This is a genomic window from Alteromonas sp. RKMC-009 (genome assembly GCF_003584565.2).
Taxonomy (GTDB): domain Bacteria; phylum Pseudomonadota; class Gammaproteobacteria; order Enterobacterales; family Alteromonadaceae; genus Alteromonas.
Map to the genome: position 1 here is coordinate 288358 of NZ_CP031010.1, position 461373 is coordinate 749730.

Below are 461373 nucleotides of genomic sequence, written 5' to 3' on the forward strand. Positions count from 1 at the left end.
GATGATGGGCCACTTTTTCCAGCCGGTCGAGCAACCGGATGAGGTCCGTGTCGTTACCTGCACCTGAGCGCTGTGCGAGGGTATGACTCACATCTTTACCAACCAGGAAAAAAGCAAAGACAAACAATAGTGCGGCACTGATCAGCGTGAGCTGAACCAGAGAAAATCGATGTAACCAATTCAAGTTGCGTTCCTCGCATTTCAGTTGAGAAAGTAAAGCGGAGCAATACAACACGATTTGCCTGATGGATTTTTAAGCAAAGTATAGTAAGACTGCGAAAAACAGCGAGTTCCGGTGACGGATTAACAACATTTTTGACAGACAAAGAAAGGAATCGTCAGAAACACGCCTGATGCCCGCCATTGGGCAAAGCCGCAGTGCTCCTTGTAAAAAAGTAAAACGTCTTTGTCAGGGCATGCTACTGAGAACAAATTGTCGACTTTAGTATTAGAGACTTCGTGACAAATATCAATGTGATAAAGCAATTAAAATGATTTTAATTTCTAATTGGTAATAATTATCATTTGCGTTATTGGTTTTTGCGGTGTATCTTAAAACCGTCCCTATCATAATAATAATGATCACACTTCAGGCATCTGCCCCGGTACTGGGGCCTGTTTTTTGCCGGATAAACTTTACATTCAGTGGGAGTCGAACGATGGAAGCAATTATCTTTTTGCTGTTGTCTGCGGGCACAGCTGCATCATGTGGTTTACTGGTTCGCTTTTTAGGTCGCTCTGAAACAGAGTAAGCCACCGCAAACCAGTCAAACATCCAGGCGCTTTACATGGTAAACGGAGAAAGTCATGGCGCTCGTTTTATTATACGACGATGCAAGATCTCAACGGATCTGCAGTGCATCGGCCGTTGAAATTTCCACCTTCAGGCAATTTCTCAAAACAGAAAAAGTGTTCTACAACAAATCACGGGTTGGTGCGCTTTTGCTTCATCACTATCAGTTTTTGATGGATCGCGCAGCTACACCTGTACCCAAAGAGCTGTCAGCATGGCTGGAGTCAGATCGTAAGTTACCTGTTATGCACTGCTTGCGGGCAGATATTCAGGATTTATGCGCCTGTTGCCCCTGGGTATCGGAATGTAAACAACAAGACTGTTCTGCCGCCGACTGTATAGGCAGGTTAATGGCAAGCCAGCTTATTACTGATGTGTACGAGTGTGAGCAGCGGCGTATGGATAAGTTTATCGGCGCCGTAATCAGTAAAAGCCGGCGCTTCTTCTATCTGTTACAGAAAAACAGCAGGCAGCAACAAAATTCGCTGTTTGACCTTGTCGATTTGTTGAAACTGAAGGGCAAAGAGGAAGGGGCAGTAGCACACGCCTGCCGGACGACATTAATCAACTACCGTTCTGCATTAAAAACCGCTATCAGCTAGCTTTCCTTAAACGCTGACTGTTTCGTGCAGAGTGCGTTTCACCTGCTCTTCGTAAAATTTCACTCAACTTTGACCCGAATTTCCCCGAAATATATTTTGCGGGGTAGTAACACAGCTCCACTTAAGTATAATGCGTTAAATAAAAATAATAATAATCATTATCATTTATAAAAAGACCATACTTAAATAGGAATCTCGCATGTTTAATACAAACCGGAAGTTTGTGTGCACAGCTGTGTCCGCTGCTATCTCTTCTCTTTTCTCACTCTCAGCTATTGCACAGGAAGAGCCGGAAACGCTGGATGTCACCGTTGTAAAAGCCGCTTCAGAGGAACTGAAGCAGGCGCAGGGTGTATCGGTTATCACAGAAGAAGACTTCAAGCGCCGTCCGGTCACCAATGACATTTCAGAAATCGTTCGTACCATGCCGGGTATTAACCTGACCGGTAACTCGTCTTCAGGTCAGTACGGCAACAAGCGTCAGATTGATATTCGCGGGATGGGGCCTGAGAATACATTGATCCTGATTGACGGTAAGCCGGTGTTGTCACGTAACTCAGTGAAAATGGGACGCTCGGGGGAGCGGAACACCCGTGGTGACAGTAACTGGGTGCCGCCGGAAGCTATTGAAAGTATAGAAGTTATTCGTGGTCCGGCTGCTGCCCGATATGGCTCAGGTGCATCGGGTGGTGTGATTAATATCATCACAAAATCCCCTGAAGTGGCGTCAACCACCGTGTCTTTGCAAACGGAAATTCCGCAAAATGAATATGAAGGCGGTAATCACCGTATCAACGTAGTGAGCAGCGCGCCTTTGTCAGACCGCTTCTCTCACCGCACCATTGTTAACTACAACAAACAGGAAGCCGATGATCCGCAACTGAACCTTGAAGTTACTGATACATCGACAGGTCGTGGCGGCTCGGCTAAAGCGGTTGGTGCCGGTCGTGAAGGTGTGGAGAACATGGATTTCCGTACACTGGTTCGTTTCCAGCAAAGTAAAGAACACCGCTGGGATTTCGAAGGTGCTTTCAGCCGCCAGGGCAATGAATATGCCGGCGATAACGCCTTCCAGGGGATCCGTTACGGCGTAGACGAAAACGACAACCCGATTATCCCTACGGAAGATGAACTTGGCGAAACCGATGCGCTGGCACTGATTGGGGAAGAAACCCTGGTGATGTACCGCCGCACGTTGGGTGTTACCCACACGGGTCAGTACGATTTCGGTGACTCGTTCAGCTATATTCAGTACGAAGGTACAACCAACAGCCGCTTGGGCGAAGGTTCTGCCGGTGGTGGTGAAGGTGCTATCAACAGCCTTGAAAAAACCACGATCAAGTTGTCTAACATTACCGCCAAAACAGAATGGAACGTGCCATTAGAACTGGGAGGCTTTGCGCAAACGGCAACATTCGGTGCAGAATTCCGCGGCGAGACGCTGGATGATGCAGTGAGTAATCAGCTTACTCTAAACGTGGCTGATGAAAGCGAAATTCCGGGGGCTACTGCCGATCCTGATAGCCGTCCGTCTGAAACTGATGCCACACTGATTGGTGTGTATGTGGAAGATAACATTTTGCTTTCTGATTCAGTGACAGTTACACCGGGTATCCGTTTTGACAATCACAGCGAAGCCGGCACGAATTTATCGCCCAGTCTGAATGCATCCTGGCAGGCAACAAAGAATATTGTTGTACAGGGTGGTATCAGCCGTGCGTTTAAAGCCCCTAACCTGTATCAGTTGAACCCCAACTATGTGTATTATACCCGTGGTGGTGGCTGTCCTTTAGACTTTCCCAGCATTGGCGGTGGTTGTCACATTATCGGTAACCCTGACCTTGAACACGAAACCTCCGTTAACAAAGAAATTGGTATTAATTACACTAACGAAGACGGTGTAAATGCCGGTATTACTTACTTCCACAACGATTATAAGAACCGCATTGGTACCGGTAACGTGGCGCCGGAATACGTGCTGCCCGGTGAGGAAGGCGGTGAAGCCAATGTTCAGGTTTTCCAGTGGTACAACATTCCTGAAGCCGTAATACGTGGTCTGGAAGGTAACCTGCAGTTTAACCTGACTGACAGTATTCAGTGGTCGACAAACCTGACGGTTATGCTGGAAACGAAAGACAAAGAAACGGGTGTACCACTGTCAATCGTGCCGGACTACACGGTTAATGCCATGCTGACCTGGCAGGCAACAGAGCAAATCCAGCTTGTACTGAGTGGTCAGCACTATGGTAAAACTGAAAGTCCGGAGCTGAGCCAAAATTCAGGTCAGGCAATTACCGGTGAAGATCGCGATGCCTATACCATTGCTAACTTGAATGCGGTCTATCAGTTTAATGATAATCTGAGCTTCAACCTGTCAGTGAAGAACTTCATTAATACAGATGTTCGCCGTGAAGGTACACAGGCTTCCAGTGCCGGTGCAAATACCTTTAACGAGCCCGGTCGCAGCTACCTGGTGTCGGCGAACTACACGTTCTGATAATCAGCTGTAAAAAAGCCGGCTGTTCATCAAAACAGCCGGCTTTGTTTTTTAATTGCCTCTTATCCGGCAGGCGTATTTTTTCTTCAGGCGTGAAGGCCTTTGTCCAGGATCTTCAGCATTCTGTTCCAGGCAGCATCGGCCTGTTCCTCGTTGTACACCTTTGAATCCGGTGGCGTCCAGCCGTGCAGCGTGCCGGGATATACAGCAATGTCTGCCTGCAAATCCGCTTCTTTATAGGCTTCAACGAGTAAGGGTTCCATCTCCGGACTGCGTTGGGCGTCATTTTCTGCGATGGCGTGTAATGCCAGTGCTTTTGAGTCAGCAACGGTGAAATGGGGACTGTCGTCTTCTTTCGTGGCCAGACCGCCGCCGTGGAAGGTAGCAATCGCGCCCACTTCTTCAGGGAAAGCGGCGGCAGCGTACATAGTAAAGGTGCCGCTCATGCAATAACCCAGCACGCCTTTTGGTGCGCTTGCATCCACCACAGACTGTTCGTTTAAAAAGTCGAAAAAGGCGCGATTGTCAGAGTTGGTATTATCCGGCGTGAGTTTAGCGCGCATGGGTCCCAAAATTTCGCGGGCTTCCGGTGCCGGAAAACTGATGCCATCGGGCAGGGCAGCACCTTTTACATCCCGGTAGAAGGGGTTTACCACCAGCACAGCATATCCGGCGGCAGCCAGGCGCTGACCCATTAAATCGTATGACGCGCGGCGACCCATAATGTCCGGCCACATTGCCACCGCAGGATGTTTGCCGCTTTTCGGGCTCGCCAACAAACAGTCGGCCACGCCATCAGGTGTGTTCACCATTACCTGCTGCGTTTGTACCTCGCCGGAGGCCATGGCAAATTGAGGAAAGGCGGAAGACAAAGCGCCTAATCCTACGAGTTTACTGAAGTCACGACGGTTTAACTGCCCGCCGTTTTTCTTAAAATCGTGAATGTCGGATTCTGTATGGTTGTCGCACATTGTTTTTATCCTTGTCTGATGGCCGGGTTAACAGAGCAAATTTGCCGGCAATTTTTCTATAATGCGCGCAAAATGCACAATTTGACAGTGTAAAACGATAAACAGGGGGCCGGAGACTCCGATGTTGCCTGAAATGAAAAAGCGGCTTACCGCCTGTTGAAATCCTTTCAACAGAAGTAAGCCGCCTCACTCAACACAGATCAGAACGAGTAGTTGAATCTCACTTGTGTGAAACGCGGTTGACCATACTGGATTTGCGCGTTGCCTGAGATGTAGTTGTAGTACTCTTCGTCAAACAGATTGTTTACGTTAAGCTGAACGTCCACCCGGTCGCTGAAGCTGTATTTTGCCATCAGGTTTGTAATAGCAACAGCGTCCTGGGTAACACCGCTTTGCGATACTTCGTCCATCCAGTTCACACCACCACCAATGGTGAGGCCCGGCACACTGTCGATAAAGTTGTAGGTAGTGAACAGTTTGAACTGCTTACGGGGATAGCTTGGGTTAACGTCGTTACCTTCCGCATCTTCGGCTTCAAACTGTGACCAGCCCACATTGATGTTCCAGCCATCAACAGGTTGACCCACTACTTCCACTTCAAAACCGGTACTTTCAGTACCCTGTGCTTCCCGCTGGGCAATGGTGGCCGGCGAGTCAGGAACGTAATAAGGCGTACCGTCTTCAGCGATGTCGTCCTGAGCCAGGTTATCCTGATCAATTTTAAATACCGAGATAGCGGTGTTTAAACGCTCGTCAAGGAAACGGCTTTTCAGACCCATTTCATAGGTAACGCCCTGCAGGGAATCCAGGTATTCACCGTAACGGTTTACCGCATTCTGAGGCTGGAAAATATCGGTGTAGCTTGCGTAAACGCGGTGCTGCTCTGTTACGTCATACAACAGGCCGGCGTAAGGAATAAATACACCTGTTTCACCAAAATCTGTAGGTGTGCCGTAGCTGTTACCGGAACGTTCCCAACTTGCAATCCGTCCACCGGCAATCACTTTTAACTGCTCTGTCAGGTTAAGACGGGTGGCAGCGTAAAAGCCTTTCTGTTCGGTATCCATGTCCTGAGCAACGGTGTCTGGCGCGTCAGTCCATACCGGCTCGCTCCAATCATTACCCCAGGTGTAGAAATCAGAGATGGCAAGAGGGTCGCTGCTCACAACAGAGTAGGTTTCAGCGATGGCAGACTGGTCACTGTACAAACCGCCAATAACGAATTCATGCATGGTATCAAACAGCTTGTAGTCACCCTTTAACTGAATATCCAGGCTGTCCAGTGAGCTTTCGCCCTCTGCACGGTAAGGCCATGCAATAAGGCCGGCCCCGGTTTCTTTATCCAGAGAACCGTACACATACAGCAATCTGACATCCGGCTTTTTGTAATCCATGCGGTTATAGTTAACACGCAGTTCCCAGCCGTTGTTAAAGGTGTGCTCTACGTTGGCAAAGATGTTGGTGTTTTTCGTTTCCCAGCGGGTCCAGTCAGCAGACGTGGTGGTTGATACGTCCCAGTCTGTCGGCGTGCCGTCACTGTATAAACCTACCAGGCCACCCCAGAAGTTACCTTTTGGTACGTTATTCTGGTAGCTCATGCCTACGCGCACCAGCGTTCTGTCGGTGATATCACTTTCAACAACACCGTACAGCACGGTAGATTCATTGGTGAAGATGTCCAGGTACGATTCACTGTCTTCATACTTGGCCACTACACGGCCACGAATAGTGCCTTCGTCATTCAGTCCGGTTGATACATCTGCCATGACTTCAAAATTGTTCCATGTGCCCAGTGCAAAGCTCACGTCACCCGCTAAATCTGTGCTGTCTGCATGCTTGCGCACCAGGTTGATAGAACCGGAAGGATCGCCCACACCGGTTAACAGGCCCGTAGAACCGCGTACAAATTCAACCCGCTCAAAAATCGCCACATCTGCGACAGTTTCACCGGAATCCGCCGCCAGACTCCAGGGTAACGGTACACCGTCAATCTGGTAAGTGGTGATATCGAAACCACGGGACTGCAGGGTGTTCCGCACGTTATCCAGCATGCGGAAAGACACACCTGTCGTGTTTTGTACTACGTCAATGACGGTATCCAGTGCCTGGTCACGGATACGCTCTTTAGTGATAACGCTCACTGATTGCGGCGTTTCCTGCAGCGTCAGGCCCAGACCTGTGGCCGTATCGATTCGTTCTGTTACGGTATATTTACCGGTCACTTCAACGTGTTCGAGGGTGTCACCGGCGGGAGCAGCTTCCTGCGCCATCGCCAGAGCGGGAGTGAGTGACAGCATTACAGCCGTTGCCAAGGGGGCTAAGCGGTTTTCAGGTGTTTTCATAATGTCTCCAAAGTGTTGTAGTTATTTCCGGGCTTTGCGCCTCTGATTATTTGATATGTAAAGGGCTACCAGTAATGCGCCAACGGTCATTTCGTAGCACCAGTAAACGATGCCCTCAGCAATGCCTTCACTTTCACAGGAAAGGATTAGTGAGAGGGTTAAAAGCAGAAATCCGGCATATTTCAGGGTGTTGTCTGACAGGGGAACAGAAGCCGGCGAAATCAAAAATTTGCGGTTACGGGGCATGGCGGCGGCCAGGCTCCAGAATGCCACAGTGCAAAGAAGCAAAGACAGCAGGGTCACAGGTTGCTCCCTATGCTGATAAACAGCCAGCAACTCAGGCTTGATAAGAGCACGACAGCACTGGTACGCAGCAGCTTCCGGGTGGCAATAATCCATATCACCAGCACGCTGTAGGCAATAAAGCCAAATAACATGCACCAGATAAACGTTACGGCTTTATCAATGTCAGCCAGTTGAAAAAGCAGACCTGTAAGCGCAACAGACAGCAACGAAACCAGTACAAAGCTCCCGAACACGGCCAGCAACAGGCGCCAGACAAACAGGCTATTTTGCATAGTGCCCCACCTCTGTTTCCATGGCTTCATGATGTTTTCTGTTCAGTATTTTCCACTGCAACAGGAACAGACAGCCTGTCACCACCAGGCAGATATCCATCACCAGTAAAATACTGTCTTCCGGGAGCTGATATGTACCAATATGTTTTGTCACAGTTATCATGCTGAGCAGTGGCAGCAACATGAAAGTCACAGCATTGAGCATGGCTGAGTAGCGCCAGCGCCTGTGTTCGCCGGTCAGTAAAGACATCACCAGCACAATGAGCCAGCCGGCAAAAAATACGTCAATTTCTGATTGCGCGCGGTCAGTGAGTGTTTCCGGTAAAACGCGGTTAGCAAGAAAGAAACTGGCCACCGCAAAAGGCAGACCCATAATGGTTGCTGCATTTAAAACCCGTACCCATTGATGACCTTTGTGAGGCGCTTTCTTTTCCCGCTTTTTACTCCACAATACCAGGCCGGTAGCAATCATCACCGAACCTGTGATACCGGAGATAAAATACAGCCAGCGCAGTGGCCAGTCAGCGAAGCGGCCGGCATGCAGATTTATCATGGTTCTGCGGGTTTGCTCTGCCACGGAGGGGACTGCGCGGGTCGACAACAGTTCACCGGTGGCTGTTGAATACACAAGGCGGCGGTACGGAGAAATCAGCCCATTGGTCGGTACTTCCATAAATTCGATGGAACCGTTCTTATCTGTGGGGTTATCAACCCCGATAAACGTAATTTCAGCGCCGCCCAGGCGTTTCTGTGCGTCGTCGAACAGCGTCTGCAAATTCACCGGTTCCGCCCTGATGCCACTGGCAGCAGGTTGCGCCTGCCTGGCTTCAACAGCCTCAAAATAACTGCCCCTGTCACCGAACGTGGTGTTCATGGCCCAGCCGTAAATCATCAGCATGAGGGTAACCAGGCCGGTGTAGGTGATCATAAGATGGAAGGGCACGGCCAGCACGGAGGTCAGCGTATGGGCATCCAGCCAGCTTCGCATACCCATGCCTGACTTGAAGGTGAAAAAGTCCTTAAAGATTTTCTTGTGAATAATGATGCCGGAGATGAGAGCGATAAACATGCACATGGCAGCTATGCTGACCAGCCACCGTGCCCAGATCACCGGCATATAATGAAGATCAAAATGGAAGCGGTATAGAAAGTTGCCGCCACGGGTCTCTCTGACTGACACTTCCTGTCCCGTGCCATCCAGTGTCGCTCTTTTAAAGCCACGGGGACCGGCGTCACTGGCCCGCCAGAAGAGTGTGGACACCGTATCCCGTTCACCCGGCACGCCGATGGACCAGCGCGGTGAGTCGGGGGCTTCTTTCAGCAGAAAGGCCTGAGCATTGGAGACGGCATTGGCCGGAGTGGCCGGGTGAGTCAACTCCGGTTGCATCCAGCGGGTTATTTCAAACTGGAAGAAAGCCAGCGTACCGGTAACAAACACAGCGAACAGCAACCAGCCCAATATCAGGCCTGTCCAGGTGTGCAGCCAGGTCATACTGTCTCTGAAGCGTGAAAACATAATCTTATACTTGGTTTTAGAAGAGTGACTACCGTGGATCGTCAGGGGCAGCAAGTATGAAAGCGCTTAATTCTATCTTAAGTTAAAACCAAATGATAATTGTTTTTATTTTCGTGATGTGTTCCTGATCACTGTGAACCGGACGCCGGATAATCTTCTACGTCCTCGATGACCCGGCGCTCAAGTCTGGCTTCGCCCTCGGGATCAGCATGAATAATTACATCGGCGTCGGTAAATGCATTTTCTATCTGCAATTCAACTTCATCGGTGATGTCGTGGGCTTCGCGGAAAGACAGTCCGGCATCAAGCTGAATGTCGAGCTGTATAAAGCTCTTATCACCGGCGCGGCGGGTACGTAAAGCGTGATAGCTCAGAACATTGGTATTGGCTTCGAGAATTTGTTTTATGGTTTCTTTATCTTCTTCCGGCAACTCTTCATCCATGAGTTGGGGAATGGCTATTTTTGTTACCTGCCAGGCGGAATGTGTGAGAACTAATCCCATTGTCAAACCGGCCACGGCATCCAGTCTTGGAATATCGTAGTAACTACCTGTAAATACTGCCAGCAGCGCACCGGTAATAGCAAAGATGTCGCCAATGTAATGAGCCCGGTCAGACTGAATGATTAATGAACGGGTGCGCTTTAATGCCAGCGTCTGGAATGATACCAGCAGAATGGTTGCAATCAGCGAAAACAGAAGTACGCCAACCGCAATGTCAGGTCGGGTAACCGGCTCCGGATCCACAAGATGATGCACCGACTCCCACAATACCAGCGATGCCGAAGCGCTTATCAGAGCGACCTGGCCAAGAGCGAATAACGCTTCTGCTTTATGGTGTCCGAATTTGTGATTGGTATCAGGTTGAAGGGCAGCATATGAGGCCACACCTGCGGCTGCAACACTGACCAGTAAATCGATACCACTGTCGGCAAGTGAGCCGAGAATGGCAGCAGAACCAGTGATAAACCAGCCGCCGATTTTTAGCAGGCAGAGCAGGGAAGCCACGCACACCGCAGCACCTGTTGCTACTTTCACCCATTTGCTGCGTTCATTGCGGCATTCATTTGTGTTTGCATTCATGGGATTTTCTCCTGCGACAGAGTATGTTTGACTGTTATAACACATAACGTCTATGGCTTTACTTGACAATTGATAATAAGTATCATTTTCAAAAAATAAACATTTAAGGATTAACCATGACTTTCTCAGGATCAACCCGTTGTAAAATTGCCTTAGTGCTGGCACTTTCTATCGGCAGTTTTTCTTCTCAGGTATCAGCAAATGGTGCTATTGGTGATCACGTAAATAACCTTCACGCGCACCTGGGCGAATATTCAGAGGAAGTGCAGTGGCTGGAAGATAAATTTGGTGCCGTCGTTGATGCCTACGAAAAGCAGGGCAAAGGAAAAGTAGATACTGACGTTATGATTGAGTACTGGGAAGAAGTAGATTTCCATTCAGCCATTGAGACACAGTATGTGCCTGTTTATGCGACCATCTGGCAAGGCATTTACGGTGTAAAAACAGCCATCGATAGCGGGGCCGCTACGGCAGCTGTCCGTGCTGAAGAGGCAAAACTGGTACATGCACTCTGGCAGGGCCTGGGGGCGGTAAAACTGGCCTCTCAATATCAGAAAAAAGGCCTTATCGACCAGGTTCAGACCACCGAAGCTGAACCGACAACACCAACAGAAGTCATTGATGACATTAAAGTACGTCTTGACCGCGTAGTAGCAAAGTATGCAGAACAGTTGTCTGAAGTGGCAACCACACTGGTGTTTGATACCTACCTGCAACGTTTTGAAGGTATTGAAGGTGCGCTAATTGAATTGGATGCGCCACTGGTTGAAGATCTTGAGAAAGATTTTAACGTATCTTTACCGCAAGCTATCGAGCAAGACAAAGGCGTGGATGCAGTGCGTGAAGTTGTCAACGCCATGCAGGTTAAGTTAGATAAAGCCTATACGTTGCTGGCAGAAGCAGAGAAAAATCGTAAGAGCGTGTTTTAAGGAATCACTATGCAACGCAGAACATTCGTCCGGGGCCTGGGACTGGCTGGTTTAGCTGGCGGTCTCGGGCTGTTACCCGGCATGTCCTTCGCTAATCCGGCAACCGCGGTATCTGTTGATTCACTGCCAAAATTGAAAGGCGACCTCACGCTTTATCTTGGCAGAGGAGAGGGCGGACTTTACGAAAATGTCCTTGAAGCGATCAAGAAAAAGAACCCGGAACTGAATTTACAAATTCGTCGCGGTGCAACGGCAGAGCTGGCCAATATGCTGGTCGCCGAAGCTAAAGCCGGCGTGAAACGGGCGGATTTGTTCTGGGCAGTAGATACCGGTTCTATAGGTATGATTACTGATCAGGGGCTGGCAAAGCCCCTGCCAGACGACGTGGTCAATCAGCTGAAACCGGGTTTTCAGTACCCTATGTGGTCGCCGGTAACCGGACGTATCCGCACTTTACCTTATAACACTGAGCGGGTGCGTGCAGACCAGATCCCTGACAGTGTGATGGCCCTCGCCGACACAGATTTGAAACTGGGATGGGCACCTGCATATGCCTCTTTTCAGTCTTTTGTTACAGCGATGCGCATTCTCGAAGGTGAGAAAGCAACAGCCAGCTGGCTGAAAGGTGTGAATAGCAGGGCGAAGAAATATGCCGGTGAACTGGGTGTGGTGATGGGCGTTGAGCGTGGTGAGGTGGACCTGGGTTTTGCCAATCACTACTATACGTTAAGGCTTAAGTCCGGCAAGCCGGATGCCACCGTAGATATCGCCTACACAAAAAGTGATGCGGGGTGCCTGGTGAATGCCTCCGGCATTATTTCGCTCACTGAAGGTGATTTACCGGTAAACTTTATCCGTTACCTGCTGACCAGAGAAGTGCAATCTTATCTGGCGTCTGAAGCCTATGAAATTCCACTGGTCGGCGGCGTAGCTCCACCGGATGGTCTCACGCCTCTGAGCAGTATTTCTCCTCCTGATTTGGATCTTCGTAAGTTAGCTGATATAAGACCGACATTAGACTTGATGAGGAATGTTGGCGTTCTGTGAAAAACCTGCCTAAATCGTACCCCTTTGCAATCATCATTGCGGTGATTGCAATTTTACCCGTCGGGGTTTTATTTTCCCTTGCCTCTGATGATGCCGCGTTTTTTGATACCAGAAATATCACTGTATTAATGAATACGCTGGCATTGATGGGGCTCACGGTGGCAGGGGCTGTGATGGTCGGGGTGCCCCTGGCGTTACTTACAGCATATGTCAGTTTGCCTTTAAAGCGACTGTGGCTAATTTTATTTGCGGCGCCGCTGGCTATGCCAAGTTACCTCGGCGCATTTACCCTCTATTTTTCTTTCGGCCGGGGCGGCGAAATCGAGAGCTTTACCGGTTTGACCACGCCATCCCTGGAAGGACTGTGGGGAGCAGGGCTGGTCATGACGTTGTACACCTATCCGTTTGTGATGATGACCACCCGTTCCGCGCTGCTCAGCCTTGATGCCAGTCAGATAAACGCCGCCCGTACATTAGGACTATCATTAACTGCCAGTATCTGGCGCATCGTTTTGCCACGGGTCGTAAACAGTATTGCCGCCGGGGCATTGCTGGCGGCGCTGTATGCGTTATCTGATTTCGGGACGCCGGCAATAATGGGGCTGGATACATTTACACGGGTAATATTCGTGGAATACAACGCCTTTGGTCTCAGTCAGGCAGCCATGTTATCGCTGCAGTTAATGCTGATAGTCGTGCTTATTCTCTTCATCGAATCTCAAATCCGTGGTGCTAAAGAACGACCCGGCAAACACATTCAAATACATGTTCATCCGGCGAAAAGTCTTGGTTTCGCAGGTCTGTTTTCGCCGGTTATTCTGTTATCTCTGGTTCTGCCTCTTGGCATTTTTGTGTTGTGGCTGGCCCGGGAGGGAGCAGAAGGCTTTGATATTACCTATGCATGGAATTCCGCCTACGCTTCCATGATGGCCGCGGTCGTCGCAGTCCTTCTGGCGATTCCCGTTGCCCATGCGGCTATTGCCGGCCGGGTAGGACGATTCTTTGAGCGTATAACGTATTTTGGATTCGGTGTCCCCGGTATTGTAATGGGCACAGCGCTGGTTTATCTCGGATTACAAATTCCGGTACTGTATCAGACGCTGGGCTTGCTGGTGATTGCCTATGTATTGCGCTTTTTGCCGCTGGCTGTGAGTACAGTTCGCAGTACTACTGAAAATCAGGATGGTGGCCTGGTAAACGCTGCGCGGGTACTGGGGGCTTCGCCCAGAGAAGCGTTTTTGCGTATTACCTTACCTCTGACAGCGCGGGGCATGATTGCCGGCGCCGCATTGGTTTTCCTTGAAGTTATGCGTGAATTACCGGCAACATTGATGCTCGGGCCTACAGGTTTTGAAACGTTAGCAACGTACCTGTGGCGTGTTTATGAAGCTGGCTATTTCGGACGTGCCGCCGTACCGGGTTTATGTCTGGTGTTTATTTCCGGGCTCGGGTTAATCCTGATGCTTACCGGCGAGCGAAAAGCAGAATTTTCAGTTAATGAGAGTCAACATTCCTGATGCTAGAAGTTAATGGTTTATCCGTCGATTATGGATCTAATCGGGTAGTGCGAAATTTAGATCTCAAGCTTAATGAAAGCGAGATCTTAATGTTAGTCGGACCCACCGGTTGTGGAAAAACAACAGTTTTACAAGCACTCGCGGGTTTGATCCCTGTAACTGAAGGAAAAATTGCTCAGGGTGGATGGGTTTCCACACCTGAGAAACAGGTGCCACCGGAAAAACGCAACGTCGGGATGGTGTTTCAGGACTTTGCACTCTTTCCCCATCTCACCGTAGAGCAAAATGTTCAGTTCAGATTGAAAGACAATGCGTTGGCAGATCACTGGTTGGAATTACTGGGTCTGAGTGACTTCCGGCATGCTAAGCCTTCACGGTTATCCGGCGGACAAAAGCAGCGGGTGGCGCTGGCCAGAACGCTGGCACATGAGCCTGCTTATGTATTACTCGACGAACCGCTCTCCAATCTGGATGCCGCATTAAAAGATAGTTTACGCTGGGATATTCGCGACGCGCTTAAGAAGGCGGGTGTACCGGCAATTTGGGTAACCCACGATCAGGATGAAGCCCTGTCGGTCGGTGACAGAGTGGGGATCTTAAATAAAGGTGTGCTTGAACAACTGGATACACCAGAGCAGTGTTTTGAAAAGCCGGCCAGTAAATTTGTTGCACGCTTTCTTGGAGAAGCCAGTTTTCTCAAAGGGCGTATTTCCGGCAATGAAGTAGAAACCGCTATCGGCAGTGCACCGGTTTATTCTGCTGACAATCAGCAAGAATTAGTGGAATTGCTGGTAAGGCCCGACGATGTGATTATTACCGAAAAGCCGGAGCAGGCAAACGCGACGGTGTTGCGCAGCCGCTTTGAAGGTGGCAGCAGATTATTGTTTGCTGCGCTGGATTCGGGTGAAACTGTGAGTGCCAGAGTATCTCACGAATTGAAAGTAATGCCTGAGCAGCGGGTATTACTGACGTTGCAATCTGCCCATCCGTTGTCTGCATTTAATTTATAAGTCTCACCGGCCGGGCAAAAATATATCGGAAGCACATTACCGGTTAATACGGTCAATGTGCTTCAATCCCCAAGAAAACGGATATTAAGCAGATAGCTCTTTTCTGACAATATCGGCGCCCGCTGCCAGGGCCTCAAGCTTACCCCTCGCAATGTCCCGGGAAAGAGGAGCCATGCCGCAGTTGGTACAAGGATAGAGCTTGTCCGCATCAACGTATTTCAGTGCTTCACGGATAGTCGCTGCCACTTCTTCAGCCGTTTCAATTTCCGGGGTAGCCACATCAATGGCGCCAACCATGACTTTCTTACCCTTAAGTAACTCAAGGACTTCAAAGGGCACACGCCCGTTGTGGCACTCCAGAGAAATAATGTCGATGCTTGATTGCTGAATGGCAGGGAACGTTTTTTCATAATGACGCCACTCTGCACCGAGAGTTTTTTTCCAGTCTGTATTGGCTTTAATGCCGTAGCCATAACAAATGTGAACGGCAGTCTCGCATTTTAAGCCTTCACAGGCTTTTTCCAGCGCTTCGATTCCCCACTCATTAACTTCATCGAGGAACACGTTAAAGGCTGGCTCATCAAACTGAATAATATTCACGCCGGCGGCTTCAAGCTCTTTAGCTTCTTCATTCAACGCTTTTGCGAATTCGAAAGCTAACGTTTTACGATCTTTATAATAATCATCATAGAGCGTATCAACCATGGTCATCGGACCGGGAAGTGCCCACTTGATAGGGCGGTCGGTTTGTGACCGCAGGAACTTAGCATCGTCAATAAACACGGGTTTCTGGCGGCTTACCGGGCCGACGATACCGGGCACGCTGGCATCGTAGCGGTTACGAATTCTGACTGTCTTTTTATTTTCAAAGTCCACGCCGCTCAAGTTTTCAATAAAGGTTGTGACAAAGTGCTGACGGGTCTGTTCACCGTCACTGACAATATCGATACCTGATTTTTCCTGTTCTTGCAGCGTCACCCTAAGAGCATCGTTTTTACCTGCAGCGAGGGCTTCTCCCTCAAGTTTCCATGGAGACCAAAGCTGTTCAGGTTGCGCCAGCCACGATGGTTTTGGCAGACTTCCGGCGGTGGAGGTCGGGAATAATTTTGTCATTGTAATACTACCTGTACCTTAAAATCAGATTGCTGACGCAGCAACGCCAGAGGCCCATTTCTGAAGCGTATTTTGATGTTTCTGAATGAAGTTTTCTTCGCACCATTTACCCTGCTCGATGGCAAGGCGGGCGCGCTCTTCCTTGTCGTACACCACTTGAGTAACTGAATAATCGTGATTTCTTAGGCTTGGCTTGTACACTTCACCGGCGACAGAGTTCGTGTTGTAAATCTCCGGGCGATAAATCTTCTGGAAGGTTTCCATGGTGCTCAGCGTGCTGATGAGTTCCAGTAAGCTGTAGTCGTTCAACAGATCGCCGAAGAAAAAGAACGCATAGGGCGCTGAGCTGTTAAAAGGCATAAAATAACGAACTTTCATGCCCATGGTTCTGAAATACTGCTCTGTCAAAGATGTTTCATCAGGTTTATATTCAGTGCCTAACACCGGGTGCTGATTACTGGTACGGTGATAGGTTTTGTTGTCTGAAACACTCAGGCAGATCACCGGCGGTTTACTGAAGTTCTCTTTATAAGCGCCGGAACTGATGAAGTCCTGAAACATTTTTCCGTGTAATTCACCATAGTTATCCGGTACAGAGAAATGGTCTTTCCCCTCATTGTGTTTGCGTAACACCACACTGAAATCGTAGTCGCGCACATAAGAAGAAAAATTGTTACCCACAATGCCTTCGATACGTTTATTCGTATAATGATCGACAACACTGGTTTTCAATACTTCAATCGTAGGGAAGGTCTCACCATTGCCTTCAACATCAACGTCGACATGCACGATATCGAGTTCAACGGAATACCGGTCTTTTTTTGGGTTATCCCAGTGTGCCAGGCTATTGAAGTTGTTATTGATCATGTTAAGTGCTTTGCGCAGATTTTCCCGGCGGGCTTCACCACGGGCCAGGTTTGCAAAGTTCGTGGTAAGACGTGTATCGTCCGCAGGAGAGTAGTGCTCATCAAAGCGAACGGTCTTAATGGAATAAGTGAAATCGCTACTCATAATAGTCTGGTGCCCCATGCTCAAAACAAAAACTAACATTTAATGTGTTGAGCTGATTGTAGGGCGAGTTAACTATGATGAATATTGATATTAATTAATGGTTGTATGAGCCGTTTTCATGGTTTTGGGGGCGTGACCCGAACTGCCCCCTGTTTTTCAATAGTCATGGCTATCATTCCGGCACCACTTTGCCAGACGCGGAAGGTGAATCAACGGAAGTGTCTTTTATATACCAGATGCTATTTTTCTCTCCCCGTAAAGCCCGCGCACGGGTCTTCAAAGCACCTTTAAAAAATACATAAGCGAAGACACAGGCTGTCGTTTCAACCCACAGGTTACTGGCTGTGAGCCGCCACGATACTGCGGGTAAAACGAGACTGATAAGCGTAGTGACAGGAATACAAGCACAACATAAGCTCAACAAGAGTTGCAAATGAATGGCGCTGCGTGCCGCACCTTTCAGGAAGCTGTAGGCCAGCGCCAGCAGAAACACAGTGAAATAAACCCAAAGGTATGACTGATTTACCGGCTGCCCGGATATGTACATCCATTTTGAAGAAAGTAATGTTGCTGCCACGCCCAGCATTGACCCCACGCACACACCAACAGTGAGGTTTGCCATGACCGTGTTAGATGTGGATTGCACTGCCTGCTTCTTTCGTCTCTTTTCCAGCCACAGTAAATTTCCTGTGTAGAACAATGCTGCACCCATCAGGCCTAAAAAGAAGTATACCCAGCGGCCAAACGTACCTGCAAAGTTACCAAAATGCAGCGCAAATAAGCTTTTTACCAGCGGCCAGTATCCGCCATTTTCATCACTGCTGAGTGTGGAGTAGGTAACTTGTTGTGTGAAAGGGTGCATTAAGATCACATCAGAATCTGCAGTACGCTGGAGCACACCTTCTCCTGCAACATCAATGCGTACAGATGCTCTTTCTGTATCCAGATTTGAAAAGCTGAGTTGTTTGACCCGGTATCCTGATGTGGTTTCATTCACTTTCTGAATGAAACTGGAAATCGCCGGTAAGTCAGAAAGCGGGTAGACGTCAGAAGACTGGCCGCCGCGCTGAAACATGGGCTCATCGCCGTAAATATAGTCCAGCCCGTCATAGATGACGTCATGAAAAGCGAATACAACCACCGTCCAGGCAATGATCAGGTGGAAGGGCAGGCTGGTGATGCCGAGCAGATTGTGGGTGTCCAGCCAGAAACGGCTGGCGCCTTTTTTCTGGCGAAGCGAGAAGAAGCTTTTCACCAGTGTCGGCAGCAGAAAGATAACCCCTGATACCAGCGCAACAAAGTAGAGTGCAGAGGCTATGCCCATTATCACCACGCCGAGATCTTCATGTCCGACTTTGCCGGGAATGCCTGCGGTTCTGTGCAGTTGATCGATGAGATCTCCCAGCACATTTTGTTCGCTGACGCTTGAGTACACTTCACCATGTTCGTTTAACGAGGCACTGCGAATCACACTGTTCAGTGAGATACCCCTTCCACCACCCTGTTCATACCAGAAAAGCGGAGATTGGTTTTCTTCAAGGCTGACAGTAAAACCTCTGATAACATTTTCATGCGCCCGGGCGGCCTGTTGAATCAACGTATCATATTCGTTCAACTCTACCTGAGGTAAATGCGTATCAGCGGGTATAGCCCATTCTGTAATGGGGGCTTTGAACATGGTCAGTGCACCGGCGAAAAAGGCAATAAAGAGTACCAGGCCCGATGTTATGCCTGTCCAGGTGTGTACAGATTGATAGATACGGATAATGTCGCTGCGGATTTTCATACTGCGCTCCTGAGCAAGGCAAAGAGACCCCAGCAAGCCAGGTTTGCTGCTCCGAGCCAAAGAAAGGCACTGCGGCCAGATTTAAACAGAAAACCAAATGCCACGATAATCAACCAGATGAAGGGGACCATCCACATCGTAAACTGGTCCTTATTAACGGCACCGATCCCGCCCGGACCATACCAGGCGAATAGTCCCATAATTGCGAAGGATAAAGTCAGGCCAAGTAAGCAGCAGGCAATACTCTTACTCCACCAGTCGGTACGGATTTTTTGTTCTTGCTTAAGCCTGCTCATATCAGGTTACCTTTCCCGCTTTAAATAACGTCATAACAGGCACAATGACGGACAGCACCGCCAGCAGAAGAGCCCAGGTAAATATGGCTGCGGCGACAGTCATGATTTGTAACCAGATCACAAGGGAAGCGCCGAGGAAAATATAGCCGGCGTACCTGAAAGCGGGACCTCCCTGCGAAGACGCAAACCGCTGGTTTTTATTGGAAAAGTACAGTAAGCCCATTCCCGCCAGCGCAGTGAGAAAGGCAACTAAGGAGAAAAGCATGACTGTCGGTCCCTGAAATCTTATGCAAATTAAACTAAAGTCTAACTTGTAATGATAATGATTTTCACTCATCTAGTACAGGTTGAATTTATGCTAATGATAATGATTTTTATTTGAGTTTTATCTCAGCTGATCCTATGATTCTATTCAGGGGTAATCCATAACAATGGGTTAAATTGCGGGCAGGCTTTTGAGAAGCAAAATGAATGAATCTGTTTCTACAATGCAAACGGTGCGTATTGCACTGAAATCACACGGTTGGCTTGTGAACAAGCGTCTGTTTCTGCCTGTTATTCTGCTTTCTTTTTTATGGTGGCCTTTCAGCCGTGAAACGACTCAGCAGGTTCTTGCTGACGCGTTCTTTCAGGTGGGGGCTTTTGTTTACGCATCTCTGGCGTTGTATTACCTGTGTACATTACGGGTGCCCGCAGAGACCATCAGCCGGTTCATTGCCCGCCATCCGTTTTATGAAGTCTTCATTGCCGCTTTTCTGGGAGCTTTACCCGGCTGCGGTGGCGCAATCATTGTTGTTACTCAATACACAAGAGGGGTAGCGAGCTTCGGTTCCGTTGTGGCGGTGCTCACCAGTACAATGGGTGATGCGGCATTTTTACTGTTGGCCCGGCAGCCGGCAGACGGTCTCACAGTGATGGCTGTCGGCATGGTGGTGGGGTCACTTACCGGAATCATTGTGAACCGTTTTCACAACTACCGGCCTGAACTTATTGAAGATGAGTTTAACAGTCCTCAGGACGACAGTCACACTTCTGCGTCCATGAGAGTAAGTAAAGCACTGACCGGCCTGGCAACACGTTTCTGGCTGGTGATCAGTATTCCTGTTCTGCTTATCGCCATGGCTTTGGCGCTGCAAATTAGTCCTGCTGACTATTTACCTGTTTCTGAGCAACAACTTACCCTGACAGGCGCTGTCCTCGCAATTGTGAGTGTTACGCTCTGGGCTACGGGAAGTGTGGGCACGGGATATTCCTCATTAACCAGTGAAGATCCGGGGTCACAGCCACCTGACTGGAAACGAAAGGCTGCACTGGACACGCAGTTCGTGTTGGTATGGGTGATCATGGCGTTCATGCTTTTTGAGATCAGTATGCTGGTTTTTGGCGTGGATTTGGTCGATGTATTTCAGTCTATGGGGGCAAGCGCTGTGGCGCTGGCAATCCTTATCGGCTTCTTACCCGGTTGTGGTCCGCAAATACTTGTTACCACGCTGTACCTCAATGGCGCACTGCCGTTTTCTGCGCAACTGGGTAACGCAATCAGTAACGACGGAGACGCGCTGTTTCCGGCTATTGCGCTTTCTCCCCGCGCAGCGCTGCTGGCAACGCTCTATTCTGGCATACCGGCCTTCCTGGTTGGTTTCGGATATTACTTCTTGTTTGAGCTCTGATCCCAGGCGATCAGCAGGGGTGCAAAATTTACCATCAAATAGTAACAATTATCATTTGCATTATTATCCATTCGCATCTAAGGTAGACTTAAGAAAACGGGAAATCACCTAATCTTGTTCACCGTAGAGGATGTCATTATGGATATTACCTTCCTGTGTCCAAAACACACTGAGTGGGTGTACAGCCACCCGGAACAGGCTGTGCACTTTCTGGCAAGAGATGAATATCAGGGCTCAATGTTATATGCCGACGGCCAGTACAGAGAGGCCATTGCCTATCTTGGGTGTGCGTTTGATATTGCAGCCATCTTGCTGGAAGTGGACGGGGGAGATAATGACGCCATGCGGCTGAAGCTGGAGTCGCTCGGTGATTTGCTTAGCGATGCATATTTCAAGCTCGGATTAGTTCATTATAAGAGCGCCATTGAAATACGGGCTGCCGGATTGCTTTCAACTATGCCTTATTACAATGTGGCGGTGCTGCATGCCTGATGGCGAGGTTATGAATAAAGAATGTCATGCTCATTACGTTATCTGGGAGCGTGTCATTAAAGACGGAAACAGAGATTTTGACGCGGATGTTTTCGAAGGCGCGCGGCTTAAATATTTACGCGCAGTCGAATTAGCCGTTGCCATGGTCGAAAGCGAACCCTGCATCCGGCCAACCATCGGCGCCTTGCTGGTGAGCTATCACAATCTGGCCGATCTTTACGAGCGGCACGGCTTTCCGCTCTTTGCACTGAATGCGCTGACCAGCGTGTTTCAGCATGTTGAACATCTTCAAAGGACGAATCCTGCAGAAACAGCGCCTATCTGGGGCAAGCGCATTGCCTCAGAACAACTCTACCTGTTTAAAAAGCGACACGGCGAAGCGGAAGAATTCCAGAGACCTGCTTTCATCGCCATAAAACCTGACGACATCAGTACGCACCAAAGGTCTCTACATTAATTAACAAGGAGCATCCGCATGTTAAGACACCTGTCTTTAAAGCTTCAACTGGCGTTAACGCTGGTTCTGTTCAGCCCGTTTTTATGGGCACACCCCGGCCATGATCACGCTCACTGGACGAGTACAGTTCTTCATGTTCTGTTTTATGCTTCCATTGCCGCAGCAGCTGCAGCATGTGCCTTTGCGATTTACAAAGTCGTCAAGCGCCAGTCATTAACGCAGGGAGATTAATCATGTTCCACAAGTTACTTGAAAAAGTGGATGCTCTGGTCAATTTTGAGCGTGCCAGTGCCCATTGTGATATTCCCTGCAAAATTTACGATCCCGTCAGTGCTCAACTGGCTGCGCTGAGTGTTATCCGCTTTGCTGATTTGATTGAAGAGTTAAACGGTGAAAATCCGGCTCAGCTTGTTCGACTTGTACGTGAAAAAGAAATTCATGCGGAAAAGGTAAAGCAGGAAATCAGAGTGATTTGGGGCGACTATTTTAAAGCGCCACAAATTGAAAAATATCCTGATGTTCATGAACTGGCACACAAAATCATGATGGCCGGTTCTGCCTGTAAGCAACATACCAGTCGCGACAAAGGTGTGGAGCTGCTTAATCTGGTCAATCAGTTTGCGGAATACTTCTGGTCTTCCAAAGATGTTGCAACCTATACAGCAACGTGTCCATATCCGCCTGCAGAGCAAGTGGTCTATCCTAAACTTGCCTGATGCTGAAACTTCTCGTCGTTGATGGCCGCAGCATGGAGCCGGCACTGAGTGCCGGTACGTTTGTGCTGGTGCGCCATCTTTTCTGGCGACTCCCCCGCATTAACGACATTGTCGCTTTTCGTTGTCAGACCCGTGGCCTGCTTATCAAAAGGGTTATTTCTGTGGAACCTGAACTCGGGCTCTATCTCGGTGGCGACAATATTGCTGAATCAATCACTTCCGAACAAATAGGCTGGGTAAAACCAGCTGATATCATCGGCAAAGTTCTGTGGCGCAGCCGCTGAAAACCCGAAAGGAAAGTAATTGCTCATATTGGCGGTAAATTGATCGCATAGTTCAATTCTCTGGTCTAGGATACAGTATTGATGGTGACTATATTGAGTAGTTCTTGAACGTATCCATATTGGAAGAAAACAATAGCAGCTTATTCGGGCAGCATGCACAACGCTTCGCCGATAACTTTCCTTCTGCCATCGTCCTGACTGATGTACACGGCAAAGTGGTTTATCTGAACCGGTTTGCGGAAAGGTATTTGCCACAGGATTTCACACGAGTTCTGCATCAATCTTTTTCTGTTGTGATCTCTCCCTCAAGTCTTGGTTTATTCAACGATGCATTCAGGAATGTCGTGGCTGAAGGCGGTTCTTTCAGTCTGGATGTCGATACAATTACCGATCTTGAGCGAAGTTCTCTGACAATATTCGCCCTTGATGAGGAAACGCTTTGTATCACGCTGCAGGCTTGTCCGGCTGGCCCTCAAAGCACTGATGATCCTCATAGCCCGCCTTTGAGTGAGCAAAACGAGGCTCTCCACAAGCAGCGCCGGCTATACGAAGCTGCTTTATCAAATAGCCCTGATCCGGTTTATATCTTCGATCTCTCCGGTCGGTTTACTTACGTCAATGATGCATTGCTCGATATCTGGGGAATAACGTGGGACGAAGCAGTGGGCAAAACGCTGTACGAGCTCAACTACGAGAAATGGCATGCTGACAGGCATATGCAGGAAATTGAGCAGGTCATCGCGACAAAGCAACCCATCAGGAGGGATGTGCCTTATCATGGCGCACATGGCCTTCGTATGTATGACTACATTTTCGTACCCGTACTTGATGCATATGGGAATGTAGAGGCCATTGCAGGTTCAACCCGCGACGTGACAGAGCGGTATGAAGCAGAAAAAATTGCAAGAGATGCAGACAAAAGAAAAGATGAGTTTCTTGCGACTTTAGCTCATGAATTGCGCAATCCGCTGGCCCCTATCCGGAACGCTCTGGAAATCCTGCAATCCGATCAGTTTTCACAACAAAAGAAAAATGAGTCATTTGAATTAGTGGGGCGTCAGGTGACACAAATGGTTCGCCTTGTGGACGACCTGATGGACGTATCCAGGATCACCAGAGGAAAGATTAAACTGGAGCGTGCACCGCTGGATATTTGCAGCGCCATTCATGATGCATTAGAGACGGCGCAGCCCGTTATTGACGAAAACCATCATGCATTATCAATCAACTTTCCTGAAGAAAATGTGTGGGTAGACGGTGATTCTGTCCGGCTTGCTCAGATATTTACTAACATTATTAATAATGCAGCCAAATACACACCTTCCGGCGGTGAGATTAGTATCGATGTAAAGCCTGCCGGCGCTCTGATTAATGTTGAAATACGGGATAATGGCATAGGCATACCTTCTGATAAGCTGAACGAAGTCTTCACTATGTTTTCTCAGGTCGAAGGCGTACTTGAGCGTTCACAGGGTGGGTTGGGTATTGGTCTTACACTGGTCAAGCGCCTTGTGGAAATGCACGGTGGTAATGTATCCGTGCAAAGCGACAGCAGTGGAACATTGTTTACTGTCTCTTTACCCCGTATTGATGTTGATAAGCGTGAAATTCAGAAGGCGACGGCATCAAAGCCAGAATATAACGCGGCGGATTCTTCTCCGTTAACAGTTCTGATTGCCGATGATAATCAGGATGCTGCCATTACCATGGGGTGGATCCTTGAGGCCAAAGGTTGTGATGTAGTGGTTGTCGAAGATGGGCCATCAGCACTTAAAGCCGTCGAAAATTTTTCTCCGGATTTGATCCTGCTGGACATCGGGATGCCTGGTATGAACGGTTATGATTTATGTATCGCATTACGTGAGATGCCTGAGCTGGAACATTCCGTTTTTGTAGCCCAGACAGGTTGGGGTCAGCCTTCTCACATCAAACGTTCGCAGGAGGCAGGGTTTCATCATCACCTGGTGAAACCTCTGGACATGGGTGACTTGATACCCATCGTTGACGAAGTCAGGCAATTAAAGTCCCGGCTATCGTCATAATTCATCTGTTAACCTGACAACCGGATTCACGAATTACAGCGCCCGTAACGGGCGCTGTGCATTTTATTCTCCGGTATTTTCTGTCAGCTTCATCGGATCCATAAGCTTCATCAGTTCCTCGCGGGGGATGTCTGTCATTTCCTCTGCGACATCTACCACCGGGCGCTGCTCTTTGTACGCTTTCTTGGCAATTTCTGCGGCGTTGGCGTAACCGATGACCGGATTCAGAGCGGTGACCAGAATCGGATTGCGGTGCAGGGCTTTTTCCAGGGTTTCCTGATTCACTGTGAAGCCGGCGATGGCTTTGTCAGCCAGAATAGTGGCGCTGTTTGCAATGAGCGTCAGGCTGTTCAGCAGGTTGGACGAAATCACAGGCAGCATCACATTCAGTTCGAAATTACCTGATTGGCCACCAATGGTGATTGCCGCATCGTTGCCAATGACTTGTGCTGCCGCCATTGCAACAGCTTCCGGAATAACCGGGTTAACTTTGCCAGGCATGATAGACGAGCCCGGTTGCAGAGCAGGCAACGCGATTTCACCCAGTCCGGCCAGCGGGCCTGAGTTCATCCAGCGCAGATCGTTGGCTATTTTCATCATGGTCACGGCGGTGGCCTTCAATTGGCCTGAAAGCGAAACGGCGGTATCCTGGGAGCCAATCAGGGCGAAGAAGTTGTCGCCGGGTTGAAAGTCGATATCCGTAAGAGCAGACAATTCACGGTTAAATGCAAAAGAAAAATCTGGATGGGCATTCACACCGGTACCTACCGCAGTTCCGCCCAGAGCAAGGGTTTGCAGGGCAGGCTGCAGGTTCTGAATTGCATTAATTTGCGCGTCAATCTGCGCTTTCCAGCCACCCAGGCTCTGATCCATACGAACCGGCATGGCATCCATCAAGTGAGTTCTGCCGGTTTTACAATAATCCTTCAGGGTTTGCGCTTTTTCACCGATGGTTTCTGACAGATGTGTCAGTGCCGGAAGCAATACGCGGTGTACCTGAATTGCTGCGCTGACGTGGATAGAGGTAGGGATCACATCGTTGCTGCTCTGACCATAGTTAACGTGGTCGTTGGGGTGTACATTAACACTGCCGGCCTTATTCGCCAGAGTGGCAATCACTTCGTTGGCGTTCATGTTAGAGCTGGTGCCGGAACCGGTCTGAAACACATCCACCGGGAAATGCTGCATCATCTGCTCATCGCTCAGCAAAGTATCACAGGCTTTAACGATGTTGTGACTGGTGGATGCGTTTATACAGTCTAATGATAAGTTTGCTTTCGCGGCGGCTTTTTTAATGGTCACCAGCGCTTCAATAAAAGGGCGGGGCATTGGCTGGCCGCTCACCGGAAAATTATTAACTGCCCGTTGAGTCTGCGCGCCGTAAAGTGCTTTTGCAGGTACCTCAAGTTCACCCATACTGTCTTTTTCGATACGATATTCTGACATGTTGTGTCCTTCACAAAAAATATTGAGCCAGGATGTTAAGTTCCCGCTGGAACTGACGGATTAACTGGTCTTCGTCGTCGCAGGTCACCATACGTTGTGCTGCTAACAACGGCCGGTATATCTGGTTAAGGCAGTGGTGCCGCCAGTGCGTCACCACAAAACAGTCGCATACGGTGTCGAGTAACAACCTGGCTGCGTGGATGTACAAACTCACTTTCTCATACGTGGAAAGTAATAAAGAAGATGCATGTTCAATGCGGCGCAAGTAGGTATCGACAAGCAGGGGGCTGTCCGGCTGGTCGCCTTTGCGGATATGACTCTCCAGTTCCAGTAAACCTTTTTGCATAACAAAACCGTACACATAACCAAACAACTTCATTAAATCATAAGTGATAATAGTTTTCATTATCATTTTGTTGTGATGCCAGATCTATACAAAAAAGTTAATGTCTGGTAAAACGTAATTGATTAATACAATGGGAAATAAATGATGAAAAAAACGATTGTTGCGATCTCAGTTTTGTTTAGTGGCTTCGCTTTTGGCGAAGAATGTGCGACCACTATCGACAGCACTGATATGATGCAATTCAATAAATCTGAAATGACAGTACCTGCTTCTTGTGACAGCTACACAGTTACGCTGAAGCACACAGGTACATTGCCTAAAGAAGTCATGGGTCACAACTGGGTTTTATCTAAAACTGCAGATGCCCAGGCAGTTGCCGGAGACGGTGTTGCTGCTGGTCTGGCAAACAACTACGTTAAAGCAGGTGACGAGCGTGTTATCGCTATGACCGATGTAATCGGTGGTGGCGAAGAAACAGCCGTTACTTTTGATGTTAAGGCTCTGGCTGCAGGCGAAGACTACACGTTCTTCTGCTCGTTCCCCGGCCACATCGGCGTAATGAAAGGCACGCTTACTGTTAAGTAATCGCCCTGATTGTTGAGAGGAAGGCCACGGTGGCAGCACCGTGGCCTTTTTTATTACCGTTGTTTTTTTAAGCGTGATCGCCGACACTACATCTATTGTTTTTTATTGCCTGAATATAAAAAAGTATAAGTGCAGTTAATGCATAGGAGTGAGTCATGCGTATCGATCCCCGCACATTGCGTCTTTTTCTGGCGGTTTGCCGGGAGGGCACCATCAGTGGTGCTGCCCGGGCAGAGCACCTTTCCCAACCATCCGTTTCCGTAGCGATTAATCAACTGGAACGTGTTCTTGCTACCAAGCTTTTTGAACGTAACCGGCAGGGAATTTTGCTCACCCCGGCAGGGGAAGCGCTGAAGATCAAAGCGCAGGCGGTGGACAGCCTGCTGATCTCTGCGCAGGAAGAAATCAAACTGCTGGCGGAAGATATCGGTGGCCCCCTGAATATTGGCGGAACACCAGGCGCACTGGCGTCTGTGATGGGGAAAGTCATTAACAGTTTCAGCGAGCAATATCCGAAATTTAATCTGCGAATTATTGAGTGTCACGACGCCAAAGCTCAGCGTTTGCTGAAAAGTTACGAACTGGATGTGGCCATTCTGACGTCAGGTATGACGGACTCACCGGAGGATTTCTGTGAACTGCCGGTGATGACTGATCCGTTTTCGATTATCGTCGGGCAGGCGAATAAAGATCTTCCCGATATGATGAATCTGAAGCAACTGGCAGCAGCGCGCTGGGTACTGCCAGACAAGGTTGGCGGGTTCCGCAGGCAAATTGATGCCTTGTTTATCAACAGTGATGCGGCGCTGCCCGGCAACGCGATATCCTGTGACTCACTGCTTACTACAAAATCCATCGTGCGCTCGTCAGATTACATCACCATATTGCCAAATGAAGTGGTGAAATCTGAGCTGGAAAACGGCTCTTTACGGGCCATTAAAATTGAAGGTATTGCTTTCCAGCGCAAGGTGGGCCTGTTATGGCTGGCAGAGCGAAAGTTACCGGCAATTGCACAGGCTTTCATCGACCATACCGTGCAGTGTCTGGATGTATAGTCTTTACCTATATTTAACAAAAAAATAAATATTTGAACAAATATCTGAGAGTGCCAACATAAGCGTATATCCAGAAGAATAGGTGACGCTTATGCGTACAATAATTAATAACGCCAATATCTTCGACGGCAGCGGTAGTGACCTGGTTTCCGGCTCTGTTGCCATTGAAGACAAACGTATTGTTCAAATCAGTGACGCAGCCATTCCTGCACAGGAAGGTGACATTGTTATCGACGCAAAGGGCAAAACGCTTATGCCCGGTATGGTTGAAGCCCATGCTCACCTTACCTGGCCAACGTCGGTGGAAAAATTTGTACCGGGCATGTTCCTTCCCCCTGAGGAACTGGCGCTGACAGCAGCCCGCAATGCCCGTATTCTTCTCGACCACGGGTTTACCAGTGCTTATTCCGCAGGCGCGTTAAGTAAAACCCTGGAAATCTCATTAAATGAACACCTGGTAACCGGTGGACTGCCCGGTCCCCGTTTAATTCCGTCCTCTGTAGAGCGCGAGCCGCCCAACGATTCTGATCTCGATCCAGGTCATGTTGAACTGCATTCCCGTGGTCCGGAAGGTGTCAAAGAGTTCGTAAAAGACTGTGCGGATATTGGTGCGAAAGCCATTAAGTTTCTTATTAGCGGTGAAAGCGCACTGAAACCCGGTGCATCGCTGGAGCTGCTGTATACCGAAGAAGAATTAATGGCAGCCGGCGAGCAGGCAAAAGAAAGTAATGTGTGGCTTACCGGTCATGCTCATGCCTGCGATGCGGTGAAATTCGGGATTAAAGCCGGCTTCCGCATTCTGTATCACTGTACCTACGCCGATGATGAAGCCATTGATATGCTGGTGGCGAAGAAAGACGAAATGTTTGTTGCGCCTACTATCGGAATTATTCAGGCCACGCTGGATGCAAACCCGCCGCCGCATATGGACATGACCCATATGAAAGAAGACGCTGCCATTGTGCTGTCTAAGCTTAAAGCGCTTGTACCGAAGCTGAAAGCGAAAGGCGTAAGAATTCTGCCCGGCGGCGATTACGGATTCCCTTTCAACCCTAACGGCCGCAATGCCCGTGACCTGGAATTATGGGTTGAGCACTTCGGTTATACCCCTGCCGAAACCCTGCACGCAGCCACACAATTAGGTGGACAGCTGATGGGTATGGGTGACGAGCTTGGTCTGGTAAAAGAAGGTTACCTGGCTGACTTACTGCTGATTGACGGCGACCCAACCAAAGACGTCACCATTATGCAGAACAAGCAAAATATCGCGATGATTATGCAAGAAGGCCGTTTGTACAAAACGCCAGCCCGCGACAGCTAGCCCGCCATAAGGAAATTTACAATGTATGATGTAGCAATTATTGGCTGCGGGCCGGTAGGGGCTCTTGCGGCCAATTTTCTGGGAAAACGGGGGCTTGATGTCGTCGTTCTGGAGAAAGAAGCGAACCCGTATCCGTTACCCCGCGCCGTTCACCTCGACCATGAGATGGTGCGTTTATTCCAGTCTGTCGGCTTACACGACACCATTCTAAAAGATATGCGCGACACCGACGGTCATCTGCATATCGGCGCTGATCGCGGTGTCATCCGGTATATGGGCACAGTGGGCAAGCCCCGTCCTTACGGCTGGTCGAACGATTACTTCTTTTATCAGCCTGAGCTGGAAGATCACTTGCGAAATGCGCTGTCCCGTTTCAGCAACGTATCGCTGCGTCTGGGCACGGAATGTGTTTCGATCAGTCAGGAGACTGATACCGCCGGTAAACGCAGTGTAACGCTGGAAACCCGCACCGGCGATAAGGCGGAAACTGTTCAGGCCCGCTGGGTCATTGCCTGTGACGGTGCCCGCAGCGTGGTCAGGAAATCGCTGGGTATAAAGCTGGACGATTTGCAGTTTGAAGAGCCCTGGCTGGTGGTGGATGCCGAAGTAGAAGGGGAGATCCAGTTCCCGCCGCTGAGCGGTTTACCTGACGATGCCAATATTCAGCAGTTGTCAGTGATGATGTGTGATCCCGAACGTCCGGCGACTGTTGTGCCCGGCAGGGGTAACCACCGCCGCTGGGAATTAATGCTGCTGCCCGGTGAAGATGATCAGGCAATGATGCAGCCGGAAAAAGTCGCAGAGTTGCTTGCGCCTTATCTTAAAGGCGTTCCGCATAACATTGTGCGGGCTGCGACCTACCGTTTCCACGGTCTCGTGGCGGAACAATGGAAATGCGGTAATGTCTTTTTAGCCGGTGATGCAGCCCATCAGACTCCGCCGTTTTTCGGACAAGGTATGTGTCATGGTTTCCGTGATGTCGCCAATCTGGCGTGGAAACTGGACCTGGTATCTAAAGGCCTGGCAAATGAATCCCTGCTTAAAACCTATCAGCCTGAGCGTGACCCCCATGTGCGGGCTGTTATCTCTGCCGCAGTCGGTGCAGGTCGTTATATCTGCATGCTGGACAGGGAAAAGGCCGCTCAGCGTGACATAGACATACGGGAAAAGGTGAAAAAAGGTGAGTTGCCTACGACGGCCGCCGACCTGATCCCGCCAGTTACAGATGGCATTATTGCAGCAGAGACTTCGCAGGCCGGCCGCCGCTTCATTCAGCCCCGTTTGAATATTAACGGCTCGGAACAATTGTTTGATGATTTAACCCATGGCGACTGGCGACTACTGGTATCGGGACTGGATGTGGCGGGCAAAGCGTTAACTCAGGTTAAAAGTACCCTGCCGGACCTGAACATCGAAGTGGTCGACTTAAGCCAGTGGCGTGACCCGCAACTGACCGCCTGGTTTGAAGATGCCGGTGCGGGAGCGGTACTGCTGCGCCCTGACTACTACGTTTACGGTACAGCCAGTGAATGCTGTGCCTCACTTTTACAGCAGCTGAGAGACCAGCTTGACGGTGCTTGTGCTGCCACTCCACAACAGGAATCCATAGCATGACATTAACATTAGCCCTCGCTGATAAGATCATTGATGGCACCCTGCGTTATGCCAGAGAAAATAACGTGAATCCGCTGGCGGTTGTTGTACTTGATGCCGGTGCGCATCCGGTCGCTTTCAAGCGGGAAGATAAGGCCAGCTTGTATCGCTTCGATATCGCCATGGCGAAAGCAAAAGGTGCTCTTGGCATGGGCTTCAATACCCGTGGCATTGCAGAGAAAGCGAAGAATAATCCGGTATTTTTTGCCAGTGTCACCGCCATCAGCGGGGTTGAGTTGGCGTTATCACCGGGCGGCAATCTGATTAAAGACAGTCAGGGCAACATCCTTGGTGCTGTGGGAATAAGCGGTGACACCGGTGAAGTCGATGAGCACTGCGCCCTTGCCGGCATAGATGCCGTTACCGGAGAACTGGAGAGTAAAGCATGAAACTACGCAGTATAGAAATGGTGCTGCCGGAAGCAGATAAAGCCGCAGATTTCCTTGTGAATGTGTGGGGCACCAGACTTGCGGCTGTGCAAAACAACACACATTACATTCGCGGCTCCGGCACATTCCCTTATCTGGTTGCGCTGGAAGAAGGCGACAGCAAGTATGTACGCAGCGTTACCTTTGTGTGTGACAACAATGAACTGACTGCCCTGAAAGAACGTGTCGCTCAGTCCGGCTTCCCTTGCCGGCCTGAAGCGTGCACTGACCTGGGCGGTGGTGAAGGCATTGTTGTTGAATTGCCGGAAGGTGAATTATTGCGTTTTCTGGTGAATGCAGAAGAAGTCGATGCGCTGGACGATGACGATTTGCCGGTAAAACTGACGCATGTGGTATTCAATGCCACCGATGCAGAACGCACGGCTGATATTGTGGAAAAAGTGCTTAATTTCCGCGTGTCAGACCGCACCAAAGGCATGGTATTCGTACGCTGCAACGACTCCCACCACAGCACGGCTTTTGCCCGCGCAGGGTTCAGCTCTCTGAATCACATTGCCTTTGAGATGCAGGATATGGACGCGGTGATGCGCGGTGTCGGCCGGTTGCGTGACGATAAACGCACTCCTGCCTGGGGCCCCGGCCGTCACGGACCGGGTGACAACGTGTTTGCCTATTACATCGCGCCTTTCGGTGCGGTAGTAGAGTTTTCTACCGCCGTTGAGAAAGTGCCGGAAGATTACAAAGTGGGTGCGCCGGAAGACTGGACGTGGCCGGAAAACCGCATCGATCAATGGGGCATGTCTGACAAAGATTTCGCCGGGCTGAAAGTCGCTGAAGAAACCTTCCGCTTTCACCGCACATGGCAACCCGCGCCGCTGAATTAACCGACTCAGGAATATATTTTATGAAATACGTAAGCTTTACTACCGCCAGTGGCCAACAGGGCTTTGGCCGTCTTGACGGTGATGTGATCACCGATTTATCTGCACAGGCAGCTGATTTAAAAACGGCCATTACTGAAGACACCCTGTCATCGCTGAACAGCGAAACGACGCTCAGCCTGGCTGATGTCACATTAGGTCCGGTTGTGCCGAATCCTGATAAAGTATTCTGTGTGGGGCATAACTACGAGACTCACAGACAGGAAACAGGCCGCGCTGCCACTGATCATCCGTCAATTTTCGTGCGCTTTGCAGATTCCCTGTCTGGTCACAATCAGCCCATCGTGATGCCAAAGGTGTCAACGCAGCTGGATTTCGAAGGTGAACTGGCTGTGATCATCGGCAAAGGTGGCCGTTATATTTCTGAGCAGGATGCCATGTCTCATGTTGCCGGCTATGCCTGTTTCAATGATGCGTCTGTACGTGACTGGCAGTGGCACACCCGCCAGTTTACACCGGGCAAAAATTTCCCGACTACCGGCCCGTTCGGTCCTTACATGGTAACGCCGGACGAAGCCGGTGACCTTTCTGAGGTGCAGGTCACTACGCGCCTGAACGACGACATCGTGCAACAACAGCCCATCGGCGATATGATTTTCCCAATCGCAACGGTGATTGCGTATATTTCCAGCTTCACACCGCTGAAACCGGGTGACGTGATTGCCAGCGGCACACCGGGCGGTGTTGGCGCGAAACGCAATCCGCCACTGTGGATGAAGCCGGGCGATACGGTGTCGGTGGAAATTGGTCCTATGGGCAAGCTGGTGAATACCATCACCGCTGAGTAGTTGTTAAGCATCAGGCAGGAAAATAAACCATGGAAAACACCGCGGTAAGTGAACAAATCCGCCGTCTGGGTCGTGAACTCGGCCCGCCCGTGATGGAAGGTCTGTTGGCCATTCTGGGTGACGAGCAACGTCAGCTGGTGGCAAAACAGCCCGCCAGTGCCGTTGATGTGGCATATGGCGACCACGAGCGTCATGTGCTGGATATTTATGGCGCAGGCAGTCAAAACGGTGTGTCAAAGCCGGTATTCGTTTTTGTTCACGGTGGCGGTTTTCTGAAAGGCGATAAGGGCGATGGCGAGCGCTGGTATAACGCCTGCGTGGGCCGTATGGCAGCAGAACAGGGCTGGCTGGGTGTCGTAATCAATTATCGCCTGGCTCCTGATTTTGCCTGGCCTGCCGGTGGCGAAGATGTTACCCGCGTGGTCAGCTGGCTTAAGTCCAATGTGGCTCAGTATGGCGGTGATGCTGATAACATCATCCTGTGCGGTACATCCGCCGGCGCATGCCATGTAGCGACTTATCTGCAACTGAACTCGGGTAAAGCAGACATCACCGGTGCGGTGTTATTGTCCGGTTTGTACGGCATAACTCCGCTGGATGACCGTGACACTCTGTACTATGGTGATGCCGCAGATTACGGAACGCGTAAACCTTTGCCAGCATTAATTAAAACTTCTGTACCCCTGTTTATTGCCTGTACAGAGCTCGACCCCGAACGCTTCCAGAAGGAGTGCATCGGTTTATTACAAGAGCGATTGCAGGCAAATCATATCCTCGACAGAAGCATGCTCCTGTCCGGACATAATCACTATTCAGTGGCCGGCCATCTGGGTACATCCGATACCCGTTTACGGGATGAAATCAGTTCGTTTGTCAGAAGCCTGTAAAGCCGGAACTTTAGTGCTTTATAGGTTTACCCGTGGCGGGAAGCATAAGTGAGAAAATGCTGCCGCCACTTAAATTTCTACGATAGCTTACGTGACCTCCGTGTGCATGAACGATGGCTGCAACCACAGCAAGCCCGAGGCCACTGCCGTTATGGCGTTTATTCACAGATGCCTTTCTGAACGCAGAAAATATGGTTAATTCTTCACCTTCAGGAATACCCGGGCCTGCATCCTCAATCTCAATGGTGACAAAATCACCCGCTTTATCGGTTCGTATGTTAATAGGGCCGGAGTTGGCGTGCTTAGTGATATTGTCGAAGAGGGCCAACATCGCTTGTTGAAACCGTTGCGGGTCGCACCAGGCAAATCTGTGATTATATGTCGCTGAAACTGTATGGCCTGATACCAAAAACTGTGGTTGGCAAAGTGCGACCAAATGCGCCAGTTCGTTCGCGATATCTGTGCTTTCAGGCGTAATAGCCAGGTGTTCGTGTTCAGAAAGACTGACAACACGCAAATCTTCGATAATTCTACTCAGGCGGGTAACCTGATTCAGCAAGTTGTCGAACTGGGCTTTATCCGGCTCAAATATGCCGTCGGCCAGCCCCTGAATACGCCCCTGAAGAATGGTCACCGGGGTTCTCAGTTCATGCGCAATTGCTGCATTCCAGAAATGTTGCTCGTCGGCTGCGGTTTTGAGCTTATCCACTAACCCGTTGAAATTGTCTACCAGCAGTGAAGTTTCCTTCATGCACCTGTCATCTAACTCGATTTTTGATGAAAGGTCCCCTTCCGCGACAGATTTAATAGATATTAATAATGAATTTAGCGGACCAAGAATTTCTTTTGACAGGTGATAGGCGAAGAATGCCGCCATAGAAACCCCAACGGAAGTGATTACCATCATCCAGATCACTTCTGGTAGTGTCGGAATTAAAGACATCTCCTGTGGTAAATACTCAGGCCAATATTTGTCCAGTAAGTAGAAAAAGACATAGGAGGTCGCAAACATAATAAGCGACACACCAATCGCAATGGTCACCATAGACAACGCAATTTGCTTACCTAAACCAACGAGTTTTACTTTTTGTCGCATAGCTTATATCCCACGCCTCTCACGCCAACCATAAACCCTTCTACACCGCATTTCTCAAGCTTTTTCCGAAGCTTACTGATATGGCTGTCAACGGTTCGCTCCAGAGTTTCATTTTCGGGCAAACACTGTTCCAGCAAAGTGGACCGGGTGAATACCTTTGAAGGTTTCCGGGCCATTTCCAGCAATATTCTGAATTCGGTTAACGTAGGTTGAAGTAACCCCTCATAAGTAAGGGTTTTAACTTTCACGGTAAAATCGTCTGTATTGATTTCCAGAGGAGGAATACTGATAACCGTGGAAGTAGCAACGTCAGCCACAGTCATTGTGCGGCGTAATACAGCACTCACCCTGGCGACAACCTCGGCAGGATTGAAAGGTTTTACGATGTAATCATCAGCGCCAATCCGTAGCCCTGTTAGCTTATCGATATCCTGATCCATGGCAGTTAACATGATTACCGGCGTTTGATAGTTTGCCCTGATTTCAGAAAGTACCTGCCAGCCATCTTTTTCCGGCATCTGAATATCCAGCAATACCAGGTCTGGCTTACCGGACGCGTGGAGTGACAATGCGGTAACACCATCGGGTGCAGAGATAACATCATAACCTGACTTATTCAGATAGGCTGCAAGAATACTGACGATCTCAGGTTCATCGTCCACCACCAAAATTCGGGATTTAACGGCTTTTTCTGACATTAATTCAGGCTCTCCACACAATATCCACACTTCGTCAATCAATGCGCAACGGCAATGCCGGATACTACAGACTGTTTATTGTTTTTAGAACTGAAAGCCTTACCGAATGAAAAGAGAATTTACTTCAATAGCGTTACTCTGCCTGCTTGCTCTGGCAGGGTGTAGTGAACCATCGTCAGAAAAATATCAGCCCCGAATGGCCGTCAACGTAGCCGCGGTGAAGGTTTCGGCGCAGCCTTTTACTGTTTTCTATGATTTGCCTGCCCGGGTAGTTGCGCTTAGAACCGCTGAAATAAGACCTCAGGTGAGTGGCATTATTACCGGGCGTCTCTTTGAGCAGGGGACCACCGTGGAAAAAGGTCAGCCGCTGTTTCAAATCGAAGCGGCCCCCTTCAGAGCTGAAGTTAACACCGCAAAAGCAGCACTGGCACGAAGTGAGGCCGCACTTGCCCTGGCAGAAAATCAGTTGAAGCGTCTTAATGAGCTTAAACAGTCAGGTTCAGTGAGTGTGCAATCGGTTGACGAGGCATTCTATCAGCGGGATCAACTTAAGGCGGAAGTACAACAGGCTCAGGCAACACTGGAGAGGCGTCAGTTGGACTTGGATTTTACCGTAATTAAAGCACCTATCGCGGGTCGCGTAGATGAAGAGCTTGTCTCAGTGGGCGGACTGGTTACAGCACTGGGTACCACACCGCTGGCAATCATCAGGCAGGTCGATGATGTGTATGTTGATGTTCGCCAGAAAGCTTCTCTGCTGAGCGAAATGAGAACAGCGATTAATCAACTTAAGAAAACGCAAAACTCACCGGCTTCTATCAGTATTTCGGACAGTAACGGCAACCTGCTTTCTGAAAACGGCAGCCTGCTGTTTACCAGTATGAAAGTGAATGAGAACAGCGGCGATTTGCTCATTCGGTTACAGGCTGACAATGCGGATCAGACATTGATTCCGGGTATGTTCGTACGTGCCAGCATTCCTTCTCAATATTACGAGAATGCGCTGCTAATCCCACAGCAAGCGGTAGTAAGAAGTATGGGGAACACCCAAATCTGGATGGTGGATGCTGACGGGCAAGCCAGCTTACAAACCGTGGATTTAGGAAGCCTGAAAGACGGGCACTATCTGGTACATTCCGGATTGAAACCGGGTGACGAAATCGTTGTTTCCGGTGGCGATAAACTGCAGGAAGGCATGAGCGTATCGGTGAGTCCTGCTGAAGACACATCGCTTGTTAGCCGGGTTAAGCAGGGTAAACAGTAATGCCGCAGTTTTTTATTGAACGCCCGGTTTTCGCCTGGGTAATTTCTTTGTTTATCGTACTTGGCGGCATTCTCGCCATTCCTGGTTTACCTATCGAGCGTTATCCGTCGGTAGCGCCGCCCTCAGTAAATATCTATGCCACGTACCCGGGGGCAACGCCGCAAACGATGAATGACGCGGTACTCAGTCTTATCGAGAGGGAGTTGTCTGGGGTAGAGAATCTACTCTATTACGAGTCTTCTGCTGATACGTCAGGCATGGCGCAAATCACCGTTACCTTCGAGCCTGGTACGAACCCTCAGCTGGCACAGGTTGATGTACAGAATAAAATTAAAGCCGTGGAGCCACGATTGCCTCAGGCAGTGAGACAGAATGGTCTGACCGTGGAATCGGCATCCTCAGGATTTCTGATGATGATTGGTTTGCAGTCGGAAGCCAATACCTGGTCTGAAGTTGAACTCAGTAACTATATGGCACGGAACATCATTGACGATATTCGTCGCATAGATGGGGTGGGCCGTGTGCAGTCGTTTGGCGCAGAACAAGCTATGCGAATTTGGGTTAGCCCGGAGAAATTGCTTTCTTTCGACATCACAATGAGCGAAGTGACAGCGGCTATCAGTGAGCAAAACGTGCAAATAGCACCGGGGGCCGTGGGTGCTGCGCCGATTGTAAGCGGACAAAAAGTGACTATTCCGTTAACGGTTGACGGGCAACTCAGTTCGGTGAGTGGTTTTGAAAACATTATTCTAAGGGCACTGCCCGACGGTTCAAACGTAAAGCTATCTGATGTCGCGACAGTAGAACTTGGCGCGCAAACCTATAACTTTGCCATCCGCGAGGATGGTAACCCGGCTACATCGGTGGCGGTGCAGCTAGCGCCAGGGGCTAACGCCTTATCAACGGCTGAGGCGGTCATTTCCAGGTTAAAAGAAGTAGAGGAAACACTTCCTCAGGGAATGCGTTCCTCCGTGCCATTTAATACCGCGCCATTCGTTAAAGTGTCTATTGAAAAAGTATTGATGACGCTGGTGGAAGCCATGGTGCTCGTTTTTCTGGTGATGTATTTATTTTTACAGAATTTCAGATATACGGTGATACCCGCCATTGTTGCACCTATTGCCCTTCTCGGGACCCTCACCGTCATGCTGCTGGCCGGGTTTTCCGTAAACGTGTTGACTATGTTCGGCATGGTGCTGGCTATCGGTATTATTGTTGATGATGCCATCGTGGTGGTTGAAAACGTTGAACGTCTTATGCACAAAGGTATGTCACCGAAAGACGCAACCAAAGTGGCGATGAAAGAAATAACTGGCGCAGTGATTGGTATGACGCTGGTTATTACGGCAGTATTTATTCCCATGGCCTTTGCCAGTGGTTCTGTGGGCGTCATTTATAAGCAGTTCAGCTTATCGATGGCGATATCTATTCTTTTCTCAGCCTTTCTGGCCCTGTCTCTGACGCCAGCGTTGTGTGCAACTATTCTGCGTCCTGTCGATGAATCGAAGGTTAAACCCGGGTTCTTCAGATGGTTCAATGAACAGTTTGAGAAACTGACGGGTCGATATGGCAATATGCTGACCGGTTTACTGGGCAGAATGGCACGAGCATCTGCAGCCTATATTGCCATCGTGGTGGTACTTATAATGGGCTTCAACGCGTTACCATCAGCCTTTCTGCCGGAAGAAGACCAGGGCTATTACATGACGAGTTTTCAGTTGCCTTCTGATGCAACTCAGGAGCGAACACTGGATGTTATAGGGCAGTTTGAAGAGCAGGTGCTGTCCAGTGAAGGGGTAGAATCTAATGTCAGCATACTCGGGTTCGGCTTTTCGGGCTCCGGCCCCAATGCCGCGCTGGCGTTCACCATGTTGAAAGATTGGGACGAGCGCAATGGTGCAACGGTGAATGGCGAAATTGAAGCCACACAAACGGCTATGGCGAACACTACTGAAGGTATGGTGATGTCGTTGCTACCGCCACCGATTGATGGTTTAGGCACATCGTCGGGCTTCACACTCAGACTGCAGGATCGTGGAAATCATGGCACCGAAGCGCTGAAACAGGCGGAAATGCAATTGCTGTCCCTGGCATGGGAAAGTGAGTTACTTACCGGCGTATATCCTGAAGGCCTGCCTGCCGGTGACAGTGTGAAGCTGACTATCGACCGGGAGAAGGCGCAAACGCTCGGAGTGCCGTTCTCCAGTATCAGCGACACCTTATCAGCGGCAATGGGTTCGCTTTATATCAATGACTTCCCTAATAACGGTCGCATGCAACAGGTGATTATTCAGGCTGATGCGAGTGCCAGAATGAATGTGGATGACGTGCTGAGTCTGTACGTGCAGAACAGTAACGGCGGGCTGGTTGCACTGTCTGAAGTGGTTAAACCCCGGTGGCAGAGCGCTCCGCTGCAAATGGTTCGCTATCAGGGCTTCCCTGCCGCCCGCATTGCAGGCAGTACGGCACCGGGGGTATCAAGTGGTGAGGCAATGGCTGAAATGGAACGGCTGGCTACACAGTTACCCAAAGGCTTCACTGTTGCGTGGACAGGTCAGTCTCTTCAGGAACAGCAGTCGTCGGCACAGGCGCCTGTGCTGATGGCACTTTCCATGGTGGTTGTGTTTCTGGTTCTGGCTGCGTTGTATGAAAGCTGGAGCATCCCGGTGTCGGTAATGCTGGTGGTACCGCTTGGCCTCATCGGTACACTGGCGGCAGTATTTATCCGTGATATGCCAAACGATGTATTTTTCAAAGTGGGGATGATCACGGTGATTGGTCTTTCAGCTAAGAACGCCATTCTCATTATCGAATTTGCAAAACAATTGTACGAAGAAGGGCAATCAGCACTTGATGCCGCTGTGAATGCAGCTAAGCAGCGTTTGCGCCCTATTATGATGACATCACTGGCATTCGGATTGGGTGTCGTACCCCTCATGCTGGCATCCGGTGCCAGTTCAGAAACACAGCAGGCCATCGGAACCGGTGTGTTTGGCGGGATGGTAGCCGCCACCGTGCTGGCAATCTTCTTTGTGCCGGCGTTCTATGTGCTGGTGATGAAATTTACGAAAAGGACGGGCTGATGGAATTACTCCTGAGCATTATCGAGCTGTTACAATTTATCAATTTCCCGCATCCGGTTGCTGTTCTGGACTGGGAATTATGGAACGTTAGCATCCGTCGCTGAACGATTAGAAGAGTAGAGCATTTTTTAAGGGATACTAATGAAAAGTTGGTTATTTTTGGGCGTTGCGATTATTTCAGAGGTTATCGCTACGTCAGCATTGAAAGCGAGCGAAGGTTTTACCAAAGTCGGGCCTTCGCTGCTCGTTGTGGCTGGATATGGCGCTGCATTTTATTTTTTATCGCTCATTTTAAAAACGGTCCCGTTGGGCATTGCCTATGCGATTTGGTCGGGCATGGGCATTGTTCTGGTTGCAGTAGTAGGCTGGTTTGCATTTGGCCAGAAACTGGATGCCTGGGGCGTAGTGGGGATGACGCTGATCATTTGTGGCGTCGTGGTATTGAATGTACTTTCTAAGAGCAGTGCGCATTAGGAAATACGGCGGGACAGCTTTTCCTGTGTCCCGCCGTTAATTTCTTTCAAAGCGCTTTTTCCTTCAGCAGTGCCCGTTTAATCACCGGGCTGGCCAGCATTTGCTGATAGTGCTGAATAACGTATTCAAACTCTGAAAAATCAAAGCCAGCACGTTTCAGCCGGTTTACCGTCCAGAACAGGTAAGCGTCTGTAGCACTCCAGTCGTAACCATACCAGTAAGGGCTGGCTTTCAACCGCTTCTCTGCGGTTTGATACGCCGATTTTAACTGCGATGCTGCTACATCTTTCACTGCGCCAACATCAGTGGTTACGCCCAGTAAGTCCGGCTTGCAATAACGCGTGATCAGCGGGTGAAAGAAGCTGGCAAACCAGGCCAGATCGCTCACTGCTTCCACGTTGTTGATGTCAGCGGGCAGTATCCCTGCATCCGGATAGTGTGCGTGCAGAAACAGCAATATGGCCGGTGTTTCTGTAATCACGCCTGTATCTGTCAGCAGAGCCGGTACTTTTCCCTTAGGATTTACAGCTAAATACTCCGCCGTTTTATGGTCGCCTTTAGCAAGATGTACCGCGCGCAGGGCATAATTTGCCTGCGCTTTTTCCAGCATAATGATGGATATCTGAGAGCAGGCGCCTGACGAGGCGCATAAAGTCAGCATGCCGGACTACACACGGTTTTGCTTGAGAATTTTGGAATAAGCCAGCGCGCTGGGCTTTGGCTTCCGCTCAAAGGTTTTTCTGTCTACGGTATGCAGGCCGAACTTCGGTTCGTAGCCAGAAACCCACTCGAAGTTATCAAGCAGCGTCCAGTGAATGTATCCTTTTACCGGCACGCCCTTATCAATCACACTTTGCAGATGCTTCAGCGAGTTTGTGATAAAGCGCTCACGCTGGCTGTCGTCCTCAGTGCCAATACCGTGCTCTGTCACAAGAATTGGCTTGCCGGTTTCCGCATAGGTGTAGGTTACGCAGTTTGCCAGCGAGGAAGCATCTATCCAACTGCCTGAGTGGTTTTTCTCTGCATCGTCCGGCGTGGGAACGTGTCCATTTTTATCCCACACTACCTTTTCGTAATTTTGCACACCAATAAAATCAGTCTCTTCAACTTTCAGCCAGTCGCCGTAGTTGTATTTACGCATCTCGTTGCGCACAGAATCCGGACCTGCAGACTGATCATCCAGCATCGCCAGGGTAAAACCAACGTCCAGGTTGGTGCGTTCGGCTTTAATAGCCTGACGTGCCGCTTTATGCCCTTCAATAAGAATGGGGTTCATTACATCCAGATCTTGCAAACGCGCAGCATTCAGGCCGGTAAAGTGCTCTGATTGCGTGGCTCTGCCAGCGGCAGCCAGCATTTTTTCCTGCATGTCCCACACGAAAGGCGGGATGCCTAATACTTTCAGCAGACGAAGCAAATTAGGTTCGTTAAAGGTAACCGCATAGCCAATACCATCAGCCAGTTGCGCCGCTACTTTGCTGCAATAATTTGAGAACAGTGCAGGCGCTTCGGGATTGGTCCAGCCGCCGCGGGCAGCAAACCATACAGGGCTGGCAAAATGATTAAAGCTGACCAGAGGCACCATGTTGCGCTTGTGACAACCGTCGATAATGCGTTTGTAATGGTCAATCATTGCCTGGCTGAACAGGCCCGGCTCTGGCTCAATGCGTGCCCATTCAATGGAGAAACGGTACGCGCTGAATCCCAGATTGCTGCACAAATTTAAATCGGTTTCCCACAACTCAAAACTGTTGCAGGCATCACCAGACTGCTCTTTAAAGAGCGTTGGCTTTACGTTCTCCAGCAGCCAAATGTCTGAATTAACGTTATTGCCCTCAACCTGATGTCCGGCGCTGGCTGCACCCCAAAGAAAATTATCGGGAAACTGACCGCCAGCAGGTAGAGATGAAGATGCGACTTTGGCTAAAAGCGGGGCGCTCATAGTGGCGGAGGCCATAGCAAGGAATTGTCTGCGGTTGATCATGTTACGTCCTGATGTCAAAAATTAATTTCTTAACTGTAAAAATAACGTGAATTAACTCTCAGGAATAATAATCATTTTTGGCGGTTGTATAGTTTGGATTAATGGTTAAACCTGACACATTCCGCGAGCAGGGCGAACGGTTCGGGGATTTTTTCATCTATAGTTTTTATCAATACATGGCATCAAATAAATAATTTGTTCGTATTGAAGAAATTACGTAAGTTACATTTTGTTAAAAACTTGAAAAGGATGATAACAAAATGAGCGATATGACCCTGAACCGCTACAAAAGCCTTGAAACCGTGGTAGGAGCGGTCATCAACGGCTTATTCAGTTTGTTTTTTGTTTTCCTGATCTTCGGAGGGCTGGACGTGGTGCCTATGCAGGGCGACAGCGGTCTGTTCATTGACAGCATTCCTCAGGGGCTGGCTATCGGCTTTATGGGGGCGTTCTTTCCCTCATTTCTTACCCGCAAGCGTATCCGCAACGGCCAGTTGCACATCAATGGACAATCCGGTCACACATCGTGGCTACCGTCTCATCCCGTGCTTCGTGCACTGGTGTTTGCTGTATTTGGAGCGGCCCTGTCATTAAACTTTTTTGCGTTGCTCACTTTTGCTGTAAATATCGAAGCCCTCGCGTTCAGTACAGCCGCTGTAGTAAAAACAATCTGGGGAATTTGTCTGGGGGGGCTTGTTGCTGCTATTACCATCCGCCTCGCGCTGAACGATTACGCTCATTGAGTTCAAAAACGTCTTTGCACCCATGTGTCAGTGGTGTTGCCCCGGTGAAGGCCGGGGCTTTTTGAGATCAAAAGCATTTACCACTTCAGCGACACATCGCCCAACAGACCAGAAGGTCTGAGCGGTGCATCCGGCACATAGGCGGGCAGGGTGGTGAAGGTATACTTCTGCTTCACATCCGGCTGCGCGTCACCGATTAAGCGGTTCACCCACAGGTTCGTAATATTCAGCGTTACCGTGTTCTCACCGGCTTTCAGATAATCCGATACGTCGGCTTCGAACGGTGGCTTCCACAGCGTGTTCACTACCTGCCCGTTCACGACCACTTCCACCACATCCCGCACATCTTCAATATGCAGCTGTACAGGTTTGCCTTGCATCGCCTTATCGATGTTGAAAGATTGGGTGTAGCTGGCGGTGCCGGAGAAATAACGGATACCGGTATCGTCCGACTCCGCCCAGTTTCCGGCTGACAAGGTCGCTTTGGCTGGGGCGCCACGGTCTTGCTGGAAGGTCACCTGCCATTCGTCTTTCAGCGTTTTTGATTTGCTGAACGTGGAAGCAACCTTACTCACTTTTGCCGGTGAATCACCGAATACCACATAACCGGATTCGTAAGGTGCCAGGGTCTTTTCAATCACGGTGATCCCGTCTTTGATTTTGCTATTCAAAGCAGTCACGGCACCGGTAACCGCGTTGTAGTGATACGGCTTCTTGCCCGACACATTGAACGACAAGGTGACCGGTTCTTCGCGGTTTTTACGGTTGGTGTAGTAGTAAATCTCTTCACTGTCTGTCTGACGGTGAACGAAGAACAAGGTGGTGTCGTCATGTTTTCCTGCGTAGCGGAAGTCCGGTGTGATACCGGCTTCTTTAATACCGCTCTCTACGTCGTCGGCATTGATAACTCGGCCTTTGCCGGTTTTACCGCTCCACAGTTTAGTTGCAAGATCAGTAAAACGGGCTGTATCGTCTGCCAGCGACGGGCTGGCAAGAGGCTGCTTGCCAATCACTGTTGCACCGTTGGTCACCAGTTCAGCAATACGTTGCAACACGGGCAGTGTCATGTATTGCGACGTGCCGCCAAGATACAACACGGCATAGCGCTGGCCAGAGTCTGTGCATAAATCCTTACCGCAGTTTTCAAGCAACTCAGTAATGATGTCGTTATTCACATAGTCATACGCATTTTCCAGCGGTACATCTTCTGAGGGCTTGTCGTTGTATAGCGCGGTGGGCGGTGTGTCTTCACCGTAGAAGTAAGCCACATCCGCCTTGAAGTGACCCTGCTGCAACATGTAAGCGTTACGGCTGATGTAGGTTACCCAGGGTTTTGCATACTCTGCCCAGGTTTCCAGGCGGTTAAAGTACTGCCCAAACACAAATAAACTCAGGCCAGGGCCATCGTCGTTGGGCTGGTGAACCGATGTATGAATGATGGGGCGGTTTACACCTAGCGCAAATTCCATGTCGATCATGGGCTGCAAATCCCGGGGCGAGAAGGCCCAGGGCGAAGACGCCGAGGTCAGCGATTCTGCCGCTACCAGATTTTGCCCGTAGATGTGCGCCACAGATGCCGCTTCACGGATATCTGCCCAGTACTGCGGCTGCGGCCCAACCTGATTTTGAGTATCGAAGGCCCACATGGCGGCCATAGGCACATCGGCGTTACTGCGAATACGCATGCCGTCACCCAATGTAGGGCGACCGTTCTCCAGCGCTTCGGAGTAGTGTTTCAGGCCCGCTTCTTTTACCCGCTTGCTGATCACGGCGTAGTGGTTGTCTGCCAGCATTTCGCCTAAGGTTAAGCGGTAGTCGTAGAGAAATTTATCGGTTTGTACCGCATCACCAATGATCACGCCAACCAGGGCCGGTAACCAGGGCGTTAAGTCGTAACCTCGACGCTGCTTGAATTCCGCAAACATGTTCGGCGTCCAGTTCGATGCGCCCACTTCAATACTGTCGTTGAGTAACGCTTTTACGCCTTCACCTAAGGCGTACTCGCCGCTGGCGTCTTTATACATGTTGAGATAGTGGTCGATGTACGCATTAACCGCGGCTGCGTCGTATTTATCCACTTCCAGCCCGGTGGCTGCCACTGTAGCCGGGTGGTTTTCTTTACCGGTTAAGCTGTAGCCCAGGCGGATGATCTTCCATTGCCCTTTTTCCGGGTGCCAATTCAACGAGCCGTCGGCATTGAGCTTGTCGGTGATATCAATAACGGCGTCTTTGGCGATACCTTTTTCATCGTGTTGATACGACAGCGGATAGTAGTCTTCAACAATGCCGAAACCGGCTTTATCTTCGAAGCGGTGCACTTTTGCCTGCGGGTAAAAAGCCACTTCCAGCAGGTTTACCGGCTCTTGTTTCTTCTCACCCGTAGGTAACTGAAAGCCCGGAGGCGGCGCAGCGCCCGGTGCAGCAGAAGACGGTAAGGCAAATTTACCGTTCGGGTTTGCGGTCATCACAATTCGCATATACTGCGCGTTAACCGCAGGAAAACTGATGGTGGTTTGGGTGGTTGAACCTACCGGAATGGTGGTGACATCCTCAAAGTTCTTACCATCAACACTGGCTTGCAGGGTGGGCAGAAAGGCTGCCGGAATAAACATGCCCGGTGGTGGCATGGCAAAAGATAAACTGCTCACCGTTTTGCTTTCACCAAAATCGAAGGTTATTTCCAGCGGGGCATCCGGGTGTGACGTACTGTTCGTGGACGCGCTGAAAGAACTGTCACTTAATACCGCTAAATCCAGCTTGTCATCATTGTTGGTGCTTACCGAAACCGGTTGAATGCGTTGGTCGTGCACCGGTACCGCCAGTACGGCGATGTCTTCGTAATGTACCGGCAAAGTTTTGTGACCATGGGCCGGATCAGCAAAGATTTCGTCGGAGCCATAAAAATCCTGAAAAACGCCGGTATTGGTGGGCGGTTGGGGCACCCGAACGGCTTTTTTCTGTCTGGCGTCGATGGTAATTTCGCTCCACGCCAGCTTTTTCATGCCTTGTTCCGGCTTCACCCAGGGACCCCCGGTTTCACTCCAGCCCGGCGACGCGGCGATACCGAATTCAAAATTGTGTTTATTCGCTTCGCTCAGTGCATATTCAAAGGTGTCTTTCCAGGCCGGTGTCATGTATTCCAGTGTGGTATCGACAATTTTGGGTGTCATTAACTGGGCGTCAAAGTTCTGCACACCGCCAATACCCACTTTGTTCATCCAGGCGAGATCTTTTTCTATCCCTTCACGGGTTACGTTACCGTTCATCCAGTGCCACCACACTAACGGTTTGGCAGATTGAGGCGGGGTGATGAAGTCGTCTTCGAGTGTGCTTGCAGCGCTGTTGAATGAAAGCAGAGAAAGGCCCAGCGCCACTTTGGATAACGTGAATAGAAACGGTTTTACGGGTTTGGTCATAAACTTGCCCCTTAAAAATGATAATGAGGGCTGGCACTCTCGTGGCAGCCCTCCGCGTAGGAAAATTAATTAAAAACGGGTTCTGAAGCCAACAGATAAGAAGCGGCCCATGCTCTTATAAGCCACACCCTCATCGATGTTACGGAACGGAGGATCTTCGTCCGTCACGTTATCAATGTTGAACGTTACCTGCGTATCCATGCTGAAGTCATAGCTGGCGAACAGCGACAGGGTGGTGTAGGAATCGATATGTTCCTCTGCCACATCAGCACTGCCACGGTAATAAACTGTACCGGAGAAGTACCAGTCGTCACGACGTAAGCCTAAAGTGGCCACACTGTTGAACGCTGAAATGGCTTCGTTAAAGTCACCCAGTGCCAGCGTGTCGTTAAAGCCGGCGCCTTTTACGTTCTCTTTGTCACGGTTCATGATGTAGGTACCGCTTAATGAGAAGTCCAGCTCGCCTAAATCGATATCGCCAAACCATTGCACTGAGTAGTCCAGACCATCAACTTCGTAAGCGCCCATGTTCGATTTACGCTGGTCGCTTACCACATAGGGTAAGCCGTAAATGTCGACCATGGCTTGCAGGCTTTCGTAACCCTGAGTCGGGAAGTCGCCAAATTTCGCGATGATTTCTTCCACCGATGACGGGTTTACAATGTAGTAGTCTTCATTCACTTCTGCATCATAATACGCCGGGCCGAAGAAGAAGCCTGCGTTCTGATCCAGACGATCTTCGTACGCAATGCTCCAGTACGTCAGTGACACCTTCGTGGAGTCGGTGACGTACCAGTCAGTCCCTAATGACATAGTTTCTGCGGTTTCAGGCTTAATGCCTTCTGACGCACCGCCTAAAGTAAATGACGGCTTAAAGAAATCAGGGACGAAGGGGCTGTCTGATGAACGCAGCGGACTGATTGGCAGGAACAGTTCATACTGCAGCGGTGCCGCTAAGTCAGCCAGTGCCGGGGCGTGGAATGATGTGCCCCAGGTACCACGAACGGTAACGTCTTCGGTGGGGTTCCAGGTCACCGCAATTTTCGGGTTTGAACTTGAGCCTACGTCGTTGTACTTGTCGTAACGGCCGGAGATAGACACGTCCAGATGCTGGATACCCGGCATCATATTGTCATCACCAACAAGGGGGATGTAAATTTCACCGAATACCGACTTAACGTTACGGTCGATGTCGCGTACTGAAGAGGTAGAAGGGTTACCCACTTCGCCAGCCGTTACCGACTGATAGAAGGATTCTTCACGGTATTCTGAGCCTACCGCTGCCCGCATCATACCCCCGGCAATTTCAAACATGTCGCCGTTGGCAATGACTTTGAATTCCGTTAAATCCTGATCAGTACTGGTGTCGTCAAGCCAGTTATTAATGCCTGCCAGTACTGATGCACTGGTTTGTGACACGTCATAAGGGTTAAGTGCCGTCTCAGTGGTACTGGCAGAAAGTGCTGCAAGCTGAGCATCAGCGTTAATAGAATAGTCATGATAGTACGACGTACTCTTACCGTAGTTCACGGTACCTTTAATTTTCCACGTATCGGTGAGCTGATAAGTCAGGGTGGGCGTAACCTGCCATTGCTCATACATGGACGGGTTTGCGCCGGCGCTGCCCCACACATCCGCGTAAGAGAATGAAACCGTGTTAGAGGTCTCATCACCCACAGCGATAAAATAAGGGTTGTCAGAGGTAATCGTTGCGGAAGCACGAATATCTGAAGGGTCGTAATCTGTGGCTTCACGGCGTGAATAGTACGCCAGCACATCCAGGCTTAAACGGCTGGACAGTTCCTGAGTCAGGTTGGCGAACAGTGAATAACGGTCTTCTTCCGGATAATAAGACTGGTCGTCGTAGGTAGAACAGTAGTTCGGTGATGATGCATCTACACCGGGCAAACCATATAAGGTGTCGTCTAACAGAATGTTACCGGGCGTACAGGACGTAGAACGGTAATCTGCACCGCCAACACCGGTGAGATCTTCTTTAATGAAGTCCTGATCTTTACCGTACATCGGTGAACGGTCGCCGTAAGAGAATGCAGTGACCAGTGTGCCTTTATCCCAGCTTGTGCCAAAGCCGCCGGAAATATCAATGCGGTCGTAGTCGCCCGCACCCATACCATATTGTACGCTAAGTTCACCGCCTTCCATGTCTTTCTTAGGAATGAAGTTGATGACACCGGCAACAGCATCAGAACCATAGATAGACGAGCCGCCGTCCGGAATCACTTCTACGCGCTCAAGCAAACTTGCCGGGATCATCGACGAGTCCACCCAGTTCATCGGGCCAACCGGTACGAGGCGGTTACCGCCCAACATGACCAGAGTCGCCATTCCGCTCAAGCCGCCAATACCGCGAATTTGTGGTGGCTCAAAAGGAATTGAGGCTGTGAGGGTATTTTCCGGCACGGCGTTGAAGTCTGCCATTTGTGGAATACGGCGAAGCAAATCGGTCGCAGAGGTCACACCCTGCTCAATGATTTTTTCCTGATTCAAACCAATCACGTTGGAACCGACGGGATTAACCCCTTCGATCAACGTACCGGTAACGGAAATGACTTCAACGTCTTCCTCGTCTTCTGTTTGTGTGTCCTGTGCAATGGCAGTGGCGCTCATTGAAACGCTTAATCCTGCAATAACAGCAAGAGAAAGCTTGTGTAGTGGCATGGGTGTTTTCATCGTTATAACTCTCAGTATTAACCGACAGGTGTGTAATTTGTTACCAAGATTTAACAATGCATATACAAAAGTAAAATACTATATTTTTAATAATGTATTAGTTCAGACTATGCATGCCCTGTGAGGTCAGGCAGAGTAAGGTTTTCCCGTGGGGCAATTCTCTACGTGATATCGAAAATATAAATATCAAATATGATTATTATGGATTGAAAATGATTGTTTGTGAGTCCTGAATGGCTTGCGATACGTAAAAAACCTTGGGTTTTGTAAACAGTTGTTGTACTTTTTAATCAGAATTTTCCTTCGTGAAGCAGTTTTTAGCCGTGAAGCCAGATGAAATCCCCTTCTATGATTTATATGGTGAGTCGTTTTTAAAGCTAAGCGCTGATTTTGTTCATCTGGAAGATATCCGCGCCCGCAGTGCGGGATTGGGGTGGGAGATCTCGCCTCACCGCCACGGCAAATTATTCCAGCTTATTTGTGTGTTTGATGATGAATGGACAGTGCAACGGGATGATGAAAAGCTGACGCTTCAGGGAGACTGGGTAGTGACACTACCGCCCGGCGTAGTGCACGGATTTACCTTTGCGCCGGACACAAACGGCTACGTGCTTTCCGTTAATGCCGATGTGGTAAATGCATTGCGCAGTGACAGCGCTATCGCGGACTTTACCGGTGCAGTATGGTCTTCACAGGCTATTGAATTTCAGGACAAGCATCAGTCTGAACGGTTCGTTGCTTATCTGCATATGCTGGCCGGTGAAATGCGCAGCAATGATCCCGGCGCCACAGTGAGCATCCATATGTTGCTTAAACTTCTGTTTGTGCTGGTTGCCAGGCAACAAAATACAGCCCGTAATCTTGCCGGTACATCGGGCCGGGATTCCAGAGTATTGTTGGGCTTTCGTGAGCTCATCGACAAGCATTATCAGCAACATATGAATGTGAATGATTATGCATCGAAATTGTACATTTCTGTCTCTACCCTTAGCCGCATATGTCAACAGCATCTTAATACCACCCCGAAAAAGCTGATCCACCAAAGGCTGGTAAATGAAGCGAAGCGGCGACTGATTTACACCCGGCAATCGCTGGATGAAATTGCTGATACGTTAGGGTTCAAAGATACCGGCTATTTCTGTCGTTTCTTTAAACAGGCGGAAGGTACTACGGCGGGGGAATTCAGACGCCGGAGCGAGCTGTAAACGTTCTGCTGCACTGGTATCTGTTTATGACAATTTATTTATGGCTGTAAAATCTGTTTTGAATGCTGATGAAAGGGGCGAAAGCCTTTTAATTCTTATTTAAAAGGCTGAATTGTAAATAGTGCTTTTTTACTTGTATTTTTCGTATCGTTATAGAAAAAACTAATGTCTGTCGTCGCATTTCTTAACAGCATCTGTTGATTCGCGGTAGCATACTGTTAGCCCTGAAACGGCTTGTAGTTATTACGCCGCAACTGAATCGTTTCTGACAGCGAAATCCGGTGCCCGAAATATTTTGCGCTCCTTTCACTGTCAGCAGGAGAATGAATTAATGAGTGGTTTTACTGTTGATGCCGACTGGCTGCACTGGTGCGAGTCACCGTCGAAGCCGAAGTTTGTGGTTCCTGAAGGTGCTGTTGACGCCCATTGCCATGTGTTTGGTCCCGGTAATGAATTCCCCTTCGCGCCGGAGCGCAAGTACACGCCATGCGATGCGTCTAAAGACCAGTTGTGGGCGCTACGTGATTATCTGGGTTTCAGCCGCAACGTCATTGTTCAGGCTACCTGCCACGGCGCTGATAACCGCGCACTGGTTGACGCACTAAATCACTCTGATGGTCTCGCCCGCGGCGTTGCTACCGTAAAAGCGGATATTACTGATGAGGAGCTTCAGGCTCTGCATGCCGCTGGTGTACGGGGCGTTCGATTTAACTTCGTAAAGCGGTTAGTAGACGCGCTGCCCTTCGATTCGCTGGGCACTATTGCTGAGAAAATTAAGCCTCTTGGCTGGCATATCGTTATTTACTTTGAATCTCAGGAACTGCCTGAGCTGTATGATTTCTTCACCAGCCTGCCGACCACTGTTGTGGTTGATCACATGGGCCGCCCTGACGTAACAAAACCGGTAGACGGGCCTGAGTTTGCTCTGTTTCTGAAACTGCTGGAAGAGAATAAAAACTTCTGGTCGAAAGTAAGTTGTCCTGAGCGCTTGTCCATTGTGGGACCGGAAGGTGGCTACGAAGACGTTGTGCCGTTCGCCCGGGAAGTGGTTACCCGTTTTGAAGACCGCGTGCTGTGGGGAACAGACTGGCCGCATCCGAACATGAAAACACATATGCCGGATGACGGGCACCTGGTGGATATGATCCCCAAAATCGCCCCCACAGAAGCATTGCAGCGTAAATTATTAATTGATAACCCCATGCGCCTTTACTGGGCGGATTAATCATCGCCGCCGGTGCCTTCAGGAATGATGCAGGTCTGGCTGGCTGAACAGAAATGAGTTGGGAGAATAAAATGAAAGTAATCGTAGTGGGTCCCGGTGCGTTCGGGATCAAACACCTTGATGGCCTGAAAAATATCGATGACGCTGAAGTTGTTGGTCTGGTTGGCCGTAATTTAGAAAAGACACAAGCCGTGGCAAACGAATACGGTATTCCGAATGTGTATACGTCTCTGGACGATGCACTGGAATCCGATGCTGATGCCATTATCCTCTGTACCCCTACACAACAACATGCTGCGCAATCTATTCAATGTATGAAAGCCGGCAAACACGTACAGGTCGAAATTCCGCTGGCAGACAGCTGGGAAGATTCAGAAGCGGTTGTGAAAACCCAACAGGAAACCGGCAAAGTGTGCATGGTTGGCCATACCCGCCGCTTTAATCCTTCGCATCAGTATGTACATAATAAAATCACAGCCGGTGAACTGAATATTCAGCAGATGGACGTACAAACGTACTTCTTCCGTCGTAAGAATATTAATGCCAAAGGCGAGCCCCGTTCCTGGACCGATCACCTGCTGTGGCACCATGCTGCCCACACTGTGGATTTATTCGAATATCAGGCGGGTTCTCCTATCGTTAAAGCGAATGCGATTCAGGGACCAATCCATCCCGAGCTGGGCATTGCACTGGACATGTCAATTCAGCTGCAGGCTGAAAACGGTGCAATTTGTACACTGTCACTGTCGTTCAATAACGATGGCCCGCTGGGTACATTCTTCCGCTATATCTGCGATAACGGCACTTACATTGCCCGTTACGATGACCTGGTGGATGGCCGCGAAAATGCCATTGATGTGTCCAAAGTCGATGTGTCCATGAATGGTATCGAGCTTCAGGATCGCGAGTTCCTGTCTGCCATCAAAGAAGGCCGCGACCCGAACAGCAGTGTTCACAAAGTCATTAACTGTTATAAAGTGCTTCACGATCTGGAGCAGCAACTTAACAGCTGATGCTGCTAGTCTTCCGTATCGTGTGTCGACAACGTCAGGCAACGACAGCCAGCGTATCAGGCATAATGCGGAAGCGGTTTAAAAGTTAACGGGAGAGAGAGAATGAAACAAAGAAAGCTGGCTGGTCGTCTGGTATCCGAAATCGGCCTTGGATGCATGAACCTCAACCACGCTTACGGCGCTTCAGTCTCTCAGCAGGAGGCCAGCAAGTTGCTGGCTTCTGCTTTTGAACAGGGCGTTACCCATTTCGATACTGCCGCGCTTTACGGTTTTGGCAGTAACGAAAAGCTGGTGGGCGAAGCCATCAAAGGCTTTCGAAAAGACATCTTTTTGGCCAGTAAATGCGGCATGACAGGCGTTGACGGCAAACGTGTCATCGACGGGCGTCCGGATACTCTGGTAAAAACTCTGGATACCGCTCTGCAAAGTCTGCAGACCGACCACATCGACCTGTACTACCTGCACAGAATCGACAAAGATGTGCCAGTGGAAGAAAGTGTGGGTACCTTAGGTGACATGGTGAAAGCCGGTAAAATCGGTGCCATTGGTTTGTCTGAGGTGTCAGCAGACTCTTTGCAGAAAGCCCATAAAGAATTCCCCATTGCTGCCCTGCAAACAGAATACTCTCTGTGGACCCGCAATGCAGAAATTGCTGTGCTGGAAACCTGTCAGAAACTGGGTATCGATTTTGTGGCTTTCAGCCCGCTGGCCCGTGGTTATCTGGCTGGTTGTATCGACAACCCGGAAGCACTGGCAAATGGTGATATCCGTAAAGGCATGCCACGTTTTCAGGGTGACAACTGGACAGCAAATCAAAAGCTGTACGCTGAGTTTGCAGCCCTTGCTGAAGCAAACGGTGTCACGCCGGCTCAACTGGCTATTGCCTGGGTTCTGGCACAAGGCGAACATATTCACGCTTTGCCCGGTACGAAGTCAGAAGCGCACTTAACGGAAGATTTAAAGGCTAGCGCAGTGTCTCTTGATGCACAGGTATTTGCACAGGCTGATGACATCATCAACCGTCAAACCGTGCAGGGTGCCCGCTATGGCGCAGGCGCACAGGCTGATATTGATACAGAAGATTTCTGAGTATTTCCGGTTAATATATCTCTGAACGTTTCCCAACCTGATAGTAGTTGAAGTCAACCGAGCCGCCCGGGGTTTTTGTCGCGTAGTTGAACAGACCGAAACGATACCCCATAAAGTGCTCGGGGATTGTATACCTCATGTGCAACTTCGAACCCAGGGGTATCCAGTCTTCATCGTCGAATTTGTAGTAGAAAGAGGCGACGTTTGTCCGGAAGTCGCAGTCTATTCGTAAAAAAACTGCTTCCTGACCCTGGGGCACTGATGCCTGACTCCCTACAGATGACTTTGGAGGAACAGGCTTGTCTGAACCGGGAGCAGCCTGTTCAACAATTATAATTTTGTTGTCGCCTTCTGCTCTCACACCAATAAAGCCATATTCCTTTTGCAGGGCAATCAGGCCTGCAACATCTCCATCTTTCATGTTGCTGACATCTATTTGCGTGTTCGCAGAGCTGGTTGGCCCGAAAGTGCGCTGGGTCAATGTATTTCGGGCGTGAAGTACGTTTTCATCTATCCGTGATGTGGAAATTCTTAAGCGTCCGGGATCACTTAGTAGAGTCCAGTTTTTGTCATCTGGATTATGGTTCCATTGCCATACCAGCGGGAGTAGCCGGTCGCCTTCCTTTCTTTCGAAATCATCAGAACTGACCAGCCCTTTGTATCCTGCGCGGGCAGGAAGGTGAGGCAGTATATCTGGCACTTTACCTTCTACCCCTAATACAGGCCAGTTGTTTTGCCAGCTAACAGGAACCAGAAAAGGAATGCGTCCTACAGGTCCACGATCGCCAAATAACATTGCGTACCATGCGCCATCCGGCGCCTGAATCAGTCCCCCCTGAGCGACCTGACGGTCTTGCATCATTATGCGGCTTTCATAGGGGCCTGTTATTTCATCTGCTCTGTGAACGATGACAGTGCGTGACCAGTGGCTTTCAGGAGAAGCTATTGTGAACAGATAATACTTCCCGTTAATCTTGAACATCTGTGAACCTTCAGCAGGAAGGCCGCCAGCATCGTGCTCGCCAAATACAAGGTTTGCGTTATCTATTAGTATTTTATTAAGACCTTCAGGTTTAATCGAAGTGGCATCTTCGTCCAGTTCAATTAGTTTTATCTGACCACCTCCGTAAATCATATAAACACGGCCATCATCATCAAAAAATAATGAATTATCATGTAATGCCGGTTCAAAACTGTGTGACTGCCAGTCGCCGGTTTCTACATCAGTAGTAGAATAAATATGGGTTTTTCCTGAAGTAGCGGAAAATGTTGATACGTAGAAACGGTTATTGTGGTAGCGAAGACTACTTGCCCATGAGCCTTTGCCGTAAGCATTTTTACCGTTTTGCAAGTTGATTTCTTCGTTTTCCACGAGCCGGTCGTAGGCATAACTCACGATTTCCCAGTTGACCAGGTCATCGGATTTTAAAATTGGCAGCCCGGGGCTTAAGTGCATTGTTGTGCTGCTCATGTAGTATTTATTCCCGGCCTGCACCACGGAAACGTCAGGTAAATCCATGTTAACTACAGGATTGTGAGCAGCCAGTGTAACGGACGAAAATACACACATCAGATAAGAAAAAAAATATCTGTAACAATTACCCGTACTCACCCGTCTTTCCCTTAATATCAATTTGCCAGGTAAGCCCCATACTCCGGGAGAAAAAGAGCAATTGCGAGGGTAATACTAATAAACGTAACTGCGGTGTAGCTAAAAAGTAATGTTTTTTTCTTTGTGTTAACAAAAACGCAATCGGGTTTAAGATTTTTCATAACTCCTCAGGATTGAAGCCGCTTTTACTATCACATGTAATGCAAATTAAACTTCAACCCGGGCTATTTCATGAAAAGCAAAACATTCATCTGTTCTATTATTGCCGGTCTTGTATTGGCGGGATGTAATTCACAGTCAGTCACATCCGGTACTGCAATAAATGCTGACCACACTTCAGGTAAAGTAACTTTTAACTGGTTTGAGTACTCAACTCCGGGAGGACCCGGAGAAGCGCCGGAGGGGAAATTTTTGAATCCGGTATTACCAGGTTTTTATCCTGACCCTTCTGTCACCAAAAGGGGGGAGGACTATTATCTGACAACATCTTCTTTCAGTTACACGCCCGGTTTACCGGTATTACATAGTAAGAACCTTACAGACTGGACCCTTATCGGCTATGCCCTCGATCGCAAGTCACAGATGGAGTTTGCAGGTGCGTCGGTCTCAAGGGGAATATTTGCACCCACCATTCGCTACCATAACGGTTTATTTTATATCATCACTACGTCAGTCGATAATGGAGGAAACTTTATTATTACAGCTGAAAACCCGGAAGGGCCATGGTCTGAACCAATCTGGTTGCCTGAAGTCGGGGGAATTGATCCGGATATTTTCTTCGATGAAGACGGGCGGGTTTACATCACCCATAATGACGCGCCTCCCGGAGAACCTCTTTATCAGGGGCATCGTGCAATCTGGATGTGGGAATATGACCCTCAGTCTCAAAAAGTATTAGCTGAAAGCCGGCAGTTACTTGTGAATGGTGGTGTAGATATATCTAAGAAGCCCATATGGATTGAAGCTCCGCATATTTATAAAATCGGTGACTGGTACTACTTGTCGTGTGCTGAAGGTGGTACAGGTCCGCAACACTCGCAGGTCGTATTTCGCTCCCGTTCATTGGATGCCCCCTTTATACCCTATGAAAATAATCCGATTCTGACACAGAGGGATTTAACCTATCCCCGTGCCAACCCTGTGGATACTGCCGGGCACGCAGACTTTATCCAAACCGGAGAGGGCGAATGGTGGGCGGTGTTTCTTGGCACGCGGCCGTACGATTTCGACTTGTACAACACGGGCAGGGATACCTTTTTGTTACCTGTGGAGTGGCTAAACGAATGGCCCCATATCCTGCCACCTGAAACGCCTGTACCGGTTACGGTAACTCGTCCGGCTGGTACCCGGGCTGCACAGGGGACCGATTTTTATTCATGGAAAGACAGCTTTGATGACAAGAAGCTTAGTTTCCGTTGGCAAGGTTTGCGCGAGTTCGACCGCGACTGGTTGAGTACCGGAAATGGTGAGCTGAATATCACACCGTTGCCGGGCTTACTCTCAAGTAAGGAAAAAGTAAGCTATATAGGAACCCATCAGGCTGCGGCAAATTTTTCTGCGACCACTGAAGTGACGATACCCGCTGATTCAACGGCTACCGCAGGTCTCGCTGCTTTTCAGAGTGCGGACTACCACTATTTCTTCGGCTTGCATGGGAAAAATGGCAAGTATTCTGCCTTCATTGAGCAAGTAGCCGACGGCAAAGTAAGCGTTATTTCAGAGCGACAGCTTACTACCTCTGCGGGTGAGCCGGTAACCCTGAAAGTTGAGGGCAAGGGAAGCAAGATCGCTTTTTCTTACAAAGAAAACGGAAAGTGGATCTCTGCAGGCGATACTCTTGATGCAACTCTGTTAAGCACACAAAAGGCCGGGGGATTCGTAGGCACCACCATTGGCTTGCATGCACGTCAGTAGTAAAAGACACCGCAGACAACGGATTTTGTAATAAGCAAACCGGATGTTGAAATCCGGTTTGCATCGCCTGGCTGTGAAATCTCATTTACCGGCAAAAGTTTGTGACTGTGTCTCTTCAGCAAACCGCGCCAGTTGTTTCGTCAGCCGGTCAACTATCTCAGGATGAGAGTCAGCCACATTGAAGCGCTCTGACGGGTCATCTTTAAGGTTATACAGTTCAGGCTGAACACGGGTATCACTGGCACTGGCCATCTCACCGCTGAATTCATCAAAAGGAGACAGGCGCAGTTTCCATTTTTTATCTCTGACGGCTTCAGCCACATCACCACGGAAATAATAGAAGTAATTGTCTTTGCTATGCGGAGTATTACCTTTCAGAAAATCCGACAGATCCGCGCCGTCCAGTGTGAGATCTTCAGGCAAAGTTGCGCCGCTTAATGTGGCGAATGTCGGGAATAAATCCAGTGCAGAAATCAATTCTGAATTGACCGAGCCGTTAATTTTGCTGTCAGGCCAGTGAATGATGGCAGGGACACGGGAACCGCCTTCATAGGTTGTGCCTTTTGAACCTTTTAACGTGCCGGCGCTGCCCACATGCCAGCGTTCCACACCGCCCTGAACCATTCTGTCCGGCAGGTTTTGCCACGGGCCGTTATCACTGAAAAATACAATAATGGTGTTGTCCGCTACGCCTTTTTCTTCCAGTGCGTTCAGTACTTCACCAACGCTCCAGTCAATCGTTGATACCGCATCGCCATACAATCCGCCTGCGGATTTTCCCTTTTGAAAATCCGGTGCTGCCACCGGTAAATGGGGCATGGACCAGGCCATATATAAAAAGAAAGGTTTGTCGTCAGAAAATGCGCCTATATTGGCAACAGCTTCTTCGGTGTATGATGTGGTGAGTACAGACTGGTCTTTGATCACGCCCACAGGCTTGTCGTTACGGAACATTTGCAGCGGAGACATACTTTCTCTGCCCATCAATTCTGCTGTCACCCAGGGATCAGTCATATCATTGCTGTAAAGCAAGCCGAAATACTGATCGAAGCCATGGTCCACCGGCAAAAATCCGGCTTTATCGCCCAGGTGCCATTTTCCTACCATAGCAGTTTGATACCCCTGAGATTTAAGCATTTCAGCCATCGTAAATTCAGACTGGGGCAGGCCGCGATCTGAATCAGGCATCAATACCTGCTGCATACCGGAGCGGATGGCATATCTCCCTGTCATCAGTGCCGCACGGGAGGGTGTACATACTGCCTGACCAGCGTAGAACGAGGTGAGTTTGATCCCTTCTGTGGCCATTGCATCTAAATTGGGAGTCACAATATTGGGATGCCCGTAGGTGCTTAGATCTCCGTAGCCCATATCGTCAGCCATCATCACGATGATATTGGGTTGCTCCGGTTGCGGGGCTGACATAGCGCTGTTGAGCCCTGCCAGCGAAAATGCGGTGATAAGTGAAACGCGGGCAGAAGCTGCCAGCAATGTAGTTACATAGCTCACTGGTAAATTCCTTAAACTAGGGGAGAAAAAAGGCCCGGCCGTAATATCGGGGTATTGAGGGATTGGCCGGGCACTCACTGGAAATCAGAACGTGGCGCGGAATCCCGCAAACAACCGGCGACCATTGTCTACAACCTGATAGGGCAGGCCGTCGGTGAACTTAATTTCTACCGCTTCATCAAGCAGGTTCACGCCTTCCACGACAACGGTGAAATTCTCCGATACGTTATAATTCACCGATGCATCTAACGTGCCGTATGCCTGAGTAACCGCGCCTCTGCCACCGAATGCTACAAGCTGAGACAGAAATTTGTCGCGCCAGGTATAGGAGATACGCGCGCCGAAAGTGTCATCCTCGTAGAATCCGCCCACGTTGAAGTTGTGCTTTGAGCCGGCCGTAATGGCTTCCGGGTCGCTGTTATCAATAAAGGTATAGTTGGCATTAACACCGGTATTGGACAGCAAGCCAGGCAGTGAAACGAAACTATGCTGACCGGCCAGCTCCGCACCACGAATTTTGGCACCTTCGCCATTAGACGGACTGCGGTCAATAAATTGCGCTGTAAAAACTTCCCCGGTTAATGCATTGGTCACAGGCAGGTTTATTACCGTAGAGCCGGATCGGATAAGAGACACCAGATCTTTGTAAAACAGCGTTGCAGATACCATATCTGTGTCACCGTAGTAGTACTCCAGAGCCACATCGATGTTATTCGATTTAAACGGATCCAGTGTCGGGTTACCGCCTGTAATACTGTTGGCTTCCACGTTCGCTACCGTTACCGGCGAAATGTCTGTAAAGCGCGGACGGGCAATGGTTCTGCTGGCACCAAATCTCGCAATCAGCTCATCTGTGAGGTTATAGCGAAGGTTAAGACTCGGCAGCCATTCACTGTAGCTGTTAGATTCCTCGATTAACCCCAGCGGTGCCACTGTGGTTAACCCGCCGTTAGGATTGAAGGTAATCTGATTTAAGTCAGCGCCGGCACCACGGGACAATTGCTCTGTGCGGGTGTAACGAACGCCAAAGTTACCCGACAGATTGCCATCGCCACTTTCAAACTCTATTTCGGCATAGGCATTGGTCGCTTCTTCGGATACATCCTCCGACAGGGTGGGATCAATACCGTAATTACCGGCAGCTATCAGCTCTTCCCGGGAAAAGCTGTTCAGCATTCTGCGGGTATCAATGGCCAGCCGTTCCTGAATCAGACCCGGATAGTTTTCAAGATACGCGCCGTTCAGTGGTGATACCGGTTGTAGCAGGAAAGCGGCAGAAGAGGTGCCGGTGATCCCCAGTTGTTCGAACAGCTCCACCGGAGGCTGGTCGCCAAACAGTGACTCAATTTGTGCTACATTCATTGTCAGTCTGGCACTTTGACCCACTTTATTGCGGTCAGCGTAATGAAAGCCGGTTTTGAATTTCGTGATATTGCCGAAATCCAGATAGCGCTCTGCGTCGAGTTTTATATCCAGTAAATCTTCCGATGATGCCTGGTTGTAGGCACCGTTAACACCAACGAGGCGATAGTTCTGCGGGTCCAGCACACGGTCTTCAGAACCGTTCATGTAAGTGGTTGAGGTAACCGCATCACCCTGTTCAGATTGCAGCGTTAAATCCACCAGCGTACTGTTCACAATATTCAGATTGTCTGCCAGCTGTGAAGAACGGGAGCGGTTTACCTGACCGTTAACTGTCCAGTTATCAGTAAGATATTTACCCAGCAACGTCATCGACCAGGTATCACCTTCCCGCTGTTCTATCCGGTTTCCGGCACGGGTATCCACATTATCGGCGCGGAACGTCGTTGCCACTGCACGTCCGTCAATGTTCCGGATTTCAGACTCGTCAGGATAGTACGGTCCCAGTGAGTTATAGGGGAAGGCGAGGAATTCTGCCCGCGCGCTGTCGACTTCATATTTTGTATAAAACCCGTCAGCCGTCAGCTCAAGGTTATCCGATGCCGCCCACTGGGCTGACAAAATTGCACTGGTGCGGGTGCGCTTTTCGTCGTACATGGTGTGAAAGGTAATGTAGGGAATGGCTACACTGCCATCATCCAGTACGCCATTACCGTTGAAGTCCTGTCCGCTACATAAGTCCCGTGAGGCCACAGAGCCGTCGCAGATCTCCGGATTGGCAATCCCGTCTTCAGTAAAAGCGCCAAACTGTTGAGAACCGCTGGTGAAACCTTCAGCTTCAGAAAAGCTGGTATAACCGAAATTTAGAAAATCCTGGGTGCCGGAATTCCGCTCCATGTAAGACACACCCAGTGTCAGACCGAAATCACCGTCGCCATAAACATCGCTGTAGAAAGCAGTAACACGGGGACCAATATCTTCCGCGTTTGACTCCTTGCTGCCCTGCACTGACAGCGCAAGCTGGCGCTCAGTAAAGTCGAAGGGGCGGGGAGTGCGGATCACCACTGAGCCGGCCAGGCCACCCTCCTCAAGAGACGCCGTGGGCGTTTTATGTACTTCCAGGGTTCTGACAAATTCACTGGGTAAAGAAGTAAAGTCAAAGCTGCGGCTGGTATCTGAACCGGTATCCGTTAACGCATTTGGTAACGCCACATTGTTCATGCGGACAAGCACGAAATCGGAAGGCAGGCCCCGTATATTGATCGAGGAGCCTTCACCGCGGGAGCGGTTGATTTGGACACCTGTAATACGTTGAAGGGATTCCGCAACGTTAATGTCAGGGAACTTACCTACATCTTCGGCAGAAATCGCATCAACAACGGTGGAGGATTCTTTTTTAATCCCCATGGCCTCAGTGAGGCTCTGGCGGATCCCGGTAACAGCGATGACTTCCATATCATCAGTTGGCGTGTCCTGAGCAAAACCGGGGTTGCAAAAGGTGGAGGCAATGGCGATTGCTAATGTGCTTTTCAGGCATCTGTTTTTTGTGTGTGTCATCGTGCTCTCAGTAATCAAAAGTCGTTGTCCGGAAAGAAACTACAAACAGACAGGATCTGTTTACTCTTCTTTGTTAACTGGAGGTTAACTTAAGGTTAATGTTGCACGCGTCTTGTGATAACTACAATTGATATTAAATTATCAACCTATAACTTATGGGAAATTACGATTGATTATATCGGGTTCTCAACGCTTCCAGCAGATAATTCACCGGTTCGAAATCTGTCAGACTGGTGCGGCATACCATGCCGGACGAGAACGTCTGATTCAGTGAAATTGCCTCTACAGGAATTAAATCGTACTGTGCAAAGGTTTCTGACACTGCATCCACAGACATAATGATATGGTCGGTTTGCTGGCCGATACGGGCAAGGCCAAGTAAAGATTCGATACCGTAGGTGAAGCCGGAAAAAGGAATGCCTTTGCGTTGCAGATTCTCTTTCATGGAAATGTTTATCGCACCTTCCCAGATCCCGAATGCAGACCAGGGATAATCGCACAGGGACGTTGCGCGTTCGTTCGCGGGCAGGGCATGGATAGGATGTGAGCGGCGGGCGAACAGCATGCTTTCGAGATTTAACAGCGGAATGGCGCTGAGTCCGTGAGCAAGATCCCCGGCGGGGATCAAGCCAAAATACATGTCAGAATCACCATTGAGTACTTTGGGAATGGCAACGTCTGCGGATTCAAGCTTAATGCCGATGTTCAAGCCAGGAAACTGGTGATACAGCGAAGGCAATACATCCGGCAAAATCTCAGACAACCAGACGGGGCCGGCGCTGCCTGTGAGAGGTTTGTAATAGTTCTGCTTAATTTTCTCAATTTCACGGGTGGTTATCTCCGCTTCCTTAAGGATGATATTGGCTTTGGTCCTGAGAATATCTGCGAAGGGAGTGGGGTTTAAACGGCCTCCGGTTCTGTCGAATAACTTCACATCCAGTAGCATTTCAAACTGACTCAAACTCTTCGACAGCGCAGGCTGGGACACATTCAGTACCTCCGATGCCGCCCGCAACGAGCCTTTATCATAAATTGCTACAAACTGGGCGAGATGCCGGGACAACAAGAAGCGCATAGTACACCTGCATTAATGTGAGTAAGCTTATGTTGCCCCCGGTTGCAGGTAAAAGCCAGCGCGTCCGTAAGAGTGAGCATAAAAAAACGGAGGCCTGATGCCTCCGGTTAATTAACTAAAGCAAAATATACCTGAAGTGATTATTCAGGATGATTGTCCAGTACCATTACGCCCGCACCGGTATTGGATATCGGGGCATGGTAATGTTTGTGCACTACTTCCACGTCGTGGCGTAATGCGCCGCGCATTACCATCCACATAATGGTTTCAATACCTTCAGAGCCTGAGCGGCGCATGATTTCAGTGTTCGAGAGGTCTGCAAACCACTCAGGATCAGTGGCGATTTTATCCATACACTCTAAATCGAATTCCACATCAATGATGCCGGCGCGCTCACCTTGTAGCTGGTGAGACATACCGCCGGTACCCAGAATCACCACGCTGAGATCGTCCGGGAAGCTGGCGATAGCTTTGCCTAACGCCTGGCCCAGTTTGTAGCAACGGCGGGCGGTCGGTACAGGGTGCTGAACGGTATTTACCGCCAGAGGAATCGCCTGAACCGGCCAGATTTCATGGTCGCCGTAAAGTGCGCGGATAGGGTTTACAAAGCCGTGATCGACTTTCATTTCCTGACAGGTACAAATATCGAATTCCTGCTCTACCAGTGATTCCGCCAGATGCCATGAGAAAGGCGCGTTACCCGTGAAAGGTGCGACAGGCTTCAGGCCCCAGCCCTCGTCGGCATTGAAGTACTGATCAGCACAGCCCAGCGCGAAAGTGGGTACTTTATCGAGGAAGAAGTTCAGGCCGTGATCGTTATAAACCACAATCACGATGTCGGGCTTCTTCTCTTCCAGCCAGGCTTTGGCCGGACCGTAGCCGTCAAAGAAGCGTTTCCAGTAAGGTTCCTGCGTTAAATTATTGGATATTGCAGCGCCCACTGCCGGAATATGTGAGCTGGTGATACCGCCTAAAAGCTTAGCCATTCCAGTAGTCTCCTTTTGCCTTAATCAGTTCATCGAGCTTTTCAGCCCGTTTTTGTAAATTCGCGATAAATTCTTCAGTCGTAATGCCCTGAAACGCCGCGCCGGCATCCTGTACAGATGTACCACGGGGAATCGCCATTTTGGCCATGAAGTAAATGTTTGCACCCATACGTAGCATGCCGAGAAAATCCTGATTCACCACAGCATCTTTATATTTGTCTTTCACACCCATTTTGTCGCAGTAAGCGGCCGGGTCCTGATCAAACTCAAGGCGGTTGGCTTCTTCATTAAAAGAAAACAGTAACTTGTTTAACGCATAGGCCGGGTTGGCTGCGCGTCCGTCGAACACATAGGTGCCCGGAATATCGTCATAATCTTTGGGTTGCCAGCTCATTGTGAAACCTCTGTTAACATTGTTTATTGTATTTTATATAGATTGAATGCATAGTTAATGCATAAAAAAGGTGCTTAATTGTCAATTCTGTAGAAAGTGAAAATTATGTTGAATTCTTTGGACGCGGTGGATTTCTATGGTGATAACGAACAGGTGGAACACAGACACATTCTGTATTGTGAGCCGCTGACCACACGCAGTGAACGCCACGACTGGATGATTCAGCCTCACCGTCACCGGGATTTGCACCAGATTTTTTTCGTCGTCAAAGGGGGCGGGCAAGTTCAGCTGGATGAGCAGCAATTATCTGTATCAGCGCCGGTATTGTTGTCTATCCCTGAAGGCCACATGCATGGTTTTCAGTGGGAACCGGGGTCTGAAGGATTTGTTCTTTCAATTGTGTCTGCAGCGATTTCTGAAATATCACCGGGAGCCTATCAGGCTGCGTTTCAGGAAGGCGCTATTTTGCAGGATATTCCGGCGCAAACCTGCGAAGATTTACAGCTCATTTGCAAACAACTGAAGCGGGAGGCCGAAGGCCACGGGCAGTTTGAAGAGCAGATGACCATCGCCCTTTTAAGGCAGATGGTAGTGCATATTGCCAGGTGTACATCGCAACACGAAGATGTGCCCGGTCAGTATTCCAAGGCGGAAAGAAAGTTTCTGCAGTTTAAGGCTCTGATCGCCCAGTTCGGCACAACGCATCATCAGGTGGGATGGTATGCAGGAAAAATCGGCGTATCAGCGGCGCACTTAAATCAGCTTTGTCAGCAACACGCGTCTGTGAATGCACTGTCGATGATCCACCGGCATCTGCTGGTGGAAGCCAAGCGTCATCTGATGTTCGCCGATTTCAGCATTACCTCAATCGCTTACCGGATTGGCTTTAAAGATCCGGCGCACTTTACCAAGTTTTTTACCAAAAAGGCCGGGCTGTCACCGCTGAAATTCAGACAGGAAACCCGTGATAAAGCGTCGCCGGAAACAGCGTAAGCCGTATTATACTAACGTGATGTCCACTTCAATGTTGCCACGGGTAGCATTGGAGTACGGGCACACCTGATGTGCTTTGTCTGCGATGGATTGCGCAGTAGCCTTATCAAGCTCTCCCAGGTCAACAATCAGCTGCACAGCAATAGCAAAGCCGCCCTCAATCGGGCCAATACCTACTTCGCCTTTTACTGAAATGTCTTTGCCCAGCTTCACTTTCTCTGCTGCGGCTACATGCTTCAGTGCGCCGATGTAGCAGGCAGCATAACCGGCTGCGAACATTTGCTCAGGGTTCGTCCCTTCACCGCCAGCGCCGCCAAGCTCCTTCGGGGTAGTCAGTGTGACAGACAGGTTGCCGTCATCAGAGGTTGCTTTACCTTCGCGGCCGCCGGTTACCGTGGCTTTACCTGTATAAATCACGTTATCTAATTTGTGCATAAAGATCTCCTCAGTGTTGTCGTAATACAATTAAATACTTTGCATGCAAAATAAATTAGCAGAGATCAGGTTTGCAGATCAAGTGTTTTGCATGCAAAATATTTGTATCTTGTTCCGGAGGCCGTTATGTCTGAAGCGCTGAAGTTAGAAAACCAGCTTTGTCACCGTTTTTATACTTTGTCGAATGCATTTACCCGTGCGTACCGGCCGCTCTTAGCTGCGCTGGATATCACCTATCCTCAATACGTGGTGATGATGGCTTTGTGGGAACAGGATGATGTGACGATTGCCGGCCTGCTCAACAAAACCCTGATAGACGGCGGCGCCATGTCGTTAATTCTGAAAAAACTGGAGCAGAAGGGCTTGCTCACGGTGAAGCAGGATGAAAAAGATAAGCGGGTGAAGAAAGTCCTGCTGACAGAAGCGGGCAGGGCGGCGAAGACCACAGCAGAAGCCGTACCTGCACAGATGTTATGTAAATTTCAGGGTATGACCGCTGACGAAGCCCGCCAGCTGGTCACACTCATTGATAAGTTACAGGGCTGTTTTCAGTCCTAAACTTTAAAGCGGTTCACGTTATCGTCGATATTGCGGGATACATCACTGACCCGCTGACTGGCGGCACCGGCCTGTTCAACGGTTGCGATAACTTGCTGACTCAGCGTGTTCAGCGCTGATACGGTTTCATTCAGGTTCATTACTACCTGGCTTTGCTCTTCCGTGGCAGTAGCAATCTGATAGATACGATCGTTGGCTCCGGTGACCGACGACGATACTTTATTCAATTTTTCATTCAGCGATGCTGAAATCTCTACCACTTCCGCCATCTGTGACGAACCGGACTCAATAGCCGATACAGCCTCAGACACCCCTTTGTTAAGATTCAGCAGCATCTCATTAATGTCTGTGGTGGCCTGCTGGGAACGGTTAGCCAGCGAGCGGACTTCATCAGCAACCACAGCGAAACCGCGACCCTGTTCACCGGCCCTGGCCGCTTCAATTGCCGCGTTCAGTGCCAGCAGGTTGGTTTGTTCAGAAATGCCGCTGATCACATCCAGCAGGGAAGAAATTTGTTGTGTTTCTTTTTCCAGCTTCTGGATTACAGAGCTGGCATGAGTGATCGCCTGCGAGGTTTTGGATACCGTTGCGGTGGAGGTAGAAACAGCTGCCTGGCTATCAGCTGCATCTTCATTGGCAGTGCGGGTATCGCTCAGCGCATCCTGAGTATTGTCGGCAACTTCCTTCAGCGCATAGCTGAGTTCGTTAATTGCGGTAGCAATCTGATCAAGGTTGTCACGTTGCTCGTGGGAAATATGTCTGACATCGTCTGACGATGAGCGCATAGAGGTTTCCGCGTCTTTCAGCGACACAGCGTCATCTTTAATCAGCTTGATAAGCCGCTGAAGGTTGTCCATCAACGCATTAAATGCCAGTGCTACACCGGTGATTTCATCGCGGCCATGTGTACTTAACCGCTGAGTCAGATCACCTTCGCCTTTACTGATTGAATCAAGCACATCGCGCAACATATTGATGCGGCGGGTAATAAGGCGCGGACCGATAATAATACTCACCGCACAGGCAACAACGGCCAGCACCACGGCAATGATCAGATACACGGTTTGCTGGTTGCTGGCTGCTAGACTGTCACGGGTGATTTTGTCCGACTGATTTTTCACTGCTTCGCCAATGCGGTCATAGTTGCCCCGCAAGGCTTCAAACAGAGGCATCCCTTGCTGATGATAAATTGCGGCCGCTTGCCCCACGTTTTTCTGGCTGATTAACATCATGACCTGTTGATTCAGCTGGATCCAGTTATCAAAATCCCGACGGAACTGCTTTGCCTGACTAACCACGTCAGGATAATCTTTCGTGAGTGAAAGCACTTTGGCCATACGGTCGTTAGCCTGCTGAGCATTCTCTTCGTAATCTTCTATCAGGCTTGCTGCGCCACTGATCCCCAGTTCTTCAGCCAGCATCAGGTCCAGCAGCGCAGAGTGCGCCTGATACAAATCGCGATCTGCGTTCAATGCCGTACTGATTGATTCTGTGAATGTGGCAGACAGGGTTTCAGTATTGTGCGCCAGTGAGCGACTGTTGGATATGCTTATAAAACTGACTACCAGAATAAGCAGTGCAACAAAGCTGAGTGGTACTGCCAGCTTTTGACGAACGGTCATATTTTCAAAGTTGAACATAACGCCTTCTTTATGTGGTGATTGGCAAGGTACAGTTGACAAAATGTTTTTTCTGGTCTGAATTATAAATTATTGGGCTAACCAGTAGCAGCTTTTCTCCTTATACTTTGTGTTAATCAGCACTTCTCTGGTTATACCTTTTATGAATTTTCATACCTGATATCCCCTAAAGGTGTAGGGTTTCTCATATTCACACCATCTATAATGTAGTCAATAAAACATCCGGATGCATCTCGACTTTCCGGAACACTCAATTTTTAGTACCAATAAGGACTAAGGTTCTGTCAATGCGTAAATTTATCCGTCCAACGCTTATCGCAGCTTTGGGGTCTTTACTTACTCCTCAGGCTCTCGCTCAGGATATTGAATTTGATTTCAGCGGTTCCTGGAGAATGCGTTACGAAACGTTGAAAAACCCGATTTTTCCGGCCACTGAAGCCCAGCGTACTCAGTCCAACGACCGTATTTCTTCACGGGTTTTGTTGAAAGGTGAGGCAAGTTACGGTAACTGGAATGCCACCGTGGAAATTCAGGATTCACGGGCATTTTTAGATGATAACGATCCGACGTTGAAATCGTCTCAGGTAAACACCCTTGAGCCGCTGCAGTACTTTATCCGCTACAAAGATTTCAACGAGTACGTAAAAGCCATCACCGTTGGCCGTATGGCTGTCGACCATGGTAGTCGCCGCTTGATGGCGAAAGGTGTGTATCGCAATGCCATCAATGCCTTCGACGGTGTGATGGTTGATACCGTCGTTAAAGACTGGGATGTCCGCGGATTCTATTTTCTGCCGGTAAGCCGCTTTCCTACTCAATCCCAACTGGTAGAAGACAATAAGCGTGCATTCGATAAGAGTTTCAGTGAGCGTAAGTACTTTGGTCTGTATGCCGTGTCTCCGGATGAGAAATGGAAGATTCAGAATGTCTGGTTCAAGGAAAGTGACTCTGAAAAACTGGCGACGAAAAATCGCGACCTTTACACCTTGTCTGTGGATTACTCAGAAAGCTTTGCCGGTGACTGGAAAAGCAACATTGAAGTGATTGGGCAAACGGGTACGGCAAGAGCGTCTTCATCAGCCAGCGATATTACCGATCTGGATGTGAATGCATGGATGGTACACGCCCATTTAGGCCAGCAAGTCACCAAGAGCACATTCTTACGGGCGGAGATTGACTTCGCTACCGGCGACAATGACAGCGCGGACGATGAGATTAACGCCTTCGACGGCCTCTATGGTGTACGACGTTTCGACTTCGGTCCAACGGATGTGTATCAGGGCTTTCAGCGCAGCAACATTATTGCGCCCGGGTTACGCAGCGTAACCAAAATCGGTGGTGTGCATAACATCATGGTGGGTTATAAAGCCCTGTGGTATCACAAAGTAGAGCAGGGCGAAGAGGACTTCATGGGTAACCAGTTAGAAGTCAGATGGCGTTATCAGGTCATGCCGGAACTGCGTCTTGAGTTTGGCGGTGCCTACCTGATGAAAGGCGGTGCTCTTGAGCAGGGGGATTACCCTGATGACTCACAGTTTGCCTACACCGCATTTCTGTATAAGTTCTGACTAATACGTATTTAGGGTTTTTCATCCTGTCTTAACAGGCCATCCCCGGGGGATGGCCTGATTTAGATTTCTCCGAAATAGCGCTAATCTGTCGTACTTAGTTCTATAAGCCCGCTTATGCTTCTCATCACTACCTCTCTTGCAATATAGACATTAAAACCTATAAGTCGTGAGACATTAAAACCTATAAGTGATATAACTCTAAAACCTGGATGTGATATTTGGCAGCGGACGAATTTCACGTGTTATTGATGGGGCGAGTATGAATGACATATCACAAAAACTGGCTGTTTCTCTTGAGCAATTACAGCAGCTTCAGGAGTCAGGGGTTGTTGCTATCCAATCGAAGCAACTCAGCAGGTTGCACCGGGAGCGGCTACTGAAGCACGGGTTTATTCGCGAAGTTATCCGGGGCTGGTACATTCCGGCAATGCCAGATGAAAAACCAGGCGACAGTACATCGTGGTATACCTCTTTCTGGGATTTTTGCGGAGCCTATTTGTCGGAACGGTTTGATCAATCCTGGTGCCTGTCGCCTGAACAATCTCTAAGTTTGCATACCGGCGACAGAACTGTGCCTGGACAATTACTCGTGCGCTCACCCAAAGGAAATAACAAACCCACCACCTTCCTTCACAACACTTCAATTTTTGATGTCAGATTGAATTTGCCCTCCGCGGAATACATTGAAAACCTTGCAGGGCTCAATGTATACAGTCTGGCGGCAGCGCTTGTCTATTCTTCCGCGAACCAGTTTAAAAATGCGCCTGTTCAAATGCGTACAGCTCTGTCGATGGTGACTGATTCTTCCGACGTATTGTCGGTTTTACTTGCCGGAAACCACAGTGTGATTGCAGGGCGGTTAGCAGGCGCTTTTAGAAATATTGGACGGGATTTGATTGCTGACAATATATTAAAGGGCATGCAAGCGGCCGATTTGAAAGCCCATGAAGAAGATCCGTTTACAGAGAAAGTGCAGGTAAGTTTTGGTCGTCGTGATATGTCACCCTATGTAAATCGCATGCGGTTAATGTGGGCGCAAATGCGTGAAAATGTTATAGCGCATTTTCCATCACCCTCAGGCAAAGGCATCAATATAGAAACCTATATGGCCGAAGTGGAAGAAAAATACGTTTCTGATGCTTACCACTCGCTGTCCATTGAAGGTTATCGGGTGACTCGTGAGTTAATTGAACTGGTTCGCTCAGGCAGCTGGAGAGCTGATGAATCTGACGGGCACAAAAAGCATTTGGACGCCATGGCTGCTAAAGGCTACTGGGATGCATTTCAGGAAGTTAAAAAAGCAGTATTAGCGGTGTTAGAAGGTAACAATCCGGGGGACCTGTTAGAACAAGCCCACAGTGATTGGTATCTTGCTTTATTTGGCCCGGGTGTGGCCGCGGGCATCGTCAGACAAGCGGACCTTGCCGGATATCGTTCAGGTCCTGTCTATATTCGCCAGAGTATGCACATCCCTCCCGGCCGTGAAGCGGTTCGCGAGATGATGCCGGCACTCTTTGACCTGCTTGCAGAGGAGGAAAATGCAGCAGTCAGAGTTGTACTGGGGCACTTCATCTTCGTCTATATCCACCCTTACTTTGATGGTAATGGCAGAATGGGAAGATTTATCATGAATCTGATGATGGCGTCTGGTGGTTACCCATGGACAATTGTGCCGGTTGAGCGACGGGATGAGTACATGCAGGCATTAGAAGCAGCCAGCGTTAAGCAGGATATTGTGCCTTTTACACAATTTCTCGCATCGCTGCTATAACTAAAGGGCCGTTTCCCTAACAACATGCACAGTTGCGTTTCGTTTTCTCCATATGACCGATGCCGGGGTTGAACGTATTGGTCGGATCCAATGAGCGGTAGAAGGCTTTCAGGGTATCTTCTGCATCATATAGATGGCCCACGTTGTGTTCTGCCGGGTATTTGGCTCCGCGGTTATCGAGCAGGGCCAGCATCTCTGCTTTTACCTGCTTTGCCTCAGTACCTTTTTTAAGAATGTAGTCCTGATGGAATACATGACAGAAAAAGTGTCCGTAATAGAGTTTCTTCTCAATTTTTGCGTCAAGCTCCGGCGGTAAGGTTTCTACCCAGTCCATGTCGTTGCGGCGCAGCGCAATATCCAGCGCGAGGATGTCGCCCACCTCTTTTTCGTGCAGTAACTGATAGCGCAGTGCAGCGCCTGCTGCGGCAAACCGGTGCAGGAATGCGGCAGACGCTTCGTCCGGTGAACACACCATAAAGTTGCCACCATGTTCTGCGGCAAAAAATGATTTCAGAAAAGCGTCTGCTTCTTCAATGCCCTCATCACTCATCTTCAGAATGAGGTGATGCTCATACTGGTTCCGGTACTGCATCAGACTGTCGGGCAGATGATTGGGAAACAGCCTGGCGGCAGATTGCATAATGCGGTCTGAAAGAAACGAAGGCAGCCAGGACTGCTTGTTCAGCAGCGCATCAATGCGGCCCTTTGCTGCAAACATTTTAGGCAGCCTGCCGGTACCCACGTGCTTAACAGCCAGAAAGGTGTCTTTGCCGTAGTCTTTAGCGACATCGAAAATATCACGGTGCATGTACTCTGCGACTTCCGGTAAGTGGGTAAACTCTGCCAGCATGTGCCGGCGCAACTTCGCCAGAAGCGCCGGATCATTCACGCCAATATAAAAGGTTTGTTCTCTTTCGGGCTTGGCAAAGGTATCGAGCCTTACTGCAAATACCGCGAGCTTACCGGCGCATCCACTGGCCTCAAAAAGTTTGCCGGGGTCCGCGTTGTAGCGGGCGGGGGTTGAGGCATCCACATCACGAATGATGTCTGCGTAATCCTGCGCGCTGGCAAACTTACTGTTATCCGTACTGTTCTTATCGAATGTGCCGTTTTCCAGGTTTGTCAGGATCTCTTCAGGCTCTGACCCCAATTCAATACCCAGGTGATTAACCAGGTGTAGCTCGCCATGTTCATTAACCTGCGCATACAAGGCATATTGGGTGTAGGCCGGGCCGCGTTTGATTAGTGCGCCACCTGAGTTGTTTGCTACACCGCCTACAATGGATGCGCCCAGGCAGGATGAACCGATGACCGAATGGGGACTGCGTGAAAAAGGTTTTAACTGATCTTCAAGCTTGTGCAGGGTGGCGCCCGGGAAACTGATGACCTGTTTGCCATCTTCAAGCATGATGAGATCATCCATGGCCAGAGTATTTATCACCACAATTTCACGGTCGTAATCGTCGCCGGACGGGGTAGAGCCTTCCGTCAGTCCGGTTTTTGCGGCCTGCATGATAATGATGCAGTTGTTGTTTACGCATACTTCCAGCACGCGCCAGAGTGCAACCAGAGTTTGCGGAAATACCACGGCCAGTGCTTTACCTTGCCCTGAACGCCAGCCGGAGCGATAGTGTTCGGTAGCGGCCGGGTCTGTAGCGATATGTTCGGGGCTCAGTACAGCTTGCAGCTGCGCAACAACCGGGTGCGACATGAAATAACTCCTTTTTGAAAAGCAGGCCTGGAAACCTGGTTGAATATATCGCATTTTTACCATGATGGCTTATCGTAACCGGCGCGCTGGTCGGGTAAACTGCGCGCCTTACCTCTTAACAGTGATTTTGGTTTTGCATAATTCAGTTTTGGCACTGCGTATTCAGGAACTGGCTAAATCAACGCGGCCTTTTGTAACGCGGGGTAGTCGCGTAAAACGCTGCGAAGGTTGTCTGCTGCCGGCGGTGCACTGTATTTGTGATGCTGTACCGGAGCCTGTGGCTGAAAGTGCCTTTTTGTTTCTGATGTATAAAGGTGAATGCTACAAACCGTCGAATACAGGCCGGCTAATCGCTGATGTGGCCAAGCACAATTTTGCCTTTACCTGGTCGCGGACCGAACCTCAGCCAGCGTTGCTGGCGCTGTTAAATGACGAACGCTACATGCCGGTAATCATCTTTCCTCATGAGAATGCAGCACCTGAAAGACGGCTGTATGACGTACCCGTGCAGGAAGGTAAAACCCCGTTGTTTATTATGCTCGACGGCACGTGGCGTGAGGCCGGCCGCATGTTCCGTAAAAGTGCGTACTTGCAGTCTTTTCCTGTACTTGGCATTCAGCCTGAAGCGCTGTCAGATTACGCCCTCCGCGAAGCCTCCCATGATTTTCAGCTATGCACGGCAGAAGTAGGCATCGAAGTGCTTAAACTGGCGGGCGAATCACGGGCGGCGGCCAGCCTGAGTGCGTATTTCAGTCATTTCCGGAAAAATTACATTATGGGTAAACCCCATATGAGTAACCGTTCGTAGCAAACAAGGATTCGCCACACCGCATTTTTGTGGCAGACTGAAGTTAATGTCGCTGCATGGAAGAAGTTAATGACGCTATATCGCCCGTTGTTCAAGCATATTCGTAATCATTCTGCGCTTTTCAGCGAAATGTCGCAGTATCGTGATCAGGCTGTTCAGGCCCTTGGATTAACCCATTACGCGTTTCACAAAACGCCAAAATTTGTCACTGAAGATGGTCGCAGGCTTACCATTGAGCCGGAACGCAGCATCGTATTGCCCAACATACATCACTTCAAAGGGGTGAAAACCAAACTGGCAGAGCAGGTGGCCGGGCTCAGCATGGTTACTCACAGTGAAATCGGCTACCGCTATCCTACCGCTGCACTGGCAGGTCTGGATGCGCCCTTTATTAAACGGATGCGCTCTGAGTATTTTCACCGGGTGGATGAGGATCGCAGTATTTGCCGGCCGGTTAACTTGTCTTATGGCATTAAAAGCCGGGGTAAAGGCGATAACCGCCAGGAATATGAAGTCTGGATGCCTGATGAAGCGCCGGAACAAAGTCCGTTACCTTTATTAATTGACCGCTACGGCGAAGACTTACCCGATGATGTACGGGACTTTGTTGAACAACCTTCCCGCGTACATGGCTGGATGGGGGTAAAACGGGCGGCTTTTGAAGCCCTCTACCAGAACAAAGCGGTGTGCGGTGATTTAGTGATTTGCGTGGCACTCAGTGTTGATGCTTACAATATCGGCGCACGGCCTGATTTATCTTATTCGCCGGAAGCGGAAAGCTCTATCGCGGTCAGCAATGCTGAACTGGAATGGGAAATTGAGGGATACTACGCGCCACGGGACTGGAAATTTGATCACGACACAGTGTGGAATGCCATCAACCATACCCTTGAGGCCGTAAATGCGCCGCTGAACGATTTGTACGGTCAGGATGCTATTCCGGTAAATGAAAGTAAGACAGAGCGGATTTTATCCACTTTACAATCCTTAGGTGTAACCACAGAAGAAATTGAGAGCATCAATTTGCAGCCCTGGGAGTTTATGCTGACAGAAAGTGAGTCGCGGGTAAAAAATCACGATCCCAGCAGAACGGTAAATCTGCTCGGAAGGCTGAACCGTTTGTTCTATCAACCGGACAGACAACTGCCGTCACTGAACTGGATGCATGATTTAATTAGCTGAAGTCAGCATCCGTTCTACGAACCATTGTTTAAATGCGTCACGGTTGGCCCATTCTAAGGCGACGTTAACCTGCGGGCCACTGTCTGCCGGTACAGTAAATCCGTCACCGGTGACAGATAAATGCATGGGCTCAGCGGGTAGCCAGCCGTGGTCGGGGAGGGCAAGGTACACAGCTACGGCGTCGTACATGACTGAACTGCGGGTTGCCAGATAATCAGCATTTTCCCAGGTAACGAGGCCCGCCCAGATGGGGTAGTTCTCAAAAATGACTTCAAGCTGTATATCGGTGCTGTTTTTCAGTTGCTGATATTGTTCACCGTCGAAAATCATATCGCCACAGGTATCGAGGGGCGTAATGGTGAAACTGTGTAAGGGCGCGTGAAGCACTTTCCGGAAGGCCGGTACATTGTTTTGCACGTTGTACTCGGCAGAAGGCTCGTCACCGTATCCCTTATAAATACTGCCATGCATGCCCACGATACGCATTTTTGCAGCCAGTTCCGGCGCACGTTCCAGTACGGCAGCAATATTATGCATAGGGCCGGCAACAATAATGGTGACGGGACCTGAAGATTGCTTAAGCAACTGAATAATTGCACCGGCGCCGTCTTCGATAATGTCACCCTGGTAATCAGACAGTGCGAAGTCAGCGACCCAGGGCTTGTGAAATTCTGCTTTGCCTTCAAAACGCTCACCCATTCCAACAGGAATATCTGTTCTTCCTGCTTTTGTCAGAAATTTCGCCGCCACCTTCGCCCGGTACCGGGTATCTTCCGATGCAGTGGTAACCAGTTTTAAATCTAATTCCGGACTTTTTAAAATAAGCGACAGCGCTACCATGTCATCGATATCGCTGCCAATGTCGGTGTCAAAAATTACCGGAACAGGCTCTGCGGCGCGGGTCATCGAACTGAGCGCTGCGGTCAGAATGAAGAGTACGGTCAACAAGCGTTTCAACACATAAAACATCGAAGGCTCCTTAGTGGCAGAGGGGCGAAGCAAAGGCACTCTGATGATATTACAATACGGGCTATAGCACCCAAGAAATTAATCCGCTGCAAACCACCGGATAATCACGATAGGCGAATGATCTTTTCTGCTCTACAATTAATAATCAGATTAAGGACATAGCAAATATTCCGGAGTAACAGTGCTTAGCGAACTTTCCCTTGGCGGCATGCTTTTCAGCCCGATGGTGGTGATGATTCCGCTGGCTTTTCTGTTGTCGTTATTAACCCGTTACGGGTTATATGCCACCGGTTTATATCAAAAATTGTGGAAACCACCCTGGTTCGAGGTCGCTCTGTTTATTTGCTACCTCGCGGCGACGGTGAAGATGTTGGCGGGTTGAACATGGGAAAAGTACTGAGCATCATTGTGACACTTCTGGTTATCGCTGTCGCTGTCTTCTCCGGACGCTGGGTGTGGGATCATTATCTTTATTCGCCCTGGACACGGGACGGCCGCGTTCAGGCTGATATCATCACTGTTGCACCTGATGTGTCCGGATGGGTAACAGCCATGCCGGTGAAAGATAATCAGAAAGTACAAAAGGGTGATGTGATATTCCGCGTTGATGTGAAACGCTATCAGGCTGCGGTAGACGAGTTAAACGCGCAGGTGCACAGTAAACAACTGGCGCTGGATCTTGCGCAGCATGAGTTCACCCGCCGTGAAAAACTCAGAGAGCGTAACAGTATCAGTGCCGAGGAGCTGGAAAGCAGCCGGATCAGTTCCGATATGGCCAAAGCTGCACTGGATGTAGCAAAGGCACAGCTTGCCAGTGCGGAAATCGATCTTGAACGGGCAACCGTGACTGCGCCGGTGAGCGGGCGGGTAGTGAATCTGACCCTCCGGGAAGGAAACTACGTGAATCAGGGCACACCGGTGCTTTCTGTTGTTGCTGATAATACCCTGTACGTTACCGGTTATTTTGAAGAAACAAAGCTCCCTCTCATTCATGAAGGTCAGAAAGCCACTATTCACCTGATGAGCGGCGGCAAAGCGTTGTCGGGCACAGTATCCAGTATTGGACACGCTATTGCCGACACCAATACCTCCACAAACAGCCAGTTGCTTCCTGAAGTGCAGCAAACCTTTAACTGGGTAAGACTGGCCCAGCGAGTACCGGTAGACATTAAACTGGATAAGGTGCCGGAAAATACCCGCCTGGTCGCCGGTATGTCGGCGTCGGTCGGGTTAGCCACAGACGGGGAGTAATCTCGTTGCCTGCCTTCCTGGCTGTCTACTTAAGGCCCTCCCGTGCCTCGTTAATTTTTGCCCTCAAAGGGGTTATCTCCATGGCGATGGCAATGTACGTGGCTATGTGGATGGACCTGGAGCGACCTTACTGGGCGCTGGTCTCTGCGGTTTTTTTGCAGGTACGTCCGGAAGCCGGCATGGTACTGGAAAAAACCGTTTGTCAGATCCTCGGCACCCTCATTGGCGGTGCCTTCGCCATGGTGGTACTGCATTATTTTCATGCCTACTCAGGGATTTCCCTGTTTTGCCTGGCGCTGTGGACCTGGCTTAATTCCGGCCTGTCATCACTGGTGCGGCGGGTGAACTTTATTTACTTCTTTGCCATGGCCTGCGTCACGCCCTGTATTATTATTCTGCTGACCATGGCAACGCCTTCCGCAGTAAGCAGCCAGAGCATTTTTGATATCGCGCAGTCCCGGATCAGTGAGCTTATCGTTGGGTCGGTGTGTGCCATGCTGGTTTCGCTGATTTTATGGCCCCAGCGGGTAGAGAAGGTGCTGGTTGATCATGCAAAAAACACCATTAACCAGACGATGGCTTATCTGTCGGTAGAATTAGATCCGGACGGTTCACACGATGAGCGGCACAAGCACATCGACGATACCCTACAGTCTTTAACGGCGCTGAGTGATGACTCCAGCGCTGTCGTTTTTGAAGGTCCCGACGGGCCGGGAAAATCCCGCGCGGCCACCGTTATTTGTAATAAAATCCTGTCGTTAATTGCCGTGGTACAAATATTTGGCCGGCTGCAACGGAACAATCCTGAACTACTGTCAGAGAATATGATGTCTCTGCTCACTCAACTGAGAAACGATGTGGGCCTCATCGGCAGCCTGAAAAGTTTCGACGAATGTTATGAGCTGGCACAGAAGCAAAGACGCAAATGGAGCAAGCTTTTCCAGTCTGACCAGTTGACCACATTAGAATTCCGTTTGTGCCGCACCGCGCAGGAAATGGTGGCAGATTTAGTGGTCATACTCCGTGCTTACCGGGCACTGGAGCAGGGAGAAAAATCCACCCTTAAAGCTTCAGGTATTAAACCGCACCGCGACTGGCTGGTAGCAGTGACGACAGGCTTTCGCACATGTCTGGTTTTCAGCACCGGCGCATTTTTATGGGTAGGCACAGGTTCACCGGCAGCCATCATGCTGATGATTTTACCTGTAATATTTTCCATCATGTTCGCCAGACTCGCGCCCGTGGTGGTCACCAGGGCCATTCGTGGTGTACTCATCGGAGCCTGCTTTGCTATACCTGTTGCCATTTTCTATGCCCTGAACCTGATAGCCGCCAGTAGCGGTGACTTCGCCATTCTGGTGCTTACTTTATCCGGCCCGCTGTTTTTAGGTTTAATGCTGCTGTCGCACCGGGCGTTTCTGCCCTACGGCATTGGCTTTTGCATTCCGTTTGTGATCCTGGTGCAACCGGCCAATGACATGAGCCGTTCACTTTCGGTGGATTACACAACAAGTAGTGCACTGGCGATCCTCAGCGGCGTGATGATTCTATACTGGATATTTAAGCTATTTGCCGGGCCGGGCGCGAACTGGATCCAGTCACGTTTGCTTTCAGTGACCTATCAGGATTTGCTTAAAATAGGCAGTCCCGGACATGATGAAGACTGGTTCAATGCACGGATGTGTGACCGGCTTTTGCGGCTCACCAGTTACGAGCAGAATGTAACCTCAGGTTACCGGACACTAACCGACCTGGGCCTGACAGGCCTGAACCTCGGACACGCTTCTATGCGGATCCGGCGTCTAATGAGTGGTTTGAGTGAGCGCTCACTAACAGGTCTTGAACAGGAGTGGCAGCAAGCGCTGGCGGCCTCTTTTCTGGCAGCATCAAAAGGGGACGATACAGACCGTCTTGCCCCGGTAAATAAGCGGATTATCGACACACTCAAAGCGGAAGGTGCACCGGAAGAAAATCTGGCTCTCATAGACGGTATCTTCACCCGCCTGCATTATTCTTTTCGCCGCACGGCAACCATGATCAAAGAAGCCCGCGCTTAACTCACGTCCTGCAAACAGATGGCAAATTAAGTTTCATATATAAATATTTTGGTAAGGCCAAATAGGGTTTTTAATTGTCTTTTACTCGCTTATGCAGTAGTCTCTTTATAATTGGCATGACCAAATTTGAGGTTGCAGATGATTGAAACATGGCGCTGGTTCGGACCCGGCGACAGCATTACGCTTGAAAAAATCCGCCAGGCAGGCGCGACCGGTATCGTGACATCGCTGCATGATGTGCCCACCGGTGAGGCCTGGCCACTCGAAACGATAAAATCCCGTAAAGCGATGATCGAAGATGCCGGTATGCAATGGGATGTTATTGAAAGTATTCCTGTGCATAACGACATTAAAAGTCGTACCGGCAATTATCGTGAGCTTATCGAAAACTATAAAACGTCGGTGCGCAATGCCGGCGCGGCGGGTGTCACGACCGTGTGTTACAACTTTATGCCGGTGGTGGACTGGACCCGCACGAATCTGACTTATCAACTTCCTGATAAAAGCTATGCATTACGCTTCGAATATTCAGACTTCGCTGCTTACGATGTGTTTGTAATGCAGCGTCAGGGTGCTGAGAATGATTATTCTTCTGATATGTTGAATAAGGCGAAAGCACGTTTTGACGCAATGTCAGATGCTGAACGGGAAATGCTGGAGAAAAATATCATTGCCGGATTACCCGGTGGTGAAGGTTCTTACAACCGCGAAGGGATCAGAGATACCATTCAGCAGTTTATCGACCTCGGCGAAGACGGTTTACGGGCCAGCCTGTTTGAATTCCTCGAAGCTGTCATTCCGGTAGCAGAAGAAGCTGGTGTGAAAATGTGTATTCATCCTGACGATCCGCCGTTTTCTCTTTTTGGGTTGCCCAGAGTGGTGTCTACCCAACAGGATGCAAGGAAGATCCTGGAAGCGGTGCCAAGTCCTGCAAACGGTCTTACTATGTGCGCAGGCTCCTACGGTGCCAGAGGCGACAACGACCTTATTGCCATGGTTAACGAGTTTGCAGAGCGGATTTACTTTGTGCATTTACGCAATGTAAAACGGGAAGATGACGGTTCGTTCTATGAAGCCGCCCATCTGGACGGCGACAATGATATGGTGGGGCTGGTACAGGCGCTGCTGAAGTGCGAGTCCAGTCTGGGATGCCAAATTCCAATGCGCCCTGACCATGGTCACACATTAAGTGATGAGCAGGGCAAAGCGGATTTGAAACCCGGCTATTCCTACCTTGGCCGTCTGAAAGGTCTTGCAGAACTGCGCGGGCTTATTTGCGCCGTGTCTTACATGAACGCAAAGCACTAGTCGATTGCCCAGTACGGCGTATCGCCGTATATCGATAACATGTAATCAATAAAATGGCGCACGCTAACCGGCGTGTGCTGTGATTTCGGATAAACAAAGTGAATATCCTGTGGTGACTTCCGGATAGCCGGTTTAAACGCATCCAGCACAGGGATCAGTTTGCCTTCCCGCACACTTTCTCCAACCAGCCAGTCCGGGAACAAAACCAGTCCCATTCCTTCCCGCGCAGCCGTCAGCAGCGCTTCCGCATTATTAGACGTCATCAGCGGTACAAATTGTTGTTGTGTCCAGCCCGAATCAGGCTCGTGGAAAAACCACGGGTTAGTCCCGCTGAAACCTTTATACACCAGACACCGGTGTTGTTTTAAATCAGTCGGGGATGTCAGCGGTGCATTGTTCTCAAGATAAGCCGGTGATGCCGCCAGAAAGTAACGCTGTTCGCAGATTTTTCTTGCCCGCAGGGAAGAGTCCGGCAGGGCACCTATGCGGATAATCACATCGGCGTCACCTGCATGAGGATCGATAAACGCATCTGTTAAAGTAAGCTCAACCTGTACATCCGGGAACAGTTCGGAAAATTCCGCCAGAAACGGGGCAACATGATGTTGTCCGAATTGAACCGGTGCGTTTATTCTCAGTATGCCACCCGGTTCGCCATCGAAATCCTGTAAATGCTGCTGCATCTCCATCAAAGATTTTTCAATTTCTGATGTATAGCGGAAGAATATTTTTCCCTGCTCGGTGGGAGCCAGTGAGCGTGTGTTGCGATAAAACAGCGGCTGCCCCGTTGCATCTTCCAGTTGCTGAATGGCTCTTGAAACCAGAGACGGTGAAACCCCTTCCTGCCTGGCGACGGCTGACAAACTGCGGGCTTCATATACCGCAATAAACAGCTTGAGGGTACGGAGTGTAACTTGATTTAATAAATTCATTTGTGCGTAATATGCAAGAATCTTTTCTTAATTATCGTGTTTTTCGCACATTTAGCAATGGCTAATATACACTTTTTCAGGAGAGCAAAGATATGCTCATTTTAATACTGATGCTGGCTGGGAAATGAAGCCGTGGCACTGAGCACGAACCGTATCCTTGCCATGGTGTGTCTGGCCGTTGCACTGTATTTCGTCTACCGCAGCAATAGACGAACAGAATAAAAAACCTGAAACAGAAGGGGCACAGGTGCGGAGCCGTACAGCTCCGCATCAATAAGTTACCAGTGCTTTATACGGCAACCTTTCAGCGCATAGAACAGAATGAAACCGTAGCAGGGAATGGTCATCCAGTAAGCATTCAGAACACCATATGCATCAGCTATCGCGCCGAAAACCATTGGTAACACTGCGCCACCGGCAATACCCATAATCAACAGGGCTGAACCACGGGCAGTGAATTTACCCAGGCCTTCCAGTGCCAGTGGCCACACCGCCGGCCAGACAATGGCATTGGCCAGGCCAAGTAGAGCAATACACGCAAGCGGATCCGGCAGCGTGGTGACACCGGTCCAACCCCAGATAACGGTAGAAATATTGTCACTGGCAGGGTCTGTAAATGGAATGGCAACCGCGAGTAACATGCCCAGTACCGCTGACAGGGTAAGCAACTGATGTTGGGTTAGTACCCGCGGGATCAGTACCAGACCCAGGGTGTAACCTATTACCATAAAGAACATGGTATAGGAGGTCAGTCCCAATGCGCCTTCTACGCCAAGTTCAGAACCGGCAAGCCCGATAGTGTCACCGGCAATGACCTCTACGCCCACGTAGAAAAACAATGCCGCCACACCCAGCACCAGCTGGGGAAACTGTAAAATAGAGCCGTTCTTCATGCCACTGGCATCAAGGCTTTCATCTTCTTTGTCTAAATCCAGCTCAGGCAATCCGGAAAAACGCAGTGCTACCGCCAGTAACAACAGCGCAACGGCCATGCCGATATAAGGCGTTACCAGACTGTCAGCCAGAGACTGAATTTGCGCAGCCTGTTCTGCTTCCGGCAAAGCAGCAATACTCTGCGCCGTTACGCCGGAGAATTCACCCAGTACCAGCGCGGTGAATACCACCGGTGCCAGCCAACCTGCGCCTTTATTCAGCAGGCCCATTATCGATATGCGGGCTGCAGCGGTTTCCGAAGGCCCGATTTTTACCAGATAGGGGTTTGATGCCGTTTGAAGAATAGTCAGTCCTGAACCCACAATAAATTGTGCGGTGATAAACAGGGCAAAGGTTTGGGTTTCTGCAGCCGGCACAAACAAAAAGCAACCGGCGGCTATCATTACCAGACCCAGCGACATAGCGTTGCGGTAACCGGTTTTATTCAACACAAACGACATGGGCAGAGCCATGACGACGTACGCAATGTAAAAGCTGAATGCAATCAGCAGCGCTTCCATGCCCGACAACTGACAGACAATTTGCAGAAAAGGGATCAGTGCACCGTTCAGCCAGGTAATGAAACCAAACACAAAGAACAAGGTGCCGATAATGGCCATGGGCAGCAATACTGCACTGCCGGAGGAAGAGGTTTTACCTGTTGTCATTATTATTTCCTTCAGATTAAAAGGGACGGGCCCGGCAAGCCTTACGACATGCAAACCCCGTTACGCCAGACGCGCTGAACCTGCAAGGCGTCGTTTACCGCTATCCAGTTGGCCTGCGAGCCGGTTTGTAATGTGCCGATACTTGATGAAAGCCCAAGAAAATTTGCCGGTGTTGAAGTGGCCATTTTCAGGGTACTTTCCAGCGCAATGTCTAAATCAAAACGGGTATGCTGAATGGCTTCTTCCATGGTCAGCACCGAACCGGCCAGTGTGCCGTCAGCCAGTTTCAGCGTTGGTCCCTGACGCAGCACCTTAATGCCCTGATACATAAAGTGGTCAGCATCGCTGGCCGCCGGAGCCATAGCATCGGTCACCAGCATCAGCTTGTCATCACCCTTAAGGCGGATAGCCAGAGTGGCACTTACCGGGTGCACATGCTGATGATCAACAATCAGTCCGCAGTACACATCATCACGGTATAACGCACTGCCTACCACGCCGGGTTCCCGGCTGGTAAGGGCAGACATGGCATTGTAAAGGTGTGTTGCACCGGTCGCACCGGCATCAAAGGCTTTAAAACAGGTGTCTGCATCTGCGTTGGTGTGACCGGCTGATACAATTACGCCGGCGTCCACCAGACGGGTGATGTCTTCAGGAGATACGGTTTCCGGCGCAACGGTAAGCAATACCCGGCCTAAGTCTTTGCGGGTGAACAGGGCAAACTCATCGTCACTCAGGGGGCGGATATGCGCCGCGCTGTGCATGCCCTTTTTCGCCGCAGACAGGTGCGGGCCTTCAAAGTGAACGCCCGGAATGGCGGCAGGGTCAGCCTTATGCGCTTCAGCAATAGCATCTGCACCGGCAGACATGACGGCAATATCGTCGGTGATCAGCGTAGGCATAATACTGCCTGTACCGGTAGTCAGGTATGCACGGGACATCTGCAACAACGAATCTGCCACCGGCGCTTCATTAAACTGCACACCACCGCCACCGTTTACCTGAACATCTACCATGGCCGGCATGATCAGGCCATCCAGCACGTCGTGCTGCCCCGACTCAGCATCAGGTGTCACCGACGCAATGCGCCCGTTTTCCACCGTGAATACCACCTTGCTTTGCAGGCGGTAGCCATCAAAAAATTGTGAAGCAAAATAACCCATGAATTAAACCGTTTCCGTGACTTTCTTCAAGCCTACCGGATTATCCGGGTCCATGTTAAGGGTTCTCGCTGCAATTTCGATATCCAGATAAAAACGCTGCATGATCAGCAGCGGTGCAACCAGCGGATGCACCTCGTCATCTACTTTCAAAAGCGGAAATACCGGCGCGCCACGGCGCTTCACTTCTTCAATTTGTCCGCTGTGAAAACTGGCTGAAGCATCCGGTACGTGTACGTCAATAATGGCTACGCCACGGTTCAGCAAGGCTACCGGTCCGTGCAGAAACTCTGCGCTGCTGAACGCTTCGGCCTGAACGCCAAGTACTTCTTTCATTTTAAGGGCAATTTCGCGGGATACCGCATAACCAAATGCACGGCCAAGTACTACGCAGCGCTCCATAGGCTGAAGTACCTCAGCAGTAAGTACCGGTGCCTGTGCAATGGTATCGTCAAGACGGTCAGGCAAGGCACTCAGTGCTTCGTGCAGTGCCTGGTTGTCTGAGCACGCAGCCACAATGGTCAGCAGGGCATATAAACTGGCGAGATAACTTTTCGTGGCAGCTACTGCCACTTCCGGGCCGGCTTTAAGGGGCACAAAGAAATCGGCCAGATCTGCCAGCGGTGAGCTTTCATCGTTTACAAGCGCAACAACCAGTGCGCCTTTTTCCTTCGCCATTTTTGCCTGAGCAAGAATGTCAGGGCTGCGGCCAGATTGGGAAATCACGAACACTAACGCTTTCTGTAAACGCAGTGACTTACCGAATACACTGTTCACCGACGGTGCTGCGGCGGCTACCGGCAAACCCAGTTCTGTTTCAATAAGGTATTTCCCGAATACACCTGCGTGGTCAGATGTACCACGGCCAATCATGTAGACAAATTCCGGGTCGTTTTGCTTTATTGCTGCCGCCAGCGCGGTGATTTGCGCTGCGTTGTCTCGTAATTGTGTGCGGAAAACGTCAGGGGTCTGCGACGCTTCAGCAGCCATTTTTGTTGCGTGTGCCATTCAGGCCTCCTTAAATGCCTGCCGTGCCAGCGAAACCGCACCGTATTCAGGGGAACACAATGCGGGGCTCAGCAGCCGTTGAATAGTATCAGGGATCTGGCTGCTCCAGTACGATGCCAGTCCGCCAATCATGGTGATACGCCGTGCATCCAGCGCCTGTAATCTTGTCAGTATTTTGGTGAGGTACTCAGTACCTTCACTAATGATGGCCTGCGCACCGGCGTTATTCTGCTTCGCAAAGTCCAGTACCAGCGGTGCCAGTGCGGCGTAATCACCGGAGCGGTAGTGCAGGGCCTTCGCAACAATATCTTCCGGTGTTATTACGTTAAGTTGCTGACACACCGCCTCCGTGAAATCACAAACCGGTTGTAACGCATCCATCGCTTCCAGGGTGTGGCTGATTGCCCGCCAGCCCAGCCAGGCGCCACCGGCCTTATCGCCCAGCGGGAATCCGTGACCGCCAATACAGGTATGCACATCATTCACGCTGGCAAAGGCAGAACTGCCCGTGCCGGTAATTAAAATGGCACCTTCACTGCCACCGTGTGCGCCGGTGCAGGCAATATGTAAATCAGTAGTAATCATTGTACTGGCAAAGGGAAGCTGCCACTCTTCTGCAACCTTCCGGTAGGCCGGAATGTTCACCCCGGCCAGTCCCAGGCAGGCATGTACCTGTGACAGTGCCTCTGCCGTCAGTCCGGCTTCCTTTACCGCTTGCATCGCAGCGGCATTCACCGAGTTATATGCTGTCTCTGCAGATTGCGCAGGATTAGACGGGCCGGAAAGCCCTTCGCCAAGCAGTTCGCCGTTCAGGGATTCAAGGCGGGCTTTACATTTAGTGCCGCCGCCATCGATACCAAGAAAATACTGTTGCTGAATCACTCACGGGTTCCTTGCTGTTGGATAGATAAAATAGAGAATAAAAAAAGGTGAAAGATCAGATTTTGATAAAAATCTGTTTGCGGTAGAGCCAGTACACGGGAATAAAACAAATACCCACAAACATCACTACCCAGGTAGTGGCACTGGCAAATTCGCTGAAGCCTGCCTGCAAAGACCACTCAACCCATGCCGCGTGGACAGATGTGCCGGCTATTTCCCAGTCCAGACACTTCTCGATAATGACGTGCAGCACATAGGCGGTGATCGCATTGGCGCCAAAGATGACCGGAATGGCCGTGCCGGCACGATGACCTTTAATGTCGGTGTACCACACCATTACCGCCAGAATCATTGCGCCGATCCCGCCGGTGGCTAGCACGAAGGAACTGGACCAGATTTGCTTGATGAACGGAAAGCCCAGGCTCCATACACAACCGGCACAAAAGGTGAGAAAGCCGAATAGGAAAAGATGCATCACGGCGTCTCTTAACTCACCTTTGGCGGCGATGATTATGCGGCCCATGAGAATACCCATGATGCCGGTAACCACAGAAGGGAAGGTGCTGAGTAAACCTTCAGGATCCCATTCACCACGCCACAACATGCCGGGCATGAATCTGTCGAACCAGTTAATAATATTCTCGCCCCGTTCAAGATGACCGGCGGGTAAACCCGGAGCCGGCACAAACAGCACAAACAGCCAGTACAGCACCAGCAGGGCAATGCCGGTTTTAATAATCGTACGTACAGAGCAGTAAACCGCCAGATAGCAGCACACCAGATAGACAACTGCGATACGTTGCAACACGCCAAGAATACGAACCTGCTCGAAGTGGGTGTAGAACAGGTTCACCACTAATCCCAGGGCGAACATGATGCAGGTGCGTTTCCACACTTTTTGCAGCACAGGTTTCAGATTGGGGGAATCAGCATGAATATTCTTAAAGCCTAAGCTGATTGCCACACCCACAATGAGGATGAAAAAGGGAAATATCAGGTCGGCAAAGTGAATGCCGTCCCAGTATGCATGGGACAACTCACCATAGGTATTCGGACTGTTTGCCACAATCATGGCCATGATAGTCAGGCCGCGGAATACGTCCAGCGACAATAAACGGTTTTTCTTTTCGGTGTTATCAGCCGTGTTTGTCATGATCAACTGCTTCTTTAGTAATCAGGGTTTTTACGTTAACCTTGCTTTGTCAACGTTGTCAAATGTTATTTTGGTGGAATAAAATACGATAAGACAGGGGAATGGCAGGACAGGAATGTTGCGGGCCGTCTCCATAGCCTTTATGCTCCTGAAAGACAGGAATTTTTTTGATCATGGCAGTCACTATGAAGAAGCCGACAATTAAGGATGTGGCCAAGTTAGCGGGGGTTTCCTTTAAAACCGTTTCCCGTGTGGTCAACAACGAAGCCAGCGTCAGCGATGAAGTACGCACCAAAGTGCAGGAATGTATTCAGAAATTGAATTATCAGCCTAATCACACTGCACGTACCATGCGCAAAGCGCCTTTCTCACTGGCGTTCGTGTACGACAACCCGAACAGTCACTATGTGATTGAAATGCAGAACGGCATCATTTCAGAGTGCCGCAAGCGCGGGTTCGAACTGGTTATTCATCCCACCGACTCCCGTTCCGAAGAAGTGGGTAAAGAGCTGGCGGCCATGATTGGTTCAAATCAGATAGGCGGGGTGATTCTTACGCCCCCGTTATCCGAAAACCGTGAACTGGTTACTTTTCTGCTGAACCGTGATGCCAAGGTTGTACGCATCCTGTCCGGTTCTGAAGCGCCGGATACACTTGCCCCGGTGGTCCATGTGGACGATGTGGAGGCCAGCCGTAAAATGACAGACTACCTGCTTGATCTCGGACACAAGCGTATTGCGTTTCTGGGCTATCATGCCTCTCATGAATCCAGCCTCGGCCGCCTGCGTGGTTTTCGTGAAGCCCACGAAGCACGGGGTCTGGCAGTGGATAAGAACCTCATCGTAGACGGCGAATTTACCTTTGATTCGGGTATGGCGATGACGAAACAGGTTCTCAGTAATGACAATAAACCCACCGCTATTTTTGCATGTAACGACGAAATCGCAGCCGGTGCAGTGTTCATGGTGCGCCTGAATCAGCTGCGTGTTCCGGAAGATGTTTCCGTGGCCGGATTCGAGAATAGTCCGTTTTCAATTCAAACCTGGCCACACCTCACTACCATCAATCAGCCAAATTTTGATATCGCCGCTTCCGCCGCCGAAATGGTGATCAAGATGATGCAGGCGAAAGATGTTCACACCGTGGAATCTAAAGGCTTCAGCCTCGAACTGGTGGTCAGAGATTCCGCTGCGCCGCTGAATTAATTTTCTGATATTCCGGAACAACCGTGTCATAAATTTTTCATTTTGATGTTTGACAACGTTGACACGCGGTGATAGCGTCAAAAACAGGATGATGAAAAAATCACCGTAAAACAAAAATAAAAGAAAACATATTCAGCGACGTTGCCTGAAGCTGAAACGATAAAAGTGTTGAACTGATGGGAAACGCAAATGAACTATGCACTTCCGAAGAAAACCCTCATTGCCAGCGCGCTGCTCTGTGCTCTGAACCCTGTTGCTTTTGCGCAGGAAACTGCAACGCCTGATGAAGACCAGATTGAACGCATCGACGTGACCTACCGCTCCAGCCTTGTGCAGGCAGCGGCTATCAAGCGTGATGAAACCAAAGTTGCCGATATCATCACCTCAGAAGATATCGGTAAATTCCCCACCGAGAACATTGCTGAAGCTATTCAGCGTATTCCCGGTGTACAGATTTCCAACATTAACGGTCGCGGCTCCACGATCAGTGTTCGTGGTTTAGGTGCGCAATATGCCCGGACGACCGTTAATGGTCAGACAATGGCAAACGCCGATTTCACCGGCGGTTTCCGTTACGACATTATTCAGTCAGAACTGGCTTCAGCCATCTCGGTGATTAAATCTCCCAGCGCTGACATGGACACCGGTGGTTTATCCGGCACAATTAACATCGATACTACCAAGCCACTGTCTTACGGTGAGCGTAAAATTGTGGCATCGGTAAAAGGTCAGTATTCAGAATTTTCACCTACTGACGATGTTACGCCGAAAGGAAACATTACCTATATCGATCAGTTTGCTGACGATACCGTGGGCATTTTCCTGAACGCCGGTTATCAGGAACTGGATGACCGCGTAGATAACTTCTGGATGGGCCGCTGGTTCCAGGACGACGAAGGCAATGATTATCCACGCCGTCCCCGTTACCGTCGTATCGACCGTGAAACCAAGCGTTATCTGATGAACGGTGCCGTGCAGTGGCGTCCGACTGACAGCTTTGAAACCACGTTTACCGCCATTTATGCCGACGACGATACTTATCAGGATTTGAACCAGCAGGTATTCCTGTTCGACCGTGATGACATCACCCTGCTTGGCGATCCGGTAGGCGGCGTATACACCAATGTGAGAATTGATGACTTCACGCTGGAAAATAACCGTCAGATTGAAGAAAAAGGCGCGACCAGTAAAGCCTTTACCTTGCAGTCTAAATACGAAACGGAAAACTGGATAATTTCAGGCGTGGCGCACTATACAGCCGGTGATGCTACAGAAAGCGAAGAAGCCGCTATTCTGGCAACCACCGTGTCTGCCACCATGGATATTTCCGACAGCAGCAACGTTATTTTCGATGTGGATGAAGATCTCACCGACCCGGCGCTGTATCCCTACGACATGCCCCGTAACGAATACCCGAACGGTGCAACCCGGATTGTGGATACCTCCGAAAAGGCCCTGCAATTTGATGCTGAACGCATTCTCGACGGCGACATTTTCACGTCTTTCGCATTCGGCGTGAAGTACCGTCAGGAAGAGTTTAACCGCGAAGTATACCGTACAGACCGTTTCGCCATTGGTGATGCAGACCCTGCAGACTTACCGCTGATGTCTGAATATAACTTCATGGTGACGGACTTCCTCGATAATCAGATGTCTATTCAGCATGCCTGGATTGCACCGGATATTCAGGCTTACCGCGATGCGCTGGTAGCTGAGGGTGTAACCATTCCTACCTTCTTTGCGGCCCAGTCGTCTTACGGTATCGAACGTGACATTTTGTCGTTCTATTCCGAGCTTGAGTTCGACACCATGTTAGGTGATTTCCCGTTCCGCGGTAATTTCGGCGGACGTTACGAAACCACAGACCGGACTATCAATACTTACCTCACCGGTGAGCAGAATCCGGATAACGAAGAAATTCGCATGGTGGTGGGTGAATACGATATCGATTATGACTACACCAACTTCCTGCCCAGCATGAACCTGGTGTTAGAGCTCACCGATGAAGTACAGGCCCGTTTTGCGGCAGCAAAAGTGCTGGTGCGTCCTATTCTGACGTCCAATACACAAATTGCCGCTTCAGAAACCTCAGCGTCTAACTCCTTCGGTACCACTACTTACACCATCGATCTGGGTCAGCCGGAAATGAAGGCAATGACCGCAGACCAGGCAGATTTAGGTCTGGAATGGTACTACGGTGAAGGTGACAGCCTGGCGTTAACCCTGTTCTGGAAAGAAATTAAGAACGGCTCTGTCACCGAGTTTGTTTGTCCGGACAGTTATGACGGCGTGGCACTGAGCGGCACGGCAGCAGACTGTACCGACAATGAAGGTAATATTTATGAGATTACCAGCACCTACAACGATGACTCAGGTACCACCATCAAAGGTTATGAGCTTGGTTGGAACCAGGGACTGGACGAATGGCTGCCCATCAAAGGTTTTGGTTTCTCGGCAAACTACACCTTTATTGATGCGGAAGACGGTGAAGATTTTGTACTGACCAATTCTTCTGAAGAAACCTGGAACTTCATCGGCTACTGGGAAAATGAAGTGTTCAGCGCGCGGGTCGCACTGAACCACCGCAGCCCGTATATTCAGGACAGCAACGATGCGTTCTTTGCCCGAGAAGGTCGTGTGGTAGATGGCCGCGATCAAATAGACGTGGTACTGAGCTACAACGTGACTGAAGAACTGAACCTGCGTTTCGGCGCGCTGAATATTAACGGTAACGATGAAGAAGCCTACTACACCGATGAGAAGCCGGTCTGGCAGACCACCAGTGTACTGGGTACAAGCTACTACCTGAGTGCAATGTACTCGTTTTAAAAACGCGGTGTGCGCTGCCTGTTAACGCAGCGCACGTTTTTTTACAGGATAAAATCAATGCGTAAACCTATGTCTATGCCGGTCAGTGCGCTGTGTCTGGCAGTGGCGTTTGCCTTAAGTGGTTGCGGTACACCGGCAGAGCAACCCCGCGCCAGTGAAAGTGAAACCGTAGCCGTGCAAACGCCTGTGCAGGCTGTTCTCAGCCGGGTCACCGGTGGTCAGGCAGGGCACATTTCCACCCGTAAAGTTACCGATAACGAACCTGAGTGGTACGAAGTGAATGTAACAAACGGACAGGCGGAAATCAGTGGCAACAGCGATGCTGCCATGGCATACGGTGCATATCAGTATCTGCGGGAGCAGGGCGCGTTGTCGGTAAGCTGGGAAGGCAACCGCGTGGCCATGCCCGACCATTTTGCTGACTACGACGGGGCGAAAATCGCTACACCGTTTGATCAGCGCGCGTATCTGAATGTGTGTGCTTACGGCTATACCACCCCCTGGTGGGACTGGGCGCGCTGGGAGCAGGAAATAGATTGGATGGCCCTGCACGGTGTGAATAACCCCGTGGCAATGGAAGGTCAGGAGTTTGTATGGCAAACCCTGTGGAAAGAGTTCGGTGTAACAGACAGCGAACTGGATACGTACTTTTCAGGACCTGCGTTTACGCCCTGGCAGCGCATGGGTAACATTGAAGGCCATGAAGGCCCGTTACTGCAAAGCTGGATTGATAAGAAACACAAACTGCAGAAACAAATTCTGGCACGTATGGACGAGCTGGGCATGAAGCCTGTTGTTCCGGCGTTCAGCGGATATGTACCCAAAGCGTTCACCGAACGTTTCCCTGATGCAAAAATTTACGAAATGCCGAAATGGACAGGGTTCGAACACGAAACCTACTGGCTGGACCCGGCAGATCCCTTATTCGATAAAGTGGCAAAACGCTTTATTGAAATCTACACCGCCACCTACGGCGAACATGAATACTATTTATCTGATGCGTTTAATGAAATGCTGCCGCCGGTGTCAGAAGATAACCGTTATGCCGACCTCGCTTCCTACGGAAAGCGCATTTATCAGTCTATTCAACAGGCTGCGCCGGATGCTACCTGGGTGATGCAGGGCTGGATGTTCGGTGCCGATGAAGAGTTCTGGGATCTGGAATCCATTGAAGCCTTTTTGAAAGATGTACCGGACAGCAAAGCCATGATCCACGATATCGGCAACGACCGTTATCATGTGTGGCAGCGAACAGAAGGCTTTAAAGGCAAGCCGTGGATCTTCGGATTCATTCATAACTACGGCGGATCAGACCCCGTTTACGCTGACTTTGCAGATTACACAGAGCAGCTTGATGTGGTAACCCATTCAGAAAATAAAGGCGCGTTAACCGGCTTTGGTGTGTTCCCTGAAGGTATTCACAATAACTCTGTGGCCTATGAGTTCCTGTTCGATTTACCCTGGCAGGCAAAACCGGACATGCAAAGCTGGATAGCCACCTACGCCAATGCACGCTACGGCAAATCGTCTCCGGCGCTGCTGAATGCCTGGGATAAGCTTATCGACGGCGTGTACTCAGTACGCTACTGGACCACGCGCTGGTGGGAAGGGTCAGCAGGTGCTTACTTACTGTTCAAGCGCCCGACTACAGATATCACTGAATTCGAAGGTAGCCCGGGCGATCTCGCCAGCCTCGACGCAGCCATTATGGAACTGCTGTCTCTGGCTGACGAATACGCAGATTCCCCGCTGTTTATCTACGACCTGGTGGACGTGACAAAACAGTCTGTGTCACTCCATGTGGATTTAATGTTGCAGGAAGCCGTAGCGGCTTATCAGGCGAAAGACATTGAAAAAGGCGATGCGCTGACGGCACAAATCACCAAACTGGTGACACAACTGGACGCGCTGATGGGATGGCACCAGGAGTCTCTGCATACGTGGTTGTCAGATGCAGCGGCTTACGGTGACAATAAAGCAGAATCTGACTTTTATGTGAAGAACGCCCGCCAGCAAATTACCGTGTGGGGCGGTCCTAAACTGAAAGACTATGCGTCTAAAGCCTGGCAGGGCATGTACAAAGATTTCTACCTGCCGCGCTGGTCGCAGTACTTGTCAGCACTTCGTGCTTCAGTGGTGTCTGAGTCATCTTTTGATGATGAGGCACAGCAGCAGGCACTCATTGAATGGGAGAATGCGTGGACAGAGCAAACCACCATTCCCGCGCCGGTCAAACCGGACAACCCTGTGTTGCTCGTTAACGGGTTAATGATGGAAGTTTCCCGTTAACAGCCTGCCCGCCTGTGGTTGGGCAGGCGGGCTTTTTCTTTCCGTATTCTTATCTTATTGCTGCGCCATTAATGCCGTATAAAACTGCACGGCTTTTACCAGGTTCGCTGCCGATATCTTTTCATTGGTACCGTGAATACTGCCAAGATCTTCTGAACGTAACACCATAGGCGCAAAGCGGTAACTGTCGGTTATTTCGCTGTAAAAGCGGCTGTCTGTAGCGGCAATGGTCAGTCCCGGCGTAATAATGGCATCCGGATAAACGGCCCGTGTGGTTTGTACCATCTGTAAAAAACCTTCGTTACTGCTGGATGCTACCGGCGAAGGTTCGGTGAATTCTCCCGCTTCCACTGTTACCCGGTCATCGTTTATGGCTTCACGCACCCATTCAGTCACTGATTCCACCGAATCCCGCGGGTGCAGCCTGAAATTAATCGTGGCCGTTGCGGTGGCGGGTAATACGTTAGATTTCACACTGCCTGACAGCATGGTGGGAGCCGTGGTGGTGCGCAGCATGGCATTACCGCTGGTGCTGCTGCCTACAGCAGAATTCAACAGGGGTTTAAAGAGCCACATATTGGCAAATAACAACCGCTTGGTGAAATCCATGTGCCGGGCGATGTCGCTGTACATCTTTTCGCTTATGCCTTCCAGCCCGCCGGGTAACGGCGCGTCGTGAAGCTTCATCAGCGCAGCGGCCAGAATGGTTACCGCAGTATCCTGTGGTGGCATGGAGCTGTGCCCGCCTTCACCTTCTGCGGTGAGTGTCAGCGTTAAATACCCTTTTTCCGATAAGTTAATGCTGGCAATGCCTTTATCGATACCCGGCACAATGCCGTCCAGCACGTAAGAGCCTTCATCCAGCGACCAGGCAGGCGTGATCATTTTATCTTTAAACCATTGCGTGACTGCGATGGCGCCGTCTGTGCTGCCAATCTCTTCGTCATGGGTAAGGGCAATATAAATATCCCGCTGTGTGGCGATGTTCTCTTCCAGCAAGTGTGTGGCAGCAGCCATCAGTGTGATGACAGAATTTTTGTCATCCAGTGCGCCACGACCCCACACTTCACCGTTTTTAATGACGCCGCCGAACGGTGGATACGTCCAGGTACGCTCTGTACCTGGGTTAACAGGTACCACATCGTAATGGGCTGAAAACAGCACCGGCTTTAACGCAGCATCCTGACCTTTCAGGCGGAACAGTAAGGTGTGAGTATTCAGGCGCACCAGTTCTGCTTTTTCGAATACCAGCGGATAGGTGGCGGCCAGCCATTCCTGAAACGCGGTGAAGCTGGCGTAGTTGTCAGGATTGCCGTTTTCATACGAAACGGTTTTAAAGGTCAGTGCCTCAGCCAGCTGTTTAGCCAGCAATTCATCGTCAGGCTGAATCAACGTGATGTCTGCAGACGGGGCAGGCTCCTGTGGCGTGAAACGCATGGCGTTAAAAATCAGTACGCCAATCAACAGAACAATCACGACACCCAGTGACAGGAAAAAACGCTTCATACTCTTATCCTTAAATGAGCAGGCAGTTTAACTGACAGAATCAATGTATACCTTCACCGCGCGGCGCATAGAAGGGAAAGCAATATTATCCGGATTAATATCATCCGGTTTCAGCCATTTTACACCGGCAATTTCGCTTGCCTGAAGCGAAAATTCCGGGCGCTTTTTCAGCGTGGCAATAAAAAAGCCATCGCAGGTGTGATAACGCACACCGGCATAATCGTAGGTATTGGGTGCAGACAGCAAATATTGCCAGTCAGCAACATGAATACCCAGTTCCTCGCGGGTTTCCCGCATCAGTGCCTGTTCCAGCGACTCGTGAAAATCTACAAATCCGCCCGGCAGACCCAGCTTACCTTTACCCGGGGCTTTCGCCCGCACGGTAAACAGCAGGTGGCCGTCACACACCAGAATACCCGCTACCGCCGTGGCAGCATTCAGGAAGTAAGTAAAGTTACATTCTTCACAAAAATAGCGGTTTTCAGATAACGAAAAAGCATCGCTTTTGCAGTTCGGGCAAAAGCGCAACGGGTCTGTATTCATGCAGAAAATACATCAGTTTGATGACAGAAATTAGCGGTTAGCATGCCAGAAAATGTGCTGGCGGGGCAACTTTCTAAAACACCACACTGATTAACGCGGCCAGCAGGAATGCAATGCTGCCGAGCAGGGTTTCCATTACCGTCCAGGTTTTCAGGGTGGTCTTTTCATCCATATCCAGCAGACGGGATACCAGCCAGAAGCCGGAATCATTGAAGTGCGACAGCACCGTTGCGCCGCCGGCAATGGCAATCACAATACAGCAGATGTCTACCGCTGAAAGGCCGGTTGTGGCCGATACGATGGGCGCCATCAGAGCCGCTGTGGTGGTCAGTGCAACTGTGGCAGAACCTTGAGCGACCCGTAAACAGGTAGAAATCACAAACGCCGCCACAATCACCGGTAAACCTGTGTCCTGTAATAAGCCTGCCAGCGCTTCACCAATCCCGCTGCTGCGCAGTACACCACCGAACATGCCTCCGGCACCGGTAACCAGAATCACACCGCAGATGGGCGCCAGCGATTCTCCGCAAAGCGCTTCGGTTTTCTCACGACCAAGATCCCGGGTAAACAGAAATAAACACAGGATCAGTGTGATCAACAGCGCGACCGGGGTTTTACCCAGCATACGCAGAATATCAATCCATAAAGCATCGCCGCTTATCACGCCGGATACCTGCAACGTGTTCAAACCGGTATCCATAAATATCAGCAGCACCGGTGTTAGCAGAACAGCCAGCACCGTACTGAATGCCGGTGGGGTGGTTAACGTGGAAGAATCAGTGTTCTTATACAGCGGCGGCAGGGAGAGTACGGTTTTCTTGCCCGCATACAGGGCAAAGCAATACGCGCCCAGATACCAGGTGGGAATGGCAATCAGCAAACCAATAAGCAACAGAAGACCAATATCCGCCCCCAGTAAATCAGCGGCTGCTACCGGGCCGGGATGAGGTGGCACAAAGGCATGCATTACCGCAAACGCACCGGCTGCGGGAAACGCGTATTTGATTGTCGAGCCACCGAACTTAGCCGCCACACTCATCAGTATGGGGAACATCACAATCAGTCCGGCATCAAAAAAGATAGGAAAGCCGAAAAGTAATGACGCAACACCCAGCGCAAACGGCGCTTTTTGCTCACCGAAGCGGTTAATCAGACCATCGGCCAGCACTCTGGCACCACCGGTGACTTCCAGTAATTTGCCAATCATACAGCCCAGCCCTACCAGCAAGGCCACAGAGGCCAGCGTGCCACCAAACCCTTTCATCATCACCGGCACAATGTCATCAGCCGGAATACCGGCTACGGCAGCCGACAATACGCTGACAAGGATCAATGCCACAAATGCATGCACCCGCATTTTTATAATGAGCAGTACCAGCAGCACCACCGCGCCAAGGCCGGTAAGCAACAGGTGAGTAGGGTCGGTTCCAACATCCATAGCACGTTCTCTTATTCACAGCGTTTTACAGGTTCAGAAGCGTTTACTGAAAGCCGGCAGAAAAAATTACGCTTTAAAGCCATTCACAATCAGTAACGTTACCGGTAACATGGTACATGTTACGCTAAAAAGGTAAACAATTATTTAACACCAAAACCGTGGAGCAGGCTGCAACATTATGAGTAAAAGCGAGAGCAAACAACCGCCGGCAGGCTTCTCTGTGGTGGTCATGGGCGTAAGTGGTTCAGGTAAAACCACCGTGGCTGAGATGCTGGCGGCAGATATGCAGGCCACCTTCATCGACGGCGACGATTTACACCCCAGAGCCAACGTAAAAAAAATGGGAGAGGGCTCCCCGCTTAACGATGAAGACCGTGCGCCCTGGCTCGAACGCATCAATGATGCGGTATATAACCTGGAGCAGCGCAGCCGCAAGGGCGTGATTGTGTGCTCGGCACTGAAAAAGCGCTACCGCGACGCAATTCGCAAAGATAACAAAAACCTGGTGTTCGTGTTTCTCGACGGGCCTAAGCATGTGATTTTAGAGCGGATGGCTGCCAGAAAAGGGCATTTCATGAAGCCGGATATGCTCGACAGTCAGTTCGATGCGCTGGAACGGCCGGACATCAGCGAACAGGATGTATTAACAGTCACCATCGACAGCACGCCGCAGGAAATTGTCAGCCGGGTAACAGAGCGTTTAAAAGCGCGAAACTGCATCTAATCAGATTGTTGGTTGGCGCTTACTAACTTACAGTGTTTCCCCTGCCGTCAGGCTGTGAGGCAAGGTGATCAGCTTCTCTGCTACCGCCTCTCCCTGCAACGACGCCAGCAACAGGCGGGCTGCCTGCTCTCCCATCTCTTCCCGTGGAGTAAGTACGCTGGTTAATACCGGCGTGGTTGCGCCGCCGATATCCAGCCCGTTGTATCCCACTACTGCCATGTCTGCAGGGATCTGTTTGCCTGTTTGCCGGCAATGCAGCATCGCGCCAATGGCAATATCATCGTTCGTACAGAACACGCCGTTCGTTTGCGGATGTAACGACAACGCCTGCGCCATCAATTGTGCGCCACGGGTGAAACTGGAATGCTCCGCAGTGGACACCGTTACCGGCTGTAAGCCCATTTCTTTCATGGCCCGTTCGTAACCCTGTTGCCGCAGCAGGGTACGGCTGTCTAACCTGGCGGCAAGATAAACCGTATTCTGTTTGCCTGAATCCAGCATCCGCTTGACCACCTCATAAGCGGCCTGCTCGTGGTTCATGCCCACTGCCATATCCAACGGCTCGCCGGGCACTTCCATGGTTTCCACCACCGGAATCGCAGCCTTTTTCAGCATCTGCCTTGTGCGCGGTGTGTGTTGGGTTTCAGTGAGTACCAGGCCGTCAATCTGATACGACAGCATCATATCAATCTTGTCTTCTTCGGTTTGCGGGTTATAACCCGTGTGAGCAATCAGGGTGTCGTAGCCGTTGGCGGCGGTGACGTTCTCAACGCCCTGCACCAAATCAGCAAATACCTGGTTCGATAACGAAGGAATAATAATGCCGATGGTCTTACTGGAGGATTTCGACAAAATGGCCGGTACACGGTTTTTAATGTACCCCAGCGACGTTAAAGCTTCTGCAATTTTGGCCTGCGTAGCCGGTGCCACAGAATCAGGGGCCCGCAGATAGCGGCTTACCGTCATTTTAGTCACACCAACAATGTCGGCAATATCCTGAAGTGTGGGGCGTTTGGCAGGCATAACGTCTCTCTTTACGTTTCTTATGCCGGTGATGTTACACGTAACATGAGGAGGAGGGAATGATTCTACGGTAGGAAAGAGGTGGCAGCTACATCAATCATACGAAATGTTGAAATGGTCTGCGAGTAGATTGAGCCGCTTATCAAGCGTCCAGAGGGCTACTTCCGGAGTAATCATTGTAGAAGCTAGCAGCGACAAATCTATCCAACCACAGCCACGACCGTACAGTTTGTGATGTTCAATCATATACAACGTTTCCTCATAACTCGCCACCGGGCAACACTTCAATCTTTTCAAATCAGCGAATGTTCTAGCTCTTGGCTCTGGCGGTGTACCGCAGGCCAGTTCACCAACAATTAAAGGATGGGTGACTACCCGGTCTGATAGCAATAAAGCGCTCAGGTCGCTGTTATATTTTTTGAAATGAGAAACCCACACTGAGGTATCAACCAGGACTTTCATTGAGACTCCGGCACTTCCTTTCGCCGCGACACTTCCGCCATATCAGGTGCTTTACCGCCTAAAGACGATAGCCTTTCAGCAGCTCGCACTCTGATAAACGTGCATATCGCTTCGCGGACTAAGTCAGCCTTGTTCATGCCAGGCTCAGCGAGTTCCATCGCTGTTGTGTACAGCTCATCGTCGATCGTCACGGTAGTTCGCATTATCTATCTCAATACTAATTTTGATGATTTAGTGCATCAATAATAGCATCAATCATATTGAAGGGTGTTTAATTATTATTCAACGAAACGTCCTGAACAGAAACTGGCAGCAAGAACAGTTCGTGCATTTGTATCCAAATGTGACAACTGCTTTTAAATTCACCGGTGATCCCCATATCATACCGGTATGTGTTGCGAATAACGGGTATCAATGAAGAGCTTTCTGAAGAATGTGTTATCACCGCTGGAACCCTTGCTTGATGGCATAACGTCGGCAGGCGACTGGTTCACACGTGAAAATCACCGTTTTACCATTACCGGGTTAAGCCGCAGCGGTAAATCCATGCTGTTCACCAGTTTAATGACCATCCTGAAGTATCGCAGTGAACATCAGTATCAGTGTTTGCCGCTGCTTAAGCACTTACCCGCAGAGCTGGTAGACAGCATGTGGCTGGAGCCGGTAGACGACTTTCCGTTATTCCCCATCGACGATCACATTGCCTCACTGGAAAAGGGCGAATGGCCAGCGCCCACCGAGAACGTGTATGCGTTTAAAATGGTGGTGCGGTTAAAGCAAACCGGTCAGTTCAAAAAGTATCTGTTTCCTCATACCCATGTGGTGTTTGAGTTTATCGATTATCCAGGCGAGTGGATCACCGATTTACCCATGGCCGGCAAAACCTTTGCTCAGTGGTCTGATTCCGCGCTGGCCCAGCAAATGACCGATCCCCAGCGTTTCTACGCCAAAGACTGGCATCACACCTTGGAACAGTTCGATTTCGATAGCGACCCCACACCCGAGGCCATGCTCACGCTCACAAGCAGCTACCGTGATTATTTAAAACAGGCAAAACTGGCCGGTATTGCTATGCTGCAACCGGGCAGTTTTTTGCTGGATGGCAGCGGCTTTAACTGGCGGGAAACCGGCTTTACGCCGCTGCCTGCAAAAATAAGCAGTGATATTACCCATCCCTGGACCAAAGCATTCAACGCACGGTTCAGTGAATTTCAGCAAGACTGGCTGAAACCACTCCGCGCCGGCACCTTCCGTGAAGCAGATAAGCAAATTATTCTGGTGGATCTATTCGAAGGGCTGAATCACAGCAAACAGCATTTGGTACAGTTAAAAGAAACCTTAAGCCACCTGGCAGATGTGTTTGTGTACGGTGAACAGGACTGGTTCTCAAAACACGTGTTACGCAAACAGGAAATCGGCAAAGTGGCGTTTGTGGCCACCAAAGCCGATCTCGTCCCCGACGCTGAAAAGCCGCAATTGCTGGCGTTACTGAAAGACGTATGCGGCGGCGCCACCGCCAGGCTCGAACGGGAAGACGTACCTTACGAGCATTTTCTGGTGTCAGCCATTCAGGCTACCGACGAGGGCAGCAAGCCCGGTGCGCTGCGTTACACCAATAAACATAAACAGTATGTGGAAGTACAGTTCGAACCTCTGCCGGCCCACATTAAAGATATGTCGGCAGACGAGCATTATCCTGCGTTGTATCCGCCGGTGCCCGCAGACTATCTGCCCCGCATGTTAAACGGCAGGGGACTGGATAAACTGTTTCAGTTTTTACTGACAACCCGTTAGTTAAAGGTTTAAACATGAGTGAAACCGATTATAAAGCGCCGGAATACCGGTCACGTACCATCGAAACGCCGCTGCAGCAGCAGGCCCCCAGCCAGCAGATGCCGGCAAAAATAGATACCTCAGAATGGGATATCGACGGTCAGCAGGGCATTTCCCTGAAAGTCATTACTCTGGTGCTCGGTGCGCTTACCGTCACCGGCTTTATGGTGTTTGATGCTATCGACTCTCTGGTTACACAATTCAGTGAGTATCCGCTGATTTCCACCGGCCTTGGCGTATTACTCGGCGGTTTTGTGGCCGCGCTAATCGCGCTCATTGTGAAAGAATGGCGTGGCTTTCGTGCGGTAGAAGCTTGTATTGAAACGCCACTGAATCTGCCCGCACTGGCAAAACTGGACGACCGCGATGTTGCTGAAAAACGCATCCGTGAGCACGCCCAACGTTTCGGCAAAGACAGCTACGCCGCAAGATGTTACAAGCAGTACCAGAGTGCATTGCATGCAGATATGACCGCAGCGGATGTATCCGGCCTGTATGAAAGCATGGTCGCGGTGCCTGTAACCAAAAAAGCCGAAGAAGTATTACGTAAAGAAGCTGTGGTGAGCGGAAGTTTGGCGTTTATTAGTCCGAACCACCTTATTCAAACATTGGCCATTGCGTGGATAAGTTTTCGAACCATCCGGCGTATCGCAAGAGTATTCGGATTACGCCCCGGCACGGCCGGCAGCTGGCGATTATTTAAAGTGGTGGCACAAAACCTGGCGGCACAAAGCCTGTTTGATATGGCTACCGATGAACTGGCCAATCAGATAAGCGGGTCTTTAGCCGCCAAAGTAGTAGAAAACTCAGCAGAAGCTGTGGCCGCCGGTGCGCTTAACGTGCGCCTTGGCAGAACACTCATTAAGTTGTTGCGCTAAGCACACACAGTGAAACGTTAATTCACCACCAGTCCCTCAGGCCTGACAAGCTCATCGCTCAGGCCTTTTCCCGCGCCCGGAACGATTGAGACCTGTGCGCGGGGTTTTTATTCCCCTCTATAAAATATTACTGCCGTCTTCCGGATCACGGGCCTGCTCTGCCTGACGGCGTATATCGTCATTCTCACTGCTTACGTCTTCACTGTGATCAATGGCCGCCGGTACAACAACCTTTTCCGGTTTTCCCGCAGACGGAGCAGGGGATGGCGACGTACCGGATGATGAAGACGGCATGAAAGGCAAAGAGGAACCAGACTGTTTATTCTCAGAATCCTTCTGAACTGACTGCTCCTGCGCGGAGTGATCCTGCCCGGATATCTGGCGAACCGGCACACCATCAGGGAAAACAATCTCACGGGCATCGTCCGGCATGGAAATACCTGCCTGCGTAAAGCTTTCGACCAGAATACGCATCAGCGAAGAGGCCATTTTCACCACGCTGGTGGTTTCCACATTGATCCAGAAATACACTTTCAGGTTTACCGTGGCAGAACCTAATGTATCAATCAGCACTTGCGGCTCTGGTTCAGTAAGCACGTTAGGGTGTTCAGTTAACAAAGCCATGGCGAGGTCGCGCACTTCAGCAATGTTATTGTCGTAGCCAATGCCAATCACAAACTGCCCGCGCATATTCGGGTTAGCCGTCAGGTTCTTAATAATGCCTTTGTACACAATAGAATTCGGCAACTGAATGTGATTGCCATCGAAGTCGACCAGGGTTGTAGCACGGGATGTCACCTTTTGTACCACACCTGTGTATGATTCAATCTGTACCACATCGCCAATACGAAAAGGTCGCTGCACGGTAAGCAGCAAACTGGAAATGAAGTTTTCGGCAATATCCTTAAACGCAAAGCCCAGAATAAGACCAATCAAACCCGTACCGCTGACAATAGCAACAGCGAATTCCGTAAGTCCGGCCATTTTAAGGAAGATATACAAGCCAAACAGCATGATAAGGGCGCTGATAGTGCGGCGGGTAACCGAGCGGATCAAAGAACTGGCAGATACATAACGAAAAGGTTTAATAATCAAACCTGAAAGGGGACCCGCCAGAAATATCAGTGCAATGAAAATAGCCAGGCCGGTGAGTACATCCGGCAGATGTGTTCCCATGGTGTTAAGGAGGGAATTGAGGTTTTCTGTTGAAGTTGACTGCTCATCCATATTGAAATTCCTTATGTGTACCATCCGTTGATACACAGGTATGACCGCGAAAGATTAATTCGCTATTGAATCGAATTTAAGATCAATTTACCTTATAAAGAGGTAAGGGGGTATTGCCGAACAGTTTTCCTGCCAGAAAAAGGGGGCAGTATCTACCCTTACCGCCCAAATCCGGATAAATTACAAAGCCTTCTTCGTAGGCGCCACAACATTCGCGAATATCAAGCCTGCAATCAACGACATAAAAATCAAAAAGACTTCCTGCCCAACGTGTTCCGCGGCGACAAAATCTTGGCCGGAAATAAATGAATTCAATCCGATATAGGTTTTGGAACCCGGCACCAGTACGATTAACCCATGCATACCCACAATAGTGTGTGGCTGGTGTGCAATGCGTGTAAACAAGTTAGCAAATACACCCAAAGCAAATGCGCCCACGAAGGTATTCATACCTGCTCCCATAAAATCTGCACTCCACACTGATGCGCCATAGGCGATGAACGCAGCTGCCACGCCCCAGGGAATGTGTATTGGTCGCGTACGGAATATAGCTACCAGTGATAGGCTTAACAGGAACACTGCAAGCCACGTTCCCCATTCCGGTAAAGACTCCGCTGGCACATAAATGTTTTCGCCAAATAAGGAAAAACCAACGGAGACACCAAGAAACGCTCCAAAATACAATTTAAATAATTGCATTAAGGCATCCATCACCCGCGCAGTGCCCGATACCATATTTCTTGAAGCGAGTTCGGAAAGCCCCATGGTTAACGCTAAACCAGGGACTAACACGATAACGGAAGAAAGCACGATTAGCGGAATGTTGATGCCAGGATCGATGTATCTTCCGATAGCACTGGCAGCCATGCCTGCCATAAAACTAGTCATTGGTTCCAGCATCATGTTCACGCGCTTTGAGCGCAGCGCCCACAGGTACCAGACATAAGAAAGCAAGCCCAAGAGCCCTGACCAACCTATTTCAGGCCAGCTTGCACCCATCAGCATAGCAAAAGCGCCTGTTGACAATGCAAATGAGAAACCTGTAACTAATTTTCCATAAGGAGAAGGCATGTCATCGATATCTGACAGTAGCCTGTCGGCCTCAGATAGTGTAACTTTACCAGAAAGGAGTTCACTAGCCAGTCCATCGACATGAGATAAGGAATTTAAGTCAAGTTCACCAGGTTGTAACCTTGCCGCGTGAGTATATTCATCTTCGTGGCCATCGGTCCAAATTACAAATGTAAGAGAAGTCGGCGTTGCGATGATAGAGGCGCGAACGCCCATATAGGCCGCCACTTCCAACAGATACGCTTCCAGACGGAAGGATGGCGTACCATACTTGTGCAGCATCTTCCCCAAGCGTACGATAAATCTTCTTTTTTGTATGAATTTGGAAGTGTGCAAGAGGGAGCCCTTGTAACTTAGGAAAATATGAAAGTTGATATTTCTATCAGAAATATCATTAAAGTCCGTAATTTTACAAAGAATATATAAAAGAATATGACTGTCAAATGGAAAAAAACAAAAACTTTGAATGCTCTACTAGCTAGGATGTTAGTATTCGTAGCGATGTCAACTATAGCCGTAAATAATGCAATAGCAGAACGGATTGGATTTTCATCGGCAACTGACGTTAAAGTTTCAAATGATGATAACATCTACAGAGTAGTTGATGAATTGGCGACCTCCGATTCCTATTTATCTGTAAATCCAAAAATTGAAATAATGGGTGCTTCAGGGAAAAATAGATTTTCTTTAGCTTATGATGGAGCATATTCCAAATTTTCAGAAAATAGCACAGCAGACTATACAGATCATGATATTGTTGGTAAGGCAGAGATGGAACACAGTTTAAGACTCAGCAGCAAGTTTGAGGCTGGCTTTTCCGATTTCCATGAAGATCCTGGTTCAATAAACAGAATTCAGTTGGAACTTACTGAATACAACAGAATTAATACTGAATATCTTTTCGGTGAATTTGCTTATGGTACAGACGAATCGATAGGTAAAATTGTTGGATCTTACAGAAAAAGTTCAAGAAAATATGAAAATGAATCTTTTGAATATCTTGATTTTGATAATAATCAATACACGCTTCGTTTTGAATATAGATTAGCCCCAAAAACCAGAGTTTATGTAGAAACTATTCAGTCAAGACTTAATTATGATTCTGCATTAACGTATGAACTGGATAACTCATATGACCGGTATCAAGCTGGTATAAAATGGGAAATATCCGAAAAGCTTTCGGGGGACGTCAATATAGGTTACCAACAAAGAAATTATAAAGAAGAAGAGATTCGTGATATCTCCGGATTCGCATATGATGGCATAATGCTCTGGAAAATCAATACTTTCACTAAATGGAAATTTATTGCAAGGAGAGAAGCGATAGATTCAACATTAGAAGATGCAAGTGGATTCTTAAGAACAACTTACTCTACAACAATTGAGCACGATATTACTGAACTTTGGAAAGCGGAACTTAGTTTAGGATATTCTAAAGACGAACTAGTACTTACTGCAAATCGGGAAGATGATAGATATATTGCTGGCGCCGGCATAAAGTATGATTTAAATAGGATTGTTGATTTTGGTTTTAATTATACATTTGAAGAACGTAGTTCAACTTTAGAGATAGCTAATTTCAAAGTAAATACAATAAATTTAGTAATGACAATTATCCTGGATGTTTAAAATGTTTAGAATAGCAGAAAAAAGAAAGGCGAAAATTTTAATGGCGATATTTTTAAGTTTTGTCGCATTAAGTTTTAAAGTAAATGCTCAACAGCAAGAAAGCTATAAACTAGCACCTGATGATGTCATTTCAGTAAGTGTTTTTGGCGAGCCTGATTTAAGTTTAAAAGAAGCTAGAGTTTCAAGTAGTGGTACAATCGCACTTTCGCTAATTGGACAACTAACTGTAAAAGGTAAGACAATATCAGAAGCCGAGCAATTAATAAAAAATAAGTATTTAGATGGTTATCTGAAAAAACCCGACGTAACAGTCACGATCGTTGAATACAGACAGTTTTACGTCAATGGAGAGGTAAATAAGCCTGGTGGCTATAGTTTTCGGGAGGGCATGACTATACAGCGTGCAATCACACTCGCGGGCGGCTTTACCGAGCGAGCATCACGTTCCACTGTAAAACTAATTAAGGAAGATAATAGTGAGATTTCTTTGGAGGTTGGTATGAATGAAAAAGTAGGACCTGGAGATGTTATAACTGTAGAAGAAAGTTTTTTCTAAAGGGAAATTATGATGAAGAACGAAGTTGTAACAGTGAACGCTCAAGAAGGCGGAATTAACTTTCAGCAATATATTCAGATCCTTAGACGTCGTAAATGGTTAATCATTTCTTTTGTTGTAGCATTTATAGTTTTTGGTGTAATTAAGATAGCTACTTCTACTCCTGTTTATATGGCGTCTGCGAAATTACAAGCCGATCCAGTGCAACCAAATGCATCGGCTCAAGATCAATTTCTTATGAACTCAATGATATTTCTTTTTTATGAAACTCAATATGAAATTATCCAATCTAGAAAGGTAGCTGAAACAGTAGTAGAAAAGCTCGATTTGGTTAGAAAATATAAACTAGAAACTTCTGAAACTGGAGTTCTTGAACAAGAAGAAGCTGGATTTATTTCAAGTATAAAAACTATTTTTTTTACCGAAGCTGAATCAGAAAGCTCTGCCACCTTAGGTGATGAAGAGATAAAGACTTTGCTTGCACAAAGTATACAAGCAAACATGACAGTGGAAGGTGGGACACAGAGCCAAATAATTAATATTAATTATCAAGACGAGGATCCAGTCTTCGCTGCCGCAGTCGCAAATGCTATAAGTTCGTCCTATATACAATTTGGACTAGAAGCTCGACTAAGTCAGATAAAAGACACATCTGAGTGGTTGGCAGAACAATTAGATGAATTACGTGTCACTTTACAAAATTCAGAAGACAAGTTGAGAAATTTTAGACTTAGTCAGAATTTAATGGATACAGAGCAGCAGGAAAGGATAACGAACACTCAACTACAAACTCTCAATACAGAATTGGTCAGAGCTCAAACTGAACTATCAAGTGCGAAAGAGCTTTTTGACCAAGTGAGTCAAATAGATCCCTCAACGGGCGATTACAGGTCAATTGGGCCAGTACTTCAGAGTACTACGATTAGAGAATTAGTCAGAGAAGAAAGTACTCTTAGTAGAAAAGTGCTTGAGCTGAGCGAGCGCTATGGCAAAAAGCACCCGGCTATGATTGCTGCGGAATCAGATTGGAATAGTGCAAAATCAAATCTTAATCGTGAAGTATTGAAAATCGTCGATAATATAAGAAAAGATTATAAAGCTGCGCAGGTAAAAGAAAATAACATTAGAACTCTGATAGAATCTACTAGGAATGAGCTTCAAGCATATCAGGGCGATAGTTTTGAGTTAACTAGACTAGAGAGAGAAGTTGAAAACAATAGAAGAATATATGAGAGTTTTCTTTCAAAATTAATGGAATCTGATGTTTCTGGTGAATATGACGCTTCGAATATTAGAGTCATTGATGAGGCAACAGTTCCAACCTACCCTATAAAACCTAGACCAGCATTTATTATTGCTATCGCATGCTTCTTAGGCCTTGTTGCAGGATGCGGTTATGCTTTTATCAAAGAATATATGACTACCGTATTCAGGACTCCAGATGAACTTGAAAAAGAACTACTCCTCCCAAGTTTGGGAGTTACTCCTTTAGTTAAAAAGAAACGCAAAGGTATACCTCCAGAGCATCAGTACTTAAATGATACGAGGAGCACATTTGCAGAAGCAATTAATACAATAAGAACAGGACTAATATTCTCAAATATAGATAACCCACCTAAAACTATACTTATCACTTCTACGACTAGCGCAGAAGGGAAAACGACACTTTCAGTTAACCTCGCAGTAGCTTTAAGCCAAATGGGAAGGACGCTTCTTCTAGACCTAGATTTGAGAAAGCCTGCTATAGCAAAAAGTCTGGGATTAAAAAACGATGCGGGAGTGACGGAGGCCATTTTTAATGGGTTTAATGAACGTAATATTCAGAGTATCGACGCTGTACCAAATTTATCGATCCTAACCAGTGGTTCGGTTCCTAAGAATCCTATGGAACTTATCGCGTCCAGAAAGTTTAATGAGATGATCGAGAAGTTAAAACTAGAGTATGATTATATTGTCCTAGACAGTCCGCCTACCTTACCTGTTAGTGATTCACGAATATTGTCAAAGATCTCCGACGCGACAATATTAGCCGTCAAGGCTGAAGCAACTAAAATATCTTCTGTTAGAGAAACTTTGGCAAGGCTCAAAAAGGTCAATGCTGAAATTACAGGGGTTGTACTGACGCAGGCTTCACCTGAAAAGATGAGTTATTACGGTGAACATTATTACAATAATGAATACTATGGGACTTGATGATCTAGTAATTAAAATCAATGTATACTTCACAAACTAACTCGTTAAAATATTAGTATATAAGTTGTATTTAGCTCAGACCTGATCTGACAATAAGCCAGTTTTCTGCTGCGCGCGTCGGATTAGATTTGAGCTAAAGTTTGTTCAGCTCAAACTGTAAACCTCCCCTAATTAGTTACATCCATAATTAGAGGTTTCAGCCGGTTCATGTTTGCTTAAATATTCCCACGGTGTCAGATCATTCAGTGCATCATGGGGGCGTTCCTCGTTGTATTCTGTCATCCAGTTTTCGGTCAGTTCACGTACTTCATTCAATGTTTTGAAGACATACATGTTGAGTATTTCTGTCCTGTAAGTGCGGTTGAATCTCTCGATAAAAGAATTCTGCGTAGGCTTTCCGGGTTTAATAAATTCCAGTGCAATACCATGCTCTTCAGCCCAACTTGCCAGCGTGATTGAGATAAATTCCGGCCCGTTGTCCATGCGAAGTTTACTGGGGTAACCCCGCCAGGCGACGACGCGCTCCAATACTCTGACTACACGCTGCGATGGCAGATTCAGGTCAATCTCGATAGCCAGTGCTTCACGGTTGAAATCGTCTACCAGATTGAACGTTCTGAAGCGTCTGCCGCATTGCAGGCTGTCGCACATAAAATCCATTGACCAGCAATGATTAGCCTGAGCCGGCACGGCCAGTGGCTCCGGGTTTCTCGCTGGCAGCCGTCGCTTTCCACGGCGTCGTTTATTCAGCTTGAGTTCGCAGTAAATCCGGTGAACACGCTTATGATTCCAGCCATGGCCCCAACGACGCAGGATTTTGTACAGCTTGCTGAATCCGTAGGCCGGATAGCGCTCAGCGGCTTCAATCAGTTTGGCGATGACCCTATCATCACGCGTTTGATCAGGCTGGTAACGATAAACTGAATCACTGATGCCAACAGCGCGACAGGCAAGACGTAAACTAGCACCATGCTGCTCTCGCGCATAATCAACAAGCTCACGCCTTATCGCTGGCTTTACAGCTTTTTTTCGACGATATCTTTGAGGATCCGGTGTTCCAGACTTAAGTCAGCGAACATCGCTTTAAGCCTGCGGTTTTCGTCTTCAAGATCTTTCAGTCTTTTGATATCAGACGCTTCCATACCACCGTATTTAGCTTTCCAATTGTAGTAGGTAGCATCTGAAATACCGTACTCACGGCAGACTTCTTTGACCAGTCTGCCTGCTTCCACTTCCTTTAAGATCTTTACGATCTGTGACTCTGTGTAACGGGACTTTTTCATCAGGAGTTCTCCATTCTTGGCTCAGTTTACGCCGAAGAACTCTAAAAAGGTATGCCGCTATTTTAGGGGAGGTTTACACGCACTCAAAATGAGTTGACGTCAATTTGTGCTCGTTAATTAGTCATTAGATGAGTTAACTTCTAAAACTAGTGGTTTAGATACTGTATCATAAGTTTTTACTACTACCTTATATTTACCATCAGGTAATTCTGGAAGATCGACACTAAGTTGTAAATCATCTGAATCGCCTGAAACTACAGTAGCATAAACTACCGCGTTAATCATAGAATTGAAAATTGTAATTCTATAACCACCAGGATTGATTTTATAAATAGGCCTTTGTTTAAAAAGTCTGTGGCCGCTTAAATATAAGCTGAAATTTTCTTCACCACTAAAGATAGTCAATTTTGACGTTTGATTATCTTTGGAGAAACTTACAGTTTCAACTACTGGAAGATTTGGAACACTATGAGCTATATCCGACCGTAAATAATCTAACTTTAATATTGATGTAGCTATTGAGGCTAAGTTCAAATAGAAATCATTTTGTATTTCGAAACCATCCTCGTTAAACGGAATGTAAGCGATATTATTCTTGCTACAGGATAGGGAACTACCTCTTGGCAAATCTATTTCTGTAGCGATTTGTTTAAATATCGCTGTACCTTCATCAACTTCGTCAAAATTAGCACTGAAAATTGTCTGTATATCTTTGTTTTCAAGTAAGAAAGAAAGTTGTTCCCAATAGAATTGACCCCCACTTCTAGGAATTTGATTACGATTCTCGCAGTTGTCGGTCAGATGTGCCCAAGAAAAACCTGGCCAAACAGTCGGGATATACATTATCCCATTATCCTTGGCTATCTCGATATCTTTTAATATAACTTGTTCATAGTAGTTTTTAAAACGATATTGCTTGTATCTACCAACGTGCCAAGGATGTATTGCATCAATATAATGCTGAGAATATAGCGAAGAGTAAGCTTCCAGTTTAGAATTAATAGCTGCATCTGATTTTCTACTATCAAACTGATTTTTATCAGCGGCTGAACGCCACATTGAAGGTACTCCAGCTACTACAAATGCTCTGTATTTTTTGTCTTTTGCATTCTTAAAGAATCTCAAGATTTTTTTCTGCGCCTCCAAAGAGGCCGTGGTCATGTCTTTTCTAAAGCCGATTCCGTAGATAGAAACCACCGGCAGCCCGCTTTGGTGCAAATAAGCGGAACTATCAACTAACCCCATATCAACTAAACGCTTCCAATCACCGATAACCGCATCATATTCATTCTGAACGTTACCATAAATCGACTTAGGGTTAGACGGATCAGTTATGTTATATCTTAGTGCAAACACGCGATCATACTTTTCTGCACTAATTCTAATATTATTAAGTACTTTGTCTTTGAATAGATATATCTCTGAATTTCTATCAGAAATAGCAGAAACAAACCGCATATGAAATACGCCATCTAACGAGTACTCTTTCATCCATTTAAAATGAAGATCAATAGTACTGAGGTCTGAAGCTGAGTATAAATGAATGTTATTGCCTGATGAGCTAGTTAACAGTGAGTTGTCTGATAATGGAATTTCGTATTTATTTAAATATTCAGAGGTGTCTGGGTAGAAGTCAAAGCTGGAATTGCTAGGTGTAGGTGGACTGTTTATATCTTTGTCTGAACTCCAATGCTTCCAATTTTTAAAGTACTCAGAATTAGGAGTAGAGAACCAACCTTGATAGCCAAAAAGAAATTTACCTTCTATAGTATCTGCGTTGGTTTTTAGTTGATTGAAATTGTCCTTAGGTATATCGACTACAGTAAAAGAATTTCTAGATGAATGGGAATAAAAAAAGGCTATTAAAATTGCAAAACAAAGTGTTCCTAATATATATCTCACTACTTATGATCCCTTATTGTTTTCAAATAGATCTTTCGCAGCTTTGAAGTTTATAGCGTTAACGAAAATAATAGATGATGCCATAGATACTGCTGATCCGATAAGCGGAAAGCTTGGAATAAGAAGTACGCCTAAAGATATAGTTAATAATGCGCCGAAAAAATTGACATTACGAACCAAAAGCTCTTTTCCTGAAAGGTTGAGTATTATTGCAACTGAACCTGTCAGAACATTAAAAAGTTGCGCTATACACAATATTCTAAGAGCTGTAGAACCTTCTGAATACTCAGGACCGAAGAAGTTTAGTACTAAATTAGGTGTGTATATAACCAATAAAATTATAGGAAAAGTAAGTATTGATATTACGAAAACAGATCGTTTATATAAACTATTTAACTCTCCAAATTTAGACTCTTTAATGAGAGTTGAAAATTTTGGCGCTAGTACAAAGTTGACAGAAATTAAGAAAAAGCTAATCAATAGACTTACTCTTTGAACACTTGCAAAAATAGCTACCATGGCTTTATCCTCAGAGTAGCCCAATATGAATTGACTCGACCATTGGGATAACTGCGTGAAAACAAGCGTGCTAAAAAATGGGAATGAGCTTATAATTATTTTTTTTAATTTAAATTGTAACTTTGAATTTCCAAATTTCTTGAAGAAAAAACATAATGACAAGAGAGACGTAAATATTGAAGAAAATAGAAAAACTTTAGCAAAATCTTCTACTATGTTAATTTGAAATAGTAAACTCACAATCAAAATGATTGACATGAATAAAATGTTTTGAAAAATGATGCTATGATAAATGTAGTTTCTAGCTTGAAAGAAAAATGAAATAAGAAAGTGAATCCCATTAAAAAAAATAGATATATAAAAAAGGAGGAAAACTATCTCCGAAGTGAAATACAATACTAATAATAAACCAGTAAAAAAAAGAATTGAAAAAATACAAATGTAGTTAACTAACTCACTAAATTCAAATCCATAACTTTCATCCTGAGTCAGAGCTTTGATAATGTATGTATCTAGCCCAAATCTAAAATTAAAAGACAGAAAAGTAAAAATTGCAAAGTAAAGTAAAATTAAACCAGAATCTTCAATGTTAAAAGAATTAGTTACGTATAAAGTGAATAAAAAACCTAAGACGGCGCTTACTAGACGCAAGATAGCACTAGAAGCCAAAATTTTTAATAGGACAGTGTACTGAGAGTTAATTAGATTATTTAATTTCATACTGCTGGCCGCTATATCTTTTTATTGAACTAAATGCACGATAGGCATAGAAGTAATATAAAGATAATCTCGATGTAAATTTTCTATTATATTTTTTCTCTAGTACTATCTTTGGAGGAAATATTGTAAGTAGAAGGAATACAAGCCCCTCTTTAATCGAATCACTATAAATTATATTATTTAATAAAAATCCGAATCCGCTAATATTCTTCGTTAAATGTTTTAGTTCTTGATTGCTGCTGCAAATATTGCAATCTATACGATATATAGAAAAGTCGAACATTGAAAAGTTAAGGCTTAAGAAGTCAAGAGTCTTTTCATAAATATATGACAACCTTAACTTGCAAATCTTTTCTTTTAAAATTTCAATTTCTTCTTTATCTAACGATTGTAACATCTTGAGTAGATCATAAACCCATATGAGCTTAATTAAATTTCCCTTGTTTATATGACTTATTAAATGTACGAAACTATGAATTATTAATATATTCTTGGAAGGGAAATTTATCGTGAAATCTTTAAATTTAAAGCCTATTGATTCGTGGCAGAAAAGATAATTTGGTAAAGCTTTGTTTATTGCAAAATCTGAAGATATTTTACTGTGTAGATCTATTTCTAACCGAAATTTACCTATTTCTTTTACATAGGAGCATTGTTTTATTAATGGTTCGGAATTCCATCCAACACCTAATACATATCCGCTTGAAATCAAATAGTTGTGAAAGATTTCAAAATCATCTTTGTTTACTAGAATGTCAATATCTGAATAACCCCGATCAATTGGGTTATCATAAAATACTCTTGAGACTGCAAATCCTTTTAGAACAGTAAATGGCTTACCGATATTGGCGAATTCTGAAATAGCTATTTTTCTAAAATTTTCAATTTGAGTTCTCCTAGCTATGGTTTCGAATTTTTCGTTTTTAAATTTTTCTATTAATGAAGTATCGAAAGAACTGCGTTCTATCTGAGTTAAAAATAAAAAATCTAACCCATTACGCTTACTCAACTCATAGATATCAAATATTATATCGGTACTTGGACTCTTGATATCAAAAAGAAAATCAAACAATTTTCTTTCTTCATCTTTAAAAACTAATTTATTGATTTTCATCTACGCGGCTTGAAATAAAGTTCATGATTTTCTGCTTAAAAATTGAATCATCAAAAGTTAAAGCATGCTCTCTAATGTCTTTAGGATTGAATGTTAATTTTTCGAACTTTTCTATAGCGTTACAAATTGATTCAGTGGTTTGATGTTGAAAGTGTAAACCAGTTTTTCCATCTATCACAGTTTCTAAGCTACCACCTTTGCCGTAAGCAACAACGGGCGTACCACAAGCTTGTGCTTCAACTGGTATGATTCCAAAGTCTTCCTCGGCCGCAAAAACAAAACATTTCGCTTCAGCCATAAGAACCTTCAATTCGTCGAACTGAACATATCCTAGCATCGTTATATTTTCTTTTGCGATTTTAGCTATATCATCAAATTCAGGACCCGTTCCAGCAACTATCAATTTTTTATTTGGCATTAGATTAAAAGCTTGTACAATTAATTTAATTTTTTTGTATTGAACTAATCTGGAACAGGAGAAATAGTAATCTTTTTTAATTTCACTTAACTCAAAAGCTGATGTTTCCACAGGAGGATATATTGTTTCAGCATTTCTTCTGTAACACTTTTTTATCCTCCTCTGAATAAAATTAGAGTTTGATAAATAAAAATCTACTCTATTAGATGAAATTACATCCCAAATTCTTAATTTACTTAAAAAATACCTAGCAACATAACTTTTGATTCCAGATAATAAATTACTTTCTTTTAAATACTGATATTGTAGATCCCAAGCATATCTCACTGGTGAGTGACAATAACAAACGTGTAATTGGCGGGGGCCAGTAATTACACCTTTTGCAACACAATATGAACTGCTGATAATTACATCATAATCTGACAAATCAAACTGCTCCACTGCTAGTGGAAATAAAGGTAGATAACTTCTATACTTTTTCCTAGCTAATGGTAGTTTATTTATGAAACTGGTCTTAATATTTTTAGAGTTTATATATTCATCATTAAATTTATCTGAATGAACTAATGTAAATATATCAGATTGAGGGTATATCTCTAAAATACTTTTTAGTACTTTCTCAGCGCCACCATTATCAATTAGCCAATCGTGAACAATAGCTATTCGCTTAGATTTCATTTGTTTCTCTCAGTACTTGTATTAGTGTATTCACACTACTCTTCCATGTTTCAGATTCAGTTATAGCAGATTTTTTCATTGTATATTCGGGTAAGTTTGCAAATACTTCTCTCAATTGTTTTGAATCATTTTCAAAAAAATATCCGTAAGTTCCGAAGAGCTCACGATGGACAGGAATATCAGATAACAGCGGTATACATCCGAAATTTATGCTTTCAGCTATGGGTAATCCAAAGCCCTCATATTCTGACGCCGAAACGTAGAAGTGGGCTGATCTGTAATATGCTATTAACTCCTCGTCAGTTACATATCCTGTAAAAAGTATATTGTCATGTTCTATTGAAACACTATCGTCTGCGAAAACCTTATTTTTACCGCCAACTATTACTAATACCGAATCCTCGCTAGGATTACTCGCTATCCACGATTCGGCAATATATTTTAAGTTTTTACGAGGGTCCATCGAAGATACAGTAAGCACAATCTTTTTGAAATTGCTTAACTTGTTTCTGACATCTGGAATATCTTGCTCAATGTGGTCTTCAAAGTCCATCCCATTTTTAATTACTGCTAGTTTAGAAACATTAAAATTGAAATACTTTACTATCTCATCTTTCGAAAAATCAGATACAGTTATTACTTTTTTTGCTCGATGTAGTAATAATGTGATCAAAACTCTGTAATAGTATCTAAAAAGTTTTGAATGAGATTTAGATGCCATAAACGCAGCATCATGAATAAATAGTATTTGGTTCGTTTTAATTAAAGGACCAGTATTACAGAAGTTAATTAGAATGCCATCTTTTGTCTTCCAAGGTAATATTATTTGTTCAAAAAAAACAGCCATCAACCCCTGATATTTGTTCTCAATGATCTCGATATTGTGTTCTGTTTTTAACAATAGATCAGTATACTGCTTAGCTACTCTCTGGACTCCGGTAATCCTTTGATTTAGGAATTTTCCATTGATGTAAACTTTCATTGTTTGACCCTTTTTGCACAGTAAAAATAGATAAGTGCGAATGTCACGAATACTATAAAGAATCTTGTACTTCCCCAAGAAAATGTTCTCGACAGTTCGAGTACACCTATAAACCACGCCGGATACATGAAAATACCTATACCATTTTGAAATTTAAACGTACGATAAAAATGACCTGTTATGAAGCCCAATATTGTAAGAATTATTAATCCTATTGGTACGCCATAATCAGTGTAGATAGCGAAAACTGGTGCATAGTTGTTAAACTGTGGGTCTAGGTGTATTTTGAGATATGACATGTATTTGTCATATTCGAAAGAATATATTTTATTTAAGTTATTAAAACCCGGTAGCTTGTAGAACCATTGTTGCGTAAGCCAAGGAACTTGATTGACATCAATTGCCTTCCAGTAACTTATTCCTGAATTTTGTGCGATAATAAAATATGATGAAAATCTATCGAAGATGAATTCGGCGAAGCTATCGTAGCGCTTTGAATAGTAATGAATCCATGAACGAAAATATTCTGATATTGAAAATATCACTATTAATCCAGGAATTGCCACAACAGGTATTATTTTTATCAAGTTTTTGTATTTAGTTGACAGAATGATAAATGGAATTGCGAATACTACAATTACTTCAATAAGAGCTAGTCGTTCGCTTCTTACAAAGGCGCGTATTATCGATATCAATATGATTAGAAAAAACACTTTTAAGTAAAATCTTCTATTTATATTAAAGTTGATCTTGTAAGAACAGATTACCGATATGCAAATACCTAGTTGGCTAAGAGTAGTAATGCCAGGTATCGTTTGAGCAAGTTCTCGACCATAGCCTTGTTCTAGTTCTGCATTCGCTATCATTAAAAAATACGATGGATTTTTTATAAATTCATAAAATAAAAGTATATTAGCCGTCAAGTATAAGGCAAGCATCATATAAACTATTATTTCTAGCTTCTTTTCAACAAATATATAGCGAAATGTTATATTATTATTTGGTTTACTAAATTTTGTAGAAAAGAAGGCTCCGATAGTAAATGAGATAAAACCAAATATTCCGAGTATAAATGAAATTCCATCAATTTCCTTTAATTGACTTGCAGTAAATTTATACCAACTTTGATCTAGCATGAATGCTACGCACAATATAGGTACATGGATTAGACCAACTATAGAAATAGGGTTTAGCCACCAGACTTTATTTCTTTCCATCATCAATTAGTCTTCTATAATTATCATTTAGTTCTTCCAATCTACATTTAACAGTCTTGTCGAAAACTATTTCTTTCTGACTTTCGCTTTTTTTAAAATATAAACTCTTTAAAACATCTTTATATCTTCTAGACAAAGTTTGTTTTATTATTTTCTTCAAACCTGTCTTTGCTAAATAATAATTTAATCTAGCAAATCGGGCGTCTTTCGCTTCGTTTTCCTTTAAGATTTCTACTTCATCTAAGGAAATTGCAAGAAATTCGCTTAATTTATCTTTCAAATCATATTTGTCGAGTATGAAACATTGTTCAAACGGAATTATTAGTATGTCATCAAAGAATTTTTTGTATGTGTTTATTATTTCTAAATAATCTGATTCTTTAATGTAGCTTGAATTTCCAGTACCATTTATTTCAGCCTTTAGTAATGTATTGAGATCTTGCTTTGTATAGCCAATTCGTAAATCCATTCTGTAATGTGATTGTATTCTTTTAACCGGATCTCTTATTATTAAAATTATCTTTGCATTAGGATTGTAAGCTTTTATTCTTGGTGCGACTTTATCGGCATATCTGCAGTATGATGTTGAAAAATCACATATTATATTCTTCTTATTTCTGTAATTTTTGTTCTCTAACTCAAGTTTCAGAATTCCAATGTGAGATGGCGTGATTCTTTCTACAATTTTCGCATCTGTGATACCCATTTTCATTTCTTTTATCATTTCTTCATAACAGAAAAAATTTGGTTCCTTGATTATGGGTAAAGCAACATCTTTATTATTTTCAAGGGCTTTATATAGCGTTGTTGTTCCTGACTTTGGAACGCCAATTATGAATGTATTAATCTTCAATTGCGTCAATCCTCTCTATGGTATTTATTTCTTCATCAGAAAGGATTTTTTTCCAATATTCAGTGAGACTTTTGGCATCTCTTTTTTTAGTATGCGCAGTTTTAATCGAAGTTATGTCTGCTTTTCCGTTAGATCTATCTTCTATATATTTTAGAATTTTAGGTGTAAGTGGTATGCCGATGAAATCAAAAATTGTTTTGTAACCTTCTTCAGATTTCTCTATTAATTCGTTCATGTCGACATATAGTATATTTTTTCTTTTGTTTTTATTTAATTTCGCTATTTTATTTAAAAGTGCTCCATTTACGGCAGGATTTTTAACATCAAAGTCATTGATTTCCTTTAAGTATTTTAGGCCAGATTCTTTTAATTTTTTATTTATTTCTAATACATCAAAACTCCAACACATTCTTTTAAAGCTTGCAGCAATTTGAAATGAACTTCGTTCCGTAATTATTATTTTATTATCTTCATCGAAGCTTGATTTTAGAAAATATAAAAATGGGTCTTTAATTATTAATCTTTCAGGCTTAGTTATATATCTACATTTTTGATATGAAAGGTTATTTCTTGTGATTCCTATTTTCTTCGCGATTTTTTTTGCTATTGGATCTTCAGGATAGTAATTTTTCTTAAATTTTAGTTTGTTATATTTGAGATCATCTATGAACTTTTTCGTGATTTTTCTAGCTGAGGTTTCTTCGCTTATAACAAAATATTCATTAATATCTACGATCCCCGTTATTTTATTAAACGGTTCATATATAAAATCCACGTTTTCAACTTCGCTTAGAACTTCTCCAATTATTGTTGTTCCTGATCGTGGGATGCCGCTTATTATTATTAATTCGTTAAATTCCATCTTGTTGCCTCATAACACCATTTTTAATTTGGTCTTTCTTTAAACAGGTCAAAAATCATTCAATTTTATAACTGAAGGGTTGCGATAATATACAGTATCGACATGTAATGAATTCCCAATCCAAATTGGTTCTGGTGTCGAGTTATGTCCGTGAATTGAATAATCCACTCCGTGATTTACTTTGTTTATTTTTTTGTTGAATCTTTCTCTATCCCACATAAGTGGAAATACACAGGCTTCAGTATTTTGTGGCATGTGCTCCCAACTCCAGGTTGGGGGCAGAGTATGAGAAATGCCGATCTTCTTTCCCTGATAATCAACAGTTATTGCGAGCTGTTGTTGCAGGAACCATTTACACATATTTACCAGCGTTTGAAAGTCCGCTGTCTGATGCCACTTGCCACCATTTTGCACCCAAAGGCGCATGGCGTAGCTGTCCCTGCCCATTAATGCTTCCAGCATCATGTGTTCATGATTGCCTAGCACCACATTGGCGTTAATTTCCTGCATATATTCGACGAGTCTTGCGCTGTCGTTTCCGCGATCAATAATATCGCCTAAGCTTATTAGTACATCGTCTTGTGGGTTGAAATCAACTTTATCTAATTCTGATTTCAGCTTTGTGAAATTGCCATCAAGATCGCCGACCACGAACACACGTTTATCATCCTCGATAGTAATGTGTTTATGCAGGCGTACTTTGCTAATGACGTTGGTTTTGACTTGCATTGAACTGACTACGCTAACTTCCTTATTAGGCATAGTGTATGTTTTTCGAGTCGTGGTTTCAAAGAATAACTTTGATGGTCGGGTATGTGCGGAAAGAATTGAGTATAGGCGTAACGGGCGTTACGCCTGAGATATTTATTTTTAGCTATAAAAACAAAGATAAGCCGTAGTCACTTCCACTTTCACATCAAAAGACTGATTCGCTGCGACGTTAAACTCTGTGCCTGTTTTATAAGACTGAAATTCGTCTGAACCGGGCAGTTTTACAATCAGCTCACCTTCAACCACTTTCATCAGTTCATCTTTAGAGGTGCTGAAAACATATTCGCCTGGCAGCATAACACCTGAGGTACACGGGCCGTTTGCTGAATCGAAAGCGATAGATTTTACGTTGTCGTCGAAGTAACTGTTTACACTTAATGACATAGAGAGGTTTTCCATTATTAAATTTGTGCCAGTCTGCCTAATGTTTGTTGTCCCTTCCAGACAAAACTTGTTCGCTGTTATGTTTTTATAAAGTGACTAATAAGCTTTTCGAATAACGGGGCGCGTTCTATGAAGACCATGGCGAAGCTCGTTGTAAGGAGGAGCATGCGGTATTTACGTTCAATAGCGTTTTTCTGCAGATACAAATATACCGCTATACCCGTGAATGCGCCGATCTCGTTTCTTAGAATATCTTCCCACTGAAAGGCACGGTGAACAGTGCTTTGTACATTCTCGATAACGAAACTGAGTATAAGCACAACCAGTAAAAAAACAGGAATGCGTTTCAGGTGAGAACCTTTCAGGTAGGGATAAAACACCAGAGCGAATGCACAAAAGAATACAATGTGGCATGAATTCAATAAGGTTGCTCCCAGCTTGGTTTTAAAAAGCTGGGGAACAGGAATGAAGAATAAGCCTGCTAACAGGATGAACCCGACAATGAGATAGGGAAGGTATTTAACAGAGTAACTGGATTTTCTATCCGGATGTCTCAATCCTTGAGCCTCGTAGATTGTTTCGTTTGAGGAAACTATACGCCAGATAAGTGGTTTATTTCAGCTAAGTTTGTAAGGTTTCGTTACTTTGCTTTCGTTTCAGGCTCCCACCCATTCAAAATATTAAACCGCTTATAAATATCCATCTTCTCTACGCCAAGCTGGGGGCGTTGTTCGTTAATGGCGTAGCCCGGGCCGCTGCTGCCATATTCCGCAAAGCGGGCATCGTTGATGGGGTCGAATTCTTTTCTGCCGCCTTCTTTGGTTGAACCGCCCATGGAGGCCCAGCCGGTTGTGGTGATGTGGGCATCCATCCAGGTGTTGATAAACACAGCTTTACCGATGGCGAAGGGGTTGGCATAGCGGCCATCGTCAAAGGTGGTGGTGGGATGCCAGGGTCTGCCCAGTGGCACGGAGTTGTCCGGTACGCCTTCTTCACGCAGCAGTTTGCAGTTTACGAAGGTCAGGCCGAAGGTATCTGAAATCAGCGTGCTGGGGGCTGTGATGTAGCCGGTTATGTCCATGTCTTTCCCTCTGGGGCGGGAATAGATACTGACGGTATCAAAATAGGCATTGCCGTCACCGAAAATGAAATCCACATTGCCACGGATTTCACCGCCTTTGAAGTAACTGCGGCCGCCACGGACGTAAAGGGTGTCCTGATAGCCGAGCAGGGCAACATTCTCGATAAAGGTTTTGTCGGTGTATTCTGAAATTTTAAGGGCCACTGCTTGCATACCGGATACTTTGGCCGGGTCGCTGCTTTCTCTGGCATCTTCAGTTAAAAAGTCGAAGCCGTTCTCGATGGTGAGGTTGGCGATGTGCACGCCGGGACGGGTAATTTCCACAGTGGCACTGCGTGAGGTGCCCCAGTGTTCTTCACTGCCGCGGGTAACGGCTTTGCCGGCGTAGCGGTCGAATACAATTTTGGTCTGCTCCATACCGGCACCGATAAGGGTGATGCCGGGTTTATCTATCACCACGCGTTCGTAGTATTCCCCCGGCGCGACGGCGATGGTCCAGCCGCCCTCCTGCGGGGCGGCGTTAACGGCTTCCTGTATGGATGAATAATGTGTTTCGTCGATGGCGGTACTGGCCACAATGGCATCAGCAGTGACAGATTCAGGTAAAAAGCGTTCCGGCTTCTCGCTGCTGCATCCTGCTAACAGTACGACCAACAACAAACAACATATTCTAGACATCAGGGAGTTCCACGGTTTTTCCGTTCACACGGATATTTTGCTGAGAGATATTATCTATATTCTCAATTATGGATTTTTTATCAACCTTCGTGAATATCAGATTCTTCAGCGACACGCCTGTAATGGGCGTGTGATCGTACCCGCGCAGCACAAAAGCCCGTTCGGCATGTTGCACATACAGGTTCTCGATGGTGATATCTTCCAGCTTGGGTGTGAACTCACCCACATCGCCTTCTTCATAGAAGAAGTTAATGACTACGGCATCTTTAACCTGACCCACACGGAACTGACGGTAGTTCAGGTTCTGCAGGTGTCCGCCCCGGATGGAGTTGGTTTTGATGCGCACGGCACGGTCGAGATCCGGACTGCTCATTTCACAGTTCTGTGCATACAGGTTTCTTACGCCACCGGAAATTTCACTGCCAATCACCACACCGCCATGACCGGCTTTCATGGTGCAGTCGTTAATAAGGATATTTTCACACGGCTGTGCCACGCGGCGGCCATCAGCATTACGGCCTGATTTAATGGCAATACAGTCATCCCCTGTATCGAACGTACAGTTCTCGATAAGTACATCGGTACAGCTTTCCGGATCGCAGCCGTCAGAATTTGGGCCATAGCTGTGACAGTAAATATCCCGCACGGTCACATTGGTACACAGTACCGGGTTAACCAGCCAGAACGGGGAGTTACGGATAGTCACGCCGGAAATCAGCACGTTCTTACAACGGTAAGGCTGAATGAACGGCGGGCGCAGGTAGTTTTCTTCAAACACGCGATCTGCTACCGGCACACCGTCTTCGGCCATCTGACGCAGCACATCGCGGGTGTATTTCTGGTTTGCCACGGGATCATCGCCCCATTTGGCTTCTTTCCATTTACCTTTCCACGGCCACCAGTTTTCCGGGCTGCCGCCGCCTTCAAGTGTACCTTCACCGGTAATCGCCACGTTGGTTTCTTCAAAGGCGTAAATCAGCGGGGAATAGCCCATCAGTTCAGTGCCTTCCCAGCGGGTGAACACATAAGGCTTGTAAAGCTCAGGCTCGGGAATGAAATGCAGTACCGCGCCTTTGGCAAGATAAAAATTGATATTGGATTTTAAATGTACCGGGCCGGTATAGAACTCACCGGCAGGCACTTCAACAGTACCGCCGCCCTGTGCGGCCACATCGCTGATGGCATCACGGATAGCCTGTGTGGCATCTTTCTGACTGCTGCTCTCACCGGCTGGCTTTGCGCCATATTCAGTAATGCTGACATGCAGCGGCGGAAATTCAGGTGCACGAATACGCTGACGGATGCGGCGGGCATCATCGTTCCAGTCGAAATCGCCGGTGGCCACAGGTTGCGTGAAGGTTTGCGTAACACTGCTGCAGCCTGATAACCCCAGAAAACCTGCGGTGGCAGCGCTGCTGCCGGCTAATTTAAGTAAGTTGCGTCGGGATGCTTGAAAACCCATTATTGATTAACTCCGGATGCTATCTGGCTTAAGAAGGTGTGGATCCGCTCTGCGGTTTCTGTGAGATACGGTTCAAACAGCCAGAATGTGTGGATATTGTTGTCGTACTGATAATACTTGCTGGCAATGCCGTGGCTGCTGAGTTTGCTGAGAACTTCGTCTTTGCCGGCGGTAAAGCGCATCTGGCCGCTGCTGATGATAAGCATGGGCGGCGAGTCTGCATCAATATGTTTGGCGGTAGATGCCTCTGCCCAGCGTTCCGGCAGCGTTTCATACGCGCCGCCGAACCACATGCCCGCAGCGGATTTGTCCTTGCGTTTGTTTTCACTGGCAAGGGCTAAGGGGTGGGTGAAATCCAGCACGCCGTCAAGGTCGACGACAGCGTTTACGCGCACGGCGTCTGCTGAATGTTCACCCTTAAACAGGGTGGTGTTGGCGGTATTACCAATGAGTCCGGCCATATGACCGCCGGAAGAGCCGCCGCCCAGGGCAATTCTGGTCGGGTTGAATCCCCAGGCAGCAGCATGCTCTTTTGCAAATGCCAGTGCGTCGTTGATGTCTTCAAGCCCGGCAGGGTATCGCGCTTCCATGGATAACCGGTACTCAGGAGTGATCACGACATAACCTTGCTGAGCCAGTAAATTCGCCAGCGGGTAGAAATGGGTTTTATTGCCTGAACGCCAGCCGCCACCGTGAATGAACATAATCGCCTGACCACTGGCTTTGTCCGTGGCGGGCAAAAATACATCCAGATGCAGTTCGCGGCCATCTGCCACTTTATAACGGCGGTCGAATAACACCTGCTGACCTTCAGTGAAGGAGAGTACCGGCTCTTTCAGCTCAGGATGTTCATCCCGATAGGCATAGAAGCGCTGGGAAATGCTGTAGCTGTCGTCCACGGGATAATCTTTGGCGCTCACCGGCACGCTGCCGGCGGCACAAAGCGCGCACAGGGCTGCGGCTGTGAGGCGGCGAAGCCGTGCGCTGACATCAGAGTGTGGCATGAAAGCCTGTAACATGATTAAGGTCTCCGTCGCGGCAGAAATCTGAAGTAGTTCACCTTCAGCGATGCCGGGACGCTTTGTTTTGCATCAGACTGTTCATCAGACATTCCGGCGTCTGCATCCGCAGACACACTGAACAGGCCGGTTTTCGCGCCGACCCAGCGGCCGCGTCTGGCTTTAAACTGTTCGCCCACCACCGTAAAGCGGGTTGCATTAGCGCTCTGCGCGCCGCTTCCGGCGGCTTCTGCGTTAACGCGATAGCTGAATATGGCGGTGGCATCCCCGGCCATCACGTAGCGCAGTTCGATGGTTCTGGCGGTGGCATTGTCATCTGCTGTTCCATTTGCCCTGAACAGTGCATTTACCGGGCCATAGTCGTGTACCGACTCATCGCAACCGGTGCGGGCGTTTTTACACTGCACGTAAACCAGATGGGTTTCACCGTTCACGGGTTTTACTCCGATCCAGGCATAATCTTCACCAAACAGCAGCAATCCGCCTTCGGCCTGTGCGCCATCTTCCTGCAGAATAATTTCAGTACGCACGTCGTAGGTCAGCGCCGGCAGCTTTTGCAGCAATAATGACGGTGTAGACCAGAGATTATTACCGGTAGTAGTGATTTTGGGCTGTGCCGGTAAGGTAAGCACGCCGGACTGCTTGTCGATGCTGTACCAGTCAGGCTGCCAGTTGGCATTCCACTGCCACTGAATGCCTAATTCGTCATTGAATTCATCCGTCGCGGGCTGAGGTTTCACTTCGCCCGGGATGTCTGTCAGTGGTTTTTTCCAGCGGTACACCGGTTCGCCGGTACCGTCACCGTCTTTATCTTCACCGATAACAGGCCAGTCGTTTTCCCAGTGCACGGGCTGTAAATGCACAATGCGGCCGTAAGCCTTGCGGGACTGAAAATGAATAAACCAGTCTTCGTTTTTATTGGTGTGGATCCATGAACCCTGATGGGGACCGTTAATGAGCGTGTCGCCCTGGTCCATCACGGTTCGGGGTGTATAAGGGCCGGCGATGTTGTCAGAACGGAACACCGACTGCCAGCCGGTCTCCACGCCGCCGGCCGGGGCGAAAATGTAATAGTAGCCGTTACGTTTATAAAACTTGGGGCCTTCCAGTGTGCGGTAGCCGTCAATGGCGTTGCCATCGACCACATGGGTATACGTATCGCTGACCTGTGAGGCATCACCGGACATTTCCCGTAAGCTGAGCACATTATTAAAGCCGGCGCGGCTTTTTGCCCAGCCGTGGAGTAACCAGGCTTTGCCGTCGTCATCCCACAGCGGGGTAGGGTCGATAAGGCCTTTGCCGGCGAGAATTAATTCCGGTTCGCTCCATTTACCGGCGGGATCGGCAGCGGTGGTCACATAAATGCCAAAATCGGGGTCAGGGTAAAAAATCCAGAATTTACCGTCGTGATAACGGATATTCGGTGCCCATACGCCGTTACCGTGCTGCGGCGTGGCAAACACATCCAGTGGTACCTGTTGTGGCAGGGCGTAATTGATGAGTTCCCAGTTAACCAAATCGGTAGAATGCAGCACCGGCAGGCCGGGGGCGGCGTTAAAGCTTGATGCTGTCATGTAGTAGTGGCCGTTAACAGCCACTACGTCAGGGTCGGAATAATCGATATGCAGGATGGGGTTACGGTATTCACCGTTCTGCAAATCTGAAATCCACAGCCGCGGATCGTTTGCGTTATCTTCAGCGCTGCTTGCGGTTACCGCCGGCGATTTTGCTGCGGAAGACTGTGCATCTGCACAGCCTCCCAGTGCGGCAGTCGCTGCCATAACCGCCAGCGCAGGTGCGCAGGGCAGAGATTTCAGAGTATGCAGAATGCCCATGATTATTTTTCCAGTTCCAGTGCTGCCAGAATGAACGGGCCCACGCCTTTGGCGTCGTTAGCACGCACCGGTTCGCTGAGGTAGTAATCGAAAGAACCATCGCGGTAAGGGTTGCCGCCAAGACCTGCTACGGCACAGATGTTGTTCAGGCTGATAACATTGTTCGCCGGGTCGACAGAAATCATCTGATCTTCCATACCGGCAAAGCCTTTTCTCGCATACGCCATGTAGCTTTCAGGCAATACGTTCATGTTCACGGCTTTGGCAATCGCATAAGTCAGCATGGCAGTACCGGAACCTTCAAGATAATTACCTTTCTTATCGCCAAGATCCGTTACCTGATACCACGCACCGGTTTCATCCTGATATTTCACGGCCTGGTCTACAAAGTTTTGCAGGCGGGATACCAGCCACTCACGTTTTTCATCCTGTGAAGGCACAATTTCCAGTACATCCACAATGGCCATGGCATACCAGCCTAGCGCACGTGACCAGTGGTTAGCAGAAAGGCCGGTGCCTTTGTCTGACCATTTCTGATCCCGCGACTCATCCCAGCCGTGACGTGGCAGACCGGTTTTGTCGCTGTACAGGTGTTTTTCAATCAGCTCAAACTGCTTGTATACATCGTTAAGTTCTTCAGGGTTACCGTAACGCATGATGTATTCGGCGTAGAAAGGTGCGCCCATGTACAGGCCGTCCAGCCACATTTGTGACGGATAACGCTTCTTGTGCCAGAAACCGCCTTCGCTGGTACGGGGATGGTCGTTCAGCTGGTCACGCAGGGTGTCGGCAGCCAGTTTATATTTTTCATCACCGGTTTCGTCGTACAGGAAGAACAGCACTTTGCCCGGGTTGATCATGTCGATATTAAACTTGCTGCGGACGTAGGTATTGATGGTGCCGTCTTCATTCACAAAACGGTCGTAATAGTTTTTGATGTAGGTGAAATACTTCTGATCACCGGTTTTTTCATACAGTTTGGAGAACGCCAGCAAGTTCAGGCCATGCACATAGTCCCATTGAGGTTCTTCATCCCAGTCGATCATCCACGCTTCAGGAAAGCGTACCATTTCCGATTCGGCCATACGTACAGACCAGGGCTGAGTGTTGTCTAAGTAACTTGATGAATCCGCTGCCATAACACTGGCCGGGGCGGTGCAGGCCGCCGCGATAAGCAGTACGGAACTAAAGAACTTACGCATGGAGATCTCCAAAAATTAACAATTTAAATACTTAACGTGCTACCGGTAGCATAATGAGGGGTGAGATGTATGTTGTCAAGTTGTTATAGTTAGTGCGTAAGGGTTAACATTCATCCACTGTGATCTATATAAGCAGGGCGCCACGTGGCTTTCATCTCCATACGAATCAATTGGTCTAGCCAATTGCCCGGCGGTATATCAGGCGGTTTCTTAGTCTTTAGTATTAGTTAAACTGTTGTTTACAAAAAATACACAAAAAGTGTTGCCACCGGTAGCAATTGGATCTAGGATGTAAAACAAATGTAAGGCAGGCCTCTGTATCTACCACAGCTTTACATGGAAAAATAATAGCCACGAAAGGTAAAACCCTGTGAACGTGGCAGAGAGGATCCGGGCTGCACGGAACATGACATGTAAGTGTAGCGAAATAAAAACGTAGAAAGACCCGTGAGGAATACTCATGAAATTTGCCAAAGGTTTTAAGAAAGCGCCACTCAGCTTAGCCGTTACCACCGCAATTGTAACTTCCGTATCTGCCTGGGGACAAACAGCTCCCGCCACGCCGGCAGATGACGACATCGAAGTTATTTCGGTTCGTGCCACCAGTTACGCAGACAGCCTGGCGAAAGCCCTGTCTCTGAAGCAGTCATCAGCCGGTGCCGTAGACACCATTCTTGCAGAAGACATTGCTGACTTCCCTGATCAGAACCTGGCGGAAGCGCTGCAGCGTTTGCCGGGCGTAGCGATTACCCGTGAAGCCGGTGAAGGCCGGGAAATCACCGTACGGGGCCTGAACTCGACGTTCACCCGCGTGCAGTTAAACGGTATGCAGGCCCAGTCGCTGGCTGCCGGTACCGGCGGTGTACGAACCAGCCGTGGTTTCGACTTTAACGTATTCGCCTCTGAACTGTTTAACCAGCTAAGTGTGCATAAAACTACCTCGGCAAAATTAGATGAGGGTTCCTTAGGTGCAACGGTATCTCTGCGTACCGGTCGTCCTTTCGATTTTAATGAAGATGTTGTGGCGGTAAACGCACAGGGTTCATATAACGACCAGTCTTCCGAGCTGACTCCGCGCTTATCCGGTCTGGCGTCATGGACCAATGAAGATGATTCCTTCGGTGTGTTATTCTCGGCTTCCTTGTCGCAACGTATCGTCAATAACGCCGGTTCAGACACGGGCCGCTGGGAAGATGACACCTTCGGTGCGTGTTCAGCCTGTGATTCAGAAGCCGATGTGGCTGCCGTCAGCAGTGCATGGCACCCGCGTTTCCCGCGCTTTGCGGATAAAACGCACGATCAGGACCGCGTTGGTTTAACAGCGGCTGTACAGTTTGTACCTTCTGACGACACACTGATTTCAATTGATGCCCTGTATGCAAACATTGATTCACGCCGTGACGAGCCGTTCATGGAAGCGATTTCTCTTGCGCGTACCGGTGCCACCGGTGTCCAGCAATCAGACGTGACCGCGTATCAGATTGATGGCAACAACACTATGTACGCCGCGACCATTGCTGATGTTGATGTGCGTTCTGAGTTCTTTGTGGCTGAGTGGGAATCTGAATTTACCCAGTTCAGTGTGAACATCGACCATCACTTTACTGATGAACTGAGCATGAGCTTCCTGGCCGGTACGTCACAGTCGACGCTGGACAACCGCGAATCTACGGTTATCTACGAGCACTTTAGCGATAACGATGAACGTAAGATGCTGGAATACGCAGAAGCCAGCTCAGCAGTAAGCTATGACTTCTCAGATATGCTGTCTCCGTCTATCGGCTACAGCTTCGATACGGCGAATCCGGCGAACTGGGAAGTCTCTGAATTCCGTGACCGTATTTATGATGCAGAAGCGTCTACAGACACAGCCCGTCTGGATTTGAACTACCTGCTGAATGACGAAGTCACGCTGAGCGGTGGTGTCACCTGGCGTGAATACGGCTATGAAATTGCCGGTGTGCGTGCAGATGCGTCTTTTGCTTCCCGTGATGAAGCAGACGGTACAGTTGACGGCAACGCCTGCGGGATCAGTAACGTAGTCACAGACGCCGACGGTGAAGTGGTCTCTTTCGGTGGTCAGAGCTTCTTTATGGCTGACGGCGACAAGATCAATAACTTTGTAGACAGCGGTTGCTGGCCTTACAACGTGCGCCCGGGTGATACCCGTGCCGTAACAGAAGACAGCACAGGTATTTACGCTCAGGCCGATTTCAATACGGAAGTGGGTGACAAAGTACTGCGCGGTAACGCCGGTGTGCGTCACGTAAAAACGAACCTGGAATCTACCGGTATCATCAACGGTACTGAGGAAGTGACGGTTGAGCACGATTACACAGACACACTACCGTCTGTGAACCTGGCGCTGGAAATGACCGATGAGTTAATTCTGCGTGCAAGCTGGGCGAAAGTGATGTCCCGTCCGAATCTGGGTACGTTAAGCCCGGGCGGCAGCGTGTCGATTTTCGGTGACTACCGCGTGTCTTACGGTAACCCTTACATCGAGCCGTTCCGTGCTGATGCTACTGATTTCGCTGTTGAATGGTACTTCGACGAAGGCGCATTGTTATCACTGGCGTATTTCGTCAAAGATATCGAGTCGTTCCCGACTTCAGAAACTCAGTTCCTGAGCTGGGCAGAAACCGGCTTACCTGAGTCATTACTGGGCGCAGAGCGCGACAACCTGATTGATGAGACCTTTGAGGTTCGCCGTACTGTTAACGGTACCGGTGGCGACCTGAGCGGTTTTGAAATTCAGTATCAGCAGCCGCTGACCTTCCTGCCTGGTCCTGAGTGGATGCAGAAGTTTGGTGTGCTGGCTAACCTGACACTGGTTGATTCTGAAGTGACATACGGCGCAGACCGCACCGGCCCGCTGACCGGTCAGTCTGATGAATCGGCTAACTTCACGCTGTACTGGGAAGATGATGTATTCAGTGCCCGCCTGTCGGCTGCTTACCGTGGTGAGTTCTACACTAACCTCAGCAGCACAGACGAGCGCAAATGGCGCATCATGGATTCGACAACATATGTTGATTTCTCTACCAGCTATAAGATTTCTGAGAACTTAAAAGTTTCCCTTGAAGGTATTAACCTGACCGATGAAACCATTGATGAGTACATCGATGCGGATGCCATGCGCATCATCAACAGTCAGTCCACCGGGCGACAATTCTTTCTGGGCGTGAGCTACAGAATGTAACACAGTGGTAGTGTGTCCCTTGGGCCATCAGTAATGATGGCCTTTTTTCGTTTAACATAAGGATTTTTCATGAAAAAGCTGATTCTTTCTCTTTTCTTCGCAGCAACGGCCTTCAGCGCTGCGGCGCAGGATCCCACCCGCACGACGTTGCACCTCATCGGCGATTCCACCATGTCCATCAAACCAAACCTGGCTTACCCGGAGCGCGGCTGGGGCATGTTATTACCGGCGTTTATTTCGCCTGAGCTGGAAATTCTGAATCATGCAGCCAATGGCCGCAGTACCAAACGCTTTATTGATGAAGGGCGCTGGGGAAAGGCGTTATCTGAAATGAAAGAAGGGGATTACGTGCTGATCCAGTTCGGCCACAACGATCAGAAGAAAAGTGACCCTGCCCGTTATGCCTCTGCAGAGAAAGACTATCCGGCGTATCTGCACCGTTACATCAAAGATATCCGCGATAAAAAGGCCACACCGCTGATTGCCAGCTCTATTTGCCGCCGTCATTTTGATGAGCAGGGCAATCTGAAGCACACGCTGGATGACTATGTAAATGCGGCCCGCAAAGTGGCACAGGAAGAAGACGTCGCGTTCTTCGATATGAATAAACACACCTGTGATTTCTTCGAACAGGAAGGGGATGCCGCCACGGTGAGATATTTCCTGCGTATTCCGCCTGGCCTGTACACCCGTTACCCTGACGGCAATGAAGACAACACTCACCTGAATACGCTTGGTGCCGCGCTGGTAGCTCAGTTCTTTATTAAGGATTTAAAAGCGCAGCAACACCCGCTGGCAAAATATGTGTACCGGGAAACCCTGTAAACGTGCGCTGAGCACGAATATCAGCAAGGAACGTGGCGTTCCTCTGCCATCACTTCACGGTGGCTGAGGACGCCGGCGTTTACACCTTCTGAACTTACCCCAAACCCAAGCGCACGAATGGCAGGGCGAACAGATACCGTGCTGCCGGTTTCATTGATATCGAATTCCAGCATGCTTTCAAATCTGAAATCTTCAGGCAGGCGCACAAACTGACTGCTGCCGATCTTGTACAATAAATCTTTATCCATGGTCTGTTACTTTGACAACGTTATATTAGAAAAGTAGTAGAGCCCGGAGGGAAGTCAAGCGGGGAGCTGATTAAATAACCCTGACCCGATAAATTATCACCGTCACAAAACCTTCATCAAAAAAACTGTCTGCTTTTTTCATCTGTTGACTCATTACATGTGTTACCCGCGCGCACCGGTACGTTCACTTTTACTTTGCACATTTAGGAACACACATGAAAAACCGATTTACGAAAACCACACTTGCGTTAAGTGTACTGTCGGGTTTTACGGGCATGACACCAGCTATGGCGCAGCAAGCCCCCGCCGCAGACGATTCTCTTGAAGTGATCGAAGTGACCTCATTTCGTCGCTCGCTGATTCAGGCAAAAGACTTAAAGAAAGATGCAATTATTTCCCGCGATACCATTTTAGCCGAAGATATTGCAGACTTTCCTGACCTTAACCTTGCTGATTCGCTACAGCGGGTACCGGGGGTGACTATTACCCGTGAAGGCGGCGAAGGCCGTCAAATCTCTCTTCGCGGACTGGGACCTGATTTTACCCGGGTACAGGTAAACGGTATGGAAGCTATGGGTACGTCAGCGTCACCCATGGATGCCCGTGGTGGCGTAAGCCGGACCCGCGGCTTTGATTTCAACGTTTTTGCTTCCGAATTGTTTAACCGTATTGATATCAGCAAAACCTACTCAGCGGATCAGGAAGAAGGCGGTATTGGTGGCACGGTAGGTTTGTTTACCGCTAAGCCGTTTGACTACGATGGCTTTAAAAGCGCTTTGTCTGTGCGGGGCGGCTACAACAGTAACAGCGAAGAAACCGATCCGCGTATGGCTGGTTTGATTTCTAATACGTGGGACAAATTTGGTGCTCTGGTATCGGTAGCTTACAGTCAGCGACATACCGCTGAATACGGTACCAACACCACACGTTGGCGTCGCGAAGGTGGCAAAACAGCGGCCGACCCGGCAAATACAGATCTGCAAGCCGATTTAGATTCAGGCGAGTTGTGGTTTCCCCGCGGGCACCGTTTTTCCCGTTGGAATAACACGCAGGACCGGCTGGGCATAACCGCTGCTTTTCAGTATAAACCCTCCGACTCGCTTTCCTTCACGCTTGATATCATGCATGCAGAACTGGAAAACAACACTGATGAACATCACTCGGCCGTGAAAGATAATAGCGTAGTTTCTGACCTCATCTGGGAAGAAAACAATGGCCAGAAAGAAGTGGTGTATGCCATGTACGAAGATGCAACCTGGCGTAATGAAAATTCACGACGCTACAATGAATCAGTGTTTGACCAGTATACATTAACCATGGACTGGACGATTACCCCGGCGTTGTATGCCACCGCAGTGATAGGCACAAGTTCTTCTGATTTTGACCAGCCCGAAGTGATTAAGTCGAATATCCATGCAAAAGGTATCGTCGATATCGCAACCGATTTCAGACAAGACCGCTTTTATGGCATTAGCTCGTCGCCTGATTTCGATACGACGCAAATCGACGGCTATGAGATGAAAGACATCTACCTGCAGGAAGACTACATCACCAACGATTTTGATACCGCAAAAGTAGATTTTACTTACCTTCTTGGTGATACCGGCGAATTGCAGTTTGGTGTGAATTACAAGAAATTCGAAAACTCTGCCTGGCAGTTAACCCAGAGTAATGCGCAAAACATCGCGCCACAAAATACCGGTGTCACGGCCTTAAATGATGCACTTGTTAATGTATACAATGAGCATCCGGACACCAACTGGTTGCAAGGTGATCTGGACGCGTTACTTAATTTCTATGGCCTGACAGGCTACCAGATTGATGATAGCGGGTTAACGCAAAACGACAAATCTCCCGTTACCGAAGAAACCCTGGCCGTGTACGTGCAATACGGTTGGGAAACGGAGCTGGCGGGTAAGCCCCTGTTAGTCAGCGCGGGTCTTCGCTATTTCGAAACCGATATTACCGCAGCCGGTATTTCTTCCGGGGTCGCTATCGAAACCACCCGTTCTTATTCTGACGTGCTGCCAACCTTAAACGTTGTTTATGAACTGCAGGACAACATTCTCTGGCGCGTAGCGGCAAGTAAGAACATTACCCGTCCGTCTTTAGGCTCACTCAGTTACAACGCGTCAGTGTCACAAACTTCAGGCGAGGCCATTACCAGCGTAACCATGGGAAATCCCATGCTGGAGCCGTTTGAGTCTTTGAACCTGGATACGGCACTTGAATGGTATTTTGATGAGGTGGGTTATGCCGCCGCAGCTGTCTTCTATAAAGATATCGACAACTTTATTGTCGATACTACCAGTGAGGTGGTGTATTCCTCATTAGGGTTACCTGCCGCATTACTACCGGCAGACAAAACCGTTGATAGCCTCTTCTACTTGCAACGCCCGGAAAATATGGATGCATCTAAAATAAAAGGTGTGGAGTTAACCTTCTCCCGGGACCTGGACTTTCTGCCTGCACCGTTTGATCACTTAGGTGTTATCGCAAATTATACTTACGCAGATGGTGATGCGCTGTACCGCAATATCTACGGTGAAACGGGTAACGACCAGGAAAAAGCATTTACCGGCTTATCGAAAAACAGCTACAGCTTCACGATATACTACGAGCAGGAAGGGTGGGGCGCGCGCGTGTCAGCTGCCTATCGTAGTGCCTACCTCACGGGCGCATCATCGAGCGGTGATCAGGATGAGTCTGGCTATCATGACACGACATTCATCGACTTCTCTTCATTCTATCAGCTGACCGACACGATTAAGCTGAGCTTTGAAGGCATAAACCTGACCGACGAACGTCAGGAGTTATACAGCGACTCCCATGATCGTGCTTACAACAGCACGACCAGCGGCCGCACTTATATGCTTGGCGCTACTATGCAGTTTTAAACCAGGCCGCATACCGGGCTGGTCCCCGGTATGCGTTTTTATAAAGGAGATTTACATGGTACTAAAGCCTGTTCCGGTTGCAGCACTGGCTGGTGGATTACTGGTATTGTCAGCCTGCGTGTCAGTTGCGCCGGATGATTCCTCCGGCAAGGACTTTATACCTGATGACGGAAAGACCTGGCTAGCCGGCGATCATCATATTCATGGCAAGTTTAGCGCACAATGGAATTGGAATGATGATCCCCCGTCACCCATTTTCTTTGGTGATGCGCATTACTTTACTGCGTTAAATGCCAGAATGGCGGCATTTCATCAGCTGGACTGGATGGTGACCACCGATCACGGCGGCCCGAATCACAGTGTTATTAACCGCAATCTGGCTTATCCGGAACTTGTTGCCTCACGAGCAGCAGTGCCGGACATCATGCAGTTTTACGGGATGGAATTTGACACTCCCGGCGCGCGGCACAGCACATTGATTATCCCGAAAAGTGAGCAGGAAGTGGATCAACTGTTTACGCTGGAAAGCCGGTATAACCGCAGAGAAATTTACCCGGACGAATCTCCCAGAGATACACAGGCGTTCATGTTAGAAGCGTTAACTGCTATGCAGAATATGTCGCCACGGCCGCTCCTGACAGTGAATCATCCTGCCCGGAAAGCTACCGGATTGAATGAATATCAAAAAATTACTCCGCAGAGAATGCGCGAGTGGCAGGACACGGCACCGGATGTGGTAACCGGCATGACGGCTATTCCCGGCCATCAGGCCGCCACCATAAACCCTGACGGTTCGAATGATCCGGACGCGCCACGTGCAGAATATTTCGGCTACCCCACACATGGTGGCACCGATCAAATGTCGGCTGTCGTCGGTGGTGTGTGGGATAAGCTGTTGGCCGAGGGCCGCCGGTGGACGGTAACTGCAGTGTCTGATAGTCATGCGCACTACACCGAGGGCCGCACTGATTTCTGGCCAGGCGAATACGCCAAAACCTATGTACGGGCCACCCGGGACTACGACAGCGTGTTAGCGGGCATACGTGAAGGCAATGTATTTATTACCACAGGTGATTTAATTGACGAACTTTACGTCAGTATCCGCCAGGGGAAGCAGCGGGCAGATATGGGAGAGATGCTGAATCTGCACGGCGGGGAACCTGTTACCGTTACGGTTGCGTTTCACGACCCGCAAAGCGCTAACTTTAATCACCAGTTTCCTGCCGTCGCACGCCTCGATGTCATTTTTGGTGAGGTTGTGGGCACGTACCCTGAAACAGACAGCGCACCAACCCGCGTGATCCGGCGTTTTTACCCGCAAGACTGGAAACAGCAGGGCGCGTATAAGGTTGTGCAATTTCAGATGCCTGCCCCCAAAGGCAGTGCCTATGTACGTGTGCGCGGCACAAATGTAAAAGATGAACTGGAACCGGAAGTTGATCCGGCAGGAGAAAACCCCTGGGATGACCTGTGGTTCTACAGTAATCCGGTTTATATACAGTATGCTGATAATGGACTGCCGTTCCGCTGCAATGAATCTGTCACCGGCGCATGCGATGATAAGTGATCAACCAATTCATTTAGTCGTACCATCGCTGCATATGTCAGATAAAGCCTCCAGTCCTTCGTTGCAAGCACTGATCAATTCCAAAGTACTAAAACAATACTTGCACAGGCATTCCGCAAGCAGCGAAGAAGCGGCGGACGTTTATCAGGAGTCCATTGCCCGCGTGTTAGAGCAGTCCCGTGCATCGGTCATTGATAATCCTCTTGCTTATGCATTCCGTGTTGCCCGTAATCTGCTGGCGAAGCGCCGGACACACGAAACTTGTGACATTGAAGAGCAGCACTGTTACCGGCAGAACCCCGAACTCTATCTTGAAACGCAGCAGCGGATAGAGCTTATTGCTGAGGTGATTAACGCTATGCCGGAACAACGCAGGCGGGTTTTCGAGATGCGGCGTATTGAAGGTCAAAGTCGGCAAGACATTGCAGCGCGTCTGAATATCTCCGCTGAAGCTGTGACAAAGCATATTTCACGGGCAATGGCAGACATCCAACTGCAACTGGATAAGGCGGGTAAGTAATGGCAAATCAACAGGAACAAGTCTACCTGGAAGCCGGGGAATGGATTGACCGCCTTGCCGACGGTGAACTGGATGCATTAAACCGGCACCGGTTCGTGCGCTGGTTAGAAAAAAGTGAGTTACACCGCGCGACGCTTGAAAAAATGATCGCTACATGGGAAGACCCGACCCTGCAAGCCGCCTTTCTTTCCGCGAAAAAAGTGTCACACCCATCACGAAAACGTACTCTAGTAACATGGGGGAGTGCCGTTGCAGCGTCATTGCTGGCTATAGCGATTATCTGGCCTGGTTATCGGGGGGAAACAGTTGCACCTTCACCACAATTGCTGACCGCCGCGCATGAAGCGTTAAGCGATGGAAGTGAGGTGCAATTGCAGCCCACCAGTGAATTAGCCGTATTATTTTCAGATGATACGCGTTATTTAAACCTGAAAAAGGGCCAGGGGTATTTTGATGTAGCCAAAGATCGCAGCCGGCCTTTTGTTGTGAAAGTCGGTTTATCTTCAGTAACAGCGGTGGGTACAGCGTTTAACATTGACCGGCAGGAACAACGGGTAGATGTAGTTGTACACGAAGGTATTGTTGAAGTGCGCGGTAATGCAGACAGTGCGCCGCTTTTACTCAAGGCGGGCGAGCAACTGACTATCGAAAACGGGGTGGCGGGGCCTGTGGAGAAGGTTGATCTGACACAGCGGGTAGACTGGCGCACCGGATGGATTGAAGTCGAAGATGAGTCTCTGAATTATTTGTTTGAACGGCTAAACCGGTATGCGGAAAAACCCATATTGCCGGTGGACAGTGCAGTAGGAAATCGACGTGTTGCAGGGCGATTTAAATTGGAAGAAACGGCACAGACGTTAGCTATGTTGGGGTCATTGTATAACCTGGATATTGCTGACACACGCTCGGGTTATGAAATAAGCCGGCAAGCTGATTAATTCGCTATGAAGAACCGGAGTTTTAAAACGTTTGGAACCACGGTGTCATGCGTTTCAGGATGTTTTGTCTCCGGTTGCTTTATCTTCAGTTTTTCGCCGGGCTGTGTGGTTGCCGGTGAATCCCTGCCCGCCGGGAACATCCCTCCGGTCCCGTTGGCTCAGATTGTTACTGAGTTCAGCCGTGACGCCGGGGAAACTGTCGCATTTGATCCTGCGTTACTGAAAGGGTTAACGGCTACGCCGCCGTCGCGACATACTATCAGTACGCAAGAGATCTCTGCCTTGCTTCGACCATTTTCCCTTTGTCTGGAACCGGTGCAAAATGGCCGGGTTATCCGCCAGTGCGATTCTCCGCTCAGCGATAATACTGGCAGCTCCGGCGCCACGCCCACAGAAAATAACGCCGTAACCCGCACTCATCCTACTGTAGAAATTGAAGTTACCGGATTTCGCCAGTCGTTGATCCGTGCCAGAGAGATTAAGCGTCTTGCGATGGTGACGCAGGAAACGATTTTGTCGGAAGATATCGCTGATTTTCCTGATTTAAACCTTGCTGATGCTTTGCAGCGTATTCCCGGAATCACTATTACCCGTGAAGGTGGAGAGGGGCGGCAAATATCCTTACGAGGATTGGGACCTGACTTTACCCGCGTAAAGGTGAATGGCATGGAAGCGATGGCTATGACGTCTTCTGCCATGGATGCCCGGGGAAGCGTAAGCCGGACCCGTGCCTTTGATTTTACACTTTTTGCATCAGAGCTTTTCAACCGTATCGATGTGAGTAAGTCTTACTCGGTTGAGCAGGACGAAGGCGGTATCGGCGGGACGGTGATGCTGCATACGCCGAAACCATTCGATTTTGCAGACAACATCAATACTGTTGCTTTTAAGCAAAGCTACAACGGGAACAGCAAGGAATCAGATCCCGGCATTCTTGGCTTATTCAGCCGCCGGAATGACACATTCGGTGGACTTATCTCCGTTGCTTACAGCCAACGGCATACCACTGAATTTGGCACCAATACAACGCGATGGCGGCAGGAGAAAAAAAGCTATAGCGGAGAGACGGACAGTGAATTACAGCAAGCACTGGAGCAGGGGGAATTCTGGTTCCCCAGAGGGCACCGTTATTCGCTCTGGAATAATAATCAACGCAGAATTGGTGTGACGACATCCTTGCAATACGCGCCGGATGATAACTGGCAACTGACGTTGAATGGCATGGCCAGCCGGTTACACAATTCCCTCGATGAACATCATAGTGCGGTGAAGGACAACGACGATGTGAGTGTTGTGGTATGGGAGCAGAACCGGACTGACAAGGAAGTATTATTTGCCAAATACACCGACGCAACATGGCGGATAGAAACCCGCGAAGATGAAAACACATCGACGTTCTATCAGCTAAGTCTGGACAGTGAATGGCAGGTATCACCGGCATTTCGTGTCGATTTTCTTGTGGGTACCAGTGCCAGTGATTACTCGCAACCTAAAGTAAACAAAGTCAATATTCGCAAAACGGGTGTTGATATTGTTACAGATTTTCGCGAAGACCGCTTTTACGGCGAGAGCTATTCTACCAACATGGATACGGCATCGCTAAGCGGTTTAACGGTAAAAGATCTCTATTTTCAGGAAAATACCATGCGCTCGTCATTTCATAACGCAAAAGCATCGTTGCGTTATTTGTTGGAAAGTGGCGATGCGCTGTCGGCGGGTATTCAGGTTAAATCATTTAAAAATACCGGGGTTGACCGCGCCCGCAGCGTATACCCTGCACAAAGTGATGAGCAGATATCTGCCGCACAGTTGTCGCTGTTTAACCAGCACCCGGACAAAGCGTGGGTTCAGGGAGATTTGGCGGCTATTCAATCGTACTATGGTTTGGCAGATATCAAGCTGACGGGCGACGACATTGTTGAAAGTACTAACTTTGATTTGAAAGAAGATACTTACGCGTTATATGGCATGTACGACAGTACCGGAAGCTGGCTTGGAAAACCGTTCTACACGCAAAGCGGAGTCCGGTATTTTTCAACCCGCTTTTATACCTCAGGCCTGCAAAAAGGTGAGCCTGCTACCGTTTCGAAAACATACGACGATGTACTTTTTAGTATGAATGCCGTTCTGGAATTAAGCGACGACTGGCTTTGGCGCGCCAGTGTGGATGAAAACATCACGCGTCCTTCTATCCACGATGTAGCTATTACTGCCGAAGTCTCTCAGGCATCCAGAAATGAGGGAGATATTGGCAGGATTTTTATTGGCAATCCTTATTTGAAGCCACTGAAGTCAGTGAACGCTGAAACGGGCATTGAGTGGTATTTTGATGAAGGGGGCATACTGGCGATTTCCGGCTTTTTCAAAAAAATAGACAACTTCGTAGTTGAGGAAGTTAAAGCTATGCCATACCGGGCGCTCGGTTTACCGGCGAGTTTGTTGCAGGAAGGAGACAGCGAAGATGATATCTTTTATGTCAGTACGCCTCAAAATACCGATTCCACTACGTTTAAGGGGTTCGAATTAGCGTATTCCCGGGATTTGAACTTTCTGCCATCTCCGTTTGATAGTCTTGGCGTTAACGCAAACTTTACCTACGCAGAAGGCACAACATTGTACAGAGACGTGCAGGGAACTGGCGAAAATCAGGTTAAAACCTTTGCCGGTTTATCAAGGCGTAGCTACAACTTCACCCTGTATTACGATCAGCAACACTGGTCTGCCCGTGTTTCTGCAGCTTACCGCAGCCCCTATATTTTGTCCGTTCAGCCCGGAAACACCGATCAGGATGAATCCGGCTATCACGCGACGACTTACATTGATGCCTCGGCCAGTATTCAGTTATCCGGCTCATTGAAAATGACCATTGAAGGATTAAATCTGACTAACGTAAGAGAAGAACTGTATAGTGATTCGAACGATCGTGCCTACAATACCACAACGAGTGGACGGACATTTTTGGTTGGAATCACTGCGGAGCTATAGCTTCTTTTGCTGAGAACTAACGCCCTCCAATCAGGAGAGCGCTGCTATATGCTTATAAAACGCGTCTTTTTCCACAATCGCGCCGGGATAGCTGATGACTGTGGCGGCGACTTTTGCGCCGAAGCTGGCAGAGTCGGTAACATCTTTACCCGACAAGCGTGCTGACAGGTAGCCGCCATTGAACGCATCACCGGCTGCGGTGGTATCGACAACGGTTTCTACACGTTCAACCGGTACGATGCAATGACTGTCCTGTTCGTAGATGTGCACGCCGACAGCGCCGTTCTTCACGATGATCTCTTTAACGCCGAGATCTGCAACATGCTGGTGGATGGCATCCACGTCAGTGTGGCCATATAACGCCAGATGATCATCACCGCCCGGAAAGGCGATATCTGAATGAGAATAGGCTTTGTCTGTCCATAACTGAGCGTGCTCAGGGCCGGGCCACAGACGCGGGCGATAATTGGGGTCAAAGACCACTTTACCGCCTTTCGCACGAAAACCATCAATCAAATCGAACAGCTTCAGGCGCTGCACTTCATCCAGAATGGCAAGCGAAATGCCGCTGAAATAGAATACATCCGCGTTGCTTAAATCCCCGCGCATAAGGTTCAGCGTTTGAGTAGCCGCTGAGTTTGCCCGCCAGTAGGCGAAAGTACGTTCGCCGTGCTTATCCGTGCGCACCATGTACAGGCCGAGATTCCGGTCTTCGCTGCGGTATACCTGGTCGGTATTGATTTCCTCGTCGCCCATTTTAAACAGCAACTCGTCACTTAAGAAGTCCGCGCCGATAGCGGTTAAGTAGCTTACTGAAATATCACGGGCGCAGCGCTTCAGGTACACAGCAGTGTTATAGGTGTCGCCGGCGTAGCCTTTAGACAGTGTGTCGGCACCACGGTTAACCAGCTCAACCATGCACTCGCCGAAAATGACAATGCGGCTCATGGTCGTAACCCTTCAAATGCCTCCAGCGCCTGCTTGCAGGTGTCTGTGATGCCTTGCCAGTTTTCTGCTTTTACCATGTCAGACGGGATCATCCACGACCCGCCTACGGCAAACACATTTTTCAGGCTCAGATAGTCGTTCAGGTTACTGCCGGAAATACCGCCGGTGGGGCAGAACGAGATATTCTGAAAGATGCCGCCCAGTGCTTTTAACATTGGCGCGCCGCCGCTTAAGTGGGCCGGGAAGAATTTGAGTTCGGTAAGGCCGTATTCACTGGCCATCAGAATGTCCGCAGGATTACTGGTGCCGGGAATAAACGGCACCCCTGACGACATTAATCCGTCCAGTAAACGGGGGCTGACGGTGGGCGTCACCAGAAACTGGCTGCCGGCTTCTACCGCTTCCTTTGCGTGCTCAGGGCTGAGCACAGTACCCATGCCTACAACCATATCCGGAAATGCTTCACGGATAGCTGTCACAGAAGCCGCCGCAGCGTCTGTACGGCGCACCACTTCCAGGTTTTTAAGTCCGCTGGCTTCTACTGCTTTTGCAATATTCAGGGCTTGTTCTACCGAATCTGCCTGCAAAATTGGCAAAATCGGAGCGCCTTTCACAATGTGTTTAATGCCTTTCATTATAGCTCTCCCAGGCATGCAGCCATTGTTTCAGGTGTAATGTTGCTGAGTTTTTCAACCTGACCGTGCACAGTGTCACGGAATGCCTGGTTGTCAGACAATTCAGCAAACACGTCACGTTCATTCAGTACTGCATCCGTCAGTGCTTTCGTATCGCCGCTGTGTTTTTCAGCCAGCGACAATAAACGCTCAGCCATCGGGTCGGTAATGGTTTCACCCGCCGCCTGACGTTTAGCGATAAACAGAATCCACGCAGCAACAGGCACGCTCAGCAGGTTAAAGCTGGCTTTGGCTTTAATGCGGTCGCGTACGGTATTCAGAATGCGGAAAGGCAGCTTTTGTGAGCCGTCCCAGGCAATCTGCGCCAGTAAATGACGGATATGTTTGTTGTGATAGCGGTTCAGAATGTCATCGGCGTAGGCTGATAAATCCATTTTGTCACCGGCATCAATAGTCGGCAGTATTTCTTCTTTCAGCAGGCGGCAGATGAAGGCTTCCATATCGGGTTTGCTGATGGCTTCAAATACCGTGTCGATACCACATAACGTACCGGTGTAGGCCAGAGTGGAGTGGGTGCCGTTAAGCACACGCAGTTTGGCTTTTTCAAACAGATGCACATCGTCGGTGAAGGTCACGCCTACTTTGTCCCAGGCGGGACGGGGACCGCTGAATTTGTCTTCCACGACCCACTGGGTGAAGGCTTCGCGCTGAATCGGCCACTCGTCGGTGACACCCAGAGCAGCAGCCGTCTGGCTCACCAGCGCATCGTCGGTAGCCGGCGTAATGCTGTCTACCATGGTGTTAGGGAAACAAATGTTCTTGCTGATCCACGCAGCCAGTTCGCTGTCGAGTAACTGAGCGAATGCCACAACGGCCGCACCCAGTTTGCTGCCGTTATCAGACAGGTTGTCGCAACTGACGATGGTGATCTCGCTGGCGTCGTTTTCTTTGCGTACTTTAAGTGCAGCAACCAGTAATCCGATAGCCGATACCGGCTCTTCCGGAAAATCTTTATCGTGCAGGATATCCGGATGGGCAGCATCGAGTTTGCCCTGGTTGTCCAGGCAATAGCCTTTCTCAGTGATGGTCAGCGTAACGATATGTGTTGCGGGTGCAGTCAGCGACGCCATGATGGCATCGCGGTCTTCACCTAACACGTACACGTTATTCATTGCGCCGATGATCTGAGTATACGGCTCGTTGTCCAGTACAACCAGTGAAAACAGATTATCCTGGCCGGACAGTTTTTCTTTCAGGCTTTTACTGCGCATAGACACGCCGTCAATACGCCAGTTGCCGCCGTGGGCCATGGCCAGATCGGTATACACCGCCTGGTGGGCGCGGTGAAATGCGCCCGGGCCAATATGCACAATGCCGGTGGTGGTGGCATTCACATCGTATTGAGGCTGTTTTACTTCTGACGGCAAGTCCGCCAGCGTAGAGAAATTCAGACGTGCCATGCGGTTACCCCAGTTTATAAGCGTTTTTCGCCAGATTATAAGACAGCTGCTGTGCCAGTTCGGCGGCTTCCCAGTCGGCAACGCGGTGCTCAACGACCAGTTGCGCCAGGAAACGGCAGTCGATACGACGGGCCACATCGTGACGGGCCGGAATAGACAGGAACGCGCGGGTGTCGTCGTTAAAACCAACGGTGTTGTAGAAACCGGCAGTTTCGGTAACGTTGTGACGGAAACGCAGCATGCCTTCCGGGCTGTCGTGGAACCACCACGCCGGACCCAGCTTCAGGCACGGATAGTGACCGGCCAGCGGTGCGAGTTCACGGGCATACACGGTTTCATCCAGGGTAAACAGGATGATATTCAGATTCGCTTCGTTACCGTACTTGTTCAGCAATGGCTTCAGTGCGTTAACGTAGTCAGTCTGCATAGGAATATCGTGGCCTTTATCGCGGCCGAATTTCTTAAACAGGCTTTCGTTATGGTTACGGAATGATCCCGGGTGGATTTGCATCACCATACCATCTTCCACACTCATACCGGCCAGTTCGGTAAGCATCTGTGCACGGAACAGTTCCTGCTCTGCGGCTGAGGAATCCCCTGACAGCACTTTCGCAAACAGGCTTTCGCATTCAGCGGCAGATAAATCTGCGGTGGCGGCAGTCGGGTGGCCGTGGTCTGTAGCGGTAGCGCCGTGTTCACGGAATACCTGACGGCGCTGACGCAATGCGGCCAGATAACCCTGCCAGCTGGTGGTGTCTTCGCCGGTGATATCACCCAGTTTAGCGATGTTATCTACGAAATCTTCGCGGGATGCATCTACCACGTCGTCAGGACGGAAGGTGGTGATAACGCGCTTGTCCCAGCCGGTGCCTTTAATCGCGCCGTGATGAGTCAGCGGATCCAGTGCGCCTTCAGTGGTGGCAATTAACTCAATGTTAAAGCGGTCCATCAGTGCACGGGGTTTGTATTCAGGCTTCGCCAGCTCTTTGGTGATGAACTCGTAGTAGTCCATAGCGTTGTCTGAGCACAGCATGTCGGTAAGACCGAACACGTTTTTAAATACGGTGTCGAGCCACATGCGCGACGGTGTACCCGGAAACAGGTAGTAGTGGTCAGCGAACAGCTGCCAGATTTTACGCGGATCTGCTTCAGACTCACCGCCATCCCAGCGGCGGATGCCTAACTGCTCAAGGGTGATACCCTGAGAATACAACATACGAAACACGTAGTGATCAGGCAGAATAAACAGTTCGGTAGCATTACCGAAGTTTTCGTCGTAGGCAAACCAGCGCGGATCAGTATGTCCATGAGGGCTGATAATAGGCAAGTCCCTGACAGACTGATACAACTCACGGGCGATGCCGCGGGTCTTTTCATCAACCGGAAAAAGCCTGTCTTCATGAAGTAAAATCGGTTTCATAACATTCTCTTTTTTAAAGGGTTACGCCTCGTTTCCAAATAGCAATTTCATGACTGCCATTCTTCTCATTACAGGTAAGTTGTCCTGACGCTGTAGTGAGACAAAGTTGGTACAACTGTGCTGCGCAGTCGTCAATACTGACGCCTTGCAGCACTTGTCCCGCATTGAAGTCAATCCAGTGTGGTTTTTGTTCTGCTATTCTGGAATTTGACGATATTTTTATTGTGGGTACAGGGAACCCGAGCGGTGTACCGCGCCCGGTGGTGAATAAAACGATATGAGCGCCACTGGCGGCCAGGGCCGTTGAACTGACAGCGTCGTTACCCGGCGCCTGCAGCAGTGACAAACCTTTCTGGTGAACAGGTTCACCGTATTTCAGTACGCCGCCGACAGCCGCCTGGCCGCCTTTCTGCACCGCACCGAGGGATTTTTCTTCCAGTGTCGTTAAACCGCCGGCTTTGTTACCCGGGGACGGGTTTTCGTAAACTGGCTGGTTATGGTCGAGGAAGTATTGTTTGAATTCGTTGACCAGTGAAACAATGTCGTTGAACACAGGCTCAGACACGGCGCGGTCCATCAGCAACTGTTCTGCACCGAACATTTCCGGGGTTTCTGTTTGCAGTACGGTGCCGCCGATGCCGGTTAAAATGTCGGTCATGCGGCCAACCAGCGGGTTAGCGGTAATACCGCTGAACGCATCACTGCCGCCGCATTTAACGCCCAGAACCAGTTCCGAGGCGGGGATCAGTTCCCGTTTATCGGCACCCACCGGTTTCAGCATTTCGTAAACCAGACGGATCCCTTCTTCAATTTCGTCGCCTACCTGCTGTGAATTGTAATAACGCAGGCGGTCTTCAGGTTTATCTACCAGCTCCAGCATGGCTGAAAGCTGGTTGTTCTCGCAGCCAAGACCAACGATTAAAACAGCACCGGCATTAGGATGGGAAGCCAGTGCTGCCAGAATTGCGCGGGTATCTGTTAAATCGTCGCCCAGCTGCGAGCAACCAAAGGGATGAGTAAAAGCGCGGAATCCGTCACACTCGTTGGCAAAACGGCGCTCACACTCTGAAGCAATGCGCTCTGCAGTGCGGTTTACGCAGCCAACTGTATTGATAATCCATATTTCGTTGCGGATCCCAACCTTACCATTTTCCCTGCGATAGCCCATAAACGTGCCATCTGTGGCATTGCTCCCGGTGGCACTTTTCTTCAGGTCTTTCCACGTGTATGCTTCCTGACCGCTGAGATTGGTTTTCAGGTTGTGGCTGTGAATATGGGCACCGGCGGCAACATCTTCTGTTAAATGACCAATGGGAAAGCCATATTTAACAATGTTTTCACCGGCCTTCATGGCCTTCAGGGCAACCTTATGTCCCGCGGGGATAGCATCAGCCAGGGTAAGCTCAAGATCATTGTTTTGGATACCCGCCTCTAAGTCCATTGTTGCTACGGCAACATTGTCCTGCGGATGAACCTGAATCAATTGGGTTTGGTCTTGCATACTTACACTCCTGCTGGCGAAAGGCACCGTTAATTCTGTTAAGACAATGGGAACAGTTTCTTAACATGAATGCCACCGGTGGCATTGTAGGTCAGAATAAACAGCGGATCAATCTTCATCAGCGAAATTCTTTTACTTTTCTGCTTTGCGGGTGGACTCACGAATGATCAGGTGAGGTTTCACCAGATAACTTTCCATGTCGTCCGTCGGTTTGTTCTCGATCATCGCAATAATTTTCTTCGCAGCCAGTGATGCCATGGCTGTTACCGGGCGCTTCACTGTGGTCAGCGACGGGATCACTCTGGCAGCCAGCAAGTTATCATCGAATCCGGCAATAGACAGTTCTTCCGGCACGCGTATACCCATTTCGTGAGCGACTTTCAGTACGCCGGCGGCCATTTCGTCGTTGTTGGCAAAAATGACTGCAGGGCGGGATGACTGAATAAGCAAACTGCGGGCACATTCGATACCGCTTTCGTAACTGTTTTTACCTTCGATAACGCGGTTGTCAGGTAAATCGATGCCCAGCTCGCGCAGGGTATCGCGGAAACCTTCAAGTCGCTCAATGGAAGAGTAGTAAGCCTGCGGACCACTGATGATGGCAATGTCGCGGTGTCCCAGAGACACCAGATAACGGGCGAGATCGCTGATGGCAGCACGGTCGTCAGACACCACAATGTTCGCGTGGTCGTCTAAATCCACTGACGCCATACGTACATAATTGATAGCCTGATCGCGCAGGGCGGCAGCCAGTTCTTTGGCTTCAGACACCGGCGGCAGGATCACCACACCGTCGATATTCGAGCGTTTGACGAACTTAATACAGTTGTCGATGAAATCCGGTGAGTTGTAGTGGCAGGGATGAACAACCAGTTCATAGCCTTTTTCTGAACAGACGTTCAGAACGCCCCGTTGCACCTGGTCGATATACAGGGCATCCGGGTTATCGTAAATCATACCGAGCAGAAATGAGCGGGAAGCTGCCAGGCCACGGGCCTGCTTATCCGGAGAAAAGCCTAACTCATCAATGACTTTCTGGATTTTTTCCCGGGTGGCCGCACCCACATTGGTGGCGCCGTTGATCACGCGGGAAACCGTACGTTTAGACACCCCTGAAAGGCGGGCTACATCATTGATAGTCGGACGTTTATCCATGTTTTTCACTTATTATTATTAGCGTTAACGCTGCTCGTTTTATTTAATCATTGTTGCTCTTTGCACCTCTGACACCTGCTGTTCCCCCTGTAGGGTATCCTGCGGAACGGTCAGGTCGGGTAAGTTTAGCCTTTTACACTGCGGATTCACAATCTTAATACGTACAAGCCCTACCAGTGGCAGGGCTTGTTAAAGCGCATATCAGAACCCCAGTGCTGCGGGCAGTGCTTCTGAGAACCACGCCACATAGGTGACTAACATCAGCACCACAAACATCGCGGCATAAAGTGGCAACAATGGCCGGATTATATTTTCCAGTTTGGTTTTTGCGATGGCACAGGTGATAAACAGTACTGCACCTACCGGCGGTGAACACAAACCAATAGATAAGTTAAGCACAATCATAATGCCGAACTGCAACGGGGACATACCCAGCTGCATGGCAACCGGCAGAAAGATTGGCGTAAAAATAAGAACGGCCGGTGTCATATCCAAAAATGCACCCACCACAATCAACAACAGGTTGATAAGCAGTAAGATGACAATAGGATTGTCACTGAGTTCCAGTAATGCGGCGCTGAGCGTTTGCGGAATATTCTCAAACGACAGTAACCATGACATCGCCGTAGACGCTGCAATCAGCAACATAACAATGGCGGTGGTCTCTGCAGACTTAAGCAGAATGCCGGGCAGTTCTCTGGTTTTTACCTCGCCGTAAACACCCACAGACAGGATGAGTGAATACACCACAGCAATGGCACCGGCTTCCGTTGCGGTAAATACGCCGCCGACGATACCGCCGATCACCAGCACGATCAGAAACAGACTGGGAATAGCGGCCAGTAGTTTTTCGGCAACCACTTTCATGGGTAAGCGGTCTGACAGCGGATAGCCTTTAATTTTTGCCCAGATGTAGCACACCACCATGAGTGCCAGACCCACCATGATGCCCGGAATGTAACCCGCCATGAACAATGCAGCGATAGATACGCCGCCGCTGGCAATAGCATAAACAATCAGGATGTTACTTGGCGGAATAAGCATGCCGGTTGTTGCAGCCGCCGCGGTAACCGCCGCAGAAAAATTAGGGTCATAGCCCTTTTTCTTCATTTCCGGCAGCATGAAACTGCCGATGGCTGAACATGCCGCTACCGCAGAACCTGAGATGGCACCAAACAGCATGCAGGACACCACGTTCACCAGTGCCAGACCACCCGGCAGCGCACCGATAAGGGCCATGGCACATTCAATCAGCCGTTTGGCAATACCACCGCGCCCCATGATCAGACCTGACATAACGAAAAAAGGTATTGCAAGAAGCGCAAAGCTGTCCAGTCCGCCGGCCATACGCTGAGCCATCGTAGTCACTGCCGGTTCAAGCTCGATATTTATCAGCATGGCCACCATGGTTGCGAGACCAATGCTGATAGAAACGGGCACATTAATCAGTAAAAAGAAAAAGAAGCCAACGATGAGGATTATTGCAGTCATTTCCATTACAGCGGCTCCTGTGACTCGTCTATCCAGAGGTTATAAATATTGATGAAGCTGTAGAACACCATGATGACGCCGGAAACAGGCAGAACGGTGTAAATCCAGCCCATTTTTACGCCAAGTGCTGCAGAAATCTGATTAAGATCCAGAGTCAGGCTGACCAGTGCGTTACCACCGACGATAAGTACCAGCACACAAAAGGTAACAACCAGCAGTTCAACGAAGGTCATAATGAGTCTGCGCATAGTTTCAGACTGACGGTTTACGATGAGATTAAAGCCCAGATGGACTTTCTGACGGTATGCGTAAGCAGAACCTAAAATGCCAATCCAGATAAGCAGGAAGCGGGATAGCTCTTCAGTTACCGAAGCGGGATCTTTCAGCAGGTAGCGGGAAATAACCTGCCACACCACCACCAGAAGGATAGCGGCCATGGCAGCAATCAGCGACGCTGCAAGACTCTTATCAATTAACTTTACTAACTGTCGCATGATTACATCGCCTTAATTTTATCTAGCAGATTACCCACTTCAGAGCCGGCATAGCTGTCGTGGAAAGGTTTTACTGCATCCACAAAGGGTTGCTTGTCGGGATAAATCACTTCCACGCCATCAGCAATTACTTTTTCCAGAGACTCTTCTGTAGACGCCTGCCACAATTTACGCTGATAAACCACAGAGTCGGCCATGGCCTGATTGAGCCAGCCCTGCTGCTGAGGTGTAAGATTGTTCCAGGTACGCAGCGACATCAGCATGACGTCAGGTACAGAGGTGTGCTCATCCAGCGAATAGTAACGGGCGATTTCGTAGTGGCGGGACAGGTAATAGCTGGGCGGATTGTTTTCCGCACCGTCGACAACACCCTGCTGTAAAGCTGTGTACAGTTCGCCCCAGGAGACCGGTGTGGCTGCTCCGCCCAGCGCACGTACGGTTTTCACCGCTGTAGGGCTGTTCAGTACACGGATCTTTAATCCTTTTAGATCTTCCGGCGTGCGAATAGGGCGGTCAGTAGTATAGAAGCTGCGGCTGCCGGCGTCGTAGTAACCCAAACCTTTCAGCTTGAACGCTTCCACTCCAGAGAGCAAATCTTTACCCACGTTGCTGTTAAGTACGTTCCAGTAGTGCTCATTGTCACGGAACACATAGGGAATACTGAAAATCTGCATTTCCGGCGCGAAGCCTTCCAGCGGACTGGCAGACACTTTGGTCATATCCAGCGAGCCGATTTGCAACAGTTCAATCATTTCCCGTTCGGTGCCTAACTGGCTGCCGGGATAAATGGCTACCTGCATGGTGCCGCCGGAATATTCATCCAGACGTTCACCCAAAAATACCATGGCTTTATGCACAGAATGCTGGGGATCCAGAGAATGCCCCAATCTGAGTACCACCACGTCACTGTCCTGCTTACTGCCACAGCCGGCAATCAGGCTTGTGATGAATACAAGCAGCAGTACCGGCACAACTTTAAGGCGCAACATACTTACCTCAATACTTATCTGAGCTGGTCTGGCGGGAACTTGTCCATATCGTCATAGTCGAGGTTTTCCCCGGCCATGCCCCAGATGAACGCATAGTTCGCAGTGCCCACACCGCAATGAATTGACCAGGGCGGTGACAGCACGGCCTGCTCATTGGAAACAAAGATATGACGGGTTTCCTGTGGCTCACCCATAAAGTGACATACCGCCTGTCCGTCGGCTAAGTCGAAGTAGAAGTACACTTCGTTACGACGGTCGTGCTGGTGGGCCGGCATGGTATTCCACACACTGCCCGGTGCCAGACGGGTTAACCCCATTTGTAACTGACAGGTATCAACCACGGTGTTGATAAGCAACTGATTGATATCACGTTCGTTACTGGTTTCCTGACTGCCAAGATGCAGCACATTGGCATCGCCTTTACCCACTTTTTTGCATGGGTAAACATGGTGCGCCGGTGCAGAATTCAGGTAGAACTTCGCCGGATTAGCCGCATCGTCTGAAGCAAACACAACGGATTCGTTATCTTTACCGATATACAGGGCTTCTTCTTTTTCCAGTGTGTAGGTGGTGTCGCCTACAGTGACTGTGCCGGTACCGCCGATGTTAATAACACCCACTTCACGACGGGCGGTGAAGTAACTCATTTTCAGCTGGTCATCCAGTGTTTCCAGTTTCAGCGGCGCAGAAGTTGGTACTGCGCTGCCCACCATGAAACGCTCATAGTGGCTGTAGACCCAGTAAATTTTGCCGTGCTGCATGAGTTTGTCAGCCAGAAAGGCTTCACGCAGTTCATTGGTGTCGTAAGACTTAACTTCCCGTTGTCCTACGGCGTAACGGATTTCGTGTTCAGTAGTCATGGTGCCTGTCTCTTGTAGGGTTTGTGAGGATCAGCGGGCAAGGAAGCCGCCGTCGACGGCTAACACATGGCCGTTCACGTAATTGCTTGCATCACTGGCCAGAAACACCAGTGCGCCTTTTAAGTCTTCCGTTTCGCCCCAGCGTCCGGCCGGGATCCTTGAAATAATTTCCTTGCTGCGGCCTGCATCGTCCTGCAGAGCCTGCGTGTTGTCAGTGCGGATATAGCCGGGCGCAATAGCGTTCACCTGAACGTTGTGCTTGCCCCATTCATTAGCCAGTGCTTTGGTTAATCCGGCAATGGCGTGCTTGCTGGCAGTGTAGGCAGGTACTGTGATGCCGCCGCTGTAACTGAGCATAGATGCGGTATTAATGATTTTGCCGTAACCCTGCTCAATCATGTTGCGGCCGATTCGCTGGCTGAGCAGAAACGCTGAGTCTGTATTTACGCGCAACACGTTCTGCCATTCTTCCAGCGGGAAATCTACGGCCGGGCTGCGGAAAATCGTGCCGCCGTTATTCACAAGAATATCGATACCACCCCAAACAGCCTGTGCGTCATCAGCCAGCTTCTGAACCGCTGCCATGTCAGACAGATCGGCATGCAGGGCGGTAACTTCCACGTTGCTGACGGCGCGGATTTTGGCGAGGGTTTCTTCACATCCGCCTTCACGGGAACTGGCGCAAATAACACTGGCGCCGGATTCGGCCAGAGCGACGGCCATGGCTTGTCCGATACCGCGGCTGGCACCGGTGACCAGCGCACGTTTTCCCGTCAAACTGAAGTTAGGCATGACATTTCCTTTTAGCGTAAAAACGATGAATTTTGCGGGTGTTGTAAATGAACCGGAAACGCATTTTCCGGATAAGCGATGAAACACCACACACAGTTTACAATGTTAACAATATTTAAAATAATTGCCACCGGTGGCAATTGTCAATATATTAGTGCAAAGTATTTCCCCGAATAACGACCTCTAAACGACGAAATCACGGAGCGCAATATGAAGAAATCAACCCTGCCACTGAGTATCATTCTGGCGTTATCCGCTGCCGCATGCAGCCCTGATAAAACCCCGTCTTCTAATCAGGAAAGTCAGGAAAAACAATCATCTGCAGAATCTGTTGTCAGTAAGGTCAGCGTGAGTAATCCGGCCGGCGGCGCAGCGCTTCCGCAACTTCTGCGTTTTCCGGCAAGCGCATTTGATGACGACAATGCAGTGACAAAAAAAGTGACAAACTTTCCTTCTGAGTGGACAAAAGATCAGCAGGGAAATGATGTTCTTAACGTTTTAGTCACATTGGATGCCGGTGAAAAAGCCACAATTGCTCTGTCAGATTCAGCCCCGGATGCACCGGATGTTGCTTACACTGAATTGTCAGTTCGTCAGGGCGGTGAATGGGATGGTAAAGAATATAAAGCAGACGGTTTCAGCTTTGAGAATGTAGATTCTTTTACTGCGCCTCCGCAACTGACTGATCATTCATACTATTTACGTTATGAAGGACCTGGCTGGGAAAATGACCTTGTGGGATACCGCTTATATCTGGACTGGCGTAACGGCACGGATATCTTTGTAAAAACCGGTAATGAGCCCGTGCTGCATCAGGTGGGGCAGGATGGTTACGACAGCTATCATGATTTGTCTGACTGGGGCGGCGATGTGCTGAAAGTGGGTAAGGCGCTGGGTCTTGGTTCTTTTGGCCGTATGGAAGGCGACACGGTAATGCATATGCAGAACGTGGACGAGATGTCCTGGGTACTGGGCCATGACGACAAGCTGTCTGCCGGGTTCACCGTGAATTATGATGGCTGGGATGTGAATGGTAAGAAACTCGATGCCAGTGCAGATTACGAAATTCACGCCGGTGACCCGTCAACTACGGTAACCGTGTCGTTAAGCGAAACAGCAGATGACCTGGTAACGGGCATTGTTAAGCATGACAACACTCAGTACATCGAACTTGAAATGAATGGCTGGGGCGTCATTGCCACTTACGGTAAGCAAAGCTTGCTGGGCGAAGATGACGAGCTGGGCATGGCACTGTTCTACAAAGTAGACGATATCTCCCGCAAATTTGAAGCGGAATATGACTATTTGATTCAGTTCAAGCCGGCAACAACCATGGAATATCAGTTCATGGCAGTATGGCCTTCTCACCCTGACAGCCCTGATGACGAAAGTGGCTTCACAGAACTGCTGAAAACCAAACTTAAAGCACTGGCAAGCCCTGTAACAGCGGGGTAGGTTGATTCGGGAAGCAAGCCGGACGCATGAGCTGGGAAACCTTGATGCGTTTCAAACACGCTGTGAACCCATCCATGGGAGCTCCACAGCCGCATCCCTGCGGCTGAGGGTTTGAAACGCATCAAGATTTCCCTTCCGCTCATGCTTAACCGGCTTTCCTCCCGTCTGGCTCCTCCCCGTAAATCTGAAAAGCCTTGCCTATCTTTGACGCTTTATAAACATTATGTATGAAACCCATCGGGAATACCCAGCCCGTGCGTCCTGTACTCTCCCAATACATTTAACTGCACTTAACGGCCGAATGCATTCAGCCAGTCTGTCCATACCGGGTCGAGTCCGCGGGCGGTGAGGCTGTTTGCCACTGCACTGGCTGAGCGGGTGTCTTCGGTTGAGAATTGCTCCAGTGCTGTTGTGGGAGCGCTGTATCCGCCAGGTTGTGTTTGCGATGCGGCAGACAATTGATTAATAGCCAATGGTACGACATTGTCGCGAAATGCCGGGGATTCCCTGGTGGAAAGGCTTAATTCCACTTCCGGAAAACACAGTCGGTAAGCGCAAATAAGTTGTATGAGCTGCTTATCTGATACCTGACTTTTCTGCGTTGCCCGGTCACCGGCGCAGGGCTTGATGCGGGGGAACGCAACGGAGTAGCGACTTTTCCAGTAGCGTTGTTGTAACAGGCTGAGATGTAATGCGGTAAATGCGCTGTCCGTCCGCCATTCGGATAACCCGAGTAATGCGCCGAGACCGATTTTGTTCATACCAGCTTCGCCAAGCCTGTCCGGTGTTGCTAACCGCCAGTCGAAATCCTGCTTTTTGCCCCGCAGGTGATACTCCGCATAATGGGCGCGATGATAAGTTTCTTGATAAACCAGCACACTGTCAGTTCCGGCTGCTGCAAGGGCACGGTACTCATCTGTGGAAAGAGGTTGTACCTCCATGGCAACATGGCTGAAGTGAGCCTTTACTAACTCTATTGCCTCTAGAAAATAATCCATGCCTGCTTTTGTTTCGTGCTCGCCGGTAACCAGCAACACGGAATCAAAACCCATTTTCTTAATGGCATAAACTTCCTCTGATATTTCAGCCATGGTCAGTTTCGTGCGCTTAATTTTATTGCTCATGGTAAAGCCACAATAGGTGCATTCGTTGGCGCACAGGTTCGACAGATACAATGGCACGAACAAAGACACGGTATGGCCGAAACGCTGGCGTGTGAGGGCCTGTGCCTTAACTGCCATATCCGGCAGAAATCCCTCTGCGGCAGGGGATATCAGCGCAAGAAAATCCTGCCAGTGCCGGACGGAGCGTTGTAGTGCTGACATCACATCTGCCGCGCTTTTGCTGTAAAGCGCAAGCCTGACATCGTCCCAGTCTGTGCGGGACAGCTCTTCTGCCACTGTCATGATAAGCCAGCCAGAAACTGTGTGAACGGGCTGGTGGCGGAAGCCCGGGAGTTAACCGGTGCTGCACCGGCCAGCCAGGCCTCGCGGCCGGCTTCCACGGCTTTTGCAAACGCAGTGGCCATGGCAACAGGTTGGGTCGCGGCAGCAATGGCGGTATTTACCAGTACTGCATCAGCGCCCATTTCCATGGCTTCGCAAGCATGAGAGGGAGCGCCGATCCCTGCATCAACCACCACCGGCACGCCGGCTTGTTCTATTATAATCTGCAGGAACTCGCGGGTTTGCAGGCCCTTATTGGAGCCGATAGGCGCGCCTAGTGGCATCACGGCAGCGCATCCGGCTTCTTCTAAACGCTTGCAGAGGACAGGATCCGCATGACAATAGGGCAGCACGTCGAAGCCTTCTTTGCACAGCACTTCAGCGGCTTTGAGAGTTTCCACGGGGTCGGGAAGTAAGAAGCGCTGATCGGGATGAATTTCCAGTTTCAGCCAGCTGGTTCCCAACAGCTCTCTGGCCAGACGGGCAGCATAAACCGCTTCTTCCGCTGTCGCCGCCCCGGAGGTGTTAGGCAGTAATGTAACCGGCAGCGAACGCAAAACCCTGAGGGTAGGGTCGGGTACGTCGCATTTTGAAAGCCGTTTAAGTGCAAGCGTAACAAGCCGGGTCTGGCTGGCGACCAGGGCATCTTTCATGATATCAGGGTGACTGAATTTCCCAGTACCGGTGAATAATCTGGATGTAAAAGTGGTGCCGGCAATTGTCAGCATCATTAACCTCCCGCTACAAGAGTAAAGAGTTCTACGGCATCGTCAGGTTGGAGCTTATAATGTTGCCACTGGCTGGCCGGTATGATTGTCTGGTTTACCGCTACAGCCACTGACGGGGTTTGCTGCAGATAATCACTGATCGCATCGGCGAGCAGGCTGCCTTCTGGCAGAGTAAGCTTGTCACCGTTACACAATATGTTCATGGTGTTCCCCCGATATTGTTTGAGCATGCCGGACACGCCGTATTTTTATTCACCCTGAAATGGCGCAGGGTGAGGGCGCGTCCGTCATAGACGTGAAGTTGTCCGAAATCCACAGGTTGAATGCCGCACAGGTAACTGAGTGCAAGACTGGCCTGAAACTGACCGGCAATAGCTACCACAGGACTGAATATTCCCTGTTCCATGCACATTTGTGAGTGCTCACCAATCTGTTCCATGCATTCATAACAGGCCGAGCCGGATGCAGGATTGAGCGCCAGCGCCGTGGCAGCAAAGCCTGCGGCACTGGCGGAAATGAGCGGCAGCTTATGTTCAAGGGCCAGTCCATTGACAAATTTTCTGCTGGACACGCTGTCTGTGCAATCCAGCAGCAACGAACAGTACGGCAGGTGGGTGGCAAGTCTGACGGGATCGGCCGGGTCATCAATGCATCTAATCTGACACCCGCCATGCATGGCTGCCAGTCGCGACCGTGCAGCACAGACTTTCTTTTGTCCCGCATCGGCTTCGGTAAACAGCCACTGGCGGGGTAAATTACTGAGTTCTACGATGTCATGGTCGACCAGCACAATTTCGCCAACACCGGCAGATACCAGCGCCATGGCTACCTGACAGCCCAGTCCGCCGCAGCCAAACAGCATGACTTTTGATTGCATGAGTTGGAGTTGGGCTTCCTCATCAAAATTATCCAGCAGTAAATGACGGCTGTAGCGTGAATACAGTTCAGTGGTCAGCACGGCGGCACCTCCCGCGCAATGCGTTGACGGCGTCTTCCGGGTTATTGCTTTCTGTAATGGCCGTCACCACGGCAATGGCATCTGTGCCTGTGGCAGCCACGGTGTCGATATTGCTTAACTTAATACCGCCGATGGCCACAGTGGGAATGCCGTGATATTTGCAAAGTGACACGTAGTCAGCCAGCCGCGCCGTACCCTGTGGTGCAGAGGGCATATCTTTCGTTCTGGTAGGAAAAATATGACCCAGCGCTATGTAAGAAGGCCTGATTTGAATGGCGCGGCACAGCTTTGCATATCCGTGAGTGGAAATGCCCAGCCGCAACCCGGCAAGGGCAATGGCACTCAAATCGGCAGATGCGAGATCTTCCTGCCCGAGATGCACACCATACGCCCCGTGTTCGATAGCCAGTTGCCAGTGGTCATTGATGAAAAGCTGGGTGTTGTATCCGGCAGCCATGGTTACTGCCTCGCGGATGATTTCACTCAGTTCTGCACCTTTGGATTTAATCCGCAACTGGATGATCTTAAGATTTAAAGGGAGAAGGCGCTGCAGCCATTTAATGCTGTCCACCACGGGATAAAGCCCGGGCGCAGAGTCCAGTAATTCCGGTAAAAAATAATCATTCTCTACTGGTAACAAGCCTTCGAAAACCGCAGGGAAGTGAGGAAGCAGTGAGGCGGGAAGCAACGGTGTCTGTTGTTCAGCGTGCCCCTCACGTTCAGACGGCGGGCGACGAAGGACAGCCGTTTCAGGTAAAACCAACTCTGCCTGTTGCCAGGCTGCGGCAACCACAGCTTCGGCCAGCGAAACTGCATCTTCTGTGATGTACTGCTCAGCCATTGCTCCGGCGATGGCCGATGCCAGCAGACAACCGGAACCCCGTAAGTTAAAAGGCTGCCGGGCTTTGTGCACAAAGCGCCGGACGTTTTCTTTGCTGTACAGCACATCACAGATTTCCGACGTGTTCCCGGAGTCGGGCCGGAGCGATGAGTCTGGTCTGTGACCGCCTTTTACCAGCACCTGATCGCAGCCGGAAGCGATAAGCTGATGGGCGGCAGCCAGTTCATCCCTGGCTTGCCGTAACGTAAAGCCTGTCAGCCAGGCCAGCTCATCATAGTTCGGCGTGATAAGCGTGATGTAGGGCAATAGCCCGGCGATAGCATCAAACGACAAGTCACCGAGTTTACTCTTTGATGATGTCTGTAATACAGGGTCCCAAATCACCGGAATTTGCGGATATTCAGACAGTTTCTTAATGAGCACATGGATCTGTTCATCATTCGCCAGCGCACCCACTTTTATTACCGCAGGGATCTGCGGCTGAAAAGCGACTTGCAGCTGTGCCGAAAATGACGCCGGCGATACCGGAGAAACGTGCAGCACACTGTCATGAGTTTGCGCGCTGACCAGCGAGACCACACTAATCTGGTGGACAGCAAAACATTGCAGCGCACGCTGGTCCTGCTGTAAACCGGCGGCGCCGGAGCTGTCGGTGCCGCCAATGGTTAAAACACGGGGTAACATTATTCGCCCTCAGCAACGGCAGCATCAACGTAGAGAGCGCGGCCGGAGGCTGAAAACTTCTTCGCCATATCGGCCATGCCCTGTTGCTTCGCTTCTTCCGCCTGTGCATGGTCACGGACTTCCTGAGAAATCTTCATGGAGCAGAATTTCGGACCGCACATGGAGCAGAAGTGCGCCACCTTGCTTGAAGCCTGTGGCAGGGTTTCGTCGTGATAGGCGCGGGCGGTAAACGGATCCAGTGCCAGATTAAACTGGTCTTCCCAGCGAAACTCAAAGCGGGCTTTCGACATGGCATTGTCGCGTATTTGTGCGCCCGGGTGACCTTTTGCCAGGTCTGCTGCGTGGGCGGCAATTTTGTAAGTAATCAGGCCCTGCTTCACATCTTCTTTATCCGGCAGGCCAAGATGCTCTTTGGGGGTGACGTAGCAAAGCATGGCACAGCCATACCAGCCAATCAGTGCTGCGCCGATCCCGGACGTGAAATGGTCATACCCCGGGGCGATATCCGTTGTCAGCGGACCGAGGGTGTAAAACGGTGCGCCATGACAATGAGATAACTGCTCATCCATGTTCTCTTTGATCAGGTGCATAGGCACGTGGCCCGGGCCTTCTATCATCACCTGAACGTCATATTCCCACGCGATAGCTGTGAGTTCGCCTAAGGTGCGCAGTTCGGCAAATTGTGCTTCATCGTTGGCGTCAGCAACGGAACCGGGGCGCAGACCGTCACCCAGTGACAGGCTTACGTCATATTGAGCGCAGATTTCACAGATTTCGCGGAAATGTTCATACAGAAAACTTTCCTGATGATGATACAAACACCATTTCGCCATAATAGCACCACCACGGGACACGATGCCCGTAACACGCTTAGCGGTTAACGGTACAAAGGGTAAGCGAACGCCGGCGTGGATAGTAAAATAGTCCACCCCTTGCTCAGCCTGTTCAATCAGGGTGTCACGAAAAACCGGCCAGTCGAGATCTTCAGCGACACCATTGACCTTTTCCAGCGCCTGATAAATGGGCACTGTGCCAATGGGCACCGGACTGTTACGCAGTAACCATTCACGGGTTTCGTGAATATTGCGGCCGGTAGATAAGTCCATGATGGTGTCTGCGCCCCAGCGTGTGGCCCAGACCAGCTTTTCCACTTCCTCTTCAATGGACGAGGTCACCGCGGAATTACCGAGGTTGGCATTCACTTTGACCAGGAAGTTTCGCCCGATAATCATCGGCTCAGCTTCAGGGTGGTTGATGTTGGCCGGAATAATCGCCCGGCCTTCTGCGACTTCGCGGCGTACGAACTCACCGGTGATTTCCGGTGGTATGTTTGCGCCGAAGGCTTCTCCTTCATGCTGCTGGTTCAACAGTTCATTTTTAATCGCAGCGCGACCCATATTTTCGCGGATGGCGATGTATTCCATCTCCGGCGTCACTATGCCCAGGCGGGCATAGTGCAATTGCGTTACTACCTTGCCGGCAGCGGCTTTACGGATGGTATTTTTCGCCTGAAAACGAATGGATTCTGAGGTGATGTCTGCATCCCGCGCCTGCGTATAGGATGATTCAGACGCGGCAATGGCTTGCGTATCGCTTCGTGCGTTAATCCACTCAGCGCGGCAATGCGGAATGCCTCTGGTCACATCGACTTCACAGGCCGGGTCGCCAAATACGCCGGAGGCGTCGTATACGGGAATATCCGGATTAATTTCTTCTTCCTGCTCGCTGATGCGGGTAGGAGACTGGGCAATCATCCGCATGGGCACACGGATTGACGGGTCTGACCCTTCTTCGTACTGGCGGAAAGAATTAGGAAAAGCTTCACCTTTCAGTGATTGTATAAATGTTTGTGCCTGCTGGCGTTTCTCGCGTCGTGTTGACATAGCATTTGTTCCTTTTCGGGTGATAAATGCTTGTCAGGAGTGAGTATACAAGGGGCAACACCGGCAAACAGACGGTCGTCTGTTGTGATGGTGGAACGGTGTTGCTGCTTGTTCCCTTCGCAGGTATTAGCCTGATCAGGTTCTACGGATCCCGCAATGCGGTCTCAGCTTGCTTTCATGTGAAAGACGAAGCACTCCGACAAGTTCTGTTTTTACTATAATCATGAATTGAAAAAGAAAACAAGCTTTGTCTTAACGCGCTGATAAGTGTCTTTAGCGAGTTTGCTGCCAGATCGCTGGTCGGTTTGTGAAGTTTCTGGTAGGCTGAATAGTAATTATTGTCATTAGGCTCTTCAATGTAGTCGAACACTCAACGCCAGGTTTAACGCGTTGATTAAATTAGAGATTTTGTATGACATTGTGGGATTTACCAAGCAAACAACAAGCAATTATTATCTCTGTGAAAGAGAGTTTATGTGTCAACGTAAAGGAACGTTTATCTGAAATGGGCGTTCAGAATGGACGTGAAGTTCAGTGTGTCAGAAAAGGCCCGCTGGGCGGACCTATCGTGATGCAACTGGGTGGCAGCGTGTTTGCTATCGAAGAAAATCTCGCCGCACAAATCGAAGTTGAAGTGCGTAACTAACGCTCACTTTTCCGCTGTCGGCAGTAACAGGATACCCTTTTTTCATGCAACGCATTTTAATGGTCGGAAAGCCCAATTCCGGTAAGAGTCTTTTATTCAATCAATTAACCGGTCTGCGACAAAAAGTCGCTAACTATCCCGGTGTTACCGTGGAAGTTAAACGGGGTCAGTGTCAGGATTTTGAAGTGGTAGATTTGCCGGGCACTTACACGCTTCGTGGTCTTAGCCGTGATGAAGAAATCGCAATTAAAGAAATCACCGCATCGGTAGAACGTGACGATACCTCTCTGGTGGTTTGTGTGCTTGATGCCACCCGTTTAGAGCGCAGTTTAGTGCTGGGTCTGCAGGTGCAGAAACTGGCAAAAGCCAACAATAAAGCTGTACTCTTTGCCCTCAACTTCATCGACGAAGTCCGCAGGATCGGCGAAGATATCGACACAGAGGCGCTGAGTAAAGAATTAGGCAGTCCGGTAATGGCGCTGTCAGCAAGAACCCTGGACGGCTTGCATGAATTTAAGCAGACCATGCTGTCTGTTGCCAAAGCGCCGTCAGGTCATATCCCGACGACATCGCTTTCAGAGGGGGAGTCTGCGGTAAATCAGAGTCAGGCACTGGCTTCAAAGTACGGCCTGCACCTGGATGTTGTGCTGAAAAATCAGAACAGCGTCGACCGCTTCCTGTTAAACAGCTGGACCGGCTCACTGGTATTCCTCGGCGTCATGTTTGTACTCTTCCAGAGTATTTTCACTCTCGCGGCCCCCCTGATGGACGGCGTGGAAACGCTGATCGGCAGCGCTGCTGAAGGTGTCAGTGCAATTACGCCGGAAGGCATTGTTACTGACTTTTTTAACGACGCCATATTCGGCGGTTTAGGCTCTTTCCTGGTGTTCGTACCGCAAATTATGGTACTGACATTCATTATCGGCTTGCTGGAAGACAGCGGTTATCTTGCCCGTGCGGCACTGATGTGTCACCGCCCGTTGAGCGCAGTGGGCTTATCTGGCAGAAGCTTTATTCCTTATCTTTCGGGTCATGCCTGCGCCATTCCTGCCATCATGGCGGCCCGTACTATCGAGTCGCCGCACAAGCGTCTTATCACCATGCTGACCATCCCGCTGATGTCCTGTTCAGCCCGTTTGCCGGTTTATGCATTGTTGGTTGCGGTACTGGTGCCGGAAGACGGTACTTTCCTGGGCATTTTTGGCTTGCAGGGGGCTGCCTTCTTCGGCCTGTATTTCTTCGGCATTATCACAGCCCTGATTGTCAGCCAGTTTCTGACACGCTTCTTACCTAAAGATCTGGAAGAGTCAGACATGCCGTTCATTCTTGAATTACCCACTTACCGCTTACCACACTGGAAGCCGTTAACCTTCCGGGTTATCGACAGTGGGATGCAGTTTATCCGCCGTGCTGCACCGATTATTTTCGTGGTGTCGGTGGGGATCTGGATCCTGGGTTATTTCCCGATGGGTTCGACTCTGGAAGACAGCTGGCTCGGGCAAATCGGCCATGTTATCCAGCCTGTATTCGAGCCAATGGGTCTGGACTGGCGTTACGGCGTGGCAATACTGATGTCGTTCCTCGCCCGTGAAGTATTCGTCGGTGCGCTGGGTACACTGTTCGGTATGGATGGTGCTGAAGACAATGTTAATGGTCTGGCTGAACGTATTCAGGCTGACGGACTGACAACCGGCGCCGGCCTTGGCCTTGTGCTGTTCTACGTTGTGGCGCTGCAATGTGTAGCAACCGTTGCCATGCTTAAAGGTGAAACCGGCAGTAATAAACTCGCATGGGGCCTGTACGTCGGATACGGTATCCTGGCCTACGTTATCGCCGTACTGGTGAATATGTTGTTCTGATAACGGGTAAACAGCACTTCGTTGAGTAAGCTAATCAAAGAGCCGGGAGCTTGATGAGGTGCTGTTTACAACAACCACTAACGGTCATACACCGTAACTTTGTTTATATCCGTTTTTTCAATTCTTGCTTTGCCTGAACTTTCCAAAAAATTCAGCAGAGACATCGGGTCATTGGTTTCAAATACACCGGTTACAGACATACCTGACAAGTCCGCAGAGGCGATGGTGACCTGCAATGCATTATAGCGATTAAATTCGCGAACTACGTTATCTAAACGGTCGTTCCGGAAAATCATTTCTCTGGATTTCCACGACGTCTCTCTGGCTACATCTACCGATGCTTCTGTATGAATATTACCATTGTCCTGAAGCACAGCTTTTTGTCCCACAGTCACCAGCAGAGGCCTGTCTTTCGTTAAGTCCGGTGCAGTAAAGTCAGTCAGTTTGATACCGGTGGAGCGAAACGGAATCAGCTGTTCTTTTTTCGCTTCTCTTGCCAGTGCGACTTCTCCGGTAAGAACCGTCAATGCAACACTTCCGGGCTCACTGCGGACGTTAAATTCGGTTCCCAGCGCCTGGAACATTGTGTCGTTAACCCAGACCCTGAAGGGCTTTTGAAGATTATGTGCAACTTTGAAAATTGCTTCTCCCTGATGCAGAACGATGTTTCTGTATTTCCCGGTATAGTTAATATCTACAGCAGTCAGCGTGTTCAGGTAGATAATCGAGCCATCTTCCAGCGTGATGCTTCTTTGCTCACCCAGTGATGTTTTGTATTGTACAGGCTGATTTTGCGCTACAGGCGTTTCGCCGGCGCTTTTAACCGGCAGCATCTGATAAGCGAAAATAGCGCCCGCCAGCAAACAGGCAGCAACCGGAAGCCAGCGGGTTTTCCGGGGGCGTCCGGACGTTTCGTGGTCCGAATTATTACCGGTCAGCTTCTGATGTTGAGTGATAGGAGTCACCTTACTGCCCGCTGCTGATTCTACCTGAGCGAGTAATTTGTCGACGGATAGCTTTTTACTCTGATCAACATCTGACATCAGATCCAGCAACACGCATGCGTGGATAAATTCCTCCACGTGAGCAGGTCCCATCAGCAACCAGTGCGTCAGTTCACGACGATCTTTTTCGCTCAGTTCGCCATCGTCCAGCAATACCGCCCAGTAGCTAGCTTGTTCAATGATCAGAGAATTAGATTGTTTAACCATATTCATGATGCATCACTCGCAATTTGCGCTTTGCGACATTCTGTCATAGCACGGGTTAAGTATTTTCTGACGGTGTGAATAGAAATTCCCAGTTTTTCTGCAATTTCCGCATGATTAAGGCCATCGCGCTTCCTCAGCAGTAATACTGACTGATAAACAGGTGGAAGTGTAACTAGTATTTTCTCCAGTTCTTGTATAGCTTTCTGCCGCTCAAGTTGCAGGTGAGGGTCTTCATTGCCGGGAAAATTTTCCAGACCATCAGTAAGAGGTGTTTCATTTTGAGCAATCCGCTCATTCTTTGAACGCATTTCATGCACAAGATTTGCGGCAATACGAAACAAGTAGGCTTTGGGTTGTTCTATGAGATCTTTTCTTTCTACATTCATCAGCCGCAGGTAAGTCTCCTGCGAAAAATCCTGAGCCTGCTGATTGTTATTCGATCGACGCATGAAGAAGGCAAACAGTTCCTTATAAGAACTGTCGTAGAGCCCTTTTACAAAGCTGCTGCATTTACTCTTTTTATTCGTCGCAGTGTGGTTGCCCATAGAGAAAGATGTCTTGTGCCGGAATTCTGAGGGGAAGATGAATTAATACTTATCAAAATCAGATTAAAACTTCGCGGAAGTTTCAAGATAAAAAAAATAAGTACCTAAATCCAGCACTTTCACACTCTTTATTTATTAGTGGGCTTTCGGCCCGCATAAATAAAGGCTCGCAACGAAGCCAATGATAATTATATGTAGTACGGATATAGGAAATACAAGCATGAGAACTCGTGTCCCCAAATTTAAGAAGAAGCCAGTCGTCTTGTCAGTGATGCTGTCACTGGCCGGCAGCTTTGGCGTTGCTGCAGAGAATATTGAAAATCAGGAGCAGTTACAGGTTACGGTGGGGCAGGTTCCGCTGGACCGGGCTTTGCAGAGCATCGCAAAACAATATGGAAAGCAGATTGTTTTCTTCTCCAATGTTGCAGACGGCCTGACAACTGAAGCGTTTTCCGGAACATATAGCGAAGAAGCTGCTTTTAATAAGCTCCTTGAAGGGACTGCGCTTAGTTATCGCTATATCAATAAGAAAACCATCGCTATTGAAAAGAAAAATGTGGATGAAACCGTTGAGGGAAAAAAGCCCGCAGCGTCTACTGACGCCTCTGCGCAGTCAGCCGAAGCGAATAGCGGGGCCGTTAGCAAAACAAGTAAGGGGAAGGTTGAGAACATTACCGTTACCGCACAACGCCGTACTCAAAATTTACAGGAAGTACCAGTTTCAGTTTCTGTCATGAAACGTGACCTGCTTGAAAGTGCGTCGACCGCCGGTGATGATATCCGTTTCATGTCAGCCCGCATTCCAAGTCTGAAAATTGAATCTTCGTTTGGCCGTTCTTTCCCCCGCTTTTATATTCGCGGTCTGGGCAATCAGGATTATGATGTAAATGCCTCTCAGCCGGTATCATTGATCACTGATGATGTGGTTCAGGAGAACCCGCTTTTAAAAGGTTTCCCCGTCTTTGATGTGGAGAGTGTTGAAGTGTTACGGGGTCCTCAGGGTACGTTGTTTGGCCGTAACACACCTGCAGGACTGGTAAAGTTCACTTCGAACCGTCCTACGCAGGATTTCGAAGGTTATATCAGCGCGTCTTATTCGTCTCTGGACACATTGTCTACTCATGGTGCCATCAGTGGTGGTCTGACTGACACCGTGTCTGTGCGTGTATCTCTACTTAACCAGACACGTTCAGACTATATCGATACCCGTGCTCCGGGTTTTGAACAAAACGATATTCTCGGGGGCTATGACGACCGTGCTGCCAAAGTGCAGGTGCTATACGAACCGAACAGTCAGTTTTCGGCATTGTTTAACTACCACACCCGTGATTTAGACGGAACGCCCACAGTGTTCAGAGCCAGTGCAATAAAGCCCGGAACCAACGACTTCGTTGATGGATTCGACCGCGATGTGGTTTATCACGATGCCGCGCAACGTGCCACGCAAACGGTGAAAACCGAGGGCGGAAGTATGAAATTGGAATATTTCACGACTGATTACACGTTTACCTCTGTAACGGGCTATGAAACTGTGGAAATGTACTCACAGGCCGATGTCGATGGTGGTTACCGGGTAAGTAGTTTTGCTGATCCTTCCGGCTACACCGGCGAATTGGGCACTGTTCCATCTTTCTCAGTTGAAAGTGCCGACGGTATTCCTGACCACAGCCAGTTCACTCAGGAGCTGAGAATGGCTTCAAACGAGTTGGGTGCGTTTGATTATCAGGCTGGTGTGTTCTTCTTCACAGAAGATCTGGATATCGACACCTTCCACTACAACGAAGACGGCAGCTTAAAGCGGTATCTGACTCAGAATCAGAAAACTGATGCATGGGCTGTGTTCGCCTCCGGTGATTACGAAGTCAATGACAGAACCAGCGTGACTGCGGGTATCCGGTACTCGAAAGATAAGAAAGATTATTTCTCTCAGCGAATTATCTCTACCGCCAGCGACGGTGAGTTTTTTGACCCTATGTATGCTGATACGAAAGATTCTGCTATCAGCTGGGACTTGAGCGCAATGTATCAGTATTCAGATGACACTAATCTGTATACCAGGCTGGCAAAGGGGTTCAGAGCACCAAGTATTCAGGGCCGTGTTGTCAGTGGCAGCGACCCTAAACTCAGTGTTGCAGACTCAGAAGTTATTCACTCGGTAGAAGTGGGTGCTAAATCAGACCTGCTGGACAATGCAGCACGGGTAAACTTCAATCTGTTTTACTTCCAGATGAACGATCAACAGTTAACGGCTCAATCGTCTTTTGATGAAGGGGCTGCCAAAGAGTTAGTTAATGTTGATAAGACAGTAGGCTACGGGTTTGAATTTGAGGGCGAATACGCTATCACTTCTGACCTGCTTACAACGTTAGGGGTCAGCTACAACAACACTGAAATTAAGGATGAAAACGTAGCTATCTCAACCTGTAGTTTCTGTACAGTGTTGAACCCGGTGGATGAAAACGGGCTGATTAGTGTTGACGGTCTTTCTCTTCCGCGGGCACCTGAGTGGATTGGTAATTTCACTATGCGCTACAGCACCGAACTTGGCGATGGTGAATTGTATTTCTACACCGACTGGTCCTATGCCAGTGAAGTGCGGTTCTCACTTATTGATGCACTGGAAATGAGACAGGACCCTTACCTTGAAGGCGGCGTGCGGGTTGGCTACCTGTTCATGGTCGACAATTATGATGTGGAAGTTGCAGGTTACGGCCGTAACATCACAGATGAAACAGCGTTAATTGGTGGAGTGACGATCAATAACCTTGCCGGTGTGGTGAATCAGGGCAGAACCTGGGGAGCCGACGTTAAGGTGAAATTCTAATCTGTTGATCACTCTCTGATGGTTGTACTGCCGGGTCAGCCCCGTAGCAGTACAACCTTTTTCATCTCCCCGTAAGGTGTTTTCTTATGAAATTTACCCGCGTTATTACACTTGTCTCACTTATCGGCGCTTCATTGTCTGCATCAGCGGCGCAATCAGTCGATATTCTTATTACCCGTGGGCATATCCTCTCTATGGACAGTACTTTGACAGAGTATGAATCCGGTTTTGTGGCCGTTAAAGACGGCCGTATCGTGGCTGTCGGTCCACAAGAAAAAGCATCAGATTACCGTGCCGGTACTCTCCTTGATGTGGACGGTGATCTGGTTTTGCCCGGGTTTATCAACACACATACTCATGCCTCAATGTCCTTATTGCGTTCACTGGGTGATGATGTGCCTGACCGGCTGCATAAGTATATGTTTCCTCTTGAGAAGCAATTCGTTTCCCGTGAAATGGTAAGGTTAGGTGCTGAGCTCGGTAATGTTGAAATGCTTAAAGGTGGCGTGACCACTTATGCGGATATGTACTATTTTGAAGATGAAGTCGCAAAGGCAGTCGACGAAATTGGTATGCGTGCTGTTTTAGGACAAACCGTGATCCAATATCCTCAGGCCGATGCTAAAACCGCAGAAGAAGGGATTGATTATGCGGTTAATTTCATTAAAAGCTATGCGGATCATCCGCGCATTACTCCCGCTTTTGCGCCTCACGCTCCATACACTAATACCACCGGCACTTTGCAGAAAATTTCAGCACTTTCTGAAGGATTCGGTGTGCCTGTACTGACGCATCTTGCTGAGTCTGAAAGGGAGGAGGAGGTGATTGCTGAGCGCAGTGGCGGATTAACCCCGGTGGCCTATTTAGAAAGTATCGGTGTGCTTAACAATAATCTGATAGGGGCCCACGTCATCAGAGTGAGCAATCAGGATATTGCCCTTCTTAAAAAGCATCATGTTGGTGTAGCGCATAATATGAGTGCAAACATCAAATCAGCAAAAGGCGTGGCGCCGGTGACAGAAATGTTGAAGCAGGGCGTTGATGTTGGTCTGGGCACTGACGGCCCGATGTCAGGCAACACACTGAGCTTAATTGATGAGTTTAATCAGGTAGCTAAACTTCACAAGTTGTGGACGAATGACCGGACTAATATGCCAGCCGTCGAAGTGATAAAAATGGCAACTTCAGGCAGTGCGAAAGTGCTGAATATGGAAAATGAGATCGGCTCTCTGGAGGAAAGCAAACGGGCAGATATTATAGTGATTGATACTAAATCGCCCAATATGACGCCTGTTTATAATCCTTACTCTGTGCTTGTGTATTCAGCTTACGCGACTAATGTAAGACACAGCATTGTGGAAGGTAAATTGCTGATGAAAGACAGGAATGTTCTCACTGTAGACGAGAGCGATATCGTTAAAAGAGCAACTGAATTTAGCAACAAAATAAAGCAGGCTTTAAAGGCACAGAATAAGCCTGTTTTATAGATTGCCGGCTTTTGTTTACGTCTCTTATATTGCCCCGCCGGAATCAAAAGACTGCAGCGGGGCTTTTATTTTCCGGTACAAATTATTTATACCAGCGCGTTCTGACTGACTTCCATACTACGTTTATACATAGCAAGGGCGCCGGTGGCATCCTGCTTGCGCTCGCGGATTTCTGCCAGTGCGATAAGATCCTGCTGGTTTTCATGCAGTTTGATGGCTTTTAACAACACTTTCTCGGCAAGTATGTCGTCGCCGGCGTTCAGCGCTAACTGACCCAGGCAGGAGAACAGAACAGGGTTTGTGTCGTCCTGTTTTATCCACTGTTCCAGTGCGCGGATAGCATTTGCCGGATTAGGAATACTGATTTGTGCCATGTAGGGAAGCAAGATCGGATCAGGGCCTTTCTTCTGCCACTCAACCAGACAGGTTTCTGCTTCTTTGTGCATGCCCTGTTCCAGCAATTGCTGTGCGTAAGCTGCACGGTACGCGTTGTCCGCACGGGCTTTGCGGGGCATGTTTTCCCAGTGTTGCTTCAGTGCATTGGCACCTTGCTTACTGGCAATTTCAGCAAACTTTCCTTTCGCTATTTTCTGCGCCCACAGTACGTAATCGTCTTTTAATGGTTTGCGCCATTGCGGCAAAACTTCTTCCAGTGACTGCCACTGACCCAGTTCGCCCATAGCACGGGCCTTAAGACGGATCACCTGCGGGTTCTTTTGCGCTTTTTCATCCAGTTCGTTCAGCTTGTCCAGTGCCTCCTGCTGGTGTCCCTGTTCGAGATCGAGCCTTGCCAGCGCAACATGGGCGGCTACTTTAGCGTTATTAAACTCTGCAGCGCGGTCCAGTAAATATCGTACCCGTTCCGGTTCGTTCAGCGCCTTGGCCACCTGTGCAGCGGCCAGAAAGTTCACGCCGTCGAAATCGCCGTCAGTGGTATCCTGCAGTGCTTTTTTCGCCGCGATGAAATCGCCTTCAACCATTAACTGAAGACCATTGTAAAAACGGCGCTGGCGCTTACGGCGGGAAAGGCCGCCAAACCATTGTCTTGAGTCTTTAAATAACCCGAGCGTGCGGGAAAGTAACCGCCAGATGATCCACAAAGCCAGCAGACTGAAAAATACGGTAATACACAGGCTGACAACTGACATTTCAATGTGTAACTGACCCATGGAAATCAGCACATAGCCTTTGTCGCCAATAACCTGCGGCGCAATTAACATTGCGGCAAGTACCGCTATAACCAGCAGAATTGCATACACTAACCGTTTCATTGTGCTGCCTCTCCTTTGCCGTAAGCGGCTTTAACGCGGGATTCCAGCAAGCGTTGAAGCGGTGCCATAGCACTGAGTTCTTCCGGCAGGTTTTCTTGCACATTGGCTTCACCAAGGGCATCCAGGGTAGACAGTGCGCCGTTAATTTCCGGTGCATCAGTATCAAATTTATCATTCAGCAGGGCTTTAGCGTTTGCAACCGACTGTTGATACAGATTGTCTTCACCGCTCATAGCAGCAGACTGTGCCTGCATGATTTGCAGTTTAAGCTGCTCTTTGTACAGCCACATTTCTTCAGCAGTCATCATAGGTGCAACAGGCGCATCAGTGCGTCGTACTGAAATAAAATCGTCAACAATAGAATGCCAGACTTTCGCCAGATTACTTTTCCAGTCGTCTACCGATTCAGACAGCGCTTCCTTGCCTGTATTTTCATCCGGACGGGTGAAGGTTTTTAACGGCAACGCGTCTACCTGAGACAGGAAACCTGACAGGGTTAATGCAAGTTTAACGGTGTCTGTGCGGTTAACCTGACGCAGTGTCTGAATATCCTGTGCAATCAGCCCGCGCACCGGGATCACTGACGGATCGGAAAGCTCTTTTAAACGCTGATCGGCATTTTCAAGCAGCAGCACTGCAGTATCTGTATCCTGTTCAAGCCACACTTTACGGCCGGCCATGCGCACCAGATAATCCGCTTCTGCCAGCAACCAGTCTGACGGGCGGCGGCCTTCCATTTCACCTAATTGTGATAGTAGTTGCTCGGTTTGCAGTTGCAGGGACTCTGTTTTTTCCGTCAGGCTGTTCACCGTGCCGGCAAGTGCCTGCTTACTTTTTTCCAGTTCGATGAGCTTTCGCTGGAGTTGTGCATTTTCATCGTTCAGGTTGCCCAGAATTGCCTTTTGCGCCGACTGCTCGTCTGCCAGTGCGCTCTGACCACTGTCTTTTTGCCACAGAAACCAGTAGCCCGCCGCTGCGGTACCGGCTGCAATCAACAAGGTGAGGATAATGACAATCCATAAGCCGGCGTGGGACGGATGTTTGGAAGTAGGTTCAGCACCGGCCTTGTCTTTGCCGGATGCCGTTGACGACGGCGTGATGTCTTTTTCTTCAGGCAACACCAGTGTGGAATCCGTATTGTGTTTATCGTTGTCAGCCATGGTTTACTCCCAATTTTCCTTTATCCACGCACATAGCGTGTTGTCACTGGCGTCACTGCAAACGGCAACCTGCGTTGCACCTGAGGCGCTGATTTGTGCTGCTACTCTGTCGCTGACGGTCAGCCAGCGTTGCTTTCGCAACATGTTAGTATCATAAACGCGAAACAGCTGCTCTGCCATTTCGCCGCTGGTTGCCACTATGCCTGTAATCTGTGGCCACTGCCAATTATCTGTTTGTATAGGTTTTTCCAGCAACAGACGCTGGTAGACCGCAAATTCTTCTACGTGGTTTTGCTGCAATAAGAGCGTGTCCCGCAAAGTGGTTCGACCACCTTGCCCTTTAATAATAACGATTTGTCGCCGGTTTGCACTATTGAGTTGTGATAACGCCAATAAACCTTCTGAATTTTGCTGCTCCGGTACTGCTACAGACAGGCCACATTCCTCAAGCACCTGTGCGGTTGATGTGCCTACCGCAAACCAGCGGGAGGGCAGTGCTGACAGCGGTAACGCAGATAACAACTGCGCGGCAAAAGCACTGGTAACGATGATGTAATCTGCAGGCTGCGTTGCAAGATGATGTGCAAGACGGCTAAGTTCTTCTTCGCATGAAGTGATGGTCAGCGGGGCGACACCAGAACATGAAATACCCGCCAGGCGAAAGGCTGCGACACTTTTCGCCAGCTTCTGCTCAGGGCGGGTAATCAATATCATAGGTTTAAATGATTAATCGTGCAGGGCGCTTAAAATCTCGCCGGCACCCTGTGACAGTAACGATTCTGCCACTTCCACCCCAAGCGCTTCTGCCCGTTCGCGGTGACCGGTTGCAGATGCATACAGTAAGGTTGCGCCGTCGACGCTGCCAACCATACCGGTCAGTGTGATGGTGTCGTTGGCCAGTGTGGCAAAACTGCCGATGGGTACCTGACAGCCGCCTTCCAGACGGGTATTCATGGCCCGCTCGGCGTAAACCCGGTCTGCGGTATCTGCGTGGTTGAGCGCACCGAGCAGGGCAATCAGTTCGATATCGTCGTTACGGCATTCTATGCCGACAGCGCCCTGGCCTACCGCCGGTAAAGACAGCTCAGGAGACAATTCATGGTTTATGCGGTCCTGCATCCCCAGGCGGATAAGTCCGGCGGCAGCGAGAATGATGGCATCGTATTCGCCGTTATCCAGCTTCGCGAGGCGGGTATTCACGTTGCCCCGTAAGTCTTTAATCTTGATGTCAGGACGATATTTACGTAACTGGCACTGACGGCGCAGGCTGGACGTACCCACGACTGCGCCCTGAGGCAAATCATCAATGCTGGCAGCGGTATTCGACACAAATGCATCGAAGGGATTTTCCCTGGGACAAATAGCGTGTAAACCAAAGCCTTCGGGAAATTCCACCGGTACATCTTTCATACTGTGTACCGCAATGTCTGCACGGCCTTCCAGCATGGCCACTTCCAGCTCTTTGATAAACAGGCCTTTACCGCCAATTTTGGCCAGCGGCGTATCGAGAATTTTATCGCCCTGGGTGCTCATGGGCACCAGTTCTACGTGCAGGCCGGGGTGGGCCATCAGCAGTTGTTCTTTGACATAATCTGCCTGCCACAGGGCCAGTGCACTTTTGCGGGTGGCAATACGGACGGTAGTTCGGGAAACGGGTTGTTCACTCATGGGTAAATCCTGAAAAGCTTAGTCGAGCACAGTTTGCAGCCAGCGGCTGATATCCTGAATTTCCTGTACACATACATTATGTTGCATAGGATAGGTTTGCCAGGTCGCTGAAAAACCATTGTCTTCAAGTGCGGTATGGGCCATTTTGCCCAGCGCTGCCGGCACCACTTCGTCATGGATGCCATGGGCCATCATCACCGGCGTAGACTTGTTGACGTCACTGGCTTCTTCTGCCAGCTTGCCCGGTTTGCACATGTAGGTAGACAGCGCCATGATGCCTGCAATTTTATGTCGCAGACGGGTGCCCAGGTGCAGCGCAATCACACCGCCCTGAGAAAAGCCGGCCAGTACCATTTTTTCATACGGGAAGCCGGCTTCATGCTGGGCTTCAAGTAGTGCATTTACCATCTCTGCAGATTCGATGACGCCGGCTTCATCAGCGCGGTTATCGAGATCCATGGTTTTAATGTCGTACCAGGCACGCATACGCATACCGCCGTTGATGGTTACCGGACGCTCCGGCGCATGAGGAAACAGAAAACGCACTGGTAAAGCAGCCGGTATCTGCAGTTCGGGGACAATTGGGGCAAAGCCGTGTCCGGAGTCACCTAAACCGTGCAGCCAGATAACACAAGCCTGCGGGTTGTCACCCGTATTTGCTTCTACGTAGGGTAATAAGGCTTCTTTCATATTGTCGCTTCTGTTACTCAATTCTTAGCGCTATGCTACCATTGCCGTCTGAAATCACCACAACATGATGACAAAAAGCAAGATTATGGCTTCTCTACTTGGTAATTTGTTTATTCTCGCAGCCCCTTCAGGTGCGGGAAAGTCCAGTTTAATAAAAGCATTGCTGGAAAAGCATGACGGAAATCAACAATATCCCATGCAGGTGTCAGTTTCTCACACCACCCGTAAGCCACGGCCCGGAGAAGTTGACGGCGTACATTATCATTTTGTCAGTCATGAGCAGTTTGAAGCGCTCATCGAGCAGGGCGTGTTCTTCGAATATGCTGAGGTGTTCGGTAATTACTACGGCACGTCGCGTGTGACCATTGAGCAAACTTTGCACCGCGGTATTGATGTGTTCTTAGATATCGACTGGCAGGGTGCCCGTCAGGTGAAAAAAATTATGCCAGATACCTGTGGCATTTTCATCCTGCCGCCTTCTACGGAAGTGCTGCGCCAGCGGCTGACAAGCCGCGGTCAGGACTCAGACAGCGTTATTGAAGGACGTATGCAGGAAGCAGTATCTGAGATGTCTCATTATGCTGAATTTGACTACGTACTGGTGAATGATGATTTTTCCGTCGCGCTGGCAGAATTAGAAGCCATTGTGTGTGCCCAGCGCCAGCGTACTGTTAAGCAGCAATTGCGTCACAAAGCACTGATTGCTGATCTGGTGGGATCGTAAAAAGATCTTGCTGATTAAACCTACAAAATACTAGGACTTGAAAGGCATGTGTTGTATACTGCGCGGCCATTTTGAGTTTTACGCTTTTATTCATTTTCGGAGAGATACATGGCACGCGTAACCGTAGAAGACGCCGTTGATAAAGTTGGTAACCGCTTTGACCTCGTACTGGTTGCAGCACGACGTGCTCGCCAGCTGGCAACCGAAGGTAAAGAAGCACAGGTTGATGTGCAAAACGATAAGCCGACGGTAACCGCTTTACGCGAAATCGAAGAAGGCCTGGTTACTGCCGATACGCTGGATCAAGATGATCTGCGTGATCAGGAAAGACAAGAAAGCGCGGATTTCGCTTCTGTAGCGAACATCCTGTCTGAGCAATAATCAGCGGATCGCTGCTGTCATTCAGACTATACAAACGCCAGTGAGCTTTTAATCGGGTTCACTGGCGTTTTGCTATTGGCATTCCCTACAATACTTCATTATTCTGTTTCTATTGGCTTTATTCGCAGGAAAGTTGTCTACACGTGTATTTATTCGAGGGTTTAAAACAAAAAATCTCTGAGTATCTGTCAGCAGAACGGGTTCAGCTGGTACAGGACAGCTTTGTTTTAGCTCATGAAGCCCATGACGGACAGATGCGATCCAGTGGCGATCCCTACATTACTCACCCTGTTGCTGTAGCCGGTATTCTGGCTGATATGCATCTTGATCACGAAACGCTGATGGCTGCGCTGCTGCACGACGTGATTGAGGACACCCACTACAACCAGGAAGATCTGGCTGAAGCCTTTGGCGATACCGTTGCCGAGCTGGTGGAAGGGGTAAGTAAGCTGGACAAAATTGCGTTCAGCAGCAAGCAGGAAGCACAGGCAGAGAACTTCCGTAAGATGATGATGGCGATGGTGCAGGACATCCGCGTGATCCTCATCAAGCTGGCCGATCGCACCCACAATATGCGTACGTTAGGGGCGCTGCGTCCCGATAAGCGACGTCGTATTGCCCGCGAGACGCTGGAAATCTATGCGCCGATTGCCCATCGTCTGGGTATCCACGACATTAAGAACGAGCTGGAAGATCTGGGTTTTCAGGCCATGTATCCCATGCGTCACCGCGCCCTGAAGTCTGCGGTGAAACAAGCCCGTGGGAACCGTAAAGAAATTATCGACAACATCCGTCAGGAACTGGCTACCCGTCTGGGCGAGCACAAAATTGAAGGCGATGTTATCGGCCGCGAGAAGCACCTGTATTCAATTTACCGCAAAATGAAGAACAAGGAGCTGATGTTCAACGAAGTAATGGACATTTATGCCTTCCGTATTGTGGTTGAAAGTGTGGATAACTGTTATCGCTCGCTGGGTGCCATGCACAGCCTGTACAAGCCCATCGAAACACGCTTCAAAGATTACATCGCGATTCCGCGCACCAACGGTTATCAGTCGCTGCACACGTCGTTAATTGGTCCTCACGGTATTCCGGTGGAAGTACAGATACGTACACTGGCCATGGATCAGATGGCAGATAAAGGGGTCGCAGCCCACTGGCTGTATAAAGAACCGGGCGACAGTGACACAACTGCCCAGCTTCGTGCCCGTAAATGGATGCAGTCATTACTTGAACTGCAGCAGAGCGCCAGTTCCAGTTTTGAATTTATCGAGTCGGTGAAAACAGACTTGTTCCCGGAAGAGATTTACGTATTCACGCCGGACGGCCGTATTATCGAGCTGCCCATGGGCGCCACTGCCGTAGATTTTGCCTATGCCGTTCACTCGGACATTGGTAACACCTGTGTAGGTGTACGGGTAGAACGTCGTAACTACAGCCTGAGTAAGCCGCTGGAAAACGGCCAGACGGTGGAAATTATTACCTCGCCGAAAGCTAAGCCGAATGCTAACTGGCTGAACTTTGTGGTCAGTGCCCGTGCCCGTACCCGTATCCGCCAGTATTTACGCAGACAGCATTCGCAGGAAGCGGTGAATATGGGTAACCGTCTGCTTCGTCATGCGCTGGGTACAGTGAAACTGGATGATATCAGTCAGGAAGATATCGACCGCGTGGTTGCGGAAACCAAACATCAAACTTTCGAAGACTTGCTGACAGACATTGGTCTGGGTAATGAACTGAGCGCCATTGTTGCCCGCCGTTTGCTGGGTGAATCGGCAGAGATCCCGGATAAGAAAGGCAATGTGGCTATCCGCGGTACAGAAGGCTTGCTGGTGCACTACGCCCGCTGCTGCCATCCCATTCCTGATGATGAAATTGTGGCGGTACTCAGCCCCGGCCGTGGGATGACGATTCACCAGACGGGTTGTAAAAATATCCGTAAACTGGCGAAAGAAGAGCCTCAGCGTGTGCTTCCCATGCAGTGGGACGATGCGCCGCAGGGCGAATTTAAGGCTTCGCTGCGTATTGAACTGTACAATCACCAGGGTACACTGGCGAATCTGACCAATATGATTTCCAGCTGCGATTCCAACATTATTGGGCTCCAGACAGAAGAAAAAGAAAGTAATATTTATTTCATCGATATTGAATTGACGACACATAACCGCGTGCATCTGGCGCGGATTATGAAGAAGATCAGAACCATGTCAGAAGTGCAGAAGGTCTCGCGTCACAGTCAATCCCGACACTAATTTACACAGGATTCAACATGGCTAAAGCAATTATTCAGACCGATAAAGCGCCACAGGCGATCGGCACTTACAGTCAGGCAGTTAAAGCAGGCACCACCGTTTATTTGTCTGGCCAGATCCCGCTGAACCCGGAAACCATGGAAATCGTATCTGACGATTTTTCCGAACAGGCTAAACAGGTTTTCGAAAACGTGAAAGCCGTATGTGAAGCTGCTGGCGGTACTATCAACGATTTGGTTAAGGTAAATATCTTCCTGCCGGATCTGTCTCATTTCGCCACGGTAAACGAAATCATGGCGCAATATTTCACTAAGCCTTATCCGGCCCGTGCCGCCATTGGCGTGAAAGAACTGCCAAAAGCGTCGCAAATTGAAATCGACGGCATCATGGAATTGCCTGAGTGATTTCACCCGGATAGTTATGAAAACCGCACATTGTTGCGGTTTTTTTTATGCCTGAAGGACGGAATACTTAACCGTTTATTTCCGGAAATGAAAATAGTTTGAAAGATAACGCTACGGGCGCAGGTCTCTTTAAATTCAAAACCTGAGGAGAGTGTTATGCGCTTAATTTTTATGTTGTTACTTATTGTTGCCGGCGGGCAGGTGTTCGCGGCAGCAATGCCGTCAAAGGCCGCAGATGAAGTTCGTCCTTTACTGGAAGGCATGACAGTGCCCGATGTAGTGGTATCTGATACAGATGGTGCGCCGTTCAGTTTAAAAGCGCTGTTGATGCAAAAGCCGTCAGTGGTGTTGTTTTATCGGGGGGGCTGGTGCCCGTATTGTAACCGTCAACTGGCGGGTCTGAAGGATATCGAAAAGCCATTGTCAGATCTTGGCTATCAGATCCTGGCAATTTCGCCCCAGTCATTAGAGCAGTTAACGTCACAAAAGCTGGAGAGTGAATTTGCAGCAAGGCTGTTGTCTGATGCAAAACTGAACGCCCTGAATGCGTTCGGGATCAGCTATTATGTGGATGATGAAACAGCAAAGCGTTACAAAGGCCATGGCATCGCCCTGACAACCGATGAGACAGGAAAGCCCGTCCTGCCTGCACCTGCTGTGTTCATTGTCGATACTGAAGGTAAAATTCAGTTCAGCTACGTTAACCCTGATTATAAAGTACGGCCGTCTCCGGCATTGATCCTCGCTGCAGCAGAGGCAATTGCCAGATAAACCTGTCTTTTCTGACAAGGGCTGCCGGACTTGAACCGGCAGCCCCTCGCAAACCTGCTATGAATGGCTTACACTGCGCCTATCCGCAAATAAATATGCCTTAATTATCATGCAGTCACTCGCTCAAACACCCATCACCACGTTGAAAGGCGTCGGCGCAAAGGTGGCTGAGAAGTTAACAAAAATAGGTCTGCACACCGTACAGGATGTCCTTTTTCATCTGCCATCCCGTTATGAAGACCGCACTCAGGTTTACGAGATTGAAGATTGTAAGCCGTTTACTCACGTGAGTATTCAGGGTGAGGTAAAAACCGCCGACATTCAGTACGGCAAAAAACGTATGTTTGTGGTGAAGGTGTCTGACGGTACCGGCACCATCACGCTTCGTTTTTTCCATTTCGGCGCGGTTCAGCGCACCATGATGACGCCTGGCAACGAAGTACGTTGTTTTGGCGAAATCCGTACAGGTAAATGGGGGCTGGAGATGATGCACCCTGAATTTGCTCTCATCGGCGAAGACGACGGCGAAACAGAAGATACTCTGACCCCGGTTTATCCCACCACAGAAGGTGTTAAGCAGCTTACGCTGCGCAGTCTTACCGACCAGGCGCTTAAACTGCTGGAGAAAGGCGCATTAAGCGATCTGCTCCCGCAAGGCATGTATGAAGGACAGGTGTTGCTGGCAGATGCTCTGAAGCTTGTTCACCGCCCGCCACCGGATGTTCCGCTGGAAATGATGGAAGAAGGCCGGCACCCTGCACAGAAGCGTCTTATTCTCGAGGAATTACTGGCACATCACCTGAGCGTACTGAAGGTGCGTCAGCAGGCCCAGGCCCAGCCGGGTATTGCCATTCAGATTAATCAGTCTTTGATTGACCAGTTATTGGGTAACCTGCCTTTTTCGCCCACCGGCGCACAGCAGCGGGTCGTCAACGACATTCAGAAAGACATGGCCATGAATTGCCCGATGATGCGGCTGGTGCAGGGAGATGTGGGCTCAGGGAAAACCCTGGTGGCAGCGCTTGCTGCATTATCTGCTATCGGCGCCGGTTATCAGGTTGCCCTGATGGCACCTACAGAACTGCTGGCTGAGCAGCATGCCAGCAACTTCCGTGACTGGCTTTCACCACTAGGCATTGAAGTGGGCTGGCTGGCCGGTAAATTGAAAGGTAAGGCCCGGCAGGAAGTACTGACACGTCTGGCGTCGGGTGAAATACAAATGCTGGTGGGCACTCATGCCATATTCCAGGAGCAGGTGGAATATCAGCAACTGGCACTGGTCATCGTGGATGAACAACACCGCTTTGGTGTACACCAGCGTCTGGCGTTAAGGGAAAAAGGTGAAAAGCAGGGGCGCTTCCCCCATCAGTTGATTATGACGGCTACGCCTATTCCCAGAACGCTGGCGATGACAGCCTATGCAGATCTTGATACCTCCGTGATTGATGAACTGCCCCCCGGCCGTTCACCGGTAACCACGGTTGTACTTCCGGATACCCGCAGAGGGGATGTGATTGCCAGAGTCTATGAAGCATGTCACAACCAGGGGCGTCAGGCTTACTGGGTGTGTACGTTGATTGACGAGTCTGAAGTGTTGCAGTGTCAGGCGGCTGAAGATGCTGCTATTACTCTTAGAACCGCTTTGCCGGATTTACGGGTCGGGCTGGTACACGGCCGCCTCAAGCCGGCAGAAAAGCAGGCGGTCATGGATGAATTCAAACGCGGTGAGCTGGATTTGCTGGTGGCAACCACGGTCATAGAAGTGGGCGTGGATGTGCCCAATGCCAGTATTATGATCATCGAAAACCCTGAGCGCCTTGGTCTGGCACAATTGCACCAGCTTCGCGGCAGGGTGGGGCGAGGTGCGGTAGAGAGTCAGTGTGTGCTGATGTACTCAGCCCCGCTGTCCAAAACAGCGACGCAGCGTCTGGGCGTGCTCCGTGAATCAAACGACGGCTTTTACATTGCCCAGAAAGATTTAGAAATCCGTGGTCCGGGAGAATTAATGGGGACAAAGCAAACCGGTATCGCAGAGATGCGTATTGCCGATCTTGTCCGCGATGCGCAATTGGTACCTCAGGTGCAATCTATCGCAGAAAAATTGTGGCAGGACTATCCAAGCCATGCTCAGGCGATAATTAACCGCTGGATTGGCTTTAAGGAACAGTACGGTAATGCATAACATTCCGGTGTTTATTGACGAAACGCAAAGCGAAGAACAACAGAACCAGTTAAAAAGGGTTGCAGAGCACTGGCAGTTCAGTGTGCAGAATACGCTGCCCGCCGGGCTGGCCCTCACCCTCGAAGACGGCAAGCTGGCAGTGAAAGATTTTTCCGAAGCCAAACAGCAGGGCGTGTTTGTGGATTTCCTGTCTGGCAGCAGCGTGTATCGCCAGCAACATGGCGGCGGTAAAAAAGAACCCATTGCCAAAGCGGTGGGTGTGAAAGGTCAGGAAGTGCCTGTAGTTCTGGATGCAACGCCCGGGCTCGGGCGGGATGCCTTTGTACTGGCGTCGCTGGGCTGTCGTGTAGTGATGATGGAACGCTCTCCTGTCGTTGCGGCATTGCTGGCCGACGGCTTACACCGTCTTGCAGAGCAAGCACCTGAATTAGAAGAAAAATTCAGGCTGATTCATGCTAACAGTATTGAAGGGATGAATACATTGGATGAGCAAATAGATGTAGTTTATCTTGATCCAATGTTTCCACATCGCAAAAAATCTGCTTTAGTAAAGAAAGAGATGCGGGTCTTTCAACAATTACTGGGCAGTGACGACGATGCTGACAGTTTGTTGGCGCCGGCAAGGGAGCTCGCCGGAAAACGTGTTGTTGTAAAACGTCCCGCGTATGCAGAACCGCTGGCTGATGTGCCGCCTGCTATGGCCATCACCAGTAAAAAGCACCGTTTTGACGTGTACATTTCCACTCATTAGGAGAGAAGTATGATTAACGTTGGCAGTACATTGCCTGAAGTAACCTTTGGTTTGTTAAAGGATGGCAAGACAACCAACCCGCACACCAATGATATATTTGGCGGCAAACGCGTTGTAGTATTCGCCGTACCCGGCGCTTTCACCCCGACCTGTTCTGCGGCGCACCTGCCCGGCTATGTCGCCCTTGCTGACAAGATCAAAGCTAAAGGGGTCGATGACATCGTCTGCATCTCAGTAAATGATGCTTTTGTGATGGATGCGTGGGGAAAATCAGCTAATGCGGAAGAAATCACCATGCTGGCTGACGGCAATGCTTTTTTCACCCGCACTATTGGTCTTGATATGAATACCAGTGACTTTGGTGGTGTGCGCAGTATGCGTTATTCCATGCTGGTTGAAGATGGTGAAGTAGTAAAACTGAATGTTGAAGACCCCGGACGTTTTGAGGTGTCTGACGCAGAAACAATGCTTAACAGCCTGTAAATAGTCTTAATGCATTCAAATGATGGAATTGACTAATACTTTAGTCGATTCCATGACTTATCTCTCTCCCTTTATTGTTCTGTAACTACCAGAAATTCATTGATTTTTATAAATGTTTAGTAAGCGCTATCTATTTATGCGTTTTTTACAACATTTAATGTACAGTATGCGCCATTCTGCTATTCTTAAAGAATAGAGCGGTATACCTATGCAGGTGGAGATTATTTGGTACTTCACGAAGAAAACCATTAATCATCCGTGCGCTCATGCTCACAGGGTAAGTTGAGCAGCTCAAACGGAACCATGGAGGGAAAGTATGTTGAGCAAAAACCAGAAGTTTGGTGTCTATCTGATATCCAAATCCTTATCTTCAGATGAAGCAAGCGACGATCAGGTCATCCTTTTCAAGCATCTTTTGCAAACCTGTGGTTATGAAATCACAGAACTCACGTCTATAGAACAGTTAGAAACCACCTCCAATCAGGATCTTATTTTTTACGATGCCGCTAAGGCTGAAGAAAAAATGGAAGCGTTTTACCGTTATCAGGGCTTTGCCCGCTGGATTCTGTTTAATCTGGAACACGGCGATATTGATGAATGTGAGGCTATCATTGCGGGTGTGGAGGGAACCTTCTATACCTCTGACTCACCTGAATTATTACTGAAAGGTGTGCGCCGGCTGGCCAAAATGGATGTGTGGTTTAAACGCAATTCCATTAACGAGGCATTGCGCCGGTTGCGGCAACAAACCCGTAAAGCTAATACGGCTATTTCCCGTCCCAAAGAGTTAAATAAAATGGCACTGCATCCCAAGCTTACCAAGCGGGAAGTCACCATTATTGAGCTGGTGGCGCAGGGTTCACAGAACCAGGAAATCGCTGATCAGCTGCATATCAGTGTGAATACGGTAAAAACGCATATATACAGTATTTTCCGTAAAACCCATTCGAGAAACCGGATTGAGTTGCTGTCGTGGTCACAGCAATTCGTCAGTGAGTACTCCTGACGCTTCAAGAATCTTACCGGGCACACTATAATCCGGCTTTTGAATTTGCCGGAGTCAGTTTGTGATCCAGAAAGATGTCATTGTAATCGGTGCGGGCGCTGCCGGATTGTTCTGCGCAGCGCAGGCGGGTAAGCGTGGCCGCGCTGTCGCTGTACTGGATCACGGCAAGAAAGTCGGGCGTAAAATACTCATGTCCGGCGGCGGACGGTGCAATTTCACCAACATGTACGCTGAACCGGCCAATTTTCTGTCTGCGAATCCTCATTTCTGCAAATCTGCTCTGAGCCGCTATACCCAGTGGGACTTCATCTCACTGGTGAGCGAATACGGCATTCCCTATCATGAGAAGACTTTAGGTCAGTTGTTCTGTGATAACAGCGCATCAGACATCGTAGATATGCTGGTAAAAGAATGTGATAAAGCCGGTGCTGAAATCGTTACCCGCTGTGACATTCTGAGTGTGGAGAAAACAGAAACCGGCTATGCGCTTAGCACTTCGCTGGGCGATTATGTTTGCGAATCCCTGGTTATCGCTACCGGCGGTCTGAGTATGCCGAAAATTGGCGCTACGCCTTTCGGCTACAAAATTGCAGAACAGTTCGGTCTGAAAGTCTTGCCAACACGAGCCGGCCTGGTGCCTTTTACATTGCACGACAAAGACAAGCAGGCGCTGGAAGCATTAAGTGGTATCGCTGTCGATACGTCAGCAAGTTGTAACGACACATCCTTCCGCGAAGCGATGCTGTTTACTCACCGGGGGTTAAGCGGCCCGTCTATGCTACAGATATCGTCTTACTGGCATCCGGGGGACACCCTGCATATCGACTTACAACCTGCCATGAGCGCCGCTGAATATCTGACAGCCGCTCAACAGGATACGCCCGACGCGCAACTCTCTACGGTACTCAGTAAGTTCTATCCTAAACGGCTGGCACAAACCTTTATCGACACCCTACAGTGGCCTAACGAACCGGTAAAACGCCTGACCCACAGCCAGATAGCAGAAATCGATAACACCCTGTCTGACTGGCAAGTCACGCCCAATGGTACAGAAGGCTACCGCACCGCAGAGGTGACACTGGGCGGCGTAGATACTGACGAACTGTCGTCGAAAACCATGATGAGTAAGAAAGCCGAAGGCTTATTCTTCATTGGCGAAGTGGTAGACGTCACCGGTTGGCTCGGCGGCTACAACTTCCAGTGGGCCTGGAGCAGCGCCTGGGCCGCCGGGCAGTATGTTTGATGGAAGATGCGCCATCCCGTAAGCGGGATGGCGACGCTCTTATCAGGCCCTATGCTCGTTAATGGTGGTGGTGAGCTGTTCGGCTTTGGTTTCTATCTCAACTTCAACGGCAGTGCTGCCCTGAACTGCATTCTTTGAAACGCTGGCAGGGGTTACGGCGCTGATGCCTTTTAACAGGCGGCCAAGAATGTCCGCTCCGGTGATGATGCGGGGCTTGGCGCCCCAAACCAGCACCACGTCAACATCGATGGTGCCATCATCATGGGCGTCCAGCGTTTCCTGCGCTTTCAGGTGCCACAGCACTTCGGATAACATAAGAGATTCATCCCGCACGATTAACGGGCGGTGACAGAAATCATAGATATCAAACGGTTTGTCGGTATCAAAAAGGGCTGCCCGCAAAGCACCGTCAGCATCAAGAATGAGCAACGGGTTATTTTTCTCATCGGCGAGTACTACCCATTTATGCCCGCTCTGGTTAATTTTCTTCAGAAGTTCATCTGAGCTGTTGCGTACGAATTCCGGCACAATGGGAAAGTCCAGTTTGGCGGGTAGCTGAATAATGGACTCCGGCTCAAGTAATTCACCCTCCTGCATCACCGATACTTCATCGATAGCAAGGAAGTTAAGTGCTCCGGTACCTTCCACATGGTCAACCTCTGCTTCTTCGGCGTCCACGTGCTGTTTAATCACTTTACGCAGATCGTTATCCCGCATGTATTCAACGCCTTCGCGGCCCAGCCAGCCATCAAGCAATAAGGCGGAGGGCTTGGAAACGGGATACAGGATGATCTGATAGAAACGCATTACCGGTGATAACACTGACGCCATGCGCATGGCATTTCTGGAGAAATAAGCCTGCGGCATAATTTCACCGAAAATGGTAATAAAACCGGTAGAAAACAGGAACGAGGCTGCGCCCGTCAGCACAGAGTCTGACAGCAATGCCAGCAACACGTTAATCCCTACGTTACCCCACAGAATAGTGGTGAGCAGGAAGTTAGAGTCCTGTCTCAGCTTCAGAATTTTCGCCGCGGTTTTATCTCCGTGGCTGACTTCCATTTCCAGTTGCAAACGGCTGACTGAAAAGAACGCCAGGTTAAGTCCGGAGAACATGGCTGACTGTGAGATACAAAAGAGGATCCCGAGCCATACGTAAAGTTCCTGATTGCTTAACGCAAAATCCATAAATAAATACTGCCTGATAGTAAACGGGTGGCGAGTGTAAACCGGTAAAGCAAATAGTGTTAACCGGAATTTTTATCGACACGAAAGAATATGGGAATCGTAGCGTATTAAACAGGAACTGCCAGTACAATCAAGCGCAAACGGGGATTGGGCGTCATATCATTAAACGGATAACAGGTGATAAGTTGGATTTCGTCTTTGTTCCGTTCGATGAACCAGCGGTGAGTATGCGAATCGACAATATTGGTCTTACTCACCCGATAGGTACGCCATTGTCCGTGGCTGTCCTGGATCTGAAAGGTGTCTCCTGTCTGCACATGCTGCAGAAAATTGAAATGGGTGTCACGGTGACCGGAATACACCTGTGTGCCGCTCTCCCCGGGCAATGCCGTGCCGTCTATGTGGCCGGGGCCAAAGGCCAGGCTGCTGCCATGGCTCCCCGACAACATATACAGGCGCTGGTTGTGGCCGGGAAAGGTCAGTACGGCTACGGGCCAGTTGTCTGACCACGACCATGGTTTAACGGTGTGACCGGTTTCCAGGGTTTCCTCCCAGGCATCTGCAATAAGCCGTTGCGCTAATACTGCTTTTGCCGCAATCCATAATGTATTGCCAAAACACAGGGTGCCGGTTGCCAGAAGCAGGGCGGGGAGTGCTGTCTTCAGGTATTTTACTTTTATCCTCACTGCACGGCCGCCTTATCTTACTTTTATCCGTTGCCAGAACAGTAAGGCGAGGCCTGCAACAATACACAGTATACCCAGCCAGAGTGTCAGTTCCGCTGTGGTGGCGGTTTGCGGATATTGCAGTTGCTGATGTGACATGCCCTGCGGCAGTTGATTCGCTACCCGCAGACGGAGCGGTGGACGGGGGCTGTTTTCATAAGTCACCGGTGACTGATCGATAGCAACAAATGAGGTAAAGCGGGACAACAGACTATGTTGCAACGCCACCGCTGTCACTTGGTCTTTAACCTTTTCTTCACTAAGCGAGCCGATTCGCCCTTCATCTTCAATATGGGCAATTTTTTGTCTGGCCCAGCGTGCGCCGGCGCCGCTGCCTTCCGGCATATCCGATGACGTGAGCGTTTGCGACCAGAGCTGACTGGCGGTTTCACCGCTTACGGTGACACTGCTGACAGGCGTTTTTGTGGAGGCAAAAGACAGCAGGGGTTCGTTAAGATACAAATCCGGCGTATTTGCAGGATAGACCTCTGCATCTTCCGGCCAGCCCGGCTGGATGTTTTTGGCTGCACTGTGGTTAAGCTTTGCGAACAGACTGTTCATCTGCGGGGCAATATCCTGCGGATTGGCAATAAATTCATAGGTGCCACGGCCAGCCTGCGCAGCCTTATGCATGAAGTAACTGTTGGGAGCAGAGCCAATCCCCACTGTGAATAACCGCGATGTGCCTGCGAAGTTGCTGATCAGGCTGAACAGCTCTGCCTCGTTACCCACAGCTCCGTCAGTGATGAATACCACCTGGTGGAGGCGTTCATTCCGCGGATTCTGTGCAAAGGCTGCAGTCAGCGCAGGTACCATTTGTGTACCGCCATCGGCCTGCAACTGATTTACCCATTGCCGCGCCGCTTGTCTGGCGGGAGGCGTTGCAATATTTGCCTCTGCGAACATCAGCGAAAAACGGTCACTAAACGCGATAACGTTAAAAAGGTCGGTATCCTTAAGCTTATCAATAGCAGTAATCAAACCCGATTTAGCCTGAATAATTGATTGCCCCTGCATCGAGCCTGATGTGTCGATGACAAATGTGATGTCGCGGGGCAGCGTTTGCGGCTGTGTGATGGCGGGGGGCATCACCATTAGCAGGGAAAAGTAATCATCACCGGATTGCTCGGTAAAAAGGGCTGCGACCGGTTCTGCAGAAGGGGCAGGGAGCCAGCGAAGCACAAAATCACGGTCCATTTCACTGTGACCCTCTTTAAGGGTGATAGTGAACTTGTCGTTTTGCCTTGTCAGATCGATGTCATGATACAGCGCATACACCGAGGTAAGTGGCATACCACCGTTCAGAGAAATAGTGAGTGCCAGAGGATTCGTTTTTCCACTACCGGGCAGAATAAACGGCGGAAACAGAGCTGCAGGGTCTGCATACCCGGTGGTTGCCGGGGCCTCCGATTCACGGCTGTTCATGTCCACGCCCGGCATGTACCTCGGGGTAAGCGTGGTGGGCAGCCTCCATGAAAATTCGCCCCGGCGGAACTCTGCGATATCAAGAAATTGCAGTGTAACCTCGATGCTTTCTCCCGGTGCGATATGGCTGACTTGCTGCGTAAATAAATTGGGGCGCTGCTGTTCTGTCAGTGCAGCCCGTTTTCCCTGTACCACGGCGTCGCGGTATAGGCGGCGGGCTTCCTGCCGTGGCTTGATAATGCCTTCAATCACCCGTGAGCCGGTACGGATAGTCATATGAGTAACAGCCGCCTTGTCCGGTAGCGGAAAGGTGTACACACCATTGACCGGCCCGTTGCTCTGGTTTTTAAAAATCTGCCGGTACGTCACGTTCACCAGTACGCCGTTGATCTGAACATCTGCATCCGTGAGTACATGTAAAGCGGCCTGCCCGTTTGCGTCGTTGCTTTGTAACGTCATGTTACCGGACTGGTAGCGGGGTAGTGTGTCAGCAAACGAAGCAAAAGCCGGCCACATGAAAAGTATTAGCAGCAACAAATTAAAGTGGCTGCGGGCAGGGCAGCGGCGGATGGGATTCGTGAACATGAGTGTCTTCCGTTACGGTGTGTAGGGTTATTTCAGCACCGTAATCTGGCAAGCTTGCGGAGGATATGTGGCGAAGAAGCAATGAATTCAGGCGAATTATGGAGTAAAGTGAAAGATATTCCTCTACACACACAGCAACACGGTTCTGAGTTATCTATGTCGCACCGGACTAGCCGTAAAAACAGCATGTTAACAGCACCTTACCGGTGGTGTTTAATGCTGGGTGCCTGTGTGAGTCTGACGCTTGGGTTTATTGGTGTGGTCGTGCCGGGTATGCCGACCACGGTCTTCGTGCTGATTGCTGCCTGGCTGGCGGCCCGCAGTTCACCGTCGCTGGCTTTATGGCTGGATAATCACAAAGTCACCGGACCGATAATTCATCACTGGCGAAACGGGCGCTGTATGCCGCGCAGTGCAAAATATGCTGCTACGGCAGGTATGTCATTGTCAGCGGTGATCATGGCAGTAACAGCCACGCCGGTTTGGGTGATGGCCGGTACGGATATCATGATGTTGTGTGTGCTTATCTGGTTGTGGCGTCTGCCGGAACCTGAGTTGCCGGATGGTAAAGCCTGACATGACAAAGTCTGCTGGTCATGAAGCAACACTCCGACACTTACAACTGACACTCTATGCGATGCAAAGCCGGTTCGAAGCGGGGATCAGCGAGTTTGAGCTTATCAGCCTGTTGCAAAAACCACCGTATTCCCTTTTCGATGAAACCGCTTTGCGCGACAGCCTGGCGCTGTTCCGTTGTCACTTTATTCTGTTCCATTGTCTTTACCGTCTTCAGGATGAGTGGCTGGCGGAAAAGCTGGGCTTACTGAATATTCATACGACGTTCATCCGGCTGGAACCCTTGCCGGTATCAACAGAAACCCCGGTACTGGCGGATCCGCTGCGGGATTACTATCTGGATTGGAACAACTTTGACAGCACCGGCAAAGAAGATGTGGATGCGCTGATAGACAGTTTCTGGGTCAAAATGGGCAGCGGCATTCACATGTCCGCAGACGAAAACACGATTAATGAAGCACGCAATGTGCTTGAGATCGCACCGGATGTACGACTGACCCGCAGCCTGATAAAGAAACAGTATCGTCATTTGCTGCACAGGCACCATCCTGACAAAGGCGGGGAGAATCCGGTTGCTGCTGAACTGGTGAGGGCCTGTGAAGTATTACTGAGTGCGGTTAAGCAGGAACCGCTGGCCTAAACATTATCGGTACGTAATCCGCCGAAATAGATTTTCATCAGGATGGGGGCTTTCGTGGTGATGTCGAAAGCTTCCGGCGCTTCCAGATATTCCGACAAAATACCACGCATAAAACAGTTCATCGCCAGGGTGTAATCTTCCGGTGTAATGTCCGCAGACAACTGGCCTAATTTAATGGCCCGTTTGTAGTAGGCAGAGAACGCCTGAATCTTGTCGTACTTTGCCGTAGTGTGCTTTTCCTGACTACACTTTAAGTCACCACTGTAATCACACTTTAACATGAAAAGTGTAAGTGTTTTACGTAGTTGCTCATCTTGATCGAGATCGAGGAATATGTTCGTACATAACTCCTGTAACTGACCGACAGGATTGGGGTGTTCAGCTTCCAGTCCTTCCATGATCCGTTCGATAAAAGGAGTATGCAGGTTCTCATGGAGCGCATCGAAGATCTCCATTTTGTTTTTAAAGTGCCAGTACACGGCACCCCTTGTCACATCTGCCTTGCGGGCGATTTCTTCAAGGGATGCTTTAGCAACACCGCGCTCTGTAAAAACATCGACAGCGGCCTTTAATATGGTCTGTTTTGTGAGCTCAGCATCTTCTTTTGTTCTGCGCATCGTATTCTCCGCGAGATTGACAACATACATACAAGAACGTATCTTTAGAAGGTAAACCTTTAATGTGCAATTGTCCAGCCCCCGTGGCTGTATCAGGAAGACTTATTGTTATGAAAAAACTGTTTTTAACTGCCGTCACAGCGATAGCGCTGGCCGTTGCCGGTGGCTGTTCTGACCAAAACGGGCAACAAGCCGCTCAGGCAAGCCAGGGTGGTCAGCAACCCGCACCTTCTGTGTCTGTAGTGACAATTGCCAGTCAGCAGGTAGAGCACACGGTTACACTGCCCGGGCGTGTAAGCCCGATGCGCCAGTCGCAGGTGCGTCCGCAGGTAGAAGGTGTGCTGACCGAACGTTTGTTTGAAGAAGGTGCGTTGGTGGAAAAAGGCCAGCAACTTTACCAAATCGATGACGCCCGTTTCGCTGCGCAACTGGCCAGTGCTAAAGCTGATCTGAAAAGTGCGCAGGCGAGTTTGAAAACGCTGGAAGCACGTTCAGCCCGTTATAAAGATTTGCTCAGCCGCAACGCCGTCAGCCGTCAGGAGTATGATGATGCACTGGCTGAAGCCGAGCAGGCAGAAGCGCAAATCAGTGTCGCTCAGGCCGCGGTAGATTTAGCCAAAGTGGATTTAGACTACACCAAAGTGTATGCCCCTATCAGCGGTCAGATTAGCCGCAGTTATGTCACCGTTGGTTCACTGGTAACAGCCAATCAGGAACAACAGCTGGCTACCATTACCCAGTTGAATCCGGTTTATGTTGATATGCAGCAAAGCGGAAAAGGTGTTCTGACACTGCGTAAAGCGATGCAGCAAAGCGGCACACTGCCGGTGAAACTGATTCTGGATGAAACCACAGGTGAAGCGTATGAACATCAGGGTGAACTGAAATTCTCTGAAGTGACAGTAGATGAAACAACCGGTGCGGTTGCACTGCGTGCAGAACTGCCTAACCCTGATTCACTGTTGATGCCGGGTCTTTTCGTGAAAGCAACAGTAGTGCTGTCTAACACTGATGAGTTACTGGTACCGCAACGTGCTACCACCCGTCAGCCAGACGGTTCGATTGTGGTCATGACGGTGAATGCGTCGGACAAAGTTGAGCCCCGCCAGATCACTGTATCAGGTGCATGGCAGGATCAGTACATGGTGAAAGGTGGCGTGCAGGCTGGTGACAGAGTCATTGTGACCGGTTATCAGAAAGTGCAGCCGGGTATGCAGGTGAATGCTAAACCCTGGCAGGCCGGTAACGCTCAGGCGAAAAACGGACAGTAAGCGCGACTAATTTTCAGGCAGGAACACATTCTTTATGGCACGTTTTTTTATTGATCGCCCTGTGTTTGCATGGGTGCTGGCTCTGATCACAATCATGGCCGGCCTCTTGTCGATACAAGGTCTTCCCATCGAACAGTATCCCAAGGTTGCCCCTCCCTCGGTAACCATCAGTGCGTCTTATCCGGGCGCCTCTGCGGAAACTATCGAAAATACCGTCACCCAAATCATTGAGCAAAGCCTGTCGGGCATCGACAATCTGCGTTATTTCACATCAAGCAGTGAAAATACCCGGATGACGATTACCCTGACCTTCGAGCCGGGCACTGACCCGGACACTGCGCAGGTTCAGACTCAGAACAAGGTACAAAGCTCCGTCTCCCTGTTACCTACACAGGTTCAGCAGCAGGGCGTAACCGTGACCAAGTCAAACGATACGTTTGCTGTGGTTATCGGTTTCTACTCTAAAGACGGGCGCTTGTCCCAGTTCGATTTGAGTGACCTGCTGGTATCAGAATATCAGGATCCCATTTCCCGTGTGAACGGCGTGGGTACAACCCGTGTATTCGGTGCCCAGCGTTCTATGCGTATCTGGCTGGACCCTGACAAACTGTACAGCTACAACATGACGCCTGTGGATGTTCAGGGCGCAATACAAACTCAGAATACAGACATTTCTGCCGGACAACTGGGTGGCCTGCCGGCCATTGAAGGTCAGCAAATCAATGCCACTATCACGGCGCAGTCTATCTTGCGTACCGTGGAAGATTTCGAAAATATTGTATTGCGGGTTAACACCGACGGTTCACAGGTGCGCGTGAAAGACGTGGCACGGGTTGAACTGGGCTCTGAAAACTACAGCTACATCGCACGTTATAACCGTCAGCCCGCGTCCGGTATGGCGGTATCTCTGGCGACCGGTGCCAACGCTTTGGACACCATTGAGCGGGTAAAAGCCAAAGTGGAAGAAATGGCAGTGAACCTGCCTGACGGTGTTGAAGTGGTGTATCCGGTCGACAGTTCGCCGTTCATCAAACTTTCTATTGAATCAGTGGTTAAAACCCTGCTGGAAGCCATTGTGCTGGTATTCTTCGTGATGCTGCTGTTCCTGCAAAACTGGCGGGCGACACTGGTACCCACCATTGCAGTACCTGTGGTACTGATGGGAACATTCGCGGTTCTGTTTGCCTTCGGCTACAGCATTAACGTACTGACCATGTTTGCTATGGTTCTGGCTATCGGTCTGCTGGTGGATGATGCCATTGTTGTGGTAGAGAACGTTGAACGTATCATGGAAGAAGAGGGGCTTTCTGCCAAGGAAGCAACCCGCAAATCCATGGGACAGATCACCAGCGCGCTGGTGGGTATTGCTGTGGTGCTTTCCACCGTGTTTATCCCGATGGCTTTCTTCAGCGGCTCTGCCGGTTCGATTTACCGTCAGTTCTCAATCACCATTGTTGCAGCCATGAGCTTCTCAGTACTGGTGGCAATTATCTTGTCCCCGTCTTTGTGTGCCGTACTGCTGCGCAAAAAAGATGTGATGAACAAGCGTGAAACGGGTTTCTTCGGCTGGTTTAACCGTAACTTCAACAAAGGTCGTGACGGCTACGAGCGCGCTGCAGTGGGTATGGCGGGTAAAATCAAACGCTTCCTGCTGATTTACGTGGTACTGGTTGGCGGCATGGCGTTTATTTTCAGTCAGCTGGCAGGCTCGTTCTTACCGGATGAAGATCAGGGACGGGTCATGGTTCTGGTTAATGCTCCTCCGGGCGCAACAGCCGGCCGTACGCTGGAATCGATGAAGACGGTGGAAGATTTCTTCCTGGACACCAAAGGCGATGTGGTGAAAGACATGTTCACCATTGTCGGCTTCAGTTTCACCGGTGCTGCGCAGAACTCAGGGATGGCCTTTGCTCACCTGGTCGACTGGGAGAAACGGGACGAGTCCAGCAGTGCGTTTACCGTTATTAACCAGGCCTACGGTGCTCTGGGACAAATCGAAGATGCCATGGCATTCCCGATTTTACCGCCACCAATCCGTGAATTGGGTAACGCAACGGGCTTTGATTTCCAACTGGTAGATCGCGCCGGTAACGGCCACGAAGCCCTGATGAATGCCCGTAACCAGTTCCTGGGCATGGCGGCGCAGAATCCGAAGCTGGTGGGTGTACGCCCGAACGGTCTGAGCGACGTGCCTCAGTTCAAGATTAACATCGACAGTGAAAAAGCGTCTGCACTTGGCCTGTCACTCAGTGATATTAACAGCACGCTCAGCATCGCCTGGGGTTCTACTTATGTGAATGACTTCATTGACGCCGGACGTATCAAGCGTGTGTATATGCAGGCTGACGCCGCTTACCGTATGGATCCTGAAGATCTGGAAAAATGGTTCGTGCGCAACAGTGATGGTGACATGGTAGCGTTCAGCGCGTTCTCTACAGTGGAGTGGAATTACGGCTCGCCTAAACTGGAACGTTTCAACGGTGTCTCTGCTGTGAATATTCAGGGTAGTCCTGCACCCGGCGTATCGTCAGGTGAGGCAATGGCCGTGGCACAGGAATTGGTGAAGCAGTTACCACCGGGCTTCGGTCTGGAATGGTCCGGCTTGTCTTATGAAGAACAGGCCGCCGGTTCGCAGGCGCCTATGCTTTATGCATTGTCTATTCTGGTGGTATTCCTGTGTTTGGCTGCACTATATGAAAGCTGGTCTGTACCATTCGCCGTCATGCTGGTGGTACCGTTAGGTATTTTAGGTTCGGTAGTTGCCGCCTGGTTATTCGGTTTGCCGAACGACGTTTACCTGCAGGTAGCGTTCCTGACCACAGTAGGTCTGGCAGCGAAAAACGCCATTCTGATTGTGGAATTCGCTAAGGAACAGTACGAGCACGGTATGGACTTAATGGAAGCGGTATCGACTGCCGCCAAGCAACGTTTCCGTCCTATCCTGATGACGTCCATGGCCTTCATTCTGGGTGTAACGCCGCTGGCTATTTCCTCCGGCGCGGGCTCTGAAAGCCAGAACGCTATCGGTATCGCTGTAATGGGTGGTATGTTCGCGGCAACCTTCCTGGCTATCTTCTTCGTACCTATGTTCTATGTGATGGTCGTCAAGTGGTTTGGCGCAAAGAAAGCCACTGAAGAAGAGTAATCCGAAGTACTTCTGAATGACGCCGCCCTGCAGCTTGCAGGGCGGCGTTTTTATTTCCCGCCTTTTAATCGCTTTGCGTGTCTGTCCCGTGTCCGCTTTTAGTCTTAAAAATTAATTCCGATCAATACCTTCAGAGCAGAATATGGCAAGATGCCGGTCATGCTGTAAAACGTATTGATGCGGAGAATGCTGACATGGCTGTGGTTTTACCTCCAAAACCGGTATGGAACCAACTCATCAAATCGGGCTGTCGTGTATTTGTAGGCGGTAATGCCTCTGTACCTTATGCCCTCATTCAGGATCTTATCGATCACAGTACAGGCTTCAGTGACATTGAAATGGTGCACATGCTGGCGTTGGGCGACACGCGCTGGGCAAAGGAGCAACACAGGCAACTGTTTAAAGTAAACACCTTTTTTATCGGTGGCGAAGAAGTACGCCGTGCTGTGGACGAAGGAAGGGCCGATTACACGCCGGTATTCTTATCTGAAATATCCAGCCTGTTTACTGACGGCACACTGCAACTGGATGCAGTGCTGGTAAACGTGAGTCCGCCGGATGAACACGGTTACTGCTCGTTAGGTGCATCGGTGGATATATGCATGTCGGCAGTCCGGCATTGCGATATCGTGATTGCGCAAATCAATGAGTCTGTTCCCCGCACATCAGGACATTCCTACATTCACATCAGTGAAATTACTGCATGTATTCAGGCGGACCAGGAGCTGGTTGAGGTAGCGCCGCCACCCATAGACAGCATTACCGAAAGGATTGGGCAATACGTGGCGATGCTGGTGGAAGACGGCTCAACCCTGCAATTCGGCATCGGTAAAATTCCCAGCGCCACATTAAAATACTTACTGCATCATAAAGACCTGGGCATTCACAGTGAAATGCTCACAGACAGTATTATTGAAGTGATTGAATCCGGCGCGATTTCCAACCGGAAGAAAACTTTTCACCCTGGCAAAGTGGTGACCAGCTTTGCTATCGGTACCCGCAAATTATATGACTTTATTGATAACAACCCGCATATTGAGTTTTACCCCAGCAGTTATGTGAATAAGCCTACCAACATCGCCAAAAACGACAAAATGGTAGCCATAAACAGTGCTCTTGAAGTGGATCTCACCGGACAGGTGGTGGCTGATTCCATTGGTTACGATTTTTACAGCGGCATTGGCGGACAGGTTGATTTTGTCAGCGGCGCGTCTATGAGCAAAGGCGGCAAGCCCATCATTGCTTTGCCTTCTACGGCAAAGAACGAAACGGTATCCCGTATAAAACCCTGTATCACAGAAGGGGCGGGCGTGGTGACCAGCCGGGGAAATGTACACTACGTGGTAACGGAATACGGCGTGGCGTCTTTGCGGGGTAAGAGTATCCGCGAGCGCGCCATGGAGCTTATCCGTGTGGCGCACCCGAAATTCCGGGGTCAGTTACTGGAAGAAGTCCGCAAGAATTACTGGGTGCCCCATTATCAGGAAAAGTACCCGACGGATATTCCTGAACTGGGCGCGATTCAGTTACAGAAGCTGGTGATCCAGGGTGAAACCTATTATCTGCGGCCGCTGAATCCGGCAGATGAACGCCGTCTGCAGGAGTTTTTCTATTCCCACACGAAAGAGACGCTGCGCCTGCGTTACAACTATGACCCTAAGCAAATGTCACGGGAGAAATCCTGTAATCTGGTGAGCGTGGATCAGCGCACTGATGCGGCGCTGTGCATTGTGCGTCAGGAAGGTTCGCGGATCACGATTCACGCGGTAGGCCGGTTCTACTTTAATCCTGAAGATAATTCCTGCGAAGCGGCATTTGTTACCCGTGAAAATCAGCAAGGGAAGGGCATGGCCAAGTTGCTCTTGTCCCGCCTGATTGATATCGCCAAAGCCAGAAAGATGCGTCGCATGCTGGCCTATGTGCGGGCTGAAAATAAGCCGATGATTGCGATTTTCGAGAATGCTAATTTTAAGCGCCTGTTTTCCAGTGATCCCAGCGATGTTGAACTGGAATTGAAACTGGAGGATGAAGCGTGACAGTGAGGATATTTCGCGGCAAGGACTGCCTGCATCATGATGTGGGGCATGACCATCCGGAGTCGCCGGACCGCTTGTATGCCATCGACGATCAGTTACTGGCGTCAGGTCTGGAAATGACCTGCCAGCATGCCGATGCCAAACCCTGTAAAAAGGAACATCTGGTCTTAGCCCATGACCCCTACTATGTCGACAGTATTTTTGAACGCTCGCCGAAAACGGGTCTGGTGTGGGTGGAAGACGATACCGGTATGACTCCCATTACGCTGAGCGCTGCGCTGTATGCTGCCGGTGCCGGTATAGACGCAGTAGACTGGGTAATGGACGGAGAAGACCGGCAGGCATTTTGTGCCGTGCGCCCGCCAGGTCACCACGCAGAATACGCATCGGCCATGGGATTCTGCCTGTTTAACAACATCGCTGTCGCCGCCCGTTACGCATTAAAGCATTATGATTTAAGCCGGGTAGCTATTGTCGATTTTGACGTACACCACGGTAATGGCACGGAGAATATTATTGCCGGTGATGAGCGCATTATGATGTGCTCATCGTTTCAGCACCCGTTCTATCCCCATAGCGGCGCACCGGTTTCTGCCAGCAACATTCTCGGTGTGCCACTGGACGCGGGAGCTACGGGTGAAGCATTCCGGGAAAAAGTGTCTTACTGGTTCGATGCACTGAAGAACTACAAACCCGAGCTGATCCTGATTTCTGCCGGGTTCGATGCCCATGCAGAAGACCACATGGCGCATTTACGCTTGCGGGAAGACGATTACAAGTGGATCTCCGCAGAACTGCGAAAAGTCGCTGACGCCTGCTGCCACGGCAGAATCGTGAGCACACTGGAAGGTGGCTACAACCACAGCGCCCTGGCCCGCTCCGTTGTCGCTCATATCAAGGGTTTACAGGGCGACGCTAACGAAACCGGCGGCGCGTGATCCTAATTAGCCGTGGTGGTCGTTTTCGCGAACGGGGGGAGGTGTTGCCTGCAAAACTTACTACGGCATGTGTTCGTATAGAGCCGCAGGGAGCAAAGTAACCCGCAAAACCGGTAAAGCCTGATTAACCGTGGTGGTCATTTTCGCGTGCGGGGAGAGAGGTTGCCTGCAAAACTCGCTGTAAATCCATCCCTGGAAGCTCGGCAGCCGCATCCATGCGGCTGACGGTTTTGCAGGCAACCTCTCTCCCTCTCGCTGGCACAGACTCCAGACAATCAGCTTTTAACTGCGCAATAGCAGCCTTCGCCGGCTATGTTAAGCATTGCGCCGTTGAAATCCGGTTTTTGAACTTCTGCCGCGATAGTGGTGACCAGATCATCGCCGGTATAGCAGCCGAGTCCTGTTGCATAAGCACCCAGATACCGGAGCTGGTTTTTACTGTCGATGACTGCAACGGCGGGAAAGCTGGGGATTTCGGCGGCGAGGGATGAGTATTCGTTGATGTTCAGTGTTTTAAAAACATAACCATTATCCTGCAGCAGGTTTGTCAGCTCTTTCTGATGCTGCCGGCTCAGGGAATTGCAGAAGCAGGGCGTGTCTGCCTCGAAATGGACGATGGTGCCGGGAGTGATGCCTGCCTCTGCCATTTCAGAAACAAAACGTGTATCGAAGTCTTTGTCCTGCGAAGCGGACGTGAGGGTAAGGTCGGGATCGAAAGGGACTGTCTGATTACCGCCGTATACCCACAGACCGGTCATTAGTACGCAAAGCCAGGCAATCATCAACAGCCAGCTGGCTTTGCCCTTCATCATACGCTGAATTTCTGTATGGCTGCCTGCATGTCCCTGCACAGTGAAGAAAGTTGTACTACCTGTTGCTCAAGTTGCGCTGCTGTGGCGGCTTCTTCCTGAGATAGTTCGTGCATTTTCGCCGTACTTTCCGCAATAGACTGGGAAGCGGCTTCCTGTTCAACGGCAGAACTTGCCACTTCAGTCATGTGCTCAGAGGCCGACGTAATTTGTTCTTCAATTTCAGACATGGCTGAGCTGGCATTGGAGGAATCTTCTACAGCCTTGTCTACCAGAGTAATACAGGTCTGCATCTGCTCCACGGAGCTGGCGGTACTGGCAACTAACTGTTCGGTAATGGTGGTGATTTCATCCGCACTTTCTTTCGAGCGGATTGCCAGCGTGCGAACTTCGTCTGCTACTACAGCGAAACCGCGACCATGTTCGCCGGCACGGGCGGACTCAATTGCCGCGTTCAGGGCCAGCAGGTTTGTTTGCTCGGCTACCGCGGTGATAGAGCGCATGGCATCTGAAATGTTACTACACCGTTCATTGAGTTCGGCATTGGTTTTTGCTGCCTGAGTCAGCACACTCTTAAGCGAAGCGATGGAGCTTGCCGTTGCATCTATGGCTTGCTTGGAATCGCCGGTGAGTGAGGAAGCCTGACTGGTTTTATCGTTGGCAAGCTGGGTTCTTTCTGTCGTCAGTTGCATCGACACTGCAATTTCTTCAGACGCGGATGAAACGCTGCTGACCTCATTGGCACTTTCGGCACTGGTACGGCTCAGTTCTACCGTAGCTGACTTTATCACTTCACTGGACGAGGCTACTTTGTCTGTTAACTGGCGGGCATTGGCCACCAGAGACTTAATTTGCATGAGCAAATCAGCAAACTGACTGATGCCTTTGTTGTCCTGCGGGATTTTAATAGTCAGGTCAATGCGGTCCCTTTGTGCGAGAACCTGAGACACTGTATTACTGAGGGCAAACGCATTGACGCCTTCGTCGTGGGAGCGTTTGGCAACATACATAAGCGCCACACATTCAGCAATAGCGAACAGGGCATGTAAAACCAGAATGAAGAAAGTGATGTGCCCTTCTTCAAAGATGAAAACACCCGCTCCCTGAGTCTGCAGTACGAAGAAGCCGATGTGATGAACCGCTACAACGGCGGTAGCAATGCCAATTACCAGCCAGTCCCGGAATACAACCAGGATGGCCAGAAGAACGAAAATTTCGAAGTGCCACTCAATGAGACCAAAGGTCTGGTTGATGTGCAGCGCTGTCATCAACTGCACGGCAATAGCGATTGTCGCCCGGCTTAGCAGAGAGCCCGGTTGGGTAAAACTGAAAAACAGCGGCAGTGCAATAATAGGTAAACCGAAGATAAAGGCGGGTAACAGTTCGCCGGTGTAAAAACCGATTGCAACAGCAAGCGCAAACTGCACGGGCAATATAATGCGAAAGATCCTGTGACCGTCAAGAATCCAGGGATATTGCATGGGGCGTCCTCAATGTAACTATCTACGCACTGAGTATAGGTCAACTTTCTGTCAACGATGTGCGCCAGATCAAATTAATGCATAGCATAGTACGCATATGTGCACTGCTCCATGGCACTTTTGTCTAATCAGGCGCAATTGTCGTTTAAATTGTTCGTATTACAGCCACCGCTTCCACAGCATCGCAATCAGCATAACCACGGCCAGTCCGCCCATTGCACTCATTAACAGGGTAAACGCGCCCGGAGATTCTGTCCCCGGCAGTCCTGCCACATTCATGCCGAATACACCGGTAAGAAAAGACAGTGGCAGGAAGATGGCGGTGACCATGGACAGTACATACATTCGCATCCCTTGCTGGTCAGCAATCCGGTTTCTCAACTCATCTTGCAGAACAACAGCCCGTTCGCGGGCTAAATCCAGGTCCTCGACATAGCGGGCTATGCGGTCAGTTTGCTCCCGTAAAAAGAATGCCTGGTCTTGCTCAAGAAATCCTGAGAAACGGAACAGGGTGTCCAGCGCGTCCCGCTGTGGTGCCAGAAAGCGCCGGATTGTCGCTGCCTGCCGGCGCAGGTCTGCGAGACTTTGACGGTCCTGTTTGTTCAGTGAAATATCCTCTTCAAAAGCGATCAGTGCTTCATCAATTTCGTCAACAGCATCGTGAATACGATCAGCAATACGCATCACCAGATCGAGAAGTAAATCTGACGGGGAGGTAGGCGCATTGCCTGATGTCACATCGTCCTGAAGGTTTTGCACCGATAGCAGGCGGCGGTCTTTCCGGCGGGCAGTGACGATAAGGTTTTTCTCACACCAGATCCGTAATGACACCATGTCTTCCGGGTCAGCATCGGGGTTTTTATTGATTCCCCTGAGGTATATCAGCACGCCATGATCCAGCTGCATAGCCCTCGGGCGGGTTTCCGGTGCGCACAGTGCATCACTGATGGCACTGGTTACTGATAAATCTGCCAGAATAGACGCTGAGTCCGGGGCGTCACTTTGTACGTGCACCCATTTGTATTCATCAGGCTGGCAGGGCTTTGTCAGCTCGCTTTGCTCAAGCGCCCGGGCGTGGCCGTCTGCTGAAATAATATAGGCGGTTAAAAATGCTGTACCCGTCATAATATGGGCTCCCTGTGCTGCGTTAATTTTTGCGACTGTGTTAAAGTAGCGCGAGCTAAATTTACCACGAGGTCTTATGCGTAATCTAACCCGTTTCTCCTTTGCGTTAACTGTAGCAATGATGTTTTTTGTTACGCAGGCACAGGCATTTACGTTTCGTTTGTCTCAGCAGGACCTGAATCAGGTCGTGCGGATGACCTTTCCGCAAACACAGTATTACCAGGATATGAAGGTTGTTATCAGCGACCCGTCATTGTTTCTGCAAGCCAATAATAACGTGGCTGTAGAAGTGAATTTGCTGGGTACGCAGGGCGGTCAGAAGATGGAAGCGGCAGCCAGATTAAGTGGTGAGCTGTTTTATGACGGCAGTAAAGGCGAGTTGCAAATCATCCGTCCCAAACTGGATGATTTTAACGTGTTGAGCAGCACACTGGATAACGAGAAGGACATCCTGCGCTGGGCTGAACAGCTTAAAGGGCAGTCTGCACCGGTGATCCTGCTGGTGAATTTTAAAGATCTGAACCTGTCCATACTGGGTAACCGTTTGCCACGGGATATGCGGGTGGAAAGTGGTCAACTGGTTATAGAATTTTAATCTGTCCGGACGGAGTAGTTATGTCTGTGATTGCTTTCCTTTCAATGGATACGTCGGCCCTTGAAGATTTCTTCGTTTACGATGAAATGCTTATCCCTCATTTCAACGCACATGGCTACGATGTTGAAACCATTGCCTGGCGGGATGAATCCGTGGACTGGAACAGATTTAGCCATGTGATTGTGAGAAGTCCCTGGGATTATCAGCAGGATCCCGACGGGTTTATTGCGTGCCTTGAGCGCATTGAAGCTTCACAGGCCACGCTACACAACCCGTTGTCACTCATGAAGTGGAACATTGAAAAAACGTATCTGCAGTCGCTGGAAAGTCAGGGCGTACCGGTGGTGCCCACAAGTTGGGCAGACTCTTTTTCGGCAGACTGGTTTATTGAGCAATTTGTAGTATTCAAAACAGACGAACTGGTGATCAAACCGGCGCTGAGCGCCAATGCTGACGATACGTTTCGCATTCATCGCGGTGATGCAGCAGACTATACCGCTCAACTGAATGAGCTTTTTCACAACCGCAAGTTGATGGTGCAGCCTTTTTTACAAAGTGTCACCGGCGAGGGTGAGTACTCACTCTTTTACTTTGGCGGGCAGTACAGTCACACGTTGTTAAAGCAACCAAAGGCGGGCGACTTCAGGGTACAGGAAGAACACGGTGGCAGGTTATCCGCTTTTACCCCTGATGGTGACATGCTAAGTGTTTGTGAAGCAGCACTCAATGCTATGCCTGACTGCTATCTGTATGCGAGAGTCGACCTTATCCGGACTGATACAGGCTGGGCAATTATGGAGCTGGAACTCATTGAGCCATCGCTCTATTTTAATATTGATGAATCCTCCGCCGCCCGTTTTGTTGATGTGTTTGTAAGCCGTCACGGTAAAGGCTGAAGGAAACAAAAAGGGCTGCAGCCGGACTGAGCCCTTATTAATAAAACGCGGCGTTAATCTTTGTCCCGCATTCTTGCGCCGTTACTTACTTTCTCCCGGCTTTGCTGATGATATTGCGGCCGTGGAGCAGGTTGTTGGCGGGAGACATTATTTTTCCCCGCATACTGATTTCTGCTTGCGGCTGCGTCTCTGCCATTTCCCTGTGCGTTATAACTGTTCTGAGCCCTGTACTGTTTAACCTGACGGTCCTGCTGTACCGGCTGCGTGTAGCGTTTTACGTCCGGTGACTGGCGTACAATGTTGTTAGTTTCCGGCCCTTTGGCCCGTGGCTCAATTTGACGGTATTGCTTGTCCGGAGTACTGCGCTTATCTGTTTCATTGCCGGAATAGCGTTTCACATGTTTCTGATTGACCGGCTCCTGTCTGTTAACAACAGAGCGGCTTACTACTGCAGGCGCGCTGCGGGGAGAACTGTTGTAGTCCACTTTATGCCTCACAGGCCTTGCGTCATTGATGTAACGGGTGTCTTTCGTGCTGACCACGCGGTCTGAATAGCGCACCCGGCGATGCTCTGCACTATGTTGCCATGGCTGATAATCGCGGCTGTAAGAGCGCTTGATGTCACTACCATAGTAAAAGCGTTTCACCGGCCGGCGGGTAACAATCACATGGCGATCGTGCCAGCTGATACCGCCGAAATAGAAGGTAGTAGACAGCCGGATCCCGGGATTCCAGTAGAATGACGCGGTTTGATGGTAGTGAACAGGGTGATGCCAGTACACAGGGGCGATGGCCGGATGCCACCAGTTGCCGTAAACCACCCGTGTATCGTAGTAGGGAACATACACAATTTCTTTGCGTACCGGTTCAATAACAATCACTTCGCGGTCACGCTCAATGCGCTGATATTCATTGTTTATCAATGTGCCGGCATTCAGTGCGTGCTGACGCAATACCTGAACTCTTGCCAGAACGCGGCTTTGACTGATTAGTACATTGTCGCCAAGGGCCTGTAGCCAGTCGAGATCGTTGCTTAATGTATGCAGTATGTCGCTGAAAGGTACGATTGCTTTAACACTGGGATCCCAGTTGAAATCTTCAATTGCCTCTTCCACTTCCTCACTGTCCATTTCTGCATGATCCTGACGCCAGCGGTCAGCAGCCACCACTTCCAGAGGGTAAGTAGATGCAATGAGAATGTGAGTAAGAATGGTGTCCGGATAGAGGGCAACCGGCGCCAGCAAACTGTCGAGTTCAGCGTCGGTATAGGCCGCGTTCTGCTGCTGTATCTGCTGTGTTTCAGCACTGAGTGCTGTGGATGGCAGTATCAGGGCTCCGGCAGCCAGAGAAGCGATAACGGCAAAGGTAACAGGTTTCATAGTCACTCCGTTATTCCGCAAAATATCACGGAATGTAGTCAGTATATGAAACGTTATAGCCGGTTATACATTAACCAAACCTGAACCAATCCGTTACGGGTGGTTCAGGTTTGTCAGAATTATTTGAACATGTGAGGGTCGAAAACGTGGCCGAGCTTTTCGGTTTTTGTTTTCAGGTAATGTTTATTGTCTTTAGTCATGCCGTGATCGATAGGCTTTCTGGCAACAATTTCGATGCCTAAGTCTTCCAGCGCTTTCAGTTTGCGGGGATTATTCGTCATCAGCTCCACTTTGCCGATTTTCAGTGTGTCCAGCATGAGTTTACAGATATCGTAGCTGCGTAAATCTGCATCAAAACCCAGATGCTCATTCGCTTCAACGGTATCCATGCCGCTGTCCTGCAGGTTGTAAGCGCGGATTTTATTCAACAGGCCAATACCCCGGCCTTCCTGGCGCAAATACAGAATCACGCCGAAACCGTGGTCGACAATATTCTGCATGGCTTTTTCCAGTTGGAAGCCACAATCGCAACGTGTACTGAATAAAGCATCACCGGTAAGGCATTCTGAATGAATACGAATCGGCACAGTATCGCCTTCTTCCCACGAGCCGTAAGATAATGCCACATGTTCCTGCCCGCTTAATTCAACAAAGCCGTGAATGCGGAATTCACCCATACGGGTAGGGAGTTTGGCGGAACTGATATATTCGTATTTAGGTTGCTTACTGGTCATTGCACTTCTATGCCTGCTATTTCATCCACGGTAATGTGGGGATGATGTGACATTTTACAAGATAGTGAGTGTGATATTATAGCAATTGTTTATGAAATAGTGCTGACAGTTACAACCTGACAAAATTATCCAGCGGAGCGGGGTGGGCAATTGCAAAGCCCTGAGCGAAATCCACACCAATGGCACGCAGGGATTCCATCGCCAGCGCGCTTTCTACGTATTCGCCGACTGTCGACATGCCAATGGCCTTGGCCACATCATTGATAGACGACACCAGTACCTTATTCACCGGACTGGTATGCATGTCCTGAACAAAGCTGCCATCAATTTTCACGCAGTTAACCGGCAAATCCCTTAAATAGCCGTAGGACGAGAATCCGGTACCAAAATCATCAAGGGCAAATTTACAACCTAACTGTTTAAAGGTGCGGATAAATTCTAATGTTCTGTCCATCTGCACAATGGCGGCCGTTTCAGTAATTTCAAAACAAATTTTACTGTAAGGCACATTGTGTTGCTCAAACGCTTTCAGGATTTGCAGTTTCAGATTTTCATCTGCCAGTGCCGTGCCGCACAAATTAATATTGCACTGGGCAAGGTTAGCCAGTTGAACGGGATGGGCTCCCAGCCAGCTGAGCGTATGGGTAACAACCCACTGGTCTATGAGGGGAGAAAGATCGTATCTTTCCGCTGTCGGCAGGAAAGCTGCCGGTTCATATATCTGGCCCTGGTCTCCCTTCATGCGCACAAGAATTTCAAAGTAGTCACCGCCGGCTTCCGTTTGCAGAGGCATGAGCGGCTGATAATAAAGTTCAAAGCCGCCGGACTGCAGCGCAGACTGAATGCGCTTCACCCAGTCGAGTTCTTCGGTGTAACGTTGCAGCGCCTCGTCATTACCTTTTAACTGATGAATACAATTTCTGCCGTTCCGCTTGGCCATATAACAGGCATTATCTGCCAGACTTAACAGATGCTCCGCACTGGCGTCGATTTGATCGCTGTTCACCATGCCGATACTGACACCCAGATTGAATACCTGGTTATCCCAGACAAACCGGTAGGCCTGCACCGCATTCAGCATCTTGTTACCACACAAGAATGCTGATTCTTCAGTTTCGGTTGTGTATAAAGCGGCAAATTCATCGCCTCCCAGCCTAGCCAGCAGGCCACGGTTGCCTAATGTGGATTTCAGCAGGCTGGCAATTTCTTTGATTAGTCTGTCACCTGCTTTATGACCACAGGTATCGTTAACGGTTTTAAATCTGTCCAGGTCGAGGTATTGCAGGATAACTGGCGGAGAGTTTTCTGTACGTGCCTGCATCGCGCTGGCCAGTTGCAATTCAAATTCTCTGCGGTTCATCGCGCCGGTGAGGGAATCGTGGCTGGCGAGGTATTGCAGGCTCAGGTCCATTTCTTTGCGGCTGGTGATATCAAATACCGAACCGTAAAGGTAAATATCGTCACTTTCCCGTTTTAACTGACAGGAGAGTGAAAACCAGAACTCACTGCCATCAGCCCGGGTACCGCGGATTTCTTTTCCCAGAATCACATTTTTCTCAAGCAGCTCGGCGACCAGGGCTTTACGGTCATTTTCATCGGCATAGAAGGTGGCTGTGTTGGTGACAGATTTGAGCATATCGCCTTCACTGTCATAGCCAAATACGGCACACATAGCAGGGTTGACCGTTTTTAGCTTGCCATCAAGGGTAGAGGTATACAGCCCTTCTGCGGCAGTGCGGAACAGATCGTAAAAGCGCTGGAGATCAGATATCCGGCGGCGCTGGGTAGAGAGCTGATCATCACTCACCGTGCGCTCTTGTATTTCAGCACCAATTCCCAGTGCCATCACCGACAGCACCACGATAAGGATTTCCAGGACCGGTGACACATCGTCAAAAGATATCCCGTTTACCATGTTAGAAAAACAATGGGTAAACGCCACCATGAACAGCCCCCAGGCCAGCAGGTATATGAAAGTGAGGGACGGAATACGGCGATCGCGATATATCAGTGCTTCAAGGGCAAACAGAGTGGTAAATACAGGCATTGCAAAGCAGCCTGTACTGAACGTGAAGAACGGATTACCTAATGCCAGTGCGGCAATAGCCAGTGCGCCAAGGGCGATACTTTGCAGAAGATGGACAAGCTGAGGCACGCGGGTGAAGAAGTGGCGGGTCAGTTTCAAAAGAACAAAACACACCATCAGCATCAGCAGAGTGAATATAATTTCAAAGTGTTGTTGCAGGCCGCTGGCAATAACCAGTTCCCCTTGCACCCAGACCAGAATCAACAGGCAATTTGCGGCCAGTGCTGACAGCCAGAATCTGCTGCGGGTTTGTTTATACAACCAGGTCAGCAAGAAATAGCCGAACAGCACGGTCAGTGAACCTGTGGTAAGGCCGAAAAGGAGTAAATTATTTTGTTGCCGCTCCGACAGCTTTTGGGTGTCCCATAAATACACCGGAAATGCGCGGAAGCCATGATCTTTCAACCTGACGGCCAGTGTGGTGGTGACGCCGGCCTGTAACGTAACAGGAACAACCAGTGCGCCCTGCCGGTAATACTCTGCTACCGGTTCAGAAGCGGTTAAAACCGTGGCGCTTAGCAGGTTGCCACGGGCGTCCAGCGTAAAGATACCGGCCTCATCAACGCCGGGCTTTTCAATACTGACTACCAGTGACGACGCACGGTCGAGAACGGAATGGACATCAATGAACTGCCATAACGCCTCACCATCCTCAAGGGGCATCAACGAATCGCTGACAGGCAGGTTTGAGCGGTTCTGTAGGGCTTCTGAGGGAGTGAGGTTGTCGCCGGCAACATAAACCGGTACTTCGGCATTCAGGTTGACTGACACAAAATCGCGGGAAAGAAGTTTATCGGCGGCGATACTGCACAGCGGACTGAACAACAGCCCGGTTATTATCAGTAACACTGTGACAAAAAAATTGCCGGCTCCCGCCCGCTCAGCACGTCTCATTCCCTGCTCGCACCATCTTGTTTTGATTGTTTTTTATACTAATACAAACCTTGCAGGATCACGAATCCTATTTTGAGTTGATGTGCTGCCATAAAGTGTCTGTATTACTCGCGATGCCGCCAGCGGGCTCCAGCCACATGGCATCACATAACCATTCAATGCAAAGGAGAAAACGTAATTCTCCGGCAGAATAAATAACCTGCATACGATCTGCGCCCCATTCAGGAGGTTGGGGCACAGCATCCAGTAGTGCACCTAACCGGTTAGCAAATTGGGTTGCTCTGGCCGGTGTATCAGGCAGGGGAAACGCCAGTAAAATAAGTTCGTTCTGCCTTTTGGCTTGTTGTTTCAGAGCTTCTGCTGTTAACTGCTGCACGACAGCATTCCTCCACGTGTTTGTTTCGGCGGTGTGCTGAAAGGGTGGCTGTCCCATCGCGTATCGAAGGGCGAAGTACATGCCTCCAGCAATTGCTCACAGGTTGTAAAGTCGCCGCTTTCTGCATCTTCAATGGCTTGTTGTAGAAGATGGGTTCGCGGGATCACCGCCGGATTAAACGGGCGGATATCCTCAGGCTGCGTCGACTGTTCAAACCGTAATGAGCGGTAATTTTGCCACCAGTTATCAAATGTCTCACGATCAACAAAATCATCACGTAGCGGACAGCGTGAATCTGTAAGGTTTGTAAGTGCCAACTTTCTAAAAGAAAAAGTGTAGTCTGACTGTTGCTGTTCCAGCATATTAAGCCACTGATTAACTACTGGCATGGATGAGGGAGAAGCGCTGTCCAGTCCCATCCGCCGGCACATCGCATTGCCGAACTGGTTAATAAACGCCGGTTCGTAGCGTTGCAGAGCAGAGCGGATTTCATCAACGGAGCAGTGGTCAGAAAAGCAGTGCGCCAGTACATTCAGATTCCACAGGCCAATGCCAGGTTGCTGATCAAATGCGTAGCGTCCCTGATGATCAGAGTGGTTAAAGACGGCATCAGCCTTAAACCCGTCCATAAAGGCATAGGGCCCGTAATCAAAGGTAATCCCGTGCACAGACATATTGTCTGTATTCATCACGCCATGGACGAAACCGTGAGTTTGCCACAACGCAATCAGCCGTGCGGTACGTAAAGTGATGGCCGTGAGCAGGGCCAGATGAGGATTTGCAGCATCGAGGCATTCCGGGAAGTGGGTAGCCAACGTGTAGTCAAACAGTGCATTGAGCTTGTCTTTTTCACCGCTGTGGAAGAAGTATTCAAAATGCCCGAAGCGTATGTGACTTGGGCAGGTGCGGATCATCATCGCTCCCTGTTCCGGCTGCTCCCGGAAAACGGTTTCTGCGCTGCTGAAGAGGCACAAACTTCGTGATGAGGGAATACCAAGGGCATGCAATGCTTCGCCGCCAATATATTCGCGGATCGTTGAGCGTAATACCGCGCGGCCGTCTGCGCCTCTGGAATAAGGTGTCGGACCGGCGCCTTTGAGGTGCAGGTCTGTTACTTTGCCTTCTTTATCCACCGCTCCTGCCAGCAGTAAGCCGCGGCCGTCGCCAAGAAACGGGTTCCACTGGCCAAACTGATGACCACCATATTTCTGAGCCACTGCGCTTTCGCAAAGTGCTGAGCTTTCATCCGCCAGTAACGTGGTAATGTGATTATCTGTCCACCATGCCTCAGGCAGGCCCAATTGTGCGGCCAGTGGCCGGTTCACCAGGCGCAGCTGTTGTTGCTTAAGCACTGCCGGTTTTACAGGGGAAACCATGGATGACAGTGCGCTGGCATAACTGTGAGTAAGTTTCATGGGGGCCTTAAGAAATTCGGGAAAATTAGTCTGATGTGTTTTGATACTGATTTCCAGTTAACATCAGGCTATGTAGATTACTAAAAATTAATTATAAACTCAGCCCCGGAAGAGAGCGTAATCAATAATAATCCCACTAACCACGGCAATCCCACTCAACAAGGAGTATTGAGACGTGTTAACGATTCATCATTTAAATAATTCGCGGTCGCAACGGTTACTCTGGTTACTGGAGGAGCTGGATGTTGAGTACAAACTGGAGAAATACCAGCGGGATGCGAAGACGGGTCTTGCGCCGGTGGATCTGAAGGCAGTTCATCCACTTGGCCGTTCTCCGGTTCTGACCACTGAGAATGTGTCTCTGGCAGAGTCCGGTGCCATTGTTGAATACGTGGTGCGGCATTACGGAAATGGCGCATTTGCTGTGCCGGAGGAAGAAAGTCGCTATCAGCAATATCTGTTCTGGCTGCATTTTGCTGAGGGATCGCTGATGCCTCCCAGAGTGGCGATGCTGGTGTTCTCAAAAGCAAAACAGAAAGTACCGGCGCTGTTAAGACCACTGGCAAAAAAAATCCTCGACGGCATTATGGACGCTTACTACAAGCCGAATCTTATCCAGAGTTTAAAATTCACCGAGTCCCATCTGCAGAATCATGCCTGGTTCGCAGGGACGGAACCCACCGGCGCTGATGTGCAGATGCTGTTTCCGCTGGAAACACTGGTTGCCATGGGGCAGGCTGATGATTATCCAGCGATTAAGGCGTGGGTGAAAAAAATTCATGACCGGCCTGCCTATCAGCGGGCGCTGGAAAAAGGCGGTGAGTACGATTACGCCTGAGATTTCAAAGATAACGGTGTGCCGGCTCAGTCGTTCAGAGTACTTTCCAGATAGTCATTTATCATCTGCAGGAACGCTTCACCATAGCGTTCCAGTTTGGTTTTGCCCACGCCGCTAATATCCAGGAAATCGTTAACCGTAGTCGGGGTTTTCGCCGCCATATCTGCCAGCGTTGCATCACTGAAAATAACGTAAGGCGGTACGCTGTGCTCTTCAGCCAGTGACTTACGCAAATGCTTAAGGCGCTTGAACAGAGCTTTATCATAAACGGCAGGCGCTTTACTTACCCGTGCATCAGGTTTAAAGCTGAGCCTTGGCACTGCCAGTTCAAGAGGAACTTCCCCTTTAAGTACAGAACGGGCATTCTCGTTCAGTCTGAGCATGGCACCGGCGGTTAAATCGACTCTCACCAGACCTTTATGGATTAACTGGTTAATCATACTGTGCCAGTATCCGTCCGGCTTTTCTTTACCAATGCCATAGGTGCTGAGCTGGTGGTGGCCGGCTTCCTGAATACGCTTCAGTGCTTTGCCCCGTATCACGTCGATAACATACTGCGAACCGGCCTGCTGATTCAGGCGCAAAATACAGGACAGGATTTTCTGGGCGATAACCAGCCCGTCAATCAGCTTCGGCGGGTCAATGCATATATCACAGTTGCCACAGGCGGTATCACTGTACTGAGAAAAGTAATTCAGCAGCACCTGACGGCGACAGGTTTGCGCTTCGGCAAATGCTTCCATTGACGCAAACTTTTGTATTTCCACGTCCAGCCGGTCCGTTGCTTCTCCCTGCTCAATCCACTGACGTACTCTGGCGGCATCTTTTTCATCGAACAACAGCATGGCTTCAGACTCCAGCCCGTCACGTCCGGCCCGGCCTGTTTCCTGATAGTAATTTTCAATACTTCGCGGTACATCATGATGCACCACGTACCGTACGTTAGATTTGTTAATGCCCATGCCGAAGGCCACGGTGGCAATGACAATGTCCACCTGATCATTCAGAAAACGGCGCTGAACATATTCCCGCTCGTCTGCATCTTTACCGGCATGATAGGCCGCACAGCTGATGCCTTCGCGGTGTAGTTTTGCATGAAGGTCGTCCACTTTCGCGCGGCTGTTGCAATAAATAATACCGCTGCCATCCTGCTGTTTTACGTAATCCCGTACCTGGTCAAAGGCTTTATATTTGGGCATGACACGGTAGCGGATATTCGGCCGGTCGAAGCTGCCTTTGTACACAAAAGGATCCTGCAGATTAAGCTGCACCAGAATATCGGCTTGTGTAGCTGCATCTGCTGTGGCGGTTAATCCGATTACCGGAATAGAGGGAAAACGTTGTTTCAGCAGACCGAGAGCACGGTAATCCTGTCTGAAGTCATGACCCCAGTGAGACACACAGTGCGCTTCATCCACGGCAAACAGTGAAACCGTTTGCGACTGCAGAAAAGACATCAGCCAGGGAGTGAGCAATTTTTCCGGCGAGACGTATAACAGTTGCAACGTGCCACCGGTAATGCGGCTGAGTACCGATTGCTGCTGTTCCTGATCCTGTGTGGAGTTAATGTACGCAGCACTCACCCCGGCTTCCCGTAATTGTTCGACCTGATCCTGCATCAATGAAATCAACGGAGAAACCACTACCGCAACCCCTTCTCTTACGAGCGCAGGGATTTGGTAACAGAGCGATTTACCGCCACCTGTGGGTAATAGCACAAGGGCATCCCGGCCATCAACCACCGCATTGATAACAGCTTCCTGGCCGTCTCTGAATTTGTTGTAGCCGAATACCTTCGACAGCACTTCAAGCGGTGTCGCAGTGTCGCTTTCCGGCAATTTTTCAGGGGTAGGGGATTCGGTAATCGTCATTGCCGGGGGATTTTACGTGTTTTCGCGCAAGTGTTCACGGCATTTGCAGTACAGTTTGCTATATGTTGTTGTGTTAGCGGAAAAAAAAGCTAACATCAGCAGCATCGAATGTGAAGGAGAGTAATATGGCTGAACCGTTACCCGATCTGATTGAAGAACTCGTATCAGAGGCGCAAAACGACGATCCCGCTGCCGTATTAACCACACTGGCCAGTGAAGACGATGTTTCCGTTGCAACAGTCCTCGAATCGTTACCGGTAGAGCACCGGATTGCCACCTGGGAAGGCTTGCCCCGGGACAGAAAAATCGACGTGCTGGTAGAGATGCGTAGCGATCCGCGGGAAATCCTCATCGACGCCACGCCTGACAGTGAATGGTCACTGATGTTTGCCGATATCGAAGCTGAATCACTGCTGGAACTGATGGATTCACTGCCGTCACGCTTGATTGATCTCGCATTTAAAGCACTGGATACCCAGCAACAGGCATTCTTCCGTGAAGCGACACAGTTCAGTGATGATGAAATCGGTCACTGGCTCTCCCACGAACAACTGGTATTGCCTATCAACGCAAAAGTACGTGATGCATTGCGGCTTATCCGCCGTAATGTGCCGGGGCACTGTGACACCCTTTTTCTGACCAACCGCTCCGGTCAGTTTTCAGCAGCGGTAAAGCTAACCAAAGTGTTCGGCGCGCCGGAGCATGTGCCTCTGGTGGAGTTGACGGTTGAGAATATGCCTGTGCTTAAGGGGACCGACGATACCACCGCGGCGTCTTTGCAATTACAACGTTCGGGCTTTGCATCATTACCGGTGGTTGATGACAGCAATAAGTTACTGGGACGGCTGGATGTTACGTCTGCCAGTGAACTGGTGAATGAAAATTATGAACGTCAGGTGATGGCATCCGCCGGTATGGATGAAGACGAGGATTTATTCTCGCCTGTCGCAAAGAGTGCCCGCAACCGTGCACTCTGGTTGGGTATCAACCTGCTCACAGCGTTTCTGGCGTCCTGGTTTATCGGTATGTTTGAAGGCACGTTACAACAGGTTGTGGCACTGGCGGTGCTGATGCCGGTGGTTGCCAGTATGGGCGGCATTGCCGGCAGCCAGACACTCACACTGATTGTCCGTGGTCTGGCACTTGGGCAGGTAACCAAAGCTAACTTCCGCGCTCTGATGATGAAAGAGCTTAAAGTTGGTGGCCTGAACGGCGTGATCTGGGCCATCATCATTGGCATCGTGGCGTCCTTCTGGTTCTCAAGCGCGGCACTGGGCGTGGTGATTTGTCTGGCAATACTGGTGAACATTGTGTCAGCAGCCCTGGCCGGTGTCTTCCTGCCTGTGTTGCTGGAAAAGCTGAATATCGACCCTGCGCTAAGCGGCTCGGTCATCCTCACCACCGTGACCGATATTGTCGGATTTGTTGCCTTTCTTGGCCTGGGTACCCTGTTTCTGCTGTAGCGCCGGCAGATCATCATAAGTGGCCGGCATTTTACCGGTACAGACTTGCTTCAGTTTGTACCGGCAGGAGACAATGTCACTTTCTCTTCTAACAAGGAATGTCATTGAACGACTTGCAAAGCCTTGCAGCATCCCGCGCTACCCGTACCGGTGTAATTTGTGCCATCGCGGCCTACATTATGTGGGGCGTAGCGCCGGTCTATTTTAAACAGCTTCAGGTTCTGCCGGCCATGGATGTGCTGATGCACAGAATTATCTGGTCTGCGGTCATTCTGCTGGTGTTAGTGCTCGCATTGAAGCAGGGTCCAAAGGTGATGGCAGCACTGCGCAGCCGCAAAGTGATGCAGGTGCTGTTTTTTGCTGGTTTACTACTGGGAGCAAACTGGCTGCTTTTTATCTGGGCGATTAACAATGACCATTTGCTTGATGCCAGTCTGGGTTACTATATCAATCCGCTGATCAATGTGTTCTTCGGCCGTTTGTTCCTGGGTGAAGTGTTGCGTCCGGCGCAGAAAGTGGCGGTTGGTCTGGCTGCAGCCGGCGTCACTATTCTCATCGTGACCTACGGTCAACTTCCCTGGATTGCGCTGGTGCTGGCGATGACTTTCAGTGTGTATGGTTTGTTGAGAAAGAAAGTGGCGGTGGACTCATTGCCCGGACTCTTCATTGAAACAACCCTGTTGTTACCTTTCGCGCTGATTTACTGGGTAGGGTTTGCCAGTGAACACAGCAATATGTTGCATAATGACTGGCAACTGAATGCACTGCTGTTTGCGGCGGGTATTGTAACTACTGCGCCATTGCTGTGCTTTACTGCCGCAGCCCGCCGTATCATGTATTCCACGCTGGGGTTCTTCCAGTATATCGGACCGTCAATCATGTTTATGCTGGCGCTGTTTGTTTACGGCGAGCCCTTTGATATGAGCAAAATGGTGACATTTGTTTTTGTGTGGCTGGCTTTGGTGGTATTCAGTACCGATTCGTTACGGGCCTACCGTCAGCAGCGGAAAAAGCTTCAGATTGCGCGGGAGCAGACCTGATTACGACCCTGAGATTTGGCGGTGTAAAGCAGTTTGTCTGCATCGCCGAGCAGGGTTTCAAGGTTGTCATCAAAAGCACTGATTAATCCGATACTCGCTGTCACACTAAGCAACTTGTCTTTGTAGAGTACCGGGGTTTCCGCAACTACTGCGCGGAAATTTTCCATCCGCCTGAGGGCATCTTCAGATGCCATATCCGGCAGATAAATACAGAATTCTTCGCCGCCAAATCGTGCAGCCGGTACATCGTTGAACAGCGAGCTGATTAACTCTGCCACCGTTTTCAGTACAGCATCACCGGCATCGTGGCCGTAGGTGTCATTAATGCGTTTGAAATGGTCGAGATCTATAAGGGCCAGTGACTGGCGTTCCACATGCTGGCGGTAGCGGGTGGCCACCGTGTAGAAAAAGTGACGGCGGTTCGGCAGGCCTGTCAGATAGTCAGAATTAGCGACACGGCGGATGGTTTCCACGCTTTCCAGCAATTCAAGGTTTTGCATCACTCTGCACAGAAACTCTTCGTGACAGAAGGGGCTGCGCAGAAAGTCATTAGCGCCGCTTTTCAGGAATGTAGCCGGCAAAATACCGGATTTTCCGGATGCAATACCGATAATCGCCATTTCTTCTTTTGCGTATGCGCGGCGTAATTCCGCAATGTACTGCACGCCCTGGTCATCATCAATGGTATAGTCGATGAGCATCAACTGAATGTAAGGGTGTTCAGCAAGGTGCTCCTGTGCCTGCGCTTGTCCGCTGGCTGAGTAAACCAGAAAGTTATGGCGGCGGAGCAGTGAAACCATGGCCTGACGGCTGCTGCGTTTGTCGTCCACCACCAGTACACCCACACTTTTGTTTTTATCGAGTCTGGCCAGAAGGCGGCTCAGATAGTCATAGATCTGATGATTTTCCTTCACCAGATAATCGACAATTTCTCTGCTGAGTATCGCTTTGCGGGTATCATCGCTGGCGTTGTCGGTAACAACAATGGTGGGCACAAAAGCATTGATGGTGAAATCAATGGCTTCTCCGTGAGGGGCATCAGGCAGCGCATAGGCTACGACGGCACAAAGATATTCTTCAGGCATAGACACAGAAAAGCGCATCTGTGCTTCGCTGAGAGAATTTGCCCCTTCGGGAATTAAACCGGCTTTTTTCACCAGTTTGGACACGAGCTGCAAGCTTTTCTGGCTATTTTCAATGACCAGTACTTTTCTTTGCATATCGTGCCTCAGTTGAATGAAATCGCTGCTTTAGCGGTTAATTAAATAATATCGGCTGACCGCAGGTGAAATTTAGAGTGGCTGCAATTTAGCATAGGCCAGTACCAGCCATTTGCTGCCGAACTCGTCGAAATTTACCTGTACTCTGGCGTGATCGCCGGAACCTTCATAGTTCAGTACCACACCCTCACCGAATTTACGGTGCATAACACGCTGACCCAACTGAAACCCGGTTTGTTCAAAACTTTCGTGGGACGTCGCCCGTGAAAAGCGGTTATGAACAGGGCGGGATACCGTTGATTTTAACCGTACTTCTTCCACGCATTCCGACGGAATTTCGCGGATAAACCGTGACGCCGTGTGATACTTGTCCTGGCCATAAAGCCGGCGGCTTTCCGCATAGGTAATAAAGAGCTTCTTCATGGCCCGTGTCATACCCACGTAGGCCAGACGGCGTTCCTCTTCCATACGGCCGGGCTCATCATTGGTCATCTGGCTGGGGAACATGCCTTCTTCAACACCGGCCATAAACACCAGCGGAAACTCCAGGCCTTTGGCGGTGTGAATGGTCATCATCTGAACCGCATCCTGGTCAGTGTCTGCCTGTGTTTCACCGGCTTCCAGCGAGGCATGAGCCAGAAATGCACTCAGCGGCGTCATTTCATCGGCTTCTTCCGGCACGATAAACTGCTTACAGGCGGTGACCAGTTCCTCAAGGTTTTCCAGGCGTGCCTGTGCTTTTTCACCCTTTTCAGCCTGGTACATGGCATATAAGCCGGAATGTTTGATAGCTTTGTCGGCCTGCTCTTCCAGCGGTAAATCCGCCATTGCCTGTTCAAGATCGGTTATCAGTACAATAAAACTCTGCAAGGCGTTGGCTGCACGGCCTTTCAGGGAACCGTCGGTGAGTAATAAGTTGCTGGCCTGCCACAACGAGCAATTGTGCGCTCTGGCTGTCTCACGAATGGCTGACAGGGTTTTCTCACCCATGCCCCGGCTGGGTGTATTAACTACCCGTTCATAGGCAGCGTCATCGTGTGGGTGGTTAACCATGCGCAGATAACCCAGCGCATCTTTGATTTCCTGGCGTTCGAAGAACCGCAGACCACCGTAAATCCGGTAAGCCAGACCTTCATGCAACAACGCTTCTTCCAGTACCCGGGACTGAGCATTGTTGCGGTATAAAATGGCACTTTCACTCAGGGCGTTACCCTGCTGCAGCCAGCTTTTAATTTGCGACACAATAAAGCGGGCTTCATCCAGTTCGTTGAAACCGGCATATACAGATACCAGTTCACCGTCAGCACCGTCAGTCCAGAGCTCTTTGCCGAGCCGGCCTGTGTTGTTGTCGATGACCGCGTTTGCGGCTTTCAGAATTGTGCTGGTGGAGCGGTAATTCTGTTCGAGACGGATTGTTTCCGGCTTCGGGAAGTCCTTCAGAAACTTATGGATATTATCGACATTTGCACCCCGCCAGCCATAAATTGACTGATCGTCGTCGCCCACAATCATGATGGTGTTTTCGCCGGTACTGCACAGCATGCGCAGCCAGGCATACTGAATGTTATTGGTGTCCTGGAATTCGTCGACCAGTACCGCACGGAAACGTTTTTGGTAGTGAGCCAGAATCTCCGGATTACGGGCCCACAATTCATGTGCCCGCAAAAGCAGTTCGGCAAAATCAACCAGCCCGGAGCGGTCACAGGACTCCTGGTAGGCCGCATAAATATCGCGCATCTTCTGCTGGGTATGATCGTTATGGGTATCGATGTGCTGAGGTCTTAAGCCTTCATCTTTATTGCCATTGATGTACCACTGTACCTGTCTCGGCGGCCAGTGCTTCTCATCCAGATTCAGCGCTTTCAGAATACGGCGGATCAACCTGTACTGGTCGTCGGAATCCAGTATCTGGAAATTTTCCGGCAAGCCGGCTTCGGCGTGATGTGCTCTGAGCAAACGATGCGCCAGGCCGTGGAAGGTACCCATCCACATGGTGTGCATGCTGCGCTTCATCAGATGTTCAATCCGGCCGCGCATTTCCTTGGCTGCTTTATTCGTGAAGGTTACCGCCAGAATTGAAAATGGCGCGATGTTCTCTACTTCCATCAGCCAGGCGATGCGGTGAACCAGTACCCGTGTTTTACCACTACCGGCGCCTGCAAGCACCAGCATGTTCGACTGAGGGGCAGCAACGGCTTCGCGTTGTTTGTCATTTAGGTCGTCGAGAAGTAAAGATACATCCATCGGGCAGATCACCAGCGTAGTTAATTTCAGACCGGCAGATTATGCCAGAGCAGGCTGTGAATTTATACAGTAAGGCAAAGGGAATCATTATTCTACCGTGCCATGTGACTGATGTTAAAAAGAAGTATCAAAATTAGACTAAAGGCTAAGTGTGTGGAAAATATACACTTTGTTAGAGTTTACCTGTACAGTGCTATTCACACAGGAAATAGTATTCACGGTGTCGGGTGCGTAGCGTAAATGAAGCGGCTATACGCAAAGGATAAGTAACCTTGCTCCGCCGCGCCTTAAATGACGGGATAGTCATGGATTACAACGTAGATAACGAAACCATTGATTTCGATAAACTGATTATTGAAATTTATGACGCTGCACTAACCCGTAAATGGGGCAGGGTGCTGGCGCAGTGCAATAAAGTGTTTCTGGCCAACAAAACATTTCTTGTACTGCGAGATGTGATCAACGACAGAGAAGTTGCCTGGCGTATGAAGACTGCCGGTGATGGTTGCCCGTCCTTTCCCCCAGAAGTGGATTTATCTTCACTTTCCGCCCTTAAACCTTTTTTCTTCCGGCTCCATGAAGGGGATATCTTTGATACCTGTTCACCCGCATTTCGAAGTTCAGAACATTTTACTGCGATTGCAGGAAAAGTACTGACTCCGCTGGATGCAGAAAAAACACTGGCAGCACTGGTGTTGCGGGACGAACGCTACGAAGCTTATCTTGGTGTATGCCGTCCGGAGCAGGACGACGATTTTTCAAAATACGAAGAAGTTGCTTTCAAACGTTTAGTGCCGCACTTTGTCCGTGCAGCCCGTTTCTTCCGTGATGAAGAAATATTTCGTCAGCAAAGACAACTGGCGCAGGGCGTTTACGAGCACATCAAAACGGCGTTTGTGGTTTGCGACAGCCAGTTAAGGGTGCAGGCCTGTAACAGTCAGGCAGAGCAATACCTGAATTCAGGTAAAGCCGTTGCGCTCAACAAAAAACGCCTCGTTTTTGCTATGCAGCACCAGCACACCCGCTTTTGCGATAAAGTTCAGGCTTGCCTCTCCGGAGCTGAGAAGGACGAGGTGGTGCACGTTGTTGATGATAACGTGGACGTGATTGAAATTTTCCATATTCACCGGCTTGCCTCTCAGGCAGAAGAGGAGCGGCGTGAGCCGTTAGCCGTTATTAATATTGTGACCAGAGGAAAACCGGACTGGCAGAACATTCAGTCTTGCTACGCGCTGAACAAGCGGGAAGTATTGATCGCGCGCATGTTGTATAAGTGCGCTTCCTACCGGGATATTGCTGCCGCTGCGGGACTGACCCCCGGAGACGTGGAAATTCAGGTACAACGTCTGATAAAAGCCATGGGCGTTAAAAGTGAAGAAAACCTTATTGATAAGCTGGCCATGTTTTCCGGTACCGCACCGAAGTTCGCTTAATCTTTCTGCCTGTTTTTGTATCTGTTGTCACCGTACCTGCATTAAAAGGAGTAACCAGTTTCGCCTTGCATGGGGTTTTCGGGGCCGGTTTGCACCATCTGCTGTAAAGTACGTATGAAATGCATATCTTCGACTCCGGAGCGTGCGAGCAGTGCAACTTTTCAAATCCCGCGAGGCATCTTCCACCGATGCCACATCCCTGACAGATTTTTCTATGCTGGCGTGGTGGCAAATCCTTAAACGCACTTACAGCAAACAAAATGCACATAATTTATCGCTGGTCGCCGCCGGAGTGGCTTTCTATTTCCTGCTCGCCGTATTCCCCTTGCTTACTGCCGTTATCTCTCTGTATGGTTTGCTGGTCACACCGGAGCAGCTGCAAAGCCACATGGCACATCTGGTGGATGTGGTGCCTGCTGACAGCCGTTACATTGTTGAGGAGCAACTGACCAAACTCACTGGAAATTCTGACTTTGCGCTCAGTTGGGGGGTCTCATTGAGCTTGCTGCTGACAATCTGGAGCAGCAGTAAAGGTGCGAACGCGCTGATCACGGCATGCAACATTACCTACAACGAACCCCACGGCAGAATGTTCCTGAAAGGTTTGCTGGCGCGGCTGGTACTGACCATTGGTATTATCGCCTTCGTGATTGCTGCGTTACTGTGTATTTCCGTGTTGCCCGAATGGATAAGCTACTTAGCCGGTTCTGTACTCAACGAAAAAGCGGCAACCTGGCTCACCTGGCCTGTACTTATATTCCTGTTTAATATCGCTCTGGCAGCACTGTACCGGTACGGACCCCACCGGAGACCGGCAAAATGGCGCTGGGTTACCGTGGGCTCGGCGTTTGCTTCGCTGGTGTGGGTGATTGCGTCCTTTGCGTTTTCTGTATATCTGAACGAATTTGCTTCGTATAACAAAACCTACGGCTCACTGGGAGGGATTGTCATTCTGTTGATGTGGTTCTACCTGAGTGCTTACATCATCTTGCTCGGCGCGGAACTCAATTCAGCTACCGAATACCAGACCGATAAAGACAGCACTGCCGGTGAGGAAAAGCCGAAAGGAGAGCGGGGGGCTTACGTGGCTGACCATTCCCCTTCCGATAGTCAGACGAAGTGATTAGCACGCTGACAAAGAAATGGAGCGCATTAAGCGCTCCATGTGAAGTATTCAGAGGGGGCTGACCACTAGTTGAAGTAACGGTCCACTTCTTTTTCAGCTTCATCGCGGCTTTTACCGTAAGCTTTCTGAATTTTGCCGACCAGTTCTTCACGGCGGCCATCAATTTTATCTACATCATCGTCGGTGAGTTTACCCCACTGTTGCTGAACTTTACCTTTTAACTCTTTCCAGTTGCCTTCGATACGATCGCTGTTCATATCTTTCTCCTGTTTCAAGATTTAATGATGTTACAAAATTCTGTCAGGACCGGTTTAACGGGTCCGGGCATGGTCTGTCTGACGCACTGTGCAATCTACTTATTGCGAAGTCTTACGCCGGCAGTTACCCATATACAATCAACTCTTATTCCAGTTTTCTGGTGCTGAGAATAAGTCTCTGAATTACGGTTGTTATTTTATATTCCTTTTCGCTATAGCCGGAGAGAGCGGGCAGGCGTAGGATGTAGAACTTTCACGGTGCCGGCCAGTGATTTCACGGTCTGCGGTGATATTGAAATTTTGTAATGTGCGATCGGTTTGCCGGTGATGTGAGTAGACATTTATGTCGTTGAACGATAATCCTCACCGGTTGATAACATGGTGCTTGATCTGTGACGTTCAGCCCTTATCTTTCAGGCTTATTTCGGGGCCTCTTAACCATTTACGCACATACGCCAAACCAGGAACACCTATGCAAGTATCAACAAGAAACGCCGGCTTCTGGCTTACGCTCAAAAGCGAAGCGCAGCACATTGCTGACAACGAACCTTTGCTGGCGAGTTATATACATGCATGTATTCTGACCCATCATAATTTTGAGTCTTCACTGAGCTTTATTCTGGCGAATAAAATGGCTGACGATGTGATGCCGGCCATTGCTATCCGTGAAGTGTTTGATGAAGCCTACCTGCTTGAACCGTCCATCACGGAAGCGGCCATTGAAGACATCAAAGCTGTGTTTAACCGTGATGCAGCGGTGAAAGACTACTTAACGCCTTTGTTGTATTTTAAGGGTTTTCACGCTGTGCAAACTCACCGTATGGCACATTACCTGTGGCAGCGGGGCCGTCATCAGCTGGCATTGTTTTTACAAAGCCGGAATTCAGAAACATTCGGCGTCGACATTCATCCCGCTGCAAAGATTGGTAAAGGGGTGATGTTTGATCACGCTACCGGCATTGTGGTGGGTGAAACCGCAGTGGTAGAAGACAATGTCAGTATTTTGCAGAGTGTAACGCTGGGCGGGACGGGTAATGAATCCGGCGACCGTCATCCGAAAGTGCGCCAGGGTGTGCTGGTAGGTGCCGGTGCAAAAATTCTCGGCAATATTGAAATTGGTGAAGGGTCAAAAGTGGGAGCCGGCAGTGTGGTGCTGAACGATGTGCCGCCGCATGTGACTGTGGTCGGTGTGCCCGCTAAAGTTGTGGGTAAACCGGCCTGCCAGCGCCCCTGCGATTCCATGCGCCAGAATTTCCTCGAAGACAGCGAAGCTGCAACCGGTAAATAGTTTACCTGCCCGGTGCACAGCAGTGCCGTCCTGAAGTCGTTTGCTGTGTTGTTAAAGGCGTTTACTGTCAGGTAAACGCCAGCAATTCATCCAGCGACGATAATTCCACATGAGGAAGCAATGTGGCTGCCTCACGGTTCAGGAGCATGTCGCGGTTTGCTGCAAGCCATGCCGCCTGATATCCCGCTTTCACTGCACCCATAACGTCTTTTTCCAGATTATCACCCACGTGTAAAATCTGGCCCGGGGCTAACGACAGCATCGCCGCCGCTTCATCGAACATATGAGCGGACGGCTTGGCCGGACGGGTTACACTGGCGTGCAACACCACATTAAAGTACGCTGACAGTCCGGTTTTATGCGGGTCAACATTGCCATTGGTTATCGCAATCAGCGGCATTTTCTCTGCCAGTTGAGCCAGTACGCTGTGAACGCTGTCATCCAAAGTGAAATCGCTGCGGGCGTCATAAAAGCAGTCAAAACACGCTTTCGCGGCTGCCTCAAGTGCTTCGGGATCCTGAATATCCTGTTCCAGCGCCTGCCTGAGAGTATGCATACGCAACTGACCCATATCTGAAGCCAGCGCGGGTTGTGCCTTAATCAGACCCCGCTTTATATCTGTCCATTCCTGCGGCGAAAGCTTTGCCGTTTGCGGATATTCCGCAGCAATATAATGCTTAAGGGTTGCTTCTGCCCGTTTGATAATGGGGTCATTGTTATAAAGTGTATCGTCCAGATCGAAAGTCATGGCTTTCACTGGTGCTAAAGGCCGGTAAAATCGCATGGAACCTCAGTTTTATTAATAAGTTATTTCTTCCGGGCGCGGGGGTGCGCGTTATCGTACACCTTTGCCAGGTGCTGAAAATCCAGATGCGTATAAACCTGCGTGGTCGATAAGTTCGCATGACCAAGCAATTCCTGCACTGCCCGCAGATCACCGCTTGATTCTAATACGTGAGTAGCAAAGGAATGGCGCAGTTTATGTGGATGCACAGTCTGATTCATATTCTGAGACTGAGCTAACTGATTGAGACGGTTTGCCACCTGACGGTTTGAGATCCTCGTCCCCCGTTTGCTCACAAACACGGCCGGCTCATAGGGCGATGCATACTGGCCCCGTACTTTTAACCAGGCATTCAGGGCTTTGGTCGCCGTGCGTCCAAGTGGCAGGATGCGCTGCTTATTTCCCTTACCGGTCACTTTAAGCGTCCCGTCGCCCTGACAATCAGCCAGGCGCAGGCCGGTCAGTTCATTCAGGCGTAACCCGCATCCGTAGAGTAATTCGGCCATTGCCATATCGCGACATTCTATACCTTCATCCTGTGGCGAAGACAATAACTGTTGCATGTCATCCACGCTGATTTGCTTTGGCAGAGGCTTGCCCTGTTTCGGCGCCTGAATACCCTCAACGGGGTTGCTGAACAGTTGTTCGTTACGCATCAGGTAATGACAGAATGTTCGCAGGGCAGAAAGCTGTAACGCGATGGAGCGGGCGTGCTTGCCCTGTCGTTTGGCGATGGCCATGACCCGCTTAACATCTGAAGGCGTCAGTCCGGACCAGTCTTCAAGGGCCAGTTCAGTGGCAATGGCGGTAAGCTGGCGGCGATAATTGGAAACGGTATGCTCCGATAATCCCCGCTCGATATCGAGATGCAAAAGAAATTTGTCCAGCCATTGCTGGCATGCATCACTGAGGCGAGGTTCGGGCGCCGCCGGTTGCATTAATATCCCAGCATGCCCGGCATGGTAATGTTCAGCACTTCCTGCAACTGTTTCAGCAGCAGAGTATCCATATCCGGCGTAAAGTGGGAGGCATCGTCAGAGCCTACAGCCAGAATGCCCATATCGTGATTGTCACCCAGTAAAATCAGTGCGACAGATTCAGCGGTTTCTTCACCGAAGATCACTTGTCTTTCGTGCTGGCTTAAACGGCCGAAGAAGAAGGTACTGTCTTTAAAGCGTTTTTCGATAATGAGTCTGCGTTGCAGCTCCTGCATGGCATGAGGGCCTTTAAACAGTTGCAACACTACTGAGTGAAGATTAAGACGTTCCTGCAGAACAGATTCCAGTTTGTACTGGATTTCCGATACAGATTTACAGCGTAACAGTTCGACATTCAGATCCGTATAAACGCGGTAAATTTTCTCGTTTTGTTTGGCCACGCCGATGAGCTGGTTGAGTTTATAATTTAGCTGACGTACCTTCTTGCGAAGCTGTTCGCTCTGGCGTTCAACTAAAGATACAGCCCCTTTTTCCTCATGAGGAATCACCAACCGTTCAAGAATGTCCGGATTATTGGCGAAAAAGTCGGGATGCTTTAATAAAAAAGCACGCACTTCTTCTGCTGTCAGTCCAAACGCTTCGTCGTAATTGGGTTCCAGTGTTACCGGTCTTTTACTTTGACCTGAAGCATCACTCATAGATTAATCTGTCCGTCGTAAATGTGCTCAGCGGGCCCGGTCATCTTGAGTGCCGAGTCCTCGCCCTGCCAGCGAATACGTAAACTGCCGCCGGGTAAATCTACCCTGACTTCCTTATCCAATTTTCCCTGAACCTGTCCGACCGCTACAGCGGCACATGCGCCGCTGCCGCACGCCAGGGTTTCCCCTGCGCCACGTTCGAATACCCTGAGCTTCACATGGTCTTTCGACAGTATTTGCATAAAGCCAACGTTCACCCCTTCCGGAAAACGTTCGTGACGTTCCAGTAACGGGCCGACTTCATGCACACCGGCGGTATCGACATCGTCGACTTCCATTACACAATGGGGGTTACCCATGGAAACGGCGCCTAAAAATACTGTACGTTCCTCAACACGGAAAATGTAGGTCTTTTCCTGTTTATTGGCGACCAGAGGTACTCTGGCTGGTTCAAAGTCAGGTACACCCATGTTCACGGTGACCTGTCCGTCTTTTTCCAGGTACAACACCATTTTTCCTGCCTTGGTGCTGACCTTAATTTTATTGCGGTTGATTAACCCTTTCATTTTGACGAAACGGGCAAAACAACGGGCTCCGTTTCCACACTGGGAAACTTCCGAGCCGTCTGCATTGAAGATGCGGTAATGAAAATCCTGTTCAGGATCATAGGGAGGTTCTACCAGCAACAGCTGGTCAAAGCCAATACCAAAGTGCCGATCAGCGAGTTGCTGAATCTTCTCCTTTGAAAAGAAAACGTTCTGGGTAACGTTATCGATGACAACGAAGTCGTTGCCCAGCCCGTGCATTTTGGAAAATTGAACTTGCATTAAGCGCACATCTTTCTTATTTGTATTTCTCTAGTTTACGTAAGTTTGCACTCACCTTTCCAGAGATCTTTTTGATTTTCTCGTTCACGCACCACAATTACCTGGTCACCATCCACCATAATTTCCGGCGGGCGGCAGCGGCTGTTGTAGTTTGAGGCCATAACAAAACCATAGGCGCCGGCGCTGCGAACCGCCAGTAAGTCTCCCGGTTTTATTGCCAGTTCACGGTCTTTACCGATGAAATCACCGGTTTCACAAATCGGTCCCACCACATCGTAAATACGTGGTGTGGCATCGGTTTCCTGCTCAACACGTACGATGTTCTGCCAGGCTGAATATAACGACGGGCGGATTAAATCATTCATCGCAGCGTCAACGATGGCGAAGTGTTTTTCATCGCCTTCTTTCACGAATTCAACTTCGGTGATCATAATGCCGGCATTCGCAGCAATAGCGCGGCCGGGCTCCATGATCATCTTTAAGTTTTCGCGGCCAGCCATCTTTTCTACCATGGCGGCGGCGTATTCTTTCGGATGAGGCGGTGTTTCGTTATTGTAAGTCACGCCCAGGCCACCACCCACATCAAGGTGGGAAATGGTAATACCTTTAGCGGCAAGCTCATCAATGAGCTTTAATAATCTTTCAAGGGCATCAACAAACGGCTCAATAGAGGTCAGCTGAGAACCAATGTGGCAGTCCATGCCCTTTACTTCAAGGTTTGACAGACTGGCGGCCAGTTCGTAAGTCGCAACGGCACGTTCGCGGGGAATACCAAATTTATTCGCTTTCAGTCCCGTGGAGATATACGGGTGAGTTTTGGCGTCCACATCCGGATTAATACGCAATGAAATAGGAGCTTTTACGCCCATTTCTGCGGCAACGCTGTTAATGCGCTCCAGTTCCGGTTCAGACTCAACGTTGAAACACAGAATGCCTTTCTCCAGCGCATAACGAATTTCTTCAGGCTTTTTGCCTACACCGGAAAATACCACTTTCTTTGCATCACCACCGGCTTCCAGTACCCGTGCCAGTTCCCCGCCGGATACGATGTCAAAGCCTGAACCTAATTTTGCCAGGACGCTCAGCACGCCTAAGTTTGAATTGGCTTTTACGGCGTAACAAATCAGGTGAGGGTGTCCGCCCAGTGCCTGGTCAAATGCATGCCAGTGACGCTCAAGGGTGGCGCGGGAATAAATATACGCGGGTGTACCGTGTGCTTTAGCGATGTCAGATACTGCTACATCTTCAGCAAACAGTCGCCCGTTTTGAAAAGCGAAAAAATCCATTACTGAGTGTCTCCGGATTGGTCGGCGGGTGTTCCGGCTGGAGTTTGCTGGTTGTCCTGAGACTCTTCTGGAAGATAGAGTGCCCCGCGATAGCCGCATGCTGACAGACCACTAATGAATATCAGCAGCACGATTAAAAAGAAGGGTTTTCTGCGCACAACGAACCCGCATAGAAAGACTAAAATTGCTGCTATGATGGCACTGCGGTGCTAAATTGCAAGCGTCAATAAACGCTCTTTCGTTTTATCGCCATATTCCACTTGTTCCCACAGTGCATCGCACAGAGTACGGGTGTCATTGAGGTCACCTTGTTTCAGCCAGTTGATCAATAGTGAAGGGTCCTGAGGGAACTGAATTGCCTCATTTTCAGGTGCATCCAGCCACTCTTCCACAATGTCAGTGTCGAGCTGAAAAAGGGAATGACATAGTCCCATTTTATCTAACGTGAGTACGTTCGATAATTGTTCAAACTGGCCGTGTAACGGCTTAATCAGCAGCTTTTTGCCCAGATGTAATGCTTCACTGGACAGCTCAAAGCCGCCGTTAGCGATCACGCCATTACAATGCTGTAAGTGATGCTGAAAGCCTGCCTTGGAAGGGGGATTCCAACTGATATGGCCACTTTCGTAATGGCCCTTGATTGACGGGTGATAGCACACAAATTGCTGGTCGGTTAACGGCTCCAGCATCAGGCGGATGTCATCCACGTGTTCAAAAGGCAGATAAACCAGAACATGACTTTTTGACGGTGAGGCCAGACGCTCATCAGCGACAAATGGCGGCACGATGGGCTGGTTAAAGTGAAACCAGTGTACGCCCAGCTGTACCTGCGTGGGTGCAAAGTATTTCAGGATGAGCTTATTGATAATACCGTCGCCGGCTTTCGGGACGGTATAAGTGAAACATGCCTGATGGCTGATAGAGATAGACGGTAATCCCGCACGTTTTGCTGCCCAGGCGGTGACCGGTTCAAAGTCGTTGATAAGAAGGTCATAGCCGGTGACATCAAAGTTACGCACATCCTGCCAGAACTGACCGGGACGGTTTGCTTTGAGCGTTGCGATGCGGTCTACCTGACCGTGACTGGTAATAAAAGTAAGACCACGGAAGGTGCGGTACGGACCAAATACCTCCATATCGAAATACTTGTCTTCATCCCGTCCGGAAAATACAAAATCAACGGTGAAGTCGTCGCGCTGTGCAAAAGCTGCAGCCATGATGCGTGCGCGGGCAATATGACCGTTGCCGGTCCCCTGCACGCCGTAAAGAATTCTCATACTACCCCAGTATCATTAAGCTCGCAGAAGCAATTGTTAAGCCCAGAAGTGCACCGGCTATCACGTCGGTAGGGTAGTGCACACCCAGCAAAATACGGGACAGCCCAATCAGCGCAGCCCAACTGTAAGCCAGAATGGCAAAAGGCGGATAAAAATGCGCTACGATGCTGGCCATCAGCCAGGCTGCGGCGGTGTGCCCGGATGGCAGACTGAATTTATCTGACGGCGTAACGTGGGCCGTGAAGTTATTCAATAAATCGCAGGGGCGGGGACGCTTGAACATACGTTTCAGCACTACATATACCGGCAGTTCGAGTCCGTAGGCCATCAGTGCGGTATACAGAAACAGTTCGCCGTGTTCAGGCTCGAAAGCCCACAGCAGCATACCGATGATGAAGTACAGATAGCCGTCTCCGGTTTTTGACAACCAGATAACGCCGGTACAGTTACGCTTTTGTGTGAGTCGGTAAAGCCAAAAAAACAAATCAGTATCAGCTTTGGTCAAGGATTTCCGGTTCAGCACGGCCCTGGCCTCATTACAATTGATTACAATATAAGCTAATCAGCATGTGTGAATCTGCCGTGACAAAAAAAAGAAACCTTTATGACAGGCCGCAGAGATTTACCGAAATAAGCGGAAGCGAGGTATTTTTATTGTGGTAATTAGTGCTATGCTAACAACAGTTCTGACAACGCATCTTTTCTTTCCAATCAATCACCTTAGTAAACTTCCATGCCGTTTTTAAACGGGGGCAGTGAGGGTGTTGGCGGAATCGCGGGTCAGTGTTTCTTTTCCGGTAATTAAGGCACAGTGATGGACTATAACACTTCTGAATTATGCGATTTATTTGCAGACAGCGTAGATGTGGTCGACCCCATGTTTGTCAGTTATGGCGGACGTTATTCGTTTGGTGGTGAAGTCACAACCATTAAGTGTTTTGAAGATCGCGGGTTGATAGACCGCGTACTGGCGCAGCCGGGTGCAGGAAAAGTATTGCTGATTGATGGTGGCGGTTCTACCCGCCGTGCATTACTTGATGCCGCTTCAGCCCAGCTTGCAATCGATAACGACTGGGAAGGCATTGTTTGTTACGGCAGTGTCCGTGAAGTGGATACTCTGGCAGATTTAGACATCGGCATTCTGGCTGTGGCGTCTATTCCGGTGAATGCGGAAACGGAAAGTACCGGCGAGGTGGATGTGCCGGTTAATTTCGGCGGTGTAACCTTCCTGCCGGAAGATCATCTGTATGCCGACAGCACAGGCGTTATTTTATCGCCGGAGCCGCTGGATCTAGACTAAGCCTGCTGGCTTCACTGAGTTTTCAAAAGAAACCTTCCCGGTTTGACCGGGAAGGTTTTTTTATGGACTTATTTCGTGTTTGCAAACACGTTGTTCAGGTACGCGGCAATGCGGACACCGGCCTGCTGCAAACGGGTTTTTGCTACGGGCAGAAAGTCGTACACATAGTCATAAGACATGTCGTTGGCGTCTTCAGGATAAATCGTATCGCGGATTTCCGTGCTTTCCTTTATCCACACATTGGGATCAAGCGCCTGCCAATCTTTCAGGTTTTTCGTGGTGATTTTCTTATCCAGCCAGTCTGTCCACTCCGTGTAGGACAACTGCTTTGAGTCCAGCATTTTTGAGTCCCACACGGTGTGCAGGTTACTGTCCTGCCAGAAGAAGCGTACCTTAACCGAGTTGCCGCCTCTGTCAGTCCCGTTACCGGCGTGCAAAGGCTGATGGAGATCGCCAATGATATGCACAATAAAGCGCAGTGCGACCTGGCGGTCTTCTCTGCTGGCTTTGGTGTCTTTCAGTACCGTGGTGAAATGCTGAAGTGCCGTGTACGCATCTCCCTGTTCGGGCGCTCCTACTTCATGATATTCATGACCTTCCGGCACAGTGACATAGTGCCAGGGGGGCGAAGTTTTACGCCAGAATTCGCCGGGGGCTGAACGCATTTCGTCAGGATACGTAGACGCTTCAGCCAGTGATTCATTTGGCAGAAGCTTAACAATGGCCGCTTTGGCAGCGGGAGTCAGATGTTTTTCTGCAATTGCGCCGGTAACACGGTGACCGGTTTGTCCCCAGCCAAAGGCGGGCAGGCTCGTCATCATGGTCGATGCCAGGCAGAAAGAAAGTGCAATAGTCCGTTTAGCAAACGCCTGCATGAAAGTTCCTCTTTTATTTGTCGTTATGGTGTTGATAGCCCCAGCGCATCATTAATGTCTGATCGACGCCCAGGTGATCCAGAATTCTGGCTACCACGAAGTCGACCAGGTCGCTGATTTGTTTTGGATTATGATAGAAGCCGGGCGAAGCGGGCATGATTGTCGCACCGGTTTGTGACAGTTTTAACATATTTTCCAGATGGATAGACGAAAGCGGCATCTCACGGGTAACAAGAATAAGTTGTCCCCGTTCTTTTAACACCACGTCGGCAGCACGTTCGATAAGGTTGTCGCTGGCCCCTGTTGCTATAGCTGACAATGTGCCGGTTGAACACGGGCACACCACCATCTGTTTAGGTGCTGCAGAACCCGATGCCACAGGTGAAAACCATTCTTCCTTGCCACACACACGGATCTGGTTTTCACGGGCACCGAAGCGTTCACTGAAAAATGCACTGGCGGCATCCGGCTTCGACGGGATTTTCACTTCTTCTTCGGTAGCAAAAACAACTTTCGCGGCTGACGAAATCAGCACAAAAATGTCGTAATCGGCTTTGACCAGTATTTCCAGCAGGCGCATGGCATACGGTGCACCGGACGCACCAGTAATCGCCAGAGTGATGGTTTTATTTGTCATAGCGTTTTCTGCTTCCTCAGGAATGTGTGACGTCAGCACTGGCCAGTGCATCCAGCAGTCGTTGGTGAATGCCTTCAAAACCACCGTTGCTCATCACCAGTACATGGTCGCCCGGCCGGCTGATGGATTTCACCTGCTGGACAATACTCTCTACGTCATGATAGCAGTAAGCCGGTGTGTCACTGTGTTTGGCGGTCTCTGCCAGTGACCATTTCATCCCGGCAGGCTCAAACAGCAGCACTTCGTCAGCCTGTTGCCAGCTGTTGCCCAGCGTATGTTCGTGTACGCCCATTTTCATGGTGTTCGAACGGGGTTCCAGAATTGCGATAATGCGGGCTTTACCCACTTTGTTCCGTAAACCCTGAATGGTGGTAGTGATGGCCGTGGGGTGATGGGCAAAGTCATCGTATACCGTAATTTCATTCACGGTACCTTTGGTTTCCATACGGCGCTTCACGTTTTTAAATGTGGCGAGGGCTTCGATAGCCTGCGCTGTTGCCACTCCGGCATGGTGCGCTGCTGCAATAGCCATCAGGGCGTTATTCACGTTATGCTGGCCCACCAGAGACCAGTTAACAGTACCTGCTTTTTCTCCACGGAAAAGTACCTCAAAAGCACTGCCATCAGGAGTCAGCAGATTGGCTTCCCAGTCTTTTCCGGTAAATTGTTGTTCTGACCAGCAGCCTTTTTCCAGTGTGGCCTTCAGCGGTTTGTCTTTTTGTGGTGACAGGATCAGACCATTTTCCGGCACCATACGAACTAAGTGATGGAACTGGGTTTGAATGGCTGCAAGATCAGGGAAAATATCCGCATGATCGAACTCAAGGTTGTTCAGGATCAGCGTACGCGGACGATAGTGAACAAACTTAGAGCGTTTATCGAAAAAGGCACTGTCGTATTCGTCCGCTTCGATGACAAAGAATGGACTTTCGCCAATGCGGGCAGACACACCGAAGTTCTCCGGAATACCACCAATCAGAAAACCGGGCGCCAGGCCGGCATGCTCAAGGATCCACGCTACCATGCTGGAAGTGGTAGTTTTACCATGGGTGCCGGCGATACCAATCACCCACCGGGAGGTAAGCAGGTTGTCTAACAGCCATTGAGGACCGCTGGTATAGGGAAGATTGCGGTTTAAAACATACTCAACAGCAGGATTGCCCCGGGACATGGCATTGCCGATGATAACCATATCCGGTGCCGGTTCGAACTGAGCGGGGTCATAGCCCTCTGTTAACTCAATGCCCAGCGCTTCCAGCTGAGTGCTCATTGGCGGATAAACATTGCGGTCGGAACCGGTCACCTTGTGGCCTAGCGATTTGGCGATTGCGGCGATACCACCCATAAAGCTGCCGCAAATGCCGAGAATGTGAACGTGCATAAGAATCCTGTGTACGATTAAGGTGGCTACTTTAGCAGAACTCCCGGTGTGCACGCCAATACCAGAGTACGCGGCAATGTAAGAATAAGCCGTTTCCCTGTGGTCCATTCGCGGTTACAATCGTTTTAATTACATTTGCTACCAGCCCGTGTGAACGAAAACACCGGCATACAATAATAAAGCAAAGTGATTCAGATTGGCTTTTGGACACTGGCGGGAATGCCGGCGCAAAGCGAATCATTACCCTACATAAATAAACAAGGCTATTGCACACAATGAAACGTTTAAATTCTCAACTACAACAAGACGGCGCTCCTCTTGAGCTTATTTTGCTTATCCGTACATTGCTGGCGGGCTGTAAGGAAATTTCTTTCCGTGTCAGTCAGGGCGCTTTGGCGGGGGTATTAGGTTCGACGTTGAGTGAAAACGTTCAGGGGGAAACCCAAAAGAAGCTGGACGTGATTTCTAACCAGATATTGAAAGATACTTTACGGGATTCTGGCTATGTAAAAGCCATTTCTTCTGAAGAAGAGGACACGGTGGTACCGTGCAACCCTGAAGGCAACTACCTGGTAAGTTTTGACCCGCTGGATGGCTCGTCAAATACTGAAATCAACAGCCTGATTGGTACTATTTTCTCTATCGCCCATGCACCGCAGTGGATGGAGCCGGACGACCCGTCTGCGTTTTTACAGCCCGGTACACAAATGGTTGCTGCCGGTTATGTACTGTATGGTCCGTCAACCATGATGGCGCTGACTACCGGCCGTGGCACGCACATTTATACACTGGATAAAACCCACGGAGGTTTCCTGTTAACGCACCCTAATGTGCAGGTGCCTGAGCAAACATCCGAGTTTTCAATCAACGCGTCTAATCAGCGCCACTGGGAAGCGCCGATGAAAGCTTATATTGCTGACTTGCTGGCGGGCACAGACGGTCCCCGTGAAAAGAATTTCAACATGCGCTGGGTGGCGGCGATGGTGGGCGATATTCACCGTCTGCTTTGCCGGGGCGGTATTTTTATGTATCCCTATGACAACCGTAACCCGTCTAAAGCCGGTAAACTGCGTTTATTATACGAAGCCAACCCGATGGCATTTCTGATGGAACAGGCCGGTGGCCTGGCCGATACGGGGACAGGTCGTATCATGGAAGTGATGCCCACCGAAATTCATCAACGTGTACCGGTGATTTTAGGTTCCAAAGAAGAAGTGGAAACGTGCCTGAGCTATCACGCTAAAGCGGAATAGCGCACATTCAGCACAAAAATACTGAAGACTGCTTAAGACTTGGGTCTTAAGCAGTTTTTATTTTACGGTAGTCACCGTATACTTAGGCGCGATTTTGCCGTGAAAGGGAATACAGTGTGTTTGTTTTCCCGGACAAATCCCGTTTTTAATTTAACAAATCAAAGGATTATTTCATGAGCCTTAACAACGTTCCTGCTGGTAAAGATATGCCAGAAGTGGTGAATGTCATCATCGAAATCCCAGCTCACGCTGACCCGGTAAAATATGAAGTAGACAAAGACACCGGTGCAATGTTTGTTGACCGTTTCATGGCTACCTGCATGCACTATCCGGTAAACTACGGCTACGTGAATAACACACTGTCTTTAGACGGTGACCCGGTTGACGTACTGGTTATGACGCCGTTCCCTATTATCAGCGGTTCTGTGATCAAGTGTCGTCCTGTTGGCGTTCTGAACATGACTGACGAGTCAGGTACTGATGCGAAAGTTCTGGCAGTGCCGGTAGACAAACTGTCTACGATTTACCGCGACGTGAAAGACATCAACGACGTGCCGGAGCTGACTAAACAGCAAATTGAGCACTTCTTCTCTCACTATAAAGATCTGGAGCCTGGCAAGTGGGTTAAGATCGACGGTTGGGCAGATGCAGAAGCAGCGAAAGCTGAAATCGTATCCAGCGCCAAGCGTTACGAAGAAGGCAAATAAGCCCTTCTTTCCGCAGATTGAAAAAGCCCGGTTCGCCGGGCTTTTTTGTGCGTATTGGATCGCGATCTGATCTGTAGCTGCACTTTGAGACATTGAGACTGCCCCTTCAGATCCCGATGTAGTAGGATTATTTCCACAAGCCAAACTTTTGTGGTATTGGTGGAAAGCAATCAAAAAAGAGTTGACTATTTATTATTGTCGAATTGATAGACACCGTACGGTTTCTGCGCTGCGATGGTATCAAAGGCTTTAATCTGTTGGCGCCGGAGGGGACTGGTAATACAGTCATCAACGCCATGTATACAAACAATGCACAAAGTTATCCACAGCCTTGTGCATAAAAAAGACTTGATTTGCGGGTAAAAATGATCAAAGCGATCTTTGGATCAAAGCGGAGGCCAAATATTTTCGCGGCTGATTATGGTCCCTGTGTGTACTTTGGAATAAATTCGGGGTTCAGGCCGGGTAGTTTGGACAACCCGGAGCTATGCTTTAGTTCAGGGTTTGTATATGATTTCAGAGCAGACTGTGAAATCCGTTGAACGCGCGGATTTGGCGTCCGGCTGCCGGAGATTAATGTGAGTTCAGATATTCAGAAGTTGCAGCAGCAAATTGCATTGTTGCAGAGAAAATTGAGTCGTGAGCAGCTGGCGCGTACGGCGGCTGAAGACATGCTCAATAATTACTCCCGCGATGCCTATCTGGCAAATCAAAACCTGCGTCGTGCTCTCAGCGAAACCCGCGCTATATATCATCAGTTGCTGTCTCAACTTCCTGACAGTGAGGCTGATACATTTAAACAGTCAGCCAAACTTTCCTCTGACAGCATAGCCATGGTGGACCGTATGACACTGCTTAGCCAGCTTGCTGCAGGTATTGCTCATGAAATTAATAACCCCATCGGCTTTATCAAAAGTAACTGTGAAATTCAGGAATATATGCTGAAGGATGTGTTCGATGCCTGGGATGAACTTAAGGATGAGTTAAAAAAGGGCGGCACCTCTGCAGCTAAATTACCCGCTGACATGGAGTTGAAATACTTGCTGCGGGATGTGAGAGAGATGCTTTCAGACATGCAAAAATCCTCTCTGGAAGGCGCTAACCGTATTGCTGAAATTGTTTCCTCACTGCAGATTTTTTCTTCTCCGGTTACCGTGGAACGTAACTGGGAAGATGTAGATGATCTTCTTGAGTTTGGTCTGGAGGAAATCATCAGGCGAATTCCTGCAAATGTTTCTCTTAATTTCGATGCGTCGGATTCCCGCTCACAGGTACTGGTTAACAGGAAGCAAATCAGGCAGGTGCTTGAGGCAGTAGTTGAAAACTCAATTGATGCCTGTGTATCCGGCGGCACAATCAGTATCGCTGTAGCTGATCTGCCGGGCGCAGTTAAAGTGTTTATAAAAGACAATGGTGAAGGAATAAAGCCTGAGCACATGCCATTAATCTTTACGCCTTTCTTCACTACCCGCCCTCCCGGCAGCGGCACAGGTCTTGGCCTTTCTGTGGCCCAGGCTTTGATGGAATCTCATAATGGCTGGATAGATATTCAGAGCGATACCGGTTCCGGAACCACTGTGACCCTCAATTTCCCTCTGCAGTGATAATTCTGTGTATTTACATTAGTAAATGCTGACTTTTCAAACTCAGTTCCGGGCTGTAAACTCCCTTCCCTCTTTTTTTAAAGGTCAATTACTCTAAAGTCTAAATATAGGCTAAGGTTAAGGTGACCCTTAACCAATTTCTGAGAAAGCAGGGATGTGAGTCAATTATATGCGAAATAATCAACCGGTTACCCAGAAGCTTTATAACATTCCTCAGCACTACCGGCTCATTTCATCTACCGATAAACGTGGTGTGATCTCGCACTGCAATGATGAGTTCGTTGAAGTCAGTGGTTTCAGCCGTGATGAACTGATTGGAAAAAACCATAATATTGTACGTCATCCGGACATGCCGCCGGGTGTGTTCGGCGAAATGTGGGATACCTTATCTGCCGGCAATATCTGGATGGGACTGGTAAAAAACCGGCGCAAGAACGGAGATCATTACTGGGTTTCGGCGTTCGTGACCCCGGTTTTTGAAAACTCTCAGATCACGGGTTATGAGTCAGTACGTGTGCCGGCTTTGCCGGATGAAATTGCCCGTGCAGAATACCGTTACGAGCGGCTACGTGAAGGTAAGTCCAGTACATCGACCGGCGAACTGGCCATTCACTATATGAAAGATTGCCTGCCATTTATCGTAATGGGTCTTATTACCGCAGCGGCCTTATTCGCCACAGCGGGTGTGTTGCCGGCTGTTATCGCTGCCACAGGTTTCACGCTGTGCAGTTTCTGGATGGCGTCTAAAGTTAAAGGTGACTGGCAGGCGCTTATTGATATTTCTCCGGACAGCTATTCGAATCCGGTGGTATCGCAAACCTATTTTGCTGACTTCGGTAACCGGTCACGTGCGAAACTGGTTCTGGGATGCGAGCTTGCGCGCAGCCGTACGGCTCTTGACCGCATTCAGGATGCTGCCGCGGGGCTGGATACGATTGCTAACACCACTCATCAACAGGCCGAAATAACCAGTACGGCTGTCGTGCAGCAAAACGAGGCAACGCAAAACATTGCTTCAGCCGTTAACGAGATGTCGCAGGCTATTCAAAGTGTATCAGAGCGGGTTGATATGAATGCAGACAGCGCCCGCTCTGCTTCTAAAAATGTGGAAGCCGGTAATCAGAAAGCGGATGAAGCGTTATCTGCCATCATGGCGCTGAAAGAAGCGGTCAGTTCTATTTCGGTCACCGTGCAGGAACTGGCGCAGTCAACGAATGATATTGGTGAAGCTGCCAGTTTGATATCGACCATTGCTGAACAGACAAATCTGCTGGCACTGAACGCTGCCATTGAAGCTGCCCGCGCCGGCGAGCAGGGACGAGGCTTCGCTGTGGTCGCTGATGAAGTACGTTCACTGGCGTCAAAAACCAGAGAGTCCACAGATAAAATTCATAATATTATCCATGTTCTGGCTGAGCGGTCAGAACGGGCTGTTAGAGTATCCAATGACGGTATGGCATCAGCCGAGCAGGGCACGGCCATTGTCGAAGATACCCGCAAAACACTGGCAGACATTAATCAGGCCGTGAGTGTTATTGCCGATCAAACCTTCGAAATGGCCTCCGCTGTAGAGCAGCAAAGTTCTGTGGCAGAACACATCAATCAGCAGGTCGTAGAAATTGCCGATGGTGCCAAAGATACCCAGCGGGCATCTGAATCATCTTTAGATGCCAGCCAGCGTCTGCGTAAAACCGTTAACGAAGTTCACTCGGTTATCACCCGCTTTACCAATAAGCGGAATGTGGTGTAACCCGCTTTTAGTTCTTACTGTTTGCCTGTAGCTTTACCACTTCTGCTGATTCGGCGTCGAGGACGTCATCAGCAGAAGCGCCTTTGAGCAATTTGCCGACGGCATCTTTATTCTTTGCCAGCATGACAGACAGATTCTCAATCACGTCGTCTTCCAGCTTGATACCTTTCGCACCGATGTAAGCAGCCAGATTGTCTGCCGCATCCAGCATTTTGTCATACTGATCAGCTTCCTTCTTGTCTGTAGTGACCAACTTTTCTACCCCTTTATGCGAAACAACATATTGCACTGTAATAGCCATGATGGTTCTCCGATGTCGAACGTAAAATGAAATTTAATTTTAACCTGATTCATAAATACTGTATAAATAAACAGTATCTGAGGCAACTGTTTTTTGTACTATGTTGAGAATTATTCCGGTTATTGCACAGGCTGGTATCACCGGCTTCGAGTCCCCGGCAGCCGAATACCGTCAGCTCGGGCTTGATCTCGACGAGCTGCTTATCGACCATCCCACTGCTACATTTATTGGCCAGGCACAGGGAGAGTCGATGACCGGCGTGGGCATATTCGATGGCGATTTACTCATTGTCGACCGCGCTGCTGCACCCACTTCGCTGGATGTAGTAGTGGCTAATTTGAATGGTGTGTTTGTGTGTAAGCTGTTCGATCGCAAAGCTATGGTTCTGGTATCGCCCGGCAAACATCAGCAACCTTACGTGTTGGGGGAGGGAGATACCTTCGAAGAAGAAGGCATTGTTGTCCGTTCTGTCAGAATGCATCGCTATACCAGGCAGTTAAGACAATGTTTGCGTTAGTCGATGCCAACGGCTTTTATGCGTCCGCCGAAAAGGTGTTTGACCCCACTATCCGTGACAAACCCGTGGTAGTGCTGACAAACAACGACGGCTGCATTTGTGCATTGTGCGATAAGGCGAAAGCCCTTGGCGTAAAGAAATTCGGCCCGTACTACAAGGTACAGAAACTGCTGGAACAAAAAGGGGCAGTGATCAGGTCGTCTAACTATGAACTGTACGACTATTTGTCCAACCAGATGATGAATATTGTTGGCGGTTTTGCACCTCACCAGCATGTGTATTCTATCGACGAGTGCTTTTTGTATTTTGATAACTGGCAACCGCCGGAAGGATGGCACGCCTACGGTGAAACTATCAGGCGTGCTGTCTGGCAGCAGTTGCGTCTGCCTGTGGGAGTGGGTTTCGGGCTTACACCGACGCTGGCGAAGGTAGCCAGCCATGCGGGTAAAAGACTGGGAGATAAATCCGGCATTGCGGTGCTCGCTGAAAAGACACAGATCCAGCGCACCTTACAGGAAATGTCGCCGCAGGATGTGTGGGGGATTGGCCGGCGTATTGCGGAAAAGCTGGAAAACAGTGGTGTGCGCTCTGCGTGGGAGCTTGCCTGCGCAGCGCCTAAAAGTATCCGCAAGCAATTCTCTGTAGAGATTGAACGTACCGTGCGGGAGCTTAACGGTGTTACCTGCATTGAGTGGGAAAGTCATCGTCCTAAAAAACAGCAAATCTATGCTACCCGCGCTTTTGGCCATCCGGTTACGGACCATCAGAGTTTACGGCAGGCACTTTGCTGGCATGCTGAGCGGGTAGCTGAAAAGCTCAGGAAGCAAAATTGTACCGTGAAAACCCTTACCCTGTTTGCCCATGCGAACCCCTTTGCCGCCAGCGGGCATTATCATAAAGCTGTACAGCACCGTTTTGCTATTGCCACCGCTGACACGCGAATGCTGTCAGAAGCAGCCGGTAATGCAGCTGATACATTATATAGAGAAGGCGTGTTGTTTCATAAGTGCGGCGTGGGAGCAATTGAAATTCAGGATGAAGATGTAAAGCAGCCTGATTTGTTCGCACAAAGCGAAGGGAATACAAAGCTGATGGCATGCATGGACGCCATTAACAGAAAATACGGCAGCAGTACCATTGGCATCGCGGCGAAAGGTGACCATCAACCCTGGCGTATGAAGCGGGCGTATTTGTCTCCTCAGTACACAACTAACTGGCGGCATTTACCCCAATGTCAGTGTTGATGACATAAATGTTAGATTCAAAAGCGACATGGTTCGTTACACTAGAGATGTAGCAGATGCCGGGCAACAAAGGAGAGAACAGAGATGAAGTTAGATTTGACGAATGTCAGCGGAGTGATATTTGATTTAGACGGTACGCTGGTGGAGTCTGTCCTCGACTTTTCTCAAATGCGCCGCGAAATAGGTTGCCCTGCCAGCGAAGATATTCTTACCTTTATCGATAACCTGCCTGATGAAACCTCAAGAGCATCGGCACATCAGGTCATTCTTGATCACGAAATGGCCGATGCAGAGAATGCGAAATGGTTGCCGGCAGGAAAATCCATGGTAGATGCCGTTATCAAAGCAGATCTGCCCGTTGCCATTGTTACCCGCAACTGCAAACAGGCCACAGCGCTTAAAATCAGCAATAACCAAATCCCCATTTCAACCGTGCTCACCCGCGAATGCGCTCCTGCCAAGCCCGATCCCACGGCACTACTTATGATTGCCGGACAATGGCAAATAGCCCCCGCACATATCCTTTATGTGGGAGACTATATCTACGATCAGCAGGCCGCAGAAAATGCGGGCATGCAGTGGTTGTTGGTTTAATCGTGAGTGCCGGGCCACGACGGCATTTCGGGAATTTCCGGCATTAAATCGATTTTGGGTTCAGATTTTAAATTAAGACTGAAGTCATCTGACAACGTGGTCATACCTCCAGCTATATACTCCCAATCTTTACAATCAAGTTCTTGAATATTATTTAAATGTAATGTATCCATATTTAAAGCTCCTTTAATTAACCCTCAAATATTCTCTTTTAAGAACATGGTTGTTGCTGTCATGAATAGGATATTCTTTTATAAAAATTCAGTTAAACGTCTGATTGTCCTTTTTTGTATAGTTGGATGTCTGTTTAGTGCAAGTGCTCTGGCTGCGCCGTTTTGGGAAAAAGCTAATATAGTTTTCAATGGTGAGCCATCCGGAATGATTCGCGATATTGTTCATTCATCTGACGGGTTATGGTTGGGTGCAGAAAACGGGCTTTTTCTTTTATCCGGCAAGAACGAGAAAAAGGTAGAATTTCCATTTCCTTATAGCGGCTATATCTCCGACTTGTATCTGGGGCAAGATGAAACGCTTTGGATTACTGTTTATGGTGAAGGGGTTTATTACAAAAGAAAAAATGAAGATGTGAAGGTTTTCAATACCGGAAAGGAGATGGAGACAGCATGGAAAGTCATCCAACATGGAGAATCTGTAATCATTTTGACAGTTGGCAAAATTTTGCTAATGAATATTCATTCGAAAGAAGTAATCTCAGAAATCCACGGACTTTCCGGAGAAGCATTTACAGAATTTCCTCATATTTTTGATTTTCTCGGTAGCGTTTATATTTTTGAAGGTGCCAATTTTTCTATTATATCTGAAGGAAAAAGAGAGATTGTATCCGGCCTGGTTTCGGAAAAGTGGCCCGGGTTATCGAAGGTCCTGGATGTAAGTAAGTCGGGGGGACAGTATTTCGTAACTGGTCCTGAGGGAGTCTATTCTTCATCTTTATCTGGCGAAAACAGCGTTTTTCACTCTATAAATGACCAATTTTCAAATGTAAAACGTGTCATGAAACTGGACGGCGAACTCGTGGTCGTTGGGGACCGGATTACTATTCTCAAAGACGGTGGGTTTGTGGAGGCCGGCTGGACCTCTTTATTGTGGGATAAAGAGTCTGTAGGTACGCTGATGGCGGCTGATATTAATCATCATGGTGATTTGTTCTTAGCCACTTCTGCCAGAGGCTTGCTTTATGTTCCTGCGTTTTTTAATGCCATAAATACCTCCCCAAAAGGTTACGAAAAGAATATTGTTAATCTACTCACGGACGGGTTTTCCGCTATTGCAGGTGTCACTAAGGTGTATCCAAAACATCCTGCGAAAGGATGTTTGAGCGAGTCCACGATTTTACCGGTGTGCCAAAATGATTTTAAGGTAGCAATAAAATATAGCGGCGATTTTTGGCTGACATTACATAATTCAGGCGCTTCCTCAGTTATAAAAATGTTAAATGAAAATGGGGCGATAACTGATGAGATATATGTTCCCTACACAGTTCAGGACATGTCTGTTGATACCGCGGGTCTGATTTTTTTGCTTACCAGTTCTAATCAAATTCTCGTTCAGTTAACACGGCACTCCTGGCGGGAACAAAAAACAAGTCTCCCCGAAACTGAAAACCCCACTTGCTTCTTTTTAGATGAAGAAGGAAAGGCCTACATTTGTTCAAGTAAAAATGGATTGCTAAAAGTAGACATTAACTCAGGTCACGTCGAAAAAGTTAAGTTCAGTACGAACAATGGGATCCGGTATATTCGAGCGGGTCTTAAAGACGCCAATAATAGCCTGTGGATAACGACAAATTCTGGTCTTTTTTACTCCGGCCCTGACAATCTCTGGTACCACCTGAAATATCCTGATGGAATTAAAGATTTTGACTTCGAGTATAAGGGTATGACTACATTTAAAGATAAATTGCTCATTAACGGAGATAACTTTGATTATCAGATTTCGTTGAATGAATTTAACGAGAGGTTGCAAGAAAGACAACAAAGAATAAACAGTGCTGAAGTGACGGTTAAAAACGTTGTCGATAAATCTCCGCTGGCCCCTGATGATAAAGGGATCTATACAGTTACCAGTGGAAACGGAATATTCCAGATTAGAGCATTTGTGAATGATTATGTTTTAAGAAATGAACTCTTCCTTGAATATAAGTTTTCCGAAAGCCATACATGGGTGAAGACTAAATCCCCTAATCTTGACATAAATTTTCCCAACCTCGATGTAGGTAGGCATAACTTTCTAATCCGCATCCACGACCCCAGAAGCCATGTAGAGCAGCCTGTTACTACTATCCCATTGAATGTACTTCCACCGTGGTGGCGCACGTGGCAGGCAATGATGGTCTATCTGGTGGTAGTTATTATTGGTCTTTATCTCGCTTACAGAAGCTATTTGAAACGGGTTGATGAACAGGGGGCTATGCTTACAACGCTGGTGGAAGAGAAAAATAGTGTCATTCAGGATACTAACCAGTTTATGCAGCGGATGTTGCGGAATAAACAACGTGCCATGGCGAATTTGTCACACGAAATCCGTACACCACTCACGCTTATACTCGGGCCTTTGAAGGAAGTGCTGGAAGCGCCGGATTCAGACAAAACGGTGGAGCGGATTGAGCTCGCTACGCGAAATGCAGACCGGATCAGTGTGCTGGTTGACCAGATGCTGGAACTGGAAAAACTGGAATACATCAAGACCCTGCCTCCCCAGCATTATGAGCTGGATCATGATATGCCCCGCATCATGTTTGACTTAAAAGCATACGCGGCGCTGAAGAAACACCAGTTAACATGGCAGTGCTCTGGCCAGAAGCGAATTACGTTATTCACTGACAGTCTCGAAAAAATTCTCAGTAACCTGGTCTCCAACGCAGTGAAATATACACCTGAAGGCGGAAAAATCGGAGTGTCGGTAAAACAACGGCAGTTGCAACTGGTCATCGAAGTCAGTGACAACGGAGCCGGCATGACTGAAGAGCAGGTGGATAAAATTTTCGAACGTTACACCCGCCTGGAAAATGAAGCCGAAGGTACCGGTGTGGGGCTGGCGCTGGTGAAGGAACTTGTTATTGCTAACGGCGGGCATATTAAAGTGGAATCTGAGCCCGGAGCCGGTTCCTGTTTTACCGTATTTTTGCCTATGACAGGATCAACAACAAAGTCGCAGGCCATGGCGAAGGAAGTGAAAGAAAACCCGGCACGTCATTACAACATCGATCGTGAACTGGCAGGTGAAGGAAAAGTCATTCTGGTAGTGGATGATAACGAGGAATTGCGCACCTATATCCGTGACCTGCTGGGAGGTGTTTATCGCTGTCTGATGGCATCGAATGGTAAGGAAGCGTTGGATATCGTTGCCAGAGCAAAGCCTGACCTTGTTCTGACTGACTATAAAATGCCGGATATGGATGGTCTGGCTTTCGCAAAAGCCCTGCGCAGAGATGACTCTCTGGCGAAAGTGCCGCTAATTTTCATGTCTGCCTTTGGCGATCCTAAAAGTATACGGCTGGCACTTGAAGCCGGTGCCGACAGCTATATGACCAAGCCGGTTGAGAAACCGCTGTTGCTATCCAGAATAAGTAATTTATTTGAACGCTACCAACCTGTGGAGCCGGAGGTGACTGAACATGTCACAGAGGAACCAGAGGACGAATTACCCGAATTTGAGAATGAGCAGGGGCAGCGGTTCTATTTTAAAGCACTGGAATTAATGGAAAAACATTACGGCGATGAAGATTTTACAAAACCTGTGTTCGCGGAAATGATGGCGGTCAGTGACAGGCATCTTCAGCGCTTGTTCCAGTCGTCTTTTGACAAGCCATTCAATGCCGTGATCAGAGAATTCAGACTTGAAAAGGCCAGAGGCATGCTGGAAGAGGGGATGCAAATTACCCAGATTTCCTACGATACGGGATTTGCTTCACCTTCCCATTTCAGCAGGGCTTTCAAAGATGTTTACCATACAACGCCGTCGAAATATCAAAAAGAGCACTATCACTTCAAACGAAAGGCGTAGAAGCGGGGTAAGTTTTCCGTCCGGCTTTTTATCGCTATTTCCCCGATTCAGCTATTTGAATCAAATCCTGTTGCAACGGCCCTGTCAGCCAGTCCGTCATCGTCCGCAGGCGTTTCGTTTGCAGCTTTACCGGCGCATAGAGTAAGTGTACCGGCAGCGGGTGAGGCTCATAATCCGGAAGTACAATAACCAGTTTGCCTGCCTGAACCAGTTCTGCTACCTGATAGTGCAAAAAGCGACAAAATCCCACGCCACTGACACAAGCTTCTAACGCTGCATCCACCTGATTGGTGGTAAGACGACTGCTGAGGGCAATCTTCTGACTCTTCCCGCCTTTTGTGAACATCCACTCTGACGGGCTTTCCAGTACGCTTAAATGAATTGCCGGCAAGCCGTTGAGTGATTCCGGTGACAATACGGACTGGTGAGCAGACAGGAATGCAGGGCTGGCACAAAGCACATGGCGCATGGTGCCCAGTTGTCTGGCAACCAGATTATGATTACCGATGCGTCCTATCCTTACCGCTACGTCTACACCTTCACTGAGCATATCCACCGGCCGGTCCAGCAGTAACAAATCTACCTGCATTTTCGGATACCGTGACAGATACTGGCTGATCTTAGGCATGACATGGCGTTTGCCGAAGGTGACCGGTGCGGTCACTGTGACTTTTCCCTGAGGTTCCGTTTGCCGGTCTGTCAGGCGGCTTTCAGCCTCTGTGACTTCGGCCAGTATTGTCTGGCAGCGGGTGTAGTATTCGCGCCCCTCATCAGTAATGACAATACTGCGTGTAGTGCGGTGAAATAACCGCACTTCGAGATGGTTTTCAAGGGCCGCCAGAGTGCGTACTACGGATGTCAGAGATGTGTTCAGGTGCTCTGCTGCCCCGGTCAGGCTGCCCTTGTCTGCGATGGTCACAAACACCTGCATGGCTTTAAACTTGTCCATAGCCTTTCTATTAGTGCGAAAAACGGTTTACTGAAATTAACTATCGCATCTTTATTGCGATATGCATACGGTTTAACGTGAAACAAATCGTTAACAACGTGGTGGAAAACGCATGAAGCTTTATGATTTGGAATTATCAGGAAACTGTTACAAAGTGAGATTATTTGCGGCTCTTGCGAACATTGAGCTGGATATTGTGCCGGTGGATTACATTAATGGTGAACACAAAAGTGATGCCATGCTTGCCCTGAATCCCTGGGGCGAAATTCCGGTGCTGACAGACGGCGATATTACGCTCAGAGATGCTCAGGCTATTCTTATTTATCTTGCCCGCAAGCACGACCTTGAAAGCTGGTTGCCGGCAGATGCTCAGGGTATGGCAGAAGTGCAGCAATGGTTGTCAGTGGCGTCGAACGAAATACAGCATGGTCCGAACGCCGCACGGCTGGTAGATAAATTTGGTTATGCGCTGGATAAAGCCACCACGCTGAATACCTCTGAGCGTATCTTGACGTTACTTGAACAGCGTTTGTCAGCGCACGACTGGCTGGCGCTGGAGCGTCCGACAATAGCCGATTGCGCGGTAATGCCATACGTGGCGCTGGCTCCGGAAGGCGGTGTGAGTTTATCCGATTACCCTGCTGTGAACCGTTGGATTGCACGTATCAAAGAATTGCCGGGGTTTGAACCTATGCCAGGTGTCGAATAATTCCCCGCTGTCATGCTGCGCCTGTCAGAAGGTGCAGCGTTTTACTCTGATGTCCTGCCTGATTATTGAACGAAAACACAGCAAACCATAAAGAATAGCTTAATAGTGCATAAATATTCATTAATTTAGACTTTTTACTAATACGAAGGTCAGGTATATTTTTGATAAAAATGCGTCTCGCAAAAAATAAAAGCAATAAGCGCGACAAGGAGGCGTTCCCGGTCCGGTAATCCGGCACGGGGTTGCAACCTGCGATATGGAAATAAAAGACGCCACAAAGGCGCGATAAATCCAAACTCATTAAAAAATCAGGACATCATTATGCGTAACTGGCTTTTAGCTGTTGCTTTACTCTTGCCGTGCCCGGTATTTGCTCAGGCGTCTGCCGATACGGGCGATACCGCCTGGATCCTCACTTCAACTGCACTGGTACTGTTTATGACATTACCGGGGTTATCTTTCTTCTATGCTGGCCTGGTACGCAGCAAAAACGTGTTGTCAGTACTGATGCAATGTTTTGCTATTGCCTGCGGCGCATCCCTCATCTGGCTGATTGCCGGATACAGCCTGGCGTTTGGCGAAGGAAACAGCTTCATCGGCGACTTCTCGAAAATGTTCTTAGATGGCGTGACGAAGGACAGTTTGTCCGGCAGCATCCCTGAAGCATTATTTTTTATGTTCCAGCTCACATTTGCGGTTATTACACCTGCGCTGATGGTGGGCGGCTTTGCCGAGCGTATGAAGTTCTCATCCGTGCTGATATTTGCGCTGGTGTGGCTGGTACTGGTTTATCTGCCAGTTTGCCACTGGGTATGGGGCGGCGGCTGGCTGGCTGAAATGGGATTGCTGGACTTTGCCGGTGGTACCGTTGTCCACATTACTGCAGGTGTAGGTGCGCTGGTGGCAGCACTGGTGATTGGAAACCGTACCGGCTATGGCAGTGCTTCCATGATCCCTCATAACCTGACGATGACCGTAGGTGGCGCAGGTATGTTATGGGTCGGCTGGTTCGGCTTTAACGGTGGTAGTGCTGTGGCTGCTAACGGTGATGCTGCAATGGCGATGCTGGTGACTCATATCAGTGCGGCAGCAGGCTCGCTGGCATGGATGACACTGGAGTGGAAAAAATACGGTAAGCCTTCTGTACTGGGTATTGTCACCGGTATGGTTGCCGGACTGGGTACCATTACGCCAGCTTCGGGATTCGTCGGCCCGGCAGCCGGTCTGGTTATCGGTTTATCTGCCGGTGTGATTTGTTTCTACTGCACGAATCTGATCAAACAGAAATGGAAAATCGACGATTCTCTGGACGTTTTCCCTGTGCACGGTGTTGGCGGTATTCTGGGAACGTTCCTTGCCGGGATCTTCTGCTCACCGGATTTAGGGCTATTCAGCGGCTATGGTTTCGGTGGCGGCAACACCAGTATTTCTGAGCAGTTAACCGTTCAGGTGATTGGTATTGTGGCGGTATTTGCTTACACAGCCGTGGTCTCCTGGTTACTGCTTAAAGTGGTATCTGTGATGACTAACGGTCTGCGTGTGGATATGGAAACCGAGCAGAAAGGTCTGGATATCTCCAGCCACGAAGAGCGTGGATATAATCTGTAATCCCGCTGCTTTGTTGTGAAGAGACGCCGCGTTATGATACGCGGCGTTTTTGTAATTTCAGAAAGATAATGCCGGCGAGCACCAAAGACATGCCGGTGAGTTGTAATACTGTTATGGCTTCATCCAGCATAAGCCAGCCAAAAAACAGTGTCAGAACCGGTCCCAAAGTACTGATCATCACCAGCCGCGAAATCCCTATGTATTTCACCGCCCCGGACTGCAAAAACACCGGGAGTACGGTAGAAATCAATGCCATTTGAAGACAAATCCAGTATATCTCTGCGGGTTGTTGTAATGCCTGAACGGGCAGGGCAATGAAGAAATGTAGCTGCACGGCGAAAATAGACACCAGCATCGCCAGAATCGAGAACGTTTTAGAACCCAGTTTTGTTATCAGGGGTTCGGAAAATGCCTGGTAGACTGCATAAGCGATGGCAGAGCCTGTCACCAGGGCTATGCCTAACAACGCCTTATCGCCATGAGGCATCAAAGTAATATCACTGATACAGGCACATAAAACACCGGCAAGACAAAGTAACATGGGGATCACCAGTTGCCGTTCGAAGCTTTTATTCAGAAAGAGGATGCCGATCAGAATGGTAAACACCGGGTAAGAAAAAAGGATGATTCGCTCCAGACCGGCAGAAATATACTCAAGTCCCATAAAATCCAGAATTGATGCGCCGTAATAGCCAGCTACGCCAACCAGGCCGAGTAACAACCAGTCCTTTCGCGAAATTCCCCGCATATGCTTCACCGAAGCAAATCCGAAGATCAGGAACACCGGAAAGGAGAATAGCATTCGTAAAGACAGAAGGGTGATAGCGTCTACCTGAGCGACATCGTATGCCTGTTTAACGTAAATCGCTTTCATTGAAAAGCCTGCGGCAGACAGTATCGCCAGTGTGAAACCAATATTCTGGCTTGAAATTAGTGAAGATGATAAGCGCATAATGATCATGTCCGGTAACGATGACCAATTCTGACACGGTAAGCCTTGCCGGATGAAGTGGCTTTATTTTACATTAGCGTTCGTAATATACGAATTCTTGGGTTGGTGCGTGTGAAATACAGTCTGATTGATCTGAAGCTGTTTGTGGCAGTTGCTGAACAGCGAAACTTAACAAAAGGGGCAGACATAGCATGTCTTGCTCCCTCTTCTGCAAGCCACCGCATTAAGAAGCTTGAAAAGGCGCTGGGCGTCGCCCTGCTGGAACGGGAGGCCAGAGGTGTGAGTTTAACCGTTGCCGGGGAGATACTTTTACGCCACGCCAGACGTGTATTTGCCACTCTGGAGCAAATGCATTCTGATATTTCACCCTATACCAACGGGGCTCAGGCCCATGTGCGGTTGTGGGCAAACACCAATGCCATTCACACCTATCTGCCTGACGATATCGGGGCTTTTCTTGAGCTTTATCCGGCCGTTAGCATCTCCCTGGAAGAACACACCAGTGCAAAGATAGCCTCAGCCGTGGCAGAGGGGGATATCGAGCTGGGAATTGTCGCACAGCAGGATCAGAGTGCGGATGTAAGGCTTCACCCGTACAGGAAAGACAGACTTGTCATGGTAGTGCCTGATTCCCATCCCGTTGCCAGACAACAAAGCGTGCGGTTTGCTCAGGTCCTCGAATACCCGTTTGTGCTGCTGGAGGAAGGCTCGGCTATTCATACTTTTACGATGAATAAGTCTGCAGTAGCGGGAGGGCATCTCAATATTCGCGCACAGGTTAAGAGTTTTGATGCGGTTTGCAGGATGGTCAGTACCGGTGTAGGCATTGGCCTTATACCGTATGACTCTGTGGTAAAAAGTCCTGAATTAAAGTTGAAAACTGTAGAGCTGGAAGAAGACTGGGCAGAAAGAGACTTAATGATCTGCACGCAGCCGGAAGCCGTGTTAAGTGAAGCTGCGGCAGTGCTACTGCATTTCCTGACACAAAGAGCGGTGAAATCCGTCTGATCAGGGGTTCACATTATGTGCAGAGCGTGTAAAAATTCTGTGAATGTTATCGGTAACGTTAAGCGTATTTTCCACACAAGGAACCAGTATGTATAAAAAATTACTCACCGCGGGGGCGTTGAGCTTCAGCTTACTTTCTCCTGTTGCCATGGCGATGGATGCCACATTTGCCAAAAATGGTGTCACTGTAAATGGTGCCGGTGATGATGCTGTGTGGCAGGAAGCACAATGGCACCCGCTGGAGCATTTGATGGTAGGAAGCATGCCATCAAAAGAAGATTTTTCCGGTCGTTTTAAACTGGCATGGGACGAGGGCAAGCTCTATCTGCTGGTGGAAATTGTGGATGATATTCTTATTGATACCCATCCCGATCCAAAGGATAAATACTGGGATGATGATTGCCTGGAAGTGTTTATAGACGAAGATGCATCAGGCGGTAATCACCAGTACAGTTATAACGCCTTTGCCTATCACATTGCGCTTGATGGCAATGCTGCTGACTTTGGTGATGAGAATGATGGTAATGGCGTGGTGTTGCTGAACGACCATGTGGAAAGTGAGTGGCATCGCGATGAATCATCGCCGTATACCATTACCTGGGAAGTGGCGATTGATATTTATGATGATTCATTCAGTACCGCTAAGCCGGGCGAACCGCTGTCATTAGAAGAAGGTAAGATAATGGGATTCATGCTGGCTTACTGCGATAACGACGGCAGCCCGGAGCGCGAACACTTTGTGGGTTCTCATGAAATTACGCCGGTTAACGGTGATAAGAACCTGGGTTTCATTGATGCCTCGGTGTTTGGCAAAATTACGCTGGTGAAATAATCAGGTAAAAGAAGTAGCAGCGGCGTACTGCTACTTCAGTTTCTTTTTCAGTTCCCTGGCAACCTTTGCCGATTCAATGGCTACACTTTCCTGATCATCAAAATGAGGATGACGGGTAAGCTCACACATTAGTTTCGGGATGTCTTTCAACGGCAGTACATGTGACGGATGGTCGTTCATCACAGCATTCAGCGGCAGGTAGGGCGCATAAGCATCTTCCGGTGACTGTGCCACAGTGATACCGCCCTGTGCCGATGTTTCCCGTAAACCCTGAACACCGTCATCCAGATTCCCGGTAAGCAATATGGCAACCGTTCTGTCGGTATACTCCCGCGCTGCAGATTTAAACATCACATCGATGGCAGGACGCCAGTAAGACTCATCAGGGGTTTCATAAAACTTAATACGGTTGTCCTCCACCCCTATGTGAAGGTTATCCGGAGGCAGATAGATATGACCTGATCTGACAACCTCTCCTTCAACAGCGTTTTCCACGGTTAGCCGGGTTTTCGCCTGCAAGACCATGCGCATATCACCGGCTTTTATATCGCTGTTTTTTATCCGGTGTAACAACAGGAAAACCGGAGCAGGAAAGTCGTCAGGCAGATTTTCCACAAGATGAATAAACGCCTTAACGCCACCTAATGAGGCGCCGATAAAAAATACCGGACTGACCTCAGGGTATCTGACCACGCTATCAACTTGATTTTCCATCCAAATATTTCTCCAGCAAACCATGAAGTTTAGCTATTTCTACGGGCTTGGGGAGAAAATCGCTCATTCCGGCCTGTTTGCAGCGGTTGATGATGTCCTGATGAACATGGGCGGATACTGCTACAACCCGGGTATTCTGAAGCTTGTCACCGGGGAGTTTTTTAAACTCTTCGAAAAAGGTAAAGCCATCCATTTCGTCCATCTGCAAATCCAGCAAAATAAGTGCATAAGTGCTGGCTTTCACTTCATTAAGACCTTCTTTACCATTGCGGGCTACATCGTACTGCACGCCCAGCTCATCCAGGTAAGACGACAAAATGAAAATATTGGCTTCGTTATCCTCGATGATGAGTACTCTATGGTCGCCTGTATTGCGAAGCTTAAGCTGGCTCACCGGTACATTGGTGACCGCTTCCCTGACCACCTTGGGCGTTTGCATGGGCAGATTTATTGTAAAGGTAGTGCCTTTGCCTTCTTCACTTTCAACGTCGATGCTGCCGGCCATCAGGCTGACCAGTTCTTTAACAATAGACAGCCCGAGGCCGGAGCCGCCGAAGCGTCTGGCAATGCTGGAATCTGCCTGCGTGAACTTATCGAATATTTGTTTGATATGTTGTTCAGACATACCAATTCCGGTATCTGAAACTTGCAGAACCAGTTGATAAACCGGTTTGTCCCAGTGACCTTTAGCAATGATCTTGATTGTGCCGCTTTCAGTGAACTTAATAGCATTTGACAGCAGGTTAGTGACAATTTGCTGTATTCTTAGCGGATCGCCGATAAACGTGTCTGGCAGATCTTTGTCAAAAACAGCCGAAATCTTGCGGTTACTGTTTACATTATCCATGGAATACAGGTCAATGAGATCGCGGATGATGGCTTTAGGCGAAAATTCCGTATATTCCAGAGACAGCTGTCCTGATTCCAGCTTGGCAAAGTCCAGCAAGTCGTTTAGTAAATCCCGTAACTTCCTGGTGGCGTTATCGAGAATTTTAAGCAGCCTGGCCCGCTTTTCTTCATTATCAATTTGTAGCCCGAATACTTCATTTACACCCACAATAGCGTTAAGAGGTGTACGAATTTCGTGGCTCACATTAGCCAGAAACTCTGTCTTCGCCAGGTTGGCTTTCTGAGCCTGTTCCCGTTTCAGATCCAGCTCTTTTTGCTGATGTACCAGTTCGGTATTGTCAATGAAACTGAGGATCGCGCCTTCAATCGACTGGTTAGTCGCGTAGTAAGGGGTAATGTGCACCCAGAAATGTTTGTCTTTATATTCTGCCTGGATGGTTTGAGTACCGGCAGTAGACGCCACTTGTTTGATGATTTTATGCAGATCAAAGCTCTCGAACCGTTCCTGAAGACGTTCGGCGAAGTGTTCCAGATCCGTTGTTAACGAGAAGAACTTTCGGGCAGCCAGGTTTGCTCTCACCGCATTCGAATCACTGTCAACACATACCAGCGGGAACTGTAATGAATTCTTGATATTAACCAGTTGATTCGTGACCTGCTCCAGTGAGGTGGTCTTGTCATTTAACTGGTCGTTCATCGTCACTAATTCTTCATTAGTGGACTGCAGCTCTTCGTTAGTGGTTTCCAGTTCCTCATTAGAAGACTGCAGCTCTTCATTGGACGATTGCAGTTCTTCGTTCATGGACTGCAATTCTTCGTTAGACGTTTCCAGTTCTTCCACTACGGTCTGGATGTGCTCCCGCGCCATTGAAAGTTCGTCTTCCAGCTCTTTAATGCGTTCTGAAGATTCGTCATGAATTTCCTGACTTGCCGGCTTCTGTACATCAGCAGTTCTGGTAAAACAGACAAGCAGGAACTTCTCATCCTGTTCTTCTATTTGTACCGGCAGCACTTTCATTCTCACCTGGCAAGGTTCACCGTCAATGGTCAGGCGGCGCAACTGACTTTCAGACTGCTTTTTGGTGCGGGTCACTTTATATACCAGAGGCCGGATTTCATGGCGGAACATTTCAATGACAATCTCGTTTAAGTTAAACGAGGGTTTGCCTTTGGGAAATTTAATATAGTGGGCACTGTTCCCGTATATATGCTCAACGTCCAGGTTATCGTTAATTAACACACAGGCATCGCCGAGTTGCTCTACCAGTGCATCCGGTAAACTGGGCGGCCGCGAGGTGTCTGCAACACGCTGAGGTAACTCTCCGATAGATACAGAAGATTTGCCGCTTAAATGGAACCGTTGTGGGTTAAACGAAGTAACGCTGCGCTTCTGGAAAATTTTGTCCTGAGAGTTCACAGAACGGAATATATCCGTTACCTGTGACGTGCTTTCGGATTTTCCTAAGAACAGGTGACCGCGTTCACGCAGGGCGTAATGGAAAATACGGTAAACCTTCTTCTGTAACTCCTGATCGAAGTAAATCAGCAAGTTGCGGCATGTGATCATGTCGATGCGCAGGAAGGGAGGATCATCAATAATATTATGACCGGAGAAGAGAATGATGCGTTTGAGTTCATCTATAACCTCATAGGCATTTCCCTTCTTTTTAAAGTATCTTTCTTTGTATTCTTTCGGCACATCCGCCATGGAAGCTTCGCTGTAAAGACCCCGTCTGGCGACAGCCAGTGCATCGGTATCTACATCTGAAGCAAATATCTGGTGCTCTTCGCTGCTGATTTTATCCGGTCCGCCAAGGGCCTCTGACAGCATGATAGCCAGACTGTAAGCTTCTTCACCGGTAGCACAGCCAACCACCCATAAGCGAACCGGTTCGCCGGATGATTTACCTGATGTAATGTCCTCAAGAACAGGGGCCAGTTGACTGAACGTAGCCGGGTCGCGGAAAAAGTTGGTCACGGAGATAAGGATATCTTTATACAGCATCCGTACTTCTTCTGAATCGTGATTCAGCAGTTCCACGTAGTCGTTGAATTCATCTACCTTCCTCGCCAGCATTCTGCGCTCAATGCGTCGCTGTAGCGTCGCCTTTTTATAATGCTTGAACGACACGCCACACTGTTTCCTGACAATATTGACCAGGTCGATGAACTTGTCCTGTACCTCATCGGCTTCAATTTTGACTCTGAGTTCCTGAGGCAGCTTGGTACTGAGATCTTTAAGGTGTTTGCCGATCCCGGAAGGGCTCAGACAAAAATCTACACAGCCGGTGTCAATCGCTGACCGGGGCATGCCGTCGTAACCGGCAGTTCTTGTATCCTGCGCGTAGGTGATGCCACCATTGGCTCTGATCACCTTAATACCATGAGCGCCGTCAGTCCCCGTGCCCGACAAAATTACTCCAACCGCATGCTCTTTTTTCGCTTCGGCCAGCGAAACAAAAAGTGCATTAACTGAAGGTTTGGCTAGTGAGTTGGTTTCTTTATCTGATAAATACAGCTTATCGCCCTGAACGGTGACGTCATATTTAGGTGGCGTGACATGAATGACGTTAGGTTTGGCAACCATTCCGTTGGTAATGGTTTTTACTTTCAGCCGGGTATTGCGCTGAACCAGTTCGGTCAGTTTGCTTTCGTGTTTAGGAGACAGGTGCTGGGCGACGATATAAATCATATTTGAATCGCCGGGGAGCTCCTCACACAGATTTTGTATGGGTTCCAGTCCACCCGCTGAGGCACCAATACCTACCCAAAAATAACGCTGTTCAGGTGACGGAGATTGCATCTAACCAACTTGAAGATAAAGAAATATTGGCTTCATCTTATCATTTAGTCTAACGAGATCCATCAAAACCGGTGTTGGATTATGGTTTAAGGAGCAGGGGCGGGCATCACAAGGTCATACAGGTCCGCCAGAGCAGGAGACTGCGCTGCAGTACTCTTCAACAGCGCCGCATGAGGGTTCACTTCTGCAACGGTAAACAGCACATCGCCCAGTGTATTTTGCATGGCAAGGCCGGTGTAAGTTGTTCTGCTTAACGTGCGCTTTTTCAGCAAGGCGAAGGTGTCTCCGACGACCACGCCGTCTGCACTGCCCATACCAATCACCAGTTCACCTGACAGTTTGTCGACAACCTGCGTTACTGTGGCCTCGCAGGTAATGATACTGGTAATGTCGGACACGGCTGCATTCACTGTGTTCAGCGCCACACGACCAAAGTCGCCGCGCCAGAACAGGCTGTTATTGGTATCTACACTTTGTCCTTCCGGGTAGCTCCAGTCCGCTTCGGCATGGTAGCTTTCCTGAAACAACAGGGAGTTTCTGAAGGCATCGACAACATACACATCCAGGGTAAAGTTTCGCCGTCTTGATACATCATCATCGTCTTCAATGTTGATTTGTTCGAACAGGCTGATGTCGCGGATATAGCCAAACACAATGAACTGCCGCCCCTGGGTTTGTGCCAGATAGGAGGCTTTGTCATAAATAATCTGCGGCGTCAGTGAGTTGAATGCGCTGGTGGAGGCAAACGCCTTGTCCAGCAACTGCACATTGAGCTGTTGTTGCTGGCGGATTAACTGTTGTTCCAGCCGTTTACTGATTTGGTGACCAAAATCGTAAATATCGCCGTGGGCGGCCTGTCTGGGCCGCAATAACTGAAATTGTGTCACCAGTACTGAGCGGCTGTATTTGTCGCTGTCGCAGGCAAATATAGGGGTAATATTCACTTTCACGGAAACAGTGAGGTAGCCGTCCTCTAATGTTTCATCGATGATTTCGACCCGCTGAATACGTCCGGTGGAGTGGATCTCGGCCTTACTGCTGATGAGCAGTCCGTTTAAAACTACATCTTCAGCCGTAATGAGACTGCCTGATTTAAACGATGCATCGGCGATAGCATTTTTTATGGCCATAATGCGAACGTCGTCCAGCGGTACATTTTTAACGGCCAGCTTTGCTTCGCCCTGTACCCATTCTGCATAGACGGGACAAGACAGCATCACCATTGCAGCGGCAGCAAGTAAACAGCGGATTAAATACATACAGCTACCCGAAAATAGAAAACAGTTTACTTAACAGGCTGCGTTTCTGATTATCCTGCAGCTCGCCTTTACCGCTGTATTCAATCAGCGCGTTACCGACTTTTGCAGAGCTGACAGTATTGTTCACATCAATGTCTTTGGTTCTTACCTCGCCGGAGAAGCGAATAAATTCCTTTCCCTGATTCATGGTGATCCACTTTTCACCGGCCACCACCAGGTTATTGTTCGGGAGTACTTCTACCACGTAAACCGTGATCTTGCCTTCCAGGGTATTGGACTGGCTGGCATTGGCGGAGCTGTTAAATTCACCGCCCTGTTCATGATCAACATTTAAATCATCATCGCTTATGTGTATCGGACCTGCGTTCACAGTTAGTGGTTGGATCTGAAAGCTCGCACTTTTGTCTTCATTGTAGTCGACAGATTTTTGCGAGGATGTTTGTTCGTCCAGCTCTACCAGCACCATATCGCCGACACGGAAGTTATGATGCAGCTCGTACAAGCCGGCAGCATTGTCCGGGTCAAACAGCGAACCTGTAGGAACACGAACTACAGACACGGTCTGACTGCGCGGCGGACGGAAAGTGGCTTCCCCCTGGGAAACTTCCTGCTGACTGGTATCAATGGCACGCTGTTTTACGTTCGGATTTGTCGGGCTGGACGCCACCACTTCCTCTTCTTCAGACAGGGTTGTTGTGCAGCCTGCCAGAGCCAAATGTAAAGAAGCGAAAATCAGTAAATACTGGCATTGTAATTTCATAGCTGTTTAACCAAATGTGCTTGCTGTGCACGAAATTTATTATGTTTTATATGGAGTAAATGGCCGCCGTCCTTTGCGATTCGAAATAAATACTAACTGACAAACTCGTAAAAACACGCTCAAACCTGAGCGATTTGCGAAACCTTTACAATGTTGACAAATGCCTGCCGGGTAGGGGGATTTATGCGTATTTTCGATGCAATTGGCGATTATTTTACAACAGCAGATGAGTCCGCTCAGGCCGTTTCAGACGTGGCAACTACCGCTGCGGAAGTGGTATCTGACAGTAACGGCTTTACAGCGATGCTGGCTATGCTCACATCCGCTGACGATGACACACAAACACAGGCGCAGGACGCGACGATTGCGGATATTCAGTCTCAGTTCACTTCTTCATTGGGGATCCCTGGACTGGATGAGGACGTGCTGTCATCGCTGACATCAGACTCCGGGCTGGCAAAAATGCAGAATGCGTTTCTGGCTATGTTGCAGGCTGATTTACTTTCTTCATCTGAGGCATCTTCTGAAGTTACCGGAGAGACTGCGGTGTCAGATGCTGAGGCTGAAAGTGTTGCGCTGGCAGACGGAGAAACTGGCTGGGACAGCTTCATGAATGCCGCTTTCGGTGAAGACGGGGTTGACTGGAACGATGGCTTTGATGCGGTGAATCTGCTTCACCATATCCCCATTGTCGCCGATGTGTATCAGTCGGTATCGTCAACACATATCAGTGCGGTATCTGATCTGGCGGGCAGCTTTATGTATGGTGGTCCGGCAGGGCTGGCGTACTCTGCAGCAAACCTTACCGTGCAGGAGTTTACCGGCAGTTCGATTACCACAAACCTGTGGGAACTGGGTTACGACTGGTTGTTTAACCGTGACGTGACAGGCGGTAATGAGAGCTTGACTGAAGCCGTAGCCGGGGAAGGCGGCGAGGCTGTTGCCCATTCAGCTTATCAGTTTGCCAGACGGCAATTTGATGCTGATGCGGCGGAAGAAAGCGGCAACTGATTGCCGCTTTTTGATTGTTAGCCGGTGAAGCTTGCCGGTATCGCTGAAATATTATTCGGCACCACTGACAATCTGAACCTGCGCCAGGTCGGTGTCGCCCTTAATAACTTTATAAATCGCATCCTGCACCAGCGTGCGCATGCCATCTTTCATGGCCTGCTCTTTCATATCAGACACACTGCCTTCTTTATATATCAGACCTCGAAGTTCCGGCGTCATCCCTAACAGTTCGTGAACGCCGGTACGGCCACGGTAACCTGTTCCGCCACACTCTTCACAACCGTCCGCTTTGTGCAGCATCAGAGGGGAGGGCAGATCTAATTCATTCAGGTAGCTCTCACCGTACTGACGTTTAATAAACGCAATATCATTTTCCGATGCAGGATATTGTTGCTTACAGCTTTTACACAGGGTGCGGATAAGACGCTGGGCGAGAATTCCCACACAGGCATCGGAGAAGTTTACCGGGTCCAGACCTAAATCAAGCAGACGGGTTATCGTTTCCGGTGCTGAGTTGGTGTGCAGTGTGGATAACACTAGGTGACCGGTGAGTGATGCTTCAATGCCGGCATGAGCCGTTTCTTTATCACGCATCTCACCGATAAGAATAATATCCGGGTCGGCCCGTAAGAATGCCCGCAATGCGTTCGCAAAGGTAAACCCGATTTTCGGGCTTACCTGCACCTGTTGCAGACCGGCCTGGGTAATTTCCACCGGGTCTTCTGCTGTCCAGATTTTCTTTTCAGGGGTGTTCAGATAACCGAGTACGGCGTGCAAAGTAGTAGTTTTACCTGAACCGGTGGGGCCCACTACCAGCAGAATACCGTGCGGCTTGCGGATCATGCTCTCCAGCCGGTTCATATTAGACGGTGCCAGGTTCATCTTATCGATGGGCATGGCGCCGCCGGAGGCAAGAATACGCATTACCACGCCTTCACCGGCCACAGTCGGAATGGTCGCTACCCGAACTTCAACCAGCTGACCATTCATTCGGAAAGCCAGTTTTCCATCCTGCGGTACACGCTTCTCTGCGATATTCAGATTGGACAGAATTTTTATCCGCGCAATAACCGCACTGTGGTGAGACTGAGGTATCTGACTCATATCCCGGCACACACCGTCTATGCGCATGCGAACCCGTGTGGGACCGCCTTTTTCGGGGTCAACGTGAATATCGGAGGCATTCAGTCGTTTAGCATCGTGCAGTACGCGGCTTACAAGGCGGACAACTGCCGGCGCATCGTCCGACATCTCATCAACCTGATCCTCGCCTTCGTCATCACCGGCGCTGATTTCATCGAGGATCTCACTCATCTCGCCGGGCGCACCACTGCCACCGCCTTCACCCAGGTATTGTAAAACCTGATTAGGCAGCGCCACGGCGATTTCGTAACTGTCGATACCCATGGCGCTTTCAATTTCCATGAGCAGGGCGGCGTTATTCGGCTCTGCCATCAGAACAATAGGGCGCTCATGAACATCTGCAATAACGGCAACGAGGTTACGTTTCAGATAAGACAGGTTCAGGCGGCTGTCATTCTGGAACAGATGATATTTTTCCGGCAGATACGGGATATAAGGAACCTGATAATGCACCGAAAGGGTATTACCGATATCGTGTTCACGGATGCTGTGTTCAGACATAAGACGCTGCACAATCGTGCGCTGGTCGTTGGTGCTGTTCAGCAGATCTGTGAGCGCAGCGGGTGCTATCTGATTTTTATGCAGTAATAAGTCAAAGGGGTGATTAGTGCCACCCAGCTCATAGCGGAACTTATTGCCGAGCAGCTCAGTAAGTTGCTTCGCGACGGTAAGGTCGCTGCCGTTGAACGGACCGGTCTGCTTATTAATAAGCTGCATGACACCGAGCAGTACGCCGGCATTTAAAACCGGTACGCAAAGAATGTTGTTGGTCCGGAAGTTACTGCTCTTATCGAATTTATCTGCAAAGCGCAGGCGGGGATGAATGCCTTCGAGTTCTTCTTTATTATAGGGATCTGCAATGACGATGGGGCGTTGGGCAAGTGCCACGTAACCGGCAATGGACAGCGGCGAGATGGGTACTTTAATTTCCTGCGTTGCTTTACCGGTTTTGAACCGTGCGACCAGATCCTGGTGCTGACGTCTGCGCTGGAAAATACTCATTCGCTGTGCATCGAACAACTCAAGAATGATGGGTTCGATTTCACTGAAAGCATCTAATAACGACGAGTGCTTCGCCAGAATCGTATTAATTTTATCAAAAGCGAGTTGCTGACTACTATTTCCAAGCATAAATAAGGTATCTGTCTGTGACTTATAATACAAAAAGGCAGTGCTGCCCGGCACAACCCGGAACCGGTATACAAAGAAAAAACCGGTACCTATATAAAGAGGTTTCACAATAACCCTTTATGACCAAAGCGGCAACTTGACCGTCAGACCAGAAGCGACATTTACGCTTTATTACAGTCAGACCCGCACCATTCCTTTCCGGTTCACACCCTGTTGAATAAAAATAGATCAGTTTTTCGCATTTGTGAGTTGCGCTTAACCGATAATTCTGTATAATTCGCGCCCACTTGCCCTGTACAACATGTAACAGGAGCATGGTTTCGGCCGCAGCTACACTGCTTTTAGGGTAGATGCCGAAGCTACAAAAGCGAGTAATCGGTGACGTAGCGGGCGTGTCAGAAACAAAGAACAAGATTCCAATTGGGAATCACTGGTTTATACGCACATCTTTTCGTCCCATCAAAAGAGGGAGTGAGAAGATGATTTTTTTGTTCTTTCGATTGGAGCTTAATCGATGCCAAATCAAAGAATTCGTATTCGTCTGAAAGCGTTTGATCACAAGTTGATCGATCAGTCTACGGCTGAAATCGTAGAAACGGCGAAACGTACTGGTGCTCAGGTAAGCGGTCCTATTCCTCTGCCTACTCGCAAAGAACGCTATACAGTTCTGGTTTCTCCGCACGTTAATAAAGACGCGCGTGACCAATACGAAATCCGTACTCACAAGCGTTTGGTAGACATCATCGAGCCAACTGATAAAACAGTTGACGCGCTGATGCGTTTGGACTTGGCTGCTGGCGTTGATGTTCAAATCAGCCTGGGCTAATAAGAGAGGGTATTAACAATGGCGATTGGTCTAGTCGGTCGTAAAGTGGGTATGACCCGCATCTTCACTGAAGATGGCACGTCTATCCCTGTGACTGTTATTGAAGCGACCCCAAACCGTGTTACTCAGTTACGTACTGAAGAAACTGACGGTTATCGCGCTCTTCAGGTTACTGCTGGAACTAAGAAGGCGAACCGCGTAAACAAAGCTGAAGCAGGTCACTTTGCTAAAGCTGGCGTTGAAGCAGGCCGCACTCTGGTAGAATTCCGCCTGGAAGATAACGAAGGTGCCGAAATTGAAGTGGGCAGTGAAATCACTGTTGAAATCTTCAACGACACTAAAAAAATTGATGTAACTGGTACTTCTAAAGGTAAAGGTTTCCAAGGTGCAATCAAACGTTGGAACTTCAGTTCACAGCGTATGACTCACGGTAACTCTTTGTCTCACCGTGCACCTGGTTCAATTGGTCAAAACCAATCACCTGGTAAAGTTTTCAAAGGTAAGAAAATGGCTGGTCAGCTTGGTAACAAGCAAGTGACTACCCAATCTTTGGAAGTAGTACGTGTTGACGTAGAAAATAACCTGATCCTGGTTAAAGGTGCCGTACCTGGCGCAACTGGCAACGATGTAATCGTAAAGCCAGCTGTTAAAGCGTAACGTCTGGGGAGTGAAGTGATGGAATTAACATTGAAAGATGCGCAAAGCGCTCTTGAAGTATCCGAAGCGACCTTTGGACGTGAATACAACGAAGCTCTGGTTCACCAGGTAGTTGTTGCCTACGGTGCAGGTTCTCGTCAGGGTACTAAAGCGCAAAAAACGCGTTCTGAAGTACGTGGTGGTGGTAAGAAGCCATGGCGTCAAAAAGGTACTGGCCGTGCACGTGCCGGTACAATCCGCAGCCCAATCTGGGTTGGTGGTGGCCGCGCATTTGCTGCTAAGCCTCGTGACTTTGATCAAAAAGTTAACAAAAAAATGTACCGCGGTGCTATCAAAAGCATCCTGTCTGAACTGATTCGTCAAGACCGTCTGGTTGTTGTTGAGAAGTTCGCAGTAGATGCGCCTAAAACTAAGGCTTTGGTAGCTAAGCTGAACGAACTGGAACTGAACGACGTTCTGATCGTAACTCCTGAAGTTGATGAGAACCTGTTCCTGTCTGCACGCAACCTGTACAAAGTTGATGTACGTGACGTTGCGGGTATTGACCCGGTCAGCCTGATCGCTTTTGAAAAAGTGCTGATTACTGCTGATGCAGTTAAACAGCTTGAGGAGGCGTTAGCATGAACGAAGAACGTCTACTGAAGGTGCTGAAAGCACCTCACGTTTCAGAAAAGTCTACAATGGCGGCTGAAGCCAGCAACACTGTTGTATTCAAAGTAGCTAAAGACGCGAACAAAGCTGAAATCAAAGCAGCAGTTGAAAAACTGTTTGAAGTTGAAGTAGCTGACGTACGCACTGTGAACGTTAAGGGTAAAACCAAGCGTCACGGCATGTCTTTCGGTAAGCGTAGCGACTGGAAAAAAGCGTATGTATCGCTTAAAGAAGGTCAGGACATCGACTTTGTCGGTGGCGCTGAATAAGAAGGGGATTAGAAATGCCATTAATGAAAGCTAAGCCAACTTCTGCCGGTCGTCGTCACGTTGTTCAGGTTGTTAACCCTGATCTGCACAAAGGTGCTCCTTATGCGCCTCTGTTAGACAAGAACAACAAGTCTGGCGGCCGTAACAACAATGGTCGTATTACCGTACGTCACATTGGCGGTGGTCACAAACAGCACTACCGTATCGTAGATTTCAAGCGTAACAAAGACGGCATCCCTGCCAAAATTGAGCGCTTAGAATATGATCCTAACCGTTCTGCAAACATTGCTCTGGTACTGTATGCAGACGGTGAGCGTAAGTACATCCTGGCACCTAAGGGCCTGCAAGCTGGTGACACTATCCAGTCTGGTTCTGATGCGGCAATTAAAGCAGGTAACGCCCTGCCTATGCGCAACATCCCTGTAGGTACAACTGTACACGCTATCGAAATGAAGCCTGGCAAAGGCGCGCAAATCGCTCGCTCTGCTGGTCAATACGCTCAGATCCTGGCACGTGAAGGTAACTACGTTACTTTACGTCTGCGTTCAGGTGAAATGCGTAAAGTATTGTCTGACTGCCGTGCAACAATCGGTGAAGTTGGCAATGCAGAACACATGCTGCGTTCACTGGGTAAAGCTGGTGCGACTCGCTGGCGTGGTGTTCGTCCTACAGTCCGTGGTGTTGTAATGAACCCGGTTGATCACCCGCACGGTGGTGGTGAAGGACGTACATCAGGTGGCCGTCACCCGGTTACTCCATGGGGTGTTCCTACTAAAGGTAAGAAAACCCGTAGCAACAAGCGTACTGATAAGCTTATCGTACGTCGTCGTAACAAGTAATAGCGAGGATTCACCATGCCACGTTCTCTCAAGAAAGGTCCATTTATCGACCTTCACTTGCTGAAGAAGGTAGAGGCTGCAGTGGAAGCGAACGACCGTAAACCAATTAAAACCTGGTCACGTCGTTCGATGATCATCCCAGATATGATTGGGTTGACCATTGCGGTCCATAACGGTCGCCAACATGTACCTGTCATCGTAAGTGACGAAATGGTCGGCCATAAGTTGGGCGAATTTGCGCCAACGCGTACTTACCGCGGCCATGTCGCGGACAAGAAAGCTAAACGTTAAGGGGTAGGAAATGGAAGCATTAGCTAAACATCGCTTTGCCCGCACGTCGGCTCAAAAAGCACGCTTGGTTGCGGATCAAATTCGCGGCCTGCACGTTGAAAAAGCTCTTGAAGTTTTAGCGTACAGCCCGAAGAAAAGCGCAGCATTAGTTAAGAAAGTACTGGAGTCTGCTATTGCTAACGCAGAGCATAACGAAGGTGCTGACATCGACGAGCTGAAAGTTGCGAAAATCTTCGTTGACGAAGGTCCAACGATGAAACGTATCAAGCCACGTGCCAAAGGCCGTGCCGATCGTATCTTTAAGCGCAGCAGCCACATCACTGTAGTTGTAGCGGATAACTAGGAGTAGAAAATGGGACAGAAGGTACATCCTACAGGTATACGCCTGGGTATCAGCAAACCATGGACTTCGACCTGGTACGCTAATACTGCAGACTATGCAGACAACCTGTATAACGATCATCAGGTACGTCAGTATCTGACTAAGCAGCTGAAAAACGCTTCACTTTCTAAAATCGTGATCGAGCGTCCTGCTAAGAGCATCCGTGTGACTATTCACACTGCTCGTCCGGGCGTTGTTATCGGTAAGAAAGGTGAAGACGTAGAAAAACTGCGTAATCACGTATCTAAGCTGGCCGGTGTGCCTGCTCAGATCAACATTGCTGAAGTACGCAAGCCAGAGCTGGATGCACAGTTAGTAGCTGACAGCATCTCTAGCCAGTTGGAGCGTCGTGTAATGTTCCGTCGCGCTATGAAGCGTGCGGTACAAAATGCAATGCGCCTTGGTGCCAAAGGTATCAAAGTTGAAGTTAGCGGCCGTCTGGGCGGTGCAGAGATTGCACGTTCTGAATGGTACCGCGAAGGCCGTGTTCCTCTGCACACTTTCCGTGCGGACATCGATTACGCGACTTCTGAAGCTTTAACTACCTACGGTATCATCGGTACTAAAGTTTGGATCTTCAAAGGTGAGGTTCTGGGCGGTCTGCCTACAAACCAGGAGCCGGCTGCGCCAGCTCAACCTAAGAAGAAAGGCCGCAACGCTAAGCGAGAGGGCTAAATCATGTTACAACCAAAACGCATGAAATTTCGTAAAATGCATAAAGGTCGTAACCGTGGTCTTGCTATTGCTGGTGGCAAAGTAAGCTTCGGTACTTATGGCCTGAAAGCAGTTGGCCGTGGTCGTATGACTGCACGCCAAATCGAAGCAGCGCGTCGTGCTATGACTCGTCACGTTAAGCGTCAAGGTAAAATCTGGATTCGGGTTTTCCCTGACAAACCAATTACTGAGAAGCCTCTTGAAGTGCGTCAAGGTAAAGGTAAAGGTAACGTTGAGTACTGGGTATGCCAAATTCAACCTGGCCGTGTTCTGTACGAGATGGAAGGTGTTCCTGAGTCTCTGGCACGCGAAGCGTTTGAACTGGCAGCGGCAAAACTGCCATTTAAAACAACCTTTGTAACTCGGACGGTGATGTAATGAAAGCGACTGAACTGAAAGAAAAAAGCGTAGAAGAGCTGAACGCAGAGTTGTTAAACCTGCTACGCGAACAGTTCAACTTGCGCATGCAGCATTCAACTGGTCAGCTTGAAAAAACAGACCAGCTGAAGAAAGTGCGTCGTAACATCGCGCGTGTTAAAACCATTCTGACTCAAAAGGCTGATGCGTAATGACTGAGCAAAAAATTCGTACAGTACAAGGTCGTGTGGTTAGCAACAAAGGTGATAAGTCTATCACTGTTGTTGTTGAGCGTTTCGTTAAACACCCTATCTACGGGAAGTTCATCAAGCGTTCTACTAAGCTTCACGCCCACGACGAAAGCAACGTTGCTAACGAAGGCGATACAGTCACTATCCGTGAGTGTCGTCCTGTTTCCAAGACTAAGACTTGGACACTGGTTGACGTTGTAGAAAAAGCTAGCATGTAATTGCTCGTTCTTTTCTTAAAAAGCCCGGTTAATCCGGGCTTTTTTGTGCCTGCAATTTGCCATTCATAATTACTTACATACTGATCCGGCGCGAATCTCTGTTTAACGATATCCTTTGTGTTTTAGAATAGTGTTACTGTGCGTGTGCGAAAACACATATCTGCACTGACTTCACAGCGCAATAAGAAATAATAATGAATAACACGGAGACGGAAATGAAACCCAATATGAAAACCCTCGCAGGCTTTGCACTGAGCCTTGTAGCTGCATCTATCATCGGATGTTCACCTGCCAGCGAAAAGACGCAGGAAACCACAGCCCCTGTTGCAGCGGAACAAACTGCGCAATCAGAAGCCGAAAGGCTTAATGCCTGGTTTGAAGAGCAGTATGAGAAGCAACTGCAAATGTCACCCATCACTTTAACCATGCGTGGCCGCAAAGAGCGCTACGGTGAAATTGATGATGCATCGGAAAAGGCTGCTGAAGAGCGGTTTGCCATGCTGGAAGCCGCTGTTGAAGAAATGAAATCCACCTTCGATTACGACAAGCTGGATGATGCGGCAAAGATCTCATGGAATATCCTGGTTTACTCTTATGAACAGGATAAGCTGATGAAGCCTTTTGAGCGCCGTGAATACATCTTTAATCAGATGTTTGGTATGCACACGTCTCTTCCTACAGTTTTAATTAATTATCACAAAGTCGAAAGCGAGCAGGACTTAAAGGACTACGTAAGCCGTCTGGGTGAAACCGGCCGGGCGATGGATCAGTTAATCGACCGCGCGCGCATCAACGCCGATGAAGGTGTGAAGTCACCGTACTTTGCTTATCAGGGCGTCATTGAACAAAGTAAAGGCATTATCTCCGGAAAGCCCTTTGACGATTCTGAGAACGACAGCGCCCTTTATGCAGATTTTAAAGCCAAAGCACAATCTCTTGTCGATGCCGGTGAGCTGACACAAGAGCAGGCTGACGGTTACCTTAAAGACGCCGAAGCCATGCTTACCACTAAGCTTGGGCCTGCATATCAAACGCTGATTGACTGGTTTGAAGCTGATCTGCCTTCGCTGGATAAGAATGCTAAAGGTGTCTGGGCACTGCCGGACGGCGAAGCCTATTACAATGCCATGCTTGCACGCTCCACTACCACGGACATGACTGCGGATGAAATTCACGAACTGGGGTTAAAAGAAGTCGCCCGTATTCGTAAGGAGATGGAAAAGGTAAAAGCAGAGCTTGGATTTGAAGGTTCTCTTCGTGAGATGTTTGATTACTTCCGTGAAGATAAAACCGATGAACGTCTCTATTACCCGAATACCGATGAGGGCCGTGAGGGTTATTTGAGTGATACCCGTACCTACATCAACAACATGAAAGAAATGCTGCCTGATTACTTTGGCCGTCTTCCTAAGGCAGACCTTGTGGTGAAACGGGTTGAGCCTTTCCGCGAGCAACCGGGTGCTGCACAGCATTACTATCCGAGCTCTCCTGATGGTAAGACGCCGGGCGTTTACTACGTACACCTGATTGATATGACCATGATGCCAAAAAGCGAAATGGAAGCGATTGCTTATCACGAGGGTGTGCCGGGCCATCACATGCAAATTGCCATTGCTCAGGAACTGGAAGATATTCCCACATTCCGCACACAAATGTTCTTCACCAGCTATGTGGAAGGCTGGGCACTTTATGCAGAGCGTCTTGCCAGCGAAATGGGCGCTTACAAAGAGCCGGTAAATAACTTTGGCCGTTTGCATTCTGAAATGTGGCGTGCAATCCGTCTTGTTCTGGATACCGGAATTCACGCGAAAAAGTGGACAGAGCAACAGGCTGTAGACTATTTCATTGATAACTCGCCAATTTCTGAAGGTCAGGCGAAATCAGAAGTTCAGCGCTATTTTGTTATGCCGGGTCAGGCGACTGCTTACAAAATCGGTATGCTGAAAATTCTGGAACTGCGTGAGAAAGCAAAAACCGCGCTGGGTGATAAGTTCGACATCCGCGGATTTCACGACCTGGTATTGGGTGGCGGTGCCGTGCCGTTAAGCACGCTGGAGCTGATGGTCGACGACTGGATTAAATCTCAGTCTTAATGTTGCCAGAGGTTGTTCAGGGGCTTTGCCCTGAACAACCTGCTTTAAGCTATTGCCCGCGTTTAATTACGCGTTCACATTTTCCCTTCCACTCATCATCCAGTACATCGAGTTGCACATACTCTGCTGCTTTTTCGGGATTACCCTTGTCATAAACGGCCGTCATTAAATCAGCAACGCTGACCGTTTTATCTGCTCTGGAAATCAGCTTTACTTCATCTCCGGTGTTCAATGTGCCTGTTTCAATCACGCGAAAATACCAGCCGGTAATGCCTTCATTTCCAACGAAGCGATCAAGGTTCTTTATATCGAAGCGTTGGGAAATTTTATTACAGGGGGCGCGGGGTGCACCAACCTGTACAACAATCTCACCCATCTGCCAGACGTCTCCGATGAATACGTTGGTGTCGTCCATGCCTTCAACTATCAGGTTTTCGCCAATGGTGCCCGGGACAAAGTTACCCTCAGGAAACGCTTCTGATAAACGTTCATAACCACGGTGACTGAATTGATGGAGCACTTTCTCCGGACCACCATGCAGCTTCTTATTTCCCTGTTCATCTTCCTCAGTGCCGGACGTCAGTACTGTAAGAAAAGGAACGGGTTGTTTCTGAATGGCGCTGGGTGCTCCACGCGGACCAAAGGGGACCGGTTTAGCTGCGTATAAAGCTTCGATATGCATGATAGTTTCCACAACAGAGAAGGGTTAGCGTGTTACTTTAAAAAAAACTGCAGCGTATTTAAACCTTTTACATGTCGTCTGCGACTAACCTGAAAACACACGTGAACCGGGTTTATGCCCTTTGCTACCGGCTAACGGGAGACAAGTCGCTGGCTGAAGATGCGACACAGGAAGTCTTTATACAGGTATGGCGGAAGCTCGGTAATTATCAGGGACGGAGTCTGTTCAGTACCTGGCTGGACAGCGTAACCGCGAATGTGACTATCAGTTATATGCGCAAGCAAAAAAGCTGGATGCGGCGGCTATTCGATACCGCTGAGCAGATTGACAACGAGGCAGGTACAGCATCATGCAGCAGCGAGGTGGATCTGGAACGATATATCCGGCAATTGCCGGAACGGGCACGGGGACAGGCTCTGGTGAATGTACTGAGCCGGCAACACGAACAGCAAAAACAACAACTGCTGGTGCGTTTTCAGGACCAGACAGCGGTCACTGACGACTGGCAGACACAAATTCAGGAACTTGAAGATGCGGCAGCAGCAGTAAAGCTTGCTCTGAAGCAGGATCCTGACAACACAGCGTTACTGGGTATGCTGCAGCATATTTATCAACAACAACTGTTACTGATTGAGCGGGTGCACGCGCCCAAATGGCAACAAATTTGATAAAAGGACCGACAATGCGGTTAATTCAACATTTACACCCCACAATAAAACAAACATTTCTGTTAGCGGTAATACCGGCAATCAGTTTCAATGCAATGGCCGGAGAAAAGGTGGATAAAACGTTTACCACTTCCGCATCGCCTATTGTTGAAATAGAGCATGTGGCAGGCAAGGCAACGATCACCGGCTGGGATAAAAACGAAGTGAAAGTGTCCGGTGAATTAAGCGACCGGACAGAAGCGTTTATCTTTGAGAAAAAAGGCGATGACGTCATTCTGAAGGTAGAAACAAACCATCGTAAAATTGACTGGCGGGATAAGAATCCGGGCGACGGTGATGATTTAACTATTTTTGTACCGGCTAAATCCGGTTTGTCTTACACCGCCGTTGTGGCAGATGTGGAAGCCAGCAGGCTGACTAATTCTGTTCAGTTCGATGTGGTCAACGGCGATATCACTGCCAGTTTAACGCTGGCAGAGAAAGGGGATGTGGATGCCTCGTCAGTTGGCGGAACACTGCATCTTAAGATGCAGAAAGGTGTGTCTGCGAGGGTGGAGATGCAGGCGCATGCCGGTGGTGATATCGTGAACAGGCTCACTGCAGATAAACCATCTTCAGCGAAATATGGTCCGAATGAATGGCTGGAATTTACGGCAAACGGGGGCAGAGCCACAATAGAAATGTCTACGGTTCATGGAGAACTCATTGTTGAGTAAAGGTTATGATGTTATTTTTATGTAAATAAACTGAACGAATCCTCTGGCTAAAAGACTAACTATCCGGAAACGACGATAAGCCGCAGGTAATGTGGCTTGTCGTTGAACTTTATACCCCCATATTCGTATACGTATGAAAATTATGGAGAAGTAGATGACAGCGCGTCGATTAAGCGCAAGAGGATGGTCACCGGTAGCCTGGTTTGCAGCCTTATTTTTAACTGCAGGCTCAGTACTAATGAGTTGTGCCGTGGAGGAACCTGCCAGTGTGGAAGGTACCTGGGTAATCACCTCGTCAGTAACACCTGGCATTAGTGCTATGTTACCTGAGCAGGCGGAAATGTGGCTGGGTCAGTCGTTTCAGTACACCCCCGATAACGTGATCCTGGGACAAACTCAATGCGGTCCTGCTGAGTGGAAAGAAACCTCCCTGTCGAGCGATGACTTTCTTCGCGAATATCATGTGTCGTTTGAAAGACTCGGCATTGTTGCCAATCGTGTAGCCCGTTTCGATGTCAGTTGCCACGGGGAACATGTACCCGGCCAGTCAGTACTGGTTGCCGGTAAAGACAAAGCGTTTACTCTGTGGGACGGGGTTTTCTTTAAAATGGAAAAAGCCGGACCTGACCCGCAACAATTCGCCGGATAAAAAGCCCTCAGGCATTGCTTTTCGCTCTGATTCACGGAAAATATCAGATCCCTGATTTTTGGATGTGCGTATTGTGAAAGCTGTTTCCACCTCAAAAGACAAAAATGTCGAAAAGCTGAAAGTACCGCCGCACAGCATCGAAGCTGAACAAGCGGTGCTGGGCAGTATGCTTATCGATCGTGAGAGCTGGGATAAAGTCGCAGAGCTGGTTACAGACGCAGATTTTTATAATCATTCCCACCAGGTCATATTCAAAGTTATTCTGAAATTGCTGGGCGAAAGTCAGCCTGTGGATTTGATCACTGTTTCAGAAGCCCTGGAACACCGCAATGAGTTAGAAGACGCCGGTGGTTTCGCTTACCTGGCTGAGCTTGCCAAAAATACCCCCAGTTCTGCCAACGTGACGTCCTATGCGAAAATTGTCAGTGAACGGGCAATTACCCGGGAGCTTATTGGTGTAGCCCACGAAATTGCAGAAGTGGGATACAACCCGGAAGGCCGGGACAGTGCTGATATTCTCGACATGGCCGAGAGTAAAGTATTTGAGATCGCCGAGAAGCGTACCGGTGAAAATGAAGGTCCCCGTGACGTCGACTCCGTACTGGATAAGACCATCAAACGGCTTGAGTCGCTGATTGAAACCAGTAAAGAAGTAACCGGGGTAACCACAGGTTTCAGTGATCTGGATAAGAAGACCAGTGGATTACAGCCCTCCGACTTAATCATTGTCGCGGCCCGTCCTTCGATGGGTAAAACCACATTTGCCATGAACTTATGTGAAAACGCTATGATGGCTGAAACAAAACCTGTACTGGTTTTCAGTCTTGAGATGCCGTCGGAACAAATCATGATGCGTATGCTCGCATCACTCAGCCGTGTCGACCAAACCCGTATCCGTACTGCGCAGCTGGACGATCAGGAGTGGGCCAGGGTATCCAATACAATGGCTATGCTGAAAGACAAAGATAACCTGTTTATTGATGACTCCTCCGGTCTGACACCCATGGACGTGCGTTCCCGTGCCCGTAAGCTGGCCAGAGAGCGCGGGGGGATCAGTCTGATCATGGTGGATTACCTTCAGCTTATGCGTGTACCTTCATTAAGTGATAACCGTACGTTGGAGATTGCTGAAATCTCCCGCTCACTGAAAGCGCTGGCAAAAGAACTGGAAGTGCCTGTTGTGGCGCTGTCACAGCTGAACCGTAGTTTGGAGCAGCGTGCTGATAAGCGGCCGGTGAACTCTGACTTGCGTGAATCCGGTTCAATCGAGCAGGATGCCGACTTAATCATGTTTATTTACCGTGATGAGGTGTATCACGAGAACAGTGAGTATAAAGGTATTGCTGAGATCATCATCGGTAAGCAAAGGAACGGTCCAATCGGAACCAGCCGGTTAACCTTCCAGGGACAGTTCTCCCGTTTTGATAACTATGCCGGTCCGGCATTTGATGACGAGTATTAATCAGCCCGGGGAAAGGTGAGTGCGTACCGGAAATGCTTAATTGCTTTGCCAGATAAACAGACACAAAAAAGGCGCCGTAAGGCGCCTTTTGAATATCTGAGTTGTTGAATTAACGCTTTTCAGGTACTTCAACAATCGCTGTTACGCGAATAGAGATACGACGGTTTACACGGTTAGCTTCTGCAGAGCTACCTTCCATCAGCAGTTCTGATTCACCGAAACCTTTAGTGCTCAGACGTGATGCATCGATACCATATTCGTTAACCAGTACATTTTTGAATGCTTCAGCACGACGCTCAGACAGCTCCATGTTATAGCTTTCGGTACCTGGTGCAGATGCGTGGCCTTCGATTACCGCTTCAGTTTTACCGTAGCGCTTGAAGAAAGCAACGAAGTCTTCGATGTCAGCAGAGTGAGGTTCTGCAACTTCAGCACTTTCGTTTGCGAACAGTACACGCAGGTTGTGCGTAACTTCTTCTTTATCAAATACAGTACAACCGTCAGAATCAACTTTGTCGTTCATTGGTGTGTCAGGGCACAGATCTTTACCATCTGCTACGCCGTCTTTATCGCTGTCCGCGATAACAGCACAACCTTTAGAATCAACTTGCGTACCGGCAGGCGTGTTAGGGCACTGGTCCATGCTGTTCAGTACGCCGTCATTGTCGCTGTCGCCGTCTACAACAGGCGCTGGCTTGCTGTAGCTTGAAGTTTTAGACTGGCCAAACGGGAATGCCAGACCTACTTTTACACTGTAATCGTAGTATGAATCATCAAAATCACGGTAAGCAGCGATTTCAGTTGTCAGCTTAACGTCGTCATTGATGTCCCAGTGTTTACCAATACCAACATTGGCAAGGTTGTAGTTTTCGTCTAACAGCTGGCGCTTAACACCACCGAATACGTACCACAGGTCATCTGGCAGGAAGTATAAAGCGTCAACACCGAACATGTGACCAGAGATGCTGTCTTTTGAACCCAGCACTTGTTGGTAGTCCATATCCAGAACAGTATATTCACCACGCACAGCCCAGCTCTCGTCGAAACGCCAGCCGTATTCAAAACCGAAACCAAAACCGTCGTCCATCAGATCCGGTGCTGGCTTAGTTTCTTCCGTGTTGTAATACATGCCATGCAGCCCTAACCAGCTGTCAAATGGCTTGCCGTCTTCCTGAGCCGCTACGTTCGCAGATGCTGCAACAGCAAAAGCAAGAGCAGTAAATTTAAAAGTTTTGTTCATTTTCACATCCTGTATAACGTTGAGTGATTAGTAAAATCGGGTGGATGATAGCTCTTAGCACACGCCGTGCCAATAGACAAAAGAGCATAAAATAGATAATAACTAATATTATCGCCAAATTCCTTGCAAAGTGGCTATGATGCGCCGGTTGCCACCAGAATTGCGATGTTCGCCTAAAATTATGCCTTGCCAGGTGCCAAGTTGTAACTCCCCGTTTTTAACGGGAATTGTTACCTCACATCCTAATAAACTGGACTTAATGTGTGCGGGCATATCATCACTTCCTTCATAGGTATGTGTAAAATATGCCGTGCTTTCCTGTACAGTATGCTTAAACCACGCTTCCAGATCACTTCTTACCGACGGATCTGCATTTTCATTAATAGTCAGACTAGCACTGGTGTGCTGTAGCCAGAGGTGCAATTGCCCAATCTTTACATTGTGAAGTTCAGGCAGGGCGCGCTCTACGTGGGAGGTGATTAAATGAAAACCCCGCCTGAAAGCGGGGAGAGAGAATTCCTGCTGATGCCAGTTACTTGTCAAAGCAGATTTCCATATGCGCCAGACCCGCATCACACATAAATGGCATAATGAGCTTTGCACCATCTACCTGATGACTGATGGTGTGTTGCTTTCCGGATACAACGATAGGCGTAGCCATACCAAAATCAAAGCCCTTTTCAGCAAGATCCCGTTTTGCGTTGCCGCAAATCATGTTGGTTACTTCACCCACCATGTCGCCCACTTCCGCATCCAGTTTCTCCGGACGTTCGCCCACCATACGCTCCATAATGGTCAGCGCGAGACCTTCATCAAACGTAATCGACATTGACCCTTTTACCTGCGGGCCCACCATGCCAATTAATCCTGAAACGTCGCCCTGAGCAACATCACTTTGTTTTCTCTTGGGTTTTCCGGGCTTTAACGTGGTTTGTGCCATGGTTTCCATGACATTCAGTAAACCATTGATGAAAGGATTAACAAACTCAACATTCATGATTTTTTTCCTCAAGCTCCGCACTTTCTGCATCCTGACAATCTGCACAAAGGCCGTGAGCTTCAATTGTTTGCTTTGATACTTTGAATCCGTGCTGTTTTGCCTGACTGTCCAGCGTTTCCTGCAGCCCTTCTGACTGTATCTCGGCAACATCACCGCAACTGTCGCAAATTAGGAACTGTACCGGATGGTGACAACCAAAATGATGACAGGCAACAAAAGCATTGGTCGATTCCAGCCGGTGAATGAAACCGAATTCCAGCAGAAAATCCAGTGCACGGTATACCGTGGCCGGTTTTGCGCTTGATTCCGTTTCCTTGAGGGCATCAAGTAATTCATACGCCCCCATAGGCCCGTGTTTACCCAGCAAGATTTCATATACTTTTTCCCGCAGAGGGGTGAATCTTGCTCCCCGTTGTTCACAATAGGCACGGGCTTTATTAATGAGGGTAGTACTATTCATGATGTTTTACCGGCAAACGTCTGATTTTTTTTGTCTGGTGATCATGCGATTAAACAGCAGACTGCGTTCAATGCATCTGATTTCTATTCTCAGTATAACATTGGCCCGTACCTTAACAATGATATCGCGGTGAGTGAAATGCATTTACTGTAAATTGTTGTGTAAAAAAACTAAACTGGGCGGCATTCTCAGCGCCCACCGGGGTATGTTCAATGATCAAAGCGGTATCTGACCGGCAGTTGCAATCTGCTCAGGCACACTGGCTGATATTCAGCCGCGATAAAATACTCGTTCCTAAATCCACTACTTCACTTTATCTGGGCGGCTGGTCTGCACTGGAGTTTATTGCTCATCATCAGGCCAGCATTGTGGAACTGCCGCCGCTTTCAGAACATCACGCTGTGGGCGCGCCTGTCTACATTATTGATACGGGGGCAGAGCACATTGAACAGGACAACTGGGAACTGACATCTCTGCGCACCTTACTGGCGGCTGGTACTGATGAGCAATTTAATGTTCTGGCCAGAGCCTGGCAGTATGTACATTTTCTGCGCACTCATCGCTATTGCGGTCAGTGCGGGGCTAAGATGGAACAGGTTGACTGGGAAATGGCGATGCAGTGCCATCAGTGCAAGCACCGTGTTTATCCCCGTATCTCGCCTTGCATTATTGTTGCTATTTACCGGCAGAATCAGATTTTGCTGGCTAAAGGGGTGAGGCATAAAGATACCAATATGTATTCTACCATTGCCGGATTTGTCGAAAGTGGTGAGAGCCTCGAGCAGGCAGTACACAGGGAAGTCGAAGAGGAAGTGGGCGTAAAGGTGAAAAATCTCACTTACTTTGACAGTCAGCCCTGGCCATTCCCCCACTCGTTAATGATGGGTTATCTGGCAGAATATGAAAGTGGTGACATTGTGCCCGAAGAAGGAGAAATCGTGGATGCGCAGTGGTTCGATATTGACGCACTGCCGGATATTCCGCCCAAATTATCTATTGCAGGACGTCTTATTGAGGCGGTACTGAATAAGCACAAAGGCGGTTAGCAGATAATAAAAAGCCCCGCGATGCGGGGCCTCAGGATTGTGCGTCGGTCCCTTTTAATAATGTTAAACAAAATTAAAGGGCTTCTTTATGTTGTGTCTATTATTATCGACATGTACTTAAGTAGCAAGACTAAAGTCTTATACTTTTGGTTATTTTTATGCCATTTGGTGGCAAAAACTGTGATTACTTGATCTGTGACCGCCGTTTCAACCTTATTTATTGCTATACTCCCGCCAGAATCAGTATTGAAAACAGAGGAAATGCATGACGGCTAACAGCCCTTCCACAGCGCGTCCGGCGCTGAAAAATGACAGATATTTACGCGCATTGCTGAAGCAACCTGTTGATGTAACGCCGGTTTGGATGATGCGACAGGCCGGTCGTTATTTGCCTGAATATAAAGCAACCCGTGCTGAAGCCGGTGACTTTATGTCGTTATGCAAAAATGCAGAACTGGCTTGTGAAGTGACTTTACAACCTCTGCGTCGCTTTCCTCTGGATGCTGCGATTTTATTTTCAGATATCCTGACGATTCCTGATGCAATGGGATTAGGTCTGTATTTCGAAGCCGGAGAAGGCCCGCGTTTTAAAAATCCGGTTACATCAAAAGCGGATGTGGACAAAATTGGTATCCCTGATCCCGAAGGGGAGCTTCAGTATGTGATGAATGCTGTGCGCACCATCCGCAGAGAATTAAAAGGTGAAGTACCGCTTATCGGTTTCTCAGGCAGTCCCTGGACGCTGGCTACTTATATGGTAGAAGGCGGATCAAGCAAGGCATTTACGAAAATTAAGAAAATGGCATTCGCAGAGCCCGCGATACTGCATGCGCTGCTGGGCAAACTTGCCGACTCTGTCACCAGTTATCTGAATGCCCAGATTGCTGCGGGCGCGCAGTCTGTGATGATTTTCGATACCTGGGGTGGTGTACTTTCGCCGCGGGATTACAAAGAATTTTCTCTACAGTATATGGCGCGTATTGTCGAAGGGCTGACCCGTGAAAGTGATGGGCGCCGGGTGCCGGTGACTCTGTTTACAAAAAACGGTGGCATGTGGCTGGAAGCAATTGCTGCGACAGGTTGTGATGCAGTTGGTCTGGACTGGACAATTGATATTGCAGATGCCAAAGCCCGCGTAGGGGAAAAAGTCGCGTTGCAGGGCAATATGGACCCGTCCATGCTGTACGCGCCACCAGCGCGTATTGAAGAGGAAGTGGCGGGCATTCTGGCCGGCTTCGGTGAAGGCTCAGGGCATGTGTTTAATTTAGGCCATGGTATCCATCTGGACGTGCCGCCTGAGCATGCCGGCGTTTTTGTTGATGCGGTTCACCGTCTGAGTCGTCAGTACCACAAATAAAGACGACGCTGTTTTACTTTTTAGAAAGGGCTACGCATCACGCGGCAGCCCTTTTTTTATTACCCGGGTGAGACGCTGCTGTTGCCGGTTGCTGACTGTTTCCCTGTCTTGCTTCCCTGCCTGTTGTGTCAGCGCCCAGTCAATGTGTTCCTGAACCATCTCTGACACACTTCCCGAACGACCTTCAAGAGCCGACACAATGGCTTCACTGGCCGATGCGTTGCCCATGGCAACGGCAATATTACGTAACCATTTTTCATGCCCTATCCGCCGTATAGGTGAGCCTTCAGTATTCTTCAGGAACGTAGATTCATCCCAGGCAAACAGGGTGGTCAGTGGCTGACCGTGCAATTGCTTGCGGGCGTGGAAGTCTGTTTCTTCTGTAATTGAAGCATAGCGGTTCCATGGACACACCAGCTGACAGTCATCACAGCCGTATATGCGGTTCCCCATCAGAGGACGATATGTTTCCGGAATCGGCCCGTTGTTTTCAATGGTGAGGTAAGAAATGCACTTTCTGGCATCAACGGTATAAGGCGCGACGATGGCTTGTGTGGGGCAAATCGTCAGGCAGGCAGTACAACTGCCGCACCCTTCTTCTACCGGCTCGTCTACAGGCAGCGGCAAGTTGATGAACAACTCGCCGAGAAAAAACCAGGAGCCGGCTTCTTTACTGATAGTGAGAGAGTGTTTACCTGTCCAGCCGGTACCGGCTTTTTCAGCGATAGCGTGTTCCAGCACCGGTGCGGAGTCGACAAAAGGCCGCCACTGCGCATCCTCAAACTGCGCAGATATTTTTTCACCCAGTTGTTTCAGACGTTGCCGCAGTACTTTGTGGTAGTCACGGCCAAGCGCGTACCGGCTGACATAACCAATCTGATCATCAGAAAGATGGCGGGCAAAAGACGCATCCGGAGGAAGATAGTCCATGCGCACACTGATGACTCTCACGGTGCCGGGCAGTAACTCTGCGGGCCGGGCCCTTTTGGTGCCGTGCGCGGCCATATATTCCATATCACCGTGATAACCCTTTTCCAGCCATGCCATCAACTTATCTTCATGCTGACTGAGATCAACATCACTGATACCCACATGCTGAAAACCTAGCGCGCGGCCCCAAGCCTTGATATCGTTTGTTAATCTATTGAGATCGATTGATTGCAACGCGGACATGGAAACTATGCTGGATACTAAACTCGCGACAAGCTTATCACATAAACTCTTTCGCGCCGAACAGGTAAGAGAACACGAACAGGCCGCAGCGGAGCAATCCGGCTGCGATCTGGCCACCCTGATGGAGCGTGCAGGTGCTTCTGTATTCCGTCAATGTCAGAGCCTGCTGCCAAACACTCACGTTTATCTTGTGATGGTAGGGCAGGGCAACAATGCCGGCGACGGTTATATCGCTGCACTGAAAGCAAAAGAAGCAGGCAAGCAGGTGCATGTGTGCGCCGTCGAACCTCACCGCATTCTTGAAGGCGATGCTGGTCGGGCACAGAAGCGCTGGCTTGATGCCGGCGGCAAAATTGAAGTCTTCGATAAAGGCTTGCTGGATAAAGCGGGACTGGTTGTCGACGCAATGCTGGGTACCGGAATCACCAGTTATATCCGCAATGAATTTGCTGACATTATTGATGCCATCAACGCTCATACTATTCCTGTGGTCAGTATCGATGTGCCCTCCGGTCTGGATGCCAATACCGGTCAGTCATTAGGCCGATGTATTGAAGCTGATGTCACCGTCACATTCGTGGGTATCAAACCAGGCTTGTCTACCGGTGCCGGTAAGCAGTCCTGCGGTAAGTTAGTTTACGATGACCTCGGAATCGGTAAAGCCTTCTCTGAACTCGCCCGTTCGTCAGCCAGCTTACTGGATATCGAACAGTTCCGCGGTATGGGGCCACGTGCGGTACACAGTCACAAAGGTACATACGGCCGGTTATTGTGCGTTGGCGGCAATAAAGGCACTGCCGGGGCAATCCGTCTGTCCAGTGAAGCTGCGTTGCGCAGCGGTGCCGGTATGGTGCGGGTTTATACCCATGAAGCGTCAACCATTCAGGTCAGCGCCGGCCGTCCGGAGCTGATGGTGACAGATGAAAACCTGGAAGATGCATTGAGCTGGGCGACCTGCGTGGTGATCGGACCCGGTCTGGGGCAGGATGACTGGGCAGAAACCGTATTTCAAACGGTGATGAAGCACTGTCAGACTCATCCGAAGCCCATGGTGCTGGATGCCGATGCGTTGAATTTGCTCAGCCGTCAGGCCACTGCGTATACCATTAATGACTGTATTTTAACGCCACATGCCGGAGAAGCGGCGCGCCTGCTGGGTGTGTCTGTGGATGATGTGGAAGCCGAACGTTTTAACTATGCCAGACAATGCGCCCAGCGTTATCATGCCACCTGTGTGTTGAAAGGCGCGGGAACCATTATTGATAACGAGCGGTCTACCTGGGTAAGTAAACACGGTAATCCGGGTATGGCAACGGCGGGTAGCGGTGATGTGCTCAGTGGTATTCTGGGAGCGCTGCTTGCGCAGGGGCTGTCACGGGATATCGCTGCAAAATATGGCGTCACTGTGCATGCTAAAGCCGGTGATGATCTGGCTGACTTGTACGGCCAACGTGGTATGATTGCCAGCGATTTATTTGACGCCGTCAGGGTGCTCATCAACCAGTAGTATTTGTTGAAGCAGAGTTTATGTCGTACGCAGAACATGTTTTCCGGTCAGATTCACCGGAAGCCACACAAAAAATTTCAGAGCAATTAGCCAGCTCTGTTAAGAGCAGGCTGCCAGCAGGCCTGGTGATTTATCTGGAAGGCGACCTGGGCGCCGGCAAAACGACATTTTCCCGCTTTTTCATTCAAACACTCGGACACGCGGGGCACGTAAAAAGCCCCACGTATACCCTGGTGGAACCATACGAACTGGACGAAGTATCTGTTTATCACTTTGATCTGTACCGTCTGGCGGATCCTGAAGAACTGGAATTCATGGGGATCCGTGATTACTTCGGCGAAAAGAATGTTTGTCTGATTGAATGGCCGCAAAAGGGGGCCGAATTCTTGGCATCTGCGGATTTAGTGATTAGTATTAACTCACATGATGATGTGCGGACATTGCACATTGCCGCGAAATCAGCGGCCGGTGATGCTGTTGTTTGTGCACTGAGTGCCCCATAAAAAATAAAAAAGCTGACGAAAGGAAATTTTCAGGGCGAAATATGTTGCGCATAATCGTTTACACAATCTGTTTGTGGTCACTGGCATGCGCTGCCTGGGCACAAAACCAGATTAGCGGAGTCAGGGCTGCACCTTCCGGTGACAGGACGCGCGTTGTGCTTGATCTTAAAACGGCGCCTGAATTTACCTATTTTTCTTTAGACAACCCTGCCAGGCTGGTTATTGATCTTGCGGATACCGATAACGGCAGTGACCTGTCACAGGCTGATATCACCGGTGACCTGGTGAAGCGGGTGCGCCACTCAACACCAAAGAACAGTCAGTCAGCCCGCATCGTTATCGAAATGGCGAGAAAGGCAAAGCCTTCCATTTTTCCTGTTGAGCCTGATGGTCCCTACGGACACCGCCTGGTGGTTGATTTAATTGATCCGAACCCCGGCCCCGCTGCGCCGCTGGCGTCTACTTCCGTCGTGCTGGATACGAAAAACAACAGTCGCGACCGCGATATTATTGTTGCCATTGATGCGGGTCACGGCGGTAATGACCCCGGTTCTATCGGCCGTGCCGGTACTTACGAAAAACACATTACCCTGAGTATTGCCAAATACCTTGAAAAACTGGTTAATGCGGAATCCGGCATGCGTGCAGTAATGACACGGGAAGGCGATTATTACGTCGGGCTGAACCGCCGGCCTGAAATCGCCCGCAAAAGTAAAGCTGACTTACTGATTTCAATACACGCTGATGCCTTTACCACAGCCGGTCCGAGAGGCGGATCGGTGTGGGTATTGTCAATGCGCCGTGCTGATACTGAACTGGGTCGCTGGCTGGAAAGAACCGAACAGCATTCTGAATTACTGGGCGGCGCAGCAGAAGTAATTTCTGATAACGCCAGCGAGCGTTATCTGGCAGAAACCATTCTCGGTCTGTCCATGGATCATTCTATGTCAGCCAGCTACGACCTCAGTCAGAAAGTGATAAAAGAGTTGCGTGGCGTAACACGTATGCACAAGTCTTCTCCGCAGGCGGCCAGTCTCGCCGTTCTGACAGCGCCGGATATTCCGTCAATCCTGGTAGAAACCGGTTTTATCAGTAATCCGCAGGAAGAAAAGAACCTGAACTGGAGTGAATACCGCGAGCGGCTGGCCACCTCAATGTTTGAGGCAATCAAGACGTATTTTCGTCAGGTCCCGCCGGACGGTACTTTATGGGCTTCACAAAAATCCCGTAATTTAATTCACAAGGTTCGCAGTGGTGAGTCATTGTCCTTGCTGGCGCAACGTTACAATGTCAAAATCAGTACCATTAAAGCGGCAAATAACCTTAGCGGCGACACCGTACAGATTGGTCAGGAACTGACCATCCCGAGAACCTGAAACAAAGTCTGGAATTCCCTTGCCTATACAGCTACTCCCACCGCAGTTAGCGAACCAAATCGCTGCCGGCGAAGTGGTAGAAAGACCTGCGTCTGTTGTTAAAGAACTGATTGAGAACAGTCTCGACGCCGGTGCCACACGTATCGAACTGGATATTGAAAAAGGCGGGCATAAGCGTATCAGATTGCGTGACAACGGTGGCGGCATCTGTAAAGACGAATTACCCCTGGCGCTCAGCCGTCATGCAACCAGTAAAATTGCAACGCTGGATGATCTCGAACAAATCATGTCGTTAGGGTTCCGCGGTGAAGCACTGGCCAGTATCAGCTCAGTCAGCAGGCTTACTCTGACTTCCAGACCGGAAGATCAGGAGCAGGCATGGCAGGCTCACTGTGAAGGTCGTGACATGGAGGTTACTGTGAATCCGGTTGCCCACCCGAATGGCACGACTATCGACGTGGCTGATTTGTTTTACAATACGCCGGCAAGACGCAAGTTTCTGCGCACTGAAAAAACCGAATATCAGCATATCGAAGATGTGGTCCGCAGGATCGCACTCAGCCATCCCGACGTGTCCTTTTTGCTGAAACATAACGGCAAGATGACAAAGCGTTATCAGGCTTCGTCATCTGATCCTCTGACCCGCCGTATCAGTGCGGTAATGGGGCAAAAGTTTCTGAGCAACGCGGTTTACGTGAAAACCGGCTATGACGGCATGACACTTGAAGCCTGGCTGGGCAATGAGACCATGCTAAGAAGCAGTACCGACAGCCAGTTCAGTTTTGTAAACGGCCGGGGTATGCGGGACAAACTCATCCTGCACGCAATCCGTCAGGCTTATGAAAGTGTGTGGGGTGTGCTGGAACAACCGTCTTTCGTGGTTTACCTGACCGTTGATCCCCGTGATGTGGATGTGAATGTGCATCCGGCCAAACATGAAGTCCGCTTTCAGCAAAGCCGCCTTGTACATGATTTTATCTGTAAGGCTGTGGCTGACGCGCTCAGTGACGGTGACACCGGTGAAACAGCACAGTTTGATGAGCCGGAACATGATTACATCCGCCCCCTTACTCCGGCGCAGCCGCAGGGTACGCATCAGGGGCATTCCCCGGAAAATAACGGATACAGCACAACAGCAACGCAATCCGTGCCGCGCTCCGCACAGTCTTTTGCAGGTTCCTCTGCCGGAACTGCACAGGGACGCTATCATGGAAGCGGGGCGGCAGGAGGAACGGGCCGTCACCGCAGTGCACCGGTGCCTGCTGCAACGGTGGCCGATTACGGGCAGCGCTACAGCACTTTGCTCAGCTCACAGATTGATACGCAGGAGACCTCTGCGTTATCATTCTTGCAGTTAAATGAATATGTAAGAATTTACTGTCATAAAAACAACTGTTTGCTTTTATCTGTAAACGCTATAATCGCCCAATGGGTGGCGGCTCAAATTGAGCAGGCCGGCACATCGCAACCATTGCTGATGCCGGTATCAGTGGCCAACACGAATGTAAGTGAACAAACCGTTGAGGTTTTGCAGGATCACCACTTTGAAATCAGTCTGGTGGCAGGTAAATACCGGTTACAACAGGCACCTTCAGGATGCAGACATTTTCCCTGGGTGAACTGGTTTCCGGTCATGCTGACTTCCGGCGGGCAGAACCTGAATGATGTGCTAAAGTCTTTAATATCAGTGACAACCGTACCGGCTGATATTCTTACAGCTGTGTGGCACGGATTTGAATTGATGCCTGTCAGTGAACAGATTACCGTGCTGGAGCAACAGGGTCGCAGCCAGCCGGCAGACAGATTAATAGAGACGTGGCCGGAATGAGTGAAAGTCAGAATATGAAGCCCGTCGTAAGTATTATGGGGCCTACCGCTTCCGGTAAAACAGGTCTGGCGCTGGAGCTGTCACAAAGCGTACCGTGTGAAATTATCAGTGTTGACTCAGCGCTGGTGTATAAAGGCATGGACATCGGTACGGCAAAGCCGACCGCGGAAGAACAGGCGCTGGCGCCACACTGGCTGATTGATATTATCGATCCGTCTGAAACGTATTCCGTGGCGGAATTCCGCCGCGATGTTATTTCGCTGGTTAACGATATCCATCAGCGTGGCAAACTGCCGGTGCTGGTGGGTGGTACGATGATGTACTTTAATGCCTTGATAAATGGTATTTCGCCCTTACCTAAGTCTGACGATGAGGTGAGAGCGGGCATTGTCCGGGATGCCGGGGCGCATGGATGGCAAGCCTTACACGATGAATTATCTCGTGTAGACCCTGTAAGTGGCGCCCGCATTCACCCGAATGATCCGCAGCGTGTAACACGGGCGCTTGAGGTTTACCGGTCAACCGGCCGCAGTCTCACTGACTGGCAGGCCGAAAAAGGCGAGCCATGTCCTTTTCAGGTGACGCAATTTGCGATAGCACCGGAAGACAGAGCAGTGTTACACGGTCGTATTGAACAGCGGTTCGATATGATGCTTGAAGATGGCTTCATTGATGAAGTGAAGACATTGTTTGCCCGGGGTGATCTTCATGAAGATTTACCCTCTATACGTTCAGTAGGATACCGTCAGGCGTGGCAGTATTTACAAGGGCAACTCGACTATGCAGAAATGCGTGAGAAAGGTATTATTGCAACGCGTCAACTTGCAAAACGGCAACTGACCTGGTTAAGAGGCTGGCCGGAACTGCACTGGCTTGACACGTTTGCTAACTATAATTTGACGAATATTTTGTCAAAAATCACACTTTAAGTGTTGGATTGTGTTATACATTAAGCGCGGTGGCAAACGTATATGTTTGCCATGGAAATAATAAAAACTAAGGATATCAAATGGCTAAAGGGCAATCACTACAAGACCCATTCTTGAATGCGTTAAGAAAAGAGCGTATTCCCGTATCCATTTATCTGGTAAATGGGATCAAACTTCAGGGGCAAGTGGAATCGTTCGACCAGTTCGTGATTCTGTTGAAAAACACAGTTAGCCAGATGGTTTACAAGCATGCCATTTCAACGGTTGTACCATCACGTGCTATCACTATGCCTAGCTCAACCCAAGGGGATGCTGAAAATAGTAAAAGTGAATAATTTAAAAGGTACATTGCTTGTTTGACCGTTATGAAGCCGGTGAACAGGCTATTCTTGTTCATGTAAATTTTGCTGACGAGAACAGCAAAGAAGATCTCGCCGAGCTTGAATTGCTCGTATCTTCTGCGGGAGTGAATGCGGTAGACGTACTTACGACGTCGCGCAGTGCTCCACATGCTAAGTATTTCGTTGGTTCTGGTAAAGCCGAAGAGATTGCTGCTTCTGTGAAAGCGCATGATGCTAATGTAGTGATTTTCAATCATGCGTTATCGCCGTCTCAAGAGCGGAATCTCGAAGCCATCTGCAAATGCCGGGTCTTAGATCGTACCGGCCTTATCCTCGATATCTTCGCACAACGTGCCCGGACACATGAAGGTAAGTTACAGGTGGAACTGGCACAGCTTCGACATATTTCTACCCGGTTAATTCGTGGATGGACACACCTTGAGCGCCAGAAAGGCGGGATAGGTCTGCGTGGTCCGGGTGAAACACAGCTCGAAACTGACCGCCGGTTGTTACGTGGCCGGATTAAGGCCATTCTCCGCAGGCTGGAGAAAGTACAGAAGCAACGTGAGCAAGGGCGCAGATCGCGCAAACGTGCCGAAATTCCCACGGTTTCTCTGGTTGGTTATACCAACGCAGGGAAATCGACGTTATTTAATACCATCACAAATTCCCACGTGTATGCAGCTGATCAGCTGTTTGCCACGCTGGATCCTACTCTGCGAAAAATTGACTTGCAGGATGTGGGGCCGGCTATTCTGGCAGATACCGTCGGGTTTATCCGTCATCTCCCTCACGATCTGGTTGCAGCATTTAAAGCCACGTTACAGGAAACACAGGAAGCGGATTTACTGCTTCATGTTGTTGATGTGGCAGAAGCAAACTACCGTGAAACGATGGATGAAGTGAATGCGGTGCTTGAAGAAATTGAAGCAGATGATATTCAACAATTAATAATCTGTAATAAGATTGATAAACTTGATGAAATATCACCGCGTATAGATAGAGACGACGAGGGTGTACCTGTTCGTGTATGGGTGTCTGCTCATTCCGGAGAGGGGCTCGATTTATTGAGTAAAGCACTTACCGATTGCTTAGGACAGAGCATGGTAAGTTACACACTGCGGATCCCCCCGGCGCAAAGCAAATTGCGCGGGGTGTTGTATGATTTAAATTGTATCGCAAATGAGGCCTATGACGACGGCGGTGACTGGGTAGTGGATGTAAGAATGCCCACCAGTGACTGGAACCGGTTAGAAAAACGCCTTGATGACGGCTTGTCCGGATATGTGGTACATCATTAAACGACAGATTCGTAACGACAGATTTTAAAATCAGATCCCAAAATAATTGAACGGCTGTTCATCGCGGGCAGCATATTCAGGTATCGAGGGTTAACCACTTATGGAGTATCAGCATGGCTTGGAATGAGCCGGGTGGCAAAAATAACGACCCGTGGAAAAACCGCGGTGGTCGCGATCAGGGGCCCCCGGATTTGGACGACGTGTTCAAAAACCTGTTTGGTAAATTCGGAAAAATGGGCGGTGGCAACGGTGGTTCAGGTAAAAGCCTGGGCACAGTCGGTGCTGCTATTCTAATCGCGCTGCTGGCCGTAATCTGGGTGGTAAGCGGGTTCTATACCATCCGTGAATCAGAACGTGGTGTGGTGCTTCGTTTCGGTGAATATTCTCAGCAGGTAGAACCGGGACTTCGCTGGAAACCAACCTTTATCGATACCGTTATTCCGGTTGATGTCACATCTATCCGCGACCAGGCGTCCAGCGGCTCCATGCTGACTGAAGACGAAAACGTGGTGCGTGTTCAGATGGAAATGCAATACCGCGTGGTAGACCCGTATCGCTGGACGTTTGCGGTAACCAGCCCTGAAATGAGCCTGAGCCAGGCACTCGACAGTGCAATCCGTTACGTTGTAGGTCACTCACAAATGGATGACGTATTAACTGATGGCCGTGAAGTTACCCGTCAACGTGTCTGGGAAGAGTTGCAATCTATCCTTGAACCTTATGACCTTGGTGTCACCATCACCGATATGAACTTCCGTGATGCCCGTCCGCCTGAAGAAGTGAAAGATGCATTCGATGATGCTATCGCCGCTCAGGAAGATGAACAGCGTTTCATCCGTGAAGCCGAAGCTTATGCACGTGAAATTGAACCCCGTGCCCGTGGTCAGGTTAACCGGATGAATGAAGAAGCGCAGGCTTACAAAGAGCGTGTCATTCTGGAAGCGCAGGGTGAAGTGGCCCGTTTCTCTGAACTGCTGCCTCAGTTTGAAGCTGCGCCTCAGGTTACCCGTGAGCGTATCTATCTGGAAACGATGGAAGAGGTACTGGGTAAAACCAGCAAAGTGCTTATCGACAGCAAAGGTGGAAATAACATGATGTATCTGCCGCTGGATAAAATGATGGAACAAAAATCATCATCTGCGCCGGCCCGTTCATCTTCGTCTTATCAGTCGCTGCCATCTTCATCCGGCAGTAACTCATCGGGCTCAGCAACGCAGAGTTCCGGTTTCCGTGACAGTCGTTTCGGTAACGGAGGAGAATAACGCATGAAGAACTTACTCATTGCAGTAGTAGTACTGTTTGTTATTTTGCTGTCCGGGTCGTTATTTGTCGTAAGCGAAGGCGAAAGGGCGATTGTTATCCAGTTCGGTAAAGTACAACGTGATGACGCCACCGGCGAAACCCGTGTATTCGAACCCGGCCTGCATTTCAAATTGCCGTTTATCGATTCTGTCCGTCGTCTGGATGCCCGCATTCAAACGTTGGATGATGTGCCTGACCGCTTCGTTACTTCAGAGAAGAAAGACCTTATTGTCGACTCTTACGTGAAGTGGAAAATTGCTGATTTCGCAAAATATTATCTCTCTACACAAGGTGGTAATAAGTTGCAGGCAGAGGCGCTTCTGAAACAGAAGGTGAACAACGGTCTGCGTTCTGAATTCGGTGCCCGCACCATTGCACAAATTGTATCCGGTGAGCGTTCTGCACTGATGAATCAGGCAATGGAACAAGCCAGCGAATCATCTAAAGAACTGGGTATTGAAATTGTTGACGTACGGGTTAAGCAAATTAACCTGCCAAACGAAGTCAGCAACGCGATCTTCCAGCGTATGCGTGCAGAGCGTGCTGCGGTAGCCCGTGAGCACCGTTCGGAAGGTCAGGAACAAGCTGAAGTGATCCGCGCTGATATCGATGCAAAGGTTACCGTTATGCTGGCAGACGCCGAGCGTAATGCCCGTCAGGTACGTGGTGAAGGCGACGCACTGGCAGCACAAATCTATGCAACGTCTTACTCGAAGAACCCTGATTTCTATAGCTTCCTGCGCAGCATGGATGCCTATCGTAAGAGCTTCAATGGTAAAGATGACGTGATGGTGCTTGCACCGGACAGCGATTTCTTTAAATACCTGGATAACTCCAAGGGTAAATAAATCGTAACTTACTGAAAAACCCGCTTTAAGCGGGTTTTTTTATGCCCCTAAAACCCACTGTCAGACGTTTTTTTCGTCGTCCTAAAGTATGGAAAATAGCCGCTTTACAGCCCTTTTGCTGCGAAGACGCTGTTTATTCGCTATACTGTGCGCGACATTATTATAATCAGGCTGTATAAAATGCAGATCTGAATAAAAACGACAGAGGTTTATCTTGAGTTCCAATCAGTCTCAGGTGCCGTCCCGCGGGGATGCTGCACAGAGCGGATGGTTCGCACGATTTTTGGCTACCGTAGAGTGGCTCGGGAATTTGTTGCCGCATCCGATCACATTATTCGCATTACTTTCTGTATTCATCGTCATCTTAAGTGGCATCCTGGGTTACTTCGATGTGGCTGTGGCCGATCCCCGTCCTGAAGGCGCAAAAGGCCGGGAAGCTGACGGCATGATCGAAGTCATTTCGCTGATGAGTGCCGAAGGTCTTCAGCGCATCGTTACCGGTCTGGTGACCAATTTCACAAGCTTTGCGCCGCTCGGTACTGTGCTGGTGGCATTGTTGGGTGTCTCTGTGGCTGAGCACTCCGGTATGCTTTCCGCGCTGATGCGCTCTCTGGTGATGGGTGCACCTAAGCGTGTGGTCACATTCGCCGTAGTGTTTGCCGGCATTCTTTCAAATACCGCATCTGAGCTGGGTTATGTTGTCCTTATTCCGCTGGCAGCCATGATCTTCCATTCTCTGGGTCGTCATCCGCTGGCCGGGCTGGCTGCTGCATTTGCCGGTGTGTCGGCGGGTTACAGCGCAAACCTGTTACTTGGCACCGTTGACCCGTTACTTTCCGGCATCACTGAAGCCGCCGCGCATATGATTGACCCTGAATATGTGGTCGGCCCTGAAGTAAACTGGTATTTCATGTTTATCAGTACCTTTGTGATTGCCATCATGGGCACCTTTGTGACTGAAAAAATTGTCGAGCCAAGGCTGGGTAAGTACAACGAATCGGATGCGTCTGTGGAATTGGAAGGTCAGTCCATGGAAGCGCCAACGGCTCTGGAAAAGAAAGGTCTGAAAATGGCCGGCCTTGCATTCGTGGCAGTGTGTGCCGTGCTGGCACTTACCGTCGTACCTGAAAATGGCCCGCTGCGAAATCCGGAAACCGGTCTTATAACCGGTTCGCCTTTTCTTAAAGGTATCGTTGCTTTTATTTTCATTACCTTTGCTATACCCGGCTTCGTGTACGGCAGGGTAACGGGTTCGATGAAAAATGACCGCGATGTGATCAACGCCATGTCTAAAAGCATGGGTGCCATGGGTCTCTACATCACGCTGGTATTTTTCGCCGCCCAGTTTGTAGCCTTCTTTAAATGGACGAACCTCGGTACGTTTCTCGCCGTTAAAGGTGCTGCGTTGTTGCAGGCCGCGGGTCTTGACGGGCCGTCGGTATTCATTCTGTTTATTTTGATGTGCGGACTGGTGAATTTGTCGCTGGGCAGTGCCTCGGCACAGTGGGCTGTGACTGCGCCCATTTTCGTGCCCATGCTGATGTTATTAGGTTATGCACCGGAGGTGATTCAGGCTGCGTATCGTATCGGCGACTCGGTTACCAACGTGATCTCGCCGATGATGAGCTATTTTGGGCTGATCCTCGCCATGGCGGCTAAGTATCGTAAGGATGTCGGGATGGGCACCTTGATTGCCATGATGCTGCCTTATTCAATGGTGTTTATCCTCGGCTGGTCCCTGCTGTTTTTCTTCTGGGTATTCCTCCTTGGCATGCCCGTGGGACCGGGAGCGGCAACCTTTTATACACCTTAACGAAATGTAATGTCTCTGAGGCCGGTTGATACCGGCCTTTTTTATTGGCAACATGCGGCGATAGTAATCGCTTAAACTGAATCAAATAATCGTTATAAATGTCTGATTCCGGGGATCAAAAGTGTCTCAGGTTCAGTATAATTAATTGTCTTTTTGATTAGTTGGCAGCGATTTCAGGTAAAGCAGCATGAAATATATTAACTCTACCCATTTCACACATGGCCAGGCAGACCGGCTGGGTGTGCTGATCACCAATTTAGGTACGCCTGAACAGCCGACCAAAGCTGCGCTGAAGCCTTACCTGAAAGAGTTTCTTTCCGATCCCCGGGTTGTCGAAGTTCCCCGCCTGATTTGGTGGTTTGTACTCAACGGGGTGATCCTGAACTTCCGGCCCGGACGCTCTGCAAAAGCCTATTCCACAGTGTGGACAGACGAAGGTTCACCGTTAATGGCGATCACTAAGGCTCAACATGCAGCACTGGCAGAGAAGTGCCGGGAAAAATACGGTGACGATGTGGTCGTTGATTTTGCCATGCGCTATGGACAGCCGTCCGTGGCGTCTGCCATCGACAGAATGCTCAGTCAGGGCGTGAGAAAGCTGGTAGTACTGCCGCTGTATCCGCAGTATTGTGCATCCACCACTGCGTCTACTTTTGATGCTGTGACTGCCGATTTTACCCGCCGCCGTTGGATGCCGGAACTGCGTTTTGTAACGCACTATAATGACGAACCCGCTTACATCGAAGCGCTGGCTGCAAGTGTCAGGCAGCACTGGGAGGAAAACGGCAAAGCTGATTTGCTGGTTATGTCCTATCACGGGATCCCGAAGCGTTACCTGACCAATGGTGATCCATACCACTGCGAGTGTCATAAAACATCAAGATTGCTGGCTGAAGCGCTGGATCTGAAATCAGACGAATACATGACCACCTTCCAGTCCCGTTTTGGCCGCGAAGAGTGGCTTCAGCCGTACACTGACGAAACTATGAAAGGACTGCCGGGTAAAGGCGTGCGGTCCGTGCAGGTACTGTGCCCCGGATTTTCAGCGGACTGCCTGGAAACCATTGAAGAAATCGGTGAGGAAAACAAAGACTACTTTATGGAAGCCGGCGGAAAGCGTTTTGAATATATTCCTGCGCTAAACGACTCACCGGCACATATTGATACGTTAATGACACTCATCGAACGTAATCTGCAAGGCTGGCAGGCATCTGCACAAAACCGTAAACGGGAAGCACTGGCGAAAGCCCTCGGTGCAGACAAGTAAGCTGTCCGGTGATAAAAGCCGGATTAGCCCGGCTATTTATCGTTGAACAGGAGAATGACCATGGACAGTAATGTAAAAGCACCGGAAGAGCTGCTCAAGGCACAAAAATGGGCAAACATGCTGGATACGGCGATAAAGTTGCCTGTTATTCCCTTCCGCATCGGGCTGGATTCTATAATCGGTCTCATCCCGGGCGCCGGTGACGCTGCCATGCTCATTGCCGGTTTTCGTATTATCTCTCTTGGAAAAAAGATGGGCATGCCATCCGGCTTGCTTAAAACCATGGTACGTAATTCCGTCATGGACTTCGCTCTCGGCTTCATCCCGTTTGTTGGCGATATTGCTGACTTCTTTTATAAATCTAACAGTAAAAATGTGCAGATCATGGAGAAGTGGTGGATAAGTAATAATAAGGCAGCGGTCGACCGCGCCACGCAGGAAAAATTGTCAGCCTGGCAGGAGCAACTCACCGACTGACCCGGCGTTCCGGCCCGGAACTGTAAACAAACCTAATCGCTTTTAGCTTTCCCGCCGTAGCACACCTTACCAGCTAGTAAACGTAAGGAGCGACAGAACGGAATGAAAGCCTCAGACCTCTTTGTTAAAGCGCTTGAAGCTGAAGGTGTGGAATACATCTTCGGTATTCCGGGTGAGGAAAACCTCGATTTACTGGAATCTCTCCGCACATCTGACATTAAACTTGTTCTGACCCGCCACGAACAGGGAGCGGGATTCATGGCAGCCACCTACGGCCGGCTTACCGGTAAAGTTGGCGTGTGTTTATCTACCCTCGGCCCCGGCGCAACGAATTTAGTGACGCCCGCCGCCTATGCGCAACTAGGCGCTATGCCGGTGTTAATGATCACTGGCCAGAAGCCGGTAAAAACCAGCAAACAGGGGCGTTTTCAGGTCATTGATGTGGTAGATATGATGCGTCCTATCACTAAATACACAACCCAGATTGTCAGCGGTGACCGTATTCCGTCTGTTGTGCGCGAAGCTTTCCGTCTTGCATCAGAAGAGCGCCCCGGCGCAGTGCACATTGAATTGCCGGAGGACATTGCTGATGAAAGCACTTCAGCGTCCCTGTTGAAGCCCAGTTATACCCGCAGACCGATTGCTGAGTATAAAGCCATCCGCGAAGCTGTTGAGATGATTGAAAGGGCTGCGTCTCCATTGTTACTTATCGGTGCCGGCGCAAACCGTAAACTCACAGCAAAAATGCTCAGAGAGTTTGTAGATAAAACAGGGATCCCGTTTGTCACCACCCAAATGGGAAAAGGGGTGCTTAATGAAAGTGATCCTCTGTTTGCCGGAAACACTGCGTTGTCCGACGGTGACTTTGTCCACCGTGCCATCAGTCGTGCCGATCTCATTATCAATGTTGGCCATGATGTGGTTGAGAAGCCGCCGTTTTTTATGCACGACGACGGAAAGAAAGTCATTCATATTAATTTTGAGCCGGCCGCTGTTGACCCTGTGTACTTCCCTCAGGCAGAAGTTGTCGGCGACATCGCTAACAGTATCTGGCAAATCAAGGAAAAGGTCTCCCCGCAGTCCGGCTGGAAGCTGGATTTTTATAAAGATGTGCACGATGCCTATGTCAACCACAGGCGGGAAGCGGAAGATGACGACCGGTTTCCGGTTCTGCCGGAACGTTTTGTCCGCGATATCCGCAAAGTGATGCCGGATGAAGGTATTGTGACGCTGGATAACGGCGTGTACAAAATCTGGTTTGCCAGAAACTATCCGGCTTACCACCCCAATACTTTACTGCTTGATAATGCCCTTGCCTCTATGGGGGCCGGTCTGCCTTCTGCTATTGCTGCAAAACTCGTTAATCCTGACAAGCCCGTAATCAGTGTATGTGGTGACGGTGGCTTTATGATGAACAGTCAGGAACTGGAAACTGCCGTCAGACTCAATCTCGATCTGACTGTCATTATTCTGCGGGATGACGCTTACGGCATGATCAAATGGAAACAGGCTCATATGTCTTTCGACAACTTCGGGCTGGACTACGGGAATCCTGACTTCGTGCAGTATGCCAACAGCTATGGCGCCCACGGCTGGCGCATTGAAGATACCGCGTCACTCAGCGAGGTTATCACCCGGTGTATTAATACGCCCGGCGTTCATGTTGTGGACTGCCCGGTTGATTACAGTATGAATGATGAAACGCTGAATCAGACAATCCGCGAATTAAGTGACAAGCTTTAAGGAGTTCTTACATGTTGAATGAAAGCTATCCCTACTATCTTGCAAGCAAACCTGTGTTTGCTAATACCGATCTGGAAGTTACGAACAAGTATACCGGTGAAGTGGCAACAAGAGTGGCCAAAGCCGGTGCTGATGTTATCGATAAAGCCATTGCTGCGGCAGAAAAGGCGCAACCGGCCATGGCGGCCATGAAGCCCTATGAACGCAAAGCGGTACTGGAACATTGCGTAAAACGCTTTACGGAACGTAAAGACGAGCTGGCAAAGGCGCTGTGTATTGAAGCCGGAAAACCGATAAAAGATGCGCAGGGAGAAGTAACCCGCCTGATTGATACTTTTCAGATAGCGGCTGAAGAATGTGTGCGTATAGAAGGTCAGGTACTGAACCTTGAGATATCCGCCCGGGCTTCCGGCTACCAGGGTATGACAAAACGGGTGCCCATTGGTCCCTGTTCATTTATCTCGCCGTTTAACTTTCCGTTAAATCTGGCCGCGCATAAAGTTGCGCCGGCGATTGCTGCCGGTTGCACGTTTGTTCTGAAACCGGCTTCAAGAACACCCATCGGCGCATTGATTATCGGTGAAGTGCTGGCAGAAACAGATTTACCTGAAGGGGCATTTTCTATTCTGCCATGCAACCGTGATGGTGCGGATTTGTTTACTACTGATGAACGGTTAAAGCTGTTGAGTTTTACCGGCTCCCCCGACGTGGGCTGGGCACTAAAAGCCAAAGCAGGTAAAAAGCCTGTAGTACTGGAACTTGGCGGTAACGCTGCCTGTGTCGTGGATGAAGATGCTGATATCGATGATGCTATCAAACGCATTATCGTTGGCGCCTATTATCAGTCCGGTCAGAGCTGTATCAGTGTGCAACGTATACTGGTACACAAAAACATTTATGAAACCTTCCGTGAAAAATTCGTTCATGAGGTGTCGGCATTAGTGGCCGGCGATCCTGCAGATGAAAATACGTTTATCGGCCCCATGATTTCAGAGTCTGAGGCGGAAAGGCTGGAGGATTGGATCCACGAAGCCAGAGAGGCTGGCGCAACGGTTCTGTGTGGTGGCACACGAAAAGGCGCTATGCTCGATGCCACCGTCATGGAAGGCGTACCGGCAGACTGTAACGCCAGTGCAGAAGAGGCTTTCGGGCCGCTCTCGGTTTTAGTGCCATTCGACGATTATGACGAAGCCTTAAAAGAGGTTAATAACAGCCGCTATGGTTTGCAGGCAGGCATTTTCACCCGTGATTTGTATAAAGCTCATAAAGCGTGGGATGTTCTGGAAGTCGGCGGCGTAGTGATCGGCGATGTGCCAAGCTGGCGGGTTGATAATATGCCCTATGGCGGAGTGAAGGATTCCGGCCTTGGCAGGGAAGGGATCCGCTATGCCATCGAAGATATGACCGAAACCAGGCTGATGGTTATCAGAACACCCTGATCCAGGGTCAGTAAGGGAATAAATCCGGGCCGGTGTCACAACCGGCTGTAACCCTACGTGAGATTTTTTTCATTTGCTATCATCCGCCAGGTTGATTTAATAAAAGAAAAGTTGTCTCTATTATCCCTGATAACAGTGAACAGGCCTCAATATGTTAGATAAAAGTCAGTTAAGCCCACCGGTTGCGACAGCGAATGTGAACGCTCAGGAAATCGCCCGCTTTGATGCGCTGGCTGATGCATGGTGGGATCCTGACGGAAAATATAAAACCGCGCTGTCTTTCAATGCCGCCCGGGTAGATTTTATCGAACAGGCAATCAATAAGCATTTTCGCCCTAAGGGATTGGCGGATGCATTGTTTGAGGGTTTATCTGTATTGGACGTTGGCAGTGGCGGCGGGTTGATTTGCGAGCCTCTGGCTAAACGTGGCGCAGACGTGACCGGCATTGATGCCAGTGCGACCAGTGTCGAAGTTGCAAGACGGCATGCACTGAAGCAAAACTTGCCGGTAAGCTACCACCATTGCCTGGCCGGTGAATGGGCAGATAAAGGACAACAGTATGATGTGGTTATCAATGCTGAGGTGGTAGAACATGTACCTGATCAGCAAACGCTGATTCAGGAATGCGCCTCCATGGTTAAACCGGGCGGGTTACTCATTCTGGCAACCTTAAACCGTACTTTTCGCAGTTTTATTGTTGCTATAGTGGGGGCCGAATATGTTATGCGCTATCTGCCGGTGGGTACGCACAGCTGGTCAAAGTTCGTGAAACCTGAGGAGCTTGACAGCTGGACAGGCAGTCAGTTTGTACGTCACACACAAAGCGGGTTTAAGCTTAACCCGCTCACCGGACACTGGAAAACCACGCCTTCCATGGCGGTAAACTATCTCTGCTGCTATAAAAAGCAGCCCTGACAGTGCGGTCTTCCCGTCCGGTAGTGGGTTGGTCAGCTTAGCAGCTCAGCTTGGGTGAACCTGGCGGTATGTACACTGGCTATGTGCACATCTTCCGATGAAATAGTGCTTACGTATAACCAGTTAGCCTCTACCTCCTGAGGCGTAAAGGTCACTGTCATGTATCCTCTCAGGTTCAGATTGCAGTATTCAAGATCCTTCACCAGCAGCGGCAGAGCCTGTGCCAGGCGGTGTGCCTCATTGTTATCCATTGTCAGATAACTTTCTATTCCGGGAGACGAGACGCTGGATGTGCCGAACTCTATACCCACGGCCTGATTGTCGCCGGTGGTCAGTTTGTTGCACCAGCCGTTATGCGTATCGCCGGCAAAGACGACGGCCGCTTTCCCTTTTTCCCTGAACTGCTTATAAAGTGTTTCCCGCTCTGCCGGATAGCCGTCCCAGGCATCGAGGTTGTATGCCATCGTGGTGTTTAGCCGCGCGGTTTCTTCATCGCTCACCGGTTGTCCGGCAATTTGTTTGCGGCGGATATCAGCAAGAGCATGGATTTTTGACGGTATTTCTTCCCTTGGTGTGCCGGAGAATATTTCTGCCGGGAAAAACATTTTTCCCATTAATACCTGTTGCCCCAGCACTTGCCAAGTCGCTTTACTCTTTTCCAGGGATTCAAATAACCAGTCCCGTTGTTGCAAGCCCAGCATAGTGCGGTCTTCTGCCATCAGCGCGGTAGTGAAGCCGATGTCATCAAACTGGCCGGTCTCTTCGTCAGTAAAAGCAGCGTAACTAAGTTGCTTATCCCGTCCGATGATACGGGTGTCCAGCATGTACAGTGAAAGCAAGTCACCAAATTCGAATGTACGGTAGATTGTCGGATCGGTGTCGCTCACCGGTGGCCGGATGGGTAGCCACTCATAGTAGGCCTGCACCGCAGCGGCGCGGCGTTTAAAGAAGTCGCCTTCGTCAGGCTGGTGGTTTTCGGCACCTGTGGTGTAGGTATCGTTTGCCACTTCATGGTCGTCCCACACTACAATCCAGGGCTTATTCTGATGCAGGGCTCTTAAGCCTTTATCAGTGCGGTAAATGGCGTACCGGTTCCGGTAATCGGCAAGGGTGATGATTTCTTCATCGTTATCAGTGGCAAAGGTGCGACCTAATTCAGCTGCACGCTCTGTGGCGTAGCCGTCCCCGGCATATTCGTAAATGTAGTCACCGAGATGCAATACAAAGTCGATACTCTCATCTGCAGACGCTGCCAGATAGGGCGTAAAAAAACCGGCAGGGTAGTTTGAGCAGGAGAACAATCCGAGTTTGACGTTGTCGACCTGTCCCGCCGGTAAAGTAAGTGTTTTCCCCACAGGTGATGTTTCTGTAGCAGTTGAAAACCGGTAAAAATAGCGGGTGGACGGTAATAACTCCCGTACATCTACTTTTATTGTGTAGTCACGGGCAGCGATGGCTTTGGCATGTCCCGAACGGATGATATCTGAGAAGTTACTGTCTACTGCGATTTCCCAGAAAATCGTTGCCGAAGGGGAGTCGCCGGCAGGAACCGCTCTGGTCCATAAGATAATGCTGTCCGCAGACGGGTCACCACTGGCAACACCATGAGAAAAAGAAACCGGATTCTCCGGTAAGCCTGCAGTTGAACTGCACCCGGTTAAACCGGTAGAAATAACCATACTGCCGCTTAGTGCGGCGGATAATTTAAGAAATAAACGGCGGTCCATGTGTCATCCTGAGCCGGGTAAAAGCTCATACTAGTCAGCATATATGACGAATTCGTGGCAGGTGGAGTTGGATAACTGTTGAACAGTGCAATGCTTTTGGCAAATAACTGTTATAATGGCGCCAAAGCAAAATCAATAAGTGAGTACATGAGCGACGATCCCCATTTTCAGCGAGAAAAAGAGAAATACGATAATCCGGTAGCAAGCCGTGAGTATTTAATGTCTGTCATGAAAGAGCAGGGCAAGCCCTTGTCTTTTCTAGAAATCTGCTCGCTGGTGGACGCGTTCGAAGAAGACAGCCGGATTGGCATTCAGCGCCGCCTGCGCGCCATGGAACGTCAGGGCCAGGTGCAGTTTACCAAGCAGAAGAAATATGCGCTGCAAAACCGTGATGAACTGATCCGTGGCCGTATTATCGGTCACCGTGACGGTTACGGCTTCCTTCGCCCTGAAGACAACAGCGGCGATTTATTTATCAGTGCGGGACAGATGAATCTGTTCATGCACGACGATTTCGTTGAAGCCCGTGAAAGCGGTACTGACCGCCGTGGACGCCGTGAAGCTTTCATCAATCAGGTAATTGAACCACGCAGTGAGCCCATTGTCGGCCGGTTCTTCGTAGAAAAGGGCATTGCCGTTGTGATGCCTGATGACAGCCGTCTTCAGCATGAAATTGTTATCCCGCCGGAAGCAACGAAAGGTGCCCGTATGGGTCAGGTGGTAGTGGTTGAGATCACCCAGCGTCCCCGCCGTCGCATCAGTCCTGTCGGAAAAATTATCGAAATCCTCGGTGACCACATGGCACCCGGCATGGAAATCGAAATGGCGTTGCGTACCTTCGATATCCCTCATGTCTGGCCTGACGCCGTTGAGCGCTACGTTAAACGGTTCACTGAAGACGTACCGGAAGAATCTAAAGAAGGACGCATCGATCTGCGTCAGTTACCACTGGTAACGATAGACGGTGAAGATGCCCGTGACTTCGATGATGCTGTGTTCTGTGAGCCGCTGGATGAAGGGGGCTGGCAGTTGTGGGTGGCCATTGCCGATGTGAGTACCTATGTGAAGCTGGGTACGGCCCTCGATAAAGAAGCACAGAATCGTGGTAATTCTGTGTATTTCCCTGATCAGGTGATTCCCATGTTGCCGGAAGTACTGTCGAACGGGTTATGTTCACTGAATCCGGAAGTAGACCGCCTGTGTATGGTCTGTGAAATGACAATCACTGAGCAGGGAAAGCTGGATAAGTATCAGTTTTATGAAGCGGTGATGAACTCTCACGCCCGTCTGACCTACACCAAAGTGTGGCAGATCCTGGAAGGTGACAAGGAACTTCATCAGCGATACGAGGCTCAGGTGCCTCATCTGCGTAACTTGCATGATTTGTATCGGGCATTGAAACGCGCCCGTGCCCAGCGTGGTGCCATCGAGTTTGAAACGCAGGAAAGTAAATTCGTTTTCAATGCTCAGCGCAAGATAGAAAACATTGTACCGGTAGTCCGTAACGACGCGCACAAAATGATTGAAGAGTGCATGATCATGGCGAACGTCAGTGCGGCAAAAATGCTGGAGAAGCACAACCAGCCTGCGTTATACCGGGTACATGACAAACCTGATGCAGACCGTCTGACGGCATTTACCTCCTATTTAGGAGAAGTAGGCATCCCCCATCGTATCACTGAAGGGGCAAGTCCTGCAGATTTCACCGATGTTGTAGATAAGATCAGAGCCCGTCCGGACCAGGAGCTTATTCAAACCATGCTGCTGCGCTCTATGAAGCAGGCGGTTTACGATTGCGATAACGTAGGACACTTTGGTCTTGCGCTGGACGAGTATGCGCACTTTACCTCGCCAATCCGCCGTTATCCGGACTTAGTGGTGCACCGCGCCATTAAAGCGATTCTTAAAAAGCAGAAGCAAAAGGTTACTGGCCCGAAAGCGTATACCGTTGAGGAAGTGGAACAACTCGGTGAACAGTGCTCCATGACCGAACGTCGTGCCGATGATGCTACCCGTGATGTGGCCGACTGGCTCAAGTGCGAGTTTATGCAGGATCACGTGGGTTCTACCTTTGACGGTGTTGTCAGTTCGGTGACTAACTTCGGTTTGTTTGTGCGTATTACGGACTACCATATTGATGGCCTGGTCCATATTACGTCTCTGGACGATGATTACTACCGCTATGATGATGTTAAACAAACTTTGCAAGGTGAATCCGGCGCAAGGCAGTTCCGCTTAGGTGATACTTTGTCGGTCAAAGTGGCAGCGGTGAACCTGGATGAAAGAAAGATTGATTTAATTCTCGACGGCACTATGCTGCGCGGCCGCGGTGGTAAAAAAGTGCAGGTGAGAACGGCAGCATCAAAATCTGCCGGCGATCGCAGGAACACGACCGACCGCAGAGAAGGCGGAAAATCGTCTGCCACCGGAAAAGGGCGTAAATCGCGGGAGAAAGGTAAAACCGATCGCCGTTCTGACAGCAAGAAGCCGGCAACCCGTGCGCCGAAGAAATCCCGTATTAAATCAGGTAAAGGTAAGAAAAAGTAAATGGCGCAACAAGAATGGTTATATGGTCTGCATGCCATGCAGTCGGTATTGGAAAACGAGCCGGAGCGGGTACTGGAAGTACTGGTACTCAAAGGCCGTGATGACGACCGTCTCAAGAATATTATTAATCAGGCCAGACGGTTTGGGATCAGCGTGCAGTTTTGTCAGCGCAAGGTACTCGATGACAAAGTGCAGGGCGAACAGCATCAGGGGGTAGTTGCACGTGCCAAGCCTGCACGGGCGCTGGATGAAGCCGATCTCGATGCTATCCTGAGCCGTCACGCAGAACCTTTTCTGCTGGTGCTTGATGGTGTTACCGACCCTCATAACATTGGCGCCTGTTTACGTACCGCCGACGCTGCCGGTGTGCATGCCTTAATCGTACCCAAGGATAAATCCGGTGGCCTTACTGCAACAGCCAGAAAAGTTGCCTGTGGTGCCGCAGAGTCTGTTCCGCTTATTCAGGTTACCAACCTTGCCCGTACGCTCAAGCATTTGCAGGAAAAAGGCGTGTGGATTGCCGGTACTGCCGGAGAAGCTGAACAGCTTATTTATGATGTTGACCTGAAAGGGCCTACAGCGCTGGTAATGGGCGCTGAAGGTAAAGGCATGCGCAGGCTCACCCGTGAACATTGCGACCAGTTAGTCAAATTACCCATGGCTGGTGCCGTATCGTCACTCAATGTGTCGGTGGCGACGGGGGTGTGTTTGTACGAAATAGTCAGGCAACGTCAGAGCTGATTTCAAATTAAGGCCACATTTTGTGGCCTTTTTTATACCCGCAGTCCGCACTCTGACGGGCATTTACTTAGGTATAATATTCATTTATTTTTAATATTTAATTAAATAGTTCTTAAAAAAATACTGAGAATCATTATTATTACCGCGTCAGGACCAACCAACAGGTAATAATCATTGTGAAAAAGTCTATTTTGTCACTCAGTATTCTCTCCGCCCTTTGTTTGTCAGGCAACGTCGTTGCTCAGGAACAGGCTAAGGTTGAGGCGCAGGAAGAAAGTGTAGAACGTATCACTATCCGCGGTGCCTTCTTCGGCCAGCAGGTCGCAGACGCGGTGAAAACACCCACGTTATTGCTGAATGTGCCGCAGTCAGCGTCTATTATCGGTGAAGCACAAATTGAAGAGCAGGGTCTGTTCAGCGTTGCTGATGCTATGCAATATACCCCGGGTGTCAGTATCGGGTTGGGTGAAGATCACCGGGACCAGATCACTATTCGCGGTCAGAACACCACTGCTGACTTCTTTGTTGATGGTTTACGGGATGATGTGCAGTATTTCCGTCCGCTCTATAACGTAGAGCGTATTGAAATCATGCGTGGCTCCAATGCTCTGTTATTTGGCCGCGGTGGCGGTGGTGGTGTGGTTAACCGTGTAACCAAAACCGCTGATGTATCATCAGACTTCACAGTACTGAGTGGTAACATCGATACGTTCAGTGCCGGCGGCATTACCTTTGATACCAATGTCGTTATCGATAAAGACCAGGCATTCCGTCTGAATGCAGCCGCAGACAGTGTTGATAATCACCGCGATTTTAAAGATGGCAGCCGTTATGCTTTTAATCCGACCTGGTATCTTGCGCTGAGCGACGTCACTTCTTTGAATGCATCTTATGAGTATGTGAACGATGACAGGCTGGTGGACAGAGGGATCCCGTCGTTGAACGGAAAGCCGTTAAATGGCGTTTACGATACATTCTTTGGTGATAAGGATTTCAACAACACCACGCTGGAAGCCCACATCGCCCGTGTAAAGCTGGATCATAAATTATCAGCGGAGTGGTCAGTGAATACTACTGTGCAGTTTGCTGACTACGACAAGGCTTATCAGAACTTGTATCCCACTGCCTTCGATGATGAATCCCAGTTGGTCACTCTCGACGGCTACCGCGATACCACACAGCGGGAAAACTTCCTGTGGCAGCTTAACGCTATTGGTCAGTTCGATACCGGGGCAGTTTCTCACACTGTACTGGCCGGTGCTGAATATGCGGATCAGAGCACAGAGAATGCGCGCCTGGACAATCAGTTCCTTGAAAATGGCAGTGACAAACTGTCATTCATGTTCAGCGATCCCCTTGTGGTTCCGGCACACACATTAACCGCTCCGGTACGAGACCGTGCGTCTGATGTCAGTGTGGTTTCTGCTTTTGTGCAGGATGAAATCGGCCTGAGTGAAAACTGGGTACTGGTTGCCGGTTTGCGATACGACAGCTTTGATATTGATGTTACCGATCAGATTGAAATTAACGATGGCGCAGAAGATGGCAACAACGGTTTGCTGTCCAGTGATGACAGTGAAATCTCTCCCCGCTTTGGTGTGATTTTTAAACCGGCGGAAGATATTTCACTGTACGCCAGTTACAGTGTGTCGTTCCTGCCACGCTCCGGCGATCAGTTCCTTACTTTGTCATTGAGTTCTGCGGCTCTGGATGCTGAAGAGTTCAGGAATACGGAAGTGGGCTTTAAATGGAACCTGACTGATTCACTGAACCTTTCTGCGGCCGCATTCAAAGTGGAAAGAGAAAACGGTGCCACAGTGGATCCGGACAATCCTGAGGTGTCACAACTGACCGGCACAGAAACACAGGGCTTCGAGTTGCAGTTGTCGGGATATATCACAGATTCATGGTCTGTGACCGGCGGTTACAGCTACCTCGATGGCAACCAGACCAGTGTTTCCGGCGCCGGTTCCGGTGAAGGTCAGCGACTGGCACAACTGCCGGAGCATATGTTCAGTGTGTGGAACAAATTCCTGATTGACGAGAAGTGGCAATGGGGACTGGGTATTGTTCATCAGTCAGAGCAGTATGCGTCTTTGAGTAACAATGTGACTTTACCTTCCTTTACACGCTTTGATGCTGCTGTGTTCTATACTCACAGCGATGCATTGTCATTGCAGCTCAACGTGAATAACGTGCTTGATACGCAGTATTTCCCCTCAGCACACAATGACAACAACATCAGTACAGGCGCGCCGCTGCACGCAAGAGTTGCAGCGACTTACCGCTTCTGAGCTGATTAATAAGCTTATTTTCAGCATACAGTGAAATGGCCGGTGTTTACCGGCCGTTTTGTTGCTTAAATGGATCAAATTGTTCGATTCTTCAGTTCAATGTAAACAGTGCAAAGATTGCGTAAATCGTCGAACTGACGCGGGTTTCAGAGAGACTTAACGGGGTAAAATAACGACGTTCCGGTTAATCCGGACATCAATCACTACTTTCAGTTAAGGATTTACGTTTTTATGGTATCCCGCACACTTAAGTCGCTTATTAAGTTGTTTGCTGCCGTTGGCGTTGCTGTTGGCCTGACCGCCTGCGGCGGGTCAGACAGCAGTTCAGACTACTCGTACGCATACATTCAGTTTTACAATGCTTCACCTAACGGGGCAACTGTCACAATGCGTGAAGTTGACGGCGACGATTTAGGTTCTGCACAATTCGGTGACACAACCTCACTGATTTCAGCTGATTCCGGTGACCTGGAATTGGAATTCATCCGCACCGATTCTGACGATCAGGAAATCCTGCTTGAAGAGATGACGGTCAACCTCAGCACCGGTTACAAAACGTTGATCGTTCTGAGCGGTGATTTCAGTCAGCCTGAATTCATCGAATACAAATTTGAGCGTGAGTCTTTAGATGACCACTTCCGTCTGTTCGTTACCAGCATGATGGTGGATGAATCTCAGTACGATTTTTACCTGGCAGAAGACGGCGACCCGTTTGAAGCGGCAAACTATCTGGGTACTGTGTCTTATCAGGAATTGTCTGAAATGACTTTCTGGGATCCGGATGACGACAGTGACGATTTTGACTCGGGTGAATACACGATTTATCTGACACAGCCGGGCTCTACCGACGTGGTTTTCGAATCGCAAACACTGGATTTCACCTACGATACTGAATATGTTCTGGCAATCCGCGATATCAGTGGTGCCATTCAGGCCGGTATGTCTGTAGATACTATTCTGAACTCGTCTTACGTAACAAACATCACAGACGTAGATGCAGACGCACAATACCGTATCTATAACAGCACAGAATCCACATCACCGCTGACGGTTACCTTCGGTGGTAATGACGGTGAAGAAGACACTGAATTCACATTGTCTGCCGGTGAACTGTCTGACTTTACCGAAATCAAATACGGCGACTACCGTGTCACTGTGCAAACTGAAGACGGCAGTGCAACAGCGCTGACTAACAAGCTGATCACCCTTAATCAGGGCGAAAGTAAGGCGATTATGATTTACGAAGCTGACGGCAAACTGGCTGCAGCAACGTTTGTTGAAAGTGGTCTGCCCCAGTCTTACGACAAAACCGTTAACTTCATCAATCTGGTAAGCGATTTCGATAATATCGATTTCTATCTGGTGCGCAGCGACGAAACTATCGACACTGCTGATTACTACACCATGAATCTTGAGCTTGCTGAAAGCAGCACACTGGTTCTGCCTTCTGACTACTACGAAATCATCGCAGTATATGAAGACGAAAACGATGAACAGGTACTGCTTGACCGTACTGCACTGTACGGTTTCACAGAAGAAGAAAACTACATCGTTACTGTAGAGCCTGCAGATACAGCAACAGGGTATGAAATCAACGTATTGTACTGATACGTGATTAACGAAAGCACCGGCGCCCCTTTCCGGTGAACAGCGGGGTGGAAACAGGGAATGTTTCCACCCCGTTTTATTTTGTGTGTTAATCTTTAAGGAGAGTCCTAAGCGTTCATACGGGGCAATATGAAACTGATAAAAGCGCTACATGCTATTTCTGCAGACGGTAAAAGCTCGACTGAAGACAAATTGAAACGGCTGTTACAGCTTGGTCTTGATGCCTTCGACATGGAGCTTGGCATCGTCAGTCATATCAAAGACGGCGTCTATACGGTCGTTTCTGCCATTTCTCCCGAAGATGCGCTCCAGAAGGGCGACAGTTTTGAACTGAAAAATACCTACTGCCGTGACACCCTGGCAGCTGACGGTATTGTCGCTTATCACGATGCTGAAAAATCCCCCGGCGTGTCTCATCCTGCTTATCAGGCTTTTGCGCTTAAAAGCTATATCGGTATTCCTTATTTCGTCAACGGCGAACGCTACGGCACAGTGAATTTCTCCCGGGTTGATGCCAAAGAACGTCAGTTCGACAATGACGAGCTTGATTACATTGTGCTTCTGGCCGAATGGGTAGGCACTGAGATTGCCCGTGAGCATCAGCTTCAGGCCATCGTCGAACAGCAAAAAGCATTACAGCATCAGCATTTGCTGCATTTACAGATGTCAGAGCTGGCACGGGTGGGAACCTGGGAAATGAACCGCAATACCGGTGAAATCTCATTGTCTGATTCTCTGGTAAAACTGTTCGAAATCCCCGAAGGGGATCACATCACCTTCGACACCATGCAACGGGTGGTAAAACACGACAAAGACGTGGAAGTCTTGCGGGGACTCATGGAAAAGTCCGTTGAAGATGAAGCCCCCTGGTCTCATGAGTTCGAAGCTGTTTCACTGGGCGGCCGGCAATACTGGGTACAGACTCAGGGGGCTGTTGACACCAGTGATCCTGACAATATCCGGTTTTTCGGTGCTACGCAGGATGTGACCCACAGAATACTAGTTGCCAGGGAACTGGAGAACCGCCGTCATGTGGCGGAGCAGGCACTGGAGTCGCGGAGCCTTTTTCTGGCGAACATGAGCCATGAAATCAGAACGCCCATCAATGGTATCGTCGGTATGCTGGAGGCCCTGAAAAAAACGTCGTTGACGGAGCAGCAAAACAAATTTTGTAAACTTGCAGGGGAGAGTGCGTCCAGTTTGCTGCAAATCGTTAATGATGTGCTGGATTTCTCAAAAATAGATGCCGGAGGTCTGGAGCTTGAAAGCATTCCGGTGAACTTAAGCCGCATTGCTGAAGAACAATACCGGCTGTTCTCTATGCCGGCTCAGAAAAAGCAACTTTCATTGACCCTCGATACCCGTGGTACTGACGATCTGGTCTTTCTAACAGATCCAACACGCATAAGGCAAATTTTTACAAACCTCATCAGTAATGCGATTAAATTTACTGACCGTGGTGAAATAAATATCAAACTGAAAGCGATTAAGCAGGCCCGCCAGCAGTATCTGGTTCAGATTATGATCCGTGATGAAGGAATTGGTATCGCACCGGAACATCAGGCGGCCATATTTTCACCGTTCAGACAGGGCGACAGCAATACGACAAGACGCTTTGGTGGCACAGGACTGGGCTTGTCGATTGTGTCTCAGATAGCCGCGCACATGCATGGCGGTATTCGTGTTAACAGTAAACCCGGAGAAGGGGCAACGTTTATCGTTGCGCTGAAGCTGAATGAAGCGTCAGACCATGAAAATGAAACAGAAGACGCAGGTGACATACTGAGACCGGCGGACCTGGCAGGAAAGCGGGTACTGGTAGTTGAAGATAACGAGATCAATCAGATAGTCGTAAAAGAGCAGCTCAAAGAATTCAGTGTCGTGTGTGATATTGCCGGCCATGGCGCTGAAGCCATTGAGATGGTGATCAGAAGCATCGCCGGTAACCATCCTTATGATTTGATATTAATGGATTGCCAGATGCCAGTCATGGACGGTTACGAAGCATCGAAAAAGATTCGTCAGCTTGGCGGACAGGCAGAGATTGTCCCTATCATTGCTCTGACTGCAAATGTGCTGGTGGGTGAACGGGAAAAATGCTTACTTGCCGGTATGAATGACTATTTAACTAAACCCGTCGATAAAGAACAGTTTACCCGCTGTTTGCATCGATATTTACTCGCCTAGCATACCTATTCACAGCCACGGCCATTAAGGTGCACAGCCCCGGTAACACCGTAAGCAAATCGTCTAAAATTAATTCAAAAACGCACTATCACTTCTCAATCTTTTCTGTTATAGTTTCGCGCCCTTTTTATGGGGGTATGTACATAAAAGCGGCAATATCTGCTGCTTTTATCAGCGCAAACGACTCGAGAGAGTCTTAATTATCGAGCGGAGCACTAACATGATCCAAATGCAAACTAACCTGGATGTAGCCGACAACAGCGGCGCTCGCAGGGTTCAGTGTATTAAGGTTCTTGGTGGCTCGCATCGCCGTTATGCAGGTATCGGTGACATCATCAAAGTTACTGTTAAGGAAGCAATTCCTCGCGGTAAAGTAAAAAAAGGTGACGTACTGAACGCAGTGGTGGTGCGTACTAGAAAAGGCGTTCGTCGTGCAGATGGTTCTACCATCCGTTTTGACGCAAACGCGGCTGTATTGTTAAACAACAATAAGCAACCTATTGGTACGCGTATCTTTGGACCGGTTACACGTGAGCTGAGAAGTGACAACTTCATGAAAATCATCTCACTGGCCCCAGAGGTACTATAAGGAGTCACGATAATGGCTAGAAAAATTCGTCGTGATGATGAAGTAGTCGTATTGGCGGGTAAAGATAAAGGCAAACAAGGCAAAGTCCTGAAAGTGCTGGTATCTGAAGACCGTGTAGTTGTAGAAGGTGTAAACCTTGTCAAGAAGCACCAGAAGCCAAACCCTCACATGGGCGTAGCTGGCGGTATTGTTGAGAAAGAAGCATCTCTGCACGTTTCTAATGTTGCGGTAGTTAACCCTGCTACGGGTAAAGCTGACCGTATTGGTTTCCGTACTGAAGACGGTAAGAAAGTTCGTTTCTTTAAGTCTAACGGTGAACTTGTTTAATTAATTGGAGAGTACGATGGCGAAACTGCATGATTTCTATAAAGAAACGGTAGTAGCTGACCTTGCTAAGCAGTTCAGTTACCAAAGCGTCATGCAAGTCCCTCGGATTGAAAAAATCACCTTAAACATGGGTTTAGGTGAAGCCGTAGCTGACAAGAAAGTTCTTGAGAATGCGACTGCCGATATGGCTGCTATCGCAGGTCAAAAACCTATTGTTACCGTTGCGCGTAAATCTGTTGCGGGTTTTAAAATCCGTGAAGGTTATCCGATTGGCTGTAAAGTAACCCTGCGTGGCGAGCGTATGTGGGAATTCTTAGAGCGTTTGATTTCAATCGCAATTCCTCGTATCCGCGACTTCCGTGGCCTGAGTTCAAAGTCTTTTGACGGTCGTGGAAACTACAGCATGGGCGTTCGTGAACAAATCATCTTCCCTGAAATCGATTTCGATAAAGTGGATAAAGTACGCGGTATGGATATCACTATCACTACCAGTGCAAAAACTGATGATGAAGCACGTGCTCTGTTGACCGCGTTCAACTTCCCATTCAAAAAATAAGGGGTGTAGGGTTATGGCAAAAGAATCAATGAAGGCCCGTGAAGTAAAGCGTGCGAAGCTTGTCGCTAAGTATGCTGAAAAACGTGCCGCACTTAAAGCGATTATCAGCGATGTTAACGCCTCTGAAGAAGAGCGTTGGGATGCTGTTCTGAAGCTACAACAACTGCCACGTGACAGTGCTAAATCTCGTCAGCAAAACCGCTGCCGCGTTACTGGCCGTCCACACGGTTTCCTACGTAAGTTCGGTCTGAGCCGTATCAAGTTGCGTGAAGCAGCGATGCGCGGTGAAGTCCCTGGCCTGAAAAAAGCCAGCTGGTAAGGAGTAGCTAAAAATGAGCATGCAAGATCCTATCGCGGATATGTTTACCCGCATCCGTAACGGCCAGATGGCACAGAAAGTTTCTGTTGTTATGCCTTCTTCAAAACTTCGCGTAGCAATCTGTGAAGTACTGAAAGCTGAAGGTTATATCACTGACTTCGCTGCTTCTGGTGACGTTAAGCCTACTCTTGAAGTTACTCTTAAGTACTTCGAAGGTAAGCAAGTAATCGACACAATTGAACGTGTAAGCCGTCCTGGTCTGCGCATCTATAAGAAAAAAGATGAGCTGCCAAAAGTAATGGGTGGTTTAGGCGTTGCTATCGTGTCAACTTCTAAAGGTGTGATGACTGACCGTGCTGCGCGTAAAGCAGGCATGGGCGGTGAGATCATCGGTTATGTAGCGTAATCGGAGGAGTTGAAATGTCACGAGTAGCAAAAGCCCCTGTTAACGTAGCATCTGGCGTTGAAGTTAAAATCAACGGTCAGGAAGTTACTGTTAAGGGTAGTAAAGGTACACTGGTACGTGTATTCAACGACGCTGTTGAAGTTGTACAAGAAGAGAACCAGCTGAAAGCACTTCCTCGTGAAGGTTTTGCTGATGCATGGGCTCAGGCTGGTACTGCGCGCGCGCTGTTGAACGGCATGGTCCAGGGTGTATCTGAAGGTTTCGAGAAAAAACTGCAGTTGCAAGGTGTTGGTTACCGTGCACAAGCACAAGGTGCCAAACTGAACCTGACTTTAGGTTTCTCACACCCTGTAGTTTATGAAATGCCTGAAGGCATTACAGTTGAAACTCCTACACAAACTGAAATCCTCGTTAAAGGCGCGGATAAGCAGGTTGTAGGTCAGGTTGCGGCAAACATTCGCGGCTACCGTCCACCAGAGCCTTACAAAGGTAAAGGTGTTCGTTATGCTGATGAAAACGTTCGTCGTAAAGAAGCTAAGAAAAAGTAGGTGGGTGATACGATGGATAAGAAAACATCACGTTTACGTCGCGCAACTCGCGCACGCGCTAAAATCCGTGAATTGGCCGCGCATCGCCTGGTAATTAACCGTACACCTCGCCACATCTATGCCCAGTTAATCGCGCCTAGCGGTTCTGAGGTACTGGCGGCGGCTTCTACCGTTGAAAAAGGTCTGGCAGCAGATCTGAAAGCAACTGGTAATGCAGAAGCAGCTGCGGCAGTGGGTAAAGCTATCGCCGAGCGTGCAATCGAAAAAGGCATCAAAGTTGTTGCTTTCGATCGCAGCGGTTTTAAATACCACGGTCGCGTAAAAGCATTAGCTGATGCAGCTCGCGAAGCTGGTCTTCAGTTCTAGGAGTGAAGAATAATGGCTAAACAAGAAGTTCAAAACGGTGAATTTTTAGAGAAATTGATCGCTGTAAACCGCGTTTCTAAAGTGGTTAAAGGTGGTCGTATCTTTAGTTTCACTGCACTGACTGTAGTTGGTGACGGCAATGGCCGTGTTGGTTTTGGTTACGGTAAAGCACGTGAAGTGCCTGCTGCTATCCAAAAAGCGATGGAAAAAGCGCGTCGCAACATGGTTAACGTAGACCTGAACGGTCACACGTTGCAGCACCCAATTAAAGGTCGTCACTCTGGCTCTAAAGTTTACATGCAGCCTGCATCTGAAGGTACCGGTATCATTGCCGGTGGTGCGATGCGTGCAGTACTTGAAGTAGCTGGTGTACAGAACGTACTTTCAAAATGCTACGGCTCTACAAACCCAATCAACGTTGTTCGTGCAACAGTAAACGCGCTGACTGAGATGAACTCTCCAGCGGGTATTGCAGCGAAGCGTGGATTGTCTGTAGAAGAAATTTTGGGGTAATCAGACATGGCAACGATTAAAGTAAAGCAAACTAAAAGTGCAATTGGCCGTCTGCCAAAGCACAAAGCGACGCTTAAAGGCTTAGGTCTTCGTAAAATCAACCATGTCCGTGAACTGGAAGATACCCCAGCAGTACGTGGCATGATCAACCGTGTATATTACATGGTTGAGATCGTGGAGGAGTAAGACATGCGTTTAAATACAATTTCTCCTGCAGAAGGTTCAAAACCAGCAGCTAAGCGTGTAGGTCGTGGTATTGGTTCAGGTCTGGGTAAAACCGGTGGCCGTGGTCACAAAGGCCAAACCAGCCGTTCAGGCGGTACCATCAGACAAGGCTTTGAAGGTGGTCAGATGCCAATTCAGCGCCGTCTGCCTAAGTTTGGTTTCACCTCTCGTAAGAGCTTTGTTACCGATCAGGTAACTCTGACTGAAATCGCTAAGGTTGAAGGTGATACGGTTTCCCTTGACTCTTTGAAAGCTGCTGGTCTTGTTAAGAAAGACGTGCAGTTCGTTAAAGTAGTTAAGAGCGGCGAAGTATCGCGCGCTGTTACAGTTAGCGGGTTAAAGGTTACTAAAGGCGCTCTTGCAGCGATTGAAGCCGCCGGCGGTAAAGTAGAGGAATAAGCTAGATGGCTAAACCAGGATTGGATTCAGGCGCGAAAAGCGGCTTGAGTGAGCTGAAGTCAAGGTTGTTGTTCGTACTAGGTGCGATCGTCGTATTCAGACTGGGCTCTTATGTGCCTCTTCCTGGCATCGATGCGGCAGTTCTTGCTGAGTTGTTTGAGCAACAAAAAGGTACCATCGTAGAAATGTTCAACATGTTCTCCGGTGGTGCGCTTGAGCGTGCATCCGTTCTGGCTTTGGGCATTATGCCATACATTACTGCATCAATTATTATGCAGTTGCTCACGGTGGTTCATCCACCGATGATGGAGCTTAAAAAAGAAGGCGAAGCAGGCCGTCGTAAAATCAGTCAGTACACGCGTTATTTGACGCTGGTACTGGCTACGTTCCAATCTATTGGAATCGCGACGAACCTGCCTAACCTGATTAATGGTTTGGTTATAAACCCTGGCTTCGGATTCTACTTTACAGCGGTAGTTAGCTTAGTCACAGGAACCATGTTCCTGATGTGGTTAGGTGAGCAAATTACTGAACGTGGTATCGGTAACGGTATCTCGATATTGATTTTTGCTGGTATTGTTGCCGGTCTGCCAACAGCGATTGGTCAGACAGCGGAACAAGCAAGACAGGGCGACATTAACCTGTTGTTCCTGATGTTGATTGGCGTAATTGTCATCGGCCTGATTTACCTGGTAGTGTTCGTAGAACGTGCCCAGCGTCGTATTGTTGTGAACTATGCTAAGCGTCAGCAGGGCCGTAAGGTTTTTGCAGCGCAAAGCACACACTTACCGCTGAAAGTGAACATGGCTGGTGTTATTCCACCAATCTTCGCATCCAGCATCATTCTGTTCCCGTCCACCATTGCTGGTTGGTTCGGTCAGAATGAATCTACAGCGTGGTTGCAGGATGTAGCATTAATGCTTTCTCCTGGTCAGCCGCTGTACGTGATGTTATACGCAACTGCGATTATCTTCTTCTGCTTCTTCTATACAGCGTTGGTTTTCAATCCGCGTGAAACAGCAGATAACCTGAAGAAGTCCGGTGCGTTCATTCCTGGTATCCGTCCGGGTGAGCAAACATCACGTTATATCGATAAGGTAATGACTCGTCTGACTCTGGCTGGCGCACTTTACATAACCTTTATTTGTTTAGTGCCTGAATTCATGTTGATTGCGTGGAATGTGCCGTTCTACTTCGGTGGTACGTCGCTTCTGATTATCGTGGTTGTTATCATGGACTTTATGGCACAGGTGCAGACACATCTGATGTCCAGTCAGTATGAGTCTGTTCTGAAGAAAGCTAATCTGAAAGGCTACGGCCGCTAAGATTAGTGCACTACGGAGTGATGTAATGAAAGTTCGTGCATCAGTAAAGAAGATTTGCCGTAACTGTAAAATCATCAAGCGCAACGGTGTTGTGCGTGTGATTTGCAGCTCTGACCCTAAGCATAAGCAGCGTCAAGGCTAATCTAAAACGCGGTTAAAATTCGAAATGTAAGCTGAACCTCGTACTGGGTTCAGCTTGCTCTATTTCGATTTTATGAACCTTAAGTTGCAATTTTGTCGTCGGGTAAGTATCCTATCGGGCTTTTTAGGTCGTCGACATTAAAATTAAGAGGAGTGCTGTTAATGGCCCGTATCGCTGGCATTAACATTCCTGAACACAAGCACACTGTAATCGCGCTTCAAGCGATTTACGGTGTAGGCGCAACTCGTGCAAAAGAGATCTGTGCTAACGCTGGTGTTGCAGAATCAACAAAAGTAAAAGAGCTTGACGAAGCAACTGTAGAGAAGCTTCGTGAAGAAGTGGCAAAGTTCACCGTTGAAGGTGATCTGCGTCGTGAAGTATCTATGAGCATCAAACGTTTGATGGACCTGGGTTGCTTCCGTGGTATCCGCCACCGTCGTAGCTTGCCTCTACGTGGTCAGCGCACTAAAACTAATGCGCGTACCCGTAAAGGTCCTCGTAAGCCAATTAAGAAGTAAGCGGGGAGATTAAGTTATGGCAAAAGCACCTACTCGTACTACGCGTAAACGCGCTAAGCGTCAGGTTGCAGACGGTATGGCTCATATCCATGCGTCTTTCAACAACACAATTGTGACTATCACTGACCGTCAAGGCAATGCATTAGCATGGGCGACATCAGGTGGTTCAGGTTTCCGTGGTTCACGTAAATCTACACCTTTTGCTGCACAGGTTGCTGCTGAGCGTGCTGGCGTAGCCGCACAAGACTACGGTCTGAAAAACCTTGAAGTTTTCGTTAAAGGTCCGGGTCCAGGCCGTGAGTCTGCTATCCGTGCACTTAACGCAACTGGTTATAAGATCACAAACATTACCGATGTGACCCCTATTCCTCACAACGGTTGTCGTCCACCGAAAAAACGTCGCGTTTAATCGCCGGACAGTTGGAGAAAGAACATGGCAAGATATTTGGGTCCTAAACTCAAACTTAGCCGTCGCGAAGGAACTGACCTGTTCCTGAAAAGCGGCGTTCGCGCAATCGATTCTAAGTGTAAAATCGATAATGCGCCTGGTCAGCACGGTGCCCGTCGTGGCCGTCTGTCTGACTACGGTGTACAGTTGCGTGAAAAGCAAAAAGTTCGTCGTATGTACGGCGTTCTGGAAAAACAATTCCGTAACTACTATAAAGAAGCTGCCCGTCTGAAAGGCAACACCGGTGAAAACCTGTTGCAACTTCTTGAGCAGCGTCTGGATAACGTAGTTTATCGTATGGGATTCGCCAGCACTCGTGCAGAAGCACGTCAGCTGGTTAGCCACAAGGCGATCATGGTAAATGGTCAAGTTGTGAACATTCCATCGTTTAACGTTTCTGCCGAAGACGTGGTTTCTGTTCGTGAAAAGGCTAAAAAGCAAGCGCGTATCGTTGCTGCTTTGGAACTGGCTGACCAACGTGAGAAGCCAACCTGGATTGAAGTAGACAACAGCAAAATGGAAGGCACTTTCAAGCGCGTTCCGGAAAGAACTGACCTGTCTGCTGAAATTAACGAACAGTTGATCGTCGAACTTTACTCTAAGTAAAGCTAACTAAAGAGGAAGCATTGTGGGTTCTGTGACTGAATTCCTGAAACCGAGATTAGTTGAGATCGAAAACGTTTCTCCTACTCGTGCCAAAGTAACTTTGGAACCACTGGAGCGCGGCTTTGGCCACACTCTGGGTAACGCCCTTCGCCGTATCTTACTGTCATCCATGCCTGGATGTGCGGTAACTGAGGTCGAAATTGACGGCGTATTACACGAGTACAGCACCAAAGAAGGTGTGCAGGAAGATGTAATCGAAATTCTGCTGAATCTGAAAGGTTTAGCGGTTCGCCTTGAAGGTAAAACTGAGGCAACCCTGACAATAGTGAAATCTGGCGCTGGCCCTGTTGTTGCTGGTGATATTCAGCATGACGGTGACGTAGAAATCGTTAACCCTGAGCACGTTATCTGTACTTTAACCGGCGAAGCTGAAATCAGCATGCGCATTAAAGTTGAAACTGGCCGTGGTTACATTCCTGCTGCTACTCGTCGCTCCTCCGAGGAAGATGATCGTCCAATTGGTCGTTTGTTAGTTGATGCTTCATACAGCCCTGTTGAACGTATTGCTTATTCAGTCGAGTCTGCCCGTGTTGAACAACGCACAGACTTAGACAAACTGATCATCGATATGGAAACGAACGGTACTCTGGATCCTGAAGAAGCGATCCGCCGCGCAGCCACTATTCTGGCTGAGCAATTAGATGCCTTCGTTGATCTGCGTGACGTTTCTGAACCTGTTCAGAAAGAAGAGAAGCCGGAATTCGATCCGATTCTGTTACGTCCTGTTGATGACCTGGAATTAACTGTACGTTCTGCAAACTGTTTGAAAGCAGAAGCTATCCAGTACATTGGTGACCTGGTTCAGCGTACTGAGGTTGAGTTACTTAAGACGCCTAACCTTGGTAAGAAATCGCTAACTGAAATCAAAGATGTTCTTGCATCTCGTGGATTGTCTCTGGGCATGCGCCTGGAAAACTGGCCACCAGAGAGCATCGCTGAGAAAGATTAATCAGGTTTTTATCAAACTGATTTGTAGAGAAGGATAAAACTATGCGCCATCGTAAGAGTGGTCGTCAGTTGAATCGCAACAGCAGCCATCGTCAAGCTATGTTCAAAAACATGGCCGGCTCACTGGTCAAGCACGAAGTGATCAAAACGACGTTACCAAAAGCGAAAGAATTACGTCGCGTAATCGAGCCTTTAATCACACTGGCTAAACAAGACAGCGTTGCAAACCGCCGTCTGGCTATGGCCCGTACAGGTGATAAAGAGGTAGTAGGTAAACTGTTCAACGAGCTTGGTCCTCGTTACGAAGCTCGCCCTGGCGGTTACACTCGCATTCTTAAATGCGGTTTCCGTACAGGCGACAACGCTCCTATGGCGTTTGTTGAACTGGTAGACCGTCCTGAAGTTGAAGTTTCTGAAGAAGCCGAAGCGACAGAAGAGTAAGAGATTACTTCATTAAAAAAGGGACCTGAGTGAAAACTCAGGTCCCTTTTTTTTGTTACAATTATAATGAGGTCTGAGTAGGGACTTTGTCCATATGGTTTTACCCTGAACTCCAATGTGGCTACTTTCCCTTTTAGTACGACCAAACACTCTAGCTTATTATTTAGCTAGTCTTTAACTTTTATATATAAAACATAACTCATTAATTATGCATTTTAGCTATGCAACACAATATTCCTGCTCAGCTAAAAATATACTACGTGGTTAGCGCTTTCATAAAGTAAAGCTAAAGGTTACCATAATCAGCGTCTTAGCTAACGAATTTTCCAAGGTGCCGACTGAGTGAATTCATGTCCAACTGCAAGCTTTCAATAAAAATTCAAAGGCAGTTACGAGGCAAATAATTAAGGCAGTCTTGTGCGTAATTATCTAGGCTTCGGCGTGGAATTGTTAGAAGAAGGTATGCAGTTCATATTATCGGCCTAATAAACCGTGAGCGTATTCTTGTGGATTTATGAATCCCCACCAGCGGTGTAAACCCTAAAAACAATCTGCGATACAGCACTGAGCGAATAATAAGAGAGATAGAGCAATGCAATTTTTAGTCAGCTTAAAAAATAGTGAATCATGGCAGCAAATAATTAACCGTTGCCAGCTCGCATCGCTGAAGAAGTTCGATGACATTAACGAACTTCATACAGAGTCAACGGATAGCAAAGCCTACTGCATCTATTCCGCGTTGACCTTAGCCGACATCAGCCAACTCTTAGCAAACAAAGAAATTCAGTTAGTGCTTAGCCTCGATTCACCAGAAATTTTAGTTTCGAACTTACTGCGCGAAGGCAAATCTCTTAGCCACTCTGTTTCCATCTGGAATCAGCAAACGGTGGAAATCTTAAAATTGCAGCAGCAACATCGGCGACAGCTTCATCTTGCGCAAGCCGATGGCCTACTAATCTGCCCTGCCCAAATACCTGAATGGCTTGCAAGTAAGTTTTCTGCAATTGGCGAGGCACCTTCACGCCTTAGTCATGACTTCTACTCCCTCATGGCTTCGCAAGCGCTAAGACAAAATCATGAAACAGAAACCACTTGGCAACGACTTATCGCCTGCAGCCTGCCATTACTTGATGACCCCTATCTCAGCTTTGACCTTGACGCAATTTACCAAGTGGCCATAGTTCAAAAAGAGGAGCAGCTGGCAGATAGCAAAGGCGAAAACGAACTCCTTTTGCATCAACTTTTCCACGTTCAAGAAGAGCTAGAAAAGGCTTTTAGTGCAGAGAAACAACAACAAATCAAGTTAGAAAAGACCTCACAATTAAACAAAAACACTGAGCAACAACTGGCTGTAAGCAAGGACGAAAACGAAGTTTTACTGCAGCAGCTGTTCTCTGTACAGGAAGAACTGGACTACAAGCTAAAAAAAGCAGCAGCCGAAGTTGTAAAATCAAAACACCAACTGGCCGCCGTTCAGGCAGAGTTAAAGGCAATATCTGCTTCAAAATTGTGGAAAAGCGTTGCTCCAGTGCGCAAACTGACAAAAGTCCTCAGCGCAAAGAGACGAAACAGAGAGCAACTCAGGCAAGACGCCGCCCTTATTCTGGCGTCAGAATACTTTGACGTTAGCTGGTATCTACAAAACTACCAAGATGTAGCAGAGTCAGGTATGCCCCCTGCCGAACATTATTTATGTTTCGGCGGAGCCGAGGGTCGCGCACCAGGTCCTTTGTTCGACAGCAACTGGTATTTATCCAGATACCCAGATGTCGCTAAAAATGGCATTAACCCTTTATTACACTACGTAAAATTTGGAGTGCAAGAAGGCCGAACCCCATCTCCTAAACTTCAACAGCATCAGAAAGGGACGAATTTATGACACTTAGTACATACGCAGGCTCAGACACGCTCGTTTGGCTAGGTGTCGGTTACAACGCTGACCTAAGCTGCATTGCCGATGAGACACAGGTTGTACTGGTTGATGCTAACCCAAGTGCTTTAAAAACATTAGAAAAACAAAGCGTTGCAAAAAGTGGGATCAAAGAGAATCTAACATTCGCGCCGGTGTGCCTTGCGCCTCGGGCAGGCGAAACCGAATTTTATCATTATAATCTCAGTGAATATTCAGCGTTGTCAGAATTGACCGGCCTTCGCAAGCTGTTTCCAGGCATAAAACTTAAAACCACACAAACCCTAACTACAACCCCTATTGCTGAATTTATCCGTAACCAGACATTAAATAATAAAAACAACACATTACGAATAGACATCATCGATCAATGCTTACCGTTATTGCGTGCCCTGGCACAAGACGGATTACTAAGCATATTTAACCACTTAGAACTGCAAACTAGTACTGAGTCCATGTACCAAAACGCAGCCACTACTTCTGACATAGTTCAATTCCTCAGCCAACAAGGCTACGAGTTACGAACCCAAGACAACAGCGACCCAGATTTACCAAAGCTGGGTTTTACTGTAAACCCTCTTTGGCAGACTCTACAAGGCACCCAGCAACAGCTTTTAGAAGAAAAGAAGAAGGCTGAGCAAAAAGAAGCTGAGCAGGCGAAGGCATTGGCCGAGAAAGATTCTAAGATTGCAGAAGCTAACAAGATCGCATCTGAAGCGGCCAAACAGTTGGAAATCATAAAAGCTGAGCAAGCGAAGGCATTGGCCGAAAAAGACTTTAAGATTGCCGAAGCAAACAAAGCAGCATCGGAAGCCGCCAAACAGCTGAATGTCATCAAGACTGAAAAAGCTGACCAAGCTAAAGTACTGGCTGAGAAAGAAACAAAACTGATCGAAATTGATAAGCAACGAGTTGAACAAAAAGCCGCCAAAGAAAAACAAACGGACGCCTTAAAAGAGGTAAAAACTCAGTGCAAAGTCCTGCAAACACAAAACCGTGAACTCCAGATCCAAGAAAAAGAAAATCGTGTACAGCTCGAACAACTTAAAGCTGAACTACTAAAAGCCGAAGCCCAAATCACCCTAATTCGTGATTTATTCTTCAAAAATAGCACATTTCAACGCCCAGAAGGACAGTGAAATGAGTGATATAAAAAAGCAGCGTTACCACTCGAGATTAGATGCCTTTCATCCAATGATAGAACTTTATAATCTATGGCAATTTGGTTACTGGACAAGACTCGCACAAATTCAAACGATACAGAATGAAGAACAACTCGCGCTTAAAGCCAGTGCTCAGCTTCAACTTGGACAAATAGAACAGGTAAAACAAACACTTAAGGATATACCAGAACGCCCTAGTGAACAAACTGCCAAATTATTGATCTCAGGCGTGTTCAACACACTAGGCAAAGCCCATGCAATACTTGAAGATAAAGAAAACTCTGAAAAAAACTTTAAGTTAGCTATAGAGAGCTACATAGGTAAGACTCGCAGCAAACACATTATTCAAGCTCGTAAAAACGAACAGCTAGCTCAATTGAATAAATGTACTCGTTGGATCAGCTTAGACAGTTATGATCAACGAGGTCAAATAAAAAAATTATTCATTGATTGTGGAGGGCATGATGGTTGCTCAACCATCAAATTCAAACTATCCAACCCAGGCTACGAGATAATAACCTTTGAAGGCAATCCCGAGCTTTGGCCTTACTACGAAAATTTACCTACCCAGCTGATTAAAAAGTTGGTAAGTAATTATACGGGAGAGATTGAATTCATTATTGATCCAGTTGATGCTGACGGCAGCTCAATAGTTAAAGAAAAAAACATCGATTTCCATAAAGAAGTAAAGAATGAAGATTGTCCGGTTATTGTTATGCCGTGCATTGATTTATCAGAGTTTATTCGCGAGAAAGCGAAATACTATCAAGAGATAGTACTCAAACTCGATGTAGAAGGCGCTGAATACGCCATACTCGAAAAAATGCATCAAGATGACACTCTCAAGTATATTACAAAGCTATACGCAGAGTTTCATTGGTATAAAATTGACATGCCTAAAGAGCAACACGATGCTCTTATCGAAAAACTCAATCCCTTTTTTGAAATAGAAGAGTGGGATGCCGCTGAGTTTTCCGTGCACAAAAAGGGCATCAGTAACAAAAAGATCAGACAACAAATATTAAAAGCAATAAATTAAAAGAGTAGCACATGGACTTTTCAAACCTTTTAAGGCAAGCCAATAACGCTTTTAGAGAACAAGACTATAAAACTGCTTTAGAGCTCTACCAGCAATACGCTCAACAAAGCTCTGAACATCAGCAGCGTATAAATGTAAACTTAAAGCTCGCTGAAGCACGTTTAAATAGAAAAAGAAAAGACGCGGAACAAAACGCAAAATCTGCACTTACCACTAAAGACAAAATAATTGTTTACACTGTAAACATCGGTGGTTACGAGAGTGTAAAAGAACCAATGGTCATCGACCCAACAGTAGAGTATATACTGTTCACCGACAATAAAGAGCTCGTATCAAAACATTGGAAAATTATACAGCTAAACGACAAGCTCGATGACCCGCGCCGTACCTCGCGTCTTCCCAAAATATTGGCCCACAAATACTTGCCAGAACATGACATAAGCGTCTACATCGACTCAAGTCTCGAAATCAAAACCCCAGACGTTCGTAAAATGATATCCGAGTGTATGGAAGGGGATGATATTGCCTTATACAAGCATTACAAGAGAAAATGTGTTTATGATGAAATAGAATTTGTCATGAATTCAACAGACCGTGTTGTTGCAAATAAAGAATTGTGCTTGTCGGCATTAAAAAAATATGAAGATATTGACTATCCAAGAGATAACGGCTTATTTGAAAATGCATTTATTTTTAGGCGCAATACTGATAAAAATAAAAAACTAAATAAGCGTTGGTGGAATGAGTACATAGTAGGTACTGAACGTGATCAGTTTACCTTTATGTATGCGCTTGAAGTAGAAGGTGTAAGGCCTAATCCGATTAAAATTGGCAAGCAGTTCCGCATTAACCCATACGTAAATTTTCATAAACACGTTTATAGATCGCATAGCAAACCAAAACAGCCACATGTTTTTATTGCTTATGCTCCAAAGTCATATGGCATGAACCTAGGTCGTTGTTATAACGAATATATGGAACGATTAGATGAAGATGAGTACGCACTTTTCATCGACCATGATGCTATGTTCACAAATAATAGCTGGCGCGATGTTGTTGTTAGTGCTTTTTCAGAACACGCTGGAGAAACAGCTCTTTTTATCAGTCGAACAAATAGAATTAATAATCCTTATCAACGATTAAATTTACTAGAGAATAATCATAACTTATTAGATCATGACGTTTTTGCTACTAATTTATCTAAAAGATACGGCAAGTCAGTTGTAGAGTGCGCTAAGTTACCTTCATCTTCCGGGGTAATAATTATGCTTAGCAAAAAAACTTGGCTGAAACACAAGTTCACAGATGGCTTTTTAAAAGTCGACAACAATATTCACTTATCTCATCGAAATGCTGGTGACCCTGTATATATTATGCAGGGCTTGCACGTATATCATTTTTATAGAGCTGATAATGATCTTTCGCATGCTGTTAAAGATATTTCAAGCTTACCAAAAGACTCAACCTCGAAAATTGGTCATGTAGTCAGGAATTTTGTTACAAGTGATCTTAGTGCTGAATCTTTATCAAAGTACATGAAACTCCTAAAAGATGATGAATACGGTATATTCTTGCCCGAACAAGCAATGTTCTGTAACAAAGATTGGTACACGAGGGTTTGCGATTTTTTAGAAAAAGAGCACTCTGTGGGATTAATGGTATTCAATAATAACTTTATGGATGAGAAAGCTCCTTTAGAGTTTGATGTGGTAAAACACAAGCAATATGCAGCATCGCTATTAGGTTCTAACTCAGATTGCGCATTAGCTTATGAAGAAGAACTAGTGCAAGGGGGATTGAGCGCATTTTTGCTGTCCAAGAAGGCATGGAAAGAATTGGAGGTACAAGCGCATGTTGACTTTAAGTCGTTAGCCACAGCTGTATCTAAAGCTAAGCAGAAAGCACGATTTGTTAAAAGCGTTTATGTGCTTGATAAAAATAAAGATCATAGAGATAGAGCTGTTTCGCGATACTTAAATAATCAACTTAATATAGCAGTTTTAACCTACGGGTTTTGGCCTCAGCAAGCTGGTATGGAGATGATGGTGAATAACCTGTCATCGCAACTGACAAAAGCAGGGAATAACGTTGTCTTGTTCGCACCCAAGCCTAAGAAAGATTACAAAGAGCTTAAGTCTAATTATATTATCAGACGTTTTAAATCTACTGACGATATGAAGCGTATTTTTAGAGAACACCATGCCAGCATGCCATTTGAGGCTCTTTATGTACAAGGAGCCTATGAGCCAGCATCTTTAGCGCTTGAGCTCAAAAGAGAATTAGATGTGCCGGTAGTGTTGCGGACTCATGGTGAAGATATCCAAATTGACAAGGAGTCTAACTACGGTTACAGGCTAGATCCTAAAAAAAATGAAGTTATCTTACGCAATCTCCGTCAAGTTGATCATAATGTCGTTATTGGTCCGCACATATATGACGAAGTACGCCCGTTAACTGATGGCCCGATTAGTTTGATATATAATGGCGTTGATACAGAACATTTTACTCCTGGCAGGGAGTATCTGATACATGATAAATTCAATCTTCCGAAAGCAACAAAAATTCTTATAACTGTTGGGCGAAATGTAAAAAAGAAGAGTCTGCATTTAGCTATTGACGCTTTAGCTCTAATTCGAGAAGAAAGACAGGATGTCGTCCTCGTTCATGCTGGTAAAGAGGGGAACGGTTTAAACTTAGTCGAATATGCAAGGAAAAAGGGTGTCGAAGATTGCTTCTTCCAGTTAGGTGAAATCAGTTATTTTGATATGCCATCTATATATAGAAGTAGCGATATATTTGTATTTCCAGCTAAAACTGAAACATTTGGAAATGTTACTGTTGAAGCGATGGCTTGTGGTTTGCCTTGCGTTGAGTTTGATTATGAAGTTAATAGAAGTAAAATTGTACATGGTAAAACTGGCTATATTTTAGATTACGGTAATATTCATGAGATGAAAGCCGCTCTGAGTCGCTTATTAGATGATTCAAATTTGATGAATGAGTTTTCTAAAAACTCGAGAGTATTTGTTGAGGATACGTTTTCATGGAAGGCTGTCCGAGAGCAATATTTGAGAATTTTTAGAACATCATCGGAATCAAGTTTGACTGATATTAAATTAAGTGTGATTGGAAGTTGTAGAGCCTACTCCCCCATTGAAAGGAGTATCCATGAAGATTTCAAAATAGCACATGGTAAAACTAACTGGTTCACACATAGCACTAGAGATGTTATTCAGAAAATTAACGTTCTAAAAAATTCTTTAGAAATACCTGAAGAATATGTCCCTTTAGTTATTAATGATGTCTCCAGATACTTTCCTGAATTTCATCGAGAAGACTTCTTTGACGATACTGATGTTTTTATAATTGAGATATCTTCTATAAAGTCTAATAATTATAATGGATTTGAGTTACAGCAGTGGTGCCTTAGAGATATAGAAAACTCTTCGGATGATTTTTACATTGAAGTCGCAGCTAATGCTGAAACAAGAATTATGACTTACGAAGATGTTTATGATGATCTGGAGCTAATTTATTCGATGTTATCACGTAAGCCAATAATTTTTCTCTCTCATAATTTACTGGAGAGACCTGATGGTAGTGTGCCGAAGCCAAGGCTTATAATACAGAAAGCCCTATCAGATTTTTCGCTAAATAACGAGAATGTTTTCTATTTTGATCCAACAGAAGTTATCTTAAGGTATGGAGTGAGTTCATCAATGAAAGATTTGGCTCATTATAATAAAGATTTCGAACTGGTGATTGGTAATGAAATTTTAAAATTTATCAAAGATAAAATATTTATAGGTAAATAATTTATGTGTGCTTCTACGGAAAATGTTAATATACCTGAGGGATTTTCTTGTGAAGGGGAATCAAACTTCTTTGATATTGGTGATGCTATAAATCTTACCGGTTCAGTGACGGGGAACAATAACAAGATTGTCATAAGGAACACCGCTAATAGTAAACCGAGAAATATCCAATTAATTATGAATGGTGATGGGAATGAAATTTCTGTTCAAAAGCTTGGGCGAGTTAAAGGTCTGATTATTAGAGTCGGTTCAAATCTTCCTGCAAATAATACATTTCTTGAAATTTCTCCTGGTTTTACTAATGAAGGCGGCAACAGGTTTTTGCTTTTCAATAGTGGGAACGTGCTAAAAATAGGAAGGGACTGCCTATTTTCAAAGAACATAACAATAAGATGTGGAGACCAACCTCATTTGCTCTTCGATCGTTCGACTGGTGACTATCTTGATATATCTGAAGGGGTTTTTATCGGTAATCGAGTTTGGGTTGGTGAAGAAGTATATATTACAAAGAGAGCCACAGTTCCTTCTAATTGTCTTATAGGAGCTCACTCTGTAGTTACGAAAAGATTTGAAAACGAGTACTGTGCGATTGCAGGTAATCCATCTAAAGTTGTTAGAGAAAATGTTGAATGGATTCGCAATGTAAGTGTTCTCGAAGATAATTCAGATTATAAGAAGTCATTCTATAAATACTATGATGGCTTTAAGGCTGATTAATCATGAATTATTTAGTTACCTCCGTAGCTGGTGGGTAAACCTCCCCTAATTATTGTTATAATTAATTAGGGGTAGTTCACTATTACTTTTTCACTTTATACTCTTTTCGAAAGGACTCTATCCTATCTTTAGGAAAAAATTGTGTAAGTTGGTTATTAAACCTTTCTCGGAATCTTTTATCATCCACTCGGTTAGAGCCTCCAGTGTCCTTTCTATAGTCAACCTCAATTAAAGTACTGTTTGGCTCGTAAACAAAGCGATTATCTAACTTAGCTAACAGAGTTATTTCATTGTCCGCTTTGTGCGCTTTGTAGTAGGGATTCAAAATAGCATTTTCATAAAACTTTCTAACCCAAGTCTTACGAACCATCCCAAAAGAAGCAATACGACCAAACCACTTTCCATCGTTAAATGCTAGTAAACCAGCACCTTCACTTTCAATTCTTTCTAGAGCTATCTTAAGCCAACCTCTACCAGGGAAAGCATCTTGGGCAACAAAAACGATAAAGCGGGAGTCACATTTAGCTGCGACGGAATTGAGTGTACTCATGAATCCTCCTCCCACATCATCCATTGCGATGATAACCGTCCCCCATGTACCAGCGCGCGAAGCTAATATTGCAGCTGTTTTGTAGCCCAATTCTTCATCAATACATGGCATAACTATTGATACTGAAGGCGATACACGAAGATCTGTACTATCTAGCTCGCTCATGTTTAAGCTAATAACGTCTTCAAATAAAAAGTCTACAGAATCTTTGCACACGTCCGGAGGAATAACACTGGAAGAAAAATATAGGACTTTTCTAGTTTTAAAGTCAAATAAATTACCTAAGCTATTAAATAACGTGGTAATCGAAAATTTTAAATTATTAGGCTTAGTACTCACGATTATGCTTAGTTCACTAGCTGATATTTTGGGAAGGTAACTAGAAGATATTTCACCGATTCCATTTTCTACAAAGTAAATCTGCTGACATGTCAAATTCTCGCTATAAACTAATAAGCGTTTTTTGTATTCAAGTAATTTAGAGAGAATTTTTTGTGAGGATTTTGAACGCGCGTCTTTTTTACCTGAATTAATTTGAACTAATGTCCAAGATTTTTTGCTGGACTCTTCTCTATGAATAAGATCTAAAATAACATTTTCTATATTTTTATCCGTCAAATCACAAACTATCACCGTATCAAATTTGGCAAATTTTTCTTCATCACTATTATTTGAAAACTTTGTGTAGTTTACGGATATCCCGATTTTAGCATGCAACTCTCTTAAAGCTAATGCAGTATTAAATTTTAGTAACTCTTTTAGATCAGGGTTTTCTTTAATTGCTAGGTTATAAAAGTTTAAAGCCTCTTTATAATTTTCTTTAAGAAATTCATCATTACCTTTTTCAAGAAAAGTCATTTGATATCCTGAATACAATTGTAAATTTACTTTTCTAGAGCAGTTTGCTTTAGATTATTCAAAAAATAATAGTGGATAGAATTAATCGCACAATATAGGCAGCCTAGGGAAATAAAAAGTAGCATGCTCACTTAAGTACTACCCTTCGGTCTTCTTCGATACCAAACTTCAGAAATTGTAAATATGGGCTAATGACTTGTAATTGAACATCTATGTTTTGCTCAAGATAAGAAACCCCATCAAAAAAGAGACTAGCCTGTCTACTTTCTTTCCAACCAAACTTTAAGCAGTAACAAGCAGGGTCGACTTTACTTTACGGCGTAAGCACTAATTCAACTGATACTAAAAGCCGGCCCCCTATCACCCCATTGTTTTAAATTATTCAGGCCAGGTGAAGTTTGTTGTTCTACGCATAAATTTATTTGTACCCAAACAGTTCTACAGATTTATCCTTATAGTCGTGCCACAACTTGATACTTGGCATATTACCTATGGAATCTGTTTTTTCCGTCCACGGTTTAAATGCTCCAGCGTAATGCAACACGGAGATTTTCTCCAATAGTTCCCTATAAACTTTATCTGACGCCAATCTCAGGAAACTGTCCTGAAAGTTAAACGTACTGGAAACCATGCCGATATATTTGCGCTTGTCTCCGAAATACTCACTAAGAAGACCTTGCTCATGAATGGAAATGCGCTCAGAGGCATATTGCGTAATCGTATTAAAAAAGGCATCACAAAGAAAATCGCCGCTTACCAGCATCATACCTGAATTGATTCTCTTAATGTGTTTGCCGTCGAACTGGCCGTCATACATTTTTAGTAATTGTGAGTCAGTATCGCCTTCCCGTAAGGATTGTTGAAACTGTGGGCTGGTTACCAGGGGCTTATTGGGAAATGCGTCAAAAAGAGCCTGCATTGGATTGTGGACAATCATGTCTACATCGAGGAACAGTAACTTACTAGTTTCTTGTTTTTCAAATACTGACCATTTTAAAAACGTACCTCTGTTCCAGTCCGCTCGCTCTGGCCTTTTTACATTTTCTTTCGCAAGGGAATATAGGGTCTCTTTTCGTTTTCCGTCTAGTAACGAAACTTTATCTGCTACCAGTTGAACAAAGCTATCTGAAAGCAGTTTCTTATCATCGGTATAGATAACAATTGGGTTATCAGTGAGCACACCGTTATAGGCCATACTTCCTAGCATAACTTTGAAACAATCTAAGTAGCCACTGTCAAATGCAAACGCTAGGGTTACATCGTTATATACTGTGGCCTTATGTTTACCCGAATTGGAAATTAAACCTTCGCGATACAAGCTGTTTATAGCCATGGAGTTCCTTTAATTACTTCTGTTTGATGCTGTACATGTCAAATGCGTTAATGCATCCCAAGACATGAAATGTTCGCTAAATCTGCCGGGGTACCAGTCGTTGTAAGCCTTAATGTAACTAAAGTCGCGTTTATCTAGATGTTGACGACTAAAGTAGTGGTTGTAAGCGATCTGGTATCCTGCGCTCTTAAGGTGGCTATTCTTATATCGCCCCCTTTTGAGCCCTTTGGGGGATGGTACCTCACCATTAAACATTTTTGCAAAGTGCTCAAGTACCTTGAGTAACCGCGGCTCTTTGTTTTCAAAAGAAAGTGCGTATAGGTTAGTGCCGTTGTGCCAGGCTATCTCAGCGGTTTGCATCCATGAGATAAGCGTATACTGGGGATGCCATGTATCGCGAAGATAATCAGCCTTCAGGCTACCTGATGCGGTACTGACGTCGGCAAGGTTACGTTTATACAATTTAACAGCCTCCGCGAATCTATCATTATCTTCTAAATAGACTGCCAGAGCTATTTCACTTAACACTGATGTGGCTCCCCAGTTATTTTCTCTATAAGCTTTTGATGCATAGCTTCCAAGCGTTTTAGCAAACTTATTAAATTGCAATTGATTGGCTGGTTTCCAATTGGCTGCGCCGTTATTGTAATTTTTAATAATGTCTGCTGCACCCAGCCATATGGGGAGCGCCCAAGCCGCCTCAAGGTAAGCCTGATCGTCTTTTCCTTTTGTCACTTCTAAATCCCGGAAAGTATATGCCCACTCCGTTAAAATAGTTTTGGCTTTATCAAGGTACCGTGTGTCTGAAGTCGCTACCCACATAAGTGCGAGTGCTCTGGCCGCATGAGCATCTCCGCGAAACGCTGCTTCATACTTATTCCCTGTGTAAGCTTCTACATATACAATTTCATAGGCATGGTGCTGACGAGTTAGGGTGGCGTATTCGCTTGTGGTTAACTGCTCGAATGCGGGTTGTCTTTCATCACACTGTTGCTCTTTAAGGTTTGTTAACTGTAGCTGACTGGCACCGATACTCGGGTGAGTAAAGGTCTGGGCCGTGCATAGCGAGGACAGAAAAACTAAAACACCCAATAAAAATAAGCGAGACAAACAAGCTGGGGAGCGCGTATGTAGAAATTGTGGTTTAACCATGTATATCTCCTAAGTTCTGGTGAGTGTCCACGGTAACTGATAATATTCCCAGCAAGATTCGATAAAGTACTGGTTAATAGGTGTAATGGCGGTAAAGCAACTAACACTGCAGATTAAAGAATATATTCAAAGCAAAGCAGCTATGCGCTCCCTTCTCAAATTGATGAGAGATAGTGGAAAATTTGATAGAGAATACTATCTTTCGACGTATCCGGATGTCATGCAGGATCCCACCTGGGCGCGAAAGCCTGAATTGCACTACTTGAAATATGGAGCAAGCGAACTGCGTAATCCTGCGCCATGGTTTGAAACCCAGTTTTACCTGCAACAAAACCCCGATGTTCAGGAACATAATATTAATCCATTTGTTCATTATATATTACATGGTGCTATGGAAGGGCGAAAGCCCAATCCAAAACAACAAAAAAGATATTTGGACAACTCAGTAGATAAAATTAGGTATAGCATTGTAAACCATCTCTGGGGCGGTTATTCAAAGCCGGCTTTGAGAGATCTGGAGGCTATCTACACCAATGAGCAAAAAGATAATGATCTTCGCTATTTTGCTGCATGGCAGGCGGCGCGGTGGTATTACTTTGTCGACGACTATAAAACGTCACTCTCTTTGGGAGAGTTAATCGATTCATTGGGGGAAGAATATCGTCTCGGCAAAGTGGCTGTAATGAATAAAGCTTATTGTCTGATGCATTTGGGACAAACAGAAGCTGCACGGAAGACATTGCAGGAATTCTTGGATAAAAAGCCGGATGATGCCGATATGCTATTGTCTATATCCAATGTGCAGACAACGGAAGAAGAGCGTCTTACTAAAATTAATGCGGCATTTTCCAGTCATGGATATGCCTCTATTGAGCGGATAGATCCGAGCAAGCCACTTTCGTTTGCGAATATCCAGGCATCAGCGCCGAAAATTGAGTCGGAAAAGAAAGTAAGTGTCATTATACCCACGTACATGACGGAAGATAGGTTGGGGATTGCCATTCAGTCACTGCTAAATCAGAGTTGGCAAAATCTTGAAATCATCGTTGTTGATGATTGTAGCCCCGATGGCACGTATGCAGTCGCACAAAAATTCGCCGAGCAAGATAGCAGAGTGATTCCTGTCAGACAGGAAAAAAACGGTGGTGCTTATCGGGCACGCAATACTGGCCTTAAGCTAGCAACTGGAGATTTTATTACCACGCATGATGGTGATGACTGGTCGCATCCTCAGAAAATCGCGGCTCAAATGGATTTCCTTGAAAGAAATCCCAATGTGAAGGGGGTGTGTACTCACTGGACGCGTGCCTTAGATAATCTTCACTTTAGTCATAACTGGCGCCTCAATCCTCGATTAATCCACTGGAGTCACTCATCATTTTTATTCCGCAGGGAAATTGTAGATGACGTGGGTTTCTGGGATTCTGTTGTTGTAGGAGGGGATACTGAGTTCATCTGGCGAATACAGGCAAAATACCGTAGATGGTCAGTAAAAAACATAATCAGCGCTGTACCAATGGCGTTTGCTTTGGATGATGATGGATCTTTGACTCGCACGAAGTCCACCCATGTGAAAACGATTCATAATGGTCTGCGCCACATCTATCGGAGTGGTTGTGAATGGTGGCATAAAAACACCAGTGACTACTATGTTGATGATTCGGAAAAAAGACCGTTTAATACTGCCCAGACAATGGTTACTAGAGGTGATACTGACTTAGATTGTGACGTTCTGTTTATCGCTGATTTTTCCGAATCAAAAGACAATGATGTGATTTATGAGAAGATTAAACAAGCTCTCAGCAATAGGAGGAAGGTCGGAATATACCATTGGCCGGTTTACGGAGAATTCAGAGAGAACTTTGATGCTCGGTACTTCAATTTGCTAATGTCCGATTTAACACACCCTGTAGTTTACGGAATGAATGTTAAAGCAAACCAGGTTATTGCTTCTTCCCCTCAGCTTTTCGAAGAAGAATTGGAAAATGTTGCCTCGATAACAACGAGCGAATTCACACTCCTTTCTGAAAGCCACACGGGAGTGGAACGTGAGGCATTGGAAAGTCGTATTGAGTCAATTTTCTCAGTGAAACCTGAAGTAGAATTGGTTGAGCAGCACAATGTCTAACAGTAATCGAAAAATTTTTGTAGTGATACGCTATTCCATTCTGTCAAAAACGAAAGCATGGAAAATTTCAGATACAAAGGATAGGGAAAAATATAAGCAAATCTTGTTCTCTGAAGCACGTATGGATACTAAGTTTCTGTTTTTCAAGGAACTTGTTCTGCCATCGTTGGCACAGAACGAGTCTCGTGTTAAAAACGCTGAAGTGGTAGTGCTGCTTTATACTTCCACGCAACTTCCTGATAAACAACGGAATAAGTTGAAGGAATTGTGTTCACCTTACAATTTCATGAATATCAGATACATTACCGAAGATGATAACTTTCATGAATGTGTGAGAAGGGATTTGCATGCTAGCTTATCGCAAGCAACGGGTAATAGTGTGTATGCTACTGTCAGGTTGGACGATGATGATGCACTTGGTAAAGATTTTCTGCTGAACGTTGAGAAGTATGTTTCTAATGAATTCTCGGAGCGAATTATTACATTTCCTTGCGGATTCGAGAGCTTATACGAGCCACGTGAGAAGACAATTTTAAAAACCATTGAAATTGACTACCCAAAGGTCGCAGTCGGTCTGACTAAGATCCATAAATTCGATAACGAAAAAACTGGTGCCTCAGCAACATTCAGCATTTATGACGCTGGAAACCATACTAAGGTCGATAAGTCGCATGTGGTCGTGCAGGAAAGGGGGACTCGGCCGTACTATCTGAAGTTGGCCTATGCCGAACAGGATACGGCTGAAAAAGGGTTTGTAAGGCGGAGTGAAAATGCGCCTATAGTTGAATACGAAAGGCTTGTGGCGGAATTCCCAGTTATTTCAGGCTTGCTCAGTTAATGTCTGTCTAAACTGAAAAAACATCGTGTATCTTTACAGTTTGAATAAGTAGATATTCAAGATGTGACTTGAATTGCAATTCACTGCTTCATGGGCCGTTTACAATAGCAATCGCAGAACAATGACCGCTGATATACCTTAATAGAAACATAAAAGTTAGAAAAGGGGAGGGAGAGTTTCCCGAATTTAATAAGGAGCCGATACTTGCCCAAGCGCAGTGAGATACTGTTTTGATATTGCTTCTTGTCCATAGCGTGTTACTGCGATATCCCGAACCATCCGTTGTATCTTTGCCAGCCCCGCTTTGTTTTTTTGTAGAGTAATGATTCGGTCTGCAACATATTGATAATCACCAAATGGAGCAAGATAACCTGCTGATAGATCAATGATTTCTTCCAGCGCTCCCCAGTTATAGGCAATGGGTACGCAGCTACAAGCCATACCTTCTACGACTGTTCTGCCGAATGATTCCTGAAAGTGCGATAGATTCAGTATCACATCCATATTCTGATAAGCATCAACAGGATTAGTAGCATAACCACAGTACGCTACATTTTTCTGGGAGTAACTTTCGAGCCGAGCGGTGAGGGCTTCAGTTTCCGGCCCATACAGAAAAAAAGTGATGTCTTGGTGCTTTTTAGCAACGAATTCAGCAATTTTAAAAAAGTCGTCGATACCTTTTTTAATGGTGTTACTGCTTAGCATAATAACGTTCAAGGTAGAGGTGGCAGACTTATCCTGCGTTCTTCGAAATTGCCTGGTATCTATTGCGTTGTAAACAATAGTTGTTTTTTCTTTCAGGTTAACAAACGATGCAGTGACACCGGAATTGGCGATAACGAGGTCAGCGCATTCGTCAATATGTTGTCTGATTTGCTCTGGCGTTGCATTTAGTCGGCTACACAAATCCGTATCGTGATTAGGCAGTTCCCTCACATGCATCAATGACTTCACTCCAGATTGTCTGGCTGCTAAATGAGGTTCCCAGAGTGTGAGCGTATTTACATAAACCACGGATGTTTTACTGGCAGTAATGATTGAGCTAATTTGACCCGTAACTTCTACGATTTCCCTTCTACCCCTTCGCCACCATGGGAGTGGAGTAAAATAGATTTTGCTGACAGAGTCAGCTATCTCTCTGATATACCTATGGTTAATGCCGCTGGGTAATATAACTGTTATATCAGCATTCTGCTGATATAACATTTTTATGCAATCAAGAAAGCTTCGTTCGGCACCAAACAATTCGTTACCAGCCAGGTGAGCAACCATAAGTACTTTTTTACCGCTTTGTTTTTTAGCATCGCCAGTTACAGAAAACAATTTAGTCTTATCGACAGGCTCTGATGCCCACAATGAAATAGCTTCGAAGTTTGATTTTCCTTTAATGTACGCGAGACCACTTACACTCAGGTAGGGATTAGGATCGCGACCTTCGTCGATGCCGTGATTAATGAAGTGAGTTAGAGGATCAACACTAGCTGCGGCGATGTCAGGGTAGGCGTCTATATACCAGTCAGGGTCGAATAAGTCTTTAGTCTTTAGCGCTTTTTTAAGATTGGCTTTTCGTATTTCCAAGGAGCCTCGGCAAATCAATGGAGGTGCAACGAACTTGCGTACGGCACGCTGCGGCATATAGAGTCTTCTTGCACGGTTATGCCATTCTATAGCCGCATCATTATAATCCTTTCTAATTCCTGAGTACTGAGTACGCAGGTGTGTGGCGCTGGTTTGAGTCAGTGACCCCTTGTCAACTCGACCGAAGGCAAGGGGAACTCCGGGCATAACTTCACTGATCGCAGCCGGGCCGTACTTTTTCTGGATCCGCAGCCAATATTCAGTGTCTGCATTAACCGAGACATTATCCCAATAGCCAAGTTTTCTGAAAACTGAGCGACGAAACATAAGGCTGGATACATTTCTGTAAATCCAGCCTTGTTCCATTCGCCATGTTTCAAAATGCAGTGACGGATCGGTTCTTGCCCAGTAGGATACGGCGGCTTTTACCTTTCGGTAGCAGCGTATTGCTTCAACCTGCTTTTCAATTTTTTGTGGGTGGGACCAGTCGTCGGCATCATGAACGGTAATAAGTTGGCCCTTCGACAATTTAAGACCTGCATTTCTGGCAGCATAGGCTCCTCCGTTTTCAGGCAGTGGAATAAATTTGATCCTTGAATCCTGTTTAACGAACTTTTCGATAACGGCTTTACTGTTATCTGTAGATGCATCGTCTACAACGATTATTTCGATCTTTGAGTAGGTCTGACTTAATAGGCTATTTAACGCCGTCGCCAACGTATTCTCTGCGTTGTAGCAGGGAATGAGTACTGATACTAAAGGGCTGAAATAGTTTAGCGTAATTGCAGATTGCTCGGAGTTAGCCGTTAATGAATCCAATGTTGCAGACTGGTTTACGGTAAGTGGAATTAAGTTGTGGCGCTTAAATAGATGATTGATGACTGCCAGCTTCTCTGCACCTTTTTTCAACATAGATGCGGCCAGAAGTTTATTATCGGATGGTAACCAGCCTTTATGCTCTAGAACTCGCCTGGCATTCTCGATATCTCCACAATGAAAGTAGGCACTAAATGCAAGCAAATATGGGCCGTCATGGCGGATAAACAATTTTAAGTTTTCGTCTAAAAGCAGATCCTCTGCATATTCTTTTGTTGCCCCCCAGTTGCCCCAGCTAGCATGCCATCTGCAAATAAACCAGGTAGCTAGACTCTGCTCAAAGTTGTTATGGTTACTTGCTATCTTATTTAAGCGCTGAAGAACCTCTTCAGGCTCGGAAACGGCCCACAATCGGTTGTCCAGCTTAACCGTTTCCATTGCGCAAGGCCAGCGCCCCTCTTTCCAACCATAGTTTTTATAATGGTTGGCAGGGTCGATGCCGGCAGCAGCAATATCAGGGTAGGTGTTCAGATACCACTCTGAATCTATGAGTGCGAGTAGTTCTTGAGAGGGACTATCAGACATAACAACTGTTTAAGTGAGTGAATGTGCACATGTTATGTTTGGTGAGAGTGCTTGTCTACTCGATTTAGCCTGCCTCGCAGATTCAATCTGGTCCGAGTTTGTGTTGTAATATGCCGCACTTTGGTGCTGAGAGCCAATCTTGCTTACCTCCTGTTCACTTTTTTGCGAGTAGAGGCGGCTGTATTCAATTTCGATAGTCGTAGCCGTGAATTTTGATGAGATCAAAATATCTTTCATGCAGCAGTGAATAAGGTTAGATGTCTGGCTTAAGAAGAGTATCCGAAAAGGCTACTAGTGCGTACTAAGGTCAGAATATAAATACGGCGCGGCAACAGTCTTGCTTTGCTAAGTAATAAAAGGTTTTTATGAAAGTAGTTTTTCATTTCGGCCCACCAAAGTCTGGCACTTCAGCCATACAAAAATGGATGTCGTCCAATCGTCAGTGGCTGATAGAACAGGGGATTTATTACCCTGCTCATGTGCTCGATGTTAATGGTGTCAGTTCCGGTAACCTCCGTAAAGTTTTTGTTGAGTCCGAAAAGGGGCTCGAGTTTTCCGATAAATTAATGGCATCAGAAATCGCAGCAGCAAATAGCGCGCAGTGCCATACCATCGTTTTTTCTTCAGAATTTTTTTTCAAAAAACTGGAAGCTTTAGCTGGTAAAGTGGCCGAAGCTCAATTTATTGGCTACGTCCGTTTCGGTCTGGAGATGATGCAGTCATCGTATAATCAGGCAGTAAAACGACATGGAAGAACGGAAACGTTTAGGCAAAATGGGCCCTTACAACCTACCCTCAGAGCATTAAGCGAATCTATCAGTAAAATCGGTGAAGAGCGCTTTATTCTCAGACCTTACTCGAAAAAGCTGTTTGTAGCTGAAAGTATCGTTGCAGACTTTCTCGATGCGTTAGGTATTAATAGCTCCGGCGTAGATACGTCGGTTGGAAGAATTAATCCCTCATATTGTATTGAAAGTATTGAGGTTAAGCGTTGGTTCAATCAACTGGAGTCTGAATCATTCCAAACGCAGTTAGATCTTGCGTTACAGAGTTATGGAGACTCCGAAGCATTTTCGTTGTTCACAGACGACAATTTTGAAAAGAATAAAGAAGCCTATCTTGGGCAATTGAAGCGGTTTCTGGATAACCATAAAGTCGCTAATTCTGACGCTTTCTATGAACAATGCGCCGCACAGGTTAATAAGCCTTACAGAAAACAAGAGCTTACGTTGACTGAATTCAAACGCGTTCTCAAGGTATTACTCAAACAACGAAAGCTGTCCCGCACGGCCCTTTACTTGGCTTATAATGAGGCTGTATTGCGGAAGGATGCATTGTCGTATCCTGAACGAATCGGCGTGTTAAAGCAGCTAACGCCTAAATGGCTCCGGCTGATACGTAAACTAAAAGAGTCTCTGAGTACTTCCGGCTGAATTTATCTATGGGATAGCATATGATGAAATTATTTTAAACGTGGTATGTGAACAGGAATTAACGTGAGAAAAGGAATAATACTGGCCGGTGGCTCAGGCACACGCCTTCACCCGCTAACGAAAGTCGTCAGTAAGCAACTGATGCCGGTGTACGACAAGCCGATGATCTTCTATCCGCTGGCGACGCTGATGATGTCCGGTATTCGCGACATCCTCATTATCACCACGCCGCAGGAGCAGGCCCGGTTCATTGAACTGATTGGTGATGGTTCTGACCTCGGAATTAATATTCAGTATGCGGCACAACCTTCCCCGGACGGTCTGGCGCAAGCTTTCCTCATTGGTGAAGAGTTCATCGGGAATGATGCATGTACGCTTATCCTCGGTGATAATATTTATTACGGTCACGACCTGAAGGTGTCTCTTAAGAACGCATATCAGCAAGAGTCTGGCGCGACAGTCTTCGGTTACCACGTTAACGACCCTGAACGCTATGGAGTCGTAGATTTTGATAATGACTGGAATGCCCTGTCTATCGAAGAGAAGCCTGCTGAACCTAAATCTAACTATGCAGTTACTGGTTTGTATTACTACGATAACCGTGTAGTTGATTTTGCTAAAGAGGTAAAGCCATCTCCACGTGGCGAGCTGGAAATTACTGACCTCAATAACCTGTATCTCCAAGATGGTAGTCTGAAAGTAGAGCTTATGGGGCGTGGTTCTGCCTGGCTGGATACCGGCACGCTGGACAGCCTGCTTGATGCTGCCAACTTTGTGGCTGCAATCGAAAAACGTCAGGGCCTGAAAGTCTGTTGTCCTGAAGAAGTCGCTTACCGTATGGGCTTTATCGATGCGGCACAGCTTGAAAAGCTGGCAGCCCCGCTTAAGAAGAGTGGCTATGGCGATTATCTGATGAAAGTCATCAGCGACCGCGTTAAAGTGTAACGGTACGCTGTCACGCTAAAAGATTATTCGATTTTTATTCAGGTAAGAGTATGCAAGTAGTAACCACCGACATTCCGGATGTCAAAATCATTGAGCCCCGCGTCTTTGGTGATGAGCGTGGCTTTTTCCTCGAAACCTTCCGCACTGACTGGTTCAAACAGGAATGTGCCGATGTGGATTTCGTACAGGACAACCATTCAAAATCTAAGCAGGGCATTCTCCGTGGTCTGCATTATCAGCTGGAACAGACTCAGGGCAAGTTAGTCCGTGTGGTCAGCGGCGAAGTGTTCGACGTAGCGGTAGATATGCGTAAAGACTCGCCCACGTTTGGCAAATGGGTTGGCGTAATGTTGTCTGCTGAAAACAAACGTCAACTGTGGGTGCCGGCAGGTTTTGCGCACGGTTTTTATGTGACCAGTGAATCGGCAGAGTTCGTGTACAAGTGCACGGATTATTATCACCCGGCATCTGAAGTGTCGGTGAAATTTGATGACCCGACTATCGGTATTGACTGGCCGCTGGTAAACGGCGAAGCGCCGTCGCTGTCTGCAAAAGACGCGGAAGGCCAGGCCTTTACCGACGCACCGGCATTTTAAGGAAAGCCCATGTCAATTGTTGTAATAGGGAAATCCGGACAACTGGCTTACGAGCTTCAGCAGGCAGGCGGTGATAATATTGTTTGCCTGGGCCGTGATGATATCGACATTACCGATAAGGCCGCACTGGCAGATAAGCTGGACAGTATTAAACCGGAAGCTGTCATCAATGCTTCTGCGTATACCGCGGTAGATAAAGCGGAATCTGAACCGGAAGCGGCGGCGCTGATTAACACGCAGGGCGTGGCGAATCTTGCCGAGTACTGCAAAGTAAACAGCATTTTCCTGGTGCATGTGTCTACCGACTATGTATTTAACGGTAAGAAAGGCTCACCTTACACAGTAGATGACACCATCGAACCGCAGGGCGTATACGGACAAACGAAAGCTGACGGTGAAAAAGCGCTGCTCAATACCATTCCGGCTTCAAGCTGCTTAATCCGCACCGCCTGGGTGTACTCCACGCATGGCAATAACTTCGTGAAAACCATGCTGCGCCTGATGGCAGATAAGCCACAGCTGACTGTGATTGATGACCAGATTGGCTCGCCCACACTGGCAAGCGGACTGGCACAGGCCTGTTTGTATGCCGCACAAAACAAAACTGCAGGGATATTCCACTGGACCGACGAGGGCGTGACCAGCTGGTACGACTTTGCACTGGCCATTCAGGAACTGGCAGTCGAAAAAGGCCTGCTTGATAACAAAATTCCTGTACTGCCTATTCCGTCGTCACAATATCCCACACCGGCGAAGCGACCGCATTACAGTGTGCTGGATAAAACCCTGACCCGCGAAACCTTTTCTTCAGTGCAACCTGCCCACTGGCGTGCACAACTCTCCGCCATGCTGGATGCACTGAAATCAGAACAGAGCAACACACAATGAGCAAAACTATACTAGTCACCGGCGGTGCCGGCTTCATCGGTTCGGCGGTAGTCCGCCACCTGATTAACGATACTGACCATACGGTTATCAACGTAGATAAACTGACTTATGCCGGTAACCTGGAATCACTGACTACCGTGTCAGACAGCAACCGCTACTTCTTCGAGAAAGTCGATATCTGCGATGCCGACGAAGTAAAACGTGTATTCACGACACACCAGCCTGACATTGTCATGCACCTGGCAGCAGAATCCCACGTTGACCGCTCTATCGACGGCCCGGGTGAATTTATCCAGACTAATGTCGTCGGTACTTACACGTTGCTGGAGCAGGCACGCGCGTACTGGTCACAGCTGGAAGGCGATAAGAAAGACGGCTTTAAATTCCACCACATCTCCACCGATGAAGTGTACGGCGACCTGCCACATCCGGATGAAGTGGAAGAGGGCACCGGACTGCCACTGTTTACTGAAACAACGCCCTACGCGCCGAGCTCCCCCTATTCCGCGAGTAAAGCGTCTTCAGACCAGTTGGTCCGCGCCTGGCTGCGTACTTACAAGCTGCCCACGCTCGTGACCAACTGCTCGAATAACTACGGTCCGTATCACTTCCCGGAAAAACTTATTCCGCTGGTTATTCTGAATGCCCTGGCCGGAAAAGATTTACCTGTCTATGGTAAAGGCAATCAAATCCGTGACTGGCTGTATGTGGAAGACCATGCCCGCGCACTGGTTGTGGTCGCCCTGAACGGTGAAATCGGTGAAACCTATAACATTGGCGGCCATAATGAGAAACAGAATATCGACGTGGTAAAAACCATCTGCACCATTCTGGATGACGTGAAGCCAAAAAGTACCAGGTACGCAGAGCAAATCACTTACGTGACAGACCGTCCAGGCCACGATATGCGCTATGCCATCGATGCCTCCAAGATTCAGAAAGAACTGGGCTGGACCCCGCAGGAAACCTTCGAAAGCGGTATCCGTAAAACTGTCGAGTGGTACCTCAACAATGAAGCCTGGTGGAAAGCTGTGCTAGACGGTAGCTATCAGGGTGAGCGTCTTGGGGCCGGAAATTAATTCTTTCCGTTATTCCGTGTTAGTATAAAAGCCGCATCTCCATGCGGCTTTTTTAATGTTCGATGATTAGCAGGTTTAAATGAAGAAGATTGCAATGCAATCCGTGCAGATGGCTATTAAGTTGGTGCCATCCCCAATTCGTGAAAAGGTAAAACGTAGTGAAAGGCTAACCACGTTTTACAGTCAGTCAATCCGGCGTTCTGGTCTCACATATGGTGAGCCAACGAAGCGGACGAAAAAGAAACTTTATCGGGAGTTTGTTTCTCACCACAATAAACTGATTGAAAATGTATCTTTCCGTAATGAGCCTGCAGATCTTCTGGTTGTGGTAGCCGGAGAGTCTGGTCACGAAAAAACTATTAAAAATCTCAAATCGTTGAATCTTCCTTATGTAATCTGGCCTGCGAAAAAGGATGAAAAGGGTTGCCCGGAATTTAATGAGTTACTGCTAAATAAAAACACTGGCAGCCATGTGCTTTTGATAAACGCAGGAGATACATTGCGTCCCCAATCTTGCTACATGATGTCTGCGTTGTTACAGCAGGATTCTTATGATCTCGTGTATTGTGATACAGATATTACTGCAGACCCCAAAAAGCCCGGTTCACCTCATTTCCTGCCTGACTGGAATCCCGAGCTGCAACTTTCTGCCGGCTATGTTTCGACAGGAGTACTGATTAAACGTGAGCTCCTGAACACTGTTCAGCTTAGTGCTGTCTCTATTGCAGGTTTAACGTCAGAGATCTGGTTACAGAAGTCTGATATGCGTGTTGGTCATATTCCTTCAGTATTGGTCATACGTGATGAAGAAGCTCATGCGAGACAGGAAGTGTCTGCATTAGAAGACATCGCAAGACTGACAAAGCAACATACAGATGCTGTCCCGGCATTAAATGTTGAACAAAAAATCAACCATGTGCAATGGCCTGTTAAAGAGCAGCCTCTGGTTTCTTTAGTCATACCTACAAAAAATGCGAAAGAGCTGGTTAAAACGTGTATCGATTCGATCAGGGAAAAAACACTTTATAAAAATTATGAAATCATCCTGATAGACAATGGCTCGGATGAGAAGGAAAGTCTTGAGTATTTTGCATCTCTTGATGCTTTACCTGAAATCAGGGTGATCAAATACCCCGGCCCATTTAACTATTCGGCAATAAATAATTTTGGCGTGTCACACGCGAAGGGTGAGATCATTGGCCTTATCAACAACGACATAGAAGTTATTAAGCCTGACTGGCTCACTTATATGGTTGGTCACGCGATGAGGGACGATGTTGGGTGTGTAGGCGCCAAATTGTTGTATTCGGACGGATGCATTCAACATGCAGGTGTAGTTTTAGGCTATGGCGGTGGTGCAGGGCATGCGCATAAGTACTTCCCCCGATATCATCCCGGATACATGAAACGATTACTGGCCACTCAAAATTATTCGGCTGTGACTGCAGCCTGTTTACTGGTTAAAAAGTCCAAATTTTTGGAAGTCGGTGGTTTAAACGAACAGGATCTGGCCGTTGCTTTTAACGATGTAGACTTTTGTTTGCGAGTCAGAGAAACTGGTGTCAGAAATGTATTTTGTGCCGAAGCCGAGCTTTACCATCATGAATCGGTCAGTCGTGGCCTGGATGTTGCTCCTGAAAAAGCGGCACGTTTTAATCGCGAACTCGAATATTTGCGTAGTCAATGGCATGCTTATATCAGTCATGACCCGGCATACAGCCCTAATTTGACACTTAAGAGAGAGAACTTTTCTATTAAGCGTCGTGAAGAGTTTACCGCCCTTGGGCCCCCAACTTTTTAGAAACAGTATTTATACCTTTAGATAGTGAGAAAAAATGGAACCGACGAATAAGAAATTCAAAGTCGCAGTAGCCGGGACTGGCTACGTAGGATTATCAAACGCAGTGCTGCTTGCCCAGCACAATGAAGTTGTTGCTGTTGACTTAGTTCCTGAAAAGGTAGAAATGCTCAACGCACGGAAGTCGCCTATTGAAGATAAAGAAATTTCTCAATATCTGGCGGAGAAGGAACTTAATCTAAGAGCGACCCTTGATGCAGAAGAGGCGTACCGCGATGCAGATTTCGTGGTTATCGCAACGCCTACTGATTACGACCCGCAAACAAACTATTTTAATACTGGCAGTGTTGATTCAGTCATCAAAACTGTAATGAAAGTAAATCCGAAAGCAGTAATGGTAGTGAAGTCTACAGTACCTGTTGGCTTTACCCGTGAGGCAAAGGCTGAGCACGGTACCGACACTCTTCTATTCTCACCTGAGTTCTTACGTGAAGGTCGTGCGCTTTACGACAACCTTTATCCAAGCCGTATTATTGTGGGCGAAAGAAGTGAGCGGGCAGAAGTGTTTGCTGGCTTACTCAAGCAAGGTGCAATTAAAGAAGATATCGAAGTGCTGTTTACCGACAGTACTGAAGCAGAAGCCATTAAGCTTTTTGCCAACACCTATCTGGCCATGCGGGTTGCGTATTTTAATGAGCTGGACAGCTATGCTGAAAGCCATGGTCTGGATTCAAAACAGATTATTGAAGGTGTTGGTCTTGACCCGCGAATCGGCAAACATTACAACAATCCAAGTTTTGGTTACGGCGGCTACTGTTTACCTAAGGATACGAAGCAACTGCTGGCTAATTACAGTAATGTGCCTAACAACATGATTCAGGCAATCGTCGATGCCAACCGTACCCGTAAGGATTTTGTGGCTGATTCGATTATCAGTCGCCGTCCTAAAATTGTCGGTATTTTCCGTCTGATCATGAAGTCCGGTTCGGATAACTTCCGCGCCAGTGCGATTCAGGGGATCATGAAACGTATTAAGGCCAAAGGTATTGAAGTGGTGGTCTATGAACCGGTTATTAAAGAGGATGAGTTTTTTAATTCCCGCGTAATTAACGATTTGGATGCGTTTAAAGAAATGTCAGATGTTATTGTTGCTAACCGTGTTACCGACGATATTCGTGACGTTCTTGATAAAGTCTACAGCCGTGATTTGTTCGGTGCAGACTAATTAAGAAAGAAAACAAGAAGGGGAGCATTTGCTCCCCTTTGTTTTATCTGTTCAGTACTAACTCTATATCTTCGTCAGTTAAGCCTATGGACTGGCCATATTCAGCCAGCTTTTCGTCACTGACACCATAACTTTGCGCTGTTTCCAATATCCGGATTGCCTGCTCTTTCTCGGCATGAGTTTGTTGCAGGGCGGTGGTAATCACCTCATCTGACTGGGCAGGGAACACTGCAAGCAATGCATCCACAACATACTCGCCTACATAGGGTACAGTATTCAGTGCGGTTGACAGGATCTCAATTACCTTATTGGGATGCTCCTGAGATAATGTTTGCACAATACGATCGGCCGAGTCAGGTTCAGTTTGTACTGCAACACGCACTATTTCATCCAGCTCTTCCGGAGTCGTATCGGCTGCGGCCTGAACAACAAAATCAACGTAACTGGGCTCAGCGCGAATTGCCAGCTTAACGATATTAGTACAGGTACTGACATCCTTCTCAATTGCCATCTGCACAATATCCTGGGTAGAAGCGGGTTGTGCTGAAATGGCGGCAAAGATAATTTCGCGGTATTTATCAGGATAAGTATCCAGTGCTACATCAACAATAGACACCACATCCTGGGGATAGTGGCTGGCAATCGACCGGATAGCCCGGCCGATAGACATGTTTTGATCAACCTGACGTTTCAGAAACTGGATCTGAAAATCATCATTATTATTCTTAACTGTGTCTGCGTTAGATGCTGCGAAACATAGTGCGGGTAAACACATAGCTACTACAAAAAACGGTATGCTAACTCTGGGAGTCATACTCCACCCTCATTAAATTACGTCCCTTATGGACGCTATTATTGCTCTTATAATAGAGCTATCGTATTCGCAATTAGTTCAAATTGTCTAATTATTGTATGTATAGTCTATAAAGTAATCATTCGAACGCATAAACACAACTTTTTTAGGTATAGGTGTTGACGTGCGATTATAAATCTCTAAAATGCGCCCACTTCTGACGGGGAGTCACGAAAGAGACTACTAAAGAAGTGTTATAACACAGAGCAAACGTGATGAGTTATAACAGTTTTCAGTGAAAACACTTGAGAAATTAAATTTCAAAAAGATGTTGACACTGAAAACGAAACGCGTAGAATGCGCGTCCCGCTTCAGGGAGAAACGCTGAAGCAGCTAAGGAAATTCTTAGCATTGTTCTTTAAAAATTTATAACAAGACAATCTGTGTGGGCACTCGTTAAGAGTGTCAACCGACGATTCATAAAAGTTTTTCGATATATTTAATTGAAGAGTTTGATCATGGCTCAGATTGAACGCTGGCGGCAGGCCTAACACATGCAAGTCGAACGGTAACAGGAATAGCTTGCTATTTGCTGACGAGTGGCGGACGGGTGAGTAATGCTTGGGAACTTGCCTTTGGGAGGGGGATAACAGTTGGAAACGACTGCTAATACCGCATAACGTCTACGGACCAAAGGGGGCTTTTAGCTCCTGCCTGAAGAGAGGCCCAAGTGAGATTAGCTAGTTGGTGAGGTAAAAGCTCACCAAGGCGACGATCTCTAGCTGTTCTGAGAGGAAGATCAGCCACACTGGGACTGAGACACGGCCCAGACTCCTACGGGAGGCAGCAGTGGGGAATATTGCACAATGGGGGAAACCCTGATGCAGCCATGCCGCGTGTGTGAAGAAGGCCTTCGGGTTGTAAAGCACTTTCAGTTGTGAGGAAAGGTTGGTAGTTAATACCTGCCAACTGTGACGTTAACAACAGAAGAAGCACCGGCTAACTCCGTGCCAGCAGCCGCGGTAATACGGAGGGTGCGAGCGTTAATCGGAATTACTGGGCGTAAAGCGGACGCAGGCGGTTTGTTAAGCTAGATGTGAAAGCCCCGGGCTCAACCTGGGATGGTCATTTAGAACTGGCAGACTAGAGTCTTGGAGAGGGGAGTGGAATTCCAGGTGTAGCGGTGAAATGCGTAGATATCTGGAGGAACATCAGTGGCGAAGGCGACTCCCTGGCCAAAGACTGACGCTCATGTCCGAAAGTGTGGGTAGCGAACAGGATTAGATACCCTGGTAGTCCACACCGTAAACGCTGTCTACTAGCTGTGTGTGAATTTAATTCGTGCGTAGCGAAGCTAACGCGCTAAGTAGACCGCCTGGGGAGTACGGCCGCAAGGTTAAAACTCAAATGAATTGACGGGGGCCCGCACAAGCGGTGGAGCATGTGGTTTAATTCGAAGCAACGCGAAGAACCTTACCTACACTTGACATGCAGAGAATTTTCCAGAGATGGATTAGTGCCTTCGGGAACTCTGACACAGGTGCTGCATGGCTGTCGTCAGCTCGTGTCGTGAGATGTTGGGTTAAGTCCCGCAACGAGCGCAACCCTTGTCCTTAGTTGCCAGCATTTGGTTGGGCACTCTAAGGAGACTGCCGGTGACAAACCGGAGGAAGGTGGGGACGACGTCAAGTCATCATGGCCCTTACGTGTAGGGCTACACACGTGCTACAATGGCAAGTACAGAGGGAAGCAAGACAGTGATGTGGAGCGGACCCCTTAAAGCTTGTCGTAGTCCGGATTGGAGTCTGCAACTCGACTCCATGAAGTCGGAATCGCTAGTAATCGCAGGTCAGCATACTGCGGTGAATACGTTCCCGGGCCTTGTACACACCGCCCGTCACACCATGGGAGTGGGATGCAAAAGAAGTAGTTAGTCTAACCTTCGGGAGGACGATTACCACTTTGTGTTTCATGACTGGGGTGAAGTCGTAACAAGGTAACCCTAGGGGAACCTGGGGTTGGATCACCTCCTTACCTTAAAAATCGTCTATTGCCTTTTAGCGCAGTGTTCACACAGATTGTTTTGTTATGTATCTCATTGAGATGCAGAGCAAACTCTTGTTCTTTAACAATTTGGAAAGCTGATATTAGTAATCAATCAAATTGAGTAACTGAGAATATCGAAAAGATGTTCTTTCAAAAGCTACTCTATCTGACAACGGCGCAGCGTAAGCTGCAATGTAATTGATTAGACAGTCATGCATACAACAGTGCTTAAGTGCACACCTGGCTCCGGATAAAAAGGCGGAGGACAGGCAGCTGAAACCCATTCTTTCAACGTGTCGCACGTTTTGGGCGGAAGTGAATGGTTGTGAACACTTATTCCTTACTCATGTGAATAAGCAGAAGCAACGACTTAAGGTTTACCTTAAGGAAGCTATTTAGGGTTGTATGGTTAAGTGACTAAGCGTATACGGTGGATGCCTTGGCAGTAAGAGGCGATGAAGGACGTGTAAGTCTGCGAAAAGCGGTGGCGAGCTGACAAAACGCATTTGAGCCATCGATGTCCGAATGGGGAAACCCACCCGCTTGCGGGTATCGTTAACTGAATACATAGGTTAACGAGGCAAACCCGGGGAACTGAAACATCTAAGTACCCGGAGGAAAAGAAATCAACCGAGATTCCCTTAGTAGCGGCGAGCGAAAGGGGACCAGCCGATGTTAGTTGTCATAGTGGAATATTCTGGAAAGTTTAACGGAACAGGGTGATAGTCCCGTACACGAAGTGACGGTTAGCACATATTAAGTAGGTCGGGACACGTGTTATCCTGACTGAAGATGGGGGGACCATCCTCCAAGGCTAAATACTCCTTACTGACCGATAGTGAACCAGTACCGTGAGGGAAAGGCGAAAAGAACCCCTGTGAGGGGAGTGAAACAGAACCTGAAACCGTATACGTACAAGCAGTGGGAGCCCTTCGGGGTGACTGCGTACCTTTTGTATAATGGGTCAGCGACTTATATTTGGTAGCAAGGTTAACCGTATAGGGGAGCCGTAGCGAAAGCGAGTGTTAACTGCGCGTTGAGTTGCCAGGTATAGACCCGAAACCCGGTGATCTAGCCATGGGCAGGTTGAAGGTTGAGTAACATCAACTGGAGGACCGAACCCACGCCTGTTGAAAAAGGCGGGGATGACTTGTGGCTGGGGGTGAAAGGCCAATCAAACCGGGAGATAGCTGGTTCTCCCCGAAATCTATTTAGGTAGAGCCTCGGACGAATTCCTTTGGGGGTAGAGCACTGTTAAGGCTAGGGGGTCATCCCGACTTACCAACCCTTTGCAAACTCCGAATACCAAAGAGAACTATCCGGGAGACACACGGCGGGTGCTAACGTCCGTCGTGAAGAGGGAAACAACCCAGACCGCCAGCTAAGGTCCCAAAATATTGCTAAGTGGGAAACGATGTGGGAAGGCTAAGACAGCTAGGAGGTTGGCTTAGAAGCAGCCACCCTTTAAAGAAAGCGTAATAGCTCACTAGTCGAGTCGGCCTGCGCGGAAGATGTAACGGGGCTAAGCAATATACCGAAGCTGCGGCAAAGTACTTGTACTTTGGGTAGGGGAGCGTTCTGTAAGCCGCTGAAGGTGAACTGTGAAGTTTGCTGGAGGTATCAGAAGTGCGAATGCTGACATGAGTAACGATAATGGGGGTGAAAAACCCCCACGCCGGAAGACCAAGGTTTCCTGTCCCATGCTAATCAGGGCAGGGTAAGTCGGCCCCTAAGGCGAGGCAGAAATGCGTAGTCGATGGGAAACGGGTTAATATTCCCGTACTTATATAATCAGTGACGGAGGGACGGAGAAGGCTAGACAATCCTGGCGTTGGTTGCCCAGGTGAAAGTGTGTAGGAAGTAAGATTAGGTAAATCCGGTTTTATAATTCTGAGACACGAGACGAGCTCCCAAGGGAGTGAAGTTGTTGATGCCCTGCTTCCAGGAAAAGCTTCTAAACTTATGATTATGTGAACCGTACCCCAAACCGACACAGGTGGTCAGGTAGAGAATACTAAGGCGCTTGAGAGAACTCGGGTGAAGGAACTCGGCAAAATTGTACCGTAACTTCGGGAGAAGGTACGCCCCTGCGTGTGATGAGACTTGCTCTTTGAGCACACGGGGGCCGCAGTGACCAGGTGGCTGGGACTGTTTATTAAAAACACAGCACTCTGCTAAATCGTAAGATGACGTATAGGGTGTGACACCTGCCCGGTGCCGGAAGGTTAATTGATGGGGTTAGCGTAAGCGAAGCTCTTGATCGAAGCCCCGGTAAACGGCGGCCGTAACTATAACGGTCCTAAGGTAGCGAAATTCCTTGTCGGGTAAGTTCCGACCTGCACGAATGGTGTAACCATGGCCACGCTGTCTCCACCCGAGACTCAGTGAAATTGAAATCGCAGTGAAGATGCTGTGTACCCGCACCTAGACGGAAAGACCCCGTGAACCTTTACTACAGCTTGGCACTGAACATTGAACCTACTTGTGTAGGATAGGTGGGAGGCTTTGAAGTATGGACGCCAGTTCATACGGAGCCGTCCTTGAAATACCACCCTGGTATGTTTGATGTTCTAACGTTGTCCCGTAATCCGGGATGCGGACAGTGTCTGGTGGGTAGTTTGACTGGGGCGGTCTCCTCCCAAATAGTAACGGAGGAGCACGAAGGTTAGCTAATCACGGTCGGACATCGTGAGGTTAGTGCAATGGCATAAGCTAGCTTAACTGCGAGACAGACACGTCGAGCAGGTACGAAAGTAGGTCATAGTGATCCGGTGGTTCTGTATGGAAGGGCCATCGCTCAACGGATAAAAGGTACTCCGGGGATAACAGGCTGATACCGCCCAAGAGTTCATATCGACGGCGGTGTTTGGCACCTCGATGTCGGCTCATCACATCCTGGGGCTGAAGTCGGTCCCAAGGGTATGGCTGTTCGCCATTTAAAGTGGTACGCGAGCTGGGTTTAGAACGTCGTGAGACAGTTCGGTCCCTATCTGGTGTGGGCGTTGGATGATTGAGGGGAGCTGCTCCTAGTACGAGAGGACCGGAGTGGACGAACCGCTGGTGTTCGGGTTGTTTTGCCAAAGGCATTGCCCGGTAGCTACGTTCGGAATCGATAACCGCTGAAAGCATCTAAGCGGGAAGCGAGCCCCGAGATGAGTCATCCCTGAGGTTTAACCTCTCTGAAGGGTTGTTGAAGACTACAACGTTGATAGGCAGGATGTGGAAGTGTTGCAAGGCATTAAGCTAACCTGTACTAATTGCCCGTGAGGCTTAACCATACAACGCCTAAGTAGCTTTAGACTTTTTACCTCGCTTCGCGAGAGTCGTGAAAAATGTCTTAAACGGAAGGGAACCTTCCTGAACATTTTTCTACTCGCTAAAGGGGTAGATTGATTAAGCATTAGAGTGTTGAAGTTAATGACTGACTAATTACTTAAGTTAGAGTAGTAAAGTTACTCTGATTGATAAACGTATCAAGCTTTCTGAAATTGTTATAAAAAGTTTATGCCTGACGGCAATAGCGACGTGGTACCACCTGAATCCATTCCGAACTCAGAAGTGAAACGCGTTAGCGGCGATGGTAGTGTGGGGTCTCCCCATGTGAGAGTAGCACACCGTCAGGCTCCCAATTCGAAGAAGCCCGCTCAACCTGAGCGGGCTTTTTTCGTTTCTGTTCTGAGCTCAGAATCTCTTCTGAACTTAAACGAATCCGTTTCTCCTTCTTTCCAAATTGGAGAGTTTGGATCAGATCATAACGTTGAGTGGAATGAAATCTGCGTTTAACTACAACTTACCCTGTACCTTTCGTCAGGTTACTTTACATATAAATTGTCTGTTATTTATTGTTTTGATGAATGTTTGGTACTTTATTACTAGTTTTGAATGCCACTAGTCTCTTAAAAATAAAATCATTCAGTGTAAAGTATTAGTAAATTCTAATCACTTAAAGTGCAACATTATCTCTTTGTCAAATATGTTTACAATTTAAACAAAGCGACAGCTATCCCCGATTCAACATGCTGAAAAACAAGACTAAAGTTTAAAACCTGATCCTGGCGCGATTTCTGCTATGAGGTCATCAGACGATAAATGGTTTTGGGTCGTCTATAAAACTATTAACCTTCGAAGGGATTACATTATGAATTCATGGATTAAAAAAATCAGTGTTGTTTGTGCTGGTGTTCTTTGTCTGGCAGGCCAGGCAAACGCGCACCTTGTTGCTTTTGGTTGGAAAGATTTGGGTAATGGAACTATCCGTATGTACGGTCAGCATTGGCATGGTAATCAGTCCAGCGCCTATTCTGACAATGGTGGGGTGAGAATTGGTACCTGGGATGCATCTGCATCTACTCAGAATACTGCCAGCTGGCAACTGTTTAACTGGACAGGCGTTATGAATGATGTTGGTGGAGATACTGCTTCTAACGACGCTTTGGTAGCTTCTGGTGTATTAGATGGCTGGGCTGAAGATGTGGGTAACTGGGGTAATACAAACGGTCATAATGATTGGTTCTTTACCGATCCACTCGTACTGGGTAACGGCAACTGGGGTCTGTTCACAGGTACCTCTTGCTGTGTAGATACTATGACTGCAGCTCAGTTGTTTACCATTACCGGTATTTCCAGTGTTCCAATTGGTACAGGTCCGGGTTCTGCTACAAGTGTTCCTGCACCAGCTACATTAGGTATGTTTGCTCTGTCTCTGGTTGCTTTACGTCGCTTCCGCCGTTCGTAAGTCACGAGATAATATAATTTACACCATACCTCATTAAAGCCGCACTTTCGTGCGGCTTTTCACATTGCCTTATTGCCCAATTCTTTTACCTCATTTCCAGCTGAGTGATACACTTGCCTCTAAATATTTTCTAATTAGTAAAACATGAAAGCCAAAGCCTTCTTCCTCGACCGTGATGGCGTTATCAATATCGATCACGGCTATATTTCTTCGCCTGATTCATTTGATTTTGTTCCGGGTGTTTTCGATGCCTGCCGCACCATCAGAAAAAATGGATATGAAATCATCGTCGTTACAAATCAGTCCGGTATTGCGCGGGGCTATTACGACGAAACAGCGTTTATGTCATTAACTACATGGATGCTGGGTGAATTCGAGAAGGAAAGGGTCAATATTAAAGCCGTAAAATATTGCCCGCACCATAGTAAACATGGGGAAGGGAAATATCTGCTGGATTGCTCATGCAGGAAACCTGAACCGGGTATGCTACTTGAGGCCGCGGAACAATTTGATATATCACTCAGTGAAAGCGTCATGGTAGGGGACAAACTGTCTGATATTGAAGCAGGACGCAGAGCGGGGATTTCTCATTTGTATAAAATAGGCAAGGATGAAGAGAATAAAGAAAATGACTACGTTACCCGCGATAATTTACACGACGTGGTTATCCATTTCTTTAGTCATAGCGATAAATAGGAAATCCAGATAACGATATAAAATAGTCCACCTTTACAAAACCAATAGTCGCTGACCGGCTTTACGCGCTGTGATGCTTTTATTCTCTGGTCAGTTCGCCTACCATTGCGGCAAAGAGAAAAAGTATTATTAGACTGTGCCCACACTAACATCACACCACACTTTCCACCTCCCGGCCAATTGCAAAGCAGTTTGCCATTTTACAACACCGGATGAATTTCTCCTGAACTGGCGGGAGTCTGCCTGTAGCTATCTTCTGGGTGGGGGCAGCAACACGCTGTTTTTATCCGATTTTGACGGCACGATATTTATCAATGGCATGCGCGGGATAGAGGTCCAAACCACGGAAGATGCTTACAGGCTGCGTGTCGCCGGCGGTGAGAACTGGCATAACCTGGTTACTCACTGTTTAGATAATGGTTGGTACGGTTTAGAAAATCTGGCACTGATCCCCGGGTCTGCAGGTGCAGCTCCAATACAGAACATCGGGGCTTATGGTCTCGAGGTCGGCAGATATATCGAGTCTGTTGAGTATATTGATATCACTACCGGTGAACAGAACACGTTATCCAACGATGAATGTGAATTTGGATATCGCGACAGTGTGTTTAAACGCCGTCTGTCGGGAAACGTACTGATCACCTACGTTAATTTTCGTCTGCCGGTAGATAACGAGCTCATTGTGTCTTACGGGGAGCTTGCAACGCTGAAGGACCCGACACCGGAAAGTATCTACAATAAAGTCATTGAAGTGAGAAAGGCAAAGCTGCCTGATCCTGATCTGTTGGGCAATGCCGGTAGTTTTTTTAAAAACCCTGTCATTACCGCAGCCCGTTACGAACAAATTAAAAAAGCATACGGTGAAGTCCCGGGGTTTGCTGCGGAGAGCGGTAAAAAGGTGCCGGCAGCCTGGTTAATCGATCAATGTGGATTCAAAGGCCGAGAAACGGGTGGTGTGCGATGTCATCCCACGCAACCTTTGGTGCTGACCAATACCGGAAATGCTTCCGGTGAGGACGTGATCAAGATGGCAGGTGATATTATTAGTGCCGTAGATAAGAAATTCGATATTCAGCTGGAGCCGGAAGTCAGGCTTGTGGGCAAATCCGGAGTAATTACGTTATGAAACAGGCCTCGAAAATTATACGACAGCACATTTTGTCTGTACTGGCTGACGGACAATTTCATTCCGGCGAAATCATTGCTCAACAGGTAGGGCTTTCAAGAACCGCTGTGGCAGGGCATATCTCGCAGCTTGCTGACTGGGGCCTGGATGTATTTAAAGTAAAAGGTAAAGGTTACAGATTGAATCAGGGCTTTCCTATGCTCAGTACAGAGCAAATCAAAAAACACCTGGCAAGACCGGGTTTGTCGACCATACAAGTTGAGCCGGTACTGGCGTCCACCAACACAGAAATGAAAAAGCGTATTGCAACAGCACGGCACGATTTGGCTGATGGTGACGTAATACTTGCCGAAGTTCAAACTGACGGTAAGGGCCGCCATGGTCGTAAATGGACCGCCCCGGTGGGAGGCAGTCTAACTATGTCTATGTACTGGTCTTTTCCTGATGGCTACCAAAGCATGGCCGGATTGTCTCTTCTCGTTGGGGTAGCCATCTGTGAGGCATTAAGAAAATTCAGAATTGAAGATGCTCAGCTTAAGTGGCCGAATGATATTTACCTGAATGGCCGAAAACTGGCCGGTGTTCTCATTGAGGTTGAGGGCCAGATCGGCGCCACTGCGCACAGTGTCATTGGTATTGGCCTGAACGTGAATGTACCCGACACCCAGTATGATGTTGGGCAACCTCACAGTGATTTAACCGGCTACTTAGGTGAAGTGCCCGACCGTAACCGGCTCGCTGCAGCTGTTATCGAATCACTACGGGAGCTGTTGCCTGAGTTTACTCAGCGGGGCTTCGGCAAGTTTGTACCTTACTGGGAATCTCTGGATTTATTTGCAGACAGGAAAATTGTTTTGCAAATGGGCGATAAGCGTTTCTCTGGTATTGACCGTGGTGTGGATCAGAGCGGGGCGTTGCTGGTAGAAACAGAAGACGGTATTACCCGTTTCCATGGCGGTGAGGTAAGCCTTCGTGGTATCTGATACCGCCGTTCTGTTGGTTGATGCCGGCAACAGCAGAATAAAGTCTGTTGCTCTTGCTGATGTTAAAGATTCAGAGCCTCTTGTTCATAAAGATGCAGATGCATTTATTAATTGGCTGCCGGATACACATTTCTCCCATATTTTTTTATCTAATGTGGGTAAAAAAGACATTTCAGAAAAAATTATTCATTTCTGTGACACAGAAAATAGAGTCATTCAGGAAATTTTTACCGAAAAAGAAAATTTTGGGGTACGCAACAGCTATAAAGATGTCACAAAAATGGGGGTCGACCGGTGGCTGGCGATGGTCGCTGCACAGGAAATGACCAGGAAAATGTTTTGTGTGATTGACATGGGTACTGCAATTACCTGTGATTTTGTTGAAGATGGTCAACATTTAGGCGGTTGGATAAGTCCCGGTTTTCATCTTATGCGTGATGCTCTGGTTAAAAATACAGCAAGAGTCACCTCGGACAACTCAATACCGCAAAATTTAGCACCGGGCTCTTCTACTGAAATGTGCGTTGCGCAGGGGTGTCATGCAGCACTAAATGGTGTTTATTTAAGCGCGATTGATTATTTGCTAAGCAAACGATCCGATTTTGCTGTAATTATCGGCGGTGGAGATAAAAATATGCTTGCAATAAATCATTCCACTGATACTATCCGTTCCGCGAATTTGGTGGTGCAAGGTCTTGCCCGCTACGCAAGAAGTCAGCTTTTTGCGTAACATTTTTCGTTAGATTTGAAAGAGTAAAACGCTCCGACAAAAAAACGAAAAAAAATAAAAAAGACACTTGCACGGAGTAATAACTTACTCTAGAATGCGCACCCACTTGATGAGGAGCCGACTTAGCTCAGTTGGTAGAGCAACTGACTTGTAATCAGTAGGTCGCCAGTTCGATTCCGGCAGTCGGCACCATTCATCAAACTCTGGAGGGGTACCCAAGCGGTCAACGGGAGCAGACTGTAAATCTGCCGGCTCAGCCTTCGCAGGTTCGAATCCTGCCCCCTCCACCACTTTTTCATTGAGGTGGCCAGAGAATTAGGAACGCGGGCATCGTATAATGGCTATTACCTCAGCCTTCCAAGCTGATGATGCGGGTTCGATTCCCGCTGCCCGCTCCAATTTCCGTGCTGATATAGCTCAGTTGGTAGAGCGCACCCTTGGTAAGGGTGAGGTCGGCAGTTCAAATCTGCCTATCAGCACCATTTCTCCCCAGCTCATGTTTAAATTAATTGTTTTTTATTTTTAACGTAACTTTGCTGGGATACTAGAAAAATGGCAAAAGAAAAGTTTGAACGTACGAAACCCCACGTAAACGTGGGTACTATCGGCCACGTTGACCACGGTAAAACCACTCTGACTGCAGCAATCACTACCGTCCTTTCAAAGACTTACGGTGGTTCAGCTCAGGCTTTCGATCAAATCGATAACGCGCCTGAAGAAAAAGCGCGTGGTATCACCATCTCTACTTCACACGTAGAATATGACACGCCTACCCGCCACTACGCGCACGTAGACTGCCCGGGACACGCTGATTACGTTAAAAACATGATCACTGGTGCTGCTCAGATGGACGGCGGTATCCTGGTAGTTGCTGCGACTGATGGTCCTATGCCACAGACTCGTGAGCACATCCTGCTGGGTCGTCAGGTTGGTATCCCTTACATCATCGTATTCATGAACAAATGTGACATGGTTGATGATGAAGAGCTGCTGGAACTGGTTGAGATGGAAGTTCGTGAACTTCTGACTGAATACGAATTCCCGGGTGACGACCTGCCAGTAATCAAAGGTTCTGCTCTGAAAGCCCTTGAAGGCGACGCAGAGTGGGAAAAGAAAATCATCGAACTGGGTGAAGCACTGGATTCTTACATTCCAGAGCCAGAGCGTGCTATCGACAAGCCGTTCATCCTGCCAATCGAAGACGTATTCTCAATCTCAGGCCGTGGTACTGTTGTAACTGGTCGTGTTGAGCAAGGTATCGTTAAAGTTGGTGAAGAAGTAGAAATCGTTGGTATCAGAGATACAACCAAAACTACTTGTACCGGTGTTGAAATGTTCCGTAAGCTGCTTGACGAAGGTCGTGCAGGTGAGAACGTTGGTGTTCTGCTGCGTGGTACTAAGCGTGATGACGTTGAGCGTGGTCAGGTACTGGCTAAGCCTGGTTCAATCACTCCTCACACTCAGTTTGAAGCGGAAGTATACGTACTGTCTAAAGATGAAGGCGGTCGTCACACTCCATTCTTCAAAGGTTACCGTCCACAGTTCTACTTCCGTACAACTGACGTAACTGGTGCTGTTGAGCTGCCAGAAGGCGTAGAAATGGTAATGCCTGGTGACAACCTGAAATTCGTCGTTGACCTGATCGCTCCAATCGCGATGGAAGAAGGTCTGCGCTTCGCAATCCGTGAAGGTGGTCGTACAGTAGGTGCTGGTGTTGTAGCTAAAATCATCAAGTAATTGATGACTACACACTAGTCCAAAAAAAGGTCGCGCAAGCGGCCTTTTTTGTTTTTCTTTTCCTCCCGCAAAATTAGCAACTTAAAACATATCGGCTATAGTTAAGTCATCTTCTTCGTTACTCAGTAATCCCAGCTTCTTCATGACAAAAAGTTTGGCAATTATCTGGCTGCTGTTCAGCGTTGTATTCAGTACAACGTCTTTTCATGCAAGCGCGTTAAATGCTGAAAACTCCATTGCTGTCGTCGTTCACTCCGACAGTGCCGTACAGTCCCTTTCGAAAGCTGAAGTCATCGATTTATTTATGGGGCGTTTTACCGAGACATCTGACGGCGAGGTACTTATTCCTCTAGATTACAAATCTGAGCTTAATCTGAAAGGAGAGTTTTATCAGACTCTGGTAAACCGTTCTCTGCGTCAGGTGAACTCGTACTGGTCCCGTTTACTGTTTTCCGGTCGTGCCAAAGCGCCGGTTCAGGTGAATTCGGTAGCAAATCTTGGCGAGTTGTTTAATGGCAATCAGCACTATATTGCCTATGTTCCAATGAATGCTGTTTCAGAGGAGATGAAAATTGTTCTTGTACTCGAATAAAATCCGTCTCTTACTCATTTTACCTTTGTTGCTGGTCTCTGCCGCGGCACCGTGCGCGGATGACGATAACTGGCGGTTCAGCGGGTTTGCGACAGTGGGCGCCAGTTACAGCAGTAACGACGAGCTTGCGTTCCGTTCCTCTTATCTGAATAAGCCCAGAAAGCACTTTAATGTCTTCACCGATACCATGGTCGGGTTTCAGTTCAACTATCACTTCTCAAACGATCTCGACCTGGTGGTACAGGCAATCGCACAGGACCGCGGTGACAGCGAAGTTGCTAATTATTTTGAAATGGCCTTCCTGCGTTATCAGTTCGACCGGAACTGGTCTGCCCGTGTTGGCCGGATGAATTACAACGCCTATTTACTCTCTGAATACAGAAATGTCAGCTATGCCTATCCATGGGTAAGACCGCCGGTCGATTTCTATTTGCCCACTTCATCAGTGTCGTATGTGGACGGTGCTGAGATCCAGTACCGCCATAGCGCGAATGACGGCGTGTGGCAGCACACGTTTGCTGCCGGTAAATCAGAAAGTAACCTGTTTGCCCTCGACAGTTTTACCACGATTTATTACGACTATGTTCTGAATGCGACTACAACTTACGAGGCGTACGACTGGCTTGTAAAAGTAACCGGATCCTACTTCATGGGAGACAGAACCCGCATTAGCGGCGGAGATTTCGAAGGCTTTTACGATAGTCTGCTGGCAGTACCAGATGTGCTCTGGCCCGGCGTTGATGAAGTTTATGATCATTTACACATGGACAATGAGCCCATCTGGTATTTGTCTTTAGGGTATCAGTACAACAACGATGAATGGCTGGTCATGGCAGAAATGGTCGCGATGGATTCAGCCTGGACACTTTTATCTCCCTATGTATCCGGGTATATCAGCCTTGGCTACCGTTTTGGTGACTTCCTGCCTTACATCACTCTTGCGGGGATAGAAGAAACTGAATCCCCTCGGCAACTGCCTGTTCCTGATTTCTCGCAGGCGCCGGATGCAGAAACAGCACAATATCTCGGTTTACTGTCGTTCGCCAGCCAGGAGATTTCGAATGCGATTTCACAAAGTCAGCGCTCAGTGGGTGTGGGAGTACGGTGGGATGTATCGCCGTCGTCAGCAATAAAATTCCAATATGACCATTACTGGATTGACGTTCCCGGCTATGCGCTCTGGGGAGTGAGTTTGTATCAGCAAGTATCCGGAGACCACATGAGCAACGTTGTCAGCCTGACATACAGTACAACATTTTGACGTAACGCAAACGGATTGCACGAATGTTTCTACGCAGACTACACATCCGGGTTGCCTCTATCATCGCTCTTATCGGAGGCATTATTGCCATTGCCGGCGGCAGTATTGTGTATCAGCAGAGCGAAGACTCTCTGATGTTCATCACTGAACAACTGGTGGCACAACTCGCTGACAGTACCCGCAAGCCTTCTGCTATCGCCGTTTATGTGGAAGACGATATTCTGGCCAAAGAGATCACCGAAGGTCTGGTGAGAAATGATTTAGTCATGGCCGCGGTGGTGACGACTAATGAAGGAGTACTGGCCCAAAGCGGGGAGCTTACGACGCAGGAAGGTGGTGTTGTTATTCCTTTGTTTCATCCGTTTATCGAAGATCAAACCATCGGTAAGCTCTCTGTATATCCGGATATTGAATTTATTCAGCGCAACGTAAGCGAGTTCGCGATGCAGGGGAGTTTATCGATGTTACTGGTTGCTCTGTGCATTACTGTGGCCGTAGCAATAGTGACTAACGAAATGCTGTCCAGGCCACTATTAAAGTTGAGCCGCGAGTTTGAGCGGGTTGACCCTTCCGACCCTGACAACCTGCAAACTATCACAGTAGTGAAGAAGCGGCAGGATGAACTGGGCAAGCTGATTAGCCGGATGAACGGAATGATATCCGCGACGCGGCATTTCTACTTACAGGAAAAGCAGCTTCGCAAAGACACCGAGAAACTGGAACGGCAATTCCGTCTTCTTTTTGAAAGAGCTACGATAGGTATTGCCCTGATTTCCCCGAAAAAAGGTCTGCTACAGGCAAATCCGGCGTTCAGAAACATGCTGGGTGATATCAGTTCGCTGGACACCTTTTGTCGAAAATTTAACGAGTCCGGGCAGGTTGAAGCTATCGCTTCCAGCTTCTCAAAAAGAGAAAACGCTGAACAGGACTCTGTCGACCTTTCCTATTACGAGAACGGGGAAGTTAAATGGGTGCACTGTCTGTTTGCTTACGTCAGTGAACAACGCATTAGCCAGCATCGCGAGGGTGAGGTACTCATTGAAGTTATCGTTAATGATATTACCGAGCGCATGCGACGTGAAGAGCAGGTGCGTTTTGCTGCTGAACATGATCCCCTTACCGGTTTGCATAACCGGCGGGGGGGTGAACCTTTCCTCAGAAATCTTATCTCTGCCTCTGCCGGTAATGACAAAACCTTTGTATTGATGATGATCGATCTGGACAAGTTTAAACCGGTAAACGATGAGTATGGTCATGAAGCCGGAGATAAAGTACTTGAAGCAGTAGGAAGCCGGATCCCGAGATTTTTTGCCGATTCCACCTGTGTATGCTGTCGCTGGGGAGGAGATGAATTTGTTGTTGGCCTGCTGGCAGGCAGGACCTTCCTGAATGACATCGACATTCAGTGCAAACTGCTTATCGATATGATCAGCGTACCGGTACCTGTTGAAGGCGTCGGCACGTGTGCTGTTTCTGCAACCGTCGGCGCAATTCTGCTGAAACGTGAGCATGCTGAACTGACGACTTTACTGGCGAAAGCTGACGAGTTGATGTATGCCGTAAAACGGGAACACCGGGGCGGACATCGCATCGAATCGTATTAGAATTTCCGCACTCTCCGGGCAGTGTTGCATTTATTCAGGTGAATGAACTGTAATGCATTATGTACGCAGGTAAAATTTAACAGCTTGTAAATTATCAGGATGTGTCGTCACACGCCTGTCAATGCTGTATAAAAAAGCTTCACAACTCAGTGTACATTTCGTTACTTTAAATAATGATAACAACGTACCCTCTAACTCAGGATTAATCTATGCAGTCAATAATGATCGTCGTCCTTGGCATCATAGGCATGCTACTAGGATGGTTTGTATACTCCAGGTTCATTGCCGATAAGATTTTCCGTCTCGACGACAGTTTTGTGACACCTGCTCACGAACTGCGTGACGGAGTCGATTACGTGCCCACAAACAAAGTTGTTTTATGGGGCCACCACTTTACCTCCGTAGCCGGTGCTGCTCCCATAGTCGGGCCGGCTATCGCCGTATATTGGGGTTGGGTTCCGGCCGTTCTGTGGGTGGTATTCGGTACCATTTTCTTCGCCGGTGTTCATGATATGGGCGCTTTGTGGGCGAGTAACCGCCATAAAGGGAAGTCCATGGGGGCGCTGTCTGAAAGTGTTATCGGGAAACGCTCCCGTGCGCTTTTCATGGTCGTCATCTTCCTGGTACTGCTGATGGTAAATGCGGTATTCGGCGTGGTGATTGCCAAGTCGTTTGTCTCTCAGCCTAACGCGGTTTTCCCTGCCTGGATGGCGATTGTTGTTGCCCTGGTGATTGGTCAGTTACTTAAGCGCAATTTCAGCCTCATTCCCATGTGTGTGGTTGGTATTATTGTGCTTTATGCGTCGGTTTATGCGGGCAGTTATATCCCTCTTGAGCTGCCGGAAACCATGTTTGGTTTATCCGCTAATGCCAACTGGATTATTATTCTGTTCATCTATGCTGCCATTGCATCGCTGTTACCGGTCTGGATGCTGCTGCAACCACGTGATTTTATCAACGGTATGCAGTTACTGGTTGGCTTACTGCTGCTTTACGGAGCGGTATTTATGTCTATGCCGGATATCACTGCACCGGCGTTCAATACGCAAACCGCTATTGATACACCGAGCCTTATCCCGCTGCTGTTCGTGACTATTGCCTGTGGTGCTGTTTCCGGTTTCCACGGCATTGTATCTTCCGGTACCAGCTCCAAGCAGTTGAATAAAGAAACGGATGCCCGTTTCGTTGGTTATCTCGGTGCCGTAGGCGAGGGAAGTCTTGCACTTATCACCATCGTTGCAGTAAGTGGCGTAGCCTTAGCTGCTTCCCCTGAAGAATGGCATGAAGTGTACAGTCACCTTGGCGACGGCAGTGTTGCTGCCTTCATTACCGGTGGTGCAAACCTTATCCAGCAAGGCTGGGGACTACCGGTAGATTTCTCATCTACCATTCTGGCCGTTATGGTTGTGCTGTTTGCCGGTACTACCATGGACTCAGGTGTACGTTTACAACGTTACATCATCCAGGAGTGGGGCGAGATTTATAACCTTAATATCCTTAAAAATGGTGTTGTCGCTACGCTGGTTGCAGTGGGTACCTGTTTGCTGCTGTCATTCGGTGCCGGTGGCGCATCCGGTTCCGGCGGTATGATCATCTGGCCATTGTTCGGGTCGACTAACCAAATCCTGGCTTCGCTAACATTGCTGGTTATCTCGGTGATGTTGATCAAAATGAACCGCCCGGCCATATACACGCTTATTCCGATGACGTTTGTTCTGGTGATGGCATTCTTTGCCGGTGTCATTAAGCTTCAGGAATACTGGGCAGCGGAAAATTACCTGCTGGTATTCCTGGATGCCGTGGTACTGGTTGTCAGTGTGCTGGTTATGCTGGAAGCCTGGTCTGTTATCGCTAAATTCAAGCGGGAAAAACAGCAAGCTTAAGCATGCATCCTTACTGAAATTAAACAGCCGGCACTTGCCGGCTGTTTTGTTTGCACAGGTGGACAACAGAATATCTGCAAACTGCCTGCAGATACGTTATGGTTATTTTTCGCGTCTAATTAACGGGTTTAGCAACTCTATGTTTCTGCTGATTGTTTATATTTTAATAGCGCTGGGCTTTTCATTTCTTTGCTCGATAGCTGAGGCGGTGATCCTGAGTATTTCTTCTGCCTATATTTCAGTGCTGGAAAAGGAAGGCGCACCTTCCGGTAAATTGCTGCGGGGATTAACCGATGATATCAACAAGCCCTTATCCGCCATTCTGACATTAAATACCATTGCCCATACCATGGGAGCAGCGGGAGCGGGGGCACAGGCCGCCGTGGTGTTTGGCGACGCGTATCTGGGGATCATCAGTGCGATTTTAACCTTACTCATTCTTATCTTTTCTGAAATCATTCCTAAGACGCTGGGTGCCACCTACTGGCGGGCACTGGCGACACCGACGGCATGGTTTTTGAAATACCTCACCTGGTTATTAACCCCCTTTGTATGGTTTTCTGAAAAGCTCACAAAAGGATTTAAAGAGGAAAGCCCGCTAAGAGGACTGAGCCGCAACGAATTGCAGGCAATGGCTGAGTTGTCGTGGCAGGAAGGACAACTGGCCGAAAAGGAGACCGCCTTTCTGAAAAACATGCTGAATATGCATGAAGTGAAGGTGCGGGATGCCATGACTCACCGTACGTCGATGTTCTCCTTATCAGAAACCATGACAGTGGAAGGCTTCTTCCATCAGCATGCTCACATGGAGTTCTCCCGCATACCGGTTTACACCGGCGAAGACAGTGAACATATCCATGGGTTTGTTATGCGTTCAGATTTACTGCTGGCCTACGCCAGAGGGAATACGCAAAAACAACTGAAGGACTACCGGCGGGATATGATCACGGTATTGAGCAGTATGCCTATTGCCAATGTCCTTGATTTGTTCATGACACGGCGGGTGCACATTTTCATGGTAGTGGACGAATACGGCGGTCTGGAAGGAATTGTTACTCTGGAAGATATTCTTGAGCATCTTCTCGGTATTGAAATTGTGGATGAGAAAGACAACACGGTCAGCATCCGCAAATATGCACAGAACATGGCGCGCCGCCGGGCCGCCATGCTGATGAAAAACGTGCCTGACCTTGGCGGCGATGATTAAAAATCTCTAGGCCGCCAGAGGCAACTGCACCACAACACAAACGCCGGTGTTGTCCGGCAGGTTACTCAGTTGTACACGCCCTTTGTGGTAGCCGGCAATCATATTGGCAATAAACAGCCCCAAACCAAGGTGAGGGTGTTCAGCGGACTTGTGGCGTTCTTCATCCGGCCTCACTGATACCATCGACTGCAACAGGTTGTCGTTCATGTTATCGGGTAACGGTGGTCCCGGGTTGGTCACCGACAGTTTTACGGATTTTCCTTCCCGCCATAAGTGCACGGTGATCGTATCGCCGGTGTGGCTGAACTCCACCGCATTGGCGATAATTTTATCCAGCATCTGCGCGAATAAATCCCCTGAGCCCCGTAATTTTGCCTCTTCCAGCGAGATTTTAAGTTGGAAGGTACGTTCAGAAAAAACATGGGCGTAGCCGTCAATACAGCCGGAAACGACAGCTGCTGCATCGAACAGTTCAGGGTCTTCCTGAGCGATAGCATGTTCCAGTCGTGTGGCTTCACTCATACTGTTTAAAATGGTGCTTAACCGGGTGATGCCGCTTTGCGCCCGGCCAATCAGAACAGACTGCTGGGAAGGATCTTTCACTTCGCTGATGGTGTCCAGTGATGAACGTACAACGGCAATTGGCGTCCGCAATTCGTGGGAGAGTCGTGAGGCCATGTTTTCCAGATAAGAATTGTATTGCTGAAGACGGTTTAACACGCCGGCGAAGGACTGATGCAAGTCATCAATTTCATCTACACGGCGCACTGCCGGTAAACTGCCAACAATTTTGCCGTTATCGTCAATCACTGCCTCAGTGTTGTCTCTCAGTGTCCGCACCCGGTTAGAAATACGGTTAGCAAACAGAAATAAACTGAGGGTGCCCAGCAGCATTACTGCCAGGATTACGTGGAAAAGTTGCTCCAGAGCACGGTTCCGCAAGGTACGGATGCCGTTGGTGGTTTGTTCAACCACCACTGCACCCATTACGTTTTCCTCAATATAAATAGGGTAAGCGGCGGAAAGAATAACGGCCTTACTGTCAGGAGAAAGCCGCCATAAGGAATCCGGTGTGCCGGACAGCGCTGAGGAAATATCTTTTCCGGCCAGCGCATACGCGCCCTGCAACTCATCAACAAATCCGGCTGGCGGACGGGTCAGAATATGATAATAAAGCGGCAGCAAAACATGCTGCTCAAGCCACTGCCACCAGCGATAGCCCTGTTGCTCCTGGCGGCGTACTTTAAACCCGGTGGCTGACTGGATCGAGCCGGCTCTGGCCAGTACGCGCATGTGGTTATCGACTACCCACACTCGCGAATCGGCATATTTCAGACCGGAGAGGATGCGTTCAATTTCCGGCGACGGCGTCAGTACCGTGCCCATGCCGTCGGCCTGATTGGGATTCGCTGTGCCCACCGCGTAGCGCTTCTCCCGGCTGGCCGGATCGTCCACATCAACCAGCGCAAAGGCGAGAGCGCCTGTGGTCATACTCAATGGAAAGCGCAGTTCAATGCCGTATCCCTCACCGGTTAGTTGCCAGCGGCCCTGAATACGCAGTTCGTTGTCTGTGGCTCTGTAGCCCCCCGGCGTGTCGTCCAGCTTAAATGCATTCACCCAGCCTTCTGAGTAAGGTGCAATGACAAAACGTTCCAGTTCGCCGTCACCGGCAATAACACTGATCAGTAAATGGTCACTCTGATCGACGGCCAGTGCGTTAGATGCACGCCACACAACGCTGTCATCCTGCACATCAAACATGGCATACAGGTATTTTCCGTAGCGTCCCACCATATGATTAAAAGACAGTGTGACCGGCGGAAAATCCGCAACTTTGCCAAACCAGGAAACCACCTGACCTTCACCGTATTGCTGACTGAGACCCGAGACAGCATTCCAGTCTGAGAATTTACCATCCAGCTGAATGGGGGTGGGGATGGGCGGAGCGTACAAATCAGTACCGGGGCGAACATCTTTTAAATAGGCAGACTGACTGTCAAACAGGGCAGGGCGTTCGTGCAGCGCAGTGGCCACTGCTCTTGCTGTACCAATCATGGTTTGCTCCTGCCCGGTCCGCAAATATTGTTCAAGCTCCCACACATAGCGGTAACCCAGCCAGGGGATGGTGAACAAAAATAGCGACAGCACCAGCAATTGCAGGCGGATAGAAAAGCGTAAATTCACGAACAATCAGCCCTGCCAGCGATAACCCATGCCATACACCGTATCGATATGATCAAAGGTACTGTCCAGCTGGATAAACTTTTTGCGCATGCGCTTAATATGGGACGTTATGGTGGTGTCGTCGACAACCATCCGTGATTCATCCATCAACTGTTGACGGCTTTTTACGTGGCCGGGATGTTTGATCAATGCATGCAGCATCCAGAACTCTGTGACTGTTAAGGCAACCGGCTCGTTCTTCCAGCTTACTGTCATGCGGCTGACATCTACACTTAAATGACCAAGCTGAATTTGTTCGCTCTGTTGCTTCGGCGAGGACAACAAATCCGTGCGCCTGAACAGGGCGGCGATACGTGCAAGCAGATGCGCCATACTGATATCTTTTGTCAGATAGTCGTCGGCTCCCATACGCAGTCCACTGATGGTATCCACATCGTTGTCTCTGGCGGTAAAGAAAATGACCGGCATGGTCTGGGATAGCTGTCGCAATTGCTGACACAGCATAAAGCCGCCTTCCATTTCTTCTTTCAGGCCAATATCAATAATGGCCAGATCAGGGAGCGCCTGTGAGAAAGCAGCAGAAGCGGATGGTCTGTCGGCATAGGCATTCACCTGATAACCCTGCGCCTGCAGTGCAGCAATATAGTTTTCCCTGATAGCAGCATCATCTTCTACAAGAGCAATAGTTCTTGGCATCGTCATTAATCTTTTCAGTTTCAGTGGCATGACTATACACCATGAAAACTGAACAATACCTGATTAAGACAAAATTCCCCCGTAACGCCACTTTTTGGCCATATTTGCCCTGTTTAACCGGCGTAGCGTGGTGCTGGTGACCAGATTGCCCCGATTTATCACAATGCTTCGCCACCTTTCCCCATTTCACCGGGGGCACGGTCAGATTGTGCCGGTTTAATGCTTACCATCAACACTCACTCTGGTAAGGAAATGAACATGACAGGTAAAAAAGTACTTTTAGCAGGCATCATCGCGCTTATGGTTAACCCGGTAGCACTGGCAGCCAGCGACAAGCATTATCAGGAACAAAAAGACAAAGCTGCGGCAGTCGGATTAGGAACCGGTGTGGTTATCGGTGCTATTGTAGCAGGCCCTGTTGGCGCCGGCGTTGCCGGTATTCTGGGGGCCGTGATTGGCGACAGCAAGGCAACCAGTGAACAGTTAAAAGACACACAGGCTGATTTAGTGGCCAGCAATGCTGCATTAACTGAATCTCAACAGCAGCTTCTGGCTGTAAGAGATGCACTGGAATCGGCGCAGCTTCAGGCTTCAATCACTCAGGTAGGTTTGACGTCGTATCCGGAAGAGCAGGTGATGGCGATGGAGAGTGCCATTCAGTTTAAGAGTGGCTCTGACGATATCGAAGCACTGTACAGTACGCAGCTTGATTTAATTGCGAAGGCGCTTAAGCAACATGAAGGACTGGGGATCCGGTTAACCGGTTATGCGGACTATCGCGGTGAAGCCACCTTTAACCAGACACTGTCAGAACAGCGCGCCGGCGCGGTTAAACAGGCACTCACAGCGCGGGGAGTGAGTGAAGATAAAATTGCCCTGCTTGCTGTCGGGGAAGCGGGCAGTCAGCGTTCTTCTGCAGAAAATACCTTCTTCGACCGCAAAGTGGTTATGCAAATCTTGCCAGCCGGACAGGCTATGACGGCACAGCGCTAATTCCTTTCGTTAATCCTCCCAACCCCAACGTTTAGCGCCCGCAACGGGCGCTTTTTTCATGTTATTATTAACGGCTTAATGAAAACAAAACAGGCAAAGCATGAAAGCGCTGGATATCACAGATTTGAAGAAAATCTACAAAGGTGGCGTGCAGGCACTGCGCGGCGTCAACCTGCATGTAGATGAGGGTGATTTTTTTGCCCTGCTGGGACCTAACGGTGCCGGTAAATCCACCACCATCGGCATTATCAGTTCACTGGTTAACGCCAGCGAAGGCGATGTGAAAGTGTTCGGGTACGACCTGAATACTGAAAAAGAAAAGGCTAAATCCTGCATTGGCCTCGTGCCGCAGGAGTTCAACTTCAACCAGTTTGAAACTGTACTGCAAATCGTACTGAATCAGGCGGGTTACTATGGTGTGCCCCGCAACGTGGCTAAAGAACGGGCCGAAAAATACTTAAAGCAGCTCGACCTGTGGGAAAAGAAAGACATGGCTGCGCGCACGTTGTCAGGGGGCATGAAGCGTCGCCTGATGATTGCACGGGCGTTAATGCATGAACCCAAATTGCTGATTCTGGATGAGCCCACCGCCGGAGTAGATATTGAAATCCGCCGTTCCATGTGGGACTTCCTTAAAACCATCAATGAGCAGGGTATCACTATCATCCTGACAACCCATTATCTCGAGGAAGCGGAAATGCTGTGCCGCAATATCGCGATCATTGATAAGGGAACAATAGTGGAAAACACCAGCATGAAGTCACTGCTGGCCAAATTAAGCATGGAAACCTTTGTGCTGGATCTTGGCAATTACGCCAACAAGCCGGTCATTTCAGGTTTTACTCACCGTTTGCTGGATGAAAATACGCTGGAAGTGGATGTGGAGAAAACTGAAGGGCTGAATCCGGTATTTACCCAGTTAACAGAGCAATCGGTGCCGGTGCTCAGTATGCGTAACAAGTCGAACCGTCTGGAAGAGTTGTTTGTTACCCTGGTTGAGAATGGCCGTAAAGCCAAAGAGGAGGCGTAATCATGCACGGACAAAATAACTGGATTGCGCTGAATACTATCTGGATTAAAGAATGTACCCGCTTTCTGCGCATCTGGGTACAAACACTGGTGCCGCCGGCAATTACTATGACACTGTATTTTGTCATTTTCGGTAGTCTGATTGGTGAACGGATTGGTCAGATGGGCGGCTTCACCTATATGGAGTTTATTGTACCCGGACTGATCATGATGTCTGTGATCACGAACTCTTATTCAAACGTGTCATCGTCGTTTTTCAGTGCCAAATTCCAGCGCAATATTGAAGAATTGCTGGTGGCTCCTGTACCGACCTGGGTGATCATTTTCGGTTACGTGGGCGGCGGCGTTGCCCGTGCTATCTTGATCGGCATTATTGTGACCTGTGTATCAATGTTTTTCGTTGATGTGCAAATTCACAATCTGGCCGCTATTGTGGTTACCTTGCTGCTTACCTCGACCTTATTTGCTACCGCCGGTCTGGTGAACGCGGTATTTGCAAAAACCTTTGATGATATCAGCATGGTGCCCACTTTTGTGCTGACCCCGCTGACCTATCTGGGCGGTGTATTCTACTCGTTAACGCTGTTACCGGAATTCTGGCAAATTGTCAGTAAGGCGAACCCGATCGTGTACATGGTGAATGGTTTTCGCTACGGCTTTCTAGGTGTGTCAGACGTTAATGTTTCTGTATCCATTGCCATTCTTGTCGGCTTCAACGTGGTGCTTTACGCTGTTGCGCATCACCTGCTGACAAAAGGTCGCGGGATCCGGAGTTAACTGTGAGTACCGGTAATTCCCGAGAAGTACTGAGTAATCAGCAGGGCATTCATGAGAAGCTCGATGAACTGGTTGAGCGGTACCGCCGCACGGAAAATCAGCGTCCGGTGAGTGACCATACCCGCGCATCTTTTGATAATGTGTGTGCGTGGCTGGATGACTGGCAGGGCGATGTGATTCTGGATTCCTGCTGTGGGGTAGGGGAAAGCACGGCCAACCTGGCTGAACGCTTTCCTGATGCCAGAGTTATTGGTATTGATAAGTCGGCGCTTAGAGTAGATAAGCACGTGCACTATCAGTCAGAAAATCAGAACTACGCTGTGTTTCGTGCAGATGTGAATGATTTCTGGCGCCTGGCTCGCACGGCGGACTGGAATATTGTGCAGCACTTTTTGCTGTACCCTAATCCTTATCCGAAACCGTCTCAGGTACAAAAGCGCTGGTACGCTTCTGCTGCCATGGTGGATATTATGGCGCTGTGCAGCAATATTGAGGTGCGTAGCAACTGGTTCCTGTATTTGATGGAATTTGCCCGCGCGGCAAGTCACTATGATTTATCCGGAGATATCAGTGAAATCACCGGTGATAACCACATGACCCCGTTCGAGCGGAAGTACCGTGGCAGCGGGCAGCCATGCTGGCGGTTGAATACCCGTCACGATGAAGCTGATTAAATACATTTGGAAGCAATAAAGGCCGGTAATCCGGCCTTTATTCTGTCTGTTCCGTATCGGGGGCTGGGATCAGTGGGCAGAACTGTTGCGCGGCACCGGAGCCGGTTCACAGAATACAAAGCCCTGCGCATACTGAATCGGCAGTTGCATCACCTTTTCCAGGGTATCGGCATCTTCGACATGTTCGGCAACAATACTCATATGCCGGCTTTTCGCGAGATCACAGATACTGAGTATGAAATCCTCAATTTCTGCGCTGTGGTCGAGCCGGCGCAATAAGCCGCCGTCCAGTTTTACGCCCCGTATTGGCAGCGACATCAGTTTACGCACATTGCCGCTGCTTTTGCCCAGATTATCAATGAACACACCCATACCGCTGTGCATAGATTTATCAATAAAGCGCTTGAGGGTCTCATAATGGTGGTTGGCAACGTCAGCACTGACTTCCACACATACCCGTGAAGGATTCGGATAGTTGGCAAGTTGGGTGATAAGCGAGTTCAGCAGCTCTTCGTTATTGAGATCAGAGGCATCCAGGTTGATGTTCCAGGGCGTATTGGATTCTTCGAAATACACCGCACTTTTGCAGAACATCATTTCAGCCAGTTGGTGAATATGGTTGTTACGCTCAATGAGGTACAGAAAATCGCTGGGGAGGAAAACCCGTTGCTCAGGCGTAACAAGCCGTGCAAGGCATTCATAACGCCATACAATTTCTGACCTGATATCGACGATTGGCTGAAAGTAAGGCACAATAGATTCGAGAGTGTAGCTGTCTGTTATTTCACGAATTGGCATGTCACTCGCCTCTGGCTATTCCTGTCTTTTCACTATAGCAGACGTTGTCAGATTACCCATTCTCTATTTTCACATATTCGTGTAAACCGTAATGATGGGCGGTATTTAAAGTCATTTGGCGTGATTATCACTACCGTTTAATCCGTCTTATACTTGGCGCAGGCGTGTTTCCGGGGTAAAGTTCGGCACTTTGTAAGATGCGTGCTAAGTTTTCATTGTCACTGACGATGTTTGTCAGGGTGCAGCCGGTGTTGTACTTTGCCTGTGGCGAAGCGCGGTTTGCTCCAATTTAATTAAGAGGTGTGTGGAGTGGGTGAAGCACAAGTCAGTCTGAAACATCTGTTTCGGGTCTTTACTAAACCTGAACACAAAGACTCAAAGCTCGCACAAATCGAACAGCATTTGTCCGATAACATTCTGGATTTTCTGTCTCAGCACGTAGTGACGAAAAAGACGTCGCTGGAAGAGGTTGAGCAGGACTTTTCTGATCCCTTTGTGCCGGAATCTCCTGAGTTTGTTTCTTCTCACGCTGAGTCGTTGCTGAACAAGCTGGTTGCCCATTCTGTCAATACCTATTCCCCGACCTTTATTGGTCATATGACCTCTGCGTTACCCTATTTTCATTTGCCACTGGCCAAATTGCTGGTGGGCCTGAATCAAAATCTGGTAAAAATCGAAACGTCGAAAGCCTTTACACCCCTTGAGCGGCAGGTACTGGGCATGATGCATAACCTGGTTTATGGCCAGGAAGACAGCTGGTATCAGCAGTATTTGCACAGCGCCAGGCATGCACTGGGAGCGTTCTGCTCTGGTGGTACAGTGGCAAACATTACAGCGCTTTGGGTTGCACGGAATAAAATTCTCGGGCCGGATAAGAAATTTGCTGGTGTGGCTAAGTCAGGTCTGGCTGCTGCTTACCGCCATTATGGTATTAACCAGATGGGCGTGATGTGCTCCCGCCGTGGTCACTACTCATTGTCCAAAGCCGTGGATGTGCTGGGGATCGGACGTGATAACCTTATTACCCTGCCATGCCCGCAACAAACCCTGTCACCTGAACAGGCGCTGGCTGAAGGCCGTCGCTATCAGGAAGAAGGCAATAAGTTGCTGGCTCTGGTTGGTGTTGGTGGTACGACGGAAACCGGTCACGTTGATCCGCTGGATGAGCTGGCAGATGTGGCCCGCGAGTTGGGTTGCTGGTTCCATGTGGATGCTGCCTGGGGTGGCGCTACGTTGTTTTCCGGTACGCACCGGAGCAAGCTTAAAGGCATAGAGCGTGCAGATTCAGTTACCATTGATGCGCATAAGCAAATGTACGTGCCCATGGGCGCTGGTATGGCACTGTTTAAGAATCCTGAAGACGCCAATGCTGTGCGTCATCACGCTCAGTATATTCTGCGTCAGGGTTCGAAAGACTTAGGTGCTACAACGCTGGAAGGCTCCAGAAACGGTATGGCGATGATGGTGTATGCGTCATTACATATCTTTGGCCGCCGGGGTTATGAACTGCTGATCGACCAGAGTATCAGTAAGGCAAAAGCCTTCGCCCGTATGATTTCAGAGCATCCTGATTTTGAACTGGTGACAGCGCCTACATTATCCTTGCTGACTTACCGCGTTTGTCCGCCGGTTATACAGGAAAAACTGAAAACCGCTACTGATGACGAGAAAGCACGCCTGAATCATAAAATCGATGCGCTGGTGGTGAATGTGCAAAAGCTGCAACGTGAAGCCGGTAAATCCTTCGTGTCACGTACCCGTCTTGAAAACCCGGACCTGAATCCGAAGCCGGTAACTGTATTTCGTGTAGTGCTGGCCAATCCGCTGACGACAGAGCAGGATTTAAAGAATATTCTGCAGGAACAGTCTGAAATCGCCCGCGCCCGCCATGCCTGGACAGAGCTGGAGAAAACCATTCCTTCTGCGGTCGCCGGTTAATATCTTCCGGTAAGCTCCGAAACATCGCAGCTAGCTGCGGGATCAAAAAAGCCGCGCAAGGGTATTTCTCCTTTGCGCGGCTTTTGTTTGTGCTTGCGCTACTTGCTGAAGTGAATATTGTCGATGAGACGGGTGTTGCCCAGATACGCAGCGACAAGGATAACAAACTCCGTCGACGCCGCAGTCGCATCGGTTAAGTCAGCAGCATTTTTAACTGCCAGGTAATCCGTGCGGAACCCTGACTTGTTAATGTGAGCACTTACTGTCGATATGAGTGAGTTAAAATCAGTCTCGCCAGCCAGAATTGCCGCTTTCATATCGCACAGTTGCTGATAAATAACCGGTGCAATTTCACGTTCCTGCGCCGTGAGATAACCGTTGCGTGAACTCATTGCCAGGCCGGAGGCCTCTCTTTCCGTCGGCACCCCTTTGATTGACAGACCCATAGATAAGTCTTTCGCCATCAGACGGATAACCTGCAACTGCTGAAAATCCTTTTCACCGAAAAAGGCGGTATCCGGAGAAACCATATTAAACAGTTTACAAACAATGGTAGCGACACCACGGAAATGTCCCGGACGACTTTCGCCACAAAGGATAGAGGAAATGCCCGGGACTTCGACAAAGGTTTGCTGCTCAAGGCCTCTGGGATACATTTCTGCCACTGATGGCAGAAAAACAGCATCCACGCCAAGGCTTTCGAGCTTTTCTTTATCTGCATCCAGTGTGCGGGGATAGTTATCCAGATCTTCATTTTTCCCGAATTGCATCGGATTGACGAAAATCGATACCACCACAATATCGCACTCAGCTTTCGCTGCACGCACAAGCTGCAGATGGCCGTTGTGTAAATTACCCATCGTCGGCACAAAGCCGACAGTTTTACCTGCCTGGACCCATGCGCTGCGTTGCGCACGCAAGTCTTCAACCGTTGTCAGAGATTTCATGAATTACTCGAAGCTGTGAGAGGCGCCCGGGAAAGCACCGCTTTGAACATCGCTGATATACTTTTGCACCGCTTTTCGCATATCACCGGTTTCTGCCAGAAAGTTCTTAGAGAACTTCGGCATGTAATTGGCTGAGATGCCGAACATATCGTGCATCACCAGAATCTGTCCGTCAGTACCGGCTCCTGCACCAATACCGATAACCGGAATGGACAGTGCTTCAGACACTTTTTTACCTAGAGAGGTCGGCACACACTCCAGCACCAGCAACTGCGCGCCGGCTTTTTCCAGCGCAAGGGCATCTTCAAGGAGTTTTGCTGCTTTATCTTCTTCACGGCCCTGTACTTTAAAGCCGCCAAAAACATGAACCGACTGCGGGGTAAGACCAAGGTGTCCGCACACAGGAACACTGCGCTCTACCAGGCCTCTGACAGTCTCTGCCAGCCACGCACCGCCTTCAATTTTCACCATGCTGGCACCGGCAGCCATCAGTCTGGCAGCGTTCTGATAAGCATGTTCAGGTGTGTCATAAGACATAAAAGGCATATCAGAAAGCACAAAAGCCCGTTTCGTACCTTTTCTCACCGCGCGGGTGTGATAAGCGATATCGTCTGTGGTGACGGGCAGGGTGTCTTCTTCACCTTGCAGCACCATGCCCAGTGAGTCACCGATAAGCAGGACATCAATATTCTGTTCATCGAACATTTTGGCAAAGCTTGCGTCATAGGCGGTGAGGGCGGTTATCTTCTCGCCGGCTGCTTTTTTGGTTTGAAGACCGGAAATGGTGATTTTTTTCATGGGAACAACCTCATTTGACACACCCCTGAGGGTGTTGAACAGATTGCGAACTATACGGATTTTAAGACTGATTGGAAGGCGTTATACGCCGAAGTCCCTCAAGATTGCAGCGGGACACCCATAAGGCGATGGGGTTACCGTCCGGCATGATCATCGATGGCGCAATTTCAAACAGCGGCACCATCACAAACTCCCTGGCGGCCATACCATAGTGAGGCAGGGTTAACTCAGCGGTGTTCATCTCGGTGTTGCCGTAAAGCAGCATGTCTAAATCAAGGGTTCGGGGGCCCCAGCGCTCACCTTTGCGCTCACGGCCATGACGGTTTTCAATATTCTGTAATGCCCGTAATAGTTCCACGGGTTCCAGTGCCGTTTCCAGCAGGCACACTGCGTTAATATAGTCCGGTTGATCCTGCGGACCCATAGGAGAGGAACAATACAGAGATGAACGGGCCAGAACACGGGTGTCGGTCAGTTCGCCCATAGCCTTTGTGGCAGCCTCAAGGGTTGCACCTGAATCGCCCAGATTACTGCCCAGACCAATGTAAACGTGTTCTTTATGCATTACCGGCATCCCGTTTTTCAGGTGAGCGGCGGCGTCGCTTTCGCGGGCCTGATGACTTGCTGCCTTCCGACTGGCGCAATGCGTTCAGCAACTTTTTCTGCTTACCCTGGTCAGCGTGCTGGAATTCGGTCCACCAGTCAGCCAGTTCCATTGTATTACCACCTTCAATTTCGCCGCGGGCATGCAGGAAGTCATAACCGGCACGGAATTTAGGGTGCGACAGCAACTGAAATGCACGGCGGCCAAAGCGTCGTGGTAACCGTTGTTGCAGGATCCAGATATCCCGGATAACCGTGGAGAAACGTTTCGGGATCATAATACGTTGCACCTGACGGTGAATCACTTCACCAGAGGCAATATTGAAGGCGTCGTGCTGATTCAGGCCGCTTTCTGCCTGCAGCTTCTGCGCATGTTCTTCCAGCGGATACCATAGCAATGCCGCGTACAGGAAAGCCGGTGTTACCCGCTGGTTGCTGTTGATGCGCTCATCGGTATTTTCCAGTACTTTAAGAATAAACTGGCACTCACGGCTGTCAGGGTTTTTCGCGATGCTTTCTAACTGCGGGAATAACGGCGTTAACAGCCCGTATTGCTGCAATAAGCGAAAGGTTTGCACACCGGCGCCGCCGAGGAACAGCTTCAGGGTTTCTTCAAATAATCTTGCCGGCGGAATGTTTGCCAGTAAGTGCGCCAGCTCAGGGATGGGCTTCGCTGTGCGGGGCGTAATCGTCATATCCAGCTTGGCAGCAAAACGGATAGCACGCAGCATGCGAACCGGATCTTCACGGTAGCGGGTTTCCGGGTCCCCAATTAAGTCTACTTCGCGGTTTTTAACGGCATCGCGGCCACGGGCGAAGTCGGTAACTGTAAAGTCAGCCACGCTGTAGTACATGGCATTGAACGTGAAGTCACGGCGTTCGGCGTCTTCTTCGATAGTACCGAACACGTTATCCCGGACCAGCTGGCCCTGTGCGTCCTGCTGACCCAGTTTATTGTCTGATTCGCCTTCACTGTGGTGACCCCGGAAAGTGGCAACCTCAATGATTTCCCTGCCGAATACAATGTGGGCAAGACGGAAACGGCGGCCGATCAGCCGGCAGTTTTTGAACAGACTTTTAATTTGTTCCGGTGTGGCATTGGTAACGACATCAAAGTCTTTTGGCAGTTTACCCAGCATAAGGTCGCGGACACAGCCACCCACCAGGTACGCTTCAAAACCGGATTTATTCAGGCGGTACAGCACTTTCAGCGCGTTATCACTGATGTCTTCCCGTGAAATACCATGCTCGGCACGGGGAAGGGTATAGGCCTGTATCGTTGCTTCTGAGGCCGGGTCTTTACTTAATACCCGTTTTACCGTTTTAAACACGCGCGTAATGATGATACTGTCTCCGAAAAATTAAATGCCACAAAAAATAAAGGGTCTATGATAAGTGGATTCTGACGCAGCGACAATAATTTCGCGCTGCCTTGGTATTCTATCACAATCCCAGTGTTCAACAGCCCATTGTAGCACTTCCGCCGGCGGGGCATTTATACCATCTTCCGGAAGAGCTAAGCCTAAGAAGGTCAGTGCTGCGGCGAGGTTTTCCGACGGTGTTGAGTTATTGAGGGCTGCAGCATGATTCTGCTTACTCAGTTTACGACCTTCAGACACAGAGGCCACCGGAACATGGGCATACGCCGGGGCACTTGCCTGCAGTAACCGGTAAAGGCTTAAGTGCGTTGCCGTTGTGGTAAGCAAATCGCTGCCCCGCACTATATGGGTAACACCCTGGTGTATATCGTCGGCCACCACCACCAGATTGTAAGAAAATAATCCGTCGCGACGTTTAAGCACGGTGTCTTCAAGGGCGTGGGCGTCGGTAACGTGTACCTGTCCCATAATACGATCATCAAACCGGGTGACCGGAGAGGTCATCTTTAACCGGATTGCTGTACCGTCACCAGTGAGATGTTTATCTCTGCAGGTGCCGGGGTATGTGCCGCCGGCTTCTTTAATCATCTTTCTCGTGCAACTGCACCGGTATGCCAGGCCTTGCCGGATAAACTGGTCTGTGAGCGCCTGATAACGGGCATGTTCTGCGGACTGATACATGACTTCACCGTCCCAGTGAAGATGGTGAGCTTCAAGTGTGTCCAGAATGAGTTTGTCGGCACCGCCAACGCAGCGGGGTTCGTCTATGTCTTCCATTCGCAGTAACCACTGCCCGTGATGATGTCTGGCATCAAGAAAGCTGGCAAGGGCGGCTATCAGCGAACCGAAATGAAGAGGACCTGAGGGAGAAGGGGCAAATCTGCCGGTATAAGAATGATGACCCGTCATAATATTACGAGTAAAAATGACTTAAGGCGCGGGTTTCAGACCGGCGCCCTGAGTATCAGAAAAGCGTTAGCCCTGAAGCTGCTTTTCTTTGATTTCAGCCATTGTTTTACAGTCGATACATAAATCAGCTGTAGGGCGTGCTTCCAGACGGCGGATACCAATTTCGATACCGCACTGATCACAGAAACCGAAATCATCGTCCTCAATGCGACGCATGGTTTTCTCGATTTTCTTAATCAGTTTACGTTCGCGGTCACGTGTACGCAGTTCAAGGCTGAATTCTTCTTCCTGCGCTGCACGGTCGACAGGATCAGGGAAGTTGGCAGCTTCGTCTTTCATGTGCGTTACAGTACGGTCTACTTCTTCACGCAACTGATCACGCCATGCTTTAAGCAACAAACGGAAATGCTCCATTTGCGCATCGTTCATGTATTCTTCGTCAGGCTTTGGCTGGTAAGGCTCAAGGCCGGCTAAGGCTAAAAGGCCCAGGGATTTCGTTTCTTTTCCTGTTGGCATGTGCCACATCTCCTACACTACGACACCCATATGTCCTGAACAACCGGGAATCTATAGCAGAATCGCTATGTTCAGGCAACCTTTGGTGTCAAAGTTACCCTTCCGTTATTTAATGCATCCATTGCTCTTCGAATGCAAAACGCCGGTGGCGTCTGTGCACCACAACGGTAAAAAGCAAGCCGCAAATATGGCGTTCCTTTGAGAAATTGCAACCCCTTTTTCACAAAATTACTGGTAGTGATTGATTTACCTTAATATTTTGTTCGTTGATTTCGCAACCTAAAGCGATGATTTGCATTCCTTTATCGTGCGCAACCTTTACGGCTGCGGCATAGTTTGGATCAATATGTTCTGCAACCCGTACTTCACGTATACCAGTATGCTGCACGCAAAACACCAGAGTCGCCGGCACGCCCGCTGCGGCCAGATTACCCAGTGTCTCACAGTGTTTGGCGCCGCGGGTTGTTCTGGCATCGGGAAAGTAGCCTTTTCCCGCCTCCAGCAGAGTGACAGACTTCACTTCTATATAGGCATCGCCCCGGGCGGTTGTGATTCGAAAATCGAAGCGGCTGTCGGCACCGGGTGGTGTCACCTCTGCTTTCCAGTCCTGTACATGAGAAAATTCGGCAATGGCCTTGTTATCCAGTGCTTCCGCTACCAGTTTATTAGCATTGTGTGTATTGATGCCGATGAAGTGTCCGTCAAAGGTTCTTGCTAACTCCCAGGTGTAGGCCAGTTTGCGCTTGGGATTATTCGACGGGCTGAGCCAGACCTCGTAACCCGGTTCGGCGCAGCCAGTCATTGCACCGGTATTCGGACAATGCGCAACCACTTCTTCGCCTGAATCCAGGGTTACATCGGCAAGAAACCGTTTGTAACGACGAATAAGCTTTCCGTGAAGTAAAGGCGTAGTAAACTGCATACAAATAACCAGTCAATTTGATTGTCTGAAGATAAAGAACACATTGTAACAAGCTAATAAGGAATTGTTATGTCGATTTTTTCTGTGTCACTTTCCACCGGAAAGGCACCGGCTCACTGGGGCGAAAATGCCAGATTAAGCATGACAGCAGACGGTGCTGTTATCCATGTAAATGAAAATGGCGACAGCACAAGATTGATTCGTCAGGCGGGCCGTCGCATCGACGGACTCGGCATCGCTGAAGTTCAGCTGACCGGTAACTGGTCTAAAGAGCAACAATGGGCTTTTGCCCTGAGCTATACCCGTGCGAGAAAGCCCGGCTCAATCCGCTGGGCAGACACCGGCGATGTTGCTGAGTTAGATAAAGCGTATGCTGCCTTGTTATTTACCCGCAGTCTGGTGAACGACACCCCTGAAGATTTATCACCTGAAACCCTTGCAGGTCGTGCAGCACAGTGGATCCAGTCGCTGGGCGGAGATAAGGTCTCTTACAGTATGACAGTGGGTGAAGCACTACAGAAAGCCGGCTGGACCGGCATTTATAACGTGGGTCGTGGCAGCGAGCGTCAGCCGGTGTTACTGGAGCTGGACTATAACCCCACCGGCAACAACGATGCACCGGTCGATGCTGTGCTGGTAGGTAAAGGCATCACCTTTGACAGTGGTGGTTACAGTATTAAATCCAGTGAAGGGATGCTGGATATGAAATGTGATATGGGCGGCGCGGCAACAGTAACCGGAGCCCTTGGACTGGCTATCAGCCAGGGGCTTAAAAAGCGTGTGAAACTGCTTTTATGTTGCGCTGAAAACCTGATTAGCGGTCACGCATACAAGTTGGGCGATGTACTGACCTATAAAAACGGGCTTACTGTAGAAATCGTCAATACCGATGCAGAAGGTCGTCTGGTGCTTGCTGATGGCTTGATCCGTGCCACTGAAACCGGTGCTCCCCTCATTATTAACGCGGCAACGCTGACCGGTGCGGCAACGGTTGCATTAGGGAATGACTACCATGCAGTTTTCAGTATGGATGATGACGCCAGACAAGCGATGCTTGAAGCAGGTAAAGCCGAGGGGGAGGGCTTCTGGCCATTGCCGCTGGAAAAATGGCATCAGGATAAGTGTCCGTCTGCTTTTGCTGATACTGCCAACAGTCGTCCGATGAAAGGTGGCGGTGGTGGCGGCGCCTCAAATGCAGCCGGCTTCTTATCCCGTTTTGTTAATGAAGAAGGTAAGGGCTGGGTACACCTGGATCTGGCTGCAGCTTACAACGGCAGCGCTACACCGGAAATGCCGGCAGGTGCAACAGGTATCGGTATCCGCAGTATCGCGCGAATGTTGCAGCAGTACTGAACACTGATTGACAGATAAAGAAAAGCCCCCGGTCTTTACGAATAAGGCGGGGGGCTTTTTCATTCTGAATTAAAAATGAAGCAGGTCAGATGCCGCCTAACCGTTCAGCCAGCACTTTATAACGCTCCACATCGCCCTTATCGAACAGCGGTTTACCTTCGCTGTCCTTCTCTTTTGCAACTAAAAGGCTTTCTCTTTCAAGGCGCTCTACGCGGATAGGCTGTACGTCAAGAAATGTCGCCACTTCTTCAATAGACATCAAACTCATAGTTCTCATTCCTGTCTGATTAGATAGTAAAATCAACGCGTAAATGCGACAATCCTGCGCTTATCTATCATTCTTATTTACGCTGTTGGCTAAATTTCCGTTTTTTAACCGGAAATCTAAACATAGCAGCGGGTCCGGGTAAGTCCAATTACACTTTAGGGGAGAATTTCTTTCATGGATACGTGGTCTGCGGCCATCATGTTATTTCTGATCATGGATCCACTGGGGAATCTGCCGGTGTTTATGTCGGTGCTGAAGACCATCGAGCCTAAACGACGCCGCGTCATACTGGTAAGGGAACTGGTATTTGCACTTATCATTTTGCTGATATTTCTGTTCAGCGGTCAGGCTGTGTTGGATTTTCTGAATGTCCGTCAGGAAACCGTGAGTATTGCCGGTGGTATCATTCTGTTCCTGATTGCCCTGAAAATGATATTTCCTCCGCAGTCGGGTAACGCGCTGGGGCTGGCCGTGGGTGAAGAGCCGTTTCTTGTTCCGCTGGCAATACCTATGATTGCGGGACCGTCGACCCTGGCTGCACTGATTCTGATTGCTAACCAGGCGCCGGACAGAATGACGGACTGGACGATTGCATTAGGGGCAGCCTGGGTGATCAGCGCGATCATTTTGCTATTCTCTGAAGTGTTTCACCGCTTATTGGGTGAGCGCGGCTTAACCGCCATGGAACGTCTGATGGGGATGATACTGGTGATGATTTCAATACAAATGTTTTTAGATGGTGTCAGCCATTACTTTCAACATGCTTCCGGAGCGATACAATAATGAAAAAACTGTCTACATTTGCACGGGTGAGACAACTGGAAGGATGGCGTGCCGTTGCCTTCAGCGCTGCGCTGCTGGAGCGGATGTTACCGAATTATGCGTTATTTAAAGAAGTCACGGGCTTTGATGATGAGGGCGTTTGCAAAAACTGTTTGTCTTTGTTGTGGGAATCGGTACGCAGCCCGAAAAGCAAAATCAACTTTTCTGTTCAGCTTGAGAAAGTAGAGTGCGTCACCCCTGATACCGCAGATTACGACACCTTCGGTGTTTATCCTGCTATTGATGCGACAATAGCTCTGGCTGCGGCGATTGGCCTTGTGCTGAAGCAGGATCTGCAAGGGGCTGTGGTGGTCAGTAAGCTGTCGCAGGGTAGTGTGGAAGCCTACCTGCTGGCATCCGGTGTTGACGAAGAAGACATTAAAGGCCATCCGCTGATGGTATTTGAAGTAGAGCTGCAAAATGCCATGCTCGACCTGCTGGAAAAAGAAGGCAGTCCGCTGTCCACCTGTGACGAACTCAAAGCCCTCGCTCTCGAAGAAGGCATCTCCAACATCGGCCTCGAAATCAATCCTGAGTGAGCCCTTTCGGCGGTATCGGCGTGTAGTTCGGGAACACGCCGTAAATCCATCCCTGGAGGCTTGGCAGTCGCATCCCTGCGACTGACAGTTCCCGAACTACACACCTTCACCGCCTGTGGGCTCACTGCGTGCAGCAGTGCTCGACTGCCGCATCCCTGCGGCAGACGGTTTCCGGCAACAATGACTTCCTTCGACTACGCGCTCTGGTTGACATCATCAGGGATGCCGGGCTTCACCGCCTGCGGGCTCACTGCGTGCAGCAGTGCCCGACAACCGCATCAACGCTACCTCCGGCTTAACCGCTCAATCAGTCTTCCAGTGATAGCAAGCAGTACATCACCTGTGCGAGTTTCTTTTCTTTAACTACCTGCAGGCGTTCGCTGATGAGCGGGGAGGGGGCGTTTATTTCCTGTTCGACGTAAATTACACCGTCGGGTTTCAGTAGGTTCCGGCTTAGGATGACTTGCAGAACCGGTTCAACGAGGCCGTGATTGAAGGGTGGATCGATGAAAATAATATCGAACTGTTTGTCTGCGGAAGACAATACCTGAACAGCATCGCCATTGATCACTTCACCATTTGCAGACATTGCTGAAAGGTTGGTTTTCAGTTGTGCGGCCACATTTCTGTCTTTCTCAATGAATGTGCAATGTCCTGCATAGCGGGAAAGTGCTTCAAAGCCGAGTCCGCCTGAGCCTGCAAAAGCGTCGAGACAGTGAGCGTCGGGTAAATCATGCATTAGCCAGTTGAACAGGGTTTCTTTGTTCCTGTCTGTAGTGGGACGTAACCCGTCCACATCTGCCACTGGCAGTTTCCGGCCGCGATACTGACCTGAAATGATCCTGACGTTGCCTGATTTCGTCTTTTGTGTCTGAGGCTTTCTGGATACTCGCTTCATAGGGGCTGACAATGTATGATAACGGCTATTGAAAGCCGGCCAGTGTAGCCGAATTTTGCCGATTTACTAAGGATTTGACCAAACAATGTCGAAACTTTTTGGCTGGTTCAGAAAGAACAAGCAACCTGAAAAAGAACAAAGTGAAGTAAAGCCGCAGGAAAGCACCGCGGTTGAGACGCCAGAAACAGAAGTGCCTGAGTCCGCGCAAAGCAATGTTGAAGCGGATGCCCCTGCCGGAGAAACTAAACCTGAAGATGCTGTACTTAAAGAGCCTGTAGTTGAAGCGAAAGTGGATACGCCGGTTGAACCGCAGGATATCGTTAAGGCTCAGCCCGAAAGCCCTGCTGCAGTGCAGCCTGAACCCGAAGTACCGGCATTTGATGAGCCTGCACCGGAGCCGCTGATACAGAAAACTGATCCTGATGAAGCGTCCGGACCAGGATGGGTTGAGTCAGAAAAGCCTGTGCAGCAGGTAAAACAAGACGAAGTTCAGCCGGAAGTTGTTTCTGACGAAGATATTACGCCGGAAGAGATGACGCCGGAAGAGATGACGCCGGTTGTCGCCGCCGTGCCTGAACCTCAACCTGAACCTGAACCGGAAGTAGGATCTGAGCCGGAACCGGTTGTTAAAGCAAAGCCCGAAGCCAAAGAAGAGAAAAAATCTCTTTTCAGCCGTCTGAAAGCCAGCTTATCGCGCACTAAAACAAACCTTGGCAGTGGCTTTATCAGTTTGTTTCGCGGCAAAGCCATCGACGATGATTTGTATGAAGAACTGGAAACCCAGTTGCTGGTGGCTGATGTGGGCATGGACACCACGCAAAAAATCATCAACAAACTCACAGACAGTGCCAAACGTTCGCAACTCAAGGACGCTGAGGCGCTGGTGGATATCCTTAAAGGCCAGATGCGTGAGATGCTAAAATCTGTTGAGCGCCCGCTGGCTGAAGATATGAAACAGCATGATGCGGGTAGCGGACCATACGTCATTCTGATGGTGGGCGTTAACGGTGTGGGTAAAACCACCACCATCGGTAAACTGGCAAAACAGTTCCAGCAACAGGGTAAGAAAGTCATGCTGGCTGCGGGTGATACCTTCCGTGCTGCCGCCGTTGAACAGCTTCAGGTTTGGGGAGAGCGTAACAAGATCCCTGTTATCGCCCAGCCAACAGGCTCAGACAGTGCATCTGTATTGTATGACGCACTGGAAGCCGCAAAATCCCGTGGTACAGATATTCTTATCGCGGATACCGCCGGCCGCCTGCAGAATAAAAATAATCTGATGGAAGAACTGAAAAAAGTGGTTCGGGTAATGAAGAAACTCAATCCGGACGCGCCTCATGAAGTCATGCTCACATTAGATGCAGGAACGGGCCAGAATGCAGTAAGTCAGGCGAAGCTGTTCAACGAAGCCGTTGGTCTGACAGGTTTGACGCTCACTAAACTTGATGGTACTGCTAAAGGCGGCGTGATTTTCTCTATCGCCGACCAGTTCGGTATTCCAATCCGTTACATTGGTGTGGGTGAGGGAATTGACGACCTGCGCACATTTAACGGCGATGAATTCATCGACGCACTTTTCAGTGAGAGCGAAAACGATTAACGTAGAGAATTCAGTATCCTTTCGTCGTTGCAGGATTAGCAGATGATCAAATTTGAGCAGGTAAGTAAAACCTACCCCGGTGGTCAGCGCGCACTGTCAAAAGTGAGCTTTCACATTGAACCGGGTGAGATGGCTTTTCTTACCGGCCACTCCGGCGCGGGGAAAAGCACGCTGCTCAAATTAATCAGTATTATGGAACGCCCCAGTGTGGGCAAGGTACTGATTAACGGTCACGATCTGAACGAAATAAAACGCCGGCAGATAGCGTTTATCCGCCGGGATATCGGCATGATCTTCCAGAGCCCGCATTTGCTGGACTCAAAATCAGTTTTCGATAATGTGGCGCTGCCACTTATTATTGAAGGCTATACCCGTAAAGAAACCTCTAAGCGTGTTGAAGCTGCGCTGGAAATGGTGGGATTGCGGGATAAAGCCCGCAGTTTGCCAATGATGTTGTCAGGCGGTGAAGCTCAGCGCGTCGGCATCGCCCGTGCTGTGGTTAATAAGCCGCCTCTGTTGTTGGCTGACGAACCCACCGGTAACCTCGATCCCAAGTTATCTATGGAAATCATTCGTCTGTTTGAAGACTTCAACCAGGCCGGTGTTTCTGTGTTTGTTGCGACCCACGATCTCGGGCTTATAGCCCGGATGAAGTACCGCACACTCACGTTGAGAAACGGGCAGATGATCACCGACGGATTGTCTGAGGAACAGGGAGGAAACTGGGCATGAGTATTTTATTCAAAGGCCGCTCTCAGGGAGCCAGTGATACCCGTATTGGCATCGTTCAGGTTATCAGCGCGTTCTTCATCAGCCATGTCCGTCAGGCTTTAGGCAGCCTCGGGGAATTGTGGCGTCAGCCGGCCGCATCGTTAATGACTATTGCGGTGCTTGGTCTGAGCATAACCTTACCGGGCACACTCTACATTCTGGTTAAAAATACTGAAAAAATCAGCGCAGGCTGGGATCAGGCCTCGGAAATCTCCTTGTTTTTGAAAGAAGACACACCATCAGCCAGCGCGCAGCAACTGGTTGCCAGGCTGAACACCTGGACGGAGATAGACAGCGTTACGTTTATCCCCGCAGATGATGCTTTGAAGGAGTTTCAGCATTTATCCGGACTGGGTGATGCTATCGCCTATCTGGAGTCCAATCCTTTACCTGATGTGGTGCTGGTGACGCCGGACGAGAAACATGCTTCACCTACAGCCGCCAGGTTATTGCTTGAAAAGCTCAAAGATCAGCGTGAAGTCGACATTGGTAAGCTGGATATTGAATGGCTTGAGCGCTTGTATGCGCTGCTGGATATTGCCAGAGAGCTGGTGTCGCTCATTGGCGTATTGTTGTTTGTTTCTGTGGTACTGATCATTGGTAACACCATCAGGCTGAACATCCTTAGCAAGCGGGAAGAAATTCTGGTGATGAAACTGGTGGGCGCGACTGACGCATTTATTCACCGCCCGTTTTTATATACCGGTTTCTGGTACGGATTGTTGGGTGGTTTGATTGCCTGGTTCGCCGTCATCATTATCTTATGGTGGATGGACAGCAGTATTCAGGCATTTGCGACGCTCTATCAGAAAGAATTCAATATTACCGGTCTGTCCGGTACTGCCTTACTGACGATGCTGGGTTTGTCGATTTTGTTGGGTCTTCTTGGTTCATTGATGTCAGTACAGCGGCATGTCAGAGAAATCGAACCGCAATAACCGCATCATTCCCCTGTTTTAAACGGCTGAACAGGTCACTTTCTCCGTGTATCCGGTAACCTGTTTTCTCTGCATAACCCCTCAGCGCATGACCGGTTTAGGGAAATATGCCGAGATGGTGGACCGGACGCCGTTTCCCCACTGAATAGCCTGATTGTAAAGTACGTGAAGCTGCTTCTGGTCGATATCCAGCACTTTGGACTGCTTAATAATATTCATCCACAGGGCACCCTCGAACGCTCTTGCCAGCGCCACATAGCTGTTAAATTCGCTGGATTTACCCAACAACGCATCATTCACTTCGTCGGTCAGCGGCAGTTGTTTAAGAACGTCAGGCATATCCTGATCAAGCAGTGCATCCAGCAGTGAAAACAGACCTATCAGGAAGCCGATTGGCGGATTCGTGTTAATGCCGCGCTGCTGAGAAACCAAATCGAAGAATTTCGCCCGCACCAGTGACATATGGAGCAGCTCCAGTGGTTTATTGTCACTTAAATTGGCCAGCGATAATAAAGCGATGAACTTCTTAATTTCCACTTCGCCCATGTAAGTCAGGGCATGTTTTAGTGAGGTGATTTTGTAACGTTTGTTGATTGCCGGGTTATTAATAAATTTGAGTAGCAGGAAACTGAGAGCAGCGTCACGCTCAATGATCTGGTTGATCCGGCTGATGTTAAAGTCGTTGCGGGCACTTTCTCCCATCAAATCAACCAGGTTCATCTTCGAAGCCGGCAAGTGACGATGGAGTCGCGCTTCCGGCAGGGCGAAGAAATAGCCCTGGAAGAAATCAAACCCGAGAGAGCGGCAACTGTCGAAATCTTCGTGGGTGTTTACCTGTTCCGCCACCAGTTTGATATTGGCATCAAGATAACGGGGGATATTCTTTTCAATCAGATCGTAGTTCGTTTTGGTGACATCAACTTTAACCACATCAATCAACGGAAAAATGTCCTGCTTGCCGCTCAGCATCATGGGATCATCAATGGCCAGACTGAATCCGAGATGTTTAATATGCGTGCAGGCTTCCAGTAATCCCGGTGTCGGTGCCATGGGTTCATTCAGCTGCACGACAACAGACTCGGGATTTAAGGAGGTAGGAAAGCGGGAAATCAGAGTGTCCGGATTAAAGTGAATAAACGATTTCTTTTCACCGGAAATATCGTCCAGCCCTAACGGATGGAAATGTTGAGCTATATATTTTGCTTTGTCCGGCTCTAATTCGGGGTAAGCGCCGCTTTTGCCGTCACGGAACAAAAGCTCATACGCGAAAACATCCTTTTCACGGTCTAAAATAGGCTGGCGTGCAATAAATGCGAACATACGACCTGACAATCCCTTCAACAATGGTAACGACAACTTTAAAAGTTGACTGCTCATAACACGGCATGAGCATGATGATATCAACTTTATCTTATGGGCCGCAGATTATCTATGCTCACGTAATTCTTTTCACTTATACAATGGGCGGAATTATTAATTAATACTATTTTCCATTGCGCCGGCCCATTTTAGTGACGAGTTATACATACCATGAAGGGTGGTCTGGCGAATACCATATTTCTTTGAGAAGGCTTTTATTGTGGACCAGCGTGCGGACTCAATATGTTTTGCCAGCAAAAGGCAATCACTCAGCATACCCGGATTACCTTGTAAAGCGTGCTTCACTTCTTCACTTACCGGTACTTTCTCCAGTAATTCGCTCATGGGTTGCAGCATCATGGCATCCAGCAATGACAGCAAGCCGGCGAGAAAACTGGCGGGAGAATCGTTCAGTTCGTTCATTCCTGTAACCAGCAAACTGCAGAACTTTGCTCTGACGAGGGATAGTTGTAACAGTTCCCGCGGACTGTCATTGTTCAGGTTTGCCAGTGCGATCAGTGATACGAACTTTTTCACTTCATTTTCACCAAGGTAATTCAGTGCGTGGCGCAAATCTTTTACCTTTATCCGTTTATTGTAAAAAGGATTGTTTATAAAGCGAAGTAACAGAAATGTCAGTGATGCATCTTTGTTGATAATGTTATTGATGCGGTCGAAATCCAGCGGGGATTGATTACATGCGCTGATAAGCGCAAGCATATTCATCTGAGCAGGGATAATTTGTTTATGACGGACGAGCTCCGGCCGTGCCAGAAAGTAACCCTGAAAGTAGTGAAAGCCCAACTCTCTGAAACGTTCGAATTCGGCGTAAGTTTCAACTTTCTCGGCGAGCAGCTTGATTTCATACTGTCTTATTTCCGGTAGCAAAGAAAGGATCCTTTCCTCTTTCATTGTACGGATATCAAACTTTATAACCTGAACGTAAGGCAATAGTGGCCGCCATTTTTCGTCAGCGTCAAAATCATCAAGTGCCAGTTCAAACCCTACCTCCCGAAGGTGCCGGCATGCAGCAATGAGAGCCTCATCTACCTCGACGGTTTCCAGGATCTCAATCATCACCATTGAAGGATCCAGCGATGTGGGAAAGCGATGAATTAATGTGTCGCGATGAAAATTAATGAAAGCTGTCTTTCCGCCTGTTATTTCATCGAGGCCTATTCCCAGGTGAGTTGAGCTGATTATTTTCGATGTGGCTTCATTTGGATCGATATCTGGAAATCCGTTACTTTTTCCATCGCGAAAGAGGATCTCATAAGCGATAACATTCAGTGCCGTGTCAAAAATTGGCTGTCTGGCGACAAAAGAGAACATACATACCTCCTGTATGATCTGTTTCCGTTATTATTATTTTGTTAGTTTTGACCGGCATGAATCTCATTATGTGTGTCTGTCGTATACACAAGCGAACATTTACAGCTGTCAATTACTACCCCATGGATTTAGCGTATACATTTGAAGGATCAGGAAAAATTGGTATTTCGTCTAATTTCCGTGCTAAACGCGGTGAGTGGACTGATTTGAGAGACTAATTACATGACAGAACGTTTATCGATATCTATCGTTTACTCTGTCGTGCTAAGTGGTGGTTTCATCGTCTGTACGGAACTAATTTGATGCAAATCAGGTCTTGATATTTAGTAATTTGTCACTATATTCCTAACTTGGAATTATCTGCGACAATCAAGGACTCGAAAGGCACTGCCCGTTTTGGTACAATACAGTGCTTAGCAAATTGAGGTGAATATGAGCAATAACATGCAAACAATGGCATTATCGGTGCCCCACAGCGGTAGCATCGAAGGCTACATTCAGGCTGTGAGCAGCATCAACATGCTCTCTGCTGATGAAGAAAGAAGTCTGGCGACACGTTTACGTGACGAAGGCGATCTGGAAGCGGCAAGAAAGCTGGTTATGTCGCATTTACGCTTTGTTGTACATATTGCTAAATCCTATTCAGGATACGGTTTGCCGCAGGCTGATTTAATTCAGGAAGGTAACATTGGCCTGATGAAGGCAGTTAAGCGATTCGATCCGGGCGTAGGTGTGAGACTGGTGTCTTTTGCTGTTCACTGGATCAAAGCTGAAATTCATGAATTCGTACTGAAGAACTGGCGTATCGTTAAAGTGGCTACCACTAAAGCGCAACGTAAATTGTTCTTCAACCTGCGCAAGGCGAAAAAACGTCTGGGCTGGTTCACTCACGAAGAAGTGCAAACTGTTGCTGATGAACTGGGTGTAAGCACGAAAGAAGTGCTGCAAATGGAAGCCCGCATGAGTAGCCAGGATCAGGCATTTGATCTGAGTGCTGATGACGACGAGAGTGGCAACTTTGCGCCTGTGCAGTTCCTTGAAGATAAAAGCGCAGATGTTGAGATGGACGTTATCAATAATGACTGGGATAGCAATGCTTCCAAACGTCTTTATTCTGCTATCAAAACGCTGGATGAGCGTAGTCAGGACATTATTGAAACCCGCTGGTTGGCAGATAATAAGATCACACTTCAGGATCTGGCCGACAAATATCAGGTTTCTGCTGAGCGTGTACGCCAGATTGAAAAAAATGCCATGAAGAAACTTCAGGCAGCAATGGCAGCGTAAGCATTAACTAGTACGCCATACAAAATCGAAAAAAGCGCCGTCAGGCGCTTTTTTTATGCTTGAGGAAATCTACTGTGGATGTGTATATCCATAGAACCGATCCCAACATGAACAGATAAACACCGGTAACGGCATAATTTGCAAATTGCGGCAGAAACAGGGAGCTGCCACCGAGAAAGGTGAAACCGGCCAGAATATTGAGTAAGTAACAACTTGACGGGGCAATTGAGAACACAGATTACCTCTTTTCTGTTAATGCCGGAATAAAGTTGAATCCTATGGACAAGCGGTTCCAGCTGTTAATTTCTAAAATAACCGTGGTGAGGTCAATCACTGACTGCTCATCAAAAAATGACGACACGTGATGATAATCGTCATCGCTTACACCGCTTCCCAGACGGGTTAACGTTTCAGCCCATCTGAGTGCCGCTTTCTCCTTGTCAGTGAAGTATGGCACTTCCCGCCATGCCTGCAACATATCCAGACGTTCCTGTGACTCGCCGTGTTGCCTGAGCTCTGCAGCATGCATGTGCAGGCAAAAAGCACAGCCGTTGAGCTGTGAGACACGTAATCTGACGAGATCGGTTAAAGACTGTGTAACTGCACTGTCTGTAGCCGGGCGGCTTAATGCGGTCAGGCATTTAACAATGCGCGGGGCACAGGCATATACGGTGTCCTGTGTAATACGAGTTTGCATATCTGCTCTCCTGTAAAGTAACTGGTAAGCAGTGTAGGCAATGGTTAACCGTCATTATTGTAATAATACGACACGGGTGTGGATAAGCAATAAATACGGGCTTACGGGTTATTTTTTTGTTTTCTCTGACGATACCTGGCGGGTGTTTCGCCCACAAAATCACGGAAGTGATTGGTGAAATGTGCCTGATCAAAGTAGCCGCTGGACAGGGCGATATCACTGAGCGGCGCATTACTGTAAATCAGACTTTTCCTCGCCAGATAAATTTTACCAAACATCAGCATTTCTTTAGGTGCCAGGCCGAGTGCCTGTTTGCATTTACGCTGTAATGTCCGTGTGGAACAGCCAAACAACGTTTCAATATTTTGGGCACCGGCCAGGTAGGAAGATGTTACCAGCGCTTCTGTCAGTTTAAGACGCTGCTGCGTGTTGTTGCTGTGCCGGTGAATTTGCAAAGTAAGCCAGTCTGTAAGTACAGCGTAAACCTGAGGTAATGGCTGTCCACATAACGCCTCTGGCGGGGGCAGCGGCTCCTGAAACAGTGCAGACAGCGGAATGTCTGTATTCTGTGGTACCGACTCTGCTTTTATACCGAAACACTCTGAGAAAGCGCCGGGATGAAACCGGAAACTGACAGCAGAGGGACGATTGAATTTTGATAAATTGCCGGTTTTCGTTCCGAATAACACGGTGGCGTCATAACAAGCATCATCGACTGAGAATGTCAGGCTATGGCCGCCATCCGGATAGCACCGTTCTGTGGACAGCGCAGTATGGGTGGCATATTCAGACTGCCACACAGAGTGCAGCCAGGGCTTTAAATGAGCCGGTACGGGCACAAAAGTCATGTGCCCGGCGGTAAGCGATGCGGCGGGAATAACTTGCTGTGGGGGTATGATGACTGTCATAACGTAACCTGCCGCCGCACGATTAATTACTCTTCTTCGTCCTGCTCTTTCTTAGGTGGAAGTACCCAGAAAACACCACGGAATTCAGCCACGGCGTTGTCGTCATCCATAATATCGACCTGCAATGTAAAACTGCATTTCTTGCGCTTTTCTAAGGGAGCAAATTTGCCGCTTAAGCTCTCCACATGACAGGTGGCACGGGGTTTCATTGTAATCGGCTTATGATAGTGAATATCACCGTCACCCAGTACAATATCGCCCATCAGCTGGCGTTCTTTCAGTTGCAGGAAAATCATCCCCCAGCCGGTGAGAGTGGCCAGAGAAAAAATACTGCCGGCGAACATAGTACCGTGAATATTGATATTTTTATTCAGTGAGGCCCGTGTCTCCAGTGTACGGCCGGTATACTGATGCAGCTTGATGCCCATGTGTTCGGTGATCGGGATTGTTTCGGTCCAGGTGTCCTGAAGCTCTTTGCACCATTTCGGGTGCAGCATAACGATCCCGGGATCAGTAAGCTTCTTCACCATTTGCTGGCGTTTCAGCATACCCAGTTCATTCGGGGCTTCCCGTTCGATAACGAAGCCGCAGGAGCTGAAAAAATCGATGGAGGTTTCGCGGCTGTTGGTTACAGCCCGTATTGCGCCCATCTCCCGTGCGACACCTTCCAGCGCCCCCAGAATCATCTGGCCGAGGCCTCTGCGCTGATAATCAGAGTTAACAGCAATGTGACGAATCTGAGCTTCTTCTGCCGTATTCAGGTGAACGCGACCGGCAGCAACAATGTCTCCCTTGCCGTTTACGATGACGCGGTGCTCCGCAACCTGTTCATACTCATCTTTTTCTGAACCGGGAGGAAAATTCCATGGCTGGCGCAGATAAGTCCATCGAAACGTGAAGTATTTTTCTAGTTCTACTTCTGTTTTCGGTGTGGCTACTCTAAACAATGTATGAGCCTTTTTAAAAATGCATCCGTCGCCCATTTAACCCTAAGGTGACCCTGCTTAACAAGGCAATTCACCGATATCAGGCTATCCGGCCGGGATTAAGAGAATAAATAATTGAAATGTGAAACGTTTGCAGAAAATTACACGGCGAAATGGAATGTAACCGGCCCGTCGTTAATCAGTGAAACCTTCATATCTGCACCGAAACGTCCGGTCCGGACCGGAATGCCAAGCGAGCTGAGGTGCTCTGTGAAGCGGTTATAAATGGCTTCGCCATGAGCAGGACTGGCGCCTTTTGAAAACCCCGGACGATTTCCTTTTTGCGTATCAGCCACCAGCGTAAATTGTGAAACGACCAGTACTTCACCGCCGGCCTGCTGAATATTCAGGTTCATCTTACCGTCGTCATCACTGAATATCCGGTAATTCGCAACTTTCCGGGCGAGTTTTTCGATTTGTTCTTCGCCATCTTCTTTTTCTACTCCGAGGAGTAACAGTATGCCATGCCCGATAGCTCCGGTGACATCACCGTCTACTTTTACACTGGCTTCAGATACCCGTTGTACTAATCCAATCAACGCTTTTTCTCCCTGAGATAACGGGACATATCACGGGTGGCCCTGCAAAGAGCCAGTGCTATGCCCGGCTCAGATGTGCTGTGTCCGGCTTCCTGAACTATCTGCAATTCACTGTTTGTCCACGCTTTATGTAACGTGTATGCCCCTTTCGTGCTGCATATTACATCGTAGCGGCCGTGAACGATAGTGCCCGGAATGTGGCTGATGGCCGCTGTATTCTGCAGAATAAAATCTTCAGGGATAAAACAGTGGTTGGCCAGGTAATGGCATTCAAGTTTAGCCAGGCTGGTCATCAGGCCAACCGGATAATGGCCGGTGAGCTCTCCGGTTCCGGCGGGCAGTGACAGCCTTGAAAGGCGTTCTTCCCAAATGTACCAGCGTTTCAGGGCACTGAGTCGCTGAAGATCGTCAGAGGAGTCAAACAGCTTGCGGTAGTGGGCACACACAGAGGCGGTATTCAGCTCGCCCTCAATACCATCTATAAAGAGTTCGTAGTGTTCGGGAAAGAGGGTCGCCGCTGCCCCCTGATGAGAGATAAACCAGTCCCGGTCTTCTTGCCTGGCCAGAAAAACGCCCCGCAGAATGAGTCCGGATACGGTATCCGGCGCATCGATTGCCGCAAGTAAAGCTAGTGTTGAGCCCCACGAACCACCAAACAGGATCCACTGTTCTACACCTAATAGTTGTCTTAAGCCTTTTATGTCGCCCAGAATATGTTGTGTAGTGTTGTTTTCCAGAGAACCGAAAGGCTTTGAACGGCCACATCCACGCTGTTCAAATGCAATGATGCGGAAACGGTTGCCATCGAAAAAGCGCCTGTAACCCGGAGATAAACCTGCGCCCGGACCGCCATGTAAATACAGAACGGGAAATCCATCCGGATTGCCACTTTCTTCGTAATACAGTGAGTGACCGTCACCCGTGTCAAAATACCCACTGCTGTAACATCCAATGTCAGGGTAAAGTCGTTTCATTTTATTTCAGTGCGTTGTATGTCTGGTTTTTTTGGTTTAGTTTAGCTACTAAAACACATATTTACGTAATATACGAGGAAGTTTATATGGCAGGTCAGGGTTCAGGCGGTAACGTCATTGCAGCAATCTGTAACTTTTTTATTCCCGGATTAGGTCATCTGGTCCAGGGGCGGATCTTAAGAGCATTCGTGTTCTTCGTGATTTGTTTCGCCTGTTACGGGCTTGCCGCAACAGTCATTTTCTTTTTTCTGTGGCCGGTGGGGGCGATTTTCCACCTGTGGGCCATTATTGATGCCGCCCGCTACAGGGGGCCTGAGGTACAGTTATGACGGGTAATGTTAAGACCGGTTTACTGGCAGTCGCAGCTTGCGTTGCACTGTCCGGATGTCAGTCTGCTTATTACGGCGCCTGGGAGAAGCTTGGCGTAGAGAAGCGGGACATTCTGGTCGACCGTGTTGAAAACGCGAAAGAGTCTCAGGAAGAGGCGCAGGAACAGTTTGCAGATGCGCTGGAAGAGTTCAGCGCGCTGATTAATTTCAATGGCGGTGAACTGGAAGACGTTTACGATGAACTTAACGGCGAATTTCAGGACAGCCAGGCTGCCGCCGCCGACGTTACTGCCCGTATCGACAAGGTAGAAAGCGTTGCGGAAGCTCTGTTTTCTGAATGGGAAGATGAACTGGAGAAATACGACAGCGACAAACTGCGCCGCTCCAGTGCAGAAAAGCTCCGTGCGACCCGTCGCCAGTACGAGACCATGATTAAGGCCATGAGAAAGGCTGAGAGCCGCATGGAACCGGTATTGACGGCGCTTCAGGATAATGTGCTTTATCTGAAGCATAACCTGAATGCCAGTGCAGTGGGCGCGCTGGAAGGTGAGCTGAAAACTATTCAGCAGGACGTGTCACGTTTAATCAACGAGATGAAAGCGTCGGTTGCAGAATCAGATGCGTTTATCCGCACCATGAAAAACTGAACGACTCAAAACTGAAAAGCTGGCAGATTGCTGCCAGCTTTTTTATGCCTATTCCAGCGGAACCTTCCGCGGCTCCTCACTGGCACGGATGTCACCGAAGGCATCTTCCAGACTGCAGGTAAATTCAGCACCAATCAGCACCACCATCCACGATACATAAACCCACAGAAACAGTATTGGCAGCACGGCCAGCGCACCGTATATCACCTGGTATGAAGTAAAGTTAGTGATATAAAGGGCAAATCCTTTTTTCGTGAACTCAAAGCAGATTGTCGCGACGACCGCACCGATGAGAGCGTGGGAATAGCGCACACGGCGGTTGGGCACCAGCAGGTAAAGAATGACGAAGGCCAGCAGTGCAGCGAAACTCGGGATCAGAGTGAGCATAAAGGTACCCACGCCGGGTGTATACTCTTCAGCAAACTCCGCCACGCCGACCAGATATGAGCTGATTGCCACGCTGGAGCCCATGAGCATCGGCCCCAGAGTAATCACCATCCAGTAGATGGCAAAAGTATAAATCACCGGCCGGTCGCTTTGCGTACGCCAGATGCGGTTCAGGGTCTTATCCACATTTGAAATCAGCAGCAGGGCGACGACCAGTAACGACAAAATACCCACAGCCCCCATTTCCGAGGCATTGGAAACAAAATCGGTCATGTACTGCTGGACGACATCGCCGGCAGTTGGGACAAAATTAGAGAAAACGAATTGTTCCAGTTTACTGCGTACTGATGCAAAAGCCGGAAAGGCAGACATAACAGTAAATGTCACCATGATGAACGGCACCAGTGACAGCAGTGTCACGTACGCCAGGTGTCCGGCCGAGATAGTAATGTTGTCCGCTTTACAGCGGCGCAGGAAAATATGGAAGAAGGCATTGAGTGCGGGACGTTTGTCATTCCACAGCTTTACCCAGCGATTATCTGTCAAAACAGACTCCTTTCAGACTGAATAGTCATATTAATGCTTTTACAGTGTAACCATTCAGGTTCGTGGGGGGAATGTTTTGTTGATTTCTCAGCAGATTGTAATCTCTGGCGCAGTGGCGAATTGACGAGAATAGTCAGGTATCGTAGCGATAAGGAGGAGGAGGCTAGGGGAAAAACCGTCTGCAGCAAGGATGCTGCAGTCGAGCCTCCAGGGATGGAGTTCCGGCGTGTTTTTCCCCTAGCCTCCGCATCCAGCGGAGATACCGTAATACGTCCGCCTCTCGTTAGCCGGCGCGAACGCCCAGCATGTGGCAGATGGCGTAGCTGAGTTCGCAGCGGTTCAGGGTGTAGAAGTGGAAGTGTTTCACCCCTTCTTTCGCCAGCACTTTTACTTGCTCCATGGCGATGTTTGCGCCAATCAGATTACGTGTTGCCTGGTCATCGTCATCCAGCCCTTCGTACATTTTGTGCAGCCAGCCGGGTACGTGAACATTGGTGAAACCGGCAAACTTAATCAGTGTCTGATAATTCGTAACCGGCAGGATCCCGGGAACGATATCCAAATCGATACCGGCTGCAGCAGCACGGTCACGGAAACGCAGGTAAACACTGGTGTCAAAGAAGAACTGAGTAATTGCTTCAGAAGCCCCGGCTTCCGCTTTACGCTTCAGGTTAAGCAGGTCGAACTGGGCATTCGGTGCTTCCGGATGTTTTTCCGGATAGGCAGCAACGGAAATATCAAAGTCTGCTACGTCTTTCAGCAGTGCCACCAGATCAGAGGCATACATTTCGGTTTTATCAACGCCCTTCGGTAAATCGCCCCGCAGAGCAACAATACGGCGAATACCCGAATCCCAGTATTCCTGAGCAATTTGTTTGAGTTCATCACGGCTTGCGTCCACACAGGTCAGGTGAGGGGCTGCCTGTACACCGGTTTGTTGTTGAATGCGTTTAACAACATCATGGGTACGGTCACGCTCACCACTGTTTGCACCGTAGGTCACAGACATATAAGAAGGCTTAAGAGGCGCCAGGCGTTCAACAGATTTCCATAGCGTTTGTTCCATTTTTTCCGAGTTAGGCGGAAAAAATTCAAAAGAGACATCAATGTCACGCAATTCGGACAATGACTGGTTTAAGGCGTCGATACCTTGTGCATAGGAAACCATTTTGTTGACTCACTCAATTCTTTGGACGTTTAGACGTCTAAACTAATTAATATATGTCTGGACGTCAAGAGGTTTACACGGCTTAATTGACCTTTTCGCTACATTGTTTAGAATTTCCGCTTATAAAGTAAAATAACAGGCAGTCCGAGATTTCACATGGCAGAATGGAATGGTAAGTATATACACCCTTACGCAGAGCATGGAAAAAAGAGTGAGCAAGTAAAGAAAGTCACTGTTTCTATTCCGATTAATGTGCTTAAGGTGCTCACAGACGAGCGAACCCGCAGACAAATTAATAACCTGCGTCACGCGACGAATTCAGAGTTACTGTGCGAAGCATTCCTTCATGCTTTCACCGGGCAGCCGCTGCCTGACGACGACGATTTGCGCAAAGATAATCCTAACCGTGTTCCTGCCGTTGCAAGGAAGATGATGGAAGAGATGGGGATCGACCCCACCGCCGACAACGAAGAAGAATAAAGTAAAGCCAGAGCAAATCACTCTGGCTTTTTTGTATCAGGGGCAAGCTTAGTCTTGCCTCGCTGAGGGCGGCTCGATTTTTTGTAATTCGAACAGGGGCCTGAAAGTTGAACGGAACAGGAGCACAATACCCAGGCTCATTACTCCGCCCGCAACCGCGCAAGCTACCGGACCTACAGCTGCCGTCACCGAACCACTTCTGAAATCTCCGAGTTCGTTGGAAGACGCGATGAACAGGGAGTTCACTGCACTCACCCGGCCACGTAGAGCGTCCGGTGTCATAATTTGTACTACTGAGCTTCTGATCACCACACTTATCATGTCTGAACCGCCATAAATCAGCAAAGCGAAGCAAGCCACATAAAGGTTCTGTGAAAAGGCAAAACCGATAATGGAAAAACTGAAAATGATCAGTGACCAGAACAGCAGCGGGCCGTTGCGTTCAATAGCCCGTTTACGTCGTACCATTGTCAGACCGATAAGCGTCGCACCCACAGCCGGCATAGCCCGCAATAAACCCAGTGTTTCCGGACCTTCATGTAAGACGTCTTTCACAAATACGGGCAATATCGCCATGACACTGCCACAAAGTATAACCACAAGATCAGTAAACAGCGCTCCGCGGACAACGTTGTTGTGCATCAGGTATTCCACACCGCTGAATATGTCTTTGAGCGCCAGTTTGCGCTCTGAATGAATGTTCAGAGCAGGCAACAAAGAAAAGCCACCCAGTGTAAACAGGCCGAAAATGATGAGCACCCAGTAGAGCTGACGGTCGAGCGCCGCCAGTAACACACCCGCGAGGAAAGGCCCCACGGTTAAGGCGATATTCCAGATAGAGCTTATGGCAGCCACCGCACGCCCCAGATGATCGGTGCTGACGATATTCGGCAACACAGACTGAATGGCCGGTGCGAAGAAAGCCCGCCCGGCGCCTAATACCGATAACGAGCAAAACAGCGCCCATTTATTCAGTTCCGGCTGATTCATCAGCAGAGCGACGGCCAGCACCACCAGTAACTGTAATCCGGCAGAAATTAATAAAATGCTTTTGCGGGAAAAGTTGTCTGCAGCCCAACCTGCCACAAGGAATAAACTGATCACCGGCACAATCTGAAAAATGCCAACCAGTGCCAGGTCAAAGGCCTCGCCGGTGGCTTCGTATAAATGCCAGCCGATGCTGACTGCCATGGTTGAGCCGATAAGCGTGGTAGCTATTCGTCCGATGATGAGCCCGATAAGTGCTTTTGACCACATGAAATCTTTGTCCGTCAGATTAGGGGAAGCGGGAAGATAAACGAAAACGGGCCGGTAGTATAACCGGCCCGTAACAAATGAAGTCAGTCTGCTTCAATCAGTCTTTGTTACCCGTGTATTTTGCCGGTAAGGATTCAACACCGGCAACGCCTGAGTCAATCGCTGCCTGTGCTACGGCACTGGCAATACGGTGAAGCAAACGGGGATCCATAGGTTTAGGAATGATGTAATCTTTACCAAACGTCAGCGATGCTGATTTGCTGGCTTTCAATACTTCTTCCGGCACCGGCTCTTTTGAAACAGAACGCAACGCCTCTACTGCGGCAACTTTCATCTCATCGTTAATGGATGAAGCACGCACATCCAGTGCTCCACGGAAAATGAACGGGAAGCACAGTACATTGTTAACCTGGTTGGGATAATCTGAGCGGCCTGTGGCCATGATCAAATCACTGCGTACCTCATGGGCCAGTTCCGGTTTAATTTCCGGATCAGGATTTGAACAGGCAAATACCACAGGGTTTGGTGCCATCAGTTTTAAGGTTTCAGGAGGCAGTACGTCAGGGCCGGAAACACCGACAAAAATATCCGCACCATCCATAACATCGTCAAGGGTACGTTTATCCGTGTTGTTGGCGAACAGCATTTTGTGTTCCGTGAGATCGTCACGGCGGGTATGAATCACCCCTTTACGATCGAGCATATAAATGCGCTCACGCTGGGCGCCGCACTTGATCAGCAGCTCCATACAGGCAACGGCGGCAGCACCGGCTCCCATACAAACAATTTTGGCGTCTTCGATGTTCTTGCCCTGAATTTCCAGCGCGTTGAGCATACCGGCCGCTGTTACAATGGCGGTACCGTGTTGATCGTCATGGAATACCGGAATCTTGCAGCGTTTGATCAGCTCCTGCTCGATTTCGAAACATTCCGGCGCTTTAATATCTTCAAGGTTAATACCGCCGAACGTATCAGCGATATTGGCAACCGTGTTGATGAATTCTTCAGTAGTCCGGTGCTTAACTTCAATATCGATAGCATCCAGTCCGGCAAAACGCTTAAATAGTAACGCTTTACCTTCCATCACTGGTTTTGATGCCAGCGGACCTAAATTACCTAATCCGAGAATGGCAGTACCATTACTGATTACTGCAACCATATTACCTTTGGCGGTATAGCGGTATGCTGCATCCGGATCTTCGGCAATTTCACGTACCGGTTCGGCTACGCCTGGGCTGTAAGCCAGTGCTAAATCATCTACGCTGTCAGCCGGAGTCGACAGTTCTACCTTTATTTTGCCCGGAGTAGGGTATTCGTGGTAATCCAGGGCGCGTTGTCTGAAATCTGACATTCTTTTGTGTGTCCTTCTCAGGGTTTGGTCTTTGCACAACTACTACTTGTCGTTACTGCGCTAATCTCTTGTTTTCTTTATAAAGCGCAGCTTGCGACAAATGTAACACAACGCCTTTCACAGTACATATCTGATCAGGAGCTATCTTATGCTTACTTTAGTTGCCGGAGGGCGGCTTCACAAAACGGAATTATCAATGCCGGCTATTGATGAAATTTATAAGTTAACTTTAATTTATAATTTATTTTATATGGCTGGACGGTGAGGCGGGCGGGTGAGTAAAGCGTAACGGGACGAGCACGGGTTAAGTATGTTAAGTAACGGATTTAAGGCACAAAAAAAGCGCCGTAAAGGCGCTTTTTTCGCAATTCAATGCCGGACTTATTTTTTGCCCAGTGCACCAAAACGCTTCTTGAAGCGGTCAACACGACCACCAGTATCAACGTTACGCTGCTTACCAGTGTAGAACGGGTGGCAGTTTGAACATACGTCCAGGTTCAGTTCTTTACCTGCAGTAGAACGTACTTTGATAACATTACCGCAAGAGCAAGATGCAGTAATTTCTTCGTATTTAGGGTGAATACCTTCTTTCATGGGTTACCTCATTATATAAGGCCGTATCGCAATCCAGCCCGAAGCTGAACACCATACGCAACTATATTCAATACAAGGCACAACTGGCCTTGCCGTAAAGAGCGGCGCATATTAATGTATGACGCCGTTTTGATCAAGAACGATAAGTAAAAAAGTGCGGAAAATATAGGCAGATTATGCGTTTTGTTGAGGTGGCGGTTCCTGTACCGTTACGACAAGCTTTTACCTACTCCTGTGACACACTGCCGGAAGCAGGCTGCAGGGTCAGTGTGCCTTTCGGCCCCCGCACATTAACCGGCGTTGTTCTGGGAGAGGCGGAAACGCCAGAGAACAGCGGAAAAATCAAACCGGTTCACCATGTCATTGATGACAGGCCGGTGCTCGACAGTGTGATGCTGAAACTGTGTCACTGGTTATCCCAGTATTATCTTCACCCGGTAGGTGAGGTTATTCACACTGTATTACCTGTCCTGCTGCGCAAGGGCGAACCGGCAAATCCGGTGGACGAAATCTGGTGGCATGCCGGCGATAACATTGATGAAAATCTGGCGTCCCTGAAGCGGGCGAAGCGCCAGTACGCTTGTCTTGAGGCACTGGCGGATGAGCCCGTACGCGAAGGCGATCTCAAAAATACCTTTCCTTCCTCCATCATCAGCGCACTGGAAGAGAAAGGCTTTGTGTACAGTGAAAGTAAACCGCCGCCCCTGCGACCGAAAATGTGGCTCGATTATTTTCATGTCGGCAAGAAGCCGTTGCCTGATAAAGAGCAGGCGGTTGCCATCAGCGCGTTGTCGCAACAAGCCGGCAAGTTTGCGCCTTTTTTACTGGAAGGGATCACCGGAAGCGGGAAAACCGAAGTCTATCTACAGGCTATTGAAGATATTCTTTCTGCAGGTAAACAGGTATTGATTCTGGTGCCGGAGATTGGTCTTACTCCGCAGACGGTTACCCGTTTTGCCAACCGCTTTGGTATCGATATCGGCGTATTACACTCCCAATTGAATGACAAAGATCGCCTTTCAGTCTGGCAGCGTGCGCGGGAAGGTGAACTGGGCATCATTATTGGTACCCGGTCTGCGATTTTTACGCCGATGAAATTCCCTGGCATGATCATTGTGGACGAAGAACATGATGATTCATTTAAACAGCAGGACGGACTGCGATATCACGCCCGGGATCTCGCAGTCATGCGCGCCAGCACCGAACACATTCCTCTTATTCTGGGTACCGCGACGCCTTCACTGGAAACACTGAACAACGCCCTGACAAAGCGGTATGGCCATCTGCAACTGACCCGGCGGGCCGGCGGTGCTTCGAACACCCATCAGCAGGTACTGGATGTACGGGACCAGCGGATGCAGTTTGGCATTGCCGATGGCATGCTGAGCATCATGCGCCAGCATTTGTCCATGGGAAATCAGGTACTGGTATTTGTTAACCGTCGGGGGTACGCACCGGCATTGCTCTGCCATCATTGTGGTCATTCTTATGATTGCCGCCGGTGCGAACGGCCCTACACGGTTCACCGCACACAGCAACGTTTGCAGTGTCACCATTGCGGTGGTGCCAGACCGGTACCCCGCCAGTGCGAACATTGCGGTGAAAATAGACTGATTACTGCGGGCGTGGGAACGGAGCAGATTGAAGATGGTCTGGCGAAGTTGTTCCCCGCCGTGAAGCAAATCCGTATCGACAGCGACTCGGTGCGGGGCAAAGATAAGTTGCAACGTTCTCTGGATGACATTAACGCGCAGAAGTATCAATTGCTGATTGGTACGCAGATATTGTCGAAAGGGCATCATTTTCCCCATGTAACACTGGTAGTTGTACTGGACTGCGACGGCGCCTTATTCAGCGCTGATTTTCGTGCCAGTGAAAAACTGGCGCAACTGGTTACTCAACTGGCGGGGCGCGCAGGCAGGGCATCGAAGCCGGGGGAAATGTGGTTACAAACGCATAATCCGGGACACCCGTTGCTACAGGATTTAGTGCACAACGGTTACGGGCATTTTGCCCGCCAGGCGCTGGAAGAAAGAAAGTTATCATGGATGCCGCCCTTTCAGTCTCAGGCGGTGATCCGGGCTGAAGCCACTAATGCTGAACAGGCGTGGGATTTTCTTGAACAGGCGGGGGCGATGTTGCAAAGTCCGTCGGTGAGATTAAACGGGCCGCTTCCCTGTCTGATTGAGAAGCGTCAGGGGCGCTACCGTTTTATGCTGGTCCTGCAGTCAGCGAGGCGTAATGATATCAACGGGTTACTCAGAAAAGCCTTACCGGTATTATCAGCGATGCCGGCGGCAAGCCGTGTTCGCTGGTCACTGGATGTTGATCCCTCTGACTTCAGTTAGTATTCGCATCTTAACGCATATAGCGGCAGCATTTTCGGAAAATTCACGATACACTGCTGTGCGGTTTCACTGAAAAGCGCTGATTTAATCACGTGATAATCAGCCAGCAGGTGATGCTTTTTTTCAAACAATATTTGACGGGATATTACGCCGGATATGGCACAACGTGATTATGTAGCTCGTGGTCGTGCGCCACAAAATAAAAAGAACAACAATAAACGCAAGCCGCCTTCGCCGGAGACGAACCGGACTAAGATTTGGGCACGCCTGGTGGTTGTGGTGATCGCTATTCTGGGTCTGATTTATTTCCTGTTCTCTATTAAAGACAATGTTGATGAAACGGCTGACTCGCCGATGGAACCACTACCGCAAATTGTCGAAGAAGAGGAATTGCCTGAGCTGCCTAAGGAAGAATGGGAATACATTAAATCCTTGCCCGGCTACGAAGTCGAAGTGGAAGTCGCGGAGCAACAAAAATCCGACAAACTGTATTTACTTCAGTGTGGTTCATTCCGCACCCGCTCGCAGGCTGAAGAAATGAAAGCCAAAATCGCCTTTCAGGGTCTTGAAGCACAGGTCCGGGCCACTACCGGCTCTAACGGTGAATGGTTCCGTGTCATCATGGGGCCGTTACAAACCAAACGTGATGCAGAAAGAGCAAGACACAGTCTGAGAAAAGTAAACATCACCACCTGCATGATCCTGTACTGGAATCTTTAAGGCTGAAAGCCTGGCCCTTTTAGCCGGATTCAGAAGAAGCCATTACAAACACGCCGTAAACACATCCATGTGGGCTCGGCAGCAGCTTCCCTGCTGCTGACGGTTTGTAATGGCTTCTTCCTGCTCCGTCTGCGGGCCCGTCTCCGCGGCGCTGTCGGGGCTTCCGATATTCTGGTACAGAACTCGCTGTAAACCCATCCATGGGCGCTCGGCAGCCGCTTCCCTGCGGCTGACGGTTCTGTACCAGAATATCTTCAACCCCTGCGCTCAGGGTTCCCAATCTCTTTTCGCCTGATCGTGTGCCTTTCCCGCCGGTAATACCTCATCCCGTCCACAGGCTCACCATGTTTCCGGCAGCAGCTTTCCTGCTGCTGACGATTTGTAATGGCTTCTTCCTGCTCAGTCTGCGGGCCTGGCACCGGACTTTATTGAGGCTGGTGGATTGTCCCTTGAAAAAATCATCTCTTCCCCCACTTATCTCTTCATTGAAATTAATTTGCTGCGCGACAGCCAGCGACACCCGGAATATGGGGAAGTGTAGTGACTACTATTGTATCTGTAAGACGCGACAATCAGGTCGTCATTGCCGGAGACGGACAGGTTTCTCTGGGCAATACCGTAATGAAAGGCAACGCGAAAAAAGTGCGTCGCTTGTATCATAATAAAGTGCTGGCGGGTTTTGCCGGTGGTACTGCTGATGCATTTACGCTGTTCGAGCGTTTTGAATCCAAACTCGAGATCCACCAGGGGCACCTTACCCGTGCAGCGGTAGAGCTGGCTAAAGACTGGCGTACTGACAGGGCGCTGCGAAAGCTCGAAGCGTTACTGGCCGTGGCTGATGAGACGGCGTCTTTCATCATTACCGGTAACGGTGATGTGGTGCAGCCTGAAAACGATTTAATTGCCATTGGTTCCGGTGGCGCTTATGCGCAGGCGGCTGCAACGGCTCTGCTGGCAAATACTGAATTGTCAGCCCGTGAAATAGCAGAAAAGAGTTTAACCATCGCAGGGGATATCTGCGTATATACCAACCATCACCAGACGGTTGAAGTACTGGATTATTGATCGACTGCAGGCCGTATGACGGTCATGCAGCCGGTAGCTGAGCAACATCAGCGTTAGTAAGAGAAGGTTTATTATGTCTGAAATGACACCCAGAGAAATTGTTCACGAGTTAGATCGCCACATCATTGGTCAGCAGGACGCAAAACGCGCCGTGTCTATCGCCCTGCGTAACCGCTGGCGCCGGATGCAACTGCCGGAAGAGCTTCGTGTTGAAGTCACGCCTAAGAATATTCTGATGATTGGCCCTACCGGTGTGGGTAAAACTGAAATTGCCCGCCGCCTGGCGAAGCTGGCAAATGCGCCTTTCATTAAGGTTGAAGCCACGAAGTTCACTGAAGTGGGCTATGTTGGTAAAGAAGTTGAGACGATCATCCGCGATCTGACAGACATCGCCGTTAAGCTGACTAAAGAGCAGGAAATGACGAAGGTCAAATTCCGTGCTGAGGAAGCGGCGGAAGAGCGTGTACTGGATGCTTTATTGCCACCACCGGAAGACGTGTGGGGTAAAAAGGAGCAGGTTGAAGATCGTGGCACCCGCCAGGCATTCCGTAAAAAGCTTCGAGAAGGTCAACTGGACGACAAAGAAATTGAAATCGATGTCGCACTGCCGCAAATGGGCGTTGAAATCATGGCGCCTCCGGGCATGGAAGACATGACTAATCAACTGCAGTCGATGTTCCAGAATCTGAATTCTGACTCGCAGAAGAAAAAGAAAAAACTGAAAATCAAAGATGCGCTGAAAATGCTTACTGAAGAGGAAGCTGCCCGTCTTGTAAATCAGGAAGATCTGAAAGAAAAAGCGATTCACGCGGTCGAACAGCACGGAATTGTGTTCATTGATGAAATCGATAAGATTTGTAAGCGTGAAGGCAATAACTCTGCAGATGTGTCCCGTGAAGGTGTGCAACGGGATCTGCTGCCGCTGGTGGAAGGCTCTACTGTATCGACTAAGCACGGTATGGTGAAAACTGACCACATGTTGTTTATCGCATCCGGTGCTTTCCAGATGAGTAAGCCCTCTGACCTGATCCCTGAGTTGCAGGGCCGTCTGCCAATCCGTGTTGAACTGTCAGCACTGAAAGTGGAAGACTTTAAACGTATTCTGACTGAACCGAATGCAGCACTGACAGAGCAGTATCGCGCGCTTATGGCTACAGAAGGCGTAACTATTAAATTTGAAGAGTCTGGCATTCAGCGAATTGCTGAAGCGGCCTGGCAGGTAAATGAGCGCCTTGAGAACATTGGTGCCCGTCGTCTGCACACGGTGCTGGAGCGTTTGATGGAAGATATTTCTTTCGATGCATCCGAGAAGTCTGGTGAAACTTTTACTATCGACGCCGCCTATGTGGACTCACACTTAGAGACGCTGGTGGATAACGAAGATCTGAGCCGCTTTATTCTGTAAGGCTCTGTTTGTTATTTACCACATGAGTCGCTGCCGGGCTGAACGGTAGCAGTTCATCAACAACACTAAAACGCGCGACTGCTTGACGGTTGCGCGTTTTTTATTGCCTGCAAAGTTGATAGCGTCGAATACGTCAGGTTTCTTTCTGGTTATTTGTATAAAATGTAATTAGTAACCTGCTATCTTTGTGGAAAATGAAAAGGTTGAGCAATGCCGGTTAATGCCAAAACAGAAGATTTAGAAGCCTTTGTAACGGTGGTGGATACCGGTGGTTTCTCTGCCGCCGCAGCGCTGCTGGATCAGCAGGTTGCCAGGGTATCACGCTCGGTAACGCGGCTGGAAAAGGCTCTCAATGTTACCCTGTTTAACCGCACCACCAGACGGGTAGAGCTGACGGAAGAAGGTGAGCTTTTCTTGCGTTACGCCAGAGACGGTCTGAACATGCTGGAAAAAGGCGAGGAGGCATTGCGACTGCTCGGGCGGACACCATCAGGCAAGCTGCGGGTTGATGCAGCCAGTCCGTTTGTATTTCATCAGCTGACACCGTTAATCGACGGGTTCTGCCGCACCTATCCGGATATATCCCTGGAGCTGACCAGTCACGACAGCATCATTGACTTACTGGAGCATAAAACCGATATCGCCATTCGTATCGGCGATTTAAGCGACTCCAATCTCCATGCCAGAAAGTTAGGGCGAAGCCGGTTACATGTAGTGGCAAGTCCGCAATACCTGGCTAAACATCCGGTCAGCGGCGATATTACAAGCCTTTCGCAGCATCGTTTAATCGGTTTCAGTGATGCGCCGCATTTAAATAACTGGCCACTTAAAAGTCCTCAGCAGCTTAAATTTGCCATCAGTGCCTCAAGCGGTGAAACCGTGCGGCAACTTTGCATTGCAGGGCAGGGGCTGGCGATGCTGTCACACTTTATGACGTATGAAGATATTGAGGCCGGCCGGTTGGTGCCTGTGCTGACAGACCATGTCCTGAGTCCGAACCGGCGGGAACTGGTGCAGGCGGTGTATTACCGTAACAGTGCCGTGTCCTCCCGCATCTCTGCCTTTCTGGATTATATCGCGCCGCGACTCACTCTATAATTGCAAAAATAACAAAAGTGTTTTTAATTTGTTGCTGTTAATGATTTAAATAAGCTGCGATATGATTCATCCATTGAAAATGGAAGGAGGCTTTATGAGTCTATTATTTAACAGTATTTCACTGGCCGGCAAAACGCTGAAAAACCGTATCGTCATGCCCCCGATGACCCGCTCACGATCAACGCAGCCCGGTGATGTCGCCAACGATTTAATGGCCACTTACTATGCCCAGCGTGCCAGTGCCGGTTTGATTATCAGTGAAGGTACGCAAATCAGCGAACTGGGCAAGGGCTACGCCTGGACTCCGGGTATTTACACCGGAGCGCAAGTCAAAGGCTGGAAAAAGGTCACAGATGCCGTTCACAAGGCGGGAGGTGTGATGTTTGCACAACTGTGGCATGTTGGCCGCGTATCCCACGAAAGTAATACGGGTGGCAGGCAGCCGGTTTCTTCTTCAGCGCTTCAGGCTGAGGGCGTGAAGGTATTTATCGACGAAAATAACTCACCGGGTTTTGTTCAGTCTTCTGTACCCAGAGCACTCAGTAAAGAAGAAATCAAAGCGGTCGTTGAAGAGTACCGGCACGCGGCGCAATGTGCCAAAGATGCCGGATTTGATGGCATCGAGCTGCATGGAGCCAATGGCTATCTCATCAACCAGTTTCTTGATTCACAAGCCAACAACCGCACCGATGAATACGGCGGCAGTCTGGAGAACCGTCTGCGGTTCCTGAAAGAAGTCGTGTCTGCCGTCAGCACAGTGTTCGACAGCCGTGCAGTGGGGATCCGTCTGGCTCCGCTGACGACGTTGAACGGTGCGGTAGATGAAAACCCTGAACAGACGTACGTAGAAGCGGTGCGGGCCCTGAATGAGTTAGAGGCCGGCTATGTACATATCGCTGAAGCAGATTGGGATGACGCCCCGGAAATGGCGGTAAGTTTTAAACAGGCCATCCGCGAGGCGTTTGACGGTATTTTGATTTATGCCGGCAAATATACCCGTGACCGCGCTGAACGGGCGCTGGAAGAAGGATGGGCTGATATGATTGGGTTCGGTCGTCCCTTTGTATCGAATCCCGATCTGCCTGCCCGTTTACAACAAGGCATCGCGCTGGCAGAGCATGATCCTGATACCTTGTTCGGTGGCGCAGAGAAAGGTTATACCGATTATCCTGTCGCGTCATAACGGTTATCTGAGATAACCTGTTTCATCAACAGCAGCGGATTAGTGTTCCGCTGTTGTTATCAGCGCCCGGCATAAGGTTTCAGTGAGCGGGTACTGTGTTTCATGTTCAAATTTTAAAAAGTACGGGCAGGGATTCGCTTCAAGGAAGATAAACTCGCCTTTACTGTTACACCGCCAGTCAATGGCACACCATTTCATCCCGAAAGCGGCGCAAATTGTTCTGGCCAGTGAGCGGATATCCTCAGGGGTGTCTGTAGCCTGCGCCTCTGCGCACTCATCGGTACGGTAATCAGGCTTATCCGAATAGATAATACCGGAAAAAACCTCATCACCAATAACGTACGTGCGCACTTCAAGCCCGTCAATCCGGGCCTGTAACGTCACCGCACCGGTATCCTGCTGATGCAGAAGTTCACTGATATACACGCCATGCTGACGAAGCAAGGTGGTGTGGGCACCACCGGAAACCGGTTTGATAATGACATCCTGAAACTGCTCAGCAAAGTGTTTGAGGGCAGTGACATCATTGCTGATGAGCGTATCGGGAATGGTGGCGCCCAGTGCTGACGCTGTTTGCAATTGCACGGGCTTGGCCTGGTGAAAACGAATGGCGCTCAGCGGGTTATACCAGCGCTCAGGCTGATGATAAAAAAGCGGTGACAGTGCACTGATTTGATTTTTACCCGCAACAGGATTTGCTGCCGGTGGAGCTGAAAAGCGCTGCCACCAAAAGGCGCCGGCTTCGTCAAGATCCACGTATTCGTTATCGACAACAAGGGTAAAGGCATTTTTAAGCGGTTGCCATTGCAACTTTAACTGATCGCCCAGGTTCGCCGTATTGAGGATCACTGTTTCTTGTTGAAGATCGTGAAGTGTTGTTACTACATGCTGTAGTTGATGGTCTGATTCATCACCCAGACAAAGAATCATACATTACGTCCTTTCAAAAATGATGCTGACGCCAACAGGTGCGGGAGACAACCCTGTCCGCGCAGCATCATCAGGCCTGAAATCAGTAAACCGATTCTTCCGGGTAATCGCCACCATTTTCACCCAGCGCCAGGGTGAAATAGCGGGGCGGGATTAAGATGGCTTTGGCTTCCGTGAGCGGCGTAGTTTTTATAAGACCGGCGCCTGATACTTCGCAGGCTTCTTCATTCGTTAACGGGCGGGGTGTGGTTGTTTCTTTCATGATGTTCTCCTTGAACAGGTTATTTTTCCGTTACGGGTTTCGTTGCGTATAACTCACAACAGGTTTTAGTTTACCGGGTCTTCCGGCGCTGTCTTCTGGCTAAAAGTCCGGTTATCACCCACGCCGGGTTTCAGGTAGGGCGACTGGCCGACTGTGTCTGAAACCCCTTGCAGGTAGCAGGTTAAAATGGTCTCGCGCAGACTCATTATCCAGCACAAATTAAACGTTAAACCCACCACCCACATATCGGGTAATGTACTGGTAATCGCGAAATACAACAGGCAGCACAGCGAAGCTGCCGCCATGGGAATGAGACTGTTCATAAACAGGACTTCAGTCTCAAACGCCACGGTTTTATTGATACGAAAGGACATTGCTACCCCTCTTGCTCTGTCCGTGTACCGGGCTGATGAAACTGGCGGTAGTAACTCGCCATCAGTGAGGTGCGGTTGTGGATATCCAGCTTGCGGTAAATGTTGGCGCAGTGAAATTTCACTGTCCTCTCGCTGATAAATAGCTGGGAAGCGATTCGCTTATTCGGCAGCCCTTCCATAATTTTATGGGCAACCTGCAGTTCCCGGCGGGAAAGCTGCTCCAGGCGATCATTGATAGGGGTTGGATTAGTCATGACTCTCTCCTTGTTGTTCAATAACGGGGTTGGTACTGACGGGGTAGATTTCGGTTAATTGGCCTGCTTCAAGCCGGAACACACGGTCTGCCATGGCGATGGTTTGCGGCCTGTGGGCGATAATAATGCGGGTGATGTTCAGCTGTTTCAGGTTGTGGTTTACCTGTGCTTCGTTGTGCATATCAAGGTGACTGCTTGCTTCATCGAGGAACAGGATCTGCGGCCGTTGATACAGTGCCCTGGCCAGCATAATCCGCTGGATCTGACCGCCGCTCAGGGTGCTGCCCATGTCGCCGACCAGTGTCTGGTACTGCATTGGCATGGCTACAATGTCATCGTGAATACAGGCCAGTTGTGCCGCGCCTGCTGCCCGCTGAATATCAGGGGAATCACAATAGCCGGCTATATTTTCAAGAATGCTTCCGTTGAGCAGGGCGTCATCCTGATAAACCGCAGAGGATACGCCTTTCAGTGCGCCCTGACTGACAGGCTTTGTGCCGAAATATACTGAGCCTGAACTGAGCGGGTGTATACCGGTAATACATTTAAGTAACGTTGATTTTCCGCAGCCGCTTGCGCCGGTGATCGCTATGGCTTCGCCGGGGGCAACGGTCAGGTCGATATTTTCAAGTACCGGTGCTGAAAAGCTGTCGTAAGCATAGCTGACCTGTCTGAGGGATAAGGTTGCCGGGCCGGCATTATCCGTGCCGTCAACACTGGAAATGGCAACAGGTACGTCTTCACATTCAGCTAGCACCACATCTGACAGCCGGTCAATGTGCAGCGATAACATACGCCATTCCAGTGCGGTGGTGATCAGACTTTCAGCGGCGGTAACAAAGCGGTTTTTGTAGCTGATAAACGCATACAGCATACCGGTGGTCAGTGCATTTTCCATAGCCATCTGTGCGCCAAGGTAAATCACTACAATGTTTTCAGCACCGGTGATGACCTGTTTGGCAATGCTGGTACGCAAACCCCATTTGCCGATACTGATGTCTGCATTTAAGGATGATGTCAGCCGGTTCAGCCAGTGGCCGTGGCGGCTCGCCTCCAGGTTAAATTGCTTGATTGTCTGAATGGCCCGCATGGATTCGATGAAGTGCGTTTGCTCCTTTGAAGCCAGCTCCAGTTTGTCGGCGTGATGAGGCCGGACGCAATGCCAGGCAAACACGCGGAACAGCGCGTACAGAAAGGTGATAACAATGACTACCGTGGCCAGAAGCGGCGCATAAACATACATGACTGCCACTGTCACCAGTGCCATCAGTCCGTCCATGATCACAGTAATGAAGCTGGCAGTGAGAAAATCCCGCAATGCATTTAATGAACTGAAACGGGAAATAATGTCGCCGGTATGCCGGCTGTGAAACCATTTTAGCGGCAGTTGCAGTAAATGACTGAATACCCTGGCGCTCATCAGCAATTGCAGGCGGCTGGTGAAGTGTAAAAGGATATGCTGGCGTAACGCTGAAGTCAGACATTCAATTAACAGAAAAAGCGCAAAGCCTATAGTTAATGCAGTCAGAAAGTCAGACGATCCTGCGGGCAGGGCATCATCTACCACCATTTGCATGTAATACGGAGACAACAGGGCAAATAACTGAATAAGCAGGGTAATACAGAAGGTGAGCAGCAAGGTTCTGCGAAGTCCGCTGAGACCTGAGAAGAAACTGCTGATAGTGAGTTTTGGTGTAGCCGTGACCGGTGTAAAAGCCGGGGCCGGAGAGAGTTCAAGCGCAATGCCGGTGAAATGAGCGGAAAAACGGGATACCGGCATTTTACGCTTACCCGTGGCTGGGTCATGAATGGTTACACTGTTTTTATTCACCGAGGTGAGTACCACAAAATGCTTCATATCCCAGTGAACTATGCAGGGCAATTGCAGCTTTGGCAGGTCGTTCAGATCCAGTTTCAGCGCTCTTGCAGATAAAGAAAGGCGCTTAGCGATGGTAATAATATCTCCCAGCGTGGCCCCTTTCAGTGACAAGCCATATTCCTGCCGGAGTTCGGCCAGTGTTCTTTTATCGCCATGGGCCTGCAATATCATACACAGGCAGGCCAGTCCGCATTCTGCGGCTTCCGCCTGATACACCACCGGTGTTTTAACAGAACGGCGAAGGGAAGGGAGCGGGTTTGCTGATAAGAGGGCCTGCATTACCACGCTCCTTTTACAGACAGTAACGGTGCGAAAAGCCATTCAATCAGGCTGGACTCCCGTGTCGTTACATCGGCACTGAAGGTCATGCCACTTCTCAGTGGTGTTTCCTGTCCGTAGGTGGCGATGCTTTGTTTATTCAGCGACACCTGAACCAGATATGCCGGTTCGTCTGTGGTGACAGGAAACCATTGCTTACTCTGTGGCTGGATAAGATCGTCGGATATTTGCGTAATAACACCGTCAACGGTGCCGTATTGCTGATAAGGAAATGCATCCAGTTTAATTCGGACTGACTGACCCTGTTGCAGTAAACCTGCCGACCGGGCTGGCAGTAACACCTTGCCGGTAAGGGTGTCAGAAGAGGGTTGTATGTTCAGTAAAGGTTTAGACGTATTGATGAAGTCTCCGCTACGTACAGACAAATCGGATACGACACCAGCTCTTGATGCGGTAATTACCTTCTTGTGCTGACTGTCCCACTGCAGCATCTGATTGCGTAATGCACTGAGTTGATGCTGAAGATCAAGGCGCTCCTGCTCCTGACTGGCGGGGAGCCTCGCCAGCTCATGGCGATTTTCTTCAAGGTAGGCGAGCTTACTTTCACGCTCCCGCTGGTATTCCAGTAATTCCTGCTTTAGCGATAACACAGCACGGGCGGCACTGAGATGTTCATTTTTCGCCAGTAATCTGGCATCGGCGAGTGTTGCCATCGAGTTAGCAGACGTTTCTGCCAGAGCGATCCGTTGGCCTACCAGCTCAATGAGTCCGTTAAGTTTGCTAATATCCCGCTCCAGTTGCGTGCCGGTATTTCTGGTCGTAGCAATAGCCAGCTTATGGGCAATTTTAAGGTAGCGGAGTTGTTGTTCAAGCTGTTCCTGCTGAACTTCATACTGACTGTGCACCGCAAAATGCACGTCTTCGCCGGAGCCCAGCGTCTGGCCGCTGTTGATTTGAAGTAAGGGGGTTCCCGCCTCAACCTCATCGCCATTTTTCACGAGAATGGCGGCAACCCGTCCGCCGGTATTGTCCGGATAAACCGGCGTACTGCCCTCTGACATTTCCAGCCAGCCGTTAATCCGGGTGAAGGTTTTGTATTCCTGACTATTCAGATACCAGGCCATCACGATGACCCAACCTGTTACCATCAGGCTGATCATCCTGACAGGCAAAGACGGTAAAACAAATACGTCTCCCTGACTGGCTGTCAGCTGATGTTGCAAAGCCTGTTGTCTGAACAGCTTGTGTTCCATGAGTTACTCCTTGGTAAATAAAAGTCCGGCAGATTACCCCTGAACAGCATCCTTAACTGATCAATTGAATCCCTGGCATCGTAGTCCCTGACACCTCCTTTTCCGGTAACAGGGGCAATCTGTCGAAAACACATCAGCGTCCTGCTGACGGAATTAAATTTACAAGAAGCAGTGCCGGAGGCTTTCAAATCACGGACACCGGATGATTTGTGTACAAAAAATGTGCGTTATGTCCGTTTTTGTTAAGTCATGTCCGTTTCAGGCAAGTCCGGAAAGGTTGATGGGGGTCAATCCGGTGGCTGGTTTGACCGGGAAAGAAGTGAAATTGTTGTTAACTGACGCTACTGTATTACATTGATAATAAGCGCGTCTCAAAAAGCGTCAGCCATTAAAAAGGAAGTGCCTCATGTTTATCCCCAGCATGCTTTTAAAGCAGTTGTATACCCACGGCAGTCTGCAAAAAACGGAAGATGGTTTGTGCTTTATGCTGAAGAACCGGTTGAAAGACGCCAGTATCAGCGAAATTTTACATATCGTGCTGGATGGCAATCATATTCCGAAAGAGAAAATCACCCTGAAAGTCGGGGCGGATATGCTGCTCTCTGCTGAGGAAATTAATGCAAAAGGGGACATTTCTTTTCCGCTACGGGAAGTTATTACGGTTTTTTTGAACGTGCGGGCAAAGGCCGGACCTGAAAAACTTAAATTGGGACTTTCTTTTAAGGCCTCACCATTCGGTAAGCTGAAGTTTGAAGTCGAAGACAACATTTCAGACATCAGTGCCAAACCGGAGGGGATCCCAAGAGATCCCCACGACGACTATCAGGCAGAAATCATCAAAGCCCGTCAGGCATATTTTGCTTCTGCAACCGGCGCGCCGGTGAATCATGTGGGCAACTATTCTATCGATCCCAACACATTAAAAGGCAATATTGAGCACTTTATTGGTGTGGCGCAGGTGCCCATTGGCATAGCGGGTCCGCTCACCATCGACGGAGAATATGCGAAAGGCGATTTTGTGGTGCCGCTGGCTACCACTGAAGGCACGCTGGTGGCGTCTTATAACCGTGGCATGAAGCTATTGAATATGAGCGGTGGCGTGAAAGCAACGGTGGTTGATGATGCCATGCAACGGGCACCGGTTTTTGTTTTTTCTGATGCGCGGGGGGCACGGGATTTCGTTAAATGGATAAATGAAAATATCGAAAAGATCCGTGATGAAGCAGAAGCAACGTCTTCGGTGGCGAAGCTCACTTACATCGACCATTTCCTGTCTAACAAATTTGCGTTTCTCCGTTTTAACTACAGGACCGGAGATGCTGCCGGTCAGAATATGGTGGGGCGCGCCACATTTGCTGCCTGTGGCTGGATCATGGATCACTACGAAGGGATTGTGAATTTTTATCTGGAGTCTAACTTTGCCACCGACAAAAAGGCCTCGCAGATAAATATTATGCGGACCCGGGGAAAACGGGTTACTGCAGAGGCTACCATTAAGCGCGAACATCTACTTAGTGTAATGCGGGTGGAGCCAAAACAAATTGATTACCATGGCAGAGTGGCTGGTATCGGTTCGTTTTTATCCGGCGTTAATAACACCGGCCTGCATTCGCCCAACGGTATCACCGCCATGTTCATTGCCACGGGACAGGATGTCGCTAATGTCTCTGAATCCTCGGCGGGGATCATGTACTCCGAACTCACCGAAGAAGGGGATTTGTACGTTTCACTGACTATCCCTTCTCTGATTGTCGCCACCTACGGCGGTGGAACCGGCATAGGTACACAGAAAGAGTGCCTGGAGCTGATGGATTGTTACGGCAAAAATAAGGTGTACAAGTTTGCCGAGATTGTAGGAGCGGTGGCACTGGCCGGAGAGATCTCGCTGGCTTCGGCCATTTCTTCATCTGACTGGGTGTCATCTCACGAACAATACGGACGAAACCGGTAAGTGAGACGCCGTTCGGGTAATATTCTGAAACTTATCTCCCTTTGCGCAGAGAACTGACCATGCAGTAAACTTTACCGGTGGCATGGTTAAGCAAACAGGGAGTGTTGCTATGCAGAAATCTGCTCAGTATCGTCTTATCTATTTCGTTCTGATGGTCGCTACATTTGCCGGCGGCTATTACTTTCTACCTGACACGATCCGGTTACCGCAGGATAAGTGGCTTACCGCACTTTTTGCAGGCTTGTATTTTATTATTTTGCCTGCAGCGTACTATGTCTGTGTTGTTGTGAAAGGCAAACAGAAACTGTGGAAAATAATCATCAGTTTTAGTCTCGCGGCGGTGGCCGCGCGGTACACCTTCCCTGAAGATCTTGCTGCTTATTTTGAGTTTATTTCCTGGCTACGTTATCCCATTGCGGCAGTGCTTATTATTCTCGAATTTGCACTGGTTTATATGGTGGTTAAAAGCTTGTGGAAAGCCCGCCATCTTCCCGGTGATCCGAGATTGCATGCTCATAAAGCGTATGCAGAGGATGACAAAAAACGAATGACTGCTGTTTTATGGGCCCATGAACCGGCATCCTGGTTTTATGCCATCCCCCGGTTTACCCGCCGGCATGTGTCGCCCGTGGGGAAACTACATACCAAATCAGACAGCGTGATTTATCAATGCGTGCTGACAGGCGGAATAGTGATGGCAGCTGCGCTCTCATACTGGCTTTTGGCTGAATGGAGTAGTACCGCAGCGGTTATCGTTTGCAGCCTGATCCTCTGGACGATGATTTCTGCCGTTGCCAGTATTCGTATAGGGAAGCATTTCTCGCTGTATATTCAGAACGATGATCTGGTTATCAATCCGGGTTTCTACAGTACCCTGTTCGCCAGGCTGTCTGCCATTGAGTCTGCAGAGGCAGGGAGCTGGAGCAGAGCTGACTGTGGTGATGCATTGATTTTGGGGCAGGGTGATAAAGCTAACGTGCGCATCCGGTTCAGTAAGCCGGCGCTGTTATATTCAATGATGGCGACATTTGAAGACTGGCAGGATGAGGTTTATCTTATTTGCCGCGATCCACAACAGGTCGCTGACAGTCTCAAACCTGCAATGGCGTTGCCAGCAGCATGAAATAAAAAGGGCGCCGTATCAGGCGCCCGTACAGGTTTAAAGTATTAATGCCTCCAGTGATACATATGCGCTTTGGCGTTGATTTCCTGCGCAGTCTCTTCCGGCATAAACAGTTTGTTATCTGCTTCGAAGAAGAACGGCTTACGCTGTTTACGGCTGCCCATTTCATTCATCGTCGCAGCTTCATAAACCCGTCCGTTCAGCACGGTATACTCAACAAATTCGCTTCTGCGGATATCGCTCAGTACATCACCGTCAATCACAACTAAGTCGGCCAGCTTACCTTTTTCTATACTGCCAAGGTCGTTACCCATGCCTAAGTGTTTTGCACCGTCAATGGTCCCGCCACGCAGGGCTTCCCATGGTGTGAAACCACCCTGAGCCATACTCCACAATTCCCAGTGAGCGGCTAAACCTTCACGCTGGCCATGGGCACCGATGTGCACGCTCACACCTTTGTCGCGCAGTGTTTTTGCATACGCTGCCACTTCGAAGTGATTGTACTGGTTATCCGGTGCGGTAGGACGGCGGATAGCACGGCTGTCGAGAATGGTTGACGGCACATAGCGTAGCAGGCGCTCGTTCTTCCACACTTCAGTTCTGTCGTACCAGTACTCTTCGCCCATCAGGCCGCCATATGACACCACGAAGGTTGGTGTGTAACCCGATTCTGTGGCTGCCCATAACTGGTTAACATCATCATAGCCTTTCGCCACAGGGAAACTGTGCTCAAGGCCGGTATGTCCGTCTACCACCATGGTCAGGTTCTGCTGCATCTTACCGCCGCCTTCCGGCACAACCATCATCTGCTGTTCGTGTGAAGCCCACAGAATTTGCTGACGTTGATCCCGTCGCGGCTGGTTATAACTTTTTACTGAAATTGCACCGGCTTCTTTCAGCCGTTCAACATGAAAATATGCATCATCGTAGTTGTTGATAATGGCTTTATAACCCAGTGACTCCGCACCGTATAAAATCGCGCCGGTGGAATAAATACGCGGAGCAATAATATCGCCGTGTCGTTGCAACTCTGAGGCGGCAAAGATTTCAGTGGTGTCGTTGGACGGATCGTGAATCGTGGTCACACCAAATGCTACGTTGGCAAATTGTCCCCAGTTTTGTTGAGGAATAATTTCGTTACGCCCCTGAGAGCCGTGTGCATGGGCATCGACTAAGCCCGGAATAATGGTTTTTCCGCGGGTATCGATGCGCATGGCGTCATCAGGAATAGTAATTTCGTCAAGTGAGCCAACGGCTTCAATCCGGTTATCGCGAATAAGCACTACGCCGTTTTCGATGACTTCCTGTGTGTTATCTGCATCACGCATGGTAACGACTTTGCCGCCGACCAGCGCTTTGTAGCCACCGGGTTTATCTGCCTTCGATTTGAAAGACAGGTTCATGCCTTTGGTTTCCGGTTCAGGCAGTGCATCTTTTTCTTTACCGGCAACAAAAGTAAATGCATCTTCCAGTGCGCGCTCATAATACACCGGTCCGTGGAACCAGCCTACCGACGTACTATCCGGACTCCAGTTCAGGTACTCGCCAGCGCGGGCAGATAGCTGTGTAACCGGTAATGATGTCATGTCCGGTCCCAGCGTAATTTTCTGACCGTTGTCTACGAACGGTGCTACGTAGGTCTTGAACTGGTAAACAAACGCCACCCACTTTTTGTCATGAGACAAACGGTATTCGCTGACTTTATCCGCACCGTATAAATGCGTGCGCTTGTCTTCTCCGCGTAAATCTGTGCTGCTCAATTGCGTTTCAGGGTAAGCAGACCCGCCGGCGCGTTCAGTGAAATACACACGTCCGTCATTTCCGGCAAAATGGGGTTGTGCACCACTTTCGCTGACTCTGACTTCAGTGTCGTTCTTCAGGTCAGCCACATATAAACCGGGCTCTACTGAATAAGTAGGATCTAACAAATAGCCGCCGCTGAATTTCCGGAATGCGACATAACGGCCATCTGGCGAGAAGCTTGGCTCTACATAGTGTCCCGGCTTTTTGGTGATCACTTTACCTTTGCCACCTTTGGCGGAAACTATGCGTACATCACCCAGCTTTTCGTCATTCCAGGTGGTGTAAACGATGAATTTTCCATCGTTAGTATAACGGGGGAAATATTCATCGTGCTCGTTTTGTTTCGTCAGACGGGTCATTTTGCCGCTTTTAATATCTTTCACATAAAGCTTGCCCAGGGCCTGGAATAAAATGCTTTTGCCGTCCGGCGATTTTTGTGACCAGCGAATCATTTTTACATCGAATTCATCCGGTGCCACATCCACATCAAAGCGCAGTGCATCTGCATAATGCAGTGTCGCTTTTACGCTGACATCAATATCCCGGATATTGCCGGTTTTAATGTCGATGTTGTGAAACTTACCACCTGTCCAGTAAACCAGAGACTGGCTGTCGGGCATCCAGTCGTAATAGGCAAAGTAGCCTTCAGAACCAAAGCCTTCCTGCATATCCCGCTCAAGGGTAAGGGTTAGCGGTTTCTCCAGGCCGGTTTCCAGCTCTTTGAGAAAAAGCCCGGTTTTGTTTTTTACCCTGCGGATAAAGGCGATGTATTTACCGTCCGGTGAGGGCACAGGTACAATAGCGCCGCCGGTGCCACTGATAAAACTGTCCTCTTTACCGGTTTTGCGGTCGAAACGGGTGATGTCGAAAATCCCTTCAAGGGGATCTCTGTTGTACTCGAAGCCTGCACCCGGCACGGTGTTGTGGGTGTAATAAATGTACTGACCATCATGTGAGAACACCGGGTCGGCAATATTTTGCTGGTCGGCGTTCCCGTGTTCGCGGGCTTTGATTTGCAGACCGTCACCACCGGCAATGTGATACATCCAGATTTCACCGGCCGGAATACTCCGGCTGGACATGATCCCTTTGGTGGCAACAATGTACTGCCCGTCCGGACTCCATTTCGGAGAATGAATGATGTTTTTCTTTTCCGTAGTCACCTGACGCAAATTACTGCCGTCGATATCCATCACCCACACATTGGACAAGCCGCCACGGTCTGAGATAAACGCAATATGCTTACCGTCCGGCGAAATGGCGGGATGAATATTCCAGGCAAAATCCTGTGTAAGCGACGTTGCTGCGCCGCCGGATAACGGCACTTTATACAAATCGCCCAGCATATCGAATACCATAAATTTGCCATCCGGTGAGATGTCCAGGCTGGACCAGGTGGTTTCGTTGGTTTCAATATCCACGCTGTTCAGTGCGAAGGGAGGCTTGAGCACATCCCAGTTTTCGTTTTCTGATTTGTCTGTCGTTTCGGCCAGTGCAGCACTGCTGCCCAGCATCAGGCTGACAGCAAGTGCCAGACTGTTTCGGGTGTTTTTTATCATTATGCGTTCCGGTAAAGGTACTTGTTGTGTGTTATGCGGCTGGCTGACATCACTGCCGGCGAACAGCCCGTTTCCCGTTCAGAAGCATACGACACGGCTTACCGGATTTGCAAAGCGGATGGTTTTGCTAAAGAGGTTATTCATCGTATCTGCAAGTTTACGACGAATATCCACACACTACCGCCGACCTACAGCGATGCGGAAGAAGGGTCCAGTTCAGTGAGGATCCAACGGATGCACAAATGAAAAAATGACACCATTAAGGCTGAAAAACCGCTCATCACCAGGTTTGCAGTCAGAACATAGGTGGCAACAAACGCAACAGCGAACAACACAGCGACAGTTGAAATACCCGCTCTCATAATATAACTCTCCATTAACTTTAATGAATGTATTATGCGCGGTATTTCAGAAAGTGCGTAACGGGACTAATTGATAGACTTAATCTTAAAAATTAATCAAACGCACCTTGCATGACCCGGGAGAAAAAGTGGGGCTTTAGCGGGTGTTTGTGGGTGTAAAGTTTGGCCCGGCTTCGTTTTACAATTTTACTGTCACCGGTTTCTTCCACTGACATACTTTCTTCAATCCGGTCTCTGAAGTTCTTTTTGTGCAGGGGTTTGCCAAGCACGATTTCATACACCGTTTGCAATTCTGAGAGGGTAAACGGATTCTTGAAAAAGTAATTGGGTTCGGTACTGTATTTTGCGCGGTGATAAAGCCGTTGAAAGGCTTTCTGTATAAGTTGCTGATGGTCAAACGGCAGTGTCAGTGAGGGTGAATCACGCAGAAAATCGCTGACATCATGCCAGTGAACATGCTCAAGACACGGCGCTGAGTCATCCACCAGACACAAATAAGGACAGGTAATACTCCATCCCTCCGGATCCCGGCTGATGTTACCTTCAAATTCCAGTTTCGCGATATAAGACGGGCTCAGGCCCACCTTTGACTGCAAATTGCGAAGGAGTGTGTCGTTGAGTGTCTGATCCCTGTCGGTATGAACAAATCCCCCCGGCAATGCTAATACGTTGGCGTATACCCGCGCATCAGCAGGGCGGCGGATCAGGGCGACTTCCAGCTTATCAGCACGGATACGAAATAAAATGGCATCAATGGTACATACCGGGGTCGGGTAAGCAGTTTCACGCATATAAATTATGCCTGTTGATGTAATCAGCCACGGAAGGGGTTATCAGGGATGTTGCGGCATTACCTTCTGCCAGCGCTTCACGGACCATGGTTGAACGGATAGATTGCCGTTCAGGCACCACCAGAACATGCCACTTTTCTTCAATTTCCTGCGCTTTATAAAATTTCGGCCAGTTTGCTTTGTTGTCCGGCCCGATAACGAAAGTAAGCTGATCGCCGCTAAACTGCGTATTGTGTAAGTAAGACAGTACATCGTAGGTGTACACAGGGCTTTCACCGTCACTGATGAGATGCTCAACGGGCAGGGCATGTATACGGTCATCCTGAAGATCACTCACGAACGCATTCAGCATGGCAACCCTGTGACTGTAATCAATCATGTTTTTCGCGAATGCGTGGCAAAAAGAAGGGATGAGCACTACCCGTTCATAGTGATTTGCATGTGCCAGAATCGATTCAATCGCATCAGCATGCCCCTTAGTGGGCGGATTAAACGCTGAACCAAACACCGCTACTTTCATATTGAACACCTTCCTAATGAGTATTTTTAAAATACTCATTAGTTACCAGAAAGGCAAATAAAACCACAATTTATAAGTCTTAAATCGCCCCAGGTAGTGATTGATTAAATTTTGATTGACTTAAAAGGGTATTGATAGAATACTCTTTAAAAAGTGAGGAGCTTATTGATGAAAATTGCATCCGTTAATGTCGATCCGCAAAAAGGGTTTACCCCTTTATGCCCCGATGAACTGCCTGTTCCGGGCGGAGATGAAATCGTACCGGCGTTGCTGGCGCAAAATGCACTGGCGGATTTCATTGTGGGTTCCAGCGATTCCCATTGTGATGCAGCCTTGTTCCGGGTAGAGAAAGACGATGAACAGTTTCAACCGCTGGATCATCCGAATACCGATTGCACATTTAAAATGCACTGCAAGCCCGGTACGAAAGGCTTTGAGCTGCTTGACGGTTTACCTGCGCCCACAGAGTACGATTTTTTCGTCTGGAAAGGCGTGGCTCCCGACCTTCATCCCTATGGTGCTTGTTACCATGACCTGGCTGAAAAACTGTCCACGGGGTTAATCGAATACTTACGCTGCAATGACGTGACAACAGTAATTGTCGGTGGCCTGGCGACAGATTTCTGTGTCGCTACTACTGCGCGCCAGTTACAGAATACCGGCCGGTTTACTGTCATATTGCACGTGGATGCGTGCCGGGGCATTGCGCCTGACGGTATCGACACCCAAATTCAATCTCTTAAACAATCAGGAGTTGTCATCGCCGCTACTATCGACGATGTCAAAAAGGCCCTTGCTGCATAATCCACTAAGAAACAAACCCATGTCCCGAAATTCTTTGTTTAAGGAACACTTAAACTTCTCTGCGTTAGATAACGACTTCTACAAAATGAACATGTGGCAGTGTTTTATGCACCAGTTTCCTTATGTTGAAGATGTGGAATACCGGTTTGTGGTGCGCAGCGATGTGGATTTACGTCCTTACCGGGCTGAAATTCAGCAGGAGCTGGAAAAGCTCGACGGCCTCCGCTTTACACCGGACCAGATAAGCTGGCTGGAATCCATCCCCTGGTACACGAAGGACTTTATTGAGTGGCTTCGAATGTGGTCGTATCAGACACGCTTTTTGCATTTTTCAGAAGAAGACGGACAGTTGTCGATTCGTGCGAAAGGCCCCCTGATGCACGTACACAATTTTGAGATGCCGGTGTTGTCTACCGTGGCAGAAGTGTACAACCGCCGGAACTACCCAAACAAAACCTACGAGGATGTGCGTCAGCCTTTATTCGAAAAAGTGAAATGGCTGAAAGAACAGCATGAAAAGCACGATTTAACCGGCTTATCCATTGCAGAGTTTGGTACCCGTCGTCGCTTCAGCTATGAAGCACAGCTTACTGTTATTGATATGTTGAAAAGCATGGTGCCGCAATTTCTCACCGGTACATCGAACATGCATCTGGCGAAAGAGTTCGACATTTTGCCAATCGGTACCATGGCCCATGAAATTTTTATGTTGTCCCAGCAAGTCGGCGTGCAACTGGTAAATTCACAAAAGCACACTCTTGAAGCCTGGGTGAAGGAGTTCCGTGGCCAGTTGGGTTATGCCCTGACAGATACCATTGGTATGGACGCTTTCGTCCGTGATTTCGATTTGTACTTTGCAAAACTCTTCGATGGTTTAAGACATGACTCCGGTGATCCGATAGAATTCGGGGAAAAGGCAATTCGCATGTATGAGAATTTGCATATTGATCCGCGAACGAAAACCATTATTTTCAGTGACGGACTGGATTTTAAAACCATGGTAACGCTGTTTTTGCGGTTCCGCGGGCGGATCAAAACATCATTCGGGATTGGTACCTTTTTGTCTAACGATGTTCGCGGCGTCACGCCACTGAATATCGTGATGAAACTGGTACGGGTTAACGGAAAGCCGGTGGCGAAAATATCTGATGCGCCGGGTAAAAACCTTTGCGAAGATCCTGAATTTGTAAGCTACCTGAAAAAGGTATTCGAAGTAGACTGGGCATAAGATCACCTATGGCAAATTACACCCGAATCGGCACAGCAGCGCTGCGTCAAATTCCTTTCGACTTTAAGGGCAATGTAGCCCGAATCCTCAGTGCTGTTGAGCGTGCAATGGACGCCCATATCAATATCCTGCTGATGCCTGAACTTGCACTGACAGGCTACGGGTGTGAAGACAATTTCAGTTACCAGGAATTTAATCAGGCGACAGAAGCTGCGCTGAACGATGTACTCGCCGGCTATCAGGCACTGGCCCATGAGCGCGAACATGCCGGAAACATGCTTATTGCTATGGGCATGCCGGTGATGTTTCCGGGCGGTCAGGTGTATAACACCACGGCGTTTATCAGTGCCGACGGCCTGCATGGCTTTGCCTGCAAACAATATCTGGCCCGTAATGGCTTGCACTATGAACCGCGCTGGTTTGAAGCCTGGCCACGGGGCAGGGTGGTAAATCATCCGACATTCAACGTGCCCTTTGGTGATGTGGTAGTGAATGCCGGTGGCCTGCGTATCGGCGTGGAAACCTGCGAAGACGCCTGGGTGGCAAACCGTCCGGGGCGTGATCTCTATCATCGTAACGTGGACGTATTATTAAACCCCAGTGCCTCTCACTTTGCAGTGGGCAAAAACTTCATCCGTGAACAGTTTATTAAAGAAGGCTCCCGTGCCTTTGGCGTGGTGTATGCCTACGCGAATTTAGCCGGTACCGAAAACGGTACCAGCATTTTTGACGGCGGTTCACTGATTGCGTCGGAAGGAAAAATCGTCTCCCGTGGCGATCGCTTCAACGTGCGCGATGTAGTTATGAACCAAACCCTGGTGAACGTGAGCGCGAACCGTGTTTCCCGCGTTATCAGTTCTGAAACCATCGATATCGACGACACCAATGTGGTGGATGTCGAACTGTCACTCACTCTGCCAAATGATGCCGTGCTGGCTGCACGCAGCAACGACCGTGTTGATTCTGCCAAAGACGAGCTGCCGGTATTCTGGGATGCACTTAGTGGTGATGACTACGCCTACACCGAAATCTGCTATGCGCTGGGCAATGGTTTGTGGGACTGGACTACCCGTACTCACACCGACGGTTACGTGGTGAGTTTGTCCGGCGGTGCGGACTCCGCGCTGGTGGCGGCTTCGGTGTATGTGTCTCATTTTGTGGCGCTGGAACAACTCGGCGTACATGATTATCTGGCTACGCTACCCAAAGGGCTGGCGGCGAAAATCGATGCTATTGCACCGGGCGAAGACAAAATTGCCTGGCTGAAAGAAAAGGCCATGCCGAAGGTGTTACTGTGTTTGTATCAGGGCACAGATAACTCCTCTGAAACCACGTTCAACGCAGCGAAATATCTGGCGGAAGAAATCGGTGCAACGTTCCACAGCTGGAATATTGAGCCGGTAGTACAGCAATATCACTCGCTGGTGAATGGTTTATATCCGGACCGGCCGCTGAGCTGGAAAACCGATGATATCGCCATGCAGAATATTCAGGCCAGAAGCCGTAGCCCGGGTGTGTGGATGCTGGCCAACCGCGAAAACAAACTGCTGATTGCGACTTCTAACTTGTCTGAATCAGCACTGGGTTACGCGACAATGGATGGTGATACGTCCGGTGTGATTTCTGTGATTGCCGGTATCAACAAAACCACTATCCGTAAGGTGAACCGCTGGCTGGAAGAAGTGGGGCTGCCGCTGTCGGTGGATGGTAAAAGCGCCCGTCATCAGCTGAAAGAAATGCACCGCGTGAACGTTCAGCAGCCTACTGCGGAATTACGTCCGGAAGAGCAGACCGATGAAGCGGATCTGATGCCTTACGTGGTATGCGACTTCATTATGGATTGCTATCTGGCCCGTCAGATGTGGCCAAAGAGCATTCTGGTAGAACTGATGCTCAACGGCTTTGACAAGGACCATGACATGCGCCAACTGGCTGCTTATGTTGAGCGCTGGTTCAGACTGTTCTGCCGCAATCCGTGGAAACGCTACGGCACCCGCGCCGGTTTCCACATCGAACAGGTATCGCTGGATCCAAAAACATTCCACCGCTTCCCGCTGCTGAATAATGGCTTCAGCGAGCAGCTACAGCAAATGTGGGATTATGTTGAGGAAGTAGAGGGGTAATACTGGTCACCTGTATAGAAAAGCCGGTTAATGTAAACCGGCTTTTCTCGTTAATACGGCACGCAAATCAGGTCATCGTACATGATTACTATTTAGTTGTTAATATGGAAAATGTCTGGAAATTGTTTATACACTTGCTCTCTAAGCTTTTTCCATACTTTCCAATTTTAAGACACACATGACGTTTCTTATTGAGGAAATCATTATGCATTTTCCAGAGAAAGTATAACAGGGAAGGTATGGATGAATTGACTATTTGTATTCTCTGCTTGGATTAAGGCATTCATAGTGTTTTGGCATTTATGGTGTTTTGCAAAAAAATATTTTCAGTAGTAGCGGTGACAACAAATGGAGAATGTACTTATTGAACGAACGAGTAGTACATTCAACGATCATTGATATACTCACAATTGTTAGGCAACTATGACCGAAAAACGGACTTTCTAATTCTTTGATGTTTGGCCTTTTCAAAGAAAATTTTCAGCTAACTAACTCATGGTTTTTATCTTTTACCGTACATTCCTCAGGGCCATTTTCTTTCCAATAAAAAATACATTTCGCTAACTCAGCCTCCAAGACATTCCTACATCATGTGTTCTAAACAACAAATATCTATTGGCCCCTTGAGTAGAATTGCTTTCTAAATTAAACAATGTGTTACGATGAACTTCGAGTGAAGGCTGGTCGACTTACAGGTTCGGTAATTAACAGGGCAAACAATAACAAAAATTGATAGGGTTTTTACTTTAATACTCTTTAAGGACTTATAAATAAAGGACTTTTTATGAAAAAAATCATGACCTTATTTTCAAGCTGGATTGATAGTGGATTTAGTCGCTTTACTCATTGGTTACGGTCTTCAGATGCCTTATCTTCTCCGTCGAAATATGTAGACCTAGCTCCTATCGATGATGCAGATAAGGATGATGTGTACTCTGAAGCGTTACGTTTTGCTACCAATAACAAACGAGTTCTAAACATTGCTTTAACGGGGCCTTACGGATCTGGAAAAAGCAGCATTATTCAATCTTTTTTAAGAAGATATCGCCGACCCGCACTTCATATATCTCTAGCTTCTTTTGATTCAGACGAATATGCAGAAGACGATGGTGCTGGACGACAAGAAATTGAGAGAAGCATCTTACAGCAGATGTTGTATGGCGCGGATTCCAATAAACTCCCTTTATCGAGGTTCAATAGAATTCAAACTCCCGGCGCTTGGTCAGTAATTAGGTCCTTTTTCATTATGCTTGGAAGTTTATTTCTTTGGTACATTTTCGATAAGAGAGCCGAGATAATAAGTGGTTCATTTTTTCAGCCGTTTACGATCAGTAATTGGCTAAATTTGGGGGGATTTGCCATAGCGTTAACTTTTCTTTGGTTGATCGTTCATCGTATTTATATTGTAAGTTTCGGTTTGTCTCTCAAGAGCGTCTCTCTTAAAAATGTAGAGATAAAGCCCGCAAACGAAGATCAGGTTTCCATATTGAATCGCCATCTAGATGAAATAGTATATTTTTTTCAATCAACTAAATATGACCTTGTAATAATTGAAGATCTGGATAGGTTCAAGAAACCAGATCTATTTGTGACACTGCGAGAAATAAATAGTCTTGTAAATGCAAACGCAGGCGTTCGTCGTACTATCAGGTTTTTATATGCATTGCGTGATGACATTTTTATAAGTACTGATAGAACTAAATTTTTTGAGTTTATTATTCCTGTAATACCTATCATTAACACATCTAATTCTATTGACATGATGCTGGAACAAGGTAATAGACTAAAAATGGACGAACGGCTTGATCGTCAATTTCTTCGAGAGGTTTCAAGATATCTTAATGACTTAAGATTAATTCAAAATATTTTTAATGAATATGCTGTCTACGTCGCTAATTTAGAGACAGATGGAGAAAGCCTTCTCGATGCCAACAAATTACTCGCGCTGCTCATTTATAAAAACGTTTATCCAAGAGACTTTGAGTTATTACATCGCGGTGTAGGAATCCTCGCCAATATACTAAATCATCAAGAGGTTTTTATAGGACAAACTGAAGCTACATATAGAGACGAACTCTTGAAGCTCGAAGAAAGGCTTGATACTGCTGAACGACAAGTTCCTATCGACTTAAAAGAGTTACAGTATGTCTTCGCTATGGCAGTTATTGAGGTGCTACCAGCTAATTGTACTCGATTAAGTATTGACGGGAATAATAGGTGGATCTCTTTATCAAACCTTTTAAATGAAAGTGTATTCAATGAGCTTCTTGGAGCATCACAGATATTAATCGCTACTCAAAACAGTCAACAGTGGTTTGATTTAAAGCGAGCTTTACATTCAGATTACTCTCAAAAGGTTTATCAGCAGCGAAAGTCAGAAGTTGAAGATAGAGCTAAAGAAAAAAAATCTTATATAATGAATAAGATTATTGAACTCAGATCCAATATCTCAAAAGTAAGAACGCACAAGCTCAAGGAATTATTACGCTTAAACAAAGAGAACGTGGAGATACTTTTTGAAGAGTTCGATGAAAACGGTGAGTTAGCTCGTTTTCTGCTCTTGGAAGGTTACATTGACGATACTTACTATCAATATACATCACTATTTCATTCAGGTCGTTTATCACCAAACGATAATAAGTTTCTAATTCATATTAGGTCTTTTGTTACTCCCGAGCCCAGTTTTCAAATTGACAACCCAGAGGAGGTTATCGCGGCGATGAGATACGAGGATTTTGAGTGTAGCTATATCCTAAATGTCATTCTTGTCGATACTCTTTTAGATAATAAGAACCTTTATCAAAATCAAATAGAGAAGCTAATTCGGTATATTTCTGAGGATTTTAAGAATTGTGAAACCTTTATGCAGGCTTACTATAATGGTGGCAATAATATCTCGGAATTAATTGCTCAACTTACAAAAGTTTGGGACGGTTTTGTAAAAGCTTCTATTACCAGCTCCTATAGTGTCCATCACGTTACACAATTGCTTTTACACCTACCGATTAAAACCTTAGAGTCGATTTCAAAACAATTTCCTGAGTTATCAAAGTTTGTTTCGGAGAACTTTCAAGAGGTTTTAACTCAGTGTCCGGAGCTTGAACCAGAACGGTTCATTTCATTAGACTTTGACGTAAAAGATTTCACAGAAATCAAAAAGTACCCAGAAATAGCTCGTACACTATTTATGCATGGGAATTTTGATTTAACTAAATCAAACCTTGAGTACATTTATTTTTCAATTCTGAGTGAGAAAGATTCTGGTGGATTTCACACTAGAAACTATACAAAAATTCGTGCTCTAAATAACACTATCTTAGCGGAACGTATAGAGCGCGACTTCGAACTCTATTTACGAGACATACTGTTGGAGCTTCCAGGTAATATCAATGAAGATATCGCTGCAATTATTGATGTAATCAGCCACGATGGACTTGATACCAATACCATACAAGACTTTCTAGTTCGACAAGAAGCTATGTTGCCAAATTTGGAGAATATTCCAAATAAAGTACACTCTATGCTATTCGATTTGCTGGCTATAGAGCCACATTGGATGAATTGCCTAAGTTTCATGGAGCAAGAAGAGTTTAATGCAGAAAGTCTGTTTATTTATCTATCTCATGAAACCATACAGAAAAATCTTCTAAAGAAACCAATTCCAGGAGATAAAGATTTCTTAGAGCTTAGAGAGTTCATATACAATGCGAACTCTTTATCCAATAAAGATTACAGAGCATACGTGAGAGCTCTACCTAACTCGTTTAATGTACTTCCCAGAGAGATGGACAATGAAAAGCTTAAGATATTAATAGAAGAGGGTAAAGTGGGATTTACCAAAGATATTTTAGATGCTTTTGCTGACAAGAATGACTTGCAAGTGCAATTTGTTTCGAAAAATATTCCACAATATCTGGATAATCCAGGGGATTACGAACTTAATGATGATTTAAAAGAGGCTCTTCTTCAAACTGAAATTAGTATAAGCTCTAAGATTGAATTAATCAGATTGATGAGCCTTGAAGACTTAGTAAACCGTCCGGAAAGAGCTTCATTAATAGGGCAAATAATTATCGATTCCAATGCGCAAATATCCGGCCTTGATAGTGCAATTGTACAATCTTTAATACGAAATTCGACTCGAGTTGAAACAAAAATCAAACTTTTTAACAAATTCCACTCCTTACTGGAAGAAGCTGAAATACGACAAGTTCTGATAGATTTACCAAAACCATTTTCTGAAATTAAAACTGGCTACCACTCACCTAAATTAAAGAACACACCTGAAAATACGGCATTGGCCCAATGGCTTGATTCGCGGAATATAATTTCATCATGGAGTGAGAGCAGTCTTTTCACTAACGAGATAAAGGTAAATCTTTACAGACGATGACAATTGACGGCAAGGAAGCCTCAGACTGACGCCAATTTAGAATTTTCATTTTAGCGACTTATCATTCATCGATGCTATGAGTAGAGAAAGCCCTTCATGTGGGTCTGCATCAATTATCTCGCACAACTCGATGAACTCAACCAGCTCAACCTTTCGCCGAGCTTGTTCAATTTTTCCCAATATGGAATGGTGTTTGCCCCATCTTTCCGAGACCTCTCGCAAAGTTAAAGACTGTTCTTCACGTTGTGCTTTTAACCACAACCTGAGTTTGTCGTAATGTGAGGAATAGACTGATGTTTTCATTGTCTCGATGATAGAGACGAAGTACACTGTCGCGAATTTCGAGACATAAGTTTGGCAATCGAGAACTAAATTATGCCTAAAAAGCAATACGATATTGATTTTTATGATTTTATTGAGGATCTAGGCTTACACACTTTTACCGTGAATGATGTAACGAAGCATCTTTTGGAGCGATATCCCAACGACTTTGACAAAAAGAAAAATGCCACTCAGTTTGTTTATCGCCACTTAAAACGGCTTTCAGAGTGTCCACTTCCCCTTTAATGAGACAGTGCTGAACTAGAGTTTTCCAGTTTTGCCCGGTAAGCTGCCGGTGGCAGGTTACCCAGACTTTCATGTGTTCTTTCTTCGTTGTAATCCAGTCGCCAGAACCAGGCCATGTCTCTCACCTGACTGAGATTTTCAAACAAGTAAGCATCTGACCTTTCCCCCGAATTAGCACCAATCTTCCGATGAGATTTTTCATATTATGCTGCCCGTTTTGCATACTCAACAGGCGGCAGGTAATTCAGTGAGCTATGTGGTCGAACGTTATTGTAATGTTCGCGCCATAGATCGATTTCGTATCTTGCTTCATCTAAGGTTCTGAACCAGTGCTGATTCAGGCATTCGTTTCTGAACTTACCGTTCAGGCTCTCAACAAATGCATTCTGTGTCGGTTTACCTGGTTGGATAAATCCAAGCTCAACACCTGTTTCTTTATTCCAGAAGAACATCGCCTTGCTGGTGAATTCTGTACCGTTGTCGCAAATCACCTTTTTAGGCTTTCCCCGTAGCTCTATCAGTTGGCTGAGAAAACGAGCGACCTGTCGTCCGCTAATTGATACCGAGACTAGCTGTCCAACCATTTCTCTAGAGAAATCATCAACCACGTTCAGAACGCGGAAGCGCCTTCCGCTGCTTAGCTGGTCTGATACAAAATCCATAGACCAGCGTTGATTCGGCGCTGAAGGCACCTCTATTGGCTGTCTTGGTCGCGTTAGCTTTTTACGCTTCTTAGTACGTACCTGGAGCGCCTCTTCGGTATAAAGTCGGTATGTATGCTTGCGATTAACAACCAGACCTTCACCTTTCAGTAAGCCATGAAGCATTAAATAGCCGTATCGAGGATATTGAGACGCCAGCTCTTTCAAACGTGAACGAACTGAATCATCAGCTTTACCTTTTTGGCAGTAGCGAAATCCCGTTCTGCTAACACCAGCAAGCTTACAAGCAACCCGTTCACTGAGCTTAAATACATCAATCAAATAGCGGGCTACAGGCTTTCTTGCTGCTGGCGTCACCACTTTTTTGACAGCACATCCTTCATCGCTTCAACTTCAAGAAGTTTGTCAGCCAGCATCTTTTTCAACTTACTGTTCTCGGACTCTAATTCTTTGAGCCGCTTAGCTTCGTTGACTTCCATGCCCGCATATTTGCTTCGCCAGTTATAAAACGTACCCGACGATATGCCCATATCACGGCATATGTCGTCTACCTTGGCCCCAGCTTCATGCTGCTTGATTGCCTTGATAATTTGCTCTTCGCTGTAACGTTTCTTCATGTTGAGATCTCCATTGTCTCCAGTTTATTGGAAATCTCATCAATGTCATGGTGTTATTTTTGGGGGAAAGGTCACATCCAGAAACTCTCTGCGGAATGAACCATTAAAGCGCTCAACAAAACCATTTTGCTGCGGCTTTCCTGGCTGGATATAAACCAGCTCAATATTGTTGGTTTCACACCAATCTGTCAGCGTTGCCGAAATGAGTTCCGGGCCATTATCCATACGCAGCTGAGTGGGTAATCCACGCTCAGCTTTAAGCTGTTCTAGCACGCGTACGACACGGCCAGCGGGCAGTGATGTGTCAACTTCAATAGCAAGGCACTCCCGCGTGCCTTCATCCACTACATTCAGTGTTCTGAACCGTTTGCCGCAATACAAAGTGTCATGCATAAAGTCCAACGCCCATTGGTGGTTTGCCTGATCCAGTACTTCTAAAGGCTGTGCTATTCGCTTGGGCAGTACCCGTTTGGTTCTGCGCCTCAGATTCAACCCCATCTGGCAGTAAACGCGATAGACACGCTTATGATTAAAGGTGAAGCCTTTGAAACGCATTCGACCAAAACACTTCCAAAAGCCTGCTCGCGGCGACTTCTCCAAGACCGCATTGATACCATCAATGACAGCAGCATCCGCTTTACGCCAGTCTCGTCCAGGACGATAAAAGGTCGCACGGCCAATACCAACGAACAGGCAGGCTTTTACGACGCTTAGCCCCGCATCAACCAAGATGCTGACGCATTCTCGTTTCTCTGCTGTCACCAACCCTTTTTTGCGACAAGTTCCTTAATGGCATTATTTTCTAAGCTGACATCGGCAAACATTTTTTTGAGCTTAGCATTTTCTTCTTCAAGCTCTTTTAGTCGCTTGACGTCTGAGGCTTCCATACCACCGTATTTGGACTTCCAATTGTAAAAGGTTGCACTGCTGATACCGTGTTGACGGCAAACTTCCTCAACCTTCATACCAGCATCAACTTCCTTTAACACCCCAATAATCTGAGATTCTGTATATCGTGATTTTTTCATAGTCGTCTCCTGCGTTAATCATTGCAGAAAACTCCAATTAAGTCTGTCTCAGTTTAGGGGAAGTGGACAACACAATATAGATATAGGCCACATCAATCTTGAACCAATAGAACAGGTGGCTATTAGATGCAGTCTCAACGGCCTATCGACCTCGATTCTCTGTATTCGTGTGTGCTGTGGGGGGGAACGTTCGCTTGTCTGAAGGTGCCCCTGAAATGTACGTTTTATGGACACTTCATATTCTGTTCCATGAAAATACAGAGTATGGTTTTTCAGGGAAAACGGGTATTACTATGTGTAGTGGCTCGCGAACATAATCCCTCTGACTTGATTACATCGTACATTTTGGACTCACATTAAGTGAGAATATGACCGGTGCCTGACTCACTTTAATTGACAATGAACTCACGCTAATCGAGAACGGGCTTGCAAACATAATCAGTCGGCTCACTTTATTTAAGAATAACGACAGTTCATAAAAATGGACGTTAAAAGATACCGTTCGTTAGTTTGTGCATATAAAGCAGCCTGCGCCATTACTTATTTAAGCGTCAAAACTTAAAGCGTGAAAGCTTAGGTATGTATCGGTTAGTGTCAGACTTATATTTTAGAAAATCATCGCCATGCACTTTCTTCAAATAAGGCTCTTCAATTTGTCGAACAATCACTTCAATGCAAATCCAACATACAAAAGCACATGCCCAAAGCAGCAAATGTGGGAACGTTATACACACCCCTGCCCAAAATAGAAAAATACCAAAGTAAATGGGGTTGCGAGACTTTGCGTAAATCCCGTGGGTAATAAGTGCAGTCGTTTCTTGCTGGTCAACGCCAATACGCCATGAATCTCCCATTTGAATTTGAGACAACAAAGTTACAGCAATTCCGCAGGCGCCAATCAAGGAGCCGAGAAGCTGAAATGGAATTGAAGGAACAAATAGTAGGGGCGCACGTCCTAAGTAACCAAAAAGAACTAGACCAAATGCAAAGCAAAACGTAACCACGAATATAGCCCCTGGTACAATTTCTATTAATGGTGCGTTTATAGATGCTGCTCTTATACCAAAATCACCATTTCTCTTATATTGAACAAAGCTTCTACCGAGGACGGCTAGCGCCAAAAAACTACTAATTAAAATAAGCGAAACCATATCTATCCTTATCGTACATGACGTTAAGAATATGATTGTAAAGTCTATACTTAATAAAGAGTCAATAGGTACCTAAAAATCGTTCAGGTAAAACTTGGGCATTTACGAATAAATGCCCAAGAACACTACTAATCCCCTTTACTATGCACGAGTCGATAGAGTACAGGCAGCACTACCAGTGTTAGCAAGGTTGACGATATTATCCCGCCGATGACCACCGTGGCCAAAGGCCGTTGCACCTCTGCACCTATGCCCGTATTGAGCGCCATGGGCACAAATCCAAGGCTTGCCACTAGTGCTGTCATTAATACCGGACGCAAGCGAATAAGTGCCCCTTCAACAATGCTATTCACTAATTCTCCGGTTTCTAGCAAACGTTGCTTGATGAAGGACAGCATTACCAATCCGTTTAATACGGCAATCCCAGACAACGCGATAAATCCTACCGACGCGGATATGGATAAAGGCATATCCCTTAACCAAAGAGACATTACACCGCCTGTTAATGCCAAAGGGATACCTGTGAAGATAATCAACGCATCGCGTATAGAACCAAACGCAATTACCAGCATTGTCAAAATCACAAACAACGTAACCGGTACCACAATAGTCAATCGTTGACTCGCACTCTCGAGCTGCTCAAAGGTTCCACCATAGTCGAGCCAATAACCAGCAGGTAAATCTACTTCATCATTGATTCTCGCCTGAGCTTCTTCAACAAAAGTGCCAATATCTCTGTCACGCACATTTGCTGTGACAACAATACTACGTTTGCCATTTTCCCGGCTTATTTGGCTAGGTACTTCTTTAAATGCCAGTGTGGCTAATTCGCTTATCGGTACATGCTCACCAGAGGGCGTGACGATGGGAACGCTCTCAAGCTGAGTGAGTTCATTTCGAATGTCGTCGCCATATCGCACGACAATCTCAAAGCGTCTGTCGCCTTCAAAAATCATTCCAGCGGTTTCTCCACCTGTCGCAGCATTGAGCCATAACTGCAAGTCGGCTATATCCAAACCAAAGCGTGCCAATTGATCAGGCTTTGGTGTGACGGTGAAGATTGGAATGCCTTCTACCTGCTCAAGCCTCGCGTCATCAGCTCCTTCAATCGTTGAAATAACGGTCAAAATGTCAGAAGCAGATGCAAAGAGCGTATCTAAGTCATCCCCAAATAGCTTTATCCCCAAATCTGCCCTTACGCCACTAATCAATTCGTTAAAACGCATTTGTATAGGTTGCGTAAATTCATAATTATTGCCGGGCAAAGTAAACAAGTCCTCTTCAAACGTTTCCACTAACTCAGCTTTTATCATTGATGGATCGGGCCATTGCTCCCGAGGCTTTAAAATAACATAAGTATCTGTAATGTTTGGTGGCATAGGGTCGGTGGCGACCTCACCCGTACCCGTGCGACCGAATACCGTCTGTACTTGCTCATACTGCATAAGTTTCGCTTCAAGAGTTTTTTGCATTTCAACTGCTTGTTCTACCCCTGTCCCAGGGATCCGTATTGCCTGTACTAAGATATCACCTTCATTGAGCTGGGGAATAAACTCGGAGCCTAATTTACTGCCCATCCATAAACTGCCGACAACCAAAGCACTCGCTGCTACTACCACTAGCCATCTAAAACGCAGCGCTCCGGTTAAAACAGGACGATAGACTGCCTTTGCACCTTTAATAATTGGGCTTTCTTTTTCGCTAATTTTACCTCTCATGAAAATTGCTATCGCCGCAGGCACTACGGTAAAACAAAATACCATTGCGGCAAGCAAAGCCATTATCACGGTCGCTGCCATGGGGTGGAACATTTTACCTTCGACGCCAGTGAGCGTGAACAAGGGGATATAAACAATGGTAATGATCAATACACCAAACAAACTGGGACGTATGACTTCATTAGTGGCTTCATATACAACATTCAGTCTTTCTTTGAGCGGTAGAGTTGCGCCGTTTTGCTTCTGGGATTCGGATAATCGCCTGATACAGTTTTCAACAATGATAACTGCGCCATCGACAATCAAGCCAAAATCCAGTGCGCCTAAACTCATTAAGTTAGCAGACACATCGGTTTTGACCATACCCGATATCGTGGCAAGCATTGCCAGGGGTATTACAGCGGCTGTAATAAGTGCAGCTCGCACATTCCCAAGCAAAACGAATAGCACAACGATGACAAGTAAAGCGCCCTCGACGAGGTTTTTCTGTACTGTGTCGATGGTTTTGTCAACGAGGCTTGTTCTATCGTAAACCGCTTCAAGGATAACGCCCTCGGGTAAGCTTGTTTTAATGGTTTCGAGCTTACTGTCCACAGCTTTGGCGACCGTACGAGAGTTTTCTCCCACTAACATCATTGTCGTGCCAATCACTGTTTCTTGGCCATTTAACGTGCCGGCTCCAGAGCGCAGCTCTTTACCGAGGTTGATTTGGGCGATGTCTTGAATTTTTACCGGTACGCCATCAATGATCTTAACAACCACTTGGCCGATATCGTCGATGCCCTTCAGTTGGGCTTCCGATCTGATCAGTACTTGTTGCCCATTTTGTTCTACAAAACCAGCGCCTTGATTCGCATTGTTGCGTTCTAGCGCACTGAGAAGGTCACCTGTACTTATCCCAAAGTTTATCATTGCGACTGGATTAGGATTCACATGATATTGCTTTTCAAATCCGCCTACCGCATAAACCTCGGTCACCCCCTCAACAAGCGACAATTGGGGCTTAACTACCCAATCATGGATCTCCCTTAATGCCATAGCATCATAGGGTTGACCGTTGTCCTGTCGCGCCTGAGGCTCAGCACTTAACGAGTACATGTAAATTTCACCCAAGCCTGTGGCGATAGGGCCCATTTCAGGGGTTAACCCTGTTGGCAATTGCGCCGCGATGGCGGTGAGACGCTCGTTGACGAGATTTCGTGCGAAATATAAATCGGTGCCCTCTTTAAACACGACTGTGACTTGCGACAAGCCATAGCGTGATATCGAGCGGGTATACGATAAATTAGGCAAACCGGCCAGCGAGGTTTCAACTATAAACGTTATGCGTTGTTCAGTCTCCAAAGGCGAGTAACCTGGGGTTGCGGTATTTATCTGCACTTGCACGTTGGTGATATCAGGCACAGCATCAATCGGCAGTTGTTTGTAACTGTACATACCAAAAAAGGCGACAAACAAGGCGAACAACATCATGACACCACGGCGCTCAATCGACAGACGGAGTATTCGTGCAATCATGCTCTCACCTCACCGTTTTTATGGACTTGGCTTTGCTTTTGACAATAAATTCGCAGGTAATTAGTCATCATCGCCCGCCTCCATTTTTAATAAATCAGCTTTTAGTAGATAGCTATTTTCTACAACGACTTGCTGGCCTATTTGAACGCCCTTCACAATCTCTACTAAACGGTTGTCCGTGTTCCCAAGTTTTACTTGGCGGGGGTAAAATCGTTCCCCTTCTTTGACAAAAACAATGGTTTGCCCATCTAACTCTTGTATTGAACTTTTGGGGAGTGCCAGATTGACTTCTTGGAAACCAATCTGAATATAACCCTCTACCATAGCGCCTAAAGGCCAATAACCACTGCCATTATCAACGTTCACAAACGCGATAGAATAGGGTTTGTCATCCGGTGAGGACGTAATGTGGCTTATACTTGATTGTTGCTGCAATTCCTCAAGCCTTAAAGTGACTTCCATATCAGCGGCAATATGAGTACGTTGTTTGGGGAAAATAGCCAATTGAGCAATTGCGCGAGAGTAATTAGCAACAGAAAGCAGCACTTGACCGTTGGTGAGCTCACCATCATTGGCGTGTCTAGCTATGATTTTTCCAGACATCGGTGAGGTGATTGAGTATTGATTTAAACTCTCGTTTGACTCAATGATTGCCAGCGTGTCACCTTTTTCTATTTTATCTCCAATATTCACCATGATACGTTTTACAACACCGTCGAAGCGGGCACGAATATGACTCAGTGACGCAGGATCATGAACTATCCGCCCAAACGTTCTGGTTGTGAGCGATAATGATCCTGACGCGGCTGAAGCAGTCACGATATCGTGTTTAAGCATCCGTTCTTGAGATAATACTACGTACTCGGGTCTTTCTTCGGCTTCCTCATCGTCATCATCAGCCAGGGCGACAGTAGCAAACAATAAAGTAAGTAGCATGGCTAACACGCCAAGCAAGTCACGTGCGCTAGTGAGTAATGTAAATTGTGATGTATTCATTATTTTTTCTCTAGTAATTCTGATGATTGAACAGACGTCGAGGGAGAGTCAGAAAACACGGGAATTCCCGTAAGTGCCTCTAGATCTGCGCTTCGAAGGTGAACTAAGCCTGCGGCTTTTATCAGTGTTCGTTGCATATCGATGAGTTGTTGCTGCGTTGTCACCCACTCTAAGTAGTTGTAGCGACCACTTTCATAGCCTTCCCGCGCCAAGTTCAGTGCAGATTCCAATGTGGGAACGACATTGTCTTGAAGGGTCGTAACAGTGAGCAAGGCTTGGTCTTTTGCACTAATGACTTGATTTATTTGGCGAGTGAGTTCACGAATTTTCGCTTGCTTTTGATAGTCGATACTGTCAAGCAATGCGCGTTGTTGTTCGTATTCACCTAGATTCCGCTGCTTGGTATTTAACGGCACCGAAATACTGGCGACAAACGCTGTGTCATCAATTCCTTGCAGTCTCCGGATACCAGCTTCCCACGCAATATCAAACTGCTGGCTAGTCTGAACTACTCTTAGTCGGGCCTCTTGAACCCGATAATTATCAGCATAAAGCAAAACGTGTGGATTGCTTTGAAGCTGTGAAAGCACATGTTCAAGTGATAGTGAATTTGGAAACGATAACAGTGCCCCTTCAACTTCCGCAAACACAGCGTTAGTGTCGCCCCACATGATGGCCAGGTCGCGTTTATACTCACTGAGTTTTTGTTCATTTATCAATAACGACAAACGCGCCTGCGACAACGCTGACTCTGCACGTTTTTTCTCAAGTGGTGAAGAAGCTCCCGCTTCAACCCGTGTAGAGACTGTCTGAAGCATTGTGCGAGCCAGCATTTCAGCTCGTTGCTCAGTCTTGTGCAACGCTTGTTGGACAATGACATTGATATATCGTCGAGTTGTTTCACCTAGGATGTCCAGCGTCCGAATTCGCCGTTGAGTAAGCAGTTGTGCTTTTTTTGTACTCACCACATTCATTCGGCCGCTGACTTTATCGCCAAGCTCGATGACCGACGATAAGGTCAGTGTCAAATCGGCATCTTTGATACCAGACACTTCGCCTGTTCCCAACACATTTTCAACTTCAACCCCAACAGACATTTTGGGTCGTAAATTGGCCATTTTTGATTCACCATCCAAAGCCGAAGATTTAAAATCGAACACAACTAAATCTGGGTTGTTTGATAATGTGCGTTTGAGCGCATTTTCAAGCGTGATTGAAGACTTTTGTGCATTGGCAGATTGAACAGATATGCTCATGGTTACCAGTACAGCAGATATCAATTTCAGATACGCTGAGCGAGCTTTTTTTATGCCCAATGGGCGAGAAGAACTCATAAAAGAACCTTTTTTCATAAGATAACGACATACATGGAAAGCGCCCATGCAAACATGTAGAAGGGAATGGATTAATGTTGAGGTGGGCGTAAAAGACCTTCGACTAGGCCGTCAGTGACGTTGCGGGAATAACTGTGTTGATTGGTAGATAACGGTTTAGCTACGTCACTTATTGGGTGTTGTGCCAGAAACTTAATCTGTCCACATTGACACAGCACACAATGGAAACACTTAGACTCTTCACTCGACGTATCATTAGCATTTACATTTTTTTCGGGAACACCATAAGTGCTTATGGACTTTGATTGTTTAGGGACTGACGATACCTCCGCCGGGTAGTCATCGCATTGAGCGGCGAACGAAAAGCCCGATTGACACATGAGCAAAGTAATAAGTAACCATGCCAACCTACGCAGTTGTGATGTGCAATTAAAAATTGGCATGTTCTTATTAATTTTGCGCACTAAGCGCTCGCTGTCTTTCATTTTTAGCATCTTCGAGGATCATTTTTGCCCCGCGCAACACAACGCACGAAACTATCACACCGATAACCAAATCAGGCCATCGAGAATCGAGCCAAAACACCAAAACGCCAGCAAAGATAACACCTAAGTTGGCAATCACATCGTTGGCTGAAAATATCCAGCTTGCCCGCATATGCACTTCTTCATTTTTTTGTTTGCGTATGATCACAAGACAAATGACATTAGCAACCAGTGCAACCGCCCCCATAGCCATCATTAATCCTGATACAGGTTCGCTGCCGTAAATTGACCGTCTTACAATATCAATGATTATCAACAGACCCAGTGCCATCTGAAAAAAGCCGCTAATTCTAGCCGCATTCGCTTTGTGTAATAGCGATTTACCAATAGCATAAAGGGCAATACCATAGACAACTGCGTCGGCGAGCATATCAAGTGAATCGGCTATTAATGCGGTTGAATCAGCAAACAACCCGATCCCCATTTCTATAACAAACATTGTCGCGTTTATTCCCAAAAGCCAATACAAAACCTGTCGTTGGGACTGGTCTTTTATCTCAACTTCGCACCCACATCCGCTCATTAGAAACACACTCTTTACTGATGAATAGTATGAGTATAAAGTCTATACTTGGTATAGAGTCAACGGTTAGGAGAAAAAAATGAAAATTGGTGATGTCGCAAAGACGACAGGTTGTAGTATTCAGACCATTCGTTTTTATGAAAAGAAGGGGCTCTTGCCTGAGCTTAAGCGCTCAAGTGGAAATTATCGTGTCTACGACAAGGGGACTATTGAACAACTCCTGTTTATCAAACAGTGTCGTTCATTAGATATGTCTATCACGGAAGTAAAAACGCTCATGGACAGTCGTTCGAGGCCGGATCAGAGCTGTTCAAATATCAATACGTTAATAGCTAAGCATTTATCCGACGTCATTATTCGCATTGAAGAGCTAAACGCATTAAAGTCATCACTCGAAAATATGGCGGCAAAGTGTGATCAAGACAAAACCATTAGGGACTGTGGCATTTTAAATTATTTACACACTTAAAAGTGTAAGAACCACACAATTTCACTGTGCGCGCTCGCCTCAACGTGTATCTATCGGCTAACATTCGTCATGCGTATAGATTTCTGAAGCAAAAAATACTAGGCTGAACTTTTGATACTGAGTCAGCCATGCATATTCATTTGTGGCCCTACAAAGCGATTTACATCGGAGTCAGTCCTGATAATTATGTTCATGCACATCATGCTGTCCAAATTTGCATTGGTTTAGACAGAGACATCTCGGTTCAAGATCACAAAGCACAAAGTATTCACACCGGACAATGTATTGTGATTTTCGAAGATGTCCCTCACAAGGTTTTGGCACAGGACAATCAGATTGTAGTCATCTATTTAGAGCCTGAAGATAGGCAAAACCAACAATTTCTCAAAGCCTTACGTCAAGCCAGGAGTGATGGAATTAATACTCTGCCGCTTACTAGCAAAGAATTGGGATCCATTTCTCAGCATCTATTTACTGACGTCGATATCGACAAAGTGTGGAAAACAGTAAATAAAGCGGTAGGGCTAGTCTATAGTCCTGCGCTTTCATCGCGCCCTGAGGATAAACGGGTACGAGCGGTCATCGACATTATTGCTTCGCAGAGAGGTTGTGCAATCGATATGGCGTTTTTATCATCGAAGGTTTTCTTGTCCCCAAGTCGTCTAACACATCTTTTTAAGCAAGAAGTGGGTATACCTATTAGTCGTTTTATTGTCTGGTGGCGTGTGCGCGCCGCAATAGAACAACTGAGTAAGTCAGCAACATTGACTGAGGCTGCCCATGCTTCGGGTTTTTCTGACTTACCTCATATGAGTAAAACGTTTAAACAGCTGTTTGGATTTGCACCTTCTCGTTATTCAAACCGCACACCATTAAAATTCACAGTAATTAGCCGTTTGATACAAGCCGAATTAAGTTTGACTAGGGAATAATATACGCATCAATAAAAACGCGAATGTGTAAATACTATGAGAACGTTGGTCCAATGGATGTTCAGCCCATTATTTTTTTTAAGCTTTATCTTTGCTGCATCCAGTATCTCCCAAAACACAGGATCTGCAACCAATTAACCTAGTATGCTTTTACAGACAAGTTCTTACGCACTAATGGATGCCAATGAGCTTCAATGAGAGTGCGAGCGCAGTATGTGCAATGAGAAACTGTCAGATTTGCGCAAGCTTTCTAGCAATTTTGTTAAATCAAATGTTGCCTACTCCACACAAGCGTGTGAACACCAAGTGATTTCGATGTGACGATACAAGATAAATTAGACATGCTATTCATTTGTTAACTGGTACTCTAATTCTGCCACTCTCTGTTTGTACTCTTCGATGGTTAATGCAAAAGAATTGTGCTGGCTAGCCATATTGGATAGCCTTTCACGAAGCTCAGCTACTTCGCTCTTGTACTTTCTTTTCAATTTAATTTCTTTTTTGAGTCGTAACCTCAGTTTTGAAAGAGCGTCTGAGGAGTGTTCGGGTATCATACTCACTGAATAGCTTTGTTTTTTTAAAGCCCAAATTTTTTCGACAATATCTTCGTAATAGTATATTGAACCGCTGCCTAGGCCTGCTTCCTCCTCAACCGCTTTAACCGAGAGCTTTTGGGAGTACGGGACAATTTGTAAACCTCCCCTAATTAGTTACATCCATAATTAGAGGTTTCAGCCGGTTCATGTTTGCTTAAATATTCCCACGGTGTCAGATCATTCAGTGCATCATGGGGGCGTTCCTCGTTGTATTCTGTCATCCAGTTTTCGGTCAGTTCACGTACTTCATTCAATGTTTTGAAGACATACATGTTGAGTATTTCTGTCCTGTAAGTGCGGTTGAATCTCTCGATAAAAGAATTTTGCGTAGGCTTTCCGGGTTTAATAAATTCCAGTGCAATACCATGCTCTTCAGCCCAACTTGCCAGCGTGATTGAGATAAATTCCGGCCCGTTGTCCATGCGAAGTTTACTGGGGTAACCCCGCCAGGCGACGACGCGCTCCAATACTCTGACTACACGCTGCGATGGCAGATTCAGGTCAATCTCGATAGCCAGTGCTTCACGGTTGAAATCGTCTACCAGATTGAACGTTCTGAAGCGTCTGCCGCATTGCAGGCTGTCGCACATAAAATCCATTGACCAGCAATGATTAGCCTGAGCCGGCACGGCCAGTGGCTCCGGGTTTCTCGCTGGCAGCCGTCGCTTTCCACGGCGTCGTTTATTCAGCTTGAGTTCGCAGTAAATCCGGTGAACACGCTTATGATTCCAGCCATGGCCCCAACGACGCAGGATTTTGTACAGCTTGCTGAATCCGTAGGCCGGATAGCGCTCAGCGGCTTCAATCAGTTTGGCGATGACCCTATCATCACGCGTTTGATCAGGCTGGTAACGATAAACTGAATCACTGATGCCAACAGCGCGACAGGCAAGACGTAAACTAGCACCATGCTGCTCTCGCGCATAATCAACAAGCTCACGCCTTATCGCTGGCTTTACAGCTTTTTTTCGACGATATCTTTGAGGATCCGGTGTTCCAGACTTAAGTCAGCGAACATCGCTTTAAGCCTGCGGTTTTCGTCTTCAAGATCTTTCAGTCTTTTGATATCTGAATCGCCACTACTAGCCTAGACACTTCCCAGCCGTTGAACATGGCGTTTTTCATACTCTACTGGTGACAGTAAATTATTGGAACCATGTTTGCGTTTGCAGTTATAAAACATTTCGATGTAATCGAATATGTCAGCACGGGCATCATCTCTGGTTGAGTAGATTTTCTTTTTGATTCTCTCTCGCTTCAGCAGTTGGAAGAAGCTTTCCGCCACGGCGTTATCATGACAGTTACCACGTCGGCTCATACTTCCCTCCAGACCATTCGCTTTCAGGAATGCCTGCCAGTCATGGCTGGTATATTGGCTTCCTTGATCTGAGTGCACCGTCACTTGTTGCTTTGGATTCCGACGCCATACAGCCATCAACAGAGCGTTGAGCACAATGTCTTTCGTTATTCGTTGCTGCATTGACCAGCCGATAACCTTTCGGGAGAACAAGTCGACAACAACCGCCAGATACAGCCAGCCTTCGTGAGTTCGGACATGCGTGATATCCGTTACCCAGGCTTCATCAGGCGCAGCGGGATTAAACTCCCGGTTCAGCCGGTTTGGCACCACAACGTGACTTTCTTCGCCTCGATGACGAGGCCGTCGATAGCCAACCTGAGCACGTAATCCTTCCCGAACCATGAGTCGGTACACGCGGTTAATACCGCATCGTTCACCGATGTCCCGTAAATCTGAATGAATTTTGCGGTAGCCGTACACGCCACCAGACTCCAGCCAGAATTGCTTAATTAGTCCTGTTAGACGACGGTTGGCTTTGTCGCGTTTCGACAGAGGCTTACTGCTCCAGGCATAGTATCCGCTGGGATGAACATCCAGCATCCGACATAGCCAACGAACAGGCCAGCTATTGCTATTATCCTTGATAAAGGCGTACCTCAATCGGACTGCTTTGCGAAGTACGCCGCGGCTTTTTTTAATATATCCCGTTCTTCTGTAGCCCGTTTTAATTCTTTCTGAAGTCGCTTTATCTCAGCCTGGGCCTCAGATAAATCATTATGCTTCTTGGAATCAGGGCCGAACTTCTTAACCCAGGCGTACAAGCTGTGAGTAGTGATATCGAGTCGCTTGGCAACATCAGCGACAGAATGGCCACGATCAACGACTTGTTTGACCGCTTCAATTTTAAATTCTTCAGGGTAGCGTTTACCGCTCATAAGCACCTCTCTTTTCAGTTAGTTTATCTAACTGAGAGGCGTCTAGGAAACTAGTGGCGATTCATACTTCCAAGTTGTTGCTTCACTACTGTGTCCCATCCATGCCATCATTTGTGTTACTGCGTCTTTTTGCATCCCTATCTCTAAAAGCGATGCAAGGCGGTACGTACAGTACGTGGCTCTGAGGTCATGAGTGGTATGAGAAAATAGCGAAGACGTTTCACGCTCAACAGCGTTTCTTAATCTTCTAAACGATTGCTGAACGTTGTTAGGACTAAATGGAGCACCTGATTTCGAGACTAGCAAAAATGAACTATTGTTCTTTTTGAGCCTTAGCCTGCGCCTTTTTGATTTTGCATAGCCAACAAGTAGAGCTCTGAGGCTGGGAGAGATTTCGACTTTTCTTTCTTTTCCATACTTTGTAGCTACACCATTCATCGGACCAATTTTCACTTCTGATTTATCGGAAAACTCAAGTTCCCACGCTAAACATAATGGGAAAGTACATGCTTCCTGTAATCTCAAACCTGATTGTACTTGCAAGAGTTGATGGATTATAAACTCTATGTTGAACGTGGAGAGTGCTTTCGCAAAGGGCTCTAGCTCATTTTTTGATAGCGGATTGAGTGATTGCACTCGCTCTTTTAAAGGAACTTTTACGCGAAGGTCCGTGCTACTGACAATGTAATGAGGGTTAAGATGATTCATCATTCTGGTGTTTCTGATTTTCACCATCTCGTAGTCAAATGGTTTACCGGATTCGTTAACGTTAAGAAATTTTTGGTGAATACACCACTCGTAAAACTTTACGACATGCCTCATGTAAAGAGATGCCGTAGAGAACTGGATTTGTCCTAGCCTTGCGTTTGTTAGTAAATTATCGTTTCTAAACCTATAGGTAGGTCTTAAATATTTAGCAGTCGGAAATTTATCCCAAGATAATGAGTTTTCTTCCAAGAAATTAAAGTAGCGCTTTAAAGCACGAACCGTGGAGTTTAAATCTTTCGCCTTCCTGTAGTTGACTAGATGATTTATCCAAAGATTTACAGGTGTAATATATTCGTGGTTTGAATAGTAAAAGTTGGGATACCTTCCAGCTTAATGTGCCCACTATTGGGTACCGAAAGGGGAAGCACAGAGAAGGGATTTGATTGAATCACGTAAGTCATGTACTACCCCGAATGAATCTAAGAATTTCTAAAGGGTAGTACATTTTCCAGAAAGTGCTCAGCTACAGTCTAACATTCCAGAACGCGATCTACATAGTAACAAACTCTTCGGCGCTGGTGGGGTGAATCGCAATACAGCTGTCGAAATCGGCTTTGGTCGCGCCCATCTTCATGGCGACAGCAAAGCCTTGCAGAATTTCATCCATGCCCATTCCTATACCGTGCAGGCCAACCACGCGTTCCTCTTCACCGGCACAAATCAGCTTCATTTTCGTTGCCTGACGGTGTTTGGTGACAGCCGTGTACATGGCGGCAAATGATGACGTGTAAACCTTCAGGTTTTCCTTACCGTAGGCTTCTTCTGCTTCCGGCTCTGTCATTCCCACAGTGCCTATTGGCGGATGGCTGAATACGACGGTAGGGATGAGATTGTAATCCAGGTGCGCATCGCTCTGGCCATTGAACAAGCGTTCACTGAGCAAACGTCCGGCTTTAATGGCAACCGGCGTCAGTTCTGCATGACCGGTAACGTCGCCCACACAGTACACGCCATCTACCGTGGTGTTCTGGAATTTATCTACTTTAATGAAACCTTTATCGTCAGTGTCGATACCGGTGGTTTCCAACGCCAACTTGTCGCTGGATGGTACCCGGCCAATGGCCCAGATAAGCACATCGGTTTCAATGATTTCACCGGTGGAAAGGGTGATTTTCAGTGAATCGTCATCCTGCTTTTCCACTTTTTCAATCTCTGAAAACTTATGCAGGGCAGGGCCTTCGCTGTCGATAATTTCCGTGAGCGTTTCAGCAATCATGGGGTCGAAATGACGAAGTGGCTGGCCGTGACGGATAACCAAATCGGTTTTTGTGCCCAGTGAATGCAGTACGCCCGCCAGTTCCACACCAATGTAACCAGCACCAACAACTACTGCCCGTTCGGGCTGTGTTTGCAGGGCAAAGAAGCCGTCTGAGTCGATGCCATGTTCCGCGCCCGGAATATCGGGAAAGCGGGGGCGGCCGCCAACAGCAATAGTAATGTGCGGCGCAGTGTACTGCTCGCCATTTACTTCAATGGTGTGATCGTCAACGAATGTTGCAAAGCCTTTAATAACAGTAATATCGTTGGCACCAAGCACGCGATCATAGGAAGCGTGGATACGCTCAATGTACGCCTGACGGTTGGCCACCATCACTTCCCAGCTGTAGTTATTGACGGTGACATCAAAACCATAGTCAGGGCCATACTTATGAATGGCTTCTGCCACGTTCGCGCCGAACCACATGGCTTTTTTCGGCACGCAGCCCACGTTTACACAGGTACCGCCAATCTCAGCGCCTTCAATGAGTGCGACTTTCTTGCCATGTTTTGCTGCGCGGTTGGCCGATGCGATTCCGCCGCTGCCACCACCAATACAGATATAATCAAAGGTTTTCATAATCATTTGCCCGTTAAGAGTAATATAGCTATTCTGGCACGAATAATTTCTTCGCTCAAAATGCAACAACTGTCTACACTACGAAGTAGCAGGAAATAAAGTCTAACGGGTTATGCGATGGGATATGAGTAGTATGCCTCAGGTAAATGACACGCACGGTAATCAATCTGTACACATACTCATGCAAGAACTGGGGAGTGTACTGTGCCTGGACTGCTCTTTGCACACTCTGCTGGACAAATACATTGAGCTGCTGGTCAATCATTTTGAGGCCCGCTGCGGCTTCTATACGCCTTTCTGGTTCGAAGAACTGTCTCTGGTTTCCTCATTGCGGGTATTCAAAGAAGAAGCCTGGTCCGGAGATGATGCTGAACTTGATGCGTTGTGTGAGCGGGCAAGAAAGCGATACGCGGCTTATCCTGATGACACATTTCTTTATGACGGGGAAGACGATCCTTTTATTTGTTTGCGGCTTGCTGACAATGGTCACCCGGAAATGTGGTTGATCATCGCGCTTGAAAAGCCATTAAGTAATGAGGCTCTGAATGCTTTTGTGCCCCTGGTTAGCTGGTTTCAGAATGGAATGGTGCAATGCCGGCGCAAAACCACACTGGACAGTACGCAAACCCGCATTGATGAAATGACCCGGGGAATGGCTGAAACAATGGCTCAGCTTGTACAGGCTGAGAAAATGTCGGAGTTAGGCAAACTCACTGCAGGCATCGCTCACGAAATTAATAATCCCATCGGTTACATCCGCTCTAATCTTGAAACCCTTGTACAGTATGTGGAAACGTTTGAGGAACTGTTTGCAGAAATCGCGCAGTGGGCGAAAACTAAACCTGGTTGCTCAGAGATGTTGCAGGAACTGGAAGCCAAATACGATTTGTCATTTCTATTAGAAGATGCCCATGAGATTGTAGCAACTAATGTTAGTGGTATTGATCGTATCCGCGACATAGTCAGTGATTTATATGCGTTTTCCAGGAAGGGCGAAGGTAAGATGATGCCGTTGTCTTTGCAGGATGTTATACAGCGGTGCGTGAAACTCACTAAAACCCGTTTCGATAATCATCATCAGATTCAGGTCAATGTTCACACAGACACCCCTTACTGTGTGGGGGATGCTTCACAGCTTGAGCAGGTGATGATTAATATGATGATAAACGCCGCTCATGCTATGCCGGCAGGAGGCGTGTTATCACTGGACTTAAGCAGTACGGAAAACCGTCTTATTCTGAAAGTGAAGGACACTGGCGTCGGGATGGATAAGGTCACTCAGCAGAAGATTTTCTCGCCATTTTTCACTACCAAGCCCACCGGAGTGGGAACGGGGCTGGGATTGTCGATTTCTAATGGAATTTTACAGGCGCATAACGCCACAGTGTCGGTGGAAAGCGCAATCAACGAGGGGACTGAATTTACCCTGTCGTTTCCGCTCTACCGCGAATCGTCAGATTGATTCAGGTTCGGCCTGATTTTCTGATTCACCCACGTCCAGCCGGCCAGCTTTAATCGTGATTTCAAATATCTTGCCGTGGTCATCTTCGAACTGACATAGTTTGGCGATCGTTGACTCGGTAAATACATGCCCTTCCGGCAAAATCAGAATATGGCTGTCGTTGTACAGGTTGGCCGCCAGCACCATGCCGGGGGTAAGCTCGTTGGCAGTAAACGTATTGTCTATGTGCTTAGGCAATCCGATTTCCTGTGATTCCAGCAGGATATCCAGATAAGTTGCGTCATAACGTGTGTTGCGGTGTTTCTTAAGTTCCTGCTTTGCTTCGTTCGGCGTCATGTGTTTTTCAGTCAGGCGTCCGGTGATTAACCGCCAGTAGTCGCGACTGATTGATAAAATACGGGCACCGTCAGGGATCTCTTTTGCCACCTTGTGATACAAACCGGAACCGTTCCAGTGTTCAAACTGTAATTCGATAATGTCAGAAATCGGTTGCAGATGCTGGGCAGGTGCCAGGATGGTGGCCGCCTGTTTTGTTTGTGACAGAAAGTTCTTTTGTTGCTCGTAGTTCAGCTTGTTAAACGGAGGCGCATAATCCGCCGGTGTCAGCCCCAGACATCCCAGTTCACAAATTAAGCTGGCATAACGGATCAGTTTAATTTCCTCTGCGGGTAATCCGGCACGCTCTGCTAAAAGGGTCGCAAGCTCACTGACTTCAATGGCAAACTTGCCATCTATATCAGGGTTGATGCTGATCACATTGAATAACACCTGCTCAAGCGCCAGATTGTGTTTCTCAATGCGCTGAAGCGCCAGTTTGATTTGTTTAGTCCGCTTAATCACCGTTTGTTCGAGATTGGCATTAATGTCCTTAAGCTTTTTATTCTGCAGCCTTGTCAGTTTTTGCAGGCGGGCATTTTCATCCTTTAATTTAACCCGCTCCAACCCTTCTTCCAGGGTATTCATTAATTCCTGATTGTCCCAGGGCTTCTGAAGATAACGGTGGATTTTGCCCTGGTTAACGGCCTTTATGGTTGAATCGATGTCTGCGAAACCGGTGAGAACGACACGGAATGTGTCGGGATATAATTTGGCAACCTGTTCAAGCAATTCTGCACCTGACATATGCGGCATCTTCATGTCAGATACCACAACGTGAACCGTGTGGCTTTCCAGTAATTCAAGGGCTTTCTTGCCGCTCTCTGCCAGCAGCATGTTAATGTTCATTTTGAACAGGGCACGCTTCAGCGCCCGAAGAATATTCGGCTCATCATCGACAAACAGAATCGTGTACTTCTTTTCCTCTTGAGTGGGCGTCTGCTCGCTCATGTATTCTCCTGTGAACCACGCTTGCTGCTGCCGGCTTTAGCAGTCTGATTCCGGCTCCTGCTCATCTTCCGGGCCGGTCGTCGGCAGACTTAATGTGAAGGTGCTGCCTACTCCTTCTTTACTGGCGACTTTCAGTTCGCCGCCATGTTCTTCGGCAATGCCAAATGAAATCGATAAACCCAGTCCGGTACCTTGCCCCTCAGGCTTGGTGGTGAAAAACGGATGAAACAATTTATCGAGGTGCTCCTGTTTAATTCCGGAGCCGGAATCAGTCACGCTGATATGAACATAGTCACCTTCATGCCATGACTTAACAATAATTTGCCCTTGTTTGCCGGTAGATTCAATCGCCTGACCAGCGTTTATTAACAGGTTAGTAAAGATTTGAGTAATTTTCCCTACATTTATATACACCTTTGGTATATCTTCGAGACGTAATTCCTGCTGACAAATATATTTCAGTTTGTTATTTACCATACTCAATGTGGTACGCATGCACTGGTTAATATCAGACCACTGCCGGTCGTCAGAGTCTATGCGGGAGAATAACCGCAGCCCGCGCACAATTTCACTGACACGCTCCAACCCTTCGGCAGACTCATCTACCAGCGCCAGAATATCTTCGCTGATAAATTCGATATCGTGTTCTTCAATGGCACTGGCCAGTTTCGATTTAATCGTGTCCTGCTCAGTGTTTTCCGGACTTGCCAGCTTAAGAACCTGCGTCATCACTTCCTGATAAGCATGAACGTAATCAGCCAGAGTGGACAAGTTGCTGGAAACAAAACCTACCGGGTTATTAATCTCATGCGCAACGCCGGCGGCAAGTTGACCGACTGAGGCCATCTTTTCTGCTTGTAACAATTGTCGCTGGGCATCGCGGAGATCTTTTTGCAGGCTGTCTATCAACCTGTCTTTTTGCTCCAGTTCCAGCTGCAGTTGATCTGCGCTTTTGCCATTTTCATGTTGTGTCATGTTAGCCCGCACTGCGAAAGGTAAAGAATAAGCCCGGTGGCGAAGCCGGATATCCTGTCGGAACGTCAATACGCGTCAGGGCAGGGGAGAGTAAATGTAATGCATCACAGATATGTGGTGCTTTTATCGGGTGTTTTACTTCTTTAACTACTACCATGCTTTGCCCGGATTTTTGCCATCCATCATAAAAATAGCCGGGTATTTCCGATTTATGTAGTTTTGCAGTGTAAATCGCAGAAAAATCAGGTGTTGTGAGTTCTGTCACCGCTGTATCGTCATGCTCAGATGCCAGACAGGCACATGTCATCACGACAAACAGTACCGCACTTAACACCGGGGGATGCAAGAATACAGAACGTTTCACCATTGACAGACTCCTCAGGCAAACAGGGCTTACACCGTCATAAATTTATCTAACAGTTCTGTCAGATCATGATTAGAAAAAGGCTTCGAAAGTACCGCGTCAGCGCCAAGATCCAGTGCCCGTTCAAGGCTGTTGTCGTCAAGGGCAGAAATGACAATGATTTTCAGACGCTTGTATCTTGCCTGCTCACGGGTAAATTGAATAACACTATAGCCGTCCATACCCGGCATGCTTAAATCCAGTGTCATCAGTCTCGGATTGTGCTGGCTGAGCATGACACCTGCCTGAAAGCCGCCGGTGGCGATCATAGTGTCGTAGCCCGCACGCCTCGCTACGCGCTGGATTGACTTTGCTACAGGCAATTCGTCGTCTACAATCAAAATGCCGGGTGTTGCTTCTCCCTGCAATTGTGAGGGAACCGGCATATTGTGATGTTCGAGAAATTCAATAAAGTCGTCTACCAGTACACGATTGTTACCCCGCCCGGGTAACTTAAAACCCTTGAGTTTTCCGCTTTCAATCCAGCGGATGACGGTTCGGAGATTCACATCGCAATAAGATGCGATTTCGCCAGACGTTAACGTCTTCATAAAGTATTGCTCCGCAAGATGCTCAAATAATGACCTTTCTATTTATAGCACTGAAAATTTAAAGTGACAATAAAGACTAAAGTATAGTAAATGACATTTGTGACAATTGGTGTAATTGTTGTATTTTTAAATTACTGAAAATAATGAAGTTTGTATTTTCAGGATCACAGAAAACTTACTTCTGTGTAATTATTATACCAATTTATAAGTGTGTACTTATACAAGATACGGTAAAAAGGAATGGTATCGTATAATTATAACTAAAAGCAGCACTGCCACGTGTCTGCGTTTTGCTTTAAACACACGGGTACATGCAATGCGTGTACTCCGGGTCCCCGGCCCCCGTTAATGAGGTATTTCATGTCTGGTTCTAATGCTGCTGTAACGAGGTTGAACAAACTGGAGCTGCTGATTGTTGATGATGAACCTGCGGTGTTGAGTTCAATCAAACGGGCTATCCGCCCTTCAGGTTATGTCGTTCACACGGCTCAAAACGGCAAGGAAGCCATGAAGGTACTGGCGAACAGTAATATCGCCGTGGTGCTCACAGATCACAGAATGCCCGGTATGACCGGTGCGGAATTGCTGAAATATATCAATCAGTTTTATCCGCAAACCATCACGCTGATGCTGAGCGGAGAAAGCAATTTTGATATGGCGGTGGGGTTGCTGAACAACGGACTGGCGAATAAATATCTTACCAAGCCATGGAATGCCGGACAGCTCATCAACGAAATCGATCAGGCATTTGAGTATTTTAAGGGGCGCCGGAATCATGGCTGGCAACGACGGATCGCAGAACTCACTCGTCAGGTCGATGATGCCGGTGAGCCTCAGATAGCGCCCAATGTGGTCAGTATTGATGCCAATGCGGCGCTTATCGCGGTGAAGCTGGTGAATATGGATGACGTTTCCTACAGTCATGGTGAAGATACTATGGCCGCGCTGGTCAGTGAGGTCGGGCAGCTTATTGAAGATGCTGTTGATGGTAACTGTCATGTACGTTGTGATGAATTCGGATTGTTCTCCTTTCAGATGCGTGAAACCAATGAAGAAGAACTTGAGTCCTGGTGTGCTATGTTGCGCCGGAAACTGCAGCGCACATACAGCATTGATAAGCGGGCAGTGTATTGCCAGGTGGGCGTTGGCTTCCGGGTACTCGGGAAATCGCCGGTAGATTACAACACACTGATAAAGAACCTTGAGCTTACCATTTTACGGGAGATGCACTCCAGCCACGTGTCCAATCTCGACGATGGCACCATTGAGCGTTATCAGCGTCAGCAATTTATTCGCGCTGATGTGCAGAATGGTCTCGACAATAATCAGTTTAAACTGGCTTTTCAGCCCAAAGTAACATTGAAGAACGGGCTGGTGGAAGGCGCTGAAGTGTTGCTGCGCTGGCAGCATCATCATCTTGGCTGGGTGCCGCCTGCAGAGTTTGTCCGTCTGGCTGAACTCGACGGTCAGATTGAAGCGATTGGCGAGTGGGTGTTGCGCCAGAGTGTACGTAGTGCCTCTGAATTGATGCGTTTCAGCCCTGATATCAAGCGTATTTCCATGAACGTGTCGGCCAAACAGCTGCAAAACCACCGGATCGTACAAATCTTAAAAGACGAAATTGAGCGCTATTCGGTAGACCCCGCATGCCTGGAATTGGAAATTACGGAAACCGCTATTGCTACCAACTGTGATTACGTGAATGGCCTGCTCTGGCAATTAAAGTTGCTGGGAGTCAAAATCGCCATCGATGATTTTGGTGCCGGTTTTACTTCTATGTCGTACCTCGCGAAACTGCCTGTGGACGTACTGAAGTTAGACAAATCGCTGGTGGACAATATCGATTACGAGGTCAATAAGCGGGAACTGGTGAAAAGCCTCATTGAAACCTGCCAGCGTCTGAATATCGAGACCATCGCAGAAGGGGTTGAAACTGAGCAGGTGCTCCGGATCCTGCAAACTATCGGGTGTGACCAGGTGCAGGGCTTTTACTTCAGCAAGGCAGTACCGAGAAATGAGCTGGAAAAAGTGGTGATTACCCAACCATTTGTGTCAATGATGTAACTGCGCTTGTTTTTGTGTTGTGTGATCCCAACATCTGAGTAAATGTTATTAAGTGAAGCAGGCAGTCTGTGCGGTTGCCTGCTGTGACACTTAGCCACCATAATCAAAGTCACATGACATCAGATAACAAGCGAGATCATTATGACTACCCCTGCTATTGAGCAAGTTGACGGGCTGCCGCTTTTTTCCGGTATCGTTCCGCAAGATATTAAGCCGGCGATTGAAAAAGCCATCGAACATTGTAAAGCCACCATCGACGAAGTGGTGGAAAGTAACGATTTTAGCTATGCCAACGTGGTGGCAAAAATTGAAGAGGCTGATGACCGCCTGGGGAAAATGTGGTCACCGGTCTCCCACATGAACTCTGTGGTCAGCAGTGATGAACTGCGGGAAGCCCACGATGCCTGTTTGCCTTTGTTGTCTGAATACGGCACCTGGGTTGGTCAGCACGAAGGCCTGTTTAATGCCTATAAATCTCTTAAAGAAAGTGACGAATTTGCCGGCCTCGATGAACAGCGTAAGAAGCTGATTGATAATACCATCCGTGACTTTACCTTATCCGGTGTCGCCCTGCCGCCTGAAGAGAAAAAACGCTTTGCTGCCATTCAGGCCCGCTTAAGCGAGCTTTCTTCTACGTTCAGTAATAATGTGATGGACGCCACCATGGGCTGGTCGAAACATGTTACCGATGAGTCAGAGCTGGCGGGCTTACCTGAATCCGCACTTGCTGCGGCAGAGCAGGCAGCCCATCAGAAAGATCTGCAGGGCTGGTTGTTCACACTGGATATACCCTCTTATCTGCCTGTCATGATGTATGCCGACAATGCTGCCCTGCGGGAAGAAATGTACCGCGCCTATACGACCCGTGCGTCAGAGCAGGGGCCAAATGGTGGCCAGTGGGATAACACAGCCATCATTCAGGAGACTCTGTCCCTGCGTACTGAAATTGCAAAACTGCTCGGGTTCAGCAGCTATGCGGAGCGGTCTCTGGCAACAAAAATGGCCCAATCTACCGATCAGGTAACAGGATTTCTGGAAGATCTCGCGGCAAAATCACGTCCGCAGGCACAGGAAGAACTGGAGGAAGTCAAAGCGTTTGCTAAATCCGGTTTCGGAATTACGTCACTGAACGCCTGGGATTTACCTTACTACAGTGAAAAACTGAAGCAGGAAAAATACACCATTTCTGATGAAATGCTGCGCCCTTATTTCCCCGAAGACAAAGTGTTGCATGGTCTGTTCCGCGTTGTGCATCAGCTCTATGGTTTGACGATTGTTGAGCAGCCGGGAATCGATGTATGGCACGACGATGTACGCTACTTCACGATTACTGATGACGCGGATGTGATGCGGGGCAGTTTCTATCTTGATTTATATGCCCGTGCTAAAAAGCGTGGCGGCGCATGGATGGATGAATGTCGTGTACGCCGTTACAGAGAGGATGGTGAGCTGCAATTACCGGTCGCGTATCTGACCTGTAATTTTAATGGCCCTGTGGGCGGCAAACCGGCATTGTTCACCCATGACGAAGTGGTTACCTTATTCCACGAGTTTGGTCACGGCATACATCATATGCTGACTAAAATGTCTGTCGCCGGGGTTTCCGGTATCAATGGCGTGCCCTGGGATGCCGTAGAGCTGCCAAGCCAGTTCCTTGAAAACTGGTGCTGGGAAGAAGAGGCGTTAACCTTTATTTCCGGTCACTATGAAACCGGTGAGCCGTTACCCGATGAACTGCTGGATAAAATGCTGGCAGCCAGAGATTATCACTCTGCCATGCAGATGGTGCGTCAGCTTGAATTCAGTTTATTTGATTTCAAAATCCATCAGCAGGATGGTGCAACTGTGGATGTTCAGGGGGTACTCGACAGCGTGCGCGGGCAGGTTGCCGTGGTCACACCGCCTTCATTCAATCGTTTCCAGCACAGCTTCGGTCATATATTTGCCGGTGGCTACGCAGCAGGTTATTACAGCTACAAGTGGGCTGAAGTACTGTCTGCTGACGCATTCAGCAGGTTCGAAGAAGACGGTATCTTTAACCGTGATACAGGCAAAGCGTTTTTAGAGAACATCCTTGAGATGGGCGGCAGTAAAGAGCCCATGGAACTTTTCGTTGCGTTCCGGGGCCGTGAGCCTCAGGTAGATGCATTGCTTCGTCACTCGGGGATCAGAACCTGATGGCTGCCGAACCGTTTTCAGAGATTCAAAAACGGGCGGCACAGAGAAAGGGCGGCGCTGCCGCCCTTTCTCATTTAGTCAGTCAGCCTTTATCAGTAAAAGATGTAGCAGCCATTCCTGATGACCGTTTTTTAGCGGCAATGACAAAGAAAGTATTTCAGTCCGGATTCGTGTGGCGGGTTATCGAAGCCAAATGGCCGGATTTTGAAACCGTTTTCTTTGGCTTTGATATTGAGAAAGTGTTGCTTATGCCCGATGAAATGCTTGAGCAGAAAGCCACTGACAAACGCATTGTGCGCAATTACAAAAAAGTCATGACTGTACGTGACAATGCCATGATGATTCAGGACATCAAACATGATCATGGTAGTTTCGGTGAATTTGTTGCCGGTTTCGGTCCTGAACGTATTACTGAGCTCTGGTTGTATCTGAAAAAGCACGGCGCCCGGCTGGGCGGCAATACCGGACCTTACACGCTACGTGCGCTGGGCGTTGATACCTTTTTGTTTTCCCGTGACGTGGAAGATTACCTGCGCAAGCACGAAATCATCGACGGTTCACTGACCAGCCAGAAGTCGTTGAAAGCTGCAAACGCCTGTTTTGCTCAATGGCAGCAGGAAAGCGGGTTATCGCTGCAGGAAATCAGCCAGACATTGTCACTTAGCTGGGGCCCCAACGGAAATTAATGTTCACCGTCAGGAGAACACTGCAAAGTTTGATCTAAATAAGCGTAGCGGCGGCAAACCACTGTCGTTCGTTACCGCTTTTGGGTACACTTCTTCACACTGAAATTTAAAGACAGGACAGCCATGAGCGATAATACGGCGAGCAGGGCAGATACCGCTGCGGAAACATCCACTACCCATTTTGGCTATAAGCAGGTTGATAAAACACAGAAGGCATCGTTAGTTGCCAATGTTTTCGATTCTGTGGCAGCTAAATACGACGTGATGAATGATTTAATGTCGTTAGGTATTCACCGTTTGTGGAAGCGCCACGCTATTGACTGTTCAGGCGTCCGCACAGGGCATAAAGTGCTGGATATCGCCGGTGGTACCGGTGATTTGACAGCTAAGTTTTCACGACTTGTAGGCCCCACAGGTCAGGTCACTCTGGCAGATATCAACCTGTCTATGCTGAAAGTTGGCCGTGACAAATTACGTGACCGGGGTCTGGTCAACAATATCGATTATGTGCAGGCCGACGCCGAAGCATTGCCGTTTCCTGATAACACCTTTGATGTGGTGACCATGGCATTCGGTTTACGTAACGTGACGGAAAAACAGAACGCCCTGAATTCCATTTACCGCGTGTTAAAACCGGGGGGCCGGTTACTGGTGCTTGAGTTTTCTAAGCCCACCACTGAGCAGCTCAGTAAACTGTACGATATGTACTCCTTTCACATTCTTCCTAAAATGGGCCAGCTTGTGGCCAATGATGCAGAAAGCTATCAGTATCTGGCAGAAAGCATCCGCATGCATCCGGATCAGGAGACATTGAAAGGCATGTTTGAGCAAGCAGGTTTCGAACAGTGTGACTATCAGAATCTGACCGGCGGCATTGTGGCGTTACACCGGGGATTCAAGTTTTAATGCCTGCCATTGCACTGGTTACGGCCGCTGTTGAAACGGCTCTTAACCGCCTGCTGACGCTGGATAAGCATGCTGCAGAACGTTTAAAGCCTCTGAACGGTCAGCGGCTTACCGTATTCGTTACCGGCACGCCGGTAGCGTTGTCGCTGGTGTTCTCTCATCGCATCGACGTGCTTGGTGAAAACGGTACATTTGATGATGTGGTCGCGCAACTGGATAAGCATACCTGTTGCGTCCGTGCCGGACTGGATGTTTTACCGGAGCTGAAACAAAGCAGCAAAATTACCAGCCTTATTCAGGCCGGCAAATTGTCGGTTGAGGGCGAACTTAGTATTGCCCAGCAGGCCAGTGCTTTGTTTCAGCAACTGAACATCGACTGGGAGGAAATCGCATCAGGGTTCGTGGGTGATGTGCCGGCACATTCAGCGTTTGCGTTATTAACGAAGGCCCGGCAATCTGCCACGCAATTTTTAAACAACGCGAAAGCTGGCCTCAGCAATGCTCTGACCGAAGAGAAAGATATCGCTGTGCCCCGTATAGCGGTTACCTGGTATGCTGATCAGGTCTCGGAACTCAGAGACGATGTGGCCCGTTTTGAAGCCCGGCTGTCAAAACTGGAACAAAACCCTCCTTCTAACGGATAAAGCCTGAACCGGATTTTTTCATGCGTATTGGTCGTCTGTATTTCATCAATAAAATTCTGCTGCAACATGGTCTTGATGAGCTAATTCCATCCCGCTGGTTACCCTGGTATGCCCGCCTGGCGCGGAAACTGATTTTCTGGATCAGCAACGAACATAAAGATAAATCTGCCGGCGAACGGATAACCCTGGCATTGCAGGCGCTGGGGCCGGTTTTTATTAAGTTCGGTCAGATGTTATCTACACGGCGGGACTTACTGCCACCGGCAATCGCCAATGAGCTGGCCAGGCTACAGGATAAAGTGGCCCCCTTTTCCAGCGACGCAGCCACAGCTATCGTGCTCAAAAGTCTGAATATACCTAAGCTGGACCTGGTGTTCAGTCAGTTCGACGAGCAACCTCTTGCATCGGCTTCAATTGCCCAGGTTCATGCCGCGGTATTAAAAGAGAACGGTCAGCATGTGGTGGTAAAAGTACTGCGGCCGGGGATCCGCAAAACTATCGATGCAGATATGGAACTGCTCTATACCCTGGCCGGCGTACTGCAGAAGTGGCTGCCTGATGGCAAGCGCCTGCGTCCGGTGGAGGTTGTTACCGAGTACCAGAAAACCCTTGTGGATGAACTGGATCTGATGCGTGAGTCGGCGAACGGCATACAGCTGCGCAGAAATTTTGAAGGCTCACAGAGCCTCTACGTTCCTGAGATGTACGGTGATTATTGCCGTCATGACGTGCTTGTCATGGAGCGTATATATGGTATTCCCATTTCCAATATTGAAGCCCTGCTGGCGCAAAATACCAATATGAAAAAGCTGGCAGAACGTGGTGTTGAAGTGTTTTTCACCCAGGTGTTCCGTGACAGCTTCTTCCATGCTGACATGCACCCCGGCAACATTTTTGTCTCTGCAGAGCACCCCGAAAATCCGCAATATATTGCCATCGATTTTGGCATTGTGGGTACGCTTAACAGAGAAGATAAGCGTTATCTTGCTGAAAACTTTATTGCCTTTTTTAACCGTGATTACCGCAAGGTGGCGCAACTTCATGCCGATTCCGGCTGGGTACCTGCTGATACGAATATCGATGAATTTGAAATGGCAATCCGGACGGTGTGCGAGCCTATTTTCCAGAAGCCACTGGCAGAGATTTCTTTCGGCAACGTTCTGCTTCAGCTGTTTAATACGGCCAGGCGTTTCAATATGGTGGTGCAGCCTCAGCTTGTTTTGCTGCAAAAAACGTTACTTTATATCGAGGGCTTAGGGCGGCAACTCTATCCGCAACTGGATTTGTGGCAAACAGCAAAACCGTTTCTCGAAAACTGGATGAAAGAACAGATAGGTGTCCGTGCCATGTTATCCAAGGTAAAAGACAACCTGCCTTTCTGGTCAGAGAAATTGCCGGAGATGCCTGATCTGCTCTATGACAGCTTAAGGCAGGTAAAAACCATGCCTGTGCAAATAGCCAGAAATCATCAGGAGCTGGCACGTTTGCAACTGGAAACAGCCAAGGCCAATCATTGGGTGGTGGTCGGGTCCACGTTTATCATTGTGGCGGCCATTCTGCCTGTATATGTTCACCACTGGTCATTCGCTGCACTGAGCGGTGTAGTAGGGCTGGGATGCTGGATTCAGGGCTGGCGTCACAGTCACCCTAAGTCTTCGTAAGTAAGGGAATCTGACACTCCGGTTACGAAATTGTGATAATTTTCTGTTAGCGGTGAATTTTTGTATCATTTTTCCCGCCAACTGTTATAGTGGTTTTAGGCTGTTTTAGCCTAAGGTCTTTTTAAGACGAGATTATTTTTGTTTCTACCATGATGTTTTGAACGCTCTGGTTACACCTGTAATTGTTGTAAGTTGTTTGTCCATCCCATGTAAGACCCAAATATCCCGTTGCAATGAGGCCACGAGTAAAGCGCCTTTGGCGCAGTTTTATTGAAAGTTTTGAGGTCTACATGTCTAAAGTTACAGGCACCGTTAAATGGTTTAACGCAGATAAAGGTTATGGATTCCTGACTCAGGATAGCGGCGACAAAGATGTATTCGTACATTTCCGTGCTATCGTTTCTGAAGGGTACAAAACCCTGAACGAAGGTCAGCGAGTTGAGTTTGAAGTTGAGCAAGGTCAAAAAGGCCTGCAAGCTGCCAACGTCAACGCTATCTGATTTCAAAAAAACGGTGACATCTGTCACCGTTTTTTATTTCCCCCACCATTTATCACCGGCGATTGTCATCGCGTCTTATTGCAGTTGCAATTTTCTTTCTTTCCGCTTTTATTGAATTGTTACACTTAGTTATTAGCATCACCGGCAAGGTTACATTATGTTACTGTTTGAACCGTTGTTATTTGCTTTTATTCTGTGTATCACGCTTATGGACAACCGCGTGGTTTAACATACCGGTATTCTTTTCAAGGAGCATTCATGTCGTATCCGTTTAAGCGACTCTTTCTTTTATTCATTTTAAGCATAACGTTATCCGGAGTTGCGCATGCTCAACAAAATGTAGTGGCTACTTTGCTGGGTAAACCAGTGACAGAGCGCTCTGTATCGCCCACAGAGAAGCAGCTCAATGCACTGGCTAAAACTATGAATGTGTCCAGAGAAATGGCCGTAGCGCAATTTCAGCAGGCCAGACTCACCGAAATCATTGTGGATGGTGTGTTAAAGGATTATGCCGAATCTAAAGGTATCGAACCGGACGCTGAACTGGTGGCACGTTTCGTTGAAGTGTTTAAAGACAGTCTGGATACCGCTACCCCTCCGCCAGAACCCGAGACGGAAGAAGATAAAGAGCTGGCATCAGCATTTACTCCGCCACCAAAACGCAGTGTGCAGGAGATTGCTTCAGAACAGGTTAAACACTGGCAAGTTGAAAAGGCGATGTTCGAGGAGTTTGGCGGTGCAGTTGTCTTTCGCTCCAACACCCCTCAATATCCGGTAGGCGCCTACAATAAGCTACTGAAAAAGTACGAGAAAGAAGGAAAGCTGACAATCAATGCAGCAGAATTCTCCGGGGTTTTCTGGCGTAGCTTCGCTCCCCCTTATACTGCAGAAATTGACCCTCAGTATGTGGATTTCAGCCATCCCTGGTGGTATTGAAATCGTCATCAGATTACAGCACGGTGATTAAATTCCCGTGCTAAACGCTTTCAGTTTTATCCGGCACGTTTGCGGGGAAACAGACCCGTCCAGAAAACGCCTTCTAACACGAAGCCAAGTACAACAAAAAGAAATGCACCGGTTTGATGTCCTGCGCTGTATGCAGTAAGTGCTGCTATCAGCAACAAGAAAAGCCCCAGACACCTGAAAATCACTTTCATTTTATTCCCTGCAACGGTTAATTGTTGTACTTTCAATATAGCAGAGTGTGACAGGGATCTGTATACCCCGGCATGTTTAATAGTACGGCACTAAGCAGTGCTAATTAAGTGCGCCTTCCATGAGGTACGTAAGACATAAACTGGCAGCAATAACTGACAGGTTTATGGCTGCTCTGAAACTCCGGGTAAAGTGCCTGTAGGTGATATCAAGTTTACTGCTGGTTATCACGATGAGTCCCATCAGGCCAAACCAGGGGGTGAAAAAGAACACCGCTTTCCATTTGACCAGACTGACGGCTAAATCGTGCAGGGCGCCACTAACGAGAAATGTGAACAGGACAGCAATTGAGTCCGGCAGAACGTTGCTGAGGGGTCTCATTACATTGCGGGATAAATAGTAGCTCCAGACCGGATTCCAGTATTGCCAGAACTGAGGAAAAGAGCCTGCGCCTAAAGAGCGTGAGAGCATATTCCTCATAGAATGACTTGCTCCCAGAGGCACTCCGGTTCGTTTTTTTACATATCGGGACAGCGTCAAAGAGCGCTTCATATCAATTTAATATCCCTTAATGCCGGTTTTATGTTTGATTAGACCATTGATTGATAATTAATGCGACACGATTTCCCGCAAGTCAGGTTATTGAGTTATAGTCGTTATTTTTGAGCGGGCATTAAAAAAGGGCCCGCAGGCCCTTTCTTCAGAGTAATCTATAAAAGATTAAACACGTTCGAAGACGGTAGCAATACCCTGACCTAAGCCAATACACATGGTGGCAAGGCCCAGAGTTTTATCTTTCGCTTCCATCAGGTTCAGCAGGGTGGTGCTGATACGTGAGCCTGAACAACCCAGCGGGTGACCTAGTGCGATGGCACCGCCGTTCAGGTTGACGTGGTCATCGTATTTTTCCAGCCAGCCCAGTTGTTTGATACACGACAATGCCTGTGCAGCGAAAGCTTCGTTGAACTCGGCAATTTCAATGTCATCCATACTCAGACCCGCCCGCTGCAGCGCCTTTTTAGTGGCTGGTACAGGGCCGTAACCCATGATTGCAGCGTCGCAACCTGCCACCGCCATTGAGCGGATTTTCGCCCGTGGCGTTAAGCCCAGTGCTTTCGCTTTGTCAGCAGACATAACGAGCATGGCTGATGCACCGTCTGATATTGCAGAGGCGGTACCGGCGGTTACGGTACCGTTTACCGGATCAAATACCGGGCGCAAGCCGGATAAGGTTTCGACGGTCGTTTCGGGACGAATGACTTCGTCGTAATCGACCATTGTCAGCACGCCGTCTGCATCATGGCCTTCAACGGGTACAATTTCATTTGCCCAGCGGCCTTCAAGGTGGGC

Annotated in this window: 404 protein-coding genes, 4 tRNA genes, 3 rRNA genes, 3 pseudogenes and 1 riboswitch (2 of these 415 cut by a window edge); of the genes and pseudogenes, 225 read left to right on the forward strand and 189 right to left on the reverse strand. The window is 48.4% G+C overall.

What is annotated here, in order from left to right; genetic code table 11:
* A protein-coding gene (locus DS731_RS01235; RefSeq protein ID WP_150154213.1) for a methyl-accepting chemotaxis protein crosses the window boundary here: on the reverse strand, positions 1-184 show its start. Its footprint begins 1802 nt before the window's first position; the window shows 184 of its 1986 coding nt (coding positions 1-184); its start codon is at positions 182-184; its stop codon lies beyond the left edge, outside the window.
* Positions 185-807: 623 nt separating this feature from the next.
* Here DS731_RS01235 and DS731_RS01240 point away from each other — a divergent pair.
* Together DS731_RS01240 and DS731_RS01245 are read left to right on the forward strand one after the other, a co-directional pair.
* On the forward strand, positions 808-1395 hold the full coding sequence (locus tag DS731_RS01240; RefSeq protein WP_119499629.1) for a hypothetical protein: 588 nt from the start codon (positions 808-810) through the stop codon (positions 1393-1395).
* A 199-nt stretch (positions 1396-1594) separates the two neighbouring features.
* The gene (locus DS731_RS01245; protein WP_119499630.1) at positions 1595-3892 is read left to right on the forward strand and encodes a FepA family TonB-dependent siderophore receptor; all 2298 of its coding nucleotides are present in this window, start codon (positions 1595-1597) and stop codon (positions 3890-3892) included.
* An 86-nt stretch (positions 3893-3978) separates the two neighbouring features.
* Here the strand turns inward: DS731_RS01245 and DS731_RS01250 are convergent, their stop codons facing one another.
* The 6 genes from DS731_RS01250 to DS731_RS01270 all read right to left on the reverse strand — a co-directional run bounded on the left by DS731_RS01250 (position 3979) and on the right by DS731_RS01270 (position 10381).
* Entirely contained in the window at positions 3979-4863 is an 885-nt protein-coding gene (locus DS731_RS01250; RefSeq protein WP_119499631.1) for a dienelactone hydrolase family protein, read from the reverse strand.
* Between the two features lie 200 nt (positions 4864-5063).
* On the reverse strand, positions 5064-7205 hold the full coding sequence (locus DS731_RS01255) for a TonB-dependent siderophore receptor (protein WP_119499632.1): 2142 nt from the start codon (positions 7203-7205) through the stop codon (positions 5064-5066).
* Between the two features lie 21 nt (positions 7206-7226).
* A complete protein-coding gene (locus tag DS731_RS01260) occupies positions 7227-7508 on the reverse strand; it encodes a DUF3325 family protein (RefSeq protein ID WP_161599064.1) in 282 nt (93 codons plus the stop codon).
* Positions 7505-7783, reverse strand: a complete 279-nt coding sequence (locus DS731_RS21850; protein ID WP_161599065.1) for a hypothetical protein — start codon at positions 7781-7783, stop codon at positions 7505-7507. The genes DS731_RS01260 and DS731_RS21850 overlap by 4 nt, the downstream gene beginning before the upstream one ends.
* The gene (locus DS731_RS01265) at positions 7773-9299 is read right to left on the reverse strand and encodes a PepSY-associated TM helix domain-containing protein (protein WP_119499634.1); all 1527 of its coding nucleotides are present in this window, start codon (positions 9297-9299) and stop codon (positions 7773-7775) included. The genes DS731_RS21850 and DS731_RS01265 overlap by 11 nt, the downstream gene beginning before the upstream one ends.
* A 128-nt stretch (positions 9300-9427) precedes the next feature.
* A complete protein-coding gene (locus tag DS731_RS01270) occupies positions 9428-10381 on the reverse strand; it encodes a cation diffusion facilitator family transporter (protein WP_161599066.1) in 954 nt (317 codons plus the stop codon).
* Between the two features lie 116 nt (positions 10382-10497).
* Between DS731_RS01270 and DS731_RS01275 the strand changes: the two genes are divergently transcribed.
* From DS731_RS01275 to DS731_RS01290, 4 genes are read left to right on the forward strand one after another with little or no spacing between them, the layout of a single operon-like run.
* On the forward strand, positions 10498-11310 hold the full coding sequence (locus DS731_RS01275) for a hypothetical protein (protein ID WP_119499636.1): 813 nt from the start codon (positions 10498-10500) through the stop codon (positions 11308-11310).
* A gap of 9 nt (positions 11311-11319) precedes the next feature.
* Positions 11320-12357: an extracellular solute-binding protein gene (locus tag DS731_RS01280; RefSeq protein ID WP_119499637.1), complete on the forward strand. Its 1038-nt coding sequence runs from the start codon at positions 11320-11322 to the stop codon at positions 12355-12357.
* Complete coding sequence (locus tag DS731_RS01285) at positions 12354-13874, forward strand: ABC transporter permease (protein WP_119499638.1); 1521 nt, start codon at positions 12354-12356, stop codon at positions 13872-13874. The genes DS731_RS01280 and DS731_RS01285 overlap by 4 nt, the downstream gene beginning before the upstream one ends.
* Positions 13874-14884, forward strand: coding sequence for an ABC transporter ATP-binding protein (locus tag DS731_RS01290; protein WP_119499639.1), 1011 nt, complete (start codon positions 13874-13876; stop codon positions 14882-14884). The genes DS731_RS01285 and DS731_RS01290 overlap by 1 nt, the downstream gene beginning before the upstream one ends.
* An 84-nt stretch (positions 14885-14968) precedes the next feature.
* On the opposite strand, the gene DS731_RS01295 is transcribed toward DS731_RS01290, so the two are convergent.
* From DS731_RS01295 to DS731_RS01315, 5 genes are all read right to left on the reverse strand, one after another.
* Positions 14969-15997, reverse strand: a complete 1029-nt coding sequence (locus DS731_RS01295) for a methionine synthase (protein WP_119499640.1) — start codon at positions 15995-15997, stop codon at positions 14969-14971.
* A 24-nt stretch (positions 15998-16021) separates the two neighbouring features.
* Positions 16022-17008, reverse strand: a complete 987-nt coding sequence (locus DS731_RS01300; protein ID WP_119499641.1) for a DUF1852 domain-containing protein — start codon at positions 17006-17008, stop codon at positions 16022-16024.
* Positions 17009-17180: 172 nt separating this feature from the next.
* Positions 17181-18794: a PepSY-associated TM helix domain-containing protein gene (locus DS731_RS01305; protein WP_119499642.1), complete on the reverse strand. Its 1614-nt coding sequence runs from the start codon at positions 18792-18794 to the stop codon at positions 17181-17183.
* On the reverse strand, positions 18791-19090 hold the full coding sequence (locus DS731_RS01310) for a hypothetical protein (protein WP_119499643.1): 300 nt from the start codon (positions 19088-19090) through the stop codon (positions 18791-18793). The genes DS731_RS01305 and DS731_RS01310 overlap by 4 nt, the downstream gene beginning before the upstream one ends.
* Before the next feature lies 1 nt (position 19091).
* On the reverse strand, positions 19092-19355 hold the full coding sequence (locus DS731_RS01315) for a hypothetical protein (protein ID WP_119499644.1): 264 nt from the start codon (positions 19353-19355) through the stop codon (positions 19092-19094).
* 202 nt (positions 19356-19557) lie between these two features.
* Between DS731_RS01315 and DS731_RS01320 the strand changes: the two genes are divergently transcribed.
* The 7 genes from DS731_RS01320 (at position 19558) to DS731_RS01350 (ending at position 24751) form a co-directional block, all read left to right on the forward strand.
* Positions 19558-20760 carry a putative manganese transporter gene (locus tag DS731_RS01320; protein ID WP_119499645.1) on the forward strand — a complete coding sequence of 401 codons (1203 nt, stop codon included), beginning with the start codon at positions 19558-19560 and terminating at the stop codon, positions 20758-20760.
* Positions 20761-20898: 138 nt separating this feature from the next.
* Entirely contained in the window at positions 20899-21252 is a 354-nt protein-coding gene (locus DS731_RS01325) for a hypothetical protein (protein ID WP_119499646.1), read from the forward strand.
* 10 nt (positions 21253-21262) lie between these two features.
* Positions 21263-21709 carry a hypothetical protein gene (locus DS731_RS01330; RefSeq protein ID WP_150154215.1) on the forward strand — a complete coding sequence of 149 codons (447 nt, stop codon included), beginning with the start codon at positions 21263-21265 and terminating at the stop codon, positions 21707-21709.
* 18 nt (positions 21710-21727) lie between these two features.
* Entirely contained in the window at positions 21728-21940 is a 213-nt protein-coding gene (locus DS731_RS01335) for a hypothetical protein (RefSeq protein WP_119499648.1), read from the forward strand.
* A 2-nt stretch (positions 21941-21942) separates the two neighbouring features.
* Complete coding sequence (gene sodN, locus DS731_RS01340; RefSeq protein WP_119499649.1) at positions 21943-22425, forward strand: superoxide dismutase, Ni; 483 nt, start codon at positions 21943-21945, stop codon at positions 22423-22425.
* On the forward strand, positions 22425-22709 hold the full coding sequence (locus DS731_RS01345) for a S26 family signal peptidase (RefSeq protein WP_119499650.1): 285 nt from the start codon (positions 22425-22427) through the stop codon (positions 22707-22709). The genes sodN and DS731_RS01345 overlap by 1 nt, the downstream gene beginning before the upstream one ends.
* Before the next feature lie 104 nt (positions 22710-22813).
* The gene (locus DS731_RS01350) at positions 22814-24751 is read left to right on the forward strand and encodes a PAS domain-containing hybrid sensor histidine kinase/response regulator (RefSeq protein WP_119499651.1); all 1938 of its coding nucleotides are present in this window, start codon (positions 22814-22816) and stop codon (positions 24749-24751) included.
* 63 nt (positions 24752-24814) lie between these two features.
* Here the strand turns inward: DS731_RS01350 and DS731_RS01355 are convergent, their stop codons facing one another.
* Entirely contained in the window at positions 24815-26197 is a 1383-nt protein-coding gene (locus DS731_RS01355) for a class II fumarate hydratase (RefSeq protein ID WP_119499652.1), read from the reverse strand.
* A gap of 10 nt (positions 26198-26207) precedes the next feature.
* Positions 26208-26603 (reverse strand): hypothetical protein, encoded by a 396-nt coding sequence (locus DS731_RS01360; protein ID WP_150154217.1) that lies wholly within the window; start codon positions 26601-26603, stop codon positions 26208-26210.
* Between the two features lie 81 nt (positions 26604-26684).
* Here DS731_RS01360 and azu point away from each other — a divergent pair, with 81 nt between their 5' ends.
* The 8 genes from azu (at position 26685) to DS731_RS01400 (ending at position 34162) form a co-directional block, all read left to right on the forward strand.
* A complete protein-coding gene (gene azu / locus DS731_RS01365) occupies positions 26685-27128 on the forward strand; it encodes an azurin (RefSeq protein WP_119499654.1) in 444 nt (147 codons plus the stop codon).
* 155 nt (positions 27129-27283) lie between these two features.
* The gene (locus tag DS731_RS01370) at positions 27284-28183 is read left to right on the forward strand and encodes a LysR family transcriptional regulator (RefSeq protein WP_119499655.1); all 900 of its coding nucleotides are present in this window, start codon (positions 27284-27286) and stop codon (positions 28181-28183) included.
* 91 nt (positions 28184-28274) lie between these two features.
* Positions 28275-29504, forward strand: a complete 1230-nt coding sequence (locus DS731_RS01375) for an amidohydrolase family protein (RefSeq protein WP_119499656.1) — start codon at positions 28275-28277, stop codon at positions 29502-29504.
* 21 nt (positions 29505-29525) lie between these two features.
* Positions 29526-31118, forward strand: coding sequence for a bifunctional 3-(3-hydroxy-phenyl)propionate/3-hydroxycinnamic acid hydroxylase MhpA (mhpA, locus tag DS731_RS01380; protein WP_119499657.1), 1593 nt, complete (start codon positions 29526-29528; stop codon positions 31116-31118).
* Entirely contained in the window at positions 31115-31546 is a 432-nt protein-coding gene (locus tag DS731_RS01385) for a GlcG/HbpS family heme-binding protein (RefSeq protein WP_119499658.1), read from the forward strand. The genes mhpA and DS731_RS01385 overlap by 4 nt, the downstream gene beginning before the upstream one ends.
* Entirely contained in the window at positions 31543-32430 is an 888-nt protein-coding gene (locus DS731_RS01390) for a VOC family protein (protein WP_119499659.1), read from the forward strand. Before DS731_RS01385 ends, DS731_RS01390 begins: the two co-directional genes overlap by 4 nt.
* A 20-nt stretch (positions 32431-32450) precedes the next feature.
* Entirely contained in the window at positions 32451-33275 is an 825-nt protein-coding gene (locus DS731_RS01395) for a fumarylacetoacetate hydrolase family protein (RefSeq protein WP_119499660.1), read from the forward strand.
* A 29-nt stretch (positions 33276-33304) separates the two neighbouring features.
* Complete coding sequence (locus tag DS731_RS01400; RefSeq protein ID WP_202980696.1) at positions 33305-34162, forward strand: alpha/beta hydrolase; 858 nt, start codon at positions 33305-33307, stop codon at positions 34160-34162.
* 10 nt (positions 34163-34172) lie between these two features.
* Here the strand turns inward: DS731_RS01400 and DS731_RS01405 are convergent, their stop codons facing one another.
* Complete coding sequence (locus tag DS731_RS01405) at positions 34173-35258, reverse strand: ATP-binding protein (RefSeq protein WP_119499661.1); 1086 nt, start codon at positions 35256-35258, stop codon at positions 34173-34175.
* A complete protein-coding gene (locus DS731_RS01410; protein ID WP_119499662.1) occupies positions 35243-35956 on the reverse strand; it encodes a response regulator in 714 nt (237 codons plus the stop codon). The genes DS731_RS01405 and DS731_RS01410 overlap by 16 nt, the downstream gene beginning before the upstream one ends.
* A 106-nt stretch (positions 35957-36062) precedes the next feature.
* On the opposite strand from DS731_RS01410, the gene DS731_RS01415 reads away from it, so the two are divergent.
* The 3 genes from DS731_RS01415 (at position 36063) to DS731_RS01425 (ending at position 40777) form a co-directional block, all read left to right on the forward strand.
* On the forward strand, positions 36063-37220 hold the full coding sequence (locus tag DS731_RS01415) for an efflux RND transporter periplasmic adaptor subunit (protein WP_119499663.1): 1158 nt from the start codon (positions 36063-36065) through the stop codon (positions 37218-37220).
* Positions 37220-40303 (forward strand): multidrug efflux RND transporter permease subunit, encoded by a 3084-nt coding sequence (locus tag DS731_RS01420; RefSeq protein WP_119499664.1) that lies wholly within the window; start codon positions 37220-37222, stop codon positions 40301-40303. The genes DS731_RS01415 and DS731_RS01420 overlap by 1 nt, the downstream gene beginning before the upstream one ends.
* A gap of 141 nt (positions 40304-40444) precedes the next feature.
* Complete coding sequence (locus tag DS731_RS01425) at positions 40445-40777, forward strand: DMT family transporter (RefSeq protein WP_119499665.1); 333 nt, start codon at positions 40445-40447, stop codon at positions 40775-40777.
* A 46-nt stretch (positions 40778-40823) separates the two neighbouring features.
* Here DS731_RS01425 and DS731_RS01430 read toward each other — a convergent pair whose 3' ends face one another.
* Positions 40824-41438: a glutathione S-transferase family protein gene (locus DS731_RS01430; RefSeq protein WP_119499666.1), complete on the reverse strand. Its 615-nt coding sequence runs from the start codon at positions 41436-41438 to the stop codon at positions 40824-40826.
* A gap of 6 nt (positions 41439-41444) precedes the next feature.
* Positions 41445-42761, reverse strand: a complete 1317-nt coding sequence (locus DS731_RS01435) for a glycoside hydrolase family 1 protein (protein ID WP_119499667.1) — start codon at positions 42759-42761, stop codon at positions 41445-41447.
* 260 nt (positions 42762-43021) lie between these two features.
* Here DS731_RS01435 and DS731_RS01440 point away from each other — a divergent pair, with 260 nt between their 5' ends.
* A complete protein-coding gene (locus tag DS731_RS01440) occupies positions 43022-43504 on the forward strand; it encodes a hypothetical protein (protein ID WP_119499668.1) in 483 nt (160 codons plus the stop codon).
* Positions 43505-43581: 77 nt separating this feature from the next.
* On the opposite strand, the gene DS731_RS01445 is transcribed toward DS731_RS01440, so the two are convergent.
* Both DS731_RS01445 and DS731_RS01450 read right to left on the reverse strand, forming a co-directional pair.
* Positions 43582-46920: a glycosyl hydrolase gene (locus DS731_RS01445; RefSeq protein WP_119499669.1), complete on the reverse strand. Its 3339-nt coding sequence runs from the start codon at positions 46918-46920 to the stop codon at positions 43582-43584.
* A 69-nt stretch (positions 46921-46989) separates the two neighbouring features.
* Positions 46990-49599: a TonB-dependent receptor plug domain-containing protein gene (locus DS731_RS01450; RefSeq protein ID WP_161599067.1), complete on the reverse strand. Its 2610-nt coding sequence runs from the start codon at positions 49597-49599 to the stop codon at positions 46990-46992.
* 317 nt (positions 49600-49916) lie between these two features.
* Between DS731_RS01450 and DS731_RS01455 the strand changes: the two genes are divergently transcribed.
* From DS731_RS01455 to DS731_RS01470, 4 genes are all read left to right on the forward strand, one after another.
* Complete coding sequence (locus tag DS731_RS01455; RefSeq protein ID WP_119499671.1) at positions 49917-50816, forward strand: helix-turn-helix domain-containing protein; 900 nt, start codon at positions 49917-49919, stop codon at positions 50814-50816.
* 331 nt (positions 50817-51147) lie between these two features.
* A complete protein-coding gene (locus tag DS731_RS01460; protein ID WP_119499672.1) occupies positions 51148-52041 on the forward strand; it encodes an amidohydrolase family protein in 894 nt (297 codons plus the stop codon).
* Between the two features lie 71 nt (positions 52042-52112).
* Positions 52113-53054: a Gfo/Idh/MocA family oxidoreductase gene (locus tag DS731_RS01465; protein ID WP_119503249.1), complete on the forward strand. Its 942-nt coding sequence runs from the start codon at positions 52113-52115 to the stop codon at positions 53052-53054.
* A gap of 102 nt (positions 53055-53156) precedes the next feature.
* Positions 53157-54143 (forward strand): aldo/keto reductase, encoded by a 987-nt coding sequence (locus tag DS731_RS01470; protein ID WP_119499673.1) that lies wholly within the window; start codon positions 53157-53159, stop codon positions 54141-54143.
* 10 nt (positions 54144-54153) lie between these two features.
* Here DS731_RS01470 and DS731_RS01475 read toward each other — a convergent pair whose 3' ends face one another.
* A complete protein-coding gene (locus DS731_RS01475; protein ID WP_119503250.1) occupies positions 54154-55713 on the reverse strand; it encodes a glycoside hydrolase family 43 protein in 1560 nt (519 codons plus the stop codon).
* 273 nt (positions 55714-55986) lie between these two features.
* Here DS731_RS01475 and DS731_RS01480 point away from each other — a divergent pair, with 273 nt between their 5' ends.
* Positions 55987-57669, forward strand: coding sequence for a glycoside hydrolase family 43 protein (locus DS731_RS01480; protein WP_119499674.1), 1683 nt, complete (start codon positions 55987-55989; stop codon positions 57667-57669).
* A gap of 81 nt (positions 57670-57750) precedes the next feature.
* On the opposite strand, the gene DS731_RS01485 is transcribed toward DS731_RS01480, so the two are convergent.
* The 5 genes from DS731_RS01485 to DS731_RS01505 all read right to left on the reverse strand — a co-directional run bounded on the left by DS731_RS01485 (position 57751) and on the right by DS731_RS01505 (position 64552).
* Positions 57751-59178, reverse strand: a complete 1428-nt coding sequence (locus DS731_RS01485; RefSeq protein ID WP_119499675.1) for a sulfatase family protein — start codon at positions 59176-59178, stop codon at positions 57751-57753.
* Between the two features lie 84 nt (positions 59179-59262).
* On the reverse strand, positions 59263-62097 hold the full coding sequence (locus tag DS731_RS01490) for a TonB-dependent receptor (RefSeq protein ID WP_119499676.1): 2835 nt from the start codon (positions 62095-62097) through the stop codon (positions 59263-59265).
* A 163-nt stretch (positions 62098-62260) separates the two neighbouring features.
* Complete coding sequence (locus tag DS731_RS01495) at positions 62261-63172, reverse strand: LysR family transcriptional regulator (RefSeq protein WP_119499677.1); 912 nt, start codon at positions 63170-63172, stop codon at positions 62261-62263.
* Between the two features lie 140 nt (positions 63173-63312).
* Positions 63313-64158 (reverse strand): class III extradiol dioxygenase family protein, encoded by an 846-nt coding sequence (locus tag DS731_RS01500; RefSeq protein WP_119499678.1) that lies wholly within the window; start codon positions 64156-64158, stop codon positions 63313-63315.
* Positions 64151-64552, reverse strand: coding sequence for a protocatechuate 3,4-dioxygenase (locus tag DS731_RS01505; RefSeq protein WP_119499679.1), 402 nt, complete (start codon positions 64550-64552; stop codon positions 64151-64153). Before DS731_RS01505 ends, DS731_RS01500 begins: the two co-directional genes overlap by 8 nt.
* 105 nt (positions 64553-64657) lie before the next feature.
* Here DS731_RS01505 and DS731_RS01510 point away from each other — a divergent pair, with 105 nt between their 5' ends.
* Positions 64658-65545, forward strand: a complete 888-nt coding sequence (locus DS731_RS01510; protein ID WP_119499680.1) for a helix-turn-helix domain-containing protein — start codon at positions 64658-64660, stop codon at positions 65543-65545.
* 6 nt (positions 65546-65551) lie between these two features.
* On the opposite strand, the gene DS731_RS01515 is transcribed toward DS731_RS01510, so the two are convergent.
* Entirely contained in the window at positions 65552-65980 is a 429-nt protein-coding gene (locus tag DS731_RS01515; RefSeq protein ID WP_119499681.1) for an organic hydroperoxide resistance protein, read from the reverse strand.
* 126 nt (positions 65981-66106) lie between these two features.
* On the opposite strand from DS731_RS01515, the gene DS731_RS01520 reads away from it, so the two are divergent.
* On the forward strand, positions 66107-66538 hold the full coding sequence (locus tag DS731_RS01520) for a MarR family winged helix-turn-helix transcriptional regulator (RefSeq protein WP_119499682.1): 432 nt from the start codon (positions 66107-66109) through the stop codon (positions 66536-66538).
* On the opposite strand, the gene DS731_RS01525 is transcribed toward DS731_RS01520, so the two are convergent.
* Positions 66535-68178 carry a methyl-accepting chemotaxis protein gene (locus tag DS731_RS01525; RefSeq protein WP_119499683.1) on the reverse strand — a complete coding sequence of 548 codons (1644 nt, stop codon included), beginning with the start codon at positions 68176-68178 and terminating at the stop codon, positions 66535-66537. The two genes, DS731_RS01520 and DS731_RS01525, sit on opposite strands and share 4 nt — an antisense overlap.
* 287 nt (positions 68179-68465) lie before the next feature.
* Between DS731_RS01525 and DS731_RS01530 the strand changes: the two genes are divergently transcribed.
* Both DS731_RS01530 and DS731_RS01535 read left to right on the forward strand, forming a co-directional pair.
* Positions 68466-69746, forward strand: coding sequence for an alginate export family protein (locus DS731_RS01530; protein ID WP_119499684.1), 1281 nt, complete (start codon positions 68466-68468; stop codon positions 69744-69746).
* 262 nt (positions 69747-70008) lie between these two features.
* Positions 70009-71520, forward strand: a complete 1512-nt coding sequence (locus DS731_RS01535) for a Fic family protein (RefSeq protein WP_119499685.1) — start codon at positions 70009-70011, stop codon at positions 71518-71520.
* A gap of 16 nt (positions 71521-71536) precedes the next feature.
* Here DS731_RS01535 and dld read toward each other — a convergent pair whose 3' ends face one another.
* Positions 71537-73231, reverse strand: a complete 1695-nt coding sequence (gene dld / locus DS731_RS01540) for a D-lactate dehydrogenase (RefSeq protein WP_119499686.1) — start codon at positions 73229-73231, stop codon at positions 71537-71539.
* Positions 73232-73379: 148 nt separating this feature from the next.
* On the opposite strand from dld, the gene DS731_RS01545 reads away from it, so the two are divergent.
* Positions 73380-74039, forward strand: coding sequence for a tRNA-uridine aminocarboxypropyltransferase (locus DS731_RS01545; protein WP_442858447.1), 660 nt, complete (start codon positions 73380-73382; stop codon positions 74037-74039).
* Between the two features lie 69 nt (positions 74040-74108).
* On the forward strand, positions 74109-75221 hold the full coding sequence (locus DS731_RS01550) for a hypothetical protein (RefSeq protein ID WP_119499687.1): 1113 nt from the start codon (positions 74109-74111) through the stop codon (positions 75219-75221).
* Here the strand turns inward: DS731_RS01550 and DS731_RS01555 are convergent.
* Entirely contained in the window at positions 75210-76190 is a 981-nt protein-coding gene (locus DS731_RS01555) for a nucleoside hydrolase (RefSeq protein WP_119499688.1), read from the reverse strand. The genes DS731_RS01550 and DS731_RS01555 overlap by 12 nt on opposite strands.
* A gap of 181 nt (positions 76191-76371) precedes the next feature.
* Here DS731_RS01555 and DS731_RS01560 point away from each other — a divergent pair, with 181 nt between their 5' ends.
* From DS731_RS01560 to uxuA, 4 genes are all read left to right on the forward strand, one after another.
* The gene (locus tag DS731_RS01560; protein WP_119499689.1) at positions 76372-76572 is read left to right on the forward strand and encodes a DUF1656 domain-containing protein; all 201 of its coding nucleotides are present in this window, start codon (positions 76372-76374) and stop codon (positions 76570-76572) included.
* A gap of 2 nt (positions 76573-76574) precedes the next feature.
* Positions 76575-77441 (forward strand): efflux RND transporter periplasmic adaptor subunit, encoded by an 867-nt coding sequence (locus DS731_RS01565; protein WP_119499690.1) that lies wholly within the window; start codon positions 76575-76577, stop codon positions 77439-77441.
* 80 nt (positions 77442-77521) lie between these two features.
* A complete protein-coding gene (locus DS731_RS01570; protein ID WP_119499691.1) occupies positions 77522-79498 on the forward strand; it encodes an FUSC family protein in 1977 nt (658 codons plus the stop codon).
* 138 nt (positions 79499-79636) lie between these two features.
* Entirely contained in the window at positions 79637-80806 is a 1170-nt protein-coding gene (gene uxuA, locus DS731_RS01575; RefSeq protein WP_119499692.1) for a mannonate dehydratase, read from the forward strand.
* Here uxuA and DS731_RS01580 read toward each other — a convergent pair.
* From DS731_RS01580 to DS731_RS01610, 6 genes are all read right to left on the reverse strand, one after another.
* Positions 80803-81738, reverse strand: coding sequence for a LysR family transcriptional regulator (locus tag DS731_RS01580; protein ID WP_119499693.1), 936 nt, complete (start codon positions 81736-81738; stop codon positions 80803-80805). The two genes, uxuA and DS731_RS01580, sit on opposite strands and share 4 nt — an antisense overlap.
* A 278-nt stretch (positions 81739-82016) precedes the next feature.
* Positions 82017-83339: a sugar MFS transporter gene (locus tag DS731_RS01590; RefSeq protein WP_119499694.1), complete on the reverse strand. Its 1323-nt coding sequence runs from the start codon at positions 83337-83339 to the stop codon at positions 82017-82019.
* A 41-nt stretch (positions 83340-83380) separates the two neighbouring features.
* Complete coding sequence (gene nagA, locus DS731_RS01595; RefSeq protein WP_119499695.1) at positions 83381-84502, reverse strand: N-acetylglucosamine-6-phosphate deacetylase; 1122 nt, start codon at positions 84500-84502, stop codon at positions 83381-83383.
* A gap of 3 nt (positions 84503-84505) precedes the next feature.
* Entirely contained in the window at positions 84506-85507 is a 1002-nt protein-coding gene (gene nagB-II / locus DS731_RS01600; RefSeq protein ID WP_232373456.1) for a glucosamine-6-phosphate deaminase NagB-II, read from the reverse strand.
* Positions 85508-86389, reverse strand: coding sequence for a BadF/BadG/BcrA/BcrD ATPase family protein (locus DS731_RS01605; RefSeq protein ID WP_119499696.1), 882 nt, complete (start codon positions 86387-86389; stop codon positions 85508-85510).
* 55 nt (positions 86390-86444) lie between these two features.
* On the reverse strand, positions 86445-87542 hold the full coding sequence (locus DS731_RS01610) for an acyltransferase family protein (RefSeq protein WP_119499697.1): 1098 nt from the start codon (positions 87540-87542) through the stop codon (positions 86445-86447).
* A gap of 173 nt (positions 87543-87715) precedes the next feature.
* Between DS731_RS01610 and DS731_RS01615 the strand changes: the two genes are divergently transcribed.
* The 3 genes from DS731_RS01615 (at position 87716) to DS731_RS01625 (ending at position 93865) form a co-directional block, all read left to right on the forward strand.
* Complete coding sequence (locus DS731_RS01615) at positions 87716-88747, forward strand: LacI family DNA-binding transcriptional regulator (RefSeq protein WP_232373457.1); 1032 nt, start codon at positions 87716-87718, stop codon at positions 88745-88747.
* A gap of 189 nt (positions 88748-88936) precedes the next feature.
* Positions 88937-91576, forward strand: a complete 2640-nt coding sequence (locus tag DS731_RS01620) for a TonB-dependent receptor (RefSeq protein ID WP_119499698.1) — start codon at positions 88937-88939, stop codon at positions 91574-91576.
* 57 nt (positions 91577-91633) lie between these two features.
* Positions 91634-93865 carry an alpha-N-acetylglucosaminidase gene (locus DS731_RS01625; RefSeq protein ID WP_119499699.1) on the forward strand — a complete coding sequence of 744 codons (2232 nt, stop codon included), beginning with the start codon at positions 91634-91636 and terminating at the stop codon, positions 93863-93865.
* A gap of 54 nt (positions 93866-93919) precedes the next feature.
* Here the strand turns inward: DS731_RS01625 and DS731_RS01630 are convergent, their stop codons facing one another.
* The 3 genes from DS731_RS01630 to DS731_RS01640 form a co-directional block, all read right to left on the reverse strand.
* Entirely contained in the window at positions 93920-95371 is a 1452-nt protein-coding gene (locus DS731_RS01630; RefSeq protein ID WP_119499700.1) for a M20 family peptidase, read from the reverse strand.
* 27 nt (positions 95372-95398) lie between these two features.
* Positions 95399-95914 (reverse strand): NUDIX hydrolase, encoded by a 516-nt coding sequence (locus DS731_RS01635; RefSeq protein ID WP_119499701.1) that lies wholly within the window; start codon positions 95912-95914, stop codon positions 95399-95401.
* Positions 95915-95987: 73 nt separating this feature from the next.
* On the reverse strand, positions 95988-97352 hold the full coding sequence (locus tag DS731_RS01640) for a GntP family permease (RefSeq protein WP_119499702.1): 1365 nt from the start codon (positions 97350-97352) through the stop codon (positions 95988-95990).
* 178 nt (positions 97353-97530) lie between these two features.
* On the opposite strand from DS731_RS01640, the gene DS731_RS01645 reads away from it, so the two are divergent.
* A complete protein-coding gene (locus DS731_RS01645) occupies positions 97531-98076 on the forward strand; it encodes a gluconokinase (protein WP_119499703.1) in 546 nt (181 codons plus the stop codon).
* A gap of 27 nt (positions 98077-98103) precedes the next feature.
* On the opposite strand, the gene DS731_RS01650 is transcribed toward DS731_RS01645, so the two are convergent.
* The 3 genes from DS731_RS01650 to DS731_RS01660 form a co-directional block, all read right to left on the reverse strand.
* Positions 98104-99099 carry a substrate-binding domain-containing protein gene (locus tag DS731_RS01650; RefSeq protein ID WP_119499704.1) on the reverse strand — a complete coding sequence of 332 codons (996 nt, stop codon included), beginning with the start codon at positions 99097-99099 and terminating at the stop codon, positions 98104-98106.
* A 93-nt stretch (positions 99100-99192) separates the two neighbouring features.
* On the reverse strand, positions 99193-99561 hold the full coding sequence (locus DS731_RS01655; RefSeq protein WP_119499705.1) for a type II toxin-antitoxin system VapC family toxin: 369 nt from the start codon (positions 99559-99561) through the stop codon (positions 99193-99195).
* Positions 99558-99764, reverse strand: a complete 207-nt coding sequence (locus DS731_RS01660) for a type II toxin-antitoxin system VapB family antitoxin (RefSeq protein ID WP_119499706.1) — start codon at positions 99762-99764, stop codon at positions 99558-99560. The genes DS731_RS01655 and DS731_RS01660 overlap by 4 nt, the downstream gene beginning before the upstream one ends.
* Before the next feature lie 211 nt (positions 99765-99975).
* On the opposite strand from DS731_RS01660, the gene DS731_RS01665 reads away from it, so the two are divergent.
* Complete coding sequence (locus DS731_RS01665; protein WP_119499707.1) at positions 99976-101355, forward strand: YcjX family protein; 1380 nt, start codon at positions 99976-99978, stop codon at positions 101353-101355.
* 14 nt (positions 101356-101369) lie between these two features.
* Positions 101370-102272, forward strand: a complete 903-nt coding sequence (locus tag DS731_RS01670) for a YcjF family protein (protein ID WP_119499708.1) — start codon at positions 101370-101372, stop codon at positions 102270-102272.
* A 117-nt stretch (positions 102273-102389) separates the two neighbouring features.
* Here the strand turns inward: DS731_RS01670 and DS731_RS01675 are convergent, their stop codons facing one another.
* Both DS731_RS01675 and DS731_RS01680 read right to left on the reverse strand, forming a co-directional pair.
* Positions 102390-103499 carry a mechanosensitive ion channel family protein gene (locus DS731_RS01675; protein WP_232373458.1) on the reverse strand — a complete coding sequence of 370 codons (1110 nt, stop codon included), beginning with the start codon at positions 103497-103499 and terminating at the stop codon, positions 102390-102392.
* Between the two features lie 180 nt (positions 103500-103679).
* Positions 103680-104906, reverse strand: a complete 1227-nt coding sequence (locus DS731_RS01680) for a threonine/serine ThrE exporter family protein (RefSeq protein WP_119499710.1) — start codon at positions 104904-104906, stop codon at positions 103680-103682.
* Positions 104907-105002: 96 nt separating this feature from the next.
* Between DS731_RS01680 and DS731_RS01685 the strand changes: the two genes are divergently transcribed.
* From DS731_RS01685 to DS731_RS01695, 3 genes are read left to right on the forward strand one after another with little or no spacing between them, the layout of a single operon-like run.
* Positions 105003-106199 (forward strand): outer membrane beta-barrel protein, encoded by a 1197-nt coding sequence (locus DS731_RS01685; RefSeq protein WP_119499711.1) that lies wholly within the window; start codon positions 105003-105005, stop codon positions 106197-106199.
* 1 nt (position 106200) lies between these two features.
* Positions 106201-106755, forward strand: a complete 555-nt coding sequence (locus DS731_RS01690) for a polysaccharide biosynthesis/export family protein (RefSeq protein WP_119499712.1) — start codon at positions 106201-106203, stop codon at positions 106753-106755.
* A 9-nt stretch (positions 106756-106764) separates the two neighbouring features.
* Positions 106765-108948 carry a GumC family protein gene (locus tag DS731_RS01695; protein WP_119499713.1) on the forward strand — a complete coding sequence of 728 codons (2184 nt, stop codon included), beginning with the start codon at positions 106765-106767 and terminating at the stop codon, positions 108946-108948.
* Positions 108949-109119: 171 nt separating this feature from the next.
* Here DS731_RS01695 and DS731_RS01700 read toward each other — a convergent pair.
* The 17 genes from DS731_RS01700 to DS731_RS01780 form a co-directional block, all read right to left on the reverse strand.
* Positions 109120-110231, reverse strand: a protein-coding gene (locus tag DS731_RS01700) for an IS3 family transposase (RefSeq protein ID WP_442858436.1) whose coding sequence is annotated in 2 segments (ribosomal slippage) — positions 109120-109970 and positions 109970-110231 — 1113 coding nt in all. Because the reading frame shifts where the segments join, the coding sequence is not laid out codon by codon here.
* A 117-nt stretch (positions 110232-110348) separates the two neighbouring features.
* A complete protein-coding gene (locus tag DS731_RS01705; protein WP_119499714.1) occupies positions 110349-112133 on the reverse strand; it encodes a hypothetical protein in 1785 nt (594 codons plus the stop codon).
* Between the two features lie 3 nt (positions 112134-112136).
* Positions 112137-113372, reverse strand: a complete 1236-nt coding sequence (locus DS731_RS01710) for an oligosaccharide flippase family protein (RefSeq protein WP_119499715.1) — start codon at positions 113370-113372, stop codon at positions 112137-112139.
* The gene (locus DS731_RS01715) at positions 113359-114486 is read right to left on the reverse strand and encodes a nucleotidyltransferase family protein (protein WP_119499716.1); all 1128 of its coding nucleotides are present in this window, start codon (positions 114484-114486) and stop codon (positions 113359-113361) included. Before DS731_RS01715 ends, DS731_RS01710 begins: the two co-directional genes overlap by 14 nt.
* Positions 114473-115582, reverse strand: a complete 1110-nt coding sequence (locus DS731_RS01720) for a glycosyltransferase family 4 protein (protein WP_119499717.1) — start codon at positions 115580-115582, stop codon at positions 114473-114475. Before DS731_RS01720 ends, DS731_RS01715 begins: the two co-directional genes overlap by 14 nt.
* Entirely contained in the window at positions 115572-116564 is a 993-nt protein-coding gene (locus DS731_RS01725) for a glycosyltransferase family 4 protein (protein ID WP_119499718.1), read from the reverse strand. The genes DS731_RS01720 and DS731_RS01725 overlap by 11 nt, the downstream gene beginning before the upstream one ends.
* Positions 116561-117784 (reverse strand): O-antigen polymerase, encoded by a 1224-nt coding sequence (locus DS731_RS01730; protein WP_119499719.1) that lies wholly within the window; start codon positions 117782-117784, stop codon positions 116561-116563. Before DS731_RS01730 ends, DS731_RS01725 begins: the two co-directional genes overlap by 4 nt.
* Positions 117768-118634 carry a sulfotransferase family protein gene (locus DS731_RS01735; RefSeq protein ID WP_161599068.1) on the reverse strand — a complete coding sequence of 289 codons (867 nt, stop codon included), beginning with the start codon at positions 118632-118634 and terminating at the stop codon, positions 117768-117770. Before DS731_RS01735 ends, DS731_RS01730 begins: the two co-directional genes overlap by 17 nt.
* Positions 118624-119496 (reverse strand): sulfotransferase domain-containing protein, encoded by an 873-nt coding sequence (locus tag DS731_RS01740; protein ID WP_119499721.1) that lies wholly within the window; start codon positions 119494-119496, stop codon positions 118624-118626. Before DS731_RS01740 ends, DS731_RS01735 begins: the two co-directional genes overlap by 11 nt.
* 48 nt (positions 119497-119544) lie before the next feature.
* Positions 119545-120225: a metallophosphoesterase gene (locus DS731_RS01745; RefSeq protein ID WP_119499722.1), complete on the reverse strand. Its 681-nt coding sequence runs from the start codon at positions 120223-120225 to the stop codon at positions 119545-119547.
* 141 nt (positions 120226-120366) lie between these two features.
* Positions 120367-120651, reverse strand: coding sequence for a pyrimidine/purine nucleoside phosphorylase (gene ppnP, locus DS731_RS01750; RefSeq protein ID WP_119499723.1), 285 nt, complete (start codon positions 120649-120651; stop codon positions 120367-120369).
* Positions 120652-120728: 77 nt separating this feature from the next.
* A complete protein-coding gene (locus DS731_RS01755) occupies positions 120729-121208 on the reverse strand; it encodes a VanZ family protein (protein ID WP_161599069.1) in 480 nt (159 codons plus the stop codon).
* Between the two features lie 83 nt (positions 121209-121291).
* Positions 121292-122410: a pectinesterase family protein gene (locus tag DS731_RS01760; RefSeq protein ID WP_119499725.1), complete on the reverse strand. Its 1119-nt coding sequence runs from the start codon at positions 122408-122410 to the stop codon at positions 121292-121294.
* Positions 122403-123872 carry a glycoside hydrolase family 28 protein gene (locus DS731_RS01765; RefSeq protein WP_119499726.1) on the reverse strand — a complete coding sequence of 490 codons (1470 nt, stop codon included), beginning with the start codon at positions 123870-123872 and terminating at the stop codon, positions 122403-122405. Before DS731_RS01765 ends, DS731_RS01760 begins: the two co-directional genes overlap by 8 nt.
* A complete protein-coding gene (locus tag DS731_RS01770) occupies positions 123872-124891 on the reverse strand; it encodes an alpha/beta hydrolase (protein ID WP_202980698.1) in 1020 nt (339 codons plus the stop codon). The genes DS731_RS01765 and DS731_RS01770 overlap by 1 nt, the downstream gene beginning before the upstream one ends.
* A gap of 2 nt (positions 124892-124893) precedes the next feature.
* A complete protein-coding gene (locus DS731_RS01775) occupies positions 124894-126726 on the reverse strand; it encodes a glycoside hydrolase family 43 protein (protein WP_232373460.1) in 1833 nt (610 codons plus the stop codon).
* A 2-nt stretch (positions 126727-126728) separates the two neighbouring features.
* Positions 126729-127928, reverse strand: coding sequence for a glycoside hydrolase family 88/105 protein (locus DS731_RS01780; RefSeq protein WP_119499727.1), 1200 nt, complete (start codon positions 127926-127928; stop codon positions 126729-126731).
* 460 nt (positions 127929-128388) lie between these two features.
* On the opposite strand from DS731_RS01780, the gene DS731_RS01785 reads away from it, so the two are divergent.
* Complete coding sequence (locus DS731_RS01785) at positions 128389-131130, forward strand: TonB-dependent receptor (RefSeq protein ID WP_119499728.1); 2742 nt, start codon at positions 128389-128391, stop codon at positions 131128-131130.
* Between the two features lie 69 nt (positions 131131-131199).
* Positions 131200-131955, forward strand: coding sequence for a rhamnogalacturonan acetylesterase (locus DS731_RS01790; protein ID WP_119499729.1), 756 nt, complete (start codon positions 131200-131202; stop codon positions 131953-131955).
* 20 nt (positions 131956-131975) lie between these two features.
* On the opposite strand, the gene DS731_RS01795 is transcribed toward DS731_RS01790, so the two are convergent.
* Positions 131976-132203 carry an AbrB/MazE/SpoVT family DNA-binding domain-containing protein gene (locus DS731_RS01795; protein ID WP_119499730.1) on the reverse strand — a complete coding sequence of 76 codons (228 nt, stop codon included), beginning with the start codon at positions 132201-132203 and terminating at the stop codon, positions 131976-131978.
* Between the two features lie 215 nt (positions 132204-132418).
* Here DS731_RS01795 and DS731_RS01800 point away from each other — a divergent pair, with 215 nt between their 5' ends.
* From DS731_RS01800 to DS731_RS01815, 5 genes are read left to right on the forward strand one after another with little or no spacing between them, the layout of a single operon-like run.
* Positions 132419-135100: a TonB-dependent receptor gene (locus tag DS731_RS01800; RefSeq protein ID WP_119499731.1), complete on the forward strand. Its 2682-nt coding sequence runs from the start codon at positions 132419-132421 to the stop codon at positions 135098-135100.
* 55 nt (positions 135101-135155) lie between these two features.
* Positions 135156-136667 (forward strand): phosphoesterase, encoded by a 1512-nt coding sequence (locus tag DS731_RS21855; protein ID WP_161599070.1) that lies wholly within the window; start codon positions 135156-135158, stop codon positions 136665-136667.
* A complete protein-coding gene (locus DS731_RS01805) occupies positions 136657-137187 on the forward strand; it encodes an RNA polymerase sigma factor (RefSeq protein ID WP_161599071.1) in 531 nt (176 codons plus the stop codon). The genes DS731_RS21855 and DS731_RS01805 overlap by 11 nt, the downstream gene beginning before the upstream one ends.
* Positions 137187-138125, forward strand: coding sequence for a FecR family protein (locus DS731_RS01810; RefSeq protein ID WP_119499733.1), 939 nt, complete (start codon positions 137187-137189; stop codon positions 138123-138125). The genes DS731_RS01805 and DS731_RS01810 overlap by 1 nt, the downstream gene beginning before the upstream one ends.
* A gap of 42 nt (positions 138126-138167) precedes the next feature.
* The gene (locus DS731_RS01815; RefSeq protein ID WP_161599072.1) at positions 138168-141110 is read left to right on the forward strand and encodes a TonB-dependent receptor; all 2943 of its coding nucleotides are present in this window, start codon (positions 138168-138170) and stop codon (positions 141108-141110) included.
* A gap of 30 nt (positions 141111-141140) precedes the next feature.
* On the opposite strand, the gene DS731_RS01820 is transcribed toward DS731_RS01815, so the two are convergent.
* The 11 genes from DS731_RS01820 to DS731_RS01870 all read right to left on the reverse strand — a co-directional run bounded on the left by DS731_RS01820 (position 141141) and on the right by DS731_RS01870 (position 152855).
* Positions 141141-142058 (reverse strand): sugar kinase, encoded by a 918-nt coding sequence (locus DS731_RS01820; protein ID WP_119499735.1) that lies wholly within the window; start codon positions 142056-142058, stop codon positions 141141-141143.
* Positions 142055-142693: a bifunctional 4-hydroxy-2-oxoglutarate aldolase/2-dehydro-3-deoxy-phosphogluconate aldolase gene (gene eda, locus DS731_RS01825; RefSeq protein ID WP_119499736.1), complete on the reverse strand. Its 639-nt coding sequence runs from the start codon at positions 142691-142693 to the stop codon at positions 142055-142057. Before eda ends, DS731_RS01820 begins: the two co-directional genes overlap by 4 nt.
* Positions 142693-144153 (reverse strand): mannitol dehydrogenase family protein, encoded by a 1461-nt coding sequence (locus DS731_RS01830; protein WP_119499737.1) that lies wholly within the window; start codon positions 144151-144153, stop codon positions 142693-142695. Before DS731_RS01830 ends, eda begins: the two co-directional genes overlap by 1 nt.
* A 4-nt stretch (positions 144154-144157) precedes the next feature.
* Complete coding sequence (uxaC, locus tag DS731_RS01835; protein ID WP_119499738.1) at positions 144158-145573, reverse strand: glucuronate isomerase; 1416 nt, start codon at positions 145571-145573, stop codon at positions 144158-144160.
* A 13-nt stretch (positions 145574-145586) separates the two neighbouring features.
* A complete protein-coding gene (locus tag DS731_RS01840) occupies positions 145587-147074 on the reverse strand; it encodes a UxaA family hydrolase (protein ID WP_119499739.1) in 1488 nt (495 codons plus the stop codon).
* 132 nt (positions 147075-147206) lie between these two features.
* Positions 147207-148229, reverse strand: a complete 1023-nt coding sequence (locus DS731_RS01845; RefSeq protein ID WP_119499740.1) for a LacI family DNA-binding transcriptional regulator — start codon at positions 148227-148229, stop codon at positions 147207-147209.
* A gap of 201 nt (positions 148230-148430) precedes the next feature.
* The gene (locus DS731_RS01850) at positions 148431-149726 is read right to left on the reverse strand and encodes a TRAP transporter large permease (protein ID WP_119499741.1); all 1296 of its coding nucleotides are present in this window, start codon (positions 149724-149726) and stop codon (positions 148431-148433) included.
* Positions 149726-150214 (reverse strand): TRAP transporter small permease, encoded by a 489-nt coding sequence (locus DS731_RS01855; RefSeq protein WP_119499742.1) that lies wholly within the window; start codon positions 150212-150214, stop codon positions 149726-149728. The genes DS731_RS01850 and DS731_RS01855 overlap by 1 nt, the downstream gene beginning before the upstream one ends.
* 2 nt (positions 150215-150216) lie before the next feature.
* On the reverse strand, positions 150217-151203 hold the full coding sequence (locus DS731_RS01860) for a TRAP transporter substrate-binding protein (RefSeq protein WP_119499743.1): 987 nt from the start codon (positions 151201-151203) through the stop codon (positions 150217-150219).
* A 14-nt stretch (positions 151204-151217) separates the two neighbouring features.
* Complete coding sequence (gene kduI / locus DS731_RS01865) at positions 151218-152063, reverse strand: 5-dehydro-4-deoxy-D-glucuronate isomerase (protein ID WP_119499744.1); 846 nt, start codon at positions 152061-152063, stop codon at positions 151218-151220.
* Between the two features lie 30 nt (positions 152064-152093).
* Positions 152094-152855 carry a glucose 1-dehydrogenase gene (locus DS731_RS01870; protein ID WP_119499745.1) on the reverse strand — a complete coding sequence of 254 codons (762 nt, stop codon included), beginning with the start codon at positions 152853-152855 and terminating at the stop codon, positions 152094-152096.
* 210 nt (positions 152856-153065) lie between these two features.
* On the opposite strand from DS731_RS01870, the gene DS731_RS01875 reads away from it, so the two are divergent.
* Positions 153066-154310 (forward strand): DUF4861 family protein, encoded by a 1245-nt coding sequence (locus DS731_RS01875; protein WP_119499746.1) that lies wholly within the window; start codon positions 153066-153068, stop codon positions 154308-154310.
* A 290-nt stretch (positions 154311-154600) separates the two neighbouring features.
* Here the strand turns inward: DS731_RS01875 and thiH are convergent, their stop codons facing one another.
* From thiH to thiC, 6 genes are read right to left on the reverse strand one after another with little or no spacing between them, the layout of a single operon-like run.
* Positions 154601-155716 (reverse strand): 2-iminoacetate synthase ThiH, encoded by a 1116-nt coding sequence (thiH, locus tag DS731_RS01880; protein WP_119499747.1) that lies wholly within the window; start codon positions 155714-155716, stop codon positions 154601-154603.
* Entirely contained in the window at positions 155713-156483 is a 771-nt protein-coding gene (locus DS731_RS01885) for a thiazole synthase (protein WP_119503256.1), read from the reverse strand. Before DS731_RS01885 ends, thiH begins: the two co-directional genes overlap by 4 nt.
* A 2-nt stretch (positions 156484-156485) precedes the next feature.
* Positions 156486-156686: a sulfur carrier protein ThiS gene (gene thiS / locus DS731_RS01890; protein ID WP_161599073.1), complete on the reverse strand. Its 201-nt coding sequence runs from the start codon at positions 156684-156686 to the stop codon at positions 156486-156488.
* Positions 156683-157441, reverse strand: a complete 759-nt coding sequence (locus DS731_RS01895) for a HesA/MoeB/ThiF family protein (protein ID WP_161599074.1) — start codon at positions 157439-157441, stop codon at positions 156683-156685. Before DS731_RS01895 ends, thiS begins: the two co-directional genes overlap by 4 nt.
* The gene (gene thiE / locus DS731_RS22175; protein WP_232373461.1) at positions 157428-158966 is read right to left on the reverse strand and encodes a thiamine phosphate synthase; all 1539 of its coding nucleotides are present in this window, start codon (positions 158964-158966) and stop codon (positions 157428-157430) included. The genes DS731_RS01895 and thiE overlap by 14 nt, the downstream gene beginning before the upstream one ends.
* Entirely contained in the window at positions 158966-160849 is a 1884-nt protein-coding gene (thiC, locus tag DS731_RS01905; protein ID WP_119499750.1) for a phosphomethylpyrimidine synthase ThiC, read from the reverse strand. Before thiC ends, thiE begins: the two co-directional genes overlap by 1 nt.
* 95 nt (positions 160850-160944) lie before the next feature.
* A riboswitch (TPP riboswitch) is annotated at positions 160945-161058 on the reverse strand.
* A 203-nt stretch (positions 161059-161261) separates the two neighbouring features.
* Here thiC and DS731_RS01910 point away from each other — a divergent pair.
* Both DS731_RS01910 and feoB read left to right on the forward strand, forming a co-directional pair.
* Complete coding sequence (locus DS731_RS01910; protein WP_119499751.1) at positions 161262-161495, forward strand: FeoA family protein; 234 nt, start codon at positions 161262-161264, stop codon at positions 161493-161495.
* A gap of 44 nt (positions 161496-161539) precedes the next feature.
* Positions 161540-163354 (forward strand): ferrous iron transporter B, encoded by a 1815-nt coding sequence (gene feoB / locus DS731_RS01915; RefSeq protein WP_119499752.1) that lies wholly within the window; start codon positions 161540-161542, stop codon positions 163352-163354.
* Positions 163355-163431: 77 nt separating this feature from the next.
* On the opposite strand, the gene DS731_RS01920 is transcribed toward feoB, so the two are convergent.
* The gene (locus tag DS731_RS01920; protein WP_119499753.1) at positions 163432-164571 is read right to left on the reverse strand and encodes a FecR family protein; all 1140 of its coding nucleotides are present in this window, start codon (positions 164569-164571) and stop codon (positions 163432-163434) included.
* Positions 164568-165110, reverse strand: coding sequence for an RNA polymerase sigma factor (locus tag DS731_RS01925; protein WP_119499754.1), 543 nt, complete (start codon positions 165108-165110; stop codon positions 164568-164570). The genes DS731_RS01920 and DS731_RS01925 overlap by 4 nt, the downstream gene beginning before the upstream one ends.
* 220 nt (positions 165111-165330) lie before the next feature.
* On the opposite strand from DS731_RS01925, the gene DS731_RS01930 reads away from it, so the two are divergent.
* Positions 165331-167934, forward strand: coding sequence for a TonB-dependent receptor domain-containing protein (locus DS731_RS01930; RefSeq protein ID WP_119499755.1), 2604 nt, complete (start codon positions 165331-165333; stop codon positions 167932-167934).
* Between the two features lie 86 nt (positions 167935-168020).
* The gene (locus tag DS731_RS01935) at positions 168021-169421 is read left to right on the forward strand and encodes an amidohydrolase (RefSeq protein WP_119499756.1); all 1401 of its coding nucleotides are present in this window, start codon (positions 168021-168023) and stop codon (positions 169419-169421) included.
* Between the two features lie 86 nt (positions 169422-169507).
* Here the strand turns inward: DS731_RS01935 and DS731_RS01940 are convergent, their stop codons facing one another.
* Genes DS731_RS01940 through DS731_RS01960 form a run of 5 tightly spaced genes read right to left on the reverse strand, consistent with a single transcriptional unit; the run spans position 169508 to position 174210 of the window.
* Positions 169508-170692 (reverse strand): heme biosynthesis HemY N-terminal domain-containing protein, encoded by a 1185-nt coding sequence (locus DS731_RS01940; protein ID WP_119499757.1) that lies wholly within the window; start codon positions 170690-170692, stop codon positions 169508-169510.
* Entirely contained in the window at positions 170689-171852 is a 1164-nt protein-coding gene (locus DS731_RS01945) for a uroporphyrinogen-III C-methyltransferase (RefSeq protein ID WP_119499758.1), read from the reverse strand. The genes DS731_RS01940 and DS731_RS01945 overlap by 4 nt, the downstream gene beginning before the upstream one ends.
* Before the next feature lie 3 nt (positions 171853-171855).
* Positions 171856-172566, reverse strand: a complete 711-nt coding sequence (locus tag DS731_RS01950; protein WP_119499759.1) for a uroporphyrinogen-III synthase — start codon at positions 172564-172566, stop codon at positions 171856-171858.
* Between the two features lie 12 nt (positions 172567-172578).
* Positions 172579-173520: a hydroxymethylbilane synthase gene (hemC, locus tag DS731_RS01955; protein ID WP_119499760.1), complete on the reverse strand. Its 942-nt coding sequence runs from the start codon at positions 173518-173520 to the stop codon at positions 172579-172581.
* An 18-nt stretch (positions 173521-173538) separates the two neighbouring features.
* Positions 173539-174210: an alpha/beta hydrolase gene (locus tag DS731_RS01960; protein WP_119499761.1), complete on the reverse strand. Its 672-nt coding sequence runs from the start codon at positions 174208-174210 to the stop codon at positions 173539-173541.
* Between the two features lie 85 nt (positions 174211-174295).
* Between DS731_RS01960 and gmk the strand changes: the two genes are divergently transcribed.
* The 10 genes from gmk to DS731_RS02010 all read left to right on the forward strand — a co-directional run bounded on the left by gmk (position 174296) and on the right by DS731_RS02010 (position 184407).
* Positions 174296-174934, forward strand: coding sequence for a guanylate kinase (gmk, locus tag DS731_RS01965; RefSeq protein WP_119499762.1), 639 nt, complete (start codon positions 174296-174298; stop codon positions 174932-174934).
* A 108-nt stretch (positions 174935-175042) separates the two neighbouring features.
* Positions 175043-175315 (forward strand): DNA-directed RNA polymerase subunit omega, encoded by a 273-nt coding sequence (gene rpoZ, locus DS731_RS01970; protein ID WP_119499763.1) that lies wholly within the window; start codon positions 175043-175045, stop codon positions 175313-175315.
* A gap of 143 nt (positions 175316-175458) precedes the next feature.
* A complete protein-coding gene (gene spoT, locus DS731_RS01975) occupies positions 175459-177567 on the forward strand; it encodes a bifunctional GTP diphosphokinase/guanosine-3',5'-bis pyrophosphate 3'-pyrophosphohydrolase (RefSeq protein WP_119499764.1) in 2109 nt (702 codons plus the stop codon).
* 17 nt (positions 177568-177584) lie between these two features.
* Complete coding sequence (locus tag DS731_RS01980; RefSeq protein WP_119499765.1) at positions 177585-177971, forward strand: RidA family protein; 387 nt, start codon at positions 177585-177587, stop codon at positions 177969-177971.
* Between the two features lie 156 nt (positions 177972-178127).
* Entirely contained in the window at positions 178128-178742 is a 615-nt protein-coding gene (locus tag DS731_RS01985; protein WP_119499766.1) for a peroxiredoxin-like family protein, read from the forward strand.
* A 109-nt stretch (positions 178743-178851) separates the two neighbouring features.
* Positions 178852-180924 carry an ATP-dependent DNA helicase RecG gene (gene recG / locus DS731_RS01990; RefSeq protein ID WP_119499767.1) on the forward strand — a complete coding sequence of 691 codons (2073 nt, stop codon included), beginning with the start codon at positions 178852-178854 and terminating at the stop codon, positions 180922-180924.
* Positions 180917-181675, forward strand: coding sequence for a class I SAM-dependent methyltransferase (locus tag DS731_RS01995; protein WP_119499768.1), 759 nt, complete (start codon positions 180917-180919; stop codon positions 181673-181675). The genes recG and DS731_RS01995 overlap by 8 nt, the downstream gene beginning before the upstream one ends.
* 9 nt (positions 181676-181684) lie before the next feature.
* The gene (locus DS731_RS02000; protein ID WP_119499769.1) at positions 181685-182158 is read left to right on the forward strand and encodes a peroxiredoxin; all 474 of its coding nucleotides are present in this window, start codon (positions 181685-181687) and stop codon (positions 182156-182158) included.
* A gap of 316 nt (positions 182159-182474) precedes the next feature.
* Positions 182475-183164 carry a helix-turn-helix transcriptional regulator gene (locus DS731_RS02005; RefSeq protein ID WP_119499770.1) on the forward strand — a complete coding sequence of 230 codons (690 nt, stop codon included), beginning with the start codon at positions 182475-182477 and terminating at the stop codon, positions 183162-183164.
* A gap of 61 nt (positions 183165-183225) precedes the next feature.
* Complete coding sequence (locus DS731_RS02010) at positions 183226-184407, forward strand: NAD(P)/FAD-dependent oxidoreductase (protein WP_119499771.1); 1182 nt, start codon at positions 183226-183228, stop codon at positions 184405-184407.
* Positions 184408-184449: 42 nt separating this feature from the next.
* Here DS731_RS02010 and DS731_RS02015 read toward each other — a convergent pair whose 3' ends face one another.
* From DS731_RS02015 to DS731_RS02025, 3 genes are all read right to left on the reverse strand, one after another.
* The gene (locus DS731_RS02015; RefSeq protein ID WP_119499772.1) at positions 184450-185595 is read right to left on the reverse strand and encodes a DUF21 domain-containing protein; all 1146 of its coding nucleotides are present in this window, start codon (positions 185593-185595) and stop codon (positions 184450-184452) included.
* Between the two features lie 107 nt (positions 185596-185702).
* Positions 185703-186281 (reverse strand): class GN sortase, encoded by a 579-nt coding sequence (locus DS731_RS02020; RefSeq protein ID WP_119499773.1) that lies wholly within the window; start codon positions 186279-186281, stop codon positions 185703-185705.
* Between the two features lie 12 nt (positions 186282-186293).
* On the reverse strand, positions 186294-188330 hold the full coding sequence (locus tag DS731_RS02025) for a marine proteobacterial sortase target protein (RefSeq protein WP_119499774.1): 2037 nt from the start codon (positions 188328-188330) through the stop codon (positions 186294-186296).
* Positions 188331-188411: 81 nt separating this feature from the next.
* On the opposite strand from DS731_RS02025, the gene DS731_RS02030 reads away from it, so the two are divergent.
* Together DS731_RS02030 and DS731_RS02035 are read left to right on the forward strand one after the other, a co-directional pair.
* A complete protein-coding gene (locus tag DS731_RS02030; protein WP_202980699.1) occupies positions 188412-188906 on the forward strand; it encodes a YbaN family protein in 495 nt (164 codons plus the stop codon).
* A 1-nt stretch (position 188907) separates the two neighbouring features.
* On the forward strand, positions 188908-189546 hold the full coding sequence (locus DS731_RS02035; protein ID WP_161599075.1) for a DNA-J related domain-containing protein: 639 nt from the start codon (positions 188908-188910) through the stop codon (positions 189544-189546).
* On the opposite strand, the gene DS731_RS02040 is transcribed toward DS731_RS02035, so the two are convergent.
* A complete protein-coding gene (locus tag DS731_RS02040; RefSeq protein ID WP_119499776.1) occupies positions 189543-190163 on the reverse strand; it encodes a TetR family transcriptional regulator in 621 nt (206 codons plus the stop codon). The genes DS731_RS02035 and DS731_RS02040 overlap by 4 nt on opposite strands.
* Before the next feature lie 110 nt (positions 190164-190273).
* Here DS731_RS02040 and DS731_RS02045 point away from each other — a divergent pair, with 110 nt between their 5' ends.
* The 4 genes from DS731_RS02045 (at position 190274) to DS731_RS02060 (ending at position 197553) form a co-directional block, all read left to right on the forward strand.
* The gene (locus tag DS731_RS02045; protein ID WP_119499777.1) at positions 190274-191434 is read left to right on the forward strand and encodes an efflux RND transporter periplasmic adaptor subunit; all 1161 of its coding nucleotides are present in this window, start codon (positions 190274-190276) and stop codon (positions 191432-191434) included.
* A gap of 34 nt (positions 191435-191468) precedes the next feature.
* Positions 191469-194579 carry an efflux RND transporter permease subunit gene (locus DS731_RS02050; RefSeq protein ID WP_119499778.1) on the forward strand — a complete coding sequence of 1037 codons (3111 nt, stop codon included), beginning with the start codon at positions 191469-191471 and terminating at the stop codon, positions 194577-194579.
* Between the two features lie 194 nt (positions 194580-194773).
* Entirely contained in the window at positions 194774-196615 is a 1842-nt protein-coding gene (locus DS731_RS02055) for a GNAT family N-acetyltransferase (protein ID WP_119503259.1), read from the forward strand.
* Positions 196612-197553 carry a histone deacetylase family protein gene (locus DS731_RS02060; protein WP_119499779.1) on the forward strand — a complete coding sequence of 314 codons (942 nt, stop codon included), beginning with the start codon at positions 196612-196614 and terminating at the stop codon, positions 197551-197553. Before DS731_RS02055 ends, DS731_RS02060 begins: the two co-directional genes overlap by 4 nt.
* 275 nt (positions 197554-197828) lie before the next feature.
* Here the strand turns inward: DS731_RS02060 and DS731_RS02065 are convergent, their stop codons facing one another.
* The 3 genes from DS731_RS02065 to DS731_RS02075 form a co-directional block, all read right to left on the reverse strand.
* Positions 197829-198365, reverse strand: coding sequence for a DUF6436 domain-containing protein (locus tag DS731_RS02065; protein ID WP_119499780.1), 537 nt, complete (start codon positions 198363-198365; stop codon positions 197829-197831).
* A complete protein-coding gene (locus DS731_RS02070) occupies positions 198362-199843 on the reverse strand; it encodes a methyl-accepting chemotaxis protein (RefSeq protein WP_119499781.1) in 1482 nt (493 codons plus the stop codon). Before DS731_RS02070 ends, DS731_RS02065 begins: the two co-directional genes overlap by 4 nt.
* A 159-nt stretch (positions 199844-200002) precedes the next feature.
* Entirely contained in the window at positions 200003-200968 is a 966-nt protein-coding gene (locus tag DS731_RS02075) for a zinc transporter ZntB (protein WP_119499782.1), read from the reverse strand.
* A gap of 76 nt (positions 200969-201044) precedes the next feature.
* On the opposite strand from DS731_RS02075, the gene DS731_RS02080 reads away from it, so the two are divergent.
* Together DS731_RS02080 and DS731_RS02085 are read left to right on the forward strand one after the other, a co-directional pair.
* Entirely contained in the window at positions 201045-201563 is a 519-nt protein-coding gene (locus tag DS731_RS02080) for a hypothetical protein (protein ID WP_119499783.1), read from the forward strand.
* Between the two features lie 20 nt (positions 201564-201583).
* On the forward strand, positions 201584-202459 hold the full coding sequence (locus tag DS731_RS02085) for an ATP-grasp domain-containing protein (RefSeq protein WP_119499784.1): 876 nt from the start codon (positions 201584-201586) through the stop codon (positions 202457-202459).
* A 53-nt stretch (positions 202460-202512) separates the two neighbouring features.
* Here DS731_RS02085 and DS731_RS02090 read toward each other — a convergent pair whose 3' ends face one another.
* From DS731_RS02090 to DS731_RS02110, 5 genes are all read right to left on the reverse strand, one after another.
* Positions 202513-203838: a DUF3300 domain-containing protein gene (locus tag DS731_RS02090; protein WP_119499785.1), complete on the reverse strand. Its 1326-nt coding sequence runs from the start codon at positions 203836-203838 to the stop codon at positions 202513-202515.
* A 119-nt stretch (positions 203839-203957) separates the two neighbouring features.
* Positions 203958-204572, reverse strand: a complete 615-nt coding sequence (gene ribA / locus DS731_RS02095) for a GTP cyclohydrolase II (RefSeq protein WP_119499786.1) — start codon at positions 204570-204572, stop codon at positions 203958-203960.
* Between the two features lie 109 nt (positions 204573-204681).
* Positions 204682-207552: an EAL domain-containing protein gene (locus DS731_RS02100; RefSeq protein ID WP_119499787.1), complete on the reverse strand. Its 2871-nt coding sequence runs from the start codon at positions 207550-207552 to the stop codon at positions 204682-204684.
* A 67-nt stretch (positions 207553-207619) separates the two neighbouring features.
* Positions 207620-207928 carry a DUF3630 family protein gene (locus DS731_RS02105; RefSeq protein WP_161599076.1) on the reverse strand — a complete coding sequence of 103 codons (309 nt, stop codon included), beginning with the start codon at positions 207926-207928 and terminating at the stop codon, positions 207620-207622.
* Positions 207916-209343, reverse strand: coding sequence for a protein adenylyltransferase SelO (locus DS731_RS02110; protein WP_119499789.1), 1428 nt, complete (start codon positions 209341-209343; stop codon positions 207916-207918). Before DS731_RS02110 ends, DS731_RS02105 begins: the two co-directional genes overlap by 13 nt.
* Positions 209344-209518: 175 nt before the next feature.
* Here DS731_RS02110 and DS731_RS02115 point away from each other — a divergent pair, with 175 nt between their 5' ends.
* Complete coding sequence (locus DS731_RS02115; RefSeq protein WP_119499790.1) at positions 209519-210181, forward strand: glutathione S-transferase; 663 nt, start codon at positions 209519-209521, stop codon at positions 210179-210181.
* A 26-nt stretch (positions 210182-210207) separates the two neighbouring features.
* Here the strand turns inward: DS731_RS02115 and recQ are convergent, their stop codons facing one another.
* Entirely contained in the window at positions 210208-212052 is a 1845-nt protein-coding gene (recQ, locus tag DS731_RS02120; RefSeq protein ID WP_119499791.1) for a DNA helicase RecQ, read from the reverse strand.
* 125 nt (positions 212053-212177) lie between these two features.
* Here recQ and DS731_RS02125 point away from each other — a divergent pair, with 125 nt between their 5' ends.
* Both DS731_RS02125 and rarD read left to right on the forward strand, forming a co-directional pair.
* Positions 212178-213515, forward strand: coding sequence for a magnesium transporter (locus DS731_RS02125; RefSeq protein WP_119499792.1), 1338 nt, complete (start codon positions 212178-212180; stop codon positions 213513-213515).
* A 98-nt stretch (positions 213516-213613) separates the two neighbouring features.
* Positions 213614-214555, forward strand: a complete 942-nt coding sequence (rarD, locus tag DS731_RS02130; protein ID WP_119499793.1) for an EamA family transporter RarD — start codon at positions 213614-213616, stop codon at positions 214553-214555.
* Here the strand turns inward: rarD and DS731_RS02135 are convergent.
* Together DS731_RS02135 and uvrD are read right to left on the reverse strand one after the other, a co-directional pair.
* On the reverse strand, positions 214531-215775 hold the full coding sequence (locus DS731_RS02135; protein ID WP_119499794.1) for a GGDEF domain-containing response regulator: 1245 nt from the start codon (positions 215773-215775) through the stop codon (positions 214531-214533). The genes rarD and DS731_RS02135 overlap by 25 nt on opposite strands.
* A 72-nt stretch (positions 215776-215847) precedes the next feature.
* Positions 215848-218019 (reverse strand): DNA helicase II, encoded by a 2172-nt coding sequence (uvrD, locus tag DS731_RS02140; RefSeq protein WP_119499795.1) that lies wholly within the window; start codon positions 218017-218019, stop codon positions 215848-215850.
* A 305-nt stretch (positions 218020-218324) separates the two neighbouring features.
* Between uvrD and DS731_RS02145 the strand changes: the two genes are divergently transcribed.
* Both DS731_RS02145 and DS731_RS02150 read left to right on the forward strand, forming a co-directional pair.
* The gene (locus tag DS731_RS02145) at positions 218325-219452 is read left to right on the forward strand and encodes a helix-turn-helix transcriptional regulator (protein ID WP_119499796.1); all 1128 of its coding nucleotides are present in this window, start codon (positions 218325-218327) and stop codon (positions 219450-219452) included.
* A gap of 214 nt (positions 219453-219666) precedes the next feature.
* Positions 219667-220575, forward strand: coding sequence for a YihY/virulence factor BrkB family protein (locus DS731_RS02150; protein WP_119503260.1), 909 nt, complete (start codon positions 219667-219669; stop codon positions 220573-220575).
* 68 nt (positions 220576-220643) lie between these two features.
* Here DS731_RS02150 and DS731_RS02155 read toward each other — a convergent pair whose 3' ends face one another.
* Positions 220644-220835 carry a CsbD family protein gene (locus DS731_RS02155; RefSeq protein ID WP_119499797.1) on the reverse strand — a complete coding sequence of 64 codons (192 nt, stop codon included), beginning with the start codon at positions 220833-220835 and terminating at the stop codon, positions 220644-220646.
* A gap of 472 nt (positions 220836-221307) precedes the next feature.
* Between DS731_RS02155 and cysE the strand changes: the two genes are divergently transcribed.
* Positions 221308-222123 (forward strand): serine O-acetyltransferase, encoded by an 816-nt coding sequence (gene cysE / locus DS731_RS02160; protein WP_119499798.1) that lies wholly within the window; start codon positions 221308-221310, stop codon positions 222121-222123.
* Positions 222124-222190: 67 nt separating this feature from the next.
* On the opposite strand, the gene DS731_RS02165 is transcribed toward cysE, so the two are convergent.
* The 8 genes from DS731_RS02165 to DS731_RS02200 are packed head-to-tail and all read right to left on the reverse strand — an operon-like array spanning position 222191 to position 228438.
* Entirely contained in the window at positions 222191-222907 is a 717-nt protein-coding gene (locus DS731_RS02165; protein ID WP_119499799.1) for an HAD-IA family hydrolase, read from the reverse strand.
* 23 nt (positions 222908-222930) lie between these two features.
* The gene (gene xerC / locus DS731_RS02170) at positions 222931-223845 is read right to left on the reverse strand and encodes a tyrosine recombinase XerC (protein ID WP_119499800.1); all 915 of its coding nucleotides are present in this window, start codon (positions 223843-223845) and stop codon (positions 222931-222933) included.
* On the reverse strand, positions 223845-224543 hold the full coding sequence (locus DS731_RS02175) for a DUF484 family protein (RefSeq protein ID WP_119499801.1): 699 nt from the start codon (positions 224541-224543) through the stop codon (positions 223845-223847). Before DS731_RS02175 ends, xerC begins: the two co-directional genes overlap by 1 nt.
* On the reverse strand, positions 224540-225370 hold the full coding sequence (gene dapF, locus DS731_RS02180; protein WP_119499802.1) for a diaminopimelate epimerase: 831 nt from the start codon (positions 225368-225370) through the stop codon (positions 224540-224542). Before dapF ends, DS731_RS02175 begins: the two co-directional genes overlap by 4 nt.
* Positions 225371-225405: 35 nt before the next feature.
* Positions 225406-226656: a diaminopimelate decarboxylase gene (gene lysA / locus DS731_RS02185; RefSeq protein WP_119499803.1), complete on the reverse strand. Its 1251-nt coding sequence runs from the start codon at positions 226654-226656 to the stop codon at positions 225406-225408.
* Positions 226656-226814 carry an LPS translocon maturation chaperone LptM gene (gene lptM / locus DS731_RS22415; protein ID WP_119499804.1) on the reverse strand — a complete coding sequence of 53 codons (159 nt, stop codon included), beginning with the start codon at positions 226812-226814 and terminating at the stop codon, positions 226656-226658. Before lptM ends, lysA begins: the two co-directional genes overlap by 1 nt.
* Before the next feature lie 51 nt (positions 226815-226865).
* A complete protein-coding gene (locus DS731_RS02195) occupies positions 226866-227933 on the reverse strand; it encodes an MJ1255/VC2487 family glycosyltransferase (protein ID WP_119499805.1) in 1068 nt (355 codons plus the stop codon).
* Position 227934: 1 nt separating this feature from the next.
* Complete coding sequence (locus DS731_RS02200; RefSeq protein ID WP_442858437.1) at positions 227935-228438, reverse strand: phosphatase PAP2 family protein; 504 nt, start codon at positions 228436-228438, stop codon at positions 227935-227937.
* 309 nt (positions 228439-228747) lie between these two features.
* Here DS731_RS02200 and rraA point away from each other — a divergent pair, with 309 nt between their 5' ends.
* The gene (gene rraA / locus DS731_RS02205) at positions 228748-229233 is read left to right on the forward strand and encodes a ribonuclease E activity regulator RraA (RefSeq protein WP_119499806.1); all 486 of its coding nucleotides are present in this window, start codon (positions 228748-228750) and stop codon (positions 229231-229233) included.
* Positions 229234-229301: 68 nt separating this feature from the next.
* On the opposite strand, the gene DS731_RS02210 is transcribed toward rraA, so the two are convergent.
* The 3 genes from DS731_RS02210 to mpl are packed head-to-tail and all read right to left on the reverse strand — an operon-like array spanning position 229302 to position 232126.
* Positions 229302-230108 (reverse strand): S1/P1 nuclease, encoded by an 807-nt coding sequence (locus tag DS731_RS02210; RefSeq protein ID WP_119499807.1) that lies wholly within the window; start codon positions 230106-230108, stop codon positions 229302-229304.
* A gap of 13 nt (positions 230109-230121) precedes the next feature.
* On the reverse strand, positions 230122-230745 hold the full coding sequence (locus DS731_RS02215) for a flavin prenyltransferase UbiX (RefSeq protein ID WP_119503262.1): 624 nt from the start codon (positions 230743-230745) through the stop codon (positions 230122-230124).
* 16 nt (positions 230746-230761) lie between these two features.
* Positions 230762-232126 (reverse strand): UDP-N-acetylmuramate:L-alanyl-gamma-D-glutamyl-meso-diaminopimelate ligase, encoded by a 1365-nt coding sequence (gene mpl, locus DS731_RS02220; protein ID WP_119499808.1) that lies wholly within the window; start codon positions 232124-232126, stop codon positions 230762-230764.
* Between the two features lie 275 nt (positions 232127-232401).
* On the opposite strand from mpl, the gene DS731_RS02225 reads away from it, so the two are divergent.
* The 4 genes from DS731_RS02225 to DS731_RS02240 all read left to right on the forward strand — a co-directional run bounded on the left by DS731_RS02225 (position 232402) and on the right by DS731_RS02240 (position 237440).
* On the forward strand, positions 232402-233379 hold the full coding sequence (locus DS731_RS02225; protein WP_119499809.1) for a class 1 fructose-bisphosphatase: 978 nt from the start codon (positions 232402-232404) through the stop codon (positions 233377-233379).
* A 173-nt stretch (positions 233380-233552) separates the two neighbouring features.
* A complete protein-coding gene (ppa, locus tag DS731_RS02230; RefSeq protein WP_119499810.1) occupies positions 233553-234086 on the forward strand; it encodes an inorganic diphosphatase in 534 nt (177 codons plus the stop codon).
* A 578-nt stretch (positions 234087-234664) separates the two neighbouring features.
* The gene (locus tag DS731_RS02235; RefSeq protein WP_119499811.1) at positions 234665-235690 is read left to right on the forward strand and encodes a sensor histidine kinase; all 1026 of its coding nucleotides are present in this window, start codon (positions 234665-234667) and stop codon (positions 235688-235690) included.
* A gap of 169 nt (positions 235691-235859) precedes the next feature.
* On the forward strand, positions 235860-237440 hold the full coding sequence (locus DS731_RS02240; RefSeq protein ID WP_119499812.1) for a methyl-accepting chemotaxis protein: 1581 nt from the start codon (positions 235860-235862) through the stop codon (positions 237438-237440).
* Positions 237441-237447: 7 nt separating this feature from the next.
* Here the strand turns inward: DS731_RS02240 and DS731_RS02245 are convergent, their stop codons facing one another.
* A complete protein-coding gene (locus DS731_RS02245) occupies positions 237448-237741 on the reverse strand; it encodes a YebG family protein (protein ID WP_119499813.1) in 294 nt (97 codons plus the stop codon).
* Between the two features lie 100 nt (positions 237742-237841).
* Here DS731_RS02245 and DS731_RS02250 point away from each other — a divergent pair, with 100 nt between their 5' ends.
* From DS731_RS02250 to DS731_RS02260, 3 genes are all read left to right on the forward strand, one after another.
* Positions 237842-238258: a S24 family peptidase gene (locus DS731_RS02250; protein ID WP_119499814.1), complete on the forward strand. Its 417-nt coding sequence runs from the start codon at positions 237842-237844 to the stop codon at positions 238256-238258.
* Positions 238246-239502, forward strand: coding sequence for a Y-family DNA polymerase (locus DS731_RS02255; protein ID WP_119499815.1), 1257 nt, complete (start codon positions 238246-238248; stop codon positions 239500-239502). The genes DS731_RS02250 and DS731_RS02255 overlap by 13 nt, the downstream gene beginning before the upstream one ends.
* An 84-nt stretch (positions 239503-239586) precedes the next feature.
* Positions 239587-240096, forward strand: a complete 510-nt coding sequence (locus DS731_RS02260; protein WP_119499816.1) for an HAD family hydrolase — start codon at positions 239587-239589, stop codon at positions 240094-240096.
* Here DS731_RS02260 and DS731_RS21860 read toward each other — a convergent pair.
* Positions 240093-240269 carry a hypothetical protein gene (locus DS731_RS21860; RefSeq protein ID WP_161599077.1) on the reverse strand — a complete coding sequence of 59 codons (177 nt, stop codon included), beginning with the start codon at positions 240267-240269 and terminating at the stop codon, positions 240093-240095. The two genes, DS731_RS02260 and DS731_RS21860, sit on opposite strands and share 4 nt — an antisense overlap.
* Before the next feature lie 61 nt (positions 240270-240330).
* Between DS731_RS21860 and DS731_RS02265 the strand changes: the two genes are divergently transcribed.
* On the forward strand, positions 240331-244119 hold the full coding sequence (locus DS731_RS02265; RefSeq protein WP_161599078.1) for a hybrid sensor histidine kinase/response regulator transcription factor: 3789 nt from the start codon (positions 240331-240333) through the stop codon (positions 244117-244119).
* A gap of 34 nt (positions 244120-244153) precedes the next feature.
* Here DS731_RS02265 and DS731_RS02270 read toward each other — a convergent pair whose 3' ends face one another.
* Complete coding sequence (locus DS731_RS02270; protein ID WP_119499818.1) at positions 244154-245068, reverse strand: LysR family transcriptional regulator; 915 nt, start codon at positions 245066-245068, stop codon at positions 244154-244156.
* A 154-nt stretch (positions 245069-245222) separates the two neighbouring features.
* Between DS731_RS02270 and DS731_RS02275 the strand changes: the two genes are divergently transcribed.
* A complete protein-coding gene (locus tag DS731_RS02275; protein ID WP_232373462.1) occupies positions 245223-245777 on the forward strand; it encodes a glutathione S-transferase in 555 nt (184 codons plus the stop codon).
* 10 nt (positions 245778-245787) lie between these two features.
* Here the strand turns inward: DS731_RS02275 and DS731_RS02280 are convergent, their stop codons facing one another.
* Positions 245788-246078: a hypothetical protein gene (locus DS731_RS02280; RefSeq protein WP_150154219.1), complete on the reverse strand. Its 291-nt coding sequence runs from the start codon at positions 246076-246078 to the stop codon at positions 245788-245790.
* Positions 246079-246098: 20 nt separating this feature from the next.
* Between DS731_RS02280 and DS731_RS02285 the strand changes: the two genes are divergently transcribed.
* A complete protein-coding gene (locus DS731_RS02285) occupies positions 246099-247385 on the forward strand; it encodes an ammonium transporter (protein WP_119499821.1) in 1287 nt (428 codons plus the stop codon).
* A 31-nt stretch (positions 247386-247416) separates the two neighbouring features.
* Here the strand turns inward: DS731_RS02285 and DS731_RS02290 are convergent, their stop codons facing one another.
* Entirely contained in the window at positions 247417-248337 is a 921-nt protein-coding gene (locus DS731_RS02290) for a DMT family transporter (RefSeq protein ID WP_119503263.1), read from the reverse strand.
* A 111-nt stretch (positions 248338-248448) separates the two neighbouring features.
* Between DS731_RS02290 and DS731_RS02295 the strand changes: the two genes are divergently transcribed.
* Both DS731_RS02295 and DS731_RS02300 read left to right on the forward strand, forming a co-directional pair.
* Positions 248449-249345, forward strand: a complete 897-nt coding sequence (locus tag DS731_RS02295) for a LysR family transcriptional regulator (protein ID WP_119503264.1) — start codon at positions 248449-248451, stop codon at positions 249343-249345.
* Between the two features lie 88 nt (positions 249346-249433).
* The gene (locus DS731_RS02300) at positions 249434-250177 is read left to right on the forward strand and encodes a sugar-binding protein (RefSeq protein ID WP_119499822.1); all 744 of its coding nucleotides are present in this window, start codon (positions 249434-249436) and stop codon (positions 250175-250177) included.
* A 30-nt stretch (positions 250178-250207) separates the two neighbouring features.
* Here DS731_RS02300 and DS731_RS02305 read toward each other — a convergent pair whose 3' ends face one another.
* The 4 genes from DS731_RS02305 to DS731_RS02320 all read right to left on the reverse strand — a co-directional run bounded on the left by DS731_RS02305 (position 250208) and on the right by DS731_RS02320 (position 256562).
* The gene (locus DS731_RS02305) at positions 250208-250891 is read right to left on the reverse strand and encodes a chemotaxis protein CheB (protein WP_161599079.1); all 684 of its coding nucleotides are present in this window, start codon (positions 250889-250891) and stop codon (positions 250208-250210) included.
* A complete protein-coding gene (locus DS731_RS02310; RefSeq protein ID WP_119499824.1) occupies positions 250875-254543 on the reverse strand; it encodes a CheR family methyltransferase in 3669 nt (1222 codons plus the stop codon). Before DS731_RS02310 ends, DS731_RS02305 begins: the two co-directional genes overlap by 17 nt.
* Before the next feature lie 86 nt (positions 254544-254629).
* On the reverse strand, positions 254630-255802 hold the full coding sequence (locus tag DS731_RS02315; protein WP_119499825.1) for a flagellar assembly protein T N-terminal domain-containing protein: 1173 nt from the start codon (positions 255800-255802) through the stop codon (positions 254630-254632).
* A gap of 4 nt (positions 255803-255806) precedes the next feature.
* Complete coding sequence (locus DS731_RS02320; protein ID WP_119499826.1) at positions 255807-256562, reverse strand: flagellar basal body L-ring protein FlgH; 756 nt, start codon at positions 256560-256562, stop codon at positions 255807-255809.
* A gap of 183 nt (positions 256563-256745) precedes the next feature.
* Between DS731_RS02320 and DS731_RS02325 the strand changes: the two genes are divergently transcribed.
* Entirely contained in the window at positions 256746-257573 is an 828-nt protein-coding gene (locus DS731_RS02325; RefSeq protein ID WP_119499827.1) for a hypothetical protein, read from the forward strand.
* 51 nt (positions 257574-257624) lie between these two features.
* Here the strand turns inward: DS731_RS02325 and DS731_RS02330 are convergent, their stop codons facing one another.
* Positions 257625-259847 (reverse strand): GspE/PulE family protein, encoded by a 2223-nt coding sequence (locus DS731_RS02330; protein ID WP_119503265.1) that lies wholly within the window; start codon positions 259845-259847, stop codon positions 257625-257627.
* 514 nt (positions 259848-260361) lie between these two features.
* Between DS731_RS02330 and rpsJ the strand changes: the two genes are divergently transcribed.
* From rpsJ to DS731_RS02390, 12 genes are all read left to right on the forward strand, one after another.
* Positions 260362-260673, forward strand: coding sequence for a 30S ribosomal protein S10 (rpsJ, locus tag DS731_RS02335; protein ID WP_008845776.1), 312 nt, complete (start codon positions 260362-260364; stop codon positions 260671-260673).
* Between the two features lie 18 nt (positions 260674-260691).
* The gene (gene rplC / locus DS731_RS02340) at positions 260692-261330 is read left to right on the forward strand and encodes a 50S ribosomal protein L3 (RefSeq protein WP_119499828.1); all 639 of its coding nucleotides are present in this window, start codon (positions 260692-260694) and stop codon (positions 261328-261330) included.
* Between the two features lie 18 nt (positions 261331-261348).
* Positions 261349-261954: a 50S ribosomal protein L4 gene (rplD, locus tag DS731_RS02345; RefSeq protein WP_119499829.1), complete on the forward strand. Its 606-nt coding sequence runs from the start codon at positions 261349-261351 to the stop codon at positions 261952-261954.
* The gene (rplW, locus tag DS731_RS02350) at positions 261951-262250 is read left to right on the forward strand and encodes a 50S ribosomal protein L23 (protein WP_119499830.1); all 300 of its coding nucleotides are present in this window, start codon (positions 261951-261953) and stop codon (positions 262248-262250) included. Before rplD ends, rplW begins: the two co-directional genes overlap by 4 nt.
* Before the next feature lie 14 nt (positions 262251-262264).
* The gene (gene rplB, locus DS731_RS02355) at positions 262265-263089 is read left to right on the forward strand and encodes a 50S ribosomal protein L2 (protein ID WP_119499831.1); all 825 of its coding nucleotides are present in this window, start codon (positions 262265-262267) and stop codon (positions 263087-263089) included.
* A 15-nt stretch (positions 263090-263104) separates the two neighbouring features.
* Complete coding sequence (rpsS, locus tag DS731_RS02360) at positions 263105-263380, forward strand: 30S ribosomal protein S19 (RefSeq protein ID WP_119499832.1); 276 nt, start codon at positions 263105-263107, stop codon at positions 263378-263380.
* Between the two features lie 10 nt (positions 263381-263390).
* Positions 263391-263723, forward strand: coding sequence for a 50S ribosomal protein L22 (gene rplV, locus DS731_RS02365; protein WP_119499833.1), 333 nt, complete (start codon positions 263391-263393; stop codon positions 263721-263723).
* A gap of 9 nt (positions 263724-263732) precedes the next feature.
* Positions 263733-264437 carry a 30S ribosomal protein S3 gene (gene rpsC / locus DS731_RS02370; RefSeq protein ID WP_119499834.1) on the forward strand — a complete coding sequence of 235 codons (705 nt, stop codon included), beginning with the start codon at positions 263733-263735 and terminating at the stop codon, positions 264435-264437.
* A gap of 3 nt (positions 264438-264440) precedes the next feature.
* Positions 264441-264854, forward strand: coding sequence for a 50S ribosomal protein L16 (gene rplP, locus DS731_RS02375; RefSeq protein ID WP_070125803.1), 414 nt, complete (start codon positions 264441-264443; stop codon positions 264852-264854).
* A complete protein-coding gene (gene rpmC, locus DS731_RS02380; protein ID WP_119499835.1) occupies positions 264854-265045 on the forward strand; it encodes a 50S ribosomal protein L29 in 192 nt (63 codons plus the stop codon). The genes rplP and rpmC overlap by 1 nt, the downstream gene beginning before the upstream one ends.
* Positions 265045-265302 (forward strand): 30S ribosomal protein S17, encoded by a 258-nt coding sequence (gene rpsQ, locus DS731_RS02385; protein ID WP_119499836.1) that lies wholly within the window; start codon positions 265045-265047, stop codon positions 265300-265302. The genes rpmC and rpsQ overlap by 1 nt, the downstream gene beginning before the upstream one ends.
* 215 nt (positions 265303-265517) lie before the next feature.
* Positions 265518-267395, forward strand: a complete 1878-nt coding sequence (locus tag DS731_RS02390) for a DUF885 domain-containing protein (protein ID WP_119499837.1) — start codon at positions 265518-265520, stop codon at positions 267393-267395.
* A gap of 49 nt (positions 267396-267444) precedes the next feature.
* Here the strand turns inward: DS731_RS02390 and DS731_RS02395 are convergent, their stop codons facing one another.
* Positions 267445-268077 carry an MOSC domain-containing protein gene (locus DS731_RS02395; protein ID WP_119499838.1) on the reverse strand — a complete coding sequence of 211 codons (633 nt, stop codon included), beginning with the start codon at positions 268075-268077 and terminating at the stop codon, positions 267445-267447.
* 101 nt (positions 268078-268178) lie between these two features.
* On the opposite strand from DS731_RS02395, the gene DS731_RS02400 reads away from it, so the two are divergent.
* The 4 genes from DS731_RS02400 to dnaB all read left to right on the forward strand — a co-directional run bounded on the left by DS731_RS02400 (position 268179) and on the right by dnaB (position 271572).
* Positions 268179-268745: an RNA polymerase sigma factor gene (locus tag DS731_RS02400; protein WP_161599080.1), complete on the forward strand. Its 567-nt coding sequence runs from the start codon at positions 268179-268181 to the stop codon at positions 268743-268745.
* A 14-nt stretch (positions 268746-268759) separates the two neighbouring features.
* On the forward strand, positions 268760-269461 hold the full coding sequence (locus DS731_RS02405) for a hypothetical protein (RefSeq protein WP_232373463.1): 702 nt from the start codon (positions 268760-268762) through the stop codon (positions 269459-269461).
* Positions 269462-269615: 154 nt separating this feature from the next.
* Positions 269616-270110, forward strand: coding sequence for a hypothetical protein (locus DS731_RS02410; protein ID WP_150154221.1), 495 nt, complete (start codon positions 269616-269618; stop codon positions 270108-270110).
* A gap of 73 nt (positions 270111-270183) precedes the next feature.
* A complete protein-coding gene (gene dnaB, locus DS731_RS02415) occupies positions 270184-271572 on the forward strand; it encodes a replicative DNA helicase (RefSeq protein WP_119503267.1) in 1389 nt (462 codons plus the stop codon).
* A 109-nt stretch (positions 271573-271681) separates the two neighbouring features.
* On the opposite strand, the gene DS731_RS02420 is transcribed toward dnaB, so the two are convergent.
* The 4 genes from DS731_RS02420 to DS731_RS02435 all read right to left on the reverse strand — a co-directional run bounded on the left by DS731_RS02420 (position 271682) and on the right by DS731_RS02435 (position 274272).
* Positions 271682-272812: an OmpA family protein gene (locus DS731_RS02420; protein WP_119499841.1), complete on the reverse strand. Its 1131-nt coding sequence runs from the start codon at positions 272810-272812 to the stop codon at positions 271682-271684.
* A 108-nt stretch (positions 272813-272920) separates the two neighbouring features.
* On the reverse strand, positions 272921-273355 hold the full coding sequence (locus DS731_RS02425) for a secondary thiamine-phosphate synthase enzyme YjbQ (RefSeq protein WP_232373464.1): 435 nt from the start codon (positions 273353-273355) through the stop codon (positions 272921-272923).
* Complete coding sequence (locus tag DS731_RS02430) at positions 273345-273809, reverse strand: chemotaxis protein CheX (protein WP_119499843.1); 465 nt, start codon at positions 273807-273809, stop codon at positions 273345-273347. Before DS731_RS02430 ends, DS731_RS02425 begins: the two co-directional genes overlap by 11 nt.
* Positions 273799-274272, reverse strand: a complete 474-nt coding sequence (locus tag DS731_RS02435; RefSeq protein ID WP_119499844.1) for a transcriptional repressor — start codon at positions 274270-274272, stop codon at positions 273799-273801. The genes DS731_RS02430 and DS731_RS02435 overlap by 11 nt, the downstream gene beginning before the upstream one ends.
* Positions 274273-274484: 212 nt before the next feature.
* Between DS731_RS02435 and nudC the strand changes: the two genes are divergently transcribed.
* Both nudC and hemE read left to right on the forward strand, forming a co-directional pair.
* Entirely contained in the window at positions 274485-275318 is an 834-nt protein-coding gene (gene nudC, locus DS731_RS02440; protein WP_119499845.1) for an NAD(+) diphosphatase, read from the forward strand.
* A gap of 265 nt (positions 275319-275583) precedes the next feature.
* Positions 275584-276675 (forward strand): uroporphyrinogen decarboxylase, encoded by a 1092-nt coding sequence (hemE, locus tag DS731_RS02445; protein WP_119499846.1) that lies wholly within the window; start codon positions 275584-275586, stop codon positions 276673-276675.
* 30 nt (positions 276676-276705) lie between these two features.
* Here the strand turns inward: hemE and queG are convergent, their stop codons facing one another.
* The gene (gene queG, locus DS731_RS02450; RefSeq protein WP_119499847.1) at positions 276706-277848 is read right to left on the reverse strand and encodes a tRNA epoxyqueuosine(34) reductase QueG; all 1143 of its coding nucleotides are present in this window, start codon (positions 277846-277848) and stop codon (positions 276706-276708) included.
* Between the two features lie 7 nt (positions 277849-277855).
* On the opposite strand from queG, the gene DS731_RS02455 reads away from it, so the two are divergent.
* The 15 genes from DS731_RS02455 (at position 277856) to ubiG (ending at position 295438) form a co-directional block, all read left to right on the forward strand.
* The gene (locus DS731_RS02455; RefSeq protein WP_119503268.1) at positions 277856-279355 is read left to right on the forward strand and encodes an NAD(P)H-hydrate dehydratase; all 1500 of its coding nucleotides are present in this window, start codon (positions 277856-277858) and stop codon (positions 279353-279355) included.
* A gap of 20 nt (positions 279356-279375) precedes the next feature.
* Positions 279376-279858 (forward strand): tRNA (adenosine(37)-N6)-threonylcarbamoyltransferase complex ATPase subunit type 1 TsaE, encoded by a 483-nt coding sequence (gene tsaE, locus DS731_RS02460; protein WP_119499848.1) that lies wholly within the window; start codon positions 279376-279378, stop codon positions 279856-279858.
* Between the two features lie 41 nt (positions 279859-279899).
* Positions 279900-281234, forward strand: a complete 1335-nt coding sequence (locus tag DS731_RS02465) for an N-acetylmuramoyl-L-alanine amidase (RefSeq protein ID WP_119499849.1) — start codon at positions 279900-279902, stop codon at positions 281232-281234.
* A 19-nt stretch (positions 281235-281253) separates the two neighbouring features.
* Entirely contained in the window at positions 281254-283062 is a 1809-nt protein-coding gene (mutL, locus tag DS731_RS02470; RefSeq protein ID WP_119499850.1) for a DNA mismatch repair endonuclease MutL, read from the forward strand.
* Positions 283059-283991, forward strand: a complete 933-nt coding sequence (gene miaA, locus DS731_RS02475) for a tRNA (adenosine(37)-N6)-dimethylallyltransferase MiaA (protein ID WP_119499851.1) — start codon at positions 283059-283061, stop codon at positions 283989-283991. Before mutL ends, miaA begins: the two co-directional genes overlap by 4 nt.
* 80 nt (positions 283992-284071) lie before the next feature.
* Positions 284072-284326: an RNA chaperone Hfq gene (hfq, locus tag DS731_RS02480; RefSeq protein ID WP_119499852.1), complete on the forward strand. Its 255-nt coding sequence runs from the start codon at positions 284072-284074 to the stop codon at positions 284324-284326.
* A gap of 17 nt (positions 284327-284343) precedes the next feature.
* A complete protein-coding gene (gene hflX / locus DS731_RS02485) occupies positions 284344-285633 on the forward strand; it encodes a ribosome rescue GTPase HflX (RefSeq protein WP_119499853.1) in 1290 nt (429 codons plus the stop codon).
* A gap of 113 nt (positions 285634-285746) precedes the next feature.
* Entirely contained in the window at positions 285747-286895 is a 1149-nt protein-coding gene (hflK, locus tag DS731_RS02490; RefSeq protein ID WP_119499854.1) for an FtsH protease activity modulator HflK, read from the forward strand.
* Positions 286896-286898: 3 nt separating this feature from the next.
* On the forward strand, positions 286899-287783 hold the full coding sequence (hflC, locus tag DS731_RS02495; RefSeq protein WP_119499855.1) for a protease modulator HflC: 885 nt from the start codon (positions 286899-286901) through the stop codon (positions 287781-287783).
* Between the two features lie 214 nt (positions 287784-287997).
* Entirely contained in the window at positions 287998-289596 is a 1599-nt protein-coding gene (locus DS731_RS02500; protein ID WP_119499856.1) for an AbgT family transporter, read from the forward strand.
* A gap of 187 nt (positions 289597-289783) precedes the next feature.
* The gene (gene hemH / locus DS731_RS02505; protein WP_119499857.1) at positions 289784-290863 is read left to right on the forward strand and encodes a ferrochelatase; all 1080 of its coding nucleotides are present in this window, start codon (positions 289784-289786) and stop codon (positions 290861-290863) included.
* A 60-nt stretch (positions 290864-290923) separates the two neighbouring features.
* Positions 290924-291340 (forward strand): DUF4112 domain-containing protein, encoded by a 417-nt coding sequence (locus DS731_RS02510; protein ID WP_119499858.1) that lies wholly within the window; start codon positions 290924-290926, stop codon positions 291338-291340.
* Positions 291341-291442: 102 nt separating this feature from the next.
* On the forward strand, positions 291443-293083 hold the full coding sequence (locus tag DS731_RS02515) for an acetolactate synthase large subunit (RefSeq protein ID WP_119499859.1): 1641 nt from the start codon (positions 291443-291445) through the stop codon (positions 293081-293083).
* Between the two features lie 11 nt (positions 293084-293094).
* The gene (locus DS731_RS02520) at positions 293095-294522 is read left to right on the forward strand and encodes an aldehyde dehydrogenase family protein (protein ID WP_119499860.1); all 1428 of its coding nucleotides are present in this window, start codon (positions 293095-293097) and stop codon (positions 294520-294522) included.
* A 151-nt stretch (positions 294523-294673) separates the two neighbouring features.
* Positions 294674-295438 (forward strand): bifunctional 2-polyprenyl-6-hydroxyphenol methylase/3-demethylubiquinol 3-O-methyltransferase UbiG, encoded by a 765-nt coding sequence (gene ubiG, locus DS731_RS02525; RefSeq protein ID WP_119499861.1) that lies wholly within the window; start codon positions 294674-294676, stop codon positions 295436-295438.
* A gap of 32 nt (positions 295439-295470) precedes the next feature.
* On the opposite strand, the gene DS731_RS02530 is transcribed toward ubiG, so the two are convergent.
* On the reverse strand, positions 295471-297165 hold the full coding sequence (locus DS731_RS02530) for an alkaline phosphatase D family protein (protein ID WP_119499862.1): 1695 nt from the start codon (positions 297163-297165) through the stop codon (positions 295471-295473).
* 147 nt (positions 297166-297312) lie between these two features.
* Between DS731_RS02530 and rnr the strand changes: the two genes are divergently transcribed.
* The 27 genes from rnr to DS731_RS02665 all read left to right on the forward strand — a co-directional run bounded on the left by rnr (position 297313) and on the right by DS731_RS02665 (position 323921).
* On the forward strand, positions 297313-299712 hold the full coding sequence (rnr, locus tag DS731_RS02535; protein ID WP_119503269.1) for a ribonuclease R: 2400 nt from the start codon (positions 297313-297315) through the stop codon (positions 299710-299712).
* Positions 299713-300453 carry a 23S rRNA (guanosine(2251)-2'-O)-methyltransferase RlmB gene (gene rlmB, locus DS731_RS02540; RefSeq protein WP_119499863.1) on the forward strand — a complete coding sequence of 247 codons (741 nt, stop codon included), beginning with the start codon at positions 299713-299715 and terminating at the stop codon, positions 300451-300453.
* Positions 300454-300629: 176 nt separating this feature from the next.
* Positions 300630-302747: a TonB-dependent receptor gene (locus DS731_RS02545; RefSeq protein ID WP_232373465.1), complete on the forward strand. Its 2118-nt coding sequence runs from the start codon at positions 300630-300632 to the stop codon at positions 302745-302747.
* A gap of 231 nt (positions 302748-302978) precedes the next feature.
* Positions 302979-304355 (forward strand): DUF4397 domain-containing protein, encoded by a 1377-nt coding sequence (locus DS731_RS02550; protein ID WP_119499865.1) that lies wholly within the window; start codon positions 302979-302981, stop codon positions 304353-304355.
* Positions 304356-304484: 129 nt separating this feature from the next.
* Positions 304485-306542, forward strand: coding sequence for a GAF domain-containing hybrid sensor histidine kinase/response regulator (locus tag DS731_RS02555; RefSeq protein WP_119499866.1), 2058 nt, complete (start codon positions 304485-304487; stop codon positions 306540-306542).
* Between the two features lie 220 nt (positions 306543-306762).
* Positions 306763-307131, forward strand: a complete 369-nt coding sequence (gene rplN, locus DS731_RS02560) for a 50S ribosomal protein L14 (protein ID WP_070125772.1) — start codon at positions 306763-306765, stop codon at positions 307129-307131.
* A 12-nt stretch (positions 307132-307143) separates the two neighbouring features.
* Positions 307144-307458 carry a 50S ribosomal protein L24 gene (gene rplX / locus DS731_RS02565; RefSeq protein WP_119499867.1) on the forward strand — a complete coding sequence of 105 codons (315 nt, stop codon included), beginning with the start codon at positions 307144-307146 and terminating at the stop codon, positions 307456-307458.
* 16 nt (positions 307459-307474) lie between these two features.
* Complete coding sequence (gene rplE / locus DS731_RS02570; RefSeq protein WP_119499868.1) at positions 307475-308014, forward strand: 50S ribosomal protein L5; 540 nt, start codon at positions 307475-307477, stop codon at positions 308012-308014.
* A 13-nt stretch (positions 308015-308027) separates the two neighbouring features.
* Complete coding sequence (rpsN, locus tag DS731_RS02575; RefSeq protein WP_070125769.1) at positions 308028-308333, forward strand: 30S ribosomal protein S14; 306 nt, start codon at positions 308028-308030, stop codon at positions 308331-308333.
* A 13-nt stretch (positions 308334-308346) separates the two neighbouring features.
* Positions 308347-308739 (forward strand): 30S ribosomal protein S8, encoded by a 393-nt coding sequence (rpsH, locus tag DS731_RS02580; RefSeq protein WP_119499869.1) that lies wholly within the window; start codon positions 308347-308349, stop codon positions 308737-308739.
* Positions 308740-308753: 14 nt separating this feature from the next.
* Complete coding sequence (gene rplF / locus DS731_RS02585) at positions 308754-309287, forward strand: 50S ribosomal protein L6 (protein ID WP_119499870.1); 534 nt, start codon at positions 308754-308756, stop codon at positions 309285-309287.
* 12 nt (positions 309288-309299) lie between these two features.
* Positions 309300-309653, forward strand: a complete 354-nt coding sequence (gene rplR, locus DS731_RS02590) for a 50S ribosomal protein L18 (protein WP_119503270.1) — start codon at positions 309300-309302, stop codon at positions 309651-309653.
* 12 nt (positions 309654-309665) lie between these two features.
* Positions 309666-310166 carry a 30S ribosomal protein S5 gene (gene rpsE, locus DS731_RS02595; protein ID WP_119499871.1) on the forward strand — a complete coding sequence of 167 codons (501 nt, stop codon included), beginning with the start codon at positions 309666-309668 and terminating at the stop codon, positions 310164-310166.
* Positions 310167-310172: 6 nt separating this feature from the next.
* Positions 310173-310352, forward strand: a complete 180-nt coding sequence (gene rpmD / locus DS731_RS02600) for a 50S ribosomal protein L30 (RefSeq protein ID WP_014950907.1) — start codon at positions 310173-310175, stop codon at positions 310350-310352.
* A 3-nt stretch (positions 310353-310355) separates the two neighbouring features.
* The gene (gene rplO, locus DS731_RS02605; protein ID WP_119499872.1) at positions 310356-310790 is read left to right on the forward strand and encodes a 50S ribosomal protein L15; all 435 of its coding nucleotides are present in this window, start codon (positions 310356-310358) and stop codon (positions 310788-310790) included.
* A 5-nt stretch (positions 310791-310795) separates the two neighbouring features.
* Entirely contained in the window at positions 310796-312115 is a 1320-nt protein-coding gene (secY, locus tag DS731_RS02610) for a preprotein translocase subunit SecY (protein WP_119499873.1), read from the forward strand.
* Between the two features lie 25 nt (positions 312116-312140).
* Positions 312141-312257: a 50S ribosomal protein L36 gene (rpmJ, locus tag DS731_RS02615; RefSeq protein ID WP_073325329.1), complete on the forward strand. Its 117-nt coding sequence runs from the start codon at positions 312141-312143 to the stop codon at positions 312255-312257.
* Positions 312258-312418: 161 nt separating this feature from the next.
* A complete protein-coding gene (gene rpsM, locus DS731_RS02620; protein WP_119499874.1) occupies positions 312419-312775 on the forward strand; it encodes a 30S ribosomal protein S13 in 357 nt (118 codons plus the stop codon).
* A gap of 16 nt (positions 312776-312791) precedes the next feature.
* Positions 312792-313184, forward strand: coding sequence for a 30S ribosomal protein S11 (gene rpsK, locus DS731_RS02625; RefSeq protein WP_070125761.1), 393 nt, complete (start codon positions 312792-312794; stop codon positions 313182-313184).
* Between the two features lie 24 nt (positions 313185-313208).
* Positions 313209-313829, forward strand: a complete 621-nt coding sequence (gene rpsD, locus DS731_RS02630) for a 30S ribosomal protein S4 (RefSeq protein ID WP_119499875.1) — start codon at positions 313209-313211, stop codon at positions 313827-313829.
* A 19-nt stretch (positions 313830-313848) separates the two neighbouring features.
* On the forward strand, positions 313849-314838 hold the full coding sequence (locus DS731_RS02635; protein ID WP_119499876.1) for a DNA-directed RNA polymerase subunit alpha: 990 nt from the start codon (positions 313849-313851) through the stop codon (positions 314836-314838).
* Between the two features lie 41 nt (positions 314839-314879).
* The gene (rplQ, locus tag DS731_RS02640) at positions 314880-315278 is read left to right on the forward strand and encodes a 50S ribosomal protein L17 (RefSeq protein ID WP_119499877.1); all 399 of its coding nucleotides are present in this window, start codon (positions 314880-314882) and stop codon (positions 315276-315278) included.
* Positions 315279-315870: 592 nt separating this feature from the next.
* Positions 315871-317157: a hypothetical protein gene (locus tag DS731_RS02645; RefSeq protein ID WP_119499878.1), complete on the forward strand. Its 1287-nt coding sequence runs from the start codon at positions 315871-315873 to the stop codon at positions 317155-317157.
* The gene (locus tag DS731_RS02650) at positions 317154-318326 is read left to right on the forward strand and encodes a hypothetical protein (RefSeq protein ID WP_119499879.1); all 1173 of its coding nucleotides are present in this window, start codon (positions 317154-317156) and stop codon (positions 318324-318326) included. The genes DS731_RS02645 and DS731_RS02650 overlap by 4 nt, the downstream gene beginning before the upstream one ends.
* Position 318327: 1 nt before the next feature.
* Complete coding sequence (locus DS731_RS02655) at positions 318328-319389, forward strand: FkbM family methyltransferase (protein WP_119499880.1); 1062 nt, start codon at positions 318328-318330, stop codon at positions 319387-319389.
* An 11-nt stretch (positions 319390-319400) separates the two neighbouring features.
* Positions 319401-323204, forward strand: coding sequence for a glycosyltransferase (locus DS731_RS02660; protein WP_119499881.1), 3804 nt, complete (start codon positions 319401-319403; stop codon positions 323202-323204).
* A gap of 3 nt (positions 323205-323207) precedes the next feature.
* Positions 323208-323921 (forward strand): hypothetical protein, encoded by a 714-nt coding sequence (locus tag DS731_RS02665; RefSeq protein ID WP_119499882.1) that lies wholly within the window; start codon positions 323208-323210, stop codon positions 323919-323921.
* A gap of 82 nt (positions 323922-324003) precedes the next feature.
* On the opposite strand, the gene DS731_RS02670 is transcribed toward DS731_RS02665, so the two are convergent.
* The 3 genes from DS731_RS02670 to DS731_RS02680 all read right to left on the reverse strand — a co-directional run bounded on the left by DS731_RS02670 (position 324004) and on the right by DS731_RS02680 (position 327814).
* The gene (locus DS731_RS02670; protein ID WP_119499883.1) at positions 324004-325329 is read right to left on the reverse strand and encodes a hypothetical protein; all 1326 of its coding nucleotides are present in this window, start codon (positions 325327-325329) and stop codon (positions 324004-324006) included.
* A gap of 418 nt (positions 325330-325747) precedes the next feature.
* Entirely contained in the window at positions 325748-326662 is a 915-nt protein-coding gene (locus DS731_RS02675; RefSeq protein WP_119499884.1) for a glycosyltransferase, read from the reverse strand.
* 9 nt (positions 326663-326671) lie between these two features.
* On the reverse strand, positions 326672-327814 hold the full coding sequence (locus DS731_RS02680; protein WP_119499885.1) for an alginate lyase family protein: 1143 nt from the start codon (positions 327812-327814) through the stop codon (positions 326672-326674).
* Positions 327815-327899: 85 nt separating this feature from the next.
* Here DS731_RS02680 and DS731_RS02685 point away from each other — a divergent pair, with 85 nt between their 5' ends.
* Complete coding sequence (locus DS731_RS02685) at positions 327900-329942, forward strand: glycosyltransferase family 2 protein (protein ID WP_119499886.1); 2043 nt, start codon at positions 327900-327902, stop codon at positions 329940-329942.
* Complete coding sequence (locus tag DS731_RS02690) at positions 329935-330780, forward strand: glycosyltransferase (RefSeq protein ID WP_119499887.1); 846 nt, start codon at positions 329935-329937, stop codon at positions 330778-330780. The genes DS731_RS02685 and DS731_RS02690 overlap by 8 nt, the downstream gene beginning before the upstream one ends.
* 186 nt (positions 330781-330966) lie before the next feature.
* On the opposite strand, the gene DS731_RS02695 is transcribed toward DS731_RS02690, so the two are convergent.
* A complete protein-coding gene (locus DS731_RS02695; protein WP_119499888.1) occupies positions 330967-333759 on the reverse strand; it encodes a glycosyltransferase in 2793 nt (930 codons plus the stop codon).
* A 365-nt stretch (positions 333760-334124) separates the two neighbouring features.
* On the opposite strand from DS731_RS02695, the gene DS731_RS02700 reads away from it, so the two are divergent.
* The 7 genes from DS731_RS02700 (at position 334125) to DS731_RS02730 (ending at position 341723) form a co-directional block, all read left to right on the forward strand.
* Positions 334125-335192 (forward strand): hypothetical protein, encoded by a 1068-nt coding sequence (locus DS731_RS02700; protein WP_119499889.1) that lies wholly within the window; start codon positions 334125-334127, stop codon positions 335190-335192.
* Between the two features lie 63 nt (positions 335193-335255).
* On the forward strand, positions 335256-336137 hold the full coding sequence (gene rfbA / locus DS731_RS02705; protein ID WP_119499890.1) for a glucose-1-phosphate thymidylyltransferase RfbA: 882 nt from the start codon (positions 335256-335258) through the stop codon (positions 336135-336137).
* A gap of 50 nt (positions 336138-336187) precedes the next feature.
* Positions 336188-336733 carry a dTDP-4-dehydrorhamnose 3,5-epimerase gene (gene rfbC / locus DS731_RS02710; protein ID WP_119499891.1) on the forward strand — a complete coding sequence of 182 codons (546 nt, stop codon included), beginning with the start codon at positions 336188-336190 and terminating at the stop codon, positions 336731-336733.
* 9 nt (positions 336734-336742) lie between these two features.
* Positions 336743-337621 (forward strand): dTDP-4-dehydrorhamnose reductase, encoded by an 879-nt coding sequence (gene rfbD / locus DS731_RS02715; protein ID WP_119499892.1) that lies wholly within the window; start codon positions 336743-336745, stop codon positions 337619-337621.
* Positions 337618-338700 (forward strand): dTDP-glucose 4,6-dehydratase, encoded by a 1083-nt coding sequence (gene rfbB, locus DS731_RS02720; protein ID WP_119499893.1) that lies wholly within the window; start codon positions 337618-337620, stop codon positions 338698-338700. Before rfbD ends, rfbB begins: the two co-directional genes overlap by 4 nt.
* Positions 338701-338779: 79 nt before the next feature.
* The gene (locus DS731_RS02725; protein ID WP_119499894.1) at positions 338780-340501 is read left to right on the forward strand and encodes a glycosyltransferase family 2 protein; all 1722 of its coding nucleotides are present in this window, start codon (positions 338780-338782) and stop codon (positions 340499-340501) included.
* Positions 340502-340535: 34 nt separating this feature from the next.
* Positions 340536-341723, forward strand: a complete 1188-nt coding sequence (locus DS731_RS02730; protein ID WP_119499895.1) for a nucleotide sugar dehydrogenase — start codon at positions 340536-340538, stop codon at positions 341721-341723.
* Between the two features lie 43 nt (positions 341724-341766).
* Here DS731_RS02730 and DS731_RS02735 read toward each other — a convergent pair whose 3' ends face one another.
* On the reverse strand, positions 341767-342498 hold the full coding sequence (locus DS731_RS02735) for a hypothetical protein (RefSeq protein ID WP_232373532.1): 732 nt from the start codon (positions 342496-342498) through the stop codon (positions 341767-341769).
* A gap of 518 nt (positions 342499-343016) precedes the next feature.
* On the opposite strand from DS731_RS02735, the gene DS731_RS02740 reads away from it, so the two are divergent.
* The 18 genes from DS731_RS02740 to DS731_RS02825 all read left to right on the forward strand — a co-directional run bounded on the left by DS731_RS02740 (position 343017) and on the right by DS731_RS02825 (position 361116).
* Positions 343017-344550 (forward strand): 16S ribosomal RNA (locus DS731_RS02740).
* 419 nt (positions 344551-344969) lie between these two features.
* Positions 344970-347840, forward strand: a 23S ribosomal RNA gene (locus DS731_RS02745).
* A 229-nt stretch (positions 347841-348069) separates the two neighbouring features.
* Positions 348070-348185, forward strand: a 5S ribosomal RNA gene (rrf, locus tag DS731_RS02750).
* The 16S, 23S and 5S rRNA genes sit together here, the layout of an rRNA operon.
* 515 nt (positions 348186-348700) lie before the next feature.
* A complete protein-coding gene (locus DS731_RS02755; protein WP_119499896.1) occupies positions 348701-349297 on the forward strand; it encodes a PEP-CTERM sorting domain-containing protein in 597 nt (198 codons plus the stop codon).
* A gap of 144 nt (positions 349298-349441) precedes the next feature.
* Entirely contained in the window at positions 349442-349993 is a 552-nt protein-coding gene (gmhB, locus tag DS731_RS02760; RefSeq protein WP_119499897.1) for a D-glycero-beta-D-manno-heptose 1,7-bisphosphate 7-phosphatase, read from the forward strand.
* Positions 349994-350129: 136 nt separating this feature from the next.
* Positions 350130-351119 carry a UDP-N-acetylmuramate dehydrogenase gene (murB, locus tag DS731_RS02765; protein WP_119499898.1) on the forward strand — a complete coding sequence of 330 codons (990 nt, stop codon included), beginning with the start codon at positions 350130-350132 and terminating at the stop codon, positions 351117-351119.
* Entirely contained in the window at positions 351116-352102 is a 987-nt protein-coding gene (birA, locus tag DS731_RS02770; RefSeq protein ID WP_119499899.1) for a bifunctional biotin--[acetyl-CoA-carboxylase] ligase/biotin operon repressor BirA, read from the forward strand. The genes murB and birA overlap by 4 nt, the downstream gene beginning before the upstream one ends.
* Positions 352092-352832 (forward strand): type III pantothenate kinase, encoded by a 741-nt coding sequence (locus DS731_RS02775; protein ID WP_119499900.1) that lies wholly within the window; start codon positions 352092-352094, stop codon positions 352830-352832. Before birA ends, DS731_RS02775 begins: the two co-directional genes overlap by 11 nt.
* Positions 352833-352948: 116 nt before the next feature.
* Positions 352949-353024 (forward strand) — tRNA-Thr (locus DS731_RS02780).
* Between the two features lie 13 nt (positions 353025-353037).
* A tRNA-Tyr gene (locus DS731_RS02785) sits at positions 353038-353122 on the forward strand.
* Positions 353123-353155: 33 nt separating this feature from the next.
* Positions 353156-353230: transfer RNA gene (locus DS731_RS02790), tRNA-Gly, on the forward strand.
* Between the two features lie 8 nt (positions 353231-353238).
* A tRNA-Thr gene (locus DS731_RS02795) sits at positions 353239-353314 on the forward strand.
* A gap of 70 nt (positions 353315-353384) precedes the next feature.
* A complete protein-coding gene (tuf, locus tag DS731_RS02800) occupies positions 353385-354569 on the forward strand; it encodes an elongation factor Tu (protein ID WP_119499901.1) in 1185 nt (394 codons plus the stop codon).
* Between the two features lie 142 nt (positions 354570-354711).
* Positions 354712-355161 (forward strand): hypothetical protein, encoded by a 450-nt coding sequence (locus DS731_RS02805; RefSeq protein WP_119499902.1) that lies wholly within the window; start codon positions 354712-354714, stop codon positions 355159-355161.
* Complete coding sequence (locus tag DS731_RS02810; protein WP_150154223.1) at positions 355148-356422, forward strand: hypothetical protein; 1275 nt, start codon at positions 355148-355150, stop codon at positions 356420-356422. The genes DS731_RS02805 and DS731_RS02810 overlap by 14 nt, the downstream gene beginning before the upstream one ends.
* Positions 356423-356445: 23 nt before the next feature.
* Complete coding sequence (locus DS731_RS02815; RefSeq protein WP_119499904.1) at positions 356446-358026, forward strand: sensor domain-containing diguanylate cyclase; 1581 nt, start codon at positions 356446-356448, stop codon at positions 358024-358026.
* Between the two features lie 209 nt (positions 358027-358235).
* Positions 358236-359909, forward strand: a complete 1674-nt coding sequence (locus DS731_RS02820; protein ID WP_119499905.1) for a carbon starvation CstA family protein — start codon at positions 358236-358238, stop codon at positions 359907-359909.
* A 139-nt stretch (positions 359910-360048) separates the two neighbouring features.
* Entirely contained in the window at positions 360049-361116 is a 1068-nt protein-coding gene (locus DS731_RS02825) for a CNNM domain-containing protein (RefSeq protein ID WP_119499906.1), read from the forward strand.
* Positions 361117-361122: 6 nt separating this feature from the next.
* Here DS731_RS02825 and pdsS read toward each other — a convergent pair whose 3' ends face one another.
* On the reverse strand, positions 361123-363300 hold the full coding sequence (gene pdsS / locus DS731_RS02830; RefSeq protein WP_119503271.1) for a proteobacterial dedicated sortase system histidine kinase: 2178 nt from the start codon (positions 363298-363300) through the stop codon (positions 361123-361125).
* A gap of 6 nt (positions 363301-363306) precedes the next feature.
* Positions 363307-363996, reverse strand: a complete 690-nt coding sequence (gene pdsR / locus DS731_RS02835) for a proteobacterial dedicated sortase system response regulator (protein ID WP_119503272.1) — start codon at positions 363994-363996, stop codon at positions 363307-363309.
* Positions 363997-364254: 258 nt separating this feature from the next.
* Here pdsR and pdsO point away from each other — a divergent pair, with 258 nt between their 5' ends.
* The 4 genes from pdsO (at position 364255) to trmB (ending at position 367469) form a co-directional block, all read left to right on the forward strand.
* Complete coding sequence (pdsO, locus tag DS731_RS02840; protein ID WP_161599081.1) at positions 364255-364989, forward strand: sortase-associated OmpA-like protein PdsO; 735 nt, start codon at positions 364255-364257, stop codon at positions 364987-364989.
* Between the two features lie 100 nt (positions 364990-365089).
* On the forward strand, positions 365090-366019 hold the full coding sequence (locus DS731_RS02845; RefSeq protein ID WP_119499908.1) for an ABC transporter ATP-binding protein: 930 nt from the start codon (positions 365090-365092) through the stop codon (positions 366017-366019).
* Positions 366020-366021: 2 nt separating this feature from the next.
* Positions 366022-366795, forward strand: coding sequence for an ABC transporter permease (locus DS731_RS02850; RefSeq protein WP_119499909.1), 774 nt, complete (start codon positions 366022-366024; stop codon positions 366793-366795).
* Between the two features lie 2 nt (positions 366796-366797).
* Entirely contained in the window at positions 366798-367469 is a 672-nt protein-coding gene (trmB, locus tag DS731_RS02855; RefSeq protein WP_119499910.1) for a tRNA (guanine(46)-N(7))-methyltransferase TrmB, read from the forward strand.
* Between the two features lie 69 nt (positions 367470-367538).
* On the opposite strand, the gene DS731_RS02860 is transcribed toward trmB, so the two are convergent.
* On the reverse strand, positions 367539-368267 hold the full coding sequence (locus DS731_RS02860; RefSeq protein WP_119499911.1) for an EAL domain-containing protein: 729 nt from the start codon (positions 368265-368267) through the stop codon (positions 367539-367541).
* A gap of 309 nt (positions 368268-368576) precedes the next feature.
* Here DS731_RS02860 and panP point away from each other — a divergent pair, with 309 nt between their 5' ends.
* Positions 368577-370205, forward strand: coding sequence for a pyridoxal-dependent aspartate 1-decarboxylase PanP (gene panP, locus DS731_RS02865; RefSeq protein WP_119499912.1), 1629 nt, complete (start codon positions 368577-368579; stop codon positions 370203-370205).
* A 98-nt stretch (positions 370206-370303) separates the two neighbouring features.
* Here panP and panC read toward each other — a convergent pair whose 3' ends face one another.
* The 7 genes from panC to sfsA form a co-directional block, all read right to left on the reverse strand.
* Positions 370304-371152 carry a pantoate--beta-alanine ligase gene (panC, locus tag DS731_RS02870; RefSeq protein ID WP_119499913.1) on the reverse strand — a complete coding sequence of 283 codons (849 nt, stop codon included), beginning with the start codon at positions 371150-371152 and terminating at the stop codon, positions 370304-370306.
* A gap of 3 nt (positions 371153-371155) precedes the next feature.
* Positions 371156-371950 (reverse strand): 3-methyl-2-oxobutanoate hydroxymethyltransferase, encoded by a 795-nt coding sequence (panB, locus tag DS731_RS02875; RefSeq protein WP_119499914.1) that lies wholly within the window; start codon positions 371948-371950, stop codon positions 371156-371158.
* Between the two features lie 61 nt (positions 371951-372011).
* The gene (folK, locus tag DS731_RS02880) at positions 372012-372515 is read right to left on the reverse strand and encodes a 2-amino-4-hydroxy-6-hydroxymethyldihydropteridine diphosphokinase (RefSeq protein ID WP_119499915.1); all 504 of its coding nucleotides are present in this window, start codon (positions 372513-372515) and stop codon (positions 372012-372014) included.
* Positions 372508-373830 carry a polynucleotide adenylyltransferase PcnB gene (gene pcnB / locus DS731_RS02885; protein ID WP_119503273.1) on the reverse strand — a complete coding sequence of 441 codons (1323 nt, stop codon included), beginning with the start codon at positions 373828-373830 and terminating at the stop codon, positions 372508-372510. The genes folK and pcnB overlap by 8 nt, the downstream gene beginning before the upstream one ends.
* Before the next feature lie 84 nt (positions 373831-373914).
* Entirely contained in the window at positions 373915-374841 is a 927-nt protein-coding gene (gene gluQRS / locus DS731_RS02890) for a tRNA glutamyl-Q(34) synthetase GluQRS (RefSeq protein WP_119499916.1), read from the reverse strand.
* A gap of 66 nt (positions 374842-374907) precedes the next feature.
* Positions 374908-375357, reverse strand: a complete 450-nt coding sequence (gene dksA, locus DS731_RS02895) for an RNA polymerase-binding protein DksA (protein WP_119503274.1) — start codon at positions 375355-375357, stop codon at positions 374908-374910.
* 220 nt (positions 375358-375577) lie between these two features.
* Entirely contained in the window at positions 375578-376279 is a 702-nt protein-coding gene (sfsA, locus tag DS731_RS02900) for a DNA/RNA nuclease SfsA (protein WP_119499917.1), read from the reverse strand.
* Positions 376280-376348: 69 nt separating this feature from the next.
* On the opposite strand from sfsA, the gene pepB reads away from it, so the two are divergent.
* A complete protein-coding gene (gene pepB / locus DS731_RS02905; protein WP_119499918.1) occupies positions 376349-377632 on the forward strand; it encodes an aminopeptidase PepB in 1284 nt (427 codons plus the stop codon).
* Between the two features lie 85 nt (positions 377633-377717).
* On the opposite strand, the gene DS731_RS02910 is transcribed toward pepB, so the two are convergent.
* Positions 377718-377900, reverse strand: a complete 183-nt coding sequence (locus DS731_RS02910) for a helix-turn-helix domain-containing protein (protein WP_119499919.1) — start codon at positions 377898-377900, stop codon at positions 377718-377720.
* A gap of 174 nt (positions 377901-378074) precedes the next feature.
* Between DS731_RS02910 and DS731_RS02915 the strand changes: the two genes are divergently transcribed.
* Positions 378075-378683, forward strand: a complete 609-nt coding sequence (locus DS731_RS02915) for a YhgN family NAAT transporter (protein WP_119499920.1) — start codon at positions 378075-378077, stop codon at positions 378681-378683.
* A complete protein-coding gene (locus DS731_RS02920; RefSeq protein WP_119499921.1) occupies positions 378683-379261 on the forward strand; it encodes a YjaG family protein in 579 nt (192 codons plus the stop codon). The genes DS731_RS02915 and DS731_RS02920 overlap by 1 nt, the downstream gene beginning before the upstream one ends.
* A gap of 307 nt (positions 379262-379568) precedes the next feature.
* Here the strand turns inward: DS731_RS02920 and rsmD are convergent, their stop codons facing one another.
* Positions 379569-380159 carry a 16S rRNA (guanine(966)-N(2))-methyltransferase RsmD gene (gene rsmD, locus DS731_RS02925; protein WP_119499922.1) on the reverse strand — a complete coding sequence of 197 codons (591 nt, stop codon included), beginning with the start codon at positions 380157-380159 and terminating at the stop codon, positions 379569-379571.
* A gap of 85 nt (positions 380160-380244) precedes the next feature.
* Here rsmD and ftsY point away from each other — a divergent pair, with 85 nt between their 5' ends.
* From ftsY to ftsX, 3 genes are read left to right on the forward strand one after another with little or no spacing between them, the layout of a single operon-like run.
* Positions 380245-381759 (forward strand): signal recognition particle-docking protein FtsY, encoded by a 1515-nt coding sequence (ftsY, locus tag DS731_RS02930; protein ID WP_119499923.1) that lies wholly within the window; start codon positions 380245-380247, stop codon positions 381757-381759.
* Between the two features lie 42 nt (positions 381760-381801).
* Positions 381802-382491: a cell division ATP-binding protein FtsE gene (gene ftsE / locus DS731_RS02935; RefSeq protein WP_119499924.1), complete on the forward strand. Its 690-nt coding sequence runs from the start codon at positions 381802-381804 to the stop codon at positions 382489-382491.
* Complete coding sequence (ftsX, locus tag DS731_RS02940) at positions 382488-383468, forward strand: permease-like cell division protein FtsX (protein WP_119499925.1); 981 nt, start codon at positions 382488-382490, stop codon at positions 383466-383468. The genes ftsE and ftsX overlap by 4 nt, the downstream gene beginning before the upstream one ends.
* A gap of 81 nt (positions 383469-383549) precedes the next feature.
* Here ftsX and DS731_RS02945 read toward each other — a convergent pair whose 3' ends face one another.
* Both DS731_RS02945 and DS731_RS02950 read right to left on the reverse strand, forming a co-directional pair.
* Complete coding sequence (locus DS731_RS02945; protein WP_119499926.1) at positions 383550-384788, reverse strand: EAL and HDOD domain-containing protein; 1239 nt, start codon at positions 384786-384788, stop codon at positions 383550-383552.
* Positions 384789-384941: 153 nt separating this feature from the next.
* Positions 384942-386159, reverse strand: coding sequence for an EAL and HDOD domain-containing protein (locus DS731_RS02950; RefSeq protein ID WP_119499927.1), 1218 nt, complete (start codon positions 386157-386159; stop codon positions 384942-384944).
* 432 nt (positions 386160-386591) lie between these two features.
* Here DS731_RS02950 and rpoH point away from each other — a divergent pair, with 432 nt between their 5' ends.
* The gene (rpoH, locus tag DS731_RS02955; protein ID WP_119499928.1) at positions 386592-387446 is read left to right on the forward strand and encodes an RNA polymerase sigma factor RpoH; all 855 of its coding nucleotides are present in this window, start codon (positions 386592-386594) and stop codon (positions 387444-387446) included.
* Between the two features lie 40 nt (positions 387447-387486).
* Here the strand turns inward: rpoH and DS731_RS02960 are convergent, their stop codons facing one another.
* From DS731_RS02960 to pip, 6 genes are all read right to left on the reverse strand, one after another.
* Positions 387487-387681 (reverse strand): YrhK family protein, encoded by a 195-nt coding sequence (locus DS731_RS02960; RefSeq protein ID WP_119499929.1) that lies wholly within the window; start codon positions 387679-387681, stop codon positions 387487-387489.
* A gap of 3 nt (positions 387682-387684) precedes the next feature.
* Entirely contained in the window at positions 387685-388143 is a 459-nt protein-coding gene (locus tag DS731_RS02965; RefSeq protein WP_119499930.1) for a carboxymuconolactone decarboxylase family protein, read from the reverse strand.
* Positions 388144-388244: 101 nt separating this feature from the next.
* The gene (locus tag DS731_RS02970) at positions 388245-389051 is read right to left on the reverse strand and encodes a helix-turn-helix domain-containing protein (RefSeq protein WP_119499931.1); all 807 of its coding nucleotides are present in this window, start codon (positions 389049-389051) and stop codon (positions 388245-388247) included.
* Positions 389052-389077: 26 nt separating this feature from the next.
* Positions 389078-389998 (reverse strand): bifunctional GNAT family N-acetyltransferase/hotdog fold thioesterase, encoded by a 921-nt coding sequence (locus tag DS731_RS02975; RefSeq protein WP_119503275.1) that lies wholly within the window; start codon positions 389996-389998, stop codon positions 389078-389080.
* A 140-nt stretch (positions 389999-390138) separates the two neighbouring features.
* Positions 390139-390576: a D-aminoacyl-tRNA deacylase gene (dtd, locus tag DS731_RS02980; RefSeq protein ID WP_119499932.1), complete on the reverse strand. Its 438-nt coding sequence runs from the start codon at positions 390574-390576 to the stop codon at positions 390139-390141.
* Positions 390573-391550, reverse strand: a complete 978-nt coding sequence (pip, locus tag DS731_RS02985) for a prolyl aminopeptidase (RefSeq protein WP_119499933.1) — start codon at positions 391548-391550, stop codon at positions 390573-390575. Before pip ends, dtd begins: the two co-directional genes overlap by 4 nt.
* Before the next feature lie 86 nt (positions 391551-391636).
* Here pip and DS731_RS02990 point away from each other — a divergent pair, with 86 nt between their 5' ends.
* Positions 391637-391879, forward strand: coding sequence for a DUF6677 family protein (locus DS731_RS02990; RefSeq protein WP_119499934.1), 243 nt, complete (start codon positions 391637-391639; stop codon positions 391877-391879).
* Positions 391876-392526, forward strand: coding sequence for a DUF2959 domain-containing protein (locus DS731_RS02995; protein WP_119499935.1), 651 nt, complete (start codon positions 391876-391878; stop codon positions 392524-392526). Before DS731_RS02990 ends, DS731_RS02995 begins: the two co-directional genes overlap by 4 nt.
* A gap of 48 nt (positions 392527-392574) precedes the next feature.
* On the opposite strand, the gene DS731_RS03000 is transcribed toward DS731_RS02995, so the two are convergent.
* Both DS731_RS03000 and metF read right to left on the reverse strand, forming a co-directional pair.
* Entirely contained in the window at positions 392575-393459 is an 885-nt protein-coding gene (locus DS731_RS03000; RefSeq protein WP_119499936.1) for a virulence factor BrkB family protein, read from the reverse strand.
* A 283-nt stretch (positions 393460-393742) separates the two neighbouring features.
* On the reverse strand, positions 393743-394627 hold the full coding sequence (gene metF, locus DS731_RS03005; protein WP_119499937.1) for a methylenetetrahydrofolate reductase: 885 nt from the start codon (positions 394625-394627) through the stop codon (positions 393743-393745).
* A 156-nt stretch (positions 394628-394783) separates the two neighbouring features.
* Here metF and metJ point away from each other — a divergent pair, with 156 nt between their 5' ends.
* Positions 394784-395107, forward strand: coding sequence for a met regulon transcriptional regulator MetJ (metJ, locus tag DS731_RS03010; protein ID WP_119499938.1), 324 nt, complete (start codon positions 394784-394786; stop codon positions 395105-395107).
* A gap of 48 nt (positions 395108-395155) precedes the next feature.
* On the opposite strand, the gene DS731_RS03015 is transcribed toward metJ, so the two are convergent.
* The 3 genes from DS731_RS03015 to rpmE all read right to left on the reverse strand — a co-directional run bounded on the left by DS731_RS03015 (position 395156) and on the right by rpmE (position 398309).
* Positions 395156-396364, reverse strand: a complete 1209-nt coding sequence (locus DS731_RS03015; protein ID WP_119499939.1) for an MFS transporter — start codon at positions 396362-396364, stop codon at positions 395156-395158.
* 97 nt (positions 396365-396461) lie between these two features.
* Entirely contained in the window at positions 396462-397715 is a 1254-nt protein-coding gene (locus DS731_RS03020; RefSeq protein ID WP_119499940.1) for a malic enzyme-like NAD(P)-binding protein, read from the reverse strand.
* A 381-nt stretch (positions 397716-398096) separates the two neighbouring features.
* Positions 398097-398309, reverse strand: coding sequence for a 50S ribosomal protein L31 (gene rpmE, locus DS731_RS03025; RefSeq protein ID WP_119499941.1), 213 nt, complete (start codon positions 398307-398309; stop codon positions 398097-398099).
* A 176-nt stretch (positions 398310-398485) separates the two neighbouring features.
* Here rpmE and priA point away from each other — a divergent pair, with 176 nt between their 5' ends.
* The 6 genes from priA (at position 398486) to DS731_RS03055 (ending at position 406128) form a co-directional block, all read left to right on the forward strand.
* Complete coding sequence (gene priA, locus DS731_RS03030; RefSeq protein WP_119499942.1) at positions 398486-400657, forward strand: primosomal protein N'; 2172 nt, start codon at positions 398486-398488, stop codon at positions 400655-400657.
* A 156-nt stretch (positions 400658-400813) separates the two neighbouring features.
* The gene (locus tag DS731_RS03035) at positions 400814-401377 is read left to right on the forward strand and encodes an SPOR domain-containing protein (RefSeq protein WP_119499943.1); all 564 of its coding nucleotides are present in this window, start codon (positions 400814-400816) and stop codon (positions 401375-401377) included.
* Between the two features lie 540 nt (positions 401378-401917).
* Positions 401918-402442, forward strand: a complete 525-nt coding sequence (gene hslV / locus DS731_RS03040) for an ATP-dependent protease subunit HslV (RefSeq protein ID WP_119499945.1) — start codon at positions 401918-401920, stop codon at positions 402440-402442.
* A gap of 73 nt (positions 402443-402515) precedes the next feature.
* Positions 402516-403847, forward strand: a complete 1332-nt coding sequence (hslU, locus tag DS731_RS03045; protein ID WP_119499946.1) for an HslU--HslV peptidase ATPase subunit — start codon at positions 402516-402518, stop codon at positions 403845-403847.
* Positions 403848-404057: 210 nt separating this feature from the next.
* The gene (locus tag DS731_RS03050) at positions 404058-404945 is read left to right on the forward strand and encodes a LysR family transcriptional regulator (protein ID WP_119499947.1); all 888 of its coding nucleotides are present in this window, start codon (positions 404058-404060) and stop codon (positions 404943-404945) included.
* A 94-nt stretch (positions 404946-405039) separates the two neighbouring features.
* Positions 405040-406128 (forward strand): alkene reductase, encoded by a 1089-nt coding sequence (locus tag DS731_RS03055; protein ID WP_119499948.1) that lies wholly within the window; start codon positions 405040-405042, stop codon positions 406126-406128.
* Positions 406129-406167: 39 nt separating this feature from the next.
* Here the strand turns inward: DS731_RS03055 and DS731_RS03060 are convergent, their stop codons facing one another.
* The 6 genes from DS731_RS03060 to DS731_RS03085 form a co-directional block, all read right to left on the reverse strand.
* On the reverse strand, positions 406168-407058 hold the full coding sequence (locus tag DS731_RS03060) for an ATP-grasp domain-containing protein (protein ID WP_119499949.1): 891 nt from the start codon (positions 407056-407058) through the stop codon (positions 406168-406170).
* Positions 407059-407140: 82 nt separating this feature from the next.
* Positions 407141-407320 carry a hypothetical protein gene (locus DS731_RS03065; RefSeq protein ID WP_119499950.1) on the reverse strand — a complete coding sequence of 60 codons (180 nt, stop codon included), beginning with the start codon at positions 407318-407320 and terminating at the stop codon, positions 407141-407143.
* A gap of 65 nt (positions 407321-407385) precedes the next feature.
* The gene (locus DS731_RS03070; protein ID WP_119499951.1) at positions 407386-407694 is read right to left on the reverse strand and encodes a hypothetical protein; all 309 of its coding nucleotides are present in this window, start codon (positions 407692-407694) and stop codon (positions 407386-407388) included.
* 2 nt (positions 407695-407696) lie between these two features.
* On the reverse strand, positions 407697-407948 hold the full coding sequence (locus tag DS731_RS03075) for a helix-turn-helix domain-containing protein (protein ID WP_119499952.1): 252 nt from the start codon (positions 407946-407948) through the stop codon (positions 407697-407699).
* Positions 407941-410106, reverse strand: a complete 2166-nt coding sequence (locus tag DS731_RS03080) for a peptidase domain-containing ABC transporter (RefSeq protein ID WP_161599082.1) — start codon at positions 410104-410106, stop codon at positions 407941-407943. Before DS731_RS03080 ends, DS731_RS03075 begins: the two co-directional genes overlap by 8 nt.
* Complete coding sequence (locus DS731_RS03085) at positions 410106-411359, reverse strand: HlyD family secretion protein (protein ID WP_119499954.1); 1254 nt, start codon at positions 411357-411359, stop codon at positions 410106-410108. The genes DS731_RS03080 and DS731_RS03085 overlap by 1 nt, the downstream gene beginning before the upstream one ends.
* Positions 411360-411765: 406 nt before the next feature.
* On the opposite strand from DS731_RS03085, the gene DS731_RS03090 reads away from it, so the two are divergent.
* Positions 411766-413310 carry a hydroxymethylglutaryl-CoA reductase gene (locus tag DS731_RS03090; RefSeq protein ID WP_119499955.1) on the forward strand — a complete coding sequence of 515 codons (1545 nt, stop codon included), beginning with the start codon at positions 411766-411768 and terminating at the stop codon, positions 413308-413310.
* 109 nt (positions 413311-413419) lie between these two features.
* Positions 413420-414433, forward strand: a complete 1014-nt coding sequence (locus DS731_RS03095) for a hypothetical protein (RefSeq protein ID WP_119499956.1) — start codon at positions 413420-413422, stop codon at positions 414431-414433.
* 44 nt (positions 414434-414477) lie between these two features.
* Here the strand turns inward: DS731_RS03095 and DS731_RS03100 are convergent, their stop codons facing one another.
* The 4 genes from DS731_RS03100 to DS731_RS03110 form a co-directional block, all read right to left on the reverse strand.
* Positions 414478-417795, reverse strand: coding sequence for an amidohydrolase family protein (locus DS731_RS03100; RefSeq protein ID WP_119499957.1), 3318 nt, complete (start codon positions 417793-417795; stop codon positions 414478-414480).
* A 188-nt stretch (positions 417796-417983) separates the two neighbouring features.
* The gene (locus DS731_RS21865; RefSeq protein WP_161599083.1) at positions 417984-418157 is read right to left on the reverse strand and encodes a hypothetical protein; all 174 of its coding nucleotides are present in this window, start codon (positions 418155-418157) and stop codon (positions 417984-417986) included.
* Positions 418158-418249: 92 nt separating this feature from the next.
* On the reverse strand, positions 418250-418948 hold the full coding sequence (locus DS731_RS03105) for an NUDIX hydrolase (protein WP_119499958.1): 699 nt from the start codon (positions 418946-418948) through the stop codon (positions 418250-418252).
* The gene (locus tag DS731_RS03110; RefSeq protein WP_161599084.1) at positions 418941-419468 is read right to left on the reverse strand and encodes a nicotinate-nicotinamide nucleotide adenylyltransferase; all 528 of its coding nucleotides are present in this window, start codon (positions 419466-419468) and stop codon (positions 418941-418943) included. Before DS731_RS03110 ends, DS731_RS03105 begins: the two co-directional genes overlap by 8 nt.
* 168 nt (positions 419469-419636) lie before the next feature.
* On the opposite strand from DS731_RS03110, the gene DS731_RS03115 reads away from it, so the two are divergent.
* From DS731_RS03115 to DS731_RS03140, 5 genes are all read left to right on the forward strand, one after another.
* Entirely contained in the window at positions 419637-420272 is a 636-nt protein-coding gene (locus DS731_RS03115; protein ID WP_119499960.1) for an isochorismatase family protein, read from the forward strand.
* A 19-nt stretch (positions 420273-420291) separates the two neighbouring features.
* Positions 420292-421500 (forward strand): nicotinate phosphoribosyltransferase, encoded by a 1209-nt coding sequence (pncB, locus tag DS731_RS03120; protein WP_119499961.1) that lies wholly within the window; start codon positions 420292-420294, stop codon positions 421498-421500.
* An 8-nt stretch (positions 421501-421508) separates the two neighbouring features.
* A complete protein-coding gene (nadE, locus tag DS731_RS03125) occupies positions 421509-423623 on the forward strand; it encodes an NAD(+) synthase (RefSeq protein WP_119499962.1) in 2115 nt (704 codons plus the stop codon).
* Between the two features lie 784 nt (positions 423624-424407).
* Positions 424408-428016, forward strand: coding sequence for a YobI family P-loop NTPase (locus tag DS731_RS03130; protein WP_119499963.1), 3609 nt, complete (start codon positions 424408-424410; stop codon positions 428014-428016).
* A 375-nt stretch (positions 428017-428391) separates the two neighbouring features.
* The gene (locus DS731_RS03140; RefSeq protein ID WP_119499964.1) at positions 428392-428583 is read left to right on the forward strand and encodes a hypothetical protein; all 192 of its coding nucleotides are present in this window, start codon (positions 428392-428394) and stop codon (positions 428581-428583) included.
* Here DS731_RS03140 and DS731_RS03145 read toward each other — a convergent pair.
* The 8 genes and pseudogenes from DS731_RS03145 to DS731_RS03185 all read right to left on the reverse strand — a co-directional run.
* A pseudogene (locus DS731_RS03145) lies at positions 428580-428735 on the reverse strand (integrase core domain-containing protein); the annotation flags it as partial. The gene DS731_RS03140 and the pseudogene DS731_RS03145 sit on opposite strands and share 4 nt — an antisense overlap.
* A gap of 51 nt (positions 428736-428786) precedes the next feature.
* Positions 428787-429862 (reverse strand): IS3 family transposase gene (locus tag DS731_RS03150; protein WP_119499497.1). Its coding sequence is split into 2 segments (ribosomal slippage): positions 428787-429613 and positions 429613-429862, totalling 1077 coding nucleotides; the frame shifts between segments, so codons are not numbered across the junction.
* A 75-nt stretch (positions 429863-429937) separates the two neighbouring features.
* Positions 429938-430890: pseudogene (locus DS731_RS03155) on the reverse strand (IS3 family transposase); the annotation flags it as partial.
* Positions 430891-431441: 551 nt separating this feature from the next.
* Positions 431442-432041, reverse strand: coding sequence for a methyltransferase family protein (locus DS731_RS03160; RefSeq protein WP_004588581.1), 600 nt, complete (start codon positions 432039-432041; stop codon positions 431442-431444).
* 128 nt (positions 432042-432169) lie between these two features.
* On the reverse strand, positions 432170-435277 hold the full coding sequence (locus DS731_RS03165) for an efflux RND transporter permease subunit (protein ID WP_119499965.1): 3108 nt from the start codon (positions 435275-435277) through the stop codon (positions 432170-432172).
* Positions 435278-435337: 60 nt separating this feature from the next.
* Positions 435338-436273, reverse strand: a complete 936-nt coding sequence (locus DS731_RS03170; RefSeq protein WP_119499966.1) for an efflux RND transporter periplasmic adaptor subunit — start codon at positions 436271-436273, stop codon at positions 435338-435340.
* Positions 436273-437607: a TolC family protein gene (locus DS731_RS03175; RefSeq protein WP_119499967.1), complete on the reverse strand. Its 1335-nt coding sequence runs from the start codon at positions 437605-437607 to the stop codon at positions 436273-436275. Before DS731_RS03175 ends, DS731_RS03170 begins: the two co-directional genes overlap by 1 nt.
* A 450-nt stretch (positions 437608-438057) precedes the next feature.
* The gene (locus tag DS731_RS03185) at positions 438058-438675 is read right to left on the reverse strand and encodes a cation transporter (RefSeq protein ID WP_075607155.1); all 618 of its coding nucleotides are present in this window, start codon (positions 438673-438675) and stop codon (positions 438058-438060) included.
* Positions 438676-438754: 79 nt separating this feature from the next.
* Here DS731_RS03185 and cadR point away from each other — a divergent pair, with 79 nt between their 5' ends.
* Both cadR and DS731_RS03195 read left to right on the forward strand, forming a co-directional pair.
* Positions 438755-439144 (forward strand): Cd(II)/Pb(II)-responsive transcriptional regulator, encoded by a 390-nt coding sequence (gene cadR, locus DS731_RS03190; RefSeq protein WP_075607154.1) that lies wholly within the window; start codon positions 438755-438757, stop codon positions 439142-439144.
* Between the two features lie 128 nt (positions 439145-439272).
* Positions 439273-440076 (forward strand): helix-turn-helix transcriptional regulator, encoded by an 804-nt coding sequence (locus DS731_RS03195; protein WP_119499969.1) that lies wholly within the window; start codon positions 439273-439275, stop codon positions 440074-440076.
* Positions 440077-440782: 706 nt separating this feature from the next.
* Here the strand turns inward: DS731_RS03195 and DS731_RS03205 are convergent.
* The 4 genes and pseudogenes from DS731_RS03205 to gorA all read right to left on the reverse strand — a co-directional run.
* Positions 440783-441744 (reverse strand): annotated as a pseudogene (locus tag DS731_RS03205) (IS3 family transposase); the annotation flags it as partial.
* A gap of 15 nt (positions 441745-441759) precedes the next feature.
* Positions 441760-442907 (reverse strand): IS3 family transposase gene (locus DS731_RS03210; RefSeq protein WP_119499971.1). Its coding sequence is split into 2 segments (ribosomal slippage): positions 441760-442670 and positions 442670-442907, totalling 1149 coding nucleotides; the frame shifts between segments, so codons are not numbered across the junction.
* A gap of 42 nt (positions 442908-442949) precedes the next feature.
* Positions 442950-443618 (reverse strand): site-specific integrase, encoded by a 669-nt coding sequence (locus DS731_RS22180; RefSeq protein WP_232373467.1) that lies wholly within the window; start codon positions 443616-443618, stop codon positions 442950-442952.
* A gap of 547 nt (positions 443619-444165) precedes the next feature.
* The gene (gorA, locus tag DS731_RS03220) at positions 444166-445512 is read right to left on the reverse strand and encodes a glutathione-disulfide reductase (RefSeq protein ID WP_119499973.1); all 1347 of its coding nucleotides are present in this window, start codon (positions 445510-445512) and stop codon (positions 444166-444168) included.
* Positions 445513-445636: 124 nt separating this feature from the next.
* Between gorA and DS731_RS03225 the strand changes: the two genes are divergently transcribed.
* Entirely contained in the window at positions 445637-446974 is a 1338-nt protein-coding gene (locus tag DS731_RS03225; protein ID WP_161599085.1) for a sensor histidine kinase, read from the forward strand.
* Here DS731_RS03225 and DS731_RS03230 read toward each other — a convergent pair.
* Genes DS731_RS03230 through DS731_RS03245 form a run of 4 tightly spaced genes read right to left on the reverse strand, consistent with a single transcriptional unit; the run spans position 446966 to position 450229 of the window.
* On the reverse strand, positions 446966-448300 hold the full coding sequence (locus DS731_RS03230; protein ID WP_119499975.1) for a response regulator: 1335 nt from the start codon (positions 448298-448300) through the stop codon (positions 446966-446968). The genes DS731_RS03225 and DS731_RS03230 overlap by 9 nt on opposite strands.
* A 36-nt stretch (positions 448301-448336) precedes the next feature.
* Positions 448337-449275 carry a sensor histidine kinase gene (locus DS731_RS03235; RefSeq protein ID WP_119499976.1) on the reverse strand — a complete coding sequence of 313 codons (939 nt, stop codon included), beginning with the start codon at positions 449273-449275 and terminating at the stop codon, positions 448337-448339.
* 1 nt (position 449276) lies between these two features.
* The gene (locus DS731_RS03240; protein WP_119499977.1) at positions 449277-449642 is read right to left on the reverse strand and encodes a hypothetical protein; all 366 of its coding nucleotides are present in this window, start codon (positions 449640-449642) and stop codon (positions 449277-449279) included.
* A 26-nt stretch (positions 449643-449668) separates the two neighbouring features.
* Positions 449669-450229: a response regulator gene (locus DS731_RS03245; RefSeq protein WP_119499978.1), complete on the reverse strand. Its 561-nt coding sequence runs from the start codon at positions 450227-450229 to the stop codon at positions 449669-449671.
* Between the two features lie 360 nt (positions 450230-450589).
* Between DS731_RS03245 and DS731_RS03250 the strand changes: the two genes are divergently transcribed.
* The 8 genes from DS731_RS03250 (at position 450590) to DS731_RS03285 (ending at position 459804) form a co-directional block, all read left to right on the forward strand.
* Positions 450590-452293 (forward strand): two-component system response regulator, encoded by a 1704-nt coding sequence (locus DS731_RS03250; RefSeq protein WP_161599086.1) that lies wholly within the window; start codon positions 450590-450592, stop codon positions 452291-452293.
* Between the two features lie 141 nt (positions 452294-452434).
* Positions 452435-454471, forward strand: a complete 2037-nt coding sequence (prlC, locus tag DS731_RS03255) for an oligopeptidase A (protein ID WP_119499980.1) — start codon at positions 452435-452437, stop codon at positions 454469-454471.
* Positions 454471-455157 carry a DNA-3-methyladenine glycosylase I gene (locus tag DS731_RS03260; protein WP_119499981.1) on the forward strand — a complete coding sequence of 229 codons (687 nt, stop codon included), beginning with the start codon at positions 454471-454473 and terminating at the stop codon, positions 455155-455157. The genes prlC and DS731_RS03260 overlap by 1 nt, the downstream gene beginning before the upstream one ends.
* Before the next feature lie 123 nt (positions 455158-455280).
* Positions 455281-456063 carry a bifunctional demethylmenaquinone methyltransferase/2-methoxy-6-polyprenyl-1,4-benzoquinol methylase UbiE gene (gene ubiE, locus DS731_RS03265; protein ID WP_119499982.1) on the forward strand — a complete coding sequence of 261 codons (783 nt, stop codon included), beginning with the start codon at positions 455281-455283 and terminating at the stop codon, positions 456061-456063.
* Positions 456063-456707 carry a ubiquinone biosynthesis accessory factor UbiJ gene (locus tag DS731_RS03270; protein WP_119499983.1) on the forward strand — a complete coding sequence of 215 codons (645 nt, stop codon included), beginning with the start codon at positions 456063-456065 and terminating at the stop codon, positions 456705-456707. The genes ubiE and DS731_RS03270 overlap by 1 nt, the downstream gene beginning before the upstream one ends.
* A gap of 20 nt (positions 456708-456727) precedes the next feature.
* On the forward strand, positions 456728-458368 hold the full coding sequence (gene ubiB, locus DS731_RS03275) for a ubiquinone biosynthesis regulatory protein kinase UbiB (RefSeq protein ID WP_119499984.1): 1641 nt from the start codon (positions 456728-456730) through the stop codon (positions 458366-458368).
* A 290-nt stretch (positions 458369-458658) separates the two neighbouring features.
* Positions 458659-458868 (forward strand): transcription antiterminator/RNA stability regulator CspE, encoded by a 210-nt coding sequence (cspE, locus tag DS731_RS03280; RefSeq protein ID WP_108568737.1) that lies wholly within the window; start codon positions 458659-458661, stop codon positions 458866-458868.
* A gap of 258 nt (positions 458869-459126) precedes the next feature.
* Positions 459127-459804: a hypothetical protein gene (locus DS731_RS03285; protein ID WP_119499985.1), complete on the forward strand. Its 678-nt coding sequence runs from the start codon at positions 459127-459129 to the stop codon at positions 459802-459804.
* 56 nt (positions 459805-459860) lie between these two features.
* Here the strand turns inward: DS731_RS03285 and DS731_RS22005 are convergent, their stop codons facing one another.
* The 3 genes from DS731_RS22005 to fadA all read right to left on the reverse strand — a co-directional run.
* A complete protein-coding gene (locus DS731_RS22005; protein ID WP_181013645.1) occupies positions 459861-460025 on the reverse strand; it encodes a hypothetical protein in 165 nt (54 codons plus the stop codon).
* Positions 460026-460125: 100 nt separating this feature from the next.
* Entirely contained in the window at positions 460126-460575 is a 450-nt protein-coding gene (locus tag DS731_RS03290) for an MBOAT family O-acyltransferase (RefSeq protein WP_119499986.1), read from the reverse strand.
* Between the two features lie 168 nt (positions 460576-460743).
* Positions 460744-461373: the 3' portion of an acetyl-CoA C-acyltransferase FadA gene (fadA, locus tag DS731_RS03295; protein ID WP_119499987.1), read on the reverse strand. Its footprint extends 534 nt past the window's final position; 630 of the gene's 1164 nt are visible here — the last part of the coding sequence; its start codon lies beyond the right edge, outside the window — the gene reads right to left on this strand; it ends in the stop codon at positions 460744-460746.

Excerpts from the sequence above, each read along its gene's own strand:
- DS731_RS01460 (WP_119499672.1), top strand. The coding sequence starts at position 51,148 with ATGAGTGGTTTTACTGTTGATGCCGACTGGCTGCACTGGTGCGAGTCA.
- DS731_RS01355 (WP_119499652.1), bottom strand. The coding sequence starts at position 26,197 with ATGTCAGAATATCGTATCGAAAAAGACAGTATGGGTGAACTTGAGGTA.
- birA (WP_119499899.1), top strand. The coding sequence starts at position 351,116 with ATGAAACAGGCCTCGAAAATTATACGACAGCACATTTTGTCTGTACTG.
- DS731_RS22180 (WP_232373467.1), bottom strand. The coding sequence starts at position 443,618 with ATGATGAATCATCTTAACCCTCATTACATTGTCAGTAGCACGGACCTT.
- DS731_RS02920 (WP_119499921.1), top strand. The coding sequence starts at position 378,683 with ATGAAAAAACTGTCTACATTTGCACGGGTGAGACAACTGGAAGGATGG.
- DS731_RS03250 (WP_161599086.1), top strand. The coding sequence starts at position 450,590 with ATGTCTGGTTCTAATGCTGCTGTAACGAGGTTGAACAAACTGGAGCTG.
- DS731_RS01820 (WP_119499735.1), bottom strand. The coding sequence starts at position 142,058 with ATGAGCCGCATTGTCATTTTCGGCGAGTGCATGGTTGAGCTGGTTAAC.
- DS731_RS02250 (WP_119499814.1), top strand. The coding sequence starts at position 237,842 with ATGTTGAGAATTATTCCGGTTATTGCACAGGCTGGTATCACCGGCTTC.
- DS731_RS03020 (WP_119499940.1), bottom strand. The coding sequence starts at position 397,715 with ATGTCAGATTTCAGACAACGCGCCCTGGATTACCACGAATACCCTACT.
- DS731_RS01465 (WP_119503249.1), top strand. The coding sequence starts at position 52,113 with ATGAAAGTAATCGTAGTGGGTCCCGGTGCGTTCGGGATCAAACACCTT.
- rarD (WP_119499793.1), top strand. The coding sequence starts at position 213,614 with ATGTCATTGAACGACTTGCAAAGCCTTGCAGCATCCCGCGCTACCCGT.
- DS731_RS01885 (WP_119503256.1), bottom strand. The coding sequence starts at position 156,483 with ATGCTGACAATTGCCGGCACCACTTTTACATCCAGATTATTCACCGGT.
- DS731_RS01950 (WP_119499759.1), bottom strand. The coding sequence starts at position 172,566 with ATGATATTGATTACCCGCCCTGAGCAGAAGCTGGCGAAAAGTGTCGCA.
- rplP (WP_070125803.1), top strand. The coding sequence starts at position 264,441 with ATGTTACAACCAAAACGCATGAAATTTCGTAAAATGCATAAAGGTCGT.
- sodN (WP_119499649.1), top strand. The coding sequence starts at position 21,943 with ATGTTCCACAAGTTACTTGAAAAAGTGGATGCTCTGGTCAATTTTGAG.
- DS731_RS02755 (WP_119499896.1), top strand. The coding sequence starts at position 348,701 with ATGAATTCATGGATTAAAAAAATCAGTGTTGTTTGTGCTGGTGTTCTT.
- DS731_RS03075 (WP_119499952.1), bottom strand. The coding sequence starts at position 407,948 with ATGACTAATCCAACCCCTATCAATGATCGCCTGGAGCAGCTTTCCCGC.
- DS731_RS01650 (WP_119499704.1), bottom strand. The coding sequence starts at position 99,099 with ATGCCTGCCAAACGCCCCACACTTCAGGATATTGCCGACATTGTTGGT.
- DS731_RS01860 (WP_119499743.1), bottom strand. The coding sequence starts at position 151,203 with ATGTTGCGCCTTAAAGTTGTGCCGGTACTGCTGCTTGTATTCATCACA.
- DS731_RS01940 (WP_119499757.1), bottom strand. The coding sequence starts at position 170,692 with ATGAAACGGTTAGTGTATGCAATTCTGCTGGTTATAGCGGTACTTGCC.
- uxuA (WP_119499692.1), top strand. The coding sequence starts at position 79,637 with ATGATTGAAACATGGCGCTGGTTCGGACCCGGCGACAGCATTACGCTT.
- rpsQ (WP_119499836.1), top strand. The coding sequence starts at position 265,045 with ATGACTGAGCAAAAAATTCGTACAGTACAAGGTCGTGTGGTTAGCAAC.
- DS731_RS03165 (WP_119499965.1), bottom strand. The coding sequence starts at position 435,277 with ATGATTGCACGAATACTCCGTCTGTCGATTGAGCGCCGTGGTGTCATG.
- DS731_RS02945 (WP_119499926.1), bottom strand. The coding sequence starts at position 384,788 with ATGTTCGCATTTATTGCACGCCAGCCTATTTTAGACCGTGAAAAGGAT.
- gorA (WP_119499973.1), bottom strand. The coding sequence starts at position 445,512 with ATGAAAACCTTTGATTATATCTGTATTGGTGGTGGCAGCGGCGGAATC.
- DS731_RS03270 (WP_119499983.1), top strand. The coding sequence starts at position 456,063 with ATGCCTGCCATTGCACTGGTTACGGCCGCTGTTGAAACGGCTCTTAAC.
- DS731_RS02390 (WP_119499837.1), top strand. The coding sequence starts at position 265,518 with ATGAAACCCAATATGAAAACCCTCGCAGGCTTTGCACTGAGCCTTGTA.
- DS731_RS02030 (WP_202980699.1), top strand. The coding sequence starts at position 188,412 with ATGAATTCAGGCGAATTATGGAGTAAAGTGAAAGATATTCCTCTACAC.
- DS731_RS02655 (WP_119499880.1), top strand. The coding sequence starts at position 318,328 with ATGAGTGATATAAAAAAGCAGCGTTACCACTCGAGATTAGATGCCTTT.
- azu (WP_119499654.1), top strand. The coding sequence starts at position 26,685 with ATGATGAAAAAAACGATTGTTGCGATCTCAGTTTTGTTTAGTGGCTTC.
- DS731_RS02015 (WP_119499772.1), bottom strand. The coding sequence starts at position 185,595 with ATGGATTTTGCGTTAAGCAATCAGGAACTTTACGTATGGCTCGGGATC.
- DS731_RS02000 (WP_119499769.1), top strand. The coding sequence starts at position 181,685 with ATGATTAACGTTGGCAGTACATTGCCTGAAGTAACCTTTGGTTTGTTA.
- DS731_RS01295 (WP_119499640.1), bottom strand. The coding sequence starts at position 15,997 with ATGACAAAATTATTCCCGACCTCCACCGCCGGAAGTCTGCCAAAACCA.
- DS731_RS01310 (WP_119499643.1), bottom strand. The coding sequence starts at position 19,090 with ATGAGCAGGCTTAAGCAAGAACAAAAAATCCGTACCGACTGGTGGAGT.
- xerC (WP_119499800.1), bottom strand. The coding sequence starts at position 223,845 with ATGCAACCGGCGGCGCCCGAACCTCGCCTCAGTGATGCATGCCAGCAA.
- DS731_RS03170 (WP_119499966.1), bottom strand. The coding sequence starts at position 436,273 with ATGAATACATCACAATTTACATTACTCACTAGCGCACGTGACTTGCTT.
- rpsD (WP_119499875.1), top strand. The coding sequence starts at position 313,209 with ATGGCAAGATATTTGGGTCCTAAACTCAAACTTAGCCGTCGCGAAGGA.
- DS731_RS01385 (WP_119499658.1), top strand. The coding sequence starts at position 31,115 with ATGACATTAACATTAGCCCTCGCTGATAAGATCATTGATGGCACCCTG.
- rnr (WP_119503269.1), top strand. The coding sequence starts at position 297,313 with ATGAGCGACGATCCCCATTTTCAGCGAGAAAAAGAGAAATACGATAAT.
- DS731_RS02100 (WP_119499787.1), bottom strand. The coding sequence starts at position 207,552 with ATGAGACGTGCTGAGCGGGCGGGAGCCGGCAATTTTTTTGTCACAGTG.
- DS731_RS01250 (WP_119499631.1), bottom strand. The coding sequence starts at position 4,863 with ATGTGCGACAACCATACAGAATCCGACATTCACGATTTTAAGAAAAAC.
- DS731_RS01935 (WP_119499756.1), top strand. The coding sequence starts at position 168,021 with ATGAAATTTACCCGCGTTATTACACTTGTCTCACTTATCGGCGCTTCA.
- rfbD (WP_119499892.1), top strand. The coding sequence starts at position 336,743 with ATGTCAATTGTTGTAATAGGGAAATCCGGACAACTGGCTTACGAGCTT.
- DS731_RS01525 (WP_119499683.1), bottom strand. The coding sequence starts at position 68,178 with ATGTTCAACTTTGAAAATATGACCGTTCGTCAAAAGCTGGCAGTACCA.
- sfsA (WP_119499917.1), bottom strand. The coding sequence starts at position 376,279 with ATGCAGTTTACTACGCCTTTACTTCACGGAAAGCTTATTCGTCGTTAC.
- DS731_RS01270 (WP_161599066.1), bottom strand. The coding sequence starts at position 10,381 with ATGAATGCAAACACAAATGAATGCCGCAATGAACGCAGCAAATGGGTG.
- DS731_RS02700 (WP_119499889.1), top strand. The coding sequence starts at position 334,125 with ATGAAAGTAGTTTTTCATTTCGGCCCACCAAAGTCTGGCACTTCAGCC.
- rpsM (WP_119499874.1), top strand. The coding sequence starts at position 312,419 with ATGGCCCGTATCGCTGGCATTAACATTCCTGAACACAAGCACACTGTA.
- DS731_RS01590 (WP_119499694.1), bottom strand. The coding sequence starts at position 83,339 with ATGACAACAGGTAAAACCTCTTCCTCCGGCAGTGCAGTATTGCTGCCC.
- queG (WP_119499847.1), bottom strand. The coding sequence starts at position 277,848 with ATGTCCGCGTTGCAATCAATCGATCTCAATAGATTAACAAACGATATC.
- DS731_RS01960 (WP_119499761.1), bottom strand. The coding sequence starts at position 174,210 with ATGAAAGAAGCCTTATTACCCTACGTAGAAGCAAATACGGGTGACAAC.
- tsaE (WP_119499848.1), top strand. The coding sequence starts at position 279,376 with ATGTCGTACGCAGAACATGTTTTCCGGTCAGATTCACCGGAAGCCACA.
- DS731_RS02725 (WP_119499894.1), top strand. The coding sequence starts at position 338,780 with ATGAAGAAGATTGCAATGCAATCCGTGCAGATGGCTATTAAGTTGGTG.
- DS731_RS01530 (WP_119499684.1), top strand. The coding sequence starts at position 68,466 with ATGCGTAAATTTATCCGTCCAACGCTTATCGCAGCTTTGGGGTCTTTA.
- DS731_RS02310 (WP_119499824.1), bottom strand. The coding sequence starts at position 254,543 with ATGCAATCTCCGTCACCTGAACAGCGTTATTTTTGGGTAGGTATTGGT.
- DS731_RS01500 (WP_119499678.1), bottom strand. The coding sequence starts at position 64,158 with ATGGCTAAGCTTTTAGGCGGTATCACCAGCTCACATATTCCGGCAGTG.
- DS731_RS02080 (WP_119499783.1), top strand. The coding sequence starts at position 201,045 with ATGCGTAATCTAACCCGTTTCTCCTTTGCGTTAACTGTAGCAATGATG.
- DS731_RS02420 (WP_119499841.1), bottom strand. The coding sequence starts at position 272,812 with ATGAACAAAACTTTTAAATTTACTGCTCTTGCTTTTGCTGTTGCAGCA.
- recG (WP_119499767.1), top strand. The coding sequence starts at position 178,852 with ATGCAGTCACTCGCTCAAACACCCATCACCACGTTGAAAGGCGTCGGC.
- DS731_RS01420 (WP_119499664.1), top strand. The coding sequence starts at position 37,220 with ATGCCGCAGTTTTTTATTGAACGCCCGGTTTTCGCCTGGGTAATTTCT.
- DS731_RS02155 (WP_119499797.1), bottom strand. The coding sequence starts at position 220,835 with ATGAACAGCGATCGTATCGAAGGCAACTGGAAAGAGTTAAAAGGTAAA.
- rfbB (WP_119499893.1), top strand. The coding sequence starts at position 337,618 with ATGAGCAAAACTATACTAGTCACCGGCGGTGCCGGCTTCATCGGTTCG.
- rpmJ (WP_073325329.1), top strand. The coding sequence starts at position 312,141 with ATGAAAGTTCGTGCATCAGTAAAGAAGATTTGCCGTAACTGTAAAATC.
- DS731_RS03080 (WP_161599082.1), bottom strand. The coding sequence starts at position 410,106 with ATGCAGGCCCTCTTATCAGCAAACCCGCTCCCTTCCCTTCGCCGTTCT.
- dapF (WP_119499802.1), bottom strand. The coding sequence starts at position 225,370 with ATGCAAGTTCAATTTTCCAAAATGCACGGGCTGGGCAACGACTTCGTT.
- rplC (WP_119499828.1), top strand. The coding sequence starts at position 260,692 with ATGGCGATTGGTCTAGTCGGTCGTAAAGTGGGTATGACCCGCATCTTC.
- rpsK (WP_070125761.1), top strand. The coding sequence starts at position 312,792 with ATGGCAAAAGCACCTACTCGTACTACGCGTAAACGCGCTAAGCGTCAG.
- DS731_RS02690 (WP_119499887.1), top strand. The coding sequence starts at position 329,935 with ATGTCTAACAGTAATCGAAAAATTTTTGTAGTGATACGCTATTCCATT.
- DS731_RS03070 (WP_119499951.1), bottom strand. The coding sequence starts at position 407,694 with ATGTCCTTTCGTATCAATAAAACCGTGGCGTTTGAGACTGAAGTCCTG.
- DS731_RS02915 (WP_119499920.1), top strand. The coding sequence starts at position 378,075 with ATGGATACGTGGTCTGCGGCCATCATGTTATTTCTGATCATGGATCCA.
- DS731_RS02040 (WP_119499776.1), bottom strand. The coding sequence starts at position 190,163 with ATGCGCAGAACAAAAGAAGATGCTGAGCTCACAAAACAGACCATATTA.
- rpoZ (WP_119499763.1), top strand. The coding sequence starts at position 175,043 with ATGGCACGCGTAACCGTAGAAGACGCCGTTGATAAAGTTGGTAACCGC.
- DS731_RS01850 (WP_119499741.1), bottom strand. The coding sequence starts at position 149,726 with ATGGAAATGACTGCAATAATCCTCATCGTTGGCTTCTTTTTCTTTTTA.
- rpsE (WP_119499871.1), top strand. The coding sequence starts at position 309,666 with ATGGCTAAACAAGAAGTTCAAAACGGTGAATTTTTAGAGAAATTGATC.
- DS731_RS01325 (WP_119499646.1), top strand. The coding sequence starts at position 20,899 with ATGGATATTACCTTCCTGTGTCCAAAACACACTGAGTGGGTGTACAGC.
- DS731_RS03140 (WP_119499964.1), top strand. The coding sequence starts at position 428,392 with ATGCCTAAAAAGCAATACGATATTGATTTTTATGATTTTATTGAGGAT.
- DS731_RS02650 (WP_119499879.1), top strand. The coding sequence starts at position 317,154 with ATGACACTTAGTACATACGCAGGCTCAGACACGCTCGTTTGGCTAGGT.
- DS731_RS21860 (WP_161599077.1), bottom strand. The coding sequence starts at position 240,269 with ATGGATACATTACATTTAAATAATATTCAAGAACTTGATTGTAAAGAT.
- DS731_RS01690 (WP_119499712.1), top strand. The coding sequence starts at position 106,201 with ATGTTTAGAATAGCAGAAAAAAGAAAGGCGAAAATTTTAATGGCGATA.
- DS731_RS22005 (WP_181013645.1), bottom strand. The coding sequence starts at position 460,025 with ATGAAAGTGATTTTCAGGTGTCTGGGGCTTTTCTTGTTGCTGATAGCA.
- DS731_RS01930 (WP_119499755.1), top strand. The coding sequence starts at position 165,331 with ATGAGAACTCGTGTCCCCAAATTTAAGAAGAAGCCAGTCGTCTTGTCA.
- cadR (WP_075607154.1), top strand. The coding sequence starts at position 438,755 with ATGAAAATTGGTGATGTCGCAAAGACGACAGGTTGTAGTATTCAGACC.
- DS731_RS01635 (WP_119499701.1), bottom strand. The coding sequence starts at position 95,914 with ATGAATACAGACCCGTTGCGCTTTTGCCCGAACTGCAAAAGCGATGCT.
- rplV (WP_119499833.1), top strand. The coding sequence starts at position 263,391 with ATGGAAGCATTAGCTAAACATCGCTTTGCCCGCACGTCGGCTCAAAAA.
- DS731_RS02320 (WP_119499826.1), bottom strand. The coding sequence starts at position 256,562 with ATGAAATTACAATGCCAGTATTTACTGATTTTCGCTTCTTTACATTTG.
- rplE (WP_119499868.1), top strand. The coding sequence starts at position 307,475 with ATGGCGAAACTGCATGATTTCTATAAAGAAACGGTAGTAGCTGACCTT.
- DS731_RS01730 (WP_119499719.1), bottom strand. The coding sequence starts at position 117,784 with ATGATGGAAAGAAATAAAGTCTGGTGGCTAAACCCTATTTCTATAGTT.
- DS731_RS01445 (WP_119499669.1), bottom strand. The coding sequence starts at position 46,920 with ATGACCAAACCCGTAAAACCGTTTCTATTCACGTTATCCAAAGTGGCG.
- DS731_RS02735 (WP_232373532.1), bottom strand. The coding sequence starts at position 342,498 with ATGTGTTTACCCGCACTATGTTTCGCAGCATCTAACGCAGACACAGTT.
- feoB (WP_119499752.1), top strand. The coding sequence starts at position 161,540 with ATGCAACGCATTTTAATGGTCGGAAAGCCCAATTCCGGTAAGAGTCTT.
- DS731_RS02660 (WP_119499881.1), top strand. The coding sequence starts at position 319,401 with ATGGACTTTTCAAACCTTTTAAGGCAAGCCAATAACGCTTTTAGAGAA.
- DS731_RS21865 (WP_161599083.1), bottom strand. The coding sequence starts at position 418,157 with ATGAGAGCGGGTATTTCAACTGTCGCTGTGTTGTTCGCTGTTGCGTTT.
- DS731_RS02950 (WP_119499927.1), bottom strand. The coding sequence starts at position 386,159 with ATGTTCTCTTTTGTCGCCAGACAGCCAATTTTTGACACGGCACTGAAT.
- DS731_RS02515 (WP_119499859.1), top strand. The coding sequence starts at position 291,443 with ATGAAAGCCTCAGACCTCTTTGTTAAAGCGCTTGAAGCTGAAGGTGTG.
- DS731_RS01370 (WP_119499655.1), top strand. The coding sequence starts at position 27,284 with ATGCGTATCGATCCCCGCACATTGCGTCTTTTTCTGGCGGTTTGCCGG.
- DS731_RS01410 (WP_119499662.1), bottom strand. The coding sequence starts at position 35,956 with ATGTCAGAAAAAGCCGTTAAATCCCGAATTTTGGTGGTGGACGATGAA.
- DS731_RS01660 (WP_119499706.1), bottom strand. The coding sequence starts at position 99,764 with ATGCGAACTACCGTGACGATCGACGATGAGCTGTACACAACAGCGATG.
- dksA (WP_119503274.1), bottom strand. The coding sequence starts at position 375,357 with ATGCCAACAGGAAAAGAAACGAAATCCCTGGGCCTTTTAGCCTTAGCC.
- DS731_RS01720 (WP_119499717.1), bottom strand. The coding sequence starts at position 115,582 with ATGAAATCTAAGCGAATAGCTATTGTTCACGATTGGCTAATTGATAAT.
- rfbC (WP_119499891.1), top strand. The coding sequence starts at position 336,188 with ATGCAAGTAGTAACCACCGACATTCCGGATGTCAAAATCATTGAGCCC.
- cysE (WP_119499798.1), top strand. The coding sequence starts at position 221,308 with ATGCAAGTATCAACAAGAAACGCCGGCTTCTGGCTTACGCTCAAAAGC.
- DS731_RS01910 (WP_119499751.1), top strand. The coding sequence starts at position 161,262 with ATGACATTGTGGGATTTACCAAGCAAACAACAAGCAATTATTATCTCT.
- DS731_RS01830 (WP_119499737.1), bottom strand. The coding sequence starts at position 144,153 with ATGGCACGTCTGAATTTCTCTACGCTGGCGGACTTGCCGTCAGAAGTA.
- ubiB (WP_119499984.1), top strand. The coding sequence starts at position 456,728 with ATGCGTATTGGTCGTCTGTATTTCATCAATAAAATTCTGCTGCAACAT.
- DS731_RS01510 (WP_119499680.1), top strand. The coding sequence starts at position 64,658 with ATGTTGAATTCTTTGGACGCGGTGGATTTCTATGGTGATAACGAACAG.
- DS731_RS02225 (WP_119499809.1), top strand. The coding sequence starts at position 232,402 with ATGAAACGTTTAAATTCTCAACTACAACAAGACGGCGCTCCTCTTGAG.
- DS731_RS01795 (WP_119499730.1), bottom strand. The coding sequence starts at position 132,203 with ATGGATAAAGATTTATTGTACAAGATCGGCAGCAGTCAGTTTGTGCGC.
- rplB (WP_119499831.1), top strand. The coding sequence starts at position 262,265 with ATGCCATTAATGAAAGCTAAGCCAACTTCTGCCGGTCGTCGTCACGTT.
- DS731_RS01395 (WP_119499660.1), top strand. The coding sequence starts at position 32,451 with ATGAAATACGTAAGCTTTACTACCGCCAGTGGCCAACAGGGCTTTGGC.
- DS731_RS02090 (WP_119499785.1), bottom strand. The coding sequence starts at position 203,838 with ATGAAACCTGTTACCTTTGCCGTTATCGCTTCTCTGGCTGCCGGAGCC.
- pdsR (WP_119503272.1), bottom strand. The coding sequence starts at position 363,996 with ATGCCAAGAACTATTGCTCTTGTAGAAGATGATGCTGCTATCAGGGAA.
- DS731_RS03035 (WP_119499943.1), top strand. The coding sequence starts at position 400,814 with ATGGCACAACGTGATTATGTAGCTCGTGGTCGTGCGCCACAAAATAAA.
- uvrD (WP_119499795.1), bottom strand. The coding sequence starts at position 218,019 with ATGGATGTATCTTTACTTCTCGACGACCTAAATGACAAACAACGCGAA.
- cspE (WP_108568737.1), top strand. The coding sequence starts at position 458,659 with ATGTCTAAAGTTACAGGCACCGTTAAATGGTTTAACGCAGATAAAGGT.
- DS731_RS01430 (WP_119499666.1), bottom strand. The coding sequence starts at position 41,438 with ATGCTGACTTTATGCGCCTCGTCAGGCGCCTGCTCTCAGATATCCATC.
- DS731_RS02270 (WP_119499818.1), bottom strand. The coding sequence starts at position 245,068 with ATGGACAAGTTTAAAGCCATGCAGGTGTTTGTGACCATCGCAGACAAG.
- DS731_RS01665 (WP_119499707.1), top strand. The coding sequence starts at position 99,976 with ATGAAGAGCTTTCTGAAGAATGTGTTATCACCGCTGGAACCCTTGCTT.
- DS731_RS01655 (WP_119499705.1), bottom strand. The coding sequence starts at position 99,561 with ATGAAAGTCCTGGTTGATACCTCAGTGTGGGTTTCTCATTTCAAAAAA.
- rlmB (WP_119499863.1), top strand. The coding sequence starts at position 299,713 with ATGGCGCAACAAGAATGGTTATATGGTCTGCATGCCATGCAGTCGGTA.
- DS731_RS01875 (WP_119499746.1), top strand. The coding sequence starts at position 153,066 with ATGAAGAAATCAACCCTGCCACTGAGTATCATTCTGGCGTTATCCGCT.
- DS731_RS02195 (WP_119499805.1), bottom strand. The coding sequence starts at position 227,933 with ATGAGAATTCTTTACGGCGTGCAGGGGACCGGCAACGGTCATATTGCC.
- rplN (WP_070125772.1), top strand. The coding sequence starts at position 306,763 with ATGATCCAAATGCAAACTAACCTGGATGTAGCCGACAACAGCGGCGCT.
- DS731_RS02300 (WP_119499822.1), top strand. The coding sequence starts at position 249,434 with ATGTATAAAAAATTACTCACCGCGGGGGCGTTGAGCTTCAGCTTACTT.
- DS731_RS02325 (WP_119499827.1), top strand. The coding sequence starts at position 256,746 with ATGCGTATTTTCGATGCAATTGGCGATTATTTTACAACAGCAGATGAG.
- hemC (WP_119499760.1), bottom strand. The coding sequence starts at position 173,520 with ATGAGTGAACAACCCGTTTCCCGAACTACCGTCCGTATTGCCACCCGC.
- gluQRS (WP_119499916.1), bottom strand. The coding sequence starts at position 374,841 with ATGACGGGTCATCATTCTTATACCGGCAGATTTGCCCCTTCTCCCTCA.
- DS731_RS01255 (WP_119499632.1), bottom strand. The coding sequence starts at position 7,205 with ATGAAAACACCTGAAAACCGCTTAGCCCCCTTGGCAACGGCTGTAATG.
- DS731_RS01780 (WP_119499727.1), bottom strand. The coding sequence starts at position 127,928 with ATGCGTAAGTTCTTTAGTTCCGTACTGCTTATCGCGGCGGCCTGCACC.
- DS731_RS02820 (WP_119499905.1), top strand. The coding sequence starts at position 358,236 with ATGCAGTCAATAATGATCGTCGTCCTTGGCATCATAGGCATGCTACTA.
- DS731_RS01470 (WP_119499673.1), top strand. The coding sequence starts at position 53,157 with ATGAAACAAAGAAAGCTGGCTGGTCGTCTGGTATCCGAAATCGGCCTT.
- DS731_RS02990 (WP_119499934.1), top strand. The coding sequence starts at position 391,637 with ATGGCAGGTCAGGGTTCAGGCGGTAACGTCATTGCAGCAATCTGTAAC.
- DS731_RS02530 (WP_119499862.1), bottom strand. The coding sequence starts at position 297,165 with ATGGACCGCCGTTTATTTCTTAAATTATCCGCCGCACTAAGCGGCAGT.
- DS731_RS02395 (WP_119499838.1), bottom strand. The coding sequence starts at position 268,077 with ATGCATATCGAAGCTTTATACGCAGCTAAACCGGTCCCCTTTGGTCCG.
- DS731_RS01945 (WP_119499758.1), bottom strand. The coding sequence starts at position 171,852 with ATGGCTGACAACGATAAACACAATACGGATTCCACACTGGTGTTGCCT.
- DS731_RS02510 (WP_119499858.1), top strand. The coding sequence starts at position 290,924 with ATGGACAGTAATGTAAAAGCACCGGAAGAGCTGCTCAAGGCACAAAAA.
- DS731_RS02805 (WP_119499902.1), top strand. The coding sequence starts at position 354,712 with ATGACAAAAAGTTTGGCAATTATCTGGCTGCTGTTCAGCGTTGTATTC.
- DS731_RS02435 (WP_119499844.1), bottom strand. The coding sequence starts at position 274,272 with ATGAATAGTACTACCCTCATTAATAAAGCCCGTGCCTATTGTGAACAA.
- DS731_RS02240 (WP_119499812.1), top strand. The coding sequence starts at position 235,860 with ATGCGAAATAATCAACCGGTTACCCAGAAGCTTTATAACATTCCTCAG.
- DS731_RS01450 (WP_161599067.1), bottom strand. The coding sequence starts at position 49,599 with ATGCCACTACACAAGCTTTCTCTTGCTGTTATTGCAGGATTAAGCGTT.
- ftsY (WP_119499923.1), top strand. The coding sequence starts at position 380,245 with ATGTCGAAACTTTTTGGCTGGTTCAGAAAGAACAAGCAACCTGAAAAA.
- DS731_RS02815 (WP_119499904.1), top strand. The coding sequence starts at position 356,446 with ATGTTTCTACGCAGACTACACATCCGGGTTGCCTCTATCATCGCTCTT.
- DS731_RS01245 (WP_119499630.1), top strand. The coding sequence starts at position 1,595 with ATGTTTAATACAAACCGGAAGTTTGTGTGCACAGCTGTGTCCGCTGCT.
- DS731_RS01675 (WP_232373458.1), bottom strand. The coding sequence starts at position 103,499 with ATGGATGAGCAGTCAACTTCAACAGAAAACCTCAATTCCCTCCTTAAC.
- eda (WP_119499736.1), bottom strand. The coding sequence starts at position 142,693 with ATGAAAGGCATTAAACACATTGTGAAAGGCGCTCCGATTTTGCCAATT.
- DS731_RS02175 (WP_119499801.1), bottom strand. The coding sequence starts at position 224,543 with ATGAGTGATGCTTCAGGTCAAAGTAAAAGACCGGTAACACTGGAACCC.
- rpsS (WP_119499832.1), top strand. The coding sequence starts at position 263,105 with ATGCCACGTTCTCTCAAGAAAGGTCCATTTATCGACCTTCACTTGCTG.
- DS731_RS02465 (WP_119499849.1), top strand. The coding sequence starts at position 279,900 with ATGTTGCGCATAATCGTTTACACAATCTGTTTGTGGTCACTGGCATGC.
- DS731_RS01695 (WP_119499713.1), top strand. The coding sequence starts at position 106,765 with ATGATGAAGAACGAAGTTGTAACAGTGAACGCTCAAGAAGGCGGAATT.
- uxaC (WP_119499738.1), bottom strand. The coding sequence starts at position 145,573 with ATGAAACCGATTTTACTTCATGAAGACAGGCTTTTTCCGGTTGATGAA.
- DS731_RS03175 (WP_119499967.1), bottom strand. The coding sequence starts at position 437,607 with ATGAGTTCTTCTCGCCCATTGGGCATAAAAAAAGCTCGCTCAGCGTAT.
- DS731_RS01785 (WP_119499728.1), top strand. The coding sequence starts at position 128,389 with ATGAAATTTGCCAAAGGTTTTAAGAAAGCGCCACTCAGCTTAGCCGTT.
- DS731_RS01985 (WP_119499766.1), top strand. The coding sequence starts at position 178,128 with ATGCGCTTAATTTTTATGTTGTTACTTATTGTTGCCGGCGGGCAGGTG.
- DS731_RS01550 (WP_119499687.1), top strand. The coding sequence starts at position 74,109 with ATGACGCTATATCGCCCGTTGTTCAAGCATATTCGTAATCATTCTGCG.
- DS731_RS02910 (WP_119499919.1), bottom strand. The coding sequence starts at position 377,900 with ATGAGTTTGATGTCTATTGAAGAAGTGGCGACATTTCTTGACGTACAG.
- DS731_RS02685 (WP_119499886.1), top strand. The coding sequence starts at position 327,900 with ATGGCGGTAAAGCAACTAACACTGCAGATTAAAGAATATATTCAAAGC.
- hemE (WP_119499846.1), top strand. The coding sequence starts at position 275,584 with ATGACGGCTAACAGCCCTTCCACAGCGCGTCCGGCGCTGAAAAATGAC.
- DS731_RS02245 (WP_119499813.1), bottom strand. The coding sequence starts at position 237,741 with ATGGCTATTACAGTGCAATATGTTGTTTCGCATAAAGGGGTAGAAAAG.
- DS731_RS03195 (WP_119499969.1), top strand. The coding sequence starts at position 439,273 with ATGCATATTCATTTGTGGCCCTACAAAGCGATTTACATCGGAGTCAGT.
- dld (WP_119499686.1), bottom strand. The coding sequence starts at position 73,231 with ATGTCGCACCCGGTTGTTGCGCAGCTGCAAGCTGTACTGAGCCCCGAA.
- DS731_RS02410 (WP_150154221.1), top strand. The coding sequence starts at position 269,616 with ATGACAGCGCGTCGATTAAGCGCAAGAGGATGGTCACCGGTAGCCTGG.
- ftsE (WP_119499924.1), top strand. The coding sequence starts at position 381,802 with ATGATCAAATTTGAGCAGGTAAGTAAAACCTACCCCGGTGGTCAGCGC.
- DS731_RS01725 (WP_119499718.1), bottom strand. The coding sequence starts at position 116,564 with ATGAAAGTTTACATCAATGGAAAATTCCTAAATCAAAGGATTACCGGA.
- DS731_RS02265 (WP_161599078.1), top strand. The coding sequence starts at position 240,331 with ATGAATAGGATATTCTTTTATAAAAATTCAGTTAAACGTCTGATTGTC.
- DS731_RS01360 (WP_150154217.1), bottom strand. The coding sequence starts at position 26,603 with ATGAAAACTATTATCACTTATGATTTAATGAAGTTGTTTGGTTATGTG.
- DS731_RS03290 (WP_119499986.1), bottom strand. The coding sequence starts at position 460,575 with ATGAAGCGCTCTTTGACGCTGTCCCGATATGTAAAAAAACGAACCGGA.
- DS731_RS02135 (WP_119499794.1), bottom strand. The coding sequence starts at position 215,775 with ATGCAAAGAAAAGTACTGGTCATTGAAAATAGCCAGAAAAGCTTGCAG.
- priA (WP_119499942.1), top strand. The coding sequence starts at position 398,486 with ATGCGTTTTGTTGAGGTGGCGGTTCCTGTACCGTTACGACAAGCTTTT.
- DS731_RS03115 (WP_119499960.1), top strand. The coding sequence starts at position 419,637 with ATGAAAATTGCATCCGTTAATGTCGATCCGCAAAAAGGGTTTACCCCT.
- miaA (WP_119499851.1), top strand. The coding sequence starts at position 283,059 with ATGAGTGAAAGTCAGAATATGAAGCCCGTCGTAAGTATTATGGGGCCT.
- DS731_RS01920 (WP_119499753.1), bottom strand. The coding sequence starts at position 164,571 with ATGAATATGGTTAAACAATCTAATTCTCTGATCATTGAACAAGCTAGC.
- DS731_RS01620 (WP_119499698.1), top strand. The coding sequence starts at position 88,937 with ATGAACTATGCACTTCCGAAGAAAACCCTCATTGCCAGCGCGCTGCTC.
- rsmD (WP_119499922.1), bottom strand. The coding sequence starts at position 380,159 with ATGAAGCGAGTATCCAGAAAGCCTCAGACACAAAAGACGAAATCAGGC.
- DS731_RS01475 (WP_119503250.1), bottom strand. The coding sequence starts at position 55,713 with ATGTGTGTATTTTCGTCCGTTACACTGGCTGCTCACAATCCTGTAGTT.
- DS731_RS01645 (WP_119499703.1), top strand. The coding sequence starts at position 97,531 with ATGAGTAAAAGCGAGAGCAAACAACCGCCGGCAGGCTTCTCTGTGGTG.
- DS731_RS01490 (WP_119499676.1), bottom strand. The coding sequence starts at position 62,097 with ATGACACACACAAAAAACAGATGCCTGAAAAGCACATTAGCAATCGCC.
- DS731_RS03185 (WP_075607155.1), bottom strand. The coding sequence starts at position 438,675 with ATGAGCGGATGTGGGTGCGAAGTTGAGATAAAAGACCAGTCCCAACGA.
- DS731_RS02110 (WP_119499789.1), bottom strand. The coding sequence starts at position 209,343 with ATGAAACTTACTCACAGTTATGCCAGCGCACTGTCATCCATGGTTTCC.
- DS731_RS03090 (WP_119499955.1), top strand. The coding sequence starts at position 411,766 with ATGTTTATCCCCAGCATGCTTTTAAAGCAGTTGTATACCCACGGCAGT.
- DS731_RS03060 (WP_119499949.1), bottom strand. The coding sequence starts at position 407,058 with ATGATTCTTTGTCTGGGTGATGAATCAGACCATCAACTACAGCATGTA.
- DS731_RS01775 (WP_232373460.1), bottom strand. The coding sequence starts at position 126,726 with ATGGGCATTCTGCATACTCTGAAATCTCTGCCCTGCGCACCTGCGCTG.
- rpsH (WP_119499869.1), top strand. The coding sequence starts at position 308,347 with ATGAGCATGCAAGATCCTATCGCGGATATGTTTACCCGCATCCGTAAC.
- metF (WP_119499937.1), bottom strand. The coding sequence starts at position 394,627 with ATGGTTTCCTATGCACAAGGTATCGACGCCTTAAACCAGTCATTGTCC.
- rplO (WP_119499872.1), top strand. The coding sequence starts at position 310,356 with ATGCGTTTAAATACAATTTCTCCTGCAGAAGGTTCAAAACCAGCAGCT.
- DS731_RS02430 (WP_119499843.1), bottom strand. The coding sequence starts at position 273,809 with ATGAATGTTGAGTTTGTTAATCCTTTCATCAATGGTTTACTGAATGTC.
- DS731_RS03260 (WP_119499981.1), top strand. The coding sequence starts at position 454,471 with ATGGCTGCCGAACCGTTTTCAGAGATTCAAAAACGGGCGGCACAGAGA.
- nudC (WP_119499845.1), top strand. The coding sequence starts at position 274,485 with ATGATCAAAGCGGTATCTGACCGGCAGTTGCAATCTGCTCAGGCACAC.
- DS731_RS01745 (WP_119499722.1), bottom strand. The coding sequence starts at position 120,225 with ATGCAAGTCAAAACCAACGTCATTAGCAAAGTACGCCTGCATAAACAC.
- DS731_RS03015 (WP_119499939.1), bottom strand. The coding sequence starts at position 396,364 with ATGTGGTCAAAAGCACTTATCGGGCTCATCATCGGACGAATAGCTACC.
- rpsJ (WP_008845776.1), top strand. The coding sequence starts at position 260,362 with ATGCCAAATCAAAGAATTCGTATTCGTCTGAAAGCGTTTGATCACAAG.
- DS731_RS01810 (WP_119499733.1), top strand. The coding sequence starts at position 137,187 with ATGGCAAATCAACAGGAACAAGTCTACCTGGAAGCCGGGGAATGGATT.
- rplD (WP_119499829.1), top strand. The coding sequence starts at position 261,349 with ATGGAATTAACATTGAAAGATGCGCAAAGCGCTCTTGAAGTATCCGAA.
- DS731_RS01995 (WP_119499768.1), top strand. The coding sequence starts at position 180,917 with ATGCATAACATTCCGGTGTTTATTGACGAAACGCAAAGCGAAGAACAA.
- DS731_RS21855 (WP_161599070.1), top strand. The coding sequence starts at position 135,156 with ATGGTACTAAAGCCTGTTCCGGTTGCAGCACTGGCTGGTGGATTACTG.
- DS731_RS02670 (WP_119499883.1), bottom strand. The coding sequence starts at position 325,329 with ATGACTTTTCTTGAAAAAGGTAATGATGAATTTCTTAAAGAAAATTAT.
- hfq (WP_119499852.1), top strand. The coding sequence starts at position 284,072 with ATGGCTAAAGGGCAATCACTACAAGACCCATTCTTGAATGCGTTAAGA.
- DS731_RS02520 (WP_119499860.1), top strand. The coding sequence starts at position 293,095 with ATGTTGAATGAAAGCTATCCCTACTATCTTGCAAGCAAACCTGTGTTT.
- DS731_RS03110 (WP_161599084.1), bottom strand. The coding sequence starts at position 419,468 with ATGAAAGTAGCGGTGTTTGGTTCAGCGTTTAATCCGCCCACTAAGGGG.
- ppnP (WP_119499723.1), bottom strand. The coding sequence starts at position 120,651 with ATGTCATTAAGTGTAAACAGTTACTTCGACGACAACGTAAAATCTATC.
- folK (WP_119499915.1), bottom strand. The coding sequence starts at position 372,515 with ATGCATAAAGAACACGTTTACATTGGTCTGGGCAGTAATCTGGGCGAT.
- ppa (WP_119499810.1), top strand. The coding sequence starts at position 233,553 with ATGAGCCTTAACAACGTTCCTGCTGGTAAAGATATGCCAGAAGTGGTG.
- DS731_RS01670 (WP_119499708.1), top strand. The coding sequence starts at position 101,370 with ATGAGTGAAACCGATTATAAAGCGCCGGAATACCGGTCACGTACCATC.
- DS731_RS02330 (WP_119503265.1), bottom strand. The coding sequence starts at position 259,847 with ATGCTTGGAAATAGTAGTCAGCAACTCGCTTTTGATAAAATTAATACG.
- DS731_RS02045 (WP_119499777.1), top strand. The coding sequence starts at position 190,274 with ATGAAAAAACTGTTTTTAACTGCCGTCACAGCGATAGCGCTGGCCGTT.
- DS731_RS01840 (WP_119499739.1), bottom strand. The coding sequence starts at position 147,074 with ATGCAAGACCAAACCCAATTGATTCAGGTTCATCCGCAGGACAATGTT.
- DS731_RS01610 (WP_119499697.1), bottom strand. The coding sequence starts at position 87,542 with ATGACAAACACGGCTGATAACACCGAAAAGAAAAACCGTTTATTGTCG.
- DS731_RS02695 (WP_119499888.1), bottom strand. The coding sequence starts at position 333,759 with ATGTCTGATAGTCCCTCTCAAGAACTACTCGCACTCATAGATTCAGAG.
- DS731_RS03050 (WP_119499947.1), top strand. The coding sequence starts at position 404,058 with ATGCCGGTTAATGCCAAAACAGAAGATTTAGAAGCCTTTGTAACGGTG.
- DS731_RS02850 (WP_119499909.1), top strand. The coding sequence starts at position 366,022 with ATGCACGGACAAAATAACTGGATTGCGCTGAATACTATCTGGATTAAA.
- DS731_RS01345 (WP_119499650.1), top strand. The coding sequence starts at position 22,425 with ATGCTGAAACTTCTCGTCGTTGATGGCCGCAGCATGGAGCCGGCACTG.
- recQ (WP_119499791.1), bottom strand. The coding sequence starts at position 212,052 with ATGACGATTACCGAATCCCCTACCCCTGAAAAATTGCCGGAAAGCGAC.
- DS731_RS01440 (WP_119499668.1), top strand. The coding sequence starts at position 43,022 with ATGAGCGATATGACCCTGAACCGCTACAAAAGCCTTGAAACCGTGGTA.
- DS731_RS01415 (WP_119499663.1), top strand. The coding sequence starts at position 36,063 with ATGAAAAGAGAATTTACTTCAATAGCGTTACTCTGCCTGCTTGCTCTG.
- DS731_RS01925 (WP_119499754.1), bottom strand. The coding sequence starts at position 165,110 with ATGGGCAACCACACTGCGACGAATAAAAAGAGTAAATGCAGCAGCTTT.
- DS731_RS01405 (WP_119499661.1), bottom strand. The coding sequence starts at position 35,258 with ATGCGACAAAAAGTAAAACTCGTTGGTTTAGGTAAGCAAATTGCGTTG.
- panC (WP_119499913.1), bottom strand. The coding sequence starts at position 371,152 with ATGAAATCTCTGACAACGGTTGAAGACTTGCGTGCGCAACGCAGCGCA.
- DS731_RS01320 (WP_119499645.1), top strand. The coding sequence starts at position 19,558 with ATGAATGAATCTGTTTCTACAATGCAAACGGTGCGTATTGCACTGAAA.
- pip (WP_119499933.1), bottom strand. The coding sequence starts at position 391,550 with ATGAAACGACTTTACCCTGACATTGGATGTTACAGCAGTGGGTATTTT.
- DS731_RS01520 (WP_119499682.1), top strand. The coding sequence starts at position 66,107 with ATGTCTGAAGCGCTGAAGTTAGAAAACCAGCTTTGTCACCGTTTTTAT.
- DS731_RS02860 (WP_119499911.1), bottom strand. The coding sequence starts at position 368,267 with ATGCCAATTCGTGAAATAACAGACAGCTACACTCTCGAATCTATTGTG.
- rpoH (WP_119499928.1), top strand. The coding sequence starts at position 386,592 with ATGAGCAATAACATGCAAACAATGGCATTATCGGTGCCCCACAGCGGT.
- ubiE (WP_119499982.1), top strand. The coding sequence starts at position 455,281 with ATGAGCGATAATACGGCGAGCAGGGCAGATACCGCTGCGGAAACATCC.
- pepB (WP_119499918.1), top strand. The coding sequence starts at position 376,349 with ATGTCGATTTTTTCTGTGTCACTTTCCACCGGAAAGGCACCGGCTCAC.
- kduI (WP_119499744.1), bottom strand. The coding sequence starts at position 152,063 with ATGACTACTGAACACGAAATCCGTTACGCCGTAGGACAACGGGAAGTT.
- DS731_RS01290 (WP_119499639.1), top strand. The coding sequence starts at position 13,874 with ATGCTAGAAGTTAATGGTTTATCCGTCGATTATGGATCTAATCGGGTA.
- DS731_RS02405 (WP_232373463.1), top strand. The coding sequence starts at position 268,760 with ATGCGGTTAATTCAACATTTACACCCCACAATAAAACAAACATTTCTG.
- DS731_RS02290 (WP_119503263.1), bottom strand. The coding sequence starts at position 248,337 with ATGCGCTTATCATCTTCACTAATTTCAAGCCAGAATATTGGTTTCACA.
- DS731_RS01535 (WP_119499685.1), top strand. The coding sequence starts at position 70,009 with ATGAATGACATATCACAAAAACTGGCTGTTTCTCTTGAGCAATTACAG.
- lysA (WP_119499803.1), bottom strand. The coding sequence starts at position 226,656 with ATGGATTTTTTCGCTTTTCAAAACGGGCGACTGTTTGCTGAAGATGTA.
- DS731_RS01400 (WP_202980696.1), top strand. The coding sequence starts at position 33,305 with ATGGAAAACACCGCGGTAAGTGAACAAATCCGCCGTCTGGGTCGTGAA.
- DS731_RS01805 (WP_161599071.1), top strand. The coding sequence starts at position 136,657 with ATGATAAGTGATCAACCAATTCATTTAGTCGTACCATCGCTGCATATG.
- DS731_RS01480 (WP_119499674.1), top strand. The coding sequence starts at position 55,987 with ATGAAAAGCAAAACATTCATCTGTTCTATTATTGCCGGTCTTGTATTG.
- DS731_RS02555 (WP_119499866.1), top strand. The coding sequence starts at position 304,485 with ATGAAACTGATAAAAGCGCTACATGCTATTTCTGCAGACGGTAAAAGC.
- DS731_RS01625 (WP_119499699.1), top strand. The coding sequence starts at position 91,634 with ATGCGTAAACCTATGTCTATGCCGGTCAGTGCGCTGTGTCTGGCAGTG.
- ribA (WP_119499786.1), bottom strand. The coding sequence starts at position 204,572 with ATGACCAGTAAGCAACCTAAATACGAATATATCAGTTCCGCCAAACTC.
- DS731_RS02675 (WP_119499884.1), bottom strand. The coding sequence starts at position 326,662 with ATGGCTATAAACAGCTTGTATCGCGAAGGTTTAATTTCCAATTCGGGT.
- DS731_RS03225 (WP_161599085.1), top strand. The coding sequence starts at position 445,637 with ATGAGTAGTATGCCTCAGGTAAATGACACGCACGGTAATCAATCTGTA.
- DS731_RS03160 (WP_004588581.1), bottom strand. The coding sequence starts at position 432,041 with ATGGTTTCGCTTATTTTAATTAGTAGTTTTTTGGCGCTAGCCGTCCTC.
- DS731_RS01335 (WP_119499648.1), top strand. The coding sequence starts at position 21,728 with ATGTTAAGACACCTGTCTTTAAAGCTTCAACTGGCGTTAACGCTGGTT.
- mpl (WP_119499808.1), bottom strand. The coding sequence starts at position 232,126 with ATGCACGTTCACATTCTCGGCATTTGCGGCAGCTTTATGGGTGGTATC.
- DS731_RS01855 (WP_119499742.1), bottom strand. The coding sequence starts at position 150,214 with ATGCGACAGTTAGTAAAGTTAATTGATAAGAGTCTTGCAGCGTCGCTG.
- secY (WP_119499873.1), top strand. The coding sequence starts at position 310,796 with ATGGCTAAACCAGGATTGGATTCAGGCGCGAAAAGCGGCTTGAGTGAG.
- DS731_RS02260 (WP_119499816.1), top strand. The coding sequence starts at position 239,587 with ATGAAGTTAGATTTGACGAATGTCAGCGGAGTGATATTTGATTTAGAC.
- DS731_RS03100 (WP_119499957.1), bottom strand. The coding sequence starts at position 417,795 with ATGATAAAAAACACCCGAAACAGTCTGGCACTTGCTGTCAGCCTGATG.
- DS731_RS02065 (WP_119499780.1), bottom strand. The coding sequence starts at position 198,365 with ATGATGAAGGGCAAAGCCAGCTGGCTGTTGATGATTGCCTGGCTTTGC.
- DS731_RS01615 (WP_232373457.1), top strand. The coding sequence starts at position 87,716 with ATGGCAGTCACTATGAAGAAGCCGACAATTAAGGATGTGGCCAAGTTA.
- DS731_RS01800 (WP_119499731.1), top strand. The coding sequence starts at position 132,419 with ATGAAAAACCGATTTACGAAAACCACACTTGCGTTAAGTGTACTGTCG.
- DS731_RS03230 (WP_119499975.1), bottom strand. The coding sequence starts at position 448,300 with ATGAGCGAGCAGACGCCCACTCAAGAGGAAAAGAAGTACACGATTCTG.
- DS731_RS02845 (WP_119499908.1), top strand. The coding sequence starts at position 365,090 with ATGAAAGCGCTGGATATCACAGATTTGAAGAAAATCTACAAAGGTGGC.
- DS731_RS02125 (WP_119499792.1), top strand. The coding sequence starts at position 212,178 with ATGGCTGAACCGTTACCCGATCTGATTGAAGAACTCGTATCAGAGGCG.
- DS731_RS03065 (WP_119499950.1), bottom strand. The coding sequence starts at position 407,320 with ATGAAAGAAACAACCACACCCCGCCCGTTAACGAATGAAGAAGCCTGC.
- DS731_RS03055 (WP_119499948.1), top strand. The coding sequence starts at position 405,040 with ATGAGTCTATTATTTAACAGTATTTCACTGGCCGGCAAAACGCTGAAA.
- thiS (WP_161599073.1), bottom strand. The coding sequence starts at position 156,686 with ATGAACATATTGTGTAACGGTGACAAGCTTACTCTGCCAGAAGGCAGC.
- DS731_RS01275 (WP_119499636.1), top strand. The coding sequence starts at position 10,498 with ATGACTTTCTCAGGATCAACCCGTTGTAAAATTGCCTTAGTGCTGGCA.
- DS731_RS01315 (WP_119499644.1), bottom strand. The coding sequence starts at position 19,355 with ATGCTTTTCTCCTTAGTTGCCTTTCTCACTGCGCTGGCGGGAATGGGC.
- DS731_RS02455 (WP_119503268.1), top strand. The coding sequence starts at position 277,856 with ATGCTGGATACTAAACTCGCGACAAGCTTATCACATAAACTCTTTCGC.
- ftsX (WP_119499925.1), top strand. The coding sequence starts at position 382,488 with ATGAGTATTTTATTCAAAGGCCGCTCTCAGGGAGCCAGTGATACCCGT.
- DS731_RS02145 (WP_119499796.1), top strand. The coding sequence starts at position 218,325 with ATGGATTACAACGTAGATAACGAAACCATTGATTTCGATAAACTGATT.
- DS731_RS03285 (WP_119499985.1), top strand. The coding sequence starts at position 459,127 with ATGTCGTATCCGTTTAAGCGACTCTTTCTTTTATTCATTTTAAGCATA.
- DS731_RS02730 (WP_119499895.1), top strand. The coding sequence starts at position 340,536 with ATGGAACCGACGAATAAGAAATTCAAAGTCGCAGTAGCCGGGACTGGC.
- DS731_RS01515 (WP_119499681.1), bottom strand. The coding sequence starts at position 65,980 with ATGCACAAATTAGATAACGTGATTTATACAGGTAAAGCCACGGTAACC.
- tuf (WP_119499901.1), top strand. The coding sequence starts at position 353,385 with ATGGCAAAAGAAAAGTTTGAACGTACGAAACCCCACGTAAACGTGGGT.
- DS731_RS01280 (WP_119499637.1), top strand. The coding sequence starts at position 11,320 with ATGCAACGCAGAACATTCGTCCGGGGCCTGGGACTGGCTGGTTTAGCT.
- DS731_RS01685 (WP_119499711.1), top strand. The coding sequence starts at position 105,003 with ATGACTGTCAAATGGAAAAAAACAAAAACTTTGAATGCTCTACTAGCT.
- DS731_RS01770 (WP_202980698.1), bottom strand. The coding sequence starts at position 124,891 with ATGTTACAGGCTTTCATGCCACACTCTGATGTCAGCGCACGGCTTCGC.
- DS731_RS03245 (WP_119499978.1), bottom strand. The coding sequence starts at position 450,229 with ATGAAGACGTTAACGTCTGGCGAAATCGCATCTTATTGCGATGTGAAT.
- DS731_RS01265 (WP_119499634.1), bottom strand. The coding sequence starts at position 9,299 with ATGTTTTCACGCTTCAGAGACAGTATGACCTGGCTGCACACCTGGACA.
- DS731_RS01710 (WP_119499715.1), bottom strand. The coding sequence starts at position 113,372 with ATGAAATTAAATAATCTAATTAACTCTCAGTACACTGTCCTATTAAAA.
- DS731_RS01505 (WP_119499679.1), bottom strand. The coding sequence starts at position 64,552 with ATGAGCTGGCAACCCAAAGATTATGACGATATTCCGGGCACCTATGTG.
- DS731_RS01845 (WP_119499740.1), bottom strand. The coding sequence starts at position 148,229 with ATGGATAAACGTCCGACTATCAATGATGTAGCCCGCCTTTCAGGGGTG.
- ubiG (WP_119499861.1), top strand. The coding sequence starts at position 294,674 with ATGTTAGATAAAAGTCAGTTAAGCCCACCGGTTGCGACAGCGAATGTG.
- DS731_RS01715 (WP_119499716.1), bottom strand. The coding sequence starts at position 114,486 with ATGAAAATCAATAAATTAGTTTTTAAAGATGAAGAAAGAAAATTGTTT.
- gmk (WP_119499762.1), top strand. The coding sequence starts at position 174,296 with ATGGCTTCTCTACTTGGTAATTTGTTTATTCTCGCAGCCCCTTCAGGT.
- pncB (WP_119499961.1), top strand. The coding sequence starts at position 420,292 with ATGTCCCGAAATTCTTTGTTTAAGGAACACTTAAACTTCTCTGCGTTA.
- DS731_RS01240 (WP_119499629.1), top strand. The coding sequence starts at position 808 with ATGGCGCTCGTTTTATTATACGACGATGCAAGATCTCAACGGATCTGC.
- DS731_RS03130 (WP_119499963.1), top strand. The coding sequence starts at position 424,408 with ATGAAAAAAATCATGACCTTATTTTCAAGCTGGATTGATAGTGGATTT.
- nadE (WP_119499962.1), top strand. The coding sequence starts at position 421,509 with ATGGCAAATTACACCCGAATCGGCACAGCAGCGCTGCGTCAAATTCCT.
- rpsC (WP_119499834.1), top strand. The coding sequence starts at position 263,733 with ATGGGACAGAAGGTACATCCTACAGGTATACGCCTGGGTATCAGCAAA.
- DS731_RS01300 (WP_119499641.1), bottom strand. The coding sequence starts at position 17,008 with ATGAGTAGCGATTTCACTTATTCCATTAAGACCGTTCGCTTTGATGAG.
- thiH (WP_119499747.1), bottom strand. The coding sequence starts at position 155,716 with ATGACAGTGGCAGAAGAGCTGTCCCGCACAGACTGGGACGATGTCAGG.
- DS731_RS02825 (WP_119499906.1), top strand. The coding sequence starts at position 360,049 with ATGTTTCTGCTGATTGTTTATATTTTAATAGCGCTGGGCTTTTCATTT.
- DS731_RS01580 (WP_119499693.1), bottom strand. The coding sequence starts at position 81,738 with ATGAATTTATTAAATCAAGTTACACTCCGTACCCTCAAGCTGTTTATT.
- metJ (WP_119499938.1), top strand. The coding sequence starts at position 394,784 with ATGGCAGAATGGAATGGTAAGTATATACACCCTTACGCAGAGCATGGA.
- rpmD (WP_014950907.1), top strand. The coding sequence starts at position 310,173 with ATGGCAACGATTAAAGTAAAGCAAACTAAAAGTGCAATTGGCCGTCTG.
- DS731_RS02055 (WP_119503259.1), top strand. The coding sequence starts at position 194,774 with ATGGCTGTGGTTTTACCTCCAAAACCGGTATGGAACCAACTCATCAAA.
- DS731_RS02965 (WP_119499930.1), bottom strand. The coding sequence starts at position 388,143 with ATGCAAACTCGTATTACACAGGACACCGTATATGCCTGTGCCCCGCGC.
- DS731_RS02150 (WP_119503260.1), top strand. The coding sequence starts at position 219,667 with ATGCTGGCGTGGTGGCAAATCCTTAAACGCACTTACAGCAAACAAAAT.
- DS731_RS02210 (WP_119499807.1), bottom strand. The coding sequence starts at position 230,108 with ATGCAGGCGTTTGCTAAACGGACTATTGCACTTTCTTTCTGCCTGGCA.
- DS731_RS02665 (WP_119499882.1), top strand. The coding sequence starts at position 323,208 with ATGTGTGCTTCTACGGAAAATGTTAATATACCTGAGGGATTTTCTTGT.
- thiC (WP_119499750.1), bottom strand. The coding sequence starts at position 160,849 with ATGTCAACACGACGCGAGAAACGCCAGCAGGCACAAACATTTATACAA.
- rpmC (WP_119499835.1), top strand. The coding sequence starts at position 264,854 with ATGAAAGCGACTGAACTGAAAGAAAAAAGCGTAGAAGAGCTGAACGCA.
- DS731_RS01740 (WP_119499721.1), bottom strand. The coding sequence starts at position 119,496 with ATGGAATTTAACGAATTAATAATAATAAGCGGCATCCCACGATCAGGA.
- DS731_RS02995 (WP_119499935.1), top strand. The coding sequence starts at position 391,876 with ATGACGGGTAATGTTAAGACCGGTTTACTGGCAGTCGCAGCTTGCGTT.
- DS731_RS01870 (WP_119499745.1), bottom strand. The coding sequence starts at position 152,855 with ATGCCTAACTTCAGTTTGACGGGAAAACGTGCGCTGGTCACCGGTGCC.
- DS731_RS02085 (WP_119499784.1), top strand. The coding sequence starts at position 201,584 with ATGTCTGTGATTGCTTTCCTTTCAATGGATACGTCGGCCCTTGAAGAT.
- DS731_RS03240 (WP_119499977.1), bottom strand. The coding sequence starts at position 449,642 with ATGGTGAAACGTTCTGTATTCTTGCATCCCCCGGTGTTAAGTGCGGTA.
- hflC (WP_119499855.1), top strand. The coding sequence starts at position 286,899 with ATGAAGAACTTACTCATTGCAGTAGTAGTACTGTTTGTTATTTTGCTG.
- DS731_RS03105 (WP_119499958.1), bottom strand. The coding sequence starts at position 418,948 with ATGCGTGAAACTGCTTACCCGACCCCGGTATGTACCATTGATGCCATT.
- prlC (WP_119499980.1), top strand. The coding sequence starts at position 452,435 with ATGACTACCCCTGCTATTGAGCAAGTTGACGGGCTGCCGCTTTTTTCC.
- DS731_RS03235 (WP_119499976.1), bottom strand. The coding sequence starts at position 449,275 with ATGACACAACATGAAAATGGCAAAAGCGCAGATCAACTGCAGCTGGAA.
- rraA (WP_119499806.1), top strand. The coding sequence starts at position 228,748 with ATGGACTATAACACTTCTGAATTATGCGATTTATTTGCAGACAGCGTA.
- rpmE (WP_119499941.1), bottom strand. The coding sequence starts at position 398,309 with ATGAAAGAAGGTATTCACCCTAAATACGAAGAAATTACTGCATCTTGC.
- DS731_RS02255 (WP_119499815.1), top strand. The coding sequence starts at position 238,246 with ATGTTTGCGTTAGTCGATGCCAACGGCTTTTATGCGTCCGCCGAAAAG.
- DS731_RS02550 (WP_119499865.1), top strand. The coding sequence starts at position 302,979 with ATGGTATCCCGCACACTTAAGTCGCTTATTAAGTTGTTTGCTGCCGTT.
- DS731_RS01330 (WP_150154215.1), top strand. The coding sequence starts at position 21,263 with ATGAATAAAGAATGTCATGCTCATTACGTTATCTGGGAGCGTGTCATT.
- DS731_RS01495 (WP_119499677.1), bottom strand. The coding sequence starts at position 63,172 with ATGCGCTTCTTGTTGTCCCGGCATCTCGCCCAGTTTGTAGCAATTTAT.
- DS731_RS01375 (WP_119499656.1), top strand. The coding sequence starts at position 28,275 with ATGCGTACAATAATTAATAACGCCAATATCTTCGACGGCAGCGGTAGT.
- DS731_RS01630 (WP_119499700.1), bottom strand. The coding sequence starts at position 95,371 with ATGAAGCGTTTTTTCCTGTCACTGGGTGTCGTGATTGTTCTGTTGATT.
- pdsO (WP_161599081.1), top strand. The coding sequence starts at position 364,255 with ATGACAGGTAAAAAAGTACTTTTAGCAGGCATCATCGCGCTTATGGTT.
- DS731_RS03085 (WP_119499954.1), bottom strand. The coding sequence starts at position 411,359 with ATGGAACACAAGCTGTTCAGACAACAGGCTTTGCAACATCAGCTGACA.
- rplX (WP_119499867.1), top strand. The coding sequence starts at position 307,144 with ATGGCTAGAAAAATTCGTCGTGATGATGAAGTAGTCGTATTGGCGGGT.
- gmhB (WP_119499897.1), top strand. The coding sequence starts at position 349,442 with ATGAAAGCCAAAGCCTTCTTCCTCGACCGTGATGGCGTTATCAATATC.
- DS731_RS01765 (WP_119499726.1), bottom strand. The coding sequence starts at position 123,872 with ATGGGTTTTCAAGCATCCCGACGCAACTTACTTAAATTAGCCGGCAGC.
- DS731_RS01760 (WP_119499725.1), bottom strand. The coding sequence starts at position 122,410 with ATGTCTAGAATATGTTGTTTGTTGTTGGTCGTACTGTTAGCAGGATGC.
- DS731_RS02165 (WP_119499799.1), bottom strand. The coding sequence starts at position 222,907 with ATGCGATTTTACCGGCCTTTAGCACCAGTGAAAGCCATGACTTTCGAT.
- rplW (WP_119499830.1), top strand. The coding sequence starts at position 261,951 with ATGAACGAAGAACGTCTACTGAAGGTGCTGAAAGCACCTCACGTTTCA.
- DS731_RS02075 (WP_119499782.1), bottom strand. The coding sequence starts at position 200,968 with ATGACGGGTACAGCATTTTTAACCGCCTATATTATTTCAGCAGACGGC.
- hslU (WP_119499946.1), top strand. The coding sequence starts at position 402,516 with ATGTCTGAAATGACACCCAGAGAAATTGTTCACGAGTTAGATCGCCAC.
- DS731_RS02070 (WP_119499781.1), bottom strand. The coding sequence starts at position 199,843 with ATGCAATATCCCTGGATTCTTGACGGTCACAGGATCTTTCGCATTATA.
- DS731_RS03095 (WP_119499956.1), top strand. The coding sequence starts at position 413,420 with ATGCAGAAATCTGCTCAGTATCGTCTTATCTATTTCGTTCTGATGGTC.
- DS731_RS02215 (WP_119503262.1), bottom strand. The coding sequence starts at position 230,745 with ATGACAAATAAAACCATCACTCTGGCGATTACTGGTGCGTCCGGTGCA.
- DS731_RS01565 (WP_119499690.1), top strand. The coding sequence starts at position 76,575 with ATGGGAAAAGTACTGAGCATCATTGTGACACTTCTGGTTATCGCTGTC.
- hemH (WP_119499857.1), top strand. The coding sequence starts at position 289,784 with ATGAAATATATTAACTCTACCCATTTCACACATGGCCAGGCAGACCGG.
- rpsN (WP_070125769.1), top strand. The coding sequence starts at position 308,028 with ATGGCAAAAGAATCAATGAAGGCCCGTGAAGTAAAGCGTGCGAAGCTT.
- DS731_RS21850 (WP_161599065.1), bottom strand. The coding sequence starts at position 7,783 with ATGCAAAATAGCCTGTTTGTCTGGCGCCTGTTGCTGGCCGTGTTCGGG.
- DS731_RS02970 (WP_119499931.1), bottom strand. The coding sequence starts at position 389,051 with ATGACAGTCATCATACCCCCACAGCAAGTTATTCCCGCCGCATCGCTT.
- DS731_RS01435 (WP_119499667.1), bottom strand. The coding sequence starts at position 42,761 with ATGATCAACCGCAGACAATTCCTTGCTATGGCCTCCGCCACTATGAGC.
- DS731_RS01980 (WP_119499765.1), top strand. The coding sequence starts at position 177,585 with ATGGCTAAAGCAATTATTCAGACCGATAAAGCGCCACAGGCGATCGGC.
- hflK (WP_119499854.1), top strand. The coding sequence starts at position 285,747 with ATGGCTTGGAATGAGCCGGGTGGCAAAAATAACGACCCGTGGAAAAAC.
- nagA (WP_119499695.1), bottom strand. The coding sequence starts at position 84,502 with ATGGGTTATTTTGCTTCACAATTTTTTGATGGCTACCGCCTGCAAAGC.
- DS731_RS02280 (WP_150154219.1), bottom strand. The coding sequence starts at position 246,078 with ATGAGTTTGGATTTATCGCGCCTTTGTGGCGTCTTTTATTTCCATATC.
- nagB-II (WP_232373456.1), bottom strand. The coding sequence starts at position 85,507 with ATGGCACACGCAACAAAAATGGCTGCTGAAGCGTCGCAGACCCCTGAC.
- DS731_RS02285 (WP_119499821.1), top strand. The coding sequence starts at position 246,099 with ATGCGTAACTGGCTTTTAGCTGTTGCTTTACTCTTGCCGTGCCCGGTA.
- DS731_RS02025 (WP_119499774.1), bottom strand. The coding sequence starts at position 188,330 with ATGTTCACGAATCCCATCCGCCGCTGCCCTGCCCGCAGCCACTTTAAT.
- DS731_RS02680 (WP_119499885.1), bottom strand. The coding sequence starts at position 327,814 with ATGGTTAAACCACAATTTCTACATACGCGCTCCCCAGCTTGTTTGTCT.
- DS731_RS01305 (WP_119499642.1), bottom strand. The coding sequence starts at position 18,794 with ATGAAAATCCGCAGCGACATTATCCGTATCTATCAATCTGTACACACC.
- rplQ (WP_119499877.1), top strand. The coding sequence starts at position 314,880 with ATGCGCCATCGTAAGAGTGGTCGTCAGTTGAATCGCAACAGCAGCCAT.
- thiE (WP_232373461.1), bottom strand. The coding sequence starts at position 158,966 with ATGTTACCCCGTGTTTTAACCATTGGCGGCACCGACAGCTCCGGCGCC.
- DS731_RS02315 (WP_119499825.1), bottom strand. The coding sequence starts at position 255,802 with ATGTATTTAATCCGCTGTTTACTTGCTGCCGCTGCAATGGTGATGCTG.
- DS731_RS01570 (WP_119499691.1), top strand. The coding sequence starts at position 77,522 with ATGGCGATGGCAATGTACGTGGCTATGTGGATGGACCTGGAGCGACCT.
- DS731_RS02305 (WP_161599079.1), bottom strand. The coding sequence starts at position 250,891 with ATGGAAAATCAAGTTGATAGCGTGGTCAGATACCCTGAGGTCAGTCCG.
- mhpA (WP_119499657.1), top strand. The coding sequence starts at position 29,526 with ATGTATGATGTAGCAATTATTGGCTGCGGGCCGGTAGGGGCTCTTGCG.
- DS731_RS01790 (WP_119499729.1), top strand. The coding sequence starts at position 131,200 with ATGAAAAAGCTGATTCTTTCTCTTTTCTTCGCAGCAACGGCCTTCAGC.
- DS731_RS01390 (WP_119499659.1), top strand. The coding sequence starts at position 31,543 with ATGAAACTACGCAGTATAGAAATGGTGCTGCCGGAAGCAGATAAAGCC.
- rplR (WP_119503270.1), top strand. The coding sequence starts at position 309,300 with ATGGATAAGAAAACATCACGTTTACGTCGCGCAACTCGCGCACGCGCT.
- rplF (WP_119499870.1), top strand. The coding sequence starts at position 308,754 with ATGTCACGAGTAGCAAAAGCCCCTGTTAACGTAGCATCTGGCGTTGAA.
- DS731_RS01425 (WP_119499665.1), top strand. The coding sequence starts at position 40,445 with ATGAAAAGTTGGTTATTTTTGGGCGTTGCGATTATTTCAGAGGTTATC.
- DS731_RS01640 (WP_119499702.1), bottom strand. The coding sequence starts at position 97,352 with ATGGATGTTGGAACCGACCCTACTCACCTGTTGCTTACCGGCCTTGGC.
- DS731_RS02645 (WP_119499878.1), top strand. The coding sequence starts at position 315,871 with ATGCAATTTTTAGTCAGCTTAAAAAATAGTGAATCATGGCAGCAAATA.
- DS731_RS01555 (WP_119499688.1), bottom strand. The coding sequence starts at position 76,190 with ATGTTTTATGTGTTGAAACGCTTGTTGACCGTACTCTTCATTCTGACC.
- DS731_RS02035 (WP_161599075.1), top strand. The coding sequence starts at position 188,908 with ATGACAAAGTCTGCTGGTCATGAAGCAACACTCCGACACTTACAACTG.
- DS731_RS02050 (WP_119499778.1), top strand. The coding sequence starts at position 191,469 with ATGGCACGTTTTTTTATTGATCGCCCTGTGTTTGCATGGGTGCTGGCT.
- panB (WP_119499914.1), bottom strand. The coding sequence starts at position 371,950 with ATGAAAAAAATCACCATTTCCGGTCTTCAAACCAAAAAAGCAGCCGGC.
- DS731_RS02005 (WP_119499770.1), top strand. The coding sequence starts at position 182,475 with ATGTTGAGCAAAAACCAGAAGTTTGGTGTCTATCTGATATCCAAATCC.